This is a genomic window from Gordonia sp. (in: high G+C Gram-positive bacteria) (assembly GCF_047600385.1).
Lineage (GTDB): Bacteria > Actinomycetota > Actinomycetes > Mycobacteriales > Mycobacteriaceae > Gordonia.
Genome location: NZ_JASGKZ010000001.1, coordinates 2,875,371 through 3,336,743, shown reverse-complemented (window position 1 = coordinate 3,336,743; position 461,373 = coordinate 2,875,371). Strand labels below are relative to the sequence as shown.

The window sequence follows — 461,373 nt, the reverse complement described above, 5'->3', positions numbered from 1 at the left end:
CGCCGGTGGCGTTGCGCCGGCGAGTCGCCCTGGAACGCGCCGCCTGGCGGTTGAGACGCGGCCGGTCGGTCACCGAGGCGGCGTGGGAGGCCGGTTACGAGTCGGTCGAGGGTTTCGCTCGTGCCTATCGCCGGGCCTACGGCTTCGCGCCGTCGGAGACTCCGGCCGACGACGATACGGCGAGCACGACCGGTCACTGGTTGTCCGCGCCGAACGGCATCCACTTCCACGCGCCCGATTCGCTGTGGGTGACCGCCGCCTCCTCCCGCACCGGAGGCGGCGAGCAGGTGACCGCGCTGCTGGCCCACCACGACGTGGCGGACGTGCGACGACTCCTGGAACGCGCCCGGGAGCTGACTCCCGAACAGTGGACGCACCCACATCTCCCCGGTCTCGTGCTCCTGAACTGGTTCGGCCCGGAGGAGTCGATCGCCGCGCTGCTCACCGGTGCCGTCGTGCAGGTCGAGGCGTGGCTGGCGGCGATCGAGGGGAGCGAGCAGTCGCCCCACGGCGTCGTCGACGAGGGTGCTCCGGGACCGTCGCCCGGGGATCTGCTGCGGCGCTGGGAGTCGGCGGGTCCGCGGTGGTCGGCGATGATCGACGAGGTGGAGGAGCGCGCGGCGTGGGGCGATCGGCTGATCGACGCGCTCTGTGATCCGCCGGAGAGCTTCGTGCTGGGGAGCGTCCTGGCGCACGCGCTGACCTACAACGCGCAGCGGCGGGGTCTGGCCCGAGCCCTGATGCGCCGAATCGGAGCGCTCCCGCCGGACGACGACGGCGACCCGATCGTGTGGCTTCGGGAGCAGGGCGCCGACGGGCGGAGGTGACCGCATCGGGTCTGCACCGCGCCCGAATCTCCGACCATCGTGTCGCCGGATGCGCGAAGCGCCCCACCGGGATCGCCGGTGGGGCGCTTCTGCTGGTCCTGAGGGCTGCAGGAATTCGTGGTCCCTTCGACCGGGGTCACCGCGCGATGAGTCGGCGGCTCCGGAGCCTCGGGGAGGGGTCGCTCAGGCCAGGGCTTCGGCGGCGGAGATCGCCTGGCCGACGCCCTGGATGATCGAGGCGGCCTTGAGCGCCTCGAAGACCTGCTCACGCTCGAGGCCGGCCTCGCGGACGACGTGCTCGTGCGAGGCGACGCAGTGCTCACAGCCGTTGATGGCGGAGACGGCCATCGACCACAGCTCGAAGTTCGCCTTGTCCACGCCGGGGTTGCCGATGATGTTCATCCGCAGGCCGACGCGCAGGTCGTCGTACTTGCCGCCGAGGAAGCCGCGGCCGCGGTAGAACACGTTGTTCATGCCCATGATCGACGCGGCGCCGAGGGCGGCGTTGTACGCCTCGGCCGACAGGTTGTCGGCGGCCTCGTCGGCGATCTCACGCAGCACGGTGGCGTTGCGGGTGGCGGCGGCGCTGGCCAGGAGGGTGCCCCACAGCTTCTCGTCGTCGAGCACGGTGGTGCGCGAGAGCGAGCCGAGGTTGAGCTTGAGGTCCTTCGCGTACTCGGGAAGGGCGTCCTTGAGATTGTCGATGCTCATGGTGTGAGATCTCTTCCAATCAGTTCGTTACTGCGGTGGGTGAGCAGGGGTGGTCGGGCCGGACCCCGCCCCGCACCCGGGATCGAGTGCGGGGCGGGTCGGCCGAAGGGGGAGACGATCAGGCCGAGGCGCTCATGAGCTCGCCGGCGTCGATGGTCGGGTCGCCCTTCTTCCAGTTGCAGGCGCACAGCTCGTCGGACTGCAGGGCGTCGAGGACGCGCAGGACCTCGTCGACGTTGCGGCCCACGGAACCGGCGGTCACCGAGACGAACTGGATCTCGTTGTTCGGGTCGACGATGAAGGTGGCGCGGTCGGCCACACCGTCGGCGTTCAGGACGCCGGTCGCCTCGGCGAGCTCGCGCTTGAGGTCGCTGAGCATCGGGAAGGGGAGGGTCTTGAGGTCCTCGTGCTGGGCGCGCCACTGGAAGTGGACGAACTCGTTGTCGACCGAGGCGCCGAGCACCTGGGTGTCGCGGTCGGCGAACTCGTCGTTCAGCTTGCCGAAGGCGGCGATCTCGGTCGGGCACACGAAGGTGAAGTCCTTCGGCCAGAAGAAGACGACGCGCCACTGGCCCTTGTAGTCGTCGCTGGAGACGGTGGTGAAGTAGTCGTCCGGCTGCTGGGCGTCGACCTTGCTCAGGTCGCCACCGATCACGGCGGTCAGGTTGTAGGCGGGGAACTGGTCTCCGATGGTGAGCAGTGCCATGTCATGACTCCTTCGTCTCTGGGTGAATTCGTGAGCCGGGTCGATCGGGTGTCGTACCCGGCGGTAATACCTATTCTGCCGCATCGAGTCTGAAAACGAAACGTGATGATAGGCACTCTATTGATAAGTCATGGTGATGAGAGTTATCGAGGGGCGACGGGCGGGTGAACCGGCCGTGTCGCCTATGGATCTACCTGGATCGATAGGCTGAGCCGAAGGGATCGATCGGCGTTCGACGACCCCTCCCGGCGTGGAAAACATACCCTCGGGGGTACTTGATTCCCGGTCGCCGATGTGCTCCGAGGACGCCTGTCGGCAGGCGCGGGCGGGACGGGTGCGGTGATCGTCGGAGATACATTGATGGGCATGGGTGATCAGAGCTACCAGCCGGCGATCAGCGGCCTCCGGGCCTTCGTCGCGATCGCGAAGAAGCTGCATTTCGGCTCCGCCGCGGCCGACCTGGGCGTGAGCCAGCCGTCGCTCTCCCAGGCGCTGGCCGGGCTCGAGGCCGGGCTCGGCGTGCAACTGGTGGAACGCACGACGCGCCGGGTGATGCTCACCGCGGAGGGGCGTCGGCTGCTGCCGTCGGCGATGGCCGCGTGCGATGCGATCGACAACTTCCTCTCCGACGCGGCGGGGGAGGACGATCCGCTCCGCGGACCGCTGCGGCTCGGACTGATCCCCACCATCGCGCCGTACATCCTGCCGCGGCTGCTGCGCGGCCTGCCCGAACGCCGGCCGGACCTGGAACTGCGCGTCGTCGAGGACCAGACCGCACGACTCCTCGAACAACTCCGCGACGGCACCCTCGACGCCGCGGTGCTCGCGCTCCCGGCCAAGTCGCCGGGCATCGGCGAGATCGACATGTACGACGAGGACTTCGTGCTCGCGATCCCGAACGACCACCCGCTCGCCGGGCGCAAGCGGCTGGCCCCGTCGATGCTCGCCGACCTGCCGCTGCTGCTGCTCGACGAGGGGCACTGCCTGCGGGATCAGGCGCTGGAGGTGTGCCAGGTGGCGGGGGTGAACCCGGATCTGCGACAGACCCGGGCGGCCTCGCTGACCACCGCGGTGCAGTGCGTGGAGGGCGGTCTTGGGGTCACGCTGATCCCGCGCACCTCGGTGGCGGTGGAGACCGCCTCCGGCGAGCTCGCGACCGCCGAGTTCACCAGGCCGCGCCCGGGGCGCCGGATCGGGTTGGTCTACCGGACGTCGTCGGGCCGCGGTCCGGCGTACACCGAACTGGCCGCCGAGATCGCGGCGCTCGTCGTCGAATCCGGCGACGTGACTCCTGTCTGACGCGGACCGGAGGGCTCACGCCGGAGCGGTGAGTTCCTCCCACTCGTCGATCAGACTCGAGTCGACGCCGCGGATCAGATCGCCGAGGTCGTCGGTGATGTCCTCGATCTGCTCGGTCACCGCCGTCATCGGCAGGCCGCTGCGCAGTGCGCGGTAGCAGTCGGTGAGATAGCGCAGGGCCACGCCCTCGCTGCGTTGCAATCCGAACTCGCTGATCAGCTCGGTGAACGTCATCGACCGTTCCAGCATGTAGCGCAGCACCGACTTCGGCGACGGCGGCGTGTTCGCCAGCCACGGGTGGCCGCGCTTGTACGTCTCGTAGGCGAACCCGATCTCCTCGGCCAGCGGCTGCGGCCAGGTGATCTCCTCGAGCCGCGCCATCCGCTCCTCGTACTCGATGCCGTCGGCCTTCATCTCGGCGACGGCGGCATCGCGGGCGGCCTTCCGCTGCGCCATCAGGATCTGGCGCGGGTCGTCGAGCGTCGACTCCAGGATCGAGACCACGTCGAGCGCGAAGGTCGACGACTCCGGATCGAGCAGTTCGAACGCGGCCACCGCGAACGCCGACAGCGGGTTGGTGAGCGCGAAGTTCTCCGGAAGGTCGATGGACAGCTCGACGTGCTTGCCGTCGGGGGCGGGAGCGTCGAGCCGGGTGACGATCCCGGTCTCGACGAGGTCGCGGTAGAGCGCGACGGTGTGCTTGATGTGGCGGAGCTGCCGTTTGCGCGGCTCGTGGTTCTCCTCCAGCAGATGGCGCAGCGCGGCGAAGCAGTCGCCGGGGCGTTCCAGCACCTCCATGAGCATGGACGTGGTCATCCGGAAGTGCGATCGCAGCTCTTCGTCGGGCGCGTCGACCAGTGTGAAGAACGTCTTCTCGCCCCAGCCGACGAACCCCTCGGGCGGTTTCTTGCGGACCAGCTTGCGCAGCTTCTTCGGATCGTCGCCCGCCTTGGCGATCAGTCGGGCGTTCTCGACGTCGTGCTCGGGGGCCTGGGCGACGACGTAGCCGATCGTGTCGAATCCGGCGCGCCCGGCGCGGCCGGCGATCTGGTGGAACTCGCGGGCCCGCAGACGACGGACGCGGTGGCCGTCGTACTTGGTGAGACCGGCGAACAGCACGGTCCGGATCGGCACGTTGATGCCGACGCCGAGGGTGTCGGTGCCGGCCACCACCTTCAGCAGACCCGCCTGGGCGAGCCGCTCCACGAGGCGCCGGTAACGCGGCAGCATGCCCGCGTGATGCACGCCGATCCCGGCGCGCAGCAGCTTGGAGAGGGTGGAGCCGAAGCCGGTCCGGAAGTCGAAGTCGCCGATCGCCGCGGCGACGGCCGCCTTCTCCTCCTTGGAGCAGATCTTGGCCGACAACAGCGCCTGGGCGCGTTCGACGGCCTGGGCCTGTGTGAAATGCACGACGTAGACCGGCGCCCGACCCGAGGTCACCAGCTCCTCGATGGTCTCGTGGATCGGAGTCGTGGCGTACCGGTACTCCAGGGGCACCGGACGCTGGGCGCCGGTCACCTCGACCGTGGGGCGTCCGGTGCGCTTGGTCAGGTCGTCGACGAAGAACGAGACGTCGCCGAGCGTGGCCGACATCAGCAGGAACTGCGTGTGCGGGAGCTCGATCAGCGGGACCTGCCACGCCCAGCCGCGGTCGGACTCGCCGTAGTAGTGGAACTCGTCGGCCACCAGCACCCCGATGTCGGAGCCGGCGCCGTCGCGCAGGGCGATGTTGGCGACGATCTCGGCGGTGGCGCACACGATCGGCGCGTCGGCGTTGACCGACGCGTCACCGGTGAGCAGCCCCACGTTCGCGGCGCCGAACTGGGCGCACAGATCGAAGAACTTCTCGCTGACCAGCGCCTTGATCGGGGCGGTGTAGTACGCACGACGACCCCGGCACCGCGCGAAGTACACCGCGCCCGAGGCCACCAGCGACTTGCCCGAACCGGTCGGCGTCGCGAGGATCACGTTGGTGCCGGAGACCAGCTCCAGCAGCGCCTCCTCCTGGTGCGGGTACAGGTCGATGCCCCGTGACGCCCACCAGTCGAGGAAGTGCTCGAAGGCGGCGTCCTCGTCGTCGACGGGCGTCAGCGGGGCGGCGGACTCTTCGGTCGTCGTGCTCTCGTCGGTGGTCAGGGCGCTGCCTGCCCTGATTCGCCCTGACCCGATTCGCCCTGGCCCGACTCGTTCCGGCCGGTCTCGTCGGGCGCTCCGGACTCCCCGGAGTCGTCGCTCAGGTCGATGCCGTCGAACTCCGCGGCGTGTTCGGCGAGGAAACGCTCGAATTCGGCGCCGAGTTCGTCGCCCGAGGGCAGGTCCTCGTCGCCGGACAGGAGTTCGCGCTCGGCCTTGGCCTCCACGTACGCGTCGTACTGCTGTTCCAGTGCCGAGACGACGGTGCTGATCTCGGGGTTGCCCGCGACCTCCTCGTTCACCTGCTCGATCACCTTGGCCGAGGCGTTCTCCAGGGCCGCGACCGGCAGATTCAGGCCGGTGACCCGGCCGAGCGCCGACAGCAGCGCGGCCGACGCGCCGGGGTAGTTGTTCTGCGCGAGGTAGTGCGGCACGTGCGCCGAGAGCCCGACGGTGCGGTATCCGGCGTCGCCCAGCCGCAGTTCCAGGAGCATGGATGCGCTCGACGGCAGCTTCATGTCGTTGCCCCAGCGCGGCATGTCGCCGAGGGCGGAGGCGTCGTTGCCGTGGCCGATCACGCCCGACGGGCGGGTGTGCGGGACGGCCATCGGGATCGAGTTGAGACCCACCACCTGGCTCACGCCGAAGTGCTCGGCGAGGGCGGTGATCGCGGTGGTGAACTGCTCCCAGCGCAGGTCCGGTTCGGCGCCGTCGAGCAGCAGAAACGGGACGCCGTCGTTGTCGACCAGGGCGTGCATCGTCAGCCGCGGCATGTCGATGCCGTCGAACTTCTCGCCGGAGAACGAGATCATCGGTCGGCGCGAGCGATAGTCGATCAGCTCGTCGGTGTCGAACGTGGCGACGAGCTGGCAGTCGAGGGCCTCTCGCAGGTGGGTCGCGGCCAGTGTCACGGCGTGGCCGGCGTCGGCGAAGCCTTCGAGGGCGTGGACCAGGACCGGCCCGTCGCCCTGCGGCCCGGAGACCGCGGGGCCGGGGAACTCGAGTTCGTACAGCGAGCGGTTCTCGGGTGTCTGCTCGTCCATAGAGGTGCTCCCTTCTTGATGTCTTCAGAAGATCAGTGTTCCGGATTCGGAGACGCTATGCACATAACGCGGAGGACCGGTGGGTCATTCCCGGGCGTCCGTGATCGATGGTGGCAGAGTGGTCGGGGTGAGAATCGTGTGGAGTGCCGCCGCAGCGTTGTGCGTGGCAGTGCTGGCGACCGGATGCACGACGACGGGCGGTCCGCGCTCGGTGCCGGACCTGAGCGCCAAGGCCCTGCCGGCCGCCGAGTTCGGCACCGGTGCGATGGTGGTGGCCTCCGGGCAGATCCCGAACATCGTGTCCGACATCACGCTCCGGCCCGTCCGCGGCGACGTCGTGCCCGCGCGCTGCACTCCGGCCGGGGTCGACGACGACACCGCGGTCGTGGTGTTCGCGCCCGGTCCGACCGAGACCAGTACGCTCACCGAGCTGGTCGCCCGGACCGACGAATCGCTCGACGACCTGGCCCGCGCCGCGACCGGGTGCGCGACGTTCCGCGGCGGCGCCACCGGGCAGCTGGAGGTCGCCTCGACGGTGGTGGACCCGCCGGGGGAGTCCGGCGGGGTGGCGCGGATGCGGTTGCGTCGTTCGCTGCGCTCACCGGGCATCGAGACGGTGACGACGCTGGACCAGTGGATCGCCCAGCGCGACGACCTCCGCGTGCTGGTCCAGCTGCGGGCGACGGGCCCGGTGCCGGACACGGCGCACGAGACCGCCGCCGCACTGTTCGAGACCGCGGTCCGACGCGCTTTCCGGTAGCGCGCCGCTACCTCATCTCGACCTGGATGTCCAGGACTGATCCTGCGGCCCTGTGGACGGATCACGCTGTCCACAACCGGCCTCCGAGGGTCTGGCGGGTCGCCGCGATGCGGCGCAGCCTTACGCCATGACCTCACTCTCACATCCCACTCCCGGGGGCTCGGCCCTCCAGATCGATCCGGATCCGCTGCTCACGGCGATACCGGGAATGTTCGGATTCCTCCCGGAACGGTCGCTGGTGATCATCGCCTTCGCCGACCGGAGGAATCACGTCGCCACCATGCGGCACGACCTCGTGCTGAGCGGATCCGGGCGGCCGACCCCGTGCTGGACACGCGAATTGGACCGGTTCGGTTCGATCGTCGCCGGATACGGGGCCGCCGGAGTGGTCGCCGTCGTGGTGGACGACCGCTTCGATGCGACCGATCCGGCCGGGGAGCTGCCGCGCTACCGCGCCGTGTTCCGGGCCGTCGAACGCTGTTTCACCGCGGCCGGCGGCGTCTCGGCGGGCTTCGTCCTGCCCGGGTTCGCGGTCGGGGCGCCCTGGTTCACCGCGTGGGAACCGCGATGCCGGGCGGGGAGGAGCCTGCCGCCCGCCCCGTTCACCGGGACGATCCCCGAGCACGGTCGGTTGAGCGACCCGATGGCCTCACCGGCGGCGCTGCACCTGGCGGTGTACGAGGGGCGCCGAGTGCTGGCGCGCCGATCGGATCTGCAGGAGGCGCTCGGCCCGCTGGCGCACTGCGACGACGAACGCTGCCGCGCGGTCGAGCCGGTGGTCCCGCCCGGCCCACCGGGCGAACGGGACGCCGAGCGCTCGCGGCGGGTGCTCGACCTCCTCCGGAGCGGTCCGGTCGGTGAGCTCTCCTGTTCGACGACCAACGAACTGGCCGAGGCGTTGAGCTCGGTCCACGTGCGCGACGTCCTGCTGGCGCTCGCGCTGACCGACCTGCGCGACGACGCCGAGGAACTGTGGATCCGGCTCGCCCGCCGACTGACCGGACGCGCGGGTGCGGCGGCCGCCACGCTGCTCGGGCACCTGCACTACATGGCCGGGCACGGAGCCTTCGCCGGGGTGGCGCTGGAGCGGGCGTTGCAGCTGGACCCGGACTACCACCTGGCGCAGCTGCTCGACAGCGCCCTGCAGCACGGCATGCGCCCGTCCGGGTTGGCGGACGTGCTCGACTACTCGTTCGGCCTCGGCCGGGATCTGGGCGTCGGCCTGCCCGCCCGGACCCGCACGCCGGCGTGAGACCCGGACGCCGACGTGAAGAGCGCCGTCAGACGCGTTCGACGAAGATCGCGTGCGCCATCTCCGACGACAGCGCCAGCCCCTCGTGTCCGGGGGTGCTGATCAGGACCGAGCGGGGATTGACGACGACGTTGACGCGCGCGTTCGGCACCACCCCGGCCTCACGGAGCTCACCGATGAGCTCCGGGTCGGCCTGGACGTGCTCGGCCATCCGACGCACGATCACCGCGGACTCGCCGTGGGGGAGCTCCACCAGGCGCTCGGCCTCGGCGACGGGCTCGGGCACGATCACACCGAGCTCCTCCAGACCGGGGATCGGGTTGCCGTACGGCGAGGTGGTCGGATTGTCGAGCACCAGCAGCAGGCGGCGCTCGACGTTCTCGCTCATCACGTGTTCCCAGCGGCAGGCTTCGTCGTGGACCTCGTCCCAGGGCATGCCGATGATGTCGACGAGCAGGCGTTCGGCGAGACGATGCTTGCGCATCACCTGCACGGCCAGCGCCCGGCCGGTGTCGGTCAGTTCGAGATGTCGGTCGCCGGCCACGCGCACCAGCCCGTCGCGTTCCATTCGTGCGACGGTCTGCGACACGGTGGGCCCGCTCTGCTCGAGCCGCTCCGCGATGCGTGCGCGCAGCGGAACGATGCCCTCCTCTTCGAGGTCGTAGATCGTGCGCAGGTACATCTCGGTGGTATCTACCAGATCGTTCACGAGTACCTCAGTCCTTTCGCCGACGTCCAGGTTACCCGCAATGCGTCGGGGGATTCGACGAACCGAACCGGTGTCGGGCGCGTCGGCCCCCGGTGCGGGGACGTTGGTCCCCGCACCGGGGATAAGGTGAGTGATGTGACCTCGAAGGCACTAGCGTGCCAGGTGTGACATGTGGAGTGGAGCGATAGTGGACACAGCGATCATCTGGAGCGACGAGTTCCTCGACTACAAGTGGGCGTACACGCATCCGATGAGCCCGGTCCGGCTCGCGCTGACGATGGACCTCGCGCGTGGTCTCGGTGTACTGGACGGCGTGGACACCGTCGAACCCCTGCCGGTGGGCGACGACGTCCTCCGCACCGTGCACACGCAGGGCTACATCGACGCCGTGCGCGCGGTCGGATCGGGGATGGCCTCGCTCAGCGGCCCGATGCTCGAGCGGCTGTTCGGTCTCGGCAGTGCGGACAACCCGGTCTTCGACAACATGCACGAGGCCGGTGCGATGCTCGTCGGCGGCACGCTGGCCGCGGCGCAGGCGGTGCACTCGGGCGCGGTGCAGCGCGCGGTGAACATCGGCGGCGGCATGCACCATGCGATGGCCGGACACGCCGCGGGCTTCTGCATCTACAACGATGCGTCGATCGCCATCAAGTGGCTGCTGGAGCAGGGCTACGACCGGATCGCCTACGTCGACGTCGACGCGCACCACGGCGACGGCGTCCAGGTCCAGTTCGAGCACGACCCGCGCGTGATGACCGTCTCGCTGCACCAGCACCCCGCCACGCTGTGGCCGGGGACCGGATGGCCGACCGAGGTGGGCGCCGAGGCCGCCGCGGGCACCTCGGTGAACGTGGCGCTGATGCCCGGGATCGAGGACCGGCTGTGGCTGCGGGCCTTCCACGCCGTCGTCCCGTCGATGATCGCCGCGTTCAAACCGCAGATCCTGATCACCCAGATCGGCGTCGACAGCCATCGCGCCGATCCGCTGACCGATCTCGCGTTGACCGTGGACGGCCAGGCCGCCGCGATGCGTGCGCTGCGCGACCTGGCCGACGAGTACTGCGAGGGTCGCTGGGTGGCGGTCGGCGGCGGCGGTTACGGCGTGATCAACGTCGTGCCGCGGGCCTGGACGCATCTCGATCGCGACGGCCCTGGACCGCGACGTCGACACGTCCACGCCGGTGAGCGCGGAGTGGATGGAGAAGGCGGTCGATCTGTCGAGTCGGGTGCACCCGGACTACGCCCGCCCGCCGGTCGGCATGATGGGTGACAATGGCGATGTCGACTTCGTTCGCTGGGACGGGGACGCGGGCGCCACGCCTCCGCCCGGCATCTCCAATGCCGCCCAGCAACAGACCGACCGCGCCATTCTGGCCACCCGGCGCGCCGCCTTCCCCCTGCACGGACTCGACCCGGAGGACCCACGTGACTGAAGCCCCCACGCCCGACGACGCCGCGACGCCCACGACGACTCCCGCCGAGGGCGACGTCGCCCGGGCCGCCGACGGGGAGAGGTTCCCGCGCCACTGGGCCGCCGACGTCCTGGCCGCCGACGGCGGCGTGGTGCACCTGCGGCCGATCACCCCGTCCGACGCGGACGCGCTGGTGCGCTTCCACGAAGGCCTGTCCGAACGCACGCGTTACCTGCGTTACTTCGGTCCGACGCCCACCCTGCCGCCGCGCGAAGTGGTCCGGATGACCACCGTCGACTACCGGAACCGGGTGGCGCTGCTGGCCTGGCTGGGTGACGACGTGATCGCGATGGGGCTCTACGAGGGCCTGGCGTCCGCGGGCAAGCCGCACTCGGCGGAGGTCGCCTTCGTCGTCGCCGACGAGCATCAGGGGCGCGGACTCGGTCCGGTCCTGCTGGAGCATCTCGCCGGCGCGGCCGCCGAGAACGGCTTCACCGAGTTCGAGGCCGAGGTGCTCTCGGAGAACCCGAACATGGTCGCGGTGTTCAAGGCGGCCGGCTACCAGATCAGTCGTGCGTTCGACGGATCCACCGTGCACGTCGAGTTCAAGATCGACCCCACCGATGCGCTCACGTCGGTGCGCAACGCCCGGGAGCGCGCCTCGGAGGCCCGAAGCATCGCGAACCTGCTCCGGCCGCGGTCGGTGGCCGTGATCGGGGCGTCGACCGATCCGAAGAAGGTCGGTCACGTCCTGCTCAAGAACCTGCTCGATGCCGGAACCACCGGCCCGGTCTATCCGGTGGGGCAGGCGCGGTCGGTGAACGGCATCCGCGCGTACGAACGGGTGATCGACATCCCCGACCCGGTGGATCTGGCCGTGGTGGCGGTGCCCGCCTCCGGCATGACCGACGTGCTCGACGACTGTCTGGTCAAGGGCGTCAAGACCCTCGTGGTGGTCTCCTCCGGATTCGGCGAGCTGGGACCCGAGGGTCTGGAGACCGAGCGCGCGCTGGTGCGTCAGGTCCGGGCGCACGGCATGCGCCTGGTCGGCCCCAACGCGTTGGGAGTGGTGAACAACGATCCGGAGATCGCCCTCAACGCGACCCTCGCGCCGAGCATCCCCGGACCCGGCCGAGTCGGATTCTTCTGCCAGTCCGGTGCCCTGGGCATCGCGATCCTGGCCACCGCGGCGCAGCGCAACCTCGGCCTGTCGACCTTCGTCTCGGCCGGTAACCGCGCCGACGTCTCGGGCAACGACATCCTGCAGTACTGGGACACCGACGACGCGACCGACGTGGTGCTGCTCTACCTGGAGAACTTCGGCAACCCGCGCAAGTTCGGCCGCATCGCCCGCCGGGTCGCGCGCAAGAAGCCGGTGATCGCGATCAAATCCGGCCGCGGTGCGATGACCCGCGTCGGCAAGCAGGGTGAGCGTTTCGGCGCCGTCGACGACAGGATCGCGCAGATGGTGCTGGCCCAGGCCGGCGTCCTCCAGGTCGACACGCTGTCCGACCTGTTCGACGCGGCCGCGGTCCTGGCCCATCAGCCGCTCCCGACCGGGCCCCGGACCGCGATCGTCGGCAACTCGTCGGTGATCGCCTCGCTCGCCGCGCACACCGCCCGCAACTCCGGTCTGGAGGTGGTCCGCCAGGTGGATCTGGGCCCCGGAGTCGCGCACGACGACCTGGCCGACGCCGTCGGCGCCGCCCTCGACGACGCCGAGGTGGACTCGGTGATCGTGGTGTTCGTGCCGCCGGTCGCCGTCGACGCCGCCGAGTACGCGCGGGCGCTGATGGGTGCGGTCGCCGGCTGCAGCGCCCCCGGCAGCAAACCGATCGTCACCACCTTTCTGGCCGTCGAAGGCATCCCGGACGGGCTGTCGGTCCCGGGAGAGGCCGGCACCCCGACGCGCGGTTCGATCCCGTCGTATCCGACGCCCGAGCGCGCGGCGAGCGCCCTCGCGCTGAGCTGGCGGTACGCGTGCTGGCGGGACCGCCCGGACTCCGCGGCGATCGAGCTCGACGGCATCTCCGCCGAGCACGCGCGCAGCTACGTGCGCGAGCTCATGAGCGACGGCCCGCGCGAGCTCACCGCGGTGGAGACCGCCACGGTCCTGGCCTGGTACGGCATTGACATCGTCGAGTTCCGGGAGGCCCGCACCCTGCACGAGGCCTCGGCGGCGGCCCGCGAACTGGGTTTCCCGGTCGCGGTCAAGGCCACCGGGCCCGATTGGGTCGGCCGCCTCGACCGCGAGGGCGCCCGACTGGATCTCGGCGATGCCACCGCGGTGATCACCGCGTTCGCCGAACTCCAGGAACTCACCGGCGAGACGATGCTGCACGTGCAGAAGATGGCGTCGAAGGGGCTCGGCGTCTGCATCAAGGCGACCGAGGACAGCTCGTCCGGTTCGGTGATCTCGTTCGGACTGTCCGGGCGGCTCTTCGAATCGCTCGGCGACCGCAGCTATCGCGCGGTGCCGTTGACGATCGACGACGCCCACGACCTGCTGGCCGAACCGCGCTCCGCCGAACTGCTGGCCGGCGGCGCGGGGGAGGCCCCGGCCGACGTCGACTCGCTGATCGATCTGCTGATGCGGGTGTCGGCACTGGTCGACGAGATCCCCGAGATCCGCGGCGTCAACCTGGATCCGATCCTGTCGTCGGCGGAGGGCACCGCGGTGCTCGCCGCACAGATCTCCATCGGGCCGGTCCCGGCGCTCGCCGACACCGGGCCGCGGCGTCTGCGCTGACTCGCGGGGCCGCGTACCCGGCCGGACGACCGCATACGACGGGGCCGCCGCTCCGGGAAACGGAGTGGCGGCCCTGTCGTGTGCCGGTGTCGGAGAGCGGTCAGCTGGCGTAGGCGCGCAGCTTCTCGGCGCGGTCGCCCTGACGGAGCTTGCCCATCACCTCGCGCTCGATCTGGCGCACCCGCTCGCGGGAGAGCCCGAACGCGCGGCCGATCTGGTCGAGGGTGCGGGGCTGGCCGTCGTCGAGTCCGAAGCGCAGGGTGATCACCTGGCGCTCCCGCTCGTCGAGCGTGCCGAGCACCTTGCGGATGTCCGAGTGCAGCAGTGTCGAGATCACGGCGTTCTCCGCGGAGGTGGCCTCGCTGTCTTCGATGAAGTCGCCCAGCGGAGCCTCCTCGTCGGAGCCGACCGGCATGTCCAGGCTCACCGGGTCGCGGCTGTGATCCATCAGGTCGGCGATCTTCTCGGCCGGGATCCCGGTCTCGGCGGCCAGTTCCTCGTCGGTGGCCTCGCGGCCGAGCTGCTGGTGCAGTTCACGACGGATCCGGGCGATCTTGTTGACCTGCTCCACGAGGTGGACGGGGAGGCGGATGGTGCGGCTCTGATCGGCCATGCCGCGGCTGATCGCCTGGCGGATCCACCAGGTGGCGTAGGTCGAGAACTTGAAGCCCTTGGCGTAGTCGAACTTCTCCACCGCACGGATCAGACCGAGGTTGCCCTCCTGGATCAGGTCGAGCAGCGGCATGCCGCGTCCGGTGTAACGCTTGGCCAGCGAGACCACCAGACGGAGGTTGGCTTCGAGGAGATGGGCGCGGGCCTGCTCGCCTTCGCGGACGACGATCGCGAGATCACGCTTGCGGTTGGCGCTCATCCGCTTGCGGGTGGCGAGCAGGTGCTTGGCGTAGAGTCCGGCCTCGATCTGCTTGGCGAGCTCCACTTCCTGTTCGGCGTTCAGCAGGGCGGTGCGGCCGATCCCGTTCAGGTAGACGCGGACGAGGTCCGCCGACGGCGACTGCGCGTCGAGATCCTGGGCGGTGGGGACGGGACGGGTGCGGGTGGCGGTGGACATACGGCCTCCTCGGGTGGGCGGTGAGAACTACCGGAGCTTTCATCTGTCCAACGCTTCCGATACGCGGATGGTTCCCGGGAAGACTGAGAAGTCACTGAGGAATCACGACGTCTCCGGCGCCGGTCGTCGGCCGCGGTCGGCGGGGCGCGCACCGCGACCGTTCACGGGTCTCGCCGTCGCCGGCGGGACGCCGACCTCGTCGACGGTGTGGCCGCGGCAGGTGATCGCGGTGACGTCGGCGTGCTCGATGCGTGACACGAGGAACCACCGGATGTCGTCGCGCGACCGGCACCAGCCGATCAGGTACCAGCGGCCGTCCAGGGAGGCGAACATGACGGGTTCGACGTCCCGGGTGGTCTCGGCGCCGTCCCGGGCGCGGTAACGGATACGCACGACGCGCTGCTCGGACATCGCCTCTTCCAGCGCCGACCGGACCGTGCGATACGGGGACGACGGTGCGTTCACCCAGATGCGGCTCGCCAGCTCGTCGGCCTTCGTCCGGGTTCCGGGGTCGAGGACGTCGAGGATCTTCTCGATCCCGGCCGCGGCCAGATCCGAGTAGGGGGCGTCGGGGGCGGCCGACACGGCGGCGAGGAGCGCCACCGCCTGGGCCGGGGTGAGGCTGACCGGCGGGAGGCTCGCCCGGGCGGTCACCCCGTAGCCGCCGCCGGGTCCGGGGCGGGACCAGATCGGCACCCCGCTGGCGTCGAGGGCGGCGAGATCGCGCTTGATCGTCCGCACGGACACGCCGAACTCCGCCGCCAGTCGCTCGGCGGTGTACCCGCGGGTGCCGCCGCGGCGCAGCATCTCCGAGAGCGCGTGGAGCCGCTCCGTCCGCTTCACTCCGGAACCCCGGTGGAGATCATGACAGAAATGGTGACACACCGTTGTCCCGGCCGCGTGTGACCATCGGTGCATGACGACCGACACGAACGAACCGACCGTCCTCCTGATCCCCGGCCACTGGCTGGGCGCGTGGGCGTGGGACGAGGTGGTGGACCGCCTGACCGCGGTCGGCCGCCGCACCGTCCCGATGACCCTTCCCGGACTCGACGCGGACGACGACGAGCGAGCATCCAGGACGCTCGACGACCAGGCGGCGGCGATCGAACGCGTCGTCGTCTCCGAAGAGCACCCGGTGGTGATCGTGGCGCACAGCGGAGCCGGCGCACCGGTCAGCCTGGTGCTCGATCGGCATCCCGGGCTCGTCCGCCGGGTGGTGTGGGTCGACAGCGGACCCGTGGCCTCCGGCAGCGTCTTCGCTCCGGAGACCTCCGAGCAACTGGACGACCTGCCCCTTCCGTCGTTCGACGAACTCGGAGAGCAGGCGAGTCTGGCGGGTCTGAGCACAGAGGTCCTCGAACGCTTCCGCGCCAGGGCCGTTCCCGAGCCCGGTCCGGTGCTGCGCGGGCGGGTGGAACTCGGCGACGAGGCGCGGCGGAAGGTCCCGACCACCCTGGTGTGCTGCTCGATCTCCAGTGCGCTGGTCGGAGAACTGGCCGCCGCGGGTCACCCGATGTTCGCCGAGACGGCGCGTCTGGAGCACGTCGAACTGGTCGACCTGCCGACCGGGCACTGGCCCATGTGGAGCCGTCCCGACGACCTCGCCGAGATCATCGACGCGGCGGTCGCCGCGAGTCGCACGCCCGCGCTTCCCTGAGCCGGGGAGGCGTCAGCGGTCGTCGTGCCGTTCGATCGCCTCGCCGTCGATCACCGGACGTTCGGGCTCCGGCCGGGGTGCGGGCTCGGCGGCCAACGCCGCCGGGCCGACGGTCTGCCCGCCGCCGTAGCGGTAGTACTGCACCTCACCGCGTTCACGCGGCGGGCGGTCGTTCGCGATCAGCACGGCGGCCCAGGGGAGCGGGATCGAGAGCGCGATGATCGCGATGGACCACCACGGGTTCTCGGTCCACACGTAGACCAGGCCGGCGAGCACCAGCGCGGGCACCCGGATGCTCATCATCAGCAGGTACTTGCGCACCCGGGCGCGGTGCTGCTCCTCCAGCGACGTCTCGGCGTGGGTGATGAGGAAGGCCTCGGCCGGATGTCCCTCCGGGACGGAGCCGTCGATTCCGGTGCGTCCGGTGGGGTCCGTCGTCTCGCGTGCCATGCCGCCATTTTCCCACTTCGCCGCCCGATGTGCACACGGCGGGCTGGGCGGGCTGCACGAGAGGCCCGGTCTGGGTCAGAATGGAACCCATGACGACTAAGACGATCGAACGCCCGGACCTCGACGAGCGGACCGAACAGGACGACGACGCGCCTGTGGTCTTCCACTACGTCAAGAAGGACAAGATGGCCGAGAGCGCCGTGCTGGGCACCCACGTGGTGGCGCTGTGCGGCGAGGTGTTCCCGGTGACCAAGTCGCCCAAGCCGGGATCGCCGGTGTGCGAGCGCTGCAAGAAGGTCTACGCGAAGATGAACAAGTGACGTCGCGGAGATCCGCGTCGACGTAGCAGGCGAAGCGCCGTCGTCGACCGGGACTCATTCCCGGTCGGCGGCGGAACGACGACGATCCCGCCCCGGTCTGGCGGCCTGCCGTCGCAGGGTGTCGGTGATCTCCGTGGTCTGGCTGGTGACCCACTGGCGCACCACCGGACCGTGGTCCTCGGCGGGCCAGAGCTCCTGGATCGTGGCGTTGAGTTCGGCGCCCAGCATGATCGAGAAGCCCATGAAGAAGCCGAACAGCAGGAACGCGATCGGCGTCGCGAGTGCGCCGTAGGTGTAGCCGACCTGAGCCAGCGCGGTCAGGTACGCGCGCAGCACGTAGGTGGCCACCCAGAAGAAGACCCCCGCGAAGAACGCCCCCGGAATCAGGCGCAGCCACGGCGGCGGATGCGGCAGGGCGAAACGGAAGAGCAGCACCAGCGCGCCGATCAGCAGCAGACCGACGAACGGGAAGTACCCCCAGTCGATCAGCGCGCTCACCGCGGTGTTCCAGTCGTCCGGCACGATGTTGTGCAGGTAGGTGGGGCCGAGAGCCACGAGCGGGAGCACCAGCACCGCGACGACCAGGAAGAACACGTAGATCACCAGGGCGAAGATCCGTTGCCACACCGGATGGCGCACCTGGTCTTGATCGTGCGCGGTGCAGATCGCCGAGACGAAGCAGCTCATCGCCGACGATCCCGCCCAGAGCGACATGAGGAAGCTCAGCGAGATCACCGCGCCGCGCCCGCGGCCCAGCACGTTGTCGACGGTGGGGCGGATCAGGTCGTCGACCACCTGCTCGGTGAAGATCTCCCCGCTGAACTGGACGATCCGGGTGCTGATGATCTGCACCGTGTCGGGGCCGAACAGTCCGCCGATGTAGCCGAGGCTGCCCAGCACGCCCAGGAGCAGCGGCGTCAACGACAACGCCTGCCAGAAGGCGGCCTGGGCCGACCAGCCCACGATGCTGTCGTCCCACGACTTCACGGTGGTCCGCCAGATCAGCCGTCCGCCCTTGCGCAGCACGGGTTCCCCGGAGTCGGGGTCGGGCCCTCCGTCCGGGGCTCGCTGGTCGCGGTCGCCGTGGGTGTCGATGGCTACCAGCATGGCGGATCGCCGCTCCGTGCGTGTCGTCGGGCGGCGTCCCGGTGTGGCGAGGAGTGTCGTCGGAAGCGGTTAGAATCGATCGCGCTATGACTGAACCGGGCCTGACACTCACCACCGCAGACACCACCGGATCCGGAGATGCGCAGGTGGGCGGGTCGCGCCCGGCGCCTGGCGGATCGCTGCGCGCGTGGCAGCGTCGCGCGTTGACCAAGTACCTCACGCGGCGGCCGAAGGACTTCCTGGCGGTCGCGACCCCGGGTGCGGGCAAGACCACATTCGCGCTGCGCGTCGCCTCAGAACTGCTGTCCGACCGGACCGTGGAGCGGATCACCGTCGTGGCGCCCACCGAACATCTCAAGCATCAGTGGGCGGCCGCGGCGGAGCGGATCGGGATCAAGCTCGACTCGAACTTCTCCAACTCCACCGGTGCGACCAGCGCCGACTACCACGGCGTGGTGCTCACCTACGCGCAGGTCGCCGCGCACCCGTACCGGCACCGTGAGCGCACGGTGCGGTGGCGCACCCTGGTGATCCTCGACGAGATTCACCACGGCGGCGACGCGAAGTCGTGGGGCGAGGGCATCCGGGAGGCGTTCGACGACGCCGAGCGGCGCCTCTCGCTGACCGGTACACCGTTCCGCTCCGACGACTCGCCGATCCCGTTCGTCACCTACGAACCCGAACCCGGCGGTGGTGCCCGGTCGGTGGCCGACCACTCGTACGGCTACTCCGATGCACTCCGCGACGGCGTGGTCCGCCCGGTGGTGTTCCTGGCCTACTCAGGCCAGGCGAGCTGGCGGACCAGCGCAGGCGAGGAGTTCACCGCGCGGCTGGGCGAGCCGCTCTCGGCCGAGCAGACCGCCCGCGCCTGGCGCACCGCGCTGGACCCGCACGGCGACTGGATCCCGGCGGTGCTGAACGCCGCGCATCGTCGTCTCAAGAAGCTTCGGGCGTCCGGCGTCCCGGACGCCGGCGGACTGGTGATCGCCACGGACCAGAACACCGCCCGCGACTACGCGGAGATCCTCGAATCGATCAGCGGCCGGCGGCCGACCGTGGTCCTGTCCGACGAGGCGGGATCGTCGGAGCGGATCGAGACCTTCGCCGAGTCCGACGACATGTGGATGGTCGCGGTCCGCATGGTGTCCGAGGGCGTCGACGTGCCCCGTCTGGCCGTCGGCGTGTACGCGACCAACGCGTCGACGCCGCTGTACTTCGCCCAGGCGATCGGGCGGTTCGTGCGCTCGCGGCGCCCCGGCGAGACCGCCAGTGTCTTCCTGCCGTCCGTGCCGGTGCTGCTGCAGCTGGCCAGTGAACTCGAGCAGCAGCGCGACCACGTCCTCGGCAAGCCGCACCGCGAGAAGGAGGACGACGGCCTGCTCGACGACGCCGCCCTGCGGGAGGCGAACAAGCGCGAGGACGAGGCCGGCGACGACGAGCCCGCGTTCGAATCGCTGCACGCCAGCGCCGAACTCGACCAGGTGATCTACGACGGCGCCTCCTTCGGGACGGCGACCCTGGTCGGTTCGGAGGAGGAGTCGGACTATCTGGGTCTGCCCGGTCTGCTCGACGCCGAGCAGGTGCGCACGCTGCTCCAGCAGCGTCAGGCCGAGCAGGTGACCAAACGTTCGGCGGCGCCGCGTCCGAAGGAGGATCCGGCGGCCGCGGCGGCACCGAACGCGGCCGAACGGAGCACCGGACCGAACCTGCACGCGCTCCGCAAGGAGCTGAACACACTGGTGGCGCTGCATCATCACCGCACCGGCCGCCCGCACGGTCAGGTCCACAACGAACTGCGTCAGCGACTCGGGGGACCGCCGACGGCGATGGCGACCGCCGAGCAGCTCCAGGAGCGGATCGCGGCCCTGCGCAGCTGGAAATAGGCGGTCCAGACGCCGAGGCGTCCGCCGGATGCCGAGACGGAACGAGATCAGGCGGTGAGCGTGGAAACGCTCACCGCCTGATCCGGCTCGTACCGCTTGGGGGACGGACGTCTTAGAAGACGCCGTGTCCGGGGCGCGTCAGGAGACGACGGCGCCCATCTCGACCAGTCGGGCCTCGTGGTCGCTGTAGTGGTGGCCGCAGAACAGCAACTCGCCGCCACCGGTGAGGGTGGCGCGGACCTTCGCGGCCGCACCGCACCGATCACAGCGATCGGCGTTGGTCAGCGGCGTGGAGACGATCGTGGTCGTGGCATTGTCGGTCATTGGATTTCCCCTGCCCTTTCTTTCACTCGCCTGCTCGGCATCGGATTCACCGGAGCGATGAACATCGATCGCGGCGCCCGCGGGGCGGGATGCCTCGGCTATCACTCTGTCAGACGAACAGCGGGTCTGTTTTGTTCCCCGGGTCGCCCGGGTGTGTCGCGCGTCATGCCCGGGGCCGTCGACGGGGCCGGCGACCGACTCGATCGTCTGCTGCGCGAGGGGATCTCACCGCCCGCGCGGGCGAGCGGTTTCCGTATCCGGCCCCCTCGCGGCACCGGACCTGGTGGAGTGAGGTCGGACACGGTCGCACCGAATGCGGTGCGTCGATCGGCGGAGAGGACGACAGACGATGACATCGATTCCGGAGGCGCCGCCGGTGGGCGAGGGCGACTGCGCGGTGGTCACCGGTGCGGGCAACGGCATCGGTGCGGCCGTCGCGGTGGCCCTGGCGCGGCGCGGCATGCGCGTGGTGGTCGCCGATCTCGACTCCGCGGGCGTCGTGCGCACGGTCGAGTCGATCACGGCCGCCGGCGGTGTGGCCGTCGGAGCGCCCGGCGACGCGGCCTCCGCCGAGGGCGTCGCAGCGCTGATCGCGCGGGCCACGTCGTCGTTCGGCCGGATCTCGCTGTGGTTCGGCAACGCGGGCATCATCGGGGGAGCGGGACTGGAGACGCCCGACGACGAGTGGGCGCGGGCACTCGACGTCAATGTGATGGCGCATGTGCGGGCGGCGCGGATCCTGATCCCGGAATGGCTGGAGTCCGGTGGCGGGCGGTTCGTGGTCACCGCCTCGGCGGCGGGACTGCTGACCATGCTCGGGGCGCCGTCGTACTCGGTCTCCAAGCACGGCGCGGTCGCGTTCGCCGAATGGCTCGGCGCCACCTACCGGCACCGCGGCATCGTCGTGCAGGCGGTGTGCCCGCAGTGGGTGCGAACGGATCTGATCGACGACGTCCCGGACTCGCTCCTGAGCACCGCCGCGGTGCTGACCCCCGAGCGGGTGGCCGAAATCGTCGTCGAGAAGCTCGACGGCGACGAGTTCCTGATCCTCCCGCACCCGGAGGTCGCGAAGTACTACGCGGCGCGCGCCACGGACACCGATCGGTGGCTGGCCGGCATGAACGCGCTGCAGCAGCACACGGAGGTCGGCGATGAGACAGGGGTCGGCGATGAGTGAGCCGCTGCCCGGACTGGATCTGCGGGCGCTCACCCCGTGGTTCGCGATGCACGTCGCGGAGCCGGAGACCGAGCTGACGGCGGAACGGAGATCGCCGGCGGCGAGTCGAATCTGACCTACCGGCTGCGGTCCGGATCTCACGAGTGGATTCTGCGCCGTCCACCGCCGTGTCGCGTCTTCTGTTCCGTGTCGCGCTCGATGGATGGGCCGCGACCTGGAACGGGAGACGCGACACGCCGGGGAACGGTGGCGGCGCCACCGCGTTACCGAATGCGGGCGCACCCTCCCGGAGAGACGACCTCGTCCTGAAACGACCTCGCCCCGAGACGACGACAGGGCGCCCGCGTGGTGCGGGCGCCCTGTCGGCTCGAGAGGTACGGGGTCGTCGTACCGGAGCGGTCAGTCCAGGTAGTCGCGCAGGACCTGCGAGCGGCTCGGGTGGCGGAGCTTGCTCATGGTCTTGGACTCGATCTGGCGGATGCGCTCACGCGTGACGCCGTAGACCTGACCGATCTCGTCGAGGGTGCGCGGCTGTCCGTCGGTCAGGCCGAAACGCAGGCGCACGACGCCGGCCTCGCGCTCGGAGAGCGTGTCCAGGACGTCCTGCAGCTGGTCCTGCAGCAGGGTGAAGCTCACCGCGTCGACGGCCACGACCGCCTCGGAGTCCTCGATGAAGTCGCCCAGCTGGCTGTCGCCCTCGTCGCCGATGGTCTGGTCCAGGGAGATCGGCTCACGCGCGTACTGCTGGATCTCCAGCACCTTCTCCGGCGTGATGTCCATCTCCTTGGCGAGCTCCTCCGGGGTGGGCTCGCGGCCCAGGTCCTGCAGGAGTTCGCGCTGGATGCGACCGAGCTTGTTGATGACCTCGACCATGTGCACCGGGATGCGGATGGTGCGGGCCTGGTCGGCCATGGCGCGGGTGATGGCCTGCCGGATCCACCAGGTGGCGTACGTGGAGAACTTGTAGCCCTTGGTGTAGTCGAACTTCTCGACGGCACGGATCAGACCGAGGTTGCCCTCCTGGATCAGATCCAGGAACGCCATGCCGCGGCCGGTGTAGCGCTTGGCGAGCGAGACCACCAGGCGGAGGTTGGCCTCGAGCAGATGGTTCTTGGCGCGGTTGCCGTCGCGGGAGATCCAGTTGAGGTCGCGGCGCTGGGCGACCGACAGCTTCTCGCCGGACTCCATCACCCGGCGGAGACGTTCGGTGGCGAACAGGCCGGCCTCGATGCGCTTGGCGAGCTCCACCTCCTCCTCGGCGTTCAGCAGGGCGACCTTGCCGATCTGCTTCAGGTAGGCGCGGACCGAGTCGGCCGAGGCGGTGAGCTCGGCATCCTTGCGGGCCTGACGCAGCGCCTCGGACTCCTCCTCGTCCCAGACGAAGTCGCTCGACGTCTTCTCCGAGTCGCCGCTCTTGGCGGGGGCCTTCGCCTTGCCGCGGCCGGCGGCCTTGGCCGGGGTCCGGTCCGCTTCCACGAGCTCGTCGTCGAGTTCGATGTCGGCGTCTTCGAGATCCTCGGGTGCGACGTCGAGGTTCTCCAACTGCGTCTCGTCTTCGAGGGTCGGGTCGACCTTCTTCGCCGCGGTCTTCTTGGCGGCGGTCTTGCGAGCGGGCGCGCGCTTGGTGGCCTTCTTGGCGGCGGTCTTCTTCGCGGCCGTCTTCTTGGCCGGTGCGCGCTTGGCCGCCGTCTTCCTTGCGGTCTTCTTCGCGGGGGTCGCGTCGTCGGCGCCCTCGGCCGCCGCGGCGGCAGCGGTCTTGCGAGGGGCGGCCTTGCGAGCCGGAGCCTTCTTGGCGGTGGTCTTGCGTGCCGTGGTCGCCTTCTTCGCAGCGGCCTTCTTGGCGGGAGCCGGAGTTCCGGCTTCCTCGGCGTCCGGGGTCCTGGTGGTTGCCACGTACGACCTTTCACACACTTGTCAGCGGCACGGAGCATCGTCGTATCGGCAGCACGGCATCGACGAATCGAGACGAGACGGGCTGCGTGGGCGAGGCTGGAGTGCCTGGTTCTACAGAATCGATCGGGCGGGGCGGCGACCGACGCGTTCCATTATAACGAAACTTCTCCGACGCGGGTCGTTCCCGGGGTGGGCACGCGGTCCGTCCGGGGGGCCGGGGAACCGGCTTCCGACCTGATCAGAGGTCGTCGGCGACGGCCATCGCCGCCCCGACGATGCCCGCGGTGTTGCGCAGCTGCGCGGGCACGACGGGCACCGAGTTGGTCAGATGCGGAATCCACTTGTCGGCTTTCCGGCTGATGCCGCCGCCGGCGATGAACAGGTCGGGGGAGAAGAGGCGCTCGTACATCCGCAGGACCTCGGAGAGCTTCTCCGCCCACTTCTCGAAAGACCAGTCGTTGTCCTTGCGCACCTTGGCCGAGGCGCGCTTCTCGGCGATCTTCCCGCGCACCTCGATGTGCCCGAACTCGGTGTTGGGGATCAGCGTGCCGTTGTACATGACCGCCGAACCGATGCCGGTGCCGAGCGTCAGCAGGACCACCAGGCCCTCCTCGACGTGGGCGCCGCCGCCGTAGCGCAGCTCGGCCAGTCCCGCGGCGTCGGCGTCGTTGAGCACGGTGACGCCGCGGCCGCCGAGCTGGGAGCTGAACAGCGCGCGGACGTCGGTGTCGATCCACGCGTCGTCGATGTTCGCGGCGGTGCGCAGGATCCCGTCCTTCACGACGCCGGGGAGGGTGAGCCCGACCGGGCCGGTCCAGCCGAAGTGGTCGACGATCTCGGTGACGGTCCGTCCCACCGCCTCGGGGGTGGCCGGCTGCGGGGTCTCGATGCGGTGGCGCTCGCCGACGAAGTCGCCGGTGCGCAGATCGACGATCGCTCCCTTGACGCCGGTGCCGCCGATGTCGATGCCGAAGCTCAGGCCGGCCCCGGGGCTCGGCATCCGGTCGGCGCCCAGGTAGGTCACGTCAGACATGGGAGAAATCCTGTTCTCTCGGTGCGGTCGCACGCGGGCGGGGGCCGGCGCGGCTCTCGTTCGGTAGCTTACGGCGCACCACCGCGGGATGTGCGACGTCGAGAGACGCCGGGCGTGTGTCCGGGGTCCTACATGGGGGCGTGCGCACGACCTAGACTCGCTGTGTGACCCGCGCTACCGAAACGTCCCCGGAGGAACTGGCCGTCATCGCCGTCGAGATCGCGGAGGAGGCGGCGCGGCACGTCCGGCGGCGGCGCCCCGAACTCTTCCCGCACTCCGGCCACACCGGCGAGGCGAGCTCGGTGAGCACCAAGTCGACGCCGACCGATCCGGTGACCGTCGCCGACACCGAGTCCGAACTCCTGATCCGGGAGCTGCTGCGCGCCCGACGGCCCGACGACGCGGTGCTGGGTGAGGAGGCCGGCGGCTCCGACGTCGTACCGGCCGGGGTGCGCTGGGTGGTGGATCCGATCGACGGCACCGTGAACTTCCTGTACGGCATCCCCGCCTACGCGGTGTCGGTGGCCGCCCAGGTGGACGGGGTCTCGCATGCCGGAGCCGTGGTCGACGTGGCGCGCGGGGTGACCTACTGGGCGGCGGTCGGCGGCGGCGCGTGGAGTCGCGGGGCCGGAGACCAGGCGCCGCGCCGGCTGCGGGCCAATCCGGTCGACGACGTCGCGCTGGCCCTGGTGGCCACCGGATTCGGCTATTCGCCCGAGCGTCGCCGCGCTCAGGGGGCGGTGCTGGCCGAGCTGCTGCCGCGGATCCGCGACGTGCGGCGTGTGGGGGCGGCGGCACTGGACCTGTGCATGGTGGCCTCCGGGGCCGTCGACGTGCACTTCGAGCACGGCCTCTCGCCGTGGGACTGGGCCGCCGGCGCGTTGATCGCCGCGGAGGCCGGTGCACACGTCCGGATCCCGCCCGCCGCCTCACGCGCGATCGACGGCTATCCGACCGTCGCCGCCGCCCCCGGCATCGCCGAGGAGTTCCTCGCGCTGCTCACCGAGGTGGGCGGCATGGAGCGCCTGCCCGGCTGACCGCGCCGCGGCGTCTCCGCCGCGACACGGACGGCGGTGCCGGAGGCGCGGGCATCGCCGGCACCGTGCCGTGTTCGCGGCGTCAGCAGCCCTGCGCGTGCACCGATTCGATCAGCGACCGGTCCACCCCGGACTTGGGGTTGCGCGGGTCGACGGTGCGCAGCGCCTCCATCGCGGCCTGGGCATCCTGGGTCGGCTTGGCGCCGTGGTAGTACTCGCCGAGGGCGACGTCGACGTCGCTGCCGTTGCGCCCGTCGTTGACGAGTTGTGCGCACGGGAGCGCGAGCCAGATCGAGGCCGCAGCGCCCTGGCCGCCGGGGCCGAAGCGGATCTGCGCCACACAGGCGAGCTTGTCGTCGCCGTAGGCGTTGTCGTCGGCGTACGCCGGGTCGGCTGCGGCGAAGCCCTGGGCCACCAGATCTTCGGACACCGACCGCGCCTCGCCGCGGGCGGCGCCGGAGTTGAGGACGGTCACCTTGAAGGTCGACTGCGCGGCCGGGGACACCCCGAGCATCTCGTCGCGCGAGGCCGCCTCGAACGAGGGCTTGTCGCCGCCCGCGATCGGCATCGGGCAGTCGACGGGGTAGCTCTTGTCCTCGCCGCTGAGGGCGGCGTAGGTCCATGACCCGATGGCGAGGACCGCGAGCACGGTGGCGATGACGATCGCCGGGGTGTGATTGCGCCGCAGGAACGGGCGACCCCGGGAATCGGCCGCATAGCCGGTGGCGAACTTGGAGACCATGCGCCCAAGCCTAAGGCGTCCGCGTTCCGAAGCGGGTGAACACCGGGCGGCGAGCCGGTTCTTGACCGCGGGCCGTGCCTCGCCTAGACTTCGGGCGCCCGCGGCGTTGTTCGAACGCTGGGACGGGATGGGGGATCAGCCACAAGCAGTGCCTCCAAGACAAGACTTTGAACGCACGACGACACCAGGGTGAGGCAAAATCATGGCGACCGATTACGACGCTCCACGGCGGACCAACGACGACGACCTGGCGACCGATTCGCTCGAAGAGCTCAAGGCCCGCCGGAACGAGGCCAGCACCGCCGACGTCGACGTCGACGAGACCGACACCGCCGAGTCCTTCGAACTGCCGGGTGCGGATCTGTCCGGTGAGGAGCTCTCGGTGCGCGTGGTGCCGAAGCAGGACGACGAGTTCACCTGCGGCAGCTGCTTCCTCGTGTACCACCGCAATCGCCTGGGCGAGGAGCGCGGCGGCCAGCTGATCTGCGTCGACTGCGTCTGATCCCGCTCGACGTCCGCAAATCCTCCGCGCGACACGCGTACCGTTCCGATACGACGAGGGCCGACCCGGTGGGGTCGGCCCTCGTCGTATCGCTGTCAGGCGTCGGCGGATCCCGCCTCGGTGGACTCCTCGACGGACGACTCCGCTGCGGACGACTCCGATGTGGCCTGCGGCGCGGCGCCGGCATCGGTCACCCCCATCGCGGCGAGCACCTTCTCCGGGTGGCGGGTGGAGACCAGCCAGTAGGGGGTGGGGTCGTCGGGGTCGTCGAGCACCAGGAGCACCATCGGTTTGATCCACGACCGATAGACCAGGAACGCGGCCGGATCGAGCTGGCGGCCCATCGCGGCGCTGCGAGCAGACGGCGGGACGACGGCCCCGCGGGCGACGACGTCGGCGGGCAGCATCGCCTTGTGGGCGTGCAGGGTGCCGTCCGCGTCGACCCGGATGCGCATCCGGCTCATCGAGAACAGCAGCCACGCCGCGAGGACGCCGAGGACCGGGTAGAAGGCGATGCTCCAACTCTGCAGGTAGGAGGCGAGCTGCGCCTGATAGCCGAGCAGGGCGACGAGTCCGGCGCCGACCGGCCACCACCAGAGCGGCACGGTCAGGCGTTCGGAGTACCTGTCGGCGGCGGGGGCGGGGGTGGAATCGGAGTCGTTCACAGGGCACAGCCTACTGGCGTGTCGGACGTCACCGGCCACCTGCCCTGGGGCGGGCGGGGCAGGCGTATGTCCTGCGCCGGGGCGTGCGGGCGGCCGAGTACTCTTCGGGGGTGACTTCCGCTCCGTCCCAGTATGAACCGCTGCGTGTCGTCCGACTCGACCGCGATCTTCCACTGCCCACCCGGGCCCACGCCGGGGATGCGGGCATCGACCTCTATTCGGCCGTCGACCTGGAGTTGGCTCCGGGGCGTCGCCAGGTGGTCGGGACCGGTCTCGCGGTGGCCCTGCCGTACGGCACGGTCGGTCTGGTGCACCCGCGGTCGGGTCTGGCGGCCCGCGCGGGGCTCTCCATCGTGAACGCGCCGGGCACCATCGACGCCGGGTACCGCGGCGAGATCAAGATCTGCCTGATCAACACCGATCCGGAGGCGCCGATCCTGATCTCCCGCGGGGACCGCATCGCTCAGCTGCTGGTGCAGCGGGTGGAGCTCCCCGAGGTGCTCGAGGTGGACGAGCTCGACGACTCCGAACGCGGTACCGGGGGATACGGATCGAGCGGTGGTCACGCGATGCTGTCCGCAGAGCACGACCCCGCGAGCGAGAACCCCGAGAGCCAGGAGGACTGAGAACATGGCGAAGTACCGAATCGGCGACACCGCTGGACCGTATGACATCGACGACGTGGTGACCCCGGCGGCCGACCTGGCCAATTCGCACCTCGATCTGGGATCGGTCCTGGTCCCGGTGGTCGAGGGCGGTCAGGTGACCGTGGAGATGTCGGCGACGCACCAGCCCGAGGCGGTCTATCTGGAGACGCCGATCGGTCGTGTCGGGGTGCTGGCGTTCGCCGCGCCGCGGAGCGGCGGACAGTGGCGTGAACTGGTCCGGGAACTGGCCGAGTCGCTGCAGGCCGAGGGCGCGCAGACGTCGTTCGACGACGGTCACTGGGGACGCGAGGTGCTGGCCAAGGTCGACGGCGGCGAACACCGTTTCATCGGTGTGGACGGTCCGCGTTGGATGGTGCGCTGCGTGGCGAGCGGACCGGACGGCACCGCCGACCAGCTCGCTCAGCTGGCCCGGGCGATCCTGGCCGAGACCGTGGTGCGGCGCGGCAAGGAGCCCTTCCCGCCGCGCGACGTGCTCCCGATCGTGCTGCCGCCGGTACTCGCCGAGCAGGTGAGCGCCGCACAGCAGCAGATGGCGGCCGAGACCGGGGTGGGACCGGACGGGCGTCCGGCGGTGTCGTCGCTCGACGACGCGCCGACCGCTCCCGCAGCCGATGCGGAGGTGCTGCCCGGCGGTGCGGTGGCCCAGGCCGCCGCGGCCAACGTGTTCACCGAGGGCGCTCCGGCGGCGGCCGTCGACGACCCGGAGACCGACGTCGACGACGAGACCCCCGACGACGAGACCCCGACGCCGTCGGAGGGCTCGGCCATGCAGCGGTTGCGTGGTCGTCGTAAGCGCCGTCGTCGCTGATCCCGTTCGATCGGTCGCCGCTCGCGCTCCCGGAGAGCTCCTTCGACTCGATCCGCCGACTTCGTTCGCGCGCCGGCGCCGGCGCAGGGACCGGACGGGGCGGGGCCAGCGGGACCCGACGTGATCTGGGCGGGGGGTCGGGCGGGGTCCCGGCGGACGTCTTCCGGGTCACCCGAGAGCCGGTCCGCCGGCCGTGCGCCACGCCGCCAGACACGCATCGCCCAGCAGCCGTGAGTGCGGTCCCCATTCGCTCAGCGGGGTCTCGACGACGGCCGCGCGCGGAGCGGCCGCCGCCCAGTCGTGCGCCACCCGCACCGGATGCAGTGGGTCGTCGGGGGCGGCGGCGATCGCCAGCGGCACCGGGAGCGCCGCGATCTCGTCGACGGTCGGGGCCGCGCACCGGGCGGCCAGGCGCAGCTGTCCCACCAGATCCCGGTCGTGCAGCGACCGCCACGAGCGGCTCAGCTCGGCGGCGAGCCAGTCCGGGCTGGTCGCGGCCATCGCGGCGATCGTCGGTTCCAGACCGTCGCGTTCGAGGGCGTCGGCGGTGATCCGCGCCGACAGCGCGGCGACGGAATCACCGACGGGACCCGACCAGGGCGGCAACGCGGCGAGCACGCCCGCGCAGTCGGCGCCGCCGCGTCGCAGCGCCCAGCGCAATGCGACGACGGCGCCGATCGAGACGCCGCCCACCACGATCGCCCGCCCCTCCTCGCGGGCCGCGAGGGCGACCTCGTCGAGGGTGGCGAGATAGTCGTCGACCAGGTGTGCGGTGGGGGCCAGCGCATGCAGTTCACCGCCGGCCTCGGCGATCGCGGGACCGAACGACCTGCGCAGATAATCGTCGTCCGAGCCGGTTCCGGCCATCAAGAACACGGCGGTCATGAACGGACTCTCAGGTCGGCGTAAGGTATGGCATCCAGAGAGAGTGCAGCGTGGAGAGACGCACTCGACGACACCGCTGTTCGGGAGGGCGACATGGGCAGTCCGGGGCTGATGAAACGGCTGGGCCGTTTACTCACCGAAGACCTGGAGACGCTCGACGACGACCGCATCGAGCGCGCCTGCCGGGTCGCGGGAGGCCAGCGCGCCAAGGACTGTCGGCGCGGCGACGAGGCCGTCCTCATGGGGGAGCTCCGGTCGGTCCAGACCTGTACCAGGTCGGCGTTGCGCCAGCAGTCCGGAACCCGCGGCGGCGGGGTGGTGGCGGAACTGTTCGACGGCAGCGACACCGTCCTGCTCAAGTGGCTCGGGCGGAGCAGGATCCCTGGGATCGAGCCCGGCCGGAGGATCACCGTACGAGGACGGGTCGCCACCGTCGACGGGATGAAGATCATCTACAACCCGTACTACGAACTGCACTCAACTCAGGAGTGACACGCCCGTCGTGATCAGGGCGGCCACCTTGACCAGCTCGAATCCGACGTAGACCAGGTGCGCGTGACTCCGCTGCTCCGGCACGTTCTCCGGATCGGCCAGCACGGCGTCGGTCCGCTTCGACAGCACCGGGCGCACGCCGACGATCTGGATCGTCAGCGCACCGGCGGCCACGCCGAGGCCGACCAGGGCCGTCGTCGACCACCCTCCACCGGCCGCGGCCAGGACGATCAGCACGATCGCCAGCACCGACTCCACCGAGTTCAGCGCCCGGAACACCAGGCGGCCGATCCCCAGACCCAGCGGGATGGTGATCCGCGGGGCGCGGAACTTCAGCGGCGCCTCGATGAACGAGATCGCCACCACCATGCCCAGCCAGAGGAAGACCAGCGCCCCGGAGAACGCGACGGAGGTGCTCACCGGTGCTCTCCTGCGGCGACGGCCCCGCTCGCGGACTCCCGGCGGCCGCCGACCCGGATGAGTTCGGGACCGAAGGTCTCGTAGTGGATCCGGTCCTCGGGCAGATCCTTCTCCAGCAGCGCGCCGCGGACCGAACTCAGGAAGCCCGCCGGACCGCAGAGCAGCGCCACGGTCTCCGGCGCGATGCTGACCTCGTCGAGCGACATCATGCCCACGCGGGCGCCGTCACCGGCGTCGTAGCCGTTCTCGTACCACTGCTCCAGACTCGCCCGGGGGAGCCTGCCGACCAGTTCGGCGAGCTCACCGCGATGCGGCTGATGCGACCGCGAACGGTCGGCGTGCAGCACCTGCACCGGACGCGGGTCCTCGGTCTCGACCAGGTGGTGCAGCAGACCGATCACCGGGGTGCAGCCGATGCCCGCCGACGCGAGCAGCAGCGGGGCGTCGCCCGCGGGCAGCGACAGATCGCCGAACGGGGTGCTCACCCGGAGGTCGTCGCCCTCGAAGACGCGCTCGTGCAGGTACGACGACACCTCGCCGTCGCGCTTGACCGAGAAACGCCAGGTCTCGCTCTCCGGCGAACCGGTGAGGCTGTACTGACGGATCTGGTGGGCGCCGTCGTCGAGCGGGACCTGGACCGAGATGTACTGGCCGGGGGTGAACGACGGCAGCTTCTCCTCGCTCCCCGAACCCGTCGAAGGGGCCGCGACGGTGAACGAGACCGCATCCGGGCTCACCTGATCGCGTTCGACGACGCGCACGGTGCGCCAGACGTCGCCGGGGGTCACGCCCGCGTCGGCGTACAGCTCGTTCTCCCGGCCGATCAGCACGTGGGCCATCTCCCAGTAGAGCTCGTCCCACGCGGCGGCCACCTCCGGGGTGACGGCCTCGCCCAACACCTCGACGATCGCGGCGAACAGGTGCTCGTGGACGATCGGGTACTGGTCGGCCACGACGCCGAGCGAGGCGTGCTTGTGGGCGACCCGGTCGATGATCATCCGCTGCTCGGCGGGATCGGGGTGCAGCTGCAGTCGGGCGAAGGCGGCGATGGAGCCGGCCAGCACCTTGGGCTGGGTGCCGATCTTCTGGTTGGTGCGGTTGAACAGGTCGTCGAGCAGTTCCGGGTGGGCGGTGAACATCCGACGGTAGAAGTTCGGGGTGATGTCGTCGAGGGCGCCTTCGACGGCGGGCAGGGTGGCCGCGAGTACCTCGCGGGTCTTCTCGGAGATCATCATCGATTCCTGTTCTCTGCGGTGGGGCTGTGGCCGGAGTCGGCCGAGGTGGCCCGTGCCCCGGGGGCACGGGAGTCGGTGGTCGGCCCGTTCGGGACCGGGGGTGCCAGGACCAGCACCTGGGCGGCGCCGGCGATCTCGGCGACGGTCAGGGAGTCGAGGCTCTCGTAGAAGGCGTTCTGGGCCCGGGCGAGGGCGCCGCGGAGACGGCAGCCGCCCTTCAGCGGGCAGGGGACCGGGCCGTCGCAGTCGACGACAGGGGCGTCGCCCTCGAGTTCGCGGGTCACCCAGCCGACACCGGCGGTGCGGCCGAGCGCGGTGATGGTGAGCCCGCCGGAGCGGCCGCGCCGCGAGTGCACCACACCGATCTCCGACAGGCGGCTGACCACCTTCGCGACGTGCGTGTAGGGCACCCCGAGTTCCTCGGCGAGGCCGCGTGCGGTGTGCGTGCGCTCGCCGCTGTCGGCGGCCAGGCGCATGAGCACCCGGAGGCCGATGTCGGTGAAGCGCGTCAGTTGCATGAACCGATCAAAACATAATCGGCATGGATGATGCGTATTTGAGTGGGGAAGCTCTCACGGGACGAAAGTCCTGGTCAGGTGGGGAAAACTGCCCGGAAACGACGACGAAGATGCCGGTCAGGGGAGCGGTCGCATCACTTCGTCGACCACGCCGGGTGTTGCTCCTTCTCGGTGCGGTAGGGAGGTGATCTCCGGTGGTCGGGTGCTTCGCAGACCCCTTGTCGCGGTTCTTGCCGGAGGGCGACGAGGACCGCGACTCGGTTTCCGGTCCCGACGAGAACCGTGACGGAGTCGTGCGACGTCATGCCCACCGACATCGCTACGCGCGTAGGCGCCTCGAGGGGACACGCAGGCATCTCGAGAGAAGCGAGGTGTCGCGGTGGTTCAGGAGCGCACGCGCATCGCCTTGGTGAGTTCGGTCTCGGCCTCGTCCGGGGCGATGAATACCAGTTCGTCGCCGCCCTCGAGCGCGTCGTCGGGCAGCGGCACGATCACCCGGCGTCCCCGGATGATGGTCACCAGCGCGACGTCGCGGGGAAGCACCAGTTTGCGGACCGGTTTGCCGGCCAGCGGGGTGTCGTCGGGCAGAGTCAACTCCACCAGGTTGGCCTGACCCTGGCGGAAGGTCATCAGCCGGACCAGGTCGCCGACGCTGACGGCCTCCTCCACGAGCGCGGCCATCAGGCGCGGCGTGGACACGGCGACGTCGACGCCCCAGTCCTCGTTGAACAGCCATTCGTTGCGCGGGTCGTTGACGCGGGCGACGACGCGGTTCACCGCGAACTCGGTGGTGGCGAGCAGGCTGACCACCAGGTTCGCCTTGTCGTCGCCGGTCGCCGCGATCATCACGTCGTAGGACTGCAGTCCGGCGCGTTCGAGGTCCTGGAGTTCGCAGGCGTCGGCGTGGATCCAGTCGGCCAGCGGCAGCGCCGCCCGGTCGATGTGCCGCGGATCGCGTTCGAAGAGCGTCACCTCGTGGCGGGCGCCGATCAGTTCGCGGGCGATGGCCCGGCCGACGGCTCCGGCGCCGGCGATCGCGACCTTCATTCTCCGTCTCCTTCGATGGGGGGCAGCGCCGCGGTGGCTCGGGCATGATCGAGTCGGGAGGCGAGGGTGGCGACGAAGACGGTGTCCTCGGCCTGCAGCACGCTGCGCGGCTCCGGCAGCACCGGGGCGCCGAGCCGGTGGAGGAACGCCACGCGCGCACCGGTGAGCTCCTGGAACTTGGCGCAGCTGATGCCGCACCACTCCTCGTGCAGGGCCACCTGGGCGATCACCAGAGCCCCGCTCGGATCGCTCCACAGCGCCGACTGCGGCGTCTCGCCGAGCATGGTGATGAAACGTTCGGTGGTCCACGGGACGGTGGCGACGGTCGGGATGCCGAGCCGCTCGTAGACGGCGGCGCGTTTGGCGTCGTAGATCCGGGCGACCACCCTGGGGACGCCGAAGGTCTCCCGGGCGACGCGCGCCGAGATGATGTTGGAGTTGTCGCCCGAGGACACCGCGGCGAACGCATCGGCGGTCTGGATGCCGGCTTCGATGAGGATCTCCCGGTCGAAGCCCACTCCGCGGACCGTGGTCCCGGCGAAGTCGCCGCCGAGCCTCGCGAACGAGGTCTCGTCGCGATCGATGACGACGACGTGGTGTCCGCGCTGGGACATCGCGGTGGCCAGTCCGGCCCCCACCCGTCCGCAGCCCATGATGATTACGCGCACGCGATGGACGTTACTCCGCGGCGCCACTACTGTGGCGGGGTGGCCGGTAGACCCCAGGTGACCACGGCGGCCAAGCGGCTGCTGCTCGGTCGCCCCTTTCGCAGTGATCGCATGCGCGACACCCTGTTGCCCAAACGGATCGCGCTCCCGGTGTTCGCCTCCGACGCGATGAGTTCGGTGGCGTACGCGCCGCAGGAGGTATTCCTGGTGCTCTCGGTCGCCGGGATCAGCGCCTACTCGCTCGCCCCGTGGGTGGGCCTGGCCGTCGCGGTGGTGCTGCTGGTGGTGGTCGCGGCCTACCGGCAGAACGTCCACGCCTACCCGTCCGGCGGCGGCGACTACGAGGTGGCCACGGTCAATCTCGGTCCCACCGCAGGTGTGACGGTCGGCGCCGCGCTGCTGGTCGACTACGTGCTCACGGTCGCGGTCTCGGTGACCGCGGCCGCGGAGAACATCGGCTCGGCGGTGCCCTTCGTGCACGACCACAAGCTGCTCTTCTGTCTGGTGGGCATCGTCCTGGTGGCGGCGGTGAACCTGCGCGGGGTGCGCGAGTCCGGCGTCCTGATGGCGGTGCCGACCTACGCGTTCATCCTCGGCATGATCGTGATGCTCACCTGGGGGTTCGCGCAGGTCTTCGTGCTGGGCCGGGACCTGGAGGCCTCGACCGCGGGCTACGAACTGGTCGCCGAGCAGTCCGACCTCACCTCGCTGGCCCTGGTGTTCCTGGTCGCGCGCTCCTTCTCGTCCGGTTGCGCCGCCCTGACCGGGGTCGAGGCGATCAGCAACGGGGTGCCCGCGTTCCAGAAACCGAAGTCGCGCAACGCGGCCACCACGCTGGTGATGCTGGGGACGGTCGCGGTGGTCCTGCTGCTGGGCATCGTGGTGCTGGCCCAGCGGATGCACGCCAAGTACGTGATGGATCCGGCGACCGAACTGGCCGGCCTGCCCGACGGTTACCGGCAGATGTCGATCCTGGCCCAGCTCGCTGAGAGCGTGTTCGCGGGTTTCCCGTTCGGCTTCTACTTCATCACCGTGGTCACCGCGCTGATCCTGCTGCTGGCCGCGAACACCGCCTTCAACGGCTTCCCGGTGCTGGGTTCGGTGCTCGCCCACGACCGGTACCTGCCGCGGCAGCTGCTCACCCGCGGCGACCGTCTCGCGTTCAGCAACGGCATCGTGTTCCTCGCGGTGGCGGCGATGGCCTTCGTCGTGGCCTTCGACGGCGAGGTCACCGCGCTGATCCAGCTGTACATCGTCGGCGTCTTCGTCTCCTTCACCCTGGGCCAGACCGGCATGACGCGCCACTGGACGCGCCTGCTGCGCACCGAGACCGACCCCGACGCGCGGTCCCGGATGGTGCGGGCGCGTGTGATCGCGGTGATCGCGATGGTGATGACCGGTTCGGTCCTGGTGGTGGTCCTGCTGACCAAGTTCACCGAGGGGGCGTGGATCGCGATCGTCGCGATGGTCGCGCTCTTCGTGCTGATGAAGCTGATCAACCGCCACTATCGTTCGGTGCAGCGTGAACTGCAGGCGGCGGCCGAGCGCGACGACGGCGTGCTGCCCAGCCGGACCCACTCGATCGTGCTGGTCTCCTCGCTCCTGCTCCCGACGGTGCGCGCGCTCCGTTACGCTCGCGCGACGCGGCCGGACGTGCTGGAGGCGGTCACGGTGAACGTCGACGACCGCGAGACCCGCACCCTCGTCGCGAACTGGGAGGACAGCGACATCGACATCCCGCTCAAGGTGATCGCCTCGCCGTACCGCGATGTGACGCGACCGGTGATCACCTACGTCCGTCGGGTGCGGCGCGAGTCCCCTCGCGATGTGATCACGGTGTTCATCCCGGAGTACGTGGTGGGGCATTGGTGGGAGCAGATCCTGCACAATCAGTCGGCTCTGCGGCTCAAGACCCGCCTGCTGTTCGAGCCGGGAGTCATGGTCACCTCGGTGCCGTGGCAGCTGGCCTCGTCCAAGCAGGCGGCGCTGCGCCAGGAGGAGACGTTCTTCGCCCCCGGCGACACCCGCCGCGGTTTCGGGGCGGTCGGCCGGAAGGAGAACCGGTGAGTCTCGCCGGAGAAGTGACCGTCACCGGATTCGCCAACGGCGGAGCCGGCGTCGCCCACGATGCGGACGGCCGCGTCGTGTTCGTGCGGGGCGCCCTGCCCGGCGAGCGGGTGTCGATCGCCTACGACGATCAGCGTGCCTCGTTCGCGAAGGCCCACGTCGTCGAGGTGATCGAGGCCTCCGAGCATCGGGTGGATCCGCTGTGCCCGGCGGCGGCCGCCGGTGCGGGCTGCTGCGATCTGGCCTACGCCGAACCGGGGTACGCGGCCCGGCTGCGCGCCGACGCGCTGGCCGACGTGCTGCGCCGGATCGGGCGGTTCACGCCGGGCGACGGGCGGACGCCGGAAGCCCCCGGACTCCGGGCCCTGGCCGACGATCCGACGGGGTGGCGGGTGCGCACACGGCCCGCGGTGGGCCCGTCCGGGGAGGTCGGCCTGCGGGTGCGCGGCTCGGCGGACCTGATCACCGTGCCTTGCGCGGGGCCGGTGCCGACGATGCTGACCGGTCTCGCCGATCTGGGCGCGCGGCCGGGCACCGAACTGGCGGTGGCTCTCGGTTCCGACGGCGCACGACACGTCGCCGAACTCGCCCCCGCGGCTCCGGTGGGGGGCGGCCGCGGTCGCCGCGCCGACGGGCGAGGCCGTCGCGCCGACGGGCGAGGCCGTCGCGCCGCCCAGAGCGCGCGGGGACGTCGTTCCGCGGCACGCTCCACTCGGTTGCTCGACGGCGCCGAGTCGGTGACGCAAGAACTCGGCGGACACCGCTGGGAGGTGCCGGTCACCGGTTTCTGGCAGGCCCACCGCGCCGCACCCGAGGCCTATGCGCGCACGGTCCGCGAGATGGTCGCGCAGGCCGGGATCCCCGATCGTCCGCTGCGCGTCTGGGACCTGTACGGCGGCGCCGGGGTCCTCGGTGCGGCACTGCTGGACGGGGCCGCAGACGGCGGTCCGGCCGTCGCGGGGATCGAACTCGTGGAGACCGACGCGGGTGCGCTCGCCGCCGCCGAGCGGGCCCTGGCCGGCGAGCCGGTGCGCATCCGGCGCGGTGACGTGGCCGGCGTCGTCGCCGATCTGCCCGCACCCGACGTGGTGATCGCCGATCCGCCGCGCGCCGGGGCCGGGGCCGCGGTGATCGAGGCCGTGACCGGTGCCGCCCCGCGCGTGGTGATCCACATCGGATGCGATGCGGGGGCCTTCGCCCGGGACCTGCGCGACTACGTCGAGCGCGGTTACCGGGTGCTCGACTGGCGGGCGTTCGACGCCTTCCCGCTGACGCATCACGTGGAGGCGATCGCGCTTCTGACGGGTCCGTAGACTGCTTCGGGAAGCGGAGCCGAAGCCCCGGCACCGGGCGGTCTCCGGGGCCGTCGGCGTGCAGGAGGTACGAATTGAGCGTTCTCGATCGGGTGGACTCACCGGCGGACCTGCGCGGCCTGAACGAGACCGAGATGGTGGAGCTGGCCGCCGAGATCCGCGCGTTCCTGATCGAGAAGGTGTCCGCCACCGGCGGTCATCTCGGCCCCAACCTCGGCGTCGTGGAACTGACCCTCGCGCTGCATCGCGTGTTCGAGTCGCCCACCGACCCGATCCTGTTCGACACCGGACACCAGTGTTACGTGCACAAGATCGTCACCGGCCGGAAGAACCGGTTCGACACGCTGCGCCAGCGCGGCGGCCTCACCGGCTACCAGGACCGGCACGAGAGCCCGCACGACTGGATCGAGTCGTCGCACGCCTCGGCGGCCCTCTCCACCGCCGACGGACTGGCCAAGGCCTTCGACCTGACCGGCCAGGAACGCACCGTGGTCGCGGTGGTCGGCGACGGCGCCCTCACCGGTGGCATGTGCTGGGAGGCGTTGAACAACATCGCCGACGGCGACCGCCCGGTGGTGATCGTCGTGAACGACAACGGCCGTTCGTACGCGCCGACCGTCGGCGTCCCGCAGGCGATGTTCTCCGATCCGGGCATCGAGTACGTCGGACCGGTCGACGGGCACGACCGGGCGGCCCTCGAAGAGGCCTTCACCCGGGCCAAGAACTTCGGCGGCTCGGTGATCGTGCACACCGTCACGTGCAAGGGCATGGGTTATGCGCCGGCGGAGAACGACGTCGCCGAACAAATGCACGCCACCGGCAAGATGGATCCGGTGACCGGGAGGTCGCACGGGTCGACGCCGGAGGACTGGACCTCGGTGTTCTCCGCCGAACTGCTGAAACAGGGGGCGGCGCGTCCCGAGGTGGTCGCGATCACCGCCGCGATGCCCGGCCCCACCGGTCTCCGGGCGTTCGGCGAGGAGTACCCCGACCGGATGTTCGACGTCGGCATCGCCGAACAGCACGGGATGACCTCGGCCGCCGGCCTGGCCCTGGGCGGCCTGCACCCGGTCCTGGCGATCTACTCGACCTTCCTCAACCGCGCCTTCGACCAGCTGCTGATGGACGTCGCGCTGCTCGAACTGCCGGTGACCCTGGTGCTCGACCGCGCCGGGATCACCGGTCCGGACGGCCCCAGCCACCACGGCATGTGGGACCTGTCGCTGATGTCGATCGTGCCCGGGATGCGGGTCGCCGCGCCGCGCGACGCGGAGCGCGTCCGCGAGGAACTGGGGGAGGCGCTCGCCGTCGGCGACGGCCCCACGGCTCTGCGTTTCCCCAAGGGCGCGGTGCCGCCGGACATCCCGGCCGTGGCTCGGTGCGACGACGGCGTCGACGTCCTCTTCCGCCCGGACCCCGGGGCGGCCGCCGCCGCGGGGAAGGACGTGCTGATCGTCGCGGTCGGCGCCTTCGCGCAGGTGGGCATCGACGTCGCGACCGCGCTCGCCGGACGGGGGATCGCGGCCACCGTCGTCGACCCGCGGTGGGTGCTGCCGGTGGCCGAGTCGATCGTGACGGCCGCCCGCGAGCACCGGCTGGTGGTGACGCTCGAGGACGGCGGCGTCCACGGCGGCGTCGGTGCGGCCGTGCACCGGGCGCTCTCGGCGGTCGCGGTGGACGTCCCGGTGCGCCGACTGGGGATCCCGCAGGAGTTCGTCGTGCACTCCACACGCGACGAACTGCTCGCCGACTTCGGTCTGACGAGCACCGAACTGGTCGAGACGCTCGCCGGAGACCCGGCGCTGACCTGAACGGCTCCTCGACCCTGTTCGACGGGTGCCTGCAACTCCGATGGCTGAGCAGGGCCGCGAACGACGTGAGCGGCCGGTGTCGAAGCCTCGCCCCCTCGATCCGAGTGCGGTGGCCGATGTCGGGGCACTGGCCTGTGCTCGTCTTCGACGAGGTTCGTCACTGCGTTCCTCACCTGCTCAGCCGGCGGCCGGACGGCATCGTTCGGTGACGAGGAGAAGCGTGGCGGCGGAGACGAATCGATCAGTCGGCGAGGCCGGCGAGTGCGGCGGCGATCACCGGGCCGGTGAGTTCGCACTGCCACGGCCGCGCCCCGCGGGCCGACAGCCAGGTTTCGACGTCGGCGGCCGAGTCGGCCTCGATGCCCGTCCAGCACAGTTCGCGCACCAGGTCGGGGGCGAGCAGCACCTCAGCGGGAATGCTCAGGCCGTCGGCGACCTCCTTCACGGCGGGGCGCACCGCCTGGATGCGTCGTGCGGCCTCGGGGTCGCGCTGTTCCCAACGATTGATCGGCGGCGGTCCGGTCGATCGCTGTCTGCGGGGCGGAAGGTCCTTCTCGTCCAGGGCGAGCGCCCGGGTGACCGCCGACAGCCAGATGCGGGCCTGGCGTCGCTGCCGCGGCCCGCCGAAGACCGGCAGTCGGGTCAGCGCGGCCTCGCTGGTGGGGGCGGCGACGGCGGCGGAGACGATCGCCGTGTCCGGGAGCACCCGGCCGGGAGCGATGTCGCGGCGGGCGGCCACCTCTTCGCGCGCGGTCCACAGCTCGCGGACGATGGCGAGCTGACGCGCGGTCTTGAGCGTGTGCATCTGGGAGGTGCGGCGCCACCGGTCGGTGCGCGGCGACGCGGGCGGACGGTGGAGGACGTGATCGAACTCCTGCAACGCCCAGTCGAGGCGACCGGCGTCGAGCAGGGCCGTGTGCATGGCGTCGCGCAGTTCCACCAGCACCTCGACGTCGAGCGCCGCGTAGTTCAGCCAGTCGTCGGGCAGCGGCCGCCGGGACCAGTCGGCGGCGCCGTGCCCCTTGACCAGGCCGAGCCGGAGGAAATGGGCGACCATCGCCGCCAGATTCACCTTGGGCAGCCCGAGGATCCGGCCGGCGATCGCGGTGTCGAACAGGCGCGCGCCGCGGAACCCGAGTTCGGTGAGGCAGGGCAGGTCGTCTTCGGCCGAGTGCAGGATCCACTCGGGACCGTCGAGCACGTCGATCACCTCGCCGAGCGCCCCGGGATGGTCGATCGGGTCGATCAGGAAACTGCCCGAACCGGTCCGGCGCAGTTGGACCAGGTAGGCGCGCTGCGAGTAGCGGTAACCGCTGGCCCGTTCGGTGTCCAGGGCGATCGGGCCGCTGCCGGAGGCCAGTTCCGCGGCCGCGGCGGAGAAGTCCGCCGGGGTGGACAGCACCGGCGGGACGCCGTCGGCCGGGGCCAGGAGCGGGGTGACGTCGGCGTCGGCCGGATCGGCGGGCTGAGCGCTGCTCACAGTGCTCCCGGACGGTCGAGGGCGGTGACACCGACCGGCGGCAGTCCCGCCGCGCTCGCCAACACCTGGCAGAAGGCTTCGAGGTGACCGGCCAGTTCGTAGCTGCTCGCCGTCCACGAGGCACGCAGCTCCAGCTGGTGCGCCCGGGGCGGGCCGGCGATGTCGCCGTAGCGCACCGAGGTCGTGGCCGTGACGGTGCCGCCCAGCGCCAGCACCGCGGGCTCCTGCTCGTCGGACGGCGGCGTCGACGAGGTGCTGTCGTCGGGCACGTCGAGGGCTTCGGTGAGCCACGCCCAGACGACGTCGGTCAGCAGCGGGTCGGTCGCCAACTCGGCCTCCACGTCGGCCTGGATGTAGGCCACCAGACGGAAGGTGCCGTGCCAGGCCTCGTGACCCGCCGGGTCGTAGAGGAGTACGAGTCGACCGAAGGCGTTGGACGCCGTGTCGATGCCGAGCTGCGCGGTCTCGGTGCCCTCCGTCGGGGCGAGTTCCACGCCGAGGGCGTAACTGTACGGCGCGAGACGCTGCGGAGGGCGGATCGAACCGACTTCGAGCTCGGGACGGACCACGGCGTCGTGCAGTGACTGCACTGCCGCGGTGAAGTCGGCGGGCTCGGTCTGTGCTCCTGATGTCACAGTCGTCACAGTAAGATCTCAGCTGGAGTTCGTGCCGGAGGCGCGCCGGGTCCGACACGTATGCGACCGGGGGAGAGGTCGGTCCGCGCGGGTTCGGAGACCGGGCCGCGGACATGGCACAGTGGACGTCATGAGCCAGGTGAATCGACGTCGTGACAACGATCGGATGCCGCTGATCGCGGCCGCCACCGGAAAGACCCCGTCCCGGCGCCCGGTGTGGTTCATGCGGCAGGCCGGACGGTCGCTCCCCGAGTACCGGGCCATCCGCGCCAACCGCGGCATGCTCGAATCGTGCTTCGATCCGGCGCTGGTCTGCGAGATCACCCTGCAGCCGGTGCGCAGGCACGACACCGACGCCGCGATCCTGTTCTCCGACATCGTCGTTCCGCTCAAGGCCGCGGGCATCGACCTGGACATCGTGGCGGGCACCGGTCCGGTGATCGCCGACCCGGTGCGGACCGCCGCCGACGTCGCGGCGCTCCCGCGGCTGGAACGCGCCGAGGTGGGGGCGGTGACCTCCGCGATCGGCCTGATCCTCGACGAGCTTCCCGAGACCACCGCGCTGATCGGTTTCGCCGGTGCGCCGTTCACGTTGGCGTCGTACCTGATCGAGGGCGGTCCCAGCCGCACCTACGAGCGCACCAAGGCGATGATGCTGGCCGAGCCGGAGCTCTGGCACCGGTTGATGGGATCGCTCACCGACATCACCGTGGCATTCCTGCAGGCGCAGCTCGACGCCGGGGTGGACGCGATCCAGCTGTTCGACTCCTGGGCGGGCGCGCTGTCGGAGGCGGCCTACGAGACCTACGTCGCCCCGCACTCGGCACGGGTGCTGGCCGAGGTCGCCGGGTACGGGGTGCCGCGCATCCACTTCGGCGTCGGCACCGGCGAACTGCTCGCCGCGATGACCCGCGTCGGCGCCGACGTGATCGGCGTGGACTGGCGGGTTCCGCTCGACGTCGCCGCCGAGCGGGTCGGCTACGGCGTCGCGATCCAGGGGAACCTGGATCCCACGGTGCTGATGGCCGGCGAGGCCGTGCTGGAACGCGAGCTGACCCGGATCATCCGGGAGGGGGAGCGGGCCGTGGACGCCGGTGCCCGCGGGCACATCCTGAACCTCGGCCACGGCGTGCTGCCGAACACCGACGCGGACGCGATCACCCGGGCCGTCGAACTCGTCCACACGCTGTGACCGTGCGCGTCGCCGTGGTCGGCGGCGGAGTCACCGGACTGACCGCCGCGTACACGCTCCGCCGGGAACTCGGCGCCGACGCGGTGATCGACGTCTTCGAAGCCGATCACCGGCCCGGGGGTCTCCTGTGCACGCGGGAGGTCGGCGCGGCCCGCCTCGACGTCGGCGCCGAGGCGTTCATCGTGCGCCGCCCCGAGGCCCTCGCGCTGGTCCGCGAACTCGGGCTCGGCGACCTCGTCGTCTCCCCGGGACCGCTGCGGCCCGCGCTGTGGTCGGGCGGGCGACTGCACCCGCTGCCGGTGCCCGCGGTGATGGGCATCCCGGGGAGCGCGGCCGTCCTCGGAGACCTGGTCGACGACGCCGACCGCACCCTGATCGACGACGAGCCGACCCGCTCGCTCGACTGGACGCCCGGCGCACCGGTGTCGGTGGGCGCGCTGGTGCGGGACCGGTTCGGCGACGCCGCGGTGGCACGCAGCGTCGACCCGATGCTCGGCGGGGTCTACTCGGCGCTCGCCGACGACCTCGGCGTCGCCGAGACGATGCCAGCCCTCGCGAAGGCCCTCGATGCGGGGGCGCCGTCGCTCACCGCCGCCGTCGGATCGCTGACCGCAGCCTCCGCGGCCGTGTCCGGTCCGGTGTTCGGGACGCTGCGCGGCGGCTACCGGACGTTGACCAATGCGCTCGTGCGGGCCTCGGACGCCCGGATGCTGGCGGATTCGCCGGTCACGGGAGTGCGCACGGTGCCGGGCGGATACGCGGTCGAGTCCCCGACCGGATCGGGCGAGGGGGAGTACGGCGCCGTCGTCGTCGCCGTCCCGCCGTGGCATGCGGCCGACGTGCTCGATACGGCGGCCCTCGAGACCGCTGCGATCCTGGGCCGGGTGCGCCCGGCCGGTTCGGCGGTGGTGGGGTGCGTGCTGGCTCCCGGCGCCGCGATGCCGGAGCAGTCGGGCATCCTCGTCGCCACCGACGCCGGGATGCGCAGCAAGGCCGTCACCCTGTCGACGCGGAAGTGGCCGCACTTGGCGGAGTCGGGCCCGCCGACGCTGCGCGTCTCGTTCGGACGCCTCGGCGAGCCGGTGACCGTCGACGACCAGACCCTGGTGTCGTGGGCCGTCGACGACCTCGCCGAGTACTTCGGGGCCGCCGGACTTCCGGCGCCGACGATCGACGACGTCGTCGTGCAGCGGTGGCCGGAGGGCCTGCCGCACTATGCGCCGGGACATCTCGCCGCGATGACCGACGCGCAGCGCGCGCTGCCGGAGGGGGTGGCGCTCGCGGGAGCCGCGTTCGACGGTGTGGGGGTGCCCGCGTGCATCGGTTCGGCGCGGCGGGCGGCGGCGCGCGTCGTCGCATATCTGACGGCGGAGTGAGGGCCCCTTCGACTCGGGCTCCTTCGTCGCCCGGTTCGGGGATCGGCGGTACCGCCGGAGGAGGCTTCCGCCCGTGGCCCGTGTCCCCGACCGTCGAGGAGCGTCGAAGGCCGACAGACGGCTGAGCCGGGCGGAGGAACGCGGTGACGGAGTCCGAGTCGAAGCCTCGGCGTCGAGACCGGCCGAGATCGACTCCGCCCGATCGGCGGCCCGGACGAAGTGGCAGGATGGCAGACATGGCTCGCTTGGATTACGACGAACTCAATGCCACCATCCGTTACCTGATGTTCTCGGTCTTCAAGATCCGGGCCGGGGAACTGCCCGAGGACCGGACCGAGGTGATCGCCGACCTGGAGCGCTTCGTCGCCGAGGTCGAGGGCAAGGGCGTGGTGATCCGCGGCATCTACGACGTCGCGGGCATGCGCGGCGACGCCGACTTCATGTTCTGGTGGCACGCCGAGACCATCGAGCAGCTGCAGGACGCGTACTCGTCGTTCCGGCGCACCACCGCGCTGGGCAAGGTCAGCGAACCGGTGTGGAGCGCGTCGGCGCTGCACCGGCCCGCCGAGTTCAACAAGGCGCACATCCCGGCGTTCCTGGCCGGCGAGGATCCGGGCGCGTACGTGTGCGTGTACCCGTTCGTGCGGTCGTACGAGTGGTACCTGCTGCCCGACGAGCAGCGCCGCAAGATGCTCGCCGACCACGGTCGGGCCGCCCGCGGTTACGCCGACGTCCGCGCCAACACCGTCCCGGCGTTCGCCCTGGGCGACTACGAGTGGCTCCTCGCCTTCGAGGCCCCCGAGCTGTACCGGATCGTCGACCTGATGCGCGACCTGCGGGCCACCGAGGCGCGCTACCACGTCCGGGTGGAGATCCCCTTCTACACCGGTCCGCGGGTGTCCCCGGAGACCCTGGTCACCGCGTTGCCCTGAGCTCCCGGCGCGTTCTGCGCCACTTCGCCCCGGAGAGGTGTCGTGTCTCGGCACCCCTCCGGGGCGTTCGTGTTTCGGGGGCGGCGTCGTGGTTCTGGCGCTGTCGGCCCCCGGTGTGCCACGGCTCTCCGTCGTGCCGCCGTCTTCCGGTGTGTCGCCGTTTGCCGGCGTGTCGCGGATCCTCTTCCATGTCGCGCACCATGCATGGGCCGCGGCACGGAAGAGGACACGCGACACGGGCCGCCGCTCAAGCGACACACCGCCGGCCACCGGGACACACCGACCACCCGACCGGCCGGTCAAGCGAAGCCCCGGTCGGCGATCACTCCTCGTCGGGCTCCAGATCCAGGCTGATCGAGTTGATGCAGTAGCGCAGATCAGTGGGGGTGTCGTAGCCCTCACCGGCGAAGACGTGCCCCAGGTGGCTCTCGCAGTTCGCGCACAGCACCTCCACGCGGGTCATGCCCAGGGAGTCGTCCCGCCGTTCGATCACCGCATCGCCGGCGAGCGGCGTGAAGAACGACGGCCAGCCGCAGTGCGAATCGAACTTGGTGTCCGAGCGGAACAGTTCGGCGCCGCAGGCGCGGCAGCGGTACACCCCGGTGGTCTTGGTGTCGGTGTACTCGCCGACGAAGGGCGCCTCGGTGCCGGCTCGGCGCAGCACCCGGAACTCGGCGGGCGTCAGCCGGGCCCGCCATTCGGCCTCGGAGAGCGCGGCGGGGTCGGCGGGGTAGTCGCGAGAAGAATCGGTCATGGTTTCCACGCTAGTCCGCGCATGGATCGGCTGTCGCGGGCCTGTGGTGAACCGCCGGAGCGAGCCGTCGCCCCGGGCGGAGTATGCGGGCTAGATTGGATCCGTGGACGAGCAGAAGACGAGTTATTTCACCCGGGTCGGCGACGACTCCTTCCTCCCGACCGCGCAGTCCGGCGGCACCTGGCACGACGACGACCTGCACCTGGCCCCGGTGGCCGGTCTGGTGATCGACCGGATGGAGCGCTGGCGTCTCGCGCACGCGCCCGACCTCGTGTTCAGCCGCCTGAGCCTGGAGGTGCTCGGCCAGATCGCCCGCGAGCGGATCGATCTGAGCACCGAGGTGGTCCGGCCCGGCCGCACCATCGAACTGATCGAGACCACCGCGGTGATCGGCGGTCGGACCACGATCCGTGCCCGCGGCTGGCTGCTGCAGTCCACCGACACCGCCGACGTGTGTGAACACGAGTTCGCTCCGCTGCCCGCCCCGCAGGACTGCACCGAGCCGTCGTGGCTCAAACGGTGGAACGGGAACGCGATCGCCGGTGTGCGGGCGGTGCAGGCCGACGACACCCGGCGGGGTCGGGCCCGCGCCTGGGTCACCGGCGACGTCGACCTGATCGCCGGGGAGGAGTCCACCGAACTCGGCGAGTTCGCCAAGTTCTTCGACTACGCCAACGGGGTCTCCCTCCGGCGCGACCCCGACGAGTTCATGTACCCCAACGTCGACCTCACCGCGCACCTGTTCCGGCAGCCGCGCGGTCGCCTGCTCGGCCTGGACACCCGGGTGGCCTTCGGTCCCGGCGGCGTCGGCCTGACGTCGAGCGTCCTGCACGACGTCGACGGCCCGGTCGGCACGCTGGCGCAGTCGCTCACTGTGCGGCGGCTGAAAACGGCGGACGAGACGAGCGGCTGACGAGACGAGCGAGCGCGCGGGACGGATCGTCCCGCGCGCTCGCTCGATGGGATGGGGCGGCTCAGGCCTTCGCGGCGACCGCGCCCGTGCGCGCCTCGTCGTCGACGACCCCGTCCTCCGGTGCGTCCCGCTCGGCCGCGCGGATGTCGAGCCACCGGAAGAGCAGCACGCAGAACGCGGTGACCATCAGGAGCGACCAGCCGAGCGGCACCTTGTTGTACTCCAGGTAGCGGCCGAACGGTTCCCACTCGCTGAAGTAGTAGACGTCGAACGTCATGCAGCCGTAGACGCCCAGCCAGGCCGGCCAGTTCCGCAGCACCGACCCCGGCAGGAACACCGACATCAGGAACGGGAACAGCATCATCGAGTAGTAGCCCTGGCCGAGGGAGCTGACCAGGAACGTGGTGCCCAGCAGCACGCCCGACGACGTGGTGAGCCACAGGAGCTCGTTCTCCTTCGCGTAGTACCGGTACAGGAACCACAGGGAGAAGGCGGCCATCACGATGAAGGCGATGCGCAGCAGCAGGATCAGCCAGTCGGCGACGCCGAAGTAGATGCCGTTGCCGGTGATCGAACTGTTGTAGTAGTCGCGGGTCGACATCAGGTACGGCAGGGTGCGGTCGAGGAAGCTGCGGGAGTCGACGATCATCGGCCACGCGGCGATGTTGAGCAGCAGCGGGACGCCGGCGGCGGCGACGAGCACCTTCCAGCGCAGCTGCAGCAGCGGAAGCAGCAGCAGCGGGGCCAGCACCGGTTTCACCGAGAGGGTCAGGCCGATGACGACACCGGCCCACCAGTCGCCGCCGCGGATCGAGGGATCGCTGCGCAGCAGCATCAGGAAGACGATCAGCCCGAGCAGGACGAACGCGTTGAAGTTGGTGAAGATGAGCGTGTTCGCGACCGTCTCGGTGCTGAAGAAGAACAGCACCAGCGCGGGGAACACCCAGTCGTTGCCCGCGTAGCCGAACATCCGGGACAGCAGGTAGGCGCACAGCACGAGCACCAGCACGCTCGTGCCGATGAACAGCCAGCGCGCCTCGTCGGGCGGGATCACGGCCAGCGGGGCCATGAGCAGGGTTCCGGACGGCGGATACAGGTAGTGCGGGTCGACGGTCGAGTAGTCCTCGCCGTACACGGGATTGCGCGCGAAGAAGTCCAGGGCCGCCTTGTAGACGGGCCGGAAGTCGTCGGTGCGGGCACCGTTGATCGCCATGAACACCGATCGATGGAAGATCATCATGATGCTGATCGGCCAGAGGATCATCGTCAGGATGCGTGCCGAATCCACGCGCGGATACAGGTACCGATCGAGAGCGCTCACCTGAGCGAACCTACTACATCCGGGCTGCGGATCAGGCAGGGCAGGGGTATCAGGCAGGGCAGGGGTATCGGGCGGAGCGGGGGGATCAGGCGGGGCAGGCGCGCTCGGCCGGACCGCTGAGCTTCTCGGGCCCGAGGTATTCCACCGCCAGGGCCGCTGCGCAGTCGCTCCGGCTCAGGACGGAGTATCCGAGTCCGTCCCAACTGGCGGAGACGGCCTCGGCGCTCGCGGTGATGAGCAGCGGCGCCAGCGCCTCGGCGGCTTTGAGACCGTTGATCGGATCGTTCTGCCCCAGCAGCACCAGCGGATAGATCGGGAACGACGACGGCGCCGACACCGGATCGGCCACGCCCCACCCGTCGCAGCGGGCCAGGCTCAGTGCCGCGGAGTTCGCCGTCATCGGGGCGTCCTCGGCCCAGCGGCGGGCCAGTTTCGGGACCTCGCCGAGACCGGGACGGCCGACCATGTCGGTGCAGCGCGTCACCTGCTGCCCGTCCGACTCCCGGAGCGGGGCGGCGGCCCTGGCCAGAGCGGTGAGTGCGGCGACGTTCCCCTTGTCGGCGTCGACGATCGCTTGCGCGAGTCGTTTGAGACCGGCCGGATCGGTGTCGCCGACGGCGAGCGCGGTGGTGACCGCCGAGAGGATCGACGTGTCCGAGAGCCCGGGCAGCGAACCGGCCGCGCCCGCGCTCACCACGCGGCTCAGGGTGGCCACCCCGTCTTCGCCGAGCGGGCAGCCGAGTCCGGCGCAGCGATCGGCGAAGGTCACCAGGGTGTTCTGGAGGCCTGCGGCGCGCGTGGCGGCCGCCTGCGAGGCCTGCACGTTGACCCCGGTGGGGGAGTCGAGGATCAGTCGTCCGACGTGGTCGGAGTGCTCGCTCAGGTACGCCATCGCGACCGACGTGCCCGAGCCGACACCGACCAGCGCGAGACGGTCCACCTCCCAGCGGGTGCGCAGTTCTTCCAGGTCTTCGGCGGCATCGGCGGCGGAGAACGCGAGCTGATGGGGGCTGAGGGTGTCGTTGCAGATGTCGGCGCCGAGCCGGGCGGCCGCGGCGAGCGTGGTGGCCCGGGCGGTCACGTCCCGTGACTTCGCGGCGGCATCGTCGGCGAGGATGCCGCGCTGGGCGCGGGTGAGACAGTCGACGGTGCCCGAATCGCCGAGTCCACGATGGTCGACGGCGACGATCGGATGTTCGGCGAGCAGTTCCCTGGTCGCCTCGCCGCCGAGTGTGAGCGCCAGACGGGAGGTCGGCATGTCGATGCCGGTGGTCAGGAGCAGCGGCACCGCGGAGTCGGGGGTCGACTTCGAGGGCGGCCCGGACCACCGAGATCGAGATGGTCGGGCCGTTCGGGTCGGAGTGGTCGACGGGGACGTCGTACGAGGCGCAGTCCAGCTTCAGGCCGTCGGGAACGTCCACGTCGTAGGACTTCGAGAGTTCGCCGCCGCACTCGGAGTAGTTCAGGTCGCGCTTCGGTGCGGACAGCCCCGGCAGCGTGGTCTCCGCGGGCCGGGCGGCCGGGTCTTCGTCGCCGCGCACGACGTCCGGTCCGGCGACCGGTCCGGCCGTGCAGCCGGCCACCAGCAGCACCGCCGCGGTGAGCAGCACGAGCAGTCGGGACCGCGGGGAACGCAAGGGCATGGTCGCGAGCCTACCGAGACTCTCCGGTCGCGCCCGCGTCACGGTCCCAGAGGAAGTAGAGGTAACCCTCGTCGTCGCCGATCAGGTGACGCAGTCGGACGGGGGACAGCCCGCCTGCGGGTGCGGCCCCGTGCGCGATGCGCGGGCCGTCGCCGCCGGTGAGGTTCGGGCTCAGGGTGAGCGCCAGCTGGTCCAGGACCCCGGCCGCGATCAGTTCGGCGTGCAGACGCGGTCCGCCCTCGCAGAGCACACGGCGCAGGCCGCGTTCGGCGAGCACGGCGCGCAGACGGGCCGGTTCGACGGTGTCGACACCGCAGTCGACCGGGGTCGCCCCCGCGGCGAGGAGACGGGCCCGACGTTCCCGCGGCGCGGCGGCGCACGTGGCGATCAGCGTGCCCGCATCGAAGGCCGGGGCGTAGTCGTCGGGGACGTCGAGGGAGCGTGACGCGAGGACCAGTGCGGGCCGGGATCCGTCCGGCCGGGCCGCGGGCACGCCGTAGTCCTCGGCCAGCGCGGTGGCGGCGCCCACGAGCACGGCGTCGGAGAGCTCGCGGAGGATGCCGAAGAGCAGGCGGTCGCCGTGCGATCCGAGGCCGCCGGAACGTCCGTCGACGGCGGCGGCGCCGTCGACGGACGTGACGAAGTTCGCGCGCAGGAACGGGCGGCCGTCAACGTCGTCGGCCGGGTAGGCGTACTGCTGTCGCAGCCATTCGGCGACGTCCCCGGACGACTCGGCGCGAGCACCGACTGTGACCTGGGTCGCTTTCTTCAGCAGGAACATGCTTCCAGTGGTACCCGACTCGATAGGCTCCTCGCATGGTGGCGCGACTCTCCGACAAGAATCCGGTGCTCGATGCGGACACGCTGATCGGAGACATGGTCCCTCCGTCGATGTTCGACGAGGTGAGCTTCGACTCGTACATCCCCGATCCGAACGAGCCCAGCCAGGCCGCGGCGGTCAACGCGGCCCGCAGCTTCGTGGAGCGGGCCTCGAAGATCCGCAGCGGCAAGAAGAGCTTCTTCCGCAAGTCGACTCCGCAGCACGGCATCGGCCTGTACCTCGACGGCGGCTTCGGCGTGGGCAAGACCCACCTTCTGGCCTCGGTCTTCCACTCGATGCCCGGCACCAAGGCGTTCGCGACGTTCGGCGAGGTGACCAACGTGGTCGGCGCGCTGGGCTTCACCGACGCGCTGCAGCGTCTCTCCGACCGCAGCGTCCTGTGCATCGACGAGTTCGAGCTCGACGATCCGGGCGACACCATGGTGGTCTCCCGGCTGCTCACCGAGCTCAGTGCGCGCGGCGTCTCGATCGTCGCGACGTCGAACACCCTGCCCGGACAGCTCGGCGAGGGCCGCTTCGCCGCGCAGGACTTCCTGCGGGAGATCCAGAAGCTGTCGTCGATCTTCGAGACCCTGCGCGTCGACGGTCCGGACTACCGGCACCGCGACCTGCCGCCGGCCCCGGAGCCGGCGACCGAGGAGGAGCTGATCGCGCGCGCCGAATCGACCCCGGGCGCCACCCTCGACACGTTTGACGACCTCACCGCGCAGCTCGCGCGCCTGCACCCGTCCAAGTACAAGGCGCTGATCGACGGGGTGACCACGGTCTGCATCAGCGACGTCCGCCCGGCGCAGGACCAGGCCGTCGCGCTGCGTCTGGTGGCGCTGGCCGACCGCCTGTACGACGCCGACATCCCCGTCGTGGTCTCCGGCGCCAAGCTCGACGAGCTCTTCACCCCGGAGATGGTGGCCGGCGGCTACCGCAAGAAGTACCTGCGCGCGACCTCGCGTCTGCTGGCGCTCTCGCGATTCGCCGACGCCGCCACCGCGTCGTAGAACGCCCCCGTTCACCGAGGAGAACACCCCGGCCACACGGCCGGGGTGTTCTTCGGTATCGGCCACCGATTCCGGGGGCGAGGCTCGCGGGGTCAGAGCTCCCGGACCATCACGTAGTCCTGCTCCACGGTGCCGTTCATGTCGAAGGTCTTGATCCCGGCCCGGGTGAATCCCACCTTCCCGTAGTAGCGGAGCGCACGCCGGTTCTCCTGGTTGACGCCGAGCCACGCGGTGCGCGCACCCCGATCCCGGGCGCGCCGCAGGGCGGCCTCCATCAGCAGGTGCGACGGGCGGGCGTCGGCGCCGCGCTCGGGGCCGCTCCCGAGGCCGTGGTGGTCGGGGAGCACGTACATCTTGGAGACCTCGGCGACGTGTTCGGCCGGGACCAGGGCGCGCACGTCGTCGTCGGTGGGCGGCCCGTGGACCAGGAGCGCGTAACCGAGCACGGGCCCGTCCGCGCCGTCGCGGGCGACGAGCACGTCGTGTCCGGGGTCGGTGATCCAGGCGGCGAAATGCGCTGAGGAGAGGGTGCCCGCGATGTGGGCGGCGATGTCGTCGGCCGTCGAGTGCGGCGGGCAGGCGAGCGGGAAGGTGACGGCGGCCACCGCGGCGATCTCGTCGGCGAGCACGGGATCGGTGACGGTCTCGACGACGACGGGGATGTCGGTCATGGTGTGTCTGGGGTTCCTCGGTCGGAAGAGCGGTCTCCGGTGGTCGGGGGTCTCATTCGGGGGCGGGACGGTCGGCCATTGCGAAATGGCGGCCTACGAGGGAGATATTCCCTCGTGAGCCCCTCCTGGCGCAACGGCCGACCACCGGCCGACCGCCGGGCGGTGCCGGAGTCCTCGCCCGGGGCCACCGACCTCGTCCGGGCGGCTACGCGATCCGGCTCAGCCGGGCGTTGAGGTCGGCGAGGTCGGTGTCGATCGCGCGGATGCCGATCTCCAGGTCGTCGTCCTTGTCGGAGGAGGCCACCGGATCGTATCCGGACGGAGCGATGGTGAACCCCTCCTCCCGTGCGGCCACGGCGAGCGCGTCGGCGAAATGCCGGAACCGCAGGGCGAGCTGGGCGCTCTTGTCGGCGGCCTCGCGGCGCCGATCGTCGTCGAACGTCGGTCCGAGGGCGGCGAGGCCCGCGATGTCGGCGCCGAGCCTGGTGACCGAGTCGACCGTGGGCAGGATGTCGGGGCCGGGCCAGCGTCCGCGCTTGTCCTTCGGTTCGAGGAGCGCACTGGCCGCCGCCTCCCGGAAGTCCAGGCGGGCGAGGCGGCCGCGCACGGTGGCGTCGGCGAGCTGCCTGCGGTGCGGAGCGGAATCGTAGTGCCACAGGTCGGCGATCGCGTCGAGCTTGTCGGCGGCGGCCAGCGCCCAGGTCCGGAGCCTGCGGGTCAGCATGCGTCGCTGGTACGTGGGGAACAGCAGGTACGCCGCGAAGGCGATGGCGCAGCCGATGACGGTGGCCGCGCCGCGCGTGGTGGCGCCTAGCGGCCCGGGGATCAGGTAGGCGATGAAGGCGACCACCCAGAACATCGTGTACGGCTGACCGAGCGAACGGAACGCGAGGTAACCGAAGAACAAGGCCAGCAGGATCAGGCCGTGCGAGATGTGGTTGTACGGGAGGAAGGCGAGCGCGATGCCGAAGGCGGCGCCGACGAGGGTGCCGGACATCCGGCCGAAACCGCGGGCGAACGTGGAGCCAAAATCGGGGAAGACGATCAGCGCGGTGGCCACCACCACCCAGAAGCCGTGCCCGGCGAGCATCCGGTCGTGGTCGAGGTTCGCGCCGACGGCCAGGCCGACCAGTGCCGCGACGACGGAGGTGACGGCCAGGCGGAGCGCGTGCTGCAGGATGTGCGAGCCGGGGTAGAGCTCGTCGCGGATCAGTTCGAGGGCGGTCGGGACGCGGCGTTCCTCGGAGGAGGCCGGGGCGTCTCGTCCCGAGGCGAGGGCGGTGGCGGCCTGGACGGCGGCGACGAAGGCCTGCTCGGTGGAGTCCGCGGGCGTGGCGGGGGCGATGAAGGGCGGCAGACCCGGGACCGCGGTCATCGTGTCGTCCTCGATGCGTCCGGCGATCAGCGCGAGGTGGTCGCGCATGGCCTCCATGAGCGGTTCCTCACCGCCCGGTCGGGCCTCGAGCACCAGACAGTACTGGGCGATCTGCTCGCCGTACTCGGTGAGCTGGACGAGTCGGTCGAGGCGTCCCCGGCTGCGGAGCCCGAGTTGAGCCAGACTGCGGTCGGCGGCCAGGAGTGCGTCGGCGCTGGAGGCGGCACCGGTGCCGATGGAGCGGTAGAAGGCGGCGATGGCGGTGCGCTGGGCGCGGTACCGGCCGTCGAACGGGGGCAGGAACTGGCACACGAACATGATCACGGTGCCCAGCGAGAAGTAGCCGAGGGTGTGAAGCGGGTCGATCGGCAGCGTCGGGCCCATCTCCGCGAGGGCGAGGAACACGATGAACACCACCAGCCAGCGCACGCTGAGGGGTGCGGTGATCGCGCGCAGCAGGCCGGCGAAGAAGAAGGCGACGAACAGGATCGGGAGGACGATCCACCAGCGGCCCTGCAGGGCGATCCCGGCGGCCGCGCCGAGCAGGATCCCGAGCGCGGTCAGCGCCGAGGCGGCCAGCCGCGAGCGTTCGTTCGGCATGATGCACGCGATCGCGGTGAGGAACGCGCCGACGGTGATGAGCATCTGGCCGGTCTCGGGGAAGAAGAACGCGGTGATCGTCGCGGCCGTCATGCCGACGGCGACCCGGGCCAGCCGCGGACGGTCCTGCAGAGGCTTGCCGTGCGGTCGATGACCGCGTTTGACCGAGTCGAGGAAGGAGGTCCAGTCCACGGGGATCGCTTTCGGGTCGGGGTACTCGGAGGTCCGGGTGCGTGGCGGGTCGGGGTGTCGGGATTCGGTCGGCGGAGCCCGCGGGCCGGTGTCAGGGGGCGGCGGCCGGGGCGTCGTCGGTTCGGGTTTCGGCGGTGACCGCGCGGATGTTCTCGGCGATCCGGGCGAAGACCCGCAGCGCCGCGGCCCGGTCGGCGGGGTCGATGCCGTCGGCCAGGGCGCTCAGGCGTCCGCCCGCGGCGGGGACGAGGTCGTCGGCGGCGGTGCGTCCGGCGTCGGTCACCGAGAGGCAGAGGGTACGACGATCCTGGTCGTCCGCGGTCCGGGTGACCAGGTTCCGTTTGACGAGGCCGTCGACCAGCCCGGTCACGGTGGCGCGGCTGACGCCGATGGTGTCGGCGAGTGCGGCGGGAGTGATCCCGGGGGAGGCGCTGATCGCCAGGAGCGAGGCGAACCGGCCGTCGGTGGCGTCGTGGTCGGCGAGCAGGTCGTTGTGGCAGCCGCTCACCCGGCGCGCCGTGGTCAACAGGCTCATGACGAACGCGGCGGCCTCGTCGTCGTTCATACGGTCGAGGAGCAGTCGCTGCCGGGAGCCGATGAGGTCGTTCATCCCAGGGATGTTACTTAGGTGGCTAACTAGTGGTCAACGGGTTCCGTGACGATCCTCGCGTCCTCCCGGGCGGGGGCGGCGGCGGAGTCAGATCCGGAGTTTCAGAAGACGTGCGACGAGTTCGTCGTCGGGAACGTCCATCTGCAGGGCCGTCCTGCAGCGATCGCGGTGGTCGTCGTTTCCGACGACCAGATCCACCGCGTCATGGAGGGTCCGTAGGACGGTCGACCCGTATGCGGTCTCGGCCTTGCGCAGACCGGCGTGCAGAAGGTCGGCTCCCGGTGCGAGCATGGCGAGGTCGATCACGTCACGACTGTAGACGCGACGGTCGGCCCATCGGTCGTCGTTGGCGAGTAGCTTCGAGGCGACCGTATCCAGCGGACTGAGCGTCGTGATTCCGGCGACGGTCCGGTCGGGTCCGGGTCGTTCGAGTTCCATCCGTCCTTCACTGACGATCTCGAACTTGATCGGAGTGCCGTCGACCTCGAATGCTCCGCGGATCCCGTATTGGTCCGCGGTCGCTTCTCGGGCGATGGTGAGCGGAACGTCGGTCAATGCGTTGAGACCGGCGGCGCGGACCGCTTGGCGGAGTTCGCGGTACCCCGAGCGTGCGGATACGAGGAAGTCGACGTCATTCGATTCGCGATACTCGCCGTGCATGAGTGCGATCGCGGTACCGCCACCGAAGTAGCATTCGTGAGAGGTGAGCAGTCCTGCGTTCAGTGCCCGCAGAACCGATTCGATTCGACGATGGTGTGCTCGCTCATACAAGGAGGACACCGTTGCCGTAGCACTCGACCAGCCGTTCGATGAGCGCCGCCTCGCGCTCGGTCAGACGGTCTTGATCGACATGGCGCCAGTTCCGTTCATACAGGGCCAATGCCCCCGGCCCGTCCACCGTCGTCGTCGGATCGAGGTTCCAGCAGAGGAACCGCAGTTCGGGGTAGTCGGCGACGACGATCTGATCGTTCATTCGTCGATCTCCTCTCCCTCGCAGCCGGTTCTACTCGTCGATGGTAACTCGGTCCGGCGCTTCTCGAAGGCCGACGAACACCGGCCGTCAGAGCGTCGCCGAGGGCATGTCGTCGTCCTCGCCGCGCTGCCGGCCGGTGTCCGTCGACACCTGGATGTTCAGCCGACCCAGTCGACCAGCTTGTCGGCGATGCGTGCGATCGCCTCGCTGATCAGTACCGGCGCGCTGGTCCCGGTGATCGCCGGGCGGTACCGCCTCGACGACGTGGCGGAGGTGCGTGCGGCGCACACCCGAGGGGAGGAGGGGCACGTCGCCAGGAAGCTGGTGCTGCAGGTCTGATCTACCGGTCGCCGACCCGGACCCGTGGGGATCCGGGTCGGCGAACGGTCGTATGCGCCGAACGTCGGACGTCAGTTGGTGTGGAAGTTATCCAGGTGTCTGCCGATGTATCCGATGTAAATGCGACCGTTCTTGGCCGCTCGATTGAGGATGTGCATGCGCGGGCTGACGGACTTGTACGCGGCGATCTTGATGTGCTCACCCATGAACTCGTAGCGGTTCGGATTCACGCTTTCGGGTACCGGAAATTGTCGTTTCCTCCGGAGGTCCGTGTTGTCCTGCAGTTGTCGGGTCTCGTTCGAGGCATGGCTCCCAGGTGGGATCGAGGCGTATCCCTTGGGACGGGTCGAGATGTAGTCCCCGATGGATCCCTCGAACCTTCCTGAGGCCCGCTGGTCGCAGTATTCGTCGAGGACACGGAGATATCCCCAGGTGGCGATCGCCCAGTCCGCGGAATCGTGGTCGTCGAGGTCGAGTGCGGGCTTCTCGTCGCCGGTGAACTCCACGTTGGTGAATTCTCCGATCCGGTCGACGAGGTCTTGGAAGGAGAGGGGCGGGGTGTCGATGGGGTCGGGCGCCGGTGCCCACTCGGTTTCGGTGTTCTGCACCTTGGCGAGTTCGCGGCTGAGTTGCCGGACGCGCGCCTGCGTGTCGGCGAGATCTATTCGTGTGCAGGCGATCTCGTTCTGACCTTCGCGAATCCGCTCCGTGAGTTCGGAGTTCTGGTCTTCGAGAGCGTTGCGTTCGGCCTGCACCGAGTTCAGCCGTTCCCGGAGCGTCCCGATCACGCCGGCCGAAGAGCGAAGGGTCTGAGCCTCAGAGGCGAGTCGGCCTAAGTGCATCACCGAGTCGACGGTCACCGCGGTCCGGTCGGTGACCGACGAGAGGACGGCGGCGAGTGCATTCCACACCCGCTCGCGGGGACCGCGTTCGACCGCGGTGTCGGCAGCCGTCTCCGGTTCGGCCGCCGCAGGTGTTTCATTGGACATGTCGGGTGCTTCGACGGGCTCGGGCTGCGACGTGACAGGTGCCGGGTCGGTGATCTGGTCGACGATGGTCTCGTCGAGGAGTCCGCGCAACGCTCGGTCGATGCGGACCAGCTCGTTCGGCAGCGCGATGGTGGCGGAGTGTCGGCAGGCGGCGTGCGCCAGCCGATTCCGGAGCCGCGATTCACCGTCGTGGATGATCCGGTGGGTGCTGAGGACGCGATGCCGGATCGAGTCCTGCGGGTTCGTCAGGTCGGGTGACGGGAGGAACGTGCGGATGGTCCACGGGTTGATCCGATGCGTTTCGGGCAACCTGGCGTTTAACTCACCGGTGGCAGCGGAATCAAGCACGTACGCGCCGGCAAGTCCGGTGGTTCCGGTGAGCAGTTTCTCGACGTATCCCGCCCACTGCGATCGCGGGATCGCGATCTTGTCGTCGGCGCCGGCGAGGAACAGGAAGCCGCGGCGGTCGTCGTCGAGGAGGGCGTCGTAGATCTGGTCGACGTCGTCGGCGCCGGCTCGGACCGGCTGCGCGGTGAGCGGGTGGTGTCCGTCGAGGCCGTCGACCACTTCGAGGATGTTCTGAGCGAGCCGGGGGACGCGTGCGGCGCCGCGGCCGGCCGGCTCGAACACGTCGGTCCACACCCAACCGTCACCGTTTCGGTCGGTGTACGTGGTGAGGTGCGTGATCCAGGTTCCATGACCTTCGTCTTGATGGAAGCGGTAGCGCTCGATCGTCGACCTGTCTCGGCGATCGTCACGGATGAGGGATGCGGTGACTCCACGGGCCACCTCGTACACGCCCGGACCGGAGATGCGGTCGGCATCCCAGCGCTTGCGCTTACACCATGAATAGAGCTGCTGCCCGACCAGCGTGGTGAAGTCCGGCTGGTTCACCACCTGGAACAGAGAGCGGACTCCGAGTTTCGTCGATTCGGTCTGCTCGCTCATCGTCAGTCTCTCTCGAAGCCATGCTGGTCGAAGTCGAGCACGGCCGAGTTCTCACGCACCGTGCGTTCGGTGGACTCGTCGAACCCCTCGGGTGCGGTCGCACTGATCTCGAGGCGGACCTCCAGTTGCATGCCCGGCTTGATCAGGTGGCGGAGCACCTCCTGCTGGATCTCGTTGAAGTCCTTGGCCGGGAACTGCGAATCGAGGGCGACGGCGCCGAAGTAGCGGCGGTTGCGTTGCGGCGGGGTAGGTTTCGGTGGGACCGGCGGTACGATGGTTCCACCGTCGTTCTCGTCGGTTCCTTCTCGTCCCTCGTCTCCGGAATCACCCTTCCCGGCATCGGCCACATCGCGCTCGTACTGCTTCTCGGCGATGTCCGGCTTCACTACCAGTGTGTTGCTGTCGAGGTGGAGCGTCGCTTCGTGGCTGGGGAGGTGGATCCCGAGATATCGCCCGGTTTCGGCATCCCACCCTTCGGCGAAGGCGAAGCCGTCGTGCCGCCAGCCGATCGGATCGTCCTTCACCGAGTACAAGCCGTCGATCAGGACTTCTTTGTCGCGGAGACGCGGAAGATACGGGTACGTCGCGTAATAGCGGTAGAGCTGACCGACCTCGACGTGGCCGTCCTCCCAAGCCGGGGAGAGACGTCCGTTCAAATCCATCCGGATCAACGACGAGGACCGCACCGTGGTGATCTCCTCGCGGAGTTTGTCAGCGGTCCGGGCGAACAGATCCGAACCGCTGCCGCCGGTTGCGGTGGTCTCCAGTGAGAAGGTCGCGGCACCGTCCGGCTGAACGGGATACGTCCCCCACGCGAAGGCGTCGAGGAGACGCGCCGACGCGATCTGGTCGGCAGAGGAGCGTCGTTCCCTCGCCTGGGTCGTCTGCTGTCCGCCGAGTCCGAGCGAGTCGGCGTTCTCGGCCACCCACTTCCAGGCCAGATAGTCGCGCACAGCCGAGTCGAGTTCACGGGCCCGCTTGTCGTCCGCGGCGAGGAAGACGAGCGCGTTCTTGTACAGGCGATTCGCCGAGCCCATGTGCCGCAGGACGTCGGCGGTCCATTTGAGGGCGGACGACTCGGTGTTGCGGGCGGAATGGGTGTACTTCATCGGTACCACCACCAGGCGGGTTTTCGGCTCGTCGGGAACATCGGCCGACGACTCCGGGAACACGTGACAGCCGGTGAAGGTCTTGTCGCCGGTCGCGCGGCGCAGCGTCTCCAGTCTCCGCTGGACCTCGGCCCACACGTCGGCGTCGGGCAGCCCGGCCGCATGGTCGCGGGCGGCTCGCGTGGTGTTCGCCTGGGTGTCGTACCAGTAGCGACCGCCGTCGGTGTAGAGGTACGTCGACTCGTTGGCGAGCATGTCGAGTGCGGAGTGGAAGTTGCCCGGAAGGTCACCGGGGAGTGCGGTGCCGAGGAAGATCCGTTTCTTCTCTGCGCCCTTGTGTGCGGTGTGCAGGCCTGGGGTGGCCGCCATGAACGTCGCGCGTGCCAGCCGTTGGGCGCTGCCTCGTCGGCCGAAGTATTCGTTGGCGGCGTCGACGCGGTACGGCACCGAACCCGATCCGGCGACGTCGGTGGTGAGGACCGGCTTGAAGTTGTCGTCGAGGTACTTGGTGACCTCGGAGACGACGTCGGTGTCGGCGAGCGGAACGGTCCCCGGCATCACCAGCACGTGGGGGTCCTGGTCGCGCCACAGGGTACCGACGACCCGGTTCATCATCTGCAGGACGCCGCGGGTCCGCTGGAAGCGGTCGAGGGTCGACCAGTCCTGATAGAGGCGGTCGAACAGTTCGGGATGGATCGGGTAGCACTGTTTGATCCGGTCGATGTAGTCCGGGTCCCGCGTCTCGCTGGGGAAGTCGGCGTGGTGCTTCCGGTAGTACTCGACGAGGGTCTTGGCGATCACGCTGATCTCGCTGATCGCGGCGGAGTCCGGCACCGAGAAGATCCGTCGCCGGACGATCTCGAAACTCTCCTGCGCGTTGGCGGGCTGCCACTGGTCGGCGGTCCGGTTGACCACCTTCTTCAGGCGTTCGAGGGCGAGCAGACCGTGTTCGCCGCCGACCTCCTCCTCGCTGACCTCGTCGGCGTCGCCCGACCTCGACGAGGCGGGGATCGAGATCACCACCTGGATCCCGGGGATCGCGCGAGCGGCCTCGGTGAGGGTCTGGGCGAAGGTGAACTGGGTGTCGAAGTCGCCGGCGGGGAGACCGGGATTGCTGACCAGCTGCCGGGCGTAGGCCACCCACTCGTCGATGAGGATCACTGCGGGCGAATAGAGCGAGAAGAGCTCGCGGAGCGCCGCACCCGGATTGGTCGAGGCGCGGTCGGCCTCGGCGACGACGTCGTAGCCGTCCCGCCCACCCAGCTGCCAGGCGAGTTCGCCCCACATGGTCCGGATCCCGGGCCGTCCGTCGGTGTGGTCGGCGCTGGCCGGCTCCATCTGGTTTCCGACTAGTGCCGCGCGCCGGATCCCGATGGTCTTCTTCAGCTCGTCGAGCGGGTACGCCAGTTCGCCCACCTCTCCGCTGAGTTCTGCGCTCGTGGCGTCCGAGGCGATGTGCCAGAGCGCGAGCATCGAGTGGGTCTTGCCGCCGCCGAAGTTAGTCTGGAGGTTCACGACCGGAGAGGCGTTCGCATCCTTGATCATGCGGGCGACGTTGCGCGTGATCAGTTCGCGCAGGCCTTCGGTGAGGTAGGTGCGGGCGAAGAACTCCTTCGGGTCGGTGTACTCGCTCTTGTGCCCGCCGCTCTTCATCGCGACCGTGTACAGGTCGGCGGCGAACTCCGCGGCGTTGAACTGATCGTTCTGGACGTCCGGATGCGGGGCGAGGATCTCACGCCACGGCGGCAGCTTGTCCGAACCGGCGTTGAGCTTCGGATTGCGGCGGGCGGTACCGGTGTCGGCGCGATCGTAGGCGATCCGGCGGACGTCGTCGCGCAGCTTGGCGACGTGCTCGGCATCGCGCGGGGCGCCGATCGCCAGGAGGAAGCGGTTGATCGTGTCCAGCGCGCGCTGGGCGTCCTCGTTGTTGAAGGCCTTGGCGTGAGCGAGGTCGTTGCGGACCTGGATCAGTTCCGTGGCCATCCCGATCTGAGCGCGGGACAACTTCTTGCTGATCGGATCCCAGCCTCGCTGGATCTTCCACGTGATCCTGTCAGTGAGCATGCGCAGACTGTCGTAGGGGTCGTCGGGGTTGAACTGCTTGTCCGGGTGCGCGTCCTTCGCACGACGTAGGAGCTCGATCCAGCCGCCCTCGAATCCGGGAGGCAGATCGGGGCCGATCGTCTCGGTGAGGAATCGGTTCAGGGCCGGTCCCAGCAGGTCCATCGCCTGGTTGATCCGGTCTCGGTTGCTCAGCGCCACAGCATCTCCTGAGATGTTGCACACCATAGTGTGCGAATTGAAAGAAGGCTATCGAAGGGGTCGGACAGAGTGGGATGGGTCGTCGGCGGAAGAAAGCGGTCCGCGGGCGGTCAGAAGTCGAGTGCGCCTTGGGTGCTCGACGACGATGCGCCGCGCGCGATCTCGTTCCAGGCGGCACCGAGGTTGTTGAAGCTCACCGCGAGAGCGGTCTGCTTGAGATCCCCGGCGAGTTTGAACAGCAGGCCGGCGAGTTCCCGGCACAGGTCGGTGTCGACGGAGGGCGGGACCAAACCGAGCAGCGCGCTCGCTGCGGGCACGCCCTCGTCGTCGAACAGACGCGTCAGGTGCATCACCACCTCCCAGTGACTGATCGACGGGTCGACGGAGGGGTCGTAGTCGGAGGGGAGGTCACCCGGGGTGATCAGCGAGACCTTGCCGCCACCCTTGGTGAGGATGCCGGAGCGTTCCAGCGCGTCGAGTGAGATGCCGCGTGCGTTGGCGATCGATTCCGCCTCGCCGAAGGCGCCGCTCGCGAAGCCGTTCTGGCGGAACCAGGTCAGTGCGAAGCGGGTGGGGGAATCGAAGTCGTTCTCCAACTCGGTCAGCACCTCGTCGAGGATGGCGTTGATCCGCTGGAGCGCGGTCCGGACGGTCATCTTGGTGCCGTCGTCCTCCAGGACTCCACTATAGCGGGAGAAGACCGCCATACCGGGGCCGATCGCAGCCTGGGGCAGGTCGACCGGGGCGATTGAGCCTTGCTGGAGCTTCCGGAGTTCGTCGGGAAGTTCGGCCTTCAGCGCGGAGAGGAAGCCTCGGCGGTCGATCCGGGGCGCGTCGTCCGGACGTGGTCGGAGGGCGAGGACGATGGATGAGGCGAGTGCGTTAGTGCCTTGGCCGACCATTCGGTTGCTCAGCTCAGATCGCATCGGCCACGTCGCGGTAATCTTCCATCCGGATCGGGTCATTCCCTCCAGCAGGGTCTCCCAGCCCGTGGAGGCCTGGCCATCTTTGCTGGTGTCCTGCTGTTTGAACGCGTAGTAGACGGAAGTCGGAAAGTCGTCGCGCGCGTGCTCGCGGGCTTTTCGGAATACCTCACGGAACTTGCCCTCGAAGAACTCGTGCGCGCCTTGTCGCCCATTGTGGCGGTACGGATTAGCAACCAACTCTTCGGTTTTCGGCACCAGCATTGTCGACAGGAAGGATGGATATATGTCCCGTAGCGAGCGGCGTATCCAGACGTAGAAGTAGTCCGATAGGTCGGAGTATCCGATGTTATCGTAGTACGGCGGGTCGGTTGACATAACTGCGGATTGACCGACGGCATTCGATTGCGTTCTCCTGTGCAACAGTTGCCACGCCCAGCGCACGTAGTCCATCGACGACTCCGGCGGTCCATGTTTCGGAGTTATCGAACGATCCGGTGTTGTCGCCGAGCGGTGCCACTTCGGCGAAATCCCACACCATCGGCAGCGCTTGTCGAGCAAACGTCGAACTCGTGGACTCTCGGCTAACGTACCAATTGGTGAGCGTGGAGTTGCGGTCCGTCATCTTGCTGATCGCGAGACCGAGGTAAGTTGCGACGGCGTCGGCGTAGGCGGAGGCGCCTGTTCCATCTTCATCGAGGCGGGTGCCGAGTTCCAGGCCGGAGGCGAGTGCGTCGCGCTCGACCCGCTCCCGGGCTTCACCGACGAGGTCGCTGAACGTAGTGAGAGCGGTCAACTGGCGCGGGGTGAAGAGATCCGCGAACTGAGTGAGTCCGTATCGGACGACGTTGATCCGCCCCGGCCAGTCGAACAACTCCCCAGACGGCGCTGACGTTGGAGTAGGTACAGTGGCAGCGCTTGCCTGCGAATCGTTGGGAGCGAGGTAGATCCGCATACGAGGACCTTCGGCCACGGTCGCCATGAGTTGCGAACCCATTCGCTTCGCACGGCTCTCAGAGCGGACGTACTCAAGCGGAACCGCGGTCTCGCACCTGATACAGGTCGCACCCGTACGACTGACCGTGCCGTCGTTCTCCTTGGTCGGCGCCTGAGCGGGATCGTGGCCGATCTCGTACCGGACGGTCTTGCCCTCGATCACCGGGACCACGTAGGCCTCCTTGCCCTTCTTCTTGCCGAGCCACCACGAGCGGACGAGTGGCATGGCGATCCGGCACTCGGGGTTGGGGCAGGTGACGGTGCGGGCCCAGATCCAGGCGATCACTGTCGCCTCGGAGCCGTCCGGAAGCTGAGCCTTCGGGTACAGGTGCCCGATGCGCTTCTCGGCCTCGTCGCGCATCCACTGTCCGTACCGCCGAACGTCTTCGGCGAGGCCGGTGGCGCGCGGCCAGCTCTGGATGGTCTCGTCGGCGGCGCCCGGGAAGACGGGGCGCTGTCCGGCGAACTTCGGCGGGATCTCGATGAGCGCCTTGTTGATCAGCACCGCGACCGGGTTCAAGTCGGACGCGTGGGCTTCGAGGCCGAGGCGCTGCGCTTCGAGGGGGATGGTGCCGCCGCCGGCGAACGGGTCGAGGATCGGCGGCGGGTTGCCGTCGGTCGACTCCAGGATCTTGCGATGCGCTTCGGCGAGCAGTGCCTCGTCGTTCGAGTTCTCCCACACTACGAGCCGCTCGATCAGCTCGAAGAGGCGCTTGCGCTCGGCGTTCTGGTGGTCCTCCGTGGGGTAGAGGTCGGGCCGGCTGGCGGGGTCGTCGACCAACTGCGCGAAGAGCACGGCTCTGGCGGCGGCGAGGGGGCGTCGTGCCCACCACAGGTGCAGCGTGGAGGGGTGGCCGTGCCGGATCGACTTCTCGCGAGTGGACTCCTCATTGATCTTCTGGAGCGGGATGCTGACCTCGATCAGCTTGCGTCTGTTCACAACTCGGTGTGCGTCTTCGGTCATGGAGGTCCTCGTGTCGATCGGATGGTGCGAGTGGTGTCGGCGTTCGCGCGGGGTCGGGTTCAGGCGGTGCGGAACAGAACAGGATCGCACATCATGGTGTGTGATATCGAGTCGGGTGTGCGTATCGGGTGACGGGTGTCTCCCGACCGCTCGATCGGTTCAGTGCGGCGGCTTCGCCTTGGCCCAGGCTCGGTTCCAGTCGAGTTCGACGCCGGCGAGATCGGCGCCACCCATGTCGAAGCTGTGGAAGTAGTCGGTGAGGTAGCGCACCTCGTCGTGCTCGGGTCCGAGGTCGCTGACCCGGACCATGGCGAGCCGGTGGTCGTGCCCGGTGTTCTTGGCGTACAGCACCTGGTTGGCGCTGACATGGAACGTCGTGCCGCCCTCGACCCGGCCTTTGACCTCGATGAACACCGGGGGCCGTCGAGTGGCGTCGGGGGAGTCTCCGACCGGATGTTCGGAGATGAGGTCGTAGCCGGGGTTGTTGTGCGGCATCTCCTCGGGGAGACGGCCGAGCCCGATCTCGGCGGCGCACACCGCGGTGACGGCCCGTCGATCGGTGGCCTCCGTGTCTCTCGCCCGGTCGGCGGCCGGATCTCGGACGGTGCCGGCGGGGACCACCAGCATCGCAGCTTGGAGCACCGGCGGGCGGGCGCTCAGAGCGGCATCCCGATCGAGTTCGGCCATGCGTCGTCGCAGACGGAGCTGGAGTTCCTGAGCCAACCGCTCCAGGCGTTCCGGGCTCTGGCGTCGTCGTCTCCTGCTGCCGGACTCCCGTTCCTCGCGCAGTCGCGCCGCCTGGGAGGAGAGGTGATTGATCTGTTCGACGAGACGCTCGTGTACGGCGGATCGGGTCTTCTCTACGGTGGGGAGAAGGTGTTCACGGACGTCGCGGAGGTGGTTCTGCTGAGCGACGGTGGCGGCCCAGGCGGTGGCGGTTCGTTCGAAGGTTGGTCTCGACTCCGCTCGACCATCGAGATGAACTCGGCTGTCGAGATTGGGGTGACTGTCGAGATGAGTCGGACTGTCGGAGCGAACCCGACCGTCGAGATGTACTCGGCTGTCGACGACTGCGGGTGGCAACGGACTCAGGTCGAGGTGCGGGGCGGGACCGGCATCGGCGACGGTGCCGTCGGCTTCGACGCGGACGAAGGCGAAACGTCTGCTCACGGTGTTTCCTCGGCCGTCGACCACCTCCCCGGTCAGGGCGACGATCACGTACGGATCGGTGCTCGGGTCCTCCGGCGCGAAGAGCGTCGTGCCCGACCGCAAGGCGGTCGCGTGAGTCTCGATGAGGACGTCGAGCAACTCGTCCATCAGCGGATGGCCGGGCGCCAACAGATCGGCGCGGATCGGCCCCGCGACGGCGGCGGGATCGAACGTGACCCGTTCGTAGGCGCGGGTGACGGGGCGGCCGGCGTGCGTCTTGCGGGTGTCCCTCGATCGCAGGACCGCGGGGACGTTCGAGATCTGGAAGCGGCCGCGCTCGCGTCGGGACAGGCGTCCGCCGACCTCGTCGAACGCCGCACGGAAGAACCGCTCGATGTAGTGCGGTTGAAGACGCCGCGCATTGGCCTCGTCCATCTCGCGGCGCAGCCGATCGAGCTGGGTTCGGCTCAACGTCTCGCGGGCGAGCGCACGCTCGTCGACCAGCGTCTTGCACCCCTCGGCGATCTCGGCGTTGACCACTCTCTCGATGTCCACGAGGCGTTGCGGATCGTCGCCGTAGAGGATCGCGTTCCAGAGCAGGTCGCGCAGCGGACGATCGGTGAAGGCGTCGCCGAGGACGTCGAAGAGCTTGCCGCCGTACGCTGCGCGCTGCTGCTCCATCTTGTCCAGGAGTCGCGCGTAGACGTGGCCCTCACGGGTCTCGTCGGCGACGATGTTCCACAGGCGGCAGACGTTGCGCTGCCCGATACGGTGGATCCGACCGAACCGCTGCTCGATCCGGTTCGGATTCCAGGGCAGGTCGTAGTTGATCATCAGGTGCGCCGCCTGCAGGTTCAGGCCCTCGCCGGCGGCGTCCGTGGCGACCAGGATCTGACGCGCGGGCTCGTTGGTGAACTGCTCGCGGACGGTGATCCGATCGGTGCGGGACGTCCCGCCGTGAATGGTCACGACGGCGTCGTCGTTTCCGATGATGTTGCGGAGCTGCCGGGCGAGATGGTCGAGAGTGTCGCGGTGCTCGGTGAAGACGATCAGCTTCCGGGGACGACCGTCCCTGTCGCGCAGAAGACTCCGGTCGGTGAGGAGGCTGCGGAGCTGACTCCACTTGCGGTCGACTCCGCGGTCCCGGACACGGGTGGCGAGTGCGACGAGCCGGTCGAGCGCGAGGAGTTCCGCATCGAGTTCGGCGATCGTGCGAGCCGCCGTCGCCGCGTCGAGGACCTCGTCTTCGAGTTCCTCGAACTCCGCGGCGGAGTATTCGTCTTGGTCGTAGCCGTCGAGTCCGCGGACCGAGGGGCCGCCCGGGTCGTCGAACCGGGTACGGCCGGCGACGATGTCCGCACGCCTGGCGGTGAGTCTGTCACGACGGCGTTGCAGACTGCGCAGGACGGCGTGCGTACTCGAGGCGAGACGCCTCTGCAGCACGGTGAGGGCGAAGCCCACGGTGCGGCGCCGGGGTGAATCGCCGTCTCGCGTCACCTGATTCATCTGGTGGCGTACGTAGTGGGTCACCTCGTCGTACAGTTCGCGCTCGTCGTCGGACAACTGGTACGGAACCGTCTCGGCGATCCGTTCGGGGAACAGCGGTCGGCCTTCGAAGGTGAGGAGTTCCTCCTTGACCATGCGCCGCATGATCCCGGTGGTGTCGGCCGTGCCGTCCGATCGCGGCCGACCGGCGAACCGGTCCTCGTCGAGCAGTGAGAGGAAGATCTGGAAGTCGTCCTCGTCGCCCGCGTGCGGGGTGGCCGTCATCAACAGGAGATTGCGAGTGAGAGAGCCGAGGAGCCGACCGAGCTTGAATCGCTGGGTTTCGCGGAGATCGCCGTCGGCGCCGTGTCGACTGGCCGACATCCGGTGCGCCTCGTCGACGACGACCAGATCCCACTCCGAATCCTCGAGGTGGGCAAGCAGTTCCGGGTTCCGGGCGAGTTGATCCATCCGCGCGATCATCATCGGGTTCCCGGGAAACGGGTCACCGTGTGGACTCGCGGCGATCAGTTCACGGCTGAGTACGGTGGCCTGCAACCCGAACTTGGTCAGCAGTTCGTCCTGCCATTGCTCGACCAGACTCCCGGGTGCGACGATCAGCATGCGGGTCAGATCTCCGCGGAGGAGGAGTTCTTTCGCATACAGACCGGCCATGATCGTCTTGCCCGCGCCGGGATCGTCGGCGAGAAGGAAGCGCAACGGTGTTCGTGGAAGGAGCTCGCCGTAGACCGCGCGCAACTGGTGGGGCAGCGGGGAGATGTCACTGGTGGCGACCGCGACCATGGGATCACCGATGCCGGCCATCGAGATCCGGAGCGCTTCGGTGGCGAGCCGGAACCGCTGCGGGTCGGCGTCGAACGCCCAGTGCGTCCGTTCGGGATCGACGATCTCGATCGCGGCGACGTCGTCGGCGAAGAGCATCTCCTCGCTGAACGCGCCTCCCTCGGTGCGGACGACGATCGTCGCGGAATCGGTTCCGTGCGTGGTGACGGAGACGAGCGTCACCGGTCCGGACCAGCGGCCGGTGAGAGTGAGTCCGGCGGTGAGATCGGTGAGATCGATGACTGACACTGAAGCCCCCTATCGGTTACGTGCACACCATAGTGTGCATATGATCGATGGGAGTGACGTCGACCGTTCCGAGATCAACCGTTCCGAGTGCGTGAGGCGGTGGCTTCGACGTTCAGGGGTGCGGGGTGGGCGGTGCTCTCCTCCGAAAGGTGGAGCCGTCGAGCGGAAGAGCCCGGGAGAAAGGGGCGCGTCGGGTCTCAGCCGACCCAGTCGACCAGCTTGGCGGCGATGCGCGCGTCGTTGAGCAGGTTGAAGTGGTTGGCGCGGCCGAGATGGAGGCCGTTGTCCTCGGTGAAGCCGATGTGGCGGGTCGAGTTCCGGCCGCCGGCGCTGTGGTGCAGCACCAGGCCGTCGCCGATCACCCGGCTCAGCGGGTGCTTCGGGTCGCGGGTGAGGGTGGCCGAGACCCAGTAGTGGTCGACGCCGGGCAGCAGGGGGACCTCCGCGGCCATCGCCGCGGCCAGACCGTCGGGGTCGCGGCCCTGCCAGTCGGAGTCGACCAGCGAACCGGCCCGCAGATCGCGGATCCCCCCGGAACGACGGCGCAGGAGACGCCCGAACGCGTTGGTCTCCGGGCGGGCCGCCAGGATCGCGCTCGCCTGGTGTGCGAGGTTCTCCAGCGGCGCACCCGAATGCGGGGTGCCGAGACTGACGTAGGTCTTGGCCTTGCCGGTCCACTCGTGCGCGGCCTCGTACCCGTGGTGCCCGGCGCTCCGCAGCACCAGGCCGCCCATGGAATGGCCGATCAGCGACACGTCGTCGACGTCGACGGGCCAGAAACGGATCAGGTCGTCGAGCAGCTCGGACAGGTCCATCCCGTTGGTCGAATGCGCCGCCCGGTGTTGTAGCGGATGAAGACGCTGGTCACGCCGTTCGCCCACAGGAGATGCTCGTACGCGGCCGATTTGGTCTGGTTGATCCGCCAGTGGTGTTCGGTCTCGATCAGGCCGTGGACGAAGACCGCGATCCGCCTCCCGGCGCGCGGGAACGCGGCCCGCAGCCCCTCGGGCGTCGCCGGCACCGGCCGGCCGGCGACGCGGATCGAGACGTTGTCGTCGGTCAGCGCCGACTGGGTGCCGTCGAGCTCGTCGCCGATCAGACCGTTCACGATGCCGATCAGGCTCGCACCGGCGGTGCTCGACGACGGCGGCTTGCGCAACGGCAGATCCGCGAACTCGCCGCTGATCTCGCCGGCCCGCGCGGTGGACTCGCCGATCACGCGGTACACGCCGTCGGCGATGCCGTCGTGCATGGCCTTGACCGGGGCGACCGTGGAACCCAGCCCCCTGCGGAGGATCCCGAACGTCCGGTCGGAGATGGCGCGGTGGGTCTGGTGGATGCCCGCCAATGCCTTCGACAGTTCGGTCAGCCCCAACTCGGCGAGGGCGCGGACCTCGCGTTGGCGCTGTTCGATGTCGTCGCTCATGCATCTATGGTGCACACTCGTGCACTGAATGGCAAGGGGTGCCGCGAAGATCGTCGCATCCCCGGTTCGGGGGATTCTCTCCGCGGACCCGCCGCACCGCGTCAGTCCGGGACGGGAACGTCCCCGTGATAGACGGCCAGGGCGCGCCCCGTCGCCGAGTCGTGATCTCCGCACAGGTCGGCGGGCTTTCCAGCGAATCGCAGTCGGCCGCCGTCGGTTCCGGCGCCGGGGCCGATGTCGATCACGTGATCGGCCTGCGCCACCACCCGCAGATTGTGTTCGACGACGACGAGCGTCGCCCCGCCGTCGACCAGTTCGGCGAACAGTCGTCCCAGACGGTCGACGTCGGAGGGGTGCAGTCCGGTGGTCGGCTCGTCCAGGACGATCCGCTCGGACGTCAGATCGGTGACCCGGCTCAGATGTCGCGCGAGCAGGAGCCGTTGCTTCTCGCCCCCGGACAGGGTGTCCAGCGACTGCCCGACGGCGAGGTAGCCGAGCCCCACCCGCTCCATCCAGGCCGTCGCCTCGGCGATGTCGGTGCGCTGGGCGAAGAGTTCGCCGACGGCCGCCGGCGGCATGGTCAGGACGTCGGCGATGGTGTGCCCGTCGATGGTCACCGCGAGCGAGGTCTCGTTGAAACGCCTGCCCTCGCACCGGTCGCAGGGTGTCGAGACGTCGTCGAGGAACGCCAACTCGGTGGTGATGTATCCCTTGCCCCTGCAGGTGGGGCAGGCGCCCTTGGAGTTGAAGCTGAACCAGGACGGATCCAGGTGCGAGCGCTCGGCGAACGCGCCGCGCACGGAGTCGGCGACGCCGAGCATGCTGAGCGACGTCGACCGCACCCCGCCGCGCAGCGGATCCTGGCCCACCACGGTGAACTCCGGGAACTGCGCGGGCAGTTCGACGGTGGCCAGGGAGCTCTTCCCCGAGCCGGCGACCCCGGTGACCGCGGTCAACACGCCGAGGGAGACGTCGACGTCGAACCCGGTCAGGTTGTGCGCCCGGGCGTTCTCGATCCGGACGTGGCCGGTCGGGGTGCGGACCGGTTCACGGAAGACGAGGCGCTCGGTCATCAGCCGCCCGGTGAGCGTGCCGCTGTCCCGCAACTGCGCAGGCGTCCCCTCGAACTGGACGGCGCCGCCGTTCCGGCCCGCTCCGGGACCCATGTCGACGATGTGGTCGGCGATCCGGATCACCTGCGGATGATGCTCCACCACCAGCACCGTGTTCCCCGCGTCGCGCAATCGGAGGAGGAGCGCGTTGAGGCGCTCGACGTCGGCCGGATGCAGGCCGGTGGACGGCTCGTCGAACACGTAGGTGCAGTCGGTGAGCGCGCTGCCGAGATGTCGCACGATCTTCACGCGCTGCGCCTCGCCCCCGGACAGCGACGACGACTCGCGGTCCAGAGTCAGGTAGCCCAGACCCACCGAGAGCAGCGCGTCGAGGGTGTCGCGCAGGGCGCCGACCGCGGGCGTCACCCGGGGATCGTCGACGTCGTCGAGCAGGATGCGCAGCGCCGACACCGACATCGCGGTCCAGTCGACGATCGAGCGCCCGTCGATCAGGCTGGCCCGGGCGGCGGCGTTCACCCGAGCGCCGTGACAGTCCGGACAGACGCCCCGGTCGGTCACCCGATCGAGTTCGGCGGCCACCTGCGCGGACATGTTCGCCGGCCGGTTCTTCACGTAGACGTCGCGCATGCGGGTCACCACGCCGTCGAACTTCGCGGTCTTCGGGAACTCCGGGTCGGGGTTCGGGAGCTTCATCTGATCGGCGTAGAGGAACTGACGCATCTGCTCGTCGGTGAAGTCGCGCAGGGGAGTGTTCCGGTCGAACAGGCCGCAGTAGGCGAAGCGCTTCCAGCGGTAGGTCTGCGGCCGGAACGCGCTGAACCGGACCGGGCCCTGGTCGATGGTCTTGTCCAGATCGAGGAGGGCGTCGACGTCGATGTCGACCACCACGCCGAGGCCCTCGCAGCGCGGGCACATGCCCGACGGGTCGTTGAACGAGTACGCGGGGGAGTAGCCGGCGTTCGGCTCGCCGATCCGGGAGAACACCAGACGCAGCAGCGGTGCGAGGTCGGCGGCGGTGGCGACCGTGGACCGCGAGTTGCCGGTGAACCGGCGCTGATCCACCCGGACCGTGAACGTGAGACCGTCGATCAGATCGATCTCCGGGGCCGGATACTGCGGCAGCCGGTTCCGGATGAACGACGGGTAGGCGTCGTTGACCAGCCGTTGCGCCTGCGCGGCGATCGTGTCCAGCACCAACGACGACTTCCCCGAACCGGAGACGCCGGTGAACACGGTGAGGGCGTTCTTGGGGACGTCGACGGTGACGTCCCGCAGATTGTTGGTGCGAGCGCCCGCGACATGGATTCGGTCGATGGTCCGTGGCATGAGTCGTACGGTACCGCCGGGGGTCGCGACATCGGGACGAATGGAGTCGAGGCTCCCGGTCGACGGTTCGACGTCGCCTCACCGGTCGCGGACCTCGCGGCGGTCCCACCAGTCCTCTGACGCGTACGCGTCGGGAGAGGGAGCCGTCGCCTCCCGGTAGCGGTCGTCGAGTCGTTCGACGGCGACGCGCAACTTGTGTGCGCGGCGGCCGCGTCGTCGCCGGAGGGATTCGAGACGCCGTCGGGAGTGGGTGTCGATGTACAGCCCGCTCGTGCAGCAGGGGCAGGCGTAATACGACAAGCGGGACAATATGACGTAGTCCGGTCCGCTGCGGTTGAGCGCTTCGAGCTGTTCGACCGTTCGTCGCCACTCGCGTAGATAACGGAGGGCTGCACCGTCGCGCCGCGGTCTCCGCGGTCGGTGCGGGTTCACCGTGTGGGCCGGGACACCGGCCTTTCATGGATTCCAGAATCAAGAGTGTGCATCGTCGTACGCCGTGACGTGGCGCGGCCGGTGAGGAGAAGTTGCCTTCTCAGGGTACGCCGGGTGCCTTGATGACTCGGGGCTCTCCGGTTCGTCGGGGGCGAGTCGAGTCAGGCGGGTGTGACGACGTGGAACGTCCAGTGGTCGTTGGTGACGTCGTATTCGGCGATGTTGAGTTGGCCGCCGTTCTCGGGGCTGCCGTCGAGGTAGAGATGTCCCTCGTCCATGTACGGATCATCACTGCCGTCGCGGTGCATGCCGCGGGTGCCGACGTGGCCGGCGACGATGAGTTTGCCGACGGTGTGAGCGCCGAGGCTGGGAGGGTACTTCTCGATCATCTCGACCGGGTCGGTGCCGAGTTTCCAGTGTTCGCCGGCGTCCTCGTCGAGTCCGGCGTGCACGGCGATGAATCGCCGGTGTTCGGAGAAGAAGGGCATTCTGGTTGAGCCAGTGGAGGAGCCAGGGGTGCGCTGTGACGATGCGGTCGCGGATCTCGGCGCTGATCGGCCCGAGTTTGTCGTAGTCGCCACCGGTGGCGGCGAGCCGCTGTTCGAGTTCGTCGGCGTCGAGGTCGGGGAGGAGGCTTCGTGTGGTGGTCAGGTCGGCGTCGGCGTAGAGCCAGACCGGGTCGGTGTCGGCGTCGTGGAGCCAGAGTCGGAGCCATTCCTCGTGGTTGCCGCGCAGGACGGTGACCTGATCACCGTGTGGTCCGGTGTCGAGTCGGTGCATGCGGGTGAGGCATTCGAGTGAGTGGGGTCCGCGGTCGATCAGATCGCCGAGTTGGATGAGGTGGTTCGCGGGGTCGTCGAGGTCGATCAGGTCCAGGGCCCGGTCGAGCAGGTCGTGCATTCCGTGGACGTCGGGGATGATCCAGATCCGCGACGGCTCCACGAGACGGTCCTCCCTGTGCCGGGGCGTCGGTGGTTCTTCGGTCATCGGTCGATCGGGTTCTCGTGGAGCCAGGCGACGAAGTGGGTGTTGTAGAGGGCTTTCGGGTGACGGCCGGCGCGGACGGCCGTGATGGCCTCGTCGGCGGTCATGCCGCGGTGCATGAGGGCGCGGGCCACGATGACGCCGGAACGGTTCAAGCCTGCTTGGCAGTGCACCAGGACGTCGTCGCCGGTCGCGGACAGGTCCACGACGAGACGGGCCAGCGGATCGACCAGAGTCATGCTCTGCGTGCTGGAGTCGGTCATGTCCACGACGGTGCTGGTGGCGAGGACGTGGTCGGGGCGAAAACCGAGGACGCCCGCGAGGTTGACGACGTGCCGGAACCGGCCCGGCAGCGGAAGCTTGTCCTGCGGGCAACCTGCCTGCCAGATCCCCTCGGCGATCTCGCTGAACATGGGCATGCTGATGTCGCCGTCGTTGAGCTTGACGCCCATCCGGGCGGTGATGAGCGACCCTCTGGGCGGGTGGTTCATGTGGTTCCTCTCGTCGGCGGGTTCAGGTGGGTGCCGACGAACTCGTCGATACGGTCCATGTGCTCGCGGGTCATCCCGACGCGCGGATCGGTCTCGATCAGCAGGGTCCGGTTCGGGTCGCGGCTGGACCAGAGGTCGCTGTCGCCGTGGTCGAGTTGGTCGTCGATGAACACCAGCGGGCGGTCTGCGGCGGCTTGGAGAAGTTGTCGGGCCTTCCAGTCGGCGACGTGCTCGGACGGGTGTGGTTCGAGTTCGGTGTCGAGTGTGGAAGGCATCGGTTCGATGTTCAGCAGTGGGGCCAGGTATTTGTTGGCGGCCACGGCCGGCCAGGTGGAGGCCCACCGCACGTCGGCGCCGCGGGTGCGCAGGTCGGTGATCCACGGTCCGTGTAGATCGGGATTGAGCACCAGCGGTAGCTGTCGTCGTGGGCGGGGATCGTGGTTGATGAACGGGCTGTCCGGCCAGAGCCGGTTGTCGACGAAGATTCTGTGCGTCTTCCATCCGGGCACCCGGCCGCGCATTCGGCCTTTGGGGTCGGTCGGGTTGAGGACTCCGTCGATGTCCAACGCGACCAGCGGCCGGTTGTCGTCCACCGTGGTTTCCTTCCCCGGGACGTCGGGTGACGTGGCCGGGGTGTCCTGGTCGGGGCGGGTGGAGTCGTCGTGGGTCATGAGGTCCTCCTCGATCGGGTAGGGGTGAGGTGCGAGGTCGACTCCGCCGGTCTGTCAGAGGCCGACCGTACTGCGTCCGCTGTGGATCGAGAAGAGGATTTTCGCGCCGGCACCGCGGCGGGTGGATATGAGCGGCGGGACCGTGGATCGTCAGGTCAGGCTACGTGACGAGGCCTGCGGCGGTTGAGTGACTCGCACCGGGGGAGCTGCTGCGCGAGTAATTCTGGATGGTGTTCGACGTCTGAACGGCGGTGACCCGATCGACCCGTCCGAGCTGGAAGACTTCGAGGCCGTCGAACAGCCGCCGTTGCCGCTGGCTTCCGTGTCGATCACCGAGGCGACCCCGCCGGGTGAGCGGGGCGGTCTGCGACGGGAGGGCGGTCTCCTCGGCCGCGTGGTCGGAGAGGGCGACGCCGATGACGCAGCTGCGTACGACGGTGATGGGGCACGGTTTCTCGAAGAGGCGCATCGACGCCGAGCAGAAGGCCGGACACGCCGGGCACGATCGCGATATGAAGACGGCCTGGGACGCGATCGAGGGCGGACCGTACCGCGTCGTCGGCGAGGGCGGAAGCCTGCCGAGGTGCTGATACTGAAGCCGAGCGCGACTGATGAGGGTGTGATGTACGTGTTGATCGGTGACAAGCTCGGCAAGGCGGTCGTCGAGGAGATCGCAGTCGAGAAATGGAGACGAGACGAGAGAACCCCACAGACCACGGGGTTCTCTCGTCTCAGTTGAAGTATCTATCATCCAGGCATGTAGATACCTTCAGACCAGCGGCAACTGGTGGAGCAGTGGGCGTTGTATGTCTTCCCTGCCACCTCTATGTAAGCGGTGACTTCAGTACGCCCTGGCGCATAAACCTGCATAGAGTAGGACCATCCGGCATTGTCTCTCTCGCGATTCGTCCAGCCTTGGCGAATCGCTTTGATGCTCTTGACTGTGACCTGCTTCCTTCCGCTGTATTCCACAAAGTTGGTTCCACAGCGCGGAGCGGTGATCATGTAGGCGGTGCCCCCGGGCACCGCCTTGCTGCTTAAGACGTATGCCCCTTGAGCGCAGCCTGTCAAGTAGGGATCTGTGTTCCGGTGCTTAGGGTCAGCTTCTGCGGAGGCTGGGGTTACAGTCGATGCCAAGATAATCCCTATCAGGGCCGCACATAGGCGTGAATATATGCGCATTTTTCTAATATCTCCTTCGCTTGCCGTATTCGATACTGAGAACGTCCATCTAGCCGGGAAGGCCACACTTGCCTCGGGAATCATGTCCTCGCGCAGGAATTCCGGGCGATACCTTTCTGCTCGACCATGCAGGCAGGCCTTGCAAAAAATTTAGGACTCTGTTCACTTCTCATGTGATTAGTGATTCTAGTCATATATTAGGCGAGCCGAAGGAGTGTCGCTGTCCCCTAATTCGGGGGACAGTCATCGCATTGAGGTTTCGCAAAGGTGGTGCCGTCGTCGGTCATTCAGTGACGATTTCGAAGACCTTGATGCCGACACCATGGATTGAATAATTCGATTCATGACCGAGGAAGGCCCCCGTGACCGCGTAGGTCACGGGGGCCTTCGAGTGCGTGGGGGCAGCGTCGCGGGACAAGGATGACGTGGCCGACGGAGACGGCGCCGAGTTTCATCTCGCCGCGGTAGGAGCGGCCGCGTTTGATCAGGTGGATCGGCTGGGATCCGCGCTGGGTCGTCCAGCCTCCGTCGCGGGTGTGGCGGAGGCTGGTGACGGTGCGGGGTTGTCCGGCCGGGTAGGTGATCAGGGTGTTTCCGCGGACCACGGCCGGGGCGGAGTGGGGGACGACGCCGTAGGCGTACGCGGTGTAGGTGTAGCGGCCGGAGTCGATCCGTGCCGAGGCGTCGCCGGCGCCGACGGTGGTTCCGGTGACGGCCGCGGTGCCGATGATCAGGCCTGCCGCGGCGGCGGTGGTGAGCTTCTTCATGAGGTTCCTTCTTTCTACGGGGGTCGGGTGACTGGTGCTCGCGGCTACCGTGTGATCCGTTCTCGGATGAACAGTCGCCAGTCGGCGGGGTCGTAGCTTGTGTGCGCATTCAGTTCGCTGACCTCGTTGAACGAGAACCATGCGAAGGCGCATACCGGGTCGCCGTCGGAGCAGGCCGATCCCAGTCGGTCGGCCCACTCGGCCGAGAACGGCTCTGGACTGGCGCCGCTGAACGAGGTGAACCCGGAATATTGAGCGATGCCTCGGGATTTCTTCGGTGTGTCGGATTTCTGGTAAGTCCCCACGTAAGGGTCTTGTGACTGAGGCAGCCGGTCACCGTCGCCGACCATGACTCCGGCGACGATCTTCTCGTCCGGATCGACGCGGTGCAGTGCCCGGTGTACGGCCATCGCGCCTTGGGAGTAGCCGGCGACGACGATCTTGGAATCTCGGCATCGGAGCGCGCCCTTGATCTCCTCGGTGGTGGCATCGGCTCCGGCTGAGATCGACTCGAAGTACGGTTTGAGCGGGGAAGGGTCGAACTGATTTTTCTTGTATACGTCTAGTGCGATCTTCGCGGTCTCCAGGAAGGGGACCTCGTCGGCCGGGTACTCCACGGGTCGCAGTTCGGCGCTCAGGCCCGCGGCGTCGGCATCGGCTTTGAGATTCAGCCAGGTCTGGTACATCTCCCGGCCGATGTCGCCGTTCTCGCCCGGGTTCGTTCGTTGCCCCGAGCCGGCCGCGCCGATGAACACGACGTCGGCGCAGTTCGTCGACGTGCCGGTGCCGGCGACGATGCCGATCAGCAGGACGAGCAGGACCGCGAGTCCGGCGCCGCCGAAGATCAGGATCTTCTTGCTGAAGCGTCTCGTCGGTCCGGGCGGTGTGGGCGGGGCCGGGTGCTGGTGAGGAAAGGTTCCGCTGGGGGTGATCGGTGGCTGGTGCGGCGTATGGGGGTGATACGACCGCATCTCGAGGTTGAGACAACGGTGCGGTGCTGGCCAGCGCGTTCAGTGTCTGCTCGGTGATGGGTGAGGACGGGTCGGCGCGCAGGGCGTCGTAGGCCTGCTTCTTAGCGGGATCGCCGAGGATGGCGAGTGCTCGCTGTAGGTAGAGCTGATCTGATCCGGGCGGTGTGTTTCTGATCATCTGGTGCAGGTGACCGGTGAGGACGTGTGATGGTGCGCCGGGGTCGAGATTGAGTGTGTGGTAGAGGTCTGTCGGTGACGGTGAGGTCATCGTTTCTCCTAGTCGGTGGCGCTGGGTGGACCGAGTCGGACGGCGATTCCGGTGACGTCGGTGGTGATCGAGGTGAGGCTGAAGCCGAGTGCGAGGTCGAGGTTCTCGGTCGTGAAGTTGATGCTGAAGCTGATGATTGCGTCGGCGCCGAGTTCGAGAGCGTGTTCGGTGAGCTCTTCTATTGCGAATGCGCGTGAGCGGGCGCAGGCTTCGCGGTACGGCAGAAGCGCGGTGTTGACGTCGGTCTGGCGTCTCCGGAGCTGGGTGAAGGTGGCTTTGACCTCTTTGAGAATGCTCTGGATGACGATGCCGTGACCGTCGATGGGACCGAGGTGCTCCACGACGGTGCGTCCGGCGAACTCTTCAGTCCCGGTGATCTTGATCGGTGGCTGGTTCGGCGACGGTGGTGTCGGGGGCGGTACGGGTGCCGGGTCCTGCAACGAGATGCCGGCCATCGCCGCGAGTGCCTGTTCGGTGACCTGGATGGTCGGGTTGGCGGCCAGGACGTCGTAGGAGGCCCGACGTGCGGGATCTCCGAGAATCGCACGCGCGATCTCTATGCGTTGACGGGCCGCGGTGTCCCACTGGCCGAGCTGGTCCAGTCGTGCGGTGAGCTGCTGTGCGAGCTCGGGCGATTGGTGTCGCCGGTCCAGGCCGTACGCGGCGTACAGGTCTATTCCAGGCATGTGAAGTGAACCCCCTCGGTGGTGAAGGGGGAGGAAATGCTCAGGTCACGGGGCGTTACTTCTCAGGCTTGAGGGTCTCGGCGGCGGCCTCGTCGGCTTCGGCTATGAGATAGAGCGCGCTGGGGCGCACGCCGAGTGCGCGAGCCAGGTCCCAGATCCGGTCGCTGCTGATGGACGCCTCGCCGCTCTCCACCCGTGCGATCGCCGACCGGGAGAGTCCGGCCTTCTCGGCGAGCTGGTGCTGGGTGAGTCCGGCGGCGCATCGTGCCGAGGCCAGTGCGGCGGCGAGCGCCCGCCTACGCACGATGCGCTCCCGTCGCCGCTGCGGCGTGAGATTGCTGTCCGGCGCGGGCATGACCCCAGTCTGACACGTCAGATGCCCGTGATGATCTGCGCATAGCCTCCCCTCAATAAGAAATGTAGCTCTAGAGCTACATCGCTTAGATTGCTGGATGATCCAGAGATGCGCAAGGCGGTGCGCCCGATGTCCTCCGAATGGGGGGCGTTTCCGGGAAGAACATCGAGGTGGTGCGAGTTGGCCCGAGAGCCTGCGCCTTTGTCCGGGTCTTCTCTGGCTTCCTCCGGCGCGCTTGCATTTGGTAGCTCTAGAGCTACAATATCGACTCGCTGGAAGACTCAGCGGGAGGTTACGCCGATGTCGCCTTCTCGCTGGCGAGCACCTTGTGAACGGTGCCGACCGAGACGCCGACACCGGCGGCGATCTGGCGGATCGACTCGTCGCGGTCACGCCGGGCCCAGATCGCCGCGCGCTTGTCGTCGTCGACCACGCTCGGCCGGCCGCCGACCCTGCCGCGACGGCGCGCGGCCTCCAATCCGGACTTGGTCTTACGGCTGATGTCGCGGCGCCGGTCCTCGGCCAGGGCGAGCGCCAGGTCCAGGATCAGTGACCGCTCGGTGTGCTCGCCGGCCGCGACACCGTCGAGCACCCTGACACCGACGCCGCGCTCGAACAGGTCGTTCAAGACGATCAGCCCTTCGAGCAGGTTGCGGCCGAGGCAGTCGACCTCCAGCACGGTGAGCAGGTCGCCGGGCCGCAGGTACTCCAGCGCCGCAGTCAGGCCGGGCCGGTCGTCGACGGCGAGCTTGCCGGAGACCTTCTCCTCGAAGACCTTGACGCAGATGCCATCCAGCGCGTCATGCTGCCGGCGGGTCTCCTGTTCGACGGTGCTCACACGCACCAGTCCGACGAGCGCCATGCGCCCCCTCCGTTCAACAAACCCGTTCAACTACTGGGGTCGAGCTTACCAGCAAATGAACGGGTTTATGAACATTTGGGCGGGGTTCTGAGACGTGCTGGCAGGGGTGTTCGGGATGTTCAGCCAATGACCGTTTGTTGAACGGAGGTCTGGGGAGCGGCGCGGGTGCGTCCGCGCATGAAAGGATCAGCGTCATGACCCAGCCGCAGAATGCCCCCGCAGCGATCGTCTACCAGAACTCGGACTTCGTTGGCTCCCTGACACAGGCGGTTACCGGCGGTGGGCTCGCCCAATCGGGTGAGACCGAGTTCACCGACGGCACCAACAGCTCGAGCGATCTCGAGAAGGGCTTCGATGCGCAAGGCAGTGGTGAGGTGAAGTTGCCGGGCGCCGCGAGTCTTACCGGCAGGCTTGGGGGGAAACGCGCTCGCACCGTCGGCACGTCCGAGGAGCACCACCGCCGTCACCGCCTGGAGATGTCGTACGACATCAGTTACCACTTGCACCAGCTCCGGTCCTTGCTCGCTGAGCAGACTAAGACGGTGTCCAGCAAGGCATCGGCGGAAGGTCTCGTCACCGGCGACATCGTCACCTTCACCGGACGGCTGGAGCCTGACCCGATCAGTGCTGTGCTCGACATCGCCAGCCCGGATCTGGCAGCCGAGATCGCGCGGTATGTAGCGCGCCGGAAACGCCTGCAGGTGACCGGCGACGTTTTCGATGTCGAAGAACTCAAGGCGTCGTGGGAAAGCGCCGAGCAGTCTGCAACCACGAACGCGGACCTGGCGCGGGCGGTGACCTCTGCTCTGCACACCGACTTTCGGCGCAACACCACGATCGAGTATCACGCCACCATCGCCGACGGTTTGACCGGCATCGTCGTGTGCGAGAACGAACACTTCGTGACTGCCGACCCAGACCGATTGCTGGACGGCGAGTTCACGGTGCTGGGCAAGGTCGTCACCTCACCGGAGACTGATACTCCAGTGCTGCGAAAGAACAAGCTCCTGCGTAGGTTGAACCCGCAGTGGGTTGCCTGGCTCTTCGACCAGATCGGGTCCAACGACTACTTCGAGAGCGACGAGTCGTACCAGAACTTCTTATCGACGATCAGTGTCGACGGTGACGACGAGCCTGAAGAGGTGCCGCCGATCGACCTCAAGTTCCCGGCGATCATCGAAGGCGTCTCATTCGTGGTCCTCCCGGTCGCGATCTTCGCCTGACGTCGAGGAGTGCCCGACAAGGCTCTAGGGCCTCAGCGTGAGCGAGTCCGAGTGCTCGGTGCCGACTTTGCATTGACGCGCGGTCCATCACCGCACGATGTCCGAGCAGGGTGTACCCGTGTGTTACGAACGGCTGTTCGAGGGCGGTGGTGGACGGACCAGCGCTGTCGGACGCCCATGGCACAGTGATTACCGTGGCAACGAGACGTGACCCCGAAGAAACCGTCGAACTGACGAGGCAGTACGGCCTGTGGAACTCGGCCCGGCACTTCTGCTGGAACCACGCGATCCCCGAGGCCGAGAGCGACGACGTCGACGCTCTCGCGGCGTACTGGGCGAAACTCCGAGACGATGTGAGGGAGCGCCGTATCGCGAGGAAGGTCAACATCGCCGCCGATCAGGGGGTGATCGCGGAGATGATCGATGGAGTGTGGATTCCTCGCTACTTCGCGGTCGAGCCTGGCGTCGCCGAGGAGATCACCGGACGAAAGCGGCGAGTGAAGGGCATCGAGTGCCTAGGCCAAGCCGGCACCTACGGCGCAGCGAGGTGCAACAACAAGTGGTATGGCACTTCCAGTGCCGATTTCAGCGATGCGGACTGCCCACTCGTCACCATCGACCTGGACGCCGACTCGACTGAGCCTGAGCTGGAGGCGGCCATCGCGCTCGGAGATGAGATCGAGCGAAGGTACGCCGAGCGGGTCGTGCGGCAGCGGCTCCACCAGCCCGAGCTTCGCAAGATGAGCCTGGAGCATCACGGGACCGCTTGCGCGTACTGCGGCATGGACGTTCCGCAGATCGTCGAAGCGGCCCATCTGGTGGCCGATTCCGAAGGCGGTGCGGCGAGCGTGGAGAACACGCGGCCGATGTGCCCGAACCACCACCGGGCCTTCGATGTCGGACTCCTGGTCTGGGACGGAAATCGGTTCGAGTCGGTCGACGGCGCTCCGTCGGTGGGGCCGGCTCCGGACTGGGCGTAGACCTCTCGTCGTATCGCAACGGGTCCCGTAGCCGTACGCGGACCCGTACGCCCCTTGCGAGACTCGGCGAGCTGGGCGGACGGCGGTCGAGGGACGGTGCCGACATTGTCTCGCTGGACGGTCGGCTTGCGGGACGTGCGAAAACGTCAGACCCGCGCCTGCCGCTTGCGGCCGGCGCGGTGTCGACGCGCCTCCCGGATGGGTGCGCTTGGCCTGAATAGGCTGAGGGCATGACGGTAGCGGTGTTGGTGAAGGTGCACGATGGGCTTGTCTTGGCGGCAGACTCGGCGACGACGTTGAGGCTGGACGACAACTCAGCGCAGGTCTATAACAACGCCGACAAGATCATCCAGCTGCACCGGAATCTCCCGCTGGCCATGATGACCTGGGGCCTGGGCCAGATCGGCGACGCGAGCGTGTCCACGGCTGGGAAGGACCTTCGCCGGCGGCTCATGGGCAAGACGAAGAAGTACGACGACTGGAAGCTCAAGAAACACAAGTACACGGTCGAGCAGGTGGTGGACCGACTCGTCGATATGTTTCACGAACGCATAGGCAAGATGGATCTACCGGCTGACGATCCCAACAGCGTGCTGGGCGTTCTCGTCTGCGGCTATTCGGCAGGCTGCGACCACGCCGAGGCGTATCAGGTGATGCTGGGTCCCGGTGAGCCATCGATCGAGAAGGTGGCGGCGACCGGCGATTTCGGGTGGATCGCATTCGCGCAGGCTGTGGCGACGAATCGCCTGTTCTACGGCATCGATCCGATCTTGATGGCGCGCATCGAGAAGCTGGTGCCGGAGGATCGCCACGAAGAGCTGGCCGAGGCCCTGAAGGAGCAGTTCAGGCAGCCGGTGTTCCGGGCCATGCCGTTCCCGGACGCGATCGCGCTGGCGAAGTTCCTGGTGGAAGTTACCGCTGGGTATTCTCACTTCCTGCTGGGCCCGGATACAGTGGGGGGACCGATCGACGTGGCGAGCGTCAATCGGCACGAAGGGTTTAAGTGGATCAATCGCAAGCACTACTATTCATCTGAACTGAACCCAGGAGGCTCCCGATGATGAACAACAGCTCGAAGACATCAGCGATGGGCAAGTCGACTCCGCGCTCGGTTCAGCGCGGGGCGCCTGCCCCTGATCCCCGGGTTCGCACCGGGACGATGGGCCGGTCGATGGTCGGGTTGGCAGCGCCGCAGGCGCCGAGGCCGAAGAAGAACTGACCTCAGAGGCACCGAAGAGGCCGCTGCCTGTTGGCAGCGGCCTCAGTCGTCTGCGGGCTTGCGCTCGGGGAAGGTGAAGCCGAAGCCCGTGCCCTGAGCGGAGTCGGCCGGGTCGGGAGCGGTCGGGTCCTCGACGTCGGCGTCGGCGAAGAGCTGCGCGCGGTCGGCGGCCGACATGAAGAGGATGTCGGATAGGGCCTTGACGGCGTCCGGGATCGACGAATCGAGCAAGGCGCCGGTCTTCTCGGGCAGTACGCCAGCTTCTTGCAGATCGTAGATCGTCTTGAGCATCCGGTCCGGCAACGGCTCGGTGTTCCCGGTTGGGATGCCGTCGAAGTCCGGCTCGGAGCGGTGCACCCGAAACGGTGCGTGGTAGGCGGCGCGTCGCAGGCGGTTCAGGCCGTCGTGGACCAGATGGATCGTGACGCCGACTACGTCGTCAGGCCTTGTCTTGGACCGCGAGTGCTGCGGCTCGGTCATGACGATGACGAGTGACCAGAGGCGCTTGATGAGGATGTCGGCGGCGAAGCGCACGTCGGGGTCGGGGTGCCCCTGCGACAGTGTGAACATCCGCGGTTCGACTCGGTCCCGCCAGTCGGCCTCCAGGTCCCTGGCCAGTTCCTCTTCGTGCTCCTTGTAGCCGTGGAGCGTAGCGATTCGCATCGCGTCCGGGTTCAGCCAGCGCTGGACCTCGACGACGGTGTCGATCGTGTCCTTGTGGAGCGATCGGATGAGTGCCCGGTACTCGGCGTCGAGCTGGGGGTTGGGCTCGGGAGCGGTCATCGGGCGCTCAGGTTGCTGTTCTTGAAACCAGCGGACGTCGTCACTGTCATGGATCGATCGTAGTGGGCGGGGCCGACAGCATCGGTGAGCGGCGGCGGCCCGGCGAAAAAAAGAACCCCGTGAGGGGTTCTCTCAAGTCCGTTGGTTCAGGTGGTCTTGCACGGCCAGATCAGCGCGAGCGTCTTGCGCAGTGTCTTGACCTCAGTCTCGGCCTTGCCCTGGGCCGACTCGGCGGCGTGGATGCGCTCAGTGGCGCGGGCCTCGGCCCAGTTGGAAGCCCGCTCGGCCTCGTGTGCCCGCTGATCGGCGTCGTCGCCGGTTCGCTGATTGCGCGGGAGCGAGGAGACGAGAAACCCCGGAGCCGTCGAGGCTCCGGGGGTTCTCTACTTATATAAGCGGAGCGATCGTGTGATGTAGGTCACTATTCGATGTTCTCGGTGCTGTCCACCGGCCGGAGCACGGCGAGCATCTCGCGCAGGGTCGCCGCCTCGGCCTCGACACGCTCCCGGGCCAGCTCGGCCGCCGTGGCGCGCTCGCCTGCCTCGGTCGCGGCCTGGCGCGCGGCAGTCAGCCCGGCGTCGGCCTCGGTGAGCCGCCTCGTCAGGTCGGCGACCTCGGCGCGGGCGCTCCGCAGCGCCTCGGCGGCATCGTCCCGGGTGGCGGTGACGGCGGCGAGCTGCTCGGCGACCTCGGCTCGGGCGGTCTGCTCGGCGGCCAGCTCCTTGCGCACGGCCTTGATCTCGCCGCCGATCTCGGCGTGGGCGATCTCGGCCGCACGGGCCGCCTCCTCGGCCCGGACCCGGGCGGCCTCGGCGATGCTCACGGTCGCCTCGTGGGTGCCGGCGGCTCGGCGCAGGTCCTCGGCCGCGCGCTCGGCGGCGTCGAACGCGACCCGCAGCTCGGACAGCTCGGTCGGGGTGGTGGCGAGGGCGGTCTCGGCCTTCTCCTGAGCGGCGATCGCGCGGTCGGCCTCGGCGTCGACGGCGGTGAGCTGAGCCTGATGCTCGGCGGCGAGCTGGTCGCGGGCGATGTCGAGGGCCTTCTCCCACAGGGGCCCGAGCGCGTCGACCAGCCCCTCGGGCATGGGTGCGGCTCCGCGCGCCGCCGCGGCGACCTCGCGGCGCTTGGCGCGGGCCCAGCCGGCCACGGTGGTCTGGCCGAAGCCGGTGAGGGTGCGCAGCCGGGCGTTCGTGGGCTCGGTGTCCCGGTCCGCTGGGCCGGGGGCGAGTGGTGCGGGGTCAGGCTCCGAGCAGGACGTAGACGGGGCTGAGTCCCAGCTCGTCGAGCAGCTCGTGGCTCCCGATGCCGTTGTACTCGGGGAAGCACTCGTCGACACGGGCACCTTGTGAGAGCTGTTCCCAGTCCGGCTCGCCGGCTCGGCGGTCGTGGTGGGTGTGCACGCGGCGGACGGTCACGGCCCGGAGCCCGGTACGGGCGGTGGTGTAGCCGATGGTGCGGCCCTGCTCGTGGGCGTCGGAGGCGATCTCGTCGTGCCAGGCCTCTGGGATCAGCTCGACGGCGACGTGGAACAGGTCGGTGCTGTCTGTTGTCCGTGGGGTCGCGCATCAGCGGTTCGCGAAGACGTAGATGGAGCAGTCGGGTGCGTCGACCACGGTGCACGACATCTCCAGGTCCCGGATCCACGAGTCCCAGTCGAAGTAGCGCACGACGTCGCGGTCTCCGTCGATGCCCTCGAAGAGACAGAGGTCCTCGGCCAGCTCGACGGCGTAGTCACGGAAGCTCGGCCAGCAGCCTCGGTACCGGTCCTCGAAGTCGCTCAGCGACGGCAGGTCGCTGTTCCCCTCGGCCAACGTAGCCACCGGAGCGCACCCAGGCGGCGACCACAGCTCCTCGCAGCCGGCGCGCTTCCAGCCCACGCCGGAGCCGCGGTGGACGGAGGCGAGGTCGACCTCGTCGGCCTCGGTGATGCCGTACCAATGGCCGACGAGACGGCCGCCGTTGTAGCAGGCCGGGCAGCCGATCCAGGCGCGCGGTTCGGTGACGGTGGTGGTCATGGTCTCTCCCTCGGACGAGCGGGCTCGGTCGAGGGCGTGACTCGCCGACGGCTCCGCCGACGGAGCGGGAAGGGAGGCGACCGCACGACTGATTGCGGTGGGGGAGGATCCGCAGACCCCGGTCGCAGACTTCGGGGCCGCGACCGGGGTGCGGGTCAGGCGTCGTCGCCGTAGATGTAGGTCCGAAGACTGCGGGCCGGGATCTGGACGATCCGCCCCTTCTTGCGGGGCCGGACGGTGGTCATCTCACCGGCGTTGATGAGGCGGTCGACGACGTCGACGGAGACGCCGAGACGGTCGGCGACCTCATCGCGGCGGAAGACGCGCAAGTCGCCGTAGAGTTCGCGCGGATGAGCGGAGCTATCAGAGGCAGAAACGGCAGGCACCGGACCGCTCCTTTCGGAGAGCGAGCGACAGTGCACACTAGGCGGGCCCGTTTGCCCTGTTTGTTTCCATAGCCGGGGTTTGCCTGACCCTCCCGGCAGGGAGTCGCACCCGGCGTGCACCGGGCACCAACGACGCTACCGAGTAACGGCGACAATCCGCAACCACCAGGGAGCCCACGTGAAGCCCACGGCCCACGCTGATCGTGAGGCCCACGCAGGGCTCACGTCCCACGAAATCGAGGGCTCAGAAAGCGAGAAAACCGCCTGTGACCAGGCGGTTTTCATTGTGGTCCCGGCTGGGATCGAACCAGCGACCTTCCCGGTGTGAACGGGACGCTCTTCCACTGAGCCACGGGACCGTGTCTGTGGTCTGCACTAGTGCTTCACACGAGAAACGAGATTACACATGGAACAGAGCGCGACCAAATCGCCTGGACAGGTGAGGTTTCGTGACGCCGAGGCGCCGCTGCACCGGGGCGGACTCTGGGGGAGGCGGGTGCGCCACAGGTGTCGTGACGGCGGCGGTCCGACGACTTCGGTCGGGGAGCGGGGACGGGTCCTCGAACTCGATCGCCGCTGCACCGGGCGGGCCCGCGGCTGTTCGTCGTGCCGTGTCTGCGTCGTCGTGCCATTCACGACCGGGGCAGGCGCTGAACCGAGGGCCGGGAAAGCGGTTGCAGACGGTGCGATGTGGCGTTCCCGCGATGAACAGGGGAGACGTCCAACGAGGCGAATTCGCGGGGAACGTCGACCGGGCAGGACCACGAGGGTGATTCGCCACGGTGATTCTTCGTGGTGAACGCCGAAATCGCTTGCGGGGCACGTCGACTCACTCGGGAGAGACGGAAAAATGTCTCTGACCAGCCGATTTGTGTATCCGGCGGGGTAGTGATTAATGTTCTATCTCGTTGGTGAGCGGGAGTCCACAAGACGGAAGTTCATCAGCGTGCGGATGTAGCGCAGCTGGTAGCGCATCACCTTGCCAAGGTGAGGGTCGCGGGTTCGAATCCCGTCATCCGCTCGGAGCGGGCCCCGTTGAGGGCCCGCGTTCTGCATGCGATCACTCGCCTGCGGTGACGTGGCCGAGTGGTGAGGCAACGGCCTGCAAAGCCGTGTACACGGGTTCGATTCCCGTCGTCACCTCCACCACGTACACAATTTCATTCCCGCGCGATTAGCTCAGTGGGAGAGCGCTTCCCTGACACGGAAGAGGTCACAAGTTCAATCCTTGTATCGCGCACCATATCCATACGGATGGGGACCCGGTGAATTCCGGGTCCCCATCCGTTTTTCGTCGATTCTGCGGTTCTCGCCGTTCGGTTCGTTCATTTCGAGATCGGCATGCCTCGTCGCTTGTTGTTCGTATCACTCGATTCACGGCTCACGGCTCACGGCTCACGGCGAGTGTCGGAAGTCGCAGTCGATGTTCCGGGGCGGTGTCGAGGCGGGGAGACTTCGACACCCGCTCGTCACTTCGTTCCTCGCGCGGCTCAGCCGGCGGATGATCCTCGTTCTCGGCGATGTTCCGGGGCTCAGCCGGCAGATGGTCCTGCCGCCTCGGTGGGTTCCGAGGTCCGACGGGCGAGCGAGTGGTCCTGCGTTCCTGGCGGGGATCCCGGGTTCAGTCGACAGATGAGGGCCTGGGCATGGTGAACATCACAGGAGGTGTCGTGCGGCAGACGAGGGGGTCGGCCGCGTGGATCCGTGGGTTCCTGCCCCGTCCGGGCGCCGAACGGGGCGGCGTCGACGTCGTCGAGGATGCGGACCGCAGTCGTACGAAAGCTTCTGACCAGGAGTTACCCGGAAGTTCACCGGCCGGTTTGCATTTCGGGAGACGGTCCCGCTAATGTTCTTCTCGCCGGTGAGACACAGCGTTCACAAGACGCTTCACCGACATGCGGATGTAGCGCAGCTGGTAGCGCATCACCTTGCCAAGGTGAGGGTCGCGGGTTCGAATCCCGTCATCCGCTCGGAGTGAGCCGGGCTCGCAGGGTTCTTCGCCACAGAAGATCCCCGCGAGCCTCTCCGCACCTGGTGGCGTGGCCGAGTGGTGAGGCAACGGCCTGCAAAGCCGTGCACACGGGTTCGATTCCCGTCGCCACCTCCACAAGCACGTCAACTTCATCAGACTCGCGCGATTAGCTCAGTGGGAGAGCGCTTCCCTGACACGGAAGAGGTCACAAGTTCAATCCTTGTATCGCGCACCAGACGAAAGCCCGGAGATTCTCCGGGCTTTCGTCGTCTACGGATCCCGAGTCCGATCCGGGGATCCGACAGTGGAGAGGAACGATGATGAACACCGAAGATCTCACCTACCCGGCCCCGGTGCACGGCGCCACGGCCCGCCTCGGCACCGATGAGCGACTGCGGGAAGTACTGGTGTACAACGGATTCCACATCGTCGAAGAGTCCGCCGTGGTCGGCCGCGGACAGCAGGTCTTCGAGCGCTGCGCCGACCGTCTGCTCGACGGCTCGGCCCACCGCCTCGCCGGAGCACCGCTGCGGCGGCCGAACGGCGACCGCGTCACCTCGTTCCACGCCGGCGACCGGGTCGACGTCCATCCGCTCGGCATCGGTGCCGCCGCAGCCGCCTCCCCCTGCCTCGTGCTCTGCGCCGAACGCACCGACCGCCGCGCCGAGATGATCTACGGCACGCTCCCGGGCCACCTGGAACGCGGCGAGGAACGCTTCGCGGTCACCATGGACGACGACGGTGCGGTGACCGTCACCGTCGCCGCCTTCTCCCGTCCCGGACACCCCCTCACCAAGGCCGCCGGCGCCGTGGGACGACGCCTACAGCGGGTGATGAGCCGCCGCTACGTGAACGCCATCGGCCGGGGGACCGGCGCGCCCCGGATCCGCCGCGGACGACTCCGAAAGCCCCGTCGATAGAGTCTCGCGGAGAGGGACGGCGGCGCCCCCCCGACTCGCGGCCTCGTTCCTCGGTGGATCCCGTGTCGTGATTCCTGCCGGACGGCGACGAGAATCACGACACCGATCCCGGACCCGGTCGAGGATGCTCGATCGAGGCGAGGACGTCCGACATCCCCGACCGGCGGCGGTCTTCCCGACGGCGGCATGAGACCCGGGCGGCTCCCGGTGCGCGCGGCGGCGGGACCCGGAGTGTCTCGGGGCCACCGGGAGCGTTCCTCTAGTGTCGGAGTCGGCCGCGTACGACGGTGTGCGCGGCGTCCACTCGCCCCCACGGAGGTTCGATGTCCCGTCCCACGGTGATCTGCCACATGCACACGCTGCTCAACGGGAAGATCGACGGCATCGCGAACCTCACCGCCGAGGGGATGGCCGCTCAACGGATCTACTTCGACCTCTTCCTGGGCCCGGACCGCTTCTATCGCGGGCATCGCGGCTGGATCAGCGGACGCGGCACCAGCGAGGCGATCCTCGGCGGCGCCCCCGCCCTGGACCTCGACGCCCTCGACCTGCCCGCCGAGGCGTTCCCCGTGCCGGCGGGCGACTTCGTCGCCGACCCGGACGCGCCGGTGTACTACTTCGCGGTCGACGGCGCGGGCACCCTGCCGTGGACGTCGAACGGCTTCGACTACTTCGACGTGCGACCGCACGTCGTCGCCCTGCTGTCGAATCGGGCGGCGGAGACGTACAAGGCGTACCTGCGGTCGATCGGGGTGTCGTACCTGATCGTCGGCGACGACCGCGTCGACATGGCGACGGCCGTCGCACGGATCGGCGAGGTGTTCGACGTCGACGAGGTGATCCTCGGCGGCGGCGCCAACCTCAACTGGTCGATGATCCGCGACGGCCTGTGCGACGAGGTCAGCATCCTGCTGATGCCGCTGGCCGACGGCGAGAACCACACGAACTCGCTGTTCGAGGCGAACGAGAAGTACTCCGCGGCCGTCCCGGTGGCGTTCTCCCCGCTCGGCGCCGAACCGATGTCCGACGGGAGCATCTCGGCTGCGGTACCGCGTCGACGGCCCCACCGAGTGAGAAGGCCCCGCCGCGTCGTCGGGATCCATCGGGGAGAAGCCCTCAGACGGTCGCGCTCAGAGGCCGACGTTCTCGACCGAGGGCACCTCGTCGGCCGGGGTCACGTTCTCCGCGGCCAACTCGGCGAGCGCACGGAACACCCGCTTGGAGGCCTCCGACGCGGGCAGGAGCAGCGGGAAGACGTGGAACATGCCCTCCTCCTCCATCGCCTTCAACAGCAGACCCGCTCCGCGGAGCCGCTCGGCGAACGCCCGGCAGCTGTCCCGGAACATCTCCTCGCCGCCCCAACACAGGAAGGTGGGCGGGAACCACTCCGGATCGGGGTGGGCGTAGCGCGTCGATACCCGATCGTCGCCGGGCTGCAGGGCGCCCTTCAGATACGGCGCCACCGGGATGCTCCACGGAAGCACGTCCGACCGGGCGTTCTCGACGACGGAGTCGTCGCTCAGATCCAGATCCACCTCGGGGGAGAACAGCGCCATCGCCGCCGGCCGCGGCAGCCCCTGCTCCCGGAGATGGATGACGAGCGACGTCGCCAGGCCGCCGCCCCCGGAGTCGCCGGCCAGGATCAGGTGCTCGGCGGGGATCCCGGAATCGAGGAAGGCGCGGTAGACGGCGGCGGCGTCGTGCATGCCCGCCGGATAGGGGAACTCCGGCGCCATCCGGTAGTCGGGGATGAAGATCCGGCAGCCGCTGAGCCGGACCAGCGCGGCGGCGAACATCGTGTACATCATCGGCGTCGTCGCCACGTAGCCGCCGCCGTGCAGGTAGAGGATGGTCCCGCGGATCGCGATCGGATCGCCGCGGCGATCCACCTGGACGTCGTCCTTGGAGCGCACCCAGACGCCGTCGACGCCGCCGACCCGGTCCTTCTCGATCTCCACCCGGCCCACCCCGCCGACCACGGGCGGCAGCACGGCGGAGCAGACCTGGTCGAGCACCTTCTCCATCGCCCGGTACTCCTCGATGGGCAGGCTGAGCAGGTATCCCAGGAACGAGCGCACCGCCTGGCGGGTGACCGACCGGCCGATGTTGTCCAGGATCCCCGCCGGCCCCTGCCACGGACGTGCGAACGGCACCCGGGCGAGCCCGTTGACCATCGTGCCCACCAGCCCCGTCACCGCGAGGAACTTGATGGGCCCGGTGGCGACCTCGACGCCGTCCCTGTCTGCCATGACCATGGGCGTCAGCCTATTCCCCGGAACTGCGGCGCGGCCGGTTCGACCCGTTCGGCGGTGAGTCCGCGGAGCTCCTCCAGGACCCGTCTGGTCGCCTCGGACCACGGCATCAGGATCGGGAAGACGTGGAACATCCCGGGTTCCTCGATCGCCTTCACCGGCACGCCCGCCTCGCGGAGCCGTGCGACGTAGGCGCGGGTCCCGTCCCGGAACATCTCGTCCGACCCCCAGCAGACGAAGGTCGGCGGATACCACGCGGGATCCATCGTGGCGTTGACGGCCGAGACCCGCGCATCGCCGGGCTGCACACCCCGCAGGTAGGGCGCGACGGACAGGCTCCACGGGAGCACGTCGTTCGAGGCGTTCTCGGTGATCGACGGGCGCCCCAGATCCAGATCAACCTCCGGGGAGAAGAGCGCCATCGCCGCGGGTTCGGGGAGGTCCTCGTCGTGCAGGTACCGGACCAGCGAGGTGGCGAGTCCGCCGCCGCTCGAATCGCCGGCCAGGATCAGAATGCTCCGACGGGCACCGGCGCAGGAGTTCTCGGTAGACGTCGGCGACGTCGTGCAGGGCCGCAGGGAACGGGAACTCGGGCGCCTCCCGGAAGTCGGGGAGGAAGATCTCGCAGCCGGTGATCCGGACGAGCGCAGCGGCGAACAGCGAGTACATCATCGGCGTGGTGCCGAAGAAGCTGCCGCCGTGCAGGTAGAGGACGGTGCCGCGGATCGGGAGCGGGGCGCCGTCGTCGTCGGTCTGGACCCGCTCCTCGGCACGGCACCAGATGCCTTCGACGCCCGCGATCGTCTCGCGTTCGATCTCCACCCGGCCGAGCGTGCCGACGACGAGCGGGAACACCGTCGACACCGCGCGGTCGATGGTCCGCTCCATCGCGCGGAAGTCCTCGATCGGCAGCCCCAGCGAGTAGCCGGCCACGGTGCGGGCGGCCTGGCGGGTGATCGTGTGACCGATGTTGTCGAGCAGTCCCGACGGCCCCGCCCACGGTCTGCGGAACGGCACCCGGAGCAGCCCGTTGAGCACCGTCTCGGTGAGCCCGGTCATCGTGAAGAAGGCGTCCGCGCCCGTCGAACTCCGCACACCGTCTCTGTCGGCCATCACCATGGCGCCCAGTGTAAGTCGGGGGTACGACGACCCCCGGATGCATCGGCGGTTCCAAGGGGTCGGGCGCATCGGTGAATCCGCGGACTGCTCGTGTACGACGCATTCCGGACCCGCCCGCGCGCCCTCGTCGCGCCCGCGGCGCGACGGCGTAGCGTCGCCTCCGTGAGGATGGAGGCCGGTCCAGTCACGCACGAGGGTCCCGACGTGCGTTCGAGCACCGTCGTACCCGGGGATCCGCCGAGGCGCACGATCCCGGGCCCGGTGCTCGGCGTGCTCGGAGCGCTCGCCCTGGCGGCGCTGATCTGGCAGCTCGCGTTCTGGCCCTTCTGGGAGGTCTACGGGATCTGGGGCAACGGCGTCGACGCCCGGGTGTACCGCGGCGGCGGACGTGCGGTCCTCGGCCACGGCCCCCTGTACGACGGCCCGGTCTACAAGATCTGGCAGTTCACGTACACGCCGTTCGCGGCGATCCTGATGGTCCCGCTGGGGCTGATCGGGTCGGTGGCCGCGGTCGTCGTCGTGAAGTCGATCAGCGTGGTGTGCCTGATCCTGCTGGTGGCGATGACCCTGCGCGCGCTCGGTTTCCGGCGCGACGGGCGCTTCTGGTTCGCGACCGCCTCGGCATCGCTGGCCGCGACCCTCCTGGAACCGGTGCGGACCACGCTGTGGAACGGGCAGATCAACCTGATCATCGCGGTCCTGGTGGTCGGCTGTCTGACGCTGCCGCTCGGCCGGTGGCGGGGGATCGGGGTCGGACTGGCCGCCGGGATCAAACTGACGCCGTTGTTCTTCTGCTGCCATCTCGTCGCCACCCGGCAGTGGCGGGCGGTGGCGGTCGCGGTCGCGACCTTCGCCGGGACGATCCTGGTCGGGCTCGCGGTGCTGCGCGGGCAGGCCTGGGAGTACTGGACCGCCACCCTGCAGGACACCTCGCGGATCGGGCCGGTCGACGCGGTCGCGAACCAGTCACTCAACGGGTTCCTGGTCCGGCTCGGCGTCCTGGGTCTCTGGCACGCACCCGGCTGGCTCTGGCTTCCGGTGGGCACCGCCCTCGCGCTGCTCGCCCTGTACGCGGTGTGGCGGGCGCATCGGGCCGGGGCGACGATGCTCGCCGTGACGCTGGCCGGTCTCACCTCGTGCGCCGTGGCCCCGTTCTCGTGGGGGCATCACTGGGTGTGGATGGTGCCGCTGTTCCTGATCGTGCTGGTGCGTGCGAGCGATGCCGTGCAGCGCGCCCGGCCGCGGACCTGGTTCACCTGGCTCGTCGCGACCGGCGTGTTCGTCGCGGCGGTGGTGTGGCCGAGCCTGCGCACCGAGCCGAGCGGCGTCACCTGGTGGCAGTTCGGCCTGTTCCGCCTCCTGTGGCACCCGGATCCGCGCGGATGGGAGTGGGCCGGGTCGTTGTTCGCCTCCGCGGACTACCTGATCGTGTTTCTGACGACTCTCGCGGTCACGCTGTGGTGGACCCGGGGCGCCGACCCGATACGATTCAACGCGAACGCCGTCACCGTCGCGGAGACGGCGCGCTGAACCGAATTCGTCACCGAACGTCACCGAGGAGTCCGCACCGTGTCCGACCAAGCCCCCGAACGAGTCGCCCTGCCGGAATCCTTCCGGGTACCGGCAGGCACTACCGCGGGCGAGGCGATGCGCGAGCTCGATCTGCCGAACAGGGGTCCGCAGGCGATCGTCGTCGTCGCCGAAGCCGACGGCACCCTGCGTGATCTCTCGTGGGCGCCGGCCGCCGACACCGAGGTGTCGCCGGTGCCCGCCGACTCCGAGGCCGGTCGCAGCGTGATCCGCCACTCGGCCGCACACGTCCTCGCGCAGGCGGTGCAGAGCCTGAACCCGACCGCCAAGCTCGGCATCGGCCCGCCCATCACCGACGGCTTCTACTACGACTTCCAGGTGGACGACCCGTTCACCCCCGAGGACCTCAAGGCCCTCGAGAAGAAGATGAAGCAGATCATCAAGTCCGGTCAGCGGTTCTCGCGCCGGGTGTACGGGTCGAAGGACGCCGCCCGGGAGGAACTGGCCGGCGAGCCGTTCAAGCTCGAACTGATCGACGACAAGGGCGCCGCCGACGACGACGAGGTCATGGAGGTCGGCGGGGGAGAGCTCACCGCCTACGACAACCTCAACCCGCGCACCGGCGACCGCGTGTGGGGCGATCTCTGCCGCGGACCGCACGTCCCGACCACCAAGTACATCCCGGCGTTCAAGCTGACCCGCAGCTCGGCCGCCTACTGGCGCGGCGATCAGAGCCTGGCCGACCTGCAGCGCGTGTACGGCACCGCCTGGGAGTCGACCGAGGCGATGGACCTGTACCTCGACCGGCTGGCCGAGGCCGAGAAACGCGACCACCGCCGGCTGGGCAGCGAGCTGGACCTGTTCAGCTTCCCCGACGAACTCGGCTCGGGACTGCCGGTCTTCCACCCCAAGGGCGGCATCATCCGCCGCGAGATGGAGGACTACTCGCGCGAGCAGCACGCCGCCGCGGGCTACGAGTTCGTCAACACCCCGCACGTGACCAAGGGGCACCTGTTCGAGGTCTCCGGTCACCTCGACTGGTACGCCGAGGGCATGTTCCCGCCCATGCACCTGGACGCGGAGTACAACGACGACGGCACCGTGCGCAAACCCGGCCAGGACTACTACGTCAAGCCGATGAACTGCCCGATGCACAACCTCATCTACGCTTCGCGCGGCCGCAGCTACCGCGAACTGCCGCTGCGGCTGTTCGAGTTCGGTTCGGTGTACCGCTACGAGAAGTCCGGCGTGGTGCACGGCCTCACCCGCGCCCGCGGCTTCACCCAGGACGACGCGCACATCTTCTGCACCCAGGAGCAGATCGACGAGGAGCTCACCACCACGCTCCAGTTCGTGCTGCAGCTGCTCAAGGACTACGGCCTCGACGACTTCTACCTGGAGCTCTCCACCAAGGACCCGGTGAAGTACGTCGGCACCGACGAGGTCTGGGACGAGGCCACCGAGACGCTGCGCCGCGTCGGCGAGGCCTCCGGCCTGGAGCTGATCCCCGACCCCGAGGGCGCCGCGTTCTACGGCCCCAAGATCTCGGTCCAGGCCAAGGACGCGCTCGGCCGCACCTGGCAGATGTCGACGATCCAGCTCGACTTCAACCTGCCCGAGCGCTTCGACCTGGAGTACACCGCCTCCGACGGCACCAAGAAGCGCCCGGTGATGATCCACCGCGCCCTCTTCGGTTCCATCGAGCGGTTCTTCGGCGTGCTCACCGAGCACTACGCCGGCGCCTTCCCGGTCTGGCTCTCCCCGGTGCAGGTGGTCGGCATCCCGGTCGCCGAGGCCTTCGCCCCGCACCTGCAGACGGTGATCAACCGTCTCAAGGGCCGCCGGGTGCGCGCCGAGGTGGACCACTCCGACGACCGCATGCAGAAGAAGATCCGCAACCACACCACCGCCAAGGTGCCGTTCATGCTGCTGGCCGGTGAACGCGACGTCGAGGCCGCGGCGGTGAGCTTCCGGTTCCGCGACGGCACCCAGCTCAACGGCGTGCCGGTCGACGACGCCGTCGTGGCGATCGACGAGTGGGAGGAGTCGCGCCGCAACGACTCGCCGACCGCCGAGACCATGAAGGTCGTGCTCGAAGCCGCGCGGAAACGCCGATGAGCCCCGCCGATCAGCTCCAGCGGCTGTGGACGCCGCACCGGATGAGCTACATCACGTCCGAACAGCCCAGCACCGCCTCCGACGGCGGGGAGCTGACCGGTCACCCCTTCCTCGACATCCCCCGGATGACCGACGAGGACGGCCTCATCGTCGCCCGCGGCGAACAGGTGTACGCGGTACTGAACCTGTACCCGTACAACCCCGGGCACACGATGGTGGTGCCGTACCGTCAGGTCGCGGCGCTGGAGGATCTGACCCCGGCCGAGTCGGCCGAGCTGATGGCGTTCACGCAGCGGATGATCCGGGTGATCAAGTCGGTCTCGCACCCGGACGCGTTCAACGTCGGACTGAACCTCGGTTCGGCCGGCGGCGGTTCGCTCAGCGAACACCTGCACCAGCACATCGTGCCGCGCTGGACCGGGGACGCGAACTTCATCACCGTCGTCGGCGGCACCAAGGTGATCCCGCAGCTGCTCAAGGACACGCGGGAACTCCTGGCCGCGGCGTGGGACTCCTCGGAGGGGGCGCGGTGATCAGTTTCAAGGGCCGCGAACTGGTCTCCACCGTGACCAACCCGCTCGGCCGGTTCCTGCTGAAGCTCGGTCTCACCCCGGATCTGATGACGATCGTGGGCACCGTCGCCACGGTGGCCGCCGCGATCGGACTGTTCTCGCAGGGTCACCTGTTCGCCGGTGCGCTGGTGTGCTGGGCCTTCGTGATGTTCGACATGGTCGACGGTGCGATGGCCCGCCAGCGCGGCGGCGGCACCCGCTTCGGCTCGGTGCTCGACGCCACCTGCGACCGCATCGCCGACGGCGCGATCTTCGGCGCCCTGGCCTACTGGGCCGCGGTGCAGCGCCCGCACGGTCTGCTGCTGATCGCCACGCTGATCTGCCTGGTCACCTCGCAGGTGATCTCGTACGCCAAGGCGCGCGCGGAGGCGGCCGGTCTGCAGGGCGACGGCGGCCTCATCGAGCGGCCCGAACGGCTGATCATCGTGCTGGTCGGCGCCGGATTCACCACGTTCCCCGGACTGCACTGGTGGTGGTCGATCCACGTGGCGATGTGGGCGCTGGCGGTGCTCAGCGTCTTCACCGTCTGCCAGCGGATGTGGTCCATCTACACCTCGCCGGGCGCCCGGGACCTGATCCCGATCGCCGCGGCACCGGCGAACGACGACGAGGACTGATCACATGGCGCGCTGGCAGGAGACGGCGGCGGATCTGGGCTACCGCGCGGGCTGGGCGGCGGTGCGCTTCGCTCCCGAACGCGTCGCCCGGACCCTCTTCGACGGCGCGGGCGAGCTCGTCGGCCGGCGCGACGGCGGGCCGCGGCAGCTCCGCGCGAATCTGGCGCGGGTGCTCGGCACCACGCCCGAGGGCGTGCCCGATCGGCTCGTCGCCGAGGCGATGCGGTCGTACGCGCGGTACTGGCGCGAGGCCTTCCGGCTCCCGACCACCGATCCGGCGCGGATCGTCGCGAACACGTCGTTCTCGCCCGGCGGCCGCGAACTGGTCGCCGACTGCGTCGACTCCGGCCGGGGCGTCGTCTTCGCCCTGCCGCACTCGGGGAACTGGGACACCTGCGGGGTCTGGCTCGTCGCCCACTACGGGCGGTTCGCGACCGTCGCGGAACGTCTGCAGCCGGAGTCGCTGTTCGATCGGTTCGTCGAATACCGCGAATCGCTCGGTTTCGAGGTGTTCCCCCTCACCGGCGGTGAGCAGCCGCCGTTCGACGCGCTCGCGCAGCGCCTGCGCGCCGGCGGCATGGTCTGCCTGCTCGGCGACCGCGACCTGTCCCGGCACGGCGTCCCGGTGACCTTCTTCGGCGAACCGACCCGGATGCCCGCGGGCCCGGCGAAACTGGCGATCGAGACCGGCGCCCGCCTGCTGGCGATTCACCACAGCTACACCGGACCGGACACGTCGCTCATCCGGGTCGCCGAGGTCGACGTCGACGACGTGGCGGCCACCACCCAGCGCGTCGCGTCGGCGTTCGAGACGGGCATCGCGACCGCCCCGGCCGACTGGCACATGCTGCAGCCGCTGTGGGAGGCGGACTGGTCCGATCGGCGGCGGGAGAGCCTGTCGTGAAGATCGGCATGGTCTGCCCGTACTCGTTCGACGTCCCCGGCGGCGTCCAGGCCCACGTGATCGAACTGGCCGAGGTGTTCCTGCGCCGCGGCCACCAGGTGCGGGTGCTGGCCCCGGCGGCCCCGGAGACCGACCTCGCCGACTACGTCGACTCCGCGGGAAGAGCACTGGCCATCCCGTACAACGGCTCGGTCTCGCGGGTGAACTTCTCGCCGAAGGGCCTGCGTCGGGTGCGGCGCTGGATCGCCGACCACGAGTTCGACGTGCTCCACATCCACGAACCGAACGCGCCGAGTCTGTCGCTGCTCTCGCTGATGGTCGCCACCGGCCCGATCGTCACCACCTTTCATACCGCCACCACCAGATCGCTGTGGCTCGCGACCTTCGACGGCATGCTGCGCCAGTACCGGGAGCGGATCACCGGCAAGATCGCCGTCTCCGAGCTGGCCCGGCGCTGGCAGATGGAATCGCTCGGGAACGACGCCGTGGAGATCCCCAACGGCATCAACGTGGACCAGTTCGCCCGCGTCGAGCCGCTCGAGGGGTTCCCCCGCGAGGGGCGCACGCTGGTCTTCCTCGGTCGCTTCGACGAGCCGCGCAAGGGCATCGACATCCTGATGCGGGCGCTGCCGCGCATCGTCGAACGGTATCCCGACCTGACGGTGCTGGTGGTCGGCGGCGGCAACGAGGCCGCGCTGCGCCGCCGGGCCGGCGATCTGGCGCGGCACCTGACGTTCCTCGGTATGGTCGACGACGAGACCAAGGCCCGTGCCCTGCGCAGCGCCGACGTCTACATCGCCCCCAATCTGGGCGGCGAGAGCTTCGGCATCGTGCTGGTCGAGGCCATGGCCGCCGGCGCCGCGGTGGTCGCCAGCGACCTCGTCGCCTTCGCCCGGGTGCTCGACGACGGCGCCGCGGGCCGGCTGGTGGAGACCGGCTCGCCCGGTGCGCTCTCCGATGCGGTGATCGAACTGCTCGACGACGATCTGGCCCGCACCGAACTGGTCGCGCGCGGGCGTCTGCGCGCCGACCGGTACGACTGGTCGCGGGTCGCCGACCAGATCCTGAAGGTCTACGAGACCGTGACGCTGGGGGCCGATCCGGTCGTGGTGTCCGACTGATGACCGTTCCCGCAGAGGTCGCCGTCGTCGTCCTGATCGTCCTCGTCCTCATCGCACTGCTGTGGCCGGCGACCCTCGCCGCCACCCGGGCCACCCGCCTGCACCGCCTGAACGTCCGGGTGGATCTGTCGAGGACGTCGCTGGTGGCGGCGCTGGACCGTCGTGCCGTGGTGGCCCGGGCGATCGCCGCCTCGGCGAGCGATCCCGCGTTCGCCGGCCGTCTCACCTCGGCCGCGATCGCCGCCGAGGACGCGCTCCCGGGAGAGCGTGAACTCGCTGAGAACCACCTGGCGACCGTGCTCGCCCAGAGCGACCCCGCCGACCGGCCCGCGGCGCTCACCGCGGAACTGGCCGACGCGCAGGCCCGGATCAGCATCGCGCGACGCTTCTACAACGACTCGGTCCGCGACGCCCGGACTCTGGGTTCGCGGCGGATGGTCCGCTGGTTGCGGCTGGGCGGCCACGCGCCCCTGCCGGACTACTTCGAGATCAGTGAACGAGTGAGCCAGGACTGACCCACCTGGACCCGATCCGGAACGGATCGGGAATACTGGTCACGTTCGCGTACCGGGGATGAAGGTCCCAGCGGGGAGCGGACGGGCAATCCACGCGGCGCAGAGCCGTCGAATCGACACACCAGGAGCTACCGAGTGACCAACGAGTCCACGAACATTCCGACCACAGGCACGGCGCGCGTCAAGCGCGGAATGGCCGAGATGCTCAAGGGCGGCGTGATCATGGATGTGGTCACGCCCGAGCAGGCCAAGATCGCCGAGGACTCGGGCGCCGTGGCCGTCATGGCGCTCGAGCGCGTCCCGGCCGACATCCGGGCCCAGGGCGGCGTCTCCCGGATGAGCGACCCGGACATGATCGACGGCATCATCGAGGCCGTCTCGATCCCCGTCATGGCCAAGGCCCGTATCGGACACTTCGTCGAGGCGCAGATCCTGCAGAGCCTCGGCGTCGACTACATCGACGAGTCCGAGGTGCTCACCCCGGCCGACTACAGCAACCACATCGACAAGTTCGCCTTCACGGTGCCCTTCGTCTGCGGTGCCACGAATCTGGGTGAGGCGCTCCGCCGGATCACCGAGGGCGCGGCGATGATCCGCTCCAAGGGCGAGGCCGGCACCGGCGACGTCTCCAACGCCACCACCCACATGCGCAAGCTGCGCGACCAGATCCGTTGGCTCGGTTCGCTCCCGGAGGACGAGCTCTACGTGGCGGCCAAGGAGCTGCAGGCCCCGTACGACCTCGTCGTCGAGGTGGCCCGCGAGGGCAAGCTGCCGGTGACCCTGTTCACCGCGGGCGGCATCGCCACCCCGGCCGACGCGGCGATGATGATGCAGCTCGGTGCCGAGGGCGTGTTCGTCGGTTCGGGTATCTTCAAGTCGGGTAATCCGGCACAGCGTGCCGCTGCGATCGTCAAGGCGACCACCTTCCACGACGACCCCGACGTGCTGGCCGAGGTCTCGCGCGGGCTCGGTGAGGCGATGGTCGGCATCAACGTCGACGAGATCCCGCAGCCGCATCGTCTGGCAGAACGCGGCTGGTGACCGCCGGCGGCGAGGAGAGGCACATATGAGCGAGACGGTGATTCTGCGAGACACCCGGGTTTCGGGCAGCGACGACGTCGAGGGCCTGACCATGGAGTGGGCCGTCGCGTGTCATGTGGGCAAGGTGCGCGCGGCCAACGAGGACGCCGCGCTCGCCCTGCCCGGCCGCTACCTGCTCGCCGACGGCATGGGCGGTCACGAGAGCGGTGAACTGGCCAGCGAGGCGGCGCTGGAGACGCTCGCCGACGCCCCGGTCGGCGCCACGCTGGCCCAGACCTCCGGTGCGCTGGAGGGTCTGCTGGTGGAGGCGCAGGAGCGGATCGGTGCGTTGGAGGGCGATTCCGCTCGCCGGGCCGGCACCACCGCGACCGGCGTCGTGCTGGCCGTCGACGGCGGGAAGCCGCACTGGGTGGCCTTCAACATCGGCGATTCGCGCACCTACCTGATCAGCGGCGGCACGCTCCATGCGGTGAGCGTGGACCACTCCCAGGTGCAGGAACTGGTCGACAGCGGCTTCCTCACGCCGGAGCAGGCGCGCGTCGATCCGCGCCGCAACGTCATCACCCGTGCCCTCGGCGCGGGCATGACGATGCCGCAGGCCGACTTCTACGCGTTCCCGGTGGTGCCGGGCGACACCGTGCTGCTGTGCTCGGACGGCCTCAACGGCGAACTGACCGACACCGAGATCTCCGCGGTGTTCTCGGCCTCACCCGACCTGGAGTCGGCCACGCAGGCGCTCGTCGAATGCGCGCTGGAGTCCGGGGGACACGACAACGTCACCGTCGTCCTGGTGCGCGCCCGCGCGTCCGCCGATGCCGAAGCCGCCGATGCCGAGGCCGCCGAGGCGGAGACGACCGACGCCGAGGAGCCCGGCTCCGACGAGTGACGTCGGGTCCCGCTGACCGGCGGACCCGACGCAGCGAACCGCTCGACCGGCCCGCACACCGTTCCCGGTGTGCGGGCCGGTCTCCGTCGGTGGGGGAGCCGACGGGGCTCCTCACCCGGCGGTCACACCGTCGACGAGGCGTCGGTGAGCATGGGGACGTCGAGGGCGACGGCGGGGATCCCGAAGGCGTCCACCAGATCGCCGGCGATCGGCCGCACCCGGCCGCAGAGCTCGTTCACGCCGCGGCGGATCGCCTTGGCGCGTTCCACCGACACGAAGCGGTGCATCAGGAACCAGCCCAGGTCGGCTTCGAGCGCGGAGTAGACGAACAGATCGCGCACGTCCTCCAGGGCCGCGCGCACCGGTGACCCGGCGTCGAGCCGGACGATCGCGTTCTGCATGCTCTCCAGCACGATGCGCTCGATGTGCGCCTCCCCGGCCTTGACCAGGTGGTCCTGCGTGGAGGCGAACACCTCGAAGGCGTCCACGTCGTCGTCGGCGGCCCGCCGCATCCGGGCCGCCGCGGTCCGCACCAGATGGTCCTCGCGGCCCCGGAACAGGGCGAGCTGGGTGTCCGGGCGGGTCAGTGCGCTCTTGCCGGGGGTCTCGTCGGAGTCGTCGAGCAGGGTCTGGACGAGCTGGCGGATACCGGTCTTCTCGGCGGTCACCTCGCGGGCCATCCCGGCGACGAAACGCACCCAGCCGCCGGCGTCCAGGCCGTCGACCTCGGCGGCGTAGTCGGTGAGCAGCTGCTTGGCGGCGAGCTGAGCCATCACCAGGTTGTCGCCCTCGAAGGTGGTGAAGACGTCGAGGTCGTCGCGGATCAGGGAGAGCCGGTTCTCGGCCAGGTATCCGGCGCCGCCGCACGCGGTGCGGGCCTCGATCGCGGCGCGCGAGGCGAGCGCGGTGTGGCCGGACTTGATGCCTGCGGCCTTGGCCTCCAGCCGTCGGAGGACGCCCGGGTCGACGTCGTCGGGGTCCCGGGTCTGGATCTCGTGGAGTTCCTCGACCACCTCGTTCTGGGCGAGCGCGAACGCGTAGGCCCGGGCGACCAGCGGCAGCAGGCGCCGCTGATGCGTGCGGTAGTCCAGGAGCAGCAGTTCGCCGCCGTCGCCGGGGCCGGAGAACTGGCGGCGATGCAGGGCGTACTTCACGGCCAGGGTGAGGGCCAGGCGCCCGGCCGCGCCACCGGCGGCGCCGACCGTCACGCGGCCGCGGATCAGCGTGCCGAGCATGGTGAAGAAACGACGGTTGTCCGACTCGATCGGGCTGGAGTAGGTGCCGTCGGCGGCGACGCCGGCGTACCGGTCGAGCAGCGCGGTCCGCGGCACCCGGACCCGGTCGAAGGCGATCCGGCCGTTGTCGACGCCGGGCAGACCGCCCTTGTAGCCGCAGTCGGAGGTGACCACACCCGGCAGATCGGCGCCGTCGGCGTCGCGCAGCGGGACCACGAAGCAGTGCACGCCGCGGCTGTGCGGCTCCTCGCCCGGACCGGCGGTGACCAGCTGCGCGAACACCGCGGCGTAGCGGGCGTGCTCGGCCGCGCCGCCGATGTAGTCCTTGCGCGACGACGGCGTCGGCGAGTGGATCTCGAACTCCTCGGTCTCGGGCAGGTAGGTGGCGGTGGTCTCCAGGGCCTGGACGTTGGAGCCGTGGCCGGTCTCGGTCATCGCGAAACAGCCCAGCACGTCCAGGTCGATCAGGCCCCGGCGGTACTCCTCGTGGTGGCGCGCGGTGCCCAGGTTCTCGATCGCCCCGCCGAACAGCCCCCACTGCACGCCGGCCTTGACCATCAGCGAGAGGTCGCCGTAGCCGAGCGTCTCGATGGCCGTCACCGCCGCGCCCGGGTCGCCGGGCCCGTCGGCGGAGGAGAACCCCTGGGCCGGGAAGCCCATCGGCACCATCTCGCGCATCAGCTCGAGGACCCGGGCGCGGTACTCGGGCAGGCTCAGTCCGGCCCGCGGCACCAGCCCGGCGTCGTCGATGTGTCGGCGGACCTCGTCGCGGGTGGCCGCCCAGCGTCCGTCGAGGACGCCGCGCAGACCGGTGGACAGGGAAGTGTCGGTGTATGCCGTCATGGTTTCAACGTACCGGCGCCTCGGCGGCGGTCGGGGAGGTGCGATAATCGGCGGGTGCCGAGTATTGAAGAGATCTTGTCGATCGAACGGATCGACGACGACATCTATCGCGGCGGGGTCTTCCCGAGCGTGCTGCGCCGGACCTTCGGCGGACAGGTCGCCGGCCAGGCGCTCGTCGCCGCCACCAAGACCGTCGGCTCCGGGTTCGACGTCCATTCGCTGCACGGGTACTTCCTGCGGCCGGGCAAGTCCGACCAGCCCGCGATCTTCCTGGTGGACCGGATCCGCGACGGGCGGTCGTTCGTGACCCGGCGCGTCACCGGGGTGCAGAACGGCGAGGCGATCTTCTCGATGTCGGCGTCGTTCCACGTCACCGGCGACGAGGGGCCCGAGCACCACGACGTCATGCCGCTCGCGGTGGACCCGGAGGAGCTGCCCGACCGCAAGGACCACCCGGACGCCGCGGTGCGCTCGCTCTACCAGGAGTGGGAGAAGTTCGACGTCCGCGTGGTGCCCCGTGAGTCGCTCGAACTCCATCCCTCCCTCGCCGCCCAGCAGCGCGTCTGGTTCCGCTACCGCGACCCGCTGCCCGACGACCAGCTGCTGCACGTCTGCACCCTGGCCTACATGAGCGACATGACCCTGCTCAGCTCGGCGACCGTGCCGCACCCGGGCACCCAGGCCCAGACCGCCTCCCTCGACCACGCGATGTGGTTCCTGCGCCCGTTCCGCACCGACGACTGGCTGCTCTACGACCAGACCTCGCCGTCGGCGGGCGGCGGCCGCTCGCTCACCCAGGGGCGCCTGTTCGACCGATCCGGACGCATGGTGGCGGCGGTGACCCAGGAGGGTCTCACCCGCACCAACGTCCCGGCCGATCAGGTCTCGATCATGAAGCAGGCCGATTCGTGACGGTCATCGGCGTCCTGGCCCTGCAGGGCGACGTGCGCGAGCACACCGACGCCCTGGCGGCGTGCGGGGTGACGACCGTGCCGGTCCGGCGGGAGCGGGAACTCCGCTCCGTCGACGGCCTGGTGATCCCGGGCGGGGAGTCGACGACGATGAGCAGGCTCCTGGACGTCTTCGAGCTCTACAAGCCGTTGCGCGCGGCCCTGGCCGACGGGCTGCCCGCCTACGGGTCGTGCGCGGGCATGATCCTGCTGGCGTCGACGATCCTCGACACCCGGGACGACGCGCGGCATCTGGACGCGCTGGACGTCACCGTCCGGCGCAACGCCTTCGGCAGGCAGGTCGAGTCCTTCGAGGCCGATCTGGACTTCGCGGGCATCACCGACCGGCCCGACGCCGATCCGCTGCGCGCGGTGTTCATCCGCGCGCCGTGGGTCGAATCGGCCGGTCCGGACACGACGATCCTGGCCACCGTGCCCGGCGGCCCCGCCGCGGGGCGTATCGTCGCTGTTCGGCAGAACGACGTGCTGGCCACGTCGTTCCATCCCGAGGTCACCGGTGACCTGCGGGTCCATCAATACTTCGTCGACATGGTCAAGGAAGGGACAGCCTCATGAGTGGACACTCCAAATGGGCTACCACCAAGCACAAGAAGGCCGCCATCGATGCCAAGCGCGGCAAGATGTTCGCCAAGCTCATCAAGAACATCGAGGTCGCGGCCCGCACCGGCGGCGGCGATCCGGCCGGCAACCCGACGCTCTACGACGCCATCCAGAAGGCGAAGAAGTCGTCGGTGCCCAACGACAACATCGAGCGCGCCCGCAAGCGCGGCGGCGGCGAGGAGGCCGGTGGCGCCGACTGGCAGAACATCACCTACGAGGGCTACGGCCCGAACGGCGTCGCCCTGCTGATCGAGTGCCTCACCGACAACCGCAACCGCGCCGCCACCGAGGTGCGCACCGCGATGACCCGCAACGGCGGCAACATGGCCGACCCGGGTTCGGTGAGCTACCTGTTCACCCGCAAGGGCGTGGTGACCCTGCCCAAGGGCGAGCAGACCGAGGACGACGTCCTGATGGCCGTCCTCGACGCCGGCGCCGAGGAGGTCAACGACCTCGGCGAGAACTTCGAGGTGGTCTCCGAGCCCGGCGACCTGGTGGCCGTGCGCACCGCGCTGCAGGAGGCCGGGATCGACTACGACTCGGCCGAGCCCGACTTCCGCGCCTCGGTCGAGGTGGCCGTGGACGCCGACGGCGCCCGCAAGGTGATGAAGCTGATCGACGCGCTGGAGGACTCCGACGACGTCCAGAACGTCTACAGCAACGTCGACATCAGCGACGAGGTCCTCGCCGAGCTCGAAGACGACTGATCGGCTCCGGCTGACGCCTCGGTCCGGCTCGGGGGCACGGTCGCAGGCCGCTCCTCGTGCCGCCGGGGAACGAGTTGTAGTCCGCTCTCCGGGCCGCCGAGGAGTGAGTTGTAGTCCGCTTTCCGGGCCGCCGGGGAACGAGCTGTGGTCCGCTCCCTGAGCCGCCGAGGAACGAGGCGTGTCGAAGGGTCGCCCCGCACGCCATCGAATGCGCTAGGATGTCGAACAACTGTTCGTAACGGTCGGGGAGGTGGCGCGGTGCGTGTGATGGGAGTCGATCCCGGGCTGACCCGGTGCGGCGTCGCCCTGGTCGAGTCGGGCGCGGGCCGCAAGGTCACCGCGCTCGACGTCGACGTGATCCGCACGCCGGCGTCGATGGAGCTGCCCGAACGGCTGATGGCGATCCACACCGGGGCCGAACACTGGATGGACACGCATGCGCCCGACGTGGTCGCGATCGAGCGGGTGTTCGCCCAGCGGCAGGTGAGCACCGCGATGGGCACCGCCCAGGCGGCCGGGGTCGTCGCGCTCGCCGCCGCCCGGCGGAACATCCCGGTCCGGTTCCACACGCCCAGCGAGGTCAAGGCCGCCGTCACCGGTTCCGGTCGCGCCGACAAAGCCCAGGTCACCCTGATGATCACCCGGATCCTCGGCATGCAGCAGGCGCCCAAACCCGCCGACGCCGCCGACGCGCTGGCCCTGGCGGTCTGTCACTGCTGGCGAGGCCCGGTCAACGAGCGCATGGAGGCCGCCGCGGCGAAGGCGAAGGTCGCGCAGGAGGCGCATCGTCGTCGACTGGCGGCGGCCCGCGCCGAGCAGGAGGCACTGAGAACGAAGGTGGTGGGCCAGTGATCGCATCGGTCTCCGGGGAGGTCCTCGACATCGCACTCGACCACGCGGTGGTCGAGTGCGCCGGGGTGGGCTACCGCGTCCTGGCGACGCCGCCGACGCTGGCGACGCTCCGGCGCGGCGAACACGTCCGGTTGATGACGGCGATGATCGTGCGCGAGGACTCGATGACCCTGTACGGGTTCACCGATCCCGACGCGCGGGAGCTGTTCGGGGTGCTGCAGACGGTCACCGGGGTGGGCCCGCGCCTGGCGATGGCCACCCTCGCCGTCCTGGAACCGGACCGGCTGCGTCGCGCGCTGGCCGATTCGGACAGCAAGGCGCTCACCGCGGTGCCGGGCATCGGCAAGCGGGTGGCCGAGCGGCTCGTCGTCGAACTCCGCGACAAGGTCGCCGCACCGGCGGGGGCGCCGGGCGGGGCGCCGCCCGCCGCCGCGAGCGGGGTGGGCGTCCAGGTGGCCGAGGCCCTCGTCGGTCTCGGGTTCACCGAGAACGCCGCGCAGCAGGTCGTCGCGAGAGTGCTCGAGGCGCAGCCCGACGCCGATTCTCAGGCCGCGCTGCGGGCGGCCCTGGCCGGTCTCGGACCCCGCCGATGACCGCCGAGTACCCCGACGAGGAACTGCTCGCCCCGGACGCGGTGCCGGGCGACTCCGAACTGGACGCGAGCCTGCGGCCGAAGTCGCTGGACGGCTTCATCGGCCAGGCCAAGGTGCGCGAACAACTCGAACTGGTGCTGCACGCCGCCCGCAACCGCGGCCGCACCCCCGACCACATCCTGCTCTCCGGTCCGCCCGGGCTCGGCAAGACGTCGCTGTCGATGATCATCGCCTCCGAGATGGGCGCGGCCATCCGGATCACCTCCGGCCCGGCCCTCGAACGCGCCGGCGACCTGGCCGCGATGCTGTCGAACCTGGTGGAGGGCGACGTGCTCTTCATCGACGAGATCCACCGGATCGCGCGGCCGGCCGAGGAGATGCTGTACCTGGCGATGGAGGACTTCCGGGTCGACGTCGTCGTCGGCAAGGGCCCCGGGGCCACCTCGATCCCGCTGGACGTCGCCCCGTTCACCCTGGTCGGCGCGACGACGCGGTCCGGCGCCCTCACCGGGCCGCTGCGCGACCGCTTCGGCTTCACCGCGCACATGGAGTTCTACGAGACCGCCGAACTGGTCGAGGTGCTGCGCCGGTCCGCGTCGATCCTGGGCATCGCGCTCGAGGCGGAGGCCGCCGTCGAGGTGGCCGGCCGGTCGCGCGGGACGCCCCGGATCGCCAACCGGCTGCTGCGCCGGGTCCGCGACTACGCCGAGGTGCGCGGCGACGGCCGGGTCGACGTCGCCGCCGCCCGCGCCGCGCTCGCGGTGTACGACGTCGACGAACTCGGCCTGGACCGACTCGACCGCGCCGTGCTGGGCGCGCTGGTCCGGGGATTCGGCGGGGGACCGGTGGGCGTCTCGACGCTGGCCGTGGCGGTCGGGGAGGAACCGGCCACCGTCGAAGAGGTCTGCGAGCCGTTCCTGGTCCGGGCGGGCATGATCGCCCGGACGCCGCGCGGTCGGGTCGCCACCGCGGCGGCGTGGCATCACCTGGGTCTGACGCCGCCCGACGGCGCGATCGACCGGACGCTCGGGGTCCGGGCGCGCGAAGACGGCAGCGGAACCCTGTTCGACGAATGACCCGGTCCGCGGCGCCCGGGAGGAGTAACGTGCGGGGACCGGTCCGACCCGACGGCGCGCCGTCGGGTCCGCGCCTGGCACTATAGAGCGCATGGATGGACCTCTTCTCTTGATCATGTTCGCCCTCCTCGCGGGCTTCATGTTCCTCAGCTTCCGCAACAACAAGAAGCGCCAGCAGGCGCAGCAGGAACTGCGCGATCAGGCGGTGCCCGGTGCGCGGATCCAGCTGACCTGCGGACTGTTCGGCACCGTGGTCGCCGACGACGGTGGTGACAGCGTGGAGGTCGAGATCGCTCCCGGCGTCGTCACCACCTGGAACAAGCTCGCCGTCCGCGACGTCGTCAGCGAATCGGGCGCCGAGGGCGTCTCGTTGGGCAAGACCGAGGACGACGAGTACAAGGTCCCCGACTACACCGAGGAGGACGCGGCCCGCGACGCCGCCGCCGAGGCCGCGGCGAAGGCCGGCGACGCGCCGGAGATCACCGCTGCCGATTCCGATTCGAAGGACAAGTAGGCTTTCCGCCCGTGAGCAATCCCACCCCACGTCCGCGCCGGAGCACGGCGCGCCGCGGCGTTCCGCCGTGGCAGCCGTTGACGGCCTTCCTGGTGCTGCTCGGCGTCGTCTACGGCCTGATCGCCTTCACCGGCGGCGGCTCCTTCGCGCCCAAACTCGGCATCGACCTGCAGGGCGGCACCCGCGTGGTGCTGACCGCCCGCACCGACAACGGTCAGGCTCCGGCCCGCGAACAGCTCGACACGGCTCGGGCCATCATCGAACAGCGTGTCAACGGCCTCGGCGTCGGCGGCTCGGAAGTCGTGGTGAACGGTGCCAACATCGTCATCACGGTGCCCGGTGACGACGGCAGGCAGGCCCGCGCGCTCGGCCAGACCGCCCGGCTGTTCATCCGCCCGGTGGAGGATTCGGCCCCGGCGACGGCGCAGAAGCCCGACAAGGGCCCCCGCCCGGCGGACATGACCGCCGACCAGCAGGCCGAGGCCATCGCCGAGCAGCGGAAGCTGCGGCAGGCGCCCGCCGGCGCCTCGCCGGCACAGCTCGCGAAACTCCGCGAGCAGATGGCGAAGCTGAACTGCGCAGGCGATCACGGCGACGTCCTGGTGGGGCACGACGATCCCAAGCAGTACCTCGTCACCTGTGACGAGGAGGGGAAGACGGCCTATCTGCTGGCCCCGATGATCATCGACGGCCGGGACGTGGACAAGGCCGCGTCCGGACAGAACCAGGCCGGCCAGTGGGTGGTGAGCGTCGACTACAAGGGCGACGGTCAGAAGGCCTGGGCCAGCTACACCGGCAAGAACATCGGCAAGGTCACCGCGGTGACCCTGGACTCGCGCGTGGTCAGCGCCGCGACCATCAACTCGCAGATCATCGGCACCACCGAGATCAGCGGCAGCTTCACCCAGGACGAGACCGTCAACCTGGCCAACGCCCTCAAATACGGTTCGCTGCCGTTGAGCTTCTCCTCCTCCGAGGCCGAGACCGTCTCGGCGACCCTCGGCTGGCAGGCGTTGCGGGCCGCGCTCATCGCCGGTCTCATCGGCCTGATCGCGACCTTCCTCTACGCGATGGCCTACTACCGGATGCTCGGCTTCCTCGCCGTCGGTTCGCTGGTGCTGGCCGGTCTGATGGTCTACGGCGTGATGGTGCTGCTCGGCCGCTGGATCGACTTCACCCTCGACCTGGCCGGCATGGCGGGCCTGATCATCGGCATCGGCATGACGGCGGACTCGTTCGTCGTCTACTTCGAGCGCATCAAGGACGAGATGCGGGAGGGCCGCAGCTTCCGCTCGGCGGTGCCGCGCGGCTGGGCGAGCGCCCGGCGCACCATCTGGACCGGCAACGCCGTCAGCTTCATCGCCTCGGTGGTGATCTACGTGCTGGCCGTCGGCGAGGTGCAGGGCTTCGCGTTCACCCTGGGTCTCACCACGATCCTCGACGTCATGGTCGTGTTCCTGGTGACGCATCCGCTGGTGGAGCTCTCGACCCGTTCGCAGTTCCTGTCGCGGCCGAACATCAACGGCCTCGGCGCCGTCAGTGAAGTGGCCCGGCAACGGCGTCTGCAGGCGACCCGGAAGGAATCGGTCCGATGACCTCTCCCAAGCGTTCGGCGCGCCGTCACGCCGCCGACGACCAGACCGAGTCGCTCGACACCGCGGTGCCGGGCGACGACGGACCCACCACCGAGTGGGCCGACGCCGACTACCGGGCCGACAAGGACAAGAGCTTCTTCGCGCGCCTCTACAGCGGCACCGGAGCGTTCGACGTCGTCGGCAAACGCAAGCAGTGGTACATCGTGACCGGTGTGATCCTGCTGATCTGTCTCGCGTCGATGGTGTTCCGCGGATTCACCTTCGGCATCGACTTCGAGGGCGGCACCCAGATCGCGCTGCCCAACACGGCGCCGCTCACCACCGAGTCGGTGGAGAAGGTGATCTCCGACTCGATCGGCATCGAGCCCCAGCAGGTCCAGACCGCGGGCACCGGCGCGTCGTCGACCATCCAGGTCCGGATCGAGCACCTGAACCAGCAGCAGACGCAGCAGGTGTCCGAGGCGCTGGCGAACGCGTACGCACCGGCGATCTCGGCGAACGACGTCAGCAGCTCGGACGTGAGCAGCACCTGGGGTCAGGAGATCACCCGCAAGATGGTGATCGCGCTGGTGGTCTTCCTGGTGGTGGTGTTCGTCTACATCGCGGTGCGCTTCGACCGTGAGATGTCGGTCGCGGCGATGGCGTCGTTGTTCTTCGACCTGATCGTGACCGCGGGCGTCTACTCGCTCGTCGGCTTCGAGGTGACGCCGGCGATGGTGATCGGTCTGCTCACCATCCTGGGCTTCTCGGTCTACGACACGGTGGTGGTGTTCGACAAGGTGCAGGAGAACACGCGCAGCGTGTTCGCCTCCACCCGGAGGTCGTACGCCGAACAGACCAACCTGGCGGTGAACCAGACGTTCATGCGCTCGATCAACACCACGGTGATCTCGGTGCTGCCGATCATCTCGCTGATGGTGGTCGCCGTGTGGATGCTGGGCATCGGCACGCTCAAGGACCTCGCGCTGGTGCAGCTGGTCGGCATCGTCGTCGGTACGTTCTCGTCGATCTACCTGGCCTCGCCGCTGCTGGTGTCGCTGAAGGAGCGCAAGCCCGAGATCAAGGCGCACACCGCCAAGGTGCTGGCGCGTCGTCGGCGCGCCGAGGCTGCGGGGGCCCGGGCGTGAACCGGCGCCGGCGCGCGGCGCTCCGAACCGCCGCGGTCGGGCTGGCGGCGGTCCTCGCCGCCACCCTGACCTCCTGCGGCGGGGAGGACCGCGATCAGATCGACTATCTGACCAATGCGCGCGTCGGCGACTACAACGTGAACACCGTCGACGGCTACGCATCGGGGGCGATCATGGCGCTGGCCCGGGTGCTCCCCGGATTCACCTACCTCGGTCCCGACGGCCAGGTGGTGGCCGACCGGGACATCGGCACGGTCGTCCCGGAGGCCGGGTCGTCGCTGACGCTCACCTACACCTTCGACGAGAAGGCCGTGTGGTCGGACGGCGCCCCGATGGTGTGCGACGACCTGCTGCTCGCCGCCACCGCGATGGGCGGCAAGGCCGCCGGATTCACCCCGGCCACCACCGCCGGATACCGCGACATCGCCCGCGTCGACTGTCGGCCGGGGGAGAAGAGCGCCGTGGTGACCTTCACCCGCGGCCGCGACTACGCGGAATGGCGGGCGCTGTTCGGCGTCGGCACCCTGCTGCCCGCGCACGTGGTGGCGCGCAAGGCCGGAGTGGACGACATCGTCGCGGCGCTGACCGACCGGCGTCGCGAGACCCTCGGGCGCATCGCCGAGGCCTGGAACACCGGTTTCACCCTGCAACCGGGTAAACCGGTCGACGAGAAGCTGCTCCTCTCCGCGGGGCCGTACCGGGTCGGCGAGTACGCCGCCGACGGTGCGCTGCGGTTGGTGGTGAACGACAAGTGGTGGGGCGAGCGCGCGGCGATCAGCCGCATCACGGTCTGGACGCGTGGCCGGGGCGGCGAGAAGGCGCTGAACGACGGGAGCATCGAGGTCGTCGAATCCGGTGACCTCACCGCAGGCGATCGACTCAAGGGCCGCACCGTCAAGAAGCTCGACGGCACCGAGAACCGGGCGGGCGCCGACGATCCGCGGCCGCTGTCGGTGACGCAGCTGGTGCTCGCCGGGAGCGGGGTCGCCGCCGACCGCCCGGTGCGGCAGGCCTTCGCGTCGTGCGTCCCGCGCGATGCGCTGGCCCGGCGTTTCGGCGCCAACGGCGTGGTGTGGTCGATGCGGACCGTCGCCCCCGCCAATGCGTTGGGCGGTGCGCTCAACGGCCAGTTCGCCAGACGGTATCCGCGGGCCGACGTCTCCCGGGCCCGGGCGCTGCTCGGGTCGAAGCGGGAGGGTGCACGACGACCCGCGCGGAACCTGCGTCTGGGCTACGTCGCCCCCGACCCCGTCGCCGAGGCCCTGGTGAAGCAGATCGTCGACTCGTGTCAGGCCGCGGGGCTCACCGTGACCGACGCGAGTTCGGCGGAGCTGACGCCCGCGGCGCTCGGCACCGACGTCGACGTCCTGCTGACCCGGGGCGCCACGGGCAGCGCCGCCGCGGGGTCGGCGTCGACCTTCCCCGACGCCTACCAGCTCTTCGGCGACGATCCGTTGAACCTCTCCGGATTCCGTGACCCGAAGGCCTCCGGCGCGATCAACGACCTCTCGCTCACCTCGAGCGACAGCGCCCGGCTCCCGCTGGTCCGCGACGCCGAGACCGCGGCCTGGGAGACCCTCCCGTCGATCCCGCTCTTCGGCACGGTGCGGGTGCGGGAGCACTCCGACGGCGTCGAGCAGGTGGTGCCCGGGATGGCGCGGACGGGCACCGGATGGAACATGGACAGGTGGGTGCGCAGGTGAGCACGAGCGGTACGGCCCACGAGCGGGCGTGCGCGGCGATCGACCGGTACGCCCGACTGGTCGACGACTTCCCGGAGCCGGGGATCGCGTTCAAGGACCTCACACCGGTGCTGGCCAATGCGGAGGGGCTGGCCGCGGTGGTGTCGGCGCTCGCGGAGAAGTGCTCCGGCGCCGACCTGATCGCCGGCATCGATGCGCGCGGCTTCCTGCTGGGCGGTGCGGTGGCGCGGGAGCTCGGCGTCGGTCTGATCGCGATCCGCAAGGCGGGCAAGCTCCCGCCGCCGGTGTTCGGCGTCGACTACGACCTCGAATACGGCACGGCCCGGCTGGAGATCCCCGCCTCCGGACTGGATCTGCGCGGCCGGTCGGTCGCGGTGCTCGACGACGTCCTGGCCACCGGCGGCACGCTGATCGCGGCCGCGCGACTGCTGGGTCTGGCCGGTGCGCGGGTGCACAGTCTCTCGGTGATCATGGAGCTCGCCGAACTGCCCGGTCGTGCGGCGGTGGCCGCGGGCCTGGGCGACGACGTGGTGGTGCATCACCTCTGTCGGGGCTGAGTCCCTGGTCCGGTGCGTCGTCCCGGGCGCGGCCGGGGGCGTAGACCCGTCCTGACCTCGCGGGATCGCGGTGACCGCATCCGATCCGCGCGAGACGACTAAGCTCTCCGTATGAGCGAAGCGGAGATCGGTCGACGGCCCGACGACGTCGGTGCCCCCCTGAGTTCACGGCGGGTTCGGGCGCGGTTGGCCCGCCGGATCACCGCAGGGCCGCGCAGCCCCATCGATCCGGTCCTCGAACCCCTGGCCACCCTGCATCGCGAGGTGTACCCGAAGGCCGACGTCGCGGTGCTGCAGCGCGCCTACGACATCGCCAACACCCATCACGAGGGGCAGTTCCGCAAGTCCGGCGACCCGTACATCACCCACCCGCTGGCGGTCGCGACGATCCTCGCGGATCTGGGGATGGACACCATCACGCTGGTGGCGGCGCTGCTGCACGACACCGTCGAGGACACCGGTTATTCGCTCGAGCAGCTCGAATCGGATTTCGGTCCCGAGGTGGCCCACCTGGTGGACGGCGTCACCAAACTCGACAAGGTGGCTCTCGGCAGCGCCGCGGAGGGCGAGACCATCCGCAAGATGATCATCGCGATGGCCCGCGACCCGCGGGTGCTGGTGATCAAGGTGGCCGACCGTCTGCACAACATGCGCACCATGCGCTTCCTGCCGCCGGAGAAGCAGGCGCGGAAGGCGCGCGAGACCCTGGAGGTGATCGCGCCGCTGGCGCATCGCCTCGGCATGGCGACGGTCAAGTGGGAGCTGGAGGACCTCTCCTTCGCGATCCTGCACCCCAAACGGTACGAGGAGATCGTCCGGTTGGTGGCCGACCGCGCGCCCAGCCGCGACACCTACCTGGCGCGGGTGCGGTCGGACCTGAACAACGCCCTCGCCGGTTCGCGCATCCAGGCGACCGTCGAGGGCCGACCGAAGCACTACTGGTCGATCTACCAGAAGATGATCGTCAAGGGCCGCGACTTCGACGACATCCACGATCTGGTCGGCATGCGGATCCTGTGCGACGAGGTCCGCGACTGTTATGCGGCGATCGGCGTCGTGCATTCGCTGTGGCATCCGATGGCCGGGCGTTTCAAGGACTACATCGCCCAGCCCAGTTACGGCGTCTACCAGTCGCTGCACACCACGGTGATCGGCCCGGAGGGCAAACCGCTGGAGGTGCAGATCCGCACGCACGAGATGCACCGCACCGCCGAGTTCGGCATCGCGGCGCACTGGCGTTACAAGGAGGGCCGCAAGGGGAAGGGCCGCAAGGCCGCCGACGTCGGCGAAGTGGACGACATGGCGTGGATGCGCCAGCTCCTGGACTGGCAGCGGGAGGCCGCCGACCCCGGCGAGTTCCTGGAGTCGCTGCGCTTCGACCTCGCCGTCCGGGAGATCTTCGTGTTCACCCCGAAGGGCGACGTGATCACGCTGCCGACCGGATCCACGCCGGTCGACTTCGCGTACGCGGTGCACACCGAGGTCGGTCACCGGTGCATCGGCGCCCGCGTGAACGGGCGCCTGGTGGCGCTGGAGCGTCCGCTGGAGAACGGCGAAGTGGTGGAGGTGTTCACCTCCAAGGACGAGTCCGCCGGCCCCAGCAAGGACTGGCAGAGCTTCGTCGCGTCGCCGCGCGCCAAGGCCAAGATCCGCCAGTGGTTCGCCAAGGAACGTCGTGAAGAGGCCCTCGAAGCGGGCAAGGAGGCGATCATCAAGGAGGTGCGGCGCGCAGGTCTGCCGCTGCAGCGCCTGATGTCCTCGGAGGCGGTCACCTCACTGGCCAAGGAACTCGGTTACGCCGACGTCGACGCGGTCTACACCGCCGTCGGCGAACGGAATCTGACCGCCGGCCGCGTGGTGCACCGGCTGGTGGCGCTGCTGGGCGGCGTCGACAGCGCGCACGAGGAGATCGCCGAGCGGTCGACGCCGTCGACGCTCCCGATGCGCCGCCGCGGTGCTCCCGGAGACTGCGGCGTGGTGGTGGACGGCGTCGACAACGTCCTGGTGAAACTCGCCAAATGCTGCACCCCGGTGCCCGGCGACGAGATCCTCGGGTTCGTCACGCGCGGCGGCGGAGTGAGCGTGCACCGGTCGGACTGCACCAACGCCTCGGCCCTGCGCGCCCAGTCCGAACGACTGCTGGACGTGCGGTGGGCGCCGAACCCGTCGTCGGTGTTCCTGGTGGCGATCCAGGTGGAGGCGCTGGACCGGCATCGGCTGCTGTCCGACATCACCCGGGTGCTCGCCGACGAGCGGGTCAACATCCTCTCGGCGTCGGTGCAGACCACCCGTGATCGGGTCGCGGTCAGCAAGTTCACCTTCGAGATGGGCGACCCGAAGCACCTGGGCCACGTGCTGAACGTGGTGCGCGGCGTGGAGGGCGTGTACGACGTGTACCGGGTGACGTCGGCGGCGTGAGCCGCGCCCCCGGCGGGCGCACACCGGAGGAGACAGACGGGTGGACGCCGAAGAGAAGGGCGGTCCGGCGCGGAGATGCGCCGGACCGCCCTTCTCGGTTCATTCGTCGCCGGTCACTCCTTGACGCTGACCGAGGTGAACTCGACGTCCGTCTTGGGCTTACCGGACTGGACCTCCTCGCCGGGCTTGGTCTCGGGGTTGCCCGGGCCCGGCACGATGCCGCCCTTCTCGATCTTCTCCAGAGTCTTGAGCCCGGTCTCGTCGACCTTGCCGATCACGGCGTACTTCGGCGACATCGCGGTGTCCTTCAGGAAGAAGTACAGGGCGCCGCCCGCGGTGTTCGAGGTGCCCTCCTGGCCGAGCATCGGATTGCCGTCGGTGTTGGCGTTGAACACCGCCACGGTGCCGCGCGGGTACATGACGGGCTGGTCGGCGGGGTTGAGCGGGTTGGGCTGGCCGTACTTCTTCAGATTGGTCGGAGTCTCGTCCGGGAGGTTCCAGCCGGGGTTGCCGCCCTCGACCAGCGGCAGACCCGCGGTACCGGTCGGATCGCCGCACAGCGTCAGGCCGCCGTTCTTACCGATCGCGATGGCGTGGCACAGCACGTCGTCGTAGTAGCCGCTCTGGGCCAGCGAGAGCACACCGTTGACGTTGCACGCACCGTCCGCGCGGTTCAGCGTCACCGGGATGGCGCCGACCGACGTGTCGAAGGTGAGGCCGACGGTGCCCTCCTTGAGGGGGTGATCGTCCGGCTTCGGTGCGCTGCGCTGCTTCTTCTCGACGCTCTTGTAGTAGTCGAGCAGAGCCTGCGCCTGCGCGCGCTGGTCGGCGGGCACGGTGTCGGGAAGCTTGGCCGGGAGCTGCTTGAACGGATCCTGGGCCTCGTCGTAGGTGCACTGCACGCGGCGGCTGTCGTCCCAGGCCCGCCAGCCGAAGAAGGCACCGACCGCGACCACCGCGAGCACGGCCACTCCGGCGGCCGAGGCGATCATGAGACGACGTCGCCGAGCCAGCCGGCGTTCGGCTTCGAGTCGCTGCTCGAGCTTGCGTTTCGCGGCCTCGCGGCGCTCCTCGTTGGTCGTCACGCGGGGAAAACCTCCTGTGTCATCGGCGGGTCGCCAGATGTGCGGCCGCGGGAGTCACGGCGGCCACCATGCTATCGCAGCGATCACGTCGCACCGTCGACCGACCGCGGCAGTGTGACGACGTCGCCGCTGACGGCGTGCACCAGCCGATGGTCGTGACTGACCAGAAGCGCCCCGGCTCCGCGGTCCACGAGATCGGCGAGCACCGCGATCACCGCGCGCGCCGTGATCGGATCGAGCATCGCGACCGGTTCGTCGCACAGCAGATACGCCGGGTCCTGGACCAGGATCCGCGCCAGGCACGCGCGCTGCAGCTGGCCGTCGCTCACCTGGCCGGGACGCCGGTCCAGCAGTTCCGGGTCGAGTCCGGCGCGCTGCGCCCACTCCGCCGGATCGGTCCGTTCCCCGCGGATCGCCGCGGGTTCGACGACGATGCGCCCCAGCGTCCAGCGCGGATCGCACACCTGCCGGGGATGCTGGGCCAGCATCCCGAGCGAGCCGGGCGCGGGGCGGGGCTCGCCGTCGTAGACGACGGCGCCCGCCGCGATCGGCTGCAGTCCGGCGAGGGCGCGCAGCACACTGGTCTTGCCGCTGCCGGACGGGCCGATCAGCCCGGTCACCCGACCGGGCACCACCCGCAGGTCGACCCCGGACACCACGGGGCGGCCGCGATGGGCGACGGTGAGGCCGTCGGCGACGATCCCCGAACTTCTGATCTTCGAGGTCATGGTCACCAGCCCTCCCGGAAGAACTCGGTCAGATGGTCCTCGTCCGTGAGCTCGACGGAGGTGTTCTCCGGCGGCCGAGCCGAGGCGGAGTGCGGTGACGAGCCGAGTCGACGCCACTCCTCCTCGTTCTCCCGCTGCCCGAGCATCCGTCCGCGCCGCATCACCGCGATCGACCGGCACGCCTCGGACCGGCGGAGCGCGGCGAGGTCGTGGGTGATCACCAGGACGGCGGCGCCCTCGGCCGCGACCCGGGCGAGCAGCCCCCACACGTGGTCGGCGAGATCCGGGTCGAGCGCCGAGGTGGGTTCGTCGGCGATCAGCACCTCCGGCGCTCCGGCGAGCGCCGCGGCGAGCGCGGCCCGCTGGGCCATGCCGCCGGAGAGTTCGTGCGGGTATCGGTCGAGCGCGGAGCCGGGGAGTTCGACGAGCCGGCACAGATCGGCGGACGAGCGGGGTCCGTCGAGCACCCGGACCACCTCGTCGAGCTGGCTCCCGAGCGTGCGCACCGGGGTGAAGCCGGTGGCGGGCGACTGCGGGACCAGCCCGATCGTCGTGCCGCGCAGCGCGGCCAGGTCCTGCAGCCGGCCGGAGAACGGGTGCGCACCGATGCGGACCTCGCCGTCGAACCGGGCGCCGGGCGGCAGCAGTCCGCACAGCGCGGCGGCCGCCATCGACTTGCCGCACCCGGATTCGCCGACCAGCGCGGTCACCGCCCCGGCGGGGATCGTCAGCGAGACGTCGTGCAGCACCCGGACGGCCGGGTCGCGGCGATACGGGCCGGTAGGAACGGTGACGGACACGCCGTGCAGTGCGGCGCCGTCGTTCCCGATGCTCACCGTGCGTCCGCTCACCACACGCCGCCGATCGGCGGCCGGGTGGCCCGCTGGAGCGCGGCTCCGGCACGACTGCAGGCCAGCGCCGCGACGACCAGGGCCAGGCCGGGGACCGCGAGCGTCCACCAGGCGCCGGTGAGGACGTCGCCGCGGGCCTCGCCCAGAAGGGTGCCCAGGCTCGCGCGGTCGGGGGAGAGACCGACCCCGAGGAACGAGAGCGTGGTCTCGTGCCAGACCGCGTGCGGGAGCAGGACCACCATCGCGACCAGGGCCTGCCCGCCGGCGGCGGGCAGGAGGTGTCGGACGGCGACGAACCCGCGGCCCGCACCGGCGAGCCGGGCCGCCTCGATCCAGCCGGCGGTGCGCAGCTCCAACAGTTCGGCGCGGACGATCCGGGCCACCGCGGGCCAGTGGGTGAGGGCGATCGACGCGATGATCGCCACCGGATGACCGCGCCACAGCGCGGCGATCACCACCCCCAGCACCAGGTGGGGCATCGCGTTGACGCCGTCGACGAGCCGCATCACGACGGCGTCGAACCAGCCGCCGACGGTGGCGGCGCCGACGCCGACGGCCACGCCGAGCACCGTGGAGGCGAGAGCGCAGACCGCGGCGATCACCAGGGAGAGGCGCAGCCCCTCGGCGGTGCGGGCGGCGAGGGAGTGCCCGAAGTGGTCGGTGCCGAGCAGACGGTCGGGGGCGGGCGGCAGCAGAGCGCGGGAGAAGTCGGCGGTCTGCTCCCCGGCGAACACCGGGACCAGCGCGGCGAGCAGGGCGAGAACGGCGAGCGTGAACCAGGGCAGCACCCTGGCGAGCCGCGCCCGTCTCGCGGGGACGTCGTGGACGGCGGCGGTCATGCGGTCATCTCAATGCGCGGGTCGAGCCACACGGCGGCGGCGTCGGAGAGGGCGGAACCCAGGAGGACGAGGATCGCCGACCCGACGGCGAGCGCGGCGAGCAGCGGGAAGTCCAGGGCCGTCGCGGAGTCGACCAGCGCCTGGGCCAGACCGGGCCACCCGAACACCGACTCGACGACGGCGGCTCCGGCGATCAGTTCCGGCAGGCGGGTGCCCAGCAGCGCCAGCGTCGGCAGCACCGACACCGGCAGCACGTGTCCGGTCATCAGGCGTCGGCCGTCGATCCCGCGGGCGCGGGCGGCGAACACCGCGTCGGAGTCGAGTGCCTCCGTCACGGCCGACCGCATGGAGAGCAGCAGCCAGGGGAGCAGGGAGAGGACGAGGGCGACGGTCGGCAGGATCCCGTGCGTCACCAGGCCGCCGAGGGTGTACTCGTCGCCGGGGCGCCGGGCACCCGAGGTGGGGAGCAGGTGCAGGCTCACCGAGAACACCGTGACCAGCAGCAGGGAGACCACGAACGGCGGGGTCGAGGCGAGGATCACCGCGAGTCCACCGCAGATCCGATCGAGCGGCCCGCCGCGCCGCATGCCGATCACCGAACCCGCCACCACGGCGATCGCGGCCGCGAGGATCAGGGAGATCAGCGACATCGTGAACGTGAACGGCATGCGTTCGGCGAGCACCGTCGAGACCGGTCGGGACAGCGTCGACGACCAGCCGAGGTCCCCGGTGAACACCCCGCCCCACCAATGCCACCAGGCCGAGAACCAGTTCTGGTCGAGATCGTAGGCGGCGCGCACCGCCTCGCGCTGGTCCCGGCTCGCATTCTGGAAGGAGTCGCCCAGATGCGCGGCGAGCGGATCGAACGGGGACGCCGCGGCCAGCGCGAAGATCGCGAACGAGACGACGCCGAGCGTCGGTACCGCGATCGCCAGGCGGCGCACCAGCAACCGGGCCGCGCGCCGCCCGCGGGAGGCCCGAGGCGCGCGCCCGGTCGTCTCGGCGTCCGGTGCCGACCGGTCCCCGGCGGGGCCCGACGACGCCGGACGGGGGGTGTCGACCGTCATCGGCGCCACGAAGCGAGATTCCACCACGGCCCCCAGGTGACCCCGTGCGAGTGCGGCTCCAGAATCGGAGCGTCGAAGGTCCAGCCGGTGCCGCGGGACGCGTAGGTGTGCTGGAGGAACACCAGGAAGACCGACGACGGAGCAGCCTTGTACAGGCTCTGGATGCGGCGGTAGCGCGCGTCGTTCTCCGGTCCCGGAGCGCTCTGCCGGGCCGCGTCGAGCAGGGCGTCCATGCCGGGGGCGGTGAAGTCTCCGGGGTTCGAGTACGGCGACCCTCCCGGGATCCGGGTGTGGAGGGTGGTGAAGACCTGGGCATCGATGCTGTACGGGGTGTCGCCGCCGCCCAGGAGCACCGCGTCGGTGTCGAGGCGGGTGTCGATCTCGTCCCAGGTGGAACCCCGGGGGCGCACGTCGATCCCGAGCGGTTTCATCGCCGCGGCGAAGGCGACGGCCAGATCGCGCCGCGCGGTGTCGCCGGCCTGATAGAGCACGGTGAATCGAGCGGTGTCGGCGCCCCTGGCGCGGATTCCGTCGGCCCCGCGCCGCCAGCCGGCGCGGTCCAGGATCGCCCCGGCCTCGCCGGGGTCGAACGAGAACTGGGCGGACGGCTCGTAGGCGCCGTCGTACACCGGTGACACCGGATTGCTCGCGGGGGAACCGTGACCGCCGAGCACCTCGGCGACGACGGCGGCGCGGTCGATGCCGAGGTTCATCGCCCGCCGCGCCTCGAGGTCGGCGGTGAAGGCGTTGCCGGCGGGGAGACTGACGGATCGCCAGTCGGCGGTGTGCACGCCGGTCACCCGCACCCCGTTCTCGCCTTTCAGGCTGTCGGCGAGTTTCGGCGGCAGATTCGCGCCGTCGACCTCGCCCGAGGAGACGCGCTGGGCGCGATTGTTGTCGTCGGGGGCGTAGGTGTAGACCACGCGCCGCAGTGCGGGGGCGGGGCCGCGGTACTCCTCGTTCGCCACCAGCACCGCCTGATCGGGTTCGAGCGACTCCAGCCGGAACGGGCCGGTGCCCACCGGCGCGGTGTTGAGCTTCCAGTTCGCGGCGGGCGCGGCCTCGATCCTCTCCGAGGGCACGATGCCGACCAGCAGGTACGGCGAAGGATCGGCGTCGGTGTCCAGGGCGACGGTCACCGCGTGCTCGCCGTCGGCGCGGACCGCGGTCACGGGGCCGAGCGTGCCGGAGACGTCCGCGGCCACGGCCGGGTCCACGACGGCCCGGTAGGTGGCGGCCACGTCGGCGGCGTCGAACGCGGTGCCGTCGGAGAACGTGACGTCCTCGCGCAGGCGGACCCGCCAGGTGCGGGGCGCGATGCGTTCGGGAGCCGCGGCGGCCAGCGCCGGCACCAGCGCGGGGACCTTCTCGTCGGCGGCGGATCGGGGCCGCAGGAGACCCTCGTAGATCGGCGACACGCCGTAGGCGCCGTACCCCAGGAGCGGGTTGTAGCCGCCCAACTCCTGTCCTTCGGCGAGGACGAGTAGGTCTTCGCGGTCGTTCGACGTCGAACACCCGCCCAGAAGCACGGCCAGGGCGACGACGCCCGCGGACGACCGGAGACGGCGGTGGCGCATGGGCTCCCCTTCGGAAAAATCATCTGTCCAGAAAGACAGGTGTCCAGTAAGACAGATGATTGTTACGGGGAGATTTCCCTGCGGCGGCCGACGGCGGGGGAGCCCGCGGATTGCGGAGCATCGACGGTACGACGATCATGGCGCTCGTGGACGCGCGACTGACCCCCGACGAGGTGACCCACTGGTCGACCCGCTTCGCCCTGCTCGGCGACCCGACCCGGCTCGCGCTGCTGGTCGAGATGCACGCCGAACCGGGCCTGCCGGTGTCCGCGCTCGCCGCGCGGGTGGGGATCAGCGAGAACGCGGCGTCGCAGTCGTTGCGGTCGTTGCGCGACAGCGGCTGGGTCGACGCCGACCGGGCCGGCCGCTCGGTCCGCTACTCCCTGCGCCCCGACGCCGTGGTGCACACGATCCTGCACGACGTCGTGGGCGTCCGACACCAGCACTGACACCTCCGGCGGTGCGGACTCCCGCCGTTCCGCCGGCTGAGCCGCCCCGCGAACGACGTGAGCGGGGCGTGTCGAAGCCCCCGCGGCTCCGACCGGTGCGGGTCCGCGCGCACTCGGCGTCGTCGCCGGGTGACACAATGGGCGGCATGCTCATCACCGGTTTCCCCGCGGGGATGTTCCAGACCAACTGCTACCTCGTGTGCGACGAGGAGACCCGAGAGGCGATCGTCATCGACCCGGGCCAGGATGCCGCGCCGCAGGTCCGGGCCGCCCTGGCCGAACACGACATGAAGCCCGTCGCGGTCTTCCTCACCCACGGGCACCTCGACCACACCTGGAACGCCCAGGAACTGGCCGACGAGTACTCGATCCCGGTGTACATCCACCCCGACGACCGCGGCATGCTGGCCGATCCGGGCGAGGGCCTGGGCAAGGCGCTGGCCGCGATGATCGGCGTGCTGACCTTCCGCGAGCCGGAGAAGGTGATCGAGTTCGTCGACGGCGAGGAGATCGAGGTCGCCGGAATCCGCTGGAAGATCGACCACGCACCCGGCCACACCCGCGGCAGCGTGCTGCTGACCACCGAACTGGTCGACGACGGCCCCGACGAGACCGCGGCCCGGCCCGTCTGTTTCAGTGGTGACGTGCTGTTCCAGGGTTCGATCGGGCGCACCGATCTGCCCGGCGGCGACCATCAGCAACTGCTGGACTCCATCGGCGAGCGGATCCTGCCGATGCCGGACGAGACCGTCGTCCTGCCCGGGCACGGACCGCAGACCACCGTCGGCGCCGAACGGGCCACGAACCCGTTTCTGACCGGCACCCTCGACATCAAGAAAGGACGTAACGGACTGTGAGCGGAGAATTCGCCGCACCCAAGGGGATTCCGGACTACTTCCCACCGGCCTCGGCCGACTTCCTGGCGGTCCGTGACGCTTTGACCGATGCCGCGCATCGCGCGGGCTACGGGCACATCGAGCTGCCGATCTTCGAGGACACCGCGCTGTTCGCGCGGGGCGTCGGGGAGTCGACCGATGTGGTGAGCAAGGAGATGTACACCTTCGCCGACCGCGGCGGCCGCACCGTGACGCTGCGCCCGGAGGGCACCGCCGGCGTCATGCGCGCGGTGATCCAGCACGGCCTCGACCGCGGCCAGCTGCCGGTGAAGGTCTGCTATTCGGGCCCGTTCTTCCGGTACGAGCGCCCGCAGGCCGGCCGCTACCGCCAGCTGCAGCAGGTGGGCGTGGAGGCCATCGGCGTCGACGATCCGGCGCTCGACGCCGAGGTGATCGCCGTCGCCGACGAGGGCTACCGGCGGCTCGGCCTGTCCGGGTACCGGCTGGAGCTCACCTCGCTCGGCGACGACACCTGCCGCCCGCAGTACCGGGAGGCGCTGCAGAAGTTCCTGTTCGGGCTCGACCTGGACGAGGCCACCCGCCGGCGCGCGGAGATCAATCCGCTGCGGGTGCTCGACGACAAGCGCGCCGAGATCAAGGAGATGACCGCCGACGCCCCGCTGATGATCGATCACCTCAGCGATTCGGCGCGCGAGCACTTCGCGGCCGTACGACGTCACCTGGACGCCCTGGGCGTGCGGTACGAGCTGAATCCGCGCCTGGTCCGCGGCCTGGACTACTACACCAAGACGACGTTCGAGTTCGTGCACGACGGTCTCGGCGCGCAGTCGGGCATCGGCGGCGGCGGCCGGTACGACGGCCTGATGAAGCAGGTCGGCGGCAAACAGGACCTGTCCGGCATCGGTTTCGGCATCGGCGTCGACCGCACGGTGCTGGCGCTCGCAGCAGAGAACGTCTCGGTGGCGGGGCAGGGGCGCGTACAGGTGTACGGCGTGCCGCTCGGCGCCGCCGCCAAGGACGCGCTGGTCACCGTCGCGGGCGCCCTGCGTGCGCAGGGCATCAGCGTCGACCTGGCCTACGGCGACCGCGGCCTCAAGGGCGCGATGAAGGCCGCCGACCGCTCCGGCGCGCGCCTGGCGCTGGTGCTGGGCGAGAACGAGCTGGCCGAGGGCACCGTCGAGGTCAAAGACCTCGGCAGCGGTGAGCAGACCAAGATCGCGCTCGACGACGTCGTGCGGGAGATCGCCGCGCGCCTGGCCTGAGATCCGGACGAACACCGGCCGCCTGTGTGGCACGAACGGCATATCGCCCTTCGTGCCACACAGGCGGCCGGTGTTCGTCGGTGGACCCCCGCGCTTCTCGGTAGTCGAGCGGTTCTTCGGTGATCGAGTCGTCCCCCCGGTGGTCGAGTCGGCCTCCGATGATCGAGCGGAGTCGAGATCTCCGGTGCCTCGGACAGCGGTCTCGACTCCGCTCGACCAGCGAGGTGGAGTTGAGACCGGCGAGGTGGAGTCGAGACCGGCGCGGGGAAGCGCTCCGACCGCGGACAGCGGTCGCCGGAGGCGGGGCCGCGTCGTCGTGCGTTCTACAGCCTGTTGGTGGCGAACGTGTCGCACTGGCGGGGCTGGCCGCCCTGGTAGCCGGTGGTGAACCAGCGGACGCGCTGCTCGGCGCTGCCGTGGGTCCAGCCCTCCGGGTTGGAGTTGGCGCCCTGGATGGTGTCGTCGCCGATCGCCTTCGCGCTCTGGATGATGTTGGCGATCTGGTCCTTGGACAGCGGTTTGAGGAAGCCCTTGCCCGAACCCTGCTGCGCGTGATGGAACCAGACGCCGGCGAGGCAGTCGGCCTGCAACTCGATCCGCACCGAACCGTTGTTGCCCATCCGCTGGCCCTTGGCGAGCACCCCGGTCAGGTTCTCCACGTGGTGGGCGAATTCGTGCGCCACGACGTACTCGATGGCGGAGGCGCCGTCGGATCCGCCCATCCGCTTCAGTTCACCGAAGAACGTCGGATCGAAGTACGCGATCTTGTCGCCGGGGCAGTAGAAGGGGCCCATCGCCGACGACGCCGCACCGCACGCGGTGCTCACCTGGGCCGGAGAAGATCTTGGTCTTCGGCTTGGTGTAGCCGTTCATCAGCGTCGGCCACACCTGGTCGAGGCTGACCGTGGTCGCGACGATGATGCAGATCGAGTCGCCCGCGTTGGCCTTCTCGATGGTGCAGCCGTCGATGTGCTGCTGCAGGGCCGTGCTGGAGCCGGTGCCCGTGCCGGTCTGCTGCTGGACCGCGTTCTGGCTCGAACCGCCCAGGATGTCGCCGGGGTTGATCCCGAAGACCAGCGCCACGATCGTCAGCAGAAGACCGGCTCCGCCGCCGAGGGCGATCTTGCCGCCGCCGCCCATTCCGCCGCCGCTGCCGCCGGCGCTCACTCCGCTGGTGTCGAGCCCACCACTGCCTTGGAAAGTCACCTGCCCATGATGACATGCCGCTCCCCGCATGAGGCCCCAAGCGGCGACGACGGTGTCGACGGGGATGCGGGATGTGCCCCGCCGCGCACGACCACTACGATGGAGGGTCGAGTATGTCTGCCGTTCGGCACCTCTTCGAAAGGAACTCAGTGCTTCGCACCCACCTCGCCGGGTCTCTCCGCCGTGAGAACGCCAACCAGACCGTCACCGTCGTCGGCTGGGTCGCCCGCCGTCGCGACCACGGAGGCGTGGTCTTCATCGATCTGCGCGACGCATCCGGGCTGGTCCAGGTGGTCTTCCGCGACGAGCAGGTGGCCGAGGCCGCGCACCGGCTGCGCGCCGAGTACTGCGTCCAGGTGACCGGCGCCGTCGAGGTCCGGCCCGAGGGCAGCGAGAACGCCAACCTGGCCTCCGGCGCCGTCGAGATCAACGCCCGCGAGCTGACCGTGCTCAACGAGTCCGCGCCGCTGCCGTTCCAGCTCGACGAGCACCCGGGCGAGGAGGCGCGCCTGCGCTACCGCTACCTGGACCTGCGCCGCGAGGGCCCGGCCAAGGCCCTGCGTCTGCGCAGCCGGGCCAACGCCGCCGCCCGCGAGGTGCTGGCCGCCAACGACTTCCTGGAGATCGAGACCCCGACGCTCACCCGGTCCACCCCGGAGGGCGCCCGCGACTTCCTGGTGCCCGCGCGTCTGCAGCCGGGCTCGTTCTACGCCCTCCCGCAGAGCCCGCAGCTGTTCAAGCAGCTCCTCATGGTGGCCGGCATGGAGCGCTACTACCAGATCGCGCGCTGCTACCGCGACGAGGACTTCCGCGCCGACCGCCAGCCCGAGTTCACCCAGCTCGACGTCGAGATGAGCTTCGTCGACGAGGACGACGTGATCGCGCTCGCCGAGCAGATCCTGGTCGCGCTGTGGAAGCTGATCGGCTACGAGATCACCACCCCGATCCCGCGCATCACCTACGCCGACGCGATGCGCCGCTTCGGCAGCGACAAGCCCGACCTGCGGTTCGGCATCGAACTGGTCGAGTGCACCGAGTACTTCGCCGAGACCCCCTTCCGCGTGTTCCGTGCGCCCTACGTGGGCGCCGTCGTCATGCCCGGCGGGGCGTCGCAGCCGCGCCGCCAGCTCGACGCCTGGCAGGAGTGGGCCAAGCAGCGCGGCGCCAAAGGCCTGGCGTACGTGCTGGTGCAAGAGGACGGCGGCCTCACCGGGCCGGTCGCCAAGAACCTGTCCGACACCGAGCGGGAGGGTCTGGTCGCCCACGTCGGCGCGAACCCGGGCGACTGCATCTTCTTCGCCGCCGGCGCCGTCAAGGCCTCGCGGGCGCTGCTCGGCGCCGCCCGCGGCGAGATCGCCGACAAGCTGGACCTGAAGAAGGACGGCGACTGGGCGTTCACCTGGGTCGTCGACGCCCCGCTGTTCGAGCCGGCCGACGACGCCACCGCCTCCGGCGACGTCGCCGTGGGCTCGGGCGCCTGGACCGCCGTGCACCACGCCTTCACCTCGCCCAAGCCGGAGTGCCTGGACACCCTCGAATCCGATCCGGGGTCGGCGCTGGCCTACGCCTACGACATCGTCTGCAACGGCAACGAGATCGGCGGCGGCTCCATCCGCATCCACCGCCGCGACATCCAGGAACGCGTCTTCAAGATCATGGGCATCGGCGAGGACGAGGCCCAGGAGAAGTTCGGCTTCCTCCTGGACGCCTTCGCCTTCGGCGCCCCGCCGCACGGCGGCATCGCCTTCGGCTGGGACCGCATCACCTCGCTGCTCGCGGGCGAGCCGTCGATCCGCGAGGTGATCGCCTTCCCGAAGTCCGGCGGCGGCGTCGACCCGCTCACCGACGCCCCGGCCCCGATCACCCCGGCCCAGCGCAAGGAGTCGGGCATCGACGCCAAGCCGAAGTCGGCTCCGGCCGACGCGGACAAGGTCTGATCCGGCGATACCGATGACCGTGATCGAGCGAGACGTCCTCGCTGAGGCGCTGCGCACCGGCGAGGCGCTGCTGACGCGCCGCGCCGGGGCCACCGTCGCGCTGACCGAGCCCGAGGACCTGGGCGGCACCGGACGCAGCACCGTCGTCCGGGCCCGCCTGGGTGAGAACAATCCCCTGGACACGGGCCGGTCCGTCGTCATCAAGGTGCTCGACGACGACGCCCCGACCGCCCCCTTCCTCCGGGAGGTGGCCGCCTACCGGTACGCCACCGCGCTGCCGAACAACTCCCGGCCCGGCCCGCAGCTGATCGCCGCGGACGAGCAGGCGCGCGTGCTGGTGCTGACCGATCTGGGGCACGGCCGCGGCATGATCGAACTCCTCGGCGAGGACCGCGGGGCCGCCGCCCGCGCCCTCAGCGCCTGGGGGCAGGCCCTGGGCCGCATGCACGCGGCGACCGTCGGCGGCGAGGACGATTTCGACGCGCTGCTGCGCCGCACCCTGCGGGGCGGTCCGAGCACCGGCGGCGACGAGGTCCGCGCCCAGATGGTGGCCGCCCGGGAGGGGGCGCAGGAGCTCACCGCGCGCCTGGGCATCGACCTGGATCCGCGGTTCGCCGCCGACCTCGACGCCGGCACCCGCCTGTTCGACGGCGGCGACCTGCGCGCGTTCAGCCCGTCCGACGTGGGTCCGGAGAACATCCTGATCAACGAGGACGGCGTCCAGTTCATGGACTACGAGTTCGGCGGCTTCCGGGATGCCTCGCTCGACGTCGCGTACGCGCTGGTCACGTTCCCGGCCTATCTCGCCGAGTCGGCGCTGAGCTTCCGTGAGCCGTTGGAGAAGATGCTCGTCGACGCGTGGCGCGCGGAGGTCCAGCCGCTCTGGCCGACCGTCGGACGCGACATCGATCTGGGTCGTCGGCTGCTGGCCGCGCGGGTGCTGTGGGTGTGGCTGTGCACGCACTGGCTGGTGACCGGCGGCGCCCGCGGACACGACTGGGCCCTGAACACCGGCGACGCCCGGGTGGTCCTCACCCGCTGGGCCGACCTGGTGGAGGCGGCCCGCCGCGCCCGCGACGCGGAGATGTTCGAGGCCGCCGAGCAGATGGAGCGCGCACTGCGGCTCTTCTGGTTCGAGTGAGATCCCCGGCCGGAGCGAGATGAACGACGACGGTCCCGGGCTGTTCGCCGACCCCACGGCGTCCTCCGCGGAGGAGGTGTCGTCGTCGCACGCCGCCGCGCCGGTCAAGCCGCTCGCGGTGCGGATGCGGCCGGAGTCGCTCGACGAGATCGTCGGACAGCAGCATCTGCTCGCCGAGCGGGCCCCGCTGCGTCGGCTGATCGACGGCACCGGTGCGTCGTCGGTGCTGCTGTACGGGCCGCCCGGCACCGGCAAGACCACGATGGCGTCGTTGATCAGCCGCCACACCGGCGGCCGGTTCGAGGCGCTCTCGGCGCTCTCGGCGGGCGTCAAAGAGGTGCGCGCGGTGATCGACACGGCGCGCCGGCGCCTGGCGCAGGGCCGCCAGACCGTCCTGTTCATCGACGAGGTCCACCGGTTCTCCAAGACCCAGCAGGACGCGCTGCTCGACGCCGTGGAGAACCGGATCGTGCTGCTGGTGGCGGCCACCACCGAGAACCCGTCGTTCTCCGTCGTCGCCCCGCTGCTGTCCCGGTCGCTGGTGCTGCAGCTGCAGCCGCTCACCGACGACGACGTCACCACGGTGCTGCGGCGGGCGATCGAGAGCCCGCGGGGGCTCGCCGGAGCGGTGGAGTTGAGCGCCGAGGCGCTCGAGCACCTGATCGCGGTGGCCGACGGCGACGCCCGCCGTGCGCTGACCGCGCTGGAGGCCACCGCCGACGGCGTCCTGCGCGATGCCGCGGCCGCCGCGACCGACGACGACGCGCCGGTGCGGATCGAGGTGGCCGACGTGGAGGCGGCGATCGACCGCGCCGCCGTCCGCTACGACCGCGACGGCGACCAGCACTACGACGTGATCAGCGCCTTCATCAAGTCGATCCGCGGGTCCGACGTCGACGCGGCCCTGCACTACCTGGCGCGCATGATCACCGCGGGGGAGGATCCGCGGTTCATCGCCCGACGCCTGATGGTGCACGCGAGCGAGGACATCGGCATGGCCGACCCCACCGCGCTGCAGTCGGCGGTGGCCGCGGCGCAGGTGGTGCAGCTGGTCGGCATGCCCGAGGCGCGGCTGGCGCTGACCCAGGCCACCATCCACCTGGCGACCGCCCCGAAGTCGGCGGGGGTGGTCCAGGCGATGAGCGAGTCGATGGCCGACATCGCGAGCGGCCGGATCGGGCAGGTCCCGACGCACCTGCGCGACGGCCACTACGCGGGCGCCCAGAAGCTGGGCAACGCGGTGGGCTACGTCTATCCGCTGGACCATCCCGGGGGCGTGGTGCCCCAGCAGTATCCGCCCGATCCGCTGGTCGGGCGCGATTACTACCGGCCGAGCGACCACGGTTTCGAACGGGAGCTCGGTCCGCGGGTGGCCCGGCTGCGCAGCATCGTGCGGAGGATCACCGGGGGATCGCGGAAGCGATGAACACCATGCCGCGAGGCTGATCAGCCCACGGTCACGGTCGCCTCGTGGCGCACCGGGAAGTTCACCGAGTTCGCGATGAAACACCACTCGTGCGCCTCGTGGTGGGCGGCGAGCGCGGCGTCGATCATCGAGGCGTCGGCGACGGTGACCCGCGGCCGCAGCACGGCCTCGGTGAAACGCCCGCCCTCGCCTTCGAGGAGCATCGTGGCCGTCGCCTCGTCGACGTACGAGGTCACGACCACGCCGCGGGCCGCGCAGGCGTGCAGGTACGAGAGCAGATGGCACTGGGCGAGGGCGGCCACCAGCATGTCCTCGGGGTTCCACCGGCTCGCATCGCCGCGGAACGCCGGGTCGGCCGAGGCGGTGAGCGGGGGTCGGCCGTCGGCCCGGAGTTCGACGGTCCGGTCGTAGTCCCGGTAGCCGGACGTCCCCGAACCGCGGTTCCCGACCCAGGTCGCGGTCAGTCGATACCCGTGTTCTGCGTGCATGCGACAGAGTGTGACAGAGTGCGTCCACCGGTTAATCGACGCCGGTGGGTCGTCCGATCGGGCGACGACGGTACTCTGGGTAGTCGCAACAGCCGTCCCGACCGAGATCCATCATTTCGCAGTCCGTTGGATTCTCCGGGGGCCGGGACACCACGACGACATCTCCGAGGACGACACCGCAGTGCAGACGCATGACATCCGGAAGCGCTTCCTGGATCACTTCATCCGGGCCGGACACACAGAGGTGCCCAGCGCCTCGCTGATCCTCGACGATCCGAACCTGTTGTTCGTCAACGCGGGCATGGTGCCGTTCAAGCCGTACTTCCTCGGCGACCAGACTCCGCCGTACCAGCGGGCCACCAGCGTCCAGAAGTGCGTGCGCACCCTGGACATCGAAGAGGTCGGCATCACCACCCGGCACAACACCTTCTTCCAGATGGCCGGCAACTTCAGCTTCGGCGACTACTTCAAACGCGAGGCCATCGAGTTCGCGTGGTCGCTGCTGACGAACCCGGTCGCCGAGGGCGGCTACGGCATCGACCCGCAGAAGCTGTGGCCGACGGTCTACCTCGACGACGACGAGGCCGAGACCATCTGGCGCGAGGTGATCGGCGTCCCGGCCGAGCGCATCCAGCGCCGCGGCCTCAAGGACAACTACTGGTCGATGGGCGTGCCCGGCCCGTGCGGCCCGTGTTCGGAGATCTTCTACGACCGCGGCCCGGAGTACGGCATCGAGGGCGGCCCGGAGGCCGACGAGGACCGCTACATCGAGATCTGGAATCTCGTGTTCATGCAGAACGAGCGCGGCGAGGGCGGCGGCAAGGAGGGCTACGAGATCCTCGGCCCGCTGCCGAAGAAGAACATCGACACCGGCATGGGCATCGAGCGCGTCGCCTGCATCCTGCAGGACGTCGACAACGTCTACGAGACCGACCTGCTCAAACCGGTCATCGACCTGGCCTCCGAGCTCACCGGCCGCCGGTACGCCGCCGGCGACAAGGACGACGACGTGCGCTTCCGCGTGATCGCCGACCATTCGCGGACCGCGGTCATGCTGATCGGCGACGGCGTGATCCCGGGCAACGACGGCCGCGGCTACGTGCTGCGTCGCCTGCTCCGCCGCGTCGTGCGGTCCATGCGCCTGCTCGGGGCCGCCGAACCGACCATGCGCGCGATCATCGAGTGCGTCATCGCGAACATGAGCCCGTCGTACCCCGAGCTCGCCGAGCAGCGGGACCACATCCTGTCGGTCGCGGTGGCCGAGGAGACCAGCTTCGCCAAGACGCTCGCCTCCGGTTCCAAGCTCTTCGCCGACGCCGCCGGCACCACCAAGAAGGCCGGCGGCACGCGGATCAGCGGCGACGACGCCTTCACCCTCCACGACACCTACGGCTTCCCGATCGACCTCACGCTGGAGATGGCCGCCGAGGCCGGGCTCGACGTCGACCGCGACGGCTTCGCCGAGCTGATGGCGCAGCAGCGCAGCCGGGCCAAGGCCGACGCCACCGCCCGCAAGTCCGGGCACGCCGACATGTCGGTGTACCGCGACTTCCTCGACCGCGGTCCCACCGAGTTCACCGGATTCACCGAACTGGTCTCGCAGGCCCGGGTCCTGGGCATGGTGTCCGACGGCGCCCGCGTGGTCTCGGCCACGCCGGGCACCGAACTCGAGGTGATCCTGGACCGCAGCCCGCTCTACGCCGAGTCCGGCGGCCAGCTCGCCGACACCGGCACGCTGACCACCTCCGCCGGCGCCCGGGTCACCGTCAAGGACGTGCAGAAGCTGAACAAGCAGGTCTGGCTGCACAAGGTGGTGGTGGACGAGGGCGAACTGGTCGAGGGCGACGAGGTCCTCGCCGCGGTCGACGCCGGCTGGCGCCACGGCGCCACCCAGGGTCATTCGGGCACCCACCTGGTGCACGCCGCGCTGCGCCAGATCCTCGGACCCACCGCGACCCAGGCGGGCTCGCTCAACCGGCCCGGCTACCTGCGCTTCGACTTCCACGCGTCGGCGCCGCTCACCGAGGAGCAGCGCGGCGAGATCGAGCGGATCAGCAACGAGGCCGTCGAGGCGAACCACACGGTGAACACCTTCGAGACCGACCTGGCCAAGGCCAAGCAGATGGGCGCGCTCGCCCTCTTCGGCGAGAACTACGGCGACCGGGTCCGCGTGGTGGAGATCGGCGGACCGTTCTCCATGGAGCTGTGCGGCGGCACGCACGTGGCGAGTTCGGCGCAGATCGGCCCGGTCACCGTCATCGGCGAGGGCTCGGTCGGTTCGGGCGTGCGGCGCGTCGAGGCCTACGTCGGCATGGACTCGTTCCGGTACCTGTCCAAGGAGCGCGCCCTGATGGCGGGCCTGGCGTCGTCGTTGAAGGTGCCCTCCGAGCAGGTGCCCGACCGCGTGGAGCAGCTGGTGACCCGACTGAAGGACGCCGAGAAGGCCCTGGAGGCCGTGCGGGCCGAGCAGGCGCGCGCCGCGGTCGGCGGCCTGATCGACTCCGCCGAGACCGTGGGCGGCACGCTCGTCGTGGCCGGCCGGGTCGGCGACGGCGTGGACGCGAACGGACTGCGCGGCCTGGCGACCGAGCTGCGCGGCAGGGTCGCCGACCGGGATGCCGTCGTCGTGCTGTTCGCCGTGGACGGCGCCAAGGTGCCGTTCGTGGTCGCGACCACCGAGGCGGCCCGCGCCGCGGGCCTGAAGGCGGGCGACCTGGTGAAGGAGCTGGCGCCGCTGGTCTCCGGTCGAGGCGGCGGCAAGCCCGACCTGGCCCAGGGCTCCGGCGGCGACGCCGACGGCATCGACGCCGCGCTGCGCCGGGTCCGCGACGTGATCGGCGAACGTTGATCGCACCGCGGGGGAGGCGTCTGGGGATCGACGTCGGGAGCGTCCGGGTCGGAGTCGCCAGCTGCGACCCCGACGGGATCCTCGCGACGCCGGTGGAGACCGTGCAGCGCACCGCCGACGACGCCGACGTGCGCCGGGTGGCCGACATCGCCGCCGAGTACGAGGCGGTGCAGGTGGTGGTCGGTCTGCCCCGGACCCTGCGCAACACCGAGGGCGCCGCGGTGGAGGCCGCCCGGGCCTTCGGCTCTCAGGTGGCCGCGGCGATCGCCCCGGTTCCGGTGATCTACCACGACGAACGACTGACCACGGTGACCGCGGCAGGGGCCCTGCGGGCCAGCGGCAAGAAGGGCAAGGCCGCGCGCGCCGTCATCGATCAAGCAGCCGCGGTCGCTATCCTTCAGGGATGGCTCGACGCGCAACGAAGCGGAGGATGGGGCTCAAGTGACTGATCAGCAAGGACCGGAGGAGTCCCCGGAACCGCCGTCGCAGCCCGGGACGCCGCGTTCGGCGTCCCGGCACCGGGGTCGGCGGGGCCCGGGGGACCCGACCACCACCGGCAGCATCCCGCTCGTACGCACCGACCCCGATCTGCCCGACCCGACCGTCGACTACCGGCGCCCGGATCGTTCCAAGAACCCGTACCTGGAGATCCGGTACGCCGATCCCGCCCTGCCCGAGTTGAGCGTGCGGAAGGGGTTCACCACTCCGGAGCAGCACCAGCACGAGCAGGAACGGGCCGAACAGGAGCGGACCGAGCAGGCATCGGCGTCGGCTGCGCGGGGAGCGCAGCCGTCGACGTCGGCACCGGCCGGTTTCGAGCCCCCGGCATCGTTCGATCCGCCCGCCCCGTCCACCGAGTCGCGTGACCCGCAGAGTCCCCCCGCCTCGCCGCCCGTGGCATCGGTACCGCCCGTCGCACCGGTGTCGCCCGTCGTGCCGCTGCCGTCTGCGGCACCGCCCACCGCGCCGCAGACTCCTGCGATGCCGCCGAAGTCTCCGGCGCCGAAATCCCCGGTGACGCAGGCCCCGCCGCCTCGACCGCGCATCTCCACGGCCCCCGTTCCGGCCGGATTCGAACCGCAGGCGTTGCGCACGCCGACGAGTCCGCAGGCGCGGCCCTTCGCCGAACCCCAGTCCGCCGCGGGCTACGAACCGCCGTCTCCGCCCGCACCGCGCCTGGTGACCGGTGACCTCCCGCGTCCGGGCGCCGAGGAACGACCGCGCCCGTCGACCGGTGAGCGGAAGCGTCCGTCGCCAATGCGTTCGGGGCCGCTGCCCGGCCCCTTCGGGTACGTCGAGACCCGGACCGAGGCCGAGGTGTACGAGGCGCTCACGATGGCGAACCCGGTGCTCGACGGCCCCGCCTCGGACGAACCCGACGCCGACGTCCCCGAGATCCCGCGGGCGGCGACCCCGCCGCGCGCCGAGGCTCCGCGCCCGGAGAGGTCCCGGTCGGAGAAGGCTCGTTCGGAGGAACCGAGCCGAGAGAATCCGCGTCCGGAGGTTCCGCGGAGCGCAGGGGCCGCGGACGAGTCGGCGGCTCCCGGCGAGTCAGCCGCCTCGGACACGCCGCCCTCGCGGAACAAGCCGGTCTTCCCCGACAAGACGAGCACCGGCGGCCACGCCGTCGTGACCGCGTCGTCGGCACCCGCCGTGGATTCGGTCGAGTCCGCCACCGAGCGGATCTCGAACACCCGGGCGGCCTCGCCCGCGGACATCACTCCGACTGTGCGGGAGAGCGTGTTCGTGCCGCCCGAGTCGGTCATCACCACGGGTCCGCAGACCCGTTTCGACATCCTGGAGAGCAACGATCCCTTGTCGCACGACGACGTTTCCGGTCCGGACGAGAACGGCGAAGCGCCGGCCGGCATGCCCGCCCGACCGCATAAGAACCGCAAGGCGCTGATCGCCGTCCTGGCCATCGCCGCGGTTCTGCTGCTGGTCGGCATAGTAGGTCTGAACGCGATCGGGGTCTTCGACTCGCGCAAGGACTTCGATTCGACCACCGGCGGCGAGGCCGCACTGGTGGAGATCCCCGAGGAGTCGACGCTGCGGGACTTCGGCCGGATCCTGGCCGACGCCGGTGTGGTGGGCAGCCAGCACGCCTTCGTCGAGGCGGCCGGAGACCGAGCGCTCTCCGCGGGCTTCTACAGCCTCCCGAAGGGCATCTCCGGAGCCACCGCGGTCACGATGATCGAGGACGAGGAGAGGAGCCACCGGGTCGGTCGCCTGGTGATCCCCGAAGGTCAGCAGCTCGACTCCAAGAAGGGCGTCGACGGCAAGACCAAGGAGGGACTCTTCGCGGCCCTCGCCGATGCCACGTCGATCGAGGCCGACGGGAAGACCTACGGGGTCACCGTGGAGCAGCTGCAGGAGGCCGCCGCGACCGCCTCCATCTCCGAACTGGGCGTCCCGGACTGGGCGAAGGCCCCCGTGGAGCGCCTGTCCGGCGACCACCGTCGGATCGAGGGCCTGATCGCTTCGGGCGCCTGGGAAGACATCGATCCGCGACTGGACGCGAAAGAACTGCTGCACTCCCTGATCACCCGCAGCGTCGCACGCTTCGAGACGTGGGGGCTGCTCAGCGCCAACTCGTCGGGCCTGATGCCGTACGACGCGCTGGTGGTCGCCTCCGTCGTCGAGGCCGAGGTGAGCCACGAGAACGACTACGCCAAGGTCGCCCGCGTGATCCTGAACCGCCTGGACCGGGATCAGAAGCTGCAGATGGACTCGACGGTGAACTACACCGCCGAGATCACCGACATCGACGTCCGCGGCGACGCCTACAAGGACAAGAACGAGTGGAACACCTACCAGCGTGACGGCCTGCCCGCGACGCCGATCGGCGCGGTCGGCGAGCGCGCGATGGAGGCGGTGGAGAGCCCGGCCGAGGGCAACTGGCTGTACTTCGTGACCGTCGACACCAAGGGCACCACGCTGTTCGCGCGGACCTTCGCCAAGCACAAGGCGAACCGCCAGGTCGCGTGCCGCAACAAGCTCGTCGTCACCGGTTGCAGCTGATGACGGAACCGCGTCGGGCCGCCGTCCTCGGTTCGCCGGTCGGCCACTCCCGGTCACCGGACCTGCATCGGGCCGCCTACGCCGCACTCGGCCTGGACGGCTGGACCTACGAGGCGCTGGAGACGACGGCCGAGGAGCTGCCCGGACGGGTCGCCGCCGCCGGACCGGACTGGGCCGGCTTCTCGGTGACCATGCCGGGCAAGCTCGCGGCCCTGGAGTTCGCCGACGAGCGCACCGCGCGGGCCGACCTGATCGGTTCGGCCAACACCCTGGTCCGCCTGCCGGACGGCCGCTGGCGCGCCGACTGCACCGACGTCGACGGCATGGCCGGCGCCCTGACCGAGGCCGGGGTGCCCGCGGAGGCGACGCGTGCGGTGGTCGTCGGCGCCGGCGGCACCGCGCTGCCCACGGTCGCGGCGCTGGCCGACCGGGGGATCGACGACCTCACGGTGGTGGCCCGCAGCGCCGCCCGCGCCGAGGACGTGGTCGGGCTGGCCCGGCGGCTCGGACTCGCCTGCCGCGTGGTGGGCTTCGAAACCGCTCCGGCGCTCACCGAGGCGGTCGCCGCCGCCGACGTCGTGGTCTCCACCGTGCCCGCCGACGCGACGGCGCCGGCACTGGACTCGCTGCGCTGCGCGGCCCGGCTGGTCGACGTGATCTACGATCCGTGGCCCACCCCGCTGGCCGAAGCCGTCTCCGCCCGCGGCGGCACGGTGGTCGGCGGTTTGACGATGCTGCTGAACCAGGCCTACAGCCAGGTGGAGCAGTTCACCGGTCGACCCGCCCCGCGTGCAGCGATGGCCGCGGTCTTCGCAGCAAAATAGCCGAATCGGCTGGAATCTGGGGATAACCCGGGACGACGTCGACGAGCCTGTGGACGGCCGTGCGCACGGCCCGTTCCGGAGCCGCATCCTGGGCGCATGACCTGGGTGCTCGCCATGCTGTCCGTCGCCGCCGCGGTCGGAGATCACCGTTCCGGCACGATCCCGAACGCACTGACTCTTCCGACGATGCTCGTCGGCGTCGCCGCGGCCTGGGACCGTCCGCAGGCCGGTGCCGCGGCGCTGCTGTTCGGCGCGGTGTACCTCGCGGGATTCCTGGTCCGGGCGTGCGGCGGAGGCGATGTGAAACTGGCCCCGGCGTGCGGGGTGCTGGCCGGCACCCCGGAGAGCACGCTGCTGGCGTTGGCGGTGGCCGGGGCGGGCACCGTCACGGTCTGTGCGACGGCTCGTCGTCGTACGGTGCCGCACGCGCCGCCGCTGGTGGCCGCGACCCTGCTCGTCGCGGCGCTCCCTTGACCTCGCGCGGCCGCTTTCGTCTCGCGCGGTCGTTGTGAATCGACCGCGGGAAACGATTCCGACCGCGTGCGCCGAATTGCGGCGTGTCATGGAACCGGACCGGGGTGCGCTGCGTCTGATTCTGTATGGAGATCATCGCAGACCGGCACGGCATCGTTCGACGCTCCGCAGTTCTCCGAGCCGGGTACAGCGACGCCCAACTCGCCGCGCTGACCGCTTCGGGGAGGCTGGAGCACCTCGGGCACGGCGACTACATCGAGCAGACGGCGTTGCCGCCGCCTCCGCAGCGTGACGACGCGCGATACCGGTATCGCTGCGTGGCGTTCGCGACCGCCGGTCGGGGTGAACCGCCGGTCCTGTCGCATCAGTCCGTGGCGGCGGTGCACCGGTTGGCCCTGCTCAAAGCCGATCTCGGTCACGTCCACGTGTTCAGCGGTCGTCGGGGCGGAGGCCACGTCCGGCATCGGCGGCGCGTGCACGCCGGTGTCCTCACCGCCGCCGATGTCGTGACGGTCGACGGAATCCGGGTCACGTCCCTGGCCAGGACGGCCATCGATCTCGCCTGCGCGGGCACCTTCGCGCAGGCGTTGACCGCCCTCGACGGAGCACTGCGGCTCGGTGCGACCCCGGAGGCCCTGCGCACCGAATTGCATGCCCGCCGTCGAGTGGGTTCGGCGATGGCGGCGCGGGCCCTGGAATTCGCCGACGGGAGATCGGAGTCGGTCGGTGAATCGTGGAGTCGTGCGCAACTGATCCTGGCCGGATTGCCGGTGCCGGACCTGCAGGTCCGGCACCGGGGGCGATGCGAGGACTACCGAGTCGACTTCGAATGGGGCGGCCGCCTCGTCGGAGAGTTCGACGGGATCAAGAAGTATCGCCGGGACCTGCGCAGGAAGGGGGAGAGCGTCGAGGACGCGGTGCTCAGGGAGAAATCACGGGAGGATGAGCTTCGCGGCATGGGCCTGATGGTGATTCGCTGGGTCTGGGCGGATCTGGAGAACGGTCGGGTGGCGGCGCACGTGTCCCGCTGGTTGACGCATCTCGGACTGGCCTGATCCGATGGTGATCCCGCTCGACGACACCGACCGGCCATCCGCTGCGACCGGCGCGCCGGGCTTCTGGAACAATGGGTCTTCGTGTTGCGCTGGAGTACTGCTGGAGAGTCCCACGGCCCCGCCCTGATCGCGATGATCGAGGGCATGGTGGCCGGAGTCGAGATCACCTCGGCTGACATCGCCGAACAGCTCGCCCGTCGTCGTCTCGGCTACGGCCGCGGCGCGCGGATGAAGTTCGAGGCCGACAAGCTGACGCTGATCGGCGGATTCCGGCACGGCAAGACGATGGGCAGCCCGATCGCCATCGAGATCGGCAACAGCGAGTGGCCCAAGTGGGAGAAGGTGATGTCGGCCGATCCGGTCGACCCGGCCGAACTCGAGGGCGCCCGGAACGCGCCGCTGACCCGGCCTCGCCCCGGCCACGCCGACTTCTCCGGAATGCTCAAGTACGGGTTCGACGACGCCCGCCAGGTCCTCGAGCGCGCCAGCGCCCGGGAGACCGCGGCCCGCGTCGCCGCCGGCACCGTGGCCCGCAACCTCCTGCGCCAGGTGTTCGGGATCGAGGTGCTCTCGCACGTGATCTCCATCGGCGCCAGCGAGCCGTACGACGGCCCGTCGCCCCGCTACGCCGACCTGCCCGCGATCGACGAGAGCCCGGTCCGCGCCTTCGGCAAGGACGCCGAGACCTCCATGATCTCCGAGATCGAGGCCGCCAAGCGTGACGGCGACACCCTCGGCGGCATCATCGAGATCATCGCGACGGGGGTGCCGATCGGGCTGGGTTCGCACGTCTCCGGCGAGACCCGTCTCGACGCGCGCCTGGCCGGTGCGCTGATGGGCATCCAGGCCATCAAGGGCGTCGAGATCGGCGACGGTTTCGAGACCGCACGCCGCCGCGGCAGCGCGGCCCACGACGAGATGGTGCCCGGCACCGACGGCGTGGAGCGTTCCACCAACCGGGCGGGCGGCACCGAGGGCGGCATGACCAACGGCGAGGATCTGCGCGTCCGGATCGCGATGAAGCCGATCTCCACCGTGCCGCGTGCGCTGGCGACCGTGGACATGACCAGCGGCGAGCCCGCCACCGCGATCCACCAGCGCAGCGACGTGTGCGCGGTGCCCGCGGCCGGTGTGGTCGGCGAGGCGATGGTGGCCCTGGTGGTCGCCCAGGCCGCGCTGGACAAGTTCGGCGGCGACTCGGCGGCCGAGACCGCCGCGAACCTCCGGACGTACCTGGCGGCCATCGACGCGCGGCCCCCGCGCCCGTGACCCCTGCGCCGGGGACCCCCGTGCCCGAGATCTCCGGGCCCACCGGCGGCCGGCCCCGCGCGGTCCTGACCGGATTCATGGGATCGGGGAAGTCGACCGTCGGCCGGGCCCTCGCCGACGCGCTGGGCGTCGGCTACCTCGACACCGACGCGGAACTGGAACGACGCTCGGGCCGCACCATCCCGGAGATCTTCGCCGTCGACGGCGAACCGGCGTTCCGGGCCCTCGAACGCGAGGTGGTGCTCGACGTCCTGGCGACGTACGACGGCGTGGTGTCCCTCGGCGGCGGCTCGGTGACCGTCCCGGACATCGCCGCGGCCCTGGCCGACCACCACGTGGTCTACCTGCGCATCGGTCCGGACGCCGGCTTCGCGCGCGTCGCCCACTCCGACCGTCCGCTGCTGAAGGACCCCGACCCCGCGGCCCGGTACGCCACCCTGCTGGCCGGTCGCACCGCCGCCTACGAGGCCGTCGCCACCCGGACCGTCGACGCCGCCGCTCCCGTCGCGAGGGTGCTCGCCGACGTCCTGGACGGCTTGCCCCGGGTCGATGCCGCGCCCGACTCGTCGGTCGAGCCCCGCCGGTCGCCGACCGGACAGTGTGAATCGCCTGGCTCATCGGCCGAGTTCCACCGGTCGCCAGTTGAGCCCTGTCCGCCGTCGGCTGAGCCGCGTGAGGAACGCGGTGACGAGTGCGAGTCGAAGCCGAGAACCGAAGGAGAACCGACCATGACCGAACCGGTGAAGGTGGCCGTCCGCGCCGCCGACCCGTACGACGTGACCATCGGCCGCGGCCTGCTGACCGACCTCGGTGAGGCCGTCGAGGGCGCCGACCACATCGCGATCGTCTACCAGCCGCCGCTGAAACAGACCGCCGAGCAGATCCGCGAGTTCCTCGCCGAACGCGGCCTCGACGCGCATCGCGTGGAGATCCCGGACGCCGAGGACGGCAAGGACCTGCAGGTCGCGGCCTACCTCTGGGACGTGTTCGGCAAGATCGGCATGATGCGCAACGACAAGGTCGTGAGCCTGGGCGGCGGTGCGTGCACCGACCTCGCCGGTTTCGCCGCGGCCACCTGGATGCGCGGCATCGGCGTCGTGCACGTGCCGACGACGCTGCTGGCCATGGTCGACGCGGCCGTCGGCGGCAAGACCGGCATCAACACCGACGCGGGCAAGAACCTGGTCGGCTCGTTCCACGAGCCGGACGCGGTGCTGATCGATCTGGGCACGCTGGAGACGGTGCCGCGCAACGAGATCGTCGCCGGGCTGGCGGAGGTGATCAAGACCGGTTTCATCGCCGACCCGGTGATCCTGGACCTGATCGAGGCCGACCCGGAGGCCGCGCTGGATCCGGCCGGCGACGTGCTCCCCGAACTGATCCGCCGCAGCGTGCAGGTCAAGGCCGATGTGGTGTCGGCGGATCTGAAGGAGTCCTCGCTCCGGGAGATCCTCAACTACGGCCACACCCTGGCGCACGCGCTGGAGCGCCGGGAGCGGTACAAGTGGCGTCACGGCGCGGCGGTGTCGGTCGGCATGATCTTCGCCGCCGAGCTCGCCCGGCTGGCGGGCCGGCTCGACGACGAGACCGCCGACCGCCACCGCACCATCCTGGAGGCCGTCGGGCTCCCGACGTCGTACGACCCCGACGCGCTCGGCGATCTGCTCAAGTACATGGCCGGCGACAAGAAGAACCGGTCGGGCATGCTGCGGTTCGTGGTGCTCGACGGTCTCGCCAAGCCGGGACGTCTGGAGGCCCCGGATCCGTCGCTGATCGCCGCCGCCTACGGCGTGGTGGCCGGCGAGCGCGGCTCGGGTGGAGGCATCCTGCTCGGCTGACCCCGCCGGACGGCTCGGTCGACCGCCGACCGAATCGAACGTTCCTCGCTCCCGGATCGGGGAGCGGGTGGTCGTCGGGGAGCGCGTGGTCTCGACTCCGCTCGACCAGCGAGAGAAGCCGACTCGACCAGCGAGAGAAGCCGACTCGACCAGCGAGGGAAACCTGCTCGGTCAGCGAGGGAAGCCGACTCGACCAATGAGGTGAAGCGGAAAGGACAGGCGGGTCAGGCGTCGACCGGTTCCTCGGTCCGCCGCCGCACCCGGCGCACGACGAACCGGCCCGCCGCCGCGCCCAGGAACGCCGGGACGTAGACCAGCAGGGTGAGGAACGACGTCCCCGCGACCATCTCGGTCACGAACCCGGACGGGCCGATCCCGTCGACCCCGAACGTCCCCAGGATCCAGCAGGTCAGGGAGGCGACGACACCGGCGAGCGCCCCCGCCTTCAGCCACCGCAGGGTGAGGTCCTCGGCGTCGTCGGGGTCCGGGTGGGCGCGCGCATCGCGGACCCCGTCGAATCCGCCCCAGAGAGCGGCGACCGCCACCAGGACCGCGAGGACGCCGAGCCGGAGCAGGGGAGACTCGAACGGCCGGGCGAGGATCGCGGCGCCGAGCAGCACGCGTCCGGCGATGTGGACCGCCGCCATGACGATGCCGCGCAGGAGCCACGATCGCATGTCGCTACCGTACCGGCACCCCGGGTGTACGACAATCGAGGCATGGCCGTCGCAGCATCCCCGCATCCCCAGACCCCGCACGCCGATTCCCGACGCCGTGACCCGGCGTCCCGTCGTGCCGCGCTCGCCGGACTCCTGAACGCCCACGACGCCGACGCGATGATCGTCGGCGACCTGGTCAACGTCCGGTACCTGAGCGGGTTCACCGGGAGCAACGGCGCGGTCCTGGTGTGGGCCGACACCGACCGCGGCCACGACCGCATCGCCACCGACGGCCGATACACCTCCCAGGTCGCCGCGCAGGCACCGGATCTGGAGGCGCTCATCGCCCGGGACACCGTCGCGGTGCTCCTGGCCGAGGCCGCGGCCCGCCGCAGCGGCGTCCGCGTCGCATTCGAGGCGGACGCGATGACCGTCGCCCAGTACGACGAGCTGACCTCGTCGGACATGCCGGACGGAGTCGCCCTGGTCCCGGTCCGGGGACTCGTCGAGGGTCTGCGCGAGACCAAGGACGACGACGAGATCGCCGCCGTCGAACGCGCCTGCGCCCTCGGCGACCAGGCTCTGGCGAATCTCGTCGACCGGAACGCGATCGCCCCGGGCCGCACCGAACGCCGGGTGGCCCGCGAACTGGAGTGGGAGATGTACTCCCTCGGCGCCGACGCGATCGCCTTCGAGACCATCGTCGCGGCCGGGGAGAACTCGGCCGTCCCGCACCACCGGCCCACCGACGCCGTCCTGGCCCCCGGCGACTTCGTCAAGATCGACTTCGGCGCGGTGTACGACGGCTACCACTCGGACATGACCCGCACGTTCGTCCTGGGGGAGCCCGCGGACTGGCAGCGGGAGATCTACGAGATCGTCCGGACCGCGCAGGAGGCGGGCTGCGCGGCGCTGAAGGCCGGGGCGGCGACCCGCGACGTGGACGCCGCGGCGCGCGAGATCATCGTCGCCGCCGGGTACGGAAAGCAGTACGTGCACGGCCTCGGACACGGCGTCGGCCTGCAGATCCACGAAGCGCCCGGGATCGGGGCGGCGTCGACCGGTACACTGCTTGACGGCGCGACCGTCACCGTCGAACCCGGGATCTACCTTCCCGGTCGCGGCGGGGTCCGGATCGAAGACACACTCGTGGTCGACGGTTCCGGCGCACGATCGCTGACGCACGCCCCCCGGGCGTTGCGGATCCTCTGACTTGCACCAAGGGAGAACCTCTATGGCGACCACCGCCGACTTCAAGAACGGCCTCGTGCTGAAGATCGACAACCAGCTCTGGCAGATCCTGGAGTTCCAGCACGTGAAGCCGGGCAAGGGCCCCGCCTTCGTCCGCACCAAGATCAAGAACGTCCTGTCGGGCAAGAGCGTCGACAAGACCTTCAACGCCGGCGTCAAGGTGGAGACCGCCACCGTCGACCGCCGCGACATGACCTACCTGTACAACGACGGCTCGGACTACGTCTTCATGGACGGCGAGACCTTCGACCAGATCACCATCTCGCCGGAGACCGTCGGCGACGGCGCCCGGTTCCTGCTGGAGAACATGACCGTCCAGGTCGCCACCCACGAGGAGGCGCCTCTGTACGTGGAGCTCCCGGTCACCGTGGAGCTCGAGGTGACCCAGACCGACCCGGGTCTGCAGGGCGACCGCTCCACCGGCGGCACCAAGCCCGCCACCCTGGAGACCGGGGCCGAGGTCCAGGTGCCGCTGTTCATCAACACCGGCGACAAGCTCAAGATCGATTCGCGCGACGGGAACTACCTCGGCCGTGTCAACAGCTGACAAGTCCCGCAAGCCCGATCCCCGCGGCCGTCACCGCCAGCGCCGTCGTGCCGTCGACCTCCTCTTCGAGGCCGACGCCAAAGGCGTGCCGGCGACGACGCTGATCGCCGAACGCCGCGCGGCGTTCGCCGAACACGATGCCGTCGGCGAGATGACCGGCTATGCGGTCCGGGCCGTCGAAGGGGTGACCGCGGACGCCGACCAGGTGGACGCGATCATCTCCTCGCGCCTGCAGAACTGGAAGTTCGACAGGCTCCCCGCCGTCGACCGGGCGATCCTGCGCCTGGCCACGTGGGAGCTGCTGTACGCCCCGGACATCGACGTGAAGGTCGTGATCACCGAGGCCGTGAAACTCGCCACGGAGTTGTCGACCGACGACTCGCCGGCCTTCGTCAACGGCGTGCTCGACCGCATCGCGGTCCTGGCACCCCAGGTACGGGCGGCGACCGCCGAGGAGTAGAATCCCACGCGGCAATTCCTTTAACGATCCGTCCCGTGAGGCGGAGAAGGAGGTCGATCATGACCACGCCGGTCGAGGGCTCGAAGGAGCCCGCTGAAGGCAGAAGAAGCGCCGCGGACGGTCCGCCGTCCGTCGCGCCGCGGGACCGCACCCGGACGCTCATGGATGCGTCCGACGTCGGACGCACGGTGGCGCGCATGGCCCACCAGGTGATCGAGAAGACGGCCCTGGACTCCGACGGCGCCAAACGCGTCGTCCTGATCGGGATCCCCACCCGCGGGACGTCGCTCGCGCTGCGGCTGGCGACCAAGATCGCCGAGTTCAGCGGCGTCGAGGTGCCCACCGGCTACCTGGACATCACGCTCTACCGCGACGACCTCCGCGACAAGCCGCACCGCCCCCTCGAGCGCACCCTGGTGCCCGAGGGCGGCGTGGACGGCGCCCTGGTGATCCTGGTGGACGACGTCCTGTTCTCCGGCCGCACGGTGCGGGCCGCCCTGGACGCGCTCCGCGACCTCGGCCGCCCGGCCGCGGTGCAGCTGGCGGTCCTGGTCGACCGCGGCCACCGCGAACTGCCGCTGCGTGCGGACTACGTCGGCAAGAACCTGCCGACCGCCCGCGACGAGGACGTCGCCGTCCGGCTCGCCGAGCACGACGGCGACGACGGCGTGGTCCTGCGCACCCCCGTCCCGACCGCCGCGGGGGAGGGCCGATGAAACACCTCCTCTCCACCGCGGACCTGAGCTGCGACGACGCGATCGAACTCCTCGACGAGGCCGCCCGCTTCGAGCAGGCCCTCGCCGGCCGCGAGGTGCGCAAGCTCCCCACGCTGCGGGGCCGCACCGTGATGACGGTGTTCTACGAGAACTCCACCCGCACCCGCGTCTCGTTCGAGGTCGCCGGCAAGTGGATGAGCGCGGACGTCATCAACGTCAGCGCGTCGAGTTCGTCGGTGAACAAGGGGGAGTCGCTCCGCGACACCGCCAAGACCCTCCGCGCGGCCGGCGCCGACGCGCTGATCATCCGGCACCCGGCCTCCGGGGCGGCGGCCCAGGTGGCCCGCTGGACCAACGACGGCACCGACGTCCTGGGCCTGCCGACCACCGGACCGTCGGTGATCAACGCCGGCGACGGCATGCACGAGCACCCCACGCAGGCGCTGCTCGACGCGTACTCGCTGCGCGCCCGGTTCGGCTCGCTCGAGGGCCGCCGCATCGCGATCGTCGGCGACGTCCTGCACTCCCGCGTCGCCCGCTCCAACGCCTTCCTGCTCTCCACGCTCGGCGCGGACGTGGTGCTGGTGGCGCCGCCGACGCTGCTGCCGACGGGCGTTCAGACCTGGCCGGTGCGGGTGAGCACCGAACTGGACGCCGAGCTCCCGGCCGCCGACGCGGTGATGATGCTCCGCGTCCAGGCCGAACGCATGAGCGGCGGGTTCTTCCCGAGCGCCCGCGAGTACTCGGTGCGCTACGGCCTCAACGACGACCGGCTCGCGCTGCTGCCCGAGCACGCCGCGGTGCTGCACCCCGGCCCCATGCTGCGCGGCATGGAGATCGGGTTCGACGTCGCCGACGCCCCGCAGGCCGTGGTCCTGAACCAGGTGCGCGCCGGCGTGCACGTGCGCATGGCGGTGCTGTTCCGGCTGCTGGCCAGTGATTCAGAAGACGCGCCTGCACATCATCAGCAGGCAGGAGAGGGGAAGTAGTGCCCGTCGCAGGTTCGGTGCTCATCACCGATGTCCGTCCCTACGGAGAGGGAGAACCGGTCGACGTCGCCGTCACCGACGGCGTCATCACCGCGATCGGCACGGCTCTGGCCGCACCGGAGGGCGCGGACACGCTCGACGGGCGCGGCGGCATCCTGCTGCCCGGTCTGGTCGACATCCACGTCCACCTCCGCGAACCCGGCCGCGAGGACACCGAGACCATCGCGTCCGGCTCCCTGGCCGCCGCGCGCGGCGGCTTCACCGCGGTGTTCACCATGGCCAACACCGCGCCGGTCGCCGACAACGCCGCCGTCACCGACCTGGTGTGGCGGATCGGCCAGGAGGTCGGTCTGTGCGACGTCCACCCGGTGGGCGCGGTGACCGTCGGCCTGGAGGGCACCCAGCTCGCCGAGATGGGCATGATGGCCGACGGCGTCGCCAAGGTCCGGCTCTTCAGCGACGACGGCAAGTGCGTCCACGATCCGGTGATCATGAAACGCGCCCTGGAGTACAGCCGCGGCCTGGGCGTCCTGATCTCCCAGCACAGCGAGGATCCGCGCCTGACGGTCGGCGCCGTCGCCCACGACGGCCCCACCGCCGCCCGCCTGGGTCTGGCCGGCTGGCCGCGCGCGGCCGAGGAGTCCATCGTCGCCCGCGACGCCCTCCTGGCCCGGGACGCCGGCGCCCGCATCCACGTGGCGCACGCCTCGTGCGAGGGCACCGTCGAACTGATCCGCTTCGCCCGCAGCCAGGGCATCGACATCACCGCCGAGGTGACGCCGCACCACCTGCTGCTCGACGACTCGCGCCTGGAGACCTACGACGGCGTCAACCGGGTCAATCCGCCGCTGCGCGAGGAACGCGACAACCTGGCCCTGCGCGCCGCCCTGGCCGAGGGGATCATCGACTGCGTCGCCACCGACCACGCGCCGCACGCCAGCCAGGAGAAGTGCTGTGAGTTCTCCCAGGCCCGACCCGGCATGCTCGGCCTGGAGACCTCCCTGTCGGTGATCGTCGAGACGATGGTCGAGACCGGTCTGCTCGACTGGCGCGGGGTGGCCCGGGTGATGAGCGAGCGACCCGCGCAGATCGTCGGACTCGACGACCACGGCCGCCCCCTCGAGGTGGGGGAGCCGGGCAACCTGACGATCGTCGACCCCGACGCCGAATGGACCGTCGTCGCCGACGATCTCGCCAGCAAGTCGCGCAACACCCCGTACGAGGCGATGACGCTGCCGGCCAAGGTCACCGGCACCGTCCTGCGCGGCACGGTGACCCACCGATGAGCCCTTGGCTGGCCGACACGATCATCATCGCCGTCGTCCTCCTGATCTGGCTCTCCCTGGTGGCGCTCGCGCTGCGCGGCTGGCGCAGGCGGGGCCGCGCCCAGGCCGAGGTGCTGGGCGACCCCCCGGTGGTGCCCGCCGAGCTCGGCGAGCGCCTGCTCGGCCCGGAGACCGGCATCTACCTGGGCAGCACCGTGGCGCCGGGCTGGGTCACCCGGGTGGCGCTGCGCGATTTCGGCGACCGCTCGGCCGTCGCGTTCTCCCGTCACCCCGGCGGGATCCTGCTGGAACGCCGGGGCGCCGAGGACATCTGGATCGCCGACGAGGCGATCGTCGCGGTCCGCACCGAGAACCGGCACGGCGGCAAGGTGATGACCCGTGACGGGATCCTCGCGATCCGCTGGCGCCTGCCGTCCGGGGTGGAGATCGACTCCGGGCTCCGCGGCGACGACAAGAGCGCCTACCCCGCCTGGACACAGGCGTATTCGGAGGTCACCGAGGCGACCTTCGCAGAACTTGAGGCCGCTGCTGCCGAGAAGGGCGCCGGCACGAAGAGGAAGAAGTCATGAGCAAAGCGGTATTGGTCCTGGAGAACGGTGACATCCACACGGGGCTCAGCTTCGGTGCCGAGGGCGAGACCCTGGGCGAGGCGGTGTTCTGCACCGCGATGACCGGCTACCAGGAGATGCTCACCGACCCGAGCTATCACAAGCAGATCCTGGTCTCGACGGCACCGCAGATCGGCAACACCGGCTGGAACGTCGAAGACGGGGAGAGCCTGCTCGGGGCGGACGCCGCGGACCGTCGCTGGTCGGCCGAGTTCGTCGACCGCGACGATCCGGGCAGGATCTGGGTCGCCGGATACGCCGTCCGCAACCCCACGCGCCGCGTCTCCAACTGGCGTGCGACGTCGTCCCTGGAAGACGAACTGGCCGCGCAGGACGTGGTCGGGATCGCCGGGATCGACACCCGCGCCGTGGTCCGCACCCTCCGCGAGGTCGGCTCCCTGCGCGCCGGGATCTTCTCCGGTGCGGCCGTCACCGACGACGCCGACATGCTCGCCCGGGTCCGGGCCCAGGCCCCGATGGCCGGCGCCGACCTGGCGACCGAGGTGTCCACCACGCAGCCGTACGTCGTCGAGGCCGCCGGGGAGCCGCGCTTCCGCGTCGCCGCCCTGGACCTGGGGATCAAGGCCAACACCCCGCGCATGCTCGCCGCCCGCGGCGTCGAGGTGCACGTGCTGCCGGCGACCGCCTCCTTCGCCGACGTGCAGGCGATCGAACCCGACGGATTCTTCCTCTCCAACGGGCCGGGCGACCCGGTCACCGCCGACCGCGCGGTGGCGCTGGCCCGCGAGGTGCTGGCCGCCGGGCTGCCGCTGTTCGGCATCTGCTTCGGCAACCAGATCCTCGGCCGCGCCCTGGGCCTGAAGACCTACAAGCTCAAGTTCGGCCACCGCGGCATCAACATCCCGGTCAAGGACGTCGCCACCGGCGAGATCGCGATCACCTCGCAGAACCACGGCTTCGCCCTGGAAGGCGCCGAGGGCGACGAGTTCGACACCGACTTCGGCCGCGGCCGGGTGAGCCACGTGTGCGCCAACGACGGCGTGGTCGAGGGCGTCGAGCTGATCGACGGCTCGGCCTTCTCCGTGCAGTACCACCCCGAGGCCGCGTCCGGCCCGCACGACGCCGCCGGCCTCTTCGACAAGTTCGTGACGGCGATGGAGAACCGCGCCGCCCACCAGACCACCGCGACCTCCGCGCCGGAAGGGACCGATTCCTGATGCCACGCCGTACCGACCTGAAGCACGTCCTGGTGATCGGCTCGGGCCCGATCGTCATCGGTCAGGCCTGCGAGTTCGACTACTCGGGCACCCAGGCCTGCCGCGTCCTCAAATCCGAGGGCCTGCGCGTCTCCCTGGTCAACTCCAACCCGGCGACGATCATGACCGACCCGGAGTTCGCCGACGCCACCTACATCGAGCCGATCACCCCCGAGTTCATCGAGAAGGTCTTCGAGACCGAGGCCGCCGGCGGACACCCCGTCGACGCGGTGCTGCCCACCCTGGGCGGCCAGACCGCCCTCAACGCCGCGGTCGCCCTGCACGAGCAGGGGATCCTCGCCAAGCACGGCATCGAACTGATCGGCGCCGACATCGACGCCATCCAGCGCGGCGAGGACCGCCAGATGTTCAAGGACATCGTGGCCGAGATCGGCGGCGAGAGCGCCCGCTCGGCCGTCTGCCACACCATGGACGAGGTCCGCGCCACCGTCGCCGAACTCGGGTTCCCCGTCGTCGTGCGGCCGTCGTTCACCATGGGCGGCCTCGGCTCGGGCATGGCCTACGACGACGCCGACCTCGACCGGATCGCCGGCGGCGGTCTGGCGGCCTCGCCCACGGCGAACGTCCTGATCGAGGAGTCGATCCTCGGCTGGAAGGAGTACGAACTCGAGCTCATGCGGGACAACCGCGACAACGTGATCGTGATCTGCTCCATCGAGAACGTCGACCCGGTGGGTGTGCACACCGGCGACTCGATCACCGTCGCGCCCGCGATGACCCTCACCGACGTCGAATACCAGAAGATGCGCGACCAGTCGATCGCGATCATCCGCGAGGTGGGCGTCGACACCGGCGGCTGCAACATCCAGTTCGCGCAGAACCCGAAGGACGGCCGACTGGTCGTCATCGAGATGAATCCGCGCGTGTCGCGGTCGTCGGCGCTGGCGTCGAAGGCCACCGGCTACCCGATCGCGAAGATGGCCGCCAAACTGGCCATCGGCTACTCGCTCGACGAGATCACCAACGACATCACCAAGGCCACCCCGGCGTGCTTCGAGCCGTCCATCGACTACGTCGTGGTCAAGGCGCCGCGTTTCGCGTTCGAGAAGTTCCCCGGCGCCGACGACACCCTCACCACCACCATGAAGTCCGTCGGCGAGGCGATGAGCCTGGGCCGCAGCTTCGCCGAGGCCCTGGGCAAGGTGATGCGGTCGCTGGAGACCAAGGCCGCCGGCTTCTGGACCGAACCGGACCGCCCCGACCCGGCCACCCTGGACCTGGAGGCGCTGCTGGCCGACATCGCGGTGGCCCGCGACTGCCGGATCTACAAGATCATGCAGGCGATGGAGGCCGGGGCCACCATCGAACAGCTCTACGACGCCACCGCCGTCGACCCGTGGTTCCTGGCCGAGATCGCCTGGATGGGCGAGGTGGGCGCTCGGGTCAAGGCCGCCGAGACGCTCGACGCCGACCTGGTCCGCCTGGCCAAGCACGCCGGGATCTCCGACCGGCAGATCGCCGCGCTGCGCACCGCCGCGGGCGATGCGACGCACGGGGACGAGGCCGCCGTGCGGGCGTTCCGCCACGCCCACGCGGTCCGGCCGGTGTACAAGACCGTCGACACCTGCGCCGCCGAGTTCGAGGCCAAGACGCCGTACCACTACTCCAGCTACGAGCTGGATCCGGCGGCCGGCTCGGAGATCGCCCCGCAGCCCGAGCGCCCGAAGGTGATCATCCTCGGTTCGGGACCGAACCGCATCGGTCAGGGCATCGAGTTCGACTACTCGTGCGTCCACGCCGCCCTGACCCTGAGCGAGGCCGGCTACGAGACGGTGATGGTCAACTGCAACCCGGAGACCGTCTCCACCGACTACGACACCGCCGACCGCCTCTACTTCGAGCCGCTGACCCTGGAGGACGTCCTGGAGGTGATCCACGCCGAATCCGAGTCGGGCACCGTCGCCGGCGTGATCGTCCAGCTCGGCGGTCAGACCCCGCTCGGCCTCGCCGCGCAGCTCGAAGCCGAGGGCGTGCCCATCGTCGGCACCGGACCGAGCGCCATCGACCTGGCCGAGGACCGCGGCGAGTTCGGCAAGGTCCTCGTCGACGCCGGGCTCCCGGCCCCGAAGTTCGGGACCGCGACCACCTTCGAACAGGCCCGCGACATCGCCTCCGACATCGGCTACCCGGTGCTGGTGCGGCCGTCGTACGTGCTCGGCGGCCGCGGCATGGAGATCGTGTACGACGAGCAGGCGCTCGCCGACTACATCTCCCGCGCCACCGAGATCTCCGACGACCGCCCCGTGCTGGTGGACCGCTTCCTCGAAGACGCGGTCGAGATCGACGTCGACGCCCTCTACGACGGCACCGAGCTCTACATCGGCGGCGTGATGGAGCACATCGAGGAGGCCGGCATCCACTCCGGCGACTCGGCGTGCGCCCTGCCGCCGATCACCCTGGGCGCCGAGCAGATCGCCGACGTCCGGCGCTCCACCGAGGCGCTGGCCGAGGGCATCGGGGTCCGCGGCCTGCTCAACGTGCAGTACGCGCTCAAGGACGGCGTCCTCTACGTGCTGGAGGCCAACCCGCGCGCCAGCCGCACCGCGCCGTTCGTCTCCAAGGCGACCGCCGTGCCGCTGGCCAAGGCCTGCGCGCGGGTGATGATGGGCATGTCCATCGCCGAACTGCGCGACCAGGGCGTCCTGCCCGCGACCGGCGACGGCAGCGTGATCCCGGTGAACTCGCCGGTGGCGGTGAAGGAGGCGGTGCTGCCGTTCAACCGCTTCCGCACCCCGGACGGCGCCGCGATCGACACGCTGCTCAGCCCGGAGATGAAGTCGACCGGCGAGGTGATGGGCTTCGACCGCGACTTCGGCCGCGCGTTCGCCAAGGCGCAGGCCGCCACGTCGGGGGCGCTGCCCACCTCCGGCGCGGTGTTCGTGTCGGTGGCCAACCGCCACAAGGCGTCGATCAGCTTCCCGGTGAAGCGGCTCGCCGACCTGGGCTTCACCATCCTGGCGACCTCCGGCACCGCCGACGTGCTGCGCCGCAACGGCATCGAGGTGACCGACGTCCGCAAGCACTTCGAGGCCGGCGAGGCCGAGGAGTCGGTGGTGGAGATGATCCGGGACGGCCGCGTCGCGATGATCGTCAACACCCCCGAGGGCAGCTCCGGTCCGCGCGCGGACGGCTACGAGATCCGCGCGGCCGCGATCACCGCGGGCATCCCGTGTATCACCACGGTGCCCGGTGCGGGTGCGGCGGTGCAGGGCATCGAGGCGGCCCTCGGCGAGACGATGGGCGTCGAATCGCTGCAGCGGCGGCACGCGACGCTGCGTGGCGGCCGGTGAACCCGGACGGCGGCCGCCCGCTCTCGGAGCAGTCCGAGCGATCCCGGCCGCTCTCCGAGCAGTCCCGTCCGCTCCCTGAGCCCGTCGAAGGGTTCGCGGTCCGGTACCGCGCGGCCGTCGCCGAACGCGGCCGGCTGTGCGCGGGCATCGACCCGCACGCGGCCCTGCTGGAGCAGTGGGGCCTGCCGGTCTCGGTGGACGGTCTGCGCAGCTTCGCACAGGCCTGCGTCACCGGACTCGGACCGGTCGCCGCGGTGATCAAACCGCAGGTGGCGTTCTTCGAGGCGTTCGGCTCGGCCGGCTTCGCCGTGCTCGAGGAGACCATCGCCGGCTGCCGGGAGGCGGGCGCGATCGTGCTCGCCGACGCCAAACGCGGCGACATCGGTTCGACGATGGCGGCCTACACCACCGCGTGGCTCGACGACGCCTCCCCGCTGTGCTCGGACGCGGTCACGGTGTCGCCGTACCTCGGGTTCGGCGCCCTGGATCCGGCCGTCGCCCGGGCCCGGGCGACGGGCCGGGGGGTGTTCGCCCTCGCCCGGACCTCCAACCCGGAGGGCGCGGCCCTGCAGACCGCCGTCTCCCCGGCCGACCCCGTGCCGGCGGATTCCGTGCCGGCCGACCCTTCGCCGGCCGACCCTTCGCTGGTCGAGCGGAGTCGAGACCACTCCTCCTCGCCCGGGACGAGCCGTGTCGGAGCCCGCACCGTCGCCCAGTCCATCGTCGACGCCGCCGCCGCGGTGAACGCCGACGGCTCGGGCACGGTCGGTCTCGTGGTGGGCGCCACCCGCGAGCACGGGCTGGACCTGTCGGCGCTGGCCGGGCCGATCCTCTCGCCCGGACTCGGCGCCCAGGGCGCCACCGCCGCCGATCTCGCCGCGATCTTCGCCGCCACCGCGGACCTGTCCTGGCTGCTGCCCGCGGCCTCGCGCAGCATCCTCGGTGCGGGCCCGGATCCGGCGGCGCTCGCCGACGCGACCCGGCGCACCCGCGACGAGATCGAGGCCGCCCTGCGCTGATCCTCCGGCGCCGACCGTCGTCGCGGACGCCACCGAGCCCCGGGCGGAGAGCACGACTCTCCGCCCGGGGCTTGGTCGTCGCACGTCAGGCCGACGACGCCGGGGGACCGGTCAGAGCTGGTCGGCGTCGAGCCGGGCCCGGAACGCGGCGATCGCCGGCCAGGTGAAACGCTCGGCGTCGGGGCCGGTGAGCAGCCCCAGATGGCTCGAGGCGACGGTGTGGAACTCCACGTGCGACGACGCGGTGAAGAGCTTCTCGCCGTGTGCGACCGCCGCGAACGGGGCGATCGGGTCGCGCGGACTGCCGACCATGAACACCGGCGCGGTGATCGAGGTGAGGTCGACGGTGTGGTCCTCGAACTCCACGCGGCCGCGGGAGAGCTCGTCGCCGAGGATGAAGTTCACGAACATCTGCTCGGTGACCCGGCCCGGATACCCGGGCAGCGACCGCTGGAACCGGTCGATCACCTGCATGCGCTCCAGCGCGGCGGTGTCGTCGAGATTGTTCAGGATGTACCAGGGTTTCTTGAGCTCGCGCTGCCAGGCGAAACTGCGGTACACGGTGCGCACGATCGGCGCGGGAACCCCGGCCAGCGCCCGCAGCACATACGTCGCCGGGCGCCCGCCGGTCGGCCCGAACACCGCGCGGACCAGCGGATACGGCGGGATCTTCATGTAGTTCAGCGGGGTGCCGATGCCGATGATCGAACGGATCGGGAGGTTGCGGTCGTACGCGGCCGTCAGGAAGCTCAGGGTGCCGCCGAGGCTCCAACCCATCAGGTCCACCGCATCGGAGCCGCCCCGGAAGTCGTCGATCGCCTCACCGATCGCGCGGGGGACGAAGGTGTCGAAGTAGTCCTCGAAACCCAGGCCGCGGTCGGCCCGGCCGACGTCGCCGAAGTCGATCACGTAGGGGACGGTGCCGCTGTCGAGGAGGAACTCGACCACCGAGTTGGCGGGCGAGACGCCGGGAGCCAGGTCGTAGCAGTCGGCCGGGACCGCGAGCGGGGGGACCAGCAGCACCGGGACCGCGCCGGTCTCGCGGGCCCGATCGAGTTGATCGGCGGTGCCGTACCGGACGAGGCGGGCGTGCGGCCGGTCGGACAGGACCACCGATTCCGTGCGGGTGCGCGGAGCGAGGTCGTCGCGGAGCACGCGGGTGAGGGTGACCAGGTCGGACTGAAACATGGTGGCACAGGTTACCGGTGACCGGGGCCCCGAGTGCGAGCAGGGCCGGAGTTCGTTGTTCTCAGCTTGCCGGGGTACCGTCTCTCCTGGTCATGACGAGATGTGGATAGGATCGTCGTGAAGCTCCACCGACTCTCGCAGTCGGACGAGCACCGCCACTCGGCGCCGAGACGGCGTCGGTGGTCCAACCCGAACTGATACCGATGAAAGACGGAGGAACCGTGGCTCTTCCCCAGTTGACAGACGAGCAGCGTGCAGCAGCCCTGCAGAAGGCTGCTGAGGCACGTCGCGTCCGCGCCGAGCTCAAGGAGCGCCTCAAGCGCGGCGGAACCGACCTCAAGCAGGTGCTGGCGGACGCGGAGGACAACGAGATCCTCGGCAAGATGAAGGTGTCGGCCCTCCTCGAGGCGCTGCCGAAGGTCGGCAAGGTCAAGGCCCAGGAGATCATGACCGAGTTGGAGATCGCTCCGACCCGTCGGCTCCGCGGCCTCGGTGACCGCCAGCGCAAGGCTCTGCTCGAGAAGTTCAGCTCCTGAGTGGTGCCTGCACAGCATTCCCCGGCGAGGGGCCGACTGGTAGTCCTGGTCGGCCCCTCGGCCGTCGGTAAGTCGACGGTCGTGCGCCGGCTGCGTGAACTCCTCCCGGACCTGCGGTTCTCGGTGTCGGCGACGACCCGTGATCCCCGCCCCGGCGAAGTGGACGGCCGGGACTACCACTTCGTGTCCCGCGCCGAGTTCGACGACATGATCGAGCGGAACGAACTGCTCGAATGGGCCGACATCCACGGCGGTCTGCAGCGCTCGGGCACCCCGGCCGGGCCGGTGCGCGCGGCGCTGGAGTCCGGTGTCCCGATGCTGGTCGAGGTCGACCTCGCCGGTTCCCGGCTGGTCCGGGAACAGCTGCCGGAGGCGGTCACCGTCTTCCTGGCGCCGCCGAGCTGGGACGAACTGGTCCGCCGACTCACCGGACGCGGCACCGAGAGCCCCGAGGTGATCGAGCGCCGACTGGCCACCGCGAAGGTCGAGATGGACGCTCAGGACGAGTTCGCGCACGTCGTCGTGAACGACGATGTCGACGCGTCCGCTGAGAAATTGGTAAACTTGCTGATCGGCCACTGAGCCCCCTTGCGAGGGAGTTCGGGACGGCCGGATTCTCGTGCCCCGGATGGGGTGCGACGACGACGAAAACTTTTGGAGAGACACAGCGTGAGCACCGAAACCGGGATCGGCACCGATCTCGTCGCAGAGACCGTCTACGACACCCCGCTGGGCATCACCGATCCGCCCATCGACGAGCTCCTCGCCCGGACCTCGTCGAAGTACGCGCTGGTGATCTACGCGGCCAAGCGCGCTCGCCAGATCAACGACTACTACAACCAGCTCGCCGAGGGCCTCATGGAGTACGTCGGCCCGCTGGTGGAGCCGGGCGTGCACGAGAAGCCGCTCACCATCGCCCTGCGCGAGATCCACTCGGACCTGCTCGAGCACACCGAAGGCGAGTAAACGCCGGTCATGACTGACGCTCGTCGGCACATCATCGTCGGCGTGGGCGGCGGGATCGCCGCCTACAAGGTCTGCTCGGTGATCCGGCACTTCACCGAGGCCGGGCACGACGTCCGGGTGATCCCCACGCGGAGCGCCCTGCGCTTCGTCGGCGCGGCGACCTTCGAGGCGCTGTCGGGGAACCCCGTCACCACCGAGGTCTTCGACGACGTCGACGAGGTGGCGCACGTCGCCCTGGGACGCGAAGCGGATCTGGTGGTGATCGCCCCGGCGACCGCCGACCTGATGGCGCGCGCCGCCGCGGGCCGCGCCGACGACCTGCTCACCGCGTCGCTGCTCACCGCCCGCTGCCCGGTGCTCTTCGTCCCGGCGATGCATACCGAGATGTGGGAGCACCCGGCGACGGCGGCCAACGTGGCCACCCTGCGGGCGCACGGCGCCACCGTGGCGACCCCGGCCTCCGGGCGCCTGACCGGCGCCGACACCGGTGCGGGCCGGCTGCCCGAGCCCGTCGAGATCGGCCTGCTCGGCGACCTGCTGCTGGCCCGGCCCGAGGCGCTCCCGTACGACCTCGCCGGCAGGCACGTCCTCATCAGTGCCGGCGGCACCCGCGAAGCCCTCGACCCGGTCCGCTATCTGGGCAATCACAGCTCGGGCAAGCAGGGCTACGCCCTGGCCCGGGTCGCCGCCCAGCGCGGTGCGCGGGTCACCCTGGTCGCCGGTGCGGTGAGCGATCCCGGCGATCCGGCGGCCGTCGACGTCGTGCACGTGGATTCGGCACGGGAACTGGCCGACCAGATGCGGTCGCGGGCGCCGGAGGCCGACGTGGTGATCATGGCCGCCGCGGTGGCCGACTTCCGGCCGGTCGCCGTCGCCGACGCCAAGATCAAGAAGGGCGAGCAGGGGCCCGCCCCGATCGAACTGGCGACCAACCCCGACATCCTGGCCGGACTGGTCAGGGACCGCCGCGACGGTGTGATTCCCGTCTCCACCGTGATCGTCGGTTTCGCCGCCGAGACCGGCGACGCCGACGGGGGAGTACTCGATCACGGCCGGGCGAAACTCCGCCGCAAGGGCTGTGACCTGCTGGTCGTCAACGCCGTCGGCGACGGCCGGGCGTTCGGCACCGACGACAACACCGGCTGGATCCTGTCGTCGGACGGCGCCGAGACCGCGCTGCCGTTCGGATCGAAATCACTGATGGCGAGCAGGATTCTTGACGAAGCAGCCGCACTCGTGCCAGATAGTTAGGGCTGCCTAACGCCGTGAGGCGTTCGGCCCGAATGACACCCGTAGACCCCGTACCGGCGACCCCGCCGCACCCGAGAGGAACCGATGACCGCGTCAGCGTCCCGCCTGTTCACCAGTGAATCCGTCACCGAAGGGCATCCGGACAAGATCTGCGATGCGATCAGCGATTCGATCCTGGACGCGCTGCTGGCACAGGATCCGGGCGCCAAGGTCGCCGTCGAGACGCTGGTGACCACCGGTCAGGTGCACGTCGCCGGCGAGGTCAACACCACCGCCTACGCGGACATCCCCACCATCGTGCGCGAGAAGATCCTGGCGATCGGCTACGACTCGTCGACCAAGGGCTTCGACGGCGCATCGTGCGGCGTCAACGTGGCGATCGGCGCGCAGTCCCCGGAGATCGCGCAGGGCCTGACCGCCTCGCACGAGGCCCAGACCGGCACCCAGGCCGACGAGATCGACCTGCAGGGCGCCGGCGACCAGGGCCTGATGTTCGGGTACGCCACCGACGAGACCCCCGAACTGATGCCGCTGCCGATCGCGCTCGCCCACCGGCTGGCCCGCCGGCTCACCGAGGTGCGCAAGGACGGCACGCTGCCGTACCTGCGCCCGGACGGCAAGACCCAGGTGACCGTCGAGTACGCCGACGACGTCCCGGTCCGCCTGGACACCGTCGTCGTCTCCACCCAGCACGCCGCCGACATCGACATCGCCGGCATGCTGACCCCGGACATCGCCAAGCACGTCCTGGAGCCGGTGTTCGCCGAACTCGACCTCCCGACCCCGCTGGACACCGCCAACCCGCGCCTGCTGGTGAACCCGACCGGCAGCTTCGTGCTGGGCGGCCCGATGGGCGACGCCGGGCTCACCGGCCGCAAGATCATCGTCGACACCTACGGCGGCATGTCCCGCCACGGCGGCGGCGCGTTCTCCGGCAAGGATCCGTCGAAGGTCGATCGCAGTGCCGCGTACGCGATGCGCTGGGTCGCCAAGAACGCCGTCGCCGCCGGACTGGCCAAGCGCATCGAGGTGCAGGTCGCGTACGCGATCGGCAAGGCCGCCCCGGTCGGCCTGTTCGTGGAGACCTTCGGCACCGAGAAGGTGGACGTGGGCACCATCCAGAAGGTGATCACCGAGGTCTTCGACCTGCGCCCGGCCGCCATCGTCCGCGACCTGGAGCTGCTGCCAGCCGATCTACGCCCCGACCGCCGCCTACGGCCACTTCGGTCGTACCGACGTCGATCTGCCGTGGGAGCGCACCGGCCGGGTCGCCGAGCTCCGCGCCGCCGCCGGCCTGTAGGCCGCCTGGCCGAGGTCTTCCCCGCCCGCCGAGTCCGTGCCGGAACGTCTTCCGGTGCTCGGCGGTGGTCGATGACCCCTCGATGATCGAGGGCTCCTCGGTGATCGAGCGGAGTCGAGATCTCGGCCGGCGAGAAGAACCGCGCGCTCAGGAAGTGGAACCGTCCCTGGCCGAGGGAGACGATCGGATGCCGTGCGGCGCCGCCGGGAATCACTCATCTAGGCTTCGCGATGTGACGACCGGACCCGACGATGCCGCGCAGGAGACGCCCGGCGTCGTCGCGCCCGAGGCACCGGACGGACCCGAACCGGAACCGGAGACGACGACGCCCGCCAAGGACCGGCATCGTCGATCACCGGCCCCGGAACTGCCGGTGGCCCGGGTGCTGCCGATCCTGGGCCTGGCCCACCTGGACCGGCCGTTCGACTACCTCGTCGATGCCGCGATGGACGCCGACGCGCAGCCGGGCGTCCGGGTCCGCGTCCGGTTCTCCGGCCGCCTGGTCGACGGCTTCCTGCTCGAACGCCTGCCGCACAGCGACCATCCGGGCAGACTCGCGTGGCTCGACAGGGTGGTCTCGCCCGAGCAGGTCCTGACGCCCGAGATCGCGGCGCTCGCCCGCGCCGTCGCCGACCGGTACGCCGGCACCGTCCCGGACGTGCTGCGCCTGGCGATCCCGCCGCGGCACGCCCGGGTGGAGAAGGACGCCCCCGCCGCCGCTCCGGACTTCGAGATCGTCGCCCCGGACCTGGAACGGTGGTACGCCTACGACGGCGGGGCCGCCTTCCTCGAAGCCCTGCTGGAGGGCCGGCATCCGCGGGTCGCCTGGCAGGCCCGCCCCGGGGAGGATCCGGCCGCGCGGCTGGCCGAGCTCGCCGCCGTCGTGGCATCGCGCGGGCGGGGGGTGGTGATCGTCGTCCCCGATCAGCGGGATCTGGATCGGCTGGAGGCCGCGTGCGCTCCGCTCCTGGGCGAACGGTGCGTCGCGCTGGCCGCCGGCCTGGGCCCCACCGCCCGCTACCGGCGGTGGCTGGAGGTGCTGCGCGGCCGGGCACAGGTGGTGATCGGGACGCGCAGCGCCGTCTTCGCACCCGTCCACGATCTGGCGCTGACCATCGTGTTCGACGACGGCGACCGCAGCCTCGACGAGCCGCGCACACCCTACCCGCACCCGCGGGAGGTCGCGGTGCTGCGCGCGCACCAGACGACGTCGGCGCTGGTGATCGGCGGGTTCTCCCGGACCGCGGAGACGCAGGCGCTCGTGGAGTCGGGGTGGGCGCGGGATCTGGTGGCGCCGCGGACCACCGTCCGCGCCGACATGCCGCGGGTGGACGGGATCTCCGACGACGACCGGCGCATCGCGGGCGATCCGCTGGCCCGGTCGGCGCGGATCCCCGGTATCGCGTTCGACGCGGCCCGCCGGGCCCTCGACGCCGGACATCCGGTGCTGTTCAGCGTGCCGCGGCGCGGCTATCTGCCGTCGGTGGCGTGCGCGCGCTGCCGGGAACACGCGCGATGCCGGGCGTGCCACGGTCCGCTGCAGATGAACGACCGCGGCGACCTGGCGTGCCGCTGGTGCGGGCGGATGGAGAACCGGTTCGCCTGCGGCAAGTGCGGCGGTACCGCGGTGCGGGCGCTGATGATCGGGGACCGGCGCACCGCCGAGGAACTCGGCCGCGCGTTCACCGGGGTGCCGATCGTCACCTCCGGCGGCGACAAGATCGTCGACGAGGTGGACGACGGCGCACGCGTCGTCGTCGCGACCCCGGGGGCGCAGCCGCGGGCGGCGCACGGGTACGGGGCCGCCGTGCTGCTGGACACGTGGGCGCAACTGGACCGGCAGGATCTGCGGGCCGCCGAGGAGGCGGTCCGGCACTGGATGGCCGTCGCCGCGCTGGTGCGTCCGCACGGCGACGGCGGGCGCGTGGTGATCGTCGCCGACGCCGCGCTCACCCCGGTGCAGGCGCTGATCCGCTGGGATCCGGTCACCTTCGCGTCGTACGAGCTGCGGAACCGCCGGGAACTCGGTTTCCCGCCTGCGGTGGCGATGGCCTCGATCGACGGGCCGGCCGCGGCCGTCGCCGCGTTCCTCAAGATGATCGACGAACCGCCCGGCACCCGGCGACTCGGCCCGGTGCCGCTGCCGCCCGGGGTGCGGCCGCCCGCCGGCGTCGACCCCGCGGCCGACCTGGAACGGGTGCTGCTGCGGACCGAACGGGCCCAGGGCCGCGAACTCGCCGCGGCCCTGCGGGCCGCGCAGGTGCTCCGGCACGCCCGCCACGAAGACACCGCGGGTATCCGCGTCCAGGTGGACCCGAATACCATCGGTTGAATGAGAGTGGTGTTCGCGGGTACCCCGCAGGCAGCGGTGCCCACGCTGCAGGAGCTGATCGATTCCGACGACCACCGGGTGGTGGGCGTGATCACCCGGCCCGACACCACCGCCGGTCGCGGCCGGAAGGTCGTGCGGTCGCCGATCGGCGCCCTCGCCGACGAGCACGCGATCGAGGTGATCCAGCCGGCCCGGATGAGCGATCCGGAGGTGGCCGAGGCACTCGCCCGATGGGAACCCGACCTCGGGGTGGTGGTGGCCTACGGCGGCCTGATCCCGGCCGAGGTGCTCGCGGCGCTCCCGCACGGCTGGATCAACCTGCACTTCTCGCTGCTCCCGGCCTGGCGCGGCGCGGCCCCGGTGCAGGCCGCGATCGCCGCCGGCGACGAGTTCACCGGCGCCAGCGTCTTCCAGCTGGAGGTCGGTCTGGACACCGGACCGGTGTTCGGGCTCTACACCGAACGGATCCGGCCGACCGACACCGCAGGCGACCTGCTCGACCGGCTCGCCGAATCGGGCGCGACGTTCACCGGCAACGTCGTCGACGGCATCGCCGCCGACGAGCTGGTGCCCGCGCCGCAGGACGTCGAGGGCGTCTCGTACGCGCCCAAGATCACCGTCGCCGACGCCCAGGTGCGGTGGGATCTGCCGTCGCACCTGATCGACCGCGCGATCCGCGCGCACACCCCCGCGCCCGGGGCGTGGACGCAGCTCGACCAGGCGCGCATCAAACTCGGACCGGTGACGATCGCCGACGACGCACCGCTGCCCGACGACACCGATCCGGCCGGCCTGGCCGCGGGCGCGATCGTCGCCGGGAAGAAGGCCGTGTACGTCGGGACGGGGTCCGGTGCGGTGCGGCTGGGGCAGGTGCAACCGCCCGGGAAGAAGGCGCTGCCCGCCGCGGACTGGGCGCGCGGCGCCCGACTGACCGGTGAGGAGACCTTCTCGTGAGCCGATACGACGACGACCGTCGCGCACAGGGCGGGCGCCCCTCGGGGCAGGGTGCTCGCGGCCGGAACGGGCAGGGGTCGCGCGGGCGGAGTCCCCGCGGCACGGGGAGCCGGGGGCGCGATTCCGCGCCGCGCGACAAGAAGCTGCGCGACAAGGAACTCGGCCGGGACCGGCTCGTCGCCCGCGACGTGCTGCGGGCCGTCCGGGAACGCGACACCTACGCGAACCTGCTGCTGCCCCGACTGCTGCGCGAGCGCGGCCTGAGCGGCCGGGACGCCGCCCTGGCCACCGAACTCACCTACGGCACCCTGCGCACCCAGGGCACCCTCGACGCGGTGATCGCCGCGGCCGCCGAACGACCCGCCGCCGAGATCGACGGGGAACTGCTCGACGTCCTGCGGCTGGGCGCCTACCAGCTGCTGCGCACCCGGATCGCCCCGCACGCCGCGGTGGCCACCTCGGTGGACCTGGTGCGCAGCGAGAAGGGGCAGGGACCCGCCGGATTCGTCAACGCCGTGCTGCGCAAGGTGTCCCAGCGCACCGAGGAGCAGTGGATCGACGCGCTGGCGCCGTCGATCATCGACGACCTGATCGGGAACCTGGCCTTCACCTACGCGCACCCGCGGTGGATCGCCGAGGTGTTCTTCGCCGCGCTCGGACGCTCGGCCGGGGAACTGCAGGCGGCGCTGGCCGCCGACGACGAACGGCCGATCGTGCACCTGGTGGCCCGGCCCGGCCAGATCACCGCCGAGGAACTGGCCCTGATCAGCGGCGGGGAGGAGGGCCGGTACTCGCCGTACTGCGTGTACCTCCCCGAAGGAGACCCCGGCCGGCTCGACGCCGTCCGCGAAGGCTTCGCGGGCGTGCAGGACGAGGGCAGCCAGCTCGTGGCGCTCGGCCTGGCCCGCGCCGAACTCGTCGGCGACGACACCGGGCGCTGGCTGGATCTGTGCGCCGGACCCGGCGGCAAAGCCGCGCTGCTCGGTTCCCTCGCCGCCGTCGACGGCGCACACCTGGACGCGGTGGAGGTGTCCGAACACCGCGCGGAACTGATCGCGAAGGTGGTCGACGGCCTGCCCGTCGACGTCCACGTGGCCGACGGGCGCACGAGCGGACTGGAACCCGGTTTCGACCGGATCCTGGTGGACGCGCCGTGCTCGGGACTGGGGTCGCTGCGTCGACGCCCCGAAGCCCGGTGGCGACGCACCCCCGCCGAGGTGCCCGAACTGGTGAGCCTGCAGACCGAACTGCTCACCGAGGCGCTGCGCCTGGTGCGCCCGGGCGGCGTGGTCGTGTATTCGACGTGTTCGCCGCACCCGGCCGAGACCACCGAGGTGGTGGCCGCGGTCCTGGCCGCCGACCCCGGGGTGACCCAGCTGGACGCGCGGCCGTTCGTGGCCGGCGACATGATCGAGGCGTCCTCGCTCGGCACCGGCCCGCACGTGCAGTTGTGGCCGCACCGCCAGGACACCGACGCGATGTTCCTGGCCGCGCTCCGACGGGACGCGTGATGGCCCAGTTCCTGCAGTTCTACTTCTCCCTGAACGATTCCGGTGCCGCCGCCGAGGAACAGCTGACCGAGGCGGTGCGCCTGGTGCTCGGCGCCGACCCGGACGACGACCCGGTGGAGACCGGCGGGCCGGTCGACGAGGCGCGCGTATCGGAGATCATGGCGATCGCGCACTCGTCGGCGCAGGACGGTCAGCCGCTGCCGCTGGACGAGCGCAGCGACGTCTCGGTGGATCTGGGACCCGGGGCGACGGTGAGCGCGTTCTCCGACAGCGTGCCGCCGGAGTGCCCGCAGTGCCACGACCTGCTGGCCGACTGGGATCCGCAGGAGTGGTGGGACGGCGACCAGGAGCCGCGCGAGGAGTGCCCGAACTGCGGGTTCACCGCGCTGATCGGGGACTGGCACATCCAGAGCACCCCGTACGCGCGCACCGAATGCGGCCTGGTCCTGGTCGACTGGCCGAACCTGGAGGAATACGGCCCCGAACTCCACGACGCCCTCCTGGCGACGGTGGGCTCGCGACCGCGGTACGTCTCCGGTCACGTGTGACCGGCGTCCGCCGCCTGCTCGCTCACCACTCGTCGAGTTGGACCGCGGACGGGCCGACCTCGGTTTCTTGAGCTTGCGTTGCCGACGGGGCCGGCGTCCGATCCCTGAGCCGGGGAGGAACGCCGTGACGAGCCGCGTCGAAGGGTCTCCCGCGCGGTGTCGTCGTGTGCCGTCCCCTCGGACCCGGTCCCCGGCCGACGTCTCGGTCCGGCTCGGGGAGATCGGTGGTCGGCCGTTGCGATATGTCAGGCCACGAGGGCGTATTTCCCTCGTGAGCCGCTATATCGCAACGGCCGACACGATCTGGCGTGTCGCCCGGACCGTGGATCGAGTGGCGGATCCCGGCGGGTTCGTTCCTCGGTCGCGACTCGGAGACCGGGGGCGTTTCCGTGTCCGTCTACAGCACGGCGAGCATGACGCCGACCGCGATGAACAGCAGGCCGAACAGCCAGCCCAGGCCTCGTCGTCCCCGATCGGTGGCGGCGAACCGCGCGAACGACTTCCCGAGCGTCGCGAAGAAGAGCCACATCACCACGACGTCGACCGTGACGATGGTGACCGCGATGATGCCGTACTGCACCAGCAGGTCCCGTTCGGGCCGGACGAATCCGGGGATGAACGCGAGCAGGAACACGATCGCCTTCGGATTCAGCAGATTGACCCACACGCCGCGGGTGAACATCGACCACGGTGTCGCCGGTCCGGCCTTGAAGTCGGTGGTCGCCGGGTCGTCGTCGCGTCCGGCCCGGATCTGCCCGATGCCCAGATACACCAGATACGCCGCGCCGCAGTAGCGGATCACCGCGAACGCCGTGGGCGAGTTGGCGATCACCAGGCCCAGGCCCGCCGCCACGATCGCCAACTGGATCAGGAGCGCGGCCTGCTGGCCGAGGATCCCCCAGAGCGCACGGTGGAAACCGACCCGCAGGGCGTTGTTCATCGTGTTGATCGCTCCGGCCCCGGGGGTGAAGCCGATCAGCAGGCACGCCGAGAGCAGGGCGATCCAACTGGAGAAGAGCACAGGCTTTGATATCACAGGCCGGGCTCCTGCCGACTGCGACCATCCGGGTGCGCACGACGTCTACTGTCGAAGGGTCCGACCTCGTACCGATTCCATGGGGGAGCCTTGACCGCCAACCAGCCCACACGCCACTACCAGGATGCGCAACTGAAGAAGATCTCGGCCGTCGCCGTGGTCCTCGGTCTCGCCTCGGTCCTGTTCTGCTGGGTGCCGCTCGCCGCGCCGTTCGCCGGACTGATCGCGATCGTCCTGGGGTTCGTCGGCCGCGAGAAGGTGGTCAAGGTCGGTCGCACCGACTACCTCACGCTCTTCCACGCGGCGATCGTCACCGGCATCCTGGGTGTGGTGCTCGGGGTGATCCTGCTGGCGCTGAACATCGGCTACGGACCGGGCATCCAGGCGTAGCCGAGACCCCGGCCGGCAGCGAACCCGCTTCTTACGGTTCGTGACACTGTGGCCGGGGTGAGCGGGGTCTTTCTCCGCGCTCTGAGTCGCCCGCGAGCCAAGCGAGCCTGCGTGTCGAAGGGGATCGGAGGACGACGTCAGACGACGAAGTCGTCCCAGCCCGTCGAGAGGTACTCGATGAAGGCCGGACCGAGCGCTTCGTCGCGGAGCCGTTGCGCGGTGACCGGCTGCGGATCGGCGACGAACCCGGGATCGGCGAGTGCACGGGCCGCGAAATCGTGGTGGATGATCGCGCCGGTGCCGATCAGCACGAAATCGGTGCCCTGACCGAGGATCGCCTCGGCGTCGGCCGCCGAGGCGATCTTTCCCGCCGCCCCGAGCCGGACGTCTCCGCGGGGCAGTTCGGTGAAGCAGGAGAGCAGCGAGCGCCCGGCGAACCCGGGGTCGGCCGGCTCCTTGAACGCGTCCCAGAGCGACAGGTCCAGGTAGTCGATCCGCGCGTCGGCCAGCACCTGCCGGGCGAGGTCGATCGCGTCGGCCGGCGGAATCCCGTACCGCTCGGGCGAGAGCCGCAGGCCCACCTGGAAGTCCGGTCCGGTGGCGGCCCGGACCGCATCGATCACCTCGACGATCACCCGCCGCCGATTCTCCGGGTCGCCGCCGTACCGGTCGGTGCGGAGGTTGTTCCGGGCGTCGAGGAACTGGGCCAGCAGATAACCGTGCGCACCGTGGATCTCGACGCCGTCGAACCCGGCCCGTTCGGCGAGGGCGGCCGCGGCGGCGAAATCGGCGACGATCTGCTCCACCCCTTCGGTGGTGAGCGCGGTGACGCCCTTGGCGTCGTCGTCCCACGGTCCGACCTTCGCGCCCAGGGCGCCGTCGGCACGACGACCCCCGTGCTGCAACTGCAGCGACGACACCGCGCCGGTCGCCCGGATCCCGGCGGCCAGCCGGGTCAGGCCCTCTGAGTGCTGATCTCCGGCGGCACCGAGCTGGCCGGGGAAGGTGTGCCCGTCGTCGCGGATGTACGCCGCGCACGTCATCACCTGCCCGAAGCCGCCCTCGCCGCGGCGGACGAGCCAGCGGTACTCGTCGTCGGAGAGGACGCCGTCCGATCCGCTCTGCATGTTGGTCAGCGGAGCGAGAGCGAGACGGTTCCGCCACGACGGACCGTGGGCGAAGGTCAGGGGAGCGACGGGGGACACGGGACCTCTTTCGGATGTTCGGGTCGGGGGCGGATGCGTGCGGGGCGGCCGCGGCAGCGGCCGCCCCGAGCATGAGATGTCTTCGGATCGTGTCGAAGACGAGATCGGGCCGGTCGGTCAGGACTTCGAGGCGTCGTCCTTCGTGGCGCCGCCGAGCTGGCTCAGCACCTCCACCACGTCGATCCCGGTGGTGCCGCGGATCAGTTCCAGGCTGGAGGCCAGGCCCGAGCCCGCGCTCTTGGTGAGCGGGTCGACGCCGTCGCCGACGAGGGTGATGTTGGCATCGGCGAGCGGTTCGGCGCCGGCGCGGACGATCTCGGGGAGCTTGCCCAGCACCAGTTCCAGCTGACCGACCGAGTCGAGCTTGCCCAGGGCCTCGGCGCGCTTCTCCAGGGCCTCGGCCTCGGCTTGACCGGTGATCCGGATGCCTTCGGCGCGGGCGGCGGCTTCGGCGACGATCTCGGCCTTGCGGGCCTCGGCCCGCTGCTGCGCCGCGTACAGTTCGGCCTCGGCGGGGCGGCGGACCTCGGCGTCGAGCTGGGTGTCGCGGAGACGGGCGGCCTGCTCGGCGACCTCGTTGTCCTTCTCCACCTGAATCCGGCGGCGCTCGGCCTCGACCAGCGGACGCACCGAGTCGGCCTCGGCGGCCGCGCGATCGGTGGCCTGGCGGGCGGCTTCGCGCTGGATGTCGAGTTCGCGCTGCTGTTCGATGATGGCCTGCTCGTTGGCGATGCGGCTCTGCTCGGCGACGCGGTGCGCCTCGGCGCGCGCCCGCGCGGCGATGGCGGCCTGGTCGGAGCGTTCCTTCGCGGCGAGGTCGCTGAAGTACTGGCCGTCGGAGTCCTGGACGTCGTTGATGGAGAAGCTGTCGAGGAGCAGACCCTGGTTGGCCAGGATCTCCTTGATCGACTGGGCGACCTGGTCGACCAGCGCCTGGCGGTCGACGAGGATGCTCTTGGCGGTCATGGTGCCCACGATCGAGCGGAGCTCACCGGAGAGCTGCTCGGTGACCAGGGCCTTGACGCGGTTGAGGTCGTCGCCGAAACGGGGACCGGCCTTGAGGATGGCCTCGGGATCGTCGCCCACCTTCACCACGGCCACGCCGCGCACCTTGAGCTCGATGCCGTCGTTCGCCGGGGTCGAGGTGTCCAGATCGGCCTTGATGGAGGAGAGCTGGACGCGGGTCGCCCGCTGCACCACCGGAAGCACGAACGTACCGGTGCCGCGGTACACCTTGCCCTGATGGCCCTTGCCGGTGCCGGTGACGATGAAGGCCTCCTCCGCACCCGGGACCCGGTACCGAGAGAACAGCATGAGGATCAGCAGGACGATGAGGACGGCGACGACGATCACCGGGATCAGAATCGTGGACATGGGTGGGTGTTCCTTTCGTCGGAGACGGCGAAAACAGGCTTCTGGACGTCAGACGTCGAGGTCGGCGTAGGGGAGCTGTTCGACGAAGTAGGCGTCGATCTCGTCGAGCCTGGCCACCAGGCGGACCTTCTGGTCGTACGGGAAGTCACGGTCGGCGGTGACCGTCACCCGACGGCTGCCCAGCGGCGTCGAGACCTCGGCGGTGCCGTAGTGGCCGGCCAGGACCGCTTCGACGATGCGCGCCGAACTGCCGAGCACGTCGACCGAGGGGAGTTCCTCACCGGAGTGCCACAGCCAGCGGATCACCGCGGCGGCGGTGATCGCCATGACCAGGCCGGCTCCGGCGCCGACGAGGAGGGACACGCCCCGACCGGAACCGCCGAACTCGATCATGCTGCCGGCGACCAGACCGAAACCGGTGACGAACGGCATGAGGAGGGAGAGGAAGCCCGCGCCCGAGTCGCCCAGGTCGAAGTCGATCCCACCGAAGTCGACGCCGATCAGCGAGAGCAGCATCAGGACCAGGCCGACACCGCCGATGACCAACAGGATGATACCGAGCACGAGACCCCCGCCTTCGTCGCAGTGTGGTGTGAGTTCAACCTTACAGATGCCGTTCAGCGGCCTACGGCACAGCGGACACCGGGGCGGTGAAGCGTGCCCGCGCCGCGGCGACGTCGTCCCTCGTGACACAGCCGGGAGCGTGATCGTTCACCAGACCCATCGCCTGCATGAACGCGAACGCCGTCGTGGGCCCGACGAACCGCCACCCGCGTCTCTTCAAGTCCTTCGCCATCGCGATCGATGACGCAGTGGTGCTCACCGTGGCCGGTGTCGCGATCTCCCCGTCCGGGATCTCCCAACGCCAGAAGTAGCGGGCCAGACTCCCGGTCTCGGCGACCAGGTCCAGGGCCCGCCGCGCGTTGTCGATCACCGCTTCGATCTTCCCGCGGTGCCGGACGATGCGGGCGTCGGTGACGAGCCGTTCGACGTCGGCGTCGCCGTACCCGGCGACCACGGTGAAGTCGAAATCGTCGAACACCTCGCGGAACGCCGGACGTTTGGTCAGGATGGTCCGCCAGCTGAGCCCGGACTGGAAGCCTTCGAGGCTGACCTTCTCGAAGAGACGGCGGTCGTCGACGACGGGGAAGCCCCACTCGGTGTCGTGGTAGTCGAGCATGCCGGGTCCGTCGGCGGCCCAACCGCACCGATCGCGGCCGTCCGGTGCGCGGTAGAGGTCCATGCCGCCCACTGTAGGACGACCCTCCGACAGAACCGTCGGCCGTACGCCGGAATACCTTCGTCCGGTGCTCGGTTGACCCGGCCATGAGCTCCTCCGACTACGATCCCCGGGACCTGATCGCCGAGACCAAGATCGGCATCCTCGCGACGCTGAAGGCGAGCGGGATGCCGCAGTTGTCCCCGGTCACCGCCGTCTACGACCGCGCCGCCGACGTCGTCTACGTCTCCATGACCGCCGGCCGCGCCAAGACCGCGAACCTGCGGCGCGACCCGCGGGCGGCGATCGAGTTCACCAGCCCGGACCTCTACACCTGGGCCACCGCCGAGGGACCGGTCACCCTCAGCGGCCCGAGCGACGATCCGGCCTCACCCGAGGTCGACGCCCTGGTCGACTACTACCGGCTCGGCGCGGGCGAACACCCGGACTGGGCCGAGTTCCGGCAGGCGATGGTCGACGACCACCGTGTGCTCGCCGCCCTGCACATCGAACGCGTCTACGGCGAGAAGCTGCGCTGACCGTCCCCGGACACCCGGCCGCGAGGTCGGGACCTTCGTCCGGAGACCCCGACCCCGCTACCGCGTACATTGAGGACAGGACGCGATTCGTCCGATTCACGGAGATGTATCGAATTCGAGGGGTGGATGCGAGTGCCGACGGTGAACGCGCCGATCACGGCGGCGGTGGACGGCTCGGAGAACGCGCACGACGGCGTCCGGTGGGCAGCGGCCGCAGCCGCCCGCGTGAACCGACCGCTGCTGCTGGTGAGCGTGGTGGACAAGCCCGTCTTCCAGTTCGGCACCGGAATCGTGGCGGCGCAGGCCTACGCCGACGCGGCCGCGGCACTCGCCGCGGGCGCCCTCGACGTCGCCCGGAGTCTGGCCGAAGAGATCGCCCCGGAGGTCGAGGTGTCCACCGAGACGATCGTCGGGCGACCGCCGCTCGTGCTCCGCGACCTCACCAGCCGCGCCCACCTGATGGTGCTCGGGCGTCGCGGTCTCGGCGGCGTCGCCGGACTGCTGCTCGGCTCGGTCAGCGTCTACGTGTCGGCCCACGCGAACTGCCCGGTGGTCGTGGTGAATCAGACGCCGCCGACCGAAGGACCGGTGGTGGTCGGCGTCGACGGCTCGCCGGTCTCGGCCGCGGCCACCGACGTCGCCTTCGCGCAGGCGTCGTCACTCGGCACGACACTGATCGCGGTGCACACCTACGGCGGCTACCCCGGGGTGCAGACCTTCGACGTCGTCACCCAGGGCCGCCAGCGGATCATCGACGAGGCCCGCGCCGGACTCGGCTCACGCCTGGCAGGGAACCTGGAGGACCACCCGGACGTCCCGGTGCGGACCGTGGTCTCCATCGAGGAGCCCGCGCAGCAGATCATCGAGGCGGCGGCGAACGCACAGCTCATCGTGCTGGGCAGCCGCGGCCACGGCGGTTTCCGGACTCTGCTGCTCGGGTCGACGAGCCAGGCGGTCCTGCACGTCGCGCACTGCCCGGTGATGATCGTCCCGGGCTGAATCCGCCGGTCAGTCCCCGAGAGGGACGTCGATCAGACGAGCCTCGTCGTCGACGACGTCGAGGCGTCGCAGGCGGCCGCCGGCCACGACCCACACGGTTCCGGCGTCGTCGCACGCGACCGCCGGGATCGGTGCGTCGACGGGCACCGAGCACACCGGTGTCCAGTCGGCACGGTCGAGCAGGGTCAGCAGCCGGCGACCGGCACAGTCGAAGGCGGGCGGCCCGGTCAGGGGCCACCACCCGCCGCGACCGGTCCCGTCGGGGAGGTGCCCGGCGATCCACACGTGCTCACCGACCGTTCCGGCGACGGCGAAATGGCCGCGCAACCGCGTCCGGGTGCCGAGTTCGAGGTCCGGGCCGATCGGATACACGCTGTCGCCGTCGGCGAGTGCGAGCGGAGCGGTCAGCAACGACGGCCGGTGCAAGCTCACGAGATCGTGGCGGAGTCCAGTCGTCGTCCCGTCCGATGCCACCCGGACGAGTTCGACGACCGACGATGGACATTCCGAGGGACCGACCGCGACCAGGAAGCCGTGTCCGTCCCAGATCGCGCTCCGCGGCCATCCGGCGGGGCCGACCACATCGATCGTCTCCTCCCCGAGACGATGCAGCGCCCACCGTCCGGAGGCGTGGCAGGTCAGCAGCAGGCCGTCCGGGTCGACGGCGGCGTCGTGCACGGCGTCGCCGCCGATGCGGACGGACGTCCCCGCTCCGGCCACGTGGGACACGCCGTCGATGCCGATCACCCAGCACCCTTCGGGGGACGGAAGGAGAGACCGCCCCTGCCCGGTCGGTCGGGCGTCCACCGGCGCGGGGAAGTCCAGGTGGCGCAGTGATTCCCGGCCGCGTATCGCGATGCGGGGCAGCTCCCGATCGAGCACCCAGAGTTCGTCGCCGCGCACGGAGAGCTCCGCGGGCACGAACTCCGGTCGCAGCGGCGGCTCGGGGACGTCGTCGAGGTCGAGTTCCACCAGGACGCCCTCGCCTCGGGTGGCGATCGCGGGCGGATCGTCGTCGAATCGCTGATCGGTGAAGAAACGCGGAGATCGCTCGACGTCGGTCAGTACCGGTTCGCCGACGGGGATCCAGTGGTCGGGAATCCGGTCGGAGCGCTCGTGTCCCAGGCGTTCGTACCTCTGAGAGACCAGTCGTACGCGCCGGATACGTCCGCGAACCAGACTGTCGGAGTCGATGCCCATGACACCGCGGAAAAGGCCGTGCACCTCGACGAATTCGATGCGTGGCCGCGGACCGGTCCAGGTCGCGGCCCAGCCGTCGCCGCGCAGCGTGCCGCACCACAGGTACTGGGGATCCTCCGAGGTGTCGTGCTCCGGATACCGCTCTTGCTGGACTGGTGGGTACGACGACGGTTCCAGCGTCCCCCGGATCGTCGTCGCCCCGGGGCCGTCGACGCCTTCGACGAACAGCAGCGGGAACTCGATCACCGCGCCGACCTCGGGCGGCTCGATCTCGCCGTCCTCGATGGGAAGCCATCCGACCAGGACCGACAGGCGCCGCGCACGTCCGCTGCTCATGGAATCCAGGCTAGAGGAGCGAGACCCGATCACCCCGCTCTCCGAGCCCGTCCTTCTCGCCGGTCGAATCTTCTCGCAGGCCTGATTCTTCTCGCTATTCTCGAACCTTCTCGCCGGTCGAACCTTTTGCACTGGTCGAGTCCTTATTCGCTGGTCGAGCGGAGTCGAGACCCCGACCGATGCCCACGACCACCACGGAAACAGCCGTTCACCTCGACGAACCCGGTGTGCGGCCGCGGTCCTCTCCATATCGCGGCTCAGCCGCCCCGGCGCAGTGTTCCACGCCGTAGGTACCCACGGGCACCGGTCCGAGGGTCCATGATGGTGATGTGAGGAAACTGGGATTGATCGGGGGAACCGGTCCGGAGTCGACCGTCTCCTACTACCGGGCCGTGATCGAAGGCGTCCAGGAGATCGCCGGCGAGCAGACGCTGCCGCCGCTGATCATCGAATCGCTCAGCGTGTTCCGGGTGCTCGACTTCTGCGCCCGGAACGACCTGGACGGACTCACCGACTATCTCGCCGCCGCGATCGACGGTCTCGCGCGCGCCGGCGCGGACGTCGCCTCGCTCACCGCGCTGACCCCGCACATCGTGTTCGACCGCCTCGTCGCCCGGTCGCCGATCCCGCTGATCAGCGCGATCGACGCCACCCGGGACGAGGCCCTCGCCCGCGGCGCCCGGTGCCTGGTCCTGCTGGGCACGGCGCCGACGATGACACACGACTTCTTCGCCCGGCCGCTCCGCGAGGCCGGACTGACGGTGGTGGTCCCGGACCCGGAGGAGATCGACTACATCCAGGACAAGATCGTCACCGAACTCGAGCACGGAGTCGTCCTCGACGCCACGCGCACGGGTTTCACCCGGATCGTCTCCCGACTGCACGAGCGCCACGGCGCCGACCACGTGGTGCTCGGCTGCACCGAGCTCCCACTGCTGCTGGACGACCGGGTGTCGCCGCTGCCGTGCCTCGACCCGGTCGCGGCGCACACCCGCAGGCTGGTCGCCGCGATCGTGTGACGGGCGGGGCCGCGCCCCGGACTGGACGACCGGTCGGTGCGCACCTGACCTTTCGGTCATTCTTCGCCGGAGACCGCCGCGGGTCGTCGGACGACCCGCCTACCATGCGCACATGAGCCTCCCCGAAAGCATGCGCGCCGCCCGGATCACCGCCCACGGAGGACCCGAAGTCCTCGAGGTGGTCGAGGTCGCGGTGCCGAAACCGGGGCCGGGCGAGGTCCTGGTGCAGGTGGCCGCCGCCGGAGTCAACAACACCGATCTGTGGACCCGGCGCGGGTCGTACGGTGTCCCCGGCGACCCGGACGCGAAGGCCGGCTGGCGCGGATCCGTCGACTTCCCCCGCATCCAGGGCGCCGACGCGGCGGGGCGCGTCGCCGCGGTCGGGGAGGGCGTCGACGACGGTCTGCTGGGGCGGCGGGTGCTCGTCGACCCGTCGCTCTACGGGTCGGACGACCCCGACGCGAATCCGATCGGCCTCCTCGGCAGCGAGGCCGACGGCGGGTACGCCGAATTCCTCGTGGTGCCCGCTTCCCGGGTCCACGACGTGCACGATTCGGCGCTGACCGACGTCGAACTCGCCGCGTTGCCGACCGCGTACGGCAGCGCGATGGGCATGATCGCGCGGGGCGGTCTGGGCGCGGGCGACACGGCGCTGGTCACCGGCGCCTCCGGCGGAGTGGGTCTGGCCGCCGTCCAGCTCGCCAAGGAGCGTGGTGCCCGGGTGATCGCGGTCTGCAGCGCCGCCAAGTTCGACGCGGTGCGCGAGGCCGGCGCCGACGAGGTGCTCGATCGTGCGGGCGACGTCGTCGCCGCGGTCCGCCAGGCCGCGCCCGACGGCGTCGACGTGGTCCTGGATGCGATCGGCGGCCGGTTCGTCGGCGACGGTCTGCCCCTGTTGGTGGAGGGCGGCCGGTGGGTTCTGGCCGGTGCGCTCGCCGGGCACGCCCTGGAGATCGACGCCCGGCACGTGTATCTGCGGAACGTGGCGATCATCGGTTCGGCAATGCACACCCCGGCGATCTTCGCCGAACTCGTCGAGGTGATCCGTCGTGGTCGACTGCGCCCGGTGATCTCCGGGACCTTCCGCTTGGAGGAGGCGGTGCAGGCGCAGGAGCAGCTCGGGGAGCGCAATCACATCGGCAAACTCGTCCTCGAGTTGTGAGGGGCGTCGAATCGTGAGATCGCCGGTGTGACGGGGGTACCGGCGTCGGCACCGAACCCGTACAGTGGATTATGCATAATCTAATCTGACTTACGGACAGGGGCATGAACTCATGCGATTCGACGGAAAAGTAGCACTCGTCACCGGATCCAGCCGCGGACTCGGTCGAGCGCACGCGGAGCTGCTCGCCGAACTCGGCGCCGCCGTGGTGATCAACGGCACCGAGGGCAGTCGTGCGCTGTCCGACGAGGTGGTCGCCGGGATCAAGGCCAAGGGCGGCCGGGCCGTCGCGGCAATCGGCGCGGTCAACACCGACGCCGAGGCCATCGTGGCGACCGCGATCGAGGAGTTCGGTCGCCTCGACATCGTCGTGAACAACGCCGGGATCAACACCCTGAGCCCGTTCGGTCCGGGCATCCTGGAGAAGGTCAAGCACCACATGGACGTGAACTTCTTCGGTCACGTCGCCGTCACCGAGGCCGCCTGGCCGCACCTGGTCGCCAGCGGCGCCGGCCGCATCGTCAACACCGCGTCGCCGACCGTCGTCGGTTTCGAGGAGCAGACCCCGTATGTCGCGTCCAAGGGCGCGATCATGTCGTACACCCGGACGCTGTCGATCGAGGCGCTCGAGCTGGGGATCAAGGTCAACGCCGTCGCGCCGACCGCGTACACCCGCATGGCGGCCGAAGCCGAGCTCCCGCAGGAGATGAAGGACGTCCTCGCCCAGAAGATGACCTCGCAGATGGTCGCCCCGATCGTGGCGTTCCTGGCGCACGAGGACTGCCCGGTGACCGGCGAGACCCTGCTCTCCCAGGGCGGCCTGATGCAGCGTCTGGCGCTCTCGATCAACGACGGCTACATGAACAACACCGCCACCGTCGACGACGTCCGCGACCACTTCGACGAGATCATGGACGACTCGACCAGCAAGCCGCTCGGCGTCATCGGCGATCCGGAGACCGCGTCGCTGCTCGACGTCGTGCTCAACGGCTGAACCGACAGGTCACCCGGCCGCTCCTGCGACTCCGCGGAGTTCGGTGGAGCGGCCGGGTCGCCGGGTCGAGGAGATCGCTCGTCTAATCGCGGCGAGTCCAGCGGAACGTCGCACGGGCCAGGATCAGTCCGACGACGAGCCAGATCCCCAACGCGATCGCGATCCCCGCGAGATTCCAGGAATGCCCCTGCTCGGCGAATCGGAACTCGTCGGGCAGGAACACGTGGCGCATGCCCTCGGCGATCCATTTGAGCGGGAACACCGAGGCGAGGTTCTGCAGCCAGCCCGGCAGGATCGTGAACGGCAGGTACACCCCGGAGACGAACTGCAGGAACAACACGATCGGGATCACCACCGCGGTGGCGCTTCTTCCCGAGCGGGGAACCGCCGAGAGCGCGACACCGAGCAGCGCCGACGTCGCCAGCCCGAGCACGAACACCCACCCGAACGTGAACCAGCGGTCGAGGGAGGTAGGCAGGTCGACGTCGAACGCCAGCGCGGCGACGACGAGCAGCAGCCCGGTCTGCAAGAAGGCCTGTCACCGCGACCTGGCCGATCTTGCCGAGGAAGTAGCTCACCGTCGTCAGCGGCGTGCCGCCGAGTCGTTTGAGGGTGCCGTCGCCGCGTTCGGTGGCGATGTCGACAGCGAGGTTCTGGACGCCGGAGAGCAGCAGCCCCGCGGCGATCATCCCGGGCAGGTAGTAGTGCGCCGCGCTCACGTCCGGGAACGGCGGGCCGGTGGGTCGTCCGGTACCGCCGGCGGAGAAGATCATCGCGAACAGCGCCAGGAAGAACACCGGGAACAGGAACGTGAAGAACACCTGGTCCGGTGACCGGAAGTAGTTGCGGATCTCGTAACCGGCGCGGTGCACGCCGAGGACGAGCGGGCTGCGGAGCGCGGGACGGGGGCCATTCATCGGGTCGCCTCGGCCCCGGCGGTGGTCGTCCCGGTGATGGTCGTCTCCGCAGCGGGGTCGCCGACGAGGTCGAGGTAGACGTCCTCCAGCGACGGGCGGACGATCTCCAGATCGGGCGGTTCGCCGCCCAGCCGCTCGGCCACCTCGCGGGCGAGGGCGAACGGCGTCGTCGAACGTCGTTCACACGTCTCGCCGCCTTCGCGCCAGCGCACGATCGGCACCCGCGACCGAGCCGAGCCGATCGCATCCACCGGGCCGACGGCCCGGCATCCGTCCGGCGGCGATCACCGCGACGCGATCGGCGAGTTGCGCGGCCTCTTCGAGGTAGTGCGTGGTGAGGACGATCGTGGTGCCCTCGGCCTGCAGCCGCCGGATCAGTCCCCAGAACTCCCGGCGGGCGGACGGATCGAATCCGGTGGTCGGCTCGTCCAGGAACAGCAGTTCCGGGTCGCCGATCACGCCGAGCGCGACGTCGACGCGCCGCTGCTGCCCGCCGGAGAGCCGGGAGATCCGCGTCTTGGCCTGCTCGGCGAGCCCGACCGCCTCGATCACCTCGTCGGGGTCGCGCGGAGCGGGGTAGTAGCTCGCGAACTGCCGGATCTGTTCGCCGACGGTCACCACACCTGCCTGGCCGGCTGTCTGCAGCACGATGCCCAGCCGCGCCTTCCACGCGGCATCGCCGTCGGCGGGGTCGACGCCGAGCACGCTCACCTCGCCGCCGGAGCGGTGCCGGTATCCCTCGAGGATCTCCACCGTCGTCGACTTGCCCGCGCCGTTCGGGCCGAGCAGCGCGAAGGTCTCGCCGCGTTCGATGTGGAACGAGACGTCGTCCACCACGGCGCGGCCGCCGTACTCCTTGCGGAGGTTCCGGACCGTGACCGCGTGACCGCTCATGTCCTCATGGTCGCACGGGGGTGCGGACGGAACCGGGTGGAAGCCGCCGGACGCGCCGGGAGGCCGGCGCAGTGGTCCATCTCTCATCACCGCCGGTTGACCTCAAGTGCACTTGAGGTCATAGCGTGGCCTCACCCCTCGTCGAAAGGACCCCCCGATGACCGCGGAGCCCCGCACCACCGCCGCCGCGACAGACCTGTACGACGGCTTCGCCCGATACGGCAGCGGGGTGGTGCTGGTGACCGTCGCCGACGACGACCACGACCGGTTCTTCATCGCCGCCTCGGTCCTGACCGCGTCGGTCGACCCGTTCGCGCTCGCGGTCTCGGTGGGCCGCCGCCGGGACGCTCTACCTGCGATTCTCGACCGCAGGCCGTGGTCGATCTCGATGCTCGGCGCAGAGCATCGCGGCCTCGTCGACCGGCTGACTGGGCCGACGACCCGGGCGCAACGCCGGGACGCGCTGACCGAGGCGGGCGTGCGTCGTTCACCCGAGGGTCCGCTGTGGCTTCCGGACGCGCTCGCCGCGTTCTGGTGTGTCACGAGGAGCTCGGTCGACGTCGACGATCAGGTCCTCGTGGTCGGAGATGTGACCCGCGGTACGCCGGCCCGCCCGGGCCCGCCGCTGCTGCGCTGGAACCACGACTTCCACACGGTCGCGCGGGCCGCTGGCTAGAGTCGATCGAGGTGCACCGCCCGTCGGGGCGCCGTGTGCCGTGCACATCGGATCGAGAGGACATCTCCATGAGGAAGCCCGCCCACCGTCGTACCGCCGCGCTCGCAGGCCTGGCCGCCGCGGTCGCGCTGCTCGCCGCCGGCTGCGGCGACGACGACTCGAGCGCACCCGAGAAGGCCGCGGAGTCGACGACGTCGGCCGCTCAGGAGAGCGCCGCCGGCACCGGGGCGTCGACCGCCGCCTCGTCGGCGGCCGCGGCGACCGAGGTGAAACTGGACGGGGAGCGCGACGTCGAGGTGACCCTGACCGGCCCGATCGCCGCCCGCTACTCCACCGCGACCGACGAGCAGAAGAAGATCCTCGGCAAGCCGCTCACCGGCTCGCACAACGCCGAGATCCGTGAGAGCGGCGTCGTGTTCCAGCAGTTCAAGGGCGGCGTGATCGTCGCCAAGAGTGCTGACGCGGGCACCCCGGCGTACATCGTCTACGGCAAGGTCCGCGACGCCTGGAACGTCGAACGCGACAAGACCGGCGTTCCGAACGAGACCGGTGAGAACGGTTCGGCTGGACCGCTCGGCGTCCCGACCAGCGATGTGACCGTCACGGGCGACGTCGAGAAGGCCACCTTCGAGAACGGCGAGATCACCCACGACACCAAGACCGGCAAGGTCGTCGTGACCGTCGACGGCAAGAAGGTCGACGCCGGACTGAAGTGATCCGCGGCCTGACGCGAGGCCTGGCGTCGATGCCGACGACTGCCGCGGTCGTCGGCATCGACTCACCGGTAGGGCCTCACAGGTATGTCTGGGTCGCGTACACGGCTGCTCCGACCGTGCCCGCCGACATCGCCGTGAACGACGCGACGCTGACCGCGCGGTAGATCGTCGACTCCTCGAACGACGCGCGGATCGCCAACGGCAGGAACAGGATCGGGTTCACCACCGCGCCGACCACGAGCGGGACGGCGGCCCAGGCCGGCAGATCGGGGAGTGCGACGCCGACGGCGATCGCGAGGATGCCCATCATGAGGAAGTCGATGTGCATCTGGAGGATCCGTTTGGGATAGCGTATCCCGATCCGGCGCAACGCTTTCGGATCGATGCGGCTCAGGGCCAGGGGCCACCCCAGGAGGGCGCCGCCGGCCAGGAGCCAGAATCCGGCCAGGCTCACCGCGCTCACGTGTTCTTCTCCTCCTCGGCCGCCGATTCGCCCGCAGGGGTCGCAGTGTCGGGGGTTGCGGCGTCGGGGGTTGCGGTGTCGGGGGTCGCGCCGGGCCAGTAGTGCGAATCCGGGGTCGAGCGCGCCCCGAAGATCGCCTGACCGACGCGCACCACCGTCGCCCCCTCCTCGATCGCGGTCTCGAAATCACCCGACATGCCCATCGACAGCTCGCCGGGGCCGATCAGGTCGGGGTCGGTGTCCCGGGCCTCGTCGCGGAGCCGGCGGAGCAGGGAGAAACACGTCCGGACCCGCTCGGTGTCGGGAGAGAACACCGCGAGCGTCATGAGTCCCCGCACCCGCAGCGTCTCGTGACCGGCGAGGGCGCGAAGGAACTCCGGAAGCTCTTCGGGTGCGACCCCGTACTTCTGCGGTTCGGCGGAGGTGTTGACCTGCACGAACACGTCCAGGCCGCGCCCGGCGGCCTGGAGTCGTCGTTCCAGGGCATCGGCGACGCGCAGGCTGTCGAGCGCCTGGAACTCGGCGGCGTACGCGGCGACGTCGCGCGCCTTGTTGGTCTGCAGGTGGCCGACGATCGACCACTCGACGTCCAGGTCGGCCAGATTCCGGCACTTGCGGGTGGCTTCCTGCACCTTGTTCTCCGCGAGCCGATCCAGACCGGCCTCGACAGCCGCGCGGATCCTGTGTTCGGGGACCGTCTTGCTGACCGGGAGCAGTCGTACCTCGTCCGGGGAGCGGCCGACGCGCGCGGCCGCCGCATCCATCCGGGCGCGGACGGCCGCGATGTTCTCCTGGAACTTCTGCACTGACGACGCGGACCGGTACTCGTGGGCGGGTTCGACCTTCGACATGGCTCCAACGTAGCCGGACGCGGTACGCGTTCCCGCCCGGCCTGCCTGGACATCGGACCGATCAGTGGCCGATTCCGCCGTCACCGGTTTCGGTTCCTGGTCGGCCGTTGCGAAATGGCGGCTTACGAGGGAAATACTCCCTCGCGACCCGATATTTCGCAACGGCCGACCATGGGTCCCTCCTCCGGCTCCTTCGACAGCCGTGCTCACCGCGTGCGTCTCGGCACACCGCCGGATCGGCACGGACCACGACCCCACCGGATTAACGATTCTCGGAATCGAGTAATCGAATTTAACGAAATATCGATTTCGTCAGCGCTAGGCTTCTGTGACCGGCGCCATGGTCGCCGTGCACGACGGGCGCCTGCTCGACGACGCCGTGACGCGTTTCGTCCCGCTCGGACGTCCGCCAATGCCGTCGTACACCTGCACCCGGAACACGCCGACGGAAACCTGCCGGCGAAGACGAAAGGACCATCGATGACGAAGCGATCACCGAAGAGCAAGGACTCCTCGTACACGTGGCCGCGGGTGCCGCTGATCGACACCCGCCAGAAGGTGGCCGAGAAGTACGGTCGGGCCGAGGACTACGGGTTCTTCGGCCCGGATTCGGTGTCGTGGAAGGTCTGGTCCCACTCCTCGTCGTTGATCTTGGGTTTCGTGCGTTCGGTGACCATCGAGCACCTGGACCCGAACCTGACCGCCGCGGTGGTCCAGTCCGGTGGGGTCAAGTATCGGACGCACACCCGGTACGGGCGGACGATGGCGTACTTCAGCCAGGTGACCTTCGGCGCCGCACGGCCCACCGCGAAAGCCGCCGACGTGCTGGTCAAGGTCCATTCCAAGGCGATCGGCACCGACCCGGTGACCGGTGGCCGCTACGACGCGAACGACCCGGAGTCGCAGCTGTGGATTCATGTGACGGCGTGGCATTCGATCCTGTACTGCTACGAGAAGTTCGGCGGCGGCACGCTCGCGCCGGCCGAGGAGCTGCGGTACTGGGACGAGTGCGCCCGCGCCGCCGAACTGCAGACCATCGATCCGGATCGGGTGCCGCGCAGTCGGGCGGAGGTCGTCGCCTACTTCGAGGAGAAGCGCCCGCATCTGGCGTCCTCGGAGGCGGCGATCGACATGGTGAAGTTCATCCTGTCGCTGCACGTCGCACTGCCGCCGACGATGTCGAGATGGCAGCGGGCCCCGTTCCTGCCGCTGACGTTCATCCTCTCCAAGGCCGTCATCGCCACCTACCCGAAGTACATGCGCGACCTCCTGGCGATCCGGCAGGGACCGCTGGTCAATGCCGTCGCGATCCCCGCCACCTGGGCTGTCCATCAGGTGATCGAACGGTCGTTCGTGCTGAAGTATTTCCTGATGAGCGTCCTCTCCCCGCAGGCGCTTCCGTCGGCGATCCCCGCGGTCCTCGGCGTCGAAGCGGAGAAGCCGGTCACGACGACTCCGCGGGAGGCGCAGGCCAGGTACGGCTACGACGTTCCGCGGGAGGCGCACCTGGGTTTCCGCGCCAAGCAGTATCAGCGGGTGTTCGACGACGGTCAGGCGCCGAGCGAGGAAGGACTCGTCGAATCGCAGGAGCACATCGGCGCGATGTGAGCGAGGTCGTGGGGCGCCCCCGCGGACGGGCGGCATCGCGTCCGCGGGGCCCCTTCGACTCGGTTCGTCATCGCGGTTCCTCCGGGAGGTCGGCCGGGACGAGGTCGTCGGAAACCTCAATGCGAAGACTCCGCCGCGCATAGAGTGAGGAACCGATGCATCCGGGGAATGTCACAAAAGACCGAGGACGTCTCGTCGGAGTGTCGGCGATCTCGGCCTCACTGCTCGCGGTGTCGGCGTGCTCGGAGGAACCCGAGACCGTTCCTGCGTTGACCGAACCGGTGATCCACGAACTCTTCCGCGAGAATTTCGACGGCACGATCGAAACCGATGCCGCCATGATCAAGAACGCCTGGTGCGCCGCCGGGTATCGGGATCTGCAGAAGGACCTGGGCGTCGACTCCAATGCGGCCCTCGAACAGGCGTTGACGACCTCGGAACCGCCGAAGAACGCGGAGATCCTCTCGATCGAGAACCTTCGTTCCGAGGAGACGCAGGCCCGTGCCACCGTGACCAGCGCGCAGGAGACGCCGGTCGGGGACGGTTCGTATCGGCGAGTCGAGTATCACGAACGCGTCACGTTCGCATATGAGCGAGGCCGCTGGCGGATCTGCCGCCTCGAATGAACGAAGATCGTCCCATGACCATGAAACCGACGCGACGATGAAGTCGGACGCCGAGACGTCCTCCTCGGGCGGGTACGCGCTGCTCTGGTCGTTCGCCCGACCCTACCGGCGCCTGATCGCGCTGGGGACGCTCCTGGGGCTGGTCTCGACGGCCATCGCCCTGGCCACCCCGATGGCGACGAAGTACGTGCTCGACGGACTCGGCAGCGGCGCCGGTCTGGCGGTGCCGATCACGATCCTCGTCGTCCTGCTGATCCTGGGCATCGGGGCCGGATTCACCCAGACGATCCTGCTCGGACGGCTGGCGCAGACCATCGTCCTCAACGCCCGGAAATCACTGATCCACCGGTTCTTCCACGCCCGCCTCGAACAGATCCAGCGGTATCGGACCGGGGAACTGGTCACCCGCGTCACCAGCGACACCGTTCTGCTGCGGGAGGCCACGACGTCGAGCATCGTCGAACTGATCAACGGGACCGTGGCCATCGTCGGCGCCGTGGTCCTCATGGCGATGCTCGACTGGCCGCTGCTGCTGACCACTCTCGCCGCCATCGTCGTGATGATCGCGCTGTTCGTCGTCCTCGTCCCGAAGATCGGGGAGGCCGACAAAGCCGCCCAGGAGTCCCTCGGCGATCTGGGTGCGACCCTCGAGAGCGGCGTCCGCGCGATGCGGACCGTCAAAGCCGACAGCGCCGAGGACCGGGAGACCGAGTTGATCGGGGCGGCCGCCGAACGGTCGGCCCGCCACTCCATGCGCTCGGTCTGGTACACCGCGCTGATCTGGGCGGTGTCCGGGGGCGGCATCCAGCTCGCGATCATCGCGATCCTCGGCATCGGCGCCTGGCGCGTGGAACTGGGCGCCATGGTCATGTCGACGCTGGTCGCGTTCCTCCTCTACGCCTTCAACATCGTCGCGCCGATCACCAGCATCGCCGCGTCGGCGGCGTCGCTGCAGTCCGGTCTCGCCGCGGCCGCCCGGATCCGGGACACCGAGAACCTCCAGCAGGAGGACATCGCCGCCCGGCCCGCCGACGCCCGTCCGGCGGCCGCGGATCCCGATGCCCCGGCGGTCGCGCTGCGCGAGGTGACCGCCCGGTACCTGGATTCGGAGACCCCGGCGCTGAGCGGGGTCACGGTGGAGATCCCCCGCACCGGTCACCTCGCCCTCGTCGGCCCGTCCGGATCCGGTAAGACCACGGTGCTGTCCCTGATCCTGCGCCTGGTCGACCCCGACGGCGGACACCTCGAACTCGACGGGGTGCCCTACGACGACCTCAGCATCGGCGACGTCCGGGCGCGCATGTCGTACGTCGAGCAGGAGACCCCGATCATCCCCGGCACCGTGCGCGAGAACATCCTGTTCCGTGCCGGGGAGCAGATCCCCGACGACGAGGTGTGGTCGGCGCTGGAGGTCGTACGCCTCGCCGACAAGATCCGGGCCCTGCCCGACGGACTCGACACCCACGTCGACGACACCACCCTCTCCGGCGGCGAACGTCAGCGGATCGCCGTCGCCCGCGCCCTGGTGCGTCCCCCCGACATCCTCCTGCTCGACGAGGCGACCGCTCAGCTGGACGGGTCCACCGAGGCCGCGATCCACGAGGTGATCGCCGAGGCCGCACGCACCGGTGCGGTGGTGACCGTCGCGCACCGCCTGTCGACGGTGCTCGACGCCGACCGGATCGTGCTGCTCGACGGCGGCCGCGTCCGCGACCAGGGGACCCACCGGGAACTGCTCGACCGCGACGACCTCTACCGTGAGTTCATCACCGCTCTGCGGATCGGTTCGACCTGAGTCGGTGCGCGATAATGTCCCGTTATCGCGCAAGAAACGCCCTCGGGAGCGTCACCTGTGGATATCTCGTGATCTCGGTGGGATAACTTTCCTGAACCTCCACTTACCTTCCATTTACGCCAGGGTCTGCAGGAGCGCGGTGAGGTCGGGTGCCACCGCCGCGGTCTTCGCGATGTAGTAGGTCTCGGTGACCGCGGTGTCGGCGTGCCCCAGCTGGGCGGCCGCGGCGTCGCTGCCCTCGGCGGCGGCGATCAGGGTGGCGATCGACCGGCGGATCGCCCGGATCTCCAACCCGGGATGTCCGGCGGCGGTCCGCCAGTGGCGCCATTCGGTCCGGACGCTGCTGGCCGGCATGTAGCCGCCGGAGGCGCCGGGGAAGATCACGTCGTCGACGACGCCGGGACGGCGGGTGCGGAGCCGGTCGCGGATCACCTGTTCGGCGAACCGGGGGAGCGCCAGGACGCGGTGGCCGCTCTCGGACTTGGCGAACGGCTGCCGGACGGTGCCGGTCCCCTTCAACGCGACGAGGGTGCCGGTCACGGTGATCGTCGGCGGGTCGGCATCCAGATCGAGGTCGTCGTACCGGAACGCGAGGAGTTCGGACGGGCGGGCGCCGGTGGCGACGGCGAGATCGAAGAAGTCCGGGATCGCCCGACGGGTGATGCCCGGTGTCGACGGCCCGCGGGAGTCGTGGAGGTCCCCGGCCGCCCACGCGCTGAGGGACGCGCGGATCTCGATGAGCTGTGCGGCGGTGAGGACGACGCCCTGGGCGCGGACCCTCCCGGGTGGTCTCGCCTGCCGCGCGGGGTTGGCCGGGTAGACGTCGCAGCGCACCGCGACGTCCAGGACCTGGCGCAGCGGCGACGCGGCGGCGGCGGCCTTGGCCGCGCCCAGATCGTCGTACATGGCCTGGATCCGGGAGGTGGAGACCTCGCGGAGCTGGAGGTGCCCGATGTACGGGTAGACCAGGCGCCCGAGACGGTCCTCGTAGTGGTCCAGGGTCTGGCGGCGGACGCCGTCTCCGGCCCGGATCCGCAGCCAGTGCTCGGCGAGGACCTCGACGCGGGTGGTGGGAGCGATCTCCGCGACACCGGAGGGCGGCCGCCGGTCGACGAGCGCTTCCTTGAGCGTGTGGATCGCGGCGGTCTTGGTCTTCGCCCGCCGCTCGACGCGGCGTCGTCTCCCGTCGGTGTCGCGGACCCAGGTCTGCGCGATCACCCGGCCGTCGGGGAGGCGTCGGGTGTTGATGTTGCCGTAGGTGCCGACCGGCAGCGGCGGACGCCCCATCACGCGTCCCGGTCGAGAGACCGAGGGGCGGATCGATCGGTGGACATGACTCTCATGGCGCGAAATGCTATCGCCGACCTCCGACAAAGAGGGGGTGACCTGCGGACATGCAGACGACGTCGGAGCCGAACGCCTGCGCGGGCCGGAACGCCGGACCCGTCGTCGGCGATGGTCGGACGTTCCGCGCCGAGGGGTGATGTTCACCGTTTCTTCGTCACTGTGACGAAAAGTGTCAGTGGCCCGGTCTCGTCGTCGTATGCCGGGGCGTGCCCGTTCGGGAGGATCACGCCTGATCTCCCAGGCAGTCGCCGAGCACCCGCATGGCCTCCGGATAGGCGCCCGGATTCGGACCCGAGTAGTTCAACCGCGTGAAACGGCCCGGCGCCTCGGCGGGAAACCACTCGTCGCCGGCGCCGATCAACACGCCCCGGGCCTCGCAGTCGGCCACCAGCCGCGCGAGATCGACGGTGTCCGGCAGGCGCAGCCACAGATTCAGACCACCCTTCGGCACCGCCGTGACCTGAGCCTGCCGGACGTGCTCGCGCACCCCGGCCAGGAGGAGGTCGCGGCGCGATGCCAGCTGCCCGCGCAGCGACCGGAGATGCGAACTCCATGCCGGCTGCGTGACCACGTCGAGCGCCGCCGCCTGCAACACCCCGCTGACGTACATCGACTGGGCCTGCGCGTCGGACAGGATCCGGTCCTTCGCCGGGCCTCGGGCGATGAGTCCGGCGACCCGGATCGACGGCGCCACACTCTTGGTCAAGGACCTGATGTACACCACGTGGCCGCCGTCGTCCCGGGCCACCAGCGGATTCGGCTCCGTGTCGATGGCGAAATCGTGCGCCCAGTCGTCCTCGATGAGGAAGGCGCCGTGCGCCCGCACCACGGCCAGCACCCGCTCCGCGAGATCGGTGGACCACTGCGCCCCCGTGGGGTTGGCGAAGGTCGGCTGGGCGTAGAAGACCCGCGCCCCCGTCCGCGCGAACGCCCGGTCCAGCTCCTCGGGATCGGGTCCGTCCGGACCGCTGGCGACGGGAACCGGTTCGACGCCGGTCTGCGCCGCCGCCAGCATCGCACCCCAATAGGTCGGCGACTCGACGAGCAGCGGTCGACCCCGGCCGACGAGCCCCCGGAACAGGCTCGTCAACCCGGTCTGACTGCCGGGGAGGATCGCGACGTCACCGGCGGTCGGCGGCATGCTCCCGCGCGTCGTCGACCGCCCGACCTCGGCGGCGAACCACGCCTGCAGGTCGGGGATCCCGGCGACGGGCGGCCGCGCGAACGCGGACTCGCCCTGCGCGGCACGACGAAGCGCCGCGCGCACCAGCCGTTCGGGGAGCAGCTCCCGATCCGGATAACCCGAGTGCAGGGCCACCGCGTCGTTGGGCGGGGTCCGCAGGGCGGAGGGGAGCGACGTGCGACGACCGGCGGGACCGAGCGCCGCCGTCTGCCAACCGAAATCGTGGGGTCGTGCCGCGCGCACCTCCCGGACGAAGGTGCCGACACCGGGTCGGGTCTCGATCTCCCCCTGCGCGACGAGAGTCCGCAGAGCCCGCTGAACGGTCACCGGACTCACCTCGTACTCGGCGACCAGCGCCCGGGTCGACGGCAGTCGGGTGCCCGCCGGGGCCGCCGCGATCCAGGCCTGAAGTGATGCGACGATGCGGTCACTGCTACTCTGGGACATGAGATACAAGGATAGCGCTACTGTTCAGGTGTCGCAGCTGATACCCGGCCGGTACTCCGGACTCCTCTGGGGACTCCTCGGCGTCGCCGCGTTCTCCCTGACCGTGCCGTTCACCCGCATCGCCGTCGCCGACGGCCACCTGTCACCGCTGTTCGTCGGCGCGGGACGCGCGGTGATCGCCGCGGTCCTGGCCGCGGCGGCACTGGTCGTCACCGGTCAGCGCCTGCCCCGGGGTCGTCAATGGCTTCGGGCCGCGATGATCGCCTGCGGGGTGGTGGCGGGATTCCCGCTGTTGACGTCGTACGCGTTGACGGAGGTCCCGGCGAGCCACGGCGCCGTGGTGATCGCCGTGCTCCCGGCCGCGACCGCGGTCTGCGTCGTCCTGCGCACCGGGGAACGCCCCGGCCGCGTGTTCTGGGCCGCCGCGAGCGCCGGTGCCGTCGCCGCGATCGGATTCGCGGCGGTCCGGGGCGGGGGACTCGGGCCGCTGAGCTGGCCCGATCTGCTGCTCTTCGCGGCCGTGGCGGTCTGCGCGTTCGGCTATGCCGAAGGCGGGCTCCTCGCCCGGGAACTCGGGGCGTGGCAGGCGATCTCGTGGGCCCTGGTCGTCGCGGCACCGCTCATGCTGCTCCTGGTCGGTGTCGCGATCGCGCAGCGGCCGCCGACGGGAACACCGGTCGAGTGGGGCGCGTTCGGCTACCTGGCCGTCGTCAGCATGTTCCTCGGTTTCATCGCCTGGTACCGCGGGCTCGCGATCGGCCCGATGGCCCAGGTCAGTCAGGTGCAGCTGACGCAGCCGGTGATGAGCATTCTGCTGGGCGGGCCTGCTGCTGCACGAGCACATCGACCGGTCCACGATCCTCGGCGGCGCGGCCGTCGTCTCGTGTGCACTGCTGGCCGTCCGCGCCCGGAACCGCCAGGGATAGCAGGGAGAATCGAATGATGTACACACCGCGCGTCTTCGCGATGGACGACGCGTCGATCCCGACGCTGATCGACGCCTACCCGGTGGCGAATCTCGTGCCCACCTGCAACTACGGGATCGTGATCGCCTCCGGCCCGGTCACGGTGCACACCGAACCGGAGTGGCTGCTGAACCAGCCGCCGGCGAACCGGCGGAGCGTCGTCACCGGGCTACGCGAGACGGGCGGAGACCGCGAGAGGCGTCTCGCCGATGCCGTCGAACACCACGACCGCGCCGAGAACCGGTGAGCGACATGTCCGCAACCCGTTCCTCGTCCCCGCGCGGGGTGGCCGCGATCCTGGCGTCCGCCGTCCTGTTCGGCGTGGTCTTCCTGCTCTCCGGCACTGTCGACACGCCCACCGACATCGTCTTCGGCGGGCGCATGATCGTCACCGCCGCCTGCTACGCGCTGGCACTGCTGCATCCCACGCCCCGAAGACTGCTCGGCGACTTCTGGCGCACCCTCACTGGCCGCCCGGGCACGATCCTGATCTGGCTGCCGCTGTGCGCGATCATGGGATTCCAGCTGTGGCTGTTCTCGTGGGCTCCCCAACACGGACACGCCCTCGACGCCTCACTCGGCTACCTGATCCTGCCGCTCACGCTCGTCCTCGGCGGCCGGTTCGTCCTCGGCGACCACGTGACCGGCGCGCAGTGGGCGGCGGTCGCCGTCGCCGTGACCGCCGTGACCGTGAAGTTCACCCTGACCCCGCAGGTGTCCTGGGTGACGTTCGTCGTGTGCCTGGGCTATCCGGTCTACTTCATCACGCGCCGCCGCGCCGGCCTGGACAACCCGATGGCCTTCGGGGCCGAGGTCGCGGCCGTCGTCCCGGTCGCGGCGCTCCTCCTCATCTGTGCCGAACCTCAGCAGGGCCGTCTCGACGTCGTGCCGCTGCTGACGATCTGGTTCTCCGGCGCCGCGGCGATGACCGTCTACCTCGTCGCGGCCCGCCTGCTCACGATCCCGTTGTTCGGGTTGCTCGGCTACGTCGAACCGATACTGCTCGTGGTGGTCTCGCTGCTGCTGGGGGAACGCATGACCGGCGGGGACGTCCTCACCTACGGGCTCCTCGCCGCCGCGTTGCTGCTCTTGGCGGTCGACGGCCACCGCACGGCGCGCCGCCGCGGCGACCGCGAGGGAGGTCCGCCGCAGGTCGGCGCGCCGGTAGCCGACGACGGCGGCCGCACCTGAGGCAGGACCGGAGGATACAGGCCGTCCGGCGGTTCGCCCCACAGCCGTAGCAGGGCCGCCCTCACCGTCGCTCGGCCTCCGGCGACCTGAGGCCGTCGACCTCCGCCCGGAGGCGTCGTACGACGTCGTGCGGCTCGTCGGCGAAGAACCGGACGGTCCGCACGTCGGGGCCGCCGACCGACGGCCCCGATTCCAGCGGCTCGAGAAGCGTGACGGTCAGGTTCGTCTCACCGACCAGCGCCACGGCCAGGACGGCGTCCTCGTCGTCGACCGTCGGCCGCCCGCCCGGGCCGTCGCTCCTGTCGACGGTCACCTGATCGATCCGCGTCAACGGGATCGACACCGAGGTCCGCGGGCCGCGCCGCACCGTCAGGACGCCGCCGTGGACCAGGTGCGGATACATCGCGATCCCGGCCACGGAACCGACCACCCACATCAGGCCGTACACACTCGACACCGCGACGACGACCCGGACCACCGGCCACGGAAGCAGGAAGTGGAAGACCACCGTCTCCAGGACGGTGAGCGGCACCAAGATCCAGACCGTCCGGGCCAGTTCACGATGACCGCCGAACGACCGTGCCCCCGCAGGCACGTCCGGTCTCCGCCGGACCAGTCGGCCCAGGGAGACGAAGATCCCCACCTCGGCGGCGGCGAGACCCCACAGGCGTTCACCGACCAGCTCTCGGAACGCCCGGCCCGCGGCGGCCCGCAGACCCAGGCCGCATCGTCGAGCTCGCCGGACCGACGACGCCCAGACGGCGACCTCGACGACGGCGGTCGCCGCCAGCAGCACCGCGACGGCCAGTCGGAGCGGCCCGGGGACCGCGACCCCGGCCAGGACCGCGACCACCAGACCGATCTCGATCGGCGCCAGCACGCACAGGACCCGGCGCAGGACGACGGCCGCGGTCACCGCCGGGCCAACCGTTCCATCACGGCCGTCAGTACCGCGATCTGCGCCGGCGTCAGGGTCTCGGCCACCACGTCGCCGATCGGAGACGCCGCCATGCGAGCCTCCACGGCGTCGCCGTCGTCCAGGGCCGAGGAGACCTCCTGTTTCAGATCGGCGGGAAGTCCGGCGACGATGTCGGCGGCCAGCGCCGCCACCTCCGGTCCGGCGGGATCGCCGCCGGTGAGCGCGTCGAACCGCCGGTAGACGGTCCGCAGGCGCTCCTGCTCCTCCGCGGTGGGCCGGCCCGCCGTTCCGGGGACGACGTGTTCGGCGACGTCCTCCGGCACCAGCGACATCAACTGCAGATCGAGTTCCGCCGCCGGTCCGGAGACACCCGCATTGCGGAGTCGATCGGCCAGTCGCGCCGCCCAGGCCGGGCGCAGCGGATCGTCGTCGGAGGCCAGCCTGCGCCGGAATTCGGCGAGCCGGGCCCGTCGCCCGGCGATCCGTTCGGCCTGGGCGGCCAGGTCGGCATCCAGTTCGGCGAGGATCTCGTCCAGATCCGCATTGTCGGAGTCTCGGAGGGCCTCGCCGACCTCGTCGAGACTCAACCCCAGTTCACAGAGGCGCCGAGCCCGAGCCGACCGGACCACGTCCGCGATGCTGTAGCGGCGGTACCCGTTCGGGTCGCGGTCGGGTTCGGGCAGCACCCCGATGCGGTGATAGTGGCGGAGGGTGCGCGGGGAGACGCCCACCAGTGCGGCGACCTGGCCGATTCTCATGCGTCCAGTAGAGACCTTGACGCCGCGTCAAGGTCAAGGACGCGAGACGGCGAGTGTCATGCGCTCGCCCAGAACTCCGTCAGCCGTTCCGCGAGCGCATCGGGTACCTGCATCGGCAGGGAATGGGTCGTGTCGAGCCACACCTCGACGAGCGCCCCCGGAATCCGGCGCGCCCGCTCGACGGCCCCGGCGCCGCCGGCGAGGGAGGAGTCCGAGGCGATCGCGACATAGGCGGGCATCGTCAGACCGGCCAGCTCCGTATCGTCGAGCATCCGGGGAACCGGGAGGTGCGCGCTGTAGTGCTCGGTGCCGGCGGCGATCATGTCGCCGACCGGCGTGTGCTCACGGACCTCGTCGACGCTCACACCGCCGATCGCCGCCAGCGCACGATCCCGCCACGACTGCGGCACCGGCAACGTGGCGACCCCGGACCAGAAGAATGTCGACACCGGCGGGCGACGGAAGACGAACACGGGTTCCAGGAGGCTCAGCGACGCCGGTCGGCCGGGATGGTGCACGGCGTGGGCGGCGGCGGTGGCCCCTCCGAACGAGTGGCCGACCGTGTGCACCGCATCCAGATCGAGCCCGCTGAGGGCGTCCTCGACCCAGCGCGCTTGATCCTCGGCGCCGCGAACGGGTGCCGTCTGCTCCGAGAGCCCGGCGTCCCCGACGGCGTCGAAGGCGAACACCGTGCGCCCCGACCTGCGGAGAGCGGGGAGGTTCTCCGCCCACATCGGCACCCCGGAACTCCGCCCGGGCAGCAGGACGACCGGGGCGGTGTCCGGGTCGGATCCGGTCCACTCATACGCCCGGACCGTCCCCAGCGCGGTCGGCACGTCGCGGGTCGACGTCGGGGTCGGCATTCTCGGCCATCGCGGAGGAGTAGGCGCGTTCGTACAGTGCGCGCCCCCGGTCGCTGCGGAATCGGCCGACGGTCATGATCCGACTGTACGGCGCGCCCGGTGTCGTCCAGTCGGGTGCGACGCCCGCCGGCGAGCAGGCGCCGATCTCCGGCCCCGGCCGGTCACCGCGTCGCCAGGGCGGCGAGCGCCTCCGCCTCGGCAGCCGGGACCGGGACCGGCTCCGCGGTGAGGAACGCCGCCATCGGATCCTCGGGGGCATTGGCGGCCGTCCGCGAGTACGGCGTGACGTAGATCGGAGTGCCGGGCTGGGACCGTCGGCCTTCGGCGAGCGGCCCGAGATCCAGGGCGTCGTACCCGACGACGTCGAGGAACTCTGTCACCCGACGCTTCGCCTCGGTGGAGTCGCCCGCGATCGGGAGCGCCGTCCGGTCGGAGGACCCCGCCGGACGACCCAGGACGCCGAGGCGGACGAAGTCCACGTTGTTCATGCCCTTCACCAGGTCGGCTCCCGCGAACCGTCCGGCGAGGACCTCAGACGACGTCGTCGATCCGTCGAGCAGTTCCGGGACGTCGCCGTCGCGGGCGGGGTAGTAGTTCGTGGCATCGATGACGGTCTTGCCCGCGAAGAGGTCGGCGGGAAGGTCCGCGTAGACCCCGAACGGCACCGCGAGCACCACGATGTCCGCGCGTTCGACGGCGCCGGCGACGGTGTCGGCGGAGGCCTGATCACCGAGCTGGGCGATCAGGTCGCCGAGGGACTCGGGGCCTCTTCGAGTTGGCGACGACCACCGGCAGACCGGCGTTCGTCGCCAGCCGGGCGACGTCCTCGCCGATGTTGCCGCTGCCGAGCACTCCTACGACGGTTCGGTTCATGACGGTCTCCTGCTCAAGTCGCAATCCAATAGGTAGTACTTCTGAATAGGAAGCACTACCTATTGCTACCGTAGTAGGCATGTCGGAGGCAACCGAGCGCGCCCGCGAGATGAACGTCTTCGACCCGGGCTGCACGTCACGCGAGATCCTCGAACACGCGACCGGCCGCTGGGGAGGACTCGTTCTCGCCGCTCTCGTCGACGGACCGATGCGTTTCGCCGAACTGCGGCGTGCCGTCGCGGGGATCGGCGATCGAATGCTCGCGCAGACCCTGCAGCGACTGGAGGCGGACGGTCTCGTGTCCCGCACGGAGATCTCGACGATCCCGCCGCACGTCGAATACGACCTCACCGACCTGGGACGCCCGATCGCCGAACAGGTCTGCCGCCTGATCGACGTGATCTACCGGCAGCTGCCGGGCATCGTCGCGCACCAGCGCGCACGGTGACCCGCACGCCGGCGGGCGCGAAGGTCAGCGGCGTGCGCGAAGGATCCGGCTCGGACCGACGGACGCAGGGGCGTCGACCGCGAACTCCGACGTCCCGAGGTAGCCGTCGATCAGCTCCGCTGCCGACAGATCCTCCACCTCGGTGAAACCGAGAGCGCGCAACCGGGTCTCGAGCGCCGGGGGAGTGAAGAAGCTGAACCACGGCTCACCCGCGGCCGCGAGCCGATCGGCCCGTTCCCGGAACCTCTCCCGACCCTCCGGAGTGGTCGGCGGCGTCAGATAGTCGAACACCACCTCGGTGGGCCGCCCTTGACCGGCGAGGTAGCCCAGGGTCGAGCCGACCGCGTCCTCGGTGAGATAGAAGACGACGCCCAACCAGACGAACACCGCCGGGTCTGTCCGCAGGAAACCGGCCGCGGCCAGGCGGTGACCGAGATCGTCCTTCTCGAAATCGACCGGCACGAGCGAGGCGTTCGACGGCACGACGATCCCGGCCTCGGCGAGCCGGTCGCGCTTCCACTCCTGAGACGCCGGGTGATCGACTTCGAACACGCGAAGGTCCGCATGCGGATTCCGGTAGGCGAAGGTGTCGAGACCGGCTCCCAGCACGACGACCTGCCGGACGCCGTCGGCGTAAGCCGCGGCCACCGTATCTTCGGCGAAGCGCGAACGGGCGGCGAAGAACAGGCGCCGCGGACGGACCTCCCGGTCCGGACCGTCGGGCGGACCCGGTACTGGGTCGGCGAGTTCCTTCGGGTCACAGCCGGTCACCGCGACGGCGAGCGGATCGTCGAGGATCAACGGCCGGTCGGCGATCTGGTGATACGCGCGGGCCCGTGCCGTCACGACGGCGGTGCGGCTCGGACCGCCGCCGCCGAGTCTCGATGACGCATCGTTCATGACGTCGAGGCTACCGGTGAGACCGGCCGTCACCTCTGACCGAAGACGCCGCATGAACTCGACGGCGTGCCGGATTGCGGACAATCCGCCAGGACCGCGAGAATGACCCGATGACCACAACCGTCGCCATCTACCTGCTCATCACCTTCGGGCTGGGCGGTCTTGCGATGGCCATCCGGCTCCCGCCGCTGGTCGGATTCCTCGCCGCGGGGTTCGTCATCAACGCCCTCCACGTCGAACACCTGCCGCAACTGGAGATCGTGGCCGACCTCGGCGTGACACTGCTGCTGTTCGCCATCGGACTCAAACTCAACATCCGGATCCTCTTCCGGCGCGAGGTCTGGCTGTCGACGTCGGTGCACATGGTGCTGAGCGTGGTGGCCGGGTTCGCCTTCCTCTGGGTGACGGCGCTGATCGGCCTCCCGATGCTGACCGGCCAGGACCCCGAGACGATCCTGCTGCTCGCGTTCGCACTCTCGTTCTCGAGCACCGTCTTCGTCGTCAAGGTGCTCGAGGAGCGCGGCGAGACCAACTCGCTGTACGGCCGTGTCGCCATCGGCATCCTCGTCATGCAGGACATCGTCGCCGTGGTCTTCCTGACCGCCACCGGCGGCCATCTGCCGAGCTGGTGGGCCTTCTCGCTCGTCCTGCTCTGGCCGTTGACCCTGGTGATGCGCCGGATCTGGAGCCGACTGGGACACGGCGAGATGCAGGCGCTGTTCGGCATCACCATGGCGCTGGTCGCCGGTTACGCGTGGTTCTCGGTCGTCGGACTCAAGGGCGATCTCGGCGCGCTGATCGTCGGCGTCCTGCTGGCATCGCACCCGGCGTCGTCGGAACTGGCCCGTTCGCTCTTCCACCTCAAGGAACTGCTGCTGGTCGGCTTCTTCGTGTCGATCGGTCTGACCGGGCTGCCCGACCTGCCGACCATCGAGGTGGCGTTCCTGATGCTCCTGCTGCTCCCGCTCAAGGCGGCGCTGTGGATCGGCCTGCTCGCCCTGATGAAGATGCGCTACCGCTCGGCGATCCTGTCCGGTCTGAGCCTGATGAACTACTCGGAGTTCGGGCTGATCGTCGTGTCCGTCGGCGTGACCGCCGGAATGCTCGACAAATCCTGGCTGGTGGAGATCTCGATCGCCGTCGCGTTGAGCTTCGTGGTGTCGGCCCTGGTCAACGGTCGCGGCCACCTCATGGTCGAGAAGATCGCCGCGCGGCTACCCGCCCAGGACGAGCAGAAACTCATCCTCGAAGAGCGTCCGCAGGATGCCGGCGACGCCGAGGTGGTCGTGCTCGGCATGGGGCGCGTCGGCCTCGCCGCCTACCAGCGACTGCACGATCACTACGAGATGCAAGTCATCGGTGTCGACTACGACGGCTCGCGCGTCGAGATCCTGCAGGGGGAGGGGTACCACGTGATCGAGGGCGACGCCACCGACCTCGACTTCTGGAACCGGCTGCGTCACTCGGACTCGGTGCACACCGCCCTGCTCGCCATGCACCGGCACGGCGCCAACGTCACCGCACTGGAGTGCCTGCGCGAATCCGGATTCGGCGGCCAGGTCGCCACCGTCGCCCGATACGACGACGAGGTGCAGTGGGCCAAGGAACACGGCGTCGGCACCGCCTTCAACATCTACGCCGGCGCCGGCCTGGAACTGGCCGACCAGGCGGTGAGTCTGCGGGACCCGGAGGCGGCGCTCCCGGAGGCTACGAAGCCGAAGGACTCGGAGTCGGGGAGCGCCCTGTAGACCGACGGTGAGCGGCGCCCGTCGCGTATCCGGTGGCACAGTGCGGCCGGCCCGTGACTACCAGGTGTAGACCGGATAGGAGACGGCGCTGAGTCGGTGCGCGATGTATCCGACCACGACCAGTACCAGTGCGGAGGCTCCTGCGAAGAGCACGAACTCCCAGCCCGGGATCGTTGCGGCGGTAGCCCCGATCACAGCGGTCGCAGCCGCTGGAGAGTGGGAGACCCGGCACACCGTCATCGCTGCGAGAGCCACTGCGCCGGCGACGGCGCCCCACCACAGCGAATGTCCGATCATTCCGACCAGAACACCGGTCAGGGATGAGACGACCTGGCCGCCGACGACGTTGCGGGGCTGCGCCAAAGGCAGCGCGGGCGCCCCCATGATCAGCGCCATACTCGCAGCCAGGGGCGGGATGAACCACGGCTGATGCAGCCCTTCGGTCAAGGCCACCAGGGCCAGCAGCCCCGTCATGGCCGCGACGAGTGCGACGGCGACGGTGCGCCACGGCGGGCGCGCGGGGGCAGCCGAAGAGAATCGACGCGGTCGCGTCTCGTCGTGACTGAGGACGGATTCGGTGATGGGCATGCGGTCTCCTTGGTTAATGGTTAATGCATTAGCCATGAGGATAGGGTAGAGTCGTAGCCGAGGCAACCGAGGTGTGGAAGACGGATTCAGGAGGCGTTCGGGCATGCGCACGCAATACGTCAGCGAGGGCGTCCTCGTCAGGCCATTCGAGCTTCCGAGTACGAACTTCCTCAGCAGCCGCTACTACGACGGCCGTGCGATCGTCGACCAGCTGGACGCCCCCGCGGCAGCCCATCACTGGATGCGCGTCCTGCATCGGGAGATCGCTTTTCCGGCGGTGCCTTTCTCTCCCTCCGACGAGCAGCTGAGTGGACTCCGGGCGCTCCGTGACACCGTCGAGGACGCGTACCGAGCCACGGTCGCCGACGAGATCCACGGCACCGCCGATGGTCTGCGAGACGCTCTCGCCGGTCTGCGGATCACTCCGGCTCTGACCGCCTCCGACGGCCGCCTTGTCGCAACCTGGTCTCCGCGGCCGCAGGACCCCTTCGAGGAGTTGACCGCCGAGATCCTTCTCAGCGCGGTGCGTGCCGTCGCCAGCCATGACGCAACTCGATTGAACAGATGTCATGCTCCTCGCTGCGTCCTCTACTTCACCAGACGCAACTCGAGGCAGCACTGGTGCAGCGACGTTTGCGGTAACCGAGCCCGAGTGGCGAGAGCCACCCGGGCCGCCGCCACGGAATCCTCCTGACCGCACGGAGAACACCGATGATCTGCTCCGCCGGCACTGTCGGAAAGACGGTGGTCTGGACCGGTGCTCGCACCGTGCGGGAAGCGCTTCCAGTGCACAAGCAGTACCGTTCACCAGGTGAATTCCGAGTCGGGCGTGGTTTTGTGGTGGTTGCCGGTCGGCGCGGGCGGACACGTCGCCGTGCGGACGAGCCGGTGGTGGGAACTCCTTCGGGCGCGGCGGGAGCATCGTCGTCCGGCGCCGCTCTTCCACGCGGCGCTGGAAGTGTCCGCCGCCGGTGACCGGTACGTCATCGAGATGGCGCCGGCGTGGGGAGGCCCGGTCGGCGACCGCGGCGTCGTCGCATGTGGCCCGGTGGGAGCGCGCGTCCTGGGGGTGTCGAGGTTCTTCCGCTACGAGGTGCGCTGCTGGCGGGACGGCGTCATTCCCGACCTCGCCTGGGCGGTCGGCGGTCCCGTCCGGTTCGCGCTCCCGCCCGAAGGGGCGCGGACATTGATCCACCGCACCCCGGAGGTGCCGCTCCTGACCTGGGGACGAGACCCGTTCGACCTCGGTGACATGTGGAACTCCAACTCCTTGGCGGCCTGGCTGCTCCAGACGTCCGGGATCGACGCCTCCGCCGTGAGTCCGCCGAACGGTGGAGCGGCACCGGGCTGGCTCAGTGGAATCGCCGCCGCCGTCGGCTCCTCACTGCGGTGAATGCTCACCAGTCGTCGGAACCGGACGCGAGTCGATGCGTGTCGCCGGTGTTCACGGTCTGGGTGGGGCGGCGCGGGCAGGGGCATCGAAACCATTACTTGACATAATGTATCTTATCGGCACGATCTTTACCTGCGGGGATTCCGGATGAATCTCGGTTCTCCAGCGACTCGTTCTCGGGTTCGCCGGAGTCTTGCGTCGACCTCCGCCGGCAACCCGGTCTGCGATCCGGCGGAGTCGTGTCGACCGGGTCCACACGACTCCGCCGTCTGGCGCAGGTGAACCGGGTTCGCATACGGCTGCGACTCGGTGATCTCCCTGGGAGTCATGCCGGCCGACCCGTCGTACGGCCGGGCCGAATCGATAAAACGTCACAGTGACGTTTTTGGGTGAGTGGCACTTCTCTGGGGTTCAATGCTCGAACCGGTATCCCATGCCCGGTTCGGTCAGCAGGTGGCGGGGTGCGGACGGATCCTCCTCCAGCTTTCGGCGGAGACTGGCCAGGTACACCCGAAGGTAGTTCGTCTGCTGGACGTACCCCGGGCCCCACACGGTGGTCAGCACTTCGCGCTGCGTCACCAATCGTCCTTCGTTGCGGACCAGCAGTTCCAGGATCTCCCACTCGGTGGGCGTCAGCCGCACCTGTTCGCCGCCGCGCGTCACGCGTTTGCCCGCCAGATCGATGGTGACCGGTCCGGCCTCGACCACGGGGGTCTCGACGGCCGCCGGGACGGAGCCGCGTCGGATCGCGGCCCGCAGCCGCGCGACGAACTCCTCCATGCCGAACGGCTTGGTCACGTAGTCGTCGGCGCCGGCGTCCAGGGCCAGGACCTTGTCCGACGAGTCGGTGCGCGCCGACAGCACGATCACCGGCACCGACGTCCACCCGCGCAACCCGGCCAGGACTTCGAGCCCGTCCATGTCGGGCAGACCGAGGTCCAGCACCACCACGTCCGGTCTGCTGCGGGCCGCGGCCTTGAGCGCGTCGGCACCGCTGTCGACGGCGACCACCTCGAAACCACGCGCCCGCAGGTTGATCCGCAGGGCGCGCAACAGTTGCGGCTCGTCGTCCACGACCAGCACGCGTCCCCTGTCCAGACTCTGCTCGGCCATCATCTACCACCCCGATCGGTGTCGATCTCCACCGGCAGTTCGACGGTCATCGTCGTGCCTCCGCCCGGAGTCTCGTGGGCCTCCAGGGTCCCGCCGAGCGCGGACACCAGCCCGGAGGCCACCGCCAGTCCGAGGCCGACGCCGGAGCCGCCGCGGTTCTGGTCGCCGTACTGGTGGAAGGGCAGGAACACCCGGCTTCGTTCCTCCTCCGGGATACCCGGTCCGTGATCGATCACCCGGATCTCGCAGCGCCCTCGACCGTCGGAGCGCACGGAGTTCGCGGTCACGACGTCGACGGAGCCGCCGCCGTGCCTGCGCGCGTTGTCGACCAGATTGGCGAGCGCCCGTTCGAGCAGTCCGGCGTCGGTGCACGCCCAGGACGCGCCGAAACGCACCGTCCCGAGCGGCTCCTCCCCCGCTGCCGCGAGCACCCGATGCACCACCTCCGGCAGATAGGTCTTGCGCAGCACCGGCCGGACGATCCCGGCCGCCAGCCGCGACGAGTCGAGCAGGTTCCCGACCAGCGCGGTCAGCAGGTCGACCGATTCCTCGATGGTGGCGAGCAGTTCCGCGGTGTCCTCCTCGTCGAAGGTGAGGTCGTCGCTCCGCAGGCTGCTCACCGCCGCTTTGGCCGCGGCCAGCGGGGTCCGCAGGTCGTGGCTGACGGCGGCCAGCAGTGCCCGCCGCAGTTCGTCGGTGCGGGCCAACTCGTCCGCCTGCGCGGCCTCCTCGACGAGCCGGGCGCGTTCGGCGGCCGCGGCGATCTGGTTGCTGACCGCGGTGAGCACCCGCCGGTCGCGGGCGGGGACGTCCGGCCCGTGCAGCAGCAACGCGTAGGTGCCGCCCGACGACTCGCACGACGTGGTCGCACCGGCGGACGAGTCGAACACCACCTCCGGGTCGCCGGCCCGAGCCAGCGGCGCATCGTCGCCCACCCGCACCACCGCGACCGCATCCTGCTGGTACACCTCGTTGACGCGGGCGAGGAGATCGGGGACTCCCGCGCCGTCGAGCACCGCGCGGGAGAAGGTCGACAGCAGTTCGGCGTCGCGCCCGGCGAGCGTGGCCTCCCGCTTGCGGACGGCGGCCGAGTCGACCAGTCCGGCCACCGCGACCGCGATGATCAGCATGACGACGATCGTGATGATGTTGTCGGGTTCGGTGACGGCCAGCGTGAACCGCGGGTGGGCGAACAGGAAGTTGAGCAGCAGCCCCGAGGAGATCGCCGAGAGTACGGCGGGCCCGATGCCGCCGAGGAGTGCGACGGCCAGGATCCCGATCAGGAACACCGCCGACTCGCTGGAGAGGCCGGGGTGCCGGTCGATCGGGATCAGGATCAAGGCCACCGCCGGCGGGATCACCACCGCGAGGAGCCAGCTGAGCGGCCGGTGCAGCCGGGTCCGGCGGATGTCGAGGCGGTTGCGTGGGGACTCCTCCTCGTGGGTCACCATGTGCACGTCGATGCGGCCGCTGTTCCGGATCACCGCCGCGCCGACGCCCTCGTCGAGCAGGCGTTGCCAGCGTGTCCGGCGCGAGGTCCCCACCACCAGTTGAGTCGCGTTGACGGCCCGGGCGTATTCCAGCAGGGTCGACGGCACGTCGTCTCCGACGACGGTGCTCACCGTGGCCCGGCAGCTCTTCGCCGCCTCCCGGACGGCTTCGAGATCGGCTGCGGTGTCGGCGATGCCGTCGCCGCGGGCCACCTGGACCACCAGCAGTTCGGCACTCGACCGCGAGGCGATCCGGCGGGCGCGGCGGATGAGCGCCGTCGATTCGGGGCCGCCGGTCACCGCGACGACCACGCGTTCGCGTGCCTCCCAGGTCTCGGTGATGGCGTTCGCGGTGCGGTAGTCGGCGAGTTTCTCGTCCACGCGGTCCGCCAGCCACAGGAGCGCCAGCTCGCGGAGCGCGGTCAGGTTGCCCTGCCGGAAGAAGTTCGCGAGCGCGTCCTCCGCCCGTTCGGGGCCGTAGACCTTGCCTTCGGCGAGACGACGGCGCAGGGCGCTCGGTTCGATGTCGATGAGCTCGATGCGGTCGGCCCGGCGGACCACGTCGTCGGGAACGGTCTCCCGCTGCGGGACGCCGGTGATCTGGGCGACGACGTCGTTCAGGCTCTCCAGGTGCTGGATGTTGACCGTCGACAGGACGTCGATGCCGGCCGTTCGGAGATCGTCGATGTCCTGCCATCGTTTCGTGTTCCGGAGTCCGGGGGCGTTGCTGTGCGCGAGTTCGTCGACCAGGACCACCTGCGGTCTCCGTTCGAGGATCGCGTCCAGGTCCATCTCGTCGAGGTCGGCGCCGCGGTAGCGGATCGTCCGCCGCGGAACGGTCTCCAGTCCTTCGGTCATCGCGGCGGTCGCCGCGCGGCCGTGTGATTCGACCACCCCGATCACCACGTCGACGCCGTCCGCCCGCAGGTTCTGGGCTCGGTCGAGCATCGCGAAGGTCTTGCCGGAGCCCGGGGCGCAGCCGAGGAAGACCTCGAACTGGCCTTTCGCCGCAGGCTTGTCGGACATCTGCCGATCCTATCGGCCCGGTGTCGTCGTGGATCCTCGCCGGCAGCCGGGCACCCGGTGTCCCAGGGCCAGGTTGACGGCGAGGACGTCCACGCGGGGAGCGCCGAGGACCCCGAACCGGCGGCCGCTGGTGTGGGCGGCGATGATCTCCCGCACCCGTGATTCGGACAGGCCGTTGGTCCGGGCCAGCCGGGGAGCCTGCAGCGCGGCGTAGCGCGGTGAGATGTGCGGGTCCAGTCCGGACGCCGATCCGGTGATCGCGTCGGCGGGCACGGCCGCGGGGTCGACGCCCTCCCGGGCGGCGACGGCGGCGCGGCGGGCGGTCACGACGTCCCGCAGCAGGGTGCTGTTCGGGCCCAGGTCGCTCGCCGCAGAGACCGACGGATCCCCCGGGGCGAGGGGATCGTCCAGTCCCCCGGTGACGCGTCCGTGCAGGTACGGATCGGGGGCGCCCGCCGGGGGTCGCACGTCGACGCCGATCGCCGACGATCCGGCCGCGCAGCCGTTCACGTCGTGGATGACGGACCCCTCCGCGGACGTCGTCGTAACCCTCGACAGTCCCCAGACGACGGCGGGGTACACGACCCCGAGCACGACCGTCGCGGCGGCCAGCACCACCAGTCCGGTGACGCATTGGCGCCACATCCCGGACGACAGTCTCCTCATCGCGAGTTCACCCCATTCCCGGGAGAAGACGGACCACGAGGTCGATCAGCGCGATGCCCGCGAACGGGGTGAGCACGCCGCCGAGCCCGAAGACCAGCAGATTGCGGCCGAGCAGCCGGGTGGCCGAGCCCGCGCGGTACCGCACGCCGCGCAGGGACAGCGGGATCAGCGCCACGATGATCAGGGCGTTGAAGATCACCGCCGAGACGATCGCGGACTGGGCCGAATGCAGCCGCATCACGTTGAGCGCATCCAGTTGCGGGTGCACCACCGCGAACATCGCCGGCAGGATCGCGAAGTATTTCGCGAGGTCGTTGGCCAGGGAGAACGTGGTGAGTGCGCCGCGGGTGATGAGCAGCTGTTTGCCGATCGCGACGATCTCGATCAGTTTGGTGGGATCGGAGTCCAGGTCGACCATGTTCCCGGCCTCCTTGGCCGCGGAGGTCCCCGAGTTCATGGCGACGCCGACGTCGGCCTGGGCGAGTGCGGGTGCGTCGTTGGTGCCGTCGCCGGTCATCGCCACGAGGCGGCCGCGGGACTGTTCGGCGCGGATCAGTGCGAGTTTGTCCTCGGGGGTCGCCTGGGCGACGTAGTCGTCGACGCCGGCGCTGTCGGCGATCGCGCGGGCGGTGAGCGGGTTGTCGCCGGTGATCATCACCGTGCGGATGCCCATCGTCCGCAGTTGGGCGAATCGTTCCCGCATGCCGGGTTTCACCACGTCGGACAGTTCGATCACGCCGAGGATGCGGGGGCTGCCGTCGGTGGTCGCGGTGCCGACGACGAGCGGGGTGCCGCCGGCCGCCGAGATGTCGGTGACGGTGTCGGTCACCTCGTCGGGGTCTCCCCCGTTTCCCGACACCCAGGCGCGTACCGCGTCGGCGGCGCCCTTGCGCAGCCGGATGCCGTCGTGGTCCAGGCCGCTCATCCGGGTGGTCGCGGTGAACGGGACGATGTCGAACCGCGGATCGGCACCGGAGCGGGCGGCGGCCAGTTCGTCGTCCGGGAGCGGGATCACCTCGTGTTCACCGGTGCACAGGTCGACGATGCTGCGTCCCTCGGGGGTGTCGTCGGCGATGCTGCAGCGGTAGGCCGCGTCGGCCAGTGCGGTCATCGGAACCCCGGGCGCCGGGTGCAGGGCCGTGGCCCGGCGGTTGCCGAAGGTGATGGTGCCGGTCTTGTCCATCAGCAGGGTGTCGACGTCGCCGGCGGCCTCCACCGCGCGGCCGCTCATGGCGAGGACGTTGCGCTGCACGAGACGGTCCATGCCGGCGATGCCGATCGCGGAGAGCAGTGCGCCGATGGTGGTCGGGATCAGGCACACCAGCAGGGCGATCAGTTTCAGCGGGTCGGCCGCGGCACCGGAGTACTCCTGCATCGCGCCGGCGGCGACGACGGCGAGGACGAAGATCAGGGTGAGCGCGGTCAGCAGGATCTGCAGGGCGATCTCGTTCGGTGTCTTCGTGCGCACGGAGCCTTCGACGAGCGCGATCATCCGGTCGACGAAGGTCTGGCCGGGTTCGGTGGTGATCTGGACGACGATCCGGTCCGAGAGCACCACGGTGCCGCCGGTGACGGCGCTCCGGTCGCCGCCGGACTCGCGCACGACGGGCGCCGACTCCCCGGTCACCGCGGACTCGTCGACGGTCGCGATGCCGTCGATCACGTCGCCGTCGCCGGCGATCACCTCGCCGGCCTCCACCACGATCCGGTCGCCGGGCCGCAGCTCGGAGCCGGGGATCTCCTCGACGGTGTCGTCGTCGTTCAGGCGTCGTGCGACGGTGTCCTTCTTGACCTGTCGCAGGCTGTCGGCCTGGGCGCGGCCGCGGCCTTCGGCGACGGCTTCGGCGAGTCCGGCGAAGAGGACCGTGAACCACAGCCAGGCGACGACCAGCCACGCGAACACCGACGGGTGCCAGGCGGCGAGCACGGTCGAGACGAGTGCGCCGAGGTAGACCACGAGCATGACGGGGTTCCGGGCCTGTTCTCGCGGTGTCAGTTTGCGCAGCGACTGCGGTAGCGCGGACACCATCTGGCGCATGTCGAAGGCGCCCTCGCCCACCAGTGGATCGTTCACAGGAGTGCCTCCGTGATCGGTCCCAGCACGAGTGCGGGGAAGAAGGTCAGCCCTGAGACCAGGAGTGTGGTCCCGAGCAGGAGCGTGGCGAACAGGGGGCCGTGGCTCGGCAGGGTTCCGGTGTCGACGGCGGCCGGTGCCGTCAGCGTCCCGGTGCCCGCGACGGGACCGTCCAGGTCCTCGCCGCCGGTGTCCGGGGAGACTTCGGCGTCGTCGTCGACCCGGGGGGTCTGCCGGGCGAACAGGCCGGCGAGTGCGAGGACCAGGATGATCGGCAGCAGCCGGCCGAGGAACATGGCCAGTCCCAGGGAGATCTGGAACCAGTCGCCGGTCACGGCCAGGCCGCCGAACGCGCTGCCGTTGTTGTTGGCCGCCGATGCGTACGCGTACAGGACTTCGGTGAAGCCGTGGATCGACTCCGGTGTCCCCGCCGGTCCCGGATCGACCATGGAGGCGGTGGTCGAGGGCAGAACGAGTGCGATCGAGGTGCCGGTGAGGACCAGCGTCGGCATCACCAGCACGGAGAGCATCGCCGTCGTGATCTCGCGGCGTCCCACCTTCTTTCCGAGGAGTTCGGGGGCGCGTCCGACCAGCAGGCCGCCGAGGAACACGGTGAGGACGGCGAGCACGAGCATCCCGTACAGGCCCGAGCCGACTCCGCCGGGTGCCACTTCGCCGAGGAGGATGTTCCACAGCACGACGCCGCCGGCTCCGGCGGACAGGCTGTCGTGTGCCGCGTTCACCGCGCCGGTGGAGGTGCCCGTCGTGCTCGCCGCGAACAGTGCCGTGCCGGGGATCCCGAAGCGGACTTCGGTGCCTTCGAGGCCGGCTCCGGCCGCCGCGGCGGCGAGGCCGTCGGGGCGGGTCTGGAAGAACCAGGCGAGGGTCAGCATGGTCGCCCAGATCGTCGCCATCACCGAGAGCAGTGTCAGTCCTTGGCGGCGGTCGCCGACGAGGGTGCCGTAGGTGCGGGTCAGGCACACCGGGATCACCAGCATCGCGAAGATCTCGACGAGGTTCGACAGCGGAGTCGGGTTGGAGAACGGGTGCGCCGAGTTCGCCGCGAACGTGCCGCCGCCGTTGGTGCCCAGCATCTTGACGGCCTCCTGGCTCGCGAACGGGCCGAGCGGGCTGGTCACGTCGCGGCCGTCGAGGAGCCGGTAGCCGACTCCCGTGTGCCAGGACTGGACGGCGCCCTGGGAGAGGAGGACGACGGCCACGAGCAGGGCGACGGGGAGCAGGATCCGGACGGTGCCGCGTACCAGGTCGACCCAGAAGTTGCCGATCGTGCCCGATCCGTTCCGGGCGGTCAGTCCGCGGATCAGGGCGATCGCCACCGCCAGGCCGACCGCCGCCGACAGGAAGTTCTGCACCGTCAGGCCGAGCATCTGCGTCAGGTTGCTCATCACCGTTTCGGGCGAGTACGACTGCCAGTTCGTGTTGGTGACGAACGAGACCGCCGTGTTGAACGCCGTCGTCGGCGAGACCCCCGGTTTGCCGTCGCTCCACGGCAGCAGCCCCTGGAGTCGCTGCCACGTGTAGAGCACCAGGACGGAGACCGTCGAGAAGGCGACCACGGCCACCGCATACGAGCGCCACGTCTGTGCGGAGTCCCGGTCGATGCGGGCGATCCGGTAGACGGCGCGTTCGACGGCCAGGTGCCGTGACGAGCGGTAGACACCGGCCATGTGGTCGCCGAACGGGATGTACACGGCGGCGAGCAGGACGAGCAGGACGCCGAGTTGACCGATCCCGGCCCAGGTCTCGCTCATGTTCAGAACCGGTCCGGGTCGAGGAGGACGACGAGCAGACAGCCGACGATCACGGCCGCGATCAGCAGCAGCACGACCGTCGTCGTCCCCGCCGCGGTCACCGTTCGGCCTGGTCGTCGAGCCCGCGGATCGCGAGCAGACACGTTCCGGTCATCGCCGCGAGGACGGCGATCATCACCAGGTCGGTCATGCGGGTGGAACCTCCGATCACCGGTGCGCTCTGCGCCGGTGAGCACTCACACTGGTCCGGGACGGGTGTGCGCGCCAGGGGCTTTAACGCGATCCATACGCCGGACGGGAGAGAATTGACGGGTCGTGACCGACGGGGCCGTCGTCGCACTCCGATCCGGGCGGCGGGGCTCGGGCATCTCGCGGCGTCGTCCCGTGAGCGAGCACACCGGGTGACCGGACCGGTGTCACGCATAGACTGGCGGCGGGTCCGCATCTCAGGAATCTCCGTCGTCGAGCGACGACGTCCATCGAGCGAAGGCACAGATGAGCACCGAACAGAAGACCCGCACCATCGTGATCACCGGAGCCAGCGACGGCATCGGCGCGGTCGCCGCCCGGGAACTCGCCGGCCCCGACGTCGATCTCGTCGTCACCGGCAGATCCGCCGACAAGCTCGCCCGGGTCGTCGACGAGACCGGTGCCACCGGATTCACCGCGGACTTCACGCGGTTCGCGGACGTTCGGGCGCTCGCCGCCGAGATCGCCGAGCACACCGGCCGCATCGACGTCCTCATCAACAACGCCGGCGGCACGTTCGATCCGCGCCGGCTGACGCCCGACGGTCACGAGCCCAACGTCCAGACGAATCATCTCTCGCCGTTCCTGCTGACGAATCTGCTGCACGACCGGCTCGCCGCCGCGGTCGACGGCGCGCTCGTGCTCAACACCTCGAGCGTGGCGAACCGCTGGGGCAGAATCGATCTCGACGACCTCGAGCGTCGCGGCCGGCGTCCGTCGGCGCAGCTCTCGTACGGGAACTCCAAACTCATGAACATCTTGTTCACCAAGGGCATCGCGCAGCGCTGGTCCGGCGACGGCATCGTCTCCGCGGCGGTGCATCCCGGTGTCGTCGCCACCAGTTTCGGGCGTGACACGTTCTTCATCCGTCTCGGCTACCAGACCCCGGTGAAGCATCTCATCGCGATCACCCCGGAGAAGGGCGCCCGCCCGCTGATCGACCTCGCCCGCCGCGGTGCCGACTCCGCGATCGACGGCGTGTACTTCCACCGGGGCCGCGCGAACGGGCCTCGGTCCCGGCAGGCGGACGACCGGGCGCTCGTCGACGGGCTGTGGGCCGCTTCGGCCGAGCTGGTCGGTCTCCCCTCCCCCGCCTGACGTCGTCGCGGACGTCGCCGTCGGCTCGTGACCGGCGGCGACCTGTGGTTATGACGGACGCGTTACGGCGTAACGGGCGTAACGGTCACTCTGGACACGTGTCGTTCATCTGGCGAGACGGCGGCGAAACTCCTTCGGGATAGCTTTGCTCCCGTGTACAACGTCGTACGCGCGAAAGTCATCTCGACCGGCGCGCCGATTCCGAATCTGTGGGGAATCACGTTGTGCGCCGGCATGATTGAAAGAAGCGTTCGTCAGATGAATCAAGTCAACCGAACCGGACGACTCCGGAAGGGCATGCTGTTCCCGGCGGTCCTGACCGCCACCGCCCTCGCTCTCTCCGCGTGCGGAAGCTCCGTCGGCGACGGGGGAGGCGAGAACGCCGCGTCGTGCGTGGACACCTCCGGGCCCGCGGTCAAGGTCGGCTCGCTGAACTCGCTCTCGGGCACCATGGCGATCTCCGAGGTGACCGTCCGCAACGCGATCGCGCTGGCCGTCGAGGAGATCAACGCCGTCGGCGGCGTCCTGGACAAGAAGATCGAGATCGTCGGCGAGGACGGAGCCTCCGAGCCGACGGTGTTCGCCGAGAAGGCCGAGAAGCTGATCAGCAGCGACTGCGTCGCCGCGGTGTTCGGCGGCTGGACGTCGTCGAGCCGCAAGGCGATGCTGCCGGTGTTCGAGGACAAGAACTCGCTGCTCTACTACCCCGTCCAGTACGAGGGCCTGGAGGATTCGAAGAACATCTTCTACACGGGTGCGACGACCAACCAGCAGATCGTGCCCGCGCTCGACTATCTCAAGGAGAAGGGCGTCAAGTCGCTCTACCTGGTCGGCAGCGACTACGTCTTCCCGCAGACCGCCAACCGCATCATCAAGGCGTACGCCGCGGCCAACGGCATCGAGATCAAGGGCGAGGACTACACCCCGCTGGGTTCGACCGACTTCTCGACCATCGTCAACAAGGTGCGCACCGCCGACGCGGACGCCGTGTTCAACACGCTCAACGGCGATTCGAACGTCGCGTTCTTCCGCGAGTACAAGAACGTCGGCCTCACCGCCAAGGACATGCCGGTGGTCTCGGTGTCGATCGCCGAGGAGGAGGTCGGCGGCATCGGTGTCCAGAACATCGAAGGTCAGTTGACCGCCTGGGACTACTACCAGACCATCGACACCCCGGTGAACAAGAAGTTCGTGGACGCCTACAAGGCCAAGTTCGGCAAGGACAAGGTCACCTCGGATCCGATGGAGGCGGCCTACACGTCGGTCTACCTGTGGAAGAACACCGTGGAGAAGGCGAAGTCGTTCGCGGTGCCGGACGTGCAGAAGGCCGCGGGCGGGGTGAGCTTCGAGGCCCCCGAGGGTCTGGTCACCATCGACGGCGAGAACAACCACGTCACCAAGACCGCCCGGATCGGCGAGATCCGGAACGACGGCCTGATCCACACCGTGTGGGATTCGGGCAAGCCGATCACCCCGGACCCCTACCTGAAGGGTTACGACTGGGCCGAGGACCTCAGCAAGTAGTCCTGGCGATCTCGTACGACGGTCCGCCCGCCGCCGTCCCCCGCGGACACGCGGCGGCGGGCGGACCTGCGGAACTCTTCCGGGGCCGCGACCGGTGAGGTCGGCCCCGCCCTTTCGACCCGGGGGATGCGCATTCGGCGCCACGGGTCTTCTCACACCTCTCACATTCGTGACCGACAAGGAACGAGACCTGTCGTGGATGTATTCATCGGACAACTCTTCACCGGCCTGAGCCTGGGATCGATCCTGTTGCTCGCCGCCCTCGGCCTGGCATTGACCTTCGGCCAGATGGGCGTCATCAACATGGCGCACGGTTCCTTCATCATGGCCGGTTCGTACACCGCCTACACGGTGCAGCAACACCTCATCTCCCATACCGGCGGCGCGTTCGCCGTCTCGCTGATCGTCGGCTTCCTGATCGGCGGCCTGATCGGCATCCTGCTGGAGGTCACGCTGATCCAGCGCATGTACCACCGCCCCCTCGACACCCTGCTGGTGACCTTCGGCGTCGGCCTGATCCTGCAGCAGGTGGCGCGCGACGTCTTCGGCGCGCCGGCGGTGCGCGTGGTGACGCCCGACTGGCTCGGCGGCGGCATCGAGATCCTCGGCGCGGTGGTCCCCAAGACCCGCATCTTCATCATGGTCCTGGCGATCGTCTGCGTCGTCGCCCTGGCCGCGATGATGAAGTACACGGCGATGGGTCGCCGGACGCGCGCCGTCGTCCAGCACCGTGATCTCGCCGAGACCAGCGGGATCTCCAGCCGCAAGACCGACCTGACCACGTTCTTCATCGGATCGGGGCTGGCCGGTGTGGCCGGGGTGGCGCTCACGCTGATCGGATCGACCAGCTCGAACACGGGCACGTCGTACCTGATCGACGCCTTCCTCGTGGTGGTGATCGGCGGTCTCGGACACATCAAGGGCACCGTGATCGCGGCCCTCGCACTCGGCCTGCTGAACTCGTTCATCGAGTACAGCACCACCGCCTCGGTCGCCAAGGTCATCGTCTTCGTGCTCATCATCGTCTTCCTGCAGATCCGTCCGCAGGGACTCTTCACGGTTCAATCGAGGAGCCTGGTATGAAGAACTACTTCACGCAGAACTGGAAGGTCTGGGCCGGTTTCGGGCTGGCCGCGGTGCTTCTCTTCGCCGTCGCTCCGGCGGTGCTGTCCGACTTCCGCCTGAACCTGCTCGGCAAGTTCCTCTGCTTCGGCATGGTCGCGGTCGGCATCGGTCTGGCCTGGGGGCGCGGCGGCATGCTGACGCTCGGCCAGGGCGTGTTCTTCGGGCTCGGCGCCTACATCATGGCCATGCACCTGAAGGTCGCCGACGCCGCCTTCCGCGGCGACGACGTCCCGGACTTCATGCAGATCGCCGGTATCCGGGAGCTGCCCGCCTACTGGCAGCCGTTCGCCTCACCGGTCGTCACGGTCCTGGGCATCCTGGTCCTCCCGACGCTGCTCGCCGTGCTCCTGGGCCTGGGCGTGTTCAAACGGAAGGTCAAGGGCGCGTACTTCGCGATCCTCTCGCAGGCGCTCGCCGCGGCGTTCGCGATCCTGCTGATCGGCCAGCAGTCGACCGGCGGCAGCAACGGCCTGAACCGTTTCCGCGGCTTCTTCGGGCTGGCGCTGAACGACCCGGTCAACCGCCGGATGCTGTTCTTCGTCGCCGCAGCGACGCTGCTGGTCCTGGTCGCGATCACCCGTCAGCTGATGTACAGCCGTTACGGCGAACTCCTGGTCGCCGTCCGCGACCAGGAGGAACGCGTCCGCTTCCTGGGCTACGACCCGGCCAACGTCAAGGTCGCCGCCTTCGCGGTCGCCGCGCTGTTCGCGTCCGTCGCCGGAGCGCTGTTCGTGCCGATCGTGGGCATCATCTCCCCGGCCGACGTCGGGATCGTCCCGTCGATCGCGTTCCTCATCGGCGTCGCCATCGGCGGCCGGTCCACCCTGCTCGGCCCGGTGCTCGGCGCGGTCGCCGTCGCCTGGGCGCAGACCAGCCTCTCGGAGAGCTTCCCCTCCGGCTGGACCTACGCCCAGGGTCTGCTGTTCATCGTCGTCGTCGGATTCTTCCCCGCCGGACTGGCCGGAATCCTCAGTGCGCTGAAGGCGCGCCGCACGCGCGCCGAGTCCACCGCGCCGCCGGTGAAGAACGACGACGCCCCCACCCCGATCGGAGCCACCTCATGAATCCGCGCACCGAGAACACCGTCCTGCTCGACGGCGCCCACGAGCCCCGGCCCGGCGGCAACGCCGGCATGGCCAGCGACTACCTCCAGGTCCGTGGCCTGTCGGTCTCCTTCGGCGGCTTCAAAGCGGTCTCGGAGGTGGACCTGACCCTGCTGCAGGGCGACCTCCGCTTCCTGATCGGCCCGAACGGCGCCGGGAAGACGACGATCATCGACGCGATCACCGGGCTGGTTCCGGCGACCGGCTCCATCGAGAAGTCGGGGGTGGAGCTGATCGGCAAGAAGGTGCACCAGATCGCCCGGCTCGGCATCGGCCGGACCTTCCAGACCGCGAGCGTGTTCGAGGAGCTCACCGTCCTGCAGAACCTCGACATCGCCGCCGGGGCCGGCCGCTCCCTCCGGACCATGCTGCGGCGGCGGCCCGCGCAGGTGCCCGAGGCGATCGAGGAGGCGCTGGAGACCATCGGCCTGCAGGACCTCCGCGACCAGCCCGCGGGCATCCTGGCGCACGGCCAGAAGCAGTGGCTGGAGATCGGCATGCTCCTGGTGCAGAACGCCTCGGTGCTCCTGCTCGACGAGCCGGTGGCCGGCATGAGCGGCGAGGAACGCGAGGAGACCGGTGAACTGCTGCGCCGGATCGGCGGCGAGCGGACGGTGGTCGTCGTCGAACACGACATGGAGTTCATGCGCCGGTTCGCCACGTCGGTGACCGTCCTCGCCCGCGGCCGGGTGATCGCCGAGGGCACCGTCGCGCAGGTGCAGGCCGATCCGAAGGTGCAGGAGGTGTACCTCGGTTCGGCGGGGGCCGCAGAAGAGGCCGCGGTCGTCGAGGAGACGGCCGTCGAAGTGGAGGACGCCTCGACCGAGACCGCAGCCGCAGCCGTAGAGAAGGAGAGCTGACATGCTCGAACTGAAGGACGTCCGCGCGGGGTACGGCCGCACCGAGGTGATCCACGGTGTGGATCTGGCCGTGCCGAGCGACGGCGTGGTGGCGATCATGGGTCACAACGGCGCGGGCAAGACCACGCTGCTGCGGGCGGCGATCGGGCTGCTCAAGACCACCGGCGGCACCATCACGTTCGACGGCGAGGACCTCACCGGCACCCGGCCGAGCAAGCGGGTGGCCAAGGGCATCGCCTACGTGCCGCAGGGGCAGCAGAGCTTCCCGCAGCTCACCACCGCGGAGAACCTGCAGGTGGTGGCCGACGGCCGCAAGCGCGGCAAGGAGCTGATCGCCGAGATGCTCGATCTGTTCCCGGCCCTCACCGAGCTGCTCGACCGGCAGGCCGGGCTGCTGTCGGGCGGGCAGCGTCAGCAGTTGGCGATCGCGCGGGCGTTGATCACCGAACCGAAGATGCTGATCCTCGACGAACCGACCGAGGGCATCCAGCCGTCGGTGGTCGCCGAGATCGAGAACACGATCACCGAACTGACCCGGCGCGGCGGCCTCGGCGTCCTCCTGGTGGAGCAGCACATCGGTTTCGCGCTGGCCTCGGCCGAGCGGTACTACATCCTCGAGAGCGGACGCGTCACCGCGACCGGTGAGGGCGGTGCCGGCGCCGAATCGGTGGTCCGCGAGGCGATGGCGATCTGACCTCGGCGCCGCCCCGTGCGGCGATAGGCTGCTGTTCGGGGCCTCGGGGATCGAGGTCCTCTCGATCCCCGAGGCCCTTTCGGCGGTCCGGCGTTCCCTCTACAATCGGGCGTTCCCTCGGTGGTCGAGTGTTCCCTCGGTGGTCGAGTGTTCCCTCGGTGGTCGAGCGGAGTCGAGACCGGAACTCCCAGAGAGGTGCACAGCGATGGAGCGAACCGACGTCCTCGTCGTCGGAGCCGGGCTCGCCGGTCTCAGCGCCGCCCGGGCGCTGGTCGAGGCCGGGCGGACCGTGACGGTGCTGGAGGCGCGAGACCGGGTCGGCGGACGGCTCGAGGGCGGTGTGATCGACGGCCACCCCGTCGAACTGGGCGGCACGTGGATCGGTGAGGGACACACCGAGATGCACGGCCTCGTCGAACGTCTCGGCCTGGCGACGTTCCGCACCTGGAACGACGACGGCGAGCTGCTGGTCGACCTGGGCGGTACGCGGTCGCGCATGGCCGGCCGCAAAGGCGCCGTGCCGAAACTCAATCCGATCGTGCTGGCCGACCTGTTCCAGGCACTGACCCGGTTGCGGCGCCTGGCCCGCGGCGTCGATCCGGCCCGGCCCTGGGCGCATGCGCGGGCCGCACAGCTCGACGGCCAGACGTACGAGACCTGGATCCGGCGCACCGTGCGGACGGCGGCGGCGCGCGCTTACTTCCGGATCACCGCCGAAGCCGTCTTCGCCGCCGACGCCACCGACTTCTCCCTGCTGCACGCCCTGTTCTACATCGCCGCCAACGGCGATCTGGAGACCCTGGTCTCGGTGGATCGCGGCGCCCAGCAGGATCGGGTGGTCGGCGGCTCGGTCCGGGTCGCCGAAGAGCTCGCCGCCGGACTCGACATCCGATTCGGCGCCGCGGTCGAGGCGATCCACCAGGACGACGACGGGGTCCTCGTGCAGGCCCGGTCCGGGGCGGAGTCCGCCGCGCGGCGGGTGATCGTCGCCGTGCCGCCCACCCTCGCCGGCCGGATCCGGTACGCGCCGCCGCTCCCGCCCTGGCGCGACCAGTTGACGCAGCGGGTGCCGGCCGGGACCGTCGCCAAATGCTTCGCGTCGTATCGCGCACCGTTCTGGCGGGCCGACGGCCTCAACGGGCAGGCCGTGTCCGACGAGGGCCCGGTGAAGGTGACGTTCGACGTCTCCCCGCCCGGCGGCGAGATCGGTGTGCTGCTCGGCTTCGTCGAGGGTTCGGATGCGCGGGTGTGGCAGCGGCTGTCCGACGACGAGCGGCGCCGCCGGGTCCTGGCGTGTTTCGCACGGTACTTCGGGCCGCGGGCGGCCGATCCGGTCTCCTACATCGAGAAGGACTGGAGTGCCGAGGAGTTCACCCGCGGGTGCTACGGCGCGCATTTCGCGCCGGGCGTGTGGACGAGTCACGGCACCGCGCTGCGGGAACCTGTCAGCCGCATCCACTGGGCCGGGGCGGAATACGCCACGCAGTGGAGCGGGTACATGGAGGGCGCGGTCCGCTCGGGTCGTCGAACGGCCGACGACGTGTGCGACGCGGAACAGTCGCTGGAATCGAACTCCGAGCCCGGTGGGTTTGGCTAGCGTGACCGGAATGACACTCACGCACGCCGCGCCCGTGGTCCTGACCAAGGGATCCAACACCCTGTTCGAGCCGATCCTCGGAACACCGGAACCGTCGATCGCCATCGGTCTGCATTGCGGGACGGTCCAGCCGGGTGTCTCGGTCGTGGCGGACGTCAGCGTGCTGTTGGTCGATGCCACCGGCCGGGTCCGGTCCAACGACGACTTCGTCTTCTACAATCAACCCTCCGGGGAGGACGGCGCGGTGCGTCTGGACAGTCTCGGAGTCACCGACGCCCCGGCTGTCGTGATCGCTGATCTGGCGCAGCTTCCGGAGTCCGTCGCGCGCGTGGTGATCGCCGCCAGTCTCGACGAGGTCACCGGGGACGTCGGCTTGTTCGGCATGCTCGACGGCGCCGAGATGTGGGTGGCCGCCGCCGCAGAACCGTCGCAGCGGTTGATCGTCAGCGGGCTCACCGGATTGACCGAGGAGCGGGCCCTGATCGTCGGCGAGGTGTATCGGCACTCCAGCGGCTGGAAGATCCGTGCCGTCGGTCAGGGCTATCGCGACGGCCTGGCTCCCCTGGTCTCGGAATTCGGGATCGACGTCGACGACGACACCGACGGATCCGGTTCCACCGCAGACGATGCCACCGCAGACGAGGCCGTCGCGGACGGTGCAGCGGAGAACGGCGTGGTCGAAGAGCAGGACGGTGCGACGACGAGACTGGACTCGGCCCGGAAGGTGGGGCTCACACGCCGCCGGAAGAACGTCGCCCGGCTGCCCGAGGACTGGGATCGGCGCCCGTCCCCCGGACTGCCCGTCGATCCCTCCGAAGAGCCCCACCGGCCTGCGCGCCTGTTTCCGACGGTCGGGATGAAGACCGGTATGGAGCAGGAGGGCCGGGCGACGTCGACGCTCCTCGCCGTGATGGAGATCGTTCCGGATTTCGGGAAGCGGATCACGACGGCACTGGGGTCACCGCGTGGGCGGGTCGAGACCTTCACCGAGGTCCGGTTCAGCCACGCCGGTCAGGAGTTCCGTCCCGACGGACTGGTCCGGGTCACGCGGGGTGGACGGACGTGGTCGGCTCTTCTGGAGGTCAAGACCGGCAAGGGGGTCCTCAAGACGGAGCAGATCGAGGACTATCTGAAGGTGGCGCGTGCCCACGACTTCGACGCCGTCGTCACGATCAGCTGCGACCTGATGCCCACCGCCGAGGACGTCCCGTTCCCGCTGCCGTCGCGGATGCCCAAGTCGGTCGCCGTCCGGCACCTGTCGTGGGAGGAGATCGCCGTTCATGCGGCGAACGAACGCGACGACGCGCAGGATCCGACGGATGCGCGGCTCCTCGACGAGCTGGTCCGGTATCTCGCCGACACCCAGGCGGGGACCTGGACGTTCGGAGACATGGGCCGGAACTGGGTGAAGGTGCGGGAAGGAGTCGCGAACAGCACGTTGGCGGCGAAAGATCCCGCCACCGTCGACGTCTGTTTCCGGTTCGACCAGCTGATCCGGCACATCGCGCTGCAGCTGACGACGTTGACCGGGGAGACCGTCGCCTCGCAGATCCCGAACGCACAGGCCGACGCCGTGTCGCGGGCGCAGCAACTGGCCGACTCCGGTGAGCTGTTCGGCACGGTCCGGGTGCCCCGCGCGACGTCGCCCGTGGTCGTGAACGCGAATCTGGCCCGGAAAAGGATCAGTTGTTCGCAGCGGGTCGGTACACCGCGGACCGCTCGGCCCGTGACCAAGGTCAACTGGCTGTTGCGTCAGCTGAAGGAGGCCTCTCCCAAGCTCCGGCTCACCGCGCATCATCTCGGAAGCCGCACCGAGGTGTCCTCGGCCCTCCTGGGAGACGTCCGGGAGGATCCGACGCTCCTCGTTCCTCCCGGCGACAAGGACATCCGCGAGTTCACCGTCACCGGTGAGACGTCGATGGGTGCCAAGCGGTCGTCGTCGGAGAACGGTTTCGTGGCCGCCATGGTGAACCTCGTCAACGGTTTCTACCGGGAGGTGACCCAGGAGCTCAAGGTCTCGCCGCGCGAATGACGCGATCGGGCACGACACCGTGCCGGTGACGCGGTGCAGAATCGACGGCATGGCCACGCACCCCTGCTGCACACCGGACCGCGGTTCCGACGGGTCGCCGGAGGACCGGTACCGCGGCGCGGTCCCGGCGGAACCCGCTGCGGCGCTCTTCGACGACGGTCTGATCGAGCTGGCGGGCGGCGACTTCCTGATGGGTTCGGACGACGCCCTCTCCTATCGGCTGGACTTCGAGGGGCCGGTCCGGAACGAGCACGTCGCGCCGTTCGCGATCGCCGCGACGACGGTGACCGTGGACCGGTTCGCCGAGTTCGTCCGGGCGACCGGACACCGCACCGATGCCGAGGTCTTCGGTGATTCCCTGGTCTTCGTCCACGCGGCGGTCGACGGCGAATGGCCCGCTGTCGCGGCGACGCCGTGGTGGGTCGTCGTACCGGGAGCGGACTGGCGTCGTCCGTACGGTCCGGGCGGCATCGATGCGGCGACCGATCTCGGCGACCATCCGGTGACCCATGTCAGCCACCGGGATGCGCTCGCGTTCTGCGCGTGGGCCGGTGCGCGGCTGCCCACCGAGAGCGAGTGGGAGTACGCGGCACGCGGGGGTCTGACGGGCCGTCGGTACCCGTGGGGCGACGAACGTACTCCCGGCGGCGAGCACCGGATGAACGTCTGGCAGGGGACGTTCCCGGACCACAACACCGCCGCCGACGGTTTCGCGTTCACCGCACCGGTGCGCACCTACCCGCCGAACGGATACGGCCTCTACCAGGTGACGGGCAACGTGTGGGAGTGGACCGATTCGGCGTTCGCGCCCCGCCGCGGCGACTTCCGGCCCGTGATGCGCGGGGGGTCGTACCTGTGCCACGAGAGCTACTGCCGGCGGTACCGGGTCTCGGCTCGGACCGCGAACAGTCCCGAGACCTCCACCGGGCACACGGGTTTCCGCGTCGCATCGTCGATAAACCCGCGCTGACCTTAAGGCTCCCTCTGCCGGTGCGCGTCCCGCTAGTTTCAACGGGACCGATCGACCGGCGAAGCGAAGGAGGCGAGCGATGAGCGACAACGTCGTTCTGGTGCACTGGCACGATCTCGGCCGGCATCTCGAGCTCTACTCCCCGCACGGCGGCCCCGGCCCCCACCTCGAAGCGCTCGCCGCACGGGGCGTCCTCTTCACGCAGGCGTACGCGGCCGCTCCCCTCTGCTCGCCGTCCCGGGGTGCGCTGCTGACCGGCCGGTACCCGCACAGCAACGGGATCACCGGCCTGGCCCACCACGGCTGGGAGTACCGCGCCGGAGTGCGGACGCTCCCCCAGATCCTCCGCGACGCGGGCTGGCGCACCGCGCTGTTCGGCATGCAGCACGAATCGGCGAATCCCGGCGGCCTGGGCTACGACTCGTACGACGTGACCGACTCCGACTGCGACCACGTCGTCGCGGAGGCGAGCGACTGGCTCGAGGCCCGCGCCGCGGACCGTCGCCGCGGCGACGAGCGTCCGTTCCTGCTGAACGCGGGGTTCTTCGAGGTCCACCGGCCGTACCCGGAGAGCCGCTACACCCCCGTCGACCCCGCGTCGATCTCGGTGCCGGACTATCTGCCGGACACCCCCGAGGTGCGGCGGGACCTCGCCGCGTTCCACGGCTCGATCACCGTCGCCGATCGGGCCACCGGGCGGCTCGTCGACCGGATCGACGACCTCGGGTTCGGCGACGACACGTGGATCGTGTTCTTCACCGACCACGGGGAGGCCTTCCCCGGAGCGAAGTCCACCCTGTACGGCCGAGGCACCGGGATCTCGTTCATCGTCCGGCCGCCGCGCAGACTCGGACTCGAGGCGACGGTGTACGACGACCTCTTCAGCGCCGTCGACCTGGTGCCGACGCTCCTCGACGCCCTCGGCCTGGAGATCCCGGCCGACGTCGAAGGAGTCTCCCATGCGGGGATCTTCGCGCCCGAGACCTCCGTGCCGGATCCGGAACCCCGCCGACGCGAGGTGTTCGCCGAGAAGGACTTCCACGACGCCTACGACCCGATCCGGGCGATCCGCACCCTCGAATTCAGCTACATCGAGAACTACACCGAGCGGCCCGCCCTGGAGCTTCCGCTCGACATCCTCGAGAGCCTCTCCGGTCAGGCCCTGGGCACCGGTCATCTGGCGCCGCGACCCCGGGTGGAGCTGTACGACCTGAGATCCGACCCCGGCGAGACGGTCAACCTCGCCGATCACCCCGCCTACTCCGAGGTCCGGCGAGTCCTCGCGATCCGGCTCGCGTCATGGCGCGAACAGACCGGGGACGAGCTTCTCGACGACGAGACCGGCAGCGCGATCGCGGCGGAGTTCATGACCCGACATCTGGCGTCGCTGTCCGAACGTGACGCCCCGGTCCCCCGCTCGCCGAGGGGCCGCGACCGTGAACTCCGGAACGCCCCCCGCTCCGGCGACGGACGCGAGCACTGTCCGCGGCCCTGACGGGCGCTCATCAGAACACCACCTCTCCCACTCCACTTCGACCTCACGGAAGTGAAGGCAATGCCCCATTCCTATTTGGTGTGCGCATCGCAGCGCAGCGGCAGCACACTGCTGGTGAAATCACTCAGGGCGACCGGTCTGGCCGGCGACCCGAAGGAGTTCTTCCAATACCATCCGGAGACCTCGCTCTCACCGCAGCCCGCCGACTGGTTCGCCGGTGTCACCGACGAGAGCGTCCTCCGGCTGCTCGCCCCGGGAACGGTCGGCACCCCGAGCACCGAGACCTCGGAGCAGTGGCGTGCTCGGATCCGGCGCGAGGGCACCGGCCCGAACGGCGTGTGGGGCGGCAAACTGATGTGGAATCAGACGCCGTTGCTGCTCGATCGCGCCGCCGGACTGGCCGACCGGAGCGGCTCCGATCTGCTGTCGGCGATCCACGACACGGTCGGGGAGGTGAGGTTCGTCAAGGTGACCCGGCGGGACGTCGTCGACCAGGCGGTCTCGTTCTGGCGGGCGGTCCAGACACGCGTCTGGGAGGGCCCGACCGCACCCGAACTCGATGCGCGGGCGCAGTACCACCCCGACGGGATCGCCCACCTCGTGCAGATCCTCCGCGATCAGGAGACGGGGTGGCGGTCGTTCTTCGCGAGCACCGGGATCACCCCGATCGAGGTCGACTTCACCGAGCTCGCCACGGACACCGAACGAGTGCTCTCGCATGTGCTCGACCGGCTCGACATCCCCGCGGAGGCGCCCGAACCGGCCCTGAAGAAGCAGGGCGATCTCCGTTCCTCCGAATGGGCCGAGCGGTATCGCCGCGACGCCCGGAAAGCAGGTCTGCCGACATGACCGTCACCGATCCCGACGTCACCCACGTCGACGAGCTGCGTGTGCTCGAAGCCGAGGCGGTGCACATCTTCCGGGAGGTGGTCGCCGAACTGGAACGGCCGGTGCTGCTGTTCTCGGCGGGTAAGGACTCCATCGTCCTGCTTCGCCTGGCCGAGAAGGCGTTCCGACCCGCGCCGGTGCCCTTCCCCGTGCTGCACATCGACACGGGCCACAACTTCCCCGAGGTCGTCGAGTTCCGGGACCGCCGGCTCCGCGAGGCCGGCCACGAGCTGATCGTCGGCTCGGTCCAGGAGTCCATCGACAGCGGCCGCGTCACCGAGATCGGCGGCCCCTCCGCCTCCCGGAACCGGCTGCAGACCCGGACCCTCCTCGACGCCCTCGACGCCGGCGGTTTCGACGCCGCCTTCGGCGGAGCACGACGCGACGAGGAACGCTCCCGCGCCAAGGAACGGGTGCTGAGCTTTCGCGACGAGTTCGGCCAGTGGGATCCGCGCGCACAACGCCCCGAACCGTGGTCTCTCTACAACGGACGCGTACGACGTGGCGAACAGGTCCGGGTGTTCCCGCTGAGCAACTGGACCGAACTCGACATCTGGCACTACATCCGCCTCGAACAGCTGGCACTGCCGTCGATCTACTTCGCCCACCGGCGCGAGGTGTTCGAGCGGGACGGCATCCTGCTGGCGGTGTCGCCGTTCACCCGGCCGCGGCCCGGCGAGACGGTCTCGACCGAACAGGTCCGCTACCGCACGGTCGGCGACCTGACCATCACCGGTGCGGTCCGTTCCACCGCCGTCGACCTCGACGGAGTGATCGCCGAGGTCGGTGCGGCGACCGTCTCCGAGCGCGGAGCCACCCGCGCCGACGACCGGACCTCCGCGGCAGCCATGGAGGATCGCAAACGGGAAGGCTACTTCTGATGACCGCGCACGACTACGCCGACCACGGTCGGCAACTGCTCAGGCTGGCGACCGCCGGTTCCGTCGACGACGGCAAGAGCACGCTGATCGGACGGCTCCTGGTCGACACCGACAGCGTCCCCGTCGACCAGCTCGATCAGGTGACCAACAACCTCGGGCTCCCCGACCTCGCCGCGCTCTCCGACGGCCTGCGCGCCGAACGGGAACAGGGCATCACGATCGACGTCGCCTACCGGTTCTTCTCGACGCCCACCCGCAGCTACATCCTCGCCGACACCCCCGGCCACGAGCACTACACGCGCAACATGTTCACCGGAGCGTCGAACGCGCACGTCGCGGTGCTCCTGGTCGACGCCCGCGCCGGTGTGCTGCGGCAGACCCGCCGGCACGCCCGGATCGCCCAGCTGCTCGGCGTCCGGCACGTGGTCGCCGCGGTGAACAAGATCGACCTGGTCGACTACGACGAAGCGCGATTCCGTGAGATCGACGCGGAGATCGCGAGACTCGGTGAGCGGCTGGGCATCGCCTCGCCGGTGGTGATCCCGACGGCGGCGCTCGCCGGCGACAACATCGTGCACCGATCCGCCCGCACACCGTGGTACGACGGCCCCACGCTCCTGGAGTATCTCGAATCGGTCGATCTCTCGGCGCCCGATCCGGATCCCCAGGACCTGCGGCTGCCCGTCCAATGGGTGTCCCGCCCCACGGAGAAGGCACGACGACGCTACACGGGCCGGCTGTCCGAGGGCAGCCTCACCGTCGGCGACACGGTCACCGTGCTCCCGTCCGGTCAGCGCAGCACCGTCACCGCGCTCGACACCCTCGACGACCGGCGCGTCACCGCCGTCGCGCCGCTCTCGGTGTCGGTCGAGCTCGCCGACGAACTCGACATCTCGCGCGGCGACGTCCTGGTCAGCGGCGAGGCCGCCGCTGCCCCGACCCTCGCCCGGGAGTTGGAGGCCACCGTCTGCTGGTTCGCCGGCACCCCGTTGCGCGCGGGCGACCGACTCGCCCTGAAGCATGCGACGAGCACCACCCGTGCGACCGTCCAGGAGATCTCCTCAAAACTCGACCCCGACACCACCGATCGGGTCGCCTACCCGTCGGAACTGGGCCTCAACGATCTGGGCACGGTGACGATCCGGACCAGTTCGGTGGTGATCGCCGACAGGTACGACCAGAACCGCACCGGCGGCTCGTTCATCCTGATCGACGAGAACTCCAACGAGACGGTGGGCGCCGGAACCATCTCGGTGGCCCGCGCGATCACTCCGGGGGAACGGGTCCGCACCGACGTGAAATGGCATCCGTCGTCCCTCGCCCGGGTGCATCGTTGGAACTCGATCGGTCAGCGCGGCGTCACCGTGTGGTTGACCGGTCTGCCGGCTTCGGGCAAGTCCACGCTCGCCGTCGCACTGGAACGGGCGCTCGTCGAATCCGGGCGGGCGGCTTATCTGCTCGACGGCGACAACGTGCGCTTCGGATTGTCCGACGACCTCGGGTTCTCGCCGGGCGATCGGGCCGAGAACATCCGGCGCGTGGGACATCTGACCCGGTTGTTCGCCGATGCCGGCGTGGTGGCCATCGCCTCGCTGGTCTCCCCGCTGGAGTCCGACCGGGCGATCGCCCGGGAACTCAACGAGGCGGCCGGTCTGGCGTTCATCGAGATCCACGTGTCCACACCGGTCGCAGAATGCGCGCGCCGGGACCCGAAGGGGTTGTACGCGCGGGCTCGTGCCGGGAGACTCACCGGACTGACCGGGTGGGATGCGCCCTACGAGGTCCCCGCCAATCCCGATCTGGTCTTCGACACCACCGACGCCGACGTCGAACGACTGGTGCCGCAGATCCTCACCGCGATCGAGGAGGCGCAGGCCGACACGGCTCCGCTGACGGTGTGAGCGGGCGTCGTCGGGTGTGCGTCCGTCACAGGGCGGCCGCACACCCGACGATATCGAACACTTGCGCTAATGGTGCGGCCCGTGTCATACTCGATGTGGGAACATGTGAACGATGACTGAGTGGTGGCCCGCTCTCATGAGGAGTGGACACTCGACCGGCCGCGCACCCGTGTCCCGTTGAACCGTCTCGGGGGAACAGATGGATTCCACGGCGCTGACCGCATTCGCCGATGCGCTGTCCGACGACGTCGCCGTCGTCCCGGACGCCGACGGCGATTCGCTCGCTTCTTTCCTGGCCGCTGCCAGACCGATCGACGACGACCGCGAGATCCTGGCGTTGCTGGCCGCACTGATCCGGCTCGAGAACATCGTCGACCACGGTCTCACCCGTCTCGCGGTGACGGCGCAGCGCACCGGCCTCGTCGCCCGTGAACGTGTGCGGTCGGTGACCAATCTGCTGACCGGACTCGGCATGGTGCCGTCCGCGGCCGCTCGGATCGCTCGTCTCTCCACCGGGGATGCGCCCGCGGTGTCCCGAGCCATGCGGGACGGCGCGATGTCGGCCGAACTCGGTGACGCGGTGCTCCGCGGTCTCGACCACGTCGGCAGGCGCGTCGAACTGTCCGACGACGTCCGATCCCGGGTCACCGCCTCGTTGATGGTGCAGACGACACCGAAGGCGGTCGCGGAGAAGGCTCGCGCGTGGGTGCTGCGATCGGCTCCCGACGAGCCCGGACCGGATACGGGTCCCGTCTCCGAAGACCTCGAATTGAACGAGATGACGCTGGTGCAGACCGAAGAGGGCCGGGTGTCGGTGACGATGGATCTGGACGTCCTGTCGGGTGAGGAACTGTCGGCGGCACTCGATCCCCTGTGCCGCCCCGTCCCGGAACCGGACGGCTCGGAGGACCGTCGGTCGGCGCGGCGGCGTCGCGCCAATGCTCTCGGCCAGATCGTGCGGACGTATCTCTCGCGGTCGGACCGCCCGGAGTCGGGCGGGGTGCTCCCCCACGTGACCCGGTGGTCCCGGCGGAGGTCGCCGACGGCGGCGTTCGCCGGATCGGCGCCACGGAAGCGGCCGCAGAGATTCCGGTCGTAGACCTCGCTCGGGAGGTCGCTCGAGTGCCGAGTCTCGGGTTCGGCGGGCCGGTCTCGGTCCGGACGGCGGAACTGGTGATGTGTGAGGCGTCCGTGTGCATCGCGCTGGTCGACGGTGAGGGCGTGCCGTTGAACGTGGGGCGAGAGAAACGGCTGTTCACGCCCGCGATCCGGAAGGCACTGGTCATCCGGGACCGCGGTTGCGCCTTCCCCGGGTGCGGGGCGCCGGCGTCGTGGTGCGACGCCCACCATGTGGAGCACTGGGAGCACGGGGGCGAGACGAGCATCGGCAACGGTGTGCTGCTCTGCCGTCGCCACCACACGGTGATCCATCACGGCGGCTGGGCGGTCTTCCTCGGTCGTGACGGTCACCCGTGGTTCACGCCGCCGGCCGATGCCGAACACCCGTCTCGAGGGCGAGAACCGATGAGATCGCACGGCCGGCGGACGCTGACGAGTTTCTCCTCGGCGGCGTGACGGGAGTTCCAGGTGTCGGCACGGGGTCGGCGCCAGATGTTCTTCGACAACTCCATACGGTGTCCGACGGCGGGGCTATCGTCGACCTATGACCACAGGTGCCGGGCTCGGCGGTGCGGAGGTCGTCGCCTTCACGGCGACGACCGACCCCGATCGCGCCCGCGAGTTCTACGAGTCGGTGATCGGACTGCGGCTGATCGCCGACGAGGAGTTCGCGATCGTCTTCGACGCCGGCGGCACCATGCTGCGCATCCAGAAGGCACGGGAGCACACGCCGCCGCCGTTCACCGTGCTCGGCTGGAAGGTCGAGAACCTCGGTGCGGTGCTGGAGCGGTTGCGGACGGCCGGAGTGGAACCGGTCCGCTACCCGGGTTTCGGACAGGACGACGCGGGGATCTGGACGGCCCCGGACGGGGCGAAGATCGCCTGGTTCACAGACCCGGACGGCAACACTCTCAGCCTGACCGAATTCACCGGCTGACCGAATTCACTGATCAGCCAAGCTCACCGGCGCGACGGCGGCCGAGCCGATGGTTCCGTGACCACCGAGGGGAACGAGTCCGTCTCCGGCGGTGGTCAGGTCTGGATCGCACTGATGTACACGGTGCGCGGATTCCGCAGTGGATCCCAGGTCGCCGAGAGGTGAGAGCTGCCCGTGTCGCCGCGGTAAGCCCAGGTCAGAGAACCGGTGCATTCCGGACCGTGGTCGACGGGTGGGTGATCACGGCATCTGCCGTCGTCCGGCACGGGATCGTCGAACCCCGAACGCTGAAGCAACTCCGTGAGGCGTTCCGGTGACGGCGTCTCCACGACGAGGTAGGCGCTGTAATCCCCGAACCCGGGCGTCACCCGGCCGTAGACGACGCGGTCGCCGTCGACCAGGACCAGCCCCAGCGACTCGGCCCTGGACTGAGCATCGCTCGTCGACTCGTAGGTTTCCATACTCCAGCTCATGGACGACACGAGGGCGAAACGACCCAGCCACACCAGCCCGGCGGCGAAGACGACCGTCATCACGACGATGAGTCCGGCGTGCAGCCACCACTCGGTGCGCGGAGGCAGACGCCGCTCCTCGTCGTACTCCGCGTCGTCGCACTCTTCGCCGCCGGTCACCGCACGAAGTGTACGGAGAGCATCGCCGCCGGGCCGACGCTCAGTTCGGCGGGAGCGCGACGTACTTCGTGTTCAGGTACTCCTCGATCCCCTCGCTGCCGCCCTCGGAACCGAATCCGGACTGTTTGATGCCGCCGAACGGTGCCGCGGCATCGGAGATGACGCCGCGGTTGACGCCGACCATGCCCGCTTCGAGACGCCGGGCGACCCGCCGGCTCCGCGCCAGGGACTCGGTGTAGAAGTAGGCGGCCAGACCGTACGGGGTGCTGTTGGCGAGCTCGATCGCCTCGTCCTCGGTGTCGAAGCCGACGATCGCCGCGACGGGACCGAAGATCTCGGCCTGCCGGATCCGGGCGTGGTCGGGGATCTCGTCGAGGACCGTCGGCGCGTAGAAGCAGCCGTCGCCGTCGAGCCGGGTGCCGCCGGTCAGCACCCGGGCGCCGGCGGCGACCGCGTCGTCGACCAGGTCGGCGATCGAGGTCAGCTGGTGGTCGTTGATGATGGCGCCCAGGTTCACCCCGTCGGTCCAGCCCGGGCCGACCCTCATCGCGGCGACCCGCTCGGTGAGACGGCGGGTGAACTCGTCGCGGACCGAGTTCTGCACGTAGATCCGGTTCGCGGCGGTGCAGGCCTCTCCCCCGTTGCGCATCTTCGCCGCCATCGCGCCGTCGAGCGCCGCATCGAGGTCGGCGTCGTCGAACACGAGGAACGGCGCGTTGCCGCCCAACTCCATCGAGGTCCGCAGAAGCCGGTCGGCGGACTGGGCGACCAGCGCCTTGCCCACCCCCGTGGAGCCGGTGAACGAGATCTTCCGCAGTCGCGGATCGGACATGATCTCGGCGACGACGCCGACCGAGTCCGAGGTCGGCAGCACCGAGAGGACGCCCGGCGGCAGACCGGCGTCGGCGAAGGCCTGCGCCAGCAGCAGCATCGTCAGCGGCGTGTCGACCGACGGTTTGACCAGCATCGTGCAGCCGGACGCCAGTGCCGGTCCGATCTTCCGCGTCCCCATGGCGAGCGGGAAGTTCCACGGCGTCACGGCCAGGCACATGCCGACCGGTTCCCTGGTCACCAGGATCTCGCCGGTGCCCGCCGGGGCCGACGCCGTCCGCCCGCCGATCCGGACGGCCTCCTCGGAGAACCACCGCAGGAACTCCGCGCCGTAGGCCACCTCGCCGCGGCTCTCGGCGAGGATCTTGCCCATCTCCAGCGTCATCACCAGCGCGAAGTCGTCCGCGCGCTCGGTGACGATCTCGAAGGCGCGCCGCAGGATCTCGGCCCGCGTCCGTGCCGGCGTCGCCTCCCATCGGGCGGCCGCGGCCTCGGCGGCGTCCATCGCCGCGCGGGCATCGGCGAGGGAGGCGTCGGCGACGGTCGCGAGGACCTCACCGGTCGCCGGATTGAGAACGTCGTACACGGCGCCGGACTCGGACGGCCGGAACGCCCCGTCGATCCACAGCCCGGTGGGCGTGTCGGCGGGCAGGGCGGGTGCCGGCGAGGCGGGAACGGATGGCGCGGGGACAGACGAGGATGCCACGGTGGTCTCCTTCGATCGGGGGTCGGTGTCGGTGCGGTCGGTGCGTTTCAGGCGAGCTTACGGACGGCCTCGACCAGGACGTCGAGGCCGTCGTCGAGGAGTTCGTCGCCGATGACCAGCGGGGGCAGCAGCCGGATCACGTTCCCATGGGTACCGCAGGTCAGGATCACGACGCCGGCGGCGAGGGCCTCGGCGGCGATCGCCTTGGCCAGCGCCGGGTCCGGTTCGACGGTCCCGGGCCGGACGAGCTCGATCGCGATCATCGCGCCGCGCCCGCGGACGTCGCCGATCACGCCGACCTCCTCGGCGAGGGCCCCGAGCCGGGTGAGGACCTTCTCGCCGATCGCGCGGGCGCGGCCGGCCAGGTCGTCGCGCTCCATGGTCTCGAGCGCGGCGAGCGCGGCGGCGCACGCGACCGGATTGCCGCCGTAGGTGCCGCCGAGGCCCCCGGCGTGCACGGCGTCGAGCAGTGCGGCCCGGCCGGTGATCGCGGCCAGCGGCATGCCGCCGGCGATGCCCTTCGCCATGGTGATCAGATCGGGCACGATCTTCTCGTCGTCGCAGGCGAACCACGAGCCGGTCCGGGCGAAACCGGTCTGCACCTCGTCGGCGATGAAGACGACGCCGTGCTCACGCGCCCAGTCGGCCAGCGTCGGGAGGAAACCGGGCGCGGGCACGATGAATCCGCCCTCCCCCTGGATCGGTTCGATGATCATCGCCGCGAGCGCGTCCGCGCCGATCTGGACCTCGATCTGGTCGATGGCCCGCCGCGCGGCCGCCACGCCGTCGACGCCGGGCACCTCGCGGTACGGGTACGACGTCGGGCATCCGGTACACCTCGGGAGCGAACGGACCGAAACCGGTCTTGTACGGCGCGGTCTTCGCGGTCAGCGCCATCGTCAGATTGGTGCGGCCGTGGTAGGCGTTGTCGAAGGCGACGACGGCGTTCCGGCCGGTCGCCAGACGCGCCACCTTGATCGCGTTCTCCACCGCCTCGGCACCGGAGTTGAACAGGACGGTGCGCTTGTCGTGGTCGCCGGGGGTGAGCGCGTTGAGTTTCTCGGCCACCGCGACGTACCCCTCGTACGGGGTCACCATGAAGCAGGTGTGCGTGAAGTGCGCGACCTGCTCCCGGACGGCGGCCACGACGGCGGGATCGCTGGCGCCGACGCTGGTCACCGCGATGCCTGCGCCGAGGTCGATCAGGGAGTTGCCGTCGACGTCGACGATCACGCCGCCGTCGGCGTCGGCCGCGTACACCGGGACCGACGATCCGACGCCCGCGGCGACCGCCGCGCGGCGCCGCTCGGTCAGTTCCCGGGAGCGCGGTCCGGGCAGCGGGGTCCGGAGGTCGCGGACCTGCGGGAGACGGAAACCGGAGGAGAGGGAGACGGTCATGATGCGGGAGTCCTTACATCGTCGGAGAGCGGAGGGGTGCCGCGGCTGAGGGTCTCGCCGCGGAAGAATGCGGGGTGGCGTACTCGCCACAGGAGCATCAGCACCGCGCCGACCACCAGGAGGCCGAAACCGATCACGAAGACCAGACCCATGCCGGCGAGCGAGGTGCCGCTGCCGCTGGTCTCCGGATCGAGGCTCTCGATCACCGAGATCACGAAGACGACGGCCAGGATGGTGCCGCCGATCAGCGGGAAGGCGAACTTGTACACGATGTTGTGCACGGAGCGGAACAGTTCCCTGCGGAAGAACCAGACGCACGCGAACGCGGTGATGCCGTAGTACCAGCAGATCATGATGCCCAGCGAGGCGATGGTGTCCCAGAGCGCGTTGTCGGAGATCAGTTTGACGACGACGTAGAACACTCCGGTGACGATCGCGGCGACCACGGTGGCGTAGGTCGGCACCAGGTAGCGCGGGTGCACCGAGGCGAGCTTCTTCGGGAACGCGCCGTAGGCGCCCATCGCCAGCATGGTGCGGGCGGCCGGCAGGAAGGTGGTCTGCAGGCTGGCCACCGACGAGGCGAAGATCGCCAGGAACAGGAGCAGGCCGCCGACGTCGCCGAGCACCGGGGTGGCCAGCGGTTCGAAGACGTTCTCGGCGTTGTCCGGGTTGCCCAGGCCGATGCTCTGGTCCCCGACTCCGGCGTACATCAGGACGGCGACGCCGACCAGCAAGTAGGTCAGCAGGATGGTGATCACGGCCAGCAGCCCGGAACGGCCCGGCGTCTTCTCCGGGTTCTTCGCCTCCTCGCCGAGCGTCAGGCAGGTGTCCCAGCCCCAGAACGCGAAGATGGAGCCGGTCAGTCCGATGACGAAAGCGCTGAGGGTCAGGCCGGTGAACGGGTTGAACCAGTCCCAGGAGAAGGCGATGTGGAACTGAGAGGTCGACGCGGTGACGATGGCGCTGATCGCGAAGGTCAGCAGGACCACCATCTGGAAGCCGACCAGCGCGTACTGCACCTTCTGGCTCGTGGTGATGCCGCGGCCGGCGATCCACGCCGCCAACGCGATGAAGACCAGGGTGGTGGCGATGTTCACCGCTTTGTTGCCGACCAGGTCCGCGATGGATTCGCTGCCCACCACCTGGGAGATGAACAGATAGAAGAACTCGACGGCGATCGCCGCCAGGTTCGAGAGCACGATGATGGTCGCCAGCACCATGCCCCAGCCGCACATCCACCCGACGTACGGGCCGAAGGCCTTGGTGGACCAGGTGAACGAGGCACCGCAGTCCGGGGCCCGCGAGTTCAGTTCCCGGTAGGCGTAGGCGGTCAGGAACATCGGGATGAAACCGGCGATGAAGACGGCGGGCATCTTCAGGCCGACGGCGGCGACGATCACGCCGATGCTCGCGGTGAGGGTGTAGCCGGGGGCCACGCACGAGACACCGAGGACGGCGCCGGCGAGGGTGCCGACCTTGCCCTGGGCCAGGCCCTTGTCGACGAGGTCGGAACCCTTGTCCGTGGTGGTGACCACCGGGGGTCGATCGGGAGCGTTCATCACGCATCCTCCTTCGGCACGATGACCATTGGTACATCGAGTACGCGCAGCATCTTCGCCGCAGTGGATCCGAGGAACAGCCGCCGCTGCGCGGCGAGTCTGCTCGAGCCGACCATGATGACGTCGCCGTCATACCAGTCGAGTTTGTTCACCGCGTCTTCGACCGTGGGGCCGGAGACGATGGTCCAGCCGACTTCGTTGTCGGCGGGGACTCGGGAACGGGCCTCGTCGAACGAGGCCTGGGCGTGGGCGGTCGCCTCGGCGATCACCTCGTCGTCGGGTCGGCGGCCGCGGGGCGCCCGGTCGAGGGCGATCAGCGAGACCACCCGCAGCGGGCAGCCGGACGCCGACGCCGCCCGGATCGCGGTGTCGAACAGCTGCTGGGCGCCCGGGCGCCTGCCCATCGCGCAGGTGATCTCCCGGATCCGGTCGACCTTGGAGCGGCGCATGCCGCGCGGTGAGAGGACCAGCGGCAGCGGGGACGAGTGCACCAGCGCGCCGGCGACCGAACCGAGCGAATGCCCGCCCATCAGGCCGCCGCCGGACGTGCCGACGACGATGGCCGCCGCCCCGACGCGCTCGGCTTCGGCGAGGATGCCTTCGGCCGAGGAGTCGTAGAACGCGATGTGGGTGGCCACCTCGATGTCGTCGGGCACCATGGCCCGGGCCTCGGCGAGCCACTGGTCGGCGCGCTGGGTGAGGACGTCGTCGAAGCTGCCGGCGTGCAGGACCCCCTGCACGTCGGGCGGCAGCACCATGCCGATGTCGAGTGCCGCCGAGAGAGTCCGGGCGATGCGGACACCCATCGTGAGGGCATCGGCGCCACCGTCGGTGGCCAGATAGGCGACGTAGATTCTCATGACTGTTCTCCTCGGGAGTCGGTCGGCGGACCGGGGTCGGGACGTGCGGGTCAGAGGGGGCGGAGGTGGGCGGATCGGAGGGGTTCGAGCCGGATGCGGGCACGGTCCGGTAGGGGCGTGTCCGGGTGGGACGCGTCCCGGGGAGGGAGGGTTCGGCGACGGTGCCGGCCGGCGTCGCCGAACCCCGCGCTGTCAGGGAGTCGGTGTCGTCAGGGAGGCGGTGTCAGTGCCCGCAGCCGCAACTCGAGCCGCAGCCGCCGTCGTCGGCGGCTGCGGTGTCGGCGTCGTCGGTGACCAGCGGCAGGGCGTTCGGCGCCGACGACGCGGCGGGGGTCTCGCCGGTGGTGCAGCACGAGAGGCCCTCGGGGGTCGGTGCGACGTCGAGCGACGGATTCCGGTCGAAGAAGCCGAACGGTTTGAGGATGAAGCTCACGATGTCGGACGGCATGATCGGCCAGTCCTCCGGCCGGGTGATGTGGTGGATGCCGAAGGTGTACCAGAGGACGACGTCGGTGTTCTCGATGCTGCGGTCGGCGCGGGTCCACTCCGGCAGTCCCATGCCCGAGCCGCCCTGGTTCACGAACTCGCCGGCGGGCCAGCGTTCGTCGCGGGAGTTCGGGGTCACCCACAGGGCGTGTTTGATGACCTCGGCGCGCCCGAGGATCGGCGAGGCGTCGTCGAACATCGCCGGGAAGGTGCCCGACGGCGACAGTTTGTACGCCGGGTGCAGTCCGAGGCCGGTGGTGACGTTGTCGTTGGCGATCTTCCACGACTTCTGGGTCGTGTAGTCCGGGTTCTGTCGGCCCTCGGACTCGGTGCGCAGCGGTGTGGTGATCTGGCGCAGGGAGAGGCCGTACGGGTTGTCCGGGCCCATCGGTTCCGGCTTGGTCTCGCTGGCGTAGACGGTGTTGTCGGTGCCGTCGACGTCCAGGTCCATGCGGGCGGTGAGGAAGTGCTGGTGGTACGGCGCGTAGGTGCGCCGATCGACGACGGTCCCGTGCTGGGGCAGCTCGCCCGGCGTGAAGTGGGTCACCACCATGATGCCGGTGGCGCGGACCTCGCATTCGATGTTGCCGTCCTGGTAGAAGCGCCAGTAGGTGAGGTATTCGTAGTTGGCGACCGTGACGTGGAAGGAGACGGTCAGGCGCCGCATCCGGCGCACCTGGACGTCGCCGTTCGCGTCGACGTGCTTCCACAGGACGGCGTCGTCCTCCTCGTGGATGCAGATCGCGTTCTCGATGGTGTACGGCTGTCCCTTGCTGTCGTGCAGGGTCTGGTCGAGGTAGCGGATCTCGCCGAGGCAGTCGCAGCCGAGGGTGAGGGAGGTGGTCATGAAGCCCAGGCCCCACTCCCCGATGTCGAAGGCGGTGCGGCGGAAGTGGTCGGCGCTGTGGTCGCGGTAGGGCACCACCATCTCGGCGAAGGAGAGGCGGTGCGCGATCTTGCGGACGTTCCCGTCGTCGTTGTAGGTGATCGCGTGCAGCGTCATGCCCTCGCGGTGGTTGAAGCCCACGCGCAGCGACCAGTTCTGCCAGTCCAGGCGGTTGCCGGTCACCGTGAACGACGGTCCCTCGGGCTGGGTGATCTCCAGCGGTTTGAGCGGTTCCCGGGTGGAGGCCCGGCGGATCCGTTCGGGGACGTGCGCGGGAACGTACTCGCCCATGATCTCGGGGCGTTCGACGTCGGGGGCGTCCTCGATCTCCAGGAGTTCCATGGTGTTGAGGTCGATCAGGCAGTGGAAGCCGCGGACCGGTCCGGCGTACGGGTTGGCGCCCTCGCTCGCCCGCACCCAGGTGTCCGACCAGCCGATCCGCCGGTCCCGGTACTGCTCGGGGACCAGGACGCCGCCGAAGGTCCAGGTGTCCATGAACACCAGGTCCAGGTCGGTGATGCCGCGCGCGGCCAGCGCCGCGATCACGTCCGGGTGCGAGCGCAGCGCCTCGTCGGCCTCGTGCCACTCGTCGACGGTCACGTTCGGCTGGACGCCGGGGACGTGTTCCCACCGCAGGACCGTGCCGTCGTCGAGGGAGACCAGCGCCTTGTAGGTGGCGTTCGCCGCGCGCTCGACCAGGACCGCTTCGGCTTCGCGCGGGCACGGGGCGCCGTCGGCGTCGAAGGCGGCGAGCTGGGCTTTGGTGGGCTCGTACATCTCCATCGAGGTGTATCGCCAGCCGTCGTCGACGCCGTGGGCGGCGGCCAGGATCTCGGTGATGCGGACGAACTCGTCGGCGGACAGCGGATCGAGCGGGTGGAAGGTGTCGGTCATGGCTGGACAGTCCTTTGCGGGGAGGGAGGAGGCTTCGGTCGGGAACGTCGTCGAGGTCAGTCGTGCGCGCTCATCACGTGCTTGATGCGCGTGTAGTCCTCCAGCCCGTAGACGGAGAGGTCCTTGCCGTAGCCGGAGTTCTTGAACCCGCCGTGCGGCATCTCCGCGACCAGCGGGATGTGGCAGTTGATCCACACGCAGCCGGCGTCGATCGCGGCCGACATGCGGGTGGCGGTGCCGTGATCGGTGGTCCACACGCTCGAGGCGAGCCCGTAGTTCACGCCGTTGGCCAGGGCCACCGCCTCGTCCTCGGTGGTGAAGCGTTGGACGGTGATGATCGGCCCGAAGGTCTCCTCCTGCACGATCGGGTCGTCCTGCCGCACGCCGGTGATCACCGTGGGGGCCACGTAGAAGCCGCGGTCGCCGATGCGGTGCCCGCCGGTCTCGACGGTGGCGTGCGCGGGCAGGGACTCGAGTCGGGTCATCACCGCGGTGAAGTGGTGGACGTTGTTCAGCGCACCGTAGAAGGCGTCCTCGTCGTCGGGGGCGCCCGGGCGCAGGGTGTTCGCCTGCGCGGTCAGGGCGGCGACGAACTCGTCGTACACCGAGTCGTGGACCAGTGCGCGGGTCGCGGCGGTGCAGTCCTGGCCGCCGTTGAAGAACGCGGCCTGGGCGATCCCCTCGGCGGCCTTGGCGAGGTCGGCGTCGCCGAACACCACCGCCGGGGCCTTGCCGCCCAGTTCCAGGTGGGCGCGGCGGACGTCGGCGGCCGCGGCCTGGGCGACGGCGATGCCCGCCCGCACCGAACCGGTGATCGCGACCAGGCCGAGCGCGGGGTTCTCCACCAGGGCGGCGCCGGTGGTCGCGTCGCCGAGCACCACGTTGAACACGCCGGCGGGGAGGACGTCCCCGGCCAGTTCGGCCAGCAGCAGGGTGCTCTCCGGCGTCGTGTCGCTGGGCTTGAGCACCAGGGTGTTGCCCGCGGCCAGGGCGGGGGCGATCTTCCAGACCGCCATCATGAACGGGTAGTTCCACGGCGTCACCTGGCCGACGGTGCCGATCGGTTCGCGGCGCACGTAGCTGGTGAAGCCCTCCATGTATTCGCCGCCGGCGCGGCCTTCGAGCAGTCGGGCGGCGCCGGCGAAGAAGCGGATCTGGTCGGCGCCGACTAGGATCTCCTCGGCCTTGACCATCGCGGCGAGCTGGCCGGTGTTGCGGACCTGCGCGGCGACCAGGTCGTCGGCGCGGGCCTCGATCGCGTCGGCGAGGTCGAGCAGCGCCTTCTGTCGGACGCCGGGGGTCGTGCGACCCCAGGTGTCCGCCGCGCGCACGGCCGCCGCGACGGCGCCGGCCACCTCCTCGGCGGTCGAGACCGGGGAGAGGGCGACCACGGTCTCGTCGGCCGGGTTCACCACGTCGATCGTCCGGGTGGAGGCGGAGTCGACGAACTGGCCGTCGATGTAGTTCTTCAATCGTGTGGTCACTGCGCGGGGCCTCTCGTCGGAATGGAACCGTTTTGGAATCGCCGGTGTATTGATGAGTACTTTGCGCCGAGACGCAGCGCGGTGCATCTGCCAGAATGTCGATGTTCGGAGTGTTCGTATCGACGTTATGGAGTGTGATGGCGGTCTCGCTGCGCTGGCTCGTCGGGCGGCGGCGCCTCGGATTGACGGTGCTGACCGGCGCCGACGGACTCGATCGCGACGTGGCCTACGTGCTGACGACCGAGCTGGCCGATCCGACGCCCTGGCTCTCCGGCGGCGAGATGATCCTTGTGACCGGACTCGGTCTCCCCGACTCCGACGACGACCTCGACCGGTACGTGCGGCGGCTCGGGGCGCGCGGCGTGGTCGCGATCGGGTTCGGTGTCGGAGTGAGCCGCGAGGCGGTGCCGCCGGGTCTGATCGGCGCCGCGCGCGCCCACGGACTGCCCCTGGTGTCGGTGCCCCGCCCGACCACGTTCCTCGCCGTGACCAAGGCCTTCTCCGAACGGGCCGAAGCGCTCCGCGCCCGCGCCCACGAGGCCACCGCCGCGGCGCAGCCGCGACTGACCCGGGCCGCGGTGACCGGCGGGCGGTCCGCGATGCTCACCGAACTGGCCAAGGCCTGTCAGGGGTCGGCGCTCCTGCTCGACCCGCACGGTCGGCTCGTCGACGCGCGGCCGGCTCCCCCGTCGTACGAGACGCTGGCCGCGGTCAACGCGCTGGCCCGCACCGTGCGCGCGGGCACCGCCGGAGGACCGACCCCCGACGGTCCGGCGGTCCTGCACACCGTGCGCGCCGCGGACCGGACCTACGGCTATCTCGCGGTGGTGACCGCGCAGGAGCCCCGGCCGACCGACCACGTCCTGATCGGTCACGCGAACTCGCTGCTGACGCTCGACTTCGAGAAGCCCCGGCAGGTCGACGAGACCGCGGCCCGGATCAACGCCGCCGCCCTCGGTCTGCTGATCTGCGACGACGGTGACCTCGATCCGGTGTTCGCGCTCGTCGCGACCGCCGCCGACCCGACCGGGCGGGTGCGCGTCCTCACCGTCCTCGGCGACGACGACGGCACCGCCGCCCTGGCCGGTCACCTCGAACAGGCGCTCCGCGCGGCGGCCCGGCCGGCCTTCGTGACCGTCGCCGGCGACGGCGCGATCCACGTCCTGATCCGCGGCGACGACGACGTCGACCTGGTCCGCGTCCTGGTCGACGGCCTCCCGGTCCGGGTGCGCAGGAAGCTCCGGACCGGTCTGAGCAGCGCCGCTCCCGTCCGGGAGATCGCGACCGCCGCGGCCTCCTCGCGCACCGCGGCCGAGGCCGCGCGGCCCGGCGGCCGCCCCCAGGACGCCACCACGCTCGTCGGTCACACCCTGCTGGACTCCCCCGAGACCGGGGGCGCCCTGCGGGAACTGGCCCGGATCTATGTGGCCCCGCTCGCCGCCCACGACGACGCCCACGGCACCGCCCTGGTCCCCTCGCTGCGTGCCTACCTGGAGTGTCACGGCCAGTGGGAGGCCGCCTCCGGGGCGCTCGGGGTGCACCGCCACACCCTGCGTTCGCGGATCGAGAAGGCGCAGGCGCTGCTCGACATCGACCTCGAATCGGCGCGGGTGCGCGCCGAACTCCTGCTCGCGGTGCTGGCGCATCGCCGCACCGGCGGCACCGGGTGACGCTCTCCCCGCCGTATCGGCCCGGACCCCGGGGCGACATGTCCTAGGCTCGACGGCGTGAGTGTGCGCGCGGGAGTCATCGTCACCGGGACCGAGGTCCTCAGCGGCCGGATCATCGATCGGAACGGCGGGTGGGTCGCCGGGCGGCTGCGGGAACTGGGCGTCGACGTCGGTCACGTGACGGTGTGCGGCGACCGCCCCGACGACCTGGTCGCGCAACTGCGGTTCCTCGTCGCCGAGGGCGTCGACCTCATCGTCACCACCGGCGGCCTGGGTCCCACCGCCGACGATCTGACCGTCGCCACCGTCGCCGGGTTCTGCGGTCGGCCGGTCGCCGTCGACCCGGCGCTGGAAGCCGACATCACCGGCATCCTCCGGCGGTGGCGGCGGCTCGACGACGACGCGCCCCTCCCCGACTCCCTCGCCGCCGCGATCGGAAAACAGTCGGTGGTCCCGGCCGGCGCCACCCCCGTCGCCCCCACCGGCACCGCCCCGGGCATGGCGATCCCCGCCGCGGACGGACTGCCCGCAATGCTGATCCTGCCCGGACCGCCCCGGGAGCTGCAGGCGATGTGGCCCGCGGCCCTCGCCGCCGAGCCGATCGCCGCGGCGCTGGCCGACCGGGACGAGGTGACCCACGCATCGATCCGCGCCTACGGCCTCACCGAAGCCGAACTCGCCGAGACCCTGCGGCGCGCCGAGCACGACGTCGACGAGTTCTCCCGGCTGGAGATCACCACCTGCATGCGCGACGGCGAGGTGGAGATCGACACCCGGTTCCCGACCGCCGCCGCGGCGGCCTACACCGAGCTGAAGGCGCTGCTGCGGCGCGCACACGGCAGGCAGCTGTTCGCTCCCGACGGCGAGACCCTCGACGAGCTGCTGGCCGCCGCGCTCGACGGGCGCACGATCGCCACCGCCGAATCGTGCACCGGCGGCATGGTGGCGGCTCGGCTCACCGACCGGGCGGGGTCGTCGTCGTACCTGCTCGGGGGCATCGTGTCGTACGCGAACTCGGTCAAGACCGGTGTGCTCGGAGTCCCCGGAGCACTGATCGACGAACTCGGTGCGGTGAGCGAGCCGGTGGCCGGGGCGATGGCCGACGGCGCGTGCCGGGTGACCGGCGCCGACGTCGCGGTCGCCACCAGCGGGATCGCCGGGCCCGGCGGCGCGGTGCCCGGCAAACCGGTCGGCACCGTCTGCTTCGGACTGGCCGTGGCAGGTCGCCCGACCCGGACGGTGACCCGGGTCTTCCCCGGGGACCGCGCCATGGTCCGCACGCTGGCCACCACCTACGCCCTGCACCTGGTGCTGGACGCGCTGCGGTGACCGCTCACCGGTCTCCGGCACCTGACGACGGCGTCTTCGACGTCGGGTTCGCCGCCGAACTCGACCGGCTCTTCCGGTGGCGCCGCGACGTCCGACGGTTCCGCACCGACCCGCTCGCCGACGGGCTCCTCGAGGAGATCATCGCCTCGGCCGAACTGTCGCCGTCGGTCGGCAACAGCCAGCCCTGGCGCTGGGTCCAGGTGGTCTCCCCCGAGCGCCGGGCGGCGATCCGGGAGGCGTTCGGCGACGCGAACGCCGAGGCGCTCGAGGGCTACCGCGGTGACCGGGCCCGCGTGTACGCGGGCCTGAAACTGTCCGGGCTCGACGACGCCCCCGTGCACCTGGCGGTGTTCGCCCACCCCGACCCCGGCCAGGGCGACGGCCTCGGCCGCCGCACCATGCCCGAGACCGTCGAGTACTCGGTGGTGATGGCGGTGGCCTCCCTCTGGTTCGCCGCCCGGGCCCGCGGCATCGGCGTCGGCTGGGTCTCGATCATCGACCCCGCGCGCGTCCACGCGGCGCTGGACGTCCCCGACGACTGGCGGCTCGTCGCCTACCTCTGCCTCGGCTACCCGGCGGCCGCCTCGGAGGTCCCCGAACTCGAGACGGTCGGCTGGCAGGCCCGCACCGACGCGGCCCGGCGTCGTCTCACCCGCTGACTCGCCCCGGCCGCGTCGCCGAGTTCAGGCCGCCGGGATCCGGCCCTCGCGGACCGCGGCGCCGTACGACAGCAACAGTTCGTGCAGGGGCGCGAGGTCGTCGGCCTCCGCGTGGGCGGGGAGGTCGGCGCCGCCGAGCGCGACCAGCGTGATCCCGATGTCGCTCAGCGTCGAGTCGTCCCACACCTCCGGCCAGGGGAACTCCGGGCTGATCTCGGTCGAGAGCAGATGCATGACGAGCAGGTTCGGCGCGTCCGCCTCCAGGTCGACCCCGCGGCCGTCGGTGTACGCCGACCACCAGAGCACCCCGAAGACCGGTGCGGTCCCGTGCCGCCCGGCCGCGCCGTGGGTCGTGCGGGTGATCGGTCTCTCGAAGAGGAGGAAACCGACCGATCCGGCGCCGAGGAGGTCGGCGGTCGGTGCGGGCCTGCGCAGATCGGCGCGGAACTCCTCGACGGCCCCGGCGGCGAACCAGACCGGTTCGCACGCGTCCACCACGAGTTCGGCCGCCTCCATCATCGTGTCGAGCAACGATCCGCTCCGATCCGGCAGCCGGCGCCGGTCCCGTTCGAGCCGCCGCAACGCGCCGCGGTACCCGCCGAGCAGTTCCGCGCGGATCCTCGTGACCCGGTCCGGTCCCCACGCCCGGCCCCGTCGATCAGCGCGGCGCGCCGCATCCCCGTACCGTCCCCCGTCGTCGTTCATGCGAGTGACCGTAGGACGGTGCGCCGGCGGCGTCCATCGCGTCGTCCACAGGTCGACCGTTCGTCGATTCGGTCCTGTGGGCGAATCCGATTCCGGCCGCCCCGACCGCTGGATCGTCGTATGATCCCGCGCGTCGCTCCGGCGGTCACAGGCTGCCGAGGACCAGTCCGAGAGCGGTGGCCGACGTCGAGACGAGCACCGGGACGAACAGGTTCAGGGTCGCCGTCCGGACCCGACCGGCCCTGATCAGCGCCGCGGTCTCGAACATCGCTGTGCTGAAGGTGGTGTAGCCGCCGCAGAAGCCGATGCCCAGCAGCACGCGCCATTCGTCGGCGTGCCCGCCGAAGACGACGAGCCCGGTGATCAGACCCAGGATCAGGCCGCCGAGCACATTGATGGTGAACGTGCCCCACGCGAACGCGGACGTCACCTTCGACTTCACCACGGTGTCCTGGGCGAACCGGGCGACGGCGCCCAGCCCGCCGAACACGCCCACTCCGAGGATCGACCACAGACTCATGCCGAGACCTCCTTGCGCCGGACCGCGTTCGCCAGGGCGACCCCCGCGAGGGCGGCGGCCAGGCCCAGCAGCAGGCTCGCCGCACCGTAGCCGAGCCCGAGCACCACGCGGTCGTGGTGGATCAACAGATCGAGTTCGACGGCCAGGCTGCTGTACGTCGTGTAGGTACCGAGGAGACCGGTGCCGACGAGCAGCCGGATCCGCTTGCGCCATCCCTGGTCCTCGCCGGACAGTGCCAGCGATTCCAGGAGCAGACCGAGCAGGAAGGCGCCGGACAGGTTGATCAGGAACGTCGCCCACGGAAAACCGGTCGGGGTCGTCGGCAACGCCTCGTCGACGGTGTAGCGGACGATCGCACCGGCGATGCCGCCGAGGAAGACCAGTCCGAGCGAGGGAGCCTGCCCGGACAGCGGCGCGGTCATCGATCGCCCGCCCGGTGCTGCGGCACGACGACCACCGGGCGCTTCTGACCACGCGAGAGGGCCACGGCCACCGAGCCGTCGGCCAGTTCCCGCAGATCGTCGAAGAGTCCTCGGCGCCGGGTACCGATCACGAGGGCCGCGGCGTCGACCTTGTCGGCGACGGCGTCGATCTCCCGTTCGGGGTTCCCGACCAGGTAGCGGAAGTCCCAGGTGACGCCGGAATCGTCGGCGACTCGCCGGAGCTGCTCGTGCAGGGTGCGTTCACGATCGGCGCGGCGGTCCCCGCTCGCCGAATCCGGATCGATCGCGATCTCGCGGTCGGTGCCGTCGGCGTGGACGCGGCTCGGATCGACGTAGACGAAGTGGACGGCGGCGGCGCCGGAGGCGCGGGCCCAGTCCAGGGCGGTCACGGCGACCGTGTCCGGCTGGCCGGGGACCACGCCGACGACGAGGTCGCGTCCGGTGAACGACGACCGAGATCGAGGGGAAGACATCTTCAGAACCTCTCTGCCGGCGGGCACGCTCCCGCCGACCGTGGGTACGGGTCGGCAGGAAACCATCAGCCGGGGGGCGGTTCGAGTCGGGACGACTCCGGCGGGATCCATCGCCGTCACCCAATGCTACCCGTCGTCGGGGACGAGCCGCGGCACCAGGGCGACCAGCGCCGTCATCGCGACGAGTTCGACGAGCGTCTGCGCGACCACCACCGCGGACGCGGTCTCGCTCCCGACCGGCAGTGCGAGAGCGAAAGGCAGCACGACCAGGGAGTTGCGGGTCACCCCGGAGAAGAGCACGGCGCGACGGTCGGGTGCTCCCAGTCCGGCGACCCGGCCGGCCACGCCGCCGAGCACGGTCATGGCCACGACGAAGGCCGCGTAGAGCGGGAGCACGCGCACCACCAGGCCGTACCGGCCGTCGAGTCCCGGCACCTGTGAGGCGACCACCACGGCCAGAACCGTCATCATGAGCGGCACCATCACCGCCTCCCCCGTCGCCGTCAGCCGGCGGCCGGCCCGGTGCCGGCGGGCCAGGACCTGGGTGCCGGCCGCGAGGACCAGCGGGATCACGATGAGCCCGACGAACGCGGACACGAACGGTCCGGGACCGATCGACTCGTCGAACCCGTCGCCGAGGAACATCCAGAGATACACCGGCAACAGCATCATCTGGGCCAGCAGGAGGAACGGCGTCGCCGCCAGGAGCCGCGGGCCCTCGCCGCCGGCCAGCCCGGTGAACACGACCACGTAGTCCACGCACGGGCACAGCAGCACCAGCAGCACCCCGAATCGCACCGCCTGATCCGCCGGCACCAGGGGGAACAGCAGCGCCACCACCGCCGGGACGACGACGAAGTCCACCAGCACGAGCGCACCCAGGAAGCGCCCGTTCCGCCACGCCGAGGCCAGTTCGGTGACCGGCACCTGCAGGAACGTGACGAAGAGGAGGGCGCCGAGCAGCGGGGTGATCAGTCGGTCGAGTCCGCCGACGACGTCCGGTACCGCGAGCCCGGCGAGCACCGCGACCCCGATCGAGCCCAGATACCACGGCACCTGGTGGCGTTCCATCGATGCGGTGACGCGCGCCTGCCTCGACTCCGGATCGCCCACACCGCCCAAGCTAGCCGATCCCCGCGCCGCCGACGCGACCCGCTCTCACCCCGGTGCGGGTCCGCTCCGGCGCGGTTCACTCCACGTAGGCCGCCAGGTGTTCGCCGGTCACCGTGGACCGGGCCGCCACCAGATCCCGCGGGGTGCCCTCGAACACCACCCGGCCGCCGTCCTGGCCGGCCCCCGGCCCCAGATCGATGAGCCAGTCCGCGTGCGCCATCACCGCCTGATGGTGCTCGATCACGATCACCGACCGGCCCGAGTCGACCAGCCGGTCGAGCATGCCCAGCAACTGATCGACGTCGGCCAGATGCAGGCCGGTGGTCGGTTCGTCGAGCACGTACACCTGCGCCTTGTCGGCCATCGCGGTCGCCAGCTTCAGCCGCTGACGCTCACCGCCGGACAGCGTGGTCAGCGGCTGACCCAGCGTGATGTAGCCGAGCCCCACGTCGGCGAGCCGGGTCAGGATCTTCGACGCCGCCGGGGTGCGAGCCTCGCCCTCGGCGAAGTAGTCGACGGCCTGCTCGACCGACATCGCGAGCACCTCGCTGATGTCCCGGCCGCCCAGCCGGTACTCCAGCACGTCCGGGCTGAACCGCTTGCCGTCGCAGTCCTCGCAGGTCGTGGCGACACCGGCCATCGTCACCAGATCGGTGTAGATCACCCCGGCGCCCTTGCACGTCGGGCACGCGCCCTCCGAGTTCGCGCTGAACAGGGCGGGTTTGACGCCGTTCTTCCTCGCGAACGCCTTGCGGACCGGATCGAGCAGCCCGGTGTAGGTGGCCGGGTTGCTGCGGCGCGACCCCCGGATGGCGCCCTGATCGATCGCGACCACGTCGTCGCGGGTGGAGACCGAGCCGTGGATCAGGGAGCTCTTGCCCGACCCGGCCACCCCGGTCACCGCGACCAGCACGCCCAGCGGCACGTCCACGTCGACGTCGCACAGATTGTTCGACGACGCGCCCCGCACCGGCAGGGTGCCGCGCGGGGCGCGGACCTCGTCCTTGAGGGCGGCGCGGTCGTGCAGATGCCGTCCGGTGAGCGTGTCCGAGGCCCGCAGACCGGCCACGGTGCCGGTGTAGCGCACCTGCCCGCCGTGCACCCCGGCGCGCGGCCCGAGGTCGACGACGTGGTCGGCGACGGCGATCACCTCGGGTTTGTGCTCCACCACCAGCACGGTGTTGCCCTTGTCCCGCAGACGCAGCAGCAGATCGTTCATGCGCGAGATGTCGTGCGGGTGCAGGCCGACGGTCGGCTCGTCGAACACGTAGGTGATGTCGGTCAACGACGATCCGAGGTGCCGGATCATCTTGGTGCGCTGCGCCTCGCCGCCGGAGAGCGTGCCCGTCGGACGCTCCAGCGTCAGATAGCCCAGGCCGATCTCGACGAACGAGTCGACGGTGCCGCGCAGGTTCTCCAGCAGCGGGGCCACGGACGGATCGTCGACGGTGCGCAGCCACCGCGCCAGATCGGTGATCTGCATGCGGCACACGTCGGCGATGCTCACCCCGGCGACGGTCGCGGTCCGCGCCGGCTCGGCCAGCCGGGTGCCGTCGCACTCCGGACACGGCGTCCGGGTCACGGCCCGCTCCAGGAACGCCCGGATGTGCGGCTGCACCGCGTCGACGTCCTTGCTCAGCATCGACTTGCGGATCCGCGGGATCAGCCCCTCGTAGGTGAGGTTGATGCCGTCGACCTTGATCTTGGTCGGCTCCCGGTACAGCAGGTCGTCGAGCTCGTCGGCGGTGAAGTCCCCGATCGGCTTGTCGACGTCGAAGTAGCCCGAACTCGTGAACGTCCGCAGGTACCAGCCGTCGGCGGTGTACCCCGGGACCGTGATCGCGCCCTCGCGGAGCGACTTCTCGGCGTCGTACAGCTGCGTCAGGTCCAGGTCCGAGACGGTGCCCATGCCCTCGCAGTTCGGGCACATCCCGCCGAGCGTGCTGAAGGTCTTCGTGGTCTTCCTGCCGTCGCCCACCTTCGCCGTCGCGACGCCGGTGCCCTCCACCGAGGGCACGTTGAACGAGAACGCGTTCGACGGTCCGATGTGCGGCTGCGACAGGCGGCTGAACAGGATCCGCAGCATCGCGTTCACGTCGGTGACGGTGCCGACGGTGGAGCGGGGGTTGCCGCCGATCCGTTCCTGGTCGACGATGATCGCGGTGGTGATCCCCTCGAGCACGTCGACGTCGGGCCGGGCGAGCGAGGGCATGAAGCCCTGGACGAAGGCGCTGTAGGTCTCGTTGATCAACCGCTGGCTCTCGGCGGCGACGGTGCCGAAGACCAGGGAGCTCTTCCCCGATCCGGACAGCCCGGTGAACACCGTCAGGCGGCGTTTGGGCAGGTCGACGTCGATGTTCTTCAGATTGTTGACCCGGGCGCCGCGCACCCGGATCAGATCGTGGGAGTCGGCCGGGACGGCGGCCGCGGCGGGGACGTTCGAGGCAGGCATGTCGTACACTGTACGGTATGGGGTCCGTCGGGGCGGCGGTCAGCGACCGGAACGGAACAGCGTCTCCTTGATCGCGGTGGCGATCTCGTCCTTGCTCTGCTGGTCGGTGTTCGCCGCGACACCGAAGGAGAGGCTGCGCGGCGACGTGTCGGCGAGGACGAGGGTGAACTCGTCGGCGGTGATGGCGCCGCGGGAGACCGGCACGTGACCGCGGATCAGCACCAGACCCGTCGGACTGTTGTCGAGGGTCCCGCTCTCCTGATGGTCGATCACCGTCGGCCGGGCACCGGAGTTCTCATAACCCGGGATCTCGGCGACGCACTCGGCGTACTTGCGGGCGACGGCCGCCAGGTCGCCGGTGAACGTGACCGGCAGGGTGCCCACGAAGATCTGCGCCTGCCAGCTCTCCCCGGCCGGTCGGCTTACCCGGATGCCGTCGGTGGTGACCAGGAACGGCATGACGCTGCCCCGGTCCGGGCTCCAGCCCTGCGGCACCGCGGTCGCCGGGATGCGGACCGGACCGGCATCGAGGCCGTCCGAGCGGCTGCGGCCGATCGGTGCTCCCAGCGCGCAACCGGTGGGGACGCCGCCGACCACGGTGGCCGTGGCCCGGGTGCTCGAGGCGGTCGTGGTCGTGGTCGTCGAACTGGAACTCGACGTCGCGGTGGTCGTGTCGTCGCCTCCCCTGCCGAGGACGAACGCCAGCACCAGCGCGAGGACGACGAGCAGCACGCCCAGGCCGCCGAAGAGCGCGATGAGCATCTTCTTGTCGCGGCCGGAACCGCCGCCCGGCGCCGGGCGGCCCGCCACGGGGAGACCGGCGGACGGCGGACCCTGCTGCGGGTAGCCGCCCGGGCCGGCGGCGTACGGCTGCTGCGGCGGGAACGGCGCGCTCGCGGGTCCGGTGTACGGGCGGGTCGGCGGCGGGCCGTACCCGCCCGGCGGCATCGCGCCCGGAACCGGCTGGGGGCCGCTCCCGCGCGGACCGCCCGGCGGCGGACCGAACCCCGGCGCCGGAGCGTTCGTCCACGTCGCCTCCGTGCTCCCGGCCGGCGGAACCGCCGTGTTCGGCCCGGTCGTCGGGTAGGCGTTCGTCGGCTGATCGGCCTTCGCCGCGGCCGCGGCGGCGACGGTCGCCGACGCCTCGCGGGCCACGACTCCGGCCTCGTCCGCACCCAGTAGGGCGGTCGAGAACGCGGCCGCGAAGTCCGCGCACGACTCGTACCGCTGCGCGGCGGGCCGTCGGACGCGGTCGAGCACCTCGTCGACGGCACCCGGGAGCTCCGGGCGCAGCGCGGTGACCCGCGCCCCCGTCGCGGCCGCCCCGGTGAGGAGGAGGACGGCCGCCTCGCCGAGCGCGGCCTGGTCGGCCCGGTCCTCCGGGCGCGGCGGCCGCCCGGCGGCCGGCGGCACGCCCAGGCCCGTCAGCAGGTATCGCGTGCCGTGCGGCGTCTGCTCGACGAGCACCTGCGCCGGTGCCAGGTCGCCGACGGGGACCCCGCCGGACCGGGCCGCGTCCAGCGCGCCGGCGAGGGCGGTCACCGCGGCGGCCGCCTCGCGGGGCGCGAACGGGCCCGACTGGCGGAGCACCGCGTCGAGGGCCGGGGCCGGGGCGTACCCGGATCTGAGCCAGAGCCTGCCGCCCTCGACTCCGTGCGACCGGACGGGCACGATCGCCGGGTGGTCGAGTCCGGCGGCGGCCGTCGCGGCGGCGTCGAACGTCTGCCGGTAGGCCGGATCGGCGCCGCGCGACTCGGGCAGGAGCAGCAGGACGTCCTCCCGCGGCGCCTGCGGCGCCTTGACCAGGTAGACCTCACCCGATTCGCTCACCGTGAGCGAGCCGACGACACGCAGACCGGCGAATGTCTGTCCCGTACGAAGCATGTCGCCAGCCTATCGGCTCCCGGTGGGCCCCACGCCCCGCCGCGGTGGGCGAGTGCACCGAATCGGCCCCTCCGACGGTGCGACCGCCCTAGGCTGATCTTCCACGGGGTGAGCGAAGGGCGTCATGGAGACCATCAACACCGCCACCGGGACCATCCGCCCCGGGGCACTGGGTTCGGTGCTGACCCATGAACACGTCTTCGTCCTCAACGAGGACTACCGGCTCAACTTCCTGCCGGACTGGGACGAGGAGGCGCAGGTCGCCGGCGCCGTCGAACGGCTCGATCAGCTCGCCGGACTCGGCATCGACACCCTGGTCGACGTCTCGGTGCCCGGGATGGGCCGCAACGTGGCGCGGGTGCGTCGGGTGGCCGAACAGGTCGATCTCAACATCCTGGTCGCCACCGGGTTCTTCACCTACAACGATCTGCCCCTGCAGCTCCACTACACCGGTCCCGGGCTCGGCTACGACTCCCCCGAGCCGCTGGCCGAGGCGTTCGTCCGCGACCTCACCGAAGGCATCCCGAACTCGGGCGGGGTGCGGGCGGCGGTGCTGGTGTGCGTGATCGAGGCCGAGGGGCTGACGCCGGGCGTGGAGCGGATCATGCGCGCGGTGGGCCAGGCCGGCGCCGCGACCGGCGCCCCCGTCGTCGTGCACACGAACCCGCACACGCGGTCGGGTCTGGTGGCGCAGCGGATCCTCGCCGAGGAGGGCATCGATCTGCGGCGGGTGATGCTGGCCCATTCCGGGGACACCGGCGACCTGGACCATCTCCGGCAGCTCGCCGACGCGGGCTCGATCCTCGGACTGGACCGCTTCGGCGTCGACGTCCTGCTCCCCCACGACACCCGGATGGCCACGCTGCAGGCGCTCCTCGACGCCGGATACGCCGATCGGATCACGCTCTCCCAGAGCGCGTTCTGCTACAGCGACTGGTTCGACCCGGTCAAGCAGCGCCGGGTGGCCCCGAACTGGAACTACCGGCAGATCTCCGAGCGGGTGATCCCCGAACTCCGGCGCGCGGGGGTGTCCGAGCAGGTCGTGGACACGATGATGGTCGACGTCCCCCGTCGTTTCCTCGCCGGCGCCGTCGCCGAACCGGGACTTCCGGCCTCGTTTTCCATCATTTCTGGACTAAGTCCAGAAAACTAGGGCACAATGGGGCCATGACCGAGACCGAACCCGCAGCCCACCCGGCGCGCGACGAGCCCGCGCTCACCGCGGCGATCCGGGGTGCGGGTCTGCGGGTGACCCGGCCGCGGCTGTCGGTCCTGGCCGCCGTGGAGCACCGTCCGCACGCGGTGACCGACACCGTCCTGGCGGCAGTCCGCAGCGAACTGCCCGACGTCTCGCGCCAGGCGGTCTACGACGTCCTGCGGGCCCTCACCGAAGCGGGTCTGCTGCGGCGTATCCAGCCGTCCGGGCACGCCGCGCGCTACGAGACCCGCACCGGCGACAACCACCACCACGTGGTCTGCCGCGAGTGCGGCGAGGTCTGCGACGTCGACTGCGCGGTCGGCGCCGCCCCCTGCCTGACCGCCTCCGAGACGCACGGCTTCCGGATCGACGAGGCCGAGGTCGTCTACTGGGGCCGCTGCCCCGACTGCCTCGCCCGTCACGCCGAGCAGCCGGACGACTGACCCCGTCCACTCCGCCGATCCAGCCCGCCCACCCCACTCAGCCCCTCCCACGTCCAGCCCCATCCCCGCCGACAAGCCCTCGGCGCATCGAAAGGAAACACCGTGTCCGACGACCAGCCCCTCGCCGAAGTAGACGACACGACCGCCGCGAGCGGTTGCCCCATGCACGCCATGAAGCCCCCGGCCGAAGGCGGCGGCAACCGTGACTGGTGGCCCGACCAGCTCAATCTGCATCTCCTCGCCGAGAACCCCGCCGAAGGCGACCCCTACCCCGATCTCGACTACGGCGCGGCCTTCGAGACCGTCGACCTCGACGAGCTCAAGGCCGACCTGCACGCGGTGATGCACGACTCCAAGTCGTGGTGGCCCGCCGACTACGGCAACTACGGCCCGCTGTTCGTCCGGATGTCGTGGCACGCCGCGGGCACCTACCGGATCAGCGACGGCCGCGGCGGTGCGGGCCACGGCATGCAGCGCTTCGCCCCGCTCAACAGCTGGCCCGACAACGCGGGCCTGGACAAGGCGCGGCGGCTGCTGTGGCCGATCAAGCAGAAGTACGGCGCCAAGCTCTCCTGGGCCGACCTGCTGGTCTTCGCCGGCACCTACGCCATGGAGGAGATGGGCATGACCATGTTCGGGTTCGCCGGCGGGCGCACCGACAAGTGGGAGCCCGAGGAGGTGTACTGGGGTCCGGAGACCGAATGGCTCGGCGACAACCGCTACACCGGTGAGCGCGACCTGGAGAACCCGCTGGCCGCGGTCCAGATGGGCCTGATCTACGTGAACCCGGAGGGCCCCAACGGCGAACCCGATCCGCTCAAGGCCGCCGAGGACATCCGGGAGACCTTCGCACGCATGGCGATGAACGACGAGGAGACCGTCGCCCTCATCGCCGGCGGCCACACCTTCGGCAAGACCCACGGCAACGGCGACGCCGCGCTGCTCGGCCCCGAACCCGAGGCCGCGCCGCTGGAGCAGGTGGGTCTGGGCTGGCAGAACCCGACGCGCACCGGCGTCGGCGCCGACGCGATCAGCTCGGGACTGGAGGGCGCCTGGAACAGCACCCCGGTCACCTGGGACAACAACTTCTTCTGGACCCTGTTCGGCTACGAGTGGGAACTCACCACCAGCCCGGCCGGTGCCCAGCAGTGGCGCCCCAAGGACAACGCCGGCGCCACCAGCGTCCCCGATCCGGCCGACCCCGAGAAGAAGCACCAGCCGATGATGCTGACCACCGACCTGGCGCTCCGCTTCGATCCGGCCTACGAGAAGATCTCCCGCCGCTTCCTGGAGAAGCCCAAGGAGTTCGAGGACGCCTACGCGCGCGCCTGGTTCAAGCTGACCCACCGCGACATGGGCCCGGTGTCCCGCTACCGCGGCGCGCTGGCCCCGACCGAGACGCTGATCTGGCAGGACCCGGTCCCGGCCGTGGACCACCCGCTGGTCGACGACGGCGACGTCGCCGAGCTGAAGAAGGAGATCCTGTCCTCCGGGCTCACCGTCTCCCAGCTGATCAAGACCGCGTGGGCGGCGGCCGCATCGTTCCGCGGCAGCGACAAGCGCGGCGGCGCCAACGGCGGACGCCTGCGGCTGGAGCCGCAGCGCAGCTGGGCGGTCAACGAGCCCGCCGAGCTCGGCGCGGTGATCCCGGTCCTGGAGGACATCGTCGAGTCGTACAACAACCCGAAGGGCCGGCTGGCCCACCTGCGGCGCGGCGACAAGAAGATCTCCTTCGCCGACGTGGTGGTGCTCGGCGGCGCGGCCGCGGTGGAGAAGGCCGCGGCGAACGCCGGGTTCGACATCGTCGTCCCGTTCACCCCCGGACGCACCGACGCCGCGCAGGAGGACACCGACATCGAGTCGTTCCACGCGATGGAACCGCGCTGGGACGGTTTCCGGAACTACGTGGCCGACGACGTCGCGGTCCCGGCCGAGGCGCTGCTGATCGACCGCGCGCAGCTGCTGACCCTCACCGCCCCGGAGACGACCGCGCTGATCGGCGGCCTGCGCGTGCTCGGCGCCAACCACGGCGGCACCCGGCACGGCGTGTTCACCGACCTCGAGGACACCCTGTCGACGGACTTCTTCACCAACATCCTCGACATGGACGTGAAGTGGACCGCGGCACCGGACGGCACCTACGTCGGCGCCGACCGCGAGACCGGCGAACAGAAGTGGACCGGCACCCGGGCCGACCTGGTCTTCGCCTCCAACTCCCAGCTGCGCGCCCTGGTCGAGGTCTACGCCTGCGACGATGCGCGCCGCAAGTTCGTCGACGACTTCGTCGCGGCCTGGACCAAGGTGATGGAGGCCGACCGCTTCGAACTGCGCCGCTGAGCGATGCGGTTCCGGCGTCGTCGTTCCCGACGGCCTCCGGCGACCCGGGCCCGGTGATCCCCCTCCGATCCCGGGCCCGGGGCGCCGGGTCCCGGAAGCACGACGCGGAAGGTGAACTGCAGGCGTTCAGGTGAACGGAAAGTGAACGCGCGGGCAACGTAGTTTGACTTCCGCTGTACGGTTGGTTACTAATAGATGGACATCAACCGATCCAAGGAGGAGGACGCATGCCGAATCGCACCAGTCCCGATCTCATGACCAAGAATGCGCGGCTACTCGCGCCGCGTGAACGCCCGGTTCCATCTCAGCGCCCGTGACCGCCTGCACCTGCAGGTCGCACACACGCCGGTCGCCGTCCTCGGCGCTCCGCGCCGCCGCGGCTGACGGTCACCGAGACGTCACGGAAGAAGGCCCCGACCTCAGGTCGGGGCCTTCGACGTCTCCGGCGGCTCGGCGTCTCCTCGGCCCGCGGGGACGCTCCGGGCGGCCGCGGGGCAGAGATACGGGGTCAGACACGTCGCGACGATGTGAAATGCCACGCACCGCAGCGGCACTCGTAGCAGCGCAGGGTCGGCGACTGCCGCGACGAACGACTCACCGCGAGGATCGCCCCGGTCACCGCGGCGAGGGTCGGGTAGGCGATCTTCTCCGGCGTCGGACACGTCGGCGGCTCGTACCGCACCGCCTTCTCCCGGCGTCTCCGCGGCCGCCCGCGCTCGGCCGACCGCGCCTCGATCATCCGGTAGTAGGCCTCGAGTTCGTCGTCGTCGAAGCCCGAAGTCATCGGTCCGCGTATCCGGCCGGTTCGTCGTACCCCGGGTCGTCGTATCGGGGCACCACGCGATACACCCTGAGATCCTTCGGGACGCCCTTGGCCTTGAAACGCTTGTGCTTCACCGTGTAGCCCTCGGGCCCGGCCAGGTCCAGCGTGGGTCCGCTGACGTACACCTCGCCGGCCTTCGCCGCGGCGCAGACGCGCGCGGCGATGTTCACGTCCACCCCCAGGAAGTCGTCGCCGACGGCGCGCGGCGCACCGGTGTGCACCCCCGCCCGCAGCGCCGGACGATACGAGTCGATCCGGATCGCGCTGACCGCTCCCGCCGCCTCGTGCGCGGCGGCGATCGCTTCGGCGCCGTCGGCGAAGACCGCCATCATGCCGTCGCCGAGGGTCTTGACGACCTGGCCTCCGCGGTCGGTGATCACGCGCTCGCACGCATCGTTGACCGCGTTCATCAACTCCAGCACGCGGTCGTCGCCGACCCGCAGCGCCCACCGGGAGAAGTCGACGAGATCGGTGAACAGGATCGTCACCGGAGTCGGCTCCGACGGGTCGGGCGTCTTCCGGCCGAGCAGCGACCGCCACACCGAGACCGAGGCGAGCCCGAGTTCGCGGACCGCACTCGGGCGTTCGGCGTTCACGTCCTCGATCGCCCGGGCGAGCCGGTCCAGCGTCGTCGACCGCCCGGTGACCGGTTCGGCGGGGGTCAGCCGCCGCGCGAACTGCGCGGCCCGCACCATCGGTCCGCTCGGCATCGGTCCGGGCCAGCAGCGCGCCCGCCCGCTGCAGCGGATTCGCCGAGGCGCCGGGCTCCGGGAGCACGACGGACTGCCGGATCTCGTGATCATCGTCTCCCGATGCAGTCTTCACAAGAGTGCAGTCTAGGCCAGCCCGCAGACAGGACGGGGCAGGCCGGGCAGGACGGTCGACCCCTGCTCAGCGCACAGCGGGCCGCGCATTCCTCCGGTCAGCGCGGTCGGCCCGGACGCTGGAGTACATCGCCGCCCCGATGAAGGCGATGCCGACCAGACCGGTCACCACCTCGTTCACCTCGTACCGGAGGCTCACGAGCAGGATCACCGCCAGCGTGCCGATCGCCCAGTGGGCGCCGTTGGCGAGATAGCGGTAGTGCGCGAGCGCCTCCGTCCGCACCAGGTAGACGGTGATCGAGCGCACGAACATCGCGCCGATGAAGCCGAGTCCGAGGGCGATGACGATCGGATCGGAGGTGAGGGCGAACGCCCCGATCACGCCGTCGAACGAGAACGACGCGTCGAGCATCTCCAGGTAGAGGAACAGGAAGAACGCCGCCCGGCCGGCGACCGGCACCGGCCGGGATCCCGCGCCCGGCGGCGTTGCGGCCGCATCGTCGTCGGCCGTCGGGGTCGACGGCCCCGTGACGCCGAACAGGGTGGTCAGCCCCTGGATCGCCAGGTACAGCAGCAGTCCCACGATGCCGGCGACGAGCACCGCGGCGCGCCGGTCGTCGTCGACCGCGGCCGCCCCGCCGAGCAGGGCGACCAGGGCGACGATCACCGCGGCGTGCTTCATCCGGCCGATCCGGGCCAGCCGTGATTCGACGAACCGGCCCCAGAGGGGCCGCTCGTCGTCGAACAGGTAGTCCAGGAACACCATCAGCAGGAACACGCCGCCCAGTGCGGCGATCTGCGGGTGCGCCGCGGTGAGGATCGTCGCGTAACCGGGGTTCTGGGCCGTCTCGTGCGCGGGCGGGTGCAGGGCCAGGTCGAGGGCGGCCCCGGGCGCCAGGCCCGCGGTGGCCCACACGATGAGCAGCGGGAACAGCACGCGCATGCCGAAGACCGCGATCAGCACGCCGACGGTGAGGAACATCCGCTGCCAGAACGGGTGCATCCGTTCCAGGATCGTCGCGTTCATCACCGCGTTGTCGAAGGAGAGGGAGACCTCCAGGATCCCGAGGAGGGCGCAGAGGATCAGTGCGCTCGCACCGTCGTAGAGGTAGGCGGCGGCGAGCGCGGCGAGGGTGCTGACCAGCGACGGCGCGAAGACCCGGAGCGCCGTCACCGGAGGCGTTCGGCTTCCCTGGCGAGCGCGACCAACTCGTCGGCCATCGCGGCCAGGTCGTCGCGGTCCTCGCCCTCGGCGAGCGCGGTCCGCAGGTCCTCGGCGGCGCAGCGCAACGCGAACATCCGGTCGCCGAACCCCGACACCTCGTCCGGCGAGAGGATCAGCGCATCGGCGGGAATGGCGGTGCCCTCGGTGAGCGTTCGCTGTTCGTACGCGCGCTGCCGGCACGACCGTTTGCAGTATTTACGACGGCGACCGCGGTCGGAGTCGACCATCTCGCGGCCGCACCAGGCGCATGAAGAGGAACGCTGACGGGCAGGCGATTCGGACACGAGGAGACGGTACCCCGTCGGACGTTCCTTCGGGTCGGCGGCGCACGGGTGCCTCGCGGCCGCCGGACGCGTAGGATGGTTCTGTTGACCTGAAGTGAGAGGAACAAAGCTACATGGCTGATCGAGTACTCCGTGGAAGCCGCATGGGTGCGGTGAGCTACGAGACCGACCGCGATCACGACCTCGCACCCCGCCGGATCGTGCAGTACCGCACCGACAACGGCGAGATCTTCGACATCCCGTTCGCCGACGACGCCGAGGTCCCCTCGAAGTGGCCGTGCAAGAACGGTATGGAGGGCACCATCCTGGAGGGCGCCGAGCCCGACGAGAAGAAGGTCAAGCCGCCGCGCACCCACTGGGACATGCTGCTCGAGCGCCGCTCCGAGGAGGAGCTCGAGGTACTGCTCAAGGAGCGCATGGATCTGCTGCAGAAGCGTCGTCGCACCGGCTCCGCCTGAATCCACGCACCGCGCAGAGGAGCCCCGGACCCGATCGGATCCGGGGCTCCTCTGTCGTCGTACCGGGCTGTCGTCGTACCGGCCGAGGCGCGGGTGGCCTCCTGCTACTTCCGGCGGAGACGCGCGGTGCGGCCCTGCCAGCCCCAGCGGGCCACGTTGAGGAACGACTCGGCGATCACGCCGCCGTCCATCTTCGACTCGCCCACCTCGCGTTCGGTGAACGTGATGGGCACCTCGGCGACGGTGAACCCGTTCTGCAGGGTGCGCCAGGCGAGGTCGATCTGGAAGCAGTAGCCGGCCGACTCGACGTCGTCGAGTCCGATGGCCCGCAGCACCGGCGCGCGGTAGGCGCGGTAGCCGGCGGTGATGTCGCGGATCCTGCTGCCCAGCGCCAGCCGCGCATAGGTGTTGGCGCCCTTGGACAGGAACTCGCGGCGCTTGGGCCAGTTCACCAGCTGCCCGCCGGGCACGTAACGCGATCCGATCACCAGGTCGGCGCCGTCGTTGACGCCCTCCAGCAGGCGGTGCAGCTGCTCGGGCGCGTGGCTGCCGTCGGCGTCCATCTCGATGATCACCGGATAGTCGCGGTCCAGGCCCCAGGCGAATCCGGCGAGGTACGCCTTGCCCAGGCCGTCCTTCACGGTGCGGTGCATCACGTGGATGCGCCCGGCGTCGTCGTTCGCGGCCAGCTCGTCGGCGACGTCGCCGGTGCCGTCCGGGCTCGAGTCGTCGACCACCAGCACGTGGACGTCCGGCAACGATTCCAGCAGGCGTGCGACGATGACCGGAAGATTCTCCCGCTCGTTGAACGTCGGAATCACGACCAGTCCGCCCGCGCCCTGCGGACCGACGACCTGGTCGGCCCCCTGGCGACTATCCGTCATGCTTCGACCCCTCGTCTGTTGTCTTCCGAGTCTGTTCCCGTTCGGCGTCCGCCGAACGTATCGAACCTAGTATGTCGGAGCAGCGCGAACAAAAATCCGCCGAGCACCGCGCGACCGTCGAGCAGGGCCTGGGGCCACCCTCCCAGGGTCACCGGCGGGGTGTGCCCGGTGCGCAGCGGCAGATCTGCGGTGAGCATCGCCGGATCGAAGATCTCGCTGTTGCTGACCACCTGCCCGTCCGGCGTGATCAGCGCGCTGACACCGCTGGTCGCGACGACGGCGACACTGCGCCCGGTCTCCACCGCCCGCACCTGCGACATCGCGAGCTGCTGGTAGGTCATGTCCGTGTCGCCGAACGTGGCATTGTTGGTCGGGACGAAGAGCAGCCGGGCGCCGTCGCGGACCGCCTGGCGGGGGAACGATCGAAGGCGACCTCCCAGCACGTCGAGACGCCGAGCGGCAGGGTGCCGTCGGATGGTGCGGACCGGCACCACCGACGGCCCCGCTGCCGGGCCGGAAGTTCCCGGCGCGCTCGGCGTAGGAGGAGAACAGCGAGAAGAAGCTCCGCCACGGCAGATACTCGCCGAACGGCTGGATGATGTGCTTGTCGTAGCGCGCCGAGGGTTCGAGTGCGGCGTCGCCGTTCTCGGTCTCCCACACCAGAACCGTGTTGGTCGGGCCGGTCTCGGCGTCCGAGGCGGCGTCGGTGAACGGGTCCGGGCTGAGCAGGTGCCGAAGACCATCGGGACCCCGATGGCGTCGACCGCGGCCCGGACCACCTGGGTCGCATTGGGATTGTCGATCGGCGAGATGTCCGAGGCGTTCTCCGGCCACAGCACCACCTGCGGTTTCCGGTCGTTCGCCCAGATCGACGTCCTCGGCCAGCCGGAGGGTCTCCCGGAAGTGGTTGTCGAGCACCGCGCGGCGCTGGGCGTTGAAGTCGAGTCCGAGGCGCGGCACATTGCCCTGCACCGCCGCCGACCGAGACGGTCGGGCCGCCGTCCGGTCGGCGGTGCGCCGTCGCGAGAGCCAGATCCGGCCAGCGCCGAAGGGCACCGCGGCGAAGGCTGCCGCGGCCAGCCAGCGCCGCGATCCGCGAGGGGGTCCTCTCCCCGGTGCCCGCGGGTGACCAGCCCGAGCACCAGGCGGCGGCCCGGCGCCGCAGCGCCAGCACGAACCCGAGGCCGGGCACGCCGATCCAGCGCGCGATCGGCAGGAAGAACCCCTCGGTCTGGCTGAACGCGGCCGCACCCCACGGGAAACCGCCGAACGGGAACGACGACCGCAGCCATTCGATCGCCATCCAGCACAGCGCGAACCACAGCGGTGCGCCGGGAGCCGCATCGTGACCGTCGCCATCGCCCCGAACAGCGCGAGATAGCCCGCCAGCACCACCGACAGCGCGATCCACGGCAGTGCGCCGACGAACTCGCCGATCCACGGCAGCAGCGGCACGAAGAACCCGAGCCCGAACACGAACCCGGTGAGCGCCCCGGCCCGGGCCCGCGGCCGGCCCGGCCGCAGACAGGCGTACAGGATGCCCAGCGAGAGCGGTGTCAGCAGCCACATCCCGATCGGCGGGAACGCCAGATACATCAGCAGTCCGGCGAACGCGGCGGCGGCGAGTCGTGCGGCGGTCCGCGGCATCGTGACCGGTCCCAGACGCACCCGGTCTTCGGTCCCCGTGCTCGGGGCCTCCGGTTGCGGGGTCTCCGATCCCGGCGTCTCGGGCCCGGGAGTCTCCGATCCAGGCGCTTCCGGTCCCGGGGTCACCGCGGATCTCGCGAGTAGATCACGTCGCCGGCCACCGCGGTCAGCACGCACTGCGGCAGGTGGACGCCGGGCGTCACGTCGGGCAGGGCGGGGACCCGCGACCGCGGATCGGTGGACCAGCGCTGCACCCCGGCATGCGACGGGGCGACGACGAGGTCCTCCACGTCCCAGACCGCGTAGTGCGCGGGTGCGCCGGGGACCAGGGTTCCGGTGAGTCCGTCGTTGACGCCCCCGGCGCGCCAGCCGCCGCGGGTGGCCGCGGCGAACGCCGCGCGCGGCGAGATCGCGCTGGTCGGACGGTGATGGTGCGCCGCCGCCCGCACCGTCGCCCAGGGATCGATCGGGCAGACCGGGGCGTCGCTGGAGAACGCCAACGCGACACCGGCCTTGGAGAGTCCGGCGAAGTCGTTCAGGGTCGCGGCGCGGTCGCCGAGGCGCTGCGCGTAGAGCCGGTCGGGCCCGCCCCAGGCGGCGTCGAACAGCGGCTGCATGCTGGCGACGAAACCGCAGCGGGCGAAGAGCTCGGCCTGCTCGGGAGTGACCATCTCGGCGTGTTCGAGGCGGTGTGCGCAGCGGGCCAGCGCCGGGGTGCCGAGTTCGTCGGCGAGCTCGGCGACGGCCTCGGCGACCAGCGCGGCCGCGGCGTCGCCGATCACGTGGAAACCGGCCTGGATCCCGGCCTCGGTGGTGGCCCGCAGGTGGTCGCGGATCCGGTCGTAGTCGAGGTAGGCGACGCCGCGGGTGTCCGGGCGGTCGGTGTACGACTCGCTCAGCAGCGCGGTGTGCGAGCCGAGGGCGCCGTCGACGAACAGGTCGCCGCCGATCGCGTCGGCCCCGGTCTCGGCGACCACCGCGCGGGCCTCGTCGGCGCTGGACACGCACTGGCCCCAGTAGCGGCGCACCCGCACCGGATGGTCCAGGTCGGCCAGGGACCGGAAGTCGTCGAGACCGCTGATCTCCGGGCCGCCGTTCTCGTGCACGGCCACCACGCCGTGTGCGGCGGCGTGGTCGAGGGCGCGCAGTTGCGCACGCCGACGCTGGTCCGGGGTGAGGAGGGCGCGGGCGTGGGCGCGGACCAGGTGGTGCGCTTCGGCGAACAGCGGCGCCTGGTCGTCGTACCCCGGTGCCTCGCTGAGGCCGGGCACCCGTGCGCGCAGTGCGCTGGACGCGGCGGCGGAGTGCTCGTCGATCCGGGCCAGGTAGACCGGGCGGTCGCCGGCGACGGCGTCCAGGTCGGCCGTCGAGGGCGGCCGGTCTTCGCCGGGACCGGCGTCGACCCAGGCCGAGGCGTCCCAGCCCATCCCCCAGACCACTTCGTCGGCAGCCCCGCTCCCCGAGCCCTCGGCCCCGCTTCCTGAGCCCTCCGTTCCGCTCCCTGAGCCCGTCGAAGGGTGCGCCGCCAGGTACGCACCCAGCTCACGCAGGCACTCGGTGCGGCCGGCGGCGCGGGAGAGGTCCAGGCCGTCGAGCGCGAGACCGGTGTCGGTGAGGTGGACGTGCGAGTCGACGAAGGCGGGGCTGACGAACCGGCCCTGCAGGTCGACGATCTCCGCGTCGGGGTGCAGGGCGCGTCCGACGTCGTCGGATCCGACCCAGACGACGAGGCCGTCGGTGACGGCGAACGCCGTGGCGTCCGGAACCGCCGGAGAGGAGTAAACGAGGCCGCCGAGGAGGAGCTGCGTGGTCACGCGGTCCAGTGTCTCAGAACGGCGACGGACCCCGCCGTCGGGCGGGGTCCGTCATGTCGGGGGTCGTCGTGATGCGCGTCAGCGCTGGGGAGCGGCGGGCTCGTCGGCCGCCCCGCCGTCGATCACGGTGCCGTCGATCACCGGCGGAAGCGCGGGCCGGTCGACGTGGATGGTGCCGTCCGGGTTGCGGACCGTCGTCTCGACGATCACGCTGCCCTCGGCCTTCTCCTCGCGCACCACGGTGCCGTCGACGTAGCCGTTCGGCGCCATGCCGATCACGGAGACGCGGTCGGCCAGGGACTGCACCTTCCGGGTGGCCGCGGCGGTGACCACGGGTTCCATCCTGCGGCGGACCGGCCGCGACAGCAGTGCCAGACCCACCACGGTGCCGACCACGCCGGGCAGGATCGTCAGGATCGACGCGCCGGCGAACAGGGCCGAGTCGGTGAACGCCTGACCGGGTGTCGACCGGTCGGGCCCCATGCTGCGGGCGCCGGCGACGATCTCGCGGGCCCGGTTGCCGAGGACGGCGACTCCGACGGCCATGGCGGCGACGGTGAGGAGGATCGCCCAGCCCCAGCCGAAGAAGTGCGCCATCGCCCAGAAGGCGGCGATCTCCACCGCGACGTATCCGACGAACACCCAGCGCTTCATGTTCCGACCTTCCCACGCGTGTGGCGTGTGTGCGACTTGCCTATCGGTATAACGCACGCATGTCCGGTCCGGTTCCCGAATGCGCCGTGGCGGCGGCCACTCGCCTCCCCTCGGTCCCCCGCATACCAGGATCGGGGTGCCCTTCGTCACCGCTGTTCCGTCATGCGCGCGACCCGACCTACTCCTCGCGGCGGCCTTCGATCTCGCCCTCGGCCTCCAGGTACACGCGGCGGAGCCGGTCGAGCATCTCCGGCGGCGGGGACTGCCACAGGTCGCGCTCGTTCGCTTCCAGCAGGCGTTCGGCGATGCCGTGCAGCGCCCACGGATTCGACTGCTCCAGGAACTCCCGGTTCGTCTCGTCCAGGACGTACGACTCGGTGAGCTTCTCGTACATCCAGTCCGCGACGACGTCGGTGGTGGCGTCGTAGCCGAAGAGGTAGTCGACGGTGGCCGCCATCTCGAACGCGCCCTTGTAACCGTGCTTGCGCATGGCCGCCAGCCAGCGCGGGTTCACCACGCGGGCGCGGAAGACGCGGGCGGTCTCCTCCGACAGGGTGCGGGTGCGCACGGTGTCCGGGCGGGTCGAGTCGCCGATGTACGCCTCGGGCGATTCGCCGGTGAGCGCCCGCACGGTGGCCACCATGCCGCCGTGGAACTGGAAGTAGTCGTCGGAGTCGGCGATGTCGTGCTCGCGGGTGTCGGTGTTCTTCGCGGCGACGGCGATACGGCGATACGCCGCCCGCATGTCGTCCACCGCCGGGACGCCGTCGAGACCACGGCCGTAGGCGTAGCCGCCCCACTCGGTGTACACCGCGGCCAGGTCCTCGTCGGTGCGCCACTGCTTGGAGTCGATCAGCTGCAGCAGACCGGCGCCGTAGGTGCCCGGACGGGAGCCGAAGACGCGGGTCGTCGCCCGCCGGGCATCCCCGTGTTCGGCGAGCGCGGCGCGGGTGTGGGCGGCCACGTGGTTCTGCTCGTCGGACTCGTCGGCGTCGGCGGCGAGGGCCACGGCGTCGTCGAGCATCGTGACGACGTGGGCGAAGGCGTCCCGGAAGAAGCCCGAGATCCGGATCGTGACGTCGATGCGCGGGCGGCCGAGCTCCTCGAGCGGAATCAGTTCCAGCCCGGTGACGCGGCGCGAGGCCTCGTCCCACACCGGGGTGACGCCGAGCAGTGCGAGCACCTCGCCGACGTCGTCGCCGGAGGTCCGCATGGCGCTGGTGCCCCACACCGAGAGGCCGACGGACTTCGGGTACTCGCCGTGGTCGGCGAGGTAGCGCTCGAGAAGCGAGTCGGCCAGAGCCCGGCCGGTCTCGGCGGCCAGCTGCGAGGGCACCGCCTTGGGGTCGACCGAGTAGAAGTTGCGGCCGGTGGGCAGCACGTTGATCAGTCCGCGCAGCGGCGATCCGCTCGGGCCGGCCGGGATGAATCCGCCGTCGAGGGCGTGGAGGACGCGGTCGATCTCGCAGGAGGTCTGGCGCAGCCGCGGCACCACCTCCTCCCCGGCGAAGTGCAGGATCTCCCCCACCGCGACCGGATGGCCGGCCGCGGCCGCGGTGATCGCCTCCGACGACCAGTCGCCGGCCGCACACGCGGTCACGAGTTCACGGGCGATCGCCTCGACGCGATCGACCTCGCGGCGCTGCGTGGAAGCCTCGTCGAGTCCGAGCGCCTCCCGCAGACCCGGCAGGGTGCGGCTCCCGCCCCAGAGCTGGCGCGCGCGGAGCATGGCCAGCACCAGGTCGATCTCCATCTCGGCGTCCGGGGCCTGCCCGAGCACGTGGAGGCCGTCGCGGATGGCGGCGTCCTTGATCTCGCACAGCCAGCCGTCGACGTGCAGCAGCATGTCGTCGAAGACGTCCTCCTCGGGCCGGTCGGCCAGTCCGAGATCCTGGTCCATCTTGGCCGCGGTGAGCAGCGTCCAGATCTGCTGCCGGATGGCGGGCAGTTTGGCCGGGTCGAGCGCGGAGATGTTGGCGTGCTCGTCGAGCAGCTGCTCCAGGCGGTTGATGTCGCCGTAAGTCTCGGCCCGCGCCATCGGCGGGATCAGGTGGTCGACGAGCACCGCGTGGGCGCGGCGTTTGGCCTGCGTGCCCTCACCCGGGTCGTTCACCAGGAACGGGTAGATCAGCGGCAGGTCGCCGAGGGCGGCGTCGGTGCCGCAGTCGGCGGACATCGCGAGCGTCTTGCCGGGCAGCCACTCCAGGTTGCCGTGCTTGCCCACGTGCACGATCGCGTCGGCGCCGAACCCCCAGCCGTCGGTCGCGGACCGCGAGGCCAGCCAGCGGTAGCTCGCCAGGTAGTGGTGGCTCGGCGGCAGGTCGGGATCGTGGTAGATCGCGACCGGGTTCTCCCCGAAACCGCGCGGCGGCTGCACCAGCAGGACCACGTTGCCGAAGGTCATCGCGGCGATGACGATCTCCCCGGCGGGGTCGGCGGTCCGGTCCACGAAGAGCTCGCCGGGCGGCGGCCCCCAATGCTCGACGACGTCGGTGCGCAGCCCGTCGGGCAGGCCCTGGAACCAGGCGGTGTAGTCCGCCGCGCTCACCCGGATCGGGTTGGCGGCCAGCGCCTCCTCGGTGAGCCAGTCCGGGTCCTGGCCGCCCTGGTCGATCAGGGCGTGCATCAGGGCGTCGGGGTCGTCGTCGTCCGGGGCGGCGCCCAGACCGGGGATCGCGCCGTCGCCGAGGTCGTATCCGGCGGCGGCCAGCGCCCGGAACAGGTGGATCAGCGAGCGCGGGCTGTCCAGGCCGACCGCGTTGCCGATGCGGGCGTGCTTGGTCGGGTACGCCGACAGCAGCAGGGCGACCCGCTTGTCGGCGATCGGCAGGTGCCGCAGACGCGCGTGCGCCACGGCGATCCCGGCGACGCGGGAGCAGCGCTCGGCATCGGGGGCGTAGTACGGGAGACCGTTGTCGTCGAACTCCTTGAACGAGAACGGCACGGTGATGATGCGGCCGTCGAACTCGGGCACCGCGACCTGGCTGGCGACGTCGAGCGGCGACATGCCGTCCTCGTTCTCGGCCCAGGCGGCCCGCGAGGAGGTCAGGCACAGGCCCTGCAGGATCGGGATGTCGAGGGCGGCGAGGCGTTCGACGTTCCAGGCCTCGTCGTCGCCGCCCGCGCTCGCGGTGGCCGGGACGGTGCCGCCGGCGGCCAGCACGGTCACCACGAGGGCGTCGAACCGGCCGAGATGCTCGATCAACTCGTCCGGGGCGGCACGCAGCGAGGCGCAGAAGATGCCCTCGGCCTCGGCGCCGGCGGTCTCCAGCGCCGCACAGAGCGCGTCGATGTAGTCGGTGTTGCCCGCCAGATGCTGGGCGCGGTAGTAGAGCACACCGATCCGCGGCGTCGTCCCGGCCCCGCCCCCTGAGCCCGCCTCGTCCCCTGCGCCCGTCCCGTCGTCCCCTGAGCCCGTCGAAGGGCCGTGCGCGGTCCGCTCGAGCACCCCCCAGTTCGGGGTCTCGACCGGCGGTTCGAAGCCCAGACCGGTCAGCAGGACGGTGTCGGAGAGGAAGTTGTGCACCTGTACGAAGTTCTCGCGGCCGCCGGCGACGAAGTAGCTGTGCGCCTGCGCGGCGACACCGGCGGGCACCGTCGACAGCGACATCAGATCCGGGTCGGGATTCAACTCACCCGACAGCACGACGACGGGCGACGACCCGGCCAGCACCGCGTCCAGGCCCTCCTCCCACGCCCGCCTGCCGCCGAGGAGACGGACGACGACGAGGTCGGCCCCGTCGACGAGCGCGGGGATCTCGTCGAGCAGGATCCGCGAGGGGTTCGCGACGGTGTAGTCGGCGCCGCTGGTGGCGGCGGTGCGCAGATCGGTGTCCGAGGTGGACAGCAGTGTGATCACGGGGCGTGTGCCTACTCCCTGCCGGGTGGCGCGCCCGGCGTCGATGGTGCGGCGGCCGCACCGGTCGGCGGCCGCCGTGAACGACGCGGGTCTGGCTCGGCGCCGACGGCGCTTCCGCCGGGCCTCACAGTGGCGCGACCGCACCGGATTCACACCGGCTTTCCGCGTCGGTCGGTCTCGTCGGTCAGCTTAGGACATGCTCACCCCGCCGCGTCAGTCGCGGCGCACCAGGCGGCGGGTCGCCAGGAGCACGCCGGCGGCCACACCCACGCCGATGCCGACACCGGTCATGATCGCCTGCTCGAAGGCTGCGGTGCCGTCACCGCCGAAGACGGTCTCGGCGACCCCCTCGTACACGGTCAGGCCGGGCAGGATCGCGCCGGTGATGCCCATCAGCGCCAGCGCGCTCACCGGGTACGGGCTGCGGCGCGACCAGAAGGCGCAGCAGTAGCCGAGCACCGCCGACGCCACCAGGGTGGCCCATCCGGGCGGGAAGTGCGCCGCGTGGATCAGCGTCTGATTCACCGAGGCGGTGAACAGGCCGATCACCGCGGCGGGCAGCAGCAGGTCACGGCCCCCGCCGTTGGCCATCGCGTTGGCGACGGCGCCGACGATCGAGGCGACCAGTCCGAGCCAGATCGGCAGCGTCGGCAGGGTGATGTCGCGGTGGACGGGCGGATCGAGCGCCTGCAGCACGCTGAGCACGGCGTAGGCGCCCAGGGCGACTCCGCCGCCGCCGAGGACCACCACGAAACCGCGGACCACCGCTCCGGCGGGCCGGTTGTAGACCACGTCGACCACCAGGGCGATGAGGATCGGGAGGGGGATCGTCAGCAGCCACGGCACCGCCATCGCGGCGGCGGCATCGATGCCGGTCACCGCCCCGACCCGGTAGGCGAGCCCGATGAGCGACGCCGCGAGGATCGCCTGCGCCGCGCAGCCGAACAGCCGGTTGACGCCGAGCCGCCCCAGCAGCGCGGCGAAGAGCGTCACGAAGATCTGGGCGACGGCGGTGAGGAGTGCGGGCAGCCAGCCGATGCCGACCTGCAGGGCGATGGCGAAGGCCAGGACCGCCAGGCCCGCGGCGGTGACCCACACCTTCGGCCCCGAGCGGGCGTCGATCGCCTCGAGCGCGGTCAGGACGCCCCGCGCATCGAGCGTCCCGGCCGCGGTCGCCTCCGCGACCTGGCTCAGATACTTCATCTCGCGGCAGTTGATGGTGCCCACGCCGTCGGTCCGCGCGGTCCGCATCACCGAGGAGCCGTCGGCGGCGACGTACTGCACCGACACCGCCGAGCCGAAGTCGAGGATCTCCGCGTCGCCCAGATCCAGCCGATGCGCGCAGCGTTCGGCGAGGAACAGCGCCTCCCCGCCGGCGAAGCCGGAGCCGATCAGGGCGACGGTGAGCCGGGAGAGGGCATCGACCCGGGGCCGGGCCTCCGCCGGAGCGAGAACGACCGGTGCTGACACGGCATCGAGCGTAGAACATCCGGCGCGCTCTACCCTGGGCTTGTGAACAGACCCGCCGATCGCTGTCCCGGAGTGTTCGCGACCCATGCGGCCGCCGACGGGCACCTCGCGCGACTCCGTCTGCCGGGCGGCCGGATCGACCCGGCCCGACTCGAGGCCCTCGCGCTCGCCGCCGAGACCTACGGCGACGGCCACCTCGAGTTCACCGGCCGCGCCAACGTCCAGGTGCGCGGCATCCCCGCCGAGTCGGTGCCGGACTTCGCCGACGCGATGATCGCCGCGGGGCTGGCCGGCAGCCGGACCCACGATCGGGTGCGCAACATCGTCGTCTCCCCGCTGACCGGACGGCTCGGCGGCACGCCGGCGCTCTGGGACGCCGCCGACCGGCTGCATGCGGCGCTCGGCGAGGCGGCATGGAGCGTCGACCTCTCGGGCCGTTTCTGGTTCGGGTTCGACGACGGGCGCGGCGACGTCCTGGCCCGCACCCCCGACGTCGTGGCCGTGTGGGCGGGGGAACACGCGAGCGATGCCGTCGAACTGGTGCTCGCCGGCCGGCGCAGCGGACGCCTGGTGTCCCTGACCGACGCGCCGGCGCTGATGCTCGACGTCGCCCGGGACTTCCTGGCCCGGCGCACCGGGGCGTGGCGCATCGGCGACCTGTCCGACGACGAGGCCGCCGACCTGCACCGCGGTCTCGCCGGTCTGGGTCGGCCCGGCGGTGCGGCGACCGGACCCGATCCGGTGCCCGGGCCGCGGGTCGGATGGTTCGACCAGTCCGACGGCCGCATCCTGCTGGGCGCGGTGACACCGTTCGGGCGTCTCTCCGCGCGCCAGGCGCAGTTCGCCGCGGCGATCGGCGCCCCGCTGATCGTCACCCCGGATCGTGAACTGCTGATCACGGATCTGACGGAGGGCGTCGCCGAGACCGTCGTGAAGGTGCTCGCCCCGATGGGTTTCGTGTTCGACGCGCACTCGCCGTGGACCCGGGTCGGCGCGTGCACCGGCTCCCCCGGATGCGCCAAGAGCCGCGCCGACGTCCGCCGTCTCCTCGCCGACCACGTGGCCGGCGGCGGCGAGTTCGACGGCCACGAGCACTGGGTGGGATGCGAGCGGTCGTGCGGGGCGGGCCCGGACGCCGTGGTGCGCGTGGCGGGCCCCGGCCCGGTCGGTCTGCCCGGGACGTGACTCCCTGGGCGCGGGCCCCGCATCCGCTCCGCAGTACGCTGAACCCGCCATGAGCGACTATCTGCGTGACGGTGCGGCCATCTACCGCCAGTCCTTTGCCACCATCCGGGCCGAGTCCGATCTCGCCGCCTTCTCCCCCGACGTCGAACCCGTGGTGGTTCGGATGATCCACGCGAGCGGTCAGACCGATCTCGCGCGCGACGTCGTCGCCACCCCCGGGGTGGTGTCGGCGGCCCGGGCCGCGCTCGCCGCGGGAGGCCCGATCCTCTGCGACGCCACCATGGTGGCCTCCGGGATCACCCGCAAGCGGCTGCCCGCCGACAATCCGGTGCGCTGTCACCTCGGCGAACCCGGGCTGGCCGAGCTCGCCGAGCGCATGGGCACCACGCGGACGGCCGCGGCGCTGCAGTTCTGGCGCGACGACCTGGACCGCGCGGTGGTCGCGATCGGCAACGCGCCGACCGCCCTGTTCGCGCTGCTCGATCTGATCGACGACGGCTGGCCCCGTCCCGCCGCGATCGTCGGCGCCCCGGTCGGATTCGTCGGCGCCGCCGAATCGTGTGCGGCCCTCGCCGCACGCCACGACCTGGAGTTCGTCACCGTGACCGGGCGCCGCGGCGGCTCGGCCATCACCGCCGCCGCGATCAACGCCCTCGCGAGTCCGGTGGAGTGAGCGACATGAGCACCCCGGGAAATCTGTACGGCATCGGTCTGGGTCCGGGCGACCCCGAACTGGTGACGGTCAAGGCCGCCCGCCTGATCTCCGCGGCGCCGGTGATCGCCTACCACTGCGCCCGGCACGGGAACTCGATCGCCCGTTCGGTCGCCGAACCGTACCTGCGGGCCGGCCAGATCGAGGAGCGGCTGATGTATCCGCTCACCGTGGAGACCACCGATCATCCGGGCGGCTACGCCGGTGCGATGGCCGACTTCTACCGGGACAGCGCCGAACTCCTGGCCGGTCACCTCGCCGCCGGCCGCGACGTGGTGCTCCTGGCCGAGGGCGATCCGTTGTTCTTCAGCTCGTACATGCACATGCACAAGCGGCTGTCCGACCGGTTCCGGGCCGAGATCGTGCCGGGCGTCACCTCGGTGAGCGCCGCCTCGGCGGCCCTGGGCATCCCGCTCGTCGAGGGCGAGGAGACGCTCACCGTCCTGCCCGGCACCGCCGCGGCCGACGAGTTGATCGCGCACTTCCGGTCCGGCGAGGCCCTCGCGGTGATGAAGCTCGGGCGGACCTTCGGCAAGGTCCGCGAGGCACTCGCGGCGGCCGGGCGGGTCGAGGAGGCCTGGTACGTCGAGCGCGCCTCGACCGGTCGTCAGCGCATCGCGAAGGTGGTCGACGTCGACCCGGACTCGGTGCCGTACTTCTCGCTCGTCGTGGTGCCCGGTCGCCGGAACAATCCCCTCGCCGCCGGCGGGTCCGCGGCGACGACGCCCGTCGAGACCGTGCCCACCGAGACCGTGCCCGGTGAGGTCGTGCCCGGTGGGTCGGCGCCCGCCGGCACCGTGACGGTGGTGGGTCTGGGGCCCGGACCGGACGCCCAGACCACCCCGGAGGTCGCTGCCGCCCTCGATGCCGCCACCGACCTGGTCGGCTACGACACGTATCTTCGTCGCGTCGCCGTGCGCCCCGGCCGGCGGGTCCACGCCAGCGACAACCGGGTGGAGGCCCAGCGCGCCGAGTTCGCGCTGCGGCTCGCCTCGCAGGGCGCGCGCGTCGTCGTCGTCTCGTCCGGCGATCCCGGCGTCTTCGCGATGGCCGCCGCCGTCGTCGAGGTCGCGGCCCGGCCCGAGTGGCGGCATGTGCCGGTCCGGGTGCTGCCGGGGGTGAGCGCCGCGCAGGCGGTGGCCGCGGCGGTCGGCGCCCCCCTCGGGCACGACTTCGCGGTCCTCTCGCTCTCGGACCTGCTCAAACCCTGGTCGGTGATCGAGAACCGGATCCGGCACGCGATCGCCGCCGACCTGGTGTTCGCCGTCTACAACCCGGCGTCGAGCAGGCGCACCGAACAGATCATCGCGTTCGCGGCGCTGCTCGACGAACTGGTGCCCGCCGACCGCGTCCTGATCCAGGGGCGCGACGTCGGCGGCCCCGGCGAACGGCTCCGCCTGCTGACCGTCGCCGAGTTCGATCCGTCCACGGTCGACATGCGCACCCTGCTGATCGTCGGCTCGTCGCAGACCCGGATCGTCCGACGACCCGGCGGCGACCTGGCCTTCACCCCCCGCACCTACCCGACGGAGCCGTGACGGCGTGCCCGGGCGCTACGTCTCCGTCGCGGACTCGCCCGCCGCGCGGAGCGCGGCGAGCTGGTCGAGGATGATCGCCAGACCCCGATCGAACTCCGCGGAGTAGGTGTAGTCCCCGGCCGCGGTGATCTCCGAGACGAACTCGCTCAGATGTCCGTACGGCGCCAGGGTCTGCGCGAGATCGGCCGCCATCGTCTCGGCCCCGGGCCTGGTCGGCTCGAACGGCAGGCTCTGCTCGGTGAGCGTGAACCCGAACACGTGGGCGTCGACCAACGAGAACGCCCGCGCGGTGAGCGCGACGGAGAAGCCGCCGCGGCGCAGACAACCGATCAGCGCATCGTGGTGCCGCAACAGGGCGGGTCCCGGATGGAGACGCGAATCCATCAGCGTCAGCGCCCACGGGTGCGCGGTGAGGACGGCCCGGGCCGATTCGCAGCGCCGCCGGAGTCCGCTCCGCCAGTCGTCGTCCGGCCGGGGAGGTTCGATCCGCGTGTAGATCCAGTGGGATCGGGACGGAGTCAGGCGGCTCCGGCCCGCGCCTGCAACCAGGCGAGGGCGCCGTCCACCGAGTCCACGCGCGCCGACCCCTCGGGTTCGGCGGGACGGTCCACCATCACGACCTCGATGCCCGCCTCGGCCGCCGCGACCAGTTTGGCGCGGGTGAGCTCTCCCCCGCTGTTCTTGGTCACCAGCAGCGAGATCTCGTTCTCGGCGAGGATCTTCCGCTCCCCGGCGAGGTCGTAGGGCCCGCGGGAGGACAGGATCCGGTGCCGCGGCGGCAGCGGTCCCACCGGCGGGTCCACCACCCGGATCAGGAACCAGGCGTCGGCGACGTCGGCGAAGGCGTCCACGTCCTGGCGGCCGGTGGTGAGGAACACCCGTCCCCCGCGTTCGGCGACGGTCCGGGCCGCCGCCGCGACGTCCGGCACCCGGGTCCAGCGGTCGTCGCGGCCGGGCTCCCACGCCGGGCGCGCCAGCCGGAGCAGCGGCACCCCCGCTCGCCGGGCGGCCGCGACCGCGTGGGCGGTGATCCGGGCGGCGAACGGGTGCGTCGCATCCACCACCGCGGAGATCTGCTCGTCGTCGAGCCAGGACGCCAGCCCCTCTACGCCGCCGAAGCCGCCGATGCGCACCTGCCCGACCGGCAGACGGGGATTCCGCACCCGGCCGGCCAACGAGCTGATCACCGGGACGTCCCGGTCGACCAGCGCCGCGGCGAGCGCCCGCGCCTCACCGGTGCCGCCGAGAATCAGGACGCGCTCACTCATGCGCGGCGGCGTCGACGGAATCGGCGTCAGAAGAGACTGGAACACCGGCCGCGTGCCGGGCGTCGGTGCGGAGTTTGCGCATCCGGGCGTGCGAGTACAGGTAGCTCTCCAGCGCCTCCGACGACGCCTCCGGAGCCAGCACCCGACCCACGAAGATCACCGCGGTCTTGGTGATCCCGGCCGCGCCGAGGGCGTCGGGGAGATCCGCCAACCGGGCGCGCACGATCTGTTCGTCGGCGCGCGAGGCGAAGGCGACGGTCGCCGTCGGACAGTCCGCGCCGTAGTGCGGAGCGAGCGCTTCGACGATCTGCGCGGTGCGGTGCGCCGCCAGGTGCAGCGCCAGGGTCACCCCGCTCCGGGCCAGCGACGCCAGGTCCTCGCCGGGCGGCATGTCCGTGGACAGCGTGGACACCCGGGTGATCAGCAGACTCTGCCCTATCCCGGGCACCGTGAGTTCGACGTCGAGGGCCGCGGCCGCCGCCGCGAAAGCCGGCACCCCGGGCACCAGCCGACAGTCGATCCCCAGCTCCCGGAGCCGCCGCTGCTGCTCGGTGAGCGCCGAGTACAGCGACAGGTCCCCGGAGTGGAGGCGGGCGACGTCGTGCCCGGCCGCATCCGCGGCGGCCAGGTGCGCGACGATCTCGTCGAGCGGCATGCGCGCGGTGTCGATCCGGACCGCGTCGGCGGGCAGCAGGTCGAGCACCTCGTCGGGGACCAGCGAACCGGCGTACAGGCAGGTCCGGCACCGCGCGAGGATCCGGGCGGCCCGCACCGTGATCAGGTCGGCGGCCCCGGGTCCGGCGCCGAGGAAGTAGACCGTCATCGGGTCACCGTCCACTGCACCACCGGCAGCGCCGGACGCCACGCCGTCATGGAGCCGAGCGCACCCGCGCGTTCCACGCTCACCCGGATCAGGTCGCCGCCGCGCTCCTCGCGGGCCGCGACCAGCAGCCGCTCGCTCTCCAGCGTCACCGCGTTGGCGACCAGGAGGCCGCCGCCGTCCAGGGCGTCCCAGCAGGTGTCGAGGAGTTCCGCGTCGAGGCCGCCGCCGATGAACACGGTGTCCGGATCGGGTACCGCACGCAGGGCCTCGGGTGCCGCGCCGGCCACCGTCAGCCGCTCGGCCACCCCGTGCTCGCGGGCGTTCGCCGCGATCCGCTCGGCCCGCACCGGATCGGCCTCGAACGCGATCGCACGCCCGGTCCGGGTCTGGCGCAGCCACTCGATCGCGATGCTCCCCGAACCCGCGCCGACGTCCCAGAGGAGCTGCCCCTCGGCCGGGGCGAGGGCGCACACGGTGAGGGCGCGGAACGGCTGTTTGGTCAGCTGGCCGTCGTGGGCGTAGTCGGCGTCCGGGCGGCCCGGGGCGCGGGTGCGGGCCGGTCCCACGCATTCGACGGCGACGATGTTCAGTGCGGGCGCCTCGTCGAGGTCCCACGACCGGGCCAGTCCCGTCGTCACGGACTCGTCGACGCCGCCCAGGTCGCCGAGCACGGTGAGCGTCGACCATCCGAAGTCCTTGCGCCGCAGCAGATCGGCCACCCGGCGCGGCGAGTCGCCGTCGCGGGAGAGCACCAGGATCCGGGCGCCGTCGGTGAGCGCCGGGACCAGGCTCTCCACCTCGCCGGTCACCAGGCTGCGCACCTCGGTGCGAGCGAGATCCCAGCCCAGCCGGGCCGCGGCCAGCGACACCGACGACGACGCCCCGAACACCGTCACCCGGTCGGCGCCGATCGCCCGGACCACGCTCGCGGCGAGCCCGTGGAACATCGGGTCGCCGCTGGCCAGCAGGTGCACGGTCTCGGTCGAGTCGTCGGCGAGCACCCGGTCCAGGTGCGCCGACATCGGCGACGACCACGCCGTCGTCTCGGCGCCGATCCCGTCCGGGAGCATCGCCAGCTGGCGCGCCGACCCGTACACGTGCTCGGCGCTGCGCAGCTCGGCCTGGGCGTGCCCGCTGAGCCCGTCCCATCCGTCGGCCCCGATCCCGACGACGACGAAGTGGGTCATCGCGGGAGCCTCCGCCACAGGGCGCGCGGCAGGAGCCGCATGCCGAAGAACACCGGACGCAGCCGGCCGGGGATCCAGACCTCGCCGCGGCCCCTCCGGTGGGCGCGCACCACCGCGTCGGCCACCTGATCGGCGGTCACCGACATCGGCGCCGGCTTCACCCCGGAGGCCATCAGCTCGCGGGTCATGTTTCCGATCACGAAACCCGGCCGGGCCAGCAGCACGCGCACGTTGCCGCCGTGCAGGGAGTCGGCCAGGCCGCTGGCGAAACCGTCGAGTCCGGCCTTGGTGGAGCCGTAGACGTAGTTGGCGCGGCGCACCCGGACCCCGGCCACCGAGGAGAAGACGATCACCGTCGAGTCGATCGCCTGGTCGCGCAGCGCCGCGACCAGCAGTGTGATCACGCTGATCTGCGCGTAGTAGTCGGTGTGCGCGATCTGCAGGGCGTGCTCGACGTCGGTCTCGGCGCGTCGCGCATCGCCGAGGATCCCGAAGGCCACGATCGCGGTCTCGATCGGGCCGTGCTCTTCGGCGAGCGAGCGCACCAGGGCCGGATGCGAGGCGACGTCGTCGGCGTCGAATCCGACGGTGACCACCTCGGCGGCGCCGGCGGCCCGGAGCGCGGCCGTCTGGTCGGCGAGGTCGTCCGGGCGCCGCGCGGCCAGCACCACTTTTCTGCCCGCGGCCAGGCGCACCGCGGTGGCCACACCTATCTCGCTGCGTCCACCGAAGAGCACGATCGTTCCCACCGGGGCAGTATCTCAACTTTCTCCCGGCGGCCTCGACTCGGGATAGGTTGTCCGCATGCCGCGCACCGTCGACGACCTCAGCCCCGAAGCCCGTGAACTCCTCGGCGAATACCACCTCGCGTCCCTGTCCACCCTCCGCGCCGACGGCACCCCGCACGTGGTGGCGGTCGGATTCACGTTCGACGACGAGGCCCGCAGAGCGCGCGTGATCACCTTCGAGGGCAGTCAGAAGGTGCGCAACGTCGAACGCTGCGGGTACGCCTCGCTGAACCACGTCGCCGGACCGCGCTGGCTCACTCTCGAGGGCCCGGCCCGGATCCGGCGCGAACCCGAGCAGGTCCGCGATGCCGAGCGGCGGTACGCCGAGCGCTACCGCGAACCGAAACCGAATCCGCAGCGCGTCGTGATCGAGGTGGACGTCGCCCGGGTCCTCGGTTCGGCGAACATGTTCACCGCCTGATCCGGGCTCGCCCGACCCCCGTCTGTCGCCCCCGCCTGACCGGCCCGGCGGTGGCGGTCCGGGCGGCGGGAGACGATGCTCTATCTTTATTGGAAACCATTTTCGATAAAGGAGTACTCATGACGTCGTCGCTCTCCCGCGATCCCCGATTGGCGGCCGCCCTCGCCTGGTCGCTGACCGCCCTCGGCGTGTTCGTCTTCGCCCTGGTGCACCTGTTCACCGCCGTCGGCGTGCTCGCCGCCGAATCCGGGGCATCGGCACGCGCACTCGCACGACGGCCACAACCATCTGGAGGGCTACGAGGCCTTCGCCGAGCCGGGGTCGGCGGCCACCTGGTCGATGGCGGTCTTCTACCTCGCCGCCCTGATCCCGGTGTTCCTGACACTGGTCTCCGGTTCACGCGGCGCCGCCTGGGCGGCGCTGGCGGTCGGCGGACCGGTCACCCTGGCGAACGTCTTCGACGGCTTGACGCACGGCATCGCCGACGGCGACGTGGTCCCGGTGATCACGGCGTTCGCGGGCGTCGGCGTCCCCGGCGCGCTGGCGATCGTCGCCACCCTCGCCTGGGCCCGGAGTCCGCGGGCCGCCGCCACCGCCTGAACCGCGACCCGGCGTCCCGCGACTCCGCAGGCGAGCGCAGCGAACCCTCTCCGCTGGTCGAGATCTCGGCTCAGGGAGCGGAGAGGAGACGCTGACGTCCGCCGATCGATATCGAGACGGGCGGAGACACCGCCGTCCGCACTACAGTCGGACGAGCCCGTGCGGCCGCGTGTTGAGCGCTTCGGGACCGTCCTCGGTGAGCACGACGATGTCCTCGATCCGGGCGCCCCACCGGTCCGGGAAGTCAGATGCCGGGTTCCACCGAGAACGCCATGCCCGGGCGCAGCGGTTCGGTGTTTCCCTCGATGATGTAGGGCTCCTCGTGCACCGACAGCCCGATACCGTGACCGGTCCGATGGATGAAGTACTCGGCCAGCCCCGCCTCGGCGAGCACCGACCGCGCCGCGGCGTCGATGCTCTCGGCCGTCGCCCCCGCGCGCACGGCGGCGACGGCCGCGGCCTGGGCGCGTTCGAGGACGGCGTAGGCGTCGGCGATCTCGGCGGGCGGCTCGCCGAAACAGTAGGTGCGGGTGCTGTCGGAGTTGTAGCCGACGCCGACCGGTCCGCCGATGTCGATCACGACGACGTCCTCGGACGTGATCACCCGATCGGAGTGCTCATGGTGCGGGTCGGCGCCGTTCGGGCCCGAACCCACGATCACGAACTCCGCCGCGTGGTGGCCCTCGGCGACGATCGCGGCCGTGATGTCGGCGGCCACCTCGGCTTCGGTGCGGCCGGGACGCAGCCACTCGCCCATCCGCGCGTGCACCCGGTCGATCGCCGCCCCCGCGGCACGCAGTTCGGCCAGTTCGGCGTCGTCCTTGAGCATCCGGAGTTCACGGAGCACCGGGGTCGCCAGCCGCACCGCGGGCGACACCCGTTCGGCCAGCGGGATCACGTGCAGGGCGGGCAGCGCCTCGGAGACCGCCAGGGCCGCATCGGCGCCGAGGCCGTCGAGCACCAGGGCGTAGGGGTCGTCGCCGTCGACCCAGTCCTGGACCGCCAGTCCGAGTCCGCCGACGGCGGAGTCGCGCACCGAGGCCAGTTCCATCCGCGGCGCCACCAGGCGCGGTCCGCCCGCGGCCGGGATCACCAGCGCCGTCAGTCGTTCGAAGGTGTCGGCCTGGACCCCGGTCAGGTAGCGCAGATCCGGCCCGGTGCCGACGACGACCGCATCCAGACCGGCCTCGCGGGCGAGTTCGGCGGCACGCGCGAGTCGTCGTGCGTAGACCTCGGTCGGAAAGAGTGTGTTGCTGCCATGCGCCATGACACCCAGACTATCCATCGGGCCGGGCCCCGGTGCGCGACGAGCCGGATGTGGAAGGCTTGCCGTCATGGGAAAGGTGATGCTGCTCGACGGCGCCAGTCTCTGGTTCCGTTCCTTCTACGCGCTTCCGGAGAAGATGACCGCTCCGGACGGACGCCCGGTCAACGCCCTGCGAGGGTTCCTCGACACGATCGCCGCACTGGTCACCACCCACCGGCCCACTCGGCTGGTGGTGTGTCTCGACCTGGACTGGCGACCGGCGTTCCGCACCGAACTGATCCCCTCCTACAAGGCGCATCGCGTCGCCGAGGGAGGCGACGGCGTGGCCGAGGAGGTCCCCGCCACCCTCACCCCGCAGGTCGACATGATCCTCGAGGCGCTGCGCTGCGCGGGCATCGAGACCGCCGGCGCCCCCGGCTGCGAGGCCGACGACGTGCTGGGCACCCTCGCCTTCGACGAGGAGGTCGACGACGTCCTCGTGGTCAGCGGCGACCGGGACCTGCTCCAGGTGGTGGCCGACGATCCGGTCGCCGTCCGGGTGCTCTACGTCGGCCGCGGGCTGGCCCGCGCCGAGTTGATGGGCCCGGCCGAGGTGGCCGAGAAGTACTCGCTGCCCCTGCCGCGCGCGGGCGCCGCCTACGCCGAGATGGCGATCCTCCGCGGCGACCCGTCCGACGGTCTGCCGGGGGTGAAGGGCATCGGCGACAAGACCGCCGCGAAACTGCTCACCGCCCACGGTGACCTCACCGGGCTGGAGGACGCCGCCCGCCGGGACGATTCCCCGCTCACCCCGAGGATCACCGCCGCACTGCGCGAGTCCGCGGAGTACCTGCAGGCCGCCCGCACCGTGGTCGCCGTCCGCACGGATGCGCCGATCCGGTTCAGCCGCCACGACGACACGCTCCCCACCCGGCCCGACGACGCCGCCGGTCTGGCCGCCCTCGTCGCCGAACTCGGTGTGGACGCCGGCGTCGCCCGGCTCGCGACCGCGTTCGGCTGGGAGTAAAAAGTCAAAGACTGCGGCCTGCGAACCTGCCGTTCAAGACCTTCGCCCAGAACCAGGTCTGGCTCGCGGTGGTCGCTCTCGCCCTCGACCTGAACGCGTGGATGCAAATGCTCGCTTTGACCAGCAGCGACGCCCACACCTGGGAACTCACAAGCCTCCGGTTGCGGTTGTTCGCCACCGCCGCCCGACTGGCCCGGCACGCCCGCACCCGCCGCCTGTGCTTCGACAACCACACCGGCCTGTTCATCACCGGCCTCGCCCGCCTCACGAAAGATCGAGGCTAACGAAGAGGTTTCTTACCCGTGTGACGAACAAGAACCCCCTCCTCTGGATCGGGAAGGTCTTCCGGCTCCGGAAGAAGTCTTCCCCAATCTCCGAAAGCAGGACGATCAAACCAGAGACCAGAGGTGTCGATGTTGGTGTATTCGAGGACATCCGGCCCCAGATCCCCATCGTAGACGGTGGTGGTCACCACTTTCAGATCACCATCAAGAGTGAAGGTGGCGCTGGCAATGTCTTCAGCAGAATCTACAGATTGATGGGGCAGTTCGTTGTCTTCATAGAGGTAGACGGTGTCTTCGACAAGGAACAGGCGACGGTCGTGAGGCTCGAATCGCACTATGCGCGAGAGGGTGCCCGTGGCTTCGTAGTAGTAGGCCGTGACATAGCAGTCGTCAACACCGCTGGAGCCAGGACGGATATGCAGTGACCACTGTTCGTAGAACGGCTTGACATCAGAAGCGTTGTCCGCGGTGACGCATAGTTCCGCACCCGATGCGTAACGGAATTCGGCGTCGGCCACGGAGAGTCGTTCCAGTCCGCCGTCAGCCGGATTCGTGTCAGGAATAGGAGGAGTTGCCGTGTAATGAAATGGCTGCATGCTGCCACAGGCATTCGGTCCTACTCCATCGTCAACACGAACCCCGTTGGCCAGTCCTGATGAGAAAACCTCGGTGTCATCGAGTTCGAACATCCAGGCCGGGTGATCCAGGAGGTAGCGGGGCAGATAGTCGGTCTCGATATCGATGGTCATCCCATCGTCGATCGCCATGCAGCAAGCAGCCAGAATCGGAATCGAGACGAAACCATCGGACCGGCATGTCCGGTATTCGTTCTTGCTGTAGTACGCGCGGTGCGCTTCCAGAGCACTCCCGAGCTGCTCAGTGAATGCTTCCTGGTCTCCGATGGCGACGATCAACCCGATCACCGGAACATCGAGGTAAAGGGCTTCCTCCCTGACGTCTTCAGGAGCGACGGCTGCGGCTTCGACCGCAGCGGCAGCAAGATCGAACCACGTGAACTCATCGCGAGCCCGTGATTGAAGAGCCCGCACGAGCAGATCACGGTGAGCATCACGACCCCCGGGGAAGATGCGTGAGATCCTCAGCAGAAAACCGCATCATAGTATCCTGCGCAGCCCCGTTGCGAGAGATCCGAGACCACCAGTAGCCAGATATCCATTTCCTGATGGAAGCCTCCGAAATAAACCCAGTAGCTGTAAAATGAATAGGTGAATTACCAATATACAAGATCGTTCGGGAACCCTCCCTACTCGCACATGAAGTGAAAAATAAATCCGTTAAACAAGCAGCGTAGCGTGCTATATTTCGGCTTTTCTCAGATTTCCCACACGGGTCCACTCCGAATTGAAAGCACGCCGTCAACTGAAGATTAACTGCCGCGTCATAGGCAGCCCGCAGGAACACCCCCTCCTCCAGCTCGCGAATAATATCGTCCATGGTGTCATAATAAACCGAGACGTTCCGATTTATTCTATCCGGATCCTGCCCCAGGATATGCCGATCAAAATTCAAGAAATTTACCCTTCCTTAGATTCAAGCTTGAGTTTTGGCGGAATTTTAAATCTATTTATCGCAAACCCGGCCCAAGATCCAGATTTATCGACGCGCGCCTTGGCAAGTGAGTACTCGAGGGTTCCAGCTTTATCGGAATCATCTATCATTTTTTTAAGTTCCGGACCGCCCTCTCCGATCAATTCGACTATTATATCCAAATACTCCCTCGACCCTTGATAGTATCCGTCCCGCATGCCTATGGGCGCTGATGGTCCCTTCACTTCATAGATGACGACCCTCACGTCTTCAGGGTTCTTTATGGACTCAACGAGGTATACCTGATCAAACCTTCCCGATTCGCCAAACTTCGATTCACCACCAATGCTCTCGACATTTTATTCAGATTTTGGAAACTGATATTTTATGGCATTTTCGCCAGCAGTATCTCCAAGTTTTCCCCGATCGTCGATCGCCTGATGTGAGCATTCTTCAAGGATCCCTCGGTGTGCGACCCCACCTTTACATCTTGCGTCCCCTACTGCACTCCGGTCAGCTCACCGAGAGAATCAACGCACTCTGAAAATTGAAGAGCCGAAAATCTGTTACAAGAGTAGGCGAAGAAACCGGCACCAGACTACTCGTTACCCCCGCGGACCCAGCGCGGATACTGCGGCTCCAGCGGCCCCGCCACCTGAGGGCCCTCCAGCCAGTACCCTTTGTACTTACTCTTCACTGATTTCGATCCCGGGATCTTAGTCTCCCCCCAATCAGTACATTCTTGTGGAACACCCTTCCTCACATTGAAGCGAAGCACCGAGATTCGCCATCCGGCAAAGACGTCCCAATTGGGGAATTGTCCGAGATGCACACCGGCACCCTGGAATTCTGCGACATCTTGCACCTTCACGATCTCCCGAGAATTCCGGATTCGCGTCAACTCGATCCGAGTCCACTCAGTAATTCCAACTTCTACATCTGAATCCGGAATACGTTCCCGCCAACCAGGCCAGTCAGTTGACCATTTATTGACCATACAGATATCTGCTCTTACTCGATCAGCAGATTCAGAAAAGTTAAAAAGTGTGACATAATTCGTTGCATTCCACGGAGGCATGCCTGTCCGATCCTTCTTCGGCGGCACCTTCGCAGAGTCGCTGACATCCTTAATCCCCGGATATTTGAGCGATTCAGCGTACCCAGGGAACGCGTAGTCCGTACCGTAGTACAACGCCACTCTATTGGACTCGAAAACCGCCCTGATGAGTTCGACCGAACGTGAACCGAGGCGTAGAACATCCCGGTCGTCCCACACTGTTGTAAACGTTGGAACCCAGCCGTCCGGCCAACGTAGCTCTGGCTCTGTATCAGGACTGCCGCATGCAGTAAACAAGAATACAGAAATGCACGAAATAATCGTTTTCGAGTAATCCCTAAAACTCTTCCACATCGTTCGAATCATAACATCAACCCATCTCCATAACCCAATGCAGCACTGTGGGCGCTAGCAATATAAGAAGATCTGTTCTTGCTCAGCCGATCAACCAATTCGCCCCAGCGTTTCCAAGATTTCGGAATTATCAAAGTCATCATTTTGATCAGCGGCGTCCATATGGTCCGTGGTCAATTCCTCGGACACATACGAGCATTCCAGGTCATCTCACTATGATGAACACCTGACCGTCGTAGGCCTCATCGACCTCGACCGGAGGCAACCTCCTACCCGCATGGTCTACCTCGAACTGGCCGCCACCGTCATCGAAAAGTTCACCATGCCACCCACCCCGACATGCCGTTCGATGAATAGCGAATGTAGCGATGCCTACTTGGTCAATATTCTCTTACCGGGGATCGCGAAATTACACCCGTGCATCCGAGACGTTTTCCGGAAGGATCATCCCAGCCTCGGAGAGGGCAGTACCGTCTACCACGGACCGAACTCATCCCGCGGCAGGTCCCGTTAGGCGTTACCGGTCCGGTACCTGTACCGATAGACGACATCGGTGGATACCTGAAACCGCGACTTCGTACCACTCATGTACCAAAGCATCCCGCAAGCCCACTCGCAGATGAGGAGACACGACCTAATTGGCGGGTCTGGACACGTGGTACCTGCCGTCGCCGTCGACCACCGTCACCTCGACGCGCTTGTTCTCGCCGGCGACCTTGACCTGGCAGGTGAAGCGCACCCCCGTGCGCGCCTTCATGTCCGACGGGCAGCTGACCTCGGAGACGTCCTTCAGCCCGTAGCCCTCTTTCTCGGTCGGCGACGTGAGCACCTTCTCGATGCCGCGTTCCAGTCCGCTCTGCGAGAGCGTCTTGACGTACCAGTGCGGCCAGACGAAGGCCGAGAGCACCACCAGGACGGCGATCACCGCCGTCACCGCCGCGGCGATCAGGACCAGTCGACGGTTCAGTCGCCGCTTCGCCGCGGGCGACGTCTCACCGTCGTCTTCGGCGGACCGGCGCTTCGGACGCCGGAGACGACGCCGCGCCGGCACCTCCTCCGATTCGTCGGTCGGCGGCTCGTCCGGCTGCGCGGGGAGTTCGTCGGACGGCGCGTCGAAGAGCAGTTCGGGTTGTTGAGCAGCCACCTCACCCGAGGTGGGAGCGTACGGGGCGTCGGGGCGCTGCGCCGGGACGCCGCCGGACGGCGGGCCGTACAGCATCTCGGTCCGCGGCGCCGGGATCCCTCCCGACGGCGGACCGTACGGGGTGCCCGGTCGGTGCACCGGGACGCCTCCCGACGGGGGTCCGTACGGCCTCTCCGGTCGTCGGCTCGGCATCCCGCCCGACGGCGGGCCGTACGCCGTGTTCGGCCGCCGGGCCCGCATCTCGCCGGACGGCGGATCCTGCGGCTCCCCGGCCCACTGTGCGCGGACCCCGCTCGACGGCACCCCGCTCGGCCCGGTGGACCGGCCCGGGCGAGACGGCATCTCGGGCGGAGGCGGCGGGGCGAAGCGGTGTCCGCCGGTGGCCGGGCGGTCGTACCGCGCGGCATCGTGACGATCCGGGATCACCGGCTCGGGGTTGTACGGGTCCGTCGCGTACGGATCCCCGCCGCCGGCCCGCGGCGGCCGCTGCCGAGGGCCGGTGGACGAGGCGTCCGTATTCCGGGTCGACGCCTGATTCCGGGCCGACGCCTGCGGACCGGTATCGGACGGCAGGCGGTGATCGACCCGCGACGACGTTCCGGGGTTCGGGCCCAGCGGTACGTCGGGTCGTGGCGTGTCGGGTCGGGTCGGATCGGAGTGCGACGAGGTGTCGGGCCGCGGCATGCGCGGAAACGGACCCGACCGCGGCGGCCCCTGCGGGGCACCGCCCGGCGCGGGTGTTCCCGGCCGCGGCCGACCCTGCGGACCGCGCCCCCGCGGTGCGCCCCCGTGCGGAACCGGACCCGTCGTCGTCCGGCTCGACTCCGAGGCGTGCCGCGACGGCCGGCCGGGTTCCGGTGCGCCCGGTCCCGGCATGGCGTGTCGTTGCGACGGACGCTCCGGAGAAGGCGGTCCCTGCGGCGCCACGCCCCAGAGCGGACCGCTCGACTCGGGGTCCGACTGAGCATGCCGCGACGGCCGCGGGTGCGAGCCCGAGGACCTCGTTCCCGGCGGGCCCCACTGCGATGGCGGTCGTCGATCGTCCGGACCGGTCACTCTCGGCGTCCTCTCCACATGCGCGCTCCCCTGACCGGCGCGCATCCTGCGTAGCTTTGGCACAGGTTACCGCAGCTGTCACTCCAGGTCCGCAGCGACGACTCCGCGTCGTAGGCTCTTCACCGCTCGCCGAGCGGCTCCGGCCAGCGGCGCATCCGGGCCCACACCGGCCCGGATCTGCTCCAGGAGATCGATCACCTGGCGGTTCCACCGCACGAAATCACCCGGGGAGAGCGTCTGTCCGCCGGCTGCGGCGGCCGTGAGCGCCGCCTCCAGCGACTGCCCCGAGGCCCACGCCGCGATCGGCGCGCAGAACCCGGTGTCCGGTTCCCGGGTGAGCAGCGATTCCGAGCCGCCGGCGTGTCGGGCCTGCACCTCGTGGAGTTCCTGCCAGATCGCCACGGTCCCGGTCAACGCGTCCCGGACCCGCTTGTCCCCCGGCATCGAGTCCACTCCACCGCCGAAATCGCGCCGCGACTGATAGACCATCGCCGAGACCACCGCGGCCAGCTCCGGCGGCGTCAGATGATCCCAGATCCCGGCCCGGATGCACTCGGCCACCAGCAGATCGGTCTCGCAGTAGATCCGCCGCAGCACATCGCCGGTCGGGGTGACCCGCAGTCCGCCCGCACCGTCCGGCTCCAGATACGAGAGCTCGCCGAGCACCGCGGTCACGACGTCGAAGTCCGCCTCGAGCCGGGACTTGCGTTCGCTGATCGACCTCTCCAGACCGTCCACCTCGCGGATCAGCCGGTTCCGGTTCTCCCCCATCCGGAACAGCTGATCCGTCCCCGCCCCACCCCGGCCGGAACCGGACCGGGGATGCGCGGGATGGCTCCGCAGGAGGTCACGCAGCCGCGCCAGCTCCCGATCGGGTCCCTCGTTCTCCTTGCGCTTGCGGGTCCGGCCCACCGGTCGGGTGATCCCGCTCGCGCGCAGGGCGTCGGCGACGCGTCGTCGTCCCTTCCCGGTCCGCGTGTCGGCGTCCTTGCGGAGGCGCAGATCACCCAGCACCTCCGGCGGGTTCACGAAGTCCTCGGCGCCCACGCGGCCGGTCCAGCCGTCGTCGACCAGCACCAGCGGCCGCGGATCGTTCCGGTACTGGGCCGCTTCGAGGACGACCGCCAGACCGCGGTGCCGCCGCGAGCCGACCGCGATCACCTGGCCGCGTTTGAGCGCGGCCAGGTCGTCGGTCACCGCGGTCTCGCTCTCCTGCCTGCGCTGGAAGCGGGCCTCGCGTTCGAGCGTCCGGATGTCCTCCCGGAGCTGCAGGTAACCCAGGAAACCGGCGTAGACGTCACCGGAGCGGTCGCCGACGGCGTCGTCGAGGGAGAACCCGGGATCCACGCCCGCCTTCTCCGCCGCGGCGATCAGCGCGCGATCGGCATCGCGCAGCTTGCGCCGCGCCTTGTCCAACTGCCGGGCCTGCCCCACCAGGGTCCGGTCGGTCTGGAACTGCGCGAACGAGCGCCGCAGCAGATCTCGGGAGCCCTCGACGCCCAGGCGATCGATCATGTTGAGCACCATGTTGTACTCGGGGGCGAACGAACTGCGCAGCGGATACGTGCGGGCGCCGGCCAGTCCGGCCACCCGCTCGGGCAGCACCTCGGGCGTCCACACCACCACCGCGTGGCCTTCGACGTCCAGGCCGCGCCGTCCCGCGCGCCCGGTCAGCTGCGTGTACTCGCCCGGGGTGAGGTCGACGTGCGCTTCGCCGTTGTACTTCACCAGGCGTTCGAGCACCACCGACCGGGCGGGCATGTTGATGCCCATCGACAGCGTCTCGGTGGCGAACACCACCTTCGTCAGGCCTTCGACGAACAGTTCCTCGACGGCTTGGCGGAACATCGGGAGCAGACCCGCGTGGTGTGCGGCGAATCCGCGGCGCAGACCGGTCCACCAGTCGTCGACGCCCAGCACCGCCGCATCCCCCGGCGAGAGCTCGGCCAGATGACGTTCCACGATCGCATCGACCCGGGCCGCCTCGTGGCCGTCGAGCAGGTTCAGATCGCTGCGCACGCACTGGGTGAACGCGTCCTCGCACCCCTTGCGGGAGAAGATGAACGCGATCGCGGGCAGCATGCCCGCCTCGTCCAGCAGGCGCACCAACCGCGGCCGCGGCACCCCCGACGCACGACGACGGTGCCGCTCCACCCGGCCGCGATACCGGCGCACCGCATCGTCGGTGTCCTCGCCCGGACCGAGCGCACGATTCTTGATGTAGCGCATCAGTTCCGGATTGACCGGTTTCCGCTCGGGTTCCGAGCGCCGCGGATCGAACAGCTCGAACATCCGGTTGCCCACCAGCATGTGCTGGTGCAGCGGCACCGGCCGGTGCTCGTCGACGATCACCTCGGTGTCGCCGCGGACCGTGGTGATCCAGTCGCCGAACTCCTCGGCGTTGCTCACCGTCGCCGACAGCGACACCACCGACACCGCCGGGTCCAGGCCGAGGATCACCTCCTCCCACACCGCGCCGCGGAAGCGGTCGGCCAGGAAGTGGACCTCGTCCATCACCACGAACGAGAGCCCGACCAGCGCCGACGACTCGGCGTAGATCATGTTGCGCAGCACCTCGGTGGTCATCACCACCACCGGCGCCGACGAGTTGATCGCGTTGTCGCCGGTCAGCAGGCCGACGTTCGCCGCACCGTGCGCGGCGACGAGATCGTGGTACTTCTGGTTGCTCAGCGCCTTGATCGGCGTCGTGTAGAAGCATTTGCCGCCGCGGGCCAGGGCCAGGAAGACGGCGAACTCGCCGACCACGGTCTTACCGGCCCCGGTCGGCGCACACACCAGGACGGCCCGGTCGTCTTCCAGGACCTCACGCGCATCGCGTTGGAACGGGTCGAGGGGGAAGGCGAGCGTGCCGGTGAAACGTTGAAGTTCGGTTTCGCTGCTCATCACCGACCAGCTTGTCACGCCGCGCCACCGGTTTTCTCACACCCCGACCCGATCCCGGCGGACCGGTCCGGTCACAGCACCTCGTCGTAGGCGCCGGAGGCGCGGGACCGCGGCGAGGCCACCGGCTCCGGGCGGCCGATCGGCGCCGGAGCCCCGACCGGAGCGACACTCGGCTCGTCGTCGCCCGCGGTCAGCGGCGACGCCTGATCGTCGGGCGTGACGAGCCAGTCGGGATCGCGTCTGGCCTTCCGCTTGTCGTGGATCCGCGCGAACTGGATCGCGAACTCCTGCAGCAGGCACAGCGCGGCCGCGAGAGCGGTCATGGTGAACGGGTCGCCGGTCGGGGTCACGACCGCCGCGAAGAGGAACATGGTGAAGACGAGTCCGCGGCGCCAGTTCTTCAGACGCGCGTACTTGAGGACGCCGACCAGATTGAGCGCGATGATCAGCAGCGGCAGTTCGAAGCTCACTCCGAAGATCAGCAGCAACTGCAGGACGAAGTCGAAGTATTCGCCACCGGTCAGCCAGGAGACCTGGACCTCGTCGCCGACGGTCATCAGGAACTCGAAGGCCTTGCCGACCACGAAGTAGGCCAGCACGGCGCCGGCGACGAACAGCAGGGCGGCCGCCGACACGAAGGTCGTGGCGTACCTGCGTTCGTTCCGGTGGAGCGCCGGGGTGATGAACTGCCAGAGTTGATAGAGCCAGATCGGACACGCCAGCACCACGCCTGCGGTCAACGCCACCTGCAGGCGCAGCATGAACTGATCGAACGGCCCCGTCGCCAGCAGCCGGCACTCGTCGCCGGCGCCGACGGGCACACGGGCCTCCGGCGGAAGGTCGCAGTACGGCTGACGCAGCAGTTCTCCCAGCGACGGCACGAACCAGAAGCCGTGCGTGTACCAGAAGAAACCGCAGATCGTGGTGACGACGATCGCCGCCAGGGAGACGATCAGTCGATGGCGCAGCTCGTACAGGTGCTCGGTGATCGGCATGGAGCCGTCCGGATTGACCTTGCTGCGCCGTTGTCGGGGATCCAGCCGACGCAGGACTGAGGGAGTGCGCACTCGTACGTCAGAGGTGACGGATCACGAGTCCGCGCGGTTCTCGGCGGGCTGCCGCGGCGCCGCGGAATCCGGCGTCGTCGGCGGCGTGTCGGACGCCGGAAGCTCACGCGGCTTCTCCGGCGCGACGTTCTTCTCCTTGTCGTCGCTCGTCATCTCGCCCATCTCGGACTTGAGGATCCGCATCGACCGGCCGAGACCGCGTGCGGCGTCCGGGAGCTTCTTCGAGCCGAACAGGAGCACCACCACGACGATGAGGACGATCCAGTGCCAGGGCTGCATTGCACCCACGAGTCACACCTCCGAATCAGCCCGGGCGGCTCGGTTGCCGTTCTCCGGGTTCTTTTCAGGATCTCATGCTACCCGAGCCGACCAATGCCGCTCCGGCGCCGCCCGCCGCCCCCGCTCCGCTGTGATCGCCGTTACCGGCGCCTTCCTCCGCGGTGCCACCGAGCCTCAGGAGTACCGGGCGCGCGCGGCGGCCGCGGCCGCGGCGATCGACTCCCGGACGGCGCGGCTCGCCTCGTCGTCGGACACGATGCGCACCCGGCCGCCGAAACTCTGCACCAGCCGGGCCAGCCACTCCGGCGACGCATAGGTGAGCTCGGCGAGCAGCGGCTCGCCGTCGGCGGGCTCGCCCAGCGGGCGGGCCTGGTGGTACTCCACCACCCAGCGCATGTCCGGGTCGATCTCGATCAGCGCCACCGGCAGCGAGGCGTCGTGGGTCGGCATGGTGATCGGTTCGGCGGCCGCCTCCGCCGGCGGCCGCGCGGGCTCGTCGAGCACCTGTGCCCGCCGGACGCGGTCGAACCGGAAGTTCCGGCGGCCGCCGGACTCGCGGCACCACGCGTCGAGGTAGGTGTGCCCGTCGATCACCTGCACGCCGATCGGATCGACGACCCGGTCGGTCACCGCATCCCGGCTGGGCGTGTGATAGCGGATGCGCAGCGCCCGCCGGGCGGCGACGGCCTCGCGGATCGGCGCGGAGGCGGGCGGTTCGCTCGGCGCGGCGTCGTCGTGCACCACCGCCGACGATCCGGCGGCGGCCTCGATCTTGGTGATCGCCCGGCGGATGGCGTCCGGGTCGAGGGCGCCCTGGGCGTCGAGCAGCATGCGCAGGGCCACCAGCAGCACGCTGGCCTCGGTCCCGGTCAGGCGCAGCGGCCGGTCGATGCCCGCGGTGAAGACGACGTTCACGTAGCCGTCCCAGAACTGGATGTCGATCAGATCGCCGCCGGAGTGCCCGGGCAGCCCGCACACGAAGAGCTGCTCCAGGTCCCGGGTCAGCTGCTTCTCGGTGACGCCCAGCTCGGCCGCGGCCACCGACAGCTCGATGCCCGGTCGGGCCTGGAAGTACGGGACCATCGCGAGCAGCCGCGAGAAACGGGACGGGGCGACCATCAGGAGATCCCCCCGCCCGCCGACGCGGCCAGCGCATCGAGTTCGGCGACGACCGCCGCCCGCAGCTCGGGCGGATCGAGCACGACGGCATCGTGTCCCGCCGCCAGGATCGACCGCACCAGGGTGTCCCGCTCGCGGTATTCGACGGTCACCTGCTGACCCGGATCACCCCCGAGGTCGGCGTCGACGACGTCGGACGCCCCCCGCCGCAGCGCGTGGGCGCGGCCGTCGGCGAGCCACAGCCGGGCGCGGGTCGGCGCCGATCCGCGCACCCGTCGCACCGCGTCGGCGACGATCGCGCGCACGTCGACGCCGGGCGGGGCGACCACCTCGCCGACGTCGCCGATCACGTCCACCTCGGACATGCGCGACACCCGGAAGGTGCGGGTCTGGCCGCGGTCGCGGTCGTGGCCGGTCGCGTACCAGCGACCGTGATGGCTCACCACCCCCCACGGTTCCAGGGTGCGTCGGGCGGTCCGCCCGTCGGTCGTGTGCGTGAAGGCGACCGCGCGACCCTCCCCCACGGCCACGATGAGGGCGCGCACGGTGCGTTCGTCGCCCACCGTGCGGCCGCCGGCCGTCGGGCCGAGACCGAGTTCGGTCGGCTGCTGCACCGCCAGCCCCGCCGCCCGCAGTTTGAGGACCGCGGTCTGCGATTCGACGGCCACGTCGGGGTCGTGCCAGACCGCGGCGGCGGCCGCGACCGCCGCGGCCTCCTTCGCGTCGAGACTGATGTCGGTGAGCGCGTAGTCCTCCGGCGTGATCCGGTACCCCTCCTCGCCGCCGAGCGGGTCGGTGCCGGTCTCCAGCGGGATGCCCATGGTCCGCAGCTCGTTCTTGTCGCGCTCGAACATCCGCTTGAACGAGTCCTTGGACTGTCCGGCGTCGGAGTACCCGGCCACGTTCTTGCGCAGATACTCGGCGGTCACGTGGTTCCGCGTCGACATCAGGCAGATGACGAGATTGAGCAGACGCTCGTTCTTCGAAGTGGCCACGCGACGATTGTAGGGGTCACATGGCCGCGATCAGGCGCTCGACGCGCTCGTCGACGTTGCGGAACGGGTCCTTGCACAACACGGTGCGCTGCGCCTGATCGTTGAGCTTGAGGTGCACCCAGTCGACGGTGAAGTCGCGTTCGGCGGCCTGGGCCGCGGTGATGAACTCGCCGCGCAGCTTGGCGCGGGTGGTCTGCGGCGGCAGGTCGACGGCGGCGTCGATCGCCTCGTCGGTGGTGACCCGCGCGGCCAGCCCCTTGCGCACCAGCAGATCGAAGACGCCGCGGCCGCGCCGGATGTCGTGGTAGGCCAGATCGATCTGCGCCAGCTTCGGCGAGTCCAGGTCGACGCCGAGCCGATCCTGGTAGCGCTGCAGGCGGCTTGCGTTTGATCACCCAGTCGATCTCGGTGTCCACGGCGCTGAAGTCGCCGGACTCGACCGCGTCGAGCGTGCGGCCCCACAGGTCCACCACGCGGTCCATCGTCGGGTCGGGGGTCCGGCTCTCGAGGTGTTTCACCGCGCACGCCTGGTATTCGCGCTGGATCGACAGCGCGGTGGCCGTCTTGCCGTTGGCCAGCCGCAACTCGTGGCGGCCGGTGAGGTCGTGGCTGATGTCCCGGATCGCCCGGATCGGGTTGTCCAGGGCGAAGTCGCGGAAGCTGATCCCGGACTCGATCATCTCCAGGACCAGCAGCGCCGAACCGACCTTGAGCATGGTCGTGGTCTCGGACATGTTCGAGTCGCCGACGATCACGTGCAGACGCCGGTACTTCTCGGCGTCGGCGTGCGGCTCGTCGCGGGTGTTGATGATCGGGCGCGACCTCGTCGTCGCCGACGACACGCCCTCCCAGACGTGGTCGGCGCGCTGGGACAGGCAGTAGCGGGTGTCCGGTCCGACGGAGGAGATCTTGCCTGCGCCGCAGATCAGCTGGCGGGTCACCAGGAACGGCAGCAGCACGTCCGAGACCCGGCCGAACTCCCCGGTCCGCGAGACCAGGTAGTTCTCGTGGCAGCCGTAGGAGTTGCCCGCCGAGTCGGTGTTGTTCTTGAACAGGTAGATGTCGCCGCCGATGCCCTCGTCGGCCAGGCGCTGCTCGGCGTCGAGCAGCAGATCCTCCAGGATCCGTTCGCCCGCGCGGTCGTGCGTCACCAGCTGCTCCACCGAATCGCATTCGGCGGTCGCGTACTCGGGGTGCGAGCCCACGTCCAGGTACAGCCGCGAGCCGTTGGGCAGGAAGACGTTCGACGACCGGCCCCACGCGACGACCCGCCGGAACAGGTAGCGCGCCACCTCGTCCGGGCTGAGTCGCCGCTGCCCGTCGAGGGTGCAGGTGACCCCGAACTCGGTCTCGATGCCCATGATCCGGCGTTCCATGGCCGTCACTCCGTTTCCAGTAGTTCTGCGATGCGGGTCTCCGGCAGCCGCACGAAGGCGCGCCGCGGACGTGCGCGGTCCAGGACCGCCGCCTCCAGGTCGCCGACGGCCAGGGTCGACGCGGCCGGCTTGTCGCCGTCACCGCGCTTGTCGCCGCGTCTCTCACCGCCGGCGGCCGGGCCCGAATCGCCGACCCCGGACAGGGCCGCCACCGCGACGGCCAGCGCCTCGGGCAGCGGCAGTCCGGGCCGGTAGGTCTCGGTCAGCGCGGTGACGATCGGCTCGGTGACCCCGCCCATCACCACGAAGGTGTCGGTGTCGGAGATCGAGCCGTCGTAGCCGATCTTGTACAGCTGCGACGGGGTGTCCCGGCCCGGCCGGGCCACCTCGGCCACGCACAGTTCCACCTCGAACGGCTTCATCTGGTCCGAGAAGCTTCCGCCGAGCGTCGTCGCGTACGCGGTGGCGAGGGAGAGTCCGGTCACGTCGGCGCGGTCGTAGCTGTAGCCGCGCAGGTCGGCCAGCTGGATGCCGGCGCGCCGCAGCGACTCGAACTCGTTGTACTTGCCGACCGCCGCGAAACCGATGCGGTCGTAGATCTCGCTGACCTTGCGCAGCGCGTTGGACGGATTGTGCGCGACGAACAGCACCCCGCCGTCGTAGGTCAGGGTGATCACGCTGCGGCCCCGGGCGATGCCCTTGCGGGCGAGCTCGGCGCGGTCGCGCATGATCTGTTCGGCGCTGGCGTAATACGGGAAGGTCATCGGTCCGCCTTCCGTGCGTCGTCGGCGGTGCGCCGGGCGATCACGGCCTCGGCGGCCGCGGCGATCTGCGCTTCGGGCACCTCGACGGCGCCGCCGGAGTCCACGCGCACCGCGGTCGGGAAGATCCGGCGGATCAGGTCCGGGCCGCCGGTCGCCGAATCGTCGTCGGCGGCGTCGTAGAGCGCCTCGACGGTCAGCGCCAGCGCCTCGTCGGCGGTCAGGTCACCGCGGTAGAGCTTCTTGAGCGACGACCGCGCGAACACCGAGCCCGAACCGATCGCGTCGTAGCCGGCGCGCTCCTCGTGGCGGGCCCCGGCGACGTCGAACGAGAAGATGCGGCCGGTGCCGTCGAAACCGACCAGCAGCGGCAGCGCCGCCAGGCCCTGCATCGCCGCGCCCAGATTGCCGCGGACCATGCTCGCCAGCCGGGACACCTTGCCGTCCAGGGTGAGCGGGACGCCCTCGATCTTCTCGTAGTGCTCCAGCTCGACGGTGAACAGTCTCACCAGTTCGAACGCGATGCCCGCCGTGCCGGCGACCCCCGCCGCGGAGTAGTCGTCGGTGACGAAGACCTTCTGCACGTCGCGGGTCGCGATCACGTTGCCCATGGTCGCGCGCCGGTCCCCGGCCAGGATCACCCCGCCCGGGTAGGCCACGGCGACGATCGTCGTGCCGTGCGGTGCGACCTCGGTCACCTCCCCCGCCGCGGTCGGCGCCGCGGCGCCGGGCAGCCGGTCGGGAGCGCACACGCGCAGGTACTCGGTGAACGACGAGATGTCCGGCGGGACACCGGGCGTCACTGGCCGCCCTTCTGGACGTAGGCCTTCACGAAGTCCTCGGCGTTGGACTCGAGCAGATCGTCGATCTCGTCGAGCAGATCGTCGGTCTCCTCGGCCAGCTTCTCGCGCCGCTCCTGCCCGGCCGCGTCGCCGCCGATCGGGTCGTCTTCTCCGCCGCCACCGCCGCGTGTGGTCTGCTCCTGAGCCATCGTCGTCTCCTCAGATCGAGTCGTTGATCCACCCTACCGGGGCGGGTCGGGTTATCGGGTGAGCGCCTCGACCAGATCCGCGGCCGATTCGGCGTTGTCGAGCAGGTCGCCGACCATCGCCTTGGTGCCGCGCAGCGGTTCCAGGGTCGGGATGCGCACCATCGCGTCGTCGCCCAGGTCGAAGATCACCGAGTCCCAGCTCGCGGCGGCCACGTCGGCGCCGAACCGGCTGACGCACTGCCCGCGGAAGTAGGCGCGGGTGTCCTCCGGCGGATGGCCGATCGCGTGCCGCACCTGCTCCTCGGTCACCAGCCGCTTCATCGAGCCGCGGGACACCAGCCGGTTGTAGAGGCCCTTGTCCAGGCGCACGTCGGAGTACTGCAGGTCGATCAGCTGCAGGCGCGGCGCCGACCAGCTCAGGCCCTCGCGCTGCCGGAAGCCCTCCAGCAGACGCAGTTTGGCGGCCCAGTCCAGGAGGTCGGCGCACTCCATCGGATCGCGTTCGAGCTTGTCCAGGACGTCGGCCCAGGTCTCGATCACGTGGGCGGCGCGCGCGTCGTCGCGGTGGTGGGCGTCGTGGAAGGCGCTCACTCGGGCCAGGTATTCGCGCTGCAGCGCCAGACCGGTCAGCTCGCGGCCGTCGGCGAGCGCGACGGTGGCGGTCAGCGTCGGGTCGTGGCTGATGGTGTGCACCGCCTGCACCGGCCAGGCGAGGGAGAGGTCGGACAGGTCGACGCCGGCCTCGATCAGGTCCAGGACCAGCGCCGTCGTCCCGACCTTGAGGTAGGTGGAGGTCTCGGCGAGGTTGGCGTCGCCGATGATCACGTGCAGGCGCCGGTACTTCTCGGGTTCGGCGTGCGGCTCGTCGCGGGTGTTGATGATGCCGCGTTTGAGGGTGGTCTCCAGCCCCACCTCCACCTCGATGTAGTCCGCGCGCTGGCTGAGCTGGAAACCGGCCTCCTCGCCGGCCTGCCCGATGCCGACGCGGCCGGATCCGCACACCACCTGACGGGAGGCGAAGAACGGCATGAGGCCGGTGATCACCGCGTCGAACGGCGTGTTGCGGTCCATCAGGTAGTTCTCGTGGGTGCCGTACGAGGCGCCCTTGCCGTCGATGTTGTTCTTGTACAGCTGCAGCTTGGCCGCCCCCGGGACGCTGGCCACGAACTCGGCGGCCTGCTCCATCACGCGTTCGCCCGCCTTGTCCCAGATCACCGCGTCGAGCGGGTCGCGGACCTCCGGCGCCGAGTACTCCGGGTGGGCGTGATCGACGTAGAGGCGCGCCCCGTTGGTGAGGATCATGTTGGCCGCGCCGATCTCGTCGGCGTCGATGATCGGCGCCGGACCGCGATGCCCGCCGAGGTCGTAGCCGCGCGCATCCCGCATCGGCGACTCCACCTCGTAGTCCCAGCGCGTCCGATGCGCCCGCCGCGGCACCTTGGCCGCGGCGGCGTAGGCCAGCACGGCCTGCGTCGACGTCATGATCGGGTTGGCGGTCCGGTCCCCCGGTGCGGAGATGCCGTATTCGACCTCGGTGCCGATGATGCGATCCATGGGGACCAGCCTAAGCGGTCTCGACTCCGCTCGACCAGCGAGAGGGGTCCGCTCGACCGACGAGAGTGGTCCGCCCGACCGGCGAGAGGCGTCCGCCCGGCCGGTCAGTGCTTCTTCAGGCGCAACCGGCTGTAGATCAGGACCAGGAGCAGCAGGCCCATGCCCGCGAGCACGCCGTAGGTGATCGACGCGTGCGCGAGCGTCGGCTCCCACAGCGGATACTTCGCACCGTCCCCCGGGGCCACCTTGACCTGACCGGCCTCCGGGTTGATCTGCGGGAGATCCACGGCCTGGGCGGCCGCGGTGTACCCCCAGTAGGCGGGGAAGACGTACGACAGCTGCGCGACGACGGCGCCGGTGATCGGGAACAGGCCGCCGCAGAACACCAGCTGCACCATCACCACGATCACCAGCGGCGGCATGGTCTGCTCGTTCGACTTCACCAGCGACGAGATCGCCAGACCCACCAGAGTGCTCACGCACGCCAGTGCGGTCACCGCGACGAACAGCGCCGCGGGCGGCGGCAGCAGCACGCCGCCGTGCTCGGGGATCCCGCGCAGCCCGTAGGTGATGCCGAGCATGATCGCGCTCTGCAGCGCGGCCAGCACGAAGAACACGACGGTCTTGGCGCTGAGGTACGCGCCCGGCCGCAGACCGACCGCGCGTTCCCGCTCGAAGATCGGCCGTTCGGACACCAGGTCGCGGACGGTGAGCGCGGCGCCCATGAAGGCCGCGCCGATCACCAGGACCACCAGCAGCTGGACCGCTTCGACCGGGTCCTTGGGAATGGTGGTCCCCGGAGCGAGACCCGGTTTGGTCTCGGTGATCCCGAAGTCCGTCTCGCCGGGGATCACCAGCGTCAACAACCCCAGGACCACCGGCAGCAGGAACAGGAACGCCAGATACCCGCGGTCGGAGACGATCAGGCGCCACTGCCGGCGGGCGACGGTGCTCAGCTGGCGTATCGCCGAGGCCTGGGACACCGCCACCGGCGGTCCGGCGGGCGGCGGCGCCGCGGGCATGGGTCGATGCGGGTGACGCTGCCGGTAGGCGGCCCACACCTGGTCCGGGTTCGCGGTGACGGTCTCGAAGATCTCGGCCCAGTCGTCGGACCCGAGTTCGGCCTTCTTGCCCCGCGGGTCGCCGCAGTACGCGGTCTTGCCGCCGGGCGCCAGCAGCAGCACCTGGTCGCAGGTCTCCAGGTGCGCCACCGAGTGCGTCACCACCAGCACCACGCGACCGGCGTCGGCCAGATCGCGCAGCGTCTTCATCACCTGCCGGTCCAGTGCCGGGTCCAGGCCCGAGGTGGGTTCGTCGAGGATCAGCAGCGACGGACCGGTCAGCAGTTCCATGGCCACCGAGGCGCGTTTGCGCTGGCCGCCGGAGAGCTTGTCGATCCGGGTCTGGGAGTGTTCGGTGAGCGAGAGCTCGGCGAGCACGCCGTCGATCACCCGATCGCGGTCGGCGGTGGACAGGTCGGCGGGCAGCCGCAGTTCGGCGGCGTAGCGCAGCGCCTGACGGACCGTGAGCTTGCTGTGCAGCACGTCGTCCTGCGGCACCATGCCGATGCGGTTGCGGAGGGCCTCGTACTCGTCGTGCACGCTGCGGCCCTCGAACGAGACCCGGCCGATGGTCGGGCTGTTCAGGCCGGCCGCGATCTTGCTGACGGTCGACTTCCCCGCGCCCGACGGACCGATGATCGCGGTGAGCGTGCCCGGTCCGGCCTGGAACGAGATGTCGTTGAGCAGGATCTTGCCGCCGTCGACGGTGAGGCCGACGCCTTCGACCTGCAGGCCGCCGCTGACGGCCGCCTTCGCCCGGCCGCGCATCAGATCGCCGCCGGAGACGACGAAGTCGCTGTTGCCGATGGTGACGACGTCGTTCTCGGTCAGCGCCTGTCTGCCGATGCGCTGACCGTTGACGAAGGTGCCGTTGACGCTGCCGAGGTCTTCGATGACCAGACCTGCCCCGCCCGCGGTGAGGCGGGCGTGGTGGCGGGAGGCCAGGACGTCGCTGACGACGATGTCGTTGTCCGGGGTGCGGCCGATCGACTTCACGCCGCTCAAAGCGATCTTCTCGCGTCCGCCGCGGAGTTCGCCGGGCACCTCGAAGATCGCCGAGGCGTTGTGGTGCAGCGCCGACAGGTGCGGTGCGTTCGCCAGCCGGCCGAAGGCCGCGGGCTGCTGGATCGGGGCCGGTCGTACGGCGGGCTGCGGCGCCGACATCGGGGGCTGCTGCGCCGCCGTCGGCCGCGACGGCGGGGTGAACGGCGGCTGCGCCGACATCGGGCGCGAGGCCGGGGCCTGCGGGCCGGGCTGTGTGGCGAGCGGCCGGGACGCCGGGGGCTGCGTCACCGTGTGCGGCGTCAACTCCAGCAGCGGACCGGTGGCGGCGTCACCGAGCCGGATCACCGTGAACCCGCGCACCGGGACCTGGGCCACCTTGACCCCGGCGGCGTAGAAGCCGTTGGTGCTCCCCCGATCGTTCACGACCCAGCCCGCGGAAGTCCACTCGAACGCCAGGTGGGTGCGTGAGATCAGCGGGTGATTGAGCGTCACCGTGTTCTCGGGGGTCCGGCCCAGGGTCGCCGGTGAAGCGGTGACCACGTGGACCGGGCCCGAGTCGATACGGATCTTCAGCGGAGTCGGCACGGTGGGGTTCATCACCGGTCACTCTAAGCGATGCCGACGCCGCCGAAGTCGGTGCCGAAAGCCCTACAGGTACTGCCCGGTGTTCGACTCGGTGTCGATCGCCCGCGCCGCCCCGCTGTTCTTCCCCGTCACCAGGGTGCGGATGTAGACGATCCGCTCCCCCTTCTTACCGGAGATCCGCGCCCAGTCGTCCGGGTTGGTGGTGTTGGGCAGATCCTCGTTCTCGGCGAACTCGTCGAGGATCGAATCGAGGAAGTGTCCGATGCGCAGGCCGCCGCGGCCGGTCTCCAACTGCTCCTTGATCGCGAACTTCTTGGCCCGGTCGACGACGTTCTGGATCATCGCGCCGGAGTTGAAGTCCTTGAAGTACATGACCTCCTTGTCGCCGTTGGCGTAGGTCACCTCCAGGAAGCGGTTGTCGTCGTTCTCGTCGTACATCCGCTCGACGATCCGCTCGATCATCCCGGCGACGCACGCCTGCGGGTCGCCGCCGAACTCGGCGACGTCATCGGGGTGCAGCGGCAGGTCGGTGGTGAGGTACTTGGAGAAGATGTCGATCGCCGATTCGGCGTCCGGGCGCTCGATCTTGATCTTCACGTCCAGCCGACCCGGGCGCAGGATGGCCGGGTCGATCATGTCCTCGCGGTTGGAGGCGCCGATCACGATGACGTTCTCCAGGCCCTCGACGCCGTCGATCTCGCTGAGCAGCTGCGGGACGACGGTGGTCTCCACGTCCGACGACACCCCGGACCCGCGGGTGCGGAAGATCGAGTCCATCTCGTCGAAGAAGACGATCACCGGGGTGCCCTCGGAGGCCTTCTCCCGCGCCCGCTGGAAGATCAGGCGGATGTGCCGCTCGGTCTCGCCGACGAACTTGTTGAGCAGCTCGGGGCCCTTGATGTTGAGGAAGTAGCTCTTGGCCTCGCGCACGTCGTCGCCGCGGGCCTCGGCGATCTTCTTGGCCAGCGAGTTGGCGACGGCCTTGGCGATGAGCGTCTTACCGCAGCCGGGCGGACCGTACAGCAGCACGCCCTTGGGCGGCCGCAGCTCGTACTCGCGGAACAGTTCGGCGTGCAGGAACGGCAGCTCGACGGCATTCGCGGATCTGCTCGATCTGGCGGCGCAGACCGCCGATGTCCTCGTAGTCGACGTCGGGGACCTCTTCCAGGACCAGGTCCTCGACCTCGGCCTTGGGGATCCGTTCCAGCGCGAAACCGGCCTTGGCGTCGACCAGGACCGAATCGCCGGGACGCAGCTTCCGGGCGCCCTCGCCGCCGTCGTCGGCGTGGACCAGCGGTGCGGCCAGGTTCACCACGCGCTCCTCGTCGGCGTGGCCGACCACCAGGGCGCGCGTGCCGTCGCCGAGGACCTCGCGGAGGGTCGCGATCTCGCCGACCGAGTCGAAGCCGACCGCCTCGACCACGGTGAGCGCCTCGTTGAGGCGCAGGCCCTGGCCGACGCGCAGATCGGCGCCGTCGATGTTCGGCGACAGCGTCAGTCGCATCTTGCGGCCCGAGGTGAACACGTCGACGGTGCCGTCGTCGAACACCCCCTGGAGCACGCCGTAACCGCTCGGCGGCTGACCGAGCCGGTCGACCTCCTCGCGCAGCGCGATCAGTTGCTGGCGGGCATCCTTGAGGGTGTCGAGCAGCTTCTCGTTGCGCAGGGTGAGCTTCTCGACGCGCTCGGTCAATTCCGCCTCGGCGACGCTGGGGCGATTCGGGCGGTCTGGCGAAGTCATTGCCACTGCTCCCTTGAACTGTTGATGGTCCTCCGCGGGGTCGGTCGACTCCCGGTCAGGTCGTGCTCACCAGCTTATCGCCCGGTCTCAACCGCGCGTCGGACGCCGCTGGACGCGGAGCGTCTGGGTGCCGTCGGCGAGGCGTCGGGCGGTGATGAGGAACGCGGTGTGGCCCTGCATGCGGTGCTCGGGCCGCACCGCGAGACCGACGGCGCTCCAGTCCCGCACCATCGACTCCCAGGCGCGCGGCTCGGTCCAGCAGGTCTGCTCGCGCAGCGCCTCGACCACGCGGGACAGCTGGGTCACGGTCGCGACGTAGACGATCAGCACGCCGCCGGGGCGCAGGGTGGCCTTGACGGTGTCCAGGCACTCCCACGGGGCCACCATGTCCAGGATCATCCGGTCGGCCTGCTCGGCGGGGTCGTGCTCGGCCAGGTCGCCGACGCGCAGCTCCCAGTTGTCCGGTCTGCCGCCCAGGAAGGTCTCGACGTTCCGCACGGCGTGCTCGGCGTGGTCGTCGCGGATCTCGTACGAGAGCACCGAGCCCTCGGTGCCGACGGCCCGGAGCAGGGAGAGGGTCAGCGCACCCGAGCCGGCGCCGGCCTCGATCACCCGGGCGCCGGGGAAGATGTCGCCCTCGGCCACGATCTGCGCGGAGTCCTTGGGATAGATCACCTGGGCGCCGCGCGGCATGGAGACCACGTAGTCGGTGAGCAGCGGCCGCAGCGCCAGGTATTCGGTGCCGCTGGTGGCCGCCACGATGCAGCCCTCGTCGGAGCCGATCAGATCGTCGTGCGAGATCGCTCCGCGGTGGGTGTGGAACTGTCTGCCCGCCTCCAGCACGACGGTGAACTTGCGCCCCTTGCCGTCGGTGAGCTGAACGCGGTCGCCCTCGGCGAAGGGTCCGGTGGTCGCCATGCGGGTTGTCCCCATCGTGTCGTGTGTTCGCTTTCCTCGTCGTCGACCGTCGTCGGTGGACGACGGTGTCGCGTTCCAGCTTGGCACACCGACCCCGTCCCGCCGCACGGGCGTGAAGCGACGCACCGGGTCCCGAGTGATCGCTCGGCCGGTATCGCCTAGAGTGCGGTCATGGCAACTGAGCTGAATCTCGATGCAACCGATGCCCGGGTCCACGGCGCGTACTTCGAACCGGTCGACGTCCCGGACGGCGAGGATCCCGGCTACGACTACTTCCAGCCCACCGGCGCCACCGTGAGCGTGTGGTCGAAGGACATCCAGCACGGCGGGCCGCCCACCGGACTGCTGGTGCGGGCGATGGAGCAGGCCGCCGATCCGGCCGACGGCCAGGAGTTCAGCCGGGTGACCATGGAGATCCTCGGCGCCGTGGGCCTCGGCCTGAACCGGGTGCGCACGTCGATCCCGCGACCGGGCCGCCAGATCAGCCAGGTGGCCGCCGAACTCGACGTGAAGCAGCCCGACGGCTCGTGGCGCACCGTCGCCCGCACGGTGGCGTGGCGGCTCAAGCGCGCCGATTCGTCGCCGATCGCGCGGCTCCCGCACGAGCCGCTGCCGACCCGCCCGGCGGATCTGCCGACGATGATCGGCTTCCCCGACCTGGAGGGGGCGGCCGTGCCGTGGGGCAGGGTCGGCTTCATCGGCACCGTGGAGATCGCCGGTCAGCCCGGCCGCAACGGCGAGACCCCGGCGGTCTGGCTCCGGCCGCTGCTGCCGCTGGTGGCCGGTGAGGAGACCAGTCCGCTGGCGTCGGCGTTCACCGTGATCGACGTGGCCAACGGTCTGGGCGCCACGCTGAACCCGCTCGAGTGGTCGTGGATGAACACCGACACCACCGTGCACCTGGTGTCGCAGCCGGTGAGCGAGTGGATCGGCATCGACTCGTCCATGGCGGCCGGCGGCGACGGGTACGGCGCCAGTTTCGCCGACCTGTACGACGAGACGGGTTTCCTGGGCCGCTCCGCGCAGACGGTCCTGCTGTCGAAGGTCGACGCGGGCTGAAGGAGCGGAAGGGCACCGCACGATGATTCAGCCCAGCCCGGGCTGCCGTCGCCGGTCACGACTCCGGCGCTGAGGTGCTGTCAGCCGTCGGGGGTCGTGCGACGGCTCAGGAGCAGGCGCGCCGTCAGCGACGTCGCCCGGTCGGAGTCCTCGACGAGGAGACCGAGGACCCGGCGGGCCTCCGCGCCGGGGATCTCGCCCAGGGCCTGGGCGATGCGTCGTCGTTCCTCGGGGGCGGCCGCGGGCACGCATGCGGCCAGGATCGCCGCCGCGGCGTCCCCGTCGGGGTCGAGCACGGCGAGGGTCTCGGCGGCCTCGACGTCGTTCGCCCCGGTGCGGATCGCCTTGACCAGGGCCTCGCGGGTGCGGCCGCGCAGCGGTTCGGCCGGATCCCGGCGGGCGACGACGATCGCCGCCCGGGCCCGCAGCCGGGCCTCCGGTTCCGGATCGGAGTCCGGTGTCCCCAGCAGCGCCCCGACGGCCGCGGTGGACCGGGGTCCCGGTAGATCGGCCAGCGCAGCGAGCACCCGGCCCCGGACCTGCGCGTCCGGATCGTCGAGCGCCTCGATCAGCGGGGTCACCGCCTCGTCGCCGAGCCGCACGAGCGCCCAGTGCAGGGCCCCGATCACGTTCTGTTCGGGTTCGTCGAGCAGGGCGGCGACCAGTTCTTCGGCGAGCGCGCCCGGGGAGACGACCTCCGCGCCCACGGTGTCCGCACCCGCGCTCAGCGCGGCGCGTTGACGTCGTGCCGGCAGTGCCGACGCCAGTTCACGCAGCAGCACGACGACGTCGAGCACCGCAGCCCAGTCGTCGGGGTGCGCCCGCTGCACGCGTTCGAGCCGGCGGAGCAGTTCCCGTTCCTCGTCGATCCGCGCGCGGGTGCGGGTGATCAGCGCATTCGACCAGGTCCGTCGGCGACGACCGGCCGGGCGCGTCGTCGACCGCCGCGGCGATCTCCCGCAGCGACATGCCCAGGCTCCGCAGACTCTCCACCTCGAACAGTCTGCGGAGGTCCGCCGGCGCGTACTCGCGGTAGCCGGTCGCGCTGCGGCCCGACGGCACGACGACCCCGAGTTCGTCGTAGTGCCGCAGCATCCGGGCGCTCACCCCCGACCGCCGGGCCACCTCCCCGATCCTCACCGGGACTCCGCACCGTCGGAACGTCCCGCGGCGTCGTCGGGATGTTCCGCGGCGTCGTCGGGATGTTCCGCATCGGATTCCACGACGGCATCCTCGGCGACGTCGACGCCCGCTCCCGGCGCGAGGAGACGCCAGGCGGCGGCGACGTGGTCGTCGAAGGCGGCGTCGGGGTCGGCCACCAGCCGCAGGGTCGCCTCGGCGTGCGCGACGACGCGCGGATCGGGTGAATGCGTCGCCGCCTCGGCCGCGGCCGCTCCCGGTGCGCCGAGGGCTGCGAGCGCACGGCTCAGGCTCCGCCGCCGCTCGAAACCTCCGGCCCCGAACCGGGCGGCGAGCGTTCCCGCGAGCGCCGGAGCCTGCCCGTCCGGGACCAATGCCACCGCGGCCCGCCACGCGGCGCGCGCGATATCGTCGTCCGGCGAGTTCAGGAACCGCGGCCCGATCACGTTCCACGCCGAGCGGTCGCCGATCTTCGACAGCGTGTGCAGCGCCTGCGCGTGCGCCTGCGGCGGGGCGGCGTCGTCGTTCAACACCGACACCAGCAGCGGCACCGTGCGTTCGGGCGGCTGCCGGGTGAGCGCCCAGGTGAGCATGTCCCGGACGTAGAAGTCCGGTTCCACCGCGCACCGGGCGATCAGCGGATCGATCAGGCCGGGGTCCGGGCGCGTGCCCGCGTGCAGGGCGGCCCGCAGCCGCACACTCGGATCGGCGGCACCCAGCGCCTCGCCGAGCAGTGCCGTCGTGTCTCGTGACGAATCGGTCATCGTCCTCACCTCCGACTCCCAGCACACTCTTTCACACCGTGTGAAGGTCAAGCCGCGGGCGGATCGGGGTGCGGACGGCGCGGACGACGACCGGTGTCGCCGAACCGGTTCAGAACCGGCAGGAACGGATGTCGCTGGCGAGGATGGCGCGGGCGCCCAATTCGGCCAGGTCGTCCATCAGCTGCTGGTGCTTCTTGCGCGGGACCAGGGCGCGGACGGCGACCCAGTCCGGGTCGGCCATCGGCGAGATGGTCGGCGACTCGATGCCCGGGGTGATCGCCGAGGCCTTCTCCAGCAGAGTCTTGGGGCAGTCGTAGTCGATCATCACGTACTGCTGGCCGACCACGACGCCCTGGATGCGGGCGATGAACCGCTGGGCGGCCTTCGACGGCTCTCCGCCGTCGACGCCGCGGATCAGGACGGCCTCGGAGTCGCAGAGCGACTCGCCGAACGCGGTCAGGCCGTGCAGGCGGAGGGTGCGACCCGAACCGACGACGTCGGCGATCGCATTGGCCACCCCCAGCTGGATGGAGATCTCGACGGCGCCGTCGAGCCGGATGATCTCGGCCTCGATGCCGCGGGCGGCCAGATCCTGGCGCACCAGATTCGGGTACGACGTGGCGATCCGCTTCCCGGCGAGGCCGTCGACGGTCCACTCCTCGCCGGCCGGGGCCGCGTAACGGAAGGTGGACGAGCCGAAGCCGAGCGCCACCTCCTCGCTCACCTGCGCACCGGAGTCGGCGGCCAGGTCGCGCCCGGTGATGCCCAGGTCCAGGCGGCCGGCGGCCACATAGATCGCGACGTCCTTGGGACGCAGAAAGTAGAACTCGACGTCGTTCGCGACGTCGATCACGTTCAGATCCTTGGGATCAGAACGCTTGCGGTAACCCGCCTCGGCCAGGATTGCCGAGGCGGCTTCGGACAGGGCGCCCTTGTTGGGCACGGCGACGCGCAGCATGGCGAGGCTCTCTTCGATCGTCTGGGGACCGCGAGGGTCCGGGAACTACGGGGATCCTGGGGACTACGGAGTCCCGGGGATCACAGGAACTTGTACAGGTCTTCGGGCTTCAGGCCGCGTTTGATCATCATCACCTGCAGCCAGTACAGGAGTTGGCTCATCTCTTCGGCGAGCGCATTGTCGGACTCGGTGCTCGGCGGCCAGCCAGACCTCGCCGGCCTCCTCGATGATCTTCTTTCCGAGCGTGTGGACGCCCTTGTCGAGGGCGGCGACGGTACCGCTGCCCTCCGGACGGGTCGCTGCCTTCTCGGTCAGCTCGGCGAAGAGGTCGTCGAAGGTTTTCACGGTTCGCCATTTTTCCATGTGCGCTCATCGGCCCGCCGCGCAGCCCGCCGTTCGGCGGCCGGGACGACGCAGATCACACCGCACGATGCGCCCTCGTCCGCCACCGTGAACTAAGGTCACCCTATCCTTAGTGAGTAGAGGCAAAGGGAGAAACGGGATGTCGACGTTGCAGGAGAAGCGGACCGCGCTGGTCAAGGGCGCCCTCGGCGAGGACCGCTACCACCGTCTGATCAGCAGGTACGTCCGCGCCACCCAGCGCCCGCGGATCGGCGGGATCGACTTCGGCGACCTGGCGTCCACCGAACCGGTGTGCCGTGAGTTCGGCAACGACCGCGGACGTCCCCTCGACCGCTACTACATCGAGAACTTCATGGAGCGGTCCGCCCCGCTGATCACCGGCCGCGTGCTGGAGGTCGGCGAGCGCCTCTACACCGAGAAGTACGGGCAGGGCGTCGAGCAGTCGGACATGTGCAACTACTTCGACATCCCCGACGCCACCTACGTCGCCGACCTCACCGACGCCCCGCAGATCCCCGACGACACCTACGACTGCGTCATCATCACGCAGACCATGCAGTTCATCTACGACGTCCAGGCCGCCACCGCCACCCTGCGGCGGATCCTCAAGCCCGGCGGCGTCGTGCTGTGCACCGTCCCGGGGCTGAGCCAGATCGGCGACCCGCGCTGGGCCGCACAGTGGTACTGGAACTTCACCCAGTGCTCGGCCGAGCGCCTGTTCGGCGACGAGTTCGGCCCCGACCAGGTGAGCGTCGACGTCCACGGCAACGTCTTCGCCGCGACCGCGTTCCTGCAGGGCGTGGCCTGGGAGGAGACGAGCCCGGCCGACCTCGACGTCGTCGACCCCGAGTACCCCGTGATCCTCGCCGTGCGCGCCACCAAGAAGCCGTGATCCCCGGTCGCGGCCTGGCCCGGCGCCTGCACGACCGTTCCCGCCGACGGCGTCGTCGCGCGGGGATCCTGATGTACCACTGCATCACCGAGACCGACCTCGACCCCTGGGGCATCTGCGTCTCCCCCGCCGCGTTCGACGAGCAGATGGCGGTGTTGAGCGCCGCCCGCGCGGGCGCCGACCTCGGTGAACTGCGCGACCCGTCGTCGTTCACCGCGACCGGCTCGAAGATCGCGGTGACCTTCGACGACGGTTACGCCGACAACCTCGCCGCGGCGCTGCCGATCCTGGAACGGCACGAGATCCCGGCGACCGTCTTCGTGATCGGCACCGCGGTGGGCCGCACCCGCGAGTTCTGGTGGGACGCGCTCGAACGCGCGGTCCTCGGCGACCTCGAACTCCCGGAGGAGCTGCGTTTCCCGTTCGGGACGTCGCGGACGTTCCGGATCGACGACCATCCCGTCGACATCGCCGAGACCCGCACCTGGCGCGCCGACCTCGACGGCCCGAGCTGCGACCGCCAGCAGCTCTTCCGGGACCTGTGGGAGGCGATCGTCGTCCTCGCACCGGAGGAGCAGGACGACGCCGTCGACTACCTCCTCGAGTGGGCGGGCCATCCGGTCGACGCGCCGGCGCCGCGCCCGGCGCTGACCGCCGACGAGTTCGCCGACCTCGCCGCGCACCCGCTGATCACGATCGGAAGCCACACCCTGGACCACGCCTCGCTGACCGACCTGGATCCGGCGGCGCAGCACCGGCAGATCGCCCGCGGACGGGACCGGATCCGTGAACTCTCCGGACTGCCCGTGACCCGGTTCTCGTTCCCGTACGGCCGGTACGACGCGACCGCCGTCGACGCGGTGCGCCGCGCCGGGATCGAACTCGCCTGCACCAGCAGACCGGTCGCGGCCATCGCCGACGACGACCCGCTCACCCTCCCCCGCCTGCAGGTGCTCGACGACGACGGCGACACCTTCGCCCGCAAGCTGTACGACGACCACCGTCTCGCGGTGGGCGCGCTGTCGTCGCTCTGACCGTCCCCTCCGACGTTCCCCTGACCAACCTCCGCCACACCCCCGCCCCTTGTCCCTTGCGCTCCCTGAGCCGACGGCGAACGCAGTGAGCCGCCGTGTCGAAGGGGGTATCGCGCACCTGGACACGAGGGGGCTTCGACACGGACTCGTCACTGCGTTCCTCGCCCGGCTCAGCCGGCGGAAGAGTGTGTGGTCTCGACTCCGCTCGACCAGCGACAAGGGGAAGCTCAACCAACGACAAGGGGAGTTCGACCCGCGACAAGGGGGGCTCAACCCTTCCGCGCACCGCGGTCCTTTCCGCCGACCGGTGTCGAAGCCACCGGTTCCCCGAGTCAGGCGCGCGCCGCCGCGAACAGGTCGACGATCCCGTCCAGCGTCAGACCGGTGAGGGTCTCGCGGAAGACCCGGCCGGCGGCCGGGGTCACCGGGACCTGCGACGGCACCACCAGGTTCGGGATCTCGGCGGCCAGCGCGGCGGCGGCGCCGGTCGGCGAGTCCTCGATCGCCAGGCAGTCGCGCGGCGCGGCGCCGGCCAGTTCTGCGGCCCGCAGATAGATGTCCGGGGCGGGTTTGCCGACGGGCACCTCGTCGCCGCACACCGTCGCCGTGAACCGCTGTGCGCCGAGTGTGGCGATCGGGATCTCGGCGATCTCTCGCTGGGTGTTGGTCACCAGCAGCATCGGGATCCCGGCGGCGGCGACCAGGTCGAGGGCTTCGCGGGCCCCGGGCCGCCACGGCAGTTCGCGGGCGAACAGCTGCACGACGAGTTGGACCATCCAGGCCTCCTCACCGGCGAAGTCCCGCTCGGACTCCGGGACGGCGGCGGCGTCGAACACCTTGGTGAGCGCGTCGGTCGCGTTGTTCCCGAGGGTCGCCAGCCGCAGTTCCTCGGTCATCTCGATACCGTGTCGGCGAGCCAGTTCGATCATGCCGACGTCCCAGATGGGTTCGGTGTCCAGGAGGGTGCCGTCCATGTCCCACAGCACCGCCGCGGGTAGTCCCGTCGTCGTGGTCGCCGTCGTCATGACCGCACCGCGGGTTCGCCGGTTCCGGGCACCGTGTGTTCTCCTCGCGACAGGGACTTCGATCGTCCCCGAGTCTATGCGCGCCGGGTGCCGACTCCGCAGCCCCGCACCCGCCGTGCGAGCGACGTCACGCGGCGCTCAGTTCCCGGACCCGCGCCTCGACGGCCGCGGTGAGCGCAGCGACGTCGTCGTGCTCCTCCGGGCGGATCGGGTCGCCGACGTGCACCCGCACGCGCCGGGTCAGATCGATCCGCTTGCCCCGGGCGTACTTCGCGAGCGGCAGGACGTCGTTGGTGCCGACCAGACCGACCGGCACGATCGGCGCCCCGGTCCGGACGGCGAGGACCGCCGCTCCGGGCCGAAACGGGAACGTCTCGCCCGGCGGCGCGCACCGGCCCTCAGGGAAGACGATCACCGCGCGCCCGGCCCGCAGACAGCGTTCCAACCGTTCCAGGGCGATCGCCCCGGAGTCCTTGCGGCCGCGCTCGACCGGCACGAACCGCACCCACCGCGCCAGCCTCCCGACGATCGGCATGGCCCACACCTCGGCCATCGCCAGCGCCGTCGCGCGTCGTCGCATGGCGCCCCAGACATAGAGGCCGTCGAGCATCGAGACGTGATTGGCGACGACGATCACCGCCCCCGAGCGCGGGAAACGTCCCCGCCCGGTCACCGTCACCCGGAACACGCGCAGCAGCACCAGGACCCGCAGGATCCGGCGGACGACACGGGTGGTGATCCACTCGCGCGTCGCCTGCCAGGCGCGGATCAGTCGGTTCTCGTCCATATCGAGATCTTGCCAGGAGCAGTACTGATCCGGACAGGTCTCGACTCCGCTCGACCACCGAAGGAGGCTCGACCACCGAAGGGGGCTCGACCGGCGAGTGGTTCGGTCTCGACTCCGCTCGACCAGCGAGAGGCCGCTCGACCACCGAAGGGCGGCTCAACCACCGAAGGGCAGCTCAACCGGCGGAGGGGCCGCTCGACCGGCGAAGGAGGTTCGACCGGCGGAGGAGGTTCGACCGGCGGAGGAGGTTCGACCGGCGAAGGCGTCGTTTCTCGCTGGTCGAGCGGAGTCGAGACCACCTCGGTCTACGTGTTGAAGTACTTGGCCTCCGGGTGGTGCAGCACGAACGCATCCGTCGACTGCTCCGGATGCAGCTGCAACTCCTCCGAGAGCTCGACGCCGATGCGCTCCGGCTCCAGCAGGTCGATCATCTTGGCGCGGTCCTCCAGGTTCGGGCACGCACCGTAACCGAACGAGTAGCGCGCACCCCGGTATTCGAGGTCGAAGAAGCCCTGGGCGGCGTCGGGGTCGTCGTCGGCCGCACTGCCGCCGGTGAACGCGAGTTCGCTGCGCACCCGCTGGTGCCAGTACTCGGCGAGCGCCTCGGTCAGCTGCACGCCGATGCCGTGCACCTCCAGGTAGTCGCGGTAGGAGTTCGCGGCGAACAGTTCGTTGGCGAAGTCGGCGATCGGCTGACCCATGGTGACCAGCTGGAACGGCAGGACGTCCACCCGGCCCTCGGCCTTCGCCTGGGCACGGGACTTGATGAAGTCGGCGATGCACAGGAACCGGGTGCGCTGCTGACGCGGGAACTCGAAGCTGTACCGGACGGGTGCGTCGGGGTCGGGTTCGGTGAGCACGTGCACCGTGTCGCCCTCGCTGACGGCCGGGAAGTAGCCGTAGACGACGGCGGCGTGCGCCAGGATGCCCGCGGTCGCGAGTCGGTCGATCCAGTAGCGCAGACGCGGACGGCCCTCGGTCTCCACGAGCTCGTCGTAGTCCGGGCCGTCGGTGCCGCGGGTGCCGCGCAGCCCCCACTGGCCCAGGAACAGGGCGCGTTCGTCGAGCAGCGTCGAGTAGTCGGCCACCGGGATGCCCTTGACGATGCGGGTGCCCCAGAACGGCGGGGTCGGCGTCTCGTTGTCGGTGGCGACGTCGGAGCGCTCGGGCACCTCGACGGGGACCTCGGCGGCCTTGCGCTTCTCGGCGATCCGCTTGGACCGCTCGCGCCGGGCCTTCCGTTCGGCCACCTTGGCCGCGGCGGCCTTGGCCTCCTCGCTGTCCGGGTCGGGGCCCTCGCCGCGTTTGAGCGCCATCAGCTCGTCCATCAGGGTCAGGCCCTCGAAGGCGTCGCGGGCGTAGCGGACGTCGCCCTCGTAGATCTCGGCGAGGTCGCCCTCGACGTAGGTGCGGGTGAGGGCGGCGCCGCCGAGGAGCACGGGGAACTCGCTCTTGCCCCGGGCGTTCATCTCCTCGAGGTTCTCCTTCATCACCACCGTCGACTTCACCAGCAGCCCGGACATGCCGATCACGTCGGCACTGTGCTCCTCGGCCACCGACAGGATGGTGGCGATCGGCTGCTTGATGCCGATGTTGACGACGTCGTAGCCGTTGTTCGAGAGGATGATGTCGACCAGGTTCTTGCCGATGTCGTGGACGTCGCCCTTGACGGTGGCCAGCACGATGCGGCCCTTGCCGTCCTCGTCGGTGGCCTCCATGAACTGTTCCAGGTGGGCCACGGCCGCCTTCATCACCTCGGCGGACTGCAGCACGAAGGGCAGCTGCATCTGGCCCGAGCCGAACAGCTCGCCGACGGTCTTCATACCGGCCAGGAGGTGGTCGTTGATGATCGCCAGCGGCGGGATCTGGGCGCGCGCCTCATCGAGGTCCTCGACCAGGCCGTTGCGTTCGCCGTCGACGATCCGGGCCTGCAGCCGCTCGAACAGCGGCATCGCGGCCAGTTCCGCGGCCCGGGATTCGCGCGCCGAGGCCGCCGAGACGCCCTCGAAGAGCTCCATCAGCTTCTGCAGCGGGTCGTACCCCTCGCGGCGGCGGTCGTAGACCAGGTCCAGCGCTACCTCGCGCTGCTCGTCCGGGATCCGCGCCATCGGCAGGATCTTGGAGGCGTGCACGATGGCGGTGTCCAGGCCGGCCTGCACGCACTCGTGCAGGAACACCGAGTTCAGCACCTGGCGGGCGGCCGGGTTCAGGCCGAACGAGATGTTCGAGATGCCCAGCGTGAAGTGGATCTGCGGGTACGTCTCGTGCAGGCGCCGGATGGCCTCGATGGTCTCGATGCCGTCGCGCCGGACCTCCTCCTGACCGGTGGAGATGGGGAAGGTGAGGGCATCGATGATGATGTCCTCCTGCTCCAGCCCCCAGTTGTCGAGGAGGTCGGTGATCAGGCGTTCGGCGATCGCGACCTTGTGGTCGGCGGTGCGCGCCTGCCCCTCCTCGTCGATGGTCAGGGCGACCACGGCCGCACCGTGCTCGCTGACGTGCTCCATGATCTTGACGAAACGCGAGTCCGGGCCGTCACCGTCCTCGTAGTTCACCGAGTTCACCGCGCAGCGGCCGCCGAGATGCTCCAGACCGGCGCGGATCACGTCCGGTTCGGTGGAGTCGATCATGATCGGCAGGGTCGACGCCGTGGCCAGCCGACCGGCCAACGCCGTCATGTCGGCGGCGCCGTCGCGGCCCACGTAGTCGACGTTGAGGTCGAGCATGTGCGCGCCGTCGCGGGTCTGCTCCTTGGCCGTCTCCAGGCACGTCTGGTAGTCCTCGGCGATCATCGCCTCGCGGAACGCCTTGGAGCCGTTGGAGTTGGTGCGCTCGGCGATCACCAGGAAGCTGGCGTCCTGATCGAACGGCACCGCCGTGTACAGCGACGACGTCTCCGACTCGTGGTCCGGGCGACGCGGCGCGGGCGTGACCTGCGCGACGGCCTCCGCCACCTGCCGGATGTGCTCGGGGGTGCTGCCGCAGCAGCCGCCGACGAACTGCAGCCCGAACTCGCGGACGAACCCCGACAGCGCCTGCGCCATCTCCGGGGCCGTCAGCGGGTACTCGGCGCCGTGGGCGCCCAGGACCGGCAGACCCGCGTTCGGCATCACCGACACCGGCAGCCGCGAATGCTTGGACAGGTAGCGCAGATGCTCGCTCATCTCGGCCGGGCCGGTGGCGCAGTTGAGGCCGATCATGTCGACGCCGAGCGGTTCGATCGCGGCCAGCGCCGCACCGATCTCGGAGCCGACCAGCATCGTTCCGGTGGTCTCCACCGTGACGTGCGTGATGATCGGCAGGTGACGGTCGAGTTCGGTCATCGCCCGGCGCGCCGCGATCACGGCGGCCTTGAGCTGGAGCAGGTCCTGGCAGGTCTCGATCAGGATGGCGTCGGCGCCGCCGTCGAGCATGCCCAGGACGCACTCCTGATAGGCGTCGCGGATCACCTGGAAGGTGGTGTGACCCAGGCTGGGGAGTTTGGTGCCCGGACCGATCGAGCCGAGGACGAAGCGGGCGGTCCCGTCGTCGGACGGCCCGAGTTCGTCGGCCACGCCGCGGGCGATCGCGGTGCCCTTGTAGGCCAGTTCGCGGATCCGGTCGGCGATGTCGTAGTCGCCCAGATTCGAGAGATTGCAGCCGAAGGTGTTGGTTTCCACCGCATCGGCGCCCGCGGCGAAGTACCTTCGGTGGATGTCGGCCAGCACGTCCGGTCGGGTGTCGTTGAGGATCTCGTTGCATCCCTCCAGACCGAGGAAGTCGCCGTCGACGGAGAGGTCCGCAGCCTGGAGCATGGTTCCCATCGCCCCGTCACCGATCAATACGCGCCGCGACATCGCCTCGAGGAAGGTCGTGTCGTACCGGCTGGCGTCAGGAGGGGTGATCGGCATGCATACCAGGGTAGTTCGCCCCGGATTCGGGCTGACCGTAGGCTGGTCGATGTGACGTCTGAATCACTCGATGCGCTGCCCACGCTGCGCCGCCCGATCCTGCTCGCCGCGTTCGGCGGCTGGAACGACGCCGGGGACGCGGCCTCGGCCGCCATCGAGCACGTGGCTCTGACCTGTGATGCCGACGCACTGCACGGCATCGACCCGGACGACTACTACGACTACCAGTCGTCCCGGCCCGTGGTCCACCAGACCGACGGAGTCACCCGGCGGCTGGAATGGCCGTCGACGGAGATCTCGTACTGTCGCCTGCCCGAAGCCGACCGCGACCTGGTCCTGGTCCTGGGTCTGGAGCCGAACCTGCGGTGGCGGTCGTTCTGCCGGGAGATCGTCGACATCGCGATGGCCCTGGAGGTCGAGTTCTGCATCGGCCTGGGTTCTCTGCTCGCCGACACCCCGCACACGCGTCCGGTGCCCATCAGCGGCACCGCGTACGACGCCGACTCGGCCGCCCGCTACGACCTCGCCAAGATCCAGTACGAGGGTCCGACCGGCATCACCGGGGTGTTGCAGGAGGCCTTCATCCAGGCCGGGATCCCCGCCGTCTCGCTGTGGGCGTCGGTCCCCCACTACATCGGCCAGCCCCCGAATCCGAAGGCCAGTCTGGCGCTGCTGCACCGGGTCCGCGAGATCACCGGCCTGCGGCTTCCCGAGGGCACGCTGCCCGAGCAGGCCGCCCGCTGGGAGGAGGCCGTCACCGGCATGATGTCCGACGACGAGGACATGGCCGGTTACGTCCGCGAACTGGAGGAGCGCGAGGACGTGCCCTCGACGTCTCCGGCGCCGCTCACCGAGGTGGACGGCGACACCCTCGCCGCGGAGTTCGAGAGATACCTGCAGCGGCGCGACCCCGGCGAGTGAACCCCCACTCCTCTCCTCTCCGGCCCGTGAGCGGTGACGAGTCGAGTCTCCGATGGAGGCGACCGGCGAACGCTCACCGGGGGTCTCGACTCCGCTCGACCATCGAAGAAGACTCGACCGGTGAGAGAGGTCAGCCGATCTTCTCGATCTCCACGACCGGGGTGGTGATCCGCCAGGTCCGCACGTCCGGGTCGTCGACGGCCCGCACCCAGAACTGGGCGGGCTCGCCGACCTTGCACTCCCGGATCCCCAGCAGCGGGATGTCCTGCGAGTCGCGCCGCAGCTCGCTGACCTCCCAGGTCTCCGGGTGCGCGTCGGCTCGGCCGACGCCCGGGGCGCGCAGCAGCGTCATCTCGTCGAGGTCGACCAGGTAGGTCGAGGTGTGCGTCACGATGGTGAACACGCCCGCCTCGGCGTCCACCGGGATCTCCTGCACTCGTGCCACCCGCGATCCCCTAGCCGGTCCGCAGGTCCACGCCGAGCAGCGCGTCGACGGCGGCAGCGATCAGCGCGGGAGCCTGCTCGTCCGAGCCGATCCCGCGCAGCACGTCGGTGGCCCAGCCGTCGACGGCGGCGAGCGCCTTCGGGGTGTCCAGGTCGTCGGCGAGGTGGGCGCGGAGACGGTCGACGGTCCCGGCCGCGTCCGGGCCGGCCGGCGCGGCGGCGGCGCGGCGCCACCGGTCGAGACGGTCGACGGCCTCGGTGAGCGTCGCATCGGTCCACATCCGGTCGGCGCGGTAGTGCCCGCCGAGCAGACCGAGTCGCACCGCGGCCGGGTCGACGCCCTCGGCGCGCAGCACCGACACCTTCACCAGGTTGCCGAGCGACTTGGACATCTTCTCGCCGTCGAGCCCGATCATGCCGGTGTGCACGTAGTGCCGGGCGAAGCGGCGCTCGCCGCTGAGCGCCTCGGCGTGCGCGGCCGAGTACTCGTGGTGCGGGAAGATCAGGTCGCTGCCGCCGCCCTGGATGTCGAAGGCCTCGCCGAGACGGTTGAACGCGATGGCCGAGCACTCGATGTGCCAGCCGGGGCGGCCCGCGCCGAACGGCGCCGCCCACGACGGCTCGCCGTCGCGGGCGGCTCGCCACAGCAGGGCGTCGAGCGGATCCCGCTTGCCGGGCCGGTCGGGGTCGCCGCCGCGTTCGGCGAAGAACCGTTCCATCGTCGCCCGGTCGTAGTTCGACTCGTATCCGAAGACCGGGGTCGCGTCGGTGCGGAAGTAGACGTCCGGGTGCTCGGCGTCGTCGACGACGTAGGCCGCACCCGAGTCGAGCAGCGCCGACACCGCGGCGATCACCTCGTCCACCGACTCCATCGCGCCGACGTAGTCGCGCGGCGGGAGCACCCGCAGCGCGGTCATGTCCGCGCGGAACAGATCGATCTCGCGGGTCCCCAGATCACGCCAGTCGACGCCGTCGCGTTCGGCTCGCTCGAAGAGCGGATCGTCGACGTCGGTGATGTTCTGCACGTAGTGCACCTCGTGGCCCTGATCGCGGAGCACGCGGTTGACCGTGTCGAACGCGAGGTAGGTGGCGGCGTGGCCGAGGTGGGTGGCGTCGTACGGGGTGATGCCGCACACGTACATGGTCGCGACCGGGCCCGGCGCGACCGGCTTCACCTGGGCGTCGGCGGTGTCGTGGAGGCGTAGCGCGGGTCCGGTGCCGGGCAGCTCGGGGACGGTGGGCGACGGCCAGGAATGCATGCTTGCACTTTAGGCCATCTGGTGTGGGCGCCGACGAGGGCCTGTCGGCGCCGCGGGCGGCTCAGAACAGCGGCCAGGGGATCGCCCGCCGATCCGGGGGCGTCGGCAGTTCCCGGCCGTCGGCGAGCGCCGCCGTCCGGGCCGTGAGCGCGTCGACCTCCGCCTCGGAGATCGACTCCCGCAACGTCTTCCGGAACGCGGTGTCGTCGGCCAGTCGGGTCCGGAGCCGGGCCAGGTCCGCGCGCAGTTCCGCCGCGGCGGGCGCCCCGGCCCACCCCCACAGGACGGTGCGCAGCTTGGGTTCGGTGTGCAGCGTGAGCCCGTGGTCGATCCCGTACAGCCGTCCGTCCCGGTCGGTCAGGATGTGCCCGCCCTTGCGGTCGGCGTTGTTCAGGACCGCGTCGAGCACCGCGAGCCGATGCAGGCGCTCGTCGGTGGCGTGGGCCAGCGCGACCACCGAGCCGTCGTCGTCGTGCGCCCGCAGGATCGGCGCGTAACCGGCGGGGATCTCGGCGGCGTCGAAGATCTCGACGGGTTCGGGGCCGGCGGGCTCGTCGGGGCCGTCGATCCAGATCTGCAGCATGCCGGGGCCCAGTTCCGCCCCGGGCGGTCCCTGCTCGCGCAGCACGGTCTCCGGGATCAGATCCCAGCCGAGCGCGGCGTCGATCAGCCGCGCGGCCACTTCGCGGCCGGCGAGCGTGCCGTCCGGGAAGTCCCACAGCGGGGCCTCCCCGCGGACCGGCTTGTAGACGCAGCGGGCGGTGTCGTCGTCGAGCGTGGAGTCGCAGACCAGCGTCAGGTTGCTGGCCGACGGGATCTGCCCGACCAGCGAGAGCGCCCCGTCGGTGAGCAGACGCCGGACGTCGCGCGGAGCGCCGGGCGACGTCACCGGTCCTCGTCGTCGGGGTCGCCGCGCTGCTCGTCGTTCCCCCGGTCGCCGCTCTTCTGCTCGTCCTCGCTCTCGAAGGTCGCGTCGATGCCCGGGATCAGGCGGCCGAGCATGGCGAGCACGTCGGGGTCGACGAACTCCACCGAGCGACTGAACTCGGTGTCGCGCTTGTACCCGTTGCTGCGTGCGCAGATGTGGCCGTCGGCGTCGAGCGGCTGGCTGCACAGCGGGCACAGCGGACGGCCCGCGGCGACCACCTTCATGGACCGGGCGGAGAACTCGCGGGCCGCGGCGGCGGTCAGGAAGATCCGGACCGTGTCGGGGCCCTCGGCGGCGTCGTCGAGGATCACGTTCTCGTCGATCGGGTCGTCGGTCACGGCCAGCAGTTCGACGACGACGGCCGACGCCTCGGCGTCCCAGCCCAGGCCCATCGAACCGACGTGGAACTCGGCGTCGATCGGCATCGTCAGCGGCGAGGTGTCGGCGGCCTCGGCCACCTCGGGCGGCATGGCGGTGCCGAATCTGCGGGTCACCTCGTCGAGCAGGTAGCCCAGGCGGTCGGCCAGGATCAGCACCTGCTGCTTCTCGATCTGCACGCTGACGGTCTGCACGCCCTCGGTGACCTGCAGGAAGAAGGTGCGGTCACCCGGCTGCCCGACGGTGCCGGCGACGAAGCGCTCCGGCTCCCGGAACTCATGGATGTTGCGTGCCACGCTTCTCCCCTTCCGGAACGGGTCGTGGTCTGTGTGGAGAACTCAACGGTACTCGCGCATGCCTGCGTTCGTGCGCGTCAGGGCGCACCCGTGGCGCCGCCCACCGCCCCGGCCTGCTCCGGGCGCGGCGGCGGGGTCAGCGTTCCGCCGTTGTTCACGGAGTGCACGTACGGGCGCGCCGAGGCGTAATGGATCACGCTGATCGACGCCGGTTCGACGACGATCCGCTGGAACGCGTCCAGGTGCATGCCGAGCGCGTCGGCGATGATCGCCTTGAGGACGTCGCCGTGCGAGCAGACCACCCAGAGTCCGTGACCGTGTTCGCCGCCGTGGACGCGGTCGAGTTCGCGGATCGCCGCACCGGCCCGCCGCGACACGTCGGCCAGGCCCTCCCCGCCGGGGAAGACCGCGGCCGAGGGCTGCTGCTGCACCACCTGCCAGAGCGGTTCGGTGAGCAGTTCGCGGATCGGGCGCCCGGTCCAGTCGCCGTAGTCCACTTCGAGGAGGCGATCGTCGACGATCTCCGGGACGCCCCGCTCGCGGTCGCCGAGCGCGGACATCAGCGGAGCGACGGTCTCGGCGCATCGTTGCAGCGGGGAGCGCACCACGGCGGTCACCTCGTCGAGGACGCCGGCGAGGCGCTCGGGCAGCGCGGCGGCCTGCGCGATGCCCTTCTCCTCCAGACCGACGCCGGGGGTGCGCCCCGAGAGGAGTCCGGAGACATTGCCCGTCGATCGCCCGTGGCGGACCAGGATCACCGTCATGCCCGCCAGCCTACGGGGCGGGCGGCGCCGGACGGTCGGGCTTCGACGCGAGCTCCTGCGTCGTCCCGCGTCGTTCGGTGCCGCGTGTGCCGCTCCCCGTCACCGGTCGTGTCACGGCTCCTGCGCCCGACTCCCCTTGGGCCAGGCGTGTCGCGACTCCTCTTCCGTGTCGCGGCTCCTCTTCTCCCCGGAGGGCGTCGTGTTTTCCCGGAGGGCGGCGTGTCGCGGCTCCTGCTCCGTGTCGCGCGTCGTCCTTCGCACGCGACACGGAAGAGAGAACGCGACACGCCCGACCGCCGAGCAGGGGGCGACTCGTCACGGCGGTGAAGCACCGCGTCGTCGAACGTCGACATCCGAGGGCCGAGCCGACTGAGGAACGAAGTGACGAAGTCGTGTCAAAGTCTCCCGCGCACTCGACGTCGACGCTCCCGCTCCCCCGAAGGGCATTCGGGAGGGCGGCGTGTCGCGACTCCTGTTCCGTGTCGCGCATCGTCCTTCGCACGCGACGCGGAAGAGGGAACGCGACACGCCCGCGCCCGCGATACCGACGACGCCACCGCCACCGACGACGACGATCAGTTCGCGGCGACGGTCCCCGTCGCGAGCAGGATCAGGATCACGCTGCCCAGGATCACCCGGTAGCCGGCGAACCACGTCAGCGAGTGGTTGCCGACGAACTTGAGCAGCCACGCGATCGACGCGTAGCCGAGTACGAACGCGATGAACGTGGCGACGACGATCTGGGGGCCGGAGGCCGACAGCCCTTCGCCGCTCGGTTCGAAGGCGTCCGGGAGGCTGAACAGACCGGATGCGAGGACCGCGGGGATGGCGATCAGGAATGAGAACCGGAACGCGGCTTCGCGGGTCACGCCCAGGAACAGGCCCGCGCTGGCCGTGGCTCCCGACCGCGAGACGCCGGGAATGAGCGCCAGGCACTGCGCCAGGCCCATGACGATCGCGTCCTTGGTGGTCAGCTGCTCCAGCGGGCGACGCTGCGAGGCGAACCGTTCGGCGGCGATGAACACGAAGGAGAACACGATCAGGACGATCGCGACCAGCCACAGGTTGCGGCCCGCCGTGCGGATCTGGTCCTTGAACAGCAGCCCCAGCACTCCGATCGGGATGGTCGCGAGGATCACGTACCAGCCGATCCGGTAATCGAGGCCTCGGGGATCGGGGCCGACCCAGAGGTTCATGCGTTTCGCCAGGTCCGGAGTCCGCCGCCGGATCGTGTCCTTGAGCACGTATCCCACGCCGGCGAACCAGGCCTGCAGGATCCGCCAGATGTCCTTGGCGAAGTAGACGAGCACGGCCAGTTCGGTGCCGAGCTGGCTCACCGCGGTGAACGAGGCGCCGGCGTCGTCGCCGAACCACAGCTCCGAGACGATCCGCATGTGCCCGGACGAGCTGATCGGAAGGAACTCGGTCAGTCCCTGGACTGCTCCGAGGACGATGGACTGGGCCCAGGTCATGTCGGTCACGAGCGCCCACTGTACCGGTAATGAGAGCAGGCTCCATGTCACATCGGGTGCGCCCCACCGCGCGCCGCGACGGAGCACTCGCGCAAGATGGAGGCATGCGTGCCCGATCCAGAATCGCCGCGGCGGTCACCGCCCTGGCACTGACCCTCCCCTTGGCCGCGTGCGGCAGCGACGACGGTGACGGTCCCGGCGACGTCGCCACCGTCGTCCCGGCCACCCCGGCGGCGTCCCCGCCGGACTCGGGTCGACCGGCCGGGACCGTCGTGCCCGCGCTCGGTCCGGTCGGTCCGGCGTCGCTCGTGCTGGTCGGCGGCACCGCAGCGGTGCTCGGCGCCGACGGCGTGGTGCGCCTGTACGGCGCACCGGCCGGCGGGGCGCCCGCGCCGCGGGAGGTCTCGGGCCGTCCGAAGGCGACGGCGCTGGCCGCCGACGGCGACGGATTCGTCGCGGTCTCCCCGACCGGTTTCGATCTGATCGCCCGCGACGGCGCCGTCCGCACCGTGGCCGCCGACCTCGGCCGGGATCCGATCAGCGTGGCCGTCGCCGACGACGGCCGCTATCTGGTGGGCACCGCGAGCGGTCACGTACTGGTGTTCACCCGCGCCGGCGAGCGCGAACGCGACATCCACTCGTTCGTGAGCGTGGACCGGATCCTGGTGGCCCCCGAGAAGTCGGCGGTCGCCGGCCAGGTGACGGTGGTCGATCGGGCGCAGTCGAGCGTCACCCCGATCGACGTCGACTCCGGTGAGGTGAAGGCGGCGCTCCGCGCGGGCAACGGCGTCACCAATGCCGTCGTCGACCCGGCCGGTCGGGTGATCGCCTCGAACACCCGCGACGACGAGCTCCTGGGCTTCTTCGGTCAACCGATCGTCATGCGCTTCCGGTTCCCCGTCGCGCACAGCCCGTACGCCGTCGCCTACGACGTCGCACGCGGCCTCGCCTGGGTCGCCACCACGGGGGACAACCAGGCCCTCGCTTACGACCTCGCCTCCGGCGAACCCCGCCAGCAGGTCCGGATCCCGACGGTCGGCCAGGTGTCGTCGATCGCCGTCGATCCGACCGACGGCACCCTGTATCTGTTCTCTGCGCGCGGCGACGGCCTCCAGGTGGTCGCACCGGCCGACGTCGACGCCGCCCGATAAGGAGCCCGACCCGTGACCGACTCTTCCTCCCCCGCACCGTCGGGTCCCCCGCCCGCCCCGCGCCGGTCGGGCCGCGTGCTGGGCGTCCTCAACCGAGTGCTGTACCCGCCGCTGCTGAAGCTGATGTTCCTGATCCCGCCGGAGCGGATCCACCGGATCATCGCGCACGTGTTGCGCTTCACCGGCCGGACGCCGGTGGTGCGGTCGCTGGTCGCCGCGCTGTTGGCGCCGCGCGACGAGATCCTGCGTTCACGGGTCTTCGGCGTCGACTTCCCCGCCCCGATCGGGCTGGCCGCCGGTTTCGACAAGTCCGCCGAGGCGGTGAACGTGTGGGGCCAGATCGGTTTCGGTTACGCCGAGATCGGCACCATCACCGGGCGGGAGCAGCCGGGCAATCCGCAGCCGCGACTGTTCCGGCTGCCCGCCGACAAGGCGCTGATCAACCGGATGGGCTTCAACAACCCGGGTGCCGAGTCCGCGGCGCTCAAACTCGCCGAGCCGCGTCCGGGGCCGCGTCGGGTGCCGATCGGCGCCAACATCGGCAAGACCAAGGTGGTGCCGGTCGACGACGCCATCGCCGACTACCGGTTCAGTGCACGGCTCCTCGGCCCGCTCGCCGACTTCGTGGTGGTGAACGTGAGCTCGCCCAACACCCCGGGGCTGCGTGACCTGCAGGCCGTGGAGTCGCTGCGGCCGATCCTGGCGGCCGTGCAGGAGGTGGCGCAGGTCCCGGTGCTGGTGAAGATCGCCCCGGATCTGTCCGACGACGACGTCGACGCGGTCGCCGATCTGGCCGTCGAACTGGGGCTGGCCGGGATCGTCGCCACCAACACCACCATCAGTCGCGCCGGCCTGAACACCCCGGGCGCCGAGGTGGCGGAGATCGGCGCGGGCGGCCTGTCCGGGCGTCCGGTCAAGGCCCGGTCGTTGGAGGTGCTGCGCCGTCTGCACGCGCGTGTGGGCGGCCGGGTGACGCTGGTGAGCGTCGGCGGCATCGAGACCGCCGACGAGGCGTGGGAGCGCATCTGCGCGGGCGCGAGCCTGCTGCAGGTCTACACCGGGTTCATCTACGGCGGACCGGTGTGGCTCAAGGAGCTCAACGACGGCATCGCGGCGCGCCTGCGCGCCGGCGGTTTCGCGAGTCTGTCGGAGGCGGTCGGCTCCGCCGCCGTCTGACCGGCGCCCCCTCGCCGGCTGATCGATCCTCCTCTCGCTGATCGATCCCTCTCTCGCTGGTCGAGTCCCCCTTGCTAGTCGAGTCCCCCTTGCTGGTCGAGTCCCCCTCGCTGGTCGAGCCTCCTCTCGCTGGTCGAGCGAAGTCGAGACCACCCTCTCACCGCCTGAGTCCCCCGCTACGCCGGTCGAGCGAAGTCGAGACCTCTGAGCCGACCGCGAACGACACCGGCCCGGACACCTGAAAGTCAGGTGTCCGGGCCGGTGTCGGTTTCCGGGACGGAACCGTTCAGGTCACTCGTCGCCGGGCTGTTCGAAGACGCCCGTCAGAACGCCCCGGGCGATCGCGTGCGAGAACAGGTTGAAGCCGAGGAACGCCGGGGTGGCGCCCGCAGGCAGGTCCAGCGATTCGACGTCGACCGCGTGCACGACGAAGAAGTACCGGTGCGGGCCGTGTCCGGGAGGCGGGCCCGCACCGACGAACTGGGCGAGTCCGGCGTCGTTGTTCAGCACGACCGCCTGGTCGGGCAGCGCGGCCGAGTCCGGGGAGCCCGCGCCGAGCGGCAGCGAGGTGACCGAGGCGGGGATGTCGGCGACGGCCCAGTGCCAGAAACCGGAGGCGGTGGGGGCGTCGGGGTCGTACACGGTGACGGCGAAGCTCTTGGTCTCGGCCGGGAAACCCGACCAGCTCAGTTGCGGGGACTCGTCCTCGCCGCCGGCGCCGAAGATCGCCGACGCCTGCGGCAGGGGCAGGGTCTGGCCTTCGGAGAACGTCTCCGAGGTCACGGTGATCTCCGGGAGCACCGGGAGGTCGTCGTACGGATTGTGGTCGGTCACCAGACTGTGTCCTTTTCTCTGCGACATGACAGCAACATGTTCCGTATCCATGCTTACTCCGCGGGCTCGCGGTCCGCACCATTACGCGCTCAGCCGGTCGTACGGGGCCGCACCGAGTACCGCCCGCTGCCGCGGTGTCGGAGACGGTCGGGTGCGGTGACCCGCCTGCGCGTCGACCTGGCCGCCGGAGAGGACGTCGACCGAACCTGGACCAAGGTCACCACAGACCCATGGATGCAGTTCAGCCCCGGTTCCCATCTGGGAATCGGGGCTGAATCTGAGTGTCCGAGGGGGGACTTGAACCCCCACGTCCGTTAATAGGACACTAGCACCTCAAGCTAGCGCGTCTGCCATTCCGCCACTCGGACTTGCTCTTTCGCGTCCCGCTCTCGCAGTGCGCCTGGTTACTTTAACCAGACGACGCCGCAGATCCCAAATCGGCCGGTCATAGGCTTGAATGGAGGGGTGACTGCACCCCGCGCGACCGACGAAGTGGTGGACCTCGTGAGCCGGTTGATCCGGTTCGACACGTCGAACACCGGAGAGCCCGAGACCACCCGTGGTGAGGAGGACTGTGCGAAGTGGGTGGCGCAGCTGCTGGAGGAGGTCGGCTACGTCACCGAGTACGTCGAATCCGGCCGGCCGGGGCGCGGCAACGTGTTCGCGCGGCTCGCGGGCCCGCCCGACGGCGAGCGCGGCGCTCTCCTGGTGCACGTGCACCTCGACGTCGTTCCGGCCGCCGCCGAGGACTGGAGCGTGGACCCGTTCTCCGGGGCCGTCCGCGACGGCTACATCTGGGGGCGCGGCGCGGTCGACATGAAGGACATGGCCGGCATGGTGCTGGCTCTGGCCCGACAGTTCAAGCGTGACGGCGTGGTGCCGCCCCGCGACATCGTGTTCGCGTTCCTGGCGGACGAGGAGGCCGGCGGGAAGTGGGGCTCGCACTGGCTGGTGGAGCATCGTCCGGATCTGTTCGACGGCGTCACCGAGGCGGTCGGCGAGGTCGGCGGGTTCTCGCTGACCGTCGACCGGCCCGACGGCGAGGTGAAGCGCCTGTATCTGGTGGAGACCGCCGAGAAGGGCCTGGCCTGGATGCGGCTCACCGCCGAGGGGCGGGCCGGGCACGGTTCGTTCCTGCACGACCACAACGCGGTGACCGAGGTGGCTGCCGCCGTCGCCCGGATCGGTGCGCACACGTTCCCGTTGGTGATGACGGAGTCTGTCGCGGAGTTCCTCGCCGCGCTCTCGGAGGAGACCGGCCTGGACTTCAACCCGGACACCCCGGACTTGGAGACCGCGCTGTTCAAGATCGGGAACCTGGCCCGGATCATCGGCGCCACGCTTCGGGACACCGCGAATCCGACCATGCTGAGCGCCGGCTACAAGGCCAATGTGATCCCGCAGCGCGCCGAGGCGGTGATCGACTGCCGTGTGCTCCCCGGCCGCCAGGCCGAGTTCGAGGCGACCATCGACGAGTTGATCGGCCCGAACGTCACCCGCGAGTGGATCACTCGGCTGGACGCGGTGGAGACGACGTTCGACGGCCACCTGGTGGACGCCATGAACGACGCCGTCCTGGCGCACGACCCGCAGGGCCGCACCGTCCCGTACATGCTGTCCGGGGGGACGGACGCCAAGGCGTTCGCCAAGCTCGGGATCCGCTGCTTCGGTTTCGCTCCCCTGCGGCTGCCGCCCGAACTGGATTTCGCCGCGCTCTTCCACGGGATCGACGAGCGGGTCCCGGTGGATGCGGTGCTGTTCGGCACCGAGGTGCTGGAGCACTTCCTGATGCATTCCTGACCCGCGGAACGTTTCCCCGGCTACTTCTCGGCGACGTCGATCTGTTCGATCGCGTCGGAGAACTCCGGCGACAGGTCGAGATAATGCCGATCCGGGGTGAACAGTTCCATCGTGAGCGCGACCGGCGGCGCATCCTCCCGATACGGGAGGGCCATGACGGTCTGGTTCACACCCCACCCGCGGATCAAGAAGGTCTGCGACCCCCAACCCCCGTCGACGTCCAGCTGGAGATCCACCGGCTCGGTGACTTGACTCGTCTCCCGAAGCTTCTCCAACTCGATCGCCGGCGACCACGGACCCGTCATCGGAACCGCATGCGCATCGATACGCGCTTCCGGAACTCCGACATGAGAATAGTACGGTAAACCTTCTTGGCGGTGACGCACGAGACGCCTTCGTTAAATAAGAAAATTAATCTAAATAAAGTCAGTGATATCAGGAATTAAATTCAATTCCCCCACCCCTACTCAGACATATTGTCAAGCTCAAACATCCAAGCTGGATGATCAAGTAAATACTGGGGCAGGTAATCCGCCTCAACGTCAATACTAATTCCTGAATCAATGGCCATAGAGCAAACCGCCAATAGGGGAATCGAGACGAATCCGGACGATAGTGATCGTCAATGCTCACTTTCCGAGTAGTAATCGCAATGCAATTTGATCGCAGTGGCAAGCATCTGAGTGAAATCTTCCTGATCCCCAATTCCAAGTAAAAGCGCCATTACCGGCAAGTCGAGATAGTGGGATTCTTCCCATACTTCAGTAGGCGAGGATTCTACGGCATCAATCGCCTCTTTGACTAGATCAATCCATTCAATTTTACCTCGCGCACGAGCCTGGAGAGCTCTAATAAGGATCTTCCGGTGATCATCACCTCCTCCTGCTCTACATATCAGGCTGTCTGGGTCGATCTTTAACATCACTTTCTGAAAAGTTGCATCATGGGATATTCGCGACCACCAGTATCCAGATAACCAGTCAGATACCGAGGCCTCTGCCGCAAGACCCACTGCAGGAAACTCAATATCCCTTTTACCCACTTTTGCAGAAAACCAGCTTCCTTGATCTCGCGTAAATGCGATGAACAGAATGTAAGTCATCCGAACAGCATTCCGGGATAAAATTCGAGTCTTCTCTTCCCCTCCCGATGGATCGACGACAAATCCGAATCTCGCAAAAGACTGCATTAGGGTCGAATACTTTCGATAAGAAAGTGGCGATAGTCTCTTTTCGATAATTTCAACAGCCCAATCAAAGCTCGGCTCAGCAGAATTTATCTGACGGTCCAAAAAATCTCCATCTCCATTGATTTCATGTCTTTTAAAAATCATTTAATAACTCCTTGACCAAATGGGGCTTCTGTCATATTAAATTGCCGTTTACCAAATCCCGCCCATGCACCCGAAGGATCCACCTTCGCGAATACCAGCCAATAATCGACACTTCCCACTATTTCAGCATTGTCTATTACCTGATAGAGGGCCGGATCCGACTCCTCTAGAATAGATTTTATGCTCTCGTAGTACGGATACGCACCCTGACCATTCCCCTCCCTTCCGGTGAGATGCCCCGAGGGGCCCGCAGAATCTACAGATTGATGGGGCAGTTCGTTGTCTTCATAAAGGTAGACAGTGTCTTCGACAAGGAACAGTCGACGGTCGTGAGGCTCGAATCGTGCTATGCGCGAGAGGGTACCCGTGGCTTCGTAGTAGTAGTAGGCCGTGACATAGCAGTCGTCAACACCGCTGAAGCCAGGACGGATATGCAGTGACCACTGTTCGTAGAACGGCTTGACATCAGAATCGTTGTCCGCGGTGACGCATAGTTCCGCACCCAATGCGTAACGGAGTTCAGCGTCGGCCACGGAGAGTCGTTCCAGTCCACCGTCAGCCGGGTTCGTGTCAGGAATAGGAGGGGCCGACGTATAATGAAGTTGCATGAGAATCCAGAGGAAAGATTGTGGTTACATGGAAGGAAATATTTCTTAATTCGCATTTCTTGAGAATAATTTCACGTGACGGTGCCGTCAAGTTCAAACATCCAAGCCGGGTGATCCAAGAGGTAGCGGGGCAGGTAGTCGGTCTCGATATCGATGGTCATCCCATCGTCGATCGCCATACAGCAAGCAGCCAGAATCGGGATCGAGATGAAACCATCGGACCAACATGTCCGATATTCGTTCTTGCTGTAGTAAGCACGGTGCGCCTCAAGAGCGCTCCAGAGCTGCTCCGTGAAAGCTTCCTGATCTCCGATGGCGACGATCAGTCCGATCACGGGCACATCGAGATAAAGGGCTTCTTCTCTGACGTCTTCAGGAGCAACTGCTGCGGCTTCGATCGCGGCGGCAGCAAGATCGAACCACGTGAACTCATTACGAGCCCGCGCCTGAAGAGCCCGCACGAGCAGATCACGGTGAGCATCACGACCCCCAGGAAGATGCGTGAGATCCTCAGCAGAAAACCGCATCATAGTATCCTGAGCAGTCCCGTTATGAGAGATCCGAGACCACCAATAACCGGAAATCCATTCCTTGACCGAAGCCTGCATGATCAATCCAGTTGCGGTGAAATCAACCTTCTTATCCCCAATTTCCATTGACATACTCTTCCCCTCAGGGAAAGAGTAAGAAGTAAAGAATAAGTCGGTGAACTGAGCCGCATATCGAGATATTAACCTGCTTTTCGGAGTGCATCCAGACGGGTCGAGACCGAACCGAAAACATGCCGCAGACTGCATGCTCCCAGCGGAATGGTAGGCAACCCTGGGAGAAGAATTATCTTGCAGTCTACAAATAATCCCATCGATATTCTCATCGACGTGAGAGATTTGTTGAGAAATTTCACTATTACTTTGACCGAGCATGTGCCGCCGGATGTTCACTAGTCATCGCCTTTCAATTTTTTCTGACATTTTAGCATCCTTGAGGTGTCGCTGACATTTAGGCATTTTGAGATTTCGGCGACATCTTGAATTGATTTATAGCGAAACCCGACCAAGATCCCGAGCTGTCAACCCGCGCCTTGACGAGCGAGTATTCAATCTTCCCAAGATCATCAAGATTTACGCTCTTATCATGCAGCCGAAGATCGGTTCGCTTAAGATTATCGATGATACTATCAAAGTACTCTCTTGCTCCTTGATAGCATCCATCTCGCATGCCTATGGGCGCTGATGGACCCTTCACCTCATAGATGACAACCTTCACATCTTTAGGGTTCTTTATGGACTTGATGAGGTATACCGGCACTTCGAATCTGAGAGTGCATAGTTGCCAGACGGGGTGAGCGCAGCGGACCACAGGGCCCATGACTGAGGATACTTCTTACGTTGCTGACATGATCTGCCAATGGCGCCACGACCCTCGGTTACAGCAGCACCCGAAATCTCCGGGCGTTCAGCTTTGACTCGTTCATCACTGACACTCCCGCGAGATGACCCCGGCCCGGCGAGTGAATCGTATCCTGCTGCGACAGGCAAACCACGTCAACGGCCCATGGACCGATCTCTCAGGCCATGGCACCGGCAAGAACTATCGACGCTAACATCCATCCGTGGTCGACCGGAAACGATCTGGACTTCACCATGTCGCAGCGATCGAGCTACAACGCTCCCTCGCGGATGTATTGACAAGAATCCATCTCAAGCGAATCCGACGATTCGATAAGCACCCTTCCGGGACTGCAATTCAATCGATTCACAAGAAGAATGCTCCTTATGAATGAGCATCTCCGGCACCACGCCATAGGCTGCATTCGAACTCTCTCGCTGAAGCGATTCGATCCGCATGAGGCCCTCTCGGCGCACCTCGCGCGAAAGCAATCATCGCTCCGCCAGGCAAGATTCCCCACCTGTGACATCTGACACTTCACCTGATCTTTCATTCTTGTGAATTCGAACACTTCATGAATTCACCTCTTGTGCGCCCTCCCGCGTCGGGACATATTTAGACGCCGCAGGGCTCCTGCTCCGGAGCGTCGAACGGTGATCTCGGTCCGGCACGTGAGCGGCCGAAGCGTGAAGACCACCGGCGGCGCATGTTTCCTGCGCACTCGGAGACCAGTTCGATCGACGACCACGAAAGAACGCACATGCCACGACCTGAGACACCGCGCACCGCGCGCAGCAGGACTCGGAACGCGGTTCCCGCCGGCCTCGTCCGCCACCGCGGGACCCCTGCCGGCAACCGGCGCCCTCGACCGCGAGCCGTCCATGGGTAAGGGGTTCACATCGAGGCTCACCACTGTCGCGATCGGCATGGCGGCGACCCTGGTCGTCGGTCTCGCGGCGCCGACGGCACACGCGGGTCCCTCCAGTTGCGGATCCGGGGGCGCGGTGATCGTGGCCGGGACCATGGCCCCGCGGAATGCGGAGGGCCTGCCGACCGGCGGGGTCACCGGAATCGCGACGCGGTACCGGGCCCGAGGCTACAACGTCCAGTACGTCGACTATCCGACACATCTGTGGCCGTTGGGCGAGACCCCGTACGACGAGGACGTCGCGATCGGGAAGGCCGCCACGGAGAACGCCGTCGCCGGCTACCAGCGCCGCTGCCCGGGCAGACCGGTGGTGATCGCCGGCTACTCGCAGGGCGCCCGGATCGCCGGGGACGTGCTCGCCGAGGCCGGCGCGGGCACCAATCGGCGCGTCTCGGCCGCGGGCCTGTCCGGGGAGCTGTACTCCGATCCGCGTCGTGACGGCCCGGCCACCGGTCGCGGTATCGAGAACTCCCTGTTCAGCCCGCTCCCCGGGCTGACCATGTCCGGGCCCCGACCGGGCGGTTTCGGCGGGGTCCCGGTGACCCAGTACTGCCTGCGGGGCGATCCGATCTGCGATCTGCCCGCCCTGAACCTCCTCGGCCCGATCACCGCCTCCGACCGACTGCTCGGCTACTTCGTCAAACACGACTACTATCCGGCCCGGATGTCGGCCCCGGTGAGCGATCACCGCACATGGGAATGCGATCCGGAGGTGTCGGGCCGGACCCGGGACTGCGTCGTCGACGCGGCCCCGTCCGGGGTCTACGCCGCAGGTGAAGCCGCGAACCCGGCCCTGGTCGACCGAGGTCTGCCCGGTCTCAAACTGACCGGTCGGCTCCTCGATCAGCCGCTTCTCGACGTGGCCGTCGGCGGCTCGTCGCTGGTGGATCTGTCCGTGGTCGACGTTCCGCTTCTGAACCGTCCGCTCCTCGACGCGGGTGTCGGAGGCCCGTCGATCCTGGATCTGTCGCTCGGTGGCCTGGCGCTCCTGGATCTCACCCCGGGCGGAGACCGTCCGCTGCTCGGCCTCACGCCGCCGGAACTCGGCCTCCCGCAGGAACGACGACCGGATGCCCCCGCCGAACCCGGACCACTCCGGGCTCCGCAGGTTCCGACGGCACCGGCGGACCTCCCGCCACCGACGGTGCCGGACATTCCCGCACCGCTCCCGGCACCGCCGACGACACCGAATCCGCCGTCGCCGAGCATGCCGACGCCGATACCGCCGCAGCCGATCGTCCCGGTCCCCGCCGCACCGGTCCCACCGGTGCCGGCCGCCCCGGACCCGCCGCAGCCGACGGTATCGAACCCACCGCTGCCGACTCTGCCGGCCCCGACTCTGCCGAGCCTCCCGCAACTCGCAGTACCGCAACTCGCAGTGCCGAACCTGCCGTTGCCGGAGCCGACCCTGCCGGATCCGCCCGCTCTGCCGCTGCCGCACAATCCGTTCCCCGTCCCGCGGTCCCCCGGCGAGCGGTAGCCGCACCGGCACCGGACAGCCACGACCCGATCCGCCGGGCTTCGATGTCGGCGGCTTCCGCGACACCGGGATCAGCTCCCCGAGGACGGCGGTGTCACCCGCTATTCTTGGGCACGCCTGACCCCCGCCGACAGGCGCCGCCGAGCACCACCAACGGTCAAGGAGACACCGATGACCACTCCTCCCCAGGAACCGTCCCGGATGCACACGTCCCGGATGAACATGAGCGAGGAGGGCCTCCTACCCGATCAGCTTCCCGAGATCGGCGAAGCACCCGCCGTCCCCGCGCCCACGCCCGTCCCGTTCCCGTCCCCGCCGGGGGCACCCGTCGGACCACCGCACGCCCCCGCCTTCGGTCCGCAGCATCCCCCCACGTGGGGAGCGGGTTTCCCGGCGCCGGGCGTGCCGCGGCATCCCGGTGCGGGACACCCCGGACCGCAGTACGTCGACCATGCGCAGCAGCAGCAGTACGTCGACCGTCCACAACAGCAGTACCTCGATCCGGAGCAGCAGCAGTACATCAGCCCGACGCAGCCGAATCCCGGACCCGCGTCGCTCGACGACGTACCGCTGGTCAATCGCGCCCGGCCCGCCCCGGCCGCCGGATGGCGCCGCCTGGTCTACAAGATGAGCGGCGGTCTGATCAGGCCCGGCGATTCACCGGCCGACGTCCATCACGCCGAACTGGCCCACCGGATCAACCAGCCGGTCCGCGGCGACTACCGGATCGCGGTGCTCTCGCTCAAGGGCGGCGTCGGCAAGACGGTCACGGCGGTCGGTCTCGGCGCCACCCTCGCCTCGGTCCGCGGTGACCGCGTCATCGCCGTCGACGCCAACCCCGACCTCGGCACACTCGCTCAACGCATTCCGCAGCAGACGCAGTCGACGGTCCGCGATCTGATCGCCGATCCCTCGGTCAGCCGCTACTCCGACGTGCGGATCCACACCTCCCAGGCCGAGAACCGTTTGGAGGTCCTCGCCTCCGAACGCGACCCCGCGAAGGCCGAGACGTTCGACGAGGACGACTACCGCAAGGTGATGGAGATCCTCCGTCTGCACTACAACATCATCATCACCGACTGCGGCACCGGGGTGGGCCACTCGGCGATGTACGGCGTCCTGGGCTACGCCGACATCCTCCTCCTGGTCACCTCCCCCGCCATCGACGGCGCCCGCAGCGCCGCCGCGACCCTCGACTGGCTGGTGACCCACGGTTACGGCGACCTCGCCGCGCGAGCCATCATCGTGGTGTCCGCGACCCGCAGCGGCGCCGACCCCCTCGACACCGAGCAACTCACCCAGCACTTCCTCACCCGCACGCGCTCGGTGCACACGATCCCGTTCGACCCCCATCTCGCCGAAGGCGCGGAGATCGACCTCGACCTGCTCAGCAAGAGGACGCGCAACGCGTTCCTCGAACTGGCCGCGACGATCGCCGAAGGGTTCGCCGACACCGTGCGCCGAGAATGACCCGCGGGGACGTCGACGAGGCTATCCGGTCAGCGGAGGCCACGACGCCCCCAACCACGCCGGATCGAACACCGTCAGACAGGCCAGGCAGCACGAGAGGACGGTGAACACCGACAGCAGCATCTTGTCGCCGGATCCGTTGGCCTTGATCCGCAGGAACCCGGGCAGACCGACGTCCCACCACCGCCTGCCGTTGATGCTCAGCACGCCGCCGAACATCGGCACCCCGGACTTGGTCAGCGCATCGCCGAGCAGATGCGCGACGATCCCGACGGTGACCGCCGTCCCCAGCGCCCACGCCCCGGCCGTCTGCGGCTGCCACGTCCACACCGCGACCGCCGCGGCCGCCGACACCGCGGTGACGACCAGCCAGTCCGTCGACGACGACCACTTCGGGAACAGTCCGCGCAACGCCAGACCGAGCATGAGGAACAGCACCGCGATCGTCGGCGTCTTCCCGAACGCGTCGACCAGCACCCCCACCAGAGCACCGGCGGCGAGCGCGAACCAGACCGTGTGCGTGGCGGTCCGATGCCCGTTCCGGCGTCGAGGATCCTTGCGGCCCTTGGACAGGTTGTAGACGGCCAGGGCGGCGTCCTCGGCGGCGTGCGCGACGCCGACGGACACGAACCCGAACGCCCGGGACACCGTCGCCTGCGGGGAGTCGATGTCCGGGAGCAGCGCGGCGCCGGCGGTGACGGCCCCGAACGTGAGCGCCCCGACCGCCGTCGTCGGACCGCCGATCGAAGCCGGGATCACCGCCGCCATCCCCAGGCCCGCGGCGGCCCCGCTCATCGCGTGCGTCGGCCCCATCACCATGGCCGCGACCTCCTCTGATCCGTGCGTCACCAGTCGACAAAACCATGCTACACATGTTCGAATCCGAAGCGTGGCCCGCCGCTCCCCTCCCGGGGCGGTGGCGCCGGACCCTTCGACACCCGGGCTCGCTGCGCTCGCACGGGGCTCAAGGATCGGCGGAGAACCCCGTGGGAAGAAAGAGCACGACGCCGCGCAAGAGACTCGGCGGGAACCCCCGGTGAAGGGATCGGCGGGGCGCTACCGCGACGGGCTCTGCTCGATCAGGATCGTCGGCGTCCCCAGTCCCGGTTCGCGGACGGTCACCACCCGGGTGCCCGGTTTCCGGCCCCGCCGGACCTCGCTCAGCGTCAGCCCGGCCGCCGCGAGCCGCGCATGCTCGGCCTCGATGTCCTCGCACCGCCACGCCAGACCCCACAGCGCGAACTCCGCGGCCACCTCCCCGCCGGCGAGCACCTCGACGATCACCGACCGGGTCCGGAAGAACAGCTGCGCCACCTCCCCGAACCGCCGGACCAGCCGGAAGTCCAGGCCGAGGCGTCCCGCGAACAGCGCCACCGCGGCATCGACCGACGGCGCGGTGAACACCACGTGATCCAACGCCGTCCGCCCCGGCCGCGCACCGGCCCCGGGAACCAGCCCGACCACCGGGAACTCCACCCCGCGGCGGGCGCCCCGGGCATCCGGCGCCCCGAGCGCGGCTCCCCGTCGTTCCAGGAGCGCCCCGGCCGCCTCCGGATCCGCGGCCTCGAAACCCACCCAGGCGCTCTCCCCCGACGTCACCGAACCGTTCGCGGCGGCCCACGTCGTCGTCCCCGGTTCGGGATCGCCCAGCAGCGCGGAGTAGGCGGCGACGGCGACGCCGGGATCGTCGTACGGGACGGTCACGGCGACGTCGGAGAGGCTCAGCGGATCGTTCGGCATGACGGCCATCGTGCCACGTCCGGCTCCCGCCCCGCCCTGCCGAATCCGCCGCGACGGACCGCCGATAGAGTCATCGACAGGTTTGATCCGTTCGTGTTTCAGGAGTCCCCATGAGCTACCGCACCGCCGACTACGAGGCCTTCGAGGTCGGTGTCACCGACCACATCGCCGAGGTGACGCTCATCGGCCCCGGCCGCGGCAACGCGATGGGCCCGGCCTTCTGGTCCGAGCTGGTCCCGATCTTCACCGGGATCGACGCCGACGACGACGTGCGCGCCGTCGTGCTCACCGGCTCCGGCAAGAACTTCTCCTACGGCCTCGACCTGCCCGCGATGGCCGCCGACTTCGGCGCCGTCCTCGCCGACGACGCGAAGGCCAAGGCCCGCACCGACTTCCACGGCACCATCAAGCGCATGCAGGCCGGGATCAACGCCGTCGCCGACTGCCGCAAACCGGTGATCGCCGCGATCTCCGGCTGGTGCATTGGCGGCGGCGTCGACCTGATCACCGCCGCCGACATCCGCGTCGCCAGCGCCGACGCCAAGTTCAGCGTCCGCGAGGTGAAGGTCGCGATCGTCGCCGACATGGGTTCGCTCGCGCGCCTCCCGCAGATCATCGGCGACGGCCACACCCGCGAACTCGCCCTCACCGGCAAGGACATCGACGCCGCCCGCGCCGAGAAGATCGGCCTGGTGAGCGACGTGTACGACGACAAGGACGCCGCCCTGGACGCCGCCCGCGGCGTGGCCGCCGAGATCGCGGCGAACCCGCCGCTGGTGGTCCAGGGCATCAAGGACGTGCTCGACCACACGCGCGGCGCCCAGGTGGACGACAGCCTCCGCTACGTCGCCGCGTGGAACGCCGCGTTCCTGCCGTCGCTGGACCTGACCGAGGCGATCACCGCCGTGTTCCAGAAGCGGGCCCCGGAGTTCAAGGGGCACTGACCCCCGAGCGAATGGGTGGGGGGTCTCGACTTCGCTCGACCGACGAAGGGGGCTCGAGCGACGAGAGGTGACTCGAGCGACGAAGAGGGCTCGACCCACGAAGGGGGCTCGACCGGCGAGGAGGCGGCTCCGACGTCGGAGGACTCCGTGTCGCGGCTCCTGTTCCGCGTCGCGGGCGATGGATGGCGCGCGACACGGAACAGGAACCGCGACACGCCGGAAAACCTGGGACGTCGACGGCCAGGGGATCGACCTCGGCGCGACACGGAACAGAAGCCGCGACACGTCTGAAAGCCGGTCTCGATCTCGAGACGCCGAGGCTTCGACTCGCCCCGCTCACCTCGTTCGCGGGACGGCTCAGCCGGCGGTGAGGCGGGACTCCGAGTCAGGAGACCGTCAGCGCGTCGCCGCGGCCACAATCTGCTCGGCCGCCAGCGTCGGGGTCAGCGTGCCGTTGAGGATGCCGCGTTCGGCGGCCGCGCGCACCTCGCGCACGTGGTCGTCGGCGTCGAGCCGCGAGAGGATCGCCTCCTGCACCATCTGCCACGTCCAGTTCACCTGCTGACGGGCGCGTCGTCGTTCGAACTCCCCCGCCGCGGTCAGCACGTCCCGGTGTTTGACGATCGCCTCCCAGTACTCGTCGACACCGGAGTTCTCCAGCGCGCTCATGGTGAGCACCGGCGGGGTCCACAGCGCGTCGTGCGGGTAGATCAGGCCGAGGGCGTTGCGGAGTTCCCGGGCGGCGGCCCGCGCCTCGTTGACGTGCTTGCCGTCGGCCTTGTTCACCACGACGATCTCGGCGAGCTCCAGCACCCCCTTCTTGATGCCCTGCAGGGCATCTCCGGTGCGCGCGAGCGTGAGGAAGCTGAAGGTGTCGACCATCCCCGACACGCTCACCTCGGACTGGCCGACGCCGACGGTCTCGACCAGCACCACGTCGTACCCGGCGGCCTCGACCAGCACGATGGTCTCGCGCGTGGCCTTGGTGACGCCGCCGAGCGTTCCCGACGTGGGCGACGGCCGGACATACGCCTGCGGCGCCGCCGACAGCTGACCCATGCGGGTCTTGTCGCCCAGGATCGAGCCGCCGGTCCGCGTCGACGACGGGTCGACGGCGAGCACCGCGACCCGGTGACCGAGGTCGATCAGACGCATGCCGAGGGCCTCGATGGTCGTCGACTTGCCGACGCCCGGCACACCGGTGATCCCGACGCGGAACGAGTTCCCCGAATCCGGCGTCACCTTGAGCAACAGCTCCTGCGCCTTCTCCTTGTGCGCGGGCAGCGTCGACTCGACCAGGGTGATGGCCCGGGCCAGCGTCGAACGGTCACCGGCGCGCACACCGTCGGCGAGGGCGTCGACGTCGATGGGTCGTCTTGCCATCTCCGGGGTCAGCCCGCGTCCGGCAGGGCCAGTTCCAGTTCGAGCTCACCGGCGAGTTTGCCGATCAACTCGACGGCGGCGTCCGCGATCACGGTGCCCGGCGGATAGATCGCCGTCGCCCCGGCCTCGTACAGCTCGTCGAAGTCGCCGGGCGGGATCACCCCGCCCACCACGATCATGATGTCCTCACGACCGACGTCGGCGAGCGCCTTCTTCAGGGCAGGCACCAGGGTGAGGTGACCGGCCGCGAGGGAGGACACGCCGACCACGTGCACGTCGTTGTCGGAGGCCTGCGAGGCCACCTCCTCCGGCGTGGCGAACAGCGGGCCCACGTCGACGTCGAACCCGAGGTCGGCGAACGCGGTCGCGATCACCTTCTGGCCGCGGTCGTGCCCGTCCTGCCCCATCTTGGCGACCAGGACGCGGGGACGACGGCCCTCGGCCTCGGCGAAGGCGTCGACCACCTCGATCGCCCGATCCACATTGCTCACTTCGTCACCCACTTCGTGCCGGTAGACCCCGCTGATGGTGCGGATCTCGGCCTGGTGGCGGCCGAAGACCTTCTCCATCGCGTCGGAGATCTCCCCCACCGTAGCGCCCTGACGTGCGGCGGCGATCGCCAACGCCATCAGGTTGTCCTCCAGGCCGGAGCCGCCGGGCGCCCCGGCGGCCCGGGTGAGTTCGGCCAGCGCGGCGTCGACGGCGTCCTGGTCCCGGTCGGCCCGCAGACGCGCGAGCTTGTCGAGCTGCTCGGCGCGCACCTTGGAGTTGTCGACCTTGAGGACCTCGATCTCCTCGTCGTCCTCGACGCGGTACTTGTTCACGCCGATCAGCGGCTGCTGACCGGAGTCGATGCGCGCCTGGGTGCGGGCCGCGGCCTCCTCGATGCGGAGCTTGGGCAGGCCCTCGTTGATGGCCTGCGTCATGCCGCCGGCCTCCTCGACCTCGGCGATGTGCTTGCGCGCCGAGTCGGCGAGCTGCGCGGTGAGCCACTCGACGTAGTTCGAGCCCGCCCACGGATCGATCGGCCGCGTGGTGCCCGACTCCTGCTGCAGCAGCAGCTGGGTGTTGCGGGCGATGCGCGCCGAGAAGTCGGTCGGCAGGGCGATCGCCTCGTCGAGCGCGTTGGTGTGCAACGACTGGGTGTGCCCCTGGGTGGCGGCCATGGCCTCCACGCAGGTGCGGGCGACGTTGTTGAACACGTCCTGCGCGGTGAGCGACCAGCCCGAGGTCTGCGAGTGGGTGCGCAGCGACAGGCTCTTGGCGCTCTTCGGCTCGAACTGGGCGACCAGTTCGCTCCACAGCAGACGCGCGGCGCGGAGCTTGGCGACCTCCATGAAGAAGTTCATGCCGATGCCCCAGAAGAACGACAGGCGCGGCGCGAACCTGTCGATGTCCAGGCCGGCCTCCAGGCCCGCCCGGATGTATTCGACGCCGTCGGCGAGGGTGTAGGCCAGCTCCAGGTCGGCCGTGGCCCCGGCCTCCTGGATGTGGTAGCCGGAGATCGAGATGGAGTTGAACTTGGGCATCTTCTGGCTGGTGAACGAGAAGATGTCGGAGATGATCCGCATCGACGGCGCCGGCGGATAGATGTAGGTGTTGCGGACCATGAACTCCTTCAGAATGTCGTTCTGAATGGTTCCGGCCAGCTTCTCCGGCGGCACGCCCTGCTCCTCGGCGGCCACCACGTAGAGCGCGAGGATCGGCAGCACCGCGCCGTTCATCGTCATCGACACCGAGACGTTGCCCAGGTCGATGCCGTCGAACAGCTGACGCATGTCCAGGATGGAGTCGATCGCCACGCCTGCCATGCCGACGTCGCCGGCGACGCGCGGGTGGTCGCTGTCGTAGCCGCGGTGGGTGGCCAGGTCGAAGGCCACCGACAGGCCCTTCTGGCCGGACGCGAGGTTGCGGCGGTAGAAGGCGTTGGACTCGGCGGCGGTGGAGAAGCCCGCGTACTGGCGGATGGTCCACGGCTGGTTGACGTACATCGTCGGGTACGGGCCGCGGATGAACGGCGCCTCGCCGGGCACCGAGTCGAGCGGGTACCCGGCGGCCGCGGCGGCATCGCGGTCGGCGCGGGTGTACACCGGTGCGACGTCGATCTGCTCCGGCGTGTGCCAGACGGTCTGCTCGGCGGCGTAGCCGTGGGTGGTCGCCAGCGTCTCGACGAGTTCGTCGGTCTGCTCGGCGGTCGGCACCTCGGCGAGCGCGTCGAGTTCGAGGCCGACCTCGGCGAAGTTCGGAATGCTGTTGTCGCTCATGCCTTCTCAGGCCTCCTTCGACGTGATGAGGGTGTCGAGCAGCTCGGTGAGGGTGGCGACCGCGTCGATCCCGGCGCGGAGGGAACCGTCCGGGGCGTCGTCGGCGTCGGGCCACTCCCGTTCCGGTCCGGCCAGCAGGACGCGTTCGATCCCGGCGGCGCGGGCCGCGGCCAGCACGGCCGGGCCGTCGCTCGCGTAGCGGGCCCTGGTGCCGCACAGCACGGCCACCCTCCCCGCACCGCCGTCCGCTCCCTGCGCCGCCCCACTCGCTCCCTGCGCCGACTCGTCCGCTCCCTGAGCTGATTCGTCCGTTCCCTGAGCCTGTCGAAGGGTCTCTGCGACCCCCTCGGCCTCGACCGGCCCGGGGTTGATCGCCTCGATGCCGCCCGCAGCCAGCAGGTTGCTGACGAACGTGGTCCGTCCGTTGTGCTCGGCGACGCTGCCCAGCGGAAGCATGAGCACGCGCGGCCGCACCTCCTGGGCGTCGGCGCGGTCGCGCAGGGCCTCGTAGCGGCGGGCGACGCGGGCGAGCCCGGCGGTGGCCGTCGGCAGGTCGACGGTGTCCGCGACGGTCTCGATGCCCGCCTCACCCAGGTTCGGGAACTCCGAGACGCCGGTCACCGGCGCACTGCGGTGGTCGACGGCCTCGTCGCGGGCGGCGAGGGCGGCGTCGATCCAGCCGGCGATCGCCCCGCTCTCGAGCGCGGCGGAGTAGCCGCCGAGGCCCTCGACGTCGGTGAAGACCTTCCAGGCGGCCGCGGCGAGGTCGCCGGTGAGGTCCTCGACGTACCAGGAGCCGCCGGCCGGGTCCAGGACGCGGCCGATGTTGGACTCCTCCAGGAGCAGCAGCTGCGTGTTGCGGGCGATGCGCGCGGAGAACGACGGGTTCGACGAGCGGGCGTCCTGCGGGAGCGCGGCGTCGTAGCCGAGCACGGTCACCTGGTCGGCGCCGCCGACGCCGGCGCCGAAGGCGGCGACGGTGGTGCGCAGCATGTTCACCCACGGATCGCGCTGGGTGAGCATCGACAGATCGGTGACGGCGTGAGTCAGCGCGGCGCCGGCGTCGGGAGCCCCGATCACCTGCGCGACGCGCGCCCACATCAGGCGCAGGGCGCGCAGCTTGGCGATGGAGGCGAACTGGTCGTCGCCCACCGCGACGGCGAAAGCGAGCTGTCCCAGCGCCTTCTCGGCCGACAGCCCCGCGGCGACCAGATCACGGACGTGGGTCAGTCCCGCGGCGACGATCAGACCCAGTTCGAGCGCGTTGGTGGCGCCGGCCTGGGCGAAGTCGGTGCCGTCGACGCGGAAGGCGCGGACGCGGTCGGGCGCTTCGACGCCGAGCGCGGTGGCCTCGGCGACGTCGACGCTCGGTCGACCCGAGTAGGCGGCGGTGTACGGGGAGAGGCCCAGGCTGTGCGTGGTGCTCAGCAGGACCGGCGCCTCCTGCGGGGCGGCGGGGGCGTCGTCGAGCACCTGCAGGAACGCCCGGGCCGCGGCGATGCCCTCGGCGCCGGCGTCCAGGGTGATCGGCATGAGGTCCAGGTAGACGCCCCGCAGGACCTCGGCGAGGTCGGCGACGGAGACGGCGCCGCCGATCTTGAGCCAGATGCCGCTGGTGCCGCTGCCCGCGGCGTCGAGGACGGTCTCGTTGACCCCGGTGACGGACTGGTCGGCCAGGTCGCCGAACCGTTCGGTGACCCGCCAGCCCTGGTTCACGTCGCGGGCCGGATCGGCGCCGCGGACGAAGGGGAAGCCGCCCGGGAGTCCGCGTTCGGCGGCCTCGTCCCTGCGGGTGTAGAGCGGACGCACGGTGACGTCGTCGCGCGTGGGAGTCGAGAGCAGTGCCTCGGGGGTGTCGGGGAGGTCCGCCGGATCGATCCGGCGCCCCTTGGCCAGGACGGCGGCGGCCGCGGTGGACCAGCGCCGATAGTCGTCGTCGAGCTGGTCTGGCGTTGCCGTGCTGCCGTCTGCCGTCATCGCTGCCGAGATCCTCCGTGGTCGCTGGGCCGTGCGCTTCTATGCACAATATCGGATCACTGCATATCTCAATCACGGGTCCACTGAGATGCGGACCACGACGATGCGCGGCACCCCCAGGCTCCCCGACTAAGCTTCCGATGTGCTCCCTGAACGACGGCCGAAGATCGTGGAAGAACCGGTCGATCTGGTGACCGGTTCGCCCGGTCCGGCGCCGATCCGGTCGAACCGTCGCACCCTCGCTCGCGCGGTGGCCGGCCTCGCGGCGGTGATCCTGGTGCTGATCGGCGCGTACTTCATCCCGGTGCCGTCGGTGGGCCGGTTCCGCGAGTGGTCGGACGCCCTCGGCCCGTGGTTCGTGATCGTGTTCTTCACGGTGAACACCGTGGCCACCGTCGCCCCGATCCCGCGGACCGCGTTCACCGTGACCGCGGGCGTGCTGTTCGGCCCGGTGGTCGGTTTCCTCGGGTCGACGGTGGTCGCCGCGGTGGCCTCGATCGTCGCGTACCTGCTGGCCCGGCGGCTGGGCCGGGCGCGGGTCCAGCGGTATCTGGACCGGCCGGGGTTCCGGGCCGTCGAAGAGCGGCTGGAACGACGCGGCTGGCTCGCCGTCGGCTCCCTGCGGCTGATCCCGGTGGTGCCGTTCGCGGTGGTGAACTACGCGTCGGGACTGTCGTCGGTGCGGCCGCTGCCCTACTTCGTCGCCAGCATCCTGGGCACCGCGCCCGGGACCGCCGCGGTGGTGTTCCTCGGCGATGCGCTGGCCGGCGGATCGCATCCGCTGATGCTCCTGGTGTCGGCGCTGCTGTTCTCGGTGGGCGTGATCGGCCTGATCGTCGACGCCCGGCTCCCCGTCGCCGGAGACGGCCCCGCCGATCCCTGAGCCGCCCGCGGACACGGCGAGCACCCACATCGATCCCGGAATCGACCGCGAACACAGCGAACCTCGGCATCGATCTCTGAGCCGCATGCGAGCGCAGCGAGCCTGCGAGTCGAAGAGGCTCGGTGAGCGTTCCCGGTGCGGCCCTTCGACTCGACTCGTCACTGCGTTCCTCCTCGGCTCAGGGAGCGGAATGAGGACCCGACGTACGGGAGACGAAGCAGGCTCAAAGGCCGGAAGAGGACCCGAGGTGCGGGAGACGAAGCGGGGCGAAGATCGACGGAATCGCTCGTCCGGTGTTACCGCGGGGCCGCCAGCTCCGCCGAGGTGGGCGGGTCGGCTCCCGGCCGCGACACCGTGATCGAGGCGACCGCCACCGCGGTCTCCAACACCTGCCGCACCTGCGCGGACGACAGCGGGGTGCCGTCGACCAGTCGCCGGTCGTGTTCCCCGGCGATCAGCGCGTAGAGCAGGCCGGCCATGAACGCGTCTCCGGCGCCGATGGTGTCGGCCACCTCGACCCGCCGGCCCGGCACGTCGTGGCGGACGCCGCCGACGAGGGCCGTGCAGCCGTCCGCGCCCCGGGTCATCACCGCGAACGGGACGCCCGCGGCGGCGATCTCCCGCAGCACGTCGTCGGCCGAACGCGCGGTTTCCGCGCCCCCGTCCGCCGCTGCGTCGGCCGCCGCGCCGAGCCAGGCCGCGTCGTCGTCGCTCAGTTTCACCACGTGGCAGTCGGCCGCCAGGGCGCGCACCCGCGCGACCACCTCCGCGGGCGACCCCATCACCGCGGGCCGGATGTTCGGGTCGAAGCTGCGCAGCACCGTCGGCCCGGCCGCCCGCACGGCGGCGCGGGCGACCGTGCCGCCGGGTTCGCGGATCGCCCCGATCGAGCCGGTGTGGACCACCCGGACCGGGCCGGTCTCCGGCGCCGCGATCGACCAGTCGAGGTCGAACTCGTAGTCGGCCTGCCCGTGCTCGTCGAGGGTGGCGACCGCGGTGGAGGTCCGTCCGCCGTCGACCGTGCCGGGGGCGGTGCGCACGCCGGATGCGCGGAGACGTTCGACGATGAGTCGCCCGTGGTCGTCGTCGCCGATCCTGGTGTGCAGCGTGGTCGGCAGGCCGAGTCGGGCCAGTCCGACGGCGACGTTCAGCGGCGACCCGCCGACGTGCGGCCGCCCGTCGACGACGTCGACCAGCGATTCGCCGATCACCGCGATCCCGGTGTTCACGACACGCTCCCCACGTCCAGGGCGGTGACGTGGATCGGGTGCCCGCCGCCGGTCAGCCGCAGCGTCGAGACGGCGAGCTCCCCGGTGAGCGCGGTGAGCACGCGGGTGCCGTCGTCGGCGTAGACCTCGATGCCGTGCGCGTCGTACCAGAGGACCGCCGCGACGGTCGATGCCGCCGCGACCGGCATCCGCATGAGGTCCCCGAAGCCCGGCGGCAGGCCGGCGGCGCAGTCGCTCCGGTCCAGGGACCACTCCCCGGCGTCGTAGGCGAGCACCAGGCGACGGCCCGCGTCGTCGCGCAGTTCGACGGTGAATCCGGGGGCGTCGCCCGGTGCCGCCGACAGGGCGATCCGCCCGGCGGGCGGCAGCGCGACCTCGAGGTGCTCGCCCGCCGGGACGGGCCGTCCGGTGAGCGCGGCGGCGGGCACGACCGGCGGGGTCACCGGCTCCTGCCGGAGCCGGACCTCGCCGTCGAGGGTCGTCAGGGCCAGTCGACGGGCGAGCGTCATCCGGCCGCGCTGCGGGGCCGCCGGATCGACCGGCATCGTGCGCGCGTAATCCCAGTTGTTCATCCAGGCGATCAGGACGCGGTCGTCGTCGGCCAGACCGGCGAAGCTCACTCCGGCGTAGCAGTCGCGGCCGTGGTCCAGCCAGCGCACCGCGTCGTCGTCGGGGGTGAAGACGCGGCCGTCGAAGTCGCCGAGGAAGTACTGGGTGCCGGAGCCGCCGGCGACGCCGCCGGGGTTCAGGCTCACCAGGAGGACCCAGCGCGGAGTCCCGGCGCCGTCGACGCGGAGCGGGAACAGGTCGGGGCACTCCCATTCGCCGCCGACGGCGCCCCGCGGCCCGAACGCCGACAGGAACTCCCAGGCGAGCAGATCGTCCGAACGGTAGAAGACCACCTGCCGGTCGGGCGCCTCCACCGCGGCCATCACCCAGTACGACTCCGCCTCGCCGGTCCAGCGGAACACCTTCGGGTCGCGGAAGTGCGGTGACCGGCGGTCGAGCACCGGATTGCCGGCGTACTTGGTCCAGTGGAGGCCGTCGTCGAGGCTGTAGGCGATCGACTGCGCCTGCCGGTCGGCGGTGGTGGACATGGAGGTGTAGAAGGCGACGAGCGCGGGCCGCTCCGGCGAGCCGAGGCCGGTGGTCCCCGCGTGGTCGACGACGGCCGAGCCGGAGAACACCTGCTCGTCGTCGTCGAAGGCGATGGCGACCGGATGCTCCTCCCAGGTGAGCAGGTCCGGGCTCGATGCGTGCCCCCAGCTCATGTTGGCGTGCTCGATGCCGAGCGGGTTGTACTGGAAGAACAGGTGGTAGCGGCCCTCGTGGAAGAGCAGGCCGTTGGGGTCGTTCACCCAGTTGCGGGAGGGTGCGTAGTGCAGGCTGGTCATGGATCCGTATCTGTGGTCACGGCGGTGCGGCCGGAGGCGGCCGCCGACCACGATACGCAGCGGCGTACGCGGTCGGCGGCACACGTCATTCGCCGGCGGTCGACGTCTCTCCGACAGCCGACGTCTCTCCGGCGACCGGCTTCTCCTCCCCGGACCGGGAGTCGCGGAGGAACGGGTCGCCCTGGACGTCCTGATCGTCCTTCTTGAGGGAGAAGAAGGCCCACAGTCCGGCGACGGTGACCAGTCCGGCGATCACCAGGAAGGTCTCCTGGTAGCCGATCCGGTCGCGCAGGGCGCCGAAGGGCTGCGCGAAGATCGCGTTGCCGACCTGGGCGGAGACCTCGAAGCCGACCATGTAGAGGGTCGCCGACAGCTTGGTCGGGAAGTGCAGGGTGATGTAGCGGAACATGCCGAGGATGAACAGCGGCACCTCGACGGCGTGGAACATCTTGATCACCGAGACCGTCACGGCGTCGTCGAAGATCGCGCAGCCGAGGATGCGCAGGGACATCACGGTGACGCCGAGGAGCAGGATGTTGCGCGGGCCCGTCTTGCGCATCAGGATCGGGACCGCCATCATCATGCCCGCCTCCAGGAACACCTGACCGGAGTTGAGGACGCCGTACGTGCGTTCGCCGGTCTCCTTGGTGTCGAACAGACCCGTGTACCAGTCGGGGAACATCTGCTGGTCGAACAGGTTGTAGAAGGTCCAGCTGAAGATCACGAAGACGATGATCTGCCACAGGCTCGGCACCTTCAGCAGTGCGGCGATCTCCCGGATGCTCGGGGTCGCCGGGTGCGCGGTATGGCCGGGCGTCGTCGGCACCTTGTCGGTCTTCCAGAAGATCTGCACGAGCAGGCAGAGGATGCCGAGGATCGAGCCGGCGACGAAGTTGATCATCGGATTGATCGTGAACATGAAGCCGGCGACGAGCGCGGCGAGGGCGTAACCGAGCGAACCCCAGCCGCGGGCCTGACCGTACTCGAAGCCGTAGGTGCGGCTCATCCGCTCGGAGAAGGCCTCCAGCAGACCCGCGGCCGCGGTGAAGCCGATCGGGATGAACAGCATGCCGGCCACCACGCCGAAGCCGAACGCGTGCTTCAGCAGCGGCTGGTACACGAAGATGACGAACGGTGCGACGCACGCCATGCCGACGGCGGCGAGGATCATCAGGTGCCGCTTCAGGGCGAGCTTGTCCTGGATGGTCCCGTAGAAGAACATCACGAACAGCGTCGCGATCGAGTTCGCCGAGTAGACGGTGCCGACCTGCGAGCCGTTCAGGCCCAGACCGTTCTCCTCACTGGTGAGCCAGATCTGGAAGAACGACCACCACACTCCCCACGAGGCGAAGAACAGCCACAGCGTCACCGAACTCTGTTGGTACGCGGGATTCCTGAAAACTGCCATGTTCGGTGCCATGACTGGTGACCTTCCGTCGGTCCGGGGTGAAGGCGAGTGACGCGGACCTCCGCGACCTCGGCTTAAACGTTTCATCACAGTGCTGAAACCTTTTAGCAATCGTGAAGGTAGTACCGTGATACGAGTCACGTCAAGCATGTGCGGTGAGACGTCCGTCCGTTCCGGGAGGATCCGCAGGTCGTTCGACATCCGAGAGACGCCGGTGAGGAGGCAGCACGAACATGGGACGAGCCGCGGGACGCCGCCCGACACTGGCCGACGTCGCCGAGCGCTCGGGACTGTCGAAGGCGGCGGTCAGCATGGTCCTCAACGACCGCCCCGGCTCGCGGCTGTCCGCCGACGCCGCCGAGCGGATCCGAGCCGCGGCCGACGAACTCGGGTACCGCCCCAACCCGGCGGCGCAGAGCCTCCGGCTGGGCAAGACCCGGACCATCGGCTTCGTGTCCGACGAGGTGACCGTCACCCGATACGCCTCCGGCATGATCCGCGGCGTCCTCGACGCCGCGCGGGCGCACGACCACACCGTGCTCATGGCCGAGGCCACCGGCCACGACCTCGCCGAAGCCGTCCAGGCGGTCACCGACCGACGCGTCGACGGCCTGCTCATCGGACTGATGGCCGCCCGGCTCATCGACGTCCCCGACCTGCCCGCCGACCTGCCGATCGTCCTGGTGAACGGGGTGTCCGCGCACGATCACTCCAGCGTGCTGCCCGACGAACGGCCCGCGGGCGCCGCCGTCGCCCGCTACCTGCTGGACCGCGGCCACCGCGACATCGGGGTGATCGGCGACCTGCCCGAGGTCGCGAACGATCCCCGGCGGTCGGCCACGATCGCGGACCGGTTCGCCGGGATCGACGCCGAACTGGCCCGGGACGGCGTCTCCGCCGCACGCCTCGACCTGGCGGCGTGGAGCCCCGACGTCGGCTTCGCGGCCACCCACCGACTGCTCGACGCGCACCCCGATCTCACCGCGCTGATCGCCGGCAACGACAGCCTCGCCTTCGGCGTGTACCAGGCGCTGGCCGAACGCGGCCTGCGCGTCGCCCGCGACGTCTCGGTGATCTCCTTCGACGACGACGAGTTCGCGGCCTTCCAACGGCCGGGCCTGACCACCGCGCGCCTGCCCTACGAGGCGATGGCCAAGCGCGGAGTCGACATGCTGCTCGGCCACGCCGAACCGGGGCGGGTGCGGCTCCCGATGCCGCTCGTCGTCCGCGACTCGGTCCGGGACCTGTCCGCGCGCTGAGCCCCTTCGACATGCAGACTCGCTGCGCTCGCCTGCGGCTCAGGGAGCGGACGGGGAGCCGCCCGTTCATCCCCGGGCAGTGTTTCTCCACCGATCCCCCGGGCCGGGAGGGAACGCGGTGACGGGATCGTCGGCATCGGCGAGGGCGTCACCGCCTTCCGATCCCTGAGCCGGGGAGGAACGCAGTGACGAGTCGGGTCGAAGGGTCTCCCGCGCCCCTTCGACGACGACTACTCCGGCGGCTCGGTGACGAAGTCGATCAGTTCCTCGACGCTGCGGATCAGCGGGACCTCCAACTCCCGGAAACTGGAGACCGCGCCGAGCACCCGGCGCCAGCCGTCCTGCGGCGTCCCCCAGCCGAGCGCCTCGCAGATCCCGGTCTTCCAGTCGGTGCCCATCGGGATCACCGGCCACGCGTCGATGCCGACGGCGGCGGGCTTCACCGCCTGCCACACGTCGACGTAGGGGTGGCCGCACACCAGGACGTCGGGGCCCACCTCGGCGGTGAGCCGCTCCTCCTTCGACCCGGACACCAGGTGATCGACCAGCACCCCGGCCCGACGATGCGGCGCGGGCGCGAAGTCGGCGAGCGCGTCGTCCAGATTGTCCAGGCCGTCGAGGCTCATCACGACGACGCCCTCGGCGCGCAGGTCGTCGCCCCACACCCGTTCCAGGAGCGTCGCGTCGTGCACGCCCTCGACGAAGATCCGGCTGGCCCGGGCGGTCCGCGCCCGCTGCGTGGGCAGCGCCCGCGAACCCGAGGCGGTCTGGATGGACTTCACCTCGTTGGGGCCGCGGCCGCGCGGCCGGACCAGCGTCACCGGCTCGCCGTCGATCAGGAACGCCGCCGGATAGGCGTGGAAGACGCGGGTGCGGCCGTGCCGGTCCTCCAGCCGCACCATGTCGGCGGCGTAGGTCTTCTCCCAGCCGACGATCGCCCCGCAGAAACCGCTGGCGGCGTCCTCGACGACGAGGTCCTTCTCCCCCGCCACCTCCGGTGCTCTCGGCTTGGTCCGGCGGGGCTGGGAGAGCACGTCACGTCCGTAGCGGTCATTCCTCACGGGAGCCCAGGGTAGGACAGTTCCGTCCCTGCCCGGCGGAGGCACCCCGCGTATCGTGGACGCGTCATGTCTAGATCACTTCCCGAGTCCTCCCACGCCCTGCTGCGGGCCTGGCCGGCGTCCGCGCTCGCGCTGTGGACGGCCGCCTGGCGCGCCGGCGCCGTCGCCCCCGACGACGTGCTGCACACCCTGCACGACTACGCCCAGTCGCACGACGTCGACGCCGCCCCCGGCGCCGCGCTCTCCCCGGGTGCGACGGCGCTCGACCTGATCCGCGTCGTCGGGGACGCTGCGGTGTCGGCGGTCGCCCTGCCTGCCGCGGGCGACGCGCAGGGGCTGCCGCCGGGCGTGTTCGACGACGAGGTGCTCGGCGCCGGAGAGGTGCTGCTCCTGGCCGACGCCGATCGTGCGGTGACGGCGGTGACGGCGCGCGGGACCATCGAACGCTGCCGGTGGACCGTCCGCCCGATCGAGGCGATGCTCGACGTCGAGGCCCTCGGCCCCGAGCAGGGCATCGGGGAGATCGAGTACGCGCTGCGTGACGCGGTCGGCGAGGCCGCGGCGGTGATCGCGGGCCTGTCCGGTCCGCGCTCGTCCGGCCCGGCGGATCTGCGCGATGCGCTGGCCGCCCGGACGCGCGCCGGTCTGCTCGACCTGCCCCCGCACGACCGTCCCCGGGTGGACCGGATGCTGGCCACGGCCGCGCAGATCGACGCCATCGTCGAGCTCGCCGGCGGCGGTCTGGGCGCTTCGGCGCGGCAGCTCGAGGCGGCGGACTCCGAACTGCGTCGTCTCACCGGCCTGACCCGCCGGGCCCGCGCGGCCGCGATCAACACGCTGCTGCGCGACTACCGCCGGTCGGCGTAGCGGACACGCCTCCCCGCCGAGCGAGCCCCTTCTCGCTGATCGGGGTCTCGACTGCGCTCGACTCGCAGCTCCGTCGAGATCGGTTCCTTCTCACTCGAACGGCTGCCGGTCGGCGCACCACCCCCCCTGTGCGTCGACCGACCCGGTCCCGAGCTCGCTCCGGCGACTGGAAACGGTGTCGGCGTAGACCTCGGGATCACCGACTCGGCGACCCCGTTCCGCGAGAACGACGTCGTGGCCGTGGCGGACCTGAACGTGTCCGGCACGGTGCATGACCGGCGCCTGGCGAAGTCGATCGGCAGACCCGGGATGTCACAGTGCCGGAAGCTCGGCTCCCAGACGAGGCGCGAGAGTGGCGGCGTAGGTGCCGCTGAGATGGTTGGTGTCACGGTAGACCAGGACGCCGCCGACGACCGGTGCGCAGCGCGTCCCCGGACAGATCGCATCGGTGAGGTCGATCGCGGTGACCCCCGGCATGGATCGGGCCACCGCCATCTGGTCGCGTCCCTGCGGATCGGCGGTCTCGGTACGCAGCCGAGCACAGGTCTCCGGCGAATCGCGGTGCGTGCTGACGCACTCGGCCACGTTGAAGCCGGGCAGCGGGGTGTCTCGGATCACCGCCAGCGGGATCCCTGCATCGACGATCGGTGCGAAGCCCTGCCGCAGAGATTCCGGCGTCTCATCGGTGACACCGGTGAGGAAGCCGGCGACCACGAGGTCGGGATCGTCCGTGACGATCCGTTCACGCACGTCGGCGTTCCATTGCATGCACTCCGTGTAGGGGCGGCCGTCCCATGTCAACGGACCCGTGACGAACGGGCACGCGTCGTACAGGTAGGCGGTGACCGCCCAGTCGCGGTCGGCGGCGAGCCGGATGAGGGCGGGGATCCACTGCTGTGCGTGCGAGTCACCGACGACGATCACCTTCTTCGCGCCCTCGGTGACGATGCACTCCACCACGCCCGGCCCACCCGACGGCGCGGTGGGACAGTCGAAGAAGTCGCCCTGCGCGGTCACCGGATCCGGGAACACCGACGAGGCGCCTGCCTGCGGCGTTCGATCGTCGTCGAGGACGGCGGCGCCCGGAGCATCGATCTGACGATAGTGGCCGGGGTCTGCGATCGGTGTGGTCCGCGGGCTGGAGACGACGAGCAGCGACCCCACCGCGAGACCCGCGGCCACCGCCGCGGCCGCGAGCGCGATCCCCCGCCCGGACGTCGCCCGGAGCCGTGCTGAACGCCGGGCCGGATCCTCGATCAGATACAGGGACAGCGCAGCGGGGATCACCGAGAACCCGACCAGCGCGAGCCCTTCGGCGACCGTGACGTCACGCAGGCCGTCGGTGATCAGGTAACCGCCGATCACCAGGACCGGCCAGTGCCAGAGATACAGCGAATACGAGCAACGGCCGACCCATCGGACCGGTGCCCACCGCAGCACGACGACGGGCCCGCTGGACCCGGCCGCGGGCCCGAAGGCGAGCATCGAAGCGGTCCCCAGAGCCGGGAGCAGGGCGATCCAACCGGGGAAGGCCAGACTCGTGAACCCGGCTACGGCGAACACCCCGATCGTGACCAGGCCAAGCCAGCACATGACGGCCGCTGCGGTCCGGCCGACCCGACCTGCGCGAGCGAGCCCGAGCGCGACCAGGCCGCCGAGCGCGAGTTCCCACAGTCGGGTGGTGGTGACGAAGTACGCACGATCGGGTGCGGTCGCCGACAGGTGGATCGACCAGGCGAGCGAGATCGTGAACACGGTGCCCAGCAGTACTCCGAACACCCTGCGCGACGACATCCGGGCACGCCGGACGCCGAGCAGCCCGACCGCGACGATCACCAGCGGGAAGGCCAGATAGAACTGCTCCTCCACCGAGAGCGACCAGAAGTGCTGCACCGGACTGGCCGCCGCGTCGGAGGCGAGGTAGTCGACGGCCCGCCGAGCCAGCACCCAGTTCACCAGATAGGCGCTCGCCGCGGCGACGTCGATGCCGATCGAGTGCCATCGCGCCTGCGGCAGCACCAGGTAGGCGGAGAGCGCGGTGACGACCAGGACGGCGGCGGCCGCGGGCACCAGACGGCGAGCGCGCCGCGCATAGAAGTGCCCGATGCGGATCGTCCCTCGCGCCGTGTGGTCGCGCATCAGGATCTGCGTCATCAGGAATCCGGAGACGACGAAGAACACGTCGACGCCGGCGAAACCACCGGGCAGGAACGACACGCCCGCATGCCACAGCAGCACGAGCACGACGGCGATCGCGCGCAGCCCTTCGATGTCGAGGCGGAACGCCGAGCCGGCGATCGGACTCTGCGCCGAACCCACCGCTCCATCGGAACAATCGACGTTGTTCGTCCCGTGCATGGTCATTCGGCGATTATTGCGCAGAGGACATAGGTAAGGCTAACCATAAATATCGAGAGAAGAGTTACCGCGCCTCACCGTGCCGTGGTTCGACGGATCGGCGCGCCGCGCACCCGTGTCCGTTCACCGGCCTGCCCCGCCGAGCCCGCGCGACGCTTCGCTGACGAACAGTTCCACCCGGTCGTCGCCGAAGTCGCGGACCCGATCGCGGTGCCAGCGCTGCCGGAGCTCGCGGACCAGCGGTTTGCCCACCTCGGGGGTCGGCGCGAACTCGACGTCCTGCAGACCCGGCCGCGACACCACCCACACCCGGGTGCGGCCGGCGACCGCGGAGTCGAAACGCTGCGGCATCGTCGCCGTCCGGGCCGCCTCGACGAGCGCCGGATCGCTCGGCGTCCAGAAGACGTCGGCGTCCCGGGCCGAGACGGCGCCGGCGGCGAGATCGACCGGGCCGTCGTCGAGCACCGCGTCCGGCGACTCGGCCAGATACCACCGCACCGTCGGTTCGATCCAGGTCGGGGCGTACACGATCGCATTGCCGGGCCGGTAGCCGTCGGCGATCCAGCGTGCGACGTCCCGCGGTGAATCCGACCGGTCGACAGGCGACTGCACGGCGTGAGCCATGCCGAGCACGCCGACGACGACCGTCACCGCGAGCACCGCCGCCCGGCCGACACGCCGGCCGCGGGTGCTCCGCCACGCGACCGAGAGGGCGACACCGGCCAGGAGCGCCCAGGCCACCGACGACGACAGGAAGTACCGGGCGATCACCATCGGCTGGTACACCCATCCGGCCACCGTCAGCACGACGATCGGCACCAGCGCCCACGAGGCGAGCGCGACCAGATCGGTGCGGTCCGCAAGACCGTCGGCGGGGCGCCGGACCACGACGACCGCGAGCCCGCCCAGCACTCCCAGGACCGCCGCCGTCGAGGCGACGGAGAAGAAGGTCAGCAGCCAGTCCCTCACGGTGGGCTGCTCGATCCAGCCCTGCAGATCGCTGTAGCGCGCCGACAGCCACAGCATCACCGCGACCGCTGCGGCGGCGATCGCGGTCGCGGCCGCCGCGGCGACCCGGTGGGCCCGATCCCACCGACTGCGCCGCGCTCCGGCCACCACCCACGGCGCCATGGCGACGACCGCCACGACGGCGAGCAGATGCACCGTGACGGTCAGCGCCGTGAGCACGCCGAGCGCCGTCGTCGTACCGACGGTCAGTCCGCGCGTCGAAGCACGCTGGGCGATCAGCGCGATCACGGTGGTCGAGGCGACCGCGACCGCGTACGACCTGGCTTCCAACGCGTACACGCCGACCAGTTCCGCATGGCAGGCGAGGAGCGCCGCGGCCGCGATCCCGCAGATCGGACCCGCGATCCGGCGGCCGAGGACCGACGCCGCCGCGATCGTGACGAGCACCGCGAGCAACGACGGCAGCCGCAGCCAGAACTCCGAGCTGCCGCCCAGCGACACCCACGGGTTCATCAGCAGGGTGTACCCGGCGAAACCGCCGTCGGCGTGTGCCAGCACGGCGAAGGTGTCCGGGAACGAGCGGGTCACGGTGCTCGCCGTGACGGCCTCGTCGGCCCACAGCGCGGCCCGCATCTCCGGTACGACGAGCACCGTCACACCGATCAGGATCGCGCCGACGAGTCCGCCGAACAGCAGATCGGACCGGCGGCCCACCGGTTCAGAACTCGGTTCCCCGCTCGGAGAGGCTGCGGAGGGGGACGACAGGTCGGTGGTCACTCCGAGAGTATGCCCCACGATGTTAGGTGAGGCTAATGGAAGCCTCGGTGGCGTCGCGTGTCGGGCACGGAACGTCGAGCGACGCGCTCAGTGTCCACGGCGGGCCGGGAGCTCGCAGCAGCCCGCACGGCAGACCTGCCCGTTGTCTCCGCAACCGAGCGCATCGAGATCTCCCCCGCCCGAGACGTACCGCTCGATCAGGTCCGCCGCCATCGCGATGAACTCCGGATCCGTGCCGACCGTGTCGGCGCGGACGTACCCCAGCTCCAGTTCCGCGGCCAGCTCCCGGGCCTCCGCGTCGAGATCCCAGACCACCTCGAGGTGGTCGGAGACGAAGCCGATCGGGAACACGATCACCCGTTCGGTCCCCCGCGCGGCGAGATCCCGGAGATGGTCGCAGATGTCGGGTTCGAGCCAGGGCACCTGCGGCGGCCCCGAGCGCGACTGCCAGACGACGTCGTAGTCGTCGATCCCGAGGGCGGCCGCGACCCGCGCCGAGGCCTGTGCGACCTGCCGCGAGTACAGGCGGCCGCCGTCGGGCCCCGACGTCCCGGCCGCCGCGTCGGCGGCGGTCGGGATCGAGTGCGCGGTGAACACCAGGCGGGCCGGGCCCTCCCCGAGTTCGGCGCGGGCGCGTCGTACCGCGGCGACGCCGGCCGCGGTGAAACCGGGCTCGGACCAGTACTGCGGCAGCTTGCGCAGCAGCATCTCCGCCCCCAGACCGGTCTCGCCGAGGGCGCCGGCGATGTCCTCGTGATACTGGCGGCACCCGGAGTAGCCGCCCCACGCCGACGTCGGGAACACCAGGGCCCGGGCGTGGCCGTCGTCGTGCATCCGCTGCACGGCCTCGGCGGCGAAGGGCGTCCAGTTGCGGTTGCCGAAGTAGATCGGCAGGTCCCGGCCCCGGGACCGCAGTTCGGCGTCGATCGCGATGATCATCGCCCGGTTGAGCTCGTTGATCGGCGAGACCCCGCCGAAGTGGTGGTAGTGCTCGGCCACCTCTTCGAGGCGCGCGCGCGGCACGCCTCGACCGCGGGTGACGTTCTCCAGGAACGGCATCACGTCGTCGGGTCCCTCCGGTCCCCCGAAGGAGAGGAACAGGAGGGCGGTGAACTCCGACGGGGATCTCGACTCCGCTCGATCGACGAGAGAGGACCCTCGACCGGCGAGAGAAGACCCTCGATCCGCGGGAGAGGACCCTCGACCAGCGAGAGAAGACCCTCGATCCGCGAGAGAAGACTCTCGATCGACGGAACGACTCGCTGGTCGAGCGGAGTCGAGACCCCGATCGTCGGAAGGAACGCCGGACAAGTCAGCCCAGCATGTTCTCGGGGAACCACGTGTTGTGGCTCGCCCCGCCGTCGACGTAGACGATCGACCCGGTGGTGGCCGGCAGGTAGTCCGAGAGCAGGGCCACCACGCTCTTGCCGACCGGGGTCGGGTCGTCGACGTTCCAGCCGATCGGCGACGCGCCGTCCCAGTACTCGTTGAGCATGTTCAGCTTCTTGGCGTCATCGGTGGCGGTGCCCGAGATGGCCTTGGCGGCCAGGGTCTTGATCGGGCCCGCGGCGACGAGGTTGGAGCGCACCTTCTTGGCGTAGCCCACCTCGCGGGCGACGTAGCGGTTCACCGACTCCAGGGCGGCCTTGGCCACACCCATCCAGTTGTAGTCCGGGACGGCGGTGCGGGGGTCGAAGTCCATGCCGACGATCGAGCCGCCCTCGTTCATCACCGGCAGCACGGCGCGGGCCAGCGAGGCGTAGCTCCACGCCGAGATCTCGAAGGCCTTGGCGACGTCGGGGCCGGGGCCCTCCAGGAACGGCAGGGCATCCGGGCCCATCAGGGTGCGCGGGGCGAAGGCGATGGAGTGCACGACGCCGTCGATGCCCTGCGGGGCCAGTTCGCGGACCCGGTCGGCCAGCGCGCCCAGCGACTCCTCGTCGGTCACGTCGAGCGGAATCGCGTCCGGGACCTCCTGCGGCAGGCGCTTGGCGATGCGGTTGATCAGGCGAAGACGCTCCGGGATGCCGGTGATGACGACGGTGGCCCCGGCCTCCTGCGCCTGCGCGGCGGTGGCGAAGGCGATGGAGGCGTCGGTGATGATGCCGGTGACGAGGACGGTCTTGCCCGCGAGGATTCCACTCACTGTGAACTAGCTCCTTGAAGTCGGTGTATGAGGTACGACGAGCCGGCGGCTCAGTGGCCCATGCCCAGGCCGCCGTCGACGTTGATGACGTTGCCCGTCACGTACGCCGCGTCGTCGGACACGAGGAAGCTGACCACGCCGGCGACCTCTTCGGGCTGTCCCATGCGCTTGGCCGGGATCGCCTGGTCGACGGCGGTCTTGGTGTACTCCTCGGGCAGCGACCGGGTCATGTCGGTGTCGATCAGGCCCGGGGCGACGACGTTGGCGGTGATGTTGCGGCCGCCGAGCTCGCGGCTCACCGAGCGGGCGAGACCGATCACGCCGGCCTTGGAGGCGGCGTAGTTGGCCTGGCCGGGGGTGCCCATCAGGCCCACGACCGAGCCGAGGTAGACGAATCGGCCCCACCGCTTCTTGAGCATGTCGCGGGTGGCGGCCTTGGTGACGCGGAACGCACCGGTCAGGTTGGCGTCGACGACGCGCTCGAAGCTGTCGACGCCCATCCGCATCAGCAGGGTGTCCTCGGTGATGCCCGCGTTGGCGACCACCACCTCGACGGGGCCCTGGTGCTCGGCGACGGTCTTGAACGCCTCGTTGACCGACTCGGTGTCGGTCACGTCGCACTGCACGCCGAACAGGCCCTCGGGGGCACCCGAACCGCGGTGGGTCACGGCCACCTTGTGGCCGTCGGAGGCCAGGCGCCGAGCCACGGCCAGGCCGATGCCGCGGTTGCCGCCGGTGACGAGAACCGAGCGCGGGGTGAAGTCTGCATTCTTGTCTGACATGGTTGATCAACCTATCTCACGGAAGTCGTCGATTGAGGAAGAGGGCGGCCAGCAGGGAGGCCAGCACGAGCAGCGTGCCCGAGATCATCCACGGCCGGGAGTTGTCGCCGCGCTGGCGTTCGTACCCGATCTGGCGCTGCAGCGTCTCGTACACCTGTTGGAGTTCGGCGAGCGACGACGCGGTGTAGAACTCGCCGGCGGCGAGGTTCGCGATCTTGCGGAGCGACTCGTCGTCGACCGGGACCGGGACGCGCTCCACCTGGCCGTTCGGCCCCTCCAGGTCGACGGTGCCGCTCATGGTGCCGAAGGAGATGGTCGAGACCGGGATCCCCTCCTCCTTGGCCTTGCGGGCCGCGGTGAACGCGCCGCGCGGATCGTCGCCGTCCTCCGGCACGGTCTGCTTGCCGTCGGAGAGCAGCACGATGTGCGCGGGCGGGGCGTTCGCGTCGCCGCCGAGCGCCGCGTTGAGCGTCTGGATCTGGTCGAGCGCGGCGAAGATGCCCTCGCCGGTGGCGGTCTTGTCGGCCAGCTTGAGCTTGCCGAGGGCGTGTTTGGTGGCGTTGTGGTCGGGCGTGGGCGACACCAGGGTCGACGGCGTGCCCGCGAACGAGACCAGGCCGAGGTTGACGCCCTCGGTCAGCTCGTCGGCGAACTGCCTGCCCGCGTCCTGCGCCGCCTTCAGCCGCGACGGTGCGACGTCGGTGGCCTTCATCGAGTTGGAGACGTCCACGACGAGCATCACCGTCGCCCGGTCGCGGGGCACGTTGCGCTCGGCGAGCGGTCCGGCCATCGCGATCGTCAACAGCAGCAGACCCACGGCGAGGAAGGCGAACGGCACGTGCCGGAACCGGTCCTGCCCGGCCGGGGTGACCGAGCGGAGCACCTCCAGGTTCGCGAACCGCAGGGCCCGCGACTTCCGGCGGCGCATCTCGAACACGTACGCCGCGACGAAGCCGACGACGAGCAGCGTCGCCAGTAGCCACCACGGGTGACCGAACCATCCCCCCATCAGCGCACCCCCGCCGCCCGGCGACGGCGCCCGACGAAGCGCACGGTGTCGGCGATCCAGTCGCGGTCGGTGCGCAGCGTCATCACGGCGCCGGCCGAACCGCGGAACGCGCTCTGCACCTGCGCCCGATGCGCGGCCGCCGCGGCGGCGAAGTCGGCCCGCACCCGCGGGGTCACGTCGACGTCGACGATGTCGCCGGTCTCGGCGTCGGCCAGGGTCACCGGGCCGACGTCGGGCAGCTCCACGTCGAGCGGATCGAGCACCTCGATGCCGAGCAGTTCGTGATGCGCGCCGATCGCGCGCAGCGAACGCGTCCAGTCGAGCGGTCCCAGGAAGTCGCTGATCACCACGGCGAGGCCCCGGCGGCGTTGCGGCCGACGCAGCGCCTCCAGACCGGCGTCGAGGTCTCCCCGGACGCCGCCGGCCGTCCGATGCGTGGTGGCCAGCGTCCGGAGCAGGTCGCGGGCGTGGGCCCGGCCGGCGCGGGCCGGGATCCGGGTGACCGAGTCGCCGGTCACGATCACCGCGCCGTGCCGGTTGCCGCCCCCGGAGGTCAGGTGGACCACCGCCGCGGCCGCGGCCACCGCCAGATCGCGTTTGCTGTGCTCGCCGGACCCGAAGTCCAGGCTGGCCGAGGCGTCCATCACGAACCAGGTCTCCAGTTCGCGGTCGGCGATCATCTGCCGCACGTGCGGCTGGGTGGTGCGCGCGGTGACCGACCACTCCATCCGGCGGATGTCGTCGCCCGGCTGATACGGCCGGGCCTCCCCCGGCTCCGAGCCCGGACCCGGGATCAGACCGAGATGCGCGCCCTGCAGCACGCCGTCGAGCTTCCGACGCACCGTCAGCTCGAGGCTGTTCAGCGCGGCGGTGAGCTGCGGGTCGTCCAGGCTGCCGCCGCGCAGGACGGGCAGGTCGCTATTGGCCGACATGACCCTCCGGGTGCGGTGCCGGACGCTGCTGGGCGGGCGGCTGCTGGCCCGGCTGCGGCACGGGCTGCTTCTGGACGGACGGGGGCTGACCCCCCGGACCCTGCGGTCCCGGCTGACCGGGCTGCGGCGTCGGTGCCGCACTCACCTGCGGCAGACCGACGGTCTGCAGGATCCGCGTGATGATCTGGTCCGGCGTCACCTCGTCGGCCAGGGCGTCGTAGCTCAACACCAGGCGGTGCCGCAGCACGTCCGGGATCAGTTCGACGACGTCCTGGGGGATCACGTAGTCGCGGCCGCGGATCACGGCGAGGGCGCGGGCGGCGGCGATGATGCCCAGGGTCGCGCGCGGGGAGGCGCCGTACGACAGCCAGGTCTGCACATCGGTGAGGCCCAGGTCCGCCGGTCGGCGGGTCGCGTTGATCACCCGGACCACGTAGTCGACCAGCGCGTGGTGGACGAAGACGTTCGCGGCCACCGACTGCAGCCGGACCGTGGTCTCCGGGTCCAGGATCTGCGAGGCCACCGGCGGCTCGATGCCCATCCGGTAGACGATCTCGCGCTCCTCCTCCACCGAGGGGTAGTCGACGAGGATCTTGAACAGGAAGCGGTCGCGCTGCGCCTCCGGCAGCGGGTAGACGCCCTCGTTCTCGATGGGGTTCTGCGTCGCCATCACCAGGAACGGATCGGGCATCGGGTAGGTGACGCCACCGATCGAGACGTGCCGCTCGGCCATCACCTCCAGCAGGGCCGACTGCACCTTGGCCGGGGCGCGGTTGATCTCGTCGGCCAGCAGGAAGTTGGCCACCACCGGGCCGAGCTCGGTGTCGAACTCCTCGCGCCCCTGCCGGTAGATGCGGGTGCCGATCAGGTCGGTGGGCACCAGGTCCGGGGTGAACTGGACGCGCGAGAAGCTGCCGCCGATCACCGTCGCGAAGGTCTCCACGGCGAGGGTCTTGGCGACGCCGGGCACGCCCTCGAGCAGGATGTGACCGCGGGCCAGCAGACCCGCGAGGATCCGCTCGACCAGCTGGTCCTGGCCCACGATGACGCGCTTGACCTCGTACATCGCTCGCTCGAGGAGTTTGACGTCCTCGGGGGTGAGAGCGTTCTCAGCGGCGGGTGAACTCAAACCGGGACTCCTAGGTGGCGAAACGGAGCCGGTCGGCTCCTGGTCGTGCGTGTCGCCGGTAAGCCTACCGGCCGTCGGGCCGCGGTCGCGGGGAAGCACCGGCAGCCGGTCACAGCAGGCGGACGACCTCCGGCAGGGCGCCGGCCATCACCGGCGAGATCTTCACGACGTCGCCGGACTGCGGGGCCTCGATCATCTGCCCGTCGCCCAGGTAGAGCGCGACGTGCGTACCGCCGCCCGGGCCCCAGAACAGCATGTCGCCGCGCTTCGCATCGGCCAGCGGGAAGTGCGGGCCGGAGGTGTACTGATAGCCCGAGTACTTGGGCAGATCGATCCCGACGCCGGCGAAGGCGTAGACCATCAGACCCGAGCAGTCGAAGCCGATCTTGTCGAAGTCGCCGTGCGCATCGGCCACGCCGCCGTCCCGGATGCCCAGGGTCGGGCCCTCGCCGTTGCCGCCGCCCCAGGCGTACGGGACGCCCAGCTGCGACCGGGCCCGGTTGACGACCAGTTCGACGGCCTGCGGGCCGCGCAGCCCGGGACGCGAGTTGTTGCCACCGCCGCCGCTGCTGCCGAGGGCGTTGCCCAGGCGGGCGATCAGGCCTTCGATGTCGACGTCGCCTTCACCGAGTCCGAGCTGGTCGAGCAGTTCCGCATGCGGGACGCCGCTCGACGAGCCGAGCGCCTGCGTGCCCAGGCCGAGGGCGAGTTTGGCCGCCTCGGCGGCGGCATCCGCCGCCGGGTCGCCCTCGGCGGCCTTCCGGGGGTTCGGGGCGGCGCCGGGGGCCGCCGCCACACCCTTGCGCCCACGCAGCTTCTCCAGGCGTTTGATCAGGTCGTTCCGCTCTTCGAGGAGCTTCGCGCGCTTGCCCCGCTCCTCGGCCACCGCCTTGCGGGCGGCCTCGACCGCGGCGATCGCCGCATCGCGTCGGGCCTTCGCTCCTCGCATCGACGACGCCGCCTGTTTCCGGGCGACCTTGGTGGCCGCGACCCGCTTGGCCTGCTGGGCGCGCACCTGCTGCAGGTTCCGGATCACCGTGCGCTGCGCCCGCGCGAACTGTTCGGCGCTGGTGGCCCGGTCGAGCACCTGTCCCGGGTTCTCCGAGGAGACGTAGTCGGTCATCGAACCGAGGTTGTTGCCGTTGCGGTTGAAGGCGCGCATGAAGTCGTCGAACTCGCGCTGTGCGGCGACGGCCTTCTGCTCGGTCTTCTTCAGCGATTTCCGCGCGGCGTCGTCGGCGGCCGCCGCGAAGGCCTGCTTCGCCACCGCGTTCTGGTAGTCGACGAGAGTCTTGTTGACCCGCTCGCGCTTGGCCGCGACCTGCGAGGTGAGGTTCACCAGGTTCTGGTCGACGGCGGCGATCCGGTTCACCAGGTTCGCGATCGGCGACGCGTGCCTCGGGTCGGCTCCGGCGGTGCCGACCGTCAACGCGCCGACCAGAACCAGCGCGACGACCACACCGCCGCGAAGCGCCTTGCGTGCGTCGTTCGTTGCTCGCTTCAACGGTCGTACTCCCTAGTGATCCCCATTGGTCGCCGATGCCGCACCCACCCCGACGAGGGTCGGACCTCATGCGACTCAGACGTATTCTGTAAAACCGTACGTCACTTCAGTCACACCGGAAAGCGACCGCGGGAATTACCGCGGCGAAATTCTCCGTACCCGACGCCATGACCGGCGCAAAGACGCCCGTCCTGCGGGAATCACGATTCGATCACGTGTCCCCGGTCTCACCTCCCCGCCTCGGCCGGGCGGCTCCGCCGGAGCGATTCAGCGGGTCGTCTCCGCGGCGATCTCCCCCTCGGCCTGGGCCTCGTCCCCGGATCGCGGCTCGGCGGCCGCGTCCACGGCGCCCTGCTCCCGGTCTCCGGACCGGTCCGCGCCGGGCCGATCCGCGGCATCGGCGCCGCGTCGTCGTCGCCGCTGCGTCAACCGGGCCAGCACCGCGCCGATCACGACGACGACGATCAGGCCGAGCGTGACCAGCGTCCAGTCCACGTGCGGCGCGGCCGCGCGGTCGTAGAGCTGCTCCATCGCGACGGCGGGCGCCATCCCGCCCTTGAGCGACGACGCGCCGTCCTCGAGCTGCACGCGGCTGAACTCCGACGACGAGGTGCCGATGGCGTTGGCGCCGCGCACGATCACGGTGCCGCCGACCTGCTCCTGCAGGTTCGTGGCGATGTCCCGGAAGACGGTGAACGGCACGTACGACTGCTCCAGCACCACCAGGTTCAGGTCGTGCCCGTCCGCCTTCGCCTTCGCGACCACCTTCTTCAGCGCCGGGACCTGGTCGGCGGGGGCGTACACGCCGGTCGCCTTCAGGCTCGCGACGATCGCGGGCATGTCGAGGTCCGACCACTTCTTCTTGGTGCCTGCGGGCTTCGCGATCGGGTCTGCGGGCTGCGCGATCGTGAAGGTGGCCGGGCCCGGGGTCATGAGCACTCCTGATGTCGGCGGAATCGTCGCGCTCACCTTACTGGGGAACGTTCCGCGGGACCGCTTCCGGCTGGAAAATCCGATGTTCGTCGTACCGGGACACCCCATTGCGCCCAACCAGTACGCGCGTACTGCTATGATGATCCCGCAGCAGTTCCGGGCCTTCAGCCCGCCCGTCACTGCTCGAGTATCCCCCCGTCGGCGCAGCCCGTCGGCGGTCACCGCAGATGAAGTGGAGCATACGTTGAGCAAGGATTCGTTTGGCGCCCGCGGCACCCTCGAGGTGGGCGACAACTCCTATGAGATCTTCCGCCTCTCGGCCGTCAAGGGCACCGAGAAGCTTCCCTACGCACTGAAGGTCCTCGCCGAGAACCTGCTTCGCACCGAAGACGGCGCGAACATCACCACCGACCACATCGACGCCCTGGCGAACTGGGACCCGAACGCTCAGCCGAGCATCGAGATCCAGTTCACCCCCGGACGCGTCCTGATGCAGGACTTCACCGGCGTGCCCTGCGTGGTCGACCTGGCCACCATGCGCGAGGCCGTCGCCACCCTGGGCGGCGACCCGAACAAGGTCAACCCGCTGTCCCCGGCCGAGATGGTCATCGACCACTCGGTGATCCTGGACGTGTTCGGCCGCGCCGACGCCTACGAGCGCAACGTGGAGCTGGAGTACCAGCGCAACGGTGAGCGCTACCAGTTCCTGCGCTGGGGCCAGGGCGCCTTCGACGACTTCAAGGTCGTCCCGCCGGGCATGGGCATCGTCCACCAGGTGAACATCGAGTACCTGGCCCGCGTCGTCATGACCCGCAACGGCCAGGCCTACCCGGACACCTGCGTCGGCACCGACTCGCACACCACCATGGAGAACGGCCTGGGCATCCTGGGCTGGGGCGTCGGCGGCATCGAGGCCGAGGCCGCCATGCTGGGCCAGCCGGTCTCCATGCTGATCCCGCGCGTCGTCGGCTTCAAGCTGACCGGCGAGATCAAGCCGGGCGTGACCGCCACCGACGTGGTGCTGACCGTCACCGACATGCTCCGTCAGCACGGCGTGGTCGGCAAGTTCGTCGAGTTCTACGGCGAGGGCGTCGCCGAGGTCCCGCTGGCCAACCGCGCCACCCTGGGCAACATGAGCCCGGAGTTCGGCTCCACCTGTGCGATCTTCCCGATCGACGACGAGACCGTGAACTACCTGCGTCTGACCGGCCGCACCGACGAGGAGCTCGCGCTCGTCGAGGCGTACGCCAAGGAGCAGGGCATGTGGCACGACCCGTCGAACGAGGCCGCCTACTCCGAGTACCTCGAGCTGGATCTGGGCACCGTCGTGCCGTCGATCTCCGGCCCGAAGCGCCCGCAGGACCGCATCCTGCTGTCCGAGTCGAAGGTCGCCTTCCGCAAGGACATCCACAACTACGTCGAAGACCGAATGCCCGCCGAGCACACCCAGCTCGACGAGGCCGTCGAGGAGTCGTTCCCGGCGTCGGATCCGGCCGCTCTCTCGTTCGCCGACGACGGCGCCGTGGACGTGACCGTCCACTCGGCCGCGAACGGCGCCGAGGGCCGGCCGAGCAAGCCGGTGCGCGTCAAGGGCGAGCGCGGCGAGTTCATCCTCGACCACGGCGCCGTCGCCGTCGCCGGCATCACCTCGTGCACCAACACCTCGAACCCGTCGGTCATGCTCGGCGCCGGCCTGCTGGCCCGCAACGCCGTCGAGAAGGGCCTGACCAGCAAGCCGTGGGTCAAGACCAACATGGCGCCCGGTTCGCAGGTCGTCTCCGACTACTACGAGGCCGCCGGCCTGTGGCCGTACCTGGAGAAGCTCGGCTTCTACCTGGGCGGTTACGGCTGCACCACCTGCATCGGCAACACCGGCCCGCTGCCGGAGGAGATCAGCGCCGCGGTCAACGAGAACGACCTGACCGTCACCGCCGTCCTCTCGGGCAACCGCAACTTCGAGGGTCGCATCTCCCCCGACGTGAAGATGAACTACCTGGCCTCCCCGCCGCTGGTCATCGCCTACGCGCTCGCCGGCACCATGGACTTCGACTTCGAGACCGAGCCGCTGGGCCAGGACACCGAGGGCAACGACGTCTTCCTGAAGGACATCTGGCCGTCGGCCCAGGAGATCGACGACACCATCAAGACGTCGATCAGCCAGGAGATGTTCCGCAAGTCCTACGCCACCGTGTTCGACGGCGACGAGCGCTGGCAGGGTCTGAACACCCCCGACGGCGACACCTTCGAGTGGAGCGAGGACTCGACCTACGTCCGCAAGGCGCCGTACTTCGACGGCATGCAGATGGAGCCGTCGCCGGTCGCCGACATCAAGGGCGCGCGCGTCCTGGCGCTGCTGGGCGACTCGGTCACCACCGACCACATCTCCCCGGCCGGCCCGATCAAGCCCGGCACCCCGGCCGCCCAGTACCTGGACAGCCACGGTGTGGCCCGCAAGGACTACAACTCGCTGGGCAGCCGTCGCGGCAACCACGAGGTGATGATCCGCGGCACCTTCGCGAACATCCGCCTGCAGAACCAGCTGCTGGACGGCGTCTCGGGCGGCTACACCCGCGACTTCACCCAGGAGGGCGGCCCGCAGAGCTTCATCTACGACGCCTCGGTCAACTACCAGCGCGAAGGCATCCCGCTGGTCGTGCTGGGCGGCAAGGAGTACGGCTCCGGTTCGTCCCGCGACTGGGCCGCCAAGGGCACCGTCCTGCTGGGCGTCAAGGCCGTCATCACCGAGTCGTTCGAGCGCATCCACCGCTCCAACCTCATCGGCATGGGCGTCGTGCCGCTGCAGTTCCCGGAGGGCGAGTCGGCCAAGACCCTGGGTCTGGACGGCACCGAGGTCTTCGACATCGAGGGCATCGTGAAGCTCAACGAGGGCATCACCCCGGAGACCATGAAGGTCACCGCCACCAAGGAGGACGGCCGGGTCGTCGAGTTCGACGCCAAGGTCCGCATCGACACCCCCGGCGAGGCCGACTACTACCGCAACGGCGGCATCCTGCAGTACGTGCTGCGGAACATGATCAACAGCTGATCACCGCGGTTCGACAACGGGAAGCATTGAATGCCCAAGGTCAGCGATGACCGGCTGGCCGCGCGTCGTCGAGAGATCCTCGACGGCGCGCGGCACTGCTTCGCCGAGCACGGTTACGACGGTGCCACGGTGAAGCGTCTGGAGGAGGCCACGGGACTGTCCCGGGGCGCGATCTTCCACCATTTCAAAGACAAGGAAGCCCTCTTCCTCGCGCTCGCTCGCGAGGATGCCGAGCGGATGGCCGAGGTCGCCGCGCAAGAGGGCCTGGTCCAGGTGATGCGGGACATGCTCGACCGTCCCAAGGACTTCGACTGGCTGGGCACCCGCCTGGAGATCGTCCGGAAGCTGCGCAGCGATCCGGCGTTCGCCGAGGCGTGGGCGCAGCAGGCGCACGAGCGCGAGGCGGTGACCCTGGCCCGACTCGAACGCAAACGCGAGGACGGCTCGCTCCGCAAGGACGTGCCGACCGAGGTGCTGGTCACCTATCTCGACATCGTCCTCGACGGGCTCATCACGCGCCTGGCGACGGGCCAGTCGACGGCCGATCTGCACGCCGTGCTCGACATGGTGGAGGACTCCGTTCGGCATCGCGAACTGAAGCCGGTGAGAACAACTGCATACGACGACGCGCGGCGCGGGAACCCGATCGGTTCCCGCGCCGCGCCTCTCTCCGCGGGCGACCGCTGCTCAACGGCCGTCGTCCGGGCGCAGCGCCAGCCGTGCACCGAGTCCGCCGTAGCCCAGGACGACCTGGACGACGACGATGATCAGCCCCGGGGAGCCGAGGAGCGAGAACGGGATGCCCCACAGGATCCAACTCTGCGCGAAGAGGGTCTGCCATCGGAGGGCGCCCGTCCAGCGCCCGGCGATCGCGACCCGGACACCGATGATCAGCATGCCCAGCATGGACAGCGGCCAGCACACGTCCATCGTCGCCCAGAACGCCGTCCCGTGCAGCAGCCATCCGGCGTCGAGGATCGTCGAGACCATGGCTCCGCACAGCAGGACCACCTCGATCAGGTAGCCGACGCGGGCGAGGCGGGAGAGCATCCCGGGGTGCGTCATCGCCCCGTCGCCGGCCTGGATGCGGAGCAGACCCAGGATCGACAGTTGGAAGGCGAGGGCGGGCACGCCCATCACGAGGGTCTGCCAGCCGAAGCCCTCGTGGTCGCCGAGCAGCATCGTCGCCAGCGCCCAGAGCGGCGCGGTCACGGCGAGGGACGCGCCGACCCTGCGGACGATGCCGGTCGTCGGCCTCGTGAGCGCCGGGGATCCGCCCCGCGCGGCACCGACGGCGGTGTCGAGTGTGGTCATGATGATCTGCCTCTCTCTTCGTCCCGGATGCGGACTCGGTGAGAAGAGAGTGCGCCCGCCCGCTTGAAGAACGCTTGAAACGGGCCTCCGAGCGTTCTCCGGTGGAGCGTGCGTCACGCCAGGACGTCGTCGAGCAGTGCGTCGATCGCGGCGCGATCGAGGGCGGCGCCGGCCCGGATCCCGGCCGCCCACCGCGCGGAGTCGGACTCCGCCCGCATCCGCGCGGCGAACGGCGCGAGTTCGACGATGTCCATGTGCTCCGGATCGAAACCGGTCGACTCGGTCCGGGCCCGGACCACGCCGGTCAGCAGCGCCGCCGAGGCGCGGTCGCCGCGGAGGAAGGTCAGGTAGGCGGCGGTGAGGACGCCGACCATCCACGAGGTGAGGTCGAAGGCGCGCTCGCAGGCGGCCAGCATCCGCCGCAGCTTCGCCTGAGCCGGTCCGTCGACGTCGCCCGTCACGATGTCGTTCTTCACCGAGATCCACAGCGACGAGGCCGCGAGCCAGGCGTAGCCGCAGTCGTCGGCGAGCGTTGCGGCGTGTGCGAGGAGTTCCCGGGCGAGGTCGTGTTCACCGGCGCGGAAGGCGGCCATGCCCAACGCCATCTGCGCCTCGGCGTAGGTCGCGTCGTATCCTTCGGCGAGTGCGAGCCGGGCGCCCAGTTCGGCGCGTTCCCGACCGATCTCGAACGCGCCGGCGCCGGCCTGGAAGAACCCGAGCAGCACCGCGGCATCGGCGCGCGCCCGGCGGTCGTCCGCGCAGGAGTCGTCGAACAGGCCGGTCTCGTAGAGTTCCTCCAGCCGCTGCAGGCCGTCCAGCAGGACCGGGAGATCACCCGCGAGATACCCGATCAGGCATCGGCCGGCCGTCGCGCGCACCCGGTCGGCGATCGGTGTCGCCTCCGCCGGGAGGTCGTGTTCGGTCAGCGGAGCCAGGAGACGCATCCCCTCGTCGACGTAGCCGCGCCGATACCAGAACCAGTACAGGTGCCCGACGATCTCCAGGTAGACCGGCCATTCGGTCTCGGCGACCGCTTCGAGAGCCGCGTGGACGTTCGGCAGCTGTTCGTCGAGGACGCGCGTCCAGTGCAGGGACCGCGCACCGCGGATGTGGTCGTGCGCCCGAGCGACCAGGCCCCGGACCCAGGTGACGTGCGCGGCGGTCAGCTCCGCGGCCCGGGCGGCGGACAGCTGCTCGCGCCCGTACTCGCGCAACGTCTCCAGGAGCCGGTAGCGGCGCGGATCTCCGCCGAGAACGCTCACCATCGACCGGTCGACCAGCGCGGTGAGATCGTCGAGCAGGTCCGGGTGGGCGGTGACCGCGGCGGCCGCGGCCAGGTCGAATCCGCCAGCGAACACCGACAGCGCGCAGAAGAGTGCGCGCTGCGAGTCGTCGAGCGCCTGGTAGGAGCCGTCGATCACCGCCTGCATGCTCGCATGCCGTGCGCCTGCGGGATCGGCGCCGCGCGCGGTGTCCGAGAGCAGGGCGAACCGACGGTCGAGCATCTCCCCCAGCTGCGGGACTGAGAGCACCGCGGTGCGGGCCGCGGCGAGTTCGATCGCAAGCGGCAGATCGTCCAGGGCCGCGCACAGTTCCCGGACCCGGTCCCGCTCGGTGGGGGCCGGTGTGAGCGCGGCCCGCGCGTAGAAGAGGTCGGCGCCCTCCGGCAGCGGCGCGAGCGCCTCGACGCGCTCTCCGGCCACGCCGAGGCGCACCCGGCTGGTCGCCAGGATCGTGACCCCCGGGCACGAGGTCAGCAGTGCCGAGCACAGCGCCGCGATCGGACCGGCCGCCTGGTCGCAGTCGTCGAACACCAGGAGCGTCCGGCGCTCGCGGAGGAGAGCGATCAGCGCCTCCAACCCGCCGGCCGCGGTCAACCCCACGACCCGGGCGACCGCTTCGATCAGCGCCTCCGGTTCGGACGATCCGGCGAACTCGACGAACCAGGGGCCGTCGTCGTCGTTCCGGGCCTCCGCGACGGCGACGGCCACGCGGGTCTTGCCGATGCCGCCGGGGCCGGTCACGGTGACCAGGCGATGCCGGGTGAGCAGGTCGCCGAGGCGCTCGAGATCGCGGTGCCGGCCGATGAACGAGGTGACCGGGGCCGGAATCGATCGACGCCGGATCGGGGCGGGCGCGGGCGAGGCGCCGAGCAGGTCCGGGTCCTGGACCAGGAGACGACGGTGGAGGGAGGTGAGCGCCGGTCCGGGGTCGGCGCCCAGTTCGTCGGCGAGGACCCGCCGGGCGGCGTCGATCGTGGCGAGCGCCTCGCCCTGCCGTCCGGCCCGGTAGTGCGCGAGCGCGAGGAGCTCCCACGCCCGCTCCCGGAGCGGATCGTGAGCGGTCAGCTCCGCGAGTCCGGCCGCCGCCGCCTCGTGATCGCCGAGGTCGATGAGCGCGCCGAGCCGGTCCTCGCGGGCACCGGCCCGCAGGGTGTCCAGCCGGGCGGCCTCGGTCACGGCGAACGGCCAGGCGCACACGTCGGCGTACGCCGGACCGTGCCAGAGCGCGAGGGCCCGGTCCAGGACCGCCGCGGCGGCGGCCGGATCGCCGGCGCCGAGCAGTTCCCGTGCCCGCCGCACCCCGGTGACGAAGAGGTCGGCGTCGAGTTCGAGACCCCGCGGGTCCAGGGCGTACCCCGGACCTCGGCGGACCAGGACCGTCGGGGCGCCTCGGCCGTGCGCGGGTTCGAGGATCCGGCGCAGCATGGAGACGTAACTCTGCAGGGTCGACGACGCGGACGTCGGCGGATCGCCGTGCCAGAGTTCGTCGATCAGGGTCTGCGCGGACACCGTCTCGCCGTGGGCGACGATCAGTCGGGCGAGCAGAGCGCGGGGCATCGGGCCACCCGGATGCCGCTCGACACCGCCGACGAGGACGCCCGTCGGGCCGAGGACGCGCAGGGTGATCGTCATGGACGAAGGATAGTCCCGGGTCGACGTCGCACCGCTTTCTCATGATTTAGGCTCCGCTAACCTAAGTTATATGCGACGACGAAACACGCCGACCTCCACGGTCAAGGCGGCGACCCTCGACCGGGTGCACGTCGGCAGCCGGACGGTGGTGGTACTCGGTCCCGTCCGGCTGCCCGATCCGGACTTCGTGCGCGACCGCCTGTGTGCGCTGGCCGATCTCGGACCGACGGCCCGGCTCGGTCTGCGGCCCGATTCGCAGCGCCGACACTGGCTCCACGACCCGGAATCGATCGCCGACGCGGTCTCGGTCGAAGCCGCACCGGACGATCCCGGGTCCCTGCTGTCGGGATCGGGATCGTCCGAACCGTTCTGCATGACGCTGGCCGGCGACCATCTGCGCACCGAGCACGACCACGGGCTCGGCGAAGTCCAGCTGGCCCTGCTCAGTCATCTCCTCGTGATCGGCGACGCCGATCCGGCCGATCCGGCACTGCGCGCCCAGATCGGTGCGAACGGCGACATCGTGCGTGCCGCGCTGCGCACGTTCGCCACGGATCCCCGCCGGATCCCCGCGGTGCTGACGCAGACGCGTGCGGTCCGCTGGCCGGACGCCGAGGACGACGGGATCTACCCGGCACGCGGCCCGGTCGGACCGGCGGCCGCCCAGACCTCGGTCCTCACCCGAGAGAAGATCGCCGCCCTGCGTCGCTGGCGGTCGGACCGTGCACTCGACGCTTCGATGATGACCCTGGTCATGTGCGGTTTCAGCAACGCCCTGGCGGCGCACGGCGTCGTCCTGGATCAGAGCATCACGGTCACCGTCGACCTGCGCCGCTATCTACCGGCCGGCGCGAACCCGCTGAACAACGTCGTCTCCAGCGTCTGCCTGCCCTATCCCCGCCGCTCCGATCCGGCGACGGTGCACCGGCAGTTGGCGGCGGCCGTGAAGTCGGGGCGGCCGCTGGCCGCCGCGGTCCGGAGCGTGGCGACGATCCGAGCCCGCGAGATGCTCGGTCGGTGGCGGCCGGTCGCCGCCGACGGACCCGTACGCGCCCATCTGACCTTCGCCGGGGTGCACGAGTTGCCGCAGTTCTCCCGGTTCGACTGGATCGATCCCGAGGCCGGGGGCTGTCTCGTCCGCTCCGATCCGGGTGATCCCGCGGGAATCCTCCTGGACGCGATCGGCATCTGCGGCGGCATCTGGCTCTCGGCATCGCATCATCCGACCGTGATCCCCACGGCCCAGGTCGAGGCCGCGATCTCCGGATTCGCCGCCGATCCGATCAGCTATCTGAACTAGCTCTGTGCCACATCTCACTGATTTGCGAACGATCCGGTTCGCCCCCCTAGATAAGGGTCGCCTAAACTAACTGAGTCTGCCCTCTTCCTTTCTGGAGATAATTCGTGCTCGATTCAACTGTGACTGGCACGTCCCTGTGCGTGGTGATCTGCTGCTACACCCATCATCGGTGGGCGGAGCTCTGTGCCGCGATCAATGCCGCGCGCGTCCAGACCGCGCCGATCGATTCGGTCCTCGTCGTCGTCGACCACAATCCAGATCTGCTGGCCCGGCTCACCGAGCGCTTCGGCGACGACCCCGACGTGCGTCTCGTCGCCAGCACCGGTCCGCAGGGCCTTTCCGGAGCACGGAACACCGCCGTCGAGCTGGTCGCCGAGGACGTCCTGGTGTTCGTCGACGACGACGCCGAACTCGGTCCGGACGCCCTCGACGCCCTCCGCGACGCCCTCCTCGACGAGGACCTGGTCGCGATCGGCGGGGCGGTGCGCCCGATCTGGCAGGACGGTCGGCCCACGTGGTTCCCCGACGAGTTCGGGTGGGTCGTCGGATGCGACTACCGAGGCATGCCCGACGACGGCGCCGAGATCCGCAACCCGATCGGCGCGGCGATGGCCGTGCGGCGCGAGCCGCTGACCGAGATCGGCGGCTTCAACCACGACCTCGGTCGCGTCGGCACGCTCCCCGCCGGCTGCGAGGAGACGCTGATGGGGATCGCGCTGGCTCGCCGGTATCCCGACCTGCGACTGGTCCGCGACACCGCGTTCGCCGTCGACCATCACGTGCCTGCCGGGCGCGGCCGACTCTCCTACTTCTTCTCCCGCTGCCATCACGAGGGCCGGTCCAAGGCCCGGCTCACCGCGCTCGCCGGCGCCTCCAGCTCCCTCTCGGCCGAGATCCGTTTCCTGCTGCGCACCGTCAGCACCGGCATCGTGCGCTATCTGAGTCAGGCTCTGCGCGGCGAGAGCGCAGCCCTCACTCGGCTGGCGATGATGCTGCTCGGCGTCGTCGCGACCGTCGCGGGCACCGTCGCCGGAATGCTGAGCCGCCGCCCCGCCGAACCCGAGCAGACCGCCGTGCGCCGATCGCCGATCGCCGCCAATGCCAGGTTCTCGATCATCATCCCCACGGTCGGCCGCGACCTGCTGGCCGAGACCGTCGCCGCATCGCTCGCCCAGACCCACCCCGACGTCGAGGTGATCGTCGCCGACAACCGACCGGCGTCCGGACGCACCCGACGGGTCCTGGCCGACGTCGACGACCCGCGCCTGCACATCGTCGACGCCCCCGTTCCGGGGATCTCCGCCGCCCGCAACGCCGGAATCGCCGCCGCCACCGGCGCGGTGCTGGCCTTCACCGACGACGACGCGCTACCGGATCCGGAATGGGCCGCCACCGTGATGCGGATCTTCTCCGACGACTCGACCGGCACGGTCGGCGTCGTGACCGGACGGGTGCTCGGCACCGAGGCCCAGAACGAGACACAGGCGTGGTTCGAGGAGGCCGGGATCTTCGACAAGGGCGATCGACCCGTCGTCTGGGGTATCGAACCCGACCATCGGCTCGAGCGGTTCGGCGCGTTCGGAGAACGCGGCCCCTTCTTCCCCTACACCGCCGGTGAGTTCGGCAGCGGGAACAACATGGCCTTCGCCGCCGAGACCGTGGCGGCGATCGGCGGATTCGACGAACGTCTGGGGACCGGCATGCCGACCCGAGGCGGCGAGGACCTCGATGCGTTCCGCTCGGTGATCCTCGGCGGCTGGAACATCGTGTACCGACCGGACGCCCTGGTGCAGCACTATCACCGTGACAATCTCAAGGAGTTGCGGCAGCAGAGCTACGGCTACGGCGTCGGTATGGCCGCCGCGCTGACCAAACTCGTCTTCGGCCGGCATCGCACCGCGGTGCTGCGCCGGGTGCCCGCCGGACTGTGGGTGCTGTTCCATCCCGAGTCGGAACGGAATCAAGGACTTCCCGACGACTGGCCCAGACATCTGCGCGTACTCGAACTCGCCGGCTTCGCCGCCGGACCGTTCCTGTTCGTCCGCAGCAGTATCCGTGCGACGCGAACCCGTAGGCAGGAGCGATGATGACCGCGACCGAGGCCGAAGACACCGGTACCGTCGAGATCGCCCCGGATCCGGACGGTCGACCCACCGCTGTCGTCGCCGTTCCGACGATCGAGATCGAGAACGGGCCCGCACCGGACTCCGAGGCCGCTGTCTCCTACGGCTGGCACCCGCGGCGGGCGGTGATCGTCGCACTCGTGTTGTCCGCGGTGCTCCTCGGCCTCAACGTCGCCGCCGCGGCGTCGGCACTGGATCACGTCCCCGCAGTGCTCCGCACCCTCGCCGTCCTGGCGGGGATGTGCCTCCTGCCGGGTATCCCGGTGGTCGTCGCGCTTCGGATTCCCGGTCGTGCGCTGAGCGCCGCGCTGGTGCTGTCGATCTCGATGGGCGTCAACATCCTCGTGATTCAGACGACGATGGTGGCCGATCGATGGAACCCGGTCGGCACCCAGACGGGTCTGCTGGTCCTCTCCGCCGTGTTGTCGGTGCTCGCATGGTTCACCGTTCCGCGACGAGTCCGGGTGAGCGCGACCGGGTTCGGCGCGGCGAACTGGACCCGCCGCCGCGCGGTGCTCCTCGGTCTGCTCGCGGTATCGACGGCGCTGCTGGTCGTGTCGGCGCGACATGTCGACGTGCTCGACTCCGGAGCTCTGGGCCTGATCGCCCAGGTCGGCCCTCTGTACGTCCTGGGTCTCGTCGCTCTCGCCGGCGTCCTGGTGTCTGCGCTGCGATCGCCTCGCCTCGACCGCGTGGTGCTCAGTGCCTCGGTCGTGCTGGCCATCGCCTACAACTCGATGATCACCGGTATCGCCACCGGTGAGACATCGATTCCGACGGCCTACGTCCACAGCGGTTTCATCGAGATCCTCGCCCAGAACGGCCACATCCCGGACAACATCGACGCTCGCTTCAGCTGGGCCGGTTTCTTCAGCACCGGTGCGCACCTGCAGATCGGCCGCCGGCCTGCCCAACGTTCTCGACCTCATGGTGTGGGCTCCGCTGGTGTTCGGCAGTCTGCTCGCCTTCCCGCTGTACGCGATCGCGATCGTCGTCACCGGTCGAGCCCGTCTGGCCTGGATCGCAGTGCTGCTGTATCAAGCGGCCAACTGGTATCAGCAGGACTACTTCGCGCCGCAGGCCGTCGCGATGATCGTGTTCACGACGGTGGTCGCCACACTGCTGTGGCAGCTGCGGGCGGCTCCGCTGCCGCGCAGGAACGGCTCGTATGTCACGAACGTGTTCGCCGCGCTCACCCGGACACCCGGTCGTGTGCCCGGATTCGGTCCGGGCCGGACCCTGGCGATCGGCGCGACGCTGATCATGCTGCTCGCCGCGAACACCGTCACCCATCAGATCACGCCGCTGCTCATGATCATCGCGCTGAGCGTATTCGCCCTGGCGGGGGCCACCCGGTACCGGACCCTGTGGATCGCGGCCGGACTGATCTTCACCGTCTGGTTCAGCTACGGCGCCACCGACTACTGGCTCGGCCACCTCGGCATGCTGCTCGACGAGCTCGGCGCAGTCAGCGACAGCGTCGACAAAGGCGTGAGCCAGCGCCTGAGCGGCGATCCGCTCTACAAGAACATGCAATATCTGCGGATGGCGGCCTCGGCCGGATTCGTGCTGCTCGGGGTGTTCGGCTGGTACATCGCCCGGCGGATGAACAAGCGGGCCCAGTGGGTCGCCGCAGCCCTCTGCGGTGCGCCTGCACTGCTGGCGGGCATGCAGAGCTACGGCGGCGAGATGATCATCCGCGCCTTCCTCTTCATGTCTCCGGTGGTGGCGCCGCTGGCGGCGCTCGGACTCGCGGCGCTGTGGAGCCGGGTGCCCGCCCGCGTCCGTGTCGGTCGGATCGGAGCAGTGGTGCTGGTGGTGCTGACCACGCTGGTCGGACTGGTTGAGACCACCAATCGCGGTCTCAACACCGCGTTCGAGGCCAGCACCCGCGCCGAGGTGGTGCTCAGTCGCGAGTTCATGACCGCGGTGCCGCCGAACACGACGGTGATGACGTTCAATCACGCGCCGCACACCATCGGTATCCGTCGAGTGCTGGATCCGATGGGTCCGCGGATCGGCTACATCGACTCCTATCCGTGTCTGAACGACCTGGCGGCGTGTGCGCTCGACCGTGAACCGGACTTCGTCTACATCACCCATCAGGGCATGGAACTGATCGCTCTACAACACGGCCGTCCACTGGACGCCGTCCGCAAGGAGATCAACCAGATCATCGAACGCGGTGACTACGTCGTCGACGTCGACACCGATTCGATGCTCATCCTGCGCCGATCCGATGCAGACAAGCTCGTGATTCCGTCGGCGTCCCTCTTCTCGTCCGACAGGAGTCTGCGATGACCGCGGCCGTCGTCATGTTCATCGTCTCCGCTGCGCTGTATGTCGCCGGCACCGTGGTACGCGAGATCCAGGTCGGTCCGGACGGCGTCCTCGGACGGCGCTGGCTCGCTCACACGATCACTCTGCTCCTCGTCCTCTCCACTTTCGCGACGGTCGTTCTGACCTTCGCCCGACTCACTCTGATGGCGGTCAACTGATGAAGATCCGAAAGCTCGCCGCGGCTTCCCTGCTGCTGGTCGGTTCACTCGCCGTGAACTCGTGTTCGACGCCGGATTCGACAGCCGGAGCGACCAAGAAGAACTGTCCCACCGCCGAAGTGGTCAGCGGGCAGTCGCCCTGGTCTCCGGGCAGCGGCTGGCGGCAGATCTTCTTCGACGACTTCGACCGGTGCGAGCTCGGTAAGAACTGGAGCACCTATGACGGCAAGCCGGGCGGAAACCCGGTCGGCCGGTGGGATCCCGCGAACGCGATCGTGTCCGGCGGGATGCTCAAGCTCGTCGGGGAGAACACCGCCGACGGCTGGCGGACCGGTGGCGTCTCGAACTTCCCGGTGACCCAGCTGTACGGGCGCTGGGAGATCCGGATGCGGGCGCAGCCGAGCGCCGACCTCTCCTATCACATGCTGTTGTGGCCGAAGAACGAGCAGTGGCCCCCGGAGATCGACTTCGCCGAGAGCGTGTCCGCCGACCGCCGATCGACCGAAGCGTGGATCCACTGGAAGGACGCCCAGGGGCAGAACGCCAAGACCAACACCGCGGTCCGGGGTGATTTCACCAAGTGGCACACGATCGGCGTGGAGTGGCTGCCGGGCATCGTCCGCTACCTGCTCGACGGTCGAGTCTGGGCCGAGGCCCGCTCCGATCGCATGGTGTCCAAGACTCCGATGTGGATGGCTCTGCAGACCGAGGCCGGTGCCTGCGAGCGCCGTCTGGACTGGGGTATGGCGCCGTGCGCCAAGAACGAGCCGCGTCCGAAGAAGGCCGCCGTCGAGATCGACTGGGTGGTGGTCTACCGACCGAACGGCGACGTCTACCAGCAACGCAGCGAGGACGGTTACGGACCTCGCCCCGGTGCGGTTCAGCTCACCGAATCCTGAACCGGTGCGGTCTCGGTCGACGAGTCGTCGGCCGAGACCACGGCGTCCGAGGTGCGGGATCGGATGACGAGGCAGACGAGCAGCGTTCCGGACACCGTCGCGCCGACGCCCTCGGCGATCAGCATCGCCCAACCCGCCGAGACGATGCCGTGGACCGGCAACCACAGCGCCGTGAGTCCCAGCATCAGTGCGGCGGTGACCGACTGGATCACCAGGGCCGGCCAGAGACGACGGCGCACCCGGCACAGCGCAGTGTAGATCGCACTGACCGCGGTGAGCGGCAGTCCGAGCGAGGCGATCCGCAGCACGTCGGTGCCCGCCGCCGCGTAATCGGATCCGGCCAAGGTCAGCACGAAGGGACCGACCACGATGAATCCGAGTGCGGCGGTCACCGAGATCGCGGCGAGGATGCCGCTGAACCGGAGGGTGAGCGAACGGAGGTCGGCGCCGCCGCTCGCCGCCGCGACATACGGACCGGTGAGCATCGTCAGGAGCACGATCACCGAGGTCAACAGTGACCAGACGATCGCGAAGTAGGCGTTGTGGTCGGCACCGACCGTGCCGATCACCATCATCGGCAGAATCAGCGGCGTCAGGGCGGTGACGACGAAGATCGCGTAGTTCCCGACCACGAACCGCAGTTGGTCGCGCAGCGGGGGCAACGTCTCGGCGGTGGTCGCCGGGGTGTCACGCAGCTGACGCATCGCCGCCCAGCCGACGACGAATGTCGCGACGGCGGCCGTGACGACCCAGGTTCCCGCCATGCCGGTGCGGCCGATGAAGAAGGCTGCGACGACGGCGAGGACGAGTTTGACGACGGCGTGGAATATGTTCTTCCAGGCGGCCCACCGGGCCCGGTACATCGCGATGGTCACGTTGTCGAGCAGCGCGAAACCAGACAGGACGACGACGAAGAACGGGAACAGCACGCGCTGGGTCGTGTTGGCGAACATCTCGTCAGCGGGTCCGACGAAGAGGAAACCGATACCCAGTACCAGGCCGAAGCCGGTCGCCGTCAGCATCCCGTAGAAGGCGAGTGCCGCGCGGCGGTCGCCGGCGATCGGCAGAAACCGCTCGAAATAGGCACCGAGACCGAGGTTGCCGAAGTTCGCCAGCATGGTGGCCGCGGTGATCACCGCGGACGCCGCCCCCACCTCGCTCGGCGGATACAGCCGCCCCATGACGATCCAGTAGATCAACCCGAGTCCTGCGGTCAGCGCCGCCGACACCGTGAGCGCCAGCGAATTCCGGCCGATACCCGTATCCGCATCGCTCACGTCAGAAGTCACTCGGTCCAGTCAACTAGCCGAACCTAATTGATGGCAAGGCAACCCTAAGTGTTACTCATCACTATCGGCCTTCTCGTCTTGGGCTATCGATGAGGCTAGCCTAATCTGATTTCGTCGCCGCCGGGCGGACCCGACGGCGATCAGCCCGACGAACAACCGAGGAGAAGCACCGAATGACCACCGAGGCGGAAGCCCCCAAGTCAGCGCCGATCAAAGAGGTCGCGCCGGTGCACGTCACCGATCACATCGATCCGCTGCTCCGGGTCGACGGCAAGGAACGCACCGGGGAGCACTTCGCCTGGGTCGACGTCCGCCACCTCTCCGGCCAGGCACGTGAGGCCGTCGTCGCCGCCGCGTTGAACCAGGGTCTGGGCGGCGTCGTCAGCGACGACGCCGAACTGCTCGAGACGCTTCCGCCGACCGTCCGCCGGGTGCTGCTGCCCTCGGCCAAGAGCAAGAAGAAGGCCGTCGGCGGCGACCTGGTGATCGTCGACGCCGACACCCTCACCGAGGACGCCAAGCCCGAGGGCGTGCACGTCGTGGTGAGCGATGCGGCCACCCTGCAGAACGCCTGCGAACTGGTCCGCCGCGTGCCGTGGACGCTGCTCACCTTCACCGACCCGACCAAGATCCCGCTGGAGATCGTGATCGCCGCCGCGGAGAACTCCGGCGGCAAGACGGTGACCGTCGTCGAGGACATCACCGACGCCGAGATCGTGAAGCTGGTCCTGGAGCACGGTTCGGACGGCCTGCTGCTGGCCCCGCGCCACGCCGACGACGTCGTCGCCCTGGCCGCGACCCTGGAGCCGAGCACCGAGAAGATGGAGCTCTCGCCGCTCACCATCACCTCGGTGGAGCACATCGGCATGGGCGAGCGCGCCTGCATCGACACCTGCTCGCTGCTCGATCTGGACGAGGGCTGCCTGATCGGTTCGTTCGCGAGCGGCATGTTCCTCTCATGCAGCGAGACCCACCCGCTCCCCTACATGCCGACCCGCCCGTTCCGCTGGAACGCCGGCGCCGTGCACTCATACGTCCTCACCCCGGGCAACCGCACCCGGTACGTGAGCGAACTGCGCGCCGGCCAGCCGATCCTGGCGGTCCGCACCGACGGTTCGGTGCGCGAGGTGCGCATCGGGAGGGTCAAGATCGAGCGCCGCCCGCTGATCTCGATCACCGCCGAGTCCAAGGACGGCAAGACCGTCAACGTGATCGCGCAGGACGACTGGCACGTCCGCCTGCTCGGCCCGGGCGGCAGCGTCAACAACGTCACCGAGCTGAAGCCGGGCGACGTGCTGCTGGGCTACGTGCCGACCGAGGCGCGCCACGTGGGTCTGCCGATCACCGAGTTCTGTGACGAGCGCTGAGCTCACCTCCGCCGCCGCCTTCGGAGCGCTGTTCTCCGAGGCGGCGGAGTCCCATCCGGACCACGACGCCCTGGTGTTCGGGTCGCGACGGGTGTCCTACCGGGAGCTGAACCGTCTCGTCGGCGCGGCGGCCGACCGGATCGAGCCCGGAGACCTCCCGTTCCTCGTCCGGATCCCGCCGGTCGCCGACCACGAGTCGTTCCTCGACACCGTCGCCACGATCCTCGCGGCGTTCTCCGTCGGCCGGCCGCTCACGCTGCTCGATGCGGCGCTCCCCGACGAGCGCGTCCGCATCGTGACCGAGGCGGCCCGGGCCGAGGTGCCCGGCTGCACCGTCCTGATGTTCACCTCCGGGTCCACCGGGACCCCGAAGGCGGTCCGCCAGGGACCGCAACTGTGGCGGCAGCAGGTGGTCGAGCTCCGCGGCGAGCTCGCGCTGGAACCGGGCGCGACGCTGGTCACCGCCTTGCCGATCAGTTTCGGCGGCGGCCTGGAGGTCGCGGTCACCGCGCTCCTCACCGGCGCCGCACTGGTCCCCGTCGATCCCCGGGACGACGGTGTCGACGGTCTCGTCGCGACGCTGCGCGAGCACGCCGAGGCGCAGCTGCATCTCTCGCCGCACCTGCTGCGCGCGCTGAGCGCGCACCCGGATGCCCCGGCGGCGCTGACCGGCGTCCGGCTCGCCTCCACCTGCGGCGAGGCCCCGGATGCGGTGGACGTCGCGGCCCTGCGCGCGGCGGCCCCGCACATCTCCTTCCTCAACCGGGCCGGTTCCAGCGAGGCCGGGCACCTGGCGTTCGATCTGTACCCCCCGGACCGCGCGCTTCCCGAGGGAACGCTCGTCCCCGGCCGGATCGCCGACGGCAAGACCCTGCTGGTCCGGGACGAGGACGGCCGCCCGGTGCGCGACGGCGAGGTGGGCCGGATCGAGGTCGTCTCACCGTTCCTGTCGCTCGGTTATCTCGTCGACGGCGCACCGGTCGACTTCCCCCTCGACGACGACGGTGCGCGCCACTACGTGCTCGGTGATCTCGGCGCCGTCGACGGCGGCCGCCTGCGTCTCGCGGGCCGATCCGACGATGCGGTCAAGATCCGCGGGTACCTGGTGGACGTCTCCGAGGTGCTCGCGGCCGCCCGGCGGGTCCCGGACGTGGTCGATGCGACGGTGATCGCCCGCAAGGGACCCGACGACCGCGCCGACCTCGTCGCCTACCTGGTTCCGGCACCCGGCGTGCGTCCGCCGTCGGTCGCCGCGGTGCGCGCCGAGCTCGCCCGCGGTCTGCCGGACTGGATGCAGCCGACCCACGTCGTCCTGCTCTCCGAGCTCCCCCGCACCGAGCGCGGCAAGATCGACCGCAAAGCCCTGCCCGCACCGGCCGCGCGGCCCGCCCACCGCTCCCCCCGGACCCGCACCGAACGTCTCCTCGCCCCGATCTGGGAGGACCTGCTCGGGGTGCCGGAGATCGGGCTCGACGACGATTTCACCGCTCTCGGCGGAGATTCGCTCACCGCGGTGGACCTGCTCGGCCGCCTCACCGAATCCTTCGGCACCCGGTTGACGCTGCCCGAGGTGACCGCGGCGGGGACCCTGCAGGCCCTGGCGGCGGTGATCGACGGCGCCGACGACACGGAGGCGTTCGCCCCCGAGGTCGCGGAACTGTCCGGCCCGGCCGCGGTCGGACGCCCGATCGTCGTGGCCTTCGCCGGAGCGGGCGAATCGGCGCACGCCTTCCTCCCGCTGGCCCGGCGACTCCCCGACCACCGCGTCGTCGGCATCTCCGCGCACGGGCTGGAACGACGCGGGATCCCCGACTACACCGTCGGCCGGGCGGTGCGCCGCGCCGTCCGGCAGGTGCGCGCACTCGCCCCCCACGGCCCGTACCGCTTCGTCGGCCACTCGATCGGCGGGATCATCGCCATGGAGACCGCACGACGACTCGAGGCCGACGGGGAGACCGTCGACCGGGTGGTGTGCCTGGACACCGTCCTCGACGACGCCCTGCGCCGCGGTTCACCGATCTGCTTCCCCGCCCCCGAAGGAGTCCGGGACACCGAGACGCCGCCCGACGACGTCGTCGGGCAGACGACGGCGCAGAAGTGGCGCACCCGCGCCGAACTGCTGAGCGCCGGATGGTGGCCGCGGCCCGCGGCCCGCCAGTGGGCGCTGTTCCACGACCTCGGGCGACGCACCGCCGTCCTGCATCGGTTGCGGCCGTGGGACGGACCGGTCACCGTCGTCCTGGCCGAGGGGAACGACGACCCCGAGCAGTGGTGGTCCCTGGTGGCCCCGCGGGTCCGCGGCGTCCACCGGGTCTCCGGCGATCACACCGCGATGCTGCGGCCGCCGTTCGTCGCCGTCACCGCCGACCTGGTGGCTCGGGCGCTCGATCCGAGTCTGCCGGAGTGATGCGCCGGTCCCCGGCCCCGCGACGCTTCGCGGTGCACATCCTCGCGCACCGGGACCCGCATTCTGTTCGGCGATCTCGTCGCCTCGCTGAAGCACGAGCGGATCGACGTCGTCGCGCACATCGACGCCAAGAGCGATCAGCGCCCCTTCGTCGCGGCCGCGGCCGGCGGCGCGCGGTTCGTCACCGACCGGATCGACGTCCGCTGGGGCGGGTTCAGCCAGGTGCGGGCCACTCTGGCCTGTCTGGCCCTCGCCGGCGACGGCTACCATCGTCATTCGCTGATGTCCGGGGCCGACGTGGTCCTGCGACCGCTCGACGAACTCATCGAGATCTGGTCCGGGGACCGAGAGTATCTGCGCATCGATCAGGCCCTCGAGGATCCGGTGTTCGCGCAGTGGCACAAGGTCGCCCGCTTCCACTTCCCCGACCGGCCGCGCCTGACCCGATGGTCCGGCCGCATCCCCCGCCGGGTGCCGACCCGGATCCCCCTGATGCAGGGCAGTCAGTGGTGGTCGTTGACCGGCGCCGCCGTCGACCACCTGATGACGACGTTCGACGACGACCCCCGCTGGCTCGAATGGTTCCGCTTCTCCTCGTGTCCCGACGAGTACGTCATCCATTCGGTGCTCGCGGCCTCTCCCTTCGCCGACGCGCTCGGCGACATCGCCGGTCCCGGCGGATTCACCGACCCGGTCCGCGGCCAGCACTTCATCGACTGGCCCGACGTGACCGCGACGCACCCGGATCCGGTCCGCGAGGCCGATCTGCCCCGGGTGCTCGCGAGCGGCGCCTTGGTGGCCCGCAAGGTCGGACCGGACTGGACCTGGCGCGAGGCGAGTCGATGAGCGGCGTGCGCGACCGTCTCATGGTCAACGCGTCGGCGCTGATGATCTCCTCGGTGGTCACCGGTGTGTTCGGGCTGATCTACTGGATCGTCGCCGGCCGGATGTTCGACGCCCCCGACGTCGGCCGGGCCTCGGCGCTGATCAGCACCGCCACCATGCTCGGCTCGCTCTCGATGCTCTCCCTCGACGGCGTCTACGAACGTTTCCTCCCGCTGGCCGGCGGCCGGACCCGGGCGGGCGTGGTCGGCGGCTACCTGGTCACCGGCGCCGTGGCGCTGCTGTTCGGCAGCGTGTTCGCGTGGCTGCCGACGTCCGAGCATCTGCTCGACGACACCGGCGAACGACTCCTGTTCCCGCTGATGGTCGTCGTGTTCACCGGTTTCGCGCTCACCGATCCCATCCTGACCGGGCTGCGGAAGGCCCCGGCCGTCGCCGCCAAGAACATCACCTTCTCCGTGGTGAAGCTGATCCCCCTCTTCTTCCTCGGCGCCGGGATCGCCACGGCAGGCATCGTCTTCTCCTGGACTCTCGCGGCGTTCGCGGTCACGGCGATCTTCGCGGTCGTCGCGATCCGGGAGGCGCACGCCCGCCGGGCCGCGCCGGTCGAACTCCCCCCGGCGCGGGAGCTGATGTCGTACCAGGGCGCGTTCCTCGCCATGATGCTGGTCGGCATCGCGATGCCGCTGGCGCTGCCGCTGATCGTCGTGCATCGGGCCGGTCTCGGCGCCAACGCCTACTTCAATCTCGCGTGGACCATGTGCAGCGCCGCCGGTCTGCTGCGCAGCGCGGCCGCGTCGGCGTTCGTCGTCGAAGCCGTGACCCCCGGGGCCGATCAGGCCGCGCTCCTGCGGAGGTTCGCGCCGCTGCTGGGGGCGATCACCGTGGTCACCGCCCTCGGTCTGGCCGTCGTCGGACCGGTGGTGCTCCGACTGGCCGGTCCCGACTACCTGGCCGCCGGTTGGAAGCTCATGCTGGTGATGGCGGCGACGACGATCCTGGAGACCGTCGTCACCTCGTACTATCTCGTCGCGCAGCTGCATCGACGGCTGCGGCTGATGCTGGTCTCGCAGCTGCTGGTGTTGGTCGTGACGCTGGGCAGCGCGTATCTCCTCGTGGCCCGGCTCGGCATCACCGGGGTGGGAGCGGGCTACGCGCTCGGCTACGCGCTCGCGCTGTGCGTGGTGATCGTGCCCCTGATCCGCGCCGTCCGCGCGATGCTCACCGCACAGCCGGAACCGGTTCCCGACCCGTCACCGGACCCCACCGCCCCCTCGGATCCCACCACCGCATAGACCTCGTCCGGCTCGGCCGCGCCCGAGAGGAGTCAGCCGCGAGTTCACCGGTGCCCGTCCCCGCGACACCCGCCTGCGGTCGGCGAGGTCCAGTGATAGGTTCCAGTCACCGCGATTCAGCTCCAGGAAGGGGCGACCTGAAATGGCATCCATCACCAAGGTCCAGTACATCGACGACATCACCGGGCAGGAGGTGAACGAGAAGGATCTCGTGATCGTCGAATTCAGCATCGACGGCGTCACGTACCGACTCGATACCACCGAGGCCGGTTCGGAGACGTTCTACGCAGCCGTCGCAGAGTACGTCGAGAAGGCCCGTCGGGTCGGCGAACAGAAGAAGCGTCCCGGCCGTGTCGTTCTCTCGTCCATCGATTTCAACGACGTTCGCGCCTGGGCGAAGGAGAACGGCTACCCGGTGAGCGCCCACGGCCGCATCCCCCTCAGCGTCATGGAGGCGTACGACAAGGCGCACTAGAGGAGTGATCCCGGTGGGAGGACCGCTACCGGTCAGGGGTGCCGGACGCCCTGACCAGGGAGCGGTTCTCCTCGCTGGTCGAGATCTCGACTCCGCTCGATCACCGAGGAGCACTCGATCACCGAGGAGTTCTCCGATGCCCTGAGTGAGCGCACCGGGAAGCACTCGTCGAGACCGCCCGAGCAGACCGGGAACGCACCGCGTCCGTCCTCACGCGCGGGCGGCGGCCGCGGCCTCGACGATCCGGCGGGCCACGAAGCGCGCCGACCCGAGGCCCGGGCGGCTCCGCCAGACGGCGAATCCGGCCGCCGCGGTACGGGCGGTCGTGCGGACCAGACCGTCCGGGTGCGGCCACAGCAGTGCCGCGAGGTCCGCCGGATCGGGTCCGGGGACGCCGAGCCGTCGTGCATAGGCCACGGCGGCGCGCAGGTGCGCCTCCCGCTGCGCCTCGGCGTGCCGGTCGCTCACCTGGCCGTCGTGCATCCAGTAGCGGTATCCGACGATCGGCAGGTTGCCCACCTCGCCGAAGGCGACCAGCCGGGTGAAGAACTCGTAGTCCTCGGCGTGCGCGAAGTCCGGGTCGAAGCGCAGCCCGTTCTCCTCGATCACGCTCCGCCGCATGAGGATCGACGCGCCGCAGTGGCAGGTGGACAGGAACAGCCGGCGGCGGCACCCGGCATCGGACCGGGGTGTCCGGATCCGGAGTTCGAAGGCGCCGTAATGCTCGTAGTCGGTGCCGCACGCCACCGCGGCCGGCCGCGCCCGCAACCAGTCGAGCTGGGCCGCCAGCCGACCCGGGACGGAGAGGTCGTCGGCGTCCATCCGGCCGATGAACTCCCCCGTCGCCTCGTCCAGGCCGCGGTTGAGCGCCGAGACCAGCCCGCCGTTCTCCTTCCGGACCACCCGGACCCGCGGGTCGTCGAGTACGGCGAGGGCGTCGGCGCCGCCGTCGGTGGACCCGTCGTCGACGACGAGCAGTTCCAGTCCCGGGATCGGTTCGGCGAGGATCGATTCGGCGGCCGCGACGACCGTGTCGGCGGCGTCGAACATCGGCATGATCACGGTGACCGTCGGCGGGCCCCCGCCGACGGCACCGTCGCTCATCCGCTCACCGCGCTCGGTTCGACGACGGTCCGCCGCTGGATCCGCACCTCTTCCTCCTCGGTGAGCACGATCCGCCGCATGGACCACTTCAGACATCACCGGGGCCATCACCGAGGTGAGCACCGCGACGATCACGATCGCGGTGTACATCGGCACCGAGAAGATCCCGAGTCGCAGTCCGGTGCTGGCGATGATGATCTCCAGCGCACCTCGGGCGTTCAGTCCGGAACCGGCGGCCGTCGCCTCCCAGCGGCTCAGCCCGCCGACGCGCCCGCCGAGATACGATCCGGCGAACGTGGAGGCGACCGCGACCACCAGCACCATGACGGTGCTCACCGCGATCACCGGATCGGCCAGCGTCGTCAGGTCCACACGCAGTCCGGAGTTGGCCAGGAAGAGCGGCATGAGGACCGTCATCGTCACCGTCCGCAACGGGGCCAGCAGGTGGGGGGCGCGCGGCCCGATGATCAGACCGGCCAGGAAGCCGCCGAGCACGGCTTCCAGATGCAGGAACTGGGTCAGTGCCGCGCAGCCGAGGATGAAGGCCGCCGCCCCCGGGACGAAGGTGCCCGACGACGCGTGCGGCGATGCCTCGTATCGGGTGAGCGCCCGGCCCACCAGCGGCCGGAGAACCAGCAGCGCCACCGCGAACGCGCCGATCGTCGCCGCCACGATCGAGGAGACGGCCCCCACGGAGGCGCCGATGGTGACCGCCGCCGAGGCGACCGCGACCAGGATCCAGGCGATCGCGTCCTTCACGGTGGCGGCGGCGAGCACGATCTGTCCGACGTTGCGGTGCAGCAGCCCCATCTCGGTGAGGATCTTGGCGATGATCGGGATGGCGCTGACCGACATCGCCGCGGCGGTCATCAACGCGAGCAGCCCCGTCGAGGAGTCCGAGCGCATCGCCTGGGGCACCCAGAGTCCCACGGCCACCCCGGCGAGTGCCGGGACCAGCATGCCGATCAGCCCGATCGTGGCGACGGGCCGGGCGCGGCGGCGGATGAAGTCCATGTCGAGTTCGGTCGCGGCGAGCCCGATCAGCAGGACCACGCCGATCTGTCCGATGGCATTCGGACAGATGCTGCTGTTCCGCATCGGCGGGGAACACCGCCTGCTGCAACCACGGCCAGACCGTGCCCAGGATGGACGGCCCCAGGAGCACGCCGGTGAGCATCTCCCCGGCCACCCGGGGGGCGCCGAGGCGTTGCGCCACGCTGCCGAGCAGCAATGCGGTCACCAGCAGTACCGCGACCTGCATGAGCAGCATCGTGACCGCGTGATGCCCGAGGAACGGCACCGCCGCGTCGGCGGCGAGAACGGTGGGAGTCATCTGTGGACCTTCGCTGTCAGAAGAGGTGTTCGGGATGCATGTGCGAGGGCGCCAACTGCAGGACCGTCATGTCCCAGGCGAAGAAACGGCGCTTGTCGATCGATTCGGAGTACAGGTCGGCGAGGGCTTCGCGCCGGTTGCTGTGCGGTCCGACGACGCGGTAGCACGCCTGGTTGAAGGTGCCGAACCACATCTGCATGAACAGCCGCGGATTGCGCATCATCATGCTCATCGGGATCAGGCAACCGATCTCCTTGGCCAACGCATCGAGGTACAGGATGTTCGACGGCGTCGATTCGGGATGGGTGGGGCTGAGCGAGGTCCAGTGCTCCTCCCACGCCTTGTCCGTGGCGATCCGTTCCCGCAGGTCCGTCGGAACGGGAAGCTTCCCGTTCAGGACGCGGGCGAAGTAGCGGGCCTGCATCTCCGCGCAGAGCGGGACCGCGCCGCTCAACGGGCGGATGAAACCGATGAAGGCCGCCGTGCCGTCGTGGTCGGGATGCAGGAAGTGCCGGTAGAGGTTGCGGACGTTGCCGTCCTCGACGGTCAGATCACCGATCGCCAGGTGGGTGGGCTTGTAACCGGTGCACAGGATGATCGTGTCGAACTCGCCGGACGTGCCGTCGCCGAAACGGACGGTGGCTCCGTCGAAACCGTCGATGCCGGTGTCGTTGAGGAGCACCCGTCCGTCGACGAGCGCCGGGATGAACGACACGTTCTTGCAGAAGATGGCCTTCTGCGTCCAACTGCCGTCGGGGTGCGACGTCCGGTTCCACTGCCGGATCGCGTCGAAGTTCTCCTCGGTGTGCGGGGTGTCGATGTCGATCTTCAGCGGATGCATCGGCTGACCGAGCGGGTTGACCTCGGCTTCGGGCTTCCGCGTCCACGGCAGGACCCGGTTCATGCCCTCCTTGAGAACTCCGAGGGCCGTCGTGACGACGCCGAGCACCACCGCCATGCTCAAGAACGCCTTCTTCGCGAGCGCGCTGTCGCCCCAGAACGTCGGCAGGACGAACGGGTACTCGGTGGACCGCCGGAGCATCTCGTGGTGATGGGAGCGAACGGTGCCGTGGTCGGTGGTGCGCGAGCCCTCGACCCGGGGCAGCAGGAACGCCCGCGACCGGATCACCAGGGTGCATTCGTCGGCCACCTCGGCCACCTCGCGCACGACGTCGGCGCCGGACTCGGCCAGGCCCACGATCAGCACACGCCGGCCGCGGAACGGCTCGGCGTTGCGATAGCCCGCCGAATGGATCACCTCGCCGGAGAACTTCTCGATGCCGGGGAGGTCGGTGTTCGGGGTCTTGAACGGCCCGGAGCACACCGCCACGGCGTCGAACTCCTCCACCGCGTCGACCCCGTCACGCCGGGTGGCGACGGTCCAGCCGCCGTCGTGCCGCGTCAGGTCGGTGACCTCGGTGCCGAACCGGATGTGGTCGGCCAGCCCGTAGCGGCGGGCGTAGGAGCGCAGGTACTCCCAGTACTGGGCGCGGGTGTAGAAGACGCGGTCACCGCGGTGCGGATGATCGGAGTAGGCCATCAGTTTGATCGAGATGGTCAGGAAGAGGTTGTCGCAGGCCTTGGTCTTGCCTGCGTCCTCGCCCTCGCGGAGCCAGAGTCCGCCGAGATCGTCGTTGCGGTCGTAGCAGACCACCTCGTGCCCCTCGTCGCGCAACTGTTTGATCGTCGTCAGCCCCGACGATCCCGCTCCGACCACGCACACCCTCATCGATTCTCCTTCATCGTTCTCACCGGTTTCTTCACACGTTCGGGGGCGACGGTCCGCCGCACCCTCCTCAACGCAGGCGCAGGATCGCCGAGTAGAGCGCCGGGGTGAAGGTGAGCATCACCGCGAACACCGCCGACCGGAACTGGCGCCCGCCGAGCAGGACGGGAAGATCACGCAGGTCGATGCCGGCGCGCACGCGGGCGATCGCCTCGTCGTACAGTTCCGGTCGGGTCGACGCGGCGTGATCGGCGCGCATCGCCACGTGCGCCACCGAGATCAGGATCTGCCGGTACCAGAAGGCGACGAACTCGTGGTCGCGCGTCCCGTCCGCGGCGGCGGTCATCTCCCGCACCTCGTCGCCGACGGTGAACAGATCGAAGGTGCTCGGTCGCAGCGCCGTGGACAGCGAATCCTCCCGGTAGAGGTAGCCGTACAGGGGAGTGTCGACCATGGCGACCCGCTCGGCGGCGAGGGCGATGCGCAGGTTCGGCGTCAGGTCCTCGTAGGCCTGGTCCTCCGCCCACGGCGACTCGCCGAGCAGCGCACGACGATAGAGCTTGGTGCACGCGTACGCCTTCGCGCGGCCCGCGAGCAGTTCCCGCGCGTAGACCGCACCGGTGACGACCGGTGCGGGAGCCGGACTCTCGTCGATCTGAAGGACCCGCCCGGACTCGTCGACGCGCCGCGTACGGCAGACGGCGAAGTCCGCCTCCGCCCCCCGCAGGGCCCGCGTCAGGGTTTCGACGAACGACGGATCGGCGGTGTCGTCGCTGTCGAGGAACCACACCAGATCGGTGTCCAGGGCCCGCAGTCCCGTGTTCCGCGCCCGACCGAGACCCCCGTTGCGCGGCTGAGTGATCAGCGTGAAGTCCCCGTCGTGCTCGCGCAGCACCGACTGCGCGACGTCGATCGAGTCGTCTCCGCCGCGGTCGTCGACCAACACGATCGCGTCGACGGGTCGGGTCTGGGCGAGGACGGACTCCAGGCATCCCCGCACGTACCGTGTGCACCGGTACACGGGGATCACCACGCCCACCGTCGGCGCGGAACCGGTCACCGCGTCACGAGCTCCCGGTCCAGGAGCGGAAGCACCTGCTCGGCGACTCGGCGTGCTTCGGCCGCCAGCGGCCACCCCGACAGGATCCAGTGGTCGATCCCGCATTCCGCGGACAGCCGGTCGATGGTGTCGGCGACCGTCCGGGGGCTCCCGACGAGATAGTTGCCCGAGCCCTTCCCGGCGATGTCGAACGGCGGTTCGCCCGAGGTCCACGTCGTCAGCCCCGCGGCGAGACCCGGCTGGAACTCCAGTTCGTCACGACCGGGCAGTCGGCCCGCCCGGAGCGCGTCGATACGGGCCTGGACCTGGGGATCGTCGCTGCCGATCTCGTCCAGACCGGGGAATCCGAACGACCGCAGGTTCCGGTCGGCCAGGCGGGCGATCTCGGCGGGGTCGGTCTCGGAGAGCTGCCACTCGAAGTGCGCCCAGGCCTCGTCGTCGGTGTCCCGGACGATCACGCTCGCGACGACGCCGCACGGGAGGTCGCGGCCCTTCGCGGCGGCCGCCGCCCGCGCCGTGGCGAAGGTCTTGGTCAGCGCCTCGGGGCGGGACAGGAAGCTGAGGTACACGTCGAGCACCTCGGCGGCGTGGTGGAGGCCGGCCGGCGAGGCGCCCGTCCCCCAGAGCGGGAGCCGCTCCTGCCGCGGACCGGGGATCGCCGGCTTGTACTGCTTCCCCGCGGTGAAGTACTCGCCGTCGACCGCGGCGGTGTCGTCGTGGTACATCTCCCGGACGGTCTTCCAGTACTCCTCGGAGACCCGGTAGCGCTCGTCCTTGCCCTCGAACCGCCCGTACCGGTTCAGGACCGGATCGGCGCCGTTGACCTGATTGATGATCAGTCGCCCGCCGGAGTAGTGGTCGAAGACCTGCGCCTGCTCGGCCATCAGGGCCGGCGGCTTGACGCCGGGATACTCGGGGATCAGAAACCGCAGCTTCTCGGTGGCCGAGACCAGCGCGATCGGTTCGCGCGCGGTGCACAGCACACCGTAGTACCCGAGCCGGTCGATCTCGGCGGCGACGCCGCGCAGATGGTCGAGCGAGGGCGGAACCCGATGCTCGGCCTGCCACGGGACCTCGCCGTCGGCGTGGTTCAGGTACCAGAGGAAACGGCGGTCTTCGGTCACTTCTTCGATCCCCGATGGAGTTTGCGTTCGTAGTTGATGGTGCGGAGCACGCGCATCCCGTCGCTGAACGCGTTGAGGTTGCTGCTGCCGTGGATCCGGCACCGCTCGTGGCTGCCGACCTCCTGGATCTTCTTGCCCGCCCGGATCATACGCACGTTGATCACGGTCTCCACCTCGAAGCCGTCGCCCCACTGCGGCTCCTCGGCACGGATGTCGGGCAGGTCCAGAACCGGGAGGTTGGTCCGCCAGAAGGCGTTGTACCCGTAGCAGAGGTCCTTGTACTGCGCCTTGAAGATCCGGTTGACCAGCCAGTTCAGTCCCTTGTTGCCGAGGGCACGGACGAAGGTGATGTCGTCGCTGCCGCCGCCGTTGGAGAAACGGCTGCCCTTGGCCAGGTCGGCGCCGTCGAGCAGGGCGTCGACGAAGTCGGGGATCTCCGCCGGATCGGTGGAGCCGTCGGCGTCGATCATCACGATGATGTCGGCGGTGGCGTGCGCGAATCCGCAGGCCAGCGCGTTGCCCTTGCCGGCCCGGGTCTGGTTGACGATCACGGCCTCGGGCCAGAGCTCCCGGGCCACCTCGACCGTGTCGTCCACGGAGTTGCCGTCGACGACGATGATCTCGTCCACCTCGGGCATCCGCTCGGCGACGAACGGGAGGTTCTTGGCCTCGTTCATCGCCGGCACGATCACCGCGACGGTCGCGAGACCGCGACCGACGGACTGGGGCTTGGGTTGTGCGGCACTCTTGGACATGGTTCCGAACTCCTCATCGATGAACTCGGCTTCGAACTCGACCATCTGTTCGCTTCCGGGAACACGGGCTGACGTTCGGGTGGACTCTGATTCGTCGTAAACCTCGGTCACTGTCGTCTCAATTCCTCTGCATCGCCTGATGTCGCCTTGTCGTGTGTGGCCGCCGCCGCCCCGGTTGGCCACGACCACTTTAAGCACGTTAGGTTAGCCTGACCGAAAGGCAACAGAGGATAGTGGTCACCATCACAAGCTTCAAGCAGAATCCGCAGAATCTCCGGACTCAGGTCGCGATCATCGGCGCGGGACCCGCCGGCCTGAGTCTCGCCCACATGCTGCTCCGTCAGGGCATCGACGCGATCGTGCTGGAACAGCGCGACGAGGCGTACGTCCGGGCGCGCGTGCGCGCGGGCGTGCTGGAGCAGACCACCGTCGACGTCCTCGACCAGCTCGGCCTGGCCGACCGACTGTACGCCGAGGCGCTCCGGCACGACGGCTTCTACCTCCGCTTCGACCGGAGCACCCACAAGCTCGACTTCCATGCCGACACCGGCCGCAACGCCTGGGTGTACGGGCAGGCGGAAGTGGTCGCCGACCTGATCGACGACCTGAAGAAGCGGGATCGGCCGGTCGTCTTCGAGGCCGCCGACGTGTCCGTCGACGGGTACCTGACCGGGCGCCCCGAGGTGGCCTACACCGACGGCGAAGGCCGCCGCCGGGTGATCGAGGCCGATTTCGTCGCCGGATGCGACGGCTTCCACGGCGTGTGCCGCGCCACCGTCGCCGACCGGATCGCGACCGCCGAGCGCAGCTATCCGTTCGCCTGGCTCGGGATCCTCGCCCACAGCACCCCGGTGACCGCCGAGGGCATGTACACCGCCCATCCCGACGGGCTGGCCGTGCACAGCATGCGCGGCCCCCACATCACCCGCCAGTACCTGCAGGTGCCCGCCGACACCGACCTCGACGCCTGGTCCGACGAGCGGATCTGGGCCGAGCTGCGGCGCCGCAGCGCGGCCGACGACTGGCCCGAACTGGAGACCGGCGAGGTGTTCGAGAAGAGCCTCGCCCCGCTGCGCAGCCTGGTCTCCGAGCCCATGCGCGTGGGCTCACTGTTCCTTCTCGGCGACGCCGCGCACATCGTTCCGCCGACCGGCGCGAAGGGGCTCAACCTCGCGGTCTCCGACGCGTGCGTGTTCTCCCACGCCGTCGGCGGTTTCTACGCGACCGGCCGGAAAGACCTGCTCGACGCCTATTCCGACACCGCGCTCGACCGCGTCTGGCAGGCGCAGGCCTTCTCCTGGAACCTCACCTCGATGCTGCATCGGTTCGACGACGACGGCTTCGACTGGCCGCTGCGCCGCGCCCGGCTGCAGCGGCTCGTGGACTGCGACGACGACCGCCGCGCGATCGGTCACGTCTACCTCGGCCTCCCCTTCCCCACCGCTTGGCGCTACGAGTGAGCGACGTGCCGCCGGTGCTCGACCACCCGGCTGATGCGGGGCGCCTCGTCCTCGGCGATGCCGAACTCCGTGGCGAGCACGGCGGCGAGCTCGTCGTGCGGGACCGGTCGTTCGACGCGGTCGTCGCCGGCGAGCTCGATCAACCGGTAGTCGATGACGCGGTCGGCGCCGAGACGTCCGGCGAGGGTCACCCGACCGCCGTCCCGCGGGAGCGTGCACACCACCGAGGCGGTGATCCGCGACTCGGACGACGAGCTGTGCCAGCGCGCGACGTCGTCGAACTCGTCGAGCGTCCGGGCCCGCGGGATCAGGTGGTAGCCGGCGCCCCCCGTCGTGACGTGGAGGCTGGCCGGATCGGCCGCGTCGACCCGCTGCCAGATGGCTTCGCCCCCGAAACCGACGTCGACCAGGATCTCTCCCCCGTCCTCGTCGTCGATCACGACCGCCATGTGGCCGCCCTCCGGTCCCAGGCCCCGCTCGGAGCGCACGCGCGCACCCCACAGCCGGGCTTCGACCCCGAGCCGCTCCAGCACCATCGCGAGGAGTCCGTTCAGCTGGTAGCAGACTCCCCCGAGGCGGCGTTCGACGAGCCGGTCGACGATCACGACCGGATCGACGGTGAAGCAGCCGCCGAGGTGGACGAGCATGTTGTCGAACGGGATCGCACGATGCTGCGCGTCGGCGAGACGACGGACGAGTTCGACGTCCGAGTCGACCTCCGGCACACCGGCCAACCCGATCCGATCCAGGTAATCGGCTATAACCAAGCTCACATTTCGCTGAGTCATACCAGTAGCATAGGCTACCCTTATTCAATCGCAGGAGGCTCCCCGCATGACTGACAACCGCAGAGCGCTGACCATGTCGCTCGACGGCAAGAGTGTCCGCATGAACCGTCTTTTCTCCGCGTCGACCGGTCGGGGCCTGATCGTCCCGATGGACCACTCGGTGACGGTCGGTCCGCTGGGCCACCATGCGCACGCCGACGAACTCGCCGCGATCCTCGACGGCGCCGGCGCCGACGCGATCGTCGTGCACAAGGGTCGTGCGCGGCACCTCGACCCGGCGAACCTGCGTTCGCTGCGCCTGGTGGTGCACCTGTCCGCGGGGACCTCCCTCTCGGTGGACACCACCAGCAAGGTGCTGGTCGGCTCCGTCGAGGAGGCCCTGATCCTCGGCGCCGATGCGGTGAGCGTGCACGTGAACGTCGGCTCCCCCACCGAGAATCAGCAGCTCACCGACCTCGGTGCCGTCGCCGCCGAGTGCGCCCGCCTGGGCATGCCGCTGATGGCGATGATGTATCACCGCGGACTCGGCGACATCCCCGACGTCCCGACCGTGCAGACCCTCTCGCATTCTGGCGGCGATCGCCACCGACCTGGGCGCCGACATCGTCAAACTCGACTACGCGGGCGACCCGGAGTCCATGGACGCCGTGGTGGCGACCTGTCCGCTGCCCATCGTCGTGGCCGGCGGCGCCGCCACCAACGACGACCACGCCATCGACCTCGGCAGCGAGATCGCCGAGTCCGGCGTCGCGGGCCTGAGCTTCGGAAGGCAGATCTTCCACGCCGCCGAGCCGTCCCGCGTCGCGGGGGCGCTGGCACGCCGCCTGCACAGCCGCACCGGTCGCGCCGCGGCCCGCAGCCTGGCCCCGGTGTAAGGGCTTCTGCACCACGACGAACGCCCGGTTCCACGGTCACCTCTCCATCGGAGACCGTGGAACCGGGCGTTCGTTTCGTCGTGCTCACCGATGCGCTGTCGGCGTGTTCCGACGATGCCGGATCGGTTCACCCCGCCCGGATACGGATTCCGGCCCGGTACGTCACGTGACGTACCGGGCCGGAATCCGTCGCACACCGCGACGACGACACTCGAGCACTCAGTGCAGCGGATGTCGGCGCACAGCGGGTGTCAGCCCGCGAGCACGGGAGTCATGACCGACTCGATGGCACCGGACAGATAGCGGCCGTAGTCGACCGTGATGTGGTGCTGTCCCGCATACACGAGCCGGTCGGCGACGACCGCCGGACACGTCGACGCACAGAACCACGGTCCGATGTCGATGTAGGTGCCGCCGACAGCGGTCGCGGCCTCCGACCAGCTGCTCTGACCGGGGACCTCATCGGCGGGCAGCGCGCAGGCGGTCAGATCCTCCGGATGCTCGGCGACGCACTCCGACGGCGAGCCGTTCGACGGATGCGGCGGGTTGCCGAGGAAGAACACCGACGTTCCCTCCGGCAGCTGCTCCGCGGTCTTCACCAGACCGTCCCGCCAGATCTGCGGGGTCATCGTGGTGTCGGGGCCGAGGTTCTCTCCGTACCAACCCGCCATGACCACGGCCTGGGCCTTCTGCTCTTTGACGACGTTCATCCGCCATTTCTGCCAGGCATCGCACTCGGTGAACTCACGCTTGAACTGCCACTGGTAGTACTTCATCGTGGCCGGCCCGCAGTTGTTCTTGGCCAGCACCAGAACCCGCCAGCCCTTCCGCTTCCCGATCTCGTCGAAAGCACCGTGCCACTGGACCGCGCCGGAGTCGCCGAGGAGGACCATCGTCTTCTCGCTCTTCACGTCGCCGAGCACGCACGGATCCAGATCTTTGAGTTCGGTCTCCTCCCGCCCCGGATCGCAACCCTCGATGGTCCAGGCCGACTCGTCGTCACCGGCGGCCTCCCGCAGTCGGCTCGGCGAGATCGAACTCGGGAGCTTCTTCGCCGCCGTGGCACTCTGTACCGCTGCCACCACCTCCGCCGCGGGCACCGCTTTCGCCGCGGCGGTCACGTCGTCCTGCGAGGACGTCTGCTCCGCGGTGGTACATGCGGTGAGGGTCAGTGCAGCACAGACGGCCACCACCCCCGCCGTTCTCTTCGTGAATCGTCTGATCGACACGATCATCCCTTTCCCATCGGTGAGAAGAGCTGCTGAATCAGCGGCTCGGTGAGGTCCCAGCGCCAACGTTCGATCGCGGCGACGACGAAGACGGTCGCCATGCCGACCGGGACGATCGCCATGCTCGTCCACGGACGTGCCGCCAAGAAGGTCGACTTCCGGATCGGGTCCTCGAAGAAGTGGTACATGACGGCGGCACCGGCGAAGGCCGCGCAGACGAGAAGCACCTGCGTCGTCACGGCGACGTCGTCGTCCATCCGTATCGCGACGATCGTGAACAGCGGCCAGTGGACCAGGTACAGCGAATACGAGAGATCGCCGACATAGCGCGGCACCGTGGTCGAAAGCAGCCGGCCGGGCACCGCGCCGGACGGAACCATGCCGGACACGATCAGCGCACCGGCACCCAGTACCGGGATCGCCGCGATCCAGCCCGGGAACACCGCGTCCTCGTCGAGTGCGATGACCGCCCACGCGATCGCCGTCGCACCGGCCCAGCCGAGTACCGCCGAGGAGGCTGCGGACAGACGCCGCACCAGGGACGGCTCGACCACGGCGATCAGGCAGCCGATCGCGAGCTCCCAGGCCCTGGTGAAGGGCGAGAAGTACGCGGCGGTCCCGTCCTCCGGCGTGGCGACGACGGAGTGCCAATAGCTCGCGGTGATCGCGACGACGAGCATCGTCCCGAGCGTCTGTCGCAGTGCGAGCTTCTCGACTCTGGCGACGACGGCGACGGCGATCAGCACCAGGAGCGGCCAGAGCAGGTAGAACTGCTCCTCCACGGCGAGCGACCAGTAATGCTGCAGTGCCGACGGGTCGCTGCCGAGCATCGCGTAGTCGGAGCCGGTCGCGATGAAATGGAAGTTCGCCAAGAAGAGCGCGGCCGCCGTCGCATCCGGCAGGATCTGCGCCCCGCGGATGAAGTTGGTGAACTCGAAAGTCGCGATGACGGTGCAGACGACGACCAGGGTCGCAGCCGGGACGATCCGACGTGCTCGCTTGGCGTAGAAGTCGACGAACCAGTCACGGGCCTCTCGACGTTCTCCCGTGCGGACCAGCATCCTCGTGATGACGTAACCCGAGATCACGAAGAAGACGTCGACACCGATGAAACCGCCGCCGAAGCCGGGCACTCCGACGTGATTGAGGACGACGACGAGCACGGCCACGGCCCGGAGACCCTGGATGTCACCTCTCCGACCCGAACTCCGGGATTCATCATCGCCTTCGACGATCGGGCGCTGCGCACCGAGGGTGCCGGTCATGAATCCTCAACTCTCGTCATCGGTCGGAAGAGTGCACGCCTCCCACCGACAGTCTGAAAAACTCCTTAAGAATAAGGCCTAAGTTCGGTTAGGCAAACCTAATACCTGGGTTAGTGGCGCACATTACAGCGGCAGATCTCCGCCGAAGGCCCGGACGGCCGACGTTCCGCCTCGCGCCACCGGCACCGGCGACGCGGTCGGATTCCGGCGACCGATCCGTGCGGTCGGCCCCGGAGAGAGCGGACCCGCGCGCAGGGAGCCCGGCGCGTCAACCGACGAGGGCCGGCTCCATGACCTCCTGGATCGCCCCCGACAGATAGCGGCCGTAATCGACATCGATGTGGTGCTTGTCACGCGCGTACACGATGCGATCGGCGATCACCGACGGACAGGTCTTGTGGCAGAACCACGAGTCGACGTCGATGTACGTGCCGCCGACCGATTTGGCCGCCGACTTCCATCCCGACTGGTCAGGCAGGACCCGGGACGCCGGGTAGGAGCACTTGGTGAGGTCGTTCCGATTCTTCTCCAGGCATGCCACCGGATCGTCGACCGGCGGATGCGGCGGATTGCCGAACATGAAGATCTTGGCGGCAGCCGGATACCCGTCCACGGACTCGACCAGAGCATCACGCCAGATCTCCGGTGTCGTCTCCCGGTCGGGACCGAGGTTCTCGCCGTACCATCCGGCCATCACCACGATCTCGGCCTTCTCCTGCTGGATCATCCGCGTCCGCCATTTCTGCCACGCGTCGCATTCACGGAACTCCCGCTTCAGCTGCCACTGGTAGTACTGCATCGCGGCCGGCCCGCAGTTGTTCTTCACGAGCATGATCACTCGCCATCCGGTCCGCTTCCCGATGAGATCCATCGCGCCGTGCCACTGCGCAGCGCCCACGTCGCCGACCAGGACCATCGTCCGTGCTCCGTCGACGTCTCCGATCGTGCACGGCCGGAGATCGTCCAGCTTCGTCTCGCCGAGATCGGGATTGCAGTCCTTGACGGCCCACCCGCCGGAATCCTTGCCCGCCGCCTGCAGTCGGGCGGAAGTGATCGAACTCGGCAGGACGGACAGCGTCGTGGCGGCGCGCACGGCCCCGAGCACCTCGGCCTGCGGGATCGCAGCGGGGACGGCCTTCTGATCGCTTTCACCTCCGGACTGGCACGCGGTCGACGCGAGCAGTCCACACACGGCCACGACGCCGATCAACGTCCGGGCGAGTCTCGTCACCATGAGGCGAATTTCCTTTCAGCACCTGTCAGCACAGCAGAGGGCCCATCGGCCCTCGGAACACCCTGAATAGTAGGTTAGGCAAACCTATAGAAGCGAAATCGGGGACTACTTCCGAATCCGGGCGACGACACCGTGATGATCGGAGCCGGGCAACTCGACCCGTTCGAACGACATCGCCGTCGGCGTGCGATCCGTCCAGCCCGGACCGGTGAGCACACGGTCGATGGCCAACACCGCAGGCACCAGGGCACGATTGGCCGGATAGGTCGCGACCACTCCCGCCCCGGTGCTCTCCGCCGCATCCACGGTCCCCGACTCCTCGATCAGCCGACGCAGCGGGACGTGATCATAGGTGGAGTTGAAGTCGCCGCCGGCGATCGTCGGCAGCGGTTCGTCCCGCAGGAGGCCGGTGAGCCGTCGGAGTTCGAGTTCCCACCGCCAGGCGGGCTGCGGCCACGGGGGCAGCGGATGCAGTGCGTACACGGCGAAACGCTCGCCGTCGATCACGGCCTCCGCTCGGGCGTTGGCCATCTTGAATCCGTCGAGTCGCGTGCCGTTCTCCAGCGGGAACCGCGAGAAGATGCCGATGCCGCCGCCTTCCTTGACCGGATAGGTCACCGCGTGCGGCAGATCGCGGACGATCGACGACCCCTGGATCCGGGTGAGCGCGTCATCGGTGAGTTCCGAGACGGTGAGGACGTCGACGTCGTTCTCGTGCACCGTGCGGGCGAGCGCACCGATGTCGGCCCGGCCGAGATAGATGTTGGCCTGGAGGACGGTCAGCTCGTCGTCGCCGCGCGGTTCGGTGGTTCCCAGGTAGAGCGGCAGCTGGGTGGCGACGCCCGCGGCGACCACCAGGACTCCGAGCGCGATCACCCAGCCCCGCCGGGTGAACAGCGCGAGGATCACTCCGGCCGCCGCGGCGAGGATCATGCACGGTGCGACGGAGGCGAACCGCGCGACCGTGTTGCTCGTGACGCCGAGATAGTGCAGGACGACGGCGGCCGACCCGAGGACGTACGAGGCGAGGGAGACGAGAATCAGCAGCCGACGGATCACGGGGTCAAGGATAGGCGACCCTCACTGAGAGGCGTCTGTGCCCGACCCACGCCTGCTGAGCCCGACCCCGACCCACGCGGTCTGGCTCGACCCACGCAGACTGAGTCCTGCCCACGCCTGCTGAGCCCGAACCACGCCGGCTGAGCCCGGGCGTGAACGAAGTGAGCGCCCGGTGTCGAAGCCTCCCGTCGTCGGTGCGAGGATCTGTCCCCATGACGTTCGAGTCGGTCCGCGCCGCCTACCGAGCACGGGTGCACGAGTACATCGCCGCCGTCGGCCGGATCGACGACGTCGACGCCCTCGACCTCGCGCTGATCTCCGGCTGGGCCCGCCGGATCGAGGGGCCGATCCTCGACGTCGGCTGCGGTCCCGGCCAGTGGACGCACCATCTCCGGGAACTCGGGTGCGACGTCTCCGGCCTCGACCCCGTGCCGGAGTTCGTGGCGCGGGCGCGCGCCGACCACCCCGACTGCGAGTTCCGACTCGGTCGCGCGCAGCGCCTCGACGTCGACGACGACGCCCTCGGCGGCGTGCTCGCGTGGTATTCGCTCATCCACGCCGAACCGGAGGACGTCCGCGCCGGACTCGCCGAATTCGCACGCTGCGTGCGGCCCGGAGGTGCGCTGGCCGTCGGATTCTTCGCCGGCGACCGACTCGAGCGATTCGACCACGCGGTCGTCTCCGCGTTCCGGTGGCCGGTCGATCTGCTCGCCGGAGCGGTCGAGGAGGCGGGGTTCGCCGTCACCCGCACCGAGACCCGACCGCTGCGGCCCGGGCGCCGCCACGGCGCGCTTCTCGCGGTTCGGACGAGCGGAAGCGACGGAGACCGACCCCGCCGTGATCTCGCACCGGGCCCACGATCCGGGTGACACGCCGGTCCGTGTCGGCCGTTGCGAAATAACGGCCCACGAGGGAGATGCTCCCTCGTGTCCTGGTATCTCGCAACGGCCGACCACCGAGAAGACCTCCGTCTAGACTCCCGGGGTGACCACCTGCCCGTCGTACCTCGCACTCCCGGCACCTCGAGTCGAGGCGACTCTCACCGACGAACAGATCCGGCGGGTCGCGCGGTCCGGGGCCCGGATCATCGTGCGGCAGATCGCGGTCGGCGCGATCCTCGTGCTGATCCTGATCGGCGGACTGATCGCGGTGAGCGAGCGGACGTGGTCCGCACTGGCGTTCTACCTCGCACTGATCGCCGTGATCGGCGGAGCCTGCGGGTTCCTCCTGCGCCGCTACACCCGGACCCTGCACACCGTTTTGACCGGTGGAGCACCCGCACCCGAATACCCGGTGTCCGCCGTCGCCGGTCCCCTCGCGTTCGACTACTCGGTCGTCGGCCGATCGGTCGGGCGCCTGTACTACAGCACCGTCTCGTCGGTGAAGGTCCTCGGCGACGCCGTCATCGTGTATCGCGGTCGATCGATCGCGACCGTTCCGCGTGTCCTGGTCGACGATGCCCTGCTCGCCCGGTTCCGCGGACACGCCCCGCCGCCGCAGATTCCGCAGGGCTCGGAGATCACGCTTCCCGCACCGCAGTACACCGTCGTCCACCCCGCCGCCGAGGTCGCCGCACTGATCAAGACTCCGGTCCGCCGGACGGCGAATCGCGTCGGTGCGGCGCTCCTCGTGATCTTCGGGGTGCCCGTCGTGATCATCGCGGTGATCGGCCTCTCGACGCCTTCGAAGTCGCTGCTCGCGAAAGTACTGTTCTTTCTGATCATGCTGATCCCGGTCACGGTGCCGCCGCTGATCCTGTGGTTCATGATCCGCAGACAGTACGCTCAGGGGTTGGCGGCGGTCGTGACCGGTGGTGAGCCCGGACCCGCCTACCGATTCAGCTGCATCCACGGCGACGACCACGTCGATCTCGCACTCGACGGGCGCTACGCCACCCGTCTGCCCTTCGAGGCGTTGAGCCGCGTCCGCGTGTTCGACCGGACCGTGCTCCTGTACGTCGGCGACGTCCTGCTGACCGTCGTGCCGCGGGAACTGTTCCCCGACGACGTCCTGAGCGGGATGGAAGCCGCCGGAGTGACCGTCAAGCGAGTTCGATGAGCTCCTGGTACTCGTCAGACCAGTGGTCCTCGGTGCCGTCGGGCAGCAGGATCACGCGCTGCGGTTCCAGGGCGGCGGCCGCACCGGGATCGTGCGTCACCAGCACGACGGCGCCGGTGTAGCTGCGCAGCGCCTCGAGCACCTGCTCGCGGGAGATCGGGTCGAGGTTGTTGGTCGGCTCGTCGAGCAGCAGCACGTTGGCCGCCGACGACACCAGTCCGGCCAGTGCCAGACGGGTCTTCTCACCGCCCGAGAGCGTCCCGGCCGGCTGCTCCAGCTGCGGACCGGAGAACATGAACGCGCCGAGCAGTCCGCGCAGGTCCTGCTCCCCCGCGTCGGGCGCCGCGTGCCGGATGTTCTCCCACACCGAGGCGTCGTCGTCGAGCGTGTCGTGCTCCTGCGCGAAGTAGCCGAGTTTGAGCCCGTACCCGGGTTCGATGATCCCCAGGTCCGGTTTCTCGGTGCCGGCGAGGAGCCTGAGCAGCGTCGTCTTACCGGCGCCGTTGAGGCCGAGGACGACGACGCGGCTGCCCTTGTCGATCGCCAGGTCGACGCCGGTGAAGATCTCCAGCGAGCCGTACACCTTGGTCAGTCCGGACGCCATGAGCGGGGTCTTGCCGCACGGCGCGGGCTCGGGGAAGCGGATGGTCGCGGTCCGGTCGGCCACGCGCTCCTCCTCGAGTTCGTCGATCATCTTCTCGGCGCGTTTGAGCATCTGCTGCGCCGCGGTGGCCTTGGTGGCCTTGGCGCCGAGTTTGGCGGCCTGCTCGCGCAGGGCGCCGGCCTTCTTCTCGGCGTTGGCGCGTTCGCGACGACGACGCTGCTCGTCCGTCGCGCGCTGGTCCAGATACCGTTTCCAGCCCATGTTGTAGACGTCCACCTCGCCGCGCACCGCGTCGAGGAACCACACCCGGTTCACCACGTCGGCCAGCAGGTCGACGTCGTGACTGATCACCACCAGGCCGCCCTCGTGGTTCTGCAGGAAGGTCCGCAGCCAGGAGATCGAGTCGGCGTCGAGGTGGTTGGTGGGCTCGTCGAGCAGCAGGGTGGTGTCGGACTTGCCGGAGCCGTCGGACGCGGCGAACAGGATGCGCGCCAGCTCCACGCGACGGCGCTGACCGCCGGACAGGGTGCGCAGCTCCTGGTCGAGGATGCGGTCGGGCAGGCCGAGGCTGCTGCAGATGCGGGCGGCCTCGGATTCGGCGAGGTAGCCGCCGAGCGCGCCGAATCGCTCCTCCAGTCGCGAGAACCGGTTGATCGCCTTGTCGCGCAGGCGGTCGTCGTCGGTCTCGGCCATGAGGGTCTGCTGCTTGGCCATCTGGGCGAGGATCTCGTCGAGTCCGCGCGCCGAGAGCACGCGGTCCTTCGCCAGGACCGACAGGTCGCCTTCCTTGGGGTCCTGCGGGAGGTAGCCGAGCGGACCGCTGCGGCGGACCGAACCCGCGTAGGGTTCGGTCTCACCGGCCAGGATCCGCAGACTCGTCGTCTTCCCCGCTCCGTTGCGGCCGACCAGGCCGATACGGTCGCCGGGTGCGATGCGCAGGGCATCCCCGGGAGCCGACAACAGGGTGCGGGCGCCGGCTCGAACCTCCAGATCCGTCGCGGTAATCACGACGAGCCATGCTACCGGCGGTCCGGCGACCCCCGAAATCGTGCGAGCACCGCGTGGTGGTCGCTGTCGGGGATCGCGATCCGACGGAACTCGATCGGCTCCGGTCCGCCGCGCGCCAGGATCCGGTCCAGGGCGAGCAGCGGCGGGAAGAACCGGTCGGCCGGATAGGTCCGCACCATGCCCGCGCCGGTGTGCTCGGCGGCGTCGAGCATGGCCGGACCGGTCGGCGCGGGCGCGGTGAGCGCCCGGAACGCGCGGTGGTCGTAGGTGGCGTTGTAGTCGCCGGCGGCGATCACCGGGCCGGTCGCGCCGCGGAACTCCGCGTGCAGCCGACCGAGTTCGGACCGCCACTGCGCCGAGGTGTCCGGGTACGGCGGCATCACGTGCAGGCCGTAGAACGTCAGCGGGGCCGCTCCGGGCACGTCGATCACGGTCCGCAGGTTGGGCAGCCAGAAACCGTCGAGCCGGGTGCGTTCGGTGATCGGGTACCGGGACAGGATGCCGCCGCCGTTCCCGGCCCGCGCGGGCCGGGTGTACGCGTGCGGCAGCCGCCGGAGGATGGACGACGACTCGATCGCCGCCAGCGCGGGCTCGGTCAGTTCGGTCACCGCGAGCAGGTCCACCTCCTCCGTGTTCACGACGTCGGCGAGCGCATCGACGTCGCCCTCGCCGAGCCCCAGATTGATCTGCAGGACCGTCAGCTCCGGCTCTGCGCCGTCGGACGAATCCAGGTACAGCGGCGCCTGCGTGCACAGCGAGACGAGCACCACGAGGAGGCCGCCGCCGACCAGTCGCCCGGAGCGCACGATCAGGGCCGTCGCCAGTCCGACGAGCGAGACCGCCATCAGATACGGGGCGAACGCCGCCGCGTTCACCAGCGGCCCGAGCGGGATCCGGGTGAAGTGCAGCCAGAACCCGCCCGCACCGATCAGCAGGCACAGCGCCGAGAACAGCAGGCCCGTCCGCCGCCACGGACCCGAGGCGTCCCAGCCCTCACGCATCCGACTCCACACCTGCACGACCCTATCGGGCCCCGGACGTATGCGGGCCGCCGACGCACTAGCCTTGAGTGCCATGACCGACACCTCTGCCGCCCTGTCCGGAAAGTCCGCCCTCGTCACCGGTGCCAGCCGCGGCATCGGGCTGGCGATCGCCACCGAGCTCGCGGCCCGCGGTGCCGCGGTGGTGATCACCGGCCGCAAGCCCGAGCCGTTGGAGGCCGCCGCCGAGGAGATCCGCGCCGCGGTGTCCGGCGCGACGGTCGCCGCGGTCGCCGGCAACACCGGAGACCCCGCGCATCGCGCGGAGGCGGTGGCCGCGGCCGTCGCCCACGGCGGAATCGACGTCCTCGTCAACAACACCGGGATCAACCCGGTGTACGGCGACCTCATGACGGCCGATCTCGATGCGGTCCGCAAGACCTTCGACACCAACGTCGTCGCCGCCCTCGGCTACATCCAGGAGGCGCATCGGGCCGGGATGGGCGAGTCCGGCGGCGCGGTGGTGAACATCGCCTCGGTCGCCGGTCTGCGCTCGACCGGGATGATCGCCGCGTACGGCGCATCCAAGGCCGCCCTGATCCGGCTCACCGAAGAACTCGCCTGGCAGCTCGGCCCGACGATCCGTGTCAACGCCGTCGCCCCCGGCATCGTCAAGACCAGGTTCGCCGAGGCCCTGGTCGCCGCCGGTGAGGAGAAGGCGGCCCGCGCCTACCCGATGGGTCGGCTCGGCACCCCGGAGGACATCGCCGCCGCGGTCGCCTTCCTCGTGAGCGACGACGCGTCGTGGATCACCGGTGAGACGCTCCGCGTCGACGGCGGACTGCTGGCCACCGGGAACATGTGACCGAGCTGATCGTCGTCGGCGCGGGCCCGGCCGGTCGGGCGCTCGCCCACCGGGCGGCCGGCCGGCGGGTCGCGGTGACCCTGATCGATCCCGCACCCGACCGGCCCTGGTCGGCCACGTTCGGCGTCTTCGCCGACGATCTTCCCGACTGGCTCCCGTACGACGACGTGATCGCCTGCGCCGCCGACCGCTTCGTCGTCTTCACCCCGGAGCGGCGGGAGGTCCCGCGCCCCTATGTGACGCTGTCGGCGGCCGCGTTGCAGGCCGCGCTGGACCTGTCCGCGGTGGAGGTCGTCACCGGCCACGTCGCCGCGGTCACCGAGCGGTCGGTCCGGCTCGACGACGGCCGGGTGATCGACGGCGACGTCGTGGTCGACGCGCGCGGCGGTGCGGCTCTCGGTGCCACCGCAGGCGCCGCGACGATCCCGCGGCAGACCGCGTACGGGGTGTTCGTCGACCGGGACGCCGCCGAGGACACCGGCCCGGCCGACGCGGGGATGGTGCTGATGGACTGGCGGGGCGCCGCCGGGCCGGCGCCGACCTTCGGGTACCGCGTCGACCTCGGAGACGGGCGACGGCTCGTCGAGGAGACCTGCCTCGCCGGTGCTCCCCCGGTGCCGTTCGACGAGCTCTCCGCCCGGAACACCCGGCGTCTCCGCGCCCTCGACCGGCCGGCGCCCGCAGCGGACTCCGGACCGTCGGGTGCACGGGCGTCGAAATCCCCTGCGGAGGCCGCGGAGTTCGTGGACTTCCCGCTCTACGTCGATCCGCGACCGTGGCGGCGACCCGCCGGAGCGCTGCGCTTCGGGGCGGGCGGCGGCCTGATGCACCCGGCCACCGGGTACAGCATCGCGGTCTCGCTCGGCGCCGCCGACACGGTGGCGGGCGCGGTCGCCCGCGGCGACGATCCGGCCGCGGTCCTGTGGACCCGCCGGGCGCGGTGGACGTTCCGGCTGCGGATGATCGGTCTCGCCGTGCTCCTCGGGTTCGACGGCGACGAGCTGACCGCGTTCTTCGACGCGTTCTTCCGGCTCCCGACGGCGCGTCAGCGCGCCTACCTCGGCGGGCGCGACGACCTGCGCGGCACCCTGGCCACCATGTGGGCGGTGTTCCGGGCGCTGCCGGGGAGGCAGCAGGCGCGCCTGGTGACACTCACCGGGCGCGCCCTCGTCCGACGTTCGGCTCGCTGAGCCACCGCGCAGCGAACCGATCGGTCACTGCGCGGTGTATCCGCCGTCCACGACGATCTCGCTGCCGGTGGAGAACGACGACTCGTCCGAGGCCAGGTACAGGACGGCGTTGGCGATCTCCTCCGGCCGCCCCATCCGCCCGATCGGATGCGCGGCCATCAGCGCCTGCGTCACGTCGTCGAGTTCGGCGTCCTGCTCCTCGGCGTAGGCCTCGACCATCGGGGTCCAGACGAACCCGGGATGCACGGTGTTCACCCGGATGCCGTAGCCCGACTTCGCGCAGTGCAGCGCGGCGGACTTGGAGAAGATCCGCACCCCGCCCTTGCTCGCGTTGTACGCGGCCAGCCCCGGGTCGCCGATGATGCCCTCGATGGACGACAGGTTGACGATCGAGCCGCCGCCGTTGTCCTTCATCACCGCGATCGCGGCCTTGGTGCCCAGGAACACGGCGTCGAGGTTCACCGCCATCAGCCACCGCCACGTCTCGAGGGTCTCCTCCTCCACGGTGCGCGACGCGGCGACGCCCGCGTTGTTCACGACCACGTCGAGCTTGCCGAACCGGTCGACGATCGTCGTCGTCAACGAGTCCCAGCCGGCCTCGTCGGTGACGTCCTGCCGATAGGACACCACCTTCTCCCCGCTCGGGTCGATCGCCGCCGCCGCGGCGGCGACCTCGGCCTCGTCGAGATCGGTGACCACCACCGTGGCGCCCTCCTCGAACAGCCGTTTCGCCGTCGCCAGACCGAGCCCCTTGGCGCCGCCGGTGACCAGCGCGACCTTATCCGCTACGCGTCCCATCGTCGTTCCTTCCGCATGAGTGACCAGAGCGGACCCTCTGATCGTGACTCACGCCACCGCCCGCTCCTGTCTGGAGAAGGTACGGCCGACGGGGCGGCGCGGGCGTCCGAGAATCGGACGTTCGACCGGCTAGTCGTCCTGCGACTCCTGGGCGGCCTTGGCCTCGGCGATCGCCTTCTCCACGTCGAGGGCCTTGACCTGCTCGATCAGGGAGTCCAGCGCCTGCGGCGGCAGCGCGCCGGCCTCGTTGAAGACGAGGTTGCCCTTCTTGAAGACCATCAGCGTCGGGATGGAACGGATGCTGGCGGCGGCGGCGAGCTGCTGTTCGGCCTCGGTGTCGACCTTGCCGAAGACCACGTCGGCGTTGCTCTCCGAGGCGGCCTCGAAGGTCGGCGCGAACTGGCGGCAGGGGCCGCACCAGGAGGCCCAGAAGTCGACGAGAACGATCTCGTTCTCCAGGATCGTCTTCTCGAAGCTCTCACCGGTCAAATCGATTGTGCTCATGCCATCCTCAACTCAGGTACCCCCGGGAGCATTCCCCGGCGCTCTGGATCCGAGCCTACTCCGGCGATGCGACCGGCTACCGGGAGTCCGTCTCCGACGGCTTCGGGAGGGGTTGATCGAGCACGGTGGCGCCCTCGTCCGGCGGCGGTGAGCCGCCCGGAACGGCCGTCTCGCCCGCGGCGCCCGCCGCCGAGGCGAGATCGGGCAGCGGCTGATTCAGCACGGTCTCCTGCTCGCCCGGGAGCGGGGAGGGGTGCTGCGCCGCGCCCGAGGCCGGTCCCGGCCGAGCCGGTGCCGACGGCCGACCGGGCGCACCGGCCTGCCGGACCGGGGCATGCTGCGGCGGAACGTTCGGCCGGGGCTGCGGCGCGCCGGGGCGCTGTGCTCGCAGACCCTGCGTTCCCGGGCCCTGCGCACCCGGGCCCTGTACACCCGGAGCCTGCGGGCCGTGCTGCGGCACCGGGCCCCGACCGCCGGGAGCGGGCGGACCCGGGCGGGGACCGCCCGGCGGACCCTGCGGGCCCGGACGCGCGCCCCTCCCGCCCGGTCCGGGCGGACCCTGCGGAGACCGGCCCCGGGGGTCGGGCCCCCTCGGGCCGGGACCGGCCGGTCCCGCCCCGATCGATCCCTGCCCCATCGGAGGCATCGGCATACCCGGACCCGGCATGCCCGGTCCCGTCGGACCGGACCGCGGATCGACGGTCCCGGATGCGCTCTTGCGGCGCAGCAGCAGCCACAGCGCCACGGCGATCAGCAGCACTCCGACACCGATCAACGGTCCGAGCCAGAACCACAGCGGGACACCGCCCGCATCCCGATCACTCGGCGCCGCGGCGAGCGTCACGCCGTTCTGCGTCAGATAGTCGCGCAGCGCGATGTTGTCGGTGATGAAGTTGAACGACGCCTTCTCGTCCATCAGCGCCGCCCCGGACGAGTTGGTGCCGATCACCCGACTCTCCTCGTCCACCGTGGGCCCGCCCGACATGCCCTTGCCGAGGGTCGCCGAGATCTCGGTGCGGTAGACGCCGCTGTCGCTGTTCTGCCGCGACGACACCGTGCCCGTCTTGTACGACGGCTGCGCGATCGCCGAACTGTCGTTGGTGCGCTGCACCGCGCCCGGGAAACCGGCCGAGATCACGTCTTCGCCGGGCTCGGGCACCCGGTCGGAGAGCACCAGCGCGGTGAGTCCCTCGGGCACGTCGTTCAGTCGCAGGACGGCGTTGTCGCCCTGTTCGAACGGCTGGAAGGAGATCACCTGGACGTCCCGCCAGTCGGCGATCAGTTGATCCTCGCCCGTCGGCTGCCGCACCCGCACACTGGTGGCCGCGCCGCTGGAGGTGGCGGTCATCCGGACCGGCCACCTCTGCTCGATCGCGAGCCGCGCGATCTGCGCGGCATCGGACTCGGTCTGGCCGAGGGCCTCCGCGGCGCGGGCCCGCATCCCGTCGTGCAGCTGGTCGTCCTGCGCGTTCACGCAGTGCCCCGCCGTCGCGATGAATCCGGTCTCGTCCACGACGTAACCGGTGCAGCTGGTCGTCAGCGTCAGTTCCGGCGTCTCCCGGAGGCGGCCCTGGATCGGCACCGTCACCGAGCCCTTGAAATCGGTCTGGATGTAGACCAGGGACGGGCCGATGCGCGAGGCGATCGACGGGCCGTCGGGATCGGCGTGCACAGGCCCGGCACCGACCGTGATGAGCAGTGCCGCAGTGGTCAGCGCCAGTATGCGCGAGATCAGCCTCACACCACGAAAATTAGCACAGGGGTCAGACGGTGAATCCGAGCGCGCGGAGCTGCTCGCGGCCGTCGTCGGTGATCTTGTCCGGGCCCCACGGCGGCAGCCAGACCCAGTTGATCTCCACGTCGGTGCACAGACCGCTCGTGACCAGCGCGCCGCGCGTCTGGTCCTCGATCACGTCGGTGAGCGGGCACGCCGGCGAGGTGAGCGTCATGTCGAGCCTCACCGAGGCGTCGTCGTTCACCTCCAGTCCGTAGACCAGGCCGAGGTCGACGACGTTGATGCCGAGTTCGGGGTCGACGACGTCGCGCATGGCCTCCTCGACGTCGTCGTAGGCGGGCAGAGAGGTCTGGGGTTCGTCCATCAGCGGGCTCCTGTGGTTTCGACGGATCGGGCGAGCGCGTCCTTGAAGGCGAGCCAGCCCAGCAGTGCGCACTTGACGCGCGCGGGATACTTGCTCACACCGGCGAAGGCGATGCCGTCGCCGAGCACGTCCTCGTCGCCGGGGTCGGCGCCCCGCGAGGTGAGCATGGCGTTGTACGACTCGACGGCGGCCAGCGCCGCCTCGACGTCGAGTCCGACGATCTGGTCGTAGAGCACCGAGGTGGACGCCTGGGAGATGGAGCAGCCCTGACCGTCGTAGGAGACGTCGGCGACCGCCCCGTCGGCCACGTGGACGCGGAGCGTCACCTCGTCGCCGCAGGTCGGGTTCACGTGATGCACCTCGGCGTCGAAGGGCTCGCGCAGTCCGCGCCCGTGCGGATGCTTGTAGTGGTCCAGGATCACGTCCTGGTACATCTGTTCCATTCTCATCGGACGAAGAACTCCTGTGCCTTCACGATCGCCGCGGCGAGCGCCTCGACCTCGTCGCCGGTGTTGTAGAGCGCGAACGATGCGCGCGCGGTCGCGGCCACGCCGAACCGGCGGTGCAGCGGCCAGGCGCAGTGGTGGCCCACCCGGATCGCGACGCCCTCGTCGTCGAGGACCTGACCGAGGTCGTGCGCGTGGATCCCGTCGACGACGAACGAGACCGCCCCGCCCCGGTTCTCCGCCGTGGCGGGTCCGACGATGCGCAGCCCGTCGATCCCGCCGAGCAGGTCCACCGCGCGCGCGGTGAGCGCGTGCTCGTGCGCGGCGACGGCGGCCATGCCGATCTTCTCCAGGTAGCCGACCGCGGCGCCGAGTCCGACGACCTGCGAGACCATCTGGGTGCCGGCCTCGAAGCGCTGCGGCGGCGGCGCATAGGTCGACGACTCCATGGTCACGGTCTCGATCATCGACCCGCCGGTGAGGAACGGCGGCAGCTGCGCGAGCAGCGACTGGCGCCCGTACAGCGCGCCGACCCCGTTGGGGCCGAGCATCTTGTGGCCGGAGAAGGCCGCGAAGTCGACGTCGAGCGCCGGGAGGTCCACCGGCATGTGGGGTACGGACTGGCACGCGTCGAGCACCGTCAGGGCGCCCACCTCGCGGGCCCGCCGGACCAGTTCGGCGACGTCGGCCACCGCACCGGTCACATTGGACTGGTGGGTGAACGCCACCGCGCGGACCGAGGAGTCCAGGACCAGCGAGTCGAGGTCGATCCGGCCGTCGTCGGTCACCCCGTACCAGCGCAGGGTCGCGCCGGTACGACGGCACAGCTCCTGCCACGGCACCAGGTTCGCATGGTGTTCCAGCTCGGTGACGACGACGGTGTCGCCCTCCCCCAGCGGCTTCCCGCCGAGCACCGCGGCGGCGCGGTCGTCGCCCAGCGTGTGGGCGACCAGGTTCAGCGCCTCGGTGGCGTTCTTGGTGAACACCACCTCGTCCACGGCGGCCCCCACGAAACCCGCGATCGCCGCGCGGGCGTCCTCGTAGGCGTCGGTGGCCTCCTCGGCCAGCTGGTGGGCGCCGCGGTGGACCGCCGCGTTGTGGTTCAGCAGGAAGTCGCGCTCGGCGTCGAGCACCGGCAGCGGGCGCTGCGCGGTGGCCCCCGAGTCGAGGTAGACCAGCGGCTTGTCGTCGCGGACGGTGCGCGCCAGGATCGGGAAGTCGGCGCGGATCGCGGCGACGTCGAAACCGGTCTCGACCGTCATCGGACTACTTCGCCGGAGCGGCCGCCGAGGCATCGGCTCCGCTCGCTGCGGCCGCGGTGAACCGCACGTAGCCGTTCTCCTCCAGCTCGTCGGCCAGTTCGGGGCCGCCGGACTCGACGACGCGGCCGTTCACGAACACGTGCACGAAGTCGGGCTTGATGTAGCGCAGGATCCGCGTGTAGTGCGTGATCAGCAGCACGCCGCCGGCCTCCCGCTCCTTGTAGCGGTTGACGCCCTCGGACACCACGCGCAGCGCGTCGACGTCCAGACCCGAGTCGGTCTCGTCCAGGACGGCGATCTTGGGCTTGAGCAGCGACAGCTGCAGGATCTCCAGGCGCTTCTTCTCGCCGCCGGAGAAGCCCTCGTTCACGCCGCGCTCGGAGAACGACGGATCCACCTCGAGGTCGGCCATCGCCTCCTTGGTCTCCTTGACCCAGTGGCGGAGCTTGGGGGCCTCGCCGCGGACCGCGGTGGCCGCGCTGCGCAGGAAGTTCGACGTCGAGACGCCGGGGACCTCCACCGGGTACTGCATGGCCAGGAACAGGCCGGCGCGGGCGCGCTCGTCCACGCTCATCTCCAGCACGTCCTCGCCGTCGAGCGTGATGGATCCCCCGGTGACGGTGTACTTGGGGTGACCGGCGATCGCGTACGCCAGCGTCGACTTGCCCGAACCGTTCGGTCCCATGATCGCGTGGGTCTGATCCGACGAGATCGTCAGATCGACGCCCTTGAGGATGTGGATCGGCTCGGCGTCGGGATCGCTCTGGGCGACGTCGACGTGCAGGTCACGGATTTCGAGAGTGCTCAATGGATTCTCTTTTCTAGGCTGTGTGGTCTCGGCGTCTCGGCGATCGAGACCCCTCTCGGTGATCGAGCGGAGTCGAGTTCTCGACCGGCGGAGACTGTGGTCTCGACTCCGCTCGGCCGGCGGGGGAACCCCGTTCACGAGGTCCCCCTCATGGGCGAGATCGTCCCGGTGGCCGGGATTCCCGCACCGATCGGGATCCCCTCGGTGGTGGGGATCCCCTCGGTGGTGGGGATCCCCCCGGTGGTCGGGGACCCCCTCGGTGATCGAGCGGAGTCGAGATCTGAAGGAAGGGTCAGGCGCCGGCGGACTCGAGTTCGGCCTCGATGGCCGCTTCGAGGCGCTCACGCAGTTCGGGGACGGCGATCTTGGCGAGGACCTCGCCGAAGAAGCCGCGGACCACCAGGCGCCGGGCCTGGTCCTCGGGGATGCCGCGCGACCTGCAGGTAGAAGAGCTGCTCGTCGTCGAACCGGCCGGTGGCGCTGGCGTGGCCGGCGCCGACGATCTCGCCGGTCTCGATCTCCAGGTTCGGCACCGAGTCGGCCCGCGCGTTGTCGGTGAGCACCAGGTTCCGGTTGAGCTCGTAGGTGTCGGTGCCCTCGGCGCTCGGCCGGATCAGCACGTCGCCGATCCAGACGGTGTGGGCCTCGCGACGCTTGTCCCCGGACGGATCGCCCTGCAGGGCGCCCTTGTAGGTGACCACCGAACGACAGTTCGGCGCCGAGTGGTCCACGAGCAGACGCTGCTCCAGGTGCTGACCCGCGTCGGCGAAGTACAGGCCCCACATCTCGACGTCGCCGCCGGGCTGGTGGTACTGCACGCGCGGCGAGAGCCGCACGGTGTCGCCGCCGAGGCTCACCGCGAAGTGGCGGAGCACGGCGTCGCGCTCCATGCCGACGTGGTGGGCCGCCACGTGCACGGCGTCGTCGTCCCAGTCGTGCACGTTCACGACGGTCAGGTGCGCGTTGTCGCCGACCACGAACTCGATGTTCTCGCCGATCACGCCGCCGCCGCGCTGGTCGATCACCACGGTGGCCTTGCTGAACGGCTCGGCGTGGATCTGGACGTGCGAGTAGGCGACCTCGCCCCTCCCGGGGCCGGTGATCGTCAGGGTGACCGGCTCGGCGACCTGCGCCTCCTTCTCGACGGTCACCACGGTGGCCTCGCGGAACGACGAGAACGCCTGCGCCGCGACGCGGTCGAAGGGGACGCCGCCCCGGCCGAGCCGCTCGTCGCCGCGGGCGACGGTCTCGACGCGGACGCCCGGCGCCTCGGTCGCGGTGACGACGGTCGAAGCGGTCGCGACCGCGGAACCGTCGTGCAGGCCGCGCAGCCGGCGGAACGGGGTGAACCGCCACGCCTCCTCGCGCTGGTTGGGCACCTCGAAGGCGTCGACGTCGAACGAGGTGAAGAGTTCGCCCTTGTTGACCACCGGGCCGGCGGCGTCGGCGTCGACCTGGGCGGTGTTGACCTTCTCGGGGGTCGCCATCAGCCGACCGCTCCTTCCATCTGCAGCTCGATGAGCCGGTTGAGTTCGAGTGCGTACTCCATCGGGAGCTCCTTGGCGATCGGCTCCACGAAGCCGCGGACCACCATGGCCATCGCCTCGTCCTCCGTGAGACCGCGGCTCATCAGGTAGAAGAGCTGGTCGTCGGAGACCTTGGACACGGTCGCCTCGTGGCCCATGGTGACGTCGTCCTCGCGGATGTCGACGTACGGGTAGGTGTCGCTGCGGCTGATCTGGTCCACCAGCAGGGCGTCGCACTTGACCGTGCTGCGGCTGCCGTGGGCGCCCGGGTTGATCTTGATCAGACCGCGGTACGACGCCCGGCCGCCGCCGCGCGCCACCGACTTGGAGACGATGTTGCTCGACGTGTACGGCGCCAGATGCACCATCTTGGAGCCGGTGTCCTGGTGCTGGCCCTCGCCGGCGAACGCGACCGACAGGACCTCGCCCTTGGCGTGCTCGCCGGTCAGCCAGACCGCCGGGTACTTCATGGTGACCTTGGAGCCGATGTTGCCGTCGACCCACTCCATGGTGGCGCCCGCCTCGGCCTTGGCCCGCTTGGTGACCAGGTTGTAGACGTTGTTCGACCAGTTCTGGATGGTGGTGTACCGGCAGCGGCCGCCCTTGCGGACGATGATCTCCACGACGGCCGAGTGCAGCGAGTCCGACTTGTAGATCGGCGCGGTGCAGCCCTCGACGTAGTGCACGTAGGCGTCCTCGTCGACGATGATCAGCGTGCGCTCGAACTGGCCCATGTTCTCGGTGTTGATCCGGAAGTAGGCCTGCAGCGGGATGTCCACGTGGACGCCCGGCGGGACGTAGATGAACGAGCCGCCCGACCAGACCGCGGTGTTGAGCGCGGAGAACTTGTTGTCGCCGGCCGGGATCACGCTGCCGAAGTACTCCTGGAACAGCTCCGGGTACTCGCGCAGCCCCGAGTCGGTGTCCAGGAAGATGACGCCCTTCTCCTCCAGGTCCTCGCGGATCTGGTGGTAGACCACCTCGGACTCGTACTGAGCGGCCACGCCGGCCACCAGACGCTGCTTCTCGGCTTCGGGGATGCCGAGCTTGTCGTAGGTGTTCTTGATGTCCTCGGGCAGGTCCTCCCAGGACTCGGCCTGCTTCTCGGTGGAGCGGACGAAGTACTTGATGTTGTCGAAGTCGATGCCGTCCAGGTCGGCACCCCAGCGGGGCATCGGCTGGCGATCGAAGCATGCGCAGGGCCTTGAGGCGCTGCTCCAGCATCCACTCGGGCTCGTTCTTCTTGCCCGAGATGTCGCGGACGACGGCCTCGGAGAGTCCGCGCTGCGCGGAGGCGCCGGCGTCGTCGCTGTCGGCCCAGCCGTAGCCGTACCGGTCGAAGGACGCGATGGTCTCTTCCTGGGACAGCGGGGCTGGCGCGGCGACCGTGGTCGCGGCGGGTTCGGTGACCGTCATCGTGTGGCCTTTCCGTCGGAGATCTGGGCTGTGGGATCGGGCTGTGTCCGGGGTAATCGGTCGGCGGCCGGGGAGCCGTCGACCGGCGGGGGTACCGGCGGCGGATGATTCAGCGGTACGTAGGTGGTGCATGCGCAGTCGCCGTTGGCGATGGTCGCGAGGCGTTGCACGTGGGTGCCGAGGAGTTCGGTGAACCGCGCGGTCTCGGCCTCGCAGAGTTCGGGGAACTCGGTGGCCACGTGTGCCACCGGGCAGTGGTGCTGACAGATCTGGACGCCGGTCCCGACCTCGCGCACGTCGGCCGAGTAGCCCGCGCCGGTCAGCGCATCGGCGATCTGGTGGACGGCGCGGATCGTGTCCCCGGACTCCCCCGACGACGCGGGCACCGGATCGACGATGCCGTCGATCCGGTCGCGGGCGAACTCCTCGACGGCCTCCTGGCCGCCGATCTGACGGAGCTTGCGCAGCGCCGCGCCGGCGAGGTCGTCGTAGGCGTGCCGGAGCTTTCCGCGTCCGGTCGGACTGAGCTGGAACCACTTGGCGGGCCGCCCGCGACCGCCCCGACCGAAACCGGGGGCGGCGGTCTCGACGTCGCCCGCACCGACCAGGATGTCCAGATGGCGCCGGACGCCGGCGGGGCTGATGCCGAGTCGCTCGGCGATGTCGCTCGCGGTGAGCGGCCCCTCGTCGACCAGCAGCGCGACGACGGCGGCGCGGGTCTGGCCGTCGGCCCCGCTCCCGTCCGCGAACTGCTCGATGAGCAGCGGTTTCGCTCCGTCCACGCTTTTCACAACATTATTGTTACGTAATTATTCCGGTGGTTCCAGCAAGGGTTGCCTAAGGGGCTAGGGCCGGTGGAACACCGATGTGACCGGCGTCATGGCCTAGAGTCTGACGGGTGCGGCAAGTTCCCGGAGTGCGCCCGGCACTCGACTACCTCGGCCTGTCCCGGCCCTCGCGGAACACCGACATCGATGCCACCGGCGACTACGGCGTCACCGTCGCGCGGCTGCACGACGACGAGCGCGAGGTCGGCCCGCTCAACCCGCTCGAAGAGCGGCGGCTGCGGCGGATCACCCTGTTCGGCACCACCGGCGCCGTCCTGATCCTCATCGGTTCCCTCGGCACCGGCATGGTGCCGGTGCTGCAGAACCCGATCGTCGGCATGCGCGTGCTGTCGCTGCCGTCGCGGATGTTCTCCACCGCGCTGACGATCTCCATCGGCGGCACCATGATGCTGGTCGTCGCATGGGTGCTGCTGGGCCGGTTCGCGATCGGCCGCTACGGCGTCGAGGTGGCCGAGAACCGGAGCCCGGCACGACGGATGACGCGTCGGCAGGCCGACCGCACCTTCGCGATGTGGATCGCGCCGCTGCTGCTCGCCCCGCCGCTGCTGAGCAAGGACGTCTACTCGTATCTGGCGCAGAGCGCGATCGCGCACCGCGGCATGGATCCGTACACCTACAGCCCGCTGCGCGGTCTCGGCGTCGACCACACCCTGACCCTGTCGGTGCCGAACCTCTGGAAGGACACCCCCGCCCCGTACGGCCCGCTGTTCCTCTGGATCGGCGAGGGCATCACCGCGCTCACCGACTGGATCGGCGAACACGTCCCGTGGCTCGCCGACTACACGATCGTCCTCGGTGTCGGCCTGCACCGGCTGGTCGCGCTCGCGGGCGTCGCCATGATCATCTGGGCCCTCCCCCGACTCGCCCGCCGCTGCGGCGTATCGTCGGTCGCCGCACTCTGGCTGGGCGCCCTGAACCCGCTGGTGATCCTGCATTCTGGTCGGCGGCATCCACAACGAGGCCCTGATGATCGGCATGATGCTCGTCGGCATGGAGTGGAGTTTCCGGGCCGTCTACGGCACCGCGCGGCTCCGCGACGGGTGGCTGCCGACCGCCGCGGGCCGGCTGCTGATCGCGGGGATCTCGCTGATCGCGGCGTCGTCGACGATCAAGGTGGCCTCGGCGCTCGCCCTCGGTTTCGTCGGCGTCGCCCTGGCACGACGCTGGGGCGCCACCCTCCCGGCGATCCGGAACGCGCCGTGGCGCACCTGGTGGGCGCGCTCGAAGTCGTCGATCCAGGCCCTGCTGGCGGCCGCGTTCTTCAGTCTGATCGTGTCCGCGACGGTGGTCGTGGCGATCTGCCTCGGCACCGGCCTCGGTTTCGGCTGGACCTCGACCCTGTCCACCGGCGGCATCGTGCGCTCGTGGATGTCGATGCCGACGCTGCTGTCGGTGGTCGCCGGCCGTATCGGCCTGTGGCTGGGCCTGGGCGAGCAGACGCAGGCGATCCTCGACGTCGCCCGACCCATCGGCCAGCTGATCGCCGCCGCGTTCGTGGTCCGCTGGCTGCTCGCCTGCGTCGCGGGCCGGGTCCATCCGCTCGGCGGGCTCGGCATCGCGATGGCCACCTTCGTGGTGTTCTTCCCCTTCGTGCAGGCGTGGTACCTGCTCTGGGCGATCATCCCGCTCGCGGCCTGGGCCACCACGCGCTGGTTCCGGGTCGGCACCGTTGTGATCTCCGCGATAATCTCGGTGGTCGTGATGCCGACCAGCTCGGACACTCCGCCCATGGTCGTCGCCCAGGGACTGGCCACCGGGCTGCTGATGATGGTCGTGGCCAGCACGTTCTTCTTCTACGACCACCCGGTCCGCCGATGGCTGCGGAACCGTCGGAGCTCCTGACCCGGCTGCCGGTCCGCCGCGGCGTGGGCTTAGGCTGGACGTCGTGCATTCAGACCCCTCCTCTTCGCCTGCCGTCGCGGTTCGGGGACTGATCAAGAGGTTCGGCGAGGTCACCGCGGTGAACGGTCTGGACCTGGACCTCCCGCGCGGTCAGATCCTCGCACTGCTCGGACCGAACGGCGCGGGCAAGACCACCACCGCCGAGATCTGCGAGGGCTTCACCCGGCCCGACGAGGGCGAGGTCCGCGTCCTCGGACTCGATCCGCTGGCCGACAACGAGGAGCTCCGCACCCGCATCGGCGTGATGCTGCAGGGCGGCGGCGCCTATCCCGGGGCCAAGGCCGCCGAGATGCTCCGGTTGTGCGCGTCGTACAGCGCCGACCCCCTCGATCCCGAATGGCTGATGGACGTCCTCGGCCTGCGCGACTGCGCGCGGACGTCGTACCGACGTCTCTCCGGCGGCCAGCAGCAGCGGCTCGCGCTCGCCTGCGCCCTGGTCGGACGCCCGGAGCTGGTCTTCCTCGACGAACCCACCGCCGGCCTCGACGCGCACGCCCGGATCCTGGTCTGGGAACTGCTGTCCCGGCTGCGCGACGACGGCGTGGCAGTGCTGCTCACCACCCACCTGCTCGACGAGGCCGAGGCGCTCGCCGACCGGATCGTCATCATCGACCACGGCCGCGTGGTGGCCTCCGGCACACCCGCCGACCTCACCGGCGCCCGATCGCAGGATCGCCTGCGTCTGGTGACGGCCGACCCGATCGACTGCGCGGAGCTGACCGCCGACCTGGGCGGGGACTACCGCTGCGAGCCCGGTGCGGGCAACGTCACCACCGTGATCGGACCGATCACGCCGACGCTGATCTCCCGGGTCGCGGCCTGGTGCGAGACGCGGGACGTCCTCGCCACCGAACTCTCCGCGGTCACCCACAGCCTGGAAGACGTCTTCCTCGCACTCACCGGACGAGAGGTGCGCCCGTGACCACCGCAGGCAACCGATTCGCGCCGGGCACCTTCACGCCCGCACCGCAGGCGGCCCCGCTGGCCCGGATGATAGCGGCCCAGACGCGGATGGAGTTCACTCTCCTCATCCGCAACGGCGAGCAGCTGCTCCTCACGCTCTTCATCCCGGTCACCATGCTGATCGGGCTCTCGCTGATGCCGATCACCGCCCTGGGCGAGTCGTCCGCCGACCGCGCGACCCGGCTGGTGCCGGCGATCATGGCCGTCGCCATCATGTCCACGGCGTTCACCGGCCAGGCCATCGCCGTCGGCTTCGACCGGCGTTACGGCGCGCTGAAACGACTCGGCGCCACGCCGATCCCGCGCTGGGGGATCATCGCGGGCAAGTCGCTCGCCGTCGTGATCGTCGTGATCGGCCAGTCGGTCGTCATCGGCCTGCTGGGCCTGTTCCTCGGCTGGCGGCCGTCGATCGGCGGTCTGGCGATCGGCGTCGTGATGATCGCCCTCGGGACGATGGCCTTCGCCACCCTCGGTCTGCTGCTCGGCGGCACCATGAAGGCCGAGGTGGTGCTCGCGCTGGGCAACCTGATCTGGTTCGTCCTTCTCGCCCTGTCCGGCCTGGTCGTCTTCTCCGGCGACGTGCCCGCCGCCGCGCTGTGGATCGCCCGGCTCGCCCCCTCCGGGGCGCTGACGCAGGCTCTGACGCAGGCCACTCAGCACACGTCGTTCGACGTCGGCGGCGCCGTCGTCCTCCTCGTCTGGGCCGCGCTCGGCGGCCTGGGAGCAGTCAGGTGGTTCAAGTTCGAATGAGCAGTTCCCACACCGGCACAGCCCGCTGGTTCGGATTCCGCACGCCCACTCTCCGTTTCCTGTACGCCTGGGCGGTCGCCGATCTCGCGGCGAACGTCCTGCTGGTGGTGACCGGCGGCGCGGTCCGGCTCACCGGTTCGGGACTCGGCTGCCCCACGTGGCCGCAGTGCGGCGACGGCAGGTACACGCCCCCGCTGAGCTATCACGGGGTGATCGAGTTCGGCAACCGCATGCTCACCTGGGTGCTCGTGGTGATCGCGATCGCCACCTGGGTGGCCGCCATGCGGTACCGACCCGTCGACCGTCTCGCCCGTCGGCTCGCCACCGCCGTCGCCCTCGGCGTCCCGGCGCAGGCCGTGATCGGCGGCATCACGGTGCTCACCAAGCTCAACCCGTGGGTGGTGGCCTTCCACTTCCTGGCGACCATGGTCATCGTCTCCGCGGCCACCTGGCTGGTGATCCGGACCCGTCCCGGTCGTGTGGAGGAGTCGACGGACGGACCGTCCGCGGACGACGTCGAGATCCCCCGCGACTCGGTGATCTCCCGTCTCGCGGTGGCCCTGGCCTGGGGCGTCTACGCGATCACCTGGGTCACGGTGTACCTGGGCACCGTCGTGACCGGTTCCGGCCCGCACTCCGGCGACGAGAACTCGCACCGCAACGGCCTCGACCCCGCCAACGCCACCCAGTTGCACGTCGACGCGGTCTGGATGCTGATCGGGCATGACCCTGGCGCTGATCGCGCTGAGCGTGATCGCCCGACTGACCATGCGACGCGCGGTGTTCTGGTTCACCGGGGCGCTGCTGCTGCAGGGCGTGATCGGTTACGTCCAGTACGCCACCAGCCTGCCGATCGTGCTGGTGATCCTGCACATGTTCGGTTCGGCCGTGCTGATGATCGGTGCGACCTGTCTGGTGCTAGTCGCAGTGCAGGCCGAACGCATCCGCGACCTGGCCGACGCTCCCGAACCGACGTCCTGAACCGACCGCCCCCTACAGACGACTCTTCCCACCGATCCCTGAGCCGACCACGAACGAAGTGAGTGGTCGAAGTCGAAGGGTCCCCGGCGAGCGTTCACGACCCTTCGACCCGGTTCGTCGCTGTGCTCCTCACCGGCTCAGGGATCGGTGGAGGCGGGGAGGAGCACAGCGACGAAGAGGGCTCGGCCGACGAAGCGATCGCAGCCGATGAGAAAGGCTCGATCCGCGAGGGAGAGGGTTCAGCTGTAGTCGACGCTCTTGTTGTTCCGGGCCTTCGGGAAGCGCTTCTGCTTGGCGACCCATCCGGCCATCTTGCGCCAGTGGCTCGGCTCCACGGTGGCCTTGGTGGTGAGGTCGCGATCCCATTCGCCGGTCTCCAGACCGTCGATCTCGGCGACCAGTTCCTTCGCCACGTCCATCGACGGCACCACGCGGTCGCCGAGGACGCCGTCCTTCTCGCCGACCAGGGTCACGCGCACACCGGCCGCGCCGATCGGCTGCAGCACCGCGGTGGCCTTGCCGTCCTCGGAGGCCACGTAGTCGCGGACCGACGAGAGCACGGCGTCGTCGAGTTTCGGCTCCGCCGGGGCGGCGTTCTCGGCGTTCTGGGTGTCTTCGCTCATGTCCCCAGTCTAACCGCGTGCGAGACTGAGGCATGCGCGCGATCAGTGTGACGAAGACCGGCGGTCCCGACGTCCTCGAGTACGGAACCGTGTCCGACCCCGAGCCGGGTCCCGGCCAGGTCCTGGTGCGGGTCCGCGCCGCGGGCGTGAACTTCATCGACACCTACTTCCGCGCCGGGATGTATCCCGCGGCACTCCCCTACGTGCCCGGGCTGGAGGGGGCGGGAGAGGTCGTCGCGGTGGGCGACGACGTGACCGGTCTGCGCGTCGGCCAGCGGGTCTGCTGGTGCGACGCCCCGGCGAGCTACGCCGAGTTCGCGGTGGTGCCCGCGGCCCGCGCGCTGCCGATCCCCGACGGGGTCTCCGACGAGACGGCGGGGTCGTCGTTGCTCCGCGGCCTCACCGCGCACTATCTGCTCGACGGGGTCTCCACGGCGCTCGATCGCGGGAACCCCGTCGAACCGGCGACCGTCCTGATCCACGCCGGGGCGGGCGGCGTCGGGCTCGTGCTCACGCAGACGGCCGTGCGCAGGGGCCTGCGGGTGATCACCACCGTCTCCTCCGACGCCAAGGAGGCGCTGTCCCGGGAGGCCGGGGCCGCCGAGGTGCTCCGCTACACCGACGACGTCCCCGCCCGCGTCCGCGCGTTGACCGGCGGCCGCGGTGTGCCCGTCGTGTACGACGGCGTCGGCGCGGCCACCTTCGAGCAGTCGCTGGCGGCGACGGCGGTGCGCGGGACCGTCGTCCTGTTCGGGGCCGCGAGCGGCCCGGTGCCGCCGTTCGATCTGCAGCGGCTCAATCCGCTGGGGTCGCTCAGCGTGACCCGGCCGACGCTCGCGCACTTCATCGCCGACCCCGACGAGCTCGCGTGGCGGGCCGGCGAGTTCCTCGGCGCGCTCGCGGACGGGTCGGTGTCGGTGCGGGTCGGGCAGCGATATCGGCTCGCCGAGGCCGCCCGGGCGCACCGTGATCTGGAGGCGCGTCGTACCGTCGGCAGCACGGTGCTGATCCCGTGAACGGCGGCGCGACCGGGACCGGGCCGTTCGCCGGTCTCGGCGCCGGACGCCTGGGGGTCGCGGCCGGTGTCGCGATCCTGGCGATCCTGACGGCGGTCGCCAGGCCGGCGGGTCCGACGGTGACCGGGATCGTCGTCGTCGTGCTCGTCGCGATCGGTGCCGTGGCGATCGGGAGGCCCGGCCTGGCGAAGACGGCTTCCCTACCGGACCCCGCGGCCCCGCAGCCCGACACGTCCCTGCGGCAGCGCTGGGCGCGGGCGGTCGACCAGCACGACCGGGTGCTGTCCGCCTACGGCGCGTACGAACTCGATCCGGCGATGCTGTTGCGGTTCCCCGCGATGTGGGACCTGGCGGCGCCGCCGATCGTCGACTTCCACGATGCGCTCGAACTCGCCGGCGGGCTGCGTTCGGACGAGTTCCCGGGCGAGGCGCACGCACAGGAGTATCTGAGCGCGGTCGCGATGCTGCGCACCGACTGGGCCGCCGCCGACCGCCATGCGCGCTCGACCGGCACCGACGGGCTCGCCGCGACCAATGCCGGCGAGTGTCGCAAGGCCCTGAACCTGTGGCGGCACGCCGACGGCACCCGCGGCCCGGAGCGGGCGACCTACCTGGAGAAGGTCCTGGGCACCATCGACGCCCTCGCCGAACGCGGCGTGGTCGACGCCCCGGCCCCCATGCACAATGCCCTGGTCCGCGAGGTCCAGAAAGCGATCGAGGCCACCTAATAGCGGCTCGCGCGCAGGAACCGCCCGGCCGGCGAGTAGACGGCGAGCGCCTCGCTCCGGCCCGAGCCGACCTGGAGGCGCAGCACCGGGCCCTCGCCGCGATGCGCTCCGGGAGCGGATCCGACGGCGAAGGCGACCACCTCGCCGTCGAACGCGGGCAGGTCGTGGCGCCGCAGGAGGTCGTCACGGGCCCCGATCAGGGCGGCGGAGGTGATCTCGGCGAGCGCGAACTCCCCCTTCCGCGAACCGGTGTCGCGTTCGGTGGTCGTCGGGAAGCACCCGGGCACCACCGTGACCTCGGAGAACCTCGTCCCGGCCAGGGCGAGGGAGAATCCGCCGGAGTTCTGGATCGACGAGGCGGAGATCGGTGAGGACCCCTCGGTGACGGTCCTGAAATCGATCCGGGTGAGGATCGGAGCGGTCGGGTCCAGGCCGAGGGCGCGCATCGTCGTCTCCGCCTGCTCCAGGACGGTCTCGACGAAGGCGGCCTTCGCGGTGTCGGCGACGCGCCCGGACATGTCGGCCTCGACGGTCCGGTGGGCGACCGTGTACTCGGCCACCAGCATGCCGTCGCTGCGCCGGCCGAGGTCGAATGCCGTCGGCCGGGTGCGCCTGATCCTTGCGGAGTCCGAGTTCGTCGGCCGCCTTCCGGACGTCCCCGGTCACCGTGTTCAGGTGCAGATCCTTCAGGTCGGCCCGCGAGAACGTCCGACGGTCGACGGCCCGCTGCCGGTTCTCCGAATACCATCGTCCGCCGCTGCCGTTCGCGCTGATCGCCTCGCCGGTGGAGGCGTCGTAGACGGTCACGCGCATCGAGTTCTCGTCCAGGCCGATCCCCAGCAGGTGCGACGACCCCTGCGGAAGCAACTCGTCGGCCCGGTCCAGGGCCTGATCGAGGCGGGCCTCGGGGTCGCTGGGCAGACGCCGCGTCACGTCGTCGGGCCGATCGTCCGCACCGATCGCAGACCGCACCGGTTGCGCCGATCCCGAGTTCACGACGCCGGCGACCGGCAGGCCGAGCGAGAGCATCGCCGCCGGGATCAGGAAGACGCCGACCCGGGCGGTGTTCGGATGCGAGGTGCGCAACACGCCCAGTGCGGCCAGCGGGGTCACGACGGCGAGGACCGCGCCCAGCAGGCGCGGCGCCGCGTCGTCGGACACGGTCGCGACCACCAGACCGACGACGGCCGACACGGTCGCCGCGATCATCGTCGTGACGGCGGAGAAGGAATCGTTCTTCACCGGGTCGACTCTGACAGATCCCCGGTCCGCGGACACGGCGGACGGCGCCGATCCCGCGGCGGAAGAGCCGGGAGAGACCGGGAAGACCCGGATCGGAAAGCGGAAGGCCGGGAGAGACCCGACCCCGGAGACCGACGTCTCAGAAGTAGGAGGCGACGGTCGGCAGGTGCAGGACCGCGTCGACGGCCAGGCCGCAGAAGAGCAGCGCCAGGTACTCGTTGGACTGCAGGAAGATCTTGAGCGGCTTCACCTCGGCGCCGCGCCGGGTCTCGACGTACAGCTTGGTGACGCACCAGATGAACCAGGCGCCGGCCAGCACCGCGACCGCGGTGTAGATCCAGCCGGTCACCGGGATCAGGAAGAACGAGGTGAGCACGGTCAGCCAGGTGTAGGCGAGCATTTGGCGGGTCACGCGCTCGTCGGAGGCGATCACCGGGAGCATCGGGACGCCCGCGGCGCGGTAGTCCTCGCGGTAGCGCATGGCCAGCGCCCAGGTGTGCGGCGGCGTCCAGAAGAACACCACCAGGAACAGGACCACCGGCTGCCAGCTCAGGTTCCCGGTCACCGCGGCCCAGCCGACCAGCGCGGGCATGCAGCCGGCCGCCCCGCCCCAGATCACGTTCTGCCAGGTCCGCCGCTTGAGGATCAGCGTGTAGACGAAGACGTAGAAGGCGATGGTGATCATCACCAGGATCGGCGGCAGCCATTTGCCGCCGGTGCCGAAGTACAGGATCAGGAACGAGCCGATCGCCAGCACGACGCCGAAGATCAGCGCGTTGCGCACCGGCACCGCGTGGCGGGCCAGCGGCCGCTTCTGGGTGCGCTTCATCTTCTGGTCGATGTCGGCGTCGGCCACCATGTTCAGGCTGTTGGCGCTCGCCGCGCCCATCCAGCCGCCGACCACGGTGATCAGGATCAGGACGATGTCGACCTCGCCGCGCTGCGCCTGCAGCATCACCGGGATCGTCGAGACCAGCAGGAGTTCGATCACCCGCGGCTTGGTCAGTGCGATGTAGGCGAGCAGCGTCGCCCTGACCCGTGCACCCAGCGATTCCCGGGCGCCCGCGGCGGCGGAAGGCTGCGGCGAGTCGTCACCGCTGGCGGAAGCGCGTGAACTGACGCTTTCCCCACTCTTCAACGCCAGACTCCCTTGTCTTCGTGCGGTCGGCCGTGACCGGCCGGATCTTCCTCGCGTGGCGGCCCGAAGCACACGGGTCGTCGTACGACCGGCGGGGGGCTGCCCGCTGAGAATCCTAGACCTCCTCGCCGGTAACGGAGAATTCGGGCCGCTCAGGCCCCTCCGCGGAACGACGACGACGCCCGCCCGACCCCGCCGGACGGTGTCGAGTGGACCGGAACGCGCCGCCGTCCTTTAGGCTGGAGGCATTTGCCGCCCCAACCCACAGGAGAAGCCCCCACCGTGGCCGTTACAGATGAGATCCGAGAGCTGACCAAGCAGGTTCACCCTGACGACTGGACGGACGTGGACACTCGGGCGGTCGACACCGCCCGGCTGCTCGCCGCCGACGCCGTGCAGCACTGCGGAAGCGGACATCCCGGTACCGCGATGAGCCTGGCTCCCCTCGCGTACACCCTGTACCAGCGCGTCATGCGCCACGACCCCGCCGATCCGGCCTGGGTCGGCCGCGACCGCTTCGTCCTCTCGTGCGGCCATTCGAGCCTCACCCAGTACATCCAGCTGTACCTCGGCGGATTCGGCCTCGAGCTGTCCGACATCGAGGCGCTGCGCACCTGGGACTCGCTGACCCCGGGCCACCCGGAGTACGGCCACACCGACGGGGTGGAGATCACCACCGGCCCGCTGGGCCAGGGCCTGGCCTCCGCGGTCGGCATGGCGATGGCCGCCCGCCGCGAGCGCGGCCTGTTCGATCCGGAGACCCCGGCCGGGCAGAGCCCGTTCGACCACCACGTCTACGTGATCGCCTCCGACGGCGACATCGAGGAGGGCGTCACCTCCGAGGCCTGCTCGCTCGCGGGCACCCAGGAACTGGGCAACCTGATCGTCTTCTACGACAAGAACCACATCTCGATCGAGGACGACACCAAGATCGCCCTCACCGAGGACACCGGGCAGCGCTACGAGTCGTACGGCTGGGACGTGCAGTACGTCGAGGGCGGCGAGGACGTCGTCGCGCTGGAGAACGCCGTCGCCCACGCCAAGAGCGTGACCGACAAGCCGTCGATCATCATCGTCCGCACCGTCATCGCCTGGCCGGCCCCGACCAAGATGAACACCGGCGCCTCGCACGGCAGCGCCCTGGGCGACGGCGAGATCGCCGAGACCAAGAAGATCCTGGGCTTCGACCCGGAGAAGAACTTCGAGGTCTCCGACGAGGTGATCGCCCACACCCGCGGTCTGCGGGAGCGGGCCGCCGCGGTGCGCGCGGAGTGGCAGACCGGTTTCGACGCCTGGGCGCAGACGAACCCGGAGCGCAAGGAGCTGTTCGACCGCCTGTACGCCCACGCGCTCCCCGAGGGCTGGGCCGACGTGCTGCCCGCCTGGGAGCCCGGCGACAAGCCGGTGGCCACCCGTTCGGCGTCGGGCAAGGTCCTCTCGGCGCTGGCCCCGGTGCTGCCCGAGCTGTGGGGCGGCTCGGCCGACCTCGCCGGCTCCAACAACACCACCATGGCCGGGGCGACGTCGTTCGGCCCCGCGTCGATCAGCACCTCCACCTGGACCGCCGACCCGTACGGCCGCACGCTGCACTTCGGCATCCGCGAGCACGCGATGGGCTCGATCCTCAACGGCATCGTGCTGCACGGCCCCACCCGCCCGTACGCGGGCACCTTCCTGCAGTTCGCCGACTACATGCGGCCGGCCGTCCGGCTCGCCGCGCTGATGAAGATCGATCCGGTCTACGTGTGGACGCACGACTCGATCGGCCTCGGCGAGGACGGCCCCACCCACCAGCCGGTGGAGCACCTGGCCGCGCTGCGCGCCATCCCGGGCCTGGACGTCGTGCGTCCGGCCGACGCCAACGAGACCGCGCACGCCTGGCGGCACATCCTGACCCGCCGGGAGGTCCCGGCCGGTCTGGCGCTCACCCGCCAGAACGTCCCCGTGCTGGCCGGCACCTCCTTCGAGGGCGTCACCCGCGGCGGCTACGTGCTGTCCGATCCCGAGGGCGCTCCCGACGTCGTGCTGATCGGCACCGGCTCGGAGGTCGCACTGGCCGTCGAGGCCGCCGAGGCGCTGGCCGCCGACGGGATCGCGGCCCGCGTGGTCTCGATGCCGTCGATCGAGTGGTTCGACGAGCAGGATCAGGCCTACCGAGACGAGGTGCTGCCCGCCGGAGTGGCGCGCGTCGTCGTCGAAGCCGGTATCGCCATGCCGTGGTACCGCATCGCCCACGGCGGCGGCGGCATCGCGGCGGCCCCCGGCGAGATCGTCTCGCTGGAGCACTTCGGCGCCTCGGCTCCCTACCAGAAGCTGTACGAGGAGTTCGGGATCACCGCCGACGCCGTCGCGGCCGCCGCGCGCGGACTGCTCGGCCGCTGACCCGACCCGCCCGGACACCAGACCTTTCAGAGACCCCCGCCAGGAGGACCACGACATGCCCCAGAACAGCAAGCTCGCCGATCTCTCCACCGCGGGGGTCTCGGTCTGGCTCGACGACCTCTCCCGCGACCTGATCGACTCGGGCGCCCTGCAGGACCGGATCGACGGATACTCGGTGGTCGGCGTGACCACCAACCCGGCGATCTTCCAGAACGCGATCGCGGGGTCGAACGTGTACGACGACCAGATCGCCCGCCTGGCCGCCGAGGGCGCCGACGTCGACGCGACCCTGACCGCGATCACCACCGACGACGTCCGCTCGGCCTGCGACGTCTTCGAACCGCTCTTCGCCGACACCGACGGCGTCGACGGCCGCGTCTCCATCGAGGTGGATCCGCGCCTGGCGCACGACACCGACGGCACCGTCGCCCAGGCGATCGAGCTGTGGAACCTGGTCGACCGGCGTAACGCGCTGATCAAGATCCCCGCCACGAAGGCCGGGCTGCCGGCCATCACGCGGGTCCTCGCCGAGGGCATCAGCGTCAACGTGACCCTGATCTTCTCGGTGGAGCGGTACCGCGAGGTGATCGACGCCTTCCTCGACGGCCTCGACGCCGCCCTGGAGAACGGGCACGACGTCGCCGAGATCGTCTCGGTCGCGTCGTTCTTCGTCTCCCGCGTGGACACCGAGATCGACAAGCGCCTGGAGGCCCTGGGCACCCCCGAGGCCCTGGCCCTGCGGGGCAAGGCCGGACTGGCCAACGCCCGCCTCGCCTACGCCGCCTACCAGGAGGTGTTCGACCTCGGCGTCCGCTTCCCGGCGCTCAAGGCGCACGGCGCCCGCCCGCAGCGCGCGCTGTGGGCGTCGACCGGCGTGAAGAACCCGGAGTACCCGGACACCCTGTACGTGAGCGAACTCGTCGCCCCGGACACCGTCAACACCATGCCGGGCAAGACGATGGAGGCCTTCGCCGATCACGGCTGGGTGGACGCCGACTCGATCCTCGGCCGGGCCGCCGAGAGCCGGGAGGTGTTCGCCTCCCTCACCGCCGCAGGCATCGATCTGGCGGAGGTGTTCGCGCTCCTGGAGCGCGAGGGCGTCGAGAAGTTCGAGGTCGCGTGGGACGAGCTGCTCACCGCCACGGCGGCGCGACTCCAGGCTGCGAAGGCCTAGCGCGTGACCGCCTCCGGTGGATGGACCAATCCGCTCCGCGACCCCAACGACCGGAGGCTGCCGCACATCGCCGGGCCGTCGGCCCTGGTGATCTTCGGCATCACCGGTGACCTGTCCCGGCGCAAGCTGATGCCCGGCGATCTACGACCTCGCCAACCGCGGTCTGCTGCCGCCCAGTTTCGCGCTGGTCGGGTTCGCCCGGCGCGACTGGGATCACCAGGACTTCGCGGAGTTCGTGAAGAACGACGTGAAGGAGCGCTCGCGCACCGGCTTCCGCGAGGAGCAGTGGGCCAAGCTCGCCGAGGGCATCCGGTTCGTCGAGGGCACCTTCGAGGACGACGCCGCGTTCGACCGGCTCAAGGACACCCTGTCCGAGCTCGACCGCGAACGCGGCACCGACGGCAACCACGCGTTCTATCTGGCGATCCCGCCGAAGGCCTTCCCCACCGTGCTCAGCCAGCTCCGGCGCACCGGGATGGCCACCTCCGAGGACCCCGACAGCTGGCAGCGGGTGGTGATCGAGAAGCCCTTCGGCCACGACCTGGAGTCCGCGCGGGAACTGAACGCCCTGGTCAACAGCGTGTTCCCCGAGGAGTCGGTGTTCCGCATCGACCACTATCTGGGCAAGGAGACCGTCCAGAACATCCTGGCGCTGCGCTTCGCCAACCAGCTCTTCGAGCCGCTCTGGAACAGTCACTACATCGACCACGTCCAGATCACCATGGCCGAGGACATCGGGCTCGGCGGCCGGGCCGGCTACTACGACGGCATCGGCGCCGCCCGCGACGTGATCCAGAACCATCTGCTGCAGCTGCTGGCGCTGATCGCGATGGAGGAGCCCATCTCGTTCTCCCCGCGCGAGTTGCAGGCCGAGAAGATCAAGGTGCTCTCCTCCACCCGCAACATCGCCCCGATCGCCGAGAACTCGGCGCGCGGGCAGTACGGCGCCGGCTGGCAGGGCTCGGAGAAGGTCCCCGGTCTGCTCGACGAGGGGTTCTCCGCCGAGTCGGCGACCGAGACCTACGCGGCCATCGCCGTCGAGGTGGACACCCGCCGCTGGGCCGGGGTGCCGTTCTACCTGCGCACCGGCAAACGCCTGGGCAAACGCGTCACCGAGATCGCCCTGATCTTCAAGCGGGCGCCGCACCTGCCGTTCGACGACTCGATGACCGCCGAACTCGGCCAGAACGCGATGGTGATCCGCGTGCAGCCGGACGAGGGCGTGAACCTGCGGTTCGGCTCCAAGGTCCCCAGCACCGGGATGGAGGTGCGCGACGTGAACATGGACTTCAGCTACGGCGAGGCGTTCACGGTGAGCTCCCCCGAGGCCTACGAACGGCTGCTGCTCGACGTCCTGCTCGGCGAGCCGTCGTTGTTCCCGGTGAACGAGGAGGTGGAGCTGAGCTGGTCCATCCTGGACCCGGTGCTCGCCGAATGGGAGTCCGCGGGCCGACCGGAGACCTACGAGGCCGGCACCTGGGGGCCCGACTGCGCCGACCGGATGATGGCCCGGCACGGCCGCGTCTGGCGTCGGCCGTGAGACGGGTGCCCACCATGCGGTTCACGACGGGACGCACGACGCGGTCCACGATGCGAAGGAGGCGCCGATGATCGTCAGCCTGCCCGACACCTCGACGCAGGAGGTGAGCAAGAAGCTGGTCCGCATGCGCAACACCGGCGGCGAGGTGACCGTCGGCCGCGTGCTCACGCTGATCATCGACACCGAGCCCGGCGAGGTGGCCGAGACCGCCGTCACGGTGGCCAACCAGGCCAGTCGTGAGCATCCGTGCCGCGTGATCGTCGTGATCCGGGGCGACCGGAGCGCCGGCGACCGGCTCGACGCCGAGATCCGCGTCGGCGGCGACGCCGGGGCGTCCGAGGTGGTCCTGCTGACCCTGTTCGGCGAGATGGCCGAGCACGCGCACTCGGTGGTGACCCCCTTCCTGCTGCCCGACACCCCGGTGGTCACCTGGTGGCCCGGGCGGGCCCCGGACCGGCCCGCGGAGGACCGGCTCGGCCGCCTGGCCTCGCGCCGGATCACCGATGCGCGTACCGCCGACGACCCGGGATCGTTCCTGGCCGCGCGCCGGCTCGGCTACAGCCCCGGGGACACCGACCTGGCGTGGTCGGCGATCACCCCGTGGCGCGCCACCCTGGTCTCGGCGCTGGACCGGCCGCCGCACCTGCCGGTGGTCTCGGCGACGGTGACCGGCCCCGCGGTGAACCCGGCGGCGGACCTGTTCGCCGGCTGGCTGGCGCAGGCGCTGGACGTCCCGGTGCTCCGCGAGACCGGCCGCTGGCACGTGAGCCTGCTCCGTCCGGACGGCGCGGTGGAGATGACCGTCGACCGCTCCGGCGGTCTGCTGCGATCGCCCGGTCACCCCGACGGTCGGGCGGTGTTCGCGCGCCGGACCACCGCGCAGTGTCTCGCCGAGGAACTGCGCCGCCTGGACGCCGACGTCGTCTACCGCGCCGCCCTGCAGGGCCTCTCCGGCGTCACCCGTCAGCCGTACTCCCCGACGTCAGGACGGTCATGACCGAACTCGAAACCCTGATCTTCGACGACGCAGAGGCGCTGGTCGCCACGGCCGCACGACGATTCGGCGACGCCGTCCGGCGCGCCCAGGACGCGCGGGGGGCGGCGCGGATCGCGTTGACCGGCGGGTCCAACGGGATCGCGCTGCTGGCCGCGCTGGCGACGGATCCGGCCGCACTCGACTGGTCGCGGGTCGAACTGTACTGGGGCGACGAGCGTTTCCTGCCCGAGGGCGATCCGGAGCGCAACGTCGTGCAGGCCCGCGAGGCCCTGCTCGACCGCGTCCCGGTGCCCGCCGAGCGGGTGCACGCCATGCCCGCCTCCGACGGCCCGCACGGCGACGACGTCGACGCCGCCGCCCGCGCCTACGCGGCGCTGATCCCCGACGACCTGACCTTCGACGTCCACCTGCTCGGCATGGGCGGCGAGGGGCACGTCAACTCGCTGTTCCCGCACACCGCGGCCACCGCCGAACAGCGCGCGTCCGTGGTGGCGGTGACGGACTCCCCCAAGCCGCCGCCGCGCCGGATCACCCTGACCTTCCCGGTGATCAACCGGTCGCGCGAGGTGTGGTTCCTGGTGTCCGGGGCGGCGAAAGCGCAAGCCGTCGCCGCCGCGCACGCCAGCGCCGACCGGGCCGACTGGCCGTGCGCGGGCGCCCACGGCACCGAGCGGACCCTCTGGCTCCTCGACCGCCCCGCCGCCGCCGAACTCTGAGGTCCGCGGGGCGGACTCCGATCGACTCGGCGTGTGGAGCGGGGCGAGCTCGCCCGAACCGGGATCGGGTGGTCTCGACTCCGCTCGACCGACGAGGGGCGCTCTTCTCCGGTCGACCGACCCACGCCGGTCGAGTCGGCTCCTCGTTGGTCGAGTCGGCTCTTCGCTGGTCGAGTCGCCTCCTCGCGGGTCGAGCCGGCTCTTCGCTGGTCGAGCGGAGTCGAGACCACGGTCGCCGGCTCCGCCGACTACCCGCTGTTGCGCAGCGCCGTCGCCAGGCCGTTCATCGTCAGCTGGATGGCGCGGCGGATCTCGCCGGTGTCCTCTCCCCCGCGGAAACGCTGCAGCAGTTCGATCTGCATCAGGTTCAGCGGCTCCAGGTAGGGGAACCGGTTGTAGACCGAGCGCTTGAGGGCGGCGTTGTCGGCGAGCAGGTCGTCGGTGCCGGTGATCTTCGCGTACATCTCCAGCGTGCGGGCGTGCTCGGTCGCGATCATCGTGAAGACCCGCTCCCGCAGGTCCTCGTCGGGGACCAGGTCCGCGTACCGCTTGGCCAGACCGAGATCGGATTTGGCGAGCACCTGGGCCATGTTGCTCATCACCGAGCGGAAGAACGGCCAGCGCCGGTAGTAGTCGGACAGCTTTGCCAGGCGGTCCTCGTCGTCGCCGACCCATTCGGCGAAGGCCGAACCGGTGCCGTACCAGCCCGGCAGCATCACGCGGCACTGCGTCCAGGACAGCACCCACGGGATGGCCCGCAGATCGGAGATGGCGGTGGTCTGCTTGCGTGACGTCGGGCGGCTGCCGATGTTCAGCGCCCCGATCTCCGACAGCGGCGTGGAGTCGGTGAAGTACTCGACGAACCCCGGTGTCCGGTGCACGAGTTCGCTGTAGGCGTCGCGGGCCAGCGCGGCGAGCTCGTCGAGGACCGAGTACGCCTCGGCCGAGTCGCCGTCCAGGCCCTCGGTGTCGAGCAGGGTCGACTCCAGGGTCGCCGCCAGCAGCGTCTCCAGGTTGCGGCGGGCGCCGACCGGTTCGGCGTACTTCGCCGCGATGATCTCGCCCTGCTCGGTGATCCGCAGCGAACCCTGCACGGCGCCCGGCGGCTGGGCCAGGATGGCGTCGTAGCTCGGCCCGCCGCCGCGGCCTACGGTGCCGCCGCGGCCGTGGAACAGCCGCAGCGTGATCCCGGCCTCCTTCGCCGCGGCGACCAGGTCGAGTTCGGCGCGGTAGAGCGCCCAGTTGGCCGCCAGGTAGCCGCCGTCCTTGTTCGAGTCGGAGTAGCCGAGCATGATCTCCTGGGCGCCGTCCTGGCCGTCGACCATCGCCCGGTAGAACGGCAGCTCCAGCGCTGCCGAGATGATCGCCGCCCCCGCCTGCAGGTCTTCGATCGTCTCGAACAGCGGGGCCACGCGCACCGTGCACCGCGGGGTGCCGTCGGCGTCGAGCCCGTAGAGCCCGGCCTCCTTCAGCAGGAGCATCGCCTCGAGCATGTCCGAGACCGACTGGCACATGCTGATGATGTAGGTGGGCACGGCCTCCGGACCGAACTTCTCCACGGCGCCGGCCGCGGCGCGGACGACGTCGAGCTCTTTCACCGCCAGCTCGCTCAGGTCGGCGTCCGGGCCGGTGAGGGGGCGGCGCGAGGTCAGCTCCGCCGCCAGCAGTTCGACGCGCTCGGCTTCGACGAGGTCGGTGTAGTCGTCGCAGACGCCGGCCCAGCGGAGCAGTTCGCGCACGACCTCCTCGTGCGTCTCCGAGTTCTGGCGCATGTCCAGCCCCGACAGGTGGAAACCGAAGGTGCGCACCGCCTCCCGCAGCGCGCCGAGACGGTTGTCGGCGATCATGTCGTCGACGACGGTGCGCAGCGCCTCGTCGATCACGTCCAGGTCGGCGAGCAGTTCGGCGGGCCCCGGATAGGGTTCGTGCCCGTCGGCCCAGCCGATCTCGGTGGCCGAGAGGTACTCCGGGCCCAGCGAGGCGAGCATCGCCGCCACCAGCCGGGCCTGCACGGTGCGCAGCGCCGAACGGAAGGGTTCGTCGTCGTCCTCGGCCGGCACCCCGCTCAAGGCGCGCAGGCCCTCGGTGATCGGCGAGACGAGCCGCGCCGACATGGCGAGCTCCTGCCGGAGGGCGGTGAGCTCGTCGAGGTGGTGGCGCATGGCCGCGACCGCCGCCTTCGACGTCGCCTCGGCGACCACCTCCCCGGTGACGTACGGGTTGCCGTCGCGGTCGCCGCCGATCCACGAGCCCATCCGGATCATCGACAGGTCGCCCAGACCGGACCCCGGGTAGGCCTCGGTGAGCGCGGCCCGGACGTCGCGGTTCAGATTGGGGACCACCCGGAAGAAGGAGGCGTCGTAGTACCGCAGGCCGGTGGTGATCTCGTCGCTGATCGTCAGGCGCCGCAGCCGGATCAGCGCCGTCTGCCAGAGCATCAGGATCTGCTCGGAGATGTCGCGGTCCAGGCGCTTCTGCTCGACCGGCGTCAACTCGGTGCGCGCCCGGGTGCGCATGAGCTCGGTGATCCGGTTCTGGGCCTCGAAGACGCTGCGGCGGCGCGTCTCGGTGGGGTGGGCGGTGATCACCGGCACCACCGCGGCGGTGGCGAGCGCCGCCCCCACCCGGTCGTCGCCCAGGGCGGCGTCCTGCAGAGCGGCGAAGGTCGCGGCGAGACTCGACGGCACCGGCGGATCGCCGGCCCGCAGGTGGACGCGGCGTCGTCGTTCCCGATGCAGGTCCTCGGCGAGGTTGGCCAGCAGCGCGAAGTTGGAGAACGCCCGGATCACCGGCATCAGTTCGTGCACCGAGGGCGTGGTGTAGCGGGCGGCGAGGTCGTCGCGGGAGATCTCCTCGTAGCGGATGGCGAACGCGTCCCGCCGGGAGTTCTCGACCAGTTCGAAGGTCTCGGTACCCGCGTGCGTCTTGATGACGTCGCCGAGGAGGCCGCCGAGGAAACGGATGTCCTCGCGCAGCGGTTCGGTCGCCGCACGCCCGGTGTCGTCGACCTTGATGTGTTCGATCATCGGCGTGGACACCGCCTTCACGACGGCATCGGGATCGAGGGAGGAGGTGGCGGCTGGCGCGTCGGAACTCATGGAGTCCAGTATTGCGCCGCGGCGCCGATTCCGCGCGCCGATCGCCGTGACGGGGCGGCGACGCGGGGTTCGGTCGGTCAGGAGTACTTGATGAACAGACCCACGGCGACGATGAAGATCAGCCAGAGCGCACCGACGAAGATGGTGATGCGGTCGAGGTTCTTCTCGACCACCGACGAACCGGACAGGCTCGACTGGACGCCGCCGCCGAACAGCGAGGACAGGCCGCCGCCTTTACCGCGATGCAGCAGCACCAGAACGACCAGCAGCACGCTGGTGATGATCAGGCCGACGTTGAGCGCAATAATCACGAGGGATGGGGTCCGTTCGGTTGAAAGAACTGTGGCAGGCCGCCCGAGTCCGGGAAGGACGCCGGGCAACCTGCCACAGTCTACGCGATCGATCGGGCGGTCAGAGCAACGGCCCGCCCGCGGCGATCGCCGCGAGTTGCGCGAACTCGTCGGGCTTCAGCGAAGCCCCGCCCACCAGGCCGCCGTCGACGTCCGGCTGGGAGACCAGCTCGGCGGCGTTCTTGGCGTTCACGCTGCCGCCGTAGAGGATCCGCAGACCGGCCGCGGTCTCGGCGTCGGCGATCTCGGCGACGGCACCGCGCACGGCGGCACACACCTCCTGCGCGTCCTGAGCGCTCGCCACCTTGCCGGTGCCGATGGCCCAGACCGGCTCGTAGGCCACGACCGTCTTACCGATCTCCTCGGCGGACAGCCCCGCCAGCGAAGCCTTGATCTGCTCGACGTTGTACTCGACGTGCCCGCCGGCCTCGCGGACGTCGAGCCCCTCGCCGATGCAGACGATCGGGGTGAGGCCGTGCCGCAGAGCCGCCTTGGTCTTGGCCAGGACGACCTCGTTCGTCTCCCCGTGCAGGGTGCGACGCTCGGAGTGTCCGACCGCGACGAAGGTGCAGCCGAGCTTCTCCAGGAACGCGCCGCTGATCTCGCCGGTGTAGGCGCCCGAGTCGTGCTCGGAGACGTCCTGGGCACCGTAGGTCAGCAGCAGCTTGTCCCCGTCGACGACGGTCTGCACGCTGCGGATGTCGGTGAACGGCACCAGCACGGTGACGTCGACCTCGTCGTAGTACTTCTCCGGCAGCTTGAAGGCGACCTTCTGAACCAGCGCGATGGCCTCGAAGTGGTTCATGTTGCACTTCCAGTTGCCCGCCATGAGCGGCTTGCGGTTCGCCACGGCTCAGCCCTCCGTCTCGAGGACGGCCAGACCGGGGAGTTCCTTGCCCTCGAGGTACTCCAGCGAGGCGCCGCCGCCGGTGGAGATGTGCGAGAACGCGTCGTCGGCCAGACCGAACGACCGCACCGCGGCCGCCGAGTCGCCGCCGCCGACGACGCTGAACGCGCCGTCACCGGTGGCCGCGACGATCGCCTCGGCCACCCCGCGGGTGCCGGTGGCGAACTTCTCGAACTCGAAGACGCCCATCGGGCCGTTCCAGAACACCGTCTTGGCGCCGCGGAGAACGGTGGAGAACCGTTCGACGCTGCCCGGACCGATGTCCAGACCCATGCCGGACTCGAAGCCGTCGGCGCTCATCGCGATCGACGTCTCGGCGTCGGCGGCGAACGCGTCGGCCACCACGATGTCGTGCGGCAGGTGCAGGACGTCGCCGAACCGGTCGAGCAGATCCTTGCAGGTGTCGATCATGTCCTCCTGCAGCAGCGAGTCGCCCACCGGGCTGCCCTGCGCCTTGATGAAGGTGAAGGCCATGCCGCCGCCGATCACCAGGGTGTCGACCTTGGGGGCCAGCGCCTCGATCACGGCGAGCTTGTCGGACACCTTGGAGCCGCCGAGGACCACCGCGTACGGCTGCTCCACGTCGGTGGTGATGCGCCGGAGCACGTCGACCTCGGTGGCGACCAGGTCGCCGGCGTACGACGGCAGCAGCTTCGCGACGTCGTAGACCGAGGCCTGCTTACGATGGACCACGCCGAAACCGTCCGAGACGAAGGCCCCGTCGTCGCCGACGAGCTCCACCAGGTCGCGGGCCAGCGCGGCGCGCTCGGCGTCGTCCTTGGAGGTCTCCCGCGGATCGAAGCGGATGTTCTCCAGCAGCAGCACGTCGCCGTCGGTGAGGCCCTCGGCGCGGGCGAGCGCATCCGAGCCGACCACGTCGCCGGCGAGCTGGACGTTGCGGCCCAGCTCCTCGGCGAGGCGGGCGGCGACCGGCGCCAGCGACAGCGCCGGATCGGGCTCGCCCTTCGGGCGGCCCAGGTGCGCGGTGATGATCACCTTCGCGCCGGCGTCGACGAGCCGGCTCAGCGTCGGGATGCTCGCGAGGATGCGGCCCGGATCGGTGATCCGACCGTCGTCGAGCGGCACGTTGAAATCGGACCGGACCAGCACGCCGCGGCCCTCGACGCCCTCGGCGAGCAGGTCCTTGAGAGTACGTACAGCCATCGGTGTCAGAGCGACTTCGCGACGAGGGTGATCAGGTCGGCGAGACGGTTCGAGTAGCCCCACTCGTTGTCGTACCAGGAGACGACCTTGACCTGGTTGCCGATGACCTTGGTCAGACCGGCGTCGAACAGCGACGAGTGCGGATCGGTGACGATGTCGCTGGAGACGATCGGCTCGTCGTAGTACTTCAGGATGCCCTTCATCGGGCCCTCGGCGGCGGCCTTCATCGCGGCGTTGATCTCCTCCGCGGTGGCCTCCTTCTCGAGCTCGACGGTGAGATCGGTGACCGAGCCGGTGGGGATCGGCACGCGCAGGGCGTAGCCGTCGAGCTTGCCCTTGAGCTCCGGGAGGACCAGGGCGATGGCCTTGGCGGCGCCGGTCGAGGTCGGGACGATGTTGACGGCGGCGGCGCGGGCGCGACGCAGGTCCTTGTGCGGGGCGTCCTGCAGGTTCTGGTCCTGGGTGTAGGCGTGCACGGTGGTCATCAGACCCTGCTTGATGCCGAACTCGTCGTGCAGGACCTTGGCGAACGGGCCGAGGCAGTTGGTGGTGCACGAGGCGTTCGAGATGATGTTCTGGCTGCCGTCGTACTTGTCGTCGTTGACGCCCATCACGATGGTGATGTCCTCATCGCTGGCCGGAGCCGAGATGATGACCTTCTTGGCGCCGGCGTCCAGGTGGCCCTGGGCCTTCTCGCGCGAGGTGAAGATGCCGGTCGACTCGACGACGACGTCGACGCCCAGATCGCCCCACGGCAGGGCGGCGGGGCCCTCCTTGATGGCGAGCGCCTTGATGCGCTTGTCGCCGACGACGATGGTGTCGCCGTCGACGCTGACGTCCTCGGCCAGACGGCCCAGGATGGTGTCGAACTTGAGCAGGTGAGCGAGGGTGTTGATGTCGGTCAGGTCGTTGACCGCGACGATCTCGATGTCGGAGGTGCCGGCCGCATTCTGCGCCAGCACGGCACGGAAGAAGTTACGGCCAATGCGGCCGAATCCGTTGATGCCTACCCGAACAGTCACTATGTGCTCCTTAGCCATGGGTGAAGAGCCGGTGAGGATGGTCCGGCCCACTGCTCCCAGCCTAATGGCCGCGAGACCGCACGGCACCCTAAGGGCCGGATGCGATGTCCCTCACGCCTCGTCGAGCAGTTCCGGGGTCACCGCGGACTCGGTGTCGGGCAGTCCTTCGGTGCGCGCCTTCTTGTCGGCCATCGACAGCAGACGACGGATGCGGCCGGCCACGGCGTCCTTGGTCATCTGCGGGTCGGCGAGCTGCCCGAGTTCCTCGAGCGAGGCCTGACGATGTTCGATGCGCAGACGTCCGGCCGCCACGAGATGGTCGGGGACCTCGTCGCCGAGGATCTCCAGCGCGCGCTCCACCCGGGCCGCGGCCGCGACCGCGGCGCGGGCCGAGCGGCGGAGGTTGGCGTCGTCGAAGTTCGCCAGCCGGTTCGCGGTGGCCCGCACCTCGCGGCGCATCCGGCGCTCCTCCCACACCAGGCGGGTCTCCTGCGCCCCCATCCGGGTGAGCAGCGCGCCGATGGCCTCGCCGTCCCGGATCACCACCCGGTCGCTGCCGCGGACCTCCCGGGCCTTGGCGACGACGCCGATCCGGCGCGCCGCACCGACCAGGGCGAGGGCGGCCTCCGGGCCGGGACAGCTGACCTCCAGCGACGACGACCGGCCCGGTTCGGTGAGCGAGCCGTGCGCGAGGAACGCACCGCGCCACGCGGCCTCGGCGTCGCCGATGCTGCCGCCCACCACCTGCGCGGGCAGGCCGCGCACCGGGCGGCCGCGGGTGTCGAGCAGACCGGTCTGCCGGGCGAGCGCTTCGCCGTCCTTGCTGACCCGCACGATGTATCGCGCGCTCTTGCGGCCGCCGCTCGACCGCAGCACGTGGACCTCGGAGGCGTACCCGAAGAGGTCGTGGATCTCGTACCGCAGGCGCCGGGCCACGCTGCCCAGGTCCACCTCGGCCTCCACCACCACTCGGCCCGCCACGATGTGGAGGCCGCCGGCGAAACGCAGGAGCGCGGAGACCTCGGCCTTCCGGCAGCTGTGCTGAGGAACCGACAGTCGGCTCAACTCGTCCTTGACCGCCCCAGTCATCGCCAACTCGACCGAACCTCCTTCGCCTCACGCTCCCGCGCGCTCACCCCTGGTGCTCCGTCACCGTCGCCGTCCCACGGCGCGATGCCTCCGACCAGATTAGCGCGTGCTCAGTCCGATCCGGATTCCGCCAGAAGCCGATTCAGCGTTCTGGCCGACTTGACGGGATCGTGCACGTCCTGTCCGGTCACCGCCAGTTCGGCGACCCGGAGCCGGGCCCCGAACTGCTGCGCGGTGCGTTCCAGGTGCGCGCGTTCGCGACCGGCCGGGATCGACGGTTCGTCGACGACGATGTCGTCGACCTTCAGTTCCCCGGCGTGCGCGGCGAGCACGTGCAGGTGACGCTCCACCGAGAACCCGGTGGTCTCCCCCGGCTCGTTGGCGAGGTTGACGAACAGCACCTTGCGCGCCGACGTCCGCTGCAGCGCCGCGAGCTGCTCGGGCACCAGGACGTGCGGGATCACGCTGGAGAACCAGGAGCCGGGCCCGAGCGTCACGACGTCGGCCGCCTCGATGGCCTCGACGGCCTCCCGGCAGGCGGCCGGCGCCGCGGGGGTCACCCGGACCCGGCGGACCACGCCCGGGGTGGTCGCCACGGCGACCTGACCGCGGATCACCCGGCTCATCCGCGGATCCTCTTCGAGTCCGGTGACGTCGGCCTCGATCACCAGCGGCTCGGTGGCCATCGGGAGCACCCGGCCCTCGATGCCGAAGAGGTGGATCATCCCGTCGAGCGCGCCGACGATGTCGCCGGTCGAGTCCTCGATCCCGGCGAGCACGAGGTTGCCCACCGGGTGGCCGGCGAGGGCCCCGCTGCCGCCGAAGCAATGCTGCAGCAGTTCGGCCCACCGTCTGCGGCGTTCCGCGGCCGCCGGGTCGTGCTCGGCGAGCCCGGCCAGGGCCGCAGGCGCCGAGATCAGTGCCGACAGCGCCATCCGGAGGTCACCGGGCGGGATCCCGCCGAGTTCGTGGCGCAGCCGCCCGGACGAGCCGCCGTCGTCGGCGACGGTCACCACGGCGGTGACGTCGTCGGTCAGATACCGCAGGGCCGTGAGCGTGTTGTACAGACCGTGCCCGCCGCCGAGGGCGACCGCGCGGAGGCCGTCGCGGCGCAGGTCCGAGAGCGGATCCGCCGTGCTCATTCACGCCCCAGATCTCGGTGGGTGGCCTGGACCTCGTACCGCGGCGCCCCGTCGGCATCGGTCTCGGCCGCGAGCCGCCGGGTGAGCTCCTCGGTCATCGCGACGCTGCGGTGCTTGCCGCCGGTGCACCCGATCCCGATGGTCATGTAGCCTTTGCCCTCCCGTTCGTAGCCGCGGGCGACGATGTCGACGAGTTCGACGTACCGCCGTTGGAACTCCAGGGCGTCGGGCTGGCCGAGCACGTAGTCGCGCACCGGCGCATCCCGGCCGTTGTGCTCCCGCAGCTCGGGGATCCAGTACGGGTTCGGCAGGAACCGGACGTCGGCGACCAGGTCGCAGTCGATCGGCAGACCGTACTTGAACCCGAACGACTGCACCGCGATCGACAGACTCGGGCCGGTCCGGGACGGGAACGCCTTCGCGACGAGCGTCCGCAACCGGGTCGCCGACAGATCCGAGGTGTCGATGACGGTCTGCGCGTCCGCCTTGACGCCGGCGAGCATCGCGCGTTCGGCTGCGATGCCCTCGGAGAGGGTGCCCGACCCCTGGAGGGGGTGGCGGCGTCGGACCTGTTCGAAACGGCGGATGAGCACCGGATCGGAGGCGTCGACGAAGAGCAGGTAGGTCTGTGCGCCGCCGTCGGCGAGCTCCGCCCGGAGATGCGCCAGTTCGTCGGCGAACCCCGGTCCGGTCGGCCGCAGGACCATGGCGATCTTCTGATGATCGACCTCGGCGGTGCGGATGCCCTCGATCACCTGGGCGATCACGGCGACGGGGACGTTGTCGGCCACGTACCAGCCGTCGTCCTCCAGGACGTTGGCGACCGACGTGCGGCCCGCACCGGACATGCCGGTGACGAACAGAACCGTTCTCATCGTGCTCTCGGATGCTGTCACGGGGACGTCCTCTCTGTGGTGGCGCCGGCGGCTGCGGCGGTAGTCTCGGGCCGGTGCAGGGCCTCGTAGACCGAGCGTGCGGTGGTGATCCCGACACCCGGGACCTGGGCGATCTCGTCGATCTCGGCCTCCTTGAGTCGGGCGACGGAACCGAAATGGGTGACCAGCGCGGTGCGCCGGGTCGCGCCCAGACCCGCGATGCCGTCGAGGGCCGACGCCGTCATCCGTTTGGTGCGCTTGGACCGATGGAACCCGATCGCGAACCGATGCGCCTCGTCGCGGACCCGCTGCAGCAGGAACAGCGCTTCGGAGTTGCGTGGCAGGATCACCGGATCATCGTCGCCCGGAACCCACACTTCTTCCAGTCTTTTCGCCAGACCGACGAGTGTCACGTCGGTGACGCCGAGCTCGTCGAGCACCGCCGCCGCCGCGTGCACCTGCGGCGCGCCGCCGTCGACGACGAACAGGTTCGGCGGATAGGCGAACCGGCGCGGCCGGCCGGTCTTCGGGTCGATGGCCGCTTCGGGGGCGAGGTCTCCCCCGTTGTCCGAGCCCGCCTCGTCCGAGCCCGCACCGACGCCGCTCGCGGTGACGGTCTCCGGCGCGGAACCCGATCCGGCCGTGTCCTTCCGAATGCCGGAGGAAGCGCCGCCGGGTCACCTCGGCGATGGAGGCGACGTCGTCGCTGTGGCCGTCGCCGGCGGCCTCGGTGATCGAGTAGTGCCGGTAGTCGGACTTGCGGGGCAGACCGTCCTCGAACACCACGAGCGAGGCGACCACGTCGGTGCCCTGCACGTGCGAGATGTCGATGCATTCGATGCGCAGCGGGGCGTCGTCCATGCCGAGCGCCTCCTGCAGTTCGGTCAGCGCGGCCGACCGCGTGGTCAGGTCACCGGCTCGCTTGAGCTTGTGCCTGGTCAGCGCCTCTCCGGCGTTGCGTTCGACGGTCTCGGCCAGCGTGCGCTTGTCGCCGCGCTGCGGCACCCGCAGCGAGACCCTGCTGCCCCGTCGTTCCGAGAGCCACTCGGTGAGCTCCTCGGCCTCCTCGGGGAGTTCGGGCACCAGGACCTCGCGGGGGATCCCCGAACTCATCTCCGACTCGTCGCCGTAGAACTGCAGCAGGAACGTGCCGACCTGGTCGGCGAGGGTGGCGTTCTCCTGCACCTCCACCACCCAGCCGCGCTCACCGCGGACCCGGCCGTCGCGGACGTGGAAGATCGCCACCGACGTCTCCAGTTCGTCGCCCACCATGGCGACGACGTCGGCGTCGGTCCCGTCGCCGAGCACCACGGCCTGCTTCTCCATGGCCTTGCGCAAAGCGGACAGGTCGTCGCGGAGCCGGGCGGCGCGCTCGAAGTCGAGATCCTCGGCGGCGGCGGTCATCTCCCGTTCCAGGCGGCGTATCAGGGTGCCGGTCCGCCCCGCGAGGAAGTCGCAGAAGTCGTCGGCGATCGCCCGGTGCTCGGCCGGGCCGACCCGATCAATGCACGGTGCGGCGCACTTGTCGATGTAGCCGAGCAGGCACGGCCGCCCCATCTGGGCGTTGCGGCGGAAGACGCCGGAGGAGCAGGTCCGGACCGGGAACACGCGGGTCAGCAGGTCGACGGTCTCCCGGATCGCCCAGGCGTGCGGATACGGACCGAAGTACCGGATGCCGGGTTTGCGGGCACCGCGGTAGACGAAGACCCGCGGATACTCCTCGTTCATCGTCACCGCGAGCATCGGGTACGACTTGTCGTCGCGGTAGCGGACGTTGAACCGTGGATCGAACTCCTTGATCCAGTTGTACTCGAGCTGCAGGGCCTCCACCTCGGTGCCGACGACGGTCCACTCCACCGAGGCCGCGGTGGTCACCATCTGCCGGGTCCGCGGGTGCAGCGTCGACAGGTCGGCGAAGTACGACGACAACCTCTGTCGCAGGCTCTTCGCCTTGCCGACGTAGACGACCCGCCCGTGCGCGTCCCGGAACTTGTACACGCCGGGATCGGTCGGGATCGTGCCCGGTGCCGGGCGGTAGGTCGTCGGATCGGCCACGTGGTCCAGGGTAGTCGTCGGTACCGACAGGATTCACCCGCCCGGGTTCGCCGACCGAGCGACCCTGGTTCGCCGGTCGAGCGATCCCTCTTCGCCGGTCGAGCGGAGTCGAGACCACCGCCCGGGCGACCGAGTGATCTCGACTCCGCTCGATCACCGAGGCAGTCCGCTCTCCGAGAGAACCCGCTCAGCGGGTGCGGGTGGCGTACTTCTCCCGGTACTCGCGGAAACTGCGCATTGCGGCCACCGCGGCCTCGCCGTCGCGGGCCTGGATCGCCATCACCGGGATGTGCTCGTCGTACGGGAACAGCAGCCGGGCCCACTGGGCCTTGTCCGGGTAGTCCATGCCGACCACGTCGTCCCAGCCGTACACGCGCTCGGTCACCAGGTTCAGCACCCCGACGCCCTGCGGCCCGAACCGCAGTCGCGGCCGGACCAGCAGCAGCAGGGCACCGCAGATCACCACGCCGACGCCGATGAGCGACAGCTTGTCGGCCCAGTCGATGGTGACACCGGTGTAGGAGTGGTCGAGCAGCAGACCGAAGGTCACGTGGATCACGATCACGACCGCGACGGCCGCACCGACGATCTTCCGGACGGCCTTCGGCCGGTACACGTACTCCCAGTCGTCGGCCGGTTTCCGGTCCGTCGAACGGTCGGCGGCGGCACTCATCGTGCGGCGAGCTCCCGCAGCACCAGCGCCGAGGCCAACGCGGCGGACATCGCCTGCGCGCCCTTGTCCTCCGACGATCCCGGAAGACCCGACCGGTTGATCGCCTGGGCCTCGTTCAGGGTGGTCAGCACGCCGTTGCCGACGGGGGTCGACTCGTCGAGCGAGACCCGGGTGAGTCCGGCGGTGACCGCATCGCACACGTACTCGAAGTGCGGGGTCTCGCCCTTGATCACCACGCCGAGCGCCACCACCGCGTCGTGCGTCCGGGCCAGCGCCTGGGTGATCACCGGCAGCTCGATCGCCCCGGCCACCCGCACGACGGTCGGGTCGACGACCCCGGCCGACGCGGCGGCGCGGACCGCACCGTCGAGCAGCGCGGTGCAGATCACCTCGTGCCACTGCGAGGCGACGATCGCGACCTTCAGCTCACCGGCCTCGGCCAGTTCCAGCGTGGGTTCTCCGTGTCCGCTCATGCCCGCGTCCCCTCGTCGTTCGTGTCCTCGGCGGTCTCGTCGTCCGAGGCCGTCTCGTAGTCCAGTGCGTCCAGGCCTTCGAGGTCGTGCCCCATCCGGTCGCGCTTGGTCTTCAGGTAGCGCAGGTTCTCCTTGTTCGCCCGCACCGGCATCGGCACCCGGTCGACGATCTGGAGTCCGTAACCGTCGAGTCCGACGCGCTTGGCCGGGTTGTTGGTCAGCAGCCGCATGGAGCGGACCCCGAGGTCGACCAGGATCTGCGCGCCGAGACCGTAGTCGCGGGCGTCCGCGGGCAGCCCGAGTTCCAGATTCGCATCGACGGTGTCGGCACCGTTGTCCTGCAGCTGATAGGCCTGCAGCTTGTGCAGCAGGCCGATCCCGCGGCCCTCGTGCCCGCGCATGTACAGCACCACGCCGCGGCCCTCCTGCGCCACGGCCTCCATCGCCGCCTGCAGCTGCGGACCGCAGTCGCAGCGCAGCGAACCGAAGACGTCGCCGGTGAGGCATTCCGAGTGCACCCGCACCAGCACGTCCTCGCCCTTGCCGTCGTCGCCGGTGAGGTCGCCCTTGACCAGCGCGACGTGCTCGACGTCGTCGTACGGGCTCGAGTAGCCGACGGCCGTGAAGTCGCCGAACTCGGTCGGGATGCGTGCTTCGGCGACCCGGACGACGTGCTTCTCGTTGCGGCGGCGCCACGCGATGAGGTCGGCGATGGAGATCAGCGCGAGGTCGTGCTCGTCGGCGAAGACGCGCAGCTCGTCGGTGCGGGCCATCTCGCCCTCGTCCTTCTGGCTGACGATCTCGCAGATCACGCCGGCCGGACGCAGGCCCGCGAGCCGGGCCAGGTCGACGGCGGCCTCGGTGTGACCGGGCCGGCGCAGCACGCCGCCCTCCTTCGCGCGCAGCGGCACGACGTGCCCCGGCCGGGTGAAGTCGTGGGCGGCCGAGGTCGGCTCGGCGAGCTTGAGGATCGTCTTCGCACGATCCGCGGCGCTGATACCGGTGCCGATGCCCTCGCGCGCATCCACCGTGACCGTGTAGGCGGTCCCGTGCTTGTCCTGGTTCACCGAGTACATCGGCGGCAGACCGAGCCGATCGCAGTCCGGGCTCTCCAGCGGCACGCAGATGTACCCGGAGGTGTAGCGCACCATGAAGGCGACCAGTTCCGGCGTCGCCTTCTCGGCGGCGAAGATGAGGTCGCCCTCGTTCTCGCGGTCTTCGTCGTCCACGACGACGACGGCCTTACCGGCCGCGATGTCGGCGAGTGCCCGCTCGACGCTGTCCAGCGTCACGGTCGGGGTCTCTTCACTCATGGGGCTCATGCGCCTTTCGGATCGGTCTCGGCGGACTTCGTCGTCAGCCGTTCTACATATTTGGCGATCACGTCGACCTCGAGGTTCACCGGGTCGCCGACGGCGGCCAGGCCCAGGATGGTCTCGGCCAGGGTGGTGGGGATCAGCGAGACCTCCAGCCAGTCGCGGCCGTCGTCCTCCCCCACCGCGGACACGGTCAGCGAGGTGCCGTCGACGGTGATCGACCCCTTCTCGACGACGTACTTCGCCAGGTCGGCGGGTATCCCGACGCGCACGACGGTCCAGTGCTCGGTCGGCGAGATCGCCAGGATCTCCCCGACCCCGTCGACGTGTCCCTGCACGATGTGCCCGCCGAACCGGCCGCCGGCCGCCATCGCGCGCTCGAGGTTCACCGGGGCTCCGGCGGTGAGCCGACCGAGCGAGCTGCGCTGCAGGGTCTCGTCCATCACGTCGACGGTGAACACGTCGTCGTCGAGCGTGACGACGGTGAGGCACACGCCGTTCACCGCGATCGAATCGCCGAATCCGGCGTCGCCGGTGACCAGCGGTCCTCGGATGCTGAAACGCGCGGCGCGGTCCAGGTCGTCGCGCCCGACGATCTCGCCTCGCTCCTCGATGATTCCGGTGAACACCGTCTCTCCTTCGCCGTGCTGCCGATCGACCGGGGTCGATGCGTGCTCGGGGAGGACAGGTCGCGGCCGGGTGCCGCACCGCCGTTCTCTCGTATCCGGACTCTGACCGTCGGCCCCGGATTCGCACCGGAGTCTGCTGACCCCGCACATCGTGCGGGCGCTCGCGGGCTCGGATCCGGTCGACGTGCCGACCGGAGTTCCATCACCGCCGGTGGGGAATTCCACCCCGCCCCGAGAACTCGGTTTCGAAAGTAGCACGTCGTGCGGGGGTGGTATCGCCCGCACCGGCATCGTCCTGCAGCGGGAGATATGCGCAGCACGAGCCGAAATCGTCCCGCGCGGAGAGAAGCCCGATCCCGCTGCGTCGGACGGGTCCGCCGCGGCCCCGACGGACCCCGACGGACCCGGACGGACACGCCGGAGCACCGGTCGGCGCGACCGGTCACGGCACAGCTGGGGACGCGAGACTTCAGTCGGTCCGCGGGACGAGGGTCACCAGCAGGTCGTCGCCGAGGGCCGCGAACGACTCGCGGCGGAACCGATGCGCCTGCGTGAGCGTCGTGACGTCACCGTCGGCGACCGCCGGGATGCCGTCGCCCAGGACCGTGGGCGCCAGATACCAGTGGATCTCGTCCACCAGGCCGGCGGACAGGAACGCGCCGAGCACGCCGGGTCCGCCTTCCACCAGGACCCACAGCGCGTCGGGCACCTGCGCGAACACGTCCTCCGGGCGGTGCGAGCGGACCTGGACGAGCGGAGCGCTGTCGTCGTGGAGTTTGGCCTCCGGCGGCAGATCGCGCAGACCCATCACCACGCGGACGGGCTGGTGCGGGTGCAGGGTGTCGTCGGACCGGCGCGCGGTGAGCGAGGGGTCGTCGGCGAGCGCGGTCCCCGTTCCGACCACGATCGCATCCACCCGGGCGCGCTGGGCGTGCGCGTGCAGCCGCGCCTCCGGGCCGGTGATCCATCGGCTGGTGCGGTCCGGTGCGGCCACCCGGCCGTCCATGGTCGAGGCGACCTTCGCGGTGACCAGGGGGCGACCGTGCTGCCGGCGGAAGAGCCACGGACGCAGCACACCCCACCGGATGTCCGCCTCGAACACGCCGCCGACCACGGGCACACCGGCGGCGATCAGTCTGTCCGCGCCCCCGGCGGCCTCTGGGTTCGGGTCGCTCACTCCGTAGAACACGCGGGCGATGCCCGCATCCAGCAGCGCCTGCGTACAGGGGCCGGTGCGGCCGGTGTGGTCGCACGGCTCCAGGGTGACCACCGCGGTTCCCCCGCGGGCGGCCTCTCCGGCCTGGGCGAGCGCGACCACTTCGGCGTGCGGGCCGCCCGGCGGCTGCGTGTGGCCGACGCCGACCACCGTGCCGGCGGCGTCCAGGATCACTGCGCCGACCGGCGGGTTGGGCGAACTGAACCCGATCGCCGCGACGGAGGCCTCGATCGCCAGGTCCATCGCGTCCTCGACGGTCAGCGGTCCGGCCGACGTCTCCGGCTCCGCCGGGGAGTCGTTCGCCGGCGCCGCGGACTCCGGAGAGAGCAGGCCCGAGAGTTCCACGGCCGTCGCTTCGACGTCCGCCTTCGCAGGGCTCTCCGTCTCAGGACTTTCCGTCTCAGGGCTCTCCGTCTCAAGGTTTTCCGTCGCGGGGTCTTCCGCCTCGAGTGTCGCGGGATCGCCGGAACCGGCTTCCGAGGCCGGCGCGGCGGCGTCTTCCGGCGCGGCGGACTCGGTCGGTTCGGGGACGTCCGGCACGCTTCCGGGCAGTTCCTGTTCGCTCATCGTTCCTGGGACTCGGCTTCCTGGTGTTCGGCCCGGGTCGCGGTCGCCTACCCGGGTTCGGGGTTTCCTCGTGCTCAGGCGTCGACGCTCGACGCGGCGGCACTCGATGCGGCGGTGGCGAGACGCCGGAGTTCGGCGACACGCGCGGCCGGGTCGTCGCCGCCGTACACCGCGGAACCGGCCACGAAGCAGTCCACGCCAGCCTCGGCGGCCTCCTCGATGGTGCCGTTGTGGATACCGCCGTCGATCTCGACGATCAGCTTGAGCTGTTCGGCGTCGATCACCTTGCGCAGTTCACGGACCTTCCCCAGCACCTCCGGCATGAACTTCTGGCCGCCGAATCCGGGTTCCACACTCATGATGAGGAGCGTGTCGAACTCGGGCAGGATCTCCAGGTACGGCTGCAGGTCGGTACCCGGCTTGATGCCCAGGCCCGCCTTGCCGCCCGCCGCGCGGATGTCCCGTGCGACGGAGACCGGATCGTCGGCGGCCTCGGCGTGAAAGCTCACGTTGTAGGCGCCGGCCTCGGCGTACGGCGGCGCCCAACGGCCCGGGTCGGCGATCATCAGGTGGCAGTCGAGCGGGATGTCGGTCGCCTTGAGCAGCGACTCCACCACCGGGAGGCCGAGCGTCAGGTTCGGGACGAAGTGATTGTCCATCACGTCGACGTGCACCCAGTCGACGCCCGGATCGACGTCGGAGGGGCCGACGGCCGCGATCTCCGAGGCCAGATTCGCGAAGTCGGCGGACAGGATCGAGGGCGCGATCATCGGCGCGGGGCGTTGACACATGCCTGTGAGTCTACGTTTGCACGACGACGAGGCCGCCACCCGACGTCCTCCGTTCAACCGACGAAACGCCCACCGCACACCGGTTCGCCCTACTCTTATGTGATCGATCTGACATTTCCGGGATCGATTCGAGGAGGAGAAGCATGCCGGCTCAGCCCCCGTATCCCCCTTCCGACGGCGGTGGGCCGCGCCCTCCTCTTCCCCACTCCGGCCCGTTCCCGGGATCACCCGCTCCGGGTCCGGCGCATCCGGGTCCTCCCCGACCACCGCAGCGACCTCCGGCCGGACACCCGACGGGTCCCGCACCCGGGCCGCCACCCGGCGCGTCGAACACCCCGCCCACGCCCCCGCGATTCGCGGGAACGCCGCCCTCCGCACCACGTCTGCAGGGCCCCGCACCGCTCGACGCGAGCACCGGCCCGCCGCCGCACCAGACTCCGCCGCACCAGGCTCCGCCCGCACCGCACACGACCGGCGGCCCCTCCCCGTTCGAGCCTCCCGATCCCGCCGAGACGACGACGGTGGTCACGACCGAATCCGCGTCCCGGTTCGCGTTCCTGCGCGGACGGCGCGGCGCGTTCCTCCGATGGTCCGCGCTCTGTCTGGGGCTGATCATGATCGGGTGGTCGGCCGGCTATCTGCTGATGCCGCGCACGCCCGTCGCCGAGCAGATCAACATCCCCAAGGAAGCGTTCGAAGCCGCCGCCGCACGGGCGGACATGCCTTCCGTCGTCGGACTCGATCGCAACGCCGCCGGGGCCGCGATCAGCGATGCCGGGATCAGCGGCGTCAAGATCGAGTACCTCGAACAACCGGCCGCCGGGCCTCCCGGCACCGTGGTCGGCCAGAAGCCCGCGTCCGGGAATCTCGTGAGCGGCGAGATCGAATTGACTCTCTCGATCCCCGCCGACATGCCCGACCTGACCGGCGTCCCGCACCGCGATGCGCGCACGAAACTCGAGGACCTGGGCGCGATCGTCGCCGTCGAGCAGGTGGTGGATCCGGAGGTGCCCGCCGGTGCGGTCCTGCGCACCGTCCCGGAGAAGGGCCGGACCATGCCGCGCACGGTGACGATGGTCGTCGCCGAAGCCGGTGACGCGCTGAGTCTGTCGACGGTGTCCTCGGTGTCGTCGTCGAACTGTTCCTCCTCGAGTTCGTCGAGTGTGAACGGCCAGACGCTCAGCAACAACGTCACATGCCGTCCCGGTTCCTCCAAGACGGGGAGGATCGAGTACGCCGTGAATCGTCATGCCACCCTGCTCGAAGCCGTGATCGGCACCGATGACAGGCAGGGCACCGGCGGCGCCACCGTCACGGTCTTCGCCGACGACCGTCCGGTGAAGACCGTGAAGGTCGGTCTCGGCACGTCGGAGGACGTCAAGGTCGATCTGCGGAAAGCGCTGCGCCTGCGCATCGAGGTGACGACCGCGGGCGGTGACGACTCGCCGACCGTGGTGCTCGGCGATGCCCGACTGCGCGGATCCACCCAGGGGCTCGACCAGATCGCAGGACGACGATGATCCGCCGCCTCGTCCTGGTCCTCACCGCGACGGCACTGCTCATCGCCGGGGTGCCACCGCTCCCCCGGACGGCCGGTCCGGCATACGCCGAACCCGGTGTGAGCGGTCCTGGAACCACGCTGGTGGTGATGGACACCTCGGGGTCGATGTCGGCGAGCACCGAGGGCGGGAAGACCCGGATCGACGAGGCGAAGGAAGCCGTCGTCAAGACCGCCGAATCGCTTCCCGACGGCGCACAGTTCGGATTGATCGCCTACCCCGGCGACGGTCGTACCGAGAACGGCTGCTCCATCGGTGACGAGGAGATCCGGCTCGGCCCGGTGGACGCCGGCGCGGTGGCCACCGCGGTGCGGCGCCTCACCCCGAACGGTTCCACCCCGACCGGGCCGGCACTCGAACACGCCGCGCGGATCCTCAAGGGCGCCGGTGGCCACGGCACGATCATCGTGGTGAGCGACGGCGACGCGAACTGCGGATCATCGAATCTGTGCGAGGTGGCACGACGGATCTCGAACGAGGGCATGGCGGTGCAGGCACACACCGTCGGCTTCCATCACGACGACGATCAACTCGAATGCGTGGCGAGCACTCTCGGCGGCAAACATGTGAACGTGACCGAGTCCGGTGCGCTCGAACCGGTGTTGGAGGAACTCAGCGGCGCACGGCTGGAATTCACCCTGGAAGTGCCGAAAGAGTTCCCGGAGGTCGCCGGCGTCGGCACACAGGGCACGACGCTCACGGCGAAGGTCAAGAGCACCGGTCAACAGTCGGCGAACAACGTCCGCGTGTCGATCGACGTACGCGACGCCGACGGGAGACCGAGCGCCAGACTGCTCGTCCCCAATGCGACCCGCTTCCTGGGCAACATGGAACCCGATCGGGAGCGTGAGGTCCTCATGACGATCCGACCTCCGGAAGGCACCGTCGGCGACTATTCGGTCACTGCGACAGCCTACTCGGTCAACACGTCACCGATTCAGCAGAAGGGCTCTTTCAAGGTCGTCCGCAGCGGCCCAATCGCCGGAATCCTCGGAGAAACGAAAACTCTTGCAGTCCTAGGCGACTCTTTCTCTTCCGGAGAGGGAGCACGCCCCTTCATCAAAGGCACAGACAACAAGAGAAATAGATGCCATCGCTCGGCCGTGAATTATGGAAATATATTATTTCCAAACAGGACGATCACCATCGCCTGCTCGGGTGCTGTAATCCATGACTTCTATGGTCAACAACGATCCAGCGAAGACGACGCGGAAGACAATTATGAGCAACCGCAACTCAAAAGACTCCGTGGCATTGCAGCGGACATCGATGCCGTCACATTGTCCATCGGAGGAAATGATCTGAGATTCGCAGAAATAGTCAAGGAATGCGCCGATCCCATCAATTTCAACACCGCCCGATGCGCAACTCTTCTCACCGGAGCGGAAGCGATTGCTGCCACCAAAGCATTCTCCGAACTGCTCACCCGAACTTATCTCCACGTCGATCGAGCTGTGAACGATGAGGAGATCACTAAGAAACGCGGCGGCAGGCAGGCTCCAGTCCTCATAGTTCCATACCCTCGACTGACCCCGACTGAAGAGCAGTTAAAGGGAGGGAAAACCCAGAGGAAAGATGGAAGCCTTTGCTTCGGCTCATCCGACGCCGCAGTGATGAGCGACTTCAACAGACTCACCGACGCGGTGAACAGAGCAGCCGACAGGGCCGTCACCGCAGCCCAGAAGCTGGGTCGACCCGTGTATTTTGCGCAGCCAGTCATCGAATCTTTCCAACCTGATCACACGATCTGCGACGAAGAATCCTACGTGAACAGGAATATTATCCCAAAACTCCTTCCATTCCGCCAGATAAGCGAACTCGTACATCCGAACGCAGGAGGTCATGCAGCCATGGCAAGCGCCATTCGAGCCTGGTCCCGCCTCGCCGCCCCTGTTGCCCCATCGGGACACAGACCTGTGACATTCGAGAGCTGGGATCAGATCGAGAAAGAGTTCGAAGAACCGAACATCGTTGACGACCTCAGCGGAACCGTTACTCGATCGTTCAACAAGACTCCAATGGAATCACGAACTCTCATCGAGTCGATGGGCCTGTTCCAGCAACGGCTCGATGGTTACCTTCCAAATTCTGTCGCCACAATCGAAGTGCGTTCGACTCCGCAAGTCGTGCAGACGGCGAGAACCGATGGCCGGGGCCGCATCACCGTCAGATTTCGAATTCCAACCAACCTGCAACCTGGCGAGCACACTGTCACGGTCAAGGGCACAGCCGCTGACGGCAATCCTAAAGAAGTGACCACCGCCATCCGGGTCCTCCCCCGCTACAGCGGGATCATGGCCGTCGTGTTCCTTCTCGGCATCGTGCTGGCATCGGGCGGGGCGATCGCGATCCGGCGGGCCCGACGGAAGGCGCGACAAGCGAAAGCAGCGGCGTGACTCGGGGTTCGGTCAGCGCGGGCTCAGCCGGAACACCGGGATCCGGCGATCGGTGCGCTGTTCGTAGAGGTCGAAGTTCGGCCACACCCGGCGCAACTCCTGCCAGGCGCGGGCGCGCTCGTCGTCGAACAGTTCGCGGCGGACCATCGGTACGCGCCGCCCCCGCACGACGACGTCGACGGTCTCGGCGGCCCGCAGGTTGAACACCCAGGCCGGTGACCGAGGCCCGCCGAAATACGAGCCCGCGACCAGCCGGTCGGGTCCGACCGGCGCTGCGAGCACCGTGACGGTGCGCTCGATCCCGGTCTTGCGGCCGGGGATCACCATCGTGACGCTGGGCAGGCCGGCGATCGTCAACAGGTCGACGCGGCCTCCCGACACCGCCTGGATCCCGTCGTCCGCCTTCACGATCCACGGCAGACACCGCGGCATCCACGAGAGCGCACCGATGCGGACCGCGAGCGGTGTCAGGAGGCCCATCGGGTCACTTCAGTCCGGCCACCAGGGTGTCCGAGAGCAGCTTGGCGAACTCGGCGGGATCGGCGAGCTCACCGCCCTCGGCCAGCAGCGCCATCGAGTAGAGCAGCTTGGCGGTCGGCTCCAACGCGGAGGCGTCGTCGCCCGCCGCCTTGTGCGCCTGCGCGAGGCCGGTCACCAGCGCGTGCCCCGGATTGAGCTCCAGGATCCGCTTGGTGTGCGGCATCGGCTGCCCTGACGCGCGGTACAGCTTCTCCAGCTGCGGCGACATCGAGAACTGGTCCCCCACCAGGCAGGCCGCCGAATCGGTGAGCCGCTTGGTCAGGCGGGTCTCGCTCACATCGGCGTCGAGCACCCCGGTGAGCCAGGTGAGCAGGTCGGCGAACTCGGCGTCGCGCTCCGCGTCGTCGTCGGCGTCGTCGTCGAGGTCGGCCTCACCCTTCGCGACGGACACGAAACGTTTGCCCTCGAACTCCGGCATCGCCGAGGTCCACATCTCGTCCACCGGATCCGAGAGCAGCAGCACCTCGATGCCCTTGGCGCGGAAGCCCTCCAGATGCGGCGACCGCTCGATCTGCTGCCGGGTCTCGCCGGTCATGTAGTAGATGACGTCCTGGTCGGCGCCGCAGCGCGACAGGTAGTCGGCGAGGGTGGTCGGCTCGGTCTCCGAGGCGGTCGAATCGAACACCGAGGCCTTCAGCAACGCCTGGAAGTTGTCCTGGTCGTTCACCAGGCCTTCCTTGAAGACGCGGCCGAAGTTGCTCCAGAACGTCTGGTAGTCCTCGGGACGACGATCCTGCATCTCCTGCACGGTGCCGATCACCTTCTTCACCAGGCGCCGGCGGATCGCACGGATCTGCCGATCCTGCTGCAGGATCTCGCGGGACACGTTGAGCGAGAGGTCGTTCGCGTCGACGACGCCCTGCACGAAGCGCAGGTATTCGGGCATCAGCTCGGGGCAGTCGTCCATGATGAACACGCGGCGCACGTACAGGTGCAGTGCGCTCTTGCGCTCGCGCATGAACAGGTCGAACGGCGCCTGCGTCGGCAGGAACAGCAGCGCCTGGTACTCGAAGGTGCCCTCGGCGTGCAGCGAGATGGTCTCCAGCGGCGAGTCCCAGTTGTGGCTGATGTGCCGGTAGAACTCGGCGTACTCGTCGTCGGTGACCTCGTCCTTGGTCTTGGCCCACAGCGCCTTCTGCGAGTTCAGGACCGCGTCGACGGTCTCCACCGTCGGCTCGCCGCCCTCCTCCTCCGCGGGAGTGGTCTTGACCTCCTCCATGCGCACCGGCCACGAGATGAAGTCCGAGTACTTCTTCACCAGGCCGCGCAGCACGGCGGGGCCGGCGTAGTCGTGGAGGGCGTTCTCCTCGTCGACCGGCTTGAGGTGCAGCGTGATCGCGGTGCCCTGCGGGGCGTCGTCGACGTCGTCGATGGTGTAGGTGCCGTCGCCGGTGGACTCCCAGCGCGTGCCGACGGTCTCCCCGGCCTTGCGGGTGACCATGACGACCCGGTCGGCGACCATGAACGTCGAGTAGAAGCCGATGCCGAACTGGCCGATCAGCTCCTCCGACGCGGCATCGCCGGCCTCGGTCAGGGCCTTGCGCATCTGCGCGGTCCCCGATTTCGCGACGGTGCCGATCAGTTCGACGACGTCGTCACGGCTCATGCCGATGCCGTTGTCGGACACGGTCAGGGTGCGCGCATCGGCATCGGGGGTCAGTCGCACGTGCAGGTCGGAGGTGTCGGCGACCAGGTCCTTGTCGCGCAGCGACTCGATCCGCAGCTTGTCGAGGGCGTCGGAGGAGTTCGAGATCAACTCGCGCAGGAAACTGTCCTTGTTGGAGTAGATCGAATGTACGACGAGGTCCAGCAGCTGGCGGGCTTCGGCCTGGAACTCATGAACTTGCGAACTCATGACGGAGTGCTCCCTGATCAGTCGGTGGAATGGAATGTCTCGCGCATCTCTCTCGCGCGCGAGCACAGCTTACCGGGGGCCCGAGAGCGTATCCTCGGGTCCGTGCCCGATGCTCCCCGCGCGCTCTTTGTCCACGCCCACCCCGATGACGAGTCGCTCTGGACGGGCGGCCTGATCGCCGACCTCGCCGCGCGCGGGGCCGAGACCGACCTCATCACCTGCACGTGGGCCGAGGGCACCAGCCGCCACCGCGAACTGCTGGATGCGACCGGTGAACTCGGCATGCCCAGGCCGCCGATCATGCTCGGGTACGCCGACTGCTTCGTCCCCGAGTCGGCGCCCGGCGCACCGCGTCTGGTGGACGTGCCGTTCGACGACGCCGTGCGCCTCATCGTCGAACAGATCCGGCGGCTGCGGCCGGAGGTGATCGTGACCTACAACGCGTACGGCATCTACGGGCACCCCGACCACATGCACGCGCACCGGCTGGCGGTGATCGCCGCGGACGTGGCCGCCATCGGCAGCTACGCACCCGAACTCGGCGCACCCTGGCAGACGTCGTCGCTGTACTTCGCGACGCTGCCCAAGGCCACCGTCGACACGCTCCGCCCGCACCTGTTCGAGGACTCCAAGATCATCATCGCGGGCACCGCCCCCGACCTGGTGAGCGTGAAGCTGGACCTGCGGCATCATCTCGGCCAGAAGATCCGGGCCATCCGCTCCCACACCACCGAGCTCTCCCGGAGCGGCTCGATGCAGCACTTCATGACCCTCCCCAAGGACATGCAGCGCCTGTTCCTCGGGTGGGAGGCCTACCGTCGTCGTGATCTGATCCCGGGCGGTCGTTCGCTGATCTGATCCGGGAGCCGAGAGCGCACTCTCCTCCGATCCCTGAGCCCGGCGACGCAGGAGCCGGAGTCGAAGGGTCCCGCGCCACCGTCTCGCCGACGGGCGGGTTTCGACACGGCTCGTCACTTCGTTCCTCCCCGGCTCAACCGGCGACTGAAACGATCTCCCGGCGGCGGAAGCGAGAACCCGGGCACATCGACAGCGGTCCCTCGGTGAAGGAGGAGACGTGATCACCCGACCGCGCCGTGCGGGTCGCTAGTCGAACTCGGTCACCGTGAGGCCGAGGCCGCTCGCGCGCTGGACCGGACGGTTCACCGCGGCGATCAGCTCGGCCTCCGTCCCCACGATGAACACGGTCTCCCGGGCCCGCGTCACCGCGGTATACAGCAGCTCCTTGGTGAGCAGCTGCGCGTCCACCTCGGGGAGCACCACCGTGACCGCGCCGAACTGGCTGCCCTGGCTCCGGTGGATCGTCATCGCGTAGACCGGTGAGGCGTCGGCCACCTGGCTCGGGTACAGGCTCATGATCTCCTCGCCGCGTTCGAAGACCACGCTGTGCCCGTCGCCGTCGGCGATCACCACCCCCGAGTCGCCGTTGAAGATGCGGTGCGCGGCGTCGTTCCTGTTCACCAGCAGCGGCTCTCCGACGTAGTGCCCGGTCATCGGGACCACCCCGCCGAGGGCTTCGTTGATCCATTCGACGATGCGCCGCGACCAGCCGGAGACCCCGTAGCGGCCGTCGCGGTGCGCGCACAGCACGCGGTGCGCCATCAGCGCGGTCAGGGCCGCGCGCGCCTCTCCGGCCCGGGCGGCGCCGTGGAGATCCCGGGCCCAGAGAAGCACCTGGTCGCGGACCTCGTCCAGCTGGTCCGGATCCACCAGGATCACTCGGCCCTCGGTGTCCCCGGCGAACCGCTGCGCGGCCTCTCCGGTGATCAGATCGACGACCCGCCCGGCGTCCTCGGGACCGGTGGCCGCCTTGACGGCGGCGGCGACCGCCGAGATCTGACCGCCGTAGCGGTGCCCGCGGGTCAGGGTGATCACCCCGTCGGTCAGCGCCAGGCGCTCGTCGGCATCGAACTCGCCGTCCGGCGGCGCGGCGACGGCCGAGAACGCCGTCGGCAGGTCCGTCTCCACCCGGCCGACACGGTCGACGAGATCGGCCAGCACGACGCCGGCGTCCACGGACGAGAGCTGGTGCGGATCGCCCACCAGGATCAGTCGGGTGTCCGGCCGCAACGACTCCAGCAGACGGCTCATCATGGTGACCGACAGCATCGACGTCTCGTCCACCACCACCACGTCGTACGGCAACCGGTTGTCGGCACCGCGGGCGAAGGAACCGTCCGGGCGGGAGCCGAGCATCTTGTGCACCGTGGTCGCGACCGGTTCGTGGTGCAGCGGACGCAGACTGGTGCGGTAGTCGTTGATCGACGACTGCATCTGCGCCGCCGCCCGACCGGTGGGCGCGCACAGACCGATCCGCGCGTTCTCGCCCAGCAACTGCTCCATCACCGCGAGGAGCCGGGCCACCGTGTACGTCTTACCGGTGCCCGGACCGCCGGCCAGGACCGTCGTCCACGACGTCGCCGCGAGCGCCGCCGCGGCCCGCTGGCGGTCGTAGACGGCGCCGGCCGGGCCGAACACCGATTCGATCGCGGTCCGGAGCTCGTCCGGGTCCACCTCCGGCCGCGCACCGCGACGACGCTCCAGGATCTCCCGGATGCTCTGCTCCTGACGGAAGTACTTGCGCAGGTACAGCAGCGGACCGGATTCGGAGTCGACCAGGGCGAGCGGTCGCAGCGGTCCGCTCGGGCACCCGGTGACCAGCGGCGACGAGCGCAGCGTCTGCACCAGTCGCGCCGGATCGGGCCACGGCAACGGCTCGGTCGGCGCCTCCGCCCCGCCGGGCTCGTCGGTCCCGGTGTCCGGGTGTTCGGGGACGATCGAGGTGATCTCGGCGAGTTCCACGCAGGTGGAGCCGGTTCGGACCGCGCGGACGGCCAGCGCCAGGGCGATCAGTTCGTCGTCGCCGATGTGCGCCCCGCTCAGCGCGGCCACCCGCCGCGCCACGTGCACGTCGGCGGCGGCGAACACGCCCGCCCGATTGAACACGCGCAGCGCACCGGTCTCGGCGGCCACCAGTTGAGCACTCATCGCGTCGCCTCCTCGGCTTCGACACCCTTCGGTCTCCTGCGGCTCGACCCGGCCACGCTGGACCCGACATCGGCTGCGGTGTGGCCGATCCCGGCCAACAGATCCGACATCGCCTCGACCAGCGCCGCCGACGGACGCCACTCGAACACGCCGCACCCGGGCGGGGTCTCCGGCCCGGCCATGCCCCGCACGAAGTGGTACTGCACCGGACCCAGGTGGACCTCCGGCCGATACGACGGCATCCGCCACCGCAGATACCGGTGCACCGCCACCGAGTACAGCAGCGCCTGCAGCGGATAGTGCGACCGCATCATCTCCTGCGCCATCGCCGTCGTGTCGAAGTCCTCGACGGCCAGTTCCCCGGGCCGCAACCGGTTGGTCTTGTAGTCGACGACGACGAACCGCCCGTCCGGGGTCCGCAGCACCGAGTCGATGCTGCCGGTCAGGAAGCCGCGGAACCGGTCCTGGGAGGCTTCGCGCACGGTGTCGGCGTAGTCGCGGAGCGGATCGTCCTCCGGCAGGTGCTCGGCGAGCAGGTCGCCCACCTCGTCGAGGGTGAATCCGGGGGCCGCCAGCGGGAGCTCGAAATCGAGTTCGGCGAGCCGATCGCGCGGGCCGATCCCGGCCAGGTCGCCGAATCCGAGCGGTGTGGTGAGCACCCCGACCAGCGCGGCGGCCAGCCGATCGACGTCGATCTCGACGCCGCGGTGCGCGGCCCCCTCGGCGGTACGCAGACGCACGTGGGCCGCCAGATCGGGCGCCGAGGTGTCCACGTGTTCCAGGACCTCGTGGACCAGCGTGCCGAAGCCCGCACCGTAGGGCAGACCGTTCATCGGCGACGGCAGAGCCTCGGCCGGGCTCGCCGGATCCGCGGATTCGGGCACTGCGCGCGGCTCGTCGCCGGGCACCGGTTCGTCGTCGATCAGCCCGTCCTCGGGTTCGCTCCCGGTCTGCAGGACGGCGTCCGTCGCCGGCCCCGCGTGTCCCGCGTGTCCCGCGTGTCCCGCGTGTCCCGCGGCGTGCGCGTCCCGGACGATGCCCGAGTACGACGTCCGCCGCCACTCCCGGTCGATCGTCCGGCCGAAGGTCGCGGCCCGCAGCTCCGGCGCCCCGGCCTCCGCGCTCGGCGGAGTCCAGTGCATCCCGGCCGGATGACGGCCGGCGGCGCCCACCTCGATCAGACCGGCCGGAACGGTCGCGGCGACCGCCCGCAGATCGGCGACGATCTCCGCGTCGGTTCCCGGGATCTCCGCGGTGAGCGGGATCGGGATGCTCTCCACCCCGGCGTCGACGGCGGCCCGGCGGTCCCGCGCGGTGGACAGGAGCCGGTGCAGCGCCCCCTGCCGGGTCGGCACCGACGGACCCCACCACACCGTGACCTGCGAACGCGCCCGGGTCATCGCGACGTACAGCAACCGCAGATCCTCCCCGGCCTCCTCGGTCCGGGCCAGGGCGTCGCGCGCCGGCTGTCCGGGGGCGGCCGGACCGCCGACGTCGAGCCGCCGGTTCTGCGACCGGTCGTGGTAGACGAACGTCTCCCGCTCCGGGATCCGCGCGCCGTCCCAACCGAACGGGACGTAGACGATCGGGAACTGCAGGCCTTTGCTCGCGTGCACCGTCATGATCGAGACGGCGCGGGTGTCGCGGTCGAGGCGCCGGGTCTGGGCACCGCCGTGACGCATCCCGGACGGGTCGGCGATCTGCTCGCCGAGCCAGGTCGCCAGCGATGCCAGACCGCCCTGCCCCGCCACGAGATGCCGATTGCTCAGGTCCGCCAACTGGCGCAGATCGGTGAGCAATCGTTCGCCGCCGGAGCGGGCGAGGACGCGTTCCTCGGTGCGGAAGTGGTCGAACAGGCGCGACGACATCGACGCGAACCCGCCTTCGGCCAGCACCCGTCCGAGGTCGGCGAGCACCGCGGCGAGATCGCCGACCAGTTCGTCGCCGCCCGCATCGAGTCGCTCGGCGGTGATGCCGAGCAGCGGGGTGAGTGCGGCCAGCCGTACCTTCGCCGACGCCGACGGCTGCTCGATCGCGGCCAGCACGTACCACCAGTGCCGGGCGGCGGGCGTCTTGAAGATCGACGTCCCCGACCGCACCACCGACGAGATCCCGCGTGCCGCCAACGCGGTCTGCAGCGGTTCCACGGTCTTGTTCAGACGCACCAGGATCGCGACGTCGGCGGGCTCGACGGGTCGCATCCCCCGGCCGTCACCGGCGTCGATGCGGGTGCCCGAGTCCAGGAGCGCGGCGAGGTCGTCGGCGACGTCCTCGGTGACCTTCGCGCGCACCTGGGCCACCGACGGCAGGCCTTCGCTCGGGAAGTCTCCGTTCAGGAACGCCCGCAGGCGGATCGGCGCGGCGAACCCCGAGTGCGGGGCCGCCTCGTCGGCGGAGCGGATACACGACGACGACCGTGCCGCGGTCACCGGCGGATAGGTGATCGCCGGGTCGCCGAAGGCGGTCCCGGCGAACACGCCGCCGAGGGCGGTGACCAGCGGAGCATCACTGCGCCGGTTGACACCGAGTCGGCGCAGGTGGTCGGCTTCGCGGACCGCGCCGAGATAGCTGAGCACCTCGGCGCCACGGAAGGCGTAGATCGACTGTTTCGGATCGCCCACCAGGATCAGCGGGATACGTCCGGCGCCGTCCGGTCCGCCGGACTCGTGGAAACACGCCCGGACGATGCCCCACTGCTGCGGGTCGGTGTCCTGGAACTCGTCGATCAGCACCGCCGAGAACTGCGCGCGGATCCGTGTCCGGGCGGCCTCACCGAGTTCGGGAGTGGTGACGATGCGGTACAGCACGTTCTGGAGGTCGTCGTAGGTGCGCACCCGGGCCAGTCGTTTGCGGTGCTCGATCCGGTCCCGCGCGTCGGTGGCCAGATCCACCCGCAGGGCGGCGGGCTCGTCGCACTCGTCGGGGTCCGGGGCCAGGTCCGCCGTCGACTGCGCCACCGCGGCCCGCGCGACGGCGATCACCGTCGCCAGGTCGGGAGCCCCGTCGGCGCCAGCGGCGAACCTCCGCAGATACATGTCGCGGGCGAGTTCTTCGACCAGATCGTCGACCGCCTCGACGATCGGGAACCGCTGATCGCGTTCACCGAGGAAGCCGAGTGCGGCCAGCATCCGGTTGCAGAAGGTGTGCGTGGTCGCGACCGTCGCCGCGTCGAAGTCGCTCATCGCCACCGCGAGATTGCGCCGGCGCCGGGCCACCTCGGCGTCGGTCCCGGTGCACAGCAGGACGAAGACCGCATCGGCTTCGGGTCGGCTGCGGGTCGCCGCCGGGTCGGCGAGTGCGGCCAGCGCGCCGGCGAGCCGTTCGCGGGTCCGATCCCGCAGTTCGTCGGAGGCCGCGTTGGAGAACGTCGCCATCAGCAGCCGTTCCACCGGGATGCCGTCGGCCAGATAGCGGATCGCCGTCGAGACGATCGCGTACGTCTTACCGGTGCCGGCGCTGGCCTCCAGGACCGTCGTTCCGGTCGGCAGCGGACCGCAGGGATCGAAGGGTTCGATCGTCGTCATCGTCGGCTCTCCTCGTCCAGCAGCGGGCCGAACACCGCGCGAGCCAATCGCACGAAGGTCCGCAGACCACCGGTCGCATCCCCGTCCACCTCGGCGACGTCGGGCAGGCGCGGCGCCAGTTCCACGAACGGCGCCGCAGCCGCGAGCGCCATCAGTTCTCCGGGCGGGAGGCGTCGTTCGCCGTCCGGGTCGTCGTACAGGATCAGCCCGGCGTACTGGTCTTTCAGCTCCCAGGCGGGCAGCCCGTGCACCGCCCGGATCGCTGCGGCCGGACGGCCGCCGCGCGCCGTGCGGGCCGCGACCTCCGCGGCGGCGGGCGGCAGCCAGAGCGGGGCGCGGAGTCCGGCATCGCGCACGGCGATCAGCAGTTCCAGCACCGCGGCGGGATCGTCCGGGACGCGCAGCCGGCACATCTCGGCGCGGGGTCCGCGGCCGCCGCCGACCACCACGGCCTCCCGGATCCGGTGCGACGATCCGGCCGCGGCCGCCAGCAATCGGATCCACGCCGACAGCCGGTGCCCGGGTTTGAGCCGCGAGTAGTTCACCGACACCAGACGGTCGTCGAAGACGTCGCCGAGGGTGCCGTACAGCCGCCGCCCGTCGGCCAGCCGGTACAGGACGTCGACGGTCCGACCGTGGTCGTGTGTCCGGTGGCTCTGGGCGAGCAGGCCGATGGCCTGCGCCTTCTCCTCGATCGGCGCGAGCGTCCTGAGGCCGAGCGCGAACGGCGGCAGGGTGCCGCGACGCAGTTCCGCACTGCCCAGGACCGGGGGCTGCTCACCGCTCAGGACACCGCGGAGGTGCCGGTCGCCGATCTTCCACTGCTCCAGGCCGTCGAGGGCGACGTCGAGCTGATCCGGATGTGCTTCGTCGTGTCGGGGCAGCAGCACACCGAGTCGCTGCCGGACGAAACGCTCGGCGGGCCCGCCGAAGAAATCGGTCAGGTCGGCCAGGTCGATGTCGCCGCTGGGATCGTGCGGCGGCAGCACCGCATCGCGCAACAGCGGCGGACGGCGACCCCGGTCGCCGTCGGCCGTGAGCCGGGCCAGGGCGCGGGCTCCGCCGAGCAGTCTGCGGTCGTAGCTCTGCGGCGGGCCGTCGACACCGCGGAAGTTCCTCGCATCGAAGGCGTGCAGCGTGTGTCGGCGGACCAGGCCGGACTCGTGCGCGGGCGCGTCGAGCACCGCGGCCGCGGTCTCGATCAGTTCACTCACCACCACCGGCGGCGGCACCGGTGCGCCGGTCACCGGATCCGAACCGGTGTGGAAGATCATCAGATGTTCGGTCGCGGACCCGATCGCGTCGAGGAACGTCTGCCGGTCCTCGTCGTGCCGGTCCCGCTCCCCGACCAGCGGCGACCGGCCCAGGACGTCGTCGCCGTCGATCACGGCGGCACGGGGAAGACACCGGTGTCGAGCCCGAGCAGCACCACCGCCCGATGCGGCACCGATCGCATCGGGGTCAGCGTGCACACGGTCAGCTCGCCCGTGCAGAAGTTGGCCCGGGTGGGGCGGGCGGTGAGCAGTCGGTCCATCAGGTCTCGGAGGTCGGACGGCGCCAGTTCGGTGTCGCGGGCACCGGGTGCGCCGAGCGAGTCGGTGAGCATCCCGACGGCTTGGGCGCGCTGCCACTGCGCCTCGTGGCCGGGAAGCGTCAACAGGTCGACGGTCCGCACCAGCAACTCGGCCCACTGCGCAGCCGGATGCGGCGCATCCATCTCGGCGAGCAGCGCGGCGAGCCGGTCGATCAGCTCGGCGAAACGGCCGGCCAGGTCGATCTTGGTGGACTCGATGCCGTCGAGCGGGAGTCCGACGCCGAGCCACTGGTTGGCGGTCTCCTCGGCCAGGACGCCGAGCAGCACCCGGTCGCGGCCGATGGTCGCCGTGCCGTGGGGGAATCCGTCGAGCCCGAAGCGGGCGCGCTGCGTGCCGTCGATCCCCCAGCGGATCCCGGATCGTTCCACCCAGCCGGCGAGGACGTCGAGGTCGTCGTCGGTGAACTCGAATCGGCGCCGGACCGCGGGCCGGGCGAGCAGATCGAGCAGATCGCCCGAGGTGACCCGACCGGCCGCGAGGTTCAGGACCGCCGCCAGGACGTCGAGCACCTCGTTGGTCTCGCGCAGTCCGCGGTCGGCCAGCCGGACCCGGAGCGAGAACCCCGGATGGTCGAGCCCGGCCTGCCCGAAGGCCCCCTGGATCAGCGGGGCGAAGGTCTCCACGTCCGGACACAGGACGAGCACGTCACGCGGTTCCAGATCGGGGTGGTCGTCGAACAGCCGCAGCAGCCGGTCGCGCAGCACCTCGACCTGGCGTTCCGGGCCGTGGCAGGAGTGCACTTCGAGGGAGTCGTCGGCGACGACCCCGGCCACCGCGGCCAGACGATCACGACGCAGACCGTCCTGCACCGCCGCGAGCAACGACGGCGCCTCCGACGGCGACGCCGGGGCATCCGGCGGCCGGTGGTGGACGTCCGCCGCGCCGAGCGGAGCGAGGACCTCCTGGAGTTCCCGCACGTCCCACGCGAGGGCCGCGAGCAACGAATGGTCGGGGCGATGCCCGGAACGCCGGTCCCGCGTCCGCGGCACCGGGGCGGGATCGGCGGCGACCGCGCGCCACAGCGCATCGGAGGGATGCGGCAGGAACAGCGACACCTCACGCGTCTGTGCGAGCGCCCCCAGCAGGCGCCGCAGGGACTCGGGGATCCGGGTGGGACCGAAGAACGCGAGCCGGTCCGGCAGGTCGACCAGCTCCGGCGACGACGTCACGCGCACGAGCACGTCGTCGAGTTGCTCGGCCACGTGCGGCTGTCCGATCACGGCGCGCACCTCGCGCCAGAACCACGGCTGCCACCGGAAGTCCTCGTGAAGCGCGGAACCGGCGCCGTCGGTGTCCCGGCCCGCGGCCCAGTCGGCGAGCATGGACGGCCGCTGCCAGCCGTATCCGGCGAACAGTCCGGCGATCGTCGACGCCGCGGCGAGTCGGCGGCCCCGACCCGACTCCCCGGACAGATGTCTGCGCAACACGGCCAGGAGCTGATCGTCCAGATGCGCATCGAGCACCTGCAGCACCGGCCACATCAGCCGATCGGAGTACCAGGCCTGCGCGGCATCGGGGTCGTCGGCGACGGCCACCACCGTCTCGCGGAGCAACCGTTCGGGCGAGGAGAAATCGATGTTCGCGGCGATGCCGTCGTCGTGCCCGGACGTCCCGAGCCGCCGCGCCAGCTGCTGCCGGAGCCATCGCTCGACGCCCCGTTCCGGGACCGCGACGACCTCGGCGGCCAGCGGATCCTCCTGCGGCGTCGCCAGCTGTCCGGCCAGCACGTCCGCCAACACGTCGGCCCGTTCGGCCCTGTGCACGGTCAGCATTCGGAGCCCCCCTGTCTCGCTCCGCGGCGTGAGGACGCCGCGGTGAATCCGAATCGTGGCCGATGGTATCGGTGGGCTACGACAGAATCGGTCCGATCACGCCCGGCGGCCGGGAACCGCCCGCCCCGGCATCGACGGCCCGGACCGCGACGACCGCGACCTCGACGGCACTCTCGACGACGGCGCTCTCAACGACGACGACGGAACGGCGCAGGCTCACCCAGGTGACGCTCCAGGACCTCGCGGGCCCGCTCGGACAGCGGCGTCGGGCGGCCGGTGTCCAGGTCGAGGACGGTGATCGTCGTCTCCGCGATCGCTCCGACGGTGCCATCCGCGGCGGTGAGCCGGTAGGCGAAGTCGAACGACTTCCCGCCGATCCGCGACACCCGGATCTCGCACTGCGCCGGTTCCGGCGAGTAGTACAGCGGCGCCGCGAACTCGATCTCCTGATGCGCCACGACCATTCCGATGCCCTCACCGCGGTCGCCGTCGAACCAGTCGTTCATCGACCGGACGCGCGCCTCCTCGAAGAGCCGCGCGAACTGCACGTTGTTCACGTGGCCGAGCGAATCCATGTCGCCCCAGCGCAGGGCGACGGGCACCACGTGGGGTGCGCTGTCCGAACTGGTCCTCTTCGACGTCTCCGACACCACCTGCACGTTAGTCGAGCGCGCTCGTCTCCCCGACGCGAGGCCGATACAGTGGGCCGCGTGCTGCTCAGGACCCGTCGCCTCGTGCTGCGCCCGGTCACGCTCGACGACGTCGAGCGACTCGTGGCGCTCGATTCGGACCCCGAGGTGATGCGCTTCGTCAGCGGCGGCTCGGCCACCAGCGCGACGACCGTGGCCGACTGGGTGATCCCGCGCATGCAGGCCCAGCAGAACGAGCACGGCACCGGCATGTGGCTCATCCACGACCGCGACGCCGAGTTCCACGGCTGGGTGCAACTGCGCACCCCCCGGCACAGCCGACCCGGCGAACTCGAACTCAGTTATCGGCTGCGCCGCGAGTCGTGGGGCTGCGGTTTCGCCGTCGAGGCGTCGTCGACGCTGATCACCATGATGTTCGCCGAGACCGAGGCCACGCGGATCTTCGCGAGCACGCATTCGGACAACCTGGCCAGTCAGCGCGTGATGCAGCGTCTGGGCATGCGGCTCGCCGCCGACACCGACGCGGAGGAGTTGACCGACGCGGAGGCCGCCGACGACGCCGAGACCATGGTGGAGTACGAGTTGCTCCGCGACACCTGGTACGCCAACCGCGGCCGCGCCGTGCATTGGGCGGCGTCGCAGCGGGCATCGTCGACCGGCACCCGCGCCGGCTGAACGGAGAACCGGACGCCACTGCGGGGAGTCCGCTGACACCCGGGCGCTGCCGTGAGAGACTTCGAGCGTCCATAAGTCACCCCGGCGGCCACCACCCCCGCGCCTCCGGGGCCCTACGCCCCACAGGAGCCATTGATGAGCGCAGCCACCTCCGCCGACTCGACCCGGCGCCGTCAAGTCGTCATCGTCGGTTCGGGCTTCGGCGGTCTGTTCGCGGCCCAGCGCCTGAAGAAGGCCAAGAACGTCGACGTCACGCTGATCGCCAAGACCACGACACACCTGTTCCAGCCGATGCTCTACCAGGTCGCGACCGGCATCGTCGCCGAGGGCGAGATCGCC

General features: G+C 70.1%; 392 protein-coding genes, 8 tRNA genes, 22 pseudogenes and 3 riboswitches (2 of these 425 running past the window's edge). Of the genes and pseudogenes, 190 read left to right on the top strand and 232 right to left on the bottom strand.

Annotation, left to right across the window (positions count from 1 at the left end; translation table 11 throughout):
• On the top strand, nt 1-827 hold the 3' portion of the coding sequence (locus QM809_RS15075) for a helix-turn-helix domain-containing protein (RefSeq protein WP_415046538.1). It extends 145 nt beyond the left edge of the window; the window shows 827 of its 972 coding nt (coding positions 146-972); the start codon falls outside the window, past its left edge; it ends in the stop codon at nt 825-827.
• 183 nt (nt 828-1,010) lie between these two features.
• Here QM809_RS15075 and QM809_RS15070 read toward each other — a convergent pair whose 3' ends face one another.
• Nucleotides 1,011-1,538 carry an alkyl hydroperoxide reductase gene (locus QM809_RS15070; RefSeq protein ID WP_415046537.1) on the bottom strand — a complete coding sequence of 176 codons (528 nt, stop codon included), beginning with the start codon at nt 1,536-1,538 and terminating at the stop codon, nt 1,011-1,013.
• A gap of 118 nt (nt 1,539-1,656) precedes the next feature.
• Nucleotides 1,657-2,244, bottom strand: coding sequence for a peroxiredoxin (locus QM809_RS15065; RefSeq protein WP_415046536.1), 588 nt, complete (start codon nt 2,242-2,244; stop codon nt 1,657-1,659).
• 366 nt (nt 2,245-2,610) lie between these two features.
• On the opposite strand from QM809_RS15065, the gene QM809_RS15060 reads away from it, so the two are divergent.
• Entirely contained in the window at nt 2,611-3,543 is a 933-nt protein-coding gene (locus tag QM809_RS15060) for a hydrogen peroxide-inducible genes activator (protein WP_415046535.1), read from the top strand.
• Between the two features lie 15 nt (nt 3,544-3,558).
• Here the strand turns inward: QM809_RS15060 and QM809_RS15055 are convergent, their stop codons facing one another.
• A complete protein-coding gene (locus tag QM809_RS15055) occupies nt 3,559-5,679 on the bottom strand; it encodes a DEAD/DEAH box helicase (protein WP_415047108.1) in 2,121 nt (706 codons plus the stop codon).
• On the bottom strand, nt 5,676-6,719 hold the full coding sequence (locus QM809_RS15050) for a proteasome assembly chaperone family protein (RefSeq protein ID WP_415046534.1): 1,044 nt from the start codon (nt 6,717-6,719) through the stop codon (nt 5,676-5,678). Before QM809_RS15050 ends, QM809_RS15055 begins: the two co-directional genes overlap by 4 nt.
• A 127-nt stretch (nt 6,720-6,846) precedes the next feature.
• Here QM809_RS15050 and QM809_RS15045 point away from each other — a divergent pair, with 127 nt between their 5' ends.
• Complete coding sequence (locus QM809_RS15045) at nt 6,847-7,479, top strand: hypothetical protein (protein ID WP_415046533.1); 633 nt, start codon at nt 6,847-6,849, stop codon at nt 7,477-7,479.
• A 127-nt stretch (nt 7,480-7,606) separates the two neighbouring features.
• Complete coding sequence (locus tag QM809_RS15040) at nt 7,607-8,731, top strand: DUF4192 domain-containing protein (protein ID WP_415046532.1); 1,125 nt, start codon at nt 7,607-7,609, stop codon at nt 8,729-8,731.
• Nucleotides 8,732-8,759: 28 nt separating this feature from the next.
• Here the strand turns inward: QM809_RS15040 and QM809_RS15035 are convergent, their stop codons facing one another.
• The gene (locus QM809_RS15035; RefSeq protein ID WP_415046531.1) at nt 8,760-9,440 is read right to left on the bottom strand and encodes a metal-dependent transcriptional regulator; all 681 of its coding nucleotides are present in this window, start codon (nt 9,438-9,440) and stop codon (nt 8,760-8,762) included.
• Nucleotides 9,441-9,627: 187 nt separating this feature from the next.
• On the opposite strand from QM809_RS15035, the pseudogene QM809_RS15030 reads away from it, so the two are divergent.
• Both QM809_RS15030 and QM809_RS15025 read left to right on the top strand, forming a co-directional pair.
• A pseudogene (locus QM809_RS15030) lies at nt 9,628-10,873 on the top strand (acetoin utilization protein AcuC).
• On the top strand, nt 10,866-13,601 hold the full coding sequence (locus QM809_RS15025; RefSeq protein WP_415046530.1) for a GNAT family N-acetyltransferase: 2,736 nt from the start codon (nt 10,866-10,868) through the stop codon (nt 13,599-13,601). The pseudogene QM809_RS15030 and the gene QM809_RS15025 overlap by 8 nt, the downstream one beginning before the upstream one ends.
• 100 nt (nt 13,602-13,701) lie before the next feature.
• Here the strand turns inward: QM809_RS15025 and QM809_RS15020 are convergent, their stop codons facing one another.
• Both QM809_RS15020 and QM809_RS15015 read right to left on the bottom strand, forming a co-directional pair.
• The gene (locus QM809_RS15020) at nt 13,702-14,670 is read right to left on the bottom strand and encodes a sigma-70 family RNA polymerase sigma factor (RefSeq protein ID WP_415046529.1); all 969 of its coding nucleotides are present in this window, start codon (nt 14,668-14,670) and stop codon (nt 13,702-13,704) included.
• A 102-nt stretch (nt 14,671-14,772) separates the two neighbouring features.
• Entirely contained in the window at nt 14,773-15,513 is a 741-nt protein-coding gene (locus tag QM809_RS15015; protein WP_415046528.1) for a helix-turn-helix transcriptional regulator, read from the bottom strand.
• Nucleotides 15,514-15,586: 73 nt separating this feature from the next.
• Here QM809_RS15015 and QM809_RS15010 point away from each other — a divergent pair, with 73 nt between their 5' ends.
• Entirely contained in the window at nt 15,587-16,330 is a 744-nt protein-coding gene (locus tag QM809_RS15010) for an alpha/beta fold hydrolase (protein ID WP_415046527.1), read from the top strand.
• 12 nt (nt 16,331-16,342) lie between these two features.
• Here QM809_RS15010 and QM809_RS15005 read toward each other — a convergent pair whose 3' ends face one another.
• Nucleotides 16,343-16,780 (bottom strand): DUF3099 domain-containing protein, encoded by a 438-nt coding sequence (locus QM809_RS15005; protein WP_415046526.1) that lies wholly within the window; start codon nt 16,778-16,780, stop codon nt 16,343-16,345.
• Between the two features lie 89 nt (nt 16,781-16,869).
• Between QM809_RS15005 and QM809_RS15000 the strand changes: the two genes are divergently transcribed.
• Nucleotides 16,870-17,100: a DUF3039 domain-containing protein gene (locus QM809_RS15000; RefSeq protein WP_415046525.1), complete on the top strand. Its 231-nt coding sequence runs from the start codon at nt 16,870-16,872 to the stop codon at nt 17,098-17,100.
• Between the two features lie 54 nt (nt 17,101-17,154).
• Here the strand turns inward: QM809_RS15000 and QM809_RS14995 are convergent, their stop codons facing one another.
• Entirely contained in the window at nt 17,155-18,207 is a 1,053-nt protein-coding gene (locus QM809_RS14995; RefSeq protein ID WP_415046524.1) for a YihY/virulence factor BrkB family protein, read from the bottom strand.
• 86 nt (nt 18,208-18,293) lie between these two features.
• Between QM809_RS14995 and QM809_RS14990 the strand changes: the two genes are divergently transcribed.
• Nucleotides 18,294-20,090 carry a DEAD/DEAH box helicase gene (locus QM809_RS14990; RefSeq protein ID WP_415046523.1) on the top strand — a complete coding sequence of 599 codons (1,797 nt, stop codon included), beginning with the start codon at nt 18,294-18,296 and terminating at the stop codon, nt 20,088-20,090.
• A gap of 138 nt (nt 20,091-20,228) precedes the next feature.
• On the opposite strand, the gene QM809_RS14985 is transcribed toward QM809_RS14990, so the two are convergent.
• Nucleotides 20,229-20,414 (bottom strand): hypothetical protein, encoded by a 186-nt coding sequence (locus tag QM809_RS14985; protein ID WP_415046522.1) that lies wholly within the window; start codon nt 20,412-20,414, stop codon nt 20,229-20,231.
• 349 nt (nt 20,415-20,763) lie between these two features.
• Here QM809_RS14985 and QM809_RS14980 point away from each other — a divergent pair, with 349 nt between their 5' ends.
• Together QM809_RS14980 and QM809_RS14975 are read left to right on the top strand one after the other, a co-directional pair.
• Entirely contained in the window at nt 20,764-21,591 is an 828-nt protein-coding gene (locus tag QM809_RS14980; protein WP_415046521.1) for an SDR family NAD(P)-dependent oxidoreductase, read from the top strand.
• A complete protein-coding gene (locus tag QM809_RS14975; protein WP_415046520.1) occupies nt 21,584-21,706 on the top strand; it encodes a hypothetical protein in 123 nt (40 codons plus the stop codon). Before QM809_RS14980 ends, QM809_RS14975 begins: the two co-directional genes overlap by 8 nt.
• A gap of 284 nt (nt 21,707-21,990) precedes the next feature.
• On the opposite strand, the gene QM809_RS14970 is transcribed toward QM809_RS14975, so the two are convergent.
• Nucleotides 21,991-23,484 carry an RNA polymerase sigma factor gene (locus tag QM809_RS14970; protein WP_415046519.1) on the bottom strand — a complete coding sequence of 498 codons (1,494 nt, stop codon included), beginning with the start codon at nt 23,482-23,484 and terminating at the stop codon, nt 21,991-21,993.
• Between the two features lie 238 nt (nt 23,485-23,722).
• Nucleotides 23,723-24,517 carry a polyphosphate--glucose phosphotransferase gene (gene ppgK, locus QM809_RS14965; protein WP_415046518.1) on the bottom strand — a complete coding sequence of 265 codons (795 nt, stop codon included), beginning with the start codon at nt 24,515-24,517 and terminating at the stop codon, nt 23,723-23,725.
• A 164-nt stretch (nt 24,518-24,681) separates the two neighbouring features.
• Here ppgK and QM809_RS14960 point away from each other — a divergent pair, with 164 nt between their 5' ends.
• Complete coding sequence (locus tag QM809_RS14960) at nt 24,682-25,554, top strand: inositol monophosphatase family protein (RefSeq protein WP_415046517.1); 873 nt, start codon at nt 24,682-24,684, stop codon at nt 25,552-25,554.
• Nucleotides 25,555-25,636: 82 nt separating this feature from the next.
• Here QM809_RS14960 and cei read toward each other — a convergent pair whose 3' ends face one another.
• Nucleotides 25,637-26,296: an envelope integrity protein Cei gene (gene cei / locus QM809_RS14955; RefSeq protein ID WP_415046516.1), complete on the bottom strand. Its 660-nt coding sequence runs from the start codon at nt 26,294-26,296 to the stop codon at nt 25,637-25,639.
• Nucleotides 26,297-26,498: 202 nt separating this feature from the next.
• On the opposite strand from cei, the gene QM809_RS14950 reads away from it, so the two are divergent.
• Nucleotides 26,499-26,798: a DUF4193 domain-containing protein gene (locus QM809_RS14950; RefSeq protein ID WP_415046515.1), complete on the top strand. Its 300-nt coding sequence runs from the start codon at nt 26,499-26,501 to the stop codon at nt 26,796-26,798.
• 95 nt (nt 26,799-26,893) lie between these two features.
• Here QM809_RS14950 and QM809_RS14945 read toward each other — a convergent pair whose 3' ends face one another.
• A complete protein-coding gene (locus QM809_RS14945; RefSeq protein ID WP_415046514.1) occupies nt 26,894-27,463 on the bottom strand; it encodes a DUF3093 domain-containing protein in 570 nt (189 codons plus the stop codon).
• 110 nt (nt 27,464-27,573) lie between these two features.
• Between QM809_RS14945 and dut the strand changes: the two genes are divergently transcribed.
• Together dut and QM809_RS14935 are read left to right on the top strand one after the other, a co-directional pair.
• Nucleotides 27,574-28,089 carry a dUTP diphosphatase gene (dut, locus tag QM809_RS14940; RefSeq protein ID WP_415046513.1) on the top strand — a complete coding sequence of 172 codons (516 nt, stop codon included), beginning with the start codon at nt 27,574-27,576 and terminating at the stop codon, nt 28,087-28,089.
• A gap of 4 nt (nt 28,090-28,093) precedes the next feature.
• Complete coding sequence (locus QM809_RS14935) at nt 28,094-28,939, top strand: DUF3710 domain-containing protein (RefSeq protein WP_415046512.1); 846 nt, start codon at nt 28,094-28,096, stop codon at nt 28,937-28,939.
• Between the two features lie 168 nt (nt 28,940-29,107).
• Here the strand turns inward: QM809_RS14935 and QM809_RS14930 are convergent, their stop codons facing one another.
• Nucleotides 29,108-29,824, bottom strand: a complete 717-nt coding sequence (locus tag QM809_RS14930) for an alpha/beta fold hydrolase (protein WP_415046511.1) — start codon at nt 29,822-29,824, stop codon at nt 29,108-29,110.
• A 93-nt stretch (nt 29,825-29,917) separates the two neighbouring features.
• Here QM809_RS14930 and QM809_RS14925 point away from each other — a divergent pair, with 93 nt between their 5' ends.
• The gene (locus tag QM809_RS14925; protein ID WP_415046510.1) at nt 29,918-30,316 is read left to right on the top strand and encodes an OB-fold nucleic acid binding domain-containing protein; all 399 of its coding nucleotides are present in this window, start codon (nt 29,918-29,920) and stop codon (nt 30,314-30,316) included.
• Here QM809_RS14925 and QM809_RS14920 read toward each other — a convergent pair.
• The 5 genes from QM809_RS14920 to QM809_RS14900 form a co-directional block, all read right to left on the bottom strand.
• The gene (locus tag QM809_RS14920) at nt 30,302-30,736 is read right to left on the bottom strand and encodes a hypothetical protein (protein ID WP_415046509.1); all 435 of its coding nucleotides are present in this window, start codon (nt 30,734-30,736) and stop codon (nt 30,302-30,304) included. The genes QM809_RS14925 and QM809_RS14920 overlap by 15 nt on opposite strands.
• Entirely contained in the window at nt 30,733-31,968 is a 1,236-nt protein-coding gene (locus QM809_RS14915; protein ID WP_415046508.1) for a globin domain-containing protein, read from the bottom strand. Before QM809_RS14915 ends, QM809_RS14920 begins: the two co-directional genes overlap by 4 nt.
• Complete coding sequence (locus QM809_RS14910; RefSeq protein ID WP_415046507.1) at nt 31,968-32,489, bottom strand: RrF2 family transcriptional regulator; 522 nt, start codon at nt 32,487-32,489, stop codon at nt 31,968-31,970. The genes QM809_RS14915 and QM809_RS14910 overlap by 1 nt, the downstream gene beginning before the upstream one ends.
• Nucleotides 32,490-32,873: 384 nt before the next feature.
• Nucleotides 32,874-33,536 carry a potassium channel family protein gene (locus QM809_RS14905; protein ID WP_415046506.1) on the bottom strand — a complete coding sequence of 221 codons (663 nt, stop codon included), beginning with the start codon at nt 33,534-33,536 and terminating at the stop codon, nt 32,874-32,876.
• Complete coding sequence (locus QM809_RS14900) at nt 33,533-34,204, bottom strand: potassium channel family protein (protein ID WP_415046505.1); 672 nt, start codon at nt 34,202-34,204, stop codon at nt 33,533-33,535. Before QM809_RS14900 ends, QM809_RS14905 begins: the two co-directional genes overlap by 4 nt.
• Before the next feature lie 111 nt (nt 34,205-34,315).
• Here QM809_RS14900 and QM809_RS14895 point away from each other — a divergent pair, with 111 nt between their 5' ends.
• The 3 genes from QM809_RS14895 to QM809_RS14885 all read left to right on the top strand — a co-directional run bounded on the left by QM809_RS14895 (nt 34,316) and on the right by QM809_RS14885 (nt 39,395).
• Nucleotides 34,316-36,271, top strand: coding sequence for an APC family permease (locus QM809_RS14895; RefSeq protein ID WP_415047107.1), 1,956 nt, complete (start codon nt 34,316-34,318; stop codon nt 36,269-36,271).
• Nucleotides 36,268-37,584: a class I SAM-dependent RNA methyltransferase gene (locus QM809_RS14890; RefSeq protein WP_415046504.1), complete on the top strand. Its 1,317-nt coding sequence runs from the start codon at nt 36,268-36,270 to the stop codon at nt 37,582-37,584. Before QM809_RS14895 ends, QM809_RS14890 begins: the two co-directional genes overlap by 4 nt.
• Before the next feature lie 74 nt (nt 37,585-37,658).
• Nucleotides 37,659-39,395 carry a 1-deoxy-D-xylulose-5-phosphate synthase gene (locus QM809_RS14885; protein ID WP_415046503.1) on the top strand — a complete coding sequence of 579 codons (1,737 nt, stop codon included), beginning with the start codon at nt 37,659-37,661 and terminating at the stop codon, nt 39,393-39,395.
• A 241-nt stretch (nt 39,396-39,636) separates the two neighbouring features.
• On the opposite strand, the gene QM809_RS14880 is transcribed toward QM809_RS14885, so the two are convergent.
• Together QM809_RS14880 and QM809_RS14875 are read right to left on the bottom strand one after the other, a co-directional pair.
• Entirely contained in the window at nt 39,637-40,875 is a 1,239-nt protein-coding gene (locus tag QM809_RS14880; protein ID WP_415046502.1) for an HRDC domain-containing protein, read from the bottom strand.
• Complete coding sequence (locus QM809_RS14875; RefSeq protein ID WP_415046501.1) at nt 40,872-41,510, bottom strand: DUF3000 domain-containing protein; 639 nt, start codon at nt 41,508-41,510, stop codon at nt 40,872-40,874. Before QM809_RS14875 ends, QM809_RS14880 begins: the two co-directional genes overlap by 4 nt.
• Nucleotides 41,511-41,676: 166 nt before the next feature.
• On the opposite strand from QM809_RS14875, the gene hemE reads away from it, so the two are divergent.
• From hemE to hemQ, 3 genes are all read left to right on the top strand, one after another.
• A complete protein-coding gene (gene hemE, locus QM809_RS14870; protein ID WP_415047106.1) occupies nt 41,677-42,702 on the top strand; it encodes a uroporphyrinogen decarboxylase in 1,026 nt (341 codons plus the stop codon).
• Nucleotides 42,699-44,078 (top strand): protoporphyrinogen oxidase, encoded by a 1,380-nt coding sequence (gene hemG, locus QM809_RS14865; protein ID WP_415046500.1) that lies wholly within the window; start codon nt 42,699-42,701, stop codon nt 44,076-44,078. The genes hemE and hemG overlap by 4 nt, the downstream gene beginning before the upstream one ends.
• Nucleotides 44,079-44,314: 236 nt before the next feature.
• A complete protein-coding gene (gene hemQ / locus QM809_RS14860) occupies nt 44,315-45,010 on the top strand; it encodes a hydrogen peroxide-dependent heme synthase (protein ID WP_415046499.1) in 696 nt (231 codons plus the stop codon).
• Nucleotides 45,011-45,332: 322 nt separating this feature from the next.
• Here the strand turns inward: hemQ and msrB are convergent, their stop codons facing one another.
• Nucleotides 45,333-45,764: a peptide-methionine (R)-S-oxide reductase MsrB gene (gene msrB / locus QM809_RS14855; RefSeq protein WP_415046498.1), complete on the bottom strand. Its 432-nt coding sequence runs from the start codon at nt 45,762-45,764 to the stop codon at nt 45,333-45,335.
• Between the two features lie 103 nt (nt 45,765-45,867).
• Between msrB and QM809_RS14850 the strand changes: the two genes are divergently transcribed.
• Complete coding sequence (locus QM809_RS14850) at nt 45,868-46,677, top strand: thioesterase family protein (RefSeq protein ID WP_415046497.1); 810 nt, start codon at nt 45,868-45,870, stop codon at nt 46,675-46,677.
• Between the two features lie 61 nt (nt 46,678-46,738).
• Here the strand turns inward: QM809_RS14850 and QM809_RS14845 are convergent, their stop codons facing one another.
• The 3 genes from QM809_RS14845 to QM809_RS14835 form a co-directional block, all read right to left on the bottom strand.
• The gene (locus QM809_RS14845; RefSeq protein ID WP_415046496.1) at nt 46,739-47,998 is read right to left on the bottom strand and encodes a glycosyltransferase family 87 protein; all 1,260 of its coding nucleotides are present in this window, start codon (nt 47,996-47,998) and stop codon (nt 46,739-46,741) included.
• An 85-nt stretch (nt 47,999-48,083) separates the two neighbouring features.
• Nucleotides 48,084-49,286, bottom strand: a complete 1,203-nt coding sequence (locus QM809_RS14840) for an alpha/beta fold hydrolase (protein ID WP_415046494.1) — start codon at nt 49,284-49,286, stop codon at nt 48,084-48,086.
• Nucleotides 49,287-49,651: 365 nt separating this feature from the next.
• A complete protein-coding gene (locus tag QM809_RS14835; RefSeq protein ID WP_415046493.1) occupies nt 49,652-50,422 on the bottom strand; it encodes a dihydrofolate reductase family protein in 771 nt (256 codons plus the stop codon).
• 35 nt (nt 50,423-50,457) lie between these two features.
• On the opposite strand from QM809_RS14835, the gene zapE reads away from it, so the two are divergent.
• On the top strand, nt 50,458-51,477 hold the full coding sequence (gene zapE / locus QM809_RS14830) for a cell division protein ZapE (RefSeq protein WP_415046492.1): 1,020 nt from the start codon (nt 50,458-50,460) through the stop codon (nt 51,475-51,477).
• A 92-nt stretch (nt 51,478-51,569) separates the two neighbouring features.
• Here zapE and QM809_RS14825 read toward each other — a convergent pair whose 3' ends face one another.
• The 5 genes from QM809_RS14825 to QM809_RS14805 form a co-directional block, all read right to left on the bottom strand.
• Nucleotides 51,570-52,148 (bottom strand): GNAT family N-acetyltransferase, encoded by a 579-nt coding sequence (locus QM809_RS14825; protein WP_415046491.1) that lies wholly within the window; start codon nt 52,146-52,148, stop codon nt 51,570-51,572.
• A gap of 205 nt (nt 52,149-52,353) precedes the next feature.
• Nucleotides 52,354-54,315 carry an FUSC family protein gene (locus QM809_RS14820; RefSeq protein WP_415046490.1) on the bottom strand — a complete coding sequence of 654 codons (1,962 nt, stop codon included), beginning with the start codon at nt 54,313-54,315 and terminating at the stop codon, nt 52,354-52,356.
• Between the two features lie 91 nt (nt 54,316-54,406).
• Nucleotides 54,407-54,925, bottom strand: coding sequence for a MarR family winged helix-turn-helix transcriptional regulator (locus tag QM809_RS14815; protein ID WP_415046489.1), 519 nt, complete (start codon nt 54,923-54,925; stop codon nt 54,407-54,409).
• Between the two features lie 87 nt (nt 54,926-55,012).
• Complete coding sequence (locus QM809_RS14810) at nt 55,013-55,705, bottom strand: nucleotidyl transferase AbiEii/AbiGii toxin family protein (protein ID WP_415046488.1); 693 nt, start codon at nt 55,703-55,705, stop codon at nt 55,013-55,015.
• Complete coding sequence (locus QM809_RS14805) at nt 55,689-55,898, bottom strand: hypothetical protein (protein WP_415046487.1); 210 nt, start codon at nt 55,896-55,898, stop codon at nt 55,689-55,691. The genes QM809_RS14810 and QM809_RS14805 overlap by 17 nt, the downstream gene beginning before the upstream one ends.
• A 189-nt stretch (nt 55,899-56,087) precedes the next feature.
• Between QM809_RS14805 and QM809_RS14800 the strand changes: the two genes are divergently transcribed.
• On the top strand, nt 56,088-56,237 hold the full coding sequence (locus QM809_RS14800; RefSeq protein WP_415046486.1) for a hypothetical protein: 150 nt from the start codon (nt 56,088-56,090) through the stop codon (nt 56,235-56,237).
• Between the two features lie 71 nt (nt 56,238-56,308).
• Here the strand turns inward: QM809_RS14800 and QM809_RS14795 are convergent, their stop codons facing one another.
• The 10 genes from QM809_RS14795 to QM809_RS14750 form a co-directional block, all read right to left on the bottom strand.
• Nucleotides 56,309-58,174: a hypothetical protein gene (locus QM809_RS14795; protein WP_415046485.1), complete on the bottom strand. Its 1,866-nt coding sequence runs from the start codon at nt 58,172-58,174 to the stop codon at nt 56,309-56,311.
• A 2-nt stretch (nt 58,175-58,176) separates the two neighbouring features.
• Nucleotides 58,177-61,545 (bottom strand): DUF499 domain-containing protein, encoded by a 3,369-nt coding sequence (locus QM809_RS14790; RefSeq protein WP_415046484.1) that lies wholly within the window; start codon nt 61,543-61,545, stop codon nt 58,177-58,179.
• Nucleotides 61,546-61,655: 110 nt separating this feature from the next.
• Nucleotides 61,656-62,732 carry a DUF1156 domain-containing protein gene (locus QM809_RS14785; protein ID WP_415046483.1) on the bottom strand — a complete coding sequence of 359 codons (1,077 nt, stop codon included), beginning with the start codon at nt 62,730-62,732 and terminating at the stop codon, nt 61,656-61,658.
• A gap of 85 nt (nt 62,733-62,817) precedes the next feature.
• The gene (locus tag QM809_RS14780) at nt 62,818-64,428 is read right to left on the bottom strand and encodes a DUF1156 domain-containing protein (RefSeq protein ID WP_415046482.1); all 1,611 of its coding nucleotides are present in this window, start codon (nt 64,426-64,428) and stop codon (nt 62,818-62,820) included.
• Nucleotides 64,429-64,587: 159 nt separating this feature from the next.
• On the bottom strand, nt 64,588-68,154 hold the full coding sequence (locus QM809_RS14775) for a helicase-related protein (RefSeq protein ID WP_415046481.1): 3,567 nt from the start codon (nt 68,152-68,154) through the stop codon (nt 64,588-64,590).
• A 197-nt stretch (nt 68,155-68,351) separates the two neighbouring features.
• Nucleotides 68,352-68,969, bottom strand: a complete 618-nt coding sequence (locus QM809_RS14770; protein WP_415046480.1) for a hypothetical protein — start codon at nt 68,967-68,969, stop codon at nt 68,352-68,354.
• On the bottom strand, nt 68,939-69,580 hold the full coding sequence (locus QM809_RS14765) for a hypothetical protein (protein ID WP_415046478.1): 642 nt from the start codon (nt 69,578-69,580) through the stop codon (nt 68,939-68,941). Before QM809_RS14765 ends, QM809_RS14770 begins: the two co-directional genes overlap by 31 nt.
• 101 nt (nt 69,581-69,681) lie before the next feature.
• The gene (locus QM809_RS14760; RefSeq protein ID WP_415046477.1) at nt 69,682-71,979 is read right to left on the bottom strand and encodes an excinuclease ABC subunit UvrA; all 2,298 of its coding nucleotides are present in this window, start codon (nt 71,977-71,979) and stop codon (nt 69,682-69,684) included.
• Between the two features lie 78 nt (nt 71,980-72,057).
• Nucleotides 72,058-72,279: a hypothetical protein gene (locus QM809_RS14755; RefSeq protein WP_415046476.1), complete on the bottom strand. Its 222-nt coding sequence runs from the start codon at nt 72,277-72,279 to the stop codon at nt 72,058-72,060.
• A 293-nt stretch (nt 72,280-72,572) separates the two neighbouring features.
• Nucleotides 72,573-72,899, bottom strand: a complete 327-nt coding sequence (locus QM809_RS14750) for a hypothetical protein (protein ID WP_415047149.1) — start codon at nt 72,897-72,899, stop codon at nt 72,573-72,575.
• Between the two features lie 28 nt (nt 72,900-72,927).
• On the opposite strand from QM809_RS14750, the gene QM809_RS14745 reads away from it, so the two are divergent.
• Entirely contained in the window at nt 72,928-73,212 is a 285-nt protein-coding gene (locus QM809_RS14745) for a hypothetical protein (RefSeq protein ID WP_415047148.1), read from the top strand.
• On the opposite strand, the pseudogene QM809_RS14740 reads toward QM809_RS14745, so the two are convergent.
• From QM809_RS14740 to QM809_RS14730, 3 genes and pseudogenes are all read right to left on the bottom strand, one after another.
• Nucleotides 73,132-73,311: pseudogene (locus tag QM809_RS14740) on the bottom strand (metallophosphoesterase); the annotation flags it as partial. The gene QM809_RS14745 and the pseudogene QM809_RS14740 overlap by 81 nt on opposite strands.
• A gap of 83 nt (nt 73,312-73,394) precedes the next feature.
• Nucleotides 73,395-73,886, bottom strand: a complete 492-nt coding sequence (locus QM809_RS14735; protein ID WP_415046475.1) for a dual specificity protein phosphatase family protein — start codon at nt 73,884-73,886, stop codon at nt 73,395-73,397.
• Nucleotides 73,883-74,557 carry an HAD domain-containing protein gene (locus QM809_RS14730; protein WP_415046474.1) on the bottom strand — a complete coding sequence of 225 codons (675 nt, stop codon included), beginning with the start codon at nt 74,555-74,557 and terminating at the stop codon, nt 73,883-73,885. Before QM809_RS14730 ends, QM809_RS14735 begins: the two co-directional genes overlap by 4 nt.
• Before the next feature lie 416 nt (nt 74,558-74,973).
• Here QM809_RS14730 and QM809_RS14725 point away from each other — a divergent pair, with 416 nt between their 5' ends.
• Together QM809_RS14725 and QM809_RS14720 are read left to right on the top strand one after the other, a co-directional pair.
• Nucleotides 74,974-75,147, top strand: a complete 174-nt coding sequence (locus tag QM809_RS14725) for a hypothetical protein (RefSeq protein ID WP_415046473.1) — start codon at nt 74,974-74,976, stop codon at nt 75,145-75,147.
• Nucleotides 75,141-75,296: a hypothetical protein gene (locus tag QM809_RS14720; RefSeq protein ID WP_415046472.1), complete on the top strand. Its 156-nt coding sequence runs from the start codon at nt 75,141-75,143 to the stop codon at nt 75,294-75,296. The genes QM809_RS14725 and QM809_RS14720 overlap by 7 nt, the downstream gene beginning before the upstream one ends.
• A 784-nt stretch (nt 75,297-76,080) precedes the next feature.
• Here the strand turns inward: QM809_RS14720 and QM809_RS14715 are convergent.
• The 5 genes from QM809_RS14715 to QM809_RS14695 form a co-directional block, all read right to left on the bottom strand.
• Nucleotides 76,081-76,506 (bottom strand): hypothetical protein, encoded by a 426-nt coding sequence (locus QM809_RS14715; RefSeq protein WP_415046471.1) that lies wholly within the window; start codon nt 76,504-76,506, stop codon nt 76,081-76,083.
• Nucleotides 76,507-76,550: 44 nt separating this feature from the next.
• Nucleotides 76,551-77,477, bottom strand: a complete 927-nt coding sequence (locus QM809_RS14710; protein WP_415046470.1) for a cutinase family protein — start codon at nt 77,475-77,477, stop codon at nt 76,551-76,553.
• A 276-nt stretch (nt 77,478-77,753) separates the two neighbouring features.
• A complete protein-coding gene (locus tag QM809_RS14705; RefSeq protein WP_415046469.1) occupies nt 77,754-78,431 on the bottom strand; it encodes a heavy metal-binding domain-containing protein in 678 nt (225 codons plus the stop codon).
• 55 nt (nt 78,432-78,486) lie between these two features.
• Nucleotides 78,487-78,786: a helix-turn-helix domain-containing protein gene (locus QM809_RS14700; protein ID WP_415046468.1), complete on the bottom strand. Its 300-nt coding sequence runs from the start codon at nt 78,784-78,786 to the stop codon at nt 78,487-78,489.
• 292 nt (nt 78,787-79,078) lie between these two features.
• Nucleotides 79,079-79,648: a recombinase family protein gene (locus QM809_RS14695; protein WP_415046467.1), complete on the bottom strand. Its 570-nt coding sequence runs from the start codon at nt 79,646-79,648 to the stop codon at nt 79,079-79,081.
• A gap of 194 nt (nt 79,649-79,842) precedes the next feature.
• Here QM809_RS14695 and QM809_RS14690 point away from each other — a divergent pair, with 194 nt between their 5' ends.
• The 3 genes from QM809_RS14690 (at nt 79,843) to QM809_RS14680 (ending at nt 82,912) form a co-directional block, all read left to right on the top strand.
• Nucleotides 79,843-80,871 (top strand): hypothetical protein, encoded by a 1,029-nt coding sequence (locus QM809_RS14690; RefSeq protein ID WP_415046466.1) that lies wholly within the window; start codon nt 79,843-79,845, stop codon nt 80,869-80,871.
• A 149-nt stretch (nt 80,872-81,020) separates the two neighbouring features.
• The gene (locus tag QM809_RS14685; protein ID WP_415046465.1) at nt 81,021-81,851 is read left to right on the top strand and encodes an HNH endonuclease; all 831 of its coding nucleotides are present in this window, start codon (nt 81,021-81,023) and stop codon (nt 81,849-81,851) included.
• Nucleotides 81,852-82,081: 230 nt separating this feature from the next.
• Entirely contained in the window at nt 82,082-82,912 is an 831-nt protein-coding gene (locus QM809_RS14680; protein ID WP_415046464.1) for a hypothetical protein, read from the top strand.
• 200 nt (nt 82,913-83,112) lie between these two features.
• Here QM809_RS14680 and QM809_RS14675 read toward each other — a convergent pair whose 3' ends face one another.
• The 6 genes and pseudogenes from QM809_RS14675 to QM809_RS14650 all read right to left on the bottom strand — a co-directional run bounded on the left by QM809_RS14675 (nt 83,113) and on the right by QM809_RS14650 (nt 86,613).
• The gene (locus QM809_RS14675; protein ID WP_415046463.1) at nt 83,113-83,853 is read right to left on the bottom strand and encodes a hypothetical protein; all 741 of its coding nucleotides are present in this window, start codon (nt 83,851-83,853) and stop codon (nt 83,113-83,115) included.
• 421 nt (nt 83,854-84,274) lie between these two features.
• Nucleotides 84,275-85,048 (bottom strand): annotated as a pseudogene (locus QM809_RS14670) (DNA-binding protein); the annotation flags it as partial.
• A 43-nt stretch (nt 85,049-85,091) separates the two neighbouring features.
• Complete coding sequence (locus QM809_RS14665) at nt 85,092-85,268, bottom strand: hypothetical protein (protein ID WP_415047147.1); 177 nt, start codon at nt 85,266-85,268, stop codon at nt 85,092-85,094.
• Between the two features lie 150 nt (nt 85,269-85,418).
• On the bottom strand, nt 85,419-85,868 hold the full coding sequence (locus tag QM809_RS14660; RefSeq protein WP_415046462.1) for an antirestriction protein ArdA: 450 nt from the start codon (nt 85,866-85,868) through the stop codon (nt 85,419-85,421).
• 155 nt (nt 85,869-86,023) lie between these two features.
• A complete protein-coding gene (locus tag QM809_RS14655; RefSeq protein ID WP_415046461.1) occupies nt 86,024-86,254 on the bottom strand; it encodes a helix-turn-helix domain-containing protein in 231 nt (76 codons plus the stop codon).
• A 287-nt stretch (nt 86,255-86,541) separates the two neighbouring features.
• A tRNA-Val gene (locus tag QM809_RS14650) sits at nt 86,542-86,613 on the bottom strand.
• Nucleotides 86,614-87,202: 589 nt separating this feature from the next.
• Here QM809_RS14650 and QM809_RS14645 point away from each other — a divergent pair.
• The 8 genes and pseudogenes from QM809_RS14645 to QM809_RS14610 form a co-directional block, all read left to right on the top strand.
• Nucleotides 87,203-87,275: transfer RNA gene (locus QM809_RS14645), tRNA-Gly, on the top strand.
• A gap of 51 nt (nt 87,276-87,326) precedes the next feature.
• Nucleotides 87,327-87,400 (top strand) — tRNA-Cys (locus tag QM809_RS14640).
• Nucleotides 87,401-87,422: 22 nt separating this feature from the next.
• Nucleotides 87,423-87,497 (top strand) — tRNA-Val (locus QM809_RS14635).
• A 654-nt stretch (nt 87,498-88,151) separates the two neighbouring features.
• Nucleotides 88,152-88,224 (top strand) — tRNA-Gly (locus QM809_RS14630).
• 63 nt (nt 88,225-88,287) lie between these two features.
• Nucleotides 88,288-88,361 (top strand) — tRNA-Cys (locus QM809_RS14625).
• A gap of 25 nt (nt 88,362-88,386) precedes the next feature.
• A tRNA-Val gene (locus tag QM809_RS14620) sits at nt 88,387-88,461 on the top strand.
• Nucleotides 88,462-88,546: 85 nt separating this feature from the next.
• Nucleotides 88,547-89,146: a DUF1990 domain-containing protein gene (locus QM809_RS14615; protein ID WP_415046460.1), complete on the top strand. Its 600-nt coding sequence runs from the start codon at nt 88,547-88,549 to the stop codon at nt 89,144-89,146.
• Nucleotides 89,147-89,469: 323 nt separating this feature from the next.
• A pseudogene (locus QM809_RS14610) lies at nt 89,470-90,051 on the top strand (dihydrofolate reductase family protein); the annotation flags it as partial.
• 225 nt (nt 90,052-90,276) lie between these two features.
• On the opposite strand, the gene QM809_RS14605 reads toward QM809_RS14610, so the two are convergent.
• Nucleotides 90,277-91,401: an alpha/beta hydrolase gene (locus QM809_RS14605; RefSeq protein ID WP_415046459.1), complete on the bottom strand. Its 1,125-nt coding sequence runs from the start codon at nt 91,399-91,401 to the stop codon at nt 90,277-90,279.
• Nucleotides 91,402-91,406: 5 nt separating this feature from the next.
• Nucleotides 91,407-92,067: pseudogene (locus tag QM809_RS14600) on the bottom strand (alpha/beta hydrolase fold domain-containing protein).
• Nucleotides 92,068-92,721: 654 nt separating this feature from the next.
• Here QM809_RS14600 and QM809_RS14595 point away from each other — a divergent pair.
• From QM809_RS14595 to QM809_RS14555, 9 genes are all read left to right on the top strand, one after another.
• The gene (locus tag QM809_RS14595; RefSeq protein ID WP_415046458.1) at nt 92,722-94,047 is read left to right on the top strand and encodes a glycosyltransferase 87 family protein; all 1,326 of its coding nucleotides are present in this window, start codon (nt 92,722-92,724) and stop codon (nt 94,045-94,047) included.
• A gap of 39 nt (nt 94,048-94,086) precedes the next feature.
• Nucleotides 94,087-96,165, top strand: coding sequence for a threonine--tRNA ligase (thrS, locus tag QM809_RS14590; protein WP_415046457.1), 2,079 nt, complete (start codon nt 94,087-94,089; stop codon nt 96,163-96,165).
• Nucleotides 96,162-96,698, top strand: coding sequence for an HIT family protein (locus QM809_RS14585; protein ID WP_415046456.1), 537 nt, complete (start codon nt 96,162-96,164; stop codon nt 96,696-96,698). Before thrS ends, QM809_RS14585 begins: the two co-directional genes overlap by 4 nt.
• A complete protein-coding gene (gene pgsA / locus QM809_RS14580) occupies nt 96,695-97,354 on the top strand; it encodes a phosphatidylinositol phosphate synthase (RefSeq protein ID WP_415046455.1) in 660 nt (219 codons plus the stop codon). The genes QM809_RS14585 and pgsA overlap by 4 nt, the downstream gene beginning before the upstream one ends.
• A gap of 4 nt (nt 97,355-97,358) precedes the next feature.
• Nucleotides 97,359-98,258, top strand: coding sequence for a phosphatidylinositol mannoside acyltransferase (locus QM809_RS14575; protein ID WP_415046454.1), 900 nt, complete (start codon nt 97,359-97,361; stop codon nt 98,256-98,258).
• Complete coding sequence (locus QM809_RS14570) at nt 98,255-99,379, top strand: glycosyltransferase family 4 protein (protein WP_415046453.1); 1,125 nt, start codon at nt 98,255-98,257, stop codon at nt 99,377-99,379. The genes QM809_RS14575 and QM809_RS14570 overlap by 4 nt, the downstream gene beginning before the upstream one ends.
• Nucleotides 99,379-99,894: an NUDIX hydrolase gene (locus QM809_RS14565; protein WP_415046452.1), complete on the top strand. Its 516-nt coding sequence runs from the start codon at nt 99,379-99,381 to the stop codon at nt 99,892-99,894. Before QM809_RS14570 ends, QM809_RS14565 begins: the two co-directional genes overlap by 1 nt.
• Nucleotides 99,895-100,029: 135 nt before the next feature.
• Complete coding sequence (gene pdxS / locus QM809_RS14560; protein WP_415046451.1) at nt 100,030-100,935, top strand: pyridoxal 5'-phosphate synthase lyase subunit PdxS; 906 nt, start codon at nt 100,030-100,032, stop codon at nt 100,933-100,935.
• 25 nt (nt 100,936-100,960) lie between these two features.
• Complete coding sequence (locus QM809_RS14555; RefSeq protein WP_415046450.1) at nt 100,961-101,821, top strand: PP2C family protein-serine/threonine phosphatase; 861 nt, start codon at nt 100,961-100,963, stop codon at nt 101,819-101,821.
• A 122-nt stretch (nt 101,822-101,943) separates the two neighbouring features.
• On the opposite strand, the gene QM809_RS14550 is transcribed toward QM809_RS14555, so the two are convergent.
• On the bottom strand, nt 101,944-103,899 hold the full coding sequence (locus QM809_RS14550; protein ID WP_415046449.1) for an acyl-CoA dehydrogenase: 1,956 nt from the start codon (nt 103,897-103,899) through the stop codon (nt 101,944-101,946).
• A gap of 54 nt (nt 103,900-103,953) precedes the next feature.
• On the opposite strand from QM809_RS14550, the gene QM809_RS14545 reads away from it, so the two are divergent.
• The 12 genes from QM809_RS14545 (at nt 103,954) to QM809_RS14490 (ending at nt 116,612) form a co-directional block, all read left to right on the top strand.
• Nucleotides 103,954-104,811 (top strand): acyl-CoA thioesterase, encoded by an 858-nt coding sequence (locus tag QM809_RS14545; protein WP_415046448.1) that lies wholly within the window; start codon nt 103,954-103,956, stop codon nt 104,809-104,811.
• Nucleotides 104,808-105,425, top strand: a complete 618-nt coding sequence (pdxT, locus tag QM809_RS14540) for a pyridoxal 5'-phosphate synthase glutaminase subunit PdxT (RefSeq protein ID WP_415046447.1) — start codon at nt 104,808-104,810, stop codon at nt 105,423-105,425. Before QM809_RS14545 ends, pdxT begins: the two co-directional genes overlap by 4 nt.
• Nucleotides 105,422-106,177, top strand: a complete 756-nt coding sequence (locus tag QM809_RS14535) for a YebC/PmpR family DNA-binding transcriptional regulator (RefSeq protein ID WP_415046446.1) — start codon at nt 105,422-105,424, stop codon at nt 106,175-106,177. The genes pdxT and QM809_RS14535 overlap by 4 nt, the downstream gene beginning before the upstream one ends.
• Before the next feature lie 258 nt (nt 106,178-106,435).
• Complete coding sequence (gene ruvC / locus QM809_RS14530) at nt 106,436-107,029, top strand: crossover junction endodeoxyribonuclease RuvC (RefSeq protein WP_415046445.1); 594 nt, start codon at nt 106,436-106,438, stop codon at nt 107,027-107,029.
• Nucleotides 107,026-107,622 carry a Holliday junction branch migration protein RuvA gene (gene ruvA, locus QM809_RS14525; RefSeq protein WP_415046444.1) on the top strand — a complete coding sequence of 199 codons (597 nt, stop codon included), beginning with the start codon at nt 107,026-107,028 and terminating at the stop codon, nt 107,620-107,622. Before ruvC ends, ruvA begins: the two co-directional genes overlap by 4 nt.
• On the top strand, nt 107,619-108,698 hold the full coding sequence (gene ruvB / locus QM809_RS14520; RefSeq protein ID WP_415046443.1) for a Holliday junction branch migration DNA helicase RuvB: 1,080 nt from the start codon (nt 107,619-107,621) through the stop codon (nt 108,696-108,698). The genes ruvA and ruvB overlap by 4 nt, the downstream gene beginning before the upstream one ends.
• Nucleotides 108,699-108,789: 91 nt before the next feature.
• The gene (gene yajC, locus QM809_RS14515) at nt 108,790-109,212 is read left to right on the top strand and encodes a preprotein translocase subunit YajC (RefSeq protein WP_415046442.1); all 423 of its coding nucleotides are present in this window, start codon (nt 108,790-108,792) and stop codon (nt 109,210-109,212) included.
• Nucleotides 109,213-109,223: 11 nt separating this feature from the next.
• Nucleotides 109,224-110,807, top strand: a complete 1,584-nt coding sequence (secD, locus tag QM809_RS14510) for a protein translocase subunit SecD (RefSeq protein WP_415046441.1) — start codon at nt 109,224-109,226, stop codon at nt 110,805-110,807.
• Nucleotides 110,804-111,934, top strand: coding sequence for a protein translocase subunit SecF (secF, locus tag QM809_RS14505; RefSeq protein WP_415046440.1), 1,131 nt, complete (start codon nt 110,804-110,806; stop codon nt 111,932-111,934). The genes secD and secF overlap by 4 nt, the downstream gene beginning before the upstream one ends.
• Nucleotides 111,931-113,637, top strand: coding sequence for an ABC transporter substrate-binding protein (locus tag QM809_RS14500; RefSeq protein ID WP_415046439.1), 1,707 nt, complete (start codon nt 111,931-111,933; stop codon nt 113,635-113,637). The genes secF and QM809_RS14500 overlap by 4 nt, the downstream gene beginning before the upstream one ends.
• Nucleotides 113,607-114,194 (top strand): adenine phosphoribosyltransferase, encoded by a 588-nt coding sequence (locus tag QM809_RS14495; protein ID WP_415046438.1) that lies wholly within the window; start codon nt 113,607-113,609, stop codon nt 114,192-114,194. Before QM809_RS14500 ends, QM809_RS14495 begins: the two co-directional genes overlap by 31 nt.
• 111 nt (nt 114,195-114,305) lie before the next feature.
• Nucleotides 114,306-116,612, top strand: coding sequence for a RelA/SpoT family protein (locus tag QM809_RS14490; protein ID WP_415046437.1), 2,307 nt, complete (start codon nt 114,306-114,308; stop codon nt 116,610-116,612).
• A 113-nt stretch (nt 116,613-116,725) separates the two neighbouring features.
• Here the strand turns inward: QM809_RS14490 and QM809_RS14485 are convergent, their stop codons facing one another.
• From QM809_RS14485 to QM809_RS14460, 6 genes are all read right to left on the bottom strand, one after another.
• Nucleotides 116,726-117,697 (bottom strand): peptidylprolyl isomerase, encoded by a 972-nt coding sequence (locus tag QM809_RS14485; protein ID WP_415046436.1) that lies wholly within the window; start codon nt 117,695-117,697, stop codon nt 116,726-116,728.
• A gap of 83 nt (nt 117,698-117,780) precedes the next feature.
• A complete protein-coding gene (locus tag QM809_RS14480; RefSeq protein ID WP_415046435.1) occupies nt 117,781-118,425 on the bottom strand; it encodes an ABC transporter ATP-binding protein in 645 nt (214 codons plus the stop codon).
• A gap of 2 nt (nt 118,426-118,427) precedes the next feature.
• Nucleotides 118,428-119,261, bottom strand: coding sequence for an ATP-binding cassette domain-containing protein (locus QM809_RS14475; protein ID WP_415046434.1), 834 nt, complete (start codon nt 119,259-119,261; stop codon nt 118,428-118,430).
• An 11-nt stretch (nt 119,262-119,272) separates the two neighbouring features.
• Nucleotides 119,273-120,115 carry an ABC transporter permease gene (locus tag QM809_RS14470; RefSeq protein ID WP_415046433.1) on the bottom strand — a complete coding sequence of 281 codons (843 nt, stop codon included), beginning with the start codon at nt 120,113-120,115 and terminating at the stop codon, nt 119,273-119,275.
• A complete protein-coding gene (locus QM809_RS14465; RefSeq protein ID WP_415047105.1) occupies nt 120,112-121,182 on the bottom strand; it encodes an ABC transporter permease in 1,071 nt (356 codons plus the stop codon). Before QM809_RS14465 ends, QM809_RS14470 begins: the two co-directional genes overlap by 4 nt.
• Nucleotides 121,179-122,759: an ABC transporter substrate-binding protein gene (locus QM809_RS14460; RefSeq protein ID WP_415046432.1), complete on the bottom strand. Its 1,581-nt coding sequence runs from the start codon at nt 122,757-122,759 to the stop codon at nt 121,179-121,181. Before QM809_RS14460 ends, QM809_RS14465 begins: the two co-directional genes overlap by 4 nt.
• A 146-nt stretch (nt 122,760-122,905) precedes the next feature.
• Here QM809_RS14460 and QM809_RS14455 point away from each other — a divergent pair, with 146 nt between their 5' ends.
• The 3 genes from QM809_RS14455 to hisS all read left to right on the top strand — a co-directional run bounded on the left by QM809_RS14455 (nt 122,906) and on the right by hisS (nt 125,327).
• Nucleotides 122,906-123,208 (top strand): ArsR/SmtB family transcription factor, encoded by a 303-nt coding sequence (locus QM809_RS14455; RefSeq protein ID WP_415046431.1) that lies wholly within the window; start codon nt 122,906-122,908, stop codon nt 123,206-123,208.
• A 146-nt stretch (nt 123,209-123,354) separates the two neighbouring features.
• Nucleotides 123,355-124,065, top strand: coding sequence for an MBL fold metallo-hydrolase (locus QM809_RS14450; protein WP_415046430.1), 711 nt, complete (start codon nt 123,355-123,357; stop codon nt 124,063-124,065).
• Nucleotides 124,062-125,327, top strand: a complete 1,266-nt coding sequence (gene hisS / locus QM809_RS14445) for a histidine--tRNA ligase (RefSeq protein WP_415046429.1) — start codon at nt 124,062-124,064, stop codon at nt 125,325-125,327. Before QM809_RS14450 ends, hisS begins: the two co-directional genes overlap by 4 nt.
• 323 nt (nt 125,328-125,650) lie before the next feature.
• Here the strand turns inward: hisS and QM809_RS14440 are convergent.
• Nucleotides 125,651-126,533 (bottom strand): annotated as a pseudogene (locus QM809_RS14440) (neutral zinc metallopeptidase).
• Between the two features lie 149 nt (nt 126,534-126,682).
• On the opposite strand from QM809_RS14440, the gene aspS reads away from it, so the two are divergent.
• Genes aspS through QM809_RS14425 form a run of 3 tightly spaced genes read left to right on the top strand, consistent with a single transcriptional unit; the run spans nt 126,683 to nt 131,037 of the window.
• Nucleotides 126,683-128,470 carry an aspartate--tRNA ligase gene (gene aspS, locus QM809_RS14435; RefSeq protein ID WP_415046428.1) on the top strand — a complete coding sequence of 596 codons (1,788 nt, stop codon included), beginning with the start codon at nt 126,683-126,685 and terminating at the stop codon, nt 128,468-128,470.
• A gap of 13 nt (nt 128,471-128,483) precedes the next feature.
• Nucleotides 128,484-129,611 (top strand): hypothetical protein, encoded by a 1,128-nt coding sequence (locus QM809_RS14430; RefSeq protein WP_415046427.1) that lies wholly within the window; start codon nt 128,484-128,486, stop codon nt 129,609-129,611.
• Between the two features lie 19 nt (nt 129,612-129,630).
• The gene (locus QM809_RS14425) at nt 129,631-131,037 is read left to right on the top strand and encodes a replication-associated recombination protein A (RefSeq protein ID WP_415046426.1); all 1,407 of its coding nucleotides are present in this window, start codon (nt 129,631-129,633) and stop codon (nt 131,035-131,037) included.
• Between the two features lie 20 nt (nt 131,038-131,057).
• Here QM809_RS14425 and QM809_RS14420 read toward each other — a convergent pair whose 3' ends face one another.
• Nucleotides 131,058-131,525: an OsmC family protein gene (locus tag QM809_RS14420; protein ID WP_415046425.1), complete on the bottom strand. Its 468-nt coding sequence runs from the start codon at nt 131,523-131,525 to the stop codon at nt 131,058-131,060.
• Between the two features lie 181 nt (nt 131,526-131,706).
• On the opposite strand from QM809_RS14420, the gene alaS reads away from it, so the two are divergent.
• The 9 genes and pseudogenes from alaS (at nt 131,707) to aroB (ending at nt 142,854) form a co-directional block, all read left to right on the top strand.
• Nucleotides 131,707-134,373, top strand: a complete 2,667-nt coding sequence (gene alaS, locus QM809_RS14415) for an alanine--tRNA ligase (protein ID WP_415046424.1) — start codon at nt 131,707-131,709, stop codon at nt 134,371-134,373.
• On the top strand, nt 134,370-134,822 hold the full coding sequence (gene ruvX / locus QM809_RS14410) for a Holliday junction resolvase RuvX (protein ID WP_415046423.1): 453 nt from the start codon (nt 134,370-134,372) through the stop codon (nt 134,820-134,822). The genes alaS and ruvX overlap by 4 nt, the downstream gene beginning before the upstream one ends.
• Nucleotides 134,815-137,394 carry an endolytic transglycosylase MltG gene (locus QM809_RS14405; protein WP_415046422.1) on the top strand — a complete coding sequence of 860 codons (2,580 nt, stop codon included), beginning with the start codon at nt 134,815-134,817 and terminating at the stop codon, nt 137,392-137,394. Before ruvX ends, QM809_RS14405 begins: the two co-directional genes overlap by 8 nt.
• Entirely contained in the window at nt 137,394-138,218 is an 825-nt protein-coding gene (locus tag QM809_RS14400) for a shikimate dehydrogenase (RefSeq protein WP_415046421.1), read from the top strand. Before QM809_RS14405 ends, QM809_RS14400 begins: the two co-directional genes overlap by 1 nt.
• A 96-nt stretch (nt 138,219-138,314) precedes the next feature.
• Nucleotides 138,315-138,692 (top strand): prepilin peptidase, encoded by a 378-nt coding sequence (locus QM809_RS14395; protein WP_415046420.1) that lies wholly within the window; start codon nt 138,315-138,317, stop codon nt 138,690-138,692.
• 125 nt (nt 138,693-138,817) lie between these two features.
• Nucleotides 138,818-139,747, top strand: a complete 930-nt coding sequence (locus tag QM809_RS14390) for a type IV toxin-antitoxin system AbiEi family antitoxin domain-containing protein (RefSeq protein WP_415046419.1) — start codon at nt 138,818-138,820, stop codon at nt 139,745-139,747.
• Nucleotides 139,748-139,810: 63 nt separating this feature from the next.
• A complete protein-coding gene (gene aroC / locus QM809_RS14385) occupies nt 139,811-141,016 on the top strand; it encodes a chorismate synthase (RefSeq protein WP_415047104.1) in 1,206 nt (401 codons plus the stop codon).
• A 77-nt stretch (nt 141,017-141,093) separates the two neighbouring features.
• Nucleotides 141,094-141,477 (top strand): annotated as a pseudogene (locus tag QM809_RS14380) (shikimate kinase); the annotation flags it as partial.
• Between the two features lie 267 nt (nt 141,478-141,744).
• Complete coding sequence (gene aroB / locus QM809_RS14375; RefSeq protein WP_415047103.1) at nt 141,745-142,854, top strand: 3-dehydroquinate synthase; 1,110 nt, start codon at nt 141,745-141,747, stop codon at nt 142,852-142,854.
• Nucleotides 142,855-143,078: 224 nt separating this feature from the next.
• Here the strand turns inward: aroB and QM809_RS14370 are convergent, their stop codons facing one another.
• Nucleotides 143,079-143,531, bottom strand: a complete 453-nt coding sequence (locus tag QM809_RS14370) for a B-4DMT family transporter (protein ID WP_415046418.1) — start codon at nt 143,529-143,531, stop codon at nt 143,079-143,081.
• Between the two features lie 42 nt (nt 143,532-143,573).
• On the opposite strand from QM809_RS14370, the gene QM809_RS14365 reads away from it, so the two are divergent.
• From QM809_RS14365 to pyrF, 10 genes are read left to right on the top strand one after another with little or no spacing between them, the layout of a single operon-like run.
• The gene (locus QM809_RS14365) at nt 143,574-144,725 is read left to right on the top strand and encodes a M24 family metallopeptidase (RefSeq protein WP_415046417.1); all 1,152 of its coding nucleotides are present in this window, start codon (nt 143,574-143,576) and stop codon (nt 144,723-144,725) included.
• Between the two features lie 22 nt (nt 144,726-144,747).
• Entirely contained in the window at nt 144,748-145,311 is a 564-nt protein-coding gene (gene efp / locus QM809_RS14360) for an elongation factor P (RefSeq protein ID WP_415046416.1), read from the top strand.
• Nucleotides 145,298-145,771, top strand: coding sequence for a transcription antitermination factor NusB (gene nusB, locus QM809_RS14355; protein WP_415046415.1), 474 nt, complete (start codon nt 145,298-145,300; stop codon nt 145,769-145,771). The genes efp and nusB overlap by 14 nt, the downstream gene beginning before the upstream one ends.
• 59 nt (nt 145,772-145,830) lie before the next feature.
• A complete protein-coding gene (gene pyrR, locus QM809_RS14350) occupies nt 145,831-146,487 on the top strand; it encodes a bifunctional pyr operon transcriptional regulator/uracil phosphoribosyltransferase PyrR (RefSeq protein WP_415046414.1) in 657 nt (218 codons plus the stop codon).
• Nucleotides 146,484-147,476: an aspartate carbamoyltransferase catalytic subunit gene (locus QM809_RS14345; protein WP_415046413.1), complete on the top strand. Its 993-nt coding sequence runs from the start codon at nt 146,484-146,486 to the stop codon at nt 147,474-147,476. The genes pyrR and QM809_RS14345 overlap by 4 nt, the downstream gene beginning before the upstream one ends.
• On the top strand, nt 147,476-148,762 hold the full coding sequence (locus QM809_RS14340) for a dihydroorotase (protein WP_415046412.1): 1,287 nt from the start codon (nt 147,476-147,478) through the stop codon (nt 148,760-148,762). Before QM809_RS14345 ends, QM809_RS14340 begins: the two co-directional genes overlap by 1 nt.
• Nucleotides 148,759-149,331: a transporter gene (locus QM809_RS14335; RefSeq protein ID WP_415046411.1), complete on the top strand. Its 573-nt coding sequence runs from the start codon at nt 148,759-148,761 to the stop codon at nt 149,329-149,331. The genes QM809_RS14340 and QM809_RS14335 overlap by 4 nt, the downstream gene beginning before the upstream one ends.
• Nucleotides 149,328-150,548, top strand: coding sequence for a glutamine-hydrolyzing carbamoyl-phosphate synthase small subunit (carA, locus tag QM809_RS14330; RefSeq protein WP_415046410.1), 1,221 nt, complete (start codon nt 149,328-149,330; stop codon nt 150,546-150,548). The genes QM809_RS14335 and carA overlap by 4 nt, the downstream gene beginning before the upstream one ends.
• Nucleotides 150,548-153,898, top strand: a complete 3,351-nt coding sequence (gene carB, locus QM809_RS14325; RefSeq protein ID WP_415046409.1) for a carbamoyl-phosphate synthase large subunit — start codon at nt 150,548-150,550, stop codon at nt 153,896-153,898. Before carA ends, carB begins: the two co-directional genes overlap by 1 nt.
• The gene (gene pyrF / locus QM809_RS14320) at nt 153,895-154,917 is read left to right on the top strand and encodes an orotidine-5'-phosphate decarboxylase (RefSeq protein WP_415046408.1); all 1,023 of its coding nucleotides are present in this window, start codon (nt 153,895-153,897) and stop codon (nt 154,915-154,917) included. The genes carB and pyrF overlap by 4 nt, the downstream gene beginning before the upstream one ends.
• A gap of 111 nt (nt 154,918-155,028) precedes the next feature.
• Here the strand turns inward: pyrF and QM809_RS14315 are convergent, their stop codons facing one another.
• The gene (locus tag QM809_RS14315; RefSeq protein WP_415046407.1) at nt 155,029-156,105 is read right to left on the bottom strand and encodes an alpha/beta hydrolase; all 1,077 of its coding nucleotides are present in this window, start codon (nt 156,103-156,105) and stop codon (nt 155,029-155,031) included.
• Nucleotides 156,106-156,326: 221 nt separating this feature from the next.
• On the opposite strand from QM809_RS14315, the gene mihF reads away from it, so the two are divergent.
• The 9 genes and pseudogenes from mihF to QM809_RS14270 all read left to right on the top strand — a co-directional run bounded on the left by mihF (nt 156,327) and on the right by QM809_RS14270 (nt 165,503).
• Nucleotides 156,327-156,641, top strand: coding sequence for an integration host factor, actinobacterial type (gene mihF, locus QM809_RS14310; protein WP_382364011.1), 315 nt, complete (start codon nt 156,327-156,329; stop codon nt 156,639-156,641).
• A gap of 3 nt (nt 156,642-156,644) precedes the next feature.
• Nucleotides 156,645-157,223 (top strand): guanylate kinase, encoded by a 579-nt coding sequence (gene gmk / locus QM809_RS14305; protein WP_415046406.1) that lies wholly within the window; start codon nt 156,645-156,647, stop codon nt 157,221-157,223.
• An 87-nt stretch (nt 157,224-157,310) separates the two neighbouring features.
• Entirely contained in the window at nt 157,311-157,607 is a 297-nt protein-coding gene (gene rpoZ / locus QM809_RS14300; protein ID WP_415046405.1) for a DNA-directed RNA polymerase subunit omega, read from the top strand.
• 9 nt (nt 157,608-157,616) lie between these two features.
• Nucleotides 157,617-158,858, top strand: coding sequence for a bifunctional phosphopantothenoylcysteine decarboxylase/phosphopantothenate--cysteine ligase CoaBC (coaBC, locus tag QM809_RS14295; protein WP_415046404.1), 1,242 nt, complete (start codon nt 157,617-157,619; stop codon nt 158,856-158,858).
• An 84-nt stretch (nt 158,859-158,942) separates the two neighbouring features.
• Nucleotides 158,943-160,158: pseudogene (gene metK, locus QM809_RS14290) on the top strand (methionine adenosyltransferase).
• A 373-nt stretch (nt 160,159-160,531) separates the two neighbouring features.
• The gene (locus QM809_RS14285) at nt 160,532-162,490 is read left to right on the top strand and encodes a primosomal protein N' (RefSeq protein ID WP_415047102.1); all 1,959 of its coding nucleotides are present in this window, start codon (nt 160,532-160,534) and stop codon (nt 162,488-162,490) included.
• Nucleotides 162,491-163,444, top strand: a complete 954-nt coding sequence (gene fmt, locus QM809_RS14280) for a methionyl-tRNA formyltransferase (RefSeq protein WP_415046403.1) — start codon at nt 162,491-162,493, stop codon at nt 163,442-163,444.
• Nucleotides 163,441-164,955: an RsmB/NOP family class I SAM-dependent RNA methyltransferase gene (locus QM809_RS14275; RefSeq protein WP_415046402.1), complete on the top strand. Its 1,515-nt coding sequence runs from the start codon at nt 163,441-163,443 to the stop codon at nt 164,953-164,955. Before fmt ends, QM809_RS14275 begins: the two co-directional genes overlap by 4 nt.
• Complete coding sequence (locus QM809_RS14270) at nt 164,955-165,503, top strand: hypothetical protein (RefSeq protein WP_415046401.1); 549 nt, start codon at nt 164,955-164,957, stop codon at nt 165,501-165,503. Before QM809_RS14275 ends, QM809_RS14270 begins: the two co-directional genes overlap by 1 nt.
• A 397-nt stretch (nt 165,504-165,900) precedes the next feature.
• Here QM809_RS14270 and QM809_RS14265 read toward each other — a convergent pair whose 3' ends face one another.
• Nucleotides 165,901-166,539: a LysE family translocator gene (locus tag QM809_RS14265; RefSeq protein ID WP_415046400.1), complete on the bottom strand. Its 639-nt coding sequence runs from the start codon at nt 166,537-166,539 to the stop codon at nt 165,901-165,903.
• Nucleotides 166,540-166,629: 90 nt separating this feature from the next.
• Between QM809_RS14265 and QM809_RS14260 the strand changes: the two genes are divergently transcribed.
• The gene (locus tag QM809_RS14260; RefSeq protein WP_415046399.1) at nt 166,630-166,929 is read left to right on the top strand and encodes a hypothetical protein; all 300 of its coding nucleotides are present in this window, start codon (nt 166,630-166,632) and stop codon (nt 166,927-166,929) included.
• A 137-nt stretch (nt 166,930-167,066) separates the two neighbouring features.
• On the opposite strand, the gene QM809_RS14255 is transcribed toward QM809_RS14260, so the two are convergent.
• From QM809_RS14255 to QM809_RS14240, 4 genes are all read right to left on the bottom strand, one after another.
• Nucleotides 167,067-168,134: an NADH:flavin oxidoreductase gene (locus tag QM809_RS14255; protein ID WP_415046398.1), complete on the bottom strand. Its 1,068-nt coding sequence runs from the start codon at nt 168,132-168,134 to the stop codon at nt 167,067-167,069.
• A 117-nt stretch (nt 168,135-168,251) separates the two neighbouring features.
• The gene (locus tag QM809_RS14250) at nt 168,252-169,508 is read right to left on the bottom strand and encodes a flotillin family protein (protein WP_415046397.1); all 1,257 of its coding nucleotides are present in this window, start codon (nt 169,506-169,508) and stop codon (nt 168,252-168,254) included.
• Between the two features lie 48 nt (nt 169,509-169,556).
• A complete protein-coding gene (locus QM809_RS14245) occupies nt 169,557-170,072 on the bottom strand; it encodes a hypothetical protein (protein ID WP_415046396.1) in 516 nt (171 codons plus the stop codon).
• 61 nt (nt 170,073-170,133) lie between these two features.
• Nucleotides 170,134-170,751: a DNA-3-methyladenine glycosylase I gene (locus QM809_RS14240; protein WP_415046395.1), complete on the bottom strand. Its 618-nt coding sequence runs from the start codon at nt 170,749-170,751 to the stop codon at nt 170,134-170,136.
• A gap of 83 nt (nt 170,752-170,834) precedes the next feature.
• Here QM809_RS14240 and QM809_RS14235 point away from each other — a divergent pair, with 83 nt between their 5' ends.
• Complete coding sequence (locus tag QM809_RS14235) at nt 170,835-171,266, top strand: PPOX class F420-dependent oxidoreductase (protein WP_415046394.1); 432 nt, start codon at nt 170,835-170,837, stop codon at nt 171,264-171,266.
• Between the two features lie 141 nt (nt 171,267-171,407).
• Complete coding sequence (locus QM809_RS14230) at nt 171,408-172,265, top strand: universal stress protein (RefSeq protein WP_415046393.1); 858 nt, start codon at nt 171,408-171,410, stop codon at nt 172,263-172,265.
• Between the two features lie 9 nt (nt 172,266-172,274).
• Here QM809_RS14230 and QM809_RS14225 read toward each other — a convergent pair whose 3' ends face one another.
• Nucleotides 172,275-173,801: a hypothetical protein gene (locus QM809_RS14225; protein WP_415046392.1), complete on the bottom strand. Its 1,527-nt coding sequence runs from the start codon at nt 173,799-173,801 to the stop codon at nt 172,275-172,277.
• Nucleotides 173,802-174,145: 344 nt separating this feature from the next.
• Here QM809_RS14225 and QM809_RS14220 point away from each other — a divergent pair, with 344 nt between their 5' ends.
• The 3 genes from QM809_RS14220 (at nt 174,146) to QM809_RS14210 (ending at nt 176,976) form a co-directional block, all read left to right on the top strand.
• Nucleotides 174,146-174,820: an aspartate/glutamate racemase family protein gene (locus tag QM809_RS14220; RefSeq protein ID WP_415046391.1), complete on the top strand. Its 675-nt coding sequence runs from the start codon at nt 174,146-174,148 to the stop codon at nt 174,818-174,820.
• Nucleotides 174,821-174,932: 112 nt separating this feature from the next.
• Nucleotides 174,933-175,982, top strand: a complete 1,050-nt coding sequence (locus QM809_RS14215) for a zinc-binding dehydrogenase (protein WP_415046390.1) — start codon at nt 174,933-174,935, stop codon at nt 175,980-175,982.
• Nucleotides 175,983-176,094: 112 nt separating this feature from the next.
• Nucleotides 176,095-176,976 (top strand): SDR family NAD(P)-dependent oxidoreductase, encoded by an 882-nt coding sequence (locus QM809_RS14210; protein ID WP_415046389.1) that lies wholly within the window; start codon nt 176,095-176,097, stop codon nt 176,974-176,976.
• 82 nt (nt 176,977-177,058) lie between these two features.
• Here the strand turns inward: QM809_RS14210 and QM809_RS14205 are convergent, their stop codons facing one another.
• The 3 genes from QM809_RS14205 to QM809_RS14195 all read right to left on the bottom strand — a co-directional run bounded on the left by QM809_RS14205 (nt 177,059) and on the right by QM809_RS14195 (nt 178,787).
• Nucleotides 177,059-177,505, bottom strand: coding sequence for an ABC transporter permease (locus QM809_RS14205; RefSeq protein WP_415046388.1), 447 nt, complete (start codon nt 177,503-177,505; stop codon nt 177,059-177,061).
• Between the two features lie 384 nt (nt 177,506-177,889).
• Nucleotides 177,890-178,105 carry a hypothetical protein gene (locus QM809_RS14200; RefSeq protein WP_415046387.1) on the bottom strand — a complete coding sequence of 72 codons (216 nt, stop codon included), beginning with the start codon at nt 178,103-178,105 and terminating at the stop codon, nt 177,890-177,892.
• Nucleotides 178,074-178,787, bottom strand: coding sequence for an ABC transporter ATP-binding protein (locus QM809_RS14195; protein ID WP_415046386.1), 714 nt, complete (start codon nt 178,785-178,787; stop codon nt 178,074-178,076). The genes QM809_RS14200 and QM809_RS14195 overlap by 32 nt, the downstream gene beginning before the upstream one ends.
• A 157-nt stretch (nt 178,788-178,944) precedes the next feature.
• On the opposite strand from QM809_RS14195, the gene QM809_RS14190 reads away from it, so the two are divergent.
• Nucleotides 178,945-179,463: a flavin reductase family protein gene (locus QM809_RS14190; RefSeq protein WP_415046385.1), complete on the top strand. Its 519-nt coding sequence runs from the start codon at nt 178,945-178,947 to the stop codon at nt 179,461-179,463.
• Nucleotides 179,464-179,531: 68 nt separating this feature from the next.
• Complete coding sequence (locus QM809_RS14185; protein ID WP_415046384.1) at nt 179,532-180,179, top strand: LGFP repeat-containing protein; 648 nt, start codon at nt 179,532-179,534, stop codon at nt 180,177-180,179.
• A 76-nt stretch (nt 180,180-180,255) separates the two neighbouring features.
• On the opposite strand, the gene QM809_RS14180 is transcribed toward QM809_RS14185, so the two are convergent.
• Together QM809_RS14180 and QM809_RS14175 are read right to left on the bottom strand one after the other, a co-directional pair.
• A complete protein-coding gene (locus QM809_RS14180; protein ID WP_415046383.1) occupies nt 180,256-180,642 on the bottom strand; it encodes a hypothetical protein in 387 nt (128 codons plus the stop codon).
• Complete coding sequence (locus tag QM809_RS14175) at nt 180,639-181,493, bottom strand: YggS family pyridoxal phosphate-dependent enzyme (protein ID WP_415046382.1); 855 nt, start codon at nt 181,491-181,493, stop codon at nt 180,639-180,641. The genes QM809_RS14180 and QM809_RS14175 overlap by 4 nt, the downstream gene beginning before the upstream one ends.
• A 480-nt stretch (nt 181,494-181,973) precedes the next feature.
• Between QM809_RS14175 and QM809_RS14170 the strand changes: the two genes are divergently transcribed.
• The 3 genes from QM809_RS14170 (at nt 181,974) to QM809_RS14160 (ending at nt 185,522) form a co-directional block, all read left to right on the top strand.
• Nucleotides 181,974-183,101, top strand: coding sequence for an oxygenase MpaB family protein (locus tag QM809_RS14170; protein WP_415046381.1), 1,128 nt, complete (start codon nt 181,974-181,976; stop codon nt 183,099-183,101).
• Nucleotides 183,102-183,301: 200 nt separating this feature from the next.
• A complete protein-coding gene (locus QM809_RS14165; RefSeq protein ID WP_415046380.1) occupies nt 183,302-183,727 on the top strand; it encodes a hypothetical protein in 426 nt (141 codons plus the stop codon).
• A 37-nt stretch (nt 183,728-183,764) separates the two neighbouring features.
• Nucleotides 183,765-185,522 carry an ABC transporter ATP-binding protein gene (locus tag QM809_RS14160; RefSeq protein ID WP_415046379.1) on the top strand — a complete coding sequence of 586 codons (1,758 nt, stop codon included), beginning with the start codon at nt 183,765-183,767 and terminating at the stop codon, nt 185,520-185,522.
• Between the two features lie 114 nt (nt 185,523-185,636).
• Here QM809_RS14160 and xerC read toward each other — a convergent pair whose 3' ends face one another.
• Both xerC and QM809_RS14150 read right to left on the bottom strand, forming a co-directional pair.
• Entirely contained in the window at nt 185,637-186,809 is a 1,173-nt protein-coding gene (gene xerC, locus QM809_RS14155) for a site-specific integrase (RefSeq protein ID WP_415047101.1), read from the bottom strand.
• Between the two features lie 283 nt (nt 186,810-187,092).
• Complete coding sequence (locus tag QM809_RS14150; RefSeq protein ID WP_415046378.1) at nt 187,093-188,499, bottom strand: PLP-dependent aminotransferase family protein; 1,407 nt, start codon at nt 188,497-188,499, stop codon at nt 187,093-187,095.
• Here QM809_RS14150 and QM809_RS14145 point away from each other — a divergent pair.
• Genes QM809_RS14145 through QM809_RS14135 form a run of 3 tightly spaced genes read left to right on the top strand, consistent with a single transcriptional unit; the run spans nt 188,498 to nt 190,655 of the window.
• The gene (locus tag QM809_RS14145; protein WP_415046377.1) at nt 188,498-189,442 is read left to right on the top strand and encodes a DMT family transporter; all 945 of its coding nucleotides are present in this window, start codon (nt 188,498-188,500) and stop codon (nt 189,440-189,442) included. The genes QM809_RS14150 and QM809_RS14145 overlap by 2 nt on opposite strands.
• A complete protein-coding gene (locus tag QM809_RS14140) occupies nt 189,442-189,711 on the top strand; it encodes a hypothetical protein (protein ID WP_415046376.1) in 270 nt (89 codons plus the stop codon). The genes QM809_RS14145 and QM809_RS14140 overlap by 1 nt, the downstream gene beginning before the upstream one ends.
• Nucleotides 189,712-189,716: 5 nt before the next feature.
• On the top strand, nt 189,717-190,655 hold the full coding sequence (locus QM809_RS14135; protein WP_415046375.1) for a permease: 939 nt from the start codon (nt 189,717-189,719) through the stop codon (nt 190,653-190,655).
• 61 nt (nt 190,656-190,716) lie between these two features.
• Here the strand turns inward: QM809_RS14135 and QM809_RS14130 are convergent, their stop codons facing one another.
• The 5 genes from QM809_RS14130 to QM809_RS14110 form a co-directional block, all read right to left on the bottom strand.
• Nucleotides 190,717-191,571 (bottom strand): hypothetical protein, encoded by an 855-nt coding sequence (locus QM809_RS14130; protein WP_415046374.1) that lies wholly within the window; start codon nt 191,569-191,571, stop codon nt 190,717-190,719.
• Nucleotides 191,568-192,332, bottom strand: coding sequence for a MerR family DNA-binding transcriptional regulator (locus tag QM809_RS14125; RefSeq protein WP_415046373.1), 765 nt, complete (start codon nt 192,330-192,332; stop codon nt 191,568-191,570). The genes QM809_RS14130 and QM809_RS14125 overlap by 4 nt, the downstream gene beginning before the upstream one ends.
• A 56-nt stretch (nt 192,333-192,388) precedes the next feature.
• A complete protein-coding gene (locus QM809_RS14120; protein WP_415046372.1) occupies nt 192,389-193,195 on the bottom strand; it encodes an alpha/beta fold hydrolase in 807 nt (268 codons plus the stop codon).
• Nucleotides 193,196-193,356: 161 nt separating this feature from the next.
• Nucleotides 193,357-193,938: an NADPH-dependent F420 reductase gene (locus tag QM809_RS14115; protein ID WP_415047100.1), complete on the bottom strand. Its 582-nt coding sequence runs from the start codon at nt 193,936-193,938 to the stop codon at nt 193,357-193,359.
• The gene (locus QM809_RS14110) at nt 193,922-194,068 is read right to left on the bottom strand and encodes a hypothetical protein (protein WP_415046371.1); all 147 of its coding nucleotides are present in this window, start codon (nt 194,066-194,068) and stop codon (nt 193,922-193,924) included. Before QM809_RS14110 ends, QM809_RS14115 begins: the two co-directional genes overlap by 17 nt.
• 79 nt (nt 194,069-194,147) lie before the next feature.
• Here QM809_RS14110 and QM809_RS14105 point away from each other — a divergent pair, with 79 nt between their 5' ends.
• On the top strand, nt 194,148-194,516 hold the full coding sequence (locus QM809_RS14105) for a winged helix-turn-helix transcriptional regulator (RefSeq protein ID WP_415046370.1): 369 nt from the start codon (nt 194,148-194,150) through the stop codon (nt 194,514-194,516).
• A 24-nt stretch (nt 194,517-194,540) separates the two neighbouring features.
• Here the strand turns inward: QM809_RS14105 and QM809_RS14100 are convergent, their stop codons facing one another.
• Nucleotides 194,541-195,416 carry a class I SAM-dependent methyltransferase gene (locus QM809_RS14100; protein ID WP_415046369.1) on the bottom strand — a complete coding sequence of 292 codons (876 nt, stop codon included), beginning with the start codon at nt 195,414-195,416 and terminating at the stop codon, nt 194,541-194,543.
• A gap of 110 nt (nt 195,417-195,526) precedes the next feature.
• Between QM809_RS14100 and QM809_RS14095 the strand changes: the two genes are divergently transcribed.
• Nucleotides 195,527-197,164 carry a cation:proton antiporter gene (locus tag QM809_RS14095; RefSeq protein WP_415046368.1) on the top strand — a complete coding sequence of 546 codons (1,638 nt, stop codon included), beginning with the start codon at nt 195,527-195,529 and terminating at the stop codon, nt 197,162-197,164.
• A 57-nt stretch (nt 197,165-197,221) separates the two neighbouring features.
• Here QM809_RS14095 and QM809_RS14090 read toward each other — a convergent pair whose 3' ends face one another.
• Nucleotides 197,222-197,752, bottom strand: coding sequence for an HPP family protein (locus QM809_RS14090; RefSeq protein WP_415046367.1), 531 nt, complete (start codon nt 197,750-197,752; stop codon nt 197,222-197,224).
• A gap of 103 nt (nt 197,753-197,855) precedes the next feature.
• On the opposite strand from QM809_RS14090, the gene QM809_RS14085 reads away from it, so the two are divergent.
• A complete protein-coding gene (locus QM809_RS14085) occupies nt 197,856-198,446 on the top strand; it encodes a CGNR zinc finger domain-containing protein (protein WP_415046366.1) in 591 nt (196 codons plus the stop codon).
• 117 nt (nt 198,447-198,563) lie between these two features.
• Entirely contained in the window at nt 198,564-199,145 is a 582-nt protein-coding gene (locus QM809_RS14080) for a hypothetical protein (protein ID WP_415046365.1), read from the top strand.
• Between the two features lie 411 nt (nt 199,146-199,556).
• Here QM809_RS14080 and QM809_RS14075 read toward each other — a convergent pair whose 3' ends face one another.
• The 6 genes from QM809_RS14075 to QM809_RS14050 are packed head-to-tail and all read right to left on the bottom strand — an operon-like array spanning nt 199,557 to nt 207,387.
• Nucleotides 199,557-200,258: a response regulator gene (locus QM809_RS14075; protein WP_415046364.1), complete on the bottom strand. Its 702-nt coding sequence runs from the start codon at nt 200,256-200,258 to the stop codon at nt 199,557-199,559.
• Nucleotides 200,258-202,774: an ATP-binding protein gene (locus tag QM809_RS14070; RefSeq protein ID WP_415046363.1), complete on the bottom strand. Its 2,517-nt coding sequence runs from the start codon at nt 202,772-202,774 to the stop codon at nt 200,258-200,260. The genes QM809_RS14075 and QM809_RS14070 overlap by 1 nt, the downstream gene beginning before the upstream one ends.
• A gap of 9 nt (nt 202,775-202,783) precedes the next feature.
• Nucleotides 202,784-203,440 (bottom strand): potassium-transporting ATPase subunit C, encoded by a 657-nt coding sequence (locus QM809_RS14065; protein WP_415046362.1) that lies wholly within the window; start codon nt 203,438-203,440, stop codon nt 202,784-202,786.
• A gap of 7 nt (nt 203,441-203,447) precedes the next feature.
• Nucleotides 203,448-205,478 (bottom strand): potassium-transporting ATPase subunit KdpB, encoded by a 2,031-nt coding sequence (gene kdpB, locus QM809_RS14060; protein WP_415047099.1) that lies wholly within the window; start codon nt 205,476-205,478, stop codon nt 203,448-203,450.
• A gap of 32 nt (nt 205,479-205,510) precedes the next feature.
• Entirely contained in the window at nt 205,511-207,286 is a 1,776-nt protein-coding gene (gene kdpA / locus QM809_RS14055) for a potassium-transporting ATPase subunit KdpA (RefSeq protein ID WP_415046361.1), read from the bottom strand.
• 2 nt (nt 207,287-207,288) lie between these two features.
• A complete protein-coding gene (locus tag QM809_RS14050; RefSeq protein WP_415046360.1) occupies nt 207,289-207,387 on the bottom strand; it encodes a potassium-transporting ATPase subunit F in 99 nt (32 codons plus the stop codon).
• A gap of 394 nt (nt 207,388-207,781) precedes the next feature.
• Between QM809_RS14050 and QM809_RS14045 the strand changes: the two genes are divergently transcribed.
• The 16 genes from QM809_RS14045 to QM809_RS13970 all read left to right on the top strand — a co-directional run bounded on the left by QM809_RS14045 (nt 207,782) and on the right by QM809_RS13970 (nt 225,759).
• Nucleotides 207,782-208,633, top strand: coding sequence for an SDR family NAD(P)-dependent oxidoreductase (locus tag QM809_RS14045; RefSeq protein WP_415046359.1), 852 nt, complete (start codon nt 207,782-207,784; stop codon nt 208,631-208,633).
• 297 nt (nt 208,634-208,930) lie between these two features.
• Nucleotides 208,931-210,157, top strand: a complete 1,227-nt coding sequence (gene urtA, locus QM809_RS14040) for an urea ABC transporter substrate-binding protein (RefSeq protein ID WP_415047098.1) — start codon at nt 208,931-208,933, stop codon at nt 210,155-210,157.
• 195 nt (nt 210,158-210,352) lie between these two features.
• Nucleotides 210,353-211,240 carry an urea ABC transporter permease subunit UrtB gene (gene urtB, locus QM809_RS14035; protein WP_415046358.1) on the top strand — a complete coding sequence of 296 codons (888 nt, stop codon included), beginning with the start codon at nt 210,353-210,355 and terminating at the stop codon, nt 211,238-211,240.
• Nucleotides 211,237-212,346, top strand: a complete 1,110-nt coding sequence (urtC, locus tag QM809_RS14030) for an urea ABC transporter permease subunit UrtC (RefSeq protein WP_415046357.1) — start codon at nt 211,237-211,239, stop codon at nt 212,344-212,346. Before urtB ends, urtC begins: the two co-directional genes overlap by 4 nt.
• Nucleotides 212,343-213,245, top strand: coding sequence for an urea ABC transporter ATP-binding protein UrtD (gene urtD / locus QM809_RS14025; protein ID WP_415046356.1), 903 nt, complete (start codon nt 212,343-212,345; stop codon nt 213,243-213,245). Before urtC ends, urtD begins: the two co-directional genes overlap by 4 nt.
• 1 nt (nt 213,246) lies before the next feature.
• Nucleotides 213,247-213,939 (top strand): urea ABC transporter ATP-binding subunit UrtE, encoded by a 693-nt coding sequence (gene urtE / locus QM809_RS14020; RefSeq protein WP_415046355.1) that lies wholly within the window; start codon nt 213,247-213,249, stop codon nt 213,937-213,939.
• 205 nt (nt 213,940-214,144) lie between these two features.
• Nucleotides 214,145-215,536, top strand: a complete 1,392-nt coding sequence (locus QM809_RS14015) for a flavin monoamine oxidase family protein (RefSeq protein ID WP_415046354.1) — start codon at nt 214,145-214,147, stop codon at nt 215,534-215,536.
• Between the two features lie 10 nt (nt 215,537-215,546).
• Entirely contained in the window at nt 215,547-217,568 is a 2,022-nt protein-coding gene (locus QM809_RS14010) for a TerD family protein (protein WP_415046353.1), read from the top strand.
• Nucleotides 217,569-217,617: 49 nt separating this feature from the next.
• Nucleotides 217,618-218,538 carry a formylglycine-generating enzyme family protein gene (locus QM809_RS14005; RefSeq protein ID WP_415046352.1) on the top strand — a complete coding sequence of 307 codons (921 nt, stop codon included), beginning with the start codon at nt 217,618-217,620 and terminating at the stop codon, nt 218,536-218,538.
• A 79-nt stretch (nt 218,539-218,617) separates the two neighbouring features.
• Nucleotides 218,618-220,033 (top strand): sulfatase, encoded by a 1,416-nt coding sequence (locus tag QM809_RS14000; protein WP_415046351.1) that lies wholly within the window; start codon nt 218,618-218,620, stop codon nt 220,031-220,033.
• 60 nt (nt 220,034-220,093) lie between these two features.
• Nucleotides 220,094-220,882 carry a trehalose 2-sulfotransferase gene (stf0, locus tag QM809_RS13995; protein WP_415046350.1) on the top strand — a complete coding sequence of 263 codons (789 nt, stop codon included), beginning with the start codon at nt 220,094-220,096 and terminating at the stop codon, nt 220,880-220,882.
• The gene (gene cysD, locus QM809_RS13990; protein WP_415046349.1) at nt 220,879-221,802 is read left to right on the top strand and encodes a sulfate adenylyltransferase subunit CysD; all 924 of its coding nucleotides are present in this window, start codon (nt 220,879-220,881) and stop codon (nt 221,800-221,802) included. Before stf0 ends, cysD begins: the two co-directional genes overlap by 4 nt.
• Nucleotides 221,802-223,703, top strand: coding sequence for an adenylyl-sulfate kinase (cysC, locus tag QM809_RS13985; protein ID WP_415046348.1), 1,902 nt, complete (start codon nt 221,802-221,804; stop codon nt 223,701-223,703). Before cysD ends, cysC begins: the two co-directional genes overlap by 1 nt.
• A 199-nt stretch (nt 223,704-223,902) precedes the next feature.
• Nucleotides 223,903-224,802, top strand: a complete 900-nt coding sequence (locus QM809_RS13980; RefSeq protein ID WP_415046347.1) for a DUF222 domain-containing protein — start codon at nt 223,903-223,905, stop codon at nt 224,800-224,802.
• Nucleotides 224,803-224,879: 77 nt separating this feature from the next.
• Nucleotides 224,880-225,278 (top strand): HNH endonuclease signature motif containing protein, encoded by a 399-nt coding sequence (locus tag QM809_RS13975; protein ID WP_415046346.1) that lies wholly within the window; start codon nt 224,880-224,882, stop codon nt 225,276-225,278.
• Nucleotides 225,279-225,366: 88 nt separating this feature from the next.
• The gene (locus tag QM809_RS13970) at nt 225,367-225,759 is read left to right on the top strand and encodes a VOC family protein (protein ID WP_415046345.1); all 393 of its coding nucleotides are present in this window, start codon (nt 225,367-225,369) and stop codon (nt 225,757-225,759) included.
• Between the two features lie 95 nt (nt 225,760-225,854).
• Here QM809_RS13970 and QM809_RS13965 read toward each other — a convergent pair whose 3' ends face one another.
• The 7 genes and pseudogenes from QM809_RS13965 to QM809_RS13935 form a co-directional block, all read right to left on the bottom strand.
• On the bottom strand, nt 225,855-226,391 hold the full coding sequence (locus QM809_RS13965; protein ID WP_415046344.1) for a hypothetical protein: 537 nt from the start codon (nt 226,389-226,391) through the stop codon (nt 225,855-225,857).
• Nucleotides 226,392-226,431: 40 nt separating this feature from the next.
• The gene (locus tag QM809_RS13960; RefSeq protein ID WP_415047097.1) at nt 226,432-227,874 is read right to left on the bottom strand and encodes an NAD-dependent succinate-semialdehyde dehydrogenase; all 1,443 of its coding nucleotides are present in this window, start codon (nt 227,872-227,874) and stop codon (nt 226,432-226,434) included.
• A 101-nt stretch (nt 227,875-227,975) separates the two neighbouring features.
• Nucleotides 227,976-229,326: pseudogene (gabT, locus tag QM809_RS13955) on the bottom strand (4-aminobutyrate--2-oxoglutarate transaminase).
• On the bottom strand, nt 229,323-230,885 hold the full coding sequence (locus tag QM809_RS13950; protein WP_415046343.1) for an APC family permease: 1,563 nt from the start codon (nt 230,883-230,885) through the stop codon (nt 229,323-229,325). The pseudogene gabT and the gene QM809_RS13950 overlap by 4 nt, the downstream one beginning before the upstream one ends.
• On the bottom strand, nt 230,885-231,745 hold the full coding sequence (locus QM809_RS13945; protein ID WP_415046342.1) for a universal stress protein: 861 nt from the start codon (nt 231,743-231,745) through the stop codon (nt 230,885-230,887). The genes QM809_RS13950 and QM809_RS13945 overlap by 1 nt, the downstream gene beginning before the upstream one ends.
• Nucleotides 231,746-231,968: 223 nt before the next feature.
• Nucleotides 231,969-234,011: a primary-amine oxidase gene (locus QM809_RS13940; RefSeq protein WP_415046341.1), complete on the bottom strand. Its 2,043-nt coding sequence runs from the start codon at nt 234,009-234,011 to the stop codon at nt 231,969-231,971.
• 56 nt (nt 234,012-234,067) lie between these two features.
• A complete protein-coding gene (locus tag QM809_RS13935; RefSeq protein WP_415046340.1) occupies nt 234,068-235,495 on the bottom strand; it encodes an aminobutyraldehyde dehydrogenase in 1,428 nt (475 codons plus the stop codon).
• A gap of 137 nt (nt 235,496-235,632) precedes the next feature.
• Here QM809_RS13935 and QM809_RS13930 point away from each other — a divergent pair, with 137 nt between their 5' ends.
• The 3 genes from QM809_RS13930 to bluB are packed head-to-tail and all read left to right on the top strand — an operon-like array spanning nt 235,633 to nt 239,153.
• A complete protein-coding gene (locus QM809_RS13930; protein WP_415046339.1) occupies nt 235,633-237,165 on the top strand; it encodes a PucR family transcriptional regulator in 1,533 nt (510 codons plus the stop codon).
• Between the two features lie 57 nt (nt 237,166-237,222).
• On the top strand, nt 237,223-238,494 hold the full coding sequence (locus QM809_RS13925) for a competence/damage-inducible protein A (RefSeq protein WP_415046338.1): 1,272 nt from the start codon (nt 237,223-237,225) through the stop codon (nt 238,492-238,494).
• Nucleotides 238,491-239,153 (top strand): 5,6-dimethylbenzimidazole synthase, encoded by a 663-nt coding sequence (gene bluB, locus QM809_RS13920; RefSeq protein ID WP_415046337.1) that lies wholly within the window; start codon nt 238,491-238,493, stop codon nt 239,151-239,153. The genes QM809_RS13925 and bluB overlap by 4 nt, the downstream gene beginning before the upstream one ends.
• Nucleotides 239,154-239,177: 24 nt before the next feature.
• On the opposite strand, the gene QM809_RS13915 is transcribed toward bluB, so the two are convergent.
• The 7 genes from QM809_RS13915 to QM809_RS13885 all read right to left on the bottom strand — a co-directional run bounded on the left by QM809_RS13915 (nt 239,178) and on the right by QM809_RS13885 (nt 246,743).
• Nucleotides 239,178-239,858, bottom strand: a complete 681-nt coding sequence (locus QM809_RS13915) for a hypothetical protein (RefSeq protein ID WP_415046336.1) — start codon at nt 239,856-239,858, stop codon at nt 239,178-239,180.
• A gap of 145 nt (nt 239,859-240,003) precedes the next feature.
• Nucleotides 240,004-240,378, bottom strand: a complete 375-nt coding sequence (locus QM809_RS13910) for a fluoride efflux transporter FluC (protein ID WP_415046335.1) — start codon at nt 240,376-240,378, stop codon at nt 240,004-240,006.
• Nucleotides 240,375-240,800 carry a FluC/FEX family fluoride channel gene (locus tag QM809_RS13905; protein WP_415046334.1) on the bottom strand — a complete coding sequence of 142 codons (426 nt, stop codon included), beginning with the start codon at nt 240,798-240,800 and terminating at the stop codon, nt 240,375-240,377. The genes QM809_RS13910 and QM809_RS13905 overlap by 4 nt, the downstream gene beginning before the upstream one ends.
• Nucleotides 240,797-241,294, bottom strand: coding sequence for a universal stress protein (locus tag QM809_RS13900; RefSeq protein WP_415046333.1), 498 nt, complete (start codon nt 241,292-241,294; stop codon nt 240,797-240,799). The genes QM809_RS13905 and QM809_RS13900 overlap by 4 nt, the downstream gene beginning before the upstream one ends.
• A gap of 48 nt (nt 241,295-241,342) precedes the next feature.
• Nucleotides 241,343-241,418, bottom strand: a riboswitch (Fluoride riboswitch).
• Between the two features lie 2 nt (nt 241,419-241,420).
• On the bottom strand, nt 241,421-242,407 hold the full coding sequence (locus tag QM809_RS13895; protein ID WP_415046332.1) for an arsenic resistance protein: 987 nt from the start codon (nt 242,405-242,407) through the stop codon (nt 241,421-241,423).
• Between the two features lie 76 nt (nt 242,408-242,483).
• Nucleotides 242,484-244,859 carry an ATP-binding cassette domain-containing protein gene (locus QM809_RS13890; protein WP_415046331.1) on the bottom strand — a complete coding sequence of 792 codons (2,376 nt, stop codon included), beginning with the start codon at nt 244,857-244,859 and terminating at the stop codon, nt 242,484-242,486.
• A gap of 39 nt (nt 244,860-244,898) precedes the next feature.
• Nucleotides 244,899-246,743 carry a hypothetical protein gene (locus QM809_RS13885; protein WP_415046330.1) on the bottom strand — a complete coding sequence of 615 codons (1,845 nt, stop codon included), beginning with the start codon at nt 246,741-246,743 and terminating at the stop codon, nt 244,899-244,901.
• 124 nt (nt 246,744-246,867) lie between these two features.
• On the opposite strand from QM809_RS13885, the gene QM809_RS13880 reads away from it, so the two are divergent.
• From QM809_RS13880 to katG, 3 genes are all read left to right on the top strand, one after another.
• The gene (locus QM809_RS13880; protein ID WP_415046329.1) at nt 246,868-247,896 is read left to right on the top strand and encodes a phosphotriesterase; all 1,029 of its coding nucleotides are present in this window, start codon (nt 246,868-246,870) and stop codon (nt 247,894-247,896) included.
• 14 nt (nt 247,897-247,910) lie between these two features.
• Nucleotides 247,911-248,384: a Fur family transcriptional regulator gene (locus QM809_RS13875; RefSeq protein ID WP_415046328.1), complete on the top strand. Its 474-nt coding sequence runs from the start codon at nt 247,911-247,913 to the stop codon at nt 248,382-248,384.
• A gap of 102 nt (nt 248,385-248,486) precedes the next feature.
• On the top strand, nt 248,487-250,721 hold the full coding sequence (gene katG / locus QM809_RS13870) for a catalase/peroxidase HPI (RefSeq protein WP_415046327.1): 2,235 nt from the start codon (nt 248,487-248,489) through the stop codon (nt 250,719-250,721).
• Nucleotides 250,722-251,229: 508 nt separating this feature from the next.
• Here the strand turns inward: katG and QM809_RS13865 are convergent.
• The 4 genes from QM809_RS13865 to QM809_RS13850 all read right to left on the bottom strand — a co-directional run bounded on the left by QM809_RS13865 (nt 251,230) and on the right by QM809_RS13850 (nt 253,820).
• Nucleotides 251,230-251,505, bottom strand: a complete 276-nt coding sequence (locus QM809_RS13865; protein ID WP_415046326.1) for a hypothetical protein — start codon at nt 251,503-251,505, stop codon at nt 251,230-251,232.
• Nucleotides 251,502-252,254, bottom strand: a complete 753-nt coding sequence (locus QM809_RS13860) for an adenylate/guanylate cyclase domain-containing protein (protein ID WP_415046325.1) — start codon at nt 252,252-252,254, stop codon at nt 251,502-251,504. The genes QM809_RS13865 and QM809_RS13860 overlap by 4 nt, the downstream gene beginning before the upstream one ends.
• Nucleotides 252,255-252,435: 181 nt before the next feature.
• Nucleotides 252,436-253,542, bottom strand: a complete 1,107-nt coding sequence (locus QM809_RS13855) for a DUF475 domain-containing protein (RefSeq protein ID WP_415046324.1) — start codon at nt 253,540-253,542, stop codon at nt 252,436-252,438.
• The gene (locus QM809_RS13850) at nt 253,539-253,820 is read right to left on the bottom strand and encodes a hypothetical protein (protein WP_415047096.1); all 282 of its coding nucleotides are present in this window, start codon (nt 253,818-253,820) and stop codon (nt 253,539-253,541) included. Before QM809_RS13850 ends, QM809_RS13855 begins: the two co-directional genes overlap by 4 nt.
• 170 nt (nt 253,821-253,990) lie before the next feature.
• Between QM809_RS13850 and QM809_RS13845 the strand changes: the two genes are divergently transcribed.
• Complete coding sequence (locus QM809_RS13845; RefSeq protein WP_415046323.1) at nt 253,991-254,335, top strand: RNA polymerase-binding protein RbpA; 345 nt, start codon at nt 253,991-253,993, stop codon at nt 254,333-254,335.
• A 104-nt stretch (nt 254,336-254,439) separates the two neighbouring features.
• On the opposite strand, the gene QM809_RS13840 is transcribed toward QM809_RS13845, so the two are convergent.
• From QM809_RS13840 to QM809_RS13810, 7 genes and pseudogenes are all read right to left on the bottom strand, one after another.
• Complete coding sequence (locus QM809_RS13840) at nt 254,440-255,219, bottom strand: polyprenol monophosphomannose synthase (protein ID WP_415046322.1); 780 nt, start codon at nt 255,217-255,219, stop codon at nt 254,440-254,442.
• On the bottom strand, nt 255,216-255,662 hold the full coding sequence (locus QM809_RS13835; RefSeq protein ID WP_415046321.1) for a nitrilase-related carbon-nitrogen hydrolase: 447 nt from the start codon (nt 255,660-255,662) through the stop codon (nt 255,216-255,218). The genes QM809_RS13840 and QM809_RS13835 overlap by 4 nt, the downstream gene beginning before the upstream one ends.
• Nucleotides 255,557-256,788: pseudogene (locus tag QM809_RS13830) on the bottom strand (hypothetical protein). Before QM809_RS13830 ends, QM809_RS13835 begins: the two are co-directional and overlap by 106 nt.
• Before the next feature lie 200 nt (nt 256,789-256,988).
• Nucleotides 256,989-258,680, bottom strand: coding sequence for an amidohydrolase (locus tag QM809_RS13825; RefSeq protein ID WP_415046320.1), 1,692 nt, complete (start codon nt 258,678-258,680; stop codon nt 256,989-256,991).
• Between the two features lie 78 nt (nt 258,681-258,758).
• Nucleotides 258,759-259,334 (bottom strand): FxsA family protein, encoded by a 576-nt coding sequence (locus QM809_RS13820; RefSeq protein WP_415046319.1) that lies wholly within the window; start codon nt 259,332-259,334, stop codon nt 258,759-258,761.
• A gap of 178 nt (nt 259,335-259,512) precedes the next feature.
• Nucleotides 259,513-263,193, bottom strand: coding sequence for a cobaltochelatase subunit CobN (gene cobN, locus QM809_RS13815; RefSeq protein WP_415046318.1), 3,681 nt, complete (start codon nt 263,191-263,193; stop codon nt 259,513-259,515).
• 88 nt (nt 263,194-263,281) lie between these two features.
• Nucleotides 263,282-263,357: riboswitch (cobalamin riboswitch) on the bottom strand.
• Between the two features lie 49 nt (nt 263,358-263,406).
• Nucleotides 263,407-264,663 carry a threonine/serine exporter family protein gene (locus QM809_RS13810; protein WP_415046317.1) on the bottom strand — a complete coding sequence of 419 codons (1,257 nt, stop codon included), beginning with the start codon at nt 264,661-264,663 and terminating at the stop codon, nt 263,407-263,409.
• Between the two features lie 42 nt (nt 264,664-264,705).
• Between QM809_RS13810 and QM809_RS13805 the strand changes: the two genes are divergently transcribed.
• Genes QM809_RS13805 through QM809_RS13795 form a run of 3 tightly spaced genes read left to right on the top strand, consistent with a single transcriptional unit; the run spans nt 264,706 to nt 268,098 of the window.
• Nucleotides 264,706-265,848 (top strand): precorrin-3B synthase, encoded by a 1,143-nt coding sequence (locus tag QM809_RS13805; RefSeq protein ID WP_415046316.1) that lies wholly within the window; start codon nt 264,706-264,708, stop codon nt 265,846-265,848.
• A gap of 49 nt (nt 265,849-265,897) precedes the next feature.
• Entirely contained in the window at nt 265,898-266,521 is a 624-nt protein-coding gene (locus QM809_RS13800; protein ID WP_415046315.1) for a precorrin-8X methylmutase, read from the top strand.
• A 5-nt stretch (nt 266,522-266,526) separates the two neighbouring features.
• Entirely contained in the window at nt 266,527-268,098 is a 1,572-nt protein-coding gene (locus tag QM809_RS13795) for a precorrin-2 C(20)-methyltransferase (protein ID WP_415046314.1), read from the top strand.
• 15 nt (nt 268,099-268,113) lie between these two features.
• Here QM809_RS13795 and QM809_RS13790 read toward each other — a convergent pair whose 3' ends face one another.
• The 5 genes from QM809_RS13790 to QM809_RS13770 are packed head-to-tail and all read right to left on the bottom strand — an operon-like array spanning nt 268,114 to nt 272,125.
• Nucleotides 268,114-268,584 carry a TetR/AcrR family transcriptional regulator C-terminal domain-containing protein gene (locus QM809_RS13790; RefSeq protein WP_415047095.1) on the bottom strand — a complete coding sequence of 157 codons (471 nt, stop codon included), beginning with the start codon at nt 268,582-268,584 and terminating at the stop codon, nt 268,114-268,116.
• Nucleotides 268,585-268,616: 32 nt separating this feature from the next.
• A complete protein-coding gene (locus QM809_RS13785) occupies nt 268,617-269,366 on the bottom strand; it encodes a cobalt-precorrin-6A reductase (RefSeq protein ID WP_415046313.1) in 750 nt (249 codons plus the stop codon).
• Nucleotides 269,359-270,189 carry a cobalt-precorrin-4/precorrin-4 C(11)-methyltransferase gene (locus QM809_RS13780; protein ID WP_415046312.1) on the bottom strand — a complete coding sequence of 277 codons (831 nt, stop codon included), beginning with the start codon at nt 270,187-270,189 and terminating at the stop codon, nt 269,359-269,361. Before QM809_RS13780 ends, QM809_RS13785 begins: the two co-directional genes overlap by 8 nt.
• Nucleotides 270,186-271,376, bottom strand: coding sequence for a precorrin-6y C5,15-methyltransferase (decarboxylating) subunit CbiE (gene cbiE, locus QM809_RS13775; RefSeq protein WP_415046311.1), 1,191 nt, complete (start codon nt 271,374-271,376; stop codon nt 270,186-270,188). The genes QM809_RS13780 and cbiE overlap by 4 nt, the downstream gene beginning before the upstream one ends.
• The gene (locus tag QM809_RS13770; RefSeq protein WP_415046310.1) at nt 271,373-272,125 is read right to left on the bottom strand and encodes an SDR family NAD(P)-dependent oxidoreductase; all 753 of its coding nucleotides are present in this window, start codon (nt 272,123-272,125) and stop codon (nt 271,373-271,375) included. The genes cbiE and QM809_RS13770 overlap by 4 nt, the downstream gene beginning before the upstream one ends.
• A 55-nt stretch (nt 272,126-272,180) precedes the next feature.
• Between QM809_RS13770 and QM809_RS13765 the strand changes: the two genes are divergently transcribed.
• Nucleotides 272,181-272,585 (top strand): pyridoxamine 5'-phosphate oxidase family protein, encoded by a 405-nt coding sequence (locus QM809_RS13765; protein ID WP_415046309.1) that lies wholly within the window; start codon nt 272,181-272,183, stop codon nt 272,583-272,585.
• A gap of 339 nt (nt 272,586-272,924) precedes the next feature.
• Nucleotides 272,925-273,185, top strand: coding sequence for a hypothetical protein (locus tag QM809_RS13760; protein ID WP_415046308.1), 261 nt, complete (start codon nt 272,925-272,927; stop codon nt 273,183-273,185).
• Nucleotides 273,186-273,326: 141 nt separating this feature from the next.
• Here the strand turns inward: QM809_RS13760 and QM809_RS13755 are convergent.
• A pseudogene (locus tag QM809_RS13755) lies at nt 273,327-274,452 on the bottom strand (M24 family metallopeptidase).
• Nucleotides 274,453-274,531: 79 nt separating this feature from the next.
• Here QM809_RS13755 and QM809_RS13750 point away from each other — a divergent pair.
• The gene (locus QM809_RS13750; RefSeq protein ID WP_415047094.1) at nt 274,532-275,458 is read left to right on the top strand and encodes a 5'-3' exonuclease; all 927 of its coding nucleotides are present in this window, start codon (nt 274,532-274,534) and stop codon (nt 275,456-275,458) included.
• A pseudogene (locus QM809_RS13745) lies at nt 275,344-275,742 on the top strand (transposase); the annotation flags it as partial. The gene QM809_RS13750 and the pseudogene QM809_RS13745, both read left to right, overlap by 115 nt.
• On the opposite strand, the gene QM809_RS13740 reads toward QM809_RS13745, so the two are convergent.
• The 17 genes and pseudogenes from QM809_RS13740 to QM809_RS13660 form a co-directional block, all read right to left on the bottom strand.
• Nucleotides 275,739-276,791, bottom strand: coding sequence for an immunity 49 family protein (locus tag QM809_RS13740; RefSeq protein ID WP_415046307.1), 1,053 nt, complete (start codon nt 276,789-276,791; stop codon nt 275,739-275,741). The pseudogene QM809_RS13745 and the gene QM809_RS13740 sit on opposite strands and share 4 nt — an antisense overlap.
• Before the next feature lie 486 nt (nt 276,792-277,277).
• Nucleotides 277,278-277,556 carry a hypothetical protein gene (locus tag QM809_RS13735; RefSeq protein WP_415046306.1) on the bottom strand — a complete coding sequence of 93 codons (279 nt, stop codon included), beginning with the start codon at nt 277,554-277,556 and terminating at the stop codon, nt 277,278-277,280.
• A 332-nt stretch (nt 277,557-277,888) separates the two neighbouring features.
• A complete protein-coding gene (locus QM809_RS13730) occupies nt 277,889-278,701 on the bottom strand; it encodes a hypothetical protein (RefSeq protein WP_415046305.1) in 813 nt (270 codons plus the stop codon).
• Between the two features lie 634 nt (nt 278,702-279,335).
• Entirely contained in the window at nt 279,336-280,529 is a 1,194-nt protein-coding gene (locus QM809_RS13725) for a DUF4333 domain-containing protein (protein WP_415046304.1), read from the bottom strand.
• A gap of 450 nt (nt 280,530-280,979) precedes the next feature.
• Complete coding sequence (locus QM809_RS13720; RefSeq protein WP_415046303.1) at nt 280,980-283,805, bottom strand: DEAD/DEAH box helicase; 2,826 nt, start codon at nt 283,803-283,805, stop codon at nt 280,980-280,982.
• A gap of 71 nt (nt 283,806-283,876) precedes the next feature.
• Nucleotides 283,877-284,872: a twin-arginine translocase subunit TatC gene (gene tatC, locus QM809_RS13715; RefSeq protein WP_415046302.1), complete on the bottom strand. Its 996-nt coding sequence runs from the start codon at nt 284,870-284,872 to the stop codon at nt 283,877-283,879.
• Between the two features lie 21 nt (nt 284,873-284,893).
• Nucleotides 284,894-285,160 carry a Sec-independent protein translocase subunit TatA gene (gene tatA, locus QM809_RS13710; RefSeq protein WP_415046301.1) on the bottom strand — a complete coding sequence of 89 codons (267 nt, stop codon included), beginning with the start codon at nt 285,158-285,160 and terminating at the stop codon, nt 284,894-284,896.
• A 165-nt stretch (nt 285,161-285,325) separates the two neighbouring features.
• The gene (locus QM809_RS13705; RefSeq protein WP_415046300.1) at nt 285,326-286,270 is read right to left on the bottom strand and encodes a helix-turn-helix transcriptional regulator; all 945 of its coding nucleotides are present in this window, start codon (nt 286,268-286,270) and stop codon (nt 285,326-285,328) included.
• Complete coding sequence (locus tag QM809_RS13700; protein WP_415046299.1) at nt 286,270-287,265, bottom strand: helix-turn-helix transcriptional regulator; 996 nt, start codon at nt 287,263-287,265, stop codon at nt 286,270-286,272. Before QM809_RS13700 ends, QM809_RS13705 begins: the two co-directional genes overlap by 1 nt.
• A gap of 16 nt (nt 287,266-287,281) precedes the next feature.
• Nucleotides 287,282-288,641: pseudogene (pafA, locus tag QM809_RS13695) on the bottom strand (Pup--protein ligase).
• A gap of 5 nt (nt 288,642-288,646) precedes the next feature.
• The gene (gene prcA / locus QM809_RS13690; RefSeq protein ID WP_415046298.1) at nt 288,647-289,405 is read right to left on the bottom strand and encodes a proteasome subunit alpha; all 759 of its coding nucleotides are present in this window, start codon (nt 289,403-289,405) and stop codon (nt 288,647-288,649) included.
• Nucleotides 289,402-290,205 (bottom strand): proteasome subunit beta, encoded by an 804-nt coding sequence (prcB, locus tag QM809_RS13685; RefSeq protein ID WP_415046297.1) that lies wholly within the window; start codon nt 290,203-290,205, stop codon nt 289,402-289,404. The genes prcA and prcB overlap by 4 nt, the downstream gene beginning before the upstream one ends.
• On the bottom strand, nt 290,202-290,393 hold the full coding sequence (locus tag QM809_RS13680; RefSeq protein WP_415046296.1) for a ubiquitin-like protein Pup: 192 nt from the start codon (nt 290,391-290,393) through the stop codon (nt 290,202-290,204). Before QM809_RS13680 ends, prcB begins: the two co-directional genes overlap by 4 nt.
• Nucleotides 290,394-290,444: 51 nt before the next feature.
• Nucleotides 290,445-291,947, bottom strand: coding sequence for a depupylase/deamidase Dop (gene dop / locus QM809_RS13675; RefSeq protein ID WP_415046295.1), 1,503 nt, complete (start codon nt 291,945-291,947; stop codon nt 290,445-290,447).
• Nucleotides 291,948-292,051: 104 nt separating this feature from the next.
• Entirely contained in the window at nt 292,052-294,610 is a 2,559-nt protein-coding gene (locus QM809_RS13670; RefSeq protein WP_415046294.1) for an ATP-binding cassette domain-containing protein, read from the bottom strand.
• Nucleotides 294,611-294,661: 51 nt separating this feature from the next.
• Nucleotides 294,662-296,339: pseudogene (arc, locus tag QM809_RS13665) on the bottom strand (proteasome ATPase).
• Between the two features lie 87 nt (nt 296,340-296,426).
• Nucleotides 296,427-297,257, bottom strand: a complete 831-nt coding sequence (locus tag QM809_RS13660; RefSeq protein WP_415046293.1) for a tRNA (adenine-N1)-methyltransferase — start codon at nt 297,255-297,257, stop codon at nt 296,427-296,429.
• A 171-nt stretch (nt 297,258-297,428) separates the two neighbouring features.
• Here QM809_RS13660 and QM809_RS13655 point away from each other — a divergent pair, with 171 nt between their 5' ends.
• On the top strand, nt 297,429-298,316 hold the full coding sequence (locus QM809_RS13655; protein ID WP_415046292.1) for a thioesterase family protein: 888 nt from the start codon (nt 297,429-297,431) through the stop codon (nt 298,314-298,316).
• A gap of 80 nt (nt 298,317-298,396) precedes the next feature.
• Here the strand turns inward: QM809_RS13655 and QM809_RS13650 are convergent, their stop codons facing one another.
• The 5 genes and pseudogenes from QM809_RS13650 to QM809_RS13630 form a co-directional block, all read right to left on the bottom strand.
• Nucleotides 298,397-299,146 (bottom strand): HEAT repeat domain-containing protein, encoded by a 750-nt coding sequence (locus QM809_RS13650; RefSeq protein ID WP_415046291.1) that lies wholly within the window; start codon nt 299,144-299,146, stop codon nt 298,397-298,399.
• Nucleotides 299,085-299,456 carry a MerR family transcriptional regulator gene (locus tag QM809_RS13645; RefSeq protein WP_415046290.1) on the bottom strand — a complete coding sequence of 124 codons (372 nt, stop codon included), beginning with the start codon at nt 299,454-299,456 and terminating at the stop codon, nt 299,085-299,087. Before QM809_RS13645 ends, QM809_RS13650 begins: the two co-directional genes overlap by 62 nt.
• A complete protein-coding gene (locus tag QM809_RS13640) occupies nt 299,453-300,220 on the bottom strand; it encodes a HEAT repeat domain-containing protein (RefSeq protein ID WP_415046289.1) in 768 nt (255 codons plus the stop codon). Before QM809_RS13640 ends, QM809_RS13645 begins: the two co-directional genes overlap by 4 nt.
• Nucleotides 300,221-300,329: 109 nt before the next feature.
• Nucleotides 300,330-301,178, bottom strand: a complete 849-nt coding sequence (gene hisG, locus QM809_RS13635; protein WP_415046288.1) for an ATP phosphoribosyltransferase — start codon at nt 301,176-301,178, stop codon at nt 300,330-300,332.
• An 80-nt stretch (nt 301,179-301,258) separates the two neighbouring features.
• A pseudogene (locus QM809_RS13630) lies at nt 301,259-301,541 on the bottom strand (phosphoribosyl-ATP diphosphatase).
• A gap of 139 nt (nt 301,542-301,680) precedes the next feature.
• Between QM809_RS13630 and QM809_RS13625 the strand changes: the two are divergent.
• On the top strand, nt 301,681-302,433 hold the full coding sequence (locus QM809_RS13625) for a class I SAM-dependent methyltransferase (RefSeq protein WP_415046287.1): 753 nt from the start codon (nt 301,681-301,683) through the stop codon (nt 302,431-302,433).
• Complete coding sequence (locus QM809_RS13620) at nt 302,430-303,467, top strand: polysaccharide deacetylase family protein (protein WP_415046286.1); 1,038 nt, start codon at nt 302,430-302,432, stop codon at nt 303,465-303,467. Before QM809_RS13625 ends, QM809_RS13620 begins: the two co-directional genes overlap by 4 nt.
• Nucleotides 303,468-303,799: 332 nt before the next feature.
• Here QM809_RS13620 and QM809_RS13615 read toward each other — a convergent pair whose 3' ends face one another.
• The 3 genes from QM809_RS13615 to metH all read right to left on the bottom strand — a co-directional run bounded on the left by QM809_RS13615 (nt 303,800) and on the right by metH (nt 309,169).
• Complete coding sequence (locus tag QM809_RS13615; protein WP_415046285.1) at nt 303,800-304,492, bottom strand: HAD family hydrolase; 693 nt, start codon at nt 304,490-304,492, stop codon at nt 303,800-303,802.
• A gap of 127 nt (nt 304,493-304,619) precedes the next feature.
• The gene (locus QM809_RS13610) at nt 304,620-305,279 is read right to left on the bottom strand and encodes a lysophospholipid acyltransferase family protein (RefSeq protein ID WP_415046284.1); all 660 of its coding nucleotides are present in this window, start codon (nt 305,277-305,279) and stop codon (nt 304,620-304,622) included.
• Between the two features lie 305 nt (nt 305,280-305,584).
• Nucleotides 305,585-309,169 (bottom strand): methionine synthase, encoded by a 3,585-nt coding sequence (gene metH, locus QM809_RS13605; RefSeq protein ID WP_415046283.1) that lies wholly within the window; start codon nt 309,167-309,169, stop codon nt 305,585-305,587.
• Nucleotides 309,170-309,220: 51 nt separating this feature from the next.
• Here metH and QM809_RS13600 point away from each other — a divergent pair, with 51 nt between their 5' ends.
• Nucleotides 309,221-310,090, top strand: a complete 870-nt coding sequence (locus QM809_RS13600; protein ID WP_415046282.1) for a PAC2 family protein — start codon at nt 309,221-309,223, stop codon at nt 310,088-310,090.
• 130 nt (nt 310,091-310,220) lie between these two features.
• Here QM809_RS13600 and QM809_RS13595 read toward each other — a convergent pair whose 3' ends face one another.
• The 6 genes from QM809_RS13595 to QM809_RS13570 form a co-directional block, all read right to left on the bottom strand.
• A complete protein-coding gene (locus tag QM809_RS13595) occupies nt 310,221-310,535 on the bottom strand; it encodes a hypothetical protein (protein ID WP_415046281.1) in 315 nt (104 codons plus the stop codon).
• Nucleotides 310,536-310,545: 10 nt separating this feature from the next.
• Nucleotides 310,546-311,793 carry a cysteine--1-D-myo-inosityl 2-amino-2-deoxy-alpha-D-glucopyranoside ligase gene (gene mshC / locus QM809_RS13590; RefSeq protein ID WP_415046280.1) on the bottom strand — a complete coding sequence of 416 codons (1,248 nt, stop codon included), beginning with the start codon at nt 311,791-311,793 and terminating at the stop codon, nt 310,546-310,548.
• 61 nt (nt 311,794-311,854) lie between these two features.
• Nucleotides 311,855-312,682, bottom strand: a complete 828-nt coding sequence (locus QM809_RS13585) for an SCO1664 family protein (RefSeq protein ID WP_415046279.1) — start codon at nt 312,680-312,682, stop codon at nt 311,855-311,857.
• Nucleotides 312,679-313,395: a DUF3090 domain-containing protein gene (locus QM809_RS13580; protein WP_415046278.1), complete on the bottom strand. Its 717-nt coding sequence runs from the start codon at nt 313,393-313,395 to the stop codon at nt 312,679-312,681. Before QM809_RS13580 ends, QM809_RS13585 begins: the two co-directional genes overlap by 4 nt.
• A 77-nt stretch (nt 313,396-313,472) precedes the next feature.
• Entirely contained in the window at nt 313,473-314,159 is a 687-nt protein-coding gene (locus QM809_RS13575) for an MSMEG_4193 family putative phosphomutase (RefSeq protein WP_415046277.1), read from the bottom strand.
• Between the two features lie 575 nt (nt 314,160-314,734).
• Nucleotides 314,735-315,631 (bottom strand): undecaprenyl-diphosphate phosphatase, encoded by an 897-nt coding sequence (locus QM809_RS13570; protein ID WP_415047093.1) that lies wholly within the window; start codon nt 315,629-315,631, stop codon nt 314,735-314,737.
• A gap of 104 nt (nt 315,632-315,735) precedes the next feature.
• On the opposite strand from QM809_RS13570, the gene QM809_RS13565 reads away from it, so the two are divergent.
• The gene (locus tag QM809_RS13565; RefSeq protein ID WP_415046276.1) at nt 315,736-316,782 is read left to right on the top strand and encodes a YncE family protein; all 1,047 of its coding nucleotides are present in this window, start codon (nt 315,736-315,738) and stop codon (nt 316,780-316,782) included.
• A gap of 75 nt (nt 316,783-316,857) precedes the next feature.
• Nucleotides 316,858-317,958, top strand: a complete 1,101-nt coding sequence (locus tag QM809_RS13560; protein WP_415047092.1) for a quinone-dependent dihydroorotate dehydrogenase — start codon at nt 316,858-316,860, stop codon at nt 317,956-317,958.
• A 291-nt stretch (nt 317,959-318,249) separates the two neighbouring features.
• On the opposite strand, the gene QM809_RS13555 is transcribed toward QM809_RS13560, so the two are convergent.
• Both QM809_RS13555 and QM809_RS13550 read right to left on the bottom strand, forming a co-directional pair.
• Nucleotides 318,250-318,792, bottom strand: coding sequence for a YbhB/YbcL family Raf kinase inhibitor-like protein (locus QM809_RS13555; RefSeq protein WP_415046275.1), 543 nt, complete (start codon nt 318,790-318,792; stop codon nt 318,250-318,252).
• A 282-nt stretch (nt 318,793-319,074) separates the two neighbouring features.
• A tRNA-Leu gene (locus tag QM809_RS13550) sits at nt 319,075-319,160 on the bottom strand.
• A gap of 97 nt (nt 319,161-319,257) precedes the next feature.
• On the opposite strand from QM809_RS13550, the gene QM809_RS13545 reads away from it, so the two are divergent.
• On the top strand, nt 319,258-320,592 hold the full coding sequence (locus tag QM809_RS13545; RefSeq protein ID WP_415046274.1) for a M20/M25/M40 family metallo-hydrolase: 1,335 nt from the start codon (nt 319,258-319,260) through the stop codon (nt 320,590-320,592).
• Nucleotides 320,593-320,612: 20 nt separating this feature from the next.
• Here QM809_RS13545 and QM809_RS13540 read toward each other — a convergent pair whose 3' ends face one another.
• From QM809_RS13540 to QM809_RS13520, 5 genes and pseudogenes are all read right to left on the bottom strand, one after another.
• The gene (locus QM809_RS13540; protein ID WP_415046273.1) at nt 320,613-320,897 is read right to left on the bottom strand and encodes a hypothetical protein; all 285 of its coding nucleotides are present in this window, start codon (nt 320,895-320,897) and stop codon (nt 320,613-320,615) included.
• Between the two features lie 158 nt (nt 320,898-321,055).
• A pseudogene (locus QM809_RS13535) lies at nt 321,056-321,193 on the bottom strand (hypothetical protein); the annotation flags it as partial.
• A gap of 21 nt (nt 321,194-321,214) precedes the next feature.
• A complete protein-coding gene (locus QM809_RS13530; RefSeq protein ID WP_415046272.1) occupies nt 321,215-321,925 on the bottom strand; it encodes a hypothetical protein in 711 nt (236 codons plus the stop codon).
• Nucleotides 321,922-322,458 (bottom strand): hypothetical protein, encoded by a 537-nt coding sequence (locus QM809_RS13525; RefSeq protein ID WP_415046271.1) that lies wholly within the window; start codon nt 322,456-322,458, stop codon nt 321,922-321,924. The genes QM809_RS13530 and QM809_RS13525 overlap by 4 nt, the downstream gene beginning before the upstream one ends.
• 146 nt (nt 322,459-322,604) lie before the next feature.
• Nucleotides 322,605-323,330 carry an immunity 49 family protein gene (locus tag QM809_RS13520; protein WP_415047091.1) on the bottom strand — a complete coding sequence of 242 codons (726 nt, stop codon included), beginning with the start codon at nt 323,328-323,330 and terminating at the stop codon, nt 322,605-322,607.
• 1,473 nt (nt 323,331-324,803) lie between these two features.
• Here QM809_RS13520 and QM809_RS13515 point away from each other — a divergent pair.
• Nucleotides 324,804-326,330: a cutinase family protein gene (locus tag QM809_RS13515; protein WP_415046270.1), complete on the top strand. Its 1,527-nt coding sequence runs from the start codon at nt 324,804-324,806 to the stop codon at nt 326,328-326,330.
• 171 nt (nt 326,331-326,501) lie between these two features.
• Entirely contained in the window at nt 326,502-327,800 is a 1,299-nt protein-coding gene (locus QM809_RS13510; protein WP_415046269.1) for an AAA family ATPase, read from the top strand.
• Between the two features lie 21 nt (nt 327,801-327,821).
• On the opposite strand, the gene QM809_RS13505 is transcribed toward QM809_RS13510, so the two are convergent.
• On the bottom strand, nt 327,822-328,649 hold the full coding sequence (locus QM809_RS13505; RefSeq protein ID WP_415046268.1) for a metal-dependent hydrolase: 828 nt from the start codon (nt 328,647-328,649) through the stop codon (nt 327,822-327,824).
• A gap of 207 nt (nt 328,650-328,856) precedes the next feature.
• Entirely contained in the window at nt 328,857-329,540 is a 684-nt protein-coding gene (locus QM809_RS13500; protein ID WP_415046267.1) for a VOC family protein, read from the bottom strand.
• A 110-nt stretch (nt 329,541-329,650) separates the two neighbouring features.
• Between QM809_RS13500 and QM809_RS13495 the strand changes: the two genes are divergently transcribed.
• Entirely contained in the window at nt 329,651-330,484 is an 834-nt protein-coding gene (locus QM809_RS13495; RefSeq protein WP_415046266.1) for a crotonase/enoyl-CoA hydratase family protein, read from the top strand.
• Between the two features lie 396 nt (nt 330,485-330,880).
• On the opposite strand, the gene meaB is transcribed toward QM809_RS13495, so the two are convergent.
• Genes meaB through QM809_RS13480 form a run of 3 tightly spaced genes read right to left on the bottom strand, consistent with a single transcriptional unit; the run spans nt 330,881 to nt 336,108 of the window.
• Nucleotides 330,881-331,867: a methylmalonyl Co-A mutase-associated GTPase MeaB gene (gene meaB, locus QM809_RS13490; protein WP_415046265.1), complete on the bottom strand. Its 987-nt coding sequence runs from the start codon at nt 331,865-331,867 to the stop codon at nt 330,881-330,883.
• Nucleotides 331,868-331,875: 8 nt separating this feature from the next.
• Nucleotides 331,876-334,131: a methylmalonyl-CoA mutase gene (gene scpA / locus QM809_RS13485; RefSeq protein WP_415046264.1), complete on the bottom strand. Its 2,256-nt coding sequence runs from the start codon at nt 334,129-334,131 to the stop codon at nt 331,876-331,878.
• Between the two features lie 6 nt (nt 334,132-334,137).
• The gene (locus QM809_RS13480) at nt 334,138-336,108 is read right to left on the bottom strand and encodes a methylmalonyl-CoA mutase family protein (RefSeq protein WP_415046263.1); all 1,971 of its coding nucleotides are present in this window, start codon (nt 336,106-336,108) and stop codon (nt 334,138-334,140) included.
• A gap of 142 nt (nt 336,109-336,250) precedes the next feature.
• On the opposite strand from QM809_RS13480, the gene QM809_RS13475 reads away from it, so the two are divergent.
• A complete protein-coding gene (locus QM809_RS13475; RefSeq protein WP_415046262.1) occupies nt 336,251-336,991 on the top strand; it encodes a TVP38/TMEM64 family protein in 741 nt (246 codons plus the stop codon).
• A 296-nt stretch (nt 336,992-337,287) separates the two neighbouring features.
• Here QM809_RS13475 and QM809_RS13470 read toward each other — a convergent pair whose 3' ends face one another.
• From QM809_RS13470 to QM809_RS13460, 3 genes are all read right to left on the bottom strand, one after another.
• The gene (locus QM809_RS13470; RefSeq protein WP_415046261.1) at nt 337,288-338,220 is read right to left on the bottom strand and encodes a PfkB family carbohydrate kinase; all 933 of its coding nucleotides are present in this window, start codon (nt 338,218-338,220) and stop codon (nt 337,288-337,290) included.
• Entirely contained in the window at nt 338,217-339,614 is a 1,398-nt protein-coding gene (locus QM809_RS13465) for a glycoside hydrolase family 32 protein (protein WP_415046260.1), read from the bottom strand. The genes QM809_RS13470 and QM809_RS13465 overlap by 4 nt, the downstream gene beginning before the upstream one ends.
• A gap of 85 nt (nt 339,615-339,699) precedes the next feature.
• Complete coding sequence (locus tag QM809_RS13460) at nt 339,700-341,022, bottom strand: MFS transporter (protein WP_415046259.1); 1,323 nt, start codon at nt 341,020-341,022, stop codon at nt 339,700-339,702.
• Nucleotides 341,023-341,255: 233 nt separating this feature from the next.
• Between QM809_RS13460 and QM809_RS13455 the strand changes: the two genes are divergently transcribed.
• Nucleotides 341,256-342,281: a LacI family DNA-binding transcriptional regulator gene (locus QM809_RS13455; protein WP_415046258.1), complete on the top strand. Its 1,026-nt coding sequence runs from the start codon at nt 341,256-341,258 to the stop codon at nt 342,279-342,281.
• Nucleotides 342,282-342,511: 230 nt separating this feature from the next.
• Here the strand turns inward: QM809_RS13455 and QM809_RS13450 are convergent, their stop codons facing one another.
• Nucleotides 342,512-343,342: a DUF3097 domain-containing protein gene (locus tag QM809_RS13450; protein ID WP_415046257.1), complete on the bottom strand. Its 831-nt coding sequence runs from the start codon at nt 343,340-343,342 to the stop codon at nt 342,512-342,514.
• 66 nt (nt 343,343-343,408) lie between these two features.
• On the opposite strand from QM809_RS13450, the gene QM809_RS13445 reads away from it, so the two are divergent.
• Nucleotides 343,409-344,209 carry a serine/threonine protein kinase gene (locus QM809_RS13445; RefSeq protein ID WP_415046256.1) on the top strand — a complete coding sequence of 267 codons (801 nt, stop codon included), beginning with the start codon at nt 343,409-343,411 and terminating at the stop codon, nt 344,207-344,209.
• Nucleotides 344,210-344,521: 312 nt separating this feature from the next.
• Here QM809_RS13445 and QM809_RS13440 read toward each other — a convergent pair whose 3' ends face one another.
• The 10 genes from QM809_RS13440 to QM809_RS13395 all read right to left on the bottom strand — a co-directional run bounded on the left by QM809_RS13440 (nt 344,522) and on the right by QM809_RS13395 (nt 356,748).
• The gene (locus tag QM809_RS13440; protein ID WP_415046255.1) at nt 344,522-346,573 is read right to left on the bottom strand and encodes an acyltransferase family protein; all 2,052 of its coding nucleotides are present in this window, start codon (nt 346,571-346,573) and stop codon (nt 344,522-344,524) included.
• Between the two features lie 117 nt (nt 346,574-346,690).
• Complete coding sequence (locus QM809_RS13435) at nt 346,691-348,313, bottom strand: hypothetical protein (RefSeq protein ID WP_415046254.1); 1,623 nt, start codon at nt 348,311-348,313, stop codon at nt 346,691-346,693.
• A gap of 87 nt (nt 348,314-348,400) precedes the next feature.
• Nucleotides 348,401-349,414: a ferrochelatase gene (locus QM809_RS13430; RefSeq protein ID WP_415047090.1), complete on the bottom strand. Its 1,014-nt coding sequence runs from the start codon at nt 349,412-349,414 to the stop codon at nt 348,401-348,403.
• A gap of 211 nt (nt 349,415-349,625) precedes the next feature.
• The gene (inhA, locus tag QM809_RS13425) at nt 349,626-350,459 is read right to left on the bottom strand and encodes an NADH-dependent enoyl-ACP reductase InhA (RefSeq protein WP_415046253.1); all 834 of its coding nucleotides are present in this window, start codon (nt 350,457-350,459) and stop codon (nt 349,626-349,628) included.
• Between the two features lie 50 nt (nt 350,460-350,509).
• On the bottom strand, nt 350,510-351,241 hold the full coding sequence (gene fabG1 / locus QM809_RS13420) for a 3-oxoacyl-ACP reductase FabG1 (RefSeq protein ID WP_415046252.1): 732 nt from the start codon (nt 351,239-351,241) through the stop codon (nt 350,510-350,512).
• A gap of 16 nt (nt 351,242-351,257) precedes the next feature.
• Entirely contained in the window at nt 351,258-352,250 is a 993-nt protein-coding gene (locus QM809_RS13415) for a VWA domain-containing protein (protein ID WP_415046251.1), read from the bottom strand.
• Nucleotides 352,250-353,182 carry a DUF58 domain-containing protein gene (locus tag QM809_RS13410; protein ID WP_415046250.1) on the bottom strand — a complete coding sequence of 311 codons (933 nt, stop codon included), beginning with the start codon at nt 353,180-353,182 and terminating at the stop codon, nt 352,250-352,252. Before QM809_RS13410 ends, QM809_RS13415 begins: the two co-directional genes overlap by 1 nt.
• Entirely contained in the window at nt 353,169-354,311 is a 1,143-nt protein-coding gene (locus QM809_RS13405; protein WP_415046249.1) for an AAA family ATPase, read from the bottom strand. The genes QM809_RS13410 and QM809_RS13405 overlap by 14 nt, the downstream gene beginning before the upstream one ends.
• A gap of 109 nt (nt 354,312-354,420) precedes the next feature.
• Nucleotides 354,421-355,815, bottom strand: a complete 1,395-nt coding sequence (locus QM809_RS13400; RefSeq protein ID WP_415046248.1) for an NlpC/P60 family protein — start codon at nt 355,813-355,815, stop codon at nt 354,421-354,423.
• Nucleotides 355,816-356,082: 267 nt separating this feature from the next.
• On the bottom strand, nt 356,083-356,748 hold the full coding sequence (locus QM809_RS13395; protein WP_415046247.1) for a DUF6676 family protein: 666 nt from the start codon (nt 356,746-356,748) through the stop codon (nt 356,083-356,085).
• A gap of 244 nt (nt 356,749-356,992) precedes the next feature.
• On the opposite strand from QM809_RS13395, the gene acnA reads away from it, so the two are divergent.
• Nucleotides 356,993-359,794: an aconitate hydratase AcnA gene (gene acnA, locus QM809_RS13390; protein WP_415046246.1), complete on the top strand. Its 2,802-nt coding sequence runs from the start codon at nt 356,993-356,995 to the stop codon at nt 359,792-359,794.
• Nucleotides 359,795-359,824: 30 nt separating this feature from the next.
• Nucleotides 359,825-360,379: pseudogene (locus QM809_RS13385) on the top strand (TetR/AcrR family transcriptional regulator); the annotation flags it as partial.
• A 102-nt stretch (nt 360,380-360,481) separates the two neighbouring features.
• On the opposite strand, the gene QM809_RS13380 reads toward QM809_RS13385, so the two are convergent.
• Together QM809_RS13380 and QM809_RS13375 are read right to left on the bottom strand one after the other, a co-directional pair.
• Nucleotides 360,482-361,108, bottom strand: coding sequence for a hypothetical protein (locus QM809_RS13380; protein ID WP_415047146.1), 627 nt, complete (start codon nt 361,106-361,108; stop codon nt 360,482-360,484).
• Between the two features lie 113 nt (nt 361,109-361,221).
• A complete protein-coding gene (locus QM809_RS13375; protein ID WP_415046245.1) occupies nt 361,222-364,023 on the bottom strand; it encodes a BTAD domain-containing putative transcriptional regulator in 2,802 nt (933 codons plus the stop codon).
• Between the two features lie 70 nt (nt 364,024-364,093).
• On the opposite strand from QM809_RS13375, the gene QM809_RS13370 reads away from it, so the two are divergent.
• From QM809_RS13370 to QM809_RS13350, 5 genes are all read left to right on the top strand, one after another.
• The gene (locus tag QM809_RS13370; RefSeq protein ID WP_415046244.1) at nt 364,094-365,323 is read left to right on the top strand and encodes a hypothetical protein; all 1,230 of its coding nucleotides are present in this window, start codon (nt 364,094-364,096) and stop codon (nt 365,321-365,323) included.
• Between the two features lie 119 nt (nt 365,324-365,442).
• A complete protein-coding gene (locus QM809_RS13365) occupies nt 365,443-367,410 on the top strand; it encodes a glycosyltransferase family 2 protein (protein WP_415046243.1) in 1,968 nt (655 codons plus the stop codon).
• Between the two features lie 915 nt (nt 367,411-368,325).
• Nucleotides 368,326-369,747: a hypothetical protein gene (locus tag QM809_RS13360; RefSeq protein ID WP_415046242.1), complete on the top strand. Its 1,422-nt coding sequence runs from the start codon at nt 368,326-368,328 to the stop codon at nt 369,745-369,747.
• Entirely contained in the window at nt 369,744-369,944 is a 201-nt protein-coding gene (locus tag QM809_RS13355; RefSeq protein WP_415046241.1) for a hypothetical protein, read from the top strand. The genes QM809_RS13360 and QM809_RS13355 overlap by 4 nt, the downstream gene beginning before the upstream one ends.
• On the top strand, nt 369,944-370,843 hold the full coding sequence (locus QM809_RS13350; protein ID WP_415046240.1) for a family 16 glycosylhydrolase: 900 nt from the start codon (nt 369,944-369,946) through the stop codon (nt 370,841-370,843). Before QM809_RS13355 ends, QM809_RS13350 begins: the two co-directional genes overlap by 1 nt.
• Here the strand turns inward: QM809_RS13350 and QM809_RS13345 are convergent.
• Nucleotides 370,825-372,132 carry a lipopolysaccharide biosynthesis protein gene (locus QM809_RS13345; RefSeq protein WP_415046239.1) on the bottom strand — a complete coding sequence of 436 codons (1,308 nt, stop codon included), beginning with the start codon at nt 372,130-372,132 and terminating at the stop codon, nt 370,825-370,827. The genes QM809_RS13350 and QM809_RS13345 overlap by 19 nt on opposite strands.
• 173 nt (nt 372,133-372,305) lie before the next feature.
• Between QM809_RS13345 and QM809_RS13340 the strand changes: the two genes are divergently transcribed.
• From QM809_RS13340 to QM809_RS13320, 5 genes are all read left to right on the top strand, one after another.
• On the top strand, nt 372,306-373,499 hold the full coding sequence (locus QM809_RS13340; protein WP_415046238.1) for a 3-dehydroquinate synthase II family protein: 1,194 nt from the start codon (nt 372,306-372,308) through the stop codon (nt 373,497-373,499).
• The gene (locus tag QM809_RS13335; RefSeq protein WP_415046237.1) at nt 373,486-375,906 is read left to right on the top strand and encodes an AMP-binding protein; all 2,421 of its coding nucleotides are present in this window, start codon (nt 373,486-373,488) and stop codon (nt 375,904-375,906) included. The genes QM809_RS13340 and QM809_RS13335 overlap by 14 nt, the downstream gene beginning before the upstream one ends.
• Nucleotides 375,907-375,966: 60 nt before the next feature.
• Nucleotides 375,967-376,752, top strand: coding sequence for a beta-1,6-N-acetylglucosaminyltransferase (locus QM809_RS13330; RefSeq protein WP_415047089.1), 786 nt, complete (start codon nt 375,967-375,969; stop codon nt 376,750-376,752).
• Nucleotides 376,749-378,044 (top strand): lipopolysaccharide biosynthesis protein, encoded by a 1,296-nt coding sequence (locus QM809_RS13325; protein WP_415046236.1) that lies wholly within the window; start codon nt 376,749-376,751, stop codon nt 378,042-378,044. The genes QM809_RS13330 and QM809_RS13325 overlap by 4 nt, the downstream gene beginning before the upstream one ends.
• A 142-nt stretch (nt 378,045-378,186) precedes the next feature.
• Nucleotides 378,187-378,519, top strand: coding sequence for a histone-like nucleoid-structuring protein Lsr2 (locus tag QM809_RS13320; protein WP_415046235.1), 333 nt, complete (start codon nt 378,187-378,189; stop codon nt 378,517-378,519).
• A gap of 210 nt (nt 378,520-378,729) precedes the next feature.
• On the opposite strand, the gene QM809_RS13315 is transcribed toward QM809_RS13320, so the two are convergent.
• From QM809_RS13315 to QM809_RS13295, 5 genes are all read right to left on the bottom strand, one after another.
• On the bottom strand, nt 378,730-380,721 hold the full coding sequence (locus QM809_RS13315; RefSeq protein ID WP_415046234.1) for a cation:proton antiporter: 1,992 nt from the start codon (nt 380,719-380,721) through the stop codon (nt 378,730-378,732).
• Between the two features lie 251 nt (nt 380,722-380,972).
• Complete coding sequence (locus tag QM809_RS13310; RefSeq protein ID WP_415046233.1) at nt 380,973-382,685, bottom strand: flavin-containing monooxygenase; 1,713 nt, start codon at nt 382,683-382,685, stop codon at nt 380,973-380,975.
• Nucleotides 382,686-382,752: 67 nt separating this feature from the next.
• Complete coding sequence (locus tag QM809_RS13305; RefSeq protein ID WP_415046232.1) at nt 382,753-383,742, bottom strand: glycosyltransferase family 2 protein; 990 nt, start codon at nt 383,740-383,742, stop codon at nt 382,753-382,755.
• Nucleotides 383,739-384,866: an LLM class flavin-dependent oxidoreductase gene (locus QM809_RS13300; RefSeq protein ID WP_415046231.1), complete on the bottom strand. Its 1,128-nt coding sequence runs from the start codon at nt 384,864-384,866 to the stop codon at nt 383,739-383,741. The genes QM809_RS13305 and QM809_RS13300 overlap by 4 nt, the downstream gene beginning before the upstream one ends.
• Nucleotides 384,863-385,621 carry a glycosyltransferase family 2 protein gene (locus tag QM809_RS13295; protein ID WP_415046230.1) on the bottom strand — a complete coding sequence of 253 codons (759 nt, stop codon included), beginning with the start codon at nt 385,619-385,621 and terminating at the stop codon, nt 384,863-384,865. Before QM809_RS13295 ends, QM809_RS13300 begins: the two co-directional genes overlap by 4 nt.
• Nucleotides 385,622-385,950: 329 nt before the next feature.
• Between QM809_RS13295 and QM809_RS13290 the strand changes: the two genes are divergently transcribed.
• Entirely contained in the window at nt 385,951-387,081 is a 1,131-nt protein-coding gene (locus QM809_RS13290) for a 4-hydroxybenzoate 3-monooxygenase (RefSeq protein ID WP_415047088.1), read from the top strand.
• Here QM809_RS13290 and QM809_RS13285 read toward each other — a convergent pair.
• Complete coding sequence (locus QM809_RS13285; RefSeq protein WP_415046229.1) at nt 387,072-387,869, bottom strand: arylamine N-acetyltransferase family protein; 798 nt, start codon at nt 387,867-387,869, stop codon at nt 387,072-387,074. The genes QM809_RS13290 and QM809_RS13285 overlap by 10 nt on opposite strands.
• 46 nt (nt 387,870-387,915) lie before the next feature.
• Here QM809_RS13285 and QM809_RS13280 point away from each other — a divergent pair.
• Together QM809_RS13280 and QM809_RS13275 are read left to right on the top strand one after the other, a co-directional pair.
• A pseudogene (locus tag QM809_RS13280) lies at nt 387,916-388,335 on the top strand (transaldolase); the annotation flags it as partial.
• Between the two features lie 46 nt (nt 388,336-388,381).
• Nucleotides 388,382-388,744, top strand: coding sequence for a hypothetical protein (locus QM809_RS13275; RefSeq protein ID WP_415047087.1), 363 nt, complete (start codon nt 388,382-388,384; stop codon nt 388,742-388,744).
• A gap of 251 nt (nt 388,745-388,995) precedes the next feature.
• On the opposite strand, the gene QM809_RS13270 is transcribed toward QM809_RS13275, so the two are convergent.
• The 4 genes from QM809_RS13270 to QM809_RS13255 form a co-directional block, all read right to left on the bottom strand.
• Nucleotides 388,996-389,934, bottom strand: coding sequence for an SGNH hydrolase domain-containing protein (locus QM809_RS13270; protein ID WP_415046228.1), 939 nt, complete (start codon nt 389,932-389,934; stop codon nt 388,996-388,998).
• Nucleotides 389,935-389,975: 41 nt separating this feature from the next.
• Entirely contained in the window at nt 389,976-391,238 is a 1,263-nt protein-coding gene (locus QM809_RS13265) for an acyltransferase family protein (RefSeq protein ID WP_415046227.1), read from the bottom strand.
• Nucleotides 391,239-391,506: 268 nt separating this feature from the next.
• A complete protein-coding gene (locus QM809_RS13260; protein WP_415046226.1) occupies nt 391,507-392,472 on the bottom strand; it encodes an SGNH hydrolase domain-containing protein in 966 nt (321 codons plus the stop codon).
• A gap of 105 nt (nt 392,473-392,577) precedes the next feature.
• Complete coding sequence (locus QM809_RS13255) at nt 392,578-393,531, bottom strand: endonuclease/exonuclease/phosphatase family protein (protein ID WP_415046225.1); 954 nt, start codon at nt 393,529-393,531, stop codon at nt 392,578-392,580.
• A gap of 212 nt (nt 393,532-393,743) precedes the next feature.
• Between QM809_RS13255 and QM809_RS13250 the strand changes: the two genes are divergently transcribed.
• Together QM809_RS13250 and QM809_RS13245 are read left to right on the top strand one after the other, a co-directional pair.
• Nucleotides 393,744-394,400 (top strand): class I SAM-dependent methyltransferase, encoded by a 657-nt coding sequence (locus tag QM809_RS13250; RefSeq protein ID WP_415046224.1) that lies wholly within the window; start codon nt 393,744-393,746, stop codon nt 394,398-394,400.
• Between the two features lie 115 nt (nt 394,401-394,515).
• Complete coding sequence (locus QM809_RS13245; protein ID WP_415046223.1) at nt 394,516-395,589, top strand: hypothetical protein; 1,074 nt, start codon at nt 394,516-394,518, stop codon at nt 395,587-395,589.
• On the opposite strand, the gene QM809_RS13240 is transcribed toward QM809_RS13245, so the two are convergent.
• Nucleotides 395,573-397,201, bottom strand: a complete 1,629-nt coding sequence (locus tag QM809_RS13240; protein WP_415046222.1) for an ABC-F family ATP-binding cassette domain-containing protein — start codon at nt 397,199-397,201, stop codon at nt 395,573-395,575. The genes QM809_RS13245 and QM809_RS13240 overlap by 17 nt on opposite strands.
• Nucleotides 397,202-397,212: 11 nt before the next feature.
• Nucleotides 397,213-398,202 (bottom strand): endonuclease/exonuclease/phosphatase family protein, encoded by a 990-nt coding sequence (locus QM809_RS13235; protein WP_415046221.1) that lies wholly within the window; start codon nt 398,200-398,202, stop codon nt 397,213-397,215.
• Between the two features lie 73 nt (nt 398,203-398,275).
• On the opposite strand from QM809_RS13235, the gene QM809_RS13230 reads away from it, so the two are divergent.
• Nucleotides 398,276-399,046: an SDR family oxidoreductase gene (locus QM809_RS13230; RefSeq protein ID WP_415046220.1), complete on the top strand. Its 771-nt coding sequence runs from the start codon at nt 398,276-398,278 to the stop codon at nt 399,044-399,046.
• Nucleotides 399,043-400,236, top strand: a complete 1,194-nt coding sequence (locus QM809_RS13225) for a lycopene cyclase family protein (protein ID WP_415046219.1) — start codon at nt 399,043-399,045, stop codon at nt 400,234-400,236. The genes QM809_RS13230 and QM809_RS13225 overlap by 4 nt, the downstream gene beginning before the upstream one ends.
• A 24-nt stretch (nt 400,237-400,260) precedes the next feature.
• Here the strand turns inward: QM809_RS13225 and QM809_RS13220 are convergent, their stop codons facing one another.
• The 10 genes and pseudogenes from QM809_RS13220 to QM809_RS13175 form a co-directional block, all read right to left on the bottom strand.
• The gene (locus tag QM809_RS13220; RefSeq protein ID WP_415046218.1) at nt 400,261-401,034 is read right to left on the bottom strand and encodes a glucose 1-dehydrogenase; all 774 of its coding nucleotides are present in this window, start codon (nt 401,032-401,034) and stop codon (nt 400,261-400,263) included.
• A gap of 129 nt (nt 401,035-401,163) precedes the next feature.
• A complete protein-coding gene (trxA, locus tag QM809_RS13215; protein ID WP_415046217.1) occupies nt 401,164-401,538 on the bottom strand; it encodes a thioredoxin in 375 nt (124 codons plus the stop codon).
• A 76-nt stretch (nt 401,539-401,614) separates the two neighbouring features.
• Nucleotides 401,615-403,279, bottom strand: a complete 1,665-nt coding sequence (locus tag QM809_RS13210; RefSeq protein ID WP_415046216.1) for a trypsin-like peptidase domain-containing protein — start codon at nt 403,277-403,279, stop codon at nt 401,615-401,617.
• A gap of 22 nt (nt 403,280-403,301) precedes the next feature.
• Complete coding sequence (locus QM809_RS13205; RefSeq protein ID WP_415046215.1) at nt 403,302-403,637, bottom strand: metal-sulfur cluster assembly factor; 336 nt, start codon at nt 403,635-403,637, stop codon at nt 403,302-403,304.
• Nucleotides 403,637-404,086 carry a Fe-S cluster assembly sulfur transfer protein SufU gene (gene sufU, locus QM809_RS13200; protein ID WP_415046214.1) on the bottom strand — a complete coding sequence of 150 codons (450 nt, stop codon included), beginning with the start codon at nt 404,084-404,086 and terminating at the stop codon, nt 403,637-403,639. Before sufU ends, QM809_RS13205 begins: the two co-directional genes overlap by 1 nt.
• On the bottom strand, nt 404,083-405,345 hold the full coding sequence (locus QM809_RS13195; RefSeq protein ID WP_415046213.1) for a cysteine desulfurase: 1,263 nt from the start codon (nt 405,343-405,345) through the stop codon (nt 404,083-404,085). Before QM809_RS13195 ends, sufU begins: the two co-directional genes overlap by 4 nt.
• 4 nt (nt 405,346-405,349) lie before the next feature.
• Nucleotides 405,350-406,153, bottom strand: a complete 804-nt coding sequence (sufC, locus tag QM809_RS13190; RefSeq protein ID WP_415046212.1) for a Fe-S cluster assembly ATPase SufC — start codon at nt 406,151-406,153, stop codon at nt 405,350-405,352.
• 292 nt (nt 406,154-406,445) lie between these two features.
• Nucleotides 406,446-407,640: pseudogene (gene sufD / locus QM809_RS13185) on the bottom strand (Fe-S cluster assembly protein SufD).
• Nucleotides 407,640-408,854, bottom strand: coding sequence for a Fe-S cluster assembly protein SufB (sufB, locus tag QM809_RS13180; RefSeq protein WP_415046211.1), 1,215 nt, complete (start codon nt 408,852-408,854; stop codon nt 407,640-407,642). Before sufB ends, sufD begins: the two are co-directional and overlap by 1 nt.
• 237 nt (nt 408,855-409,091) lie before the next feature.
• Nucleotides 409,092-409,877 carry a helix-turn-helix transcriptional regulator gene (locus QM809_RS13175; protein ID WP_415047086.1) on the bottom strand — a complete coding sequence of 262 codons (786 nt, stop codon included), beginning with the start codon at nt 409,875-409,877 and terminating at the stop codon, nt 409,092-409,094.
• A 116-nt stretch (nt 409,878-409,993) separates the two neighbouring features.
• Here QM809_RS13175 and mptB point away from each other — a divergent pair.
• The 4 genes and pseudogenes from mptB to QM809_RS13155 all read left to right on the top strand — a co-directional run bounded on the left by mptB (nt 409,994) and on the right by QM809_RS13155 (nt 414,601).
• Nucleotides 409,994-411,785 (top strand): annotated as a pseudogene (gene mptB, locus QM809_RS13170) (polyprenol phosphomannose-dependent alpha 1,6 mannosyltransferase MptB).
• Between the two features lie 34 nt (nt 411,786-411,819).
• Complete coding sequence (locus QM809_RS13165; RefSeq protein WP_415047085.1) at nt 411,820-412,767, top strand: ABC transporter ATP-binding protein; 948 nt, start codon at nt 411,820-411,822, stop codon at nt 412,765-412,767.
• Nucleotides 412,764-413,558: an ABC transporter permease gene (locus QM809_RS13160; protein WP_415046210.1), complete on the top strand. Its 795-nt coding sequence runs from the start codon at nt 412,764-412,766 to the stop codon at nt 413,556-413,558. Before QM809_RS13165 ends, QM809_RS13160 begins: the two co-directional genes overlap by 4 nt.
• Nucleotides 413,555-414,601, top strand: coding sequence for a COX15/CtaA family protein (locus QM809_RS13155; protein ID WP_415046209.1), 1,047 nt, complete (start codon nt 413,555-413,557; stop codon nt 414,599-414,601). Before QM809_RS13160 ends, QM809_RS13155 begins: the two co-directional genes overlap by 4 nt.
• A gap of 177 nt (nt 414,602-414,778) precedes the next feature.
• Here the strand turns inward: QM809_RS13155 and QM809_RS13150 are convergent, their stop codons facing one another.
• The gene (locus QM809_RS13150) at nt 414,779-415,162 is read right to left on the bottom strand and encodes a hypothetical protein (protein ID WP_415046208.1); all 384 of its coding nucleotides are present in this window, start codon (nt 415,160-415,162) and stop codon (nt 414,779-414,781) included.
• A 32-nt stretch (nt 415,163-415,194) separates the two neighbouring features.
• Here QM809_RS13150 and QM809_RS13145 point away from each other — a divergent pair, with 32 nt between their 5' ends.
• Both QM809_RS13145 and QM809_RS13140 read left to right on the top strand, forming a co-directional pair.
• Entirely contained in the window at nt 415,195-416,178 is a 984-nt protein-coding gene (locus tag QM809_RS13145; RefSeq protein WP_415046207.1) for a quinone oxidoreductase family protein, read from the top strand.
• Nucleotides 416,175-416,906 carry a hypothetical protein gene (locus QM809_RS13140; RefSeq protein WP_415046206.1) on the top strand — a complete coding sequence of 244 codons (732 nt, stop codon included), beginning with the start codon at nt 416,175-416,177 and terminating at the stop codon, nt 416,904-416,906. Before QM809_RS13145 ends, QM809_RS13140 begins: the two co-directional genes overlap by 4 nt.
• Here the strand turns inward: QM809_RS13140 and QM809_RS13135 are convergent.
• Both QM809_RS13135 and QM809_RS13130 read right to left on the bottom strand, forming a co-directional pair.
• Nucleotides 416,903-417,466 (bottom strand): hypothetical protein, encoded by a 564-nt coding sequence (locus QM809_RS13135; protein ID WP_415046205.1) that lies wholly within the window; start codon nt 417,464-417,466, stop codon nt 416,903-416,905. The genes QM809_RS13140 and QM809_RS13135 overlap by 4 nt on opposite strands.
• An 821-nt stretch (nt 417,467-418,287) precedes the next feature.
• A complete protein-coding gene (locus tag QM809_RS13130; RefSeq protein ID WP_415046204.1) occupies nt 418,288-419,286 on the bottom strand; it encodes a heme o synthase in 999 nt (332 codons plus the stop codon).
• A 282-nt stretch (nt 419,287-419,568) separates the two neighbouring features.
• Here QM809_RS13130 and tkt point away from each other — a divergent pair, with 282 nt between their 5' ends.
• From tkt to pgl, 5 genes and pseudogenes are all read left to right on the top strand, one after another.
• The gene (gene tkt / locus QM809_RS13125) at nt 419,569-421,668 is read left to right on the top strand and encodes a transketolase (RefSeq protein ID WP_415046203.1); all 2,100 of its coding nucleotides are present in this window, start codon (nt 419,569-419,571) and stop codon (nt 421,666-421,668) included.
• Between the two features lie 55 nt (nt 421,669-421,723).
• Nucleotides 421,724-422,842, top strand: a complete 1,119-nt coding sequence (tal, locus tag QM809_RS13120; RefSeq protein ID WP_415046202.1) for a transaldolase — start codon at nt 421,724-421,726, stop codon at nt 422,840-422,842.
• 3 nt (nt 422,843-422,845) lie between these two features.
• Nucleotides 422,846-424,382: pseudogene (zwf, locus tag QM809_RS13115) on the top strand (glucose-6-phosphate dehydrogenase).
• A 67-nt stretch (nt 424,383-424,449) separates the two neighbouring features.
• Nucleotides 424,450-425,379 carry a glucose-6-phosphate dehydrogenase assembly protein OpcA gene (locus QM809_RS13110; RefSeq protein WP_415046201.1) on the top strand — a complete coding sequence of 310 codons (930 nt, stop codon included), beginning with the start codon at nt 424,450-424,452 and terminating at the stop codon, nt 425,377-425,379.
• Nucleotides 425,376-426,095, top strand: a complete 720-nt coding sequence (gene pgl / locus QM809_RS13105; RefSeq protein WP_415046200.1) for a 6-phosphogluconolactonase — start codon at nt 425,376-425,378, stop codon at nt 426,093-426,095. The genes QM809_RS13110 and pgl overlap by 4 nt, the downstream gene beginning before the upstream one ends.
• 248 nt (nt 426,096-426,343) lie before the next feature.
• Here pgl and ppc read toward each other — a convergent pair whose 3' ends face one another.
• The 15 genes and pseudogenes from ppc to rpe form a co-directional block, all read right to left on the bottom strand.
• Nucleotides 426,344-429,193, bottom strand: coding sequence for a phosphoenolpyruvate carboxylase (ppc, locus tag QM809_RS13100; protein ID WP_415046199.1), 2,850 nt, complete (start codon nt 429,191-429,193; stop codon nt 426,344-426,346).
• A 77-nt stretch (nt 429,194-429,270) separates the two neighbouring features.
• On the bottom strand, nt 429,271-429,504 hold the full coding sequence (gene secG, locus QM809_RS13095; protein ID WP_415046198.1) for a preprotein translocase subunit SecG: 234 nt from the start codon (nt 429,502-429,504) through the stop codon (nt 429,271-429,273).
• A 100-nt stretch (nt 429,505-429,604) separates the two neighbouring features.
• Nucleotides 429,605-430,393, bottom strand: a complete 789-nt coding sequence (gene tpiA, locus QM809_RS13090; RefSeq protein WP_415046197.1) for a triose-phosphate isomerase — start codon at nt 430,391-430,393, stop codon at nt 429,605-429,607.
• A 3-nt stretch (nt 430,394-430,396) separates the two neighbouring features.
• The gene (locus QM809_RS13085; protein WP_415046196.1) at nt 430,397-431,614 is read right to left on the bottom strand and encodes a phosphoglycerate kinase; all 1,218 of its coding nucleotides are present in this window, start codon (nt 431,612-431,614) and stop codon (nt 430,397-430,399) included.
• A 5-nt stretch (nt 431,615-431,619) separates the two neighbouring features.
• Entirely contained in the window at nt 431,620-432,636 is a 1,017-nt protein-coding gene (gene gap, locus QM809_RS13080; RefSeq protein ID WP_415046195.1) for a type I glyceraldehyde-3-phosphate dehydrogenase, read from the bottom strand.
• Between the two features lie 111 nt (nt 432,637-432,747).
• Nucleotides 432,748-433,731 (bottom strand): DNA-binding protein WhiA, encoded by a 984-nt coding sequence (gene whiA / locus QM809_RS13075; RefSeq protein ID WP_415046194.1) that lies wholly within the window; start codon nt 433,729-433,731, stop codon nt 432,748-432,750.
• A 104-nt stretch (nt 433,732-433,835) separates the two neighbouring features.
• Complete coding sequence (locus QM809_RS13070; protein ID WP_415046193.1) at nt 433,836-434,867, bottom strand: gluconeogenesis factor YvcK family protein; 1,032 nt, start codon at nt 434,865-434,867, stop codon at nt 433,836-433,838.
• The gene (rapZ, locus tag QM809_RS13065; protein WP_415046192.1) at nt 434,864-435,742 is read right to left on the bottom strand and encodes an RNase adapter RapZ; all 879 of its coding nucleotides are present in this window, start codon (nt 435,740-435,742) and stop codon (nt 434,864-434,866) included. The genes QM809_RS13070 and rapZ overlap by 4 nt, the downstream gene beginning before the upstream one ends.
• A gap of 17 nt (nt 435,743-435,759) precedes the next feature.
• Nucleotides 435,760-437,797, bottom strand: a pseudogene (uvrC, locus tag QM809_RS13060) (excinuclease ABC subunit UvrC).
• 187 nt (nt 437,798-437,984) lie between these two features.
• The gene (locus tag QM809_RS13055; protein ID WP_415046191.1) at nt 437,985-438,470 is read right to left on the bottom strand and encodes a PH domain-containing protein; all 486 of its coding nucleotides are present in this window, start codon (nt 438,468-438,470) and stop codon (nt 437,985-437,987) included.
• Nucleotides 438,467-438,943 (bottom strand): 6,7-dimethyl-8-ribityllumazine synthase, encoded by a 477-nt coding sequence (gene ribH, locus QM809_RS13050; protein ID WP_415046190.1) that lies wholly within the window; start codon nt 438,941-438,943, stop codon nt 438,467-438,469. Before ribH ends, QM809_RS13055 begins: the two co-directional genes overlap by 4 nt.
• Nucleotides 438,940-440,256, bottom strand: a complete 1,317-nt coding sequence (locus tag QM809_RS13045) for a bifunctional 3,4-dihydroxy-2-butanone-4-phosphate synthase/GTP cyclohydrolase II (protein WP_415046189.1) — start codon at nt 440,254-440,256, stop codon at nt 438,940-438,942. The genes ribH and QM809_RS13045 overlap by 4 nt, the downstream gene beginning before the upstream one ends.
• A gap of 5 nt (nt 440,257-440,261) precedes the next feature.
• A complete protein-coding gene (locus QM809_RS13040; RefSeq protein ID WP_415046188.1) occupies nt 440,262-440,888 on the bottom strand; it encodes a riboflavin synthase in 627 nt (208 codons plus the stop codon).
• A gap of 79 nt (nt 440,889-440,967) precedes the next feature.
• Nucleotides 440,968-441,131: riboswitch (FMN riboswitch) on the bottom strand.
• Nucleotides 441,132-441,357: 226 nt separating this feature from the next.
• The gene (ribD, locus tag QM809_RS13035; RefSeq protein WP_415047084.1) at nt 441,358-442,347 is read right to left on the bottom strand and encodes a bifunctional diaminohydroxyphosphoribosylaminopyrimidine deaminase/5-amino-6-(5-phosphoribosylamino)uracil reductase RibD; all 990 of its coding nucleotides are present in this window, start codon (nt 442,345-442,347) and stop codon (nt 441,358-441,360) included.
• A 398-nt stretch (nt 442,348-442,745) separates the two neighbouring features.
• Nucleotides 442,746-443,462, bottom strand: a complete 717-nt coding sequence (rpe, locus tag QM809_RS13030; RefSeq protein WP_415046187.1) for a ribulose-phosphate 3-epimerase — start codon at nt 443,460-443,462, stop codon at nt 442,746-442,748.
• 521 nt (nt 443,463-443,983) lie between these two features.
• Here rpe and QM809_RS13025 point away from each other — a divergent pair.
• Nucleotides 443,984-444,982, top strand: a complete 999-nt coding sequence (locus QM809_RS13025) for a PASTA domain-containing protein (RefSeq protein WP_415046186.1) — start codon at nt 443,984-443,986, stop codon at nt 444,980-444,982.
• On the top strand, nt 444,979-447,417 hold the full coding sequence (locus QM809_RS13020) for a VWA domain-containing protein (RefSeq protein ID WP_415046185.1): 2,439 nt from the start codon (nt 444,979-444,981) through the stop codon (nt 447,415-447,417). The genes QM809_RS13025 and QM809_RS13020 overlap by 4 nt, the downstream gene beginning before the upstream one ends.
• A 12-nt stretch (nt 447,418-447,429) precedes the next feature.
• Here QM809_RS13020 and QM809_RS13015 read toward each other — a convergent pair whose 3' ends face one another.
• Together QM809_RS13015 and htpG are read right to left on the bottom strand one after the other, a co-directional pair.
• Nucleotides 447,430-447,897, bottom strand: a complete 468-nt coding sequence (locus QM809_RS13015) for a nitroreductase family deazaflavin-dependent oxidoreductase (RefSeq protein ID WP_415046184.1) — start codon at nt 447,895-447,897, stop codon at nt 447,430-447,432.
• 4 nt (nt 447,898-447,901) lie between these two features.
• Nucleotides 447,902-449,812 carry a molecular chaperone HtpG gene (htpG, locus tag QM809_RS13010; RefSeq protein ID WP_415046183.1) on the bottom strand — a complete coding sequence of 637 codons (1,911 nt, stop codon included), beginning with the start codon at nt 449,810-449,812 and terminating at the stop codon, nt 447,902-447,904.
• 102 nt (nt 449,813-449,914) lie between these two features.
• Between htpG and QM809_RS13005 the strand changes: the two genes are divergently transcribed.
• Nucleotides 449,915-450,670 carry a PIG-L family deacetylase gene (locus QM809_RS13005; protein WP_415046182.1) on the top strand — a complete coding sequence of 252 codons (756 nt, stop codon included), beginning with the start codon at nt 449,915-449,917 and terminating at the stop codon, nt 450,668-450,670.
• Nucleotides 450,671-450,916: 246 nt separating this feature from the next.
• On the opposite strand, the gene recD is transcribed toward QM809_RS13005, so the two are convergent.
• The 5 genes from recD to QM809_RS12980 all read right to left on the bottom strand — a co-directional run bounded on the left by recD (nt 450,917) and on the right by QM809_RS12980 (nt 460,359).
• On the bottom strand, nt 450,917-452,818 hold the full coding sequence (gene recD / locus QM809_RS13000) for an exodeoxyribonuclease V subunit alpha (RefSeq protein ID WP_415046181.1): 1,902 nt from the start codon (nt 452,816-452,818) through the stop codon (nt 450,917-450,919).
• The gene (locus QM809_RS12995) at nt 452,815-456,342 is read right to left on the bottom strand and encodes a UvrD-helicase domain-containing protein (RefSeq protein ID WP_415046180.1); all 3,528 of its coding nucleotides are present in this window, start codon (nt 456,340-456,342) and stop codon (nt 452,815-452,817) included. The genes recD and QM809_RS12995 overlap by 4 nt, the downstream gene beginning before the upstream one ends.
• Nucleotides 456,339-457,730, bottom strand: a complete 1,392-nt coding sequence (locus QM809_RS12990) for a hypothetical protein (RefSeq protein ID WP_415046179.1) — start codon at nt 457,728-457,730, stop codon at nt 456,339-456,341. The genes QM809_RS12995 and QM809_RS12990 overlap by 4 nt, the downstream gene beginning before the upstream one ends.
• Nucleotides 457,727-459,709 carry an exodeoxyribonuclease V subunit gamma gene (locus QM809_RS12985; RefSeq protein ID WP_415046178.1) on the bottom strand — a complete coding sequence of 661 codons (1,983 nt, stop codon included), beginning with the start codon at nt 459,707-459,709 and terminating at the stop codon, nt 457,727-457,729. The genes QM809_RS12990 and QM809_RS12985 overlap by 4 nt, the downstream gene beginning before the upstream one ends.
• A gap of 188 nt (nt 459,710-459,897) precedes the next feature.
• Nucleotides 459,898-460,359 (bottom strand): acyl-CoA thioesterase, encoded by a 462-nt coding sequence (locus QM809_RS12980; protein ID WP_415046177.1) that lies wholly within the window; start codon nt 460,357-460,359, stop codon nt 459,898-459,900.
• A gap of 60 nt (nt 460,360-460,419) precedes the next feature.
• On the opposite strand from QM809_RS12980, the gene QM809_RS12975 reads away from it, so the two are divergent.
• Together QM809_RS12975 and QM809_RS12970 are read left to right on the top strand one after the other, a co-directional pair.
• Complete coding sequence (locus QM809_RS12975) at nt 460,420-461,034, top strand: GNAT family N-acetyltransferase (protein ID WP_415046176.1); 615 nt, start codon at nt 460,420-460,422, stop codon at nt 461,032-461,034.
• 135 nt (nt 461,035-461,169) lie between these two features.
• Nucleotides 461,170-461,373: the beginning of an NAD(P)/FAD-dependent oxidoreductase gene (locus QM809_RS12970; RefSeq protein ID WP_415046175.1), read on the top strand. Its footprint extends 1,278 nt past the window's final position; only the first 204 of its 1,482 coding nucleotides appear in the window; the start codon lies at nt 461,170-461,172; its stop codon lies off the right edge, out of view.

What these genes read in the sequence shown, in the direction of transcription:
- dop (WP_415046295.1), bottom strand. Translation starts at nt 291,947, where the DNA reads ATGGATCGCATCATCGGCACCGAGGTCGAATACGGCATCTCCGCACCG.
- QM809_RS14215 (WP_415046390.1), top strand. Translation starts at nt 174,933, where the DNA reads ATGAGCCTCCCCGAAAGCATGCGCGCCGCCCGGATCACCGCCCACGGA.
- QM809_RS14135 (WP_415046375.1), top strand. Translation starts at nt 189,717, where the DNA reads ATGTCCGCAACCCGTTCCTCGTCCCCGCGCGGGGTGGCCGCGATCCTG.
- QM809_RS13460 (WP_415046259.1), bottom strand. Translation starts at nt 341,022, where the DNA reads ATGGCAGTTTTCAGGAATCCCGCGTACCAACAGAGTTCGGTGACGCTG.
- QM809_RS14105 (WP_415046370.1), top strand. Translation starts at nt 194,148, where the DNA reads ATGTCGGAGGCAACCGAGCGCGCCCGCGAGATGAACGTCTTCGACCCG.
- QM809_RS14315 (WP_415046407.1), bottom strand. Translation starts at nt 156,105, where the DNA reads ATGTTTCAGTCCGACCTGGTCACCCTCACCCGCGTGCTCCGCGACGAC.
- fabG1 (WP_415046252.1), bottom strand. Translation starts at nt 351,241, where the DNA reads ATGTCAGACAAGAATGCAGACTTCACCCCGCGCTCGGTTCTCGTCACC.
- QM809_RS13325 (WP_415046236.1), top strand. Translation starts at nt 376,749, where the DNA reads ATGAGCGGCGTGCGCGACCGTCTCATGGTCAACGCGTCGGCGCTGATG.
- QM809_RS14710 (WP_415046470.1), bottom strand. Translation starts at nt 77,477, where the DNA reads ATGCGGTCGTATCACCCCCATACGCCGCACCAGCCACCGATCACCCCC.
- QM809_RS14270 (WP_415046401.1), top strand. Translation starts at nt 164,955, where the DNA reads ATGGCCCAGTTCCTGCAGTTCTACTTCTCCCTGAACGATTCCGGTGCC.
- QM809_RS14825 (WP_415046491.1), bottom strand. Translation starts at nt 52,148, where the DNA reads ATGACCGACATCCCCGTCGTCGTCGAGACCGTCACCGATCCCGTGCTC.
- ppgK (WP_415046518.1), bottom strand. Translation starts at nt 24,517, where the DNA reads ATGTCTGACGTGACCTACCTGGGCGCCGACCGGATGCCGAGCCCCGGG.
- QM809_RS13415 (WP_415046251.1), bottom strand. Translation starts at nt 352,250, where the DNA reads ATGGGGGGATGGTTCGGTCACCCGTGGTGGCTACTGGCGACGCTGCTC.
- mshC (WP_415046280.1), bottom strand. Translation starts at nt 311,793, where the DNA reads ATGCATTCCTGGCCGTCGCCCACCGTCCCCGAGCTGCCCGGCACCGGA.
- QM809_RS13150 (WP_415046208.1), bottom strand. Translation starts at nt 415,162, where the DNA reads ATGAGCGAAGACACCCAGAACGCCGAGAACGCCGCCCCGGCGGAGCCG.
- QM809_RS14195 (WP_415046386.1), bottom strand. Translation starts at nt 178,787, where the DNA reads ATGAGCGGTCACGCGGTCACGGTCCGGAACCTCCGCAAGGAGTACGGC.
- secF (WP_415046440.1), top strand. Translation starts at nt 110,804, where the DNA reads ATGACCTCTCCCAAGCGTTCGGCGCGCCGTCACGCCGCCGACGACCAG.
- meaB (WP_415046265.1), bottom strand. Translation starts at nt 331,867, where the DNA reads ATGGCAAGACGACCCATCGACGTCGACGCCCTCGCCGACGGTGTGCGC.
- hemE (WP_415047106.1), top strand. Translation starts at nt 41,677, where the DNA reads ATGCCGCTGATCGCGGCCGCCACCGGAAAGACCCCGTCCCGGCGCCCG.
- QM809_RS13760 (WP_415046308.1), top strand. Translation starts at nt 272,925, where the DNA reads ATGGCGGTCTTCTACCTCGCCGCCCTGATCCCGGTGTTCCTGACACTG.
- QM809_RS14760 (WP_415046477.1), bottom strand. Translation starts at nt 71,979, where the DNA reads ATGCCACGGACCATCGACCGAATCCATGTCGCGGGCGCTCGCACCAAC.
- QM809_RS14210 (WP_415046389.1), top strand. Translation starts at nt 176,095, where the DNA reads ATGCGATTCGACGGAAAAGTAGCACTCGTCACCGGATCCAGCCGCGGA.
- QM809_RS14190 (WP_415046385.1), top strand. Translation starts at nt 178,945, where the DNA reads ATGACCGCGGAGCCCCGCACCACCGCCGCCGCGACAGACCTGTACGAC.
- QM809_RS15050 (WP_415046534.1), bottom strand. Translation starts at nt 6,719, where the DNA reads ATGGACGAGCAGACACCCGAGAACCGCTCGCTGTACGAACTCGAGTTC.
- QM809_RS13930 (WP_415046339.1), top strand. Translation starts at nt 235,633, where the DNA reads ATGGCGGTCTCGCTGCGCTGGCTCGTCGGGCGGCGGCGCCTCGGATTG.
- QM809_RS14770 (WP_415046480.1), bottom strand. Translation starts at nt 68,969, where the DNA reads ATGGACCTGTCCGAGCTGCTCGACGACCTGATCCGTTTCTGGCCCGTC.
- carB (WP_415046409.1), top strand. Translation starts at nt 150,548, where the DNA reads ATGCCACGCCGTACCGACCTGAAGCACGTCCTGGTGATCGGCTCGGGC.
- QM809_RS14925 (WP_415046510.1), top strand. Translation starts at nt 29,918, where the DNA reads ATGGGCAGTCCGGGGCTGATGAAACGGCTGGGCCGTTTACTCACCGAA.
- QM809_RS14365 (WP_415046417.1), top strand. Translation starts at nt 143,574, where the DNA reads ATGGCCGTCGCAGCATCCCCGCATCCCCAGACCCCGCACGCCGATTCC.
- QM809_RS13875 (WP_415046328.1), top strand. Translation starts at nt 247,911, where the DNA reads ATGACCGAGACCGAACCCGCAGCCCACCCGGCGCGCGACGAGCCCGCG.
- QM809_RS13820 (WP_415046319.1), bottom strand. Translation starts at nt 259,334, where the DNA reads ATGAAGCGCTGGGTGTTCGTCGGATACGTCGCGGTGGAGATCGCCGCC.
- QM809_RS14235 (WP_415046394.1), top strand. Translation starts at nt 170,835, where the DNA reads ATGAGCTCCTCCGACTACGATCCCCGGGACCTGATCGCCGAGACCAAG.
- QM809_RS14110 (WP_415046371.1), bottom strand. Translation starts at nt 194,068, where the DNA reads ATGAACCGAACCGTCGTAGGAGTGCTCGGCAGCGGCAACATCGGCGAG.
- QM809_RS14015 (WP_415046354.1), top strand. Translation starts at nt 214,145, where the DNA reads ATGGAGCGAACCGACGTCCTCGTCGTCGGAGCCGGGCTCGCCGGTCTC.
- xerC (WP_415047101.1), bottom strand. Translation starts at nt 186,809, where the DNA reads ATGGGGCGTCCGCCGCTGCCGGTCGGCACCTACGGCAACATCAACACC.
- urtC (WP_415046357.1), top strand. Translation starts at nt 211,237, where the DNA reads ATGAAGAACTACTTCACGCAGAACTGGAAGGTCTGGGCCGGTTTCGGG.
- QM809_RS14905 (WP_415046506.1), bottom strand. Translation starts at nt 33,536, where the DNA reads ATGAAGGTCGCGATCGCCGGCGCCGGAGCCGTCGGCCGGGCCATCGCC.
- QM809_RS13350 (WP_415046240.1), top strand. Translation starts at nt 369,944, where the DNA reads ATGAAGATCCGAAAGCTCGCCGCGGCTTCCCTGCTGCTGGTCGGTTCA.
- QM809_RS14395 (WP_415046420.1), top strand. Translation starts at nt 138,315, where the DNA reads ATGACCTGGGTGCTCGCCATGCTGTCCGTCGCCGCCGCGGTCGGAGAT.
- QM809_RS13610 (WP_415046284.1), bottom strand. Translation starts at nt 305,279, where the DNA reads ATGGACGAGAACCGACTGATCCGCGCCTGGCAGGCGACGCGCGAGTGG.
- ruvB (WP_415046443.1), top strand. Translation starts at nt 107,619, where the DNA reads ATGACCGCCGAGTACCCCGACGAGGAACTGCTCGCCCCGGACGCGGTG.
- QM809_RS14700 (WP_415046468.1), bottom strand. Translation starts at nt 78,786, where the DNA reads ATGCCCGCGCCGGACAGCAATCTCACGCCGCAGCGGCGACGGGAGCGC.
- QM809_RS14480 (WP_415046435.1), bottom strand. Translation starts at nt 118,425, where the DNA reads ATGACCTCGAAGATCAGAAGTTCGGGGATCGTCGCCGACGGCCTCACC.
- QM809_RS14780 (WP_415046482.1), bottom strand. Translation starts at nt 64,428, where the DNA reads ATGACCGAAGACGCACACCGAGTTGTGAACAGACGCAAGCTGATCGAG.
- QM809_RS14615 (WP_415046460.1), top strand. Translation starts at nt 88,547, where the DNA reads ATGAACACCGAAGATCTCACCTACCCGGCCCCGGTGCACGGCGCCACG.
- QM809_RS14800 (WP_415046486.1), top strand. Translation starts at nt 56,088, where the DNA reads ATGCGTGCGATCGCCTCGCTGATCAGTACCGGCGCGCTGGTCCCGGTG.
- QM809_RS14935 (WP_415046512.1), top strand. Translation starts at nt 28,094, where the DNA reads ATGGCGAAGTACCGAATCGGCGACACCGCTGGACCGTATGACATCGAC.
- QM809_RS13840 (WP_415046322.1), bottom strand. Translation starts at nt 255,219, where the DNA reads ATGACGGATAGTCGCCAGGGGGCCGACCAGGTCGTCGGTCCGCAGGGC.
- QM809_RS14730 (WP_415046474.1), bottom strand. Translation starts at nt 74,557, where the DNA reads ATGACCCACGACGACTCCACCCGCCCCGACCAGGACACCCCGGCCACG.
- QM809_RS13495 (WP_415046266.1), top strand. Translation starts at nt 329,651, where the DNA reads ATGAGCTACCGCACCGCCGACTACGAGGCCTTCGAGGTCGGTGTCACC.
- QM809_RS13410 (WP_415046250.1), bottom strand. Translation starts at nt 353,182, where the DNA reads ATGTCGGCCAATAGCGACCTGCCCGTCCTGCGCGGCGGCAGCCTGGAC.
- QM809_RS13975 (WP_415046346.1), top strand. Translation starts at nt 224,880, where the DNA reads ATGTGTGAGGCGTCCGTGTGCATCGCGCTGGTCGACGGTGAGGGCGTG.
- QM809_RS13725 (WP_415046304.1), bottom strand. Translation starts at nt 280,529, where the DNA reads ATGCCGCGGCCCGACACCTCGTCGCACTCCGATCCGACCCGACCCGAC.
- QM809_RS14425 (WP_415046426.1), top strand. Translation starts at nt 129,631, where the DNA reads ATGAACGACGACGGTCCCGGGCTGTTCGCCGACCCCACGGCGTCCTCC.
- QM809_RS13750 (WP_415047094.1), top strand. Translation starts at nt 274,532, where the DNA reads ATGCTGCTCGACGGCGCCAGTCTCTGGTTCCGTTCCTTCTACGCGCTT.
- stf0 (WP_415046350.1), top strand. Translation starts at nt 220,094, where the DNA reads ATGCCCCATTCCTATTTGGTGTGCGCATCGCAGCGCAGCGGCAGCACA.
- QM809_RS13250 (WP_415046224.1), top strand. Translation starts at nt 393,744, where the DNA reads ATGACGTTCGAGTCGGTCCGCGCCGCCTACCGAGCACGGGTGCACGAG.
- QM809_RS14160 (WP_415046379.1), top strand. Translation starts at nt 183,765, where the DNA reads ATGAAGTCGGACGCCGAGACGTCCTCCTCGGGCGGGTACGCGCTGCTC.
- QM809_RS13795 (WP_415046314.1), top strand. Translation starts at nt 266,527, where the DNA reads ATGAGCACCCCGGGAAATCTGTACGGCATCGGTCTGGGTCCGGGCGAC.
- QM809_RS14175 (WP_415046382.1), bottom strand. Translation starts at nt 181,493, where the DNA reads ATGTCGAAGGTCGAACCCGCCCACGAGTACCGGTCCGCGTCGTCAGTG.
- QM809_RS14225 (WP_415046392.1), bottom strand. Translation starts at nt 173,801, where the DNA reads ATGAGCAGCGGACGTGCGCGGCGCCTGTCGGTCCTGGTCGGATGGCTT.
- rpe (WP_415046187.1), bottom strand. Translation starts at nt 443,462, where the DNA reads ATGTGTCAACGCCCCGCGCCGATGATCGCGCCCTCGATCCTGTCCGCC.
- QM809_RS14095 (WP_415046368.1), top strand. Translation starts at nt 195,527, where the DNA reads ATGACCACAACCGTCGCCATCTACCTGCTCATCACCTTCGGGCTGGGC.
- QM809_RS13045 (WP_415046189.1), bottom strand. Translation starts at nt 440,256, where the DNA reads ATGAGTGAAGAGACCCCGACCGTGACGCTGGACAGCGTCGAGCGGGCA.
- QM809_RS14660 (WP_415046462.1), bottom strand. Translation starts at nt 85,868, where the DNA reads ATGACCACCACCGTCACCGAACCGCGCGCCTGGATCGGCTGCCCGGCC.
- ppc (WP_415046199.1), bottom strand. Translation starts at nt 429,193, where the DNA reads ATGAGTTCCGACGCGCCAGCCGCCACCTCCTCCCTCGATCCCGATGCC.
- cysD (WP_415046349.1), top strand. Translation starts at nt 220,879, where the DNA reads ATGACCGTCACCGATCCCGACGTCACCCACGTCGACGAGCTGCGTGTG.
- QM809_RS14705 (WP_415046469.1), bottom strand. Translation starts at nt 78,431, where the DNA reads ATGCCTGGAATAGACCTGTACGCCGCGTACGGCCTGGACCGGCGACAC.
- tal (WP_415046202.1), top strand. Translation starts at nt 421,724, where the DNA reads ATGCCCCAGAACAGCAAGCTCGCCGATCTCTCCACCGCGGGGGTCTCG.
- QM809_RS14140 (WP_415046376.1), top strand. Translation starts at nt 189,442, where the DNA reads ATGTACACACCGCGCGTCTTCGCGATGGACGACGCGTCGATCCCGACG.
- QM809_RS13615 (WP_415046285.1), bottom strand. Translation starts at nt 304,492, where the DNA reads ATGACGACGGCGACCACGACGACGGGACTACCCGCGGCGGTGCTGTGG.
- QM809_RS13565 (WP_415046276.1), top strand. Translation starts at nt 315,736, where the DNA reads ATGCGTGCCCGATCCAGAATCGCCGCGGCGGTCACCGCCCTGGCACTG.
- QM809_RS13085 (WP_415046196.1), bottom strand. Translation starts at nt 431,614, where the DNA reads ATGGCTGTACGTACTCTCAAGGACCTGCTCGCCGAGGGCGTCGAGGGC.
- QM809_RS15005 (WP_415046526.1), bottom strand. Translation starts at nt 16,780, where the DNA reads ATGGCACGCGAGACGACGGACCCCACCGGACGCACCGGAATCGACGGC.
- QM809_RS13785 (WP_415046313.1), bottom strand. Translation starts at nt 269,366, where the DNA reads ATGAGTGAGCGCGTCCTGATTCTCGGCGGCACCGGTGAGGCGCGGGCG.
- QM809_RS13680 (WP_415046296.1), bottom strand. Translation starts at nt 290,393, where the DNA reads ATGGCTCAGGAGCAGACCACACGCGGCGGTGGCGGCGGAGAAGACGAC.
- QM809_RS13640 (WP_415046289.1), bottom strand. Translation starts at nt 300,220, where the DNA reads ATGACCGATTCGTCACGAGACACGACGGCACTGCTCGGCGAGGCGCTG.
- ribD (WP_415047084.1), bottom strand. Translation starts at nt 442,347, where the DNA reads ATGGACCTGGCGATCGAGGCCTCCGTCGCGGCGATCGGGTTCAGTTCG.
- QM809_RS14765 (WP_415046478.1), bottom strand. Translation starts at nt 69,580, where the DNA reads ATGAGCGACGACATCGAACAGCGCCAACGCGAGGTCCGCGCCCTCGCC.
- sufB (WP_415046211.1), bottom strand. Translation starts at nt 408,854, where the DNA reads ATGCCCCGCTGGGGTGCCGACCTGGACGGCATCGACTTCGACAACATC.
- QM809_RS13705 (WP_415046300.1), bottom strand. Translation starts at nt 286,270, where the DNA reads ATGGTCGCCCCGTCCCGTTTCTCGCGGCTGCTCGCGATGGTCCCGTAC.
- QM809_RS14690 (WP_415046466.1), top strand. Translation starts at nt 79,843, where the DNA reads ATGACCCAGCCGCAGAATGCCCCCGCAGCGATCGTCTACCAGAACTCG.
- QM809_RS13440 (WP_415046255.1), bottom strand. Translation starts at nt 346,573, where the DNA reads ATGACCATGCACGGGACGAACAACGTCGATTGTTCCGATGGAGCGGTG.
- zapE (WP_415046492.1), top strand. Translation starts at nt 50,458, where the DNA reads ATGGTGGCGCGACTCTCCGACAAGAATCCGGTGCTCGATGCGGACACG.
- QM809_RS14400 (WP_415046421.1), top strand. Translation starts at nt 137,394, where the DNA reads ATGACGGAACCGCGTCGGGCCGCCGTCCTCGGTTCGCCGGTCGGCCAC.
- QM809_RS14995 (WP_415046524.1), bottom strand. Translation starts at nt 18,207, where the DNA reads ATGCTGGTAGCCATCGACACCCACGGCGACCGCGACCAGCGAGCCCCG.
- QM809_RS15065 (WP_415046536.1), bottom strand. Translation starts at nt 2,244, where the DNA reads ATGGCACTGCTCACCATCGGAGACCAGTTCCCCGCCTACAACCTGACC.
- QM809_RS13395 (WP_415046247.1), bottom strand. Translation starts at nt 356,748, where the DNA reads ATGACCCCGGGCCCGGCCACCTTCACGATCGCGCAGCCCGCAGACCCG.
- QM809_RS12985 (WP_415046178.1), bottom strand. Translation starts at nt 459,709, where the DNA reads ATGCTGACCGTGCACAGGGCCGAACGGGCCGACGTGTTGGCGGACGTG.
- QM809_RS14010 (WP_415046353.1), top strand. Translation starts at nt 215,547, where the DNA reads ATGACACTCACGCACGCCGCGCCCGTGGTCCTGACCAAGGGATCCAAC.
- QM809_RS13655 (WP_415046292.1), top strand. Translation starts at nt 297,429, where the DNA reads ATGGCAACTGAGCTGAATCTCGATGCAACCGATGCCCGGGTCCACGGC.
- QM809_RS13375 (WP_415046245.1), bottom strand. Translation starts at nt 364,023, where the DNA reads ATGACGATCACCCTGCGCGTCCTCGGCCCGACGGGCGTCCTCGTCGGC.
- QM809_RS13285 (WP_415046229.1), bottom strand. Translation starts at nt 387,869, where the DNA reads ATGACTCAGCGAAATGTGAGCTTGGTTATAGCCGATTACCTGGATCGG.
- QM809_RS13865 (WP_415046326.1), bottom strand. Translation starts at nt 251,505, where the DNA reads ATGACTTCGGGCTTCGACGACGACGAACTCGAGGCCTACTACCGGATG.
- QM809_RS14835 (WP_415046493.1), bottom strand. Translation starts at nt 50,422, where the DNA reads ATGTTCCTGCTGAAGAAAGCGACCCAGGTCACAGTCGGTGCTCGCGCC.
- QM809_RS13660 (WP_415046293.1), bottom strand. Translation starts at nt 297,257, where the DNA reads ATGGCGACCACCGGACCCTTCGCCGAGGGCGACCGCGTTCAGCTCACC.
- QM809_RS13900 (WP_415046333.1), bottom strand. Translation starts at nt 241,294, where the DNA reads ATGTCTTCCCCTCGATCTCGGTCGTCGTTCACCGGACGCGACCTCGTC.
- QM809_RS13915 (WP_415046336.1), bottom strand. Translation starts at nt 239,858, where the DNA reads ATGAACGACGACGGGGGACGGTACGGGGATGCGGCGCGCCGCGCTGAT.
- QM809_RS13445 (WP_415046256.1), top strand. Translation starts at nt 343,409, where the DNA reads ATGTCTAGATCACTTCCCGAGTCCTCCCACGCCCTGCTGCGGGCCTGG.
- QM809_RS14805 (WP_415046487.1), bottom strand. Translation starts at nt 55,898, where the DNA reads ATGAACGATCAGATCGTCGTCGCCGACTACCCCGAACTGCGGTTCCTC.
- ribH (WP_415046190.1), bottom strand. Translation starts at nt 438,943, where the DNA reads ATGAGCGGACACGGAGAACCCACGCTGGAACTGGCCGAGGCCGGTGAG.
- QM809_RS14335 (WP_415046411.1), top strand. Translation starts at nt 148,759, where the DNA reads ATGAGCCCTTGGCTGGCCGACACGATCATCATCGCCGTCGTCCTCCTG.
- QM809_RS13195 (WP_415046213.1), bottom strand. Translation starts at nt 405,345, where the DNA reads ATGACGGTCGAGACCGGTTTCGACGTCGCCGCGATCCGCGCCGACTTC.
- QM809_RS13290 (WP_415047088.1), top strand. Translation starts at nt 385,951, where the DNA reads ATGCTGCTCCGTCAGGGCATCGACGCGATCGTGCTGGAACAGCGCGAC.
- QM809_RS14345 (WP_415046413.1), top strand. Translation starts at nt 146,484, where the DNA reads ATGAAACACCTCCTCTCCACCGCGGACCTGAGCTGCGACGACGCGATC.
- QM809_RS13570 (WP_415047093.1), bottom strand. Translation starts at nt 315,631, where the DNA reads ATGACCTGGGCCCAGTCCATCGTCCTCGGAGCAGTCCAGGGACTGACC.
- QM809_RS13465 (WP_415046260.1), bottom strand. Translation starts at nt 339,614, where the DNA reads ATGACCAGCCTGCACTACGCACCCTCCCGCAACTGGGTGAACGACCCC.
- scpA (WP_415046264.1), bottom strand. Translation starts at nt 334,131, where the DNA reads ATGAGCGACAACAGCATTCCGAACTTCGCCGAGGTCGGCCTCGAACTC.
- urtD (WP_415046356.1), top strand. Translation starts at nt 212,343, where the DNA reads ATGAATCCGCGCACCGAGAACACCGTCCTGCTCGACGGCGCCCACGAG.
- htpG (WP_415046183.1), bottom strand. Translation starts at nt 449,812, where the DNA reads ATGAGTTCGCAAGTTCATGAGTTCCAGGCCGAAGCCCGCCAGCTGCTG.
- QM809_RS13020 (WP_415046185.1), top strand. Translation starts at nt 444,979, where the DNA reads ATGATCCGCCGCCTCGTCCTGGTCCTCACCGCGACGGCACTGCTCATC.
- QM809_RS13500 (WP_415046267.1), bottom strand. Translation starts at nt 329,540, where the DNA reads ATGCCGAACGATCCGCTGAGCCTCTCCGACGTCGCCGTGACCGTCCCG.
- QM809_RS14185 (WP_415046384.1), top strand. Translation starts at nt 179,532, where the DNA reads ATGAGGAAGCCCGCCCACCGTCGTACCGCCGCGCTCGCAGGCCTGGCC.
- QM809_RS14565 (WP_415046452.1), top strand. Translation starts at nt 99,379, where the DNA reads ATGACCGTTCCCGCAGAGGTCGCCGTCGTCGTCCTGATCGTCCTCGTC.
- QM809_RS13340 (WP_415046238.1), top strand. Translation starts at nt 372,306, where the DNA reads ATGACCACCGAGGCGGAAGCCCCCAAGTCAGCGCCGATCAAAGAGGTC.
- QM809_RS14895 (WP_415047107.1), top strand. Translation starts at nt 34,316, where the DNA reads ATGCGCGACACCCTGTTGCCCAAACGGATCGCGCTCCCGGTGTTCGCC.
- QM809_RS13890 (WP_415046331.1), bottom strand. Translation starts at nt 244,859, where the DNA reads ATGCCTGCCTCGAACGTCCCCGCCGCGGCCGCCGTCCCGGCCGACTCC.
- QM809_RS13295 (WP_415046230.1), bottom strand. Translation starts at nt 385,621, where the DNA reads ATGTCCAAGAGTGCCGCACAACCCAAGCCCCAGTCCGTCGGTCGCGGT.
- QM809_RS13315 (WP_415046234.1), bottom strand. Translation starts at nt 380,721, where the DNA reads ATGCGGAACAGCAGCATCTGTCCGAATGCCATCGGACAGATCGGCGTG.
- QM809_RS14170 (WP_415046381.1), top strand. Translation starts at nt 181,974, where the DNA reads ATGACGAAGCGATCACCGAAGAGCAAGGACTCCTCGTACACGTGGCCG.
- QM809_RS14575 (WP_415046454.1), top strand. Translation starts at nt 97,359, where the DNA reads ATGGCGCGCTGGCAGGAGACGGCGGCGGATCTGGGCTACCGCGCGGGC.
- QM809_RS15070 (WP_415046537.1), bottom strand. Translation starts at nt 1,538, where the DNA reads ATGAGCATCGACAATCTCAAGGACGCCCTTCCCGAGTACGCGAAGGAC.
- QM809_RS14460 (WP_415046432.1), bottom strand. Translation starts at nt 122,759, where the DNA reads ATGCGCCACCGCCGTCTCCGGTCGTCCGCGGGCGTCGTCGCCCTGGCC.
- QM809_RS13310 (WP_415046233.1), bottom strand. Translation starts at nt 382,685, where the DNA reads ATGAGGGTGTGCGTGGTCGGAGCGGGATCGTCGGGGCTGACGACGATC.
- QM809_RS13845 (WP_415046323.1), top strand. Translation starts at nt 253,991, where the DNA reads ATGGCTGATCGAGTACTCCGTGGAAGCCGCATGGGTGCGGTGAGCTAC.
- QM809_RS13860 (WP_415046325.1), bottom strand. Translation starts at nt 252,254, where the DNA reads ATGCCGAGCGGACCGATGGTGCGGGCCGCGCAGTTCGCGCGGCGGCTG.
- QM809_RS14090 (WP_415046367.1), bottom strand. Translation starts at nt 197,752, where the DNA reads ATGCCCATCACCGAATCCGTCCTCAGTCACGACGAGACGCGACCGCGT.
- QM809_RS14750 (WP_415047149.1), bottom strand. Translation starts at nt 72,899, where the DNA reads ATGCCCTTCTTCTCCGAACACCGGCGATTCATCGCCGTGCACGCCGGA.
- pgl (WP_415046200.1), top strand. Translation starts at nt 425,376, where the DNA reads ATGACCGAACTCGAAACCCTGATCTTCGACGACGCAGAGGCGCTGGTC.
- urtE (WP_415046355.1), top strand. Translation starts at nt 213,247, where the DNA reads ATGCTCGAACTGAAGGACGTCCGCGCGGGGTACGGCCGCACCGAGGTG.
- QM809_RS14910 (WP_415046507.1), bottom strand. Translation starts at nt 32,489, where the DNA reads ATGCAACTGACGCGCTTCACCGACATCGGCCTCCGGGTGCTCATGCGC.
- QM809_RS13520 (WP_415047091.1), bottom strand. Translation starts at nt 323,330, where the DNA reads ATGCAGTCTGCGGCATGTTTTCGGTTCGGTCTCGACCCGTCTGGATGC.
- carA (WP_415046410.1), top strand. Translation starts at nt 149,328, where the DNA reads ATGAGCAAAGCGGTATTGGTCCTGGAGAACGGTGACATCCACACGGGG.
- QM809_RS13885 (WP_415046330.1), bottom strand. Translation starts at nt 246,743, where the DNA reads ATGCTTCGTACGGGACAGACATTCGCCGGTCTGCGTGTCGTCGGCTCG.
- QM809_RS13205 (WP_415046215.1), bottom strand. Translation starts at nt 403,637, where the DNA reads ATGGACGAACCCCAGACCTCTCTGCCCGCCTACGACGACGTCGAGGAG.
- QM809_RS13530 (WP_415046272.1), bottom strand. Translation starts at nt 321,925, where the DNA reads ATGATTTTTAAAAGACATGAAATCAATGGAGATGGAGATTTTTTGGAC.
- QM809_RS14240 (WP_415046395.1), bottom strand. Translation starts at nt 170,751, where the DNA reads ATGGACCTCTACCGCGCACCGGACGGCCGCGATCGGTGCGGTTGGGCC.
- QM809_RS14045 (WP_415046359.1), top strand. Translation starts at nt 207,782, where the DNA reads ATGAGCACCGAACAGAAGACCCGCACCATCGTGATCACCGGAGCCAGC.
- QM809_RS14450 (WP_415046430.1), top strand. Translation starts at nt 123,355, where the DNA reads ATGCTCATCACCGGTTTCCCCGCGGGGATGTTCCAGACCAACTGCTAC.
- QM809_RS14785 (WP_415046483.1), bottom strand. Translation starts at nt 62,732, where the DNA reads ATGCTGGTGCCGAAAACCGAAGAGTTGGTTGCTAATCCGTACCGCCAC.
- QM809_RS13265 (WP_415046227.1), bottom strand. Translation starts at nt 391,238, where the DNA reads ATGACCGGCACCCTCGGTGCGCAGCGCCCGATCGTCGAAGGCGATGAT.
- QM809_RS13510 (WP_415046269.1), top strand. Translation starts at nt 326,502, where the DNA reads ATGACCACTCCTCCCCAGGAACCGTCCCGGATGCACACGTCCCGGATG.
- QM809_RS13945 (WP_415046342.1), bottom strand. Translation starts at nt 231,745, where the DNA reads ATGAGAATCTACGTCGCCTATCTGGCCACCGACGGTGGCGCCGATGCC.
- cysC (WP_415046348.1), top strand. Translation starts at nt 221,802, where the DNA reads ATGACCGCGCACGACTACGCCGACCACGGTCGGCAACTGCTCAGGCTG.
- QM809_RS13800 (WP_415046315.1), top strand. Translation starts at nt 265,898, where the DNA reads ATGAGCGACTATCTGCGTGACGGTGCGGCCATCTACCGCCAGTCCTTT.
- QM809_RS13320 (WP_415046235.1), top strand. Translation starts at nt 378,187, where the DNA reads ATGGCATCCATCACCAAGGTCCAGTACATCGACGACATCACCGGGCAG.
- QM809_RS14390 (WP_415046419.1), top strand. Translation starts at nt 138,818, where the DNA reads ATGGAGATCATCGCAGACCGGCACGGCATCGTTCGACGCTCCGCAGTT.
- QM809_RS13155 (WP_415046209.1), top strand. Translation starts at nt 413,555, where the DNA reads ATGAGCAGTTCCCACACCGGCACAGCCCGCTGGTTCGGATTCCGCACG.
- QM809_RS14065 (WP_415046362.1), bottom strand. Translation starts at nt 203,440, where the DNA reads ATGAGGAGACTGTCGTCCGGGATGTGGCGCCAATGCGTCACCGGACTG.
- QM809_RS14715 (WP_415046471.1), bottom strand. Translation starts at nt 76,506, where the DNA reads ATGAAGAAGCTCACCACCGCCGCCGCGGCAGGCCTGATCATCGGCACC.
- QM809_RS14005 (WP_415046352.1), top strand. Translation starts at nt 217,618, where the DNA reads ATGGCCACGCACCCCTGCTGCACACCGGACCGCGGTTCCGACGGGTCG.
- QM809_RS14145 (WP_415046377.1), top strand. Translation starts at nt 188,498, where the DNA reads ATGAGATACAAGGATAGCGCTACTGTTCAGGTGTCGCAGCTGATACCC.
- fmt (WP_415046403.1), top strand. Translation starts at nt 162,491, where the DNA reads ATGAGAGTGGTGTTCGCGGGTACCCCGCAGGCAGCGGTGCCCACGCTG.
- QM809_RS14950 (WP_415046515.1), top strand. Translation starts at nt 26,499, where the DNA reads ATGGCGACCGATTACGACGCTCCACGGCGGACCAACGACGACGACCTG.
- QM809_RS14990 (WP_415046523.1), top strand. Translation starts at nt 18,294, where the DNA reads ATGACTGAACCGGGCCTGACACTCACCACCGCAGACACCACCGGATCC.
- QM809_RS13905 (WP_415046334.1), bottom strand. Translation starts at nt 240,800, where the DNA reads ATGACCGCGCCGCTGTCCGGGCAGGCTCCCTCGCTCGGACTGGTCTTC.
- QM809_RS14085 (WP_415046366.1), top strand. Translation starts at nt 197,856, where the DNA reads ATGCGCACGCAATACGTCAGCGAGGGCGTCCTCGTCAGGCCATTCGAG.
- QM809_RS13780 (WP_415046312.1), bottom strand. Translation starts at nt 270,189, where the DNA reads ATGACGGTCTACTTCCTCGGCGCCGGACCCGGGGCCGCCGACCTGATC.
- trxA (WP_415046217.1), bottom strand. Translation starts at nt 401,538, where the DNA reads ATGAGCACAATCGATTTGACCGGTGAGAGCTTCGAGAAGACGATCCTG.
- QM809_RS14585 (WP_415046456.1), top strand. Translation starts at nt 96,162, where the DNA reads ATGAGCCCCGCCGATCAGCTCCAGCGGCTGTGGACGCCGCACCGGATG.
- QM809_RS15060 (WP_415046535.1), top strand. Translation starts at nt 2,611, where the DNA reads ATGGGTGATCAGAGCTACCAGCCGGCGATCAGCGGCCTCCGGGCCTTC.
- QM809_RS14100 (WP_415046369.1), bottom strand. Translation starts at nt 195,416, where the DNA reads ATGAACGATGCGTCATCGAGACTCGGCGGCGGCGGTCCGAGCCGCACC.
- QM809_RS14735 (WP_415046475.1), bottom strand. Translation starts at nt 73,886, where the DNA reads ATGAACCACCCGCCCAGAGGGTCGCTCATCACCGCCCGGATGGGCGTC.
- QM809_RS14725 (WP_415046473.1), top strand. Translation starts at nt 74,974, where the DNA reads ATGACGCAGCTGCGTACGACGGTGATGGGGCACGGTTTCTCGAAGAGG.
- QM809_RS14535 (WP_415046446.1), top strand. Translation starts at nt 105,422, where the DNA reads ATGAGTGGACACTCCAAATGGGCTACCACCAAGCACAAGAAGGCCGCC.
- QM809_RS13910 (WP_415046335.1), bottom strand. Translation starts at nt 240,378, where the DNA reads ATGAGTCTGTGGTCGATCCTCGGAGTGGGCGTGTTCGGCGGGCTGGGC.
- QM809_RS14605 (WP_415046459.1), bottom strand. Translation starts at nt 91,401, where the DNA reads ATGGTCATGGCAGACAGGGACGGCGTCGAGGTCGCCACCGGGCCCATC.
- QM809_RS13515 (WP_415046270.1), top strand. Translation starts at nt 324,804, where the DNA reads ATGGGTAAGGGGTTCACATCGAGGCTCACCACTGTCGCGATCGGCATG.
- QM809_RS14465 (WP_415047105.1), bottom strand. Translation starts at nt 121,182, where the DNA reads ATGACGGTCGACACCCCCCGTCCGGCGTCGTCGGGCCCCGCCGGGGAC.
- QM809_RS14470 (WP_415046433.1), bottom strand. Translation starts at nt 120,115, where the DNA reads ATGACCGCCGCCGTCCACGACGTCCCCGCGAGACGGGCGCGGCTCGCC.
- QM809_RS13880 (WP_415046329.1), top strand. Translation starts at nt 246,868, where the DNA reads ATGGAGACCATCAACACCGCCACCGGGACCATCCGCCCCGGGGCACTG.
- recD (WP_415046181.1), bottom strand. Translation starts at nt 452,818, where the DNA reads ATGAGTGCTCAACTGGTGGCCGCCGAGACCGGTGCGCTGCGCGTGTTC.
- kdpB (WP_415047099.1), bottom strand. Translation starts at nt 205,478, where the DNA reads ATGCGCCAGATGGTGTCCGCGCTACCGCAGTCGCTGCGCAAACTGACA.
- QM809_RS13355 (WP_415046241.1), top strand. Translation starts at nt 369,744, where the DNA reads ATGACCGCGGCCGTCGTCATGTTCATCGTCTCCGCTGCGCTGTATGTC.
- aroB (WP_415047103.1), top strand. Translation starts at nt 141,745, where the DNA reads ATGACCGAACCGGTGAAGGTGGCCGTCCGCGCCGCCGACCCGTACGAC.
- QM809_RS14675 (WP_415046463.1), bottom strand. Translation starts at nt 83,853, where the DNA reads ATGACCGCTCCCGAGCCCAACCCCCAGCTCGACGCCGAGTACCGGGCA.
- QM809_RS13110 (WP_415046201.1), top strand. Translation starts at nt 424,450, where the DNA reads ATGATCGTCAGCCTGCCCGACACCTCGACGCAGGAGGTGAGCAAGAAG.
- QM809_RS14555 (WP_415046450.1), top strand. Translation starts at nt 100,961, where the DNA reads ATGAGCGAGACGGTGATTCTGCGAGACACCCGGGTTTCGGGCAGCGAC.
- QM809_RS15010 (WP_415046527.1), top strand. Translation starts at nt 15,587, where the DNA reads ATGACGACCGACACGAACGAACCGACCGTCCTCCTGATCCCCGGCCAC.
- QM809_RS13850 (WP_415047096.1), bottom strand. Translation starts at nt 253,820, where the DNA reads ATGGTCGACTCCGACCGCGGTCGCCGTCGTAAATACTGCAAACGGTCG.
- QM809_RS13950 (WP_415046343.1), bottom strand. Translation starts at nt 230,885, where the DNA reads ATGAACGCTCCCGATCGACCCCCGGTGGTCACCACCACGGACAAGGGT.
- QM809_RS14550 (WP_415046449.1), bottom strand. Translation starts at nt 103,899, where the DNA reads ATGACGGCATACACCGACACTTCCCTGTCCACCGGTCTGCGCGGCGTC.
- yajC (WP_415046442.1), top strand. Translation starts at nt 108,790, where the DNA reads ATGGATGGACCTCTTCTCTTGATCATGTTCGCCCTCCTCGCGGGCTTC.
- QM809_RS13670 (WP_415046294.1), bottom strand. Translation starts at nt 294,610, where the DNA reads ATGAACCCCACCGTGCCGACTCCGCTGAAGATCCGTATCGACTCGGGC.
- QM809_RS13625 (WP_415046287.1), top strand. Translation starts at nt 301,681, where the DNA reads ATGTCGACGTTGCAGGAGAAGCGGACCGCGCTGGTCAAGGGCGCCCTC.
- QM809_RS13765 (WP_415046309.1), top strand. Translation starts at nt 272,181, where the DNA reads ATGCCGCGCACCGTCGACGACCTCAGCCCCGAAGCCCGTGAACTCCTC.
- QM809_RS13575 (WP_415046277.1), bottom strand. Translation starts at nt 314,159, where the DNA reads ATGACGGTGATCCTGGTCCGCCACGGGCGATCGACGGGCAATGTCTCC.
- QM809_RS14795 (WP_415046485.1), bottom strand. Translation starts at nt 58,174, where the DNA reads ATGAGCGAGCAGACCGAATCGACGAAACTCGGAGTCCGCTCTCTGTTC.
- coaBC (WP_415046404.1), top strand. Translation starts at nt 157,617, where the DNA reads ATGACTGACGCTCGTCGGCACATCATCGTCGGCGTGGGCGGCGGGATC.
- QM809_RS13970 (WP_415046345.1), top strand. Translation starts at nt 225,367, where the DNA reads ATGACCACAGGTGCCGGGCTCGGCGGTGCGGAGGTCGTCGCCTTCACG.
- QM809_RS14490 (WP_415046437.1), top strand. Translation starts at nt 114,306, where the DNA reads ATGAGCGAAGCGGAGATCGGTCGACGGCCCGACGACGTCGGTGCCCCC.
- QM809_RS13220 (WP_415046218.1), bottom strand. Translation starts at nt 401,034, where the DNA reads ATGGGACGCGTAGCGGATAAGGTCGCGCTGGTCACCGGCGGCGCCAAG.
- QM809_RS13015 (WP_415046184.1), bottom strand. Translation starts at nt 447,897, where the DNA reads ATGGGCCTCCTGACACCGCTCGCGGTCCGCATCGGTGCGCTCTCGTGG.
- QM809_RS15040 (WP_415046532.1), top strand. Translation starts at nt 7,607, where the DNA reads ATGACCTCACTCTCACATCCCACTCCCGGGGGCTCGGCCCTCCAGATC.
- sufU (WP_415046214.1), bottom strand. Translation starts at nt 404,086, where the DNA reads ATGAGAATGGAACAGATGTACCAGGACGTGATCCTGGACCACTACAAG.
- QM809_RS14430 (WP_415046427.1), top strand. Translation starts at nt 128,484, where the DNA reads ATGACCGTGATCGAGCGAGACGTCCTCGCTGAGGCGCTGCGCACCGGC.
- hemQ (WP_415046499.1), top strand. Translation starts at nt 44,315, where the DNA reads ATGGCTCGCTTGGATTACGACGAACTCAATGCCACCATCCGTTACCTG.
- QM809_RS13145 (WP_415046207.1), top strand. Translation starts at nt 415,195, where the DNA reads ATGCGCGCGATCAGTGTGACGAAGACCGGCGGTCCCGACGTCCTCGAG.
- QM809_RS13260 (WP_415046226.1), bottom strand. Translation starts at nt 392,472, where the DNA reads ATGGTGACGAGACTCGCCCGGACGTTGATCGGCGTCGTGGCCGTGTGT.
- QM809_RS14980 (WP_415046521.1), top strand. Translation starts at nt 20,764, where the DNA reads ATGACATCGATTCCGGAGGCGCCGCCGGTGGGCGAGGGCGACTGCGCG.
- QM809_RS13720 (WP_415046303.1), bottom strand. Translation starts at nt 283,805, where the DNA reads ATGAGCAGCGAAACCGAACTTCAACGTTTCACCGGCACGCTCGCCTTC.
- prcA (WP_415046298.1), bottom strand. Translation starts at nt 289,405, where the DNA reads ATGACCTTCCCGTATTACGCCAGCGCCGAACAGATCATGCGCGACCGC.
- pyrR (WP_415046414.1), top strand. Translation starts at nt 145,831, where the DNA reads ATGACCACGCCGGTCGAGGGCTCGAAGGAGCCCGCTGAAGGCAGAAGA.
- QM809_RS14695 (WP_415046467.1), bottom strand. Translation starts at nt 79,648, where the DNA reads ATGGCGCTCGTCGGACTGGTGCGTGTGAGCACCGTCGAACAGGAGACC.
- urtA (WP_415047098.1), top strand. Translation starts at nt 208,931, where the DNA reads ATGCTGTTCCCGGCGGTCCTGACCGCCACCGCCCTCGCTCTCTCCGCG.
- QM809_RS14150 (WP_415046378.1), bottom strand. Translation starts at nt 188,499, where the DNA reads ATGTCCCAGAGTAGCAGTGACCGCATCGTCGCATCACTTCAGGCCTGG.
- QM809_RS14120 (WP_415046372.1), bottom strand. Translation starts at nt 193,195, where the DNA reads ATGCCGACCCCGACGTCGACCCGCGACGTGCCGACCGCGCTGGGGACG.
- QM809_RS13230 (WP_415046220.1), top strand. Translation starts at nt 398,276, where the DNA reads ATGACCGACACCTCTGCCGCCCTGTCCGGAAAGTCCGCCCTCGTCACC.
- cbiE (WP_415046311.1), bottom strand. Translation starts at nt 271,376, where the DNA reads ATGACCCACTTCGTCGTCGTCGGGATCGGGGCCGACGGATGGGACGGG.
- QM809_RS14370 (WP_415046418.1), bottom strand. Translation starts at nt 143,531, where the DNA reads ATGCGATCGTGGCTCCTGCGCGGCATCGTCATGGCGGCGGTCCACATC.
- QM809_RS14250 (WP_415046397.1), bottom strand. Translation starts at nt 169,508, where the DNA reads ATGTCCACGATTCTGATCCCGGTGATCGTCGTCGCCGTCCTCATCGTC.
- QM809_RS13730 (WP_415046305.1), bottom strand. Translation starts at nt 278,701, where the DNA reads ATGTGGAAGAGTTTTAGGGATTACTCGAAAACGATTATTTCGTGCATT.
- QM809_RS13480 (WP_415046263.1), bottom strand. Translation starts at nt 336,108, where the DNA reads ATGACGGCAGACGGCAGCACGGCAACGCCAGACCAGCTCGACGACGAC.
- rapZ (WP_415046192.1), bottom strand. Translation starts at nt 435,742, where the DNA reads ATGAGAACGGTTCTGTTCGTCACCGGCATGTCCGGTGCGGGCCGCACG.
- QM809_RS14070 (WP_415046363.1), bottom strand. Translation starts at nt 202,774, where the DNA reads ATGTCCGACAAGCCTGCGGCGAAAGGCCAGTTCGAGGTCTTCCTCGGC.
- QM809_RS14075 (WP_415046364.1), bottom strand. Translation starts at nt 200,258, where the DNA reads ATGGCCGAGCAGAGTCTGGACAGGGGACGCGTGCTGGTCGTGGACGAC.
- QM809_RS14915 (WP_415046508.1), bottom strand. Translation starts at nt 31,968, where the DNA reads ATGATCTCCGAGAAGACCCGCGAGGTACTCGCGGCCACCCTGCCCGCC.
- QM809_RS12995 (WP_415046180.1), bottom strand. Translation starts at nt 456,342, where the DNA reads ATGACGACGATCGAACCCTTCGATCCCTGCGGTCCGCTGCCGACCGGA.
- kdpA (WP_415046361.1), bottom strand. Translation starts at nt 207,286, where the DNA reads ATGAGCGAGACCTGGGCCGGGATCGGTCAACTCGGCGTCCTGCTCGTC.
- metH (WP_415046283.1), bottom strand. Translation starts at nt 309,169, where the DNA reads ATGCCGATCACCCCTCCTGACGCCAGCCGGTACGACACGACCTTCCTC.
- QM809_RS13070 (WP_415046193.1), bottom strand. Translation starts at nt 434,867, where the DNA reads ATGAGCACGGCGGATCCGCTCTCGGACCTGCGCCGCGACGGCCTCCGC.
- QM809_RS13055 (WP_415046191.1), bottom strand. Translation starts at nt 438,470, where the DNA reads ATGAGTGCCGCCGCCGACCGTTCGACGGACCGGAAACCGGCCGACGAC.
- QM809_RS14680 (WP_415046464.1), top strand. Translation starts at nt 82,082, where the DNA reads ATGACGGTAGCGGTGTTGGTGAAGGTGCACGATGGGCTTGTCTTGGCG.
- QM809_RS14420 (WP_415046425.1), bottom strand. Translation starts at nt 131,525, where the DNA reads ATGCACGCAGAACACGGGTATCGACTGACCGCGACCTGGGTCGGGAAC.
- cei (WP_415046516.1), bottom strand. Translation starts at nt 26,296, where the DNA reads ATGGTCTCCAAGTTCGCCACCGGCTATGCGGCCGATTCCCGGGGTCGC.
- QM809_RS13940 (WP_415046341.1), bottom strand. Translation starts at nt 234,011, where the DNA reads ATGACCGACACCTTCCACCCGCTCGATCCGCTGTCCGCCGACGAGTTC.
- QM809_RS14125 (WP_415046373.1), bottom strand. Translation starts at nt 192,332, where the DNA reads ATGAGAATCGGCCAGGTCGCCGCACTGGTGGGCGTCTCCCCGCGCACC.
- QM809_RS14975 (WP_415046520.1), top strand. Translation starts at nt 21,584, where the DNA reads ATGAGTGAGCCGCTGCCCGGACTGGATCTGCGGGCGCTCACCCCGTGG.
- QM809_RS14000 (WP_415046351.1), top strand. Translation starts at nt 218,618, where the DNA reads ATGAGCGACAACGTCGTTCTGGTGCACTGGCACGATCTCGGCCGGCAT.
- efp (WP_415046416.1), top strand. Translation starts at nt 144,748, where the DNA reads ATGGCGACCACCGCCGACTTCAAGAACGGCCTCGTGCTGAAGATCGAC.
- hisG (WP_415046288.1), bottom strand. Translation starts at nt 301,178, where the DNA reads ATGCTGCGCGTCGCCGTGCCCAACAAGGGCGCCCTGTCCGAAGCCGCC.
- QM809_RS14985 (WP_415046522.1), bottom strand. Translation starts at nt 20,414, where the DNA reads ATGACCGACAATGCCACGACCACGATCGTCTCCACGCCGCTGACCAAC.
- QM809_RS13540 (WP_415046273.1), bottom strand. Translation starts at nt 320,897, where the DNA reads ATGACGGGTCCGTGGTCGCCGGCGATCGAGTTGGAGAAGCTTCGGGAG.
- QM809_RS15020 (WP_415046529.1), bottom strand. Translation starts at nt 14,670, where the DNA reads ATGTCCACCGCCACCCGCACCCGTCCCGTCCCCACCGCCCAGGATCTC.
- QM809_RS13370 (WP_415046244.1), top strand. Translation starts at nt 364,094, where the DNA reads ATGCGACGACGAAACACGCCGACCTCCACGGTCAAGGCGGCGACCCTC.
- QM809_RS13455 (WP_415046258.1), top strand. Translation starts at nt 341,256, where the DNA reads ATGGGACGAGCCGCGGGACGCCGCCCGACACTGGCCGACGTCGCCGAG.
- QM809_RS14495 (WP_415046438.1), top strand. Translation starts at nt 113,607, where the DNA reads ATGGAACATGGACAGGTGGGTGCGCAGGTGAGCACGAGCGGTACGGCC.
- msrB (WP_415046498.1), bottom strand. Translation starts at nt 45,764, where the DNA reads ATGACCGATTCTTCTCGCGACTACCCCGCCGACCCCGCCGCGCTCTCC.
- QM809_RS13380 (WP_415047146.1), bottom strand. Translation starts at nt 361,108, where the DNA reads ATGACCACACTCGACACCGCCGTCGGTGCCGCGCGGGGCGGATCCCCG.
- QM809_RS13235 (WP_415046221.1), bottom strand. Translation starts at nt 398,202, where the DNA reads ATGCGTGAGGGCTGGGACGCCTCGGGTCCGTGGCGGCGGACGGGCCTG.
- QM809_RS15000 (WP_415046525.1), top strand. Translation starts at nt 16,870, where the DNA reads ATGACGACTAAGACGATCGAACGCCCGGACCTCGACGAGCGGACCGAA.
- QM809_RS14815 (WP_415046489.1), bottom strand. Translation starts at nt 54,925, where the DNA reads ATGAACGACCTCATCGGCTCCCGGCAGCGACTGCTCCTCGACCGTATG.
- QM809_RS14930 (WP_415046511.1), bottom strand. Translation starts at nt 29,824, where the DNA reads ATGACCGCCGTGTTCTTGATGGCCGGAACCGGCTCGGACGACGATTAT.
- QM809_RS13980 (WP_415046347.1), top strand. Translation starts at nt 223,903, where the DNA reads ATGGATTCCACGGCGCTGACCGCATTCGCCGATGCGCTGTCCGACGAC.